Raw genomic sequence first — 385,229 nt, forward strand, 5'->3', positions numbered from 1 at the left:
GTAAAATGAAGTTTTTCGAACAAAAGACCAATCACCGTACAGGCAGTAAAAATAAGCAGTGTCAGCAAAAGATCTCTGGCGGATGGATGTTTCCAGTGTATCTCATAATGCCTTTTTCGATAATTTTCTGCCTGAACAGTATCCGGAATGATATGGATATCGATATCCGGCACAAGTTCAATCAGTTTCTCTGTCAGAGTACGTCTGCTGAAAAAGTGACTTTTTATTACGCTGCTTTGCCCTATCACAATTTTTGTTACCCCTGATAAATGTGCGTACTCCGCAATTTGTAATGCCACATCCTCCCCATGGGTCATCACGATTTCCGCACCGGATTCTTCCGCATACCGGATATGAGCTTCCAGTCTCTCCTTATCGGCTGATATGGTTTCTGCCCCTGTCTGTACATATAAAGCGGTAAAGCGGGCATGAAATACGCCCGCCATCTTTGCCGCTGTAGATATGATTTTTTTATTCGTCGGTGATGATGACAGACAGACAAGAATATGCTCATCTTTTTTTCCCACTATTGTACCCATCACTTCTGCCGCCTTTTCCTGTTTTGAAAAAAGTATATCATGAGACCAATTTGTGGTCAAAATCTTTCATCTCTTCTGATCTCAGATGTGAAAACATTTCTGGATTGCTTTATATTCCCCAAGCACCAGCAACGAAACATGATTTTCCAACAGTGTGTCCGGAGTAATCGTCATATTCATTTCTCTGCCGTTTTTCACTGCAATAATATTAATCCTGTATTTTTTCCGGATATCAAGCTCTCCGACTGTTTTTCCTATCCATTCTTTCGGAACCTCTACCTCAAAAATTGCATGGGACGAATCCACTTCCATGTAATCAAGAATATGGTCATCTGTATAACGGATAGATGCCCATTTTGCCACCTGCTTTTCCGGATAAACGACTTTGTCAGCGCCGTTTCGCAGAAGAAATTTTTCCTGTACATCCCGTTCCGCCCGGGAAATCACTAATTTGGCTCCCAGCTCTTTTAACAGAGACGTCGTTTCCAGAGAATTCTGAAAGCTGTCTCCGATGGTAACAAAACAAATATCATAATTTCCCACTCCAAGAGATTCCAGAAATTCTGCATCTGTACTGTCTCCAATCTGTGCGTTCGTGACAAAGGGAAGAATTTTATTTACCCTTTCTTCATTCACATCTACCGCCATGATCTCATGTCCTAATGAGTGTAACTGCTTTGCAATATGGCTTCCAAACCGTCCAAGACCGATCAGTAATACATTTTTCATTATCCATCATTCCTCTTTTCTCTGTTGTCATCCGATCATTACTTTTTCCATCGGGAATCTTGCATTTGCTTTATTTTTTCCGGAGAACACCGCGTATATCAATGTCAGTCCTCCCACGCGTCCCATATACATCAGCAGTATCAGAACATACAGGGAGATTTTGTGCAAGGAAGGTGTGATTCCGAGTGTCAGTCCGACAGTTCCCATGGCCGATGCCGCTTCAAAAAGGCTGCCCAGTATCGGCAGTCCTTCGGCGGTGCTTATCACGATGCCCCCTGCAAGAAACATCATAAAATATAACATAGCAATTGATGCCGCATTTTTAATTACCTGATCATCAATTCTCCGTCCAAATGCACCTGCATGTTCCTGGCTTTTAAAGGTCGCCACTGCATTCAGAAGAAGTACCGCAAATGTAGTCGTTTTCATACCGCCAGCGGTAGAACCGGGAGATCCTCCAATTAACATCAGAAGTATCATGACCACTTTGGAAGCCTCCGTCATCATCGTGATATCCACCGTATTGAATCCAGCTGTTCTTGGTGTGACAGACTGAAAAACAGAAGCCAGAAAGCGGCTTTTTACTGGCAAATGTTGAAAATCAGCAAAAAAGAAAAAGCATGCAGGGAAGATAATCAGACATACAGTAGTCGCAAGAATCAGCTTGCTCTGCATCCTGTAACTTTTAAATTTCCATTTATATTCACAAATATCCTCCCAGGTGAGAAACCCAATTCCACCAATGATAATCAGTCCTATAATGACCCCATTGACCAGAATATTGTCAGCATATCCCACAATTGACGGATACAAATGTCCTTCCCTGCCCAGGATATCGAATCCGGCATTGCAGAAAGCTGATACAGAATGGAAGACTGCCATCCAGATTCCTTTCCAGCCAAAATCATGGCAAAAAACCGGTAACAGCAGAAGTGCTCCCATTCCTTCTATAAGAAATGTCCCTTTCAAAATGAATTTTGTCAGACGGACAATGCCCCCTACCTTGGGAGCCGAGATTGCATTCTGCATGGTGCTGCGCTGCATCAGTGAGATTTTTCTTCCTGACATCATGGACACTGCAGCAGCAACCGTTACCACGCCAAATCCGCCTGTCTGTATCAGAAGAAGAATGACTGCCTGTCCAAAGGAAGACCAGTAACTTCCGGTATCCTGTACTACCAGTCCGGTCACACACACTGCCGAGGTTGCCGTAAAGAGCGCTTCATGAAAAGGAGTCACTGCTCCTTTCACCGAAGCCCACGGCAACATTAAAAGGAGTGCACCAGACAGGATCACGCCTGCGAAACCTAAAATAATAACCTGGAAAGACGTCAGATGTATTTTGTGTAGATTTTCCGACATATATCATATATTCTCTCTTTCTTTTTTCTTCCATTATATATTATATATGCCGGAAATCAAAGATCGTGTAAGAATATTCGATTTGATATTAAGATTGTATTAAGAATATTTGTAACTATTCAGAGCCATGCAAAACTGCGTTCTGCGAATGCTTGCATTCAGGCAGATAAGCAGTTTTATATGGCGAAGTAACCACATGAGCAAAAGGAAAGCTTCGAAGAAGCGATTTTGCGAATGGGGTTCTGAATAGTTACGAATATTGTATGTATGAAACCTGGTTTGAATCAATCATGAAATAGAATCTGCGAGAAATAACGGACCTTGTCGTCATTCGCCCAGCAGGTCATGCCCACAGCATCTGCCATCATCTGCGCATCTACACAGTAAGCCGACATACAGGAATTATGCTTATAGGGACCTGCTGTCATGAGCAGCAAATCTGTCTTTCCGTCTTCTTTCATCCTCTCTGCCAGCGCTTCTGTCAGTTTGTTATGTGCCACTTTAGCTTTCTTAAAATCCATGGAATACTCCTGCATGGTCTGAAGCACCAGTGCTTTTTCATACTTCATTGCATGTTTCTTCATTTCTTCCACCGTTCCGCTCTCCGGTGGACATGCAGGATTCAGATCATAATTTCCGCACCGATTCTCCTCGCAGAAGACACGGTATTCCGGCTTGAATACCAGATCTTTCGTATCCATGATCGCTGCATCTGAAAATCCCAGTTCTTTTGCTGTTTTTATTAAATCCATGATGTATTCCTCTTTTCCTCTGTTTTTGCTGACTGCACGGCATCTTCTTTTTCTATGCGGCTTTCTCCGCAAATTCTTTTTCCAGTTTTCTCATATGCAATACATACACGATGAATATCAGACCACCTGTAAATACCCAGGAAGAGATATACACATTCATGAGCATTTCGTAGGTTGGTATCCACTTAAATACCGTTGCCATCCAGATCATACGAAATACAACCGTTCCAAGAATGGTGATAATGGAAGGTTCCAGTGATTTTTCCAAGCCTCGCAAAGCAGCACTTTCCACTTCATAAGTTGCTGTCAGTCCTTCCATGGAACATACATGGTGCATACGGATCAGACCATAGACTGCGACTGCATCACTGATCGTATAAATGCTGACAAAGAAATCATCCCAGATCATAAATATAATACTCAGGATCTCTGTAAATCCCACCCCGAAGATCAGGCAGAGCCAGAATATTTTCTTGCATCTTTTCAGGTTTCCAGCTCCAAAGTTCTGACTCGTAAATGTGACTGCCGCCTGTGCAAAGGCACTGCCAATATCATAGGTAAAATACTCAAAATTCAGTGCCAGCGAGGAACCTGCAATCGCATCCTCCCCAAATGTATTAATTCCGCTCTGGATAAATACATTGGAGACAGAAAAGATGGCGCCCTGAATTCCGGCCGGAATTCCAATCATCAAAATTCTTTTCAGATCCTTCCATAGCACACACATTTTATGGAAACGGAACTGAAATTCGTCTTCTTTACGGTACAGATGAGTCAACACCATGGCTGTACTGAGCATATTGGAAACAGACGTTGAAATGGCAACACCTTCTACACCGAGGCCAAAACCGATTACGAAAATCAGGTTCAGAACCACATTTACGGTACCGGAAATGATCAGATAACACATCGGTCTTTTGGTATCCCCATAACTTCGAAGAATTGCCGCTCCGAAATTGTAAATAGTCATAAACGGAACGCCGATAAAATAAATCCTGATATAGAGAAGTGCTTCATTGATCACACTCTCCGGCGTTCCGGATGCTTCCAGCACGGTTCTGGCTGTCAGAAATCCCAGTCCCATCAAAACCACTCCAAGAGCAATACCAAAGGTCAATATCGTGTGCACCATTCCACTGATCCGTTCTCTCTGCCCCTGACCAATCAGATTGGCAAGTGCTGCATTCGGTCCTACGGAAAGTCCTACGATGAGATTCACAAAAATGCCAACCAGTGCCACACAGCTTCCTACCGCCGCCAGTGCCGCTGAACCTGCAAATCTTCCCACAACTGCCACATCTGCTGAGTTAAACAGCTGCTGCAGAATACTGCTGAATGCCAGTGGAATTGCAAACAAAATCAGCTTTCCGGCCAGGCCTCCATGCAGCATGTCCATCTCTTTTGCTTTCATGATCGTTCTTTCAAGTACTCCATAAAGTTTTCTTTATTTTCTTTTGCGGTTGTCGTCGGTCTTCCCAGATCATCTCTTGCACCGATGGCACATTTTACTTCAATCAAAGTAAGTGCATGTCTCGCCTTGGCTGCTTTTAATTCAGAATCCAGACTTTCAAAGCTGTCCACACTGACAGCAAATGGATATCCGCATGCTTTTGCTACAGCCGGAAGATCGACTCCTGCTGCCACTGTCGGCATTCCACCTACGGTTTCATGGGCTCCGTTATTAATGACAATATGTATCATATTCCCGGGATGCTCGGAACCAAGTACCGCCATGGCTCCCATATGCATCAGTACAGCACCGTCTCCATCAATACACCATATCTTTGTATCCGGTTTCTGTGCCGCAATTCCAAGTGCAATGGAAGAACTGTGTCCCATAGAACCAACGGTCAGAAAATCATATTTATGGCTCTGTCCGAACGCTTCTCTTAGCTCAAACAGCTCCCGGCTTGCCTTTCCAGTTGTAGATACTACCGGATCTTCCCCAGATACCTGAATAATATGACGGATGATCTCTTCCCGCTTCATCTCATTGTCATTTTTATAAACGACTTTTCCGTCGTAGGTCAGTGCGCCTTTCCGGATGACAAACGCAACATCTTTTCCTTCTGCCAGTACACTTTCAAAATCTTTCATGGCTTCCCGGAGTTCTTCTTCCGTCGTCTCTTTTCCAAGAATATATGTTTTAATTCCCATATCTTCCAGAAGCCGGACTGTCACTTCTCCCTGATAAATATGCTGTGGTTCATCATGGATTCCTGGTTCTCCTCTCCATCCAATGACAAACATCACCGGGATGGCATAAACCTTGTCATTCAAAAGAGATGCCACAGGGTTAATTATATTTCCTTCCCCGGAATTCTGCATATAGACTACCGGCACTTTTCCGGTAGCCAGATGGTATCCAGCTGCCAGTGCCGTACAGTTTCCTTCATTTGCTGCAATCACATGATGCTTCGGATCAATTCCATACGTATTCATCAGATAATTGCACAGCGCTTTCAGCTGGGAATCCGGAACTCCTGTATAAAAATCCGCTCCCAGAATTTCTGTAAATTTCTCCGCTTTCATAAAACAGCTCCTCTATTTCGCAATCCGTGCATACAGACTGCGAAGTACTTCTTTTTTAAGACACACCGGATTGTTGCCAAGACGCTCCGGATTTACGGAACCCGCAAGCAGCTCCAACTCTTCTACCGACTTCACTTCCGGTCTGGAAAGGTGCAGCTGTTCCAGCATCTCATGATATTTGACTGCTGCATCCATGGAAGAAGCACAGCCCATCACCTGTGCCAGCCGAAGAAACATATCGTCAAGGTATGCCTTTCCTCTCACATCCATGGCATCTTCTGTATGTCCTATCATATACGGCCAGAGCGCATCCACACAGAGTGCCACTGCATGACCGTGAGCCAGTCCATAAAGTGTTGTCAGCTTATATGCCATGGCATGACCTGCCGTTGTCTTTGTATAGTTGATTGCTTTTCCTGCAAGATTGGCTGCCAGAAGCATCTTCTCATTTCCTTCCGGCTGATTGGCAAGATAAGCGTCTTCGTATGCAAGCACCATACGGATTGCTTCTGCAGCTACCTTCTGGCTTTCCTTTCCTGCGTTGACAGACCAGAATGATTCCACCGCATGACAAAGTGCATCCAGCATGGTCGCTTTTCTCTGGTATTCCGGAAGTGTTCGGAGAAGTTCCGGATCCATAAGAACATATTCCGGAATACCACTCTCATGGCTTACGGACTGTTTGTTTCCTTCATAATAGATCACTGCAAAACGAGTCGCCTCGCTTCCGGTACCTGCAGTTGTCGGAATGGCCAGAAATGGAATCTCATTGGAAATGATCTCCTGTTTCAGACAGTTTTCTTCCACGTTCATACAGTTAAACAATTTGATACATTTTGCCACATCCATGGCACTGCCGCCGCCTGCTGCCAGGATCAGATCGCAGCCTTTCTGGCGATATGTCTTAATCCCACTGATGACAGACTCATATTTCGGGTTCGGCTCAAAATCAGAGAACTCAGTAAGTTCCATTCCTTCTTTTTTTAATGCATCTTCAAGCTGCTGATACAGTCCCTGTTTCCGGAAGGAATTTCCACACACCAGCAGAGCATGATGAACGTTCCGCTCTTTTTTTATCGCTGCGAGACAGCTTTCCAGCTCTTCTGACTTAATGATTTTCTGTTCCATGAATGTTTCTAATCCTCCTCCGGAATCAGCCGGATAATTTCTTTAAATGGCATACAAATCTCATCACACTCTTTTGCACGATGATGTTCCAGAATCATCTTTGCCGCATTCTGCATAGCCGGGAAACCTGTTCTGGTCAGCTGGTTTGCATAGATCACAATATTTACGCCGCGCGCCTTGAACTCCTCTTCTGTCACCTGGTTAAATGAGGTCGGCACTACCACAATCGGAGTCACCTGATCTTTGCTTCTGAACTTCTCTACAAACTCAAAGATCTCATCCGGTTCCGGTTTCCGACTGTGAATCATGATACCGTCGGCTCCTGCTCCCACAAAAGCAAAGGCACGCTCCAGCGCATCCTCCATGCCACGCTCCAGAATCAGACTCTCAATCCGGGCAATGACCATAAATTCTTTTGTCTTCTGAGCACGCTTGCCCGCCCGGATCTTCTCACTGAAATGCTCAACAGAATCCTGTGTCTGCTCAACCTCGGTACCAAACAGAGAATTTTTCTTCAGTCCCGTCTTGTCCTCAATAATGACCGCAGACACGCCCATACGTTCCAATGTACGGACTGTATAGACAAAATGCTCAATCATTCCGCCGGTATCCCCGTCAAAAATAATCGGCTTCGTCGTAACTTCCATAATATCGTCAATCGTACGGAAACGGGATGTCATATCTACCAGCTCAATATCCGGTTTTCCCTTGGCGGTAGAATCGCACAGAGAGCTGATCCACATGGCATCAAACTGTCTTGCTTCCCCATTCTGATAGACAACTGTATTTTCCACAATAAGGCCGGTCAGTCCACTGTGAGCCTCCATGGCACTTACCGTTCCCTTCATCTCTATGGCTTTTCTTAATCTTGCACGGCGCATATCCGGAAGTGACAGATCTGCTCTTGCCCGGTTCTCCAGTGCTTTGTATTTTTCATCTCTGGAATATGGAAACTCTACCAGGGTTCCTCCATATGCTTTCAGTGTATTCAGTACCTCCTGACGGACTGGTTTCTGGAATCCACTCACCCAGTCATCTCCATGCACTACATAATCCGGATGATATTTCTCAAGATTTTCTTTATAACTTAATGTTTTTTGTTCCACTACACGGCTGACACCACGGATATTTTCAAAGAGTGCCTTTCTCTCCGCATACGGCAGCAGCGGGTATCTCTTATAACTGATCACCGCTTCATCAGAAAGCACACCGATGATCAGACGTCCCAATCTTGCTGCCTTTCTGATAATTGCAATATGACCACTGTGCAGCATATCTGCAGAAAAACACATATACACAGTTCTGTTTTCTACTTCTTTGAGCATTCCGGACACCTGCTTCAGATCTTCCGGATTATCAATCTCGGCACAAAGCCTGTCCTGTACATCCAACGGACGGATCAGACACTGATCGGATACTTCGTTAAACGCATTTTCCGCATAACATGATACCTTTTCTTTTTCACAGAACTCTTCGATGCGTGCAAGCCATACATTCCAGTCCTCTTTGTTCAGTTTGTAAAGAGGCTGTGCGGCAAGTGCATCTTCAAAAAATTCGATACCGACTTTTTCGATACGGTTTTTATGGATGACTGCCTTAAAATCCTTTTCCGGAAGCGGAAGCGTGGAACTGACGGTCATGCAGCTCTCCTGGCTCTCCATCACATCATCAAGAACGGTGTTTTCAAATACCAGATCACCGTGCATCAGCAGAACATCCTGATCTTCCAGGTATTCTCTGGCGCAATAGATAGAATAAATATAATTGGTTTTATCATAAACCGGATTTTTTACAAACGTAATAGTAAGCGGCAGTTCCAGACTTTTGCAGTACTCTTCCAGCACCGTATCAAACAGGCCTGTTGTCATCACCACTTCTTCGATTCCTTTTTCAGCCAGCTGAGTCAGCTGCCTGCTTAAGATTGTCTCCCGACCGGAAACTTCCGTCATGCATTTCGGATGCTCGGACGTCAGCACACCCATTCTTCGTCCCAGTCCGGAATTTAATATCAATGCTTTCATGAAAGGTAATAATCCTCCTGATTTTCCCATTATTAGTAACTTTTTTTATTGTATCATTCCAGCTTGCCCTTGTCGAGACAGACTTTCCTTTGTCCCATACCTGTGATAGACTATAACTATACGGACTTACAGGAAAGGGATACCATTATGCATATCATCTGTTTTGCGGCAGGCATGATCTGCCTTCTGTATTTTATCATTCTGCTTTTATACAGCGGCTTCACTTCCGCTTTTTACCTGATCTGGCCTGCCATGACCATCGGATTTCTGATCCTTGGTTTTTTATTTCACCATGGTTTCTTCGCCCATCTTCCCGGTGCAGTACGAACAGGGCTGATGATTCTCTGCGCCGCTTCTTTTCTTTTCTTTGCCGGTGTGGAAGGAATGATTATAAAAGGGGCCATTCAGGCTCCGGCAGCCGGTCTTAACTACGTCATCGTACTTGGCGCGCACGTACGTCCCACTGGTCCCAGCCGCGCGCTGGCACTCCGTCTCGACCGTGCATACACATATGCCCTTGAAAATCCAGATGCTGTCCTCATTGTCTCCGGCGGTCAGGGCAGCAATGAACCATGCACGGAAGCGTCTTCCATGAAACAATATCTCATGGATAAAGGCCTCTCTGAAAATCAGATTCTCATGGAAGATCAGTCCACAAATACCCGGGAAAATCTGATCTTCTCCGCGCAGCTGATACCGGACAATGCTTCCGTCGGTATCGTAAGCAACGGCTTTCATATCTGTCGTGCCCTGCACCTTGCAAAGGTACTGGGATACAAAAACGCAGCAGGCATTCCGGCAAAAAGTGATCTTATCACCCAGCCGGCAAACCTGCTGCGGGAATTCTTTGCAGTTGTAAAAGATTTCTGGCTTCTTTAGCCTTCCAGAGCCATCAGGAGACTCTCTGCCATTGCCAGATAATGGTTGTTTGCTTCATCGAAATGTCCATCTGCCAGCTCTGCCAGCTTCGGCTCGATGGGCATCCGTCCAAGAATGGGAAGATTCATCTCTTCGGCAAGCTTGTCAAGACCGCTCTCTCCAAAGATCTTAAATTCTTTTCCGCAGTCCGGACAGACTACATAGCTGTAGTTCTCTACAACTCCAAGTACCGGAATGTGCATGCTCTCTGCCATGTGCAGTGCTTTCTTCACAATCAGGCTTACCAGATCCTGCGGGGATGTCACAACCACAATTCCATCCACCGGAATGGACTGGAAGACAGTCAGCGGCACATCACCGGTTCCTGGCGGCATATCTACAAAGAGAAAATCAAGTTCTCCCCAGATAACATCACTCCAGAACTGTTTTACCATATTGGCAAGGATCGGACCTCTCCAGATTACCGGAGATTCCTCATCCGGAAGGAGAAGGTTAATGGACATGGTCTTGATTCCATTCTTCGTCTCTACCGGTTTGATATAGTCTCCATCCATTTCCGCCGGACCATGTACTCCATACATTTTGGGGATGGACGGACCGGTAATATCTGCATCCAAAATGCCTACCTTATATCCCTGTGCTGCCATCAGGTTTGCAAGAGATGCAGTCACCATGGATTTTCCAACTCCGCCTTTACCGCTGACAATTCCTACTACCTTATGAATATGGGAAGCCGGATTTGCCGGTGCAAGCATACTTGCTGGTTTCTGTCCGCAGCTGGACGCACTTGGACATCCTTCGCAGCTCTCTTTTTTACATTCTGCCATTTGCTTGTTCTCCTTTATTTTGTATTTTTATCTGAGTCTGTTGCATTCAAAATGTTTCATCATCGAAATGCAGTTCATGATCTCATCATATTTTTCCTGAAGATTTTTCTTCTCTACTACCAGATCCAGAGAGATCGCAATGCTGTTCAGCAGTCCTTCATCCATCTGGTTTCTGTAACGTGTGAGAATATGAATCTTCTCCTCCAAAGTATCCGCATCCAGAAATTCCAGAAGAATCGGATTCACACCAGCGTCTGCCGGTTCCGCTTCTGCCGTCCTCACCGGCGGTTCTTCTTTCTGCTCTTCTGCTGCAGATACCGGTTCTTTCTTCTCAGGTTCTTCCGTAATCGTTTCTCCCGGTACGGTCAGTTCAAACCGGTACTTCTGTGTCACTTCCGGGTACTTTTCATGATCAGTCTCCCCTGCAAACATCTCATAAGGCCGCGCATAGATCTTATAGTTTCCGTAAAGTGCCTGATAGATTACCAGCTTTTCCCCTGTCTCAGTATGTTCTGCCACCCCTACGATCTGATAGAGGCCTCCCTTAAAATGTCTGTAAAACTGTCCGGTCCTGATCTCCCTCATGACCTTCACTTCCTTTCCTGCACTTATCCTCTACTATACCATGAATCACGTGAATTGTATAGTTAATCAATACTGTCTGCCTCCAGTTTCACCGCCTGCAAAGTTGCCGCATCCAGCCACTGCACATAAAGCTTTTGTTCTGTCACTTCTGCAATCATGCGGTTAATCTCCGCAAGAAGATCCTCTTCGCCTTTAACCACACCGGCCACAACTCCCTGTGGTTCATAAGAAAGTTCCACTTTTGTCTGTGCCAGATCATCATGCTCTTTCAAGAACACATCCGCCAGATTTTCATCCAGTGCAATGGCATCTGCTTTTCCGATCCGCACCTGGAACACACCTTCTTCCGCTGTTCCGGAAAGTTCCAGGCTGCTCTCCGGCATCTGTTCCGTCACAAGCTGTGCCTGAAGGGATCCATACTGTGCTTCAACTGTTTTATCTTTAAAATCATCCAGTGTCAGATATTTGTCACTCTGGCTCTTTCTTGCCACCAGCACCTGTTTTCCCGGTTCATAATAAGCATCGGAAAAATCCACGCTGCTCTCCCGGTCTTTCTCCGGCAGCATACCGAGCAGCACCAGATCCACTTTTTTCTCTTTCGCTGTTTTCAGACATTCCTCGAAATCCATCTCCACGAATTGAGGCTCCACCCCAAGCTCTTCTGCAAAATATTTTCCAAGTTCGATATCAGACCCTGCACAGACTTTAGTTCCATCTTCTTCCGTCAGAAATGCAAACGGTGCATAATCCGGTGAAACGCCAATGAGAAGCTTTCCGGAACTTTTAATCTCATCCAGCCTAGCTCCGTCTTTTGTCCGCACCGGCAGCTCGCTCTCCTGCGTAACCGGCTGTACATTCTCTTCTTCCACTGCTTCACTCTCTGCGGAAGCTGCCGCCGCACTCCCGCATCCTGTCATGGACATTATCATAAATCCTGCTGTCAGCAGACTTACTATTTTCTTCATCTGTCCTAATTCCTCTCCTGTCTTTTTCTGTATAACAAAAATGGCTCCGGAAAATATTTTCCGAAGCCACAGCAGGGACAGAAGGACTCGAACCCTCGACATTTGGTTTTGGAGACCAACGTTCTACCAACTGAACTATATCCCTGTGTATCACTGACACTTCGATAATATATCACAATCATCGACATGTGTCAATGATATTTTTAAACTTTTTTCAAATCTTTATCCCAACACTTCCATAGCATCACGAACCGTGGACACCCCCTCAAGCCGGATGCCAGTTATGCTCTTCATCTGGGACAGGCTGCTCTTCGGCAGGATGATCCGGTCAAAGCCCAGCCTCTTCGCCTCCTGGACACGCTGCTGTGACATACCGACCGCTCGCACTTCACCGCTTAAACCTACTTCTCCGAATACAAGTGTCTTATCCGGAATCGGCACATCCCGATAACTGGAGATAATAGCAAGCACAAGTCCCAGATCCAGCGCCGGTTCACTTAATCGGACACCTCCTGCAATATTCACATAGGCATCATAGGAGGATAACGGAAGATTCAGGCGTTTCTCCAGAACTGCCATCAGAAGGTTCAGACGATTATAATCCATGCCTGCTGCCGTTCTTCTCGGAAGGCCGAAATTCGTCCTGCACACCAGTGCCTGTACTTCCAGAAGCATGGGTCTCGTTCCTTCCATCATGCAGACAACCACAGACCCGGATGCCCCTTCCGGCTTACCGCTCAGCATATATTCTGACGGATTGGCTACTTCCCTGAGACCGGTATCCGTCATCTCAAATACTCCGATTTCATTGGTGGAACCGAAGCGATTTTTTACGCCGCGCAGAATCCTGTAGGATGCATGACGGTCTCCCTCAAAGTAAAGCACCGTATCCACCATATGTTCCAATACTCTGGGACCAGCAACCGTTCCTTCCTTGGTCACATGACCCACAATAAAAATGGCAATGTTCTGTTCTTTTGCCAGGCGCATAAGCACTCCCGTGGCCTCACGCACCTGTGAGACACTTCCGGGTGCCGAAGAAATCTCTTCCTGGAACATGGTCTGGATAGAGTCTATAATCACCACCTGCGGCCTGTTTTTCAGGACAACCGCTTCGATATCCGAAAGATTCGTCTCGCAGAGCAGCTTCAGAGAGTCGGAAAACTCTCCGATACGCACGGCACGAAGTTTGATCTGCTGCAGGGATTCCTCACCGGAAATGTACAGCACCTGCTCAAGACGATCTGCCAGATTCCGGCACACCTGCAGCAAAAGGGTCGACTTTCCGATCCCCGGGTCACCACCCACCAGTACCAGAGATCCAGGAACAATGCCGCCTCCCAGCACCTGATCAAGTTCTGCCATACCTGTGGAGATCCGATCCTGGCTGTCGGAATCAATGTGTTTTAAAGAAACCGGTTCCTTTGCCTCCGACCGTCGGCCGGAAGAAGCCATTTTCCCTCTTGAGGTACTTACTTTCGGCTCTTCCGCAAAAGTGTTCCATTCATGGCAGGCCGGACACTGTCCCAGCCATTTTGCCGATTCATATCCACACTCCTGACAGAAGAAAACGGAAGCATTCTTTTTCATGATCTGTACTCCTTCACCTGCATCTTCACTTTTCCGTTGACCACCTTCACATCCACATGATCCCCTTCATGAATCTTTCCTTCCAGAATCTCATCCGCCATAGGATCCTCCAGTTTGTTCTGAATGGCACGTTTCAACGGCCTTGCTCCGTATTTGACGTCATATCCGGTCTCTGCCAGCCATTTCGTCACAGAATTCTTAAAAGATACATCTATGGACAACTGTTCTTTACAGCGTTTTGTCAGTTCATCCAACAGAATGCCTGCAATTTTCATGATCTCATCCTTCTGGAGTGTATGGAAAACGAGCGTCTCATCAATACGGTTCAGGAACTCCGGTTTGAAGATCTGTTTTACCTCATTCATAACGCCATTTTTCATAAATTCATAATCATGCTTCGCATCCTCTGCAGATGAAAATCCAAGCTTCTTCGGTGATACAATTGCTCCTGCTCCTGCATTGGAAGTCATGATAATCACAGTATTTTTAAAATCTACTTTCCGTCCCTGAGAGTCTGTAATATGTCCGTCATCCAGTACCTGCAGCAGAATATTGAATACATCCGGATGTGCCTTTTCTATCTCATCAAACAGAATAACCGCATAGGGATTTCTGCGTACTTTTTCACTCAGCTGTCCGCCATCATCGTGTCCCACATATCCGGGAGGCGCTCCGATAATCTTAGCCACGCTGTGCTTCTCCATGTACTCGGACATGTCAACCCGGATCATGGCGTCTTCTCTGCCAAACAACACTTCCGCCAGTGCTTTGGAAAGTTCCGTCTTACCTACTCCTGTCGGTCCGAGAAACAGGAAGGAGCCAATTGGCCGTTTCGGATCCTTTAAGCCCACCCGGCCTCTTTTTACTGCTTTTGCTACTGCCGTCACCGCTTCATCCTGACCAATCACCCGCTTATGAAGAGTCTGTTCCAGATGAAGGAGTCTTTGTGACTCTGCCTCCGCCAGCCGCTGCAACGGTATCTTCGTCCAGCGGGAAACCGTCACCGCAATCTGTGCTTCTGTCAGTACATTAGTCTTTCGCCCTCTGCGTGCCTTTCCGCCGGATGCTTCTTTTTCCAGCTGTTCCATCCGGATTCGTAACTCTTTGGCTTTCTCCAGATCGCCGTCGATCAATGCCTGATCCAGTGCCTGCTTCACTTCCGGGAGTCCATTCTTCTCCTCTGCCGCGCGGTTCTGGTCTTTGACATACTGTTCCAGCTTCAGTCCGGCTGCTGCCTCATCCATCAGGTCAATGGCTTTGTCCGGCAGAAACCGGTCATTCACATAGCGGGCCGAAAGCTTTGCAGCCGCTTCCAGCGCCTCATCCGTGATCTGTACCTGATGATGTTTCTCATAGTAGGGCCGAAGTCCCTTCAGTATCTCCACCGTCTGTTCTACTGTCGTCTCTTCCACCGTAATTGGCTGGAACCGGCGCTCCAGTGCCGCGTCCTTCTCAATATGCTTCCGGTACTCTTCCAGTGTCGTCGCACCGATGATCTGGATCTCGCCCCTTGCCATGGCCGGTTTCAGGATGTTGGACGCATCCATAGCTCCTTCTGCCCCGCCTGCGCCGATGATCGTATGCAGCTCATCAATAAACAGAAGAATCTGTCCGTCATGTCTTACTTCGTCAATCACATTTTTAATCCGCTCTTCAAATTCTCCACGGTACTTGGAACCTGCCACCATGGCAGTCAGATCAAGAATGTACAGTCTCTTACCGCGGATGGTCTCCGGCACCTTTCCGGATGCAATCCGTGCTGCCAGTCCTTCCACAATAGCAGTTTTACCAACGCCCGGTTCTCCGATCAGACACGGATTATTCTTCGTTCTGCGGCTTAAAACCTGAATCACCCGATGAATTTCTTCCTCGCGGCCGACCACCGGATCCATCTTTCCTTCCTCTGCAAGAGCTGTCAGATCCCGGCTGTACTGTTCCAGTGTCTGAGTTCCGCCGCTCTGCTGAATTTCCTCTTTGTACTCAGATGCCTTCTCGCCCATAGCGCTCACCAGCATTTTATAAAGATCCCGAAGCCGCACATTCATGGTGGTCAGAAGTCTTGATGCTACACATTCTCCGTCTTTTAACATGGCAATCAAAATGTGCTCCGTACCGGTCTCTTCCTCATGGAACCGTCTGGCTTCCACCACAGCGTCATCCAGTATCTTGCGGGCTCTCGGTGTATATCCTCTCCGTTCCTCCGTCAGGACCATTCCTTCCGGGGCTATCAGCTGATCTATCATCTCCGCCAGTCCCTTCGGTGTCACTCCGGCTCCTGCAAGAACCTGCCCTGCCGTGCTGTCCGGCTCATCCAGCAGTCCCATCAGTATATGTTCTGTTCCCGTATAGGGATGATGCATTCTTGCAGAAAAACGCTGCGCTTTTTTCAGCGCAGACTCCGCCTTGTCTGTATAAATACCCATTGGTCAGCAATCCTCCTTATTCCCCGTATTCCTCATAAATCTCATCAATCAGCTGATGTACTTCTTCTCGGGTAATATTTCTGCAGCTTCCTTTTGCAAGCGTCATCAGAAGTTCCCGTTTCATCTCTTCCATAGCCTTGATCTTATCCGCATCCACGGCAATCACCGCTCCTGTTCTCCGATCCAGCCGGATATAACCTTCCTGACGGAGCAGGGCATATGCCTTATTTACCGTATGCATATTGATACCAATCTCATCTGCCAGCTGACGTACACTGGGAAGCGCATCCCCTTCCTGCAGCTTTGATGTAGCAATTCCAATAATAATCTGATTACACAGCTGTACATAAAATGCTTCATCACTGTTAAAGTCTATTTCCAGATACATGTTGTCTCCCGTCCTTTTCATCTGTACAACTCTTTTTGTTATACAGACAGTATAACAATCTTATGCGTTTCGGTCAAGTTTTCGGTATAAAAAAGGGACTGCATCTTTTTTCGTACAGTCCCTCTTGAACATTTTCTCTATTTATCGTCATCATCGAGGTCAATGATTTCCAGTTCATCATCACTGTTTTCATCATCCTCATCTGCCTCATCTTCCGGCTCTTCAAAGTCCGTTTCGTTTTCTTCCAGATTACCTACAACCAGAGAACTGCTCTTTCTTTTCATGACTGCCGGTTCGTAGTCATCATTCTCATCCTCTTCCGGTTTTACCATCTTCTTCATATGGAAATACTGGAATGCTGCAACGTTGGCAAGGACAATCACCAGCAGCGTCATTACAAGGATCACCACAAGTCTGCGTCCCATATCACGATTGTAACGTTCTGCCTGCCATTCCAGATCATCCCGAAGTCCGTTTTCCTTGGTCTCCAGTTCAGTGATGTAATCCTGCTCTCCCTGATATGCCACGTCATCGAACAGCTGCAGGGAATTCTTGTCGTAATCAAAATTATACCAGTTCTTCTCGCCGTCCTGATTAATGCCATAGACCAGATAACGATTGGAGTCATCCTGAATATGATCCACTCCGTCTACGGTGTAATGCTTATAAGCCGGAACCGTGTATTTCTGACCCCATCCAAGATCTACATACGTATATCTGGTCGGCACATAGCCGTCTGTCTCCGGCTCAATAAAAATGACCGTATCATTGCCGCTCTGCATCTGTATAAACGGAACGATGTTTCCGGTATTCGGATTGTAGACAAAATCATCACGGAAAGTTCCATTGTCACTGTTCAGACGGATGACATAAAGATCCAGTGTATCACTCTTCAGTGCTTTGCTGCTGATGCCATTAATGTCAATTCTCGTTCCGGAAAACCCGTCAATGGCATGAGGTGTATGCACATAGAATGTACGGTTATCAATCACAAAACTTGCACGGTTGCCATCATCCTCTTCGTCTTCCTCTTCGGAATCTGTCGCAGTCTGCTCACTGCTTACGTTCTCACCGGTCAGTGCATCAATCTGCTCGCCGCTGCTCTCGATCACACAGGAGCTGATGGTTACGGTCGTATCCGCATCAGTATTTCCTTTGAATTTTACTTCAAAAGATGCGCTGTCACTTCCCGGTTTGCTGGATAACTCTACAGTTCCATTTCCGCCATTACCGGAGAAATTGTCACCGCCGCTTCCTGACATGTAAGTGAGTACATCCTTGTCATAGGATAATACCAGTTTCACGGAATCAATGGTATCATCTGCCGTAATCGTATACTGCGCAGATACCATACTGTCTTTTTTCGCTTTCAGCTGCGTGTCTCCCTCTACTGAAGGCGCCGCAAATGCCGTCATGCCAAAACACCAGAGCAGCATGAGCAGCAGACAGCCTGTCTTTCCAAAACTAAATTTTATATTTTTCATGTGAACTCTCTCTTTCCGAATATTCCAAGTTTAGTAATTATTAAGATATCTCGTCCGGGTAAGAAAGTCAACCAGTTTCACAGATTTTTCAGCTTTTATTTATTTTTCGCGAACCGCATCCTTCATGCTTTTTACAAACTCTGCCACATGGAAAGGCGCCTCTTTACCGTATTTTTCCACCAATTTGACAATTGCAGAACCAACAATGACACCATCTGATTTTTCGGCCATATTCGCTGCCTGCTCCGGGTTGGAGATACCAAAACCAATAGCAGCCGGGATGTCGGAGGCTTCTTTTACCAGCTTTACCATGGCTCCTACATCGGTAGTGATGACGTTTCGCATACCGGTAACTCCCAGCGAGGAGACGCAGTAAACAAAGCCCTCCGCTTCTTTGGCAATCATGGCAACGCGCTCATGGGAAGTAGGCGCAATGAGGGAGATGAGATCCATACCCTTCTCACGGAATGCCGGAGCAAATTCTTCTTTTTCTTCAAAGGGCACATCCGGCAGGATGAGACCATCCATCCCCACTTCCGCTGCCCGCTTTGCGAATCGCTCGATGCCATAAGAGTACACGACATTTGCATAGGTCATAAATACCATGGGAACGGTCACTTCTTTTCGAAGTTCTGCTACCATATCAAAGATTTTATCGGTGGTCACGCCGCCTTTCAAGGCACGTAAGTTTGCTCCCTGGATCACCGGTCCTTCTGCCGTCGGATCCGAAAATGGAATTCCAAGTTCCACAAGATCGGCTCCGTTATCCACCATGACTCTTACAATTTCCTTCGTTGTCCCCAGATCCGGATCTCCGCAGGTGATAAACGGGATAAATGCTTTTCCGTTCTGAAATGCTTCTTTGATTCTACTCATGGATATCCTCCCCTCTGTAACGGGCAATAGCCGCACAGTCTTTGTCTCCTCTTCCGGAAATAGTGATGACCATCACCTGGTCTTTGTCCATCTTCGGCGCCAGCTCTCTTGCATAGGCAACTGCATGGGCACTTTCAATGGCCGGAATAATCCCTTCCATTCTGCTTAAATATTCAAAGGCATCCACTGCCTGATCGTCGGTGATGGCTACGTATTCTGCTCTTCCTGTGTCATGAAGCCATGCATGCTCCGGTCCGATACCCGGATAATCAAGTCCCGCTGAAATGGAATATACCGGTGCAATCTGTCCGTATTTGTCCTGACAGAAATAGGATTTCATACCGTGGAAAATACCGAGTTTTCCGGTAGCAATCGTAGCTGCCGTCTCGAAAGTATCGATTCCCCGGCCTGCTGCCTCGCAGCCAATAAGACGCACATCTTGATCCTCAATAAAATGATAAAAAGTTCCAATCGCATTGGAGCCGCCGCCCACACAGGCCAGCACTGCATCCGGAAGTTTTCCTTCTGCTTCCAGACACTGTTCCTTGATTTCTTTGGAAATGACTGCCTGAAAATCACGGACAATGGTAGGGAAGGGATGAGGGCCCATGACAGACCCAAGCACATAATGGGTATCGGATACCCGGTTGGTCCACTCTCTCATCGTCTCGGATACCGCATCTTTTAAGGTTCCCGTTCCTGAGGATACCGGGTGTACTTTGGCACCCAGCAGCCGCATTTTATACACGTTCAGTGCCTGGCGCTCCGTGTCTTCTTTCCCCATGAACACTTCGCATTCCATGCCCATGAGGGCTGCTGCTGTGGCGGTTGCCACACCGTGCTGTCCTGCTCCGGTCTCTGCAATGACTCTGGTCTTGCCCATTTTCTTTGCCAGCAGCACCTGTCCCAGTACGTTGTTGATCTTGTGGGCGCCGGTGTGATTGAGATCCTCCCTCTTTAAATAGATCTTCGCGCCGCCCAGATCTTCCGTCATTTTCTTTGCATAGTAAAGTCTTGACGGTCTGCCTGCATAGTTATTTAAAAGATCGTTAAGCTCTGCCTGAAACTGCGGATCCTCTTTATAATGATTATAGGCTTCTTCCAGCTCAATGACTGCATTCATGAGGGTTTCGGGGATATACTGTCCGCCGTGAATTCCAAAACGTCCTCTTGGTGTATTCTTTTCCATCTTATCTGCTCCTTATGATTTCTATGATATCCCGGATTTTGCCAAAATCCTTTTCTTTCTCTGTCTCCACACCGGAACTTACATCCACTCCCCAGGGAGCAAATCGTTCCAGTGCTTCTTCTATATTTTCCGCCCGTAATCCCCCTGCCAGAAGATAGGGTCTTGCGGGAACCTGTTCTTTTAAAAGCTGCCAGTCAAAGCAGCTGCCGGTGCCGTAACCATTATCAAGAAGGATCCGGTCTGCCCCACTGCTCTGGGCCTTCTCCAGCGTTTTCGTATCGCGGATTTTAAAGGCTTTCCATATCTCGGCTTTCGGTGCCAGTATCCGAAGTTTCCGGATGTCTTCTTCGGTCTCCGCTCCATGAAGCTGTGCGATCTCAATCAGTCCTTCTTCTATATAAGAAGCGACCTCCTCCATGGGAACATTGACAAAGACGCCCACCGCCGGAATCTTATGGCTCAGCTTTTCCCGCAGCCGCTTCATCATTTCTCTGTCCACATAACGGTGACTGGGTGGATAAAAGACAAACCCTGCATAATCCGGTCGTGCAGCATTTACATAATCCACATGCTGTTCCCGGTATAATCCGCAGATCTTAATCCTGGTTCTGCTCATCTGCTGCCTCCCGGAACCGTGCCAATTCTGTCTGCTTATCTGCTGCCCTCATGAGCGCTTCTCCCACCAGTACCGCATCTGCCCCGATGGCGGAAAGGGCTCCCACATCCGATGCATCTTTCACCCCGGATTCTGCCACGAAGACAGCCTCCTCCGGAATCAGGGAACGAAGTTTTGCGGAATTGGAAAAATCTACGGTAAAATTCTTCAAGTTCCGGTTATTAACGCCGATGACTCTCGCTCCCGCCTCCACTGCCGATGCAATCTCCGCCTCGTCATGGGTCTCCACCAATGCCGTCAGCCCCAGTTTCTCGCAGATGGCCAGGTATTCCTTCAGCTTCTCTGTAGGAAGCAGTGCACAGATCAGAAGCACCGCGTCCGCTCCCATAAGTTTTGCCTCATAAATCTGATAGGGATCTACGGTAAAATCCTTCCGAATCATGGGAAGAGAAATCGTCTCCCTGATTTCCCGGAAAATATCATCGGATCCCAAAAACCACTTTGGCTCCGTAAGTACGGACACACAGTCCGCACCTGCTGCTTCATAGGCTCTGGCAATCTCTGTATAAGGGAACTCTTCCGCAATCACGCCCTTGGATGGGGATGCTTTCTTTACCTCACAGATAAAAGACATGCCTTTCTTTTTCAAAGCCTTTTCAAACCGGAAATCTCCTTTGGGAAGATGCTCCGCCTGTGTACGGATTTCTTCCGGTGAAAGTTTCTTTTTGGCCTCCTCTACCCGGTACGCTGCATAGGCAGCCAGTTCGTCTAATATCATCTTGCAGCTCCTTATTTGTTGGATTCTTTTATAAAATCTTCCAGTTTCTGTTTTGCCTGGCCGCCGTCAATGAGGGATGCGGCCAGTTCCACACCCTCCCGGAAGGTATCTGCCTTACCGCCGATGTAGAGACCTGCGCCTGCATTTAAGAGAACGGCATTTCGTTTAGCTCCCTGCTCTCCATTCAGAATGTCTCTGGTAATCTGTGCATTTTCCTGTGGAGTGCCGCCCTTCAATGCATCCCTGGTTGCAGTCTTCATACCGAAATCTTCCGGCTGAATCACATAGGTACGGTATGTACCATCCTGAAATTCACAGATGGAAGTCGGCGCACAGGCGGAAATCTCATCCAGCTTATCCTGTCCATAGACGACCATCCCTTTTTTCACGCCCAGCTGGCACAGTACTTTTGCCATAGGCTCCAGCAGTGCTTCGGAATAAACCCCCAATACCTGCAGGTTGGCGTGTCCCGGATTGGTCAGCGGTCCTAACAGATTAAAGACTGTCCGCACCCCCAGCTCTTTTCTCACCGGTCCTACGTATTTCATGGAGGTATGGTATTTCTGTGCGAAGAAGAAACAGATGCCTATTTTTTTCAAAAGCTCCACACATTTCTCCGGGGAAAGATCGATGTTGACCCCCAGTGCTTCCAGACAGTCTGCCGCACCACTTTTGGAGGATGCCGCCCGGTTGCCATGCTTTGCCACCGGGATTCCGCCTGCGGCAATGGCCAGAGAAGCAGTAGTGGAAATATTGAAGGATCCGGCACCATCTCCACCGGTTCCCACGATTTCCAGAAGGTCTCCGTCGTACTCTACCGGAAGTGCATGATCTCTCATGGCAGCCGCACATGCACTGATCTCTTCAATGGTCTCTCCTTTCGCGGACAAAGCTGCTAAAAATGCAGCGGTCTGTACCTGGGAGGTCTCTCCGTTCATAATCTCGTTTACGACTGCGTTGGCCTGTTCATAGGTCAGATTATTATGGTCAATGAGTGCTGCAGTTGCTTCTTTAATCATTTCTTTAATCCTCCGCAAAAATTTTTCAGTATTCCATATCCGTCCGGTGTCAGAATGGATTCCGGATGAAACTGGACGCCGTAGATGGGATAATCCCGATGCATGACTCCCATGATCTCGCCATCTTCGGTCTCCGCCGTGATTTTCAGTTCTTCCGGAATGGTCTCCCGAACAGCTGCCAGGGAATGATATCTGGCTGCCGGAATGGTCTTTTTCATTCCTTTAAAAATGGGACAGTCTGTATCCAGCGTCACCATGGATTGCTTGCCGTGCATGAGCTGCGACGCATAGGAGACCGTCGCGCCAAAGGCTTCACAGATGGCCTGATGACCAAGGCAGACGCCAAAGATGGGAATCTCTTTTCCCAGTTCCTTTGCCGCTTCGATGCAGATGCCTGCGTCCTTTGGAAATCCGGGACCCGGTGATAAAATGATACGCTCCGGCTTTAACGCCCGGATCTCATCTATCGTCATCTGATCATTTCTTACCACTTTGATATCCGGGTTAATGGAACCGATGAGCTGATACAGGTTATAGGAAAAGCTGTCGTAATTATCAATGAGTAAAATCATAAGTCCATGTCCTCCTGTGCCATCTCCAATGCTCTTCTCACGGCTTTTGCCTTGTTGATACACTCTTCATACTCTTTTTCCGAAACACTGTCCGCCACGATGCCGGCTCCGCTTCGCACGAAAACTTTTCCATTTTTCTTATAAGCCAGCCGGATGGCGATGCAGGTGTCCAGGTTTCCGGTGAAATCAATGTATCCCACGGCTCCCCCATAGATACCTCTCTTATTGTCTTCCAGTTCATTGATGATCTCACATGCCCGGATCTTCGGTGCCCCGGAAAGGGTCCCTGCAGGAAGGATGGCGTCCACGGCATCTGCTGCATCCAGGTCTTCCCGGATGGTGCCTGCCACTGTGGAACCAATATGCATGACATGGGAGAATCGTTCCATACTCATATATTTTTCTACTTTGACAGAACCAAACTCACTGATCTTTCCGATGTCATTTCTTCCCAGATCCACCAGCATATTGTGCTCTGCCCGCTCTTTTTCATCTGTCAGCAGCTCTTCTTCCAGTTTTTGATCTTCCTCCTCGGTGGCTCCTCTCGGCCGGGTGCCCGCCAACGGAAAGGTATGAAGAGTCCGGTTCTCCAGCTTCACCAGTGTCTCCGGGGAAGCTCCGGCAATTTCCATATCGTCACTGGAGAAATAAAACATATAGGGGGAAGGATTCAGCGTTCTTAAGACCCGGTATGTATTGAGAAGGCTTCCTTCATAGTCTGCTTCCAGCCGGTTTGACAGTACCACCTGAAAAATATCCCCCTCACGGATGTAGTGCTTGGCTTTCTCCACCATGCTGCAATACCGCTCTTTGTCGAACAGTGCCCGGAAATCGGAAGTGCAGCGGCCCGGTTCCAGAGGAGCCATCTCCCCATCGGAGAGAAGCCGTCTCATGGTCTCCAGTTCCACCTCTGCCTTGTGATACTCTGTCTCCAGATTCTCGCAGCGGATGTTGACAATGAGGATCACTTTCTGCCGGAAGTGATCAAAGGCAATGACCTTGTCGAACAGCATCAGATCCACGTCTTTAAACCCTTCTTCATCCTTCGCAGTAAGCTTCAGCGCCGATTCTGCATATTTCATGTAATCGTAGGAGAAATATCCTACCAGTCCGCCGGTGAAGGTCGGCAACCCCTCAATCCTTGGACTTTTATTTTCTTTTACAATCTGCCGGATGTACTCGCCGGGATGCTTTGCCTCAAACACCATGGACGTTCCATTTTTAACAGTCAGCCTTCCATCCGTACAGGTTAGCTCCAGCTTCGGGTCATATCCAAGAAATGTGTAGCGTCCCCACTTTTGATTGTCCTCAATGGATTCCAGCATATAGCAGTGTCTGCTGACCCGTTTCAGTTTTCGTAATACTTCAATGGGAGTATAAAGATCCGAGTACAGCTCCGTGCTGACCGGAATACATTTGTAAAGGCCTTGCACTGCCAATACGGAAGCTTCCTGAAAATTCGGTCTGACATTCATGGTGTTCTCCTTTCACACAACAAAAAAGTCCCTGACAGATCTCTGGTAAAATCTGTCAAGGACGAGTCATCTACATTTCCCGCGGTGCCACCTTGCTTTGCGGATCTTAAAAAATCTCCGCACCCTTACGGAATACCAACATATTCCCGGCAACTGACGTATGCCCTCACGTCGCAGAATACTCGGAAATCCATTCCTTTCCCTGCGCCCTCGGCGGTCCATTTGATTATGTGGGTTCGGTCCGGCTCTCAGCTTCCCGGGCTCTCTGTGCGTCCATCATCACCGTTATCTCCGCTTCATCGGTTTAAAGTGATACTTGATTCAATTGATTTTCTACATGTTAGCAAATCTGATGCTTACTGTCAAGAGAAATTGATTCATTTCATAGTCTCTTAGTATGAAAAAAGTGCAGTCATTTCTGACTGCACTTGAAAAAATATATTTAGATTGCTCTCGTCGCATGAGCCAGCCACTCCTGCTCTTCCTTCGGAAGATGGGGCGCGATTGCCTCATATATGGTGTGATGATATTCATTGAGCCATGTGCGCTCCTGTTCGGTCATCCGGGCAGGATCCACTGCATCCAGATCCCACGGAATCAGGGTCAGGATCTCGAACTCCAGGAACTGACCGTACTCATTCTTCGGTCCTTCCACACAGAGAAGTTCATTTTCCAGACGGATACCGTACTTTCCTTCCAGATAAATACCCGGTTCGTCGGTAGTTACCATACCCGGCTCCAGTTCTGCCGCATTGGCTCCCTCCGGAAGTTTCCAGCGGAATGTGTTAGGTCCTTCATGAACGTTGAGCAAATATCCGACGCCATGACCGGTGCCATGCTTATAATCCATCCCAATCTGCCACAGCGGTGTCCGGCAGATCACATCCAGATTATAACCAGAGCATCCTTTCAGAAATCTGGCATGGGACAGATTCAGATTACCTCTTAACACTGCCGTATACATCTTCTTCTGCTCATCCGTCAGCGGTCCCATGGCAAAGGTACGGGTGGTATCGGTGGTGCCATCCAGATAATGTCCGCCTGCATCCACCAGGAAGAAGCTCTCCGGCTTCAGCTCCACATCGGATTCCTCTGTCGCAGAATAGTGAACGATTGCCCCATGCTCACCGTATCCACAGATCGGTGAGAAGCTTAATTCCACCAGATCTTTCTGCTCACTTCTTAAAGCGGCCAGATGTTCAGCTGCGGAGATCTCTGTGATCTTCTCCTTGCCAACTTTCGTCTTCAGCCAATACATGAAACGTGTAAATGCCACGCCTTCCTTTAAATGGGACTGATGAAGATTCTTCTGCTCCGTCTCATTTTTCACAGCCTTCATAAGCTCCGTCGGATTCGGACAGTTCAGCACTTCTGCTTCCTCCGGAATGCTGGTGAGCAGACGGTAGTTCACAGTTCCCTGATCCAACAGTACTTTACTGCAGGCCGGAACTTTTTTGAGATCCCCATAGATCTCATCGTATCCTTTGATGGCAATACCAAAGTCTGTCACATAATTTCTGATTTTCTCGGTAATGACGGACGGACGCACATACCAGGTGCATTCTTTCTTCGTCACGGTCAGGAAGGATAATACAACCGGAACGCAGGGAATGTCCCCGCCGCGGATGTTGAGAAGCCATGCAATATCACACAGGGAAGCCAGCACGTGAAGGTCAGCGCCTTTTTCTTCCATGGCTTTCCGTACACGGGCCAGTTTCTTATCAGTAGTCTCTCCGCTCCATTTTTCTTCCAGCACAAAGAGATCTGCATCCAGTACTTCCGGGCGGTCCGCCCAGATCTCCCCGATCAGATCTTCTTCTGTGAAAAGAGAAGCTCCATTTTCTTCTGCTGCCTTTGCAAATGCCAAGGCACGGGATGCACCCATGACTCTTCCGTCAAATCCCAGCTTCTCGCCTTTTTCCAGGTGTTCCTGTATATATTCTTCTACGGTCGGCACGCCCGGCTCTCCCATACGGAACAGGCGGATCCCCGTCCCCTGAAGCTGTGCCTCTGCCTGCAGGAAATACCGTCCGTCAGTCCACAGCCCCGCATCATCCTGTGCAATCACTGCCGTACCGGCAGATCCGGTAAAACCGGTAATAAAGGCTCTTGCCCGGAAATGCTCACTGACATACTCCGACTCATGGCAGTCTGTGGACGGCACCACATACATTGCCACGCCGGATGCTTTCATTTTCTCTCTTAATGCCTGTACACGCTCTTTGACCGTCATATGCTTTACCTCTCCCAGTCCGCTTTCTGGAATGCCTTATATCCTTTGTATGCCTCATAAATATCTGCTTTGCTGGAGATCTCCCACGGACTGTGCATGCTCAGAAGAGCCACGCCGCTGTCAATGACATCCATACCGTAGTTGGCAGTAATATAGGCGATAGTTCCTCCGCCGCCCTGATCCACTTTTCCAAGCTCCGCAGTCTGCCAGCAGACATTACTGTCGTCCATCACTTTCCGCAGTTCGCCGATATATTCTGCGCAGGCATCGTTGGAACCGGATTTTCCTCTGGAACCAGTATATTTGTTGAATACCATACCTCTTCCCAGATAAGCGATATTTTTCTTTTCAAATGCAGACGCATAGTTCGGATCAAATGCCGCACTTACATCAGAAGACAGCATATGAGAATGCTGCAGACACCTTCTCAGTGCCAGATCGGAATACTGTCCGGTCAGATTCAGTACCTCTGCCACTACATTTTCAAAATAACGGGACTGCATACCGGTCGCTCCCATGCTGCCGATCTCTTCTTTATCAGTCAGAAGACATACAGCCGTATGAGTTGGATGATCTGCCTCCAGCTGTGCCAGGAGAGACGTGAACGCACAGATTCTGTCGTCCTGTCCGTATCCGAGGATCATACTGCGATCCAGTCCAAAATCTCTGGCCGGACCTGCCGGAACTGCTTCCAGCTCTGCAGAGAGAAAATCCTCTTCTTCCATGCCGTATTCTTTCTTCAGATACTCCAACAGCGTCTTTTTGATAAGTTCTTTCTTCTCCTCATCTTTTTCTTCCGGATCTTTCCACGGACGGCTTCCGACGATGATGTTAAGGTTCTCGCCTTCTACCACAACAGCCGCTTTCTTCTGCATCTGCTCACCGGACAGATGAATCAGAAGATCAGAAATTCCAAGAACCGGATCTTCTGCCTTCTCGCCAATGGCAAGTTCAATGACAGTTCCGTCTTTCTTTACCACTACACCATGGAGTGCCAGCGGAATGGATGCCCACTGATATTTCTTGATGCCACCATAGTAATGGGTATCCAGAAGTGCCATCTCTCCATCCTCGTATAACGGATTCTGTTTCAGATCCAGACGCGGGGAATCAATATGGGCGCCCAGAATATTCATACCTTTCTCCATTGGCTCTGTACCGATCTCGAAAAGTACCACCAGTTTTTTCTTGTGTACAGCATATATTTTGTCTCCGGCCTTCAGCTGCCTGCCAGATGCAACTGCTTCCTCCAGAGAAATATAGCCGTGTTCCTTTGCCATTTCTACCGTCAGCTGCGCACACTCACGCTCCGTCTTTCCTTCGGAGATAAATCTGCGATACTGCTCTGTTACCTGTTCTAATTCTTTCATGGCATTTTCATCGTAGGTATTCCATGCGTTTTTGCGTTCCATAACTTCTCCTTACAGATCTTCCAGATTTTCTTTTAATTTATCCATAAAGCCTTTTTTCTTCGGCTTTGCTCCGCTCTCGGTTTTCTGATTCAGCGTATTTCCGTTCTCACGGTCATATTCTTTCAGAGCCTCTTTTGCCCCATGGCTTAAGGTAGTCGGGACTTCTACAACCAGTGTTACATAGTGATCACCGCGGACATTTTTGTTTCGGAGAGAAGGCATACCTTTTCCACGAAGACGTACTCTCGTATCCGTCTGAGTTCCCGGTTTCACATCATATTCAACTTCGCCGTCCACTGTCTTGATACGGATCGTTCCTCCCAATGCTGCAACCGGGAAACTGATCGGTACTGTGGAGAAGATATCAATATCCTGTCTCTGGAAAATCGGATGTCTGGATACAACCACTTCTACCAACAGGTCTCCCCGCGGACCGCCGTTGGTACCAGGCTCTCCCTTTCCTCTGATACGGATACTCTGTCCATTGTCGATACCTGCCGGGATCGTGACAGCAATCTTCTTCTTGCTTGCCGTATAACCGGTTCCGTAGCAGTTCGGGCACTTGTCTTTGATAATCTTACCGGTTCCGTTACAGTCCGGACACGGACGTACATTCTGCACCATGCCAAAGAGAGACTGCTGAGTATAAACCACCTGGCCCTTTCCTCCGCATTTCGGGCAAGTCTGCGGTGTAGTACCCGGTTTTGCTCCGGTACCATGACAGGTCTCACACTCATCTTTTAAGGTAAGCTCCAGTTCTTTATCACAACCTGTAACAGACTCTTCAAACGTAATTCTTACACTTGCCCGTAAGTCCGCACCTCTCATGGGACCATTGCTGTTTCTTCTGCTTCTTCCGCCACCGAAAATATCACCAAAAATGTCACCGAAAATATCACCCATGTCAGCGCCATTAAAATCAAAGCCGCCAAAACCACCAGCTCCGCCGCCTCCCTGCTCAAAGGCTGCGTGTCCAAATTGATCGTACTTTCTTCTCTTGTCTGCATCACTTAATACGGCATATGCCTCGGAAGCCTCTTTGAATTTCTGCTCTGCTTCTTTATCTCCCGGATTCATATCCGGATGATATTTCTTTGCCAGTTTTCGATATGCACTCTTGATGGCTGCGTCATCCGCATTCCGGTCTACGCCAAGAACCTCATAATAATCTCTCTTCGTCTCTGCCATAACTTTTCCCTTTCGAATTGCTGTGAGCTGAAATTCATCTGCACACGCAAAAAACAGTGGGGAGTTTATCGCTCCCCCACTGCTTTATTTTTATTTTCATCCTGTTCCGGATTAAACCTCGCGGTAATCTCCGTCTACCACGTCATCTGCCGGACCGGAAGTACTCTGTCCTGCGCCGCCCATATCCGGACCTGCGCCCTGCTGACCTGCACCCTGTGCACCTGCACCCTGTGCACCTGCAGTCTGCTCATACATCTTCTGGAACAGTTTCTGTGCTGCATTCATCAGATCCTCTTTACCGGATTTCAGTGCATCGATGTCTGCATCAGAAATATCAGTCTGGTTAGCAGTTCTGTCTACAACTGCTTTCAGAGAATCAATCTTCGCCTGAACAGCTGCTTTCTCAGAAGCGTCGATCTTGTCTCCGGCTTCCTCCATTGCCTTCTCGGTCTGGAATACCATTGCATCTGCATCGTTTCTTGCATCAATGGCCTCTTTCCGTTTCTTATCCTGTGCCTCGAACTCAGCAGCTTCTTTGACTGCCTTATCGATATCGGAATCAGACATGTTGGAACCGGCGGTAATGGTGATGTGCTGCTCTTTTCCGGTACCCAGATCCTTAGCGGATACATTTACGATACCGTTTGCATCAATATCAAAGGTAACCTCGATCTGCGGAACTCCACGTCTTGCAGGCGGGATTCCATCCAGGCGGAACTGGCCGAGGGATTTGTTGTCTTTCGCGAACTGTCTCTCACCCTGTACTACGTTGATGTCTACAGCGGTCTGGTTATCAGCTGCGGTGGAGAAGATCTGGCTCTTCTTGGTCGGGATCGTGGTATTTCTCTCGATCAGACGGGTTGCGATACCTCCCATGGTCTCGATGGACAGAGACAGCGGAGTAACATCCAGAAGAAGGATATCACCGGCACCTGCATCTCCTGCAAGTTTACCACCCTGAATGGAAGCACCGATTGCCACACACTCATCCGGGTTCAGAGATTTGCTCGGCTCATGTCCGGTTAACTGTTTTACTTTATCCTGTACTGCCGGGATACGTGTGGAACCACCTACCAGCAGAACTTTACCAAGTTCAGACGGGCTGATACCTGCATCGCGGAGAGCTGCCTGTACCGGGTTAGCAGTACGCTCTACCAGATCGTGAGTCAGCTCATCAAATTTTGCTCTGGTCAGGTTCATATCAAAGTGAAGCGGACCGTCTGCGTTCATGCTGATGAACGGAAGGTTGATGTTGGTTGTTGTGGAAGCGGACAACTCTTTCTTAGCCTTCTCAGCTGCTTCTTTCAGTCTCTGCAGTGCCATCTTGTCGTTGCCAAGATCTACACCGTACTGTTTCTTGAATTCAGAGATCATATAATCTGTGATCTTCTGGTCGAAGTCATCACCACCCAGATGGTTGTCACCTGCGGTAGCCAGAACCTCGATAACGCCGTCACCGATCTCGATGATGGAAACATCGAAGGTACCGCCGCCAAGGTCGTATACCATGATCTTCTGCTCTTTCTCATTATCAAGGCCGTATGCCAGTGCTGCAGCGGTCGGCTCATTGATGATACGTTTTACATCCAGTCCTGCGATCTTACCTGCATCTTTGGTTGCCTGTCTCTGTGCGTCATTGAAGTATGCCGGAACAGTGATAACTGCCTCGGTTACTTTCTCGCCCAGATAGTTCTCTGCATCTGCTTTCAACTTCTGCAGGATCATAGCGGAAATCTCCTGCGGAGAATATTTCTTTCCTTCGATGTCTACTTTATAATCAGTTCCCATATGTCTCTTGATGGAAGAGATGGTTTTCTCGGAGTTAGTAACTGCCTGACGTTTTGCCGGCTCTCCTACCAGACGCTCACCAGTCTTTGTAAATGCTACGATAGACGGTGTTGTTCTTGCTCCTTCTGTATTTGCAACAACCGTAGGTTTTCCACCTTCCATTACGGCTACACAAGAGTTCGTTGTTCCTAAGTCAATACCAATAATCTTGCTCATTTCTTTTTCCTCCTGAAAAATATATCTCTGAAAAATAGTTAATTGACAACTTTTACCATGCTGTGACGAAGCACTGCATCCTTATATTTGTAACCCTTCTGGAATTCCTCAGATACTGTATTTTCTCCAAGTTCCTCATCCTCCGCATGCATCACTGCATTATGGAAATTCGGATCAAATTCCTGACCCACCGCTTCGATGGGGGTTACGCCCAAATCTGTAAGAACCGTGATCAGCTGTTTATAAATCATTTCCATTCCGCTGGCTACCGGTCCGTCTTTCTGATCTTCCGGAATACTCTTCAAGCCTCGCTCAAAGTTATCTACTACCGGAAGCAGTTTCTCGATCACATCTCTTGCTCCCACCATGTACATCTGGGATTTCTCCTTTTCTGTACGGTTTCTGAAGTTTTCAAACTCCGCAAGCTGACGTTTTACTTTATCGGTCAGTTCTGCGATCTGCTCATCTTTCTTGTCTTTTTTCTCTTTCTTCTTTCCGAAGAATCCTTTTTTGTCAGGTTCCGCATCGGCTTTTGTTTCTTCTGTCTCGGCCGTCTCAGTGGCTTCTGCTTCAGCAGTATCTTCTGCTTTTACTTCTTCCTCCTGAATCTCCGGTTCCTGTTCCATTGTCTTGTTTTCTTCCACCGTTGTTCCGCCTTTCTATTTATGAAAAACATCATCCAGCTGATCCATCATGGCTTTCAGCTTACCCATAACGTTCTCGTAATCCATTCTCTTGGGACCAATGATTCCAATGGTACCCTGAAGTCCTTCGCCCAGTTCGTAGGTTGCAGTGACAACACTGCAGTCCTTCATGGATTTTACCGGTGTCTCATTACCGATATATACCTGAATTCCTTTTTCGTCTTTGTTCAGTGTGTCTGTAACCAGATCTACCAGGTTCTGCTTCTCCTCCAGTGTCTGTATCAGTTCACTGGCCTTTCCGTTCTCACTTAATTCCGGATAACGGAAAATGTTTGTGGCCCCGCCGGTGTAGATCTCCATTCCCTCATCGGAATGAATCGCTTCGGCGACTGCATCCACCACATCACTGACGATGTTGCTGTGAATACCGGCCTGTTCTTTCATGCTGGAAATCATCTGAAGATTGATTTCCTGAATGGTCTTTCCATTCAGCATGGTATTCAGCAGGATATTAAGCTTCAGAATACTTTCATCACTCAGTTCCTCACAGACCGGTAAGAGTTTGTTGCGGATCACATTTCCTTCCGCTACAATCACCGCCAGGATCTGATTGGCATCCACACGGGACAACTGAATGAATTTCAGTTTGTTCTGATGATACTGTGGAGTGGAAACCATCGTGGCATAATTGGTATCATTTGCCAGAATCTTTACCACCTGCTTCAGCACACTTTCCAGCCGGTCGGTACGCTGAACCATCAGTTCCTGAAGTTCCGTCACTTCCCGGTCTTTTTCCTGCATCAGGTAATCCACATACAGCCGGTATCCTTTATCGGAAGGAATTCTTCCGGCGGAAGTGTGGGGTTGAATGATGTAACCCATCTCTTCCAGATCCGACATTTCATTGCGGATGGTAGCAGAGGAAAGCTTCAGGTCCGGATCCTTCGATATGGTTCTCGATCCTACCGGTTCTCCGGTCTCCATGTAATTCTGGATAATTACTTTTAAAATCTTTTTCTTTCTTTCATCCAGTTCCATGGTACTCTCTCCTTTCTTCTGCCTGTTAGCACTCAACATTTAAGAGTGCTAACATTTCCTGTAACTTAAGATAGCACCACCTATAGTGCTTTGTCAAGTGTATTTTCTATTTTTTTGTGGAGATTTTGTGAACACGAAAAAACCATGTAGAAAACTGAATCATCCACATGGTTTCCGTATTTATTCTTCTGTACTTTCTTCTGCTGTTTCTTCCTCTGTGTCCTCACCAGACTGTCCGTCTTCGGATCGTGTCTTCAGAAAGGTATATTCTCTCTGCGCATCTCCATCATCCGGATAGCTTTCCAGATAGGTTTCCATTTTCTGAAGAGCAGTTGTAAAATCCCCTTTATATTCATACACTGCGATCTCCGATGCCAGCAGTTTCTGCAGGCATCCGCCATTTCCCATGGAAATACCGGCTTCCAGTGTTGATGCAGCTCCATCGTAATCCTGATTATCAAGCTGCCAGGAGGCTACTTTTTCATAGGCATCCTGATGTTTCACATTCCCGCTGTTCAGATAATTCTGATAAAGGGTTATGGCATATTCCGGATTCCCCATCTCATTGTAAAGCTGCGCCTGCCAGTAGATTCCTTCCGTATTTCCCTCTTTTACTGCGGTTTCCAAATAGGACTTTGCATTGGTATAATCTTCCATATAATAAGAGAGTCTTCCCAGCATAATTTTATCTTTCTTCGAAGTCATCCCCATGGCACTGGCGAAATCCGCATTGGCAGCTTCCCTGTTCTCTGCTGCCCGATAGAGCAGTCCTCTGGTCAGATACATTTCCTGGCTTTTCTTTACATCCAGAACTGCACTGCAGACAGTGATGGCATCCTCCGTATTTCCTTCTGCATACAGTGCCGATGCTTTATAGGCTGCAATGTCCATCTCCAGGTTTCCCACATACATATCGGAAAGTCCCAATGCTTCATCATAGGAAGCAACTGCCGCTTCATAGTCTCCTTCTTTTGCCTGTTCCATACCCTGGGAGCGAAGCGTCATCTGCTGCTCCTGTACAGCCTTGCTGTTTCCACAGCCCGCCATCAGAATCATGCAGAACATGGCAGCCATAACTGCAGTTATTCGATGCTTTCTCATAGGTTTTCCTCCTTCTCCCAGAATTTCCGATTCATGGTGCATGCCAGAATCACTTTTTCCGGAAGCCGCTCATATTGCTGTCCCAGCTTATAACCCAGAAGCTTCCCGGCACTCTGTGTCATCACCTGAATCATCAGCCATGGTTTTCCGATCCTGATACAATAGGAAAGACTTTTCTTTACAAGACGGATTCCCTCAGATTCTGACCGAATACCGCCAAAAATCTCCGGATGCATGGTCTGGGATACCGCCAGATCAAAATTCCGGTGGAACTGTTCCAGGGCACTGTAATTATGAGAATGCACCACCTGCGCATCTGCGCAGTAAGCGATCTTTCCGCCTTTTTTCACAATAGTTCCCGCATAGATCATATCCTCATTAAAAATGGTCCTTTTCACAAATCCACCCAGTTCCAGATATTTGTCCCGCCTCCATGCCGCACACACATTGGAACAGAAAAAGGTCTTGATTCCAAGTATCGGAAGATCTTCTTTTCCCTTGATTCTGCTCTCCTCCGGATAGTTAAAACTTCTTGTATATTTTTCCACTTCCCTGCAGTTCTCTTTTGGCAGCTGTCTTGCATAGGCAGCCCAGACTTCCGGATCATCAAAAGCCTTCAGAAGTGTCCCTGCCATATGTTCATCCGCCGGAATGGCATCCTGCGTCATGCAGATCACTACATCTGCGTCTGACATGCGGATTCCCTGGTCTCTGGTTCCGCCATGGTCAAACTCCGCCCTGGTCACATGATGTACTTCCGCTTTCGGATGGTCTTTCAGAATCTCTGCCGGAAAACAGGCCTCCTCCGTATTCATCAGTATGATTCTGTTTACCGGATAGTCCTGCGCTTCCAGAAGGGAGAGCAGCTGTTCCAGCTCTTTGCCCGGATGATATACCGGGATCAGTACGTCTGCCGTTCTTTTCATTTACCTGTCTCTTTCTTACTTTCTTTCTGATAAAAAAAGCGAGGAAGTATTTTCTTCCTCGCCTGATGTCTGAAATCAATATCCGGTCTCTGTTGTAATCTGGCTGGAGATTGCTTTTACTTCATCTGACGGCTGATAATCCGTTGTACCGAACAGATACTCATGAAGCTGTTTTACATTTTCTTCCAGATTTACCGGAATTACACAGGAGCCTTTGCCCTTTACAGTAGCAGCCGCCTTGTCAAACGGGAAACCGGTGGTATCCACGATATCGTAGGTCAGAAGCTGCGGAGCCATTGCAAGAAGCTCATCGTTGGTATAATTGGTAGCTGCCAGCGGGAATACAGCATCGATAATATCATTTACCTGGCTGATATCCATGGTCTTTGCCTTGCTGACAATCTGCATGATTACTTCTCGCTGACGCTCAGTACGCTTGAAGTCATCACCTGCAGTATAACGGATACGGCAGTAGGAAGTTGCCTGTACACCGTCCAGTGTCTGAAGTCCGGTCTTTGTCAACGGAGTAGTCTTCACGCCGGTAACCTCGGATGTCTCTACAATGTAGTTATTCAGATGCTCAATCTCAGCATCATCAACGTCAATGTCAATGCCGCCCAGGAGATCAATTGCCTTGGTCATTGCCGCAAAGTCCACACTGATATAATACTGGATATCCAGATCCAGGTTCTTATTCAGCATGCTCATGGCCTGCTGCGGACCACCTGCGGAATATGCACCATTACACTTGTTGAACTTTCCATTCGTCAAATCAAGATAGGTATCACGGTATACACTGACCAGTTTTACTTCTTTGGTATCATTATTGATACTTGCAATAATGACGGTGTCACTTCTGTTTCCGCTTCCCAGCTGTCCTGCCTGACGGGTATCGAGGCCGAAAAGTGCCACCGTTGTATATCCCTTCATGGACTCCAGGGTAGATTCCTGAATTGTGTCATTCACTTCTACTTTTTCCGGGTCTACCTTCGGCTTCTGGAGCTTATCCAGCTTGCTTACTACCCAGAATCCAAGCACCAGAATCAGAATTACCGCGATCTCGATACCGAAGATCATCATGCGCTTTTTCTTTCTGGCCGCTTTTTTCTTAGCTCCCCCTCTGCTTCCTTTCGCTGACGCGGTCTTCGCAGAAGATGTCTTATGAGCCGTAGCTTTTTTCGAAGTCGTCTTTTTCATCGTTTCTTTTGCCATAGTTCATCCTTTCTACGCCTGTTAATAAGCATTCTTATTTACAAAGCCCTTGAAGAACGTAAGAAACAGAATTTTAAAATCCAGTCCCATAGTCCAGTTCTCAATGTAATACAGGTCGTATTCAATACGCTTTTTAATAGATGTATCCCCGCGGAAACCATTCACCTGCGCCCATCCGGTGAGTCCTGGGCGAACCTGATGTTTGATCATATAACGAGGAATCTCTTCACGGAATTTTTCCACGAAGAAGGGCCGTTCCGGTCTTGGACCTACAAGGCTCATGTCACCTTTCAGAATGTTGAACAGCTGCGGAAGCTCATCGATGCTGGTCCTCCGGATTACTTTGCCCACTGCTGTTACGCGGGGGTCATTTCGCACGGTCCAGGCTTTCTTTTCGCTTTTCTCAGACTGCACTTCCATAGATCGGAACTTATACATCTGAAATGTCTGGTTATGGAGTCCTACTCGCTCCTGTTTATATATCAACGGTCCTTTGGATGTTGTCTTTACCAAAATGGCCGTAACCAGCATCACTGGTGAAAAAAGGATAATGGCAACAACTGCGCCCACAATATCCACTGTCCGCTTGCAGACCATGTTAAACGTATTGGTCAGCGGCACATGTCTGATATTCACTACCGGAAGCCCCAGAAGATCTTCTGTATAGGGTCTCGTCGGTATAATATCATTATAGTCCGGAACGAATTTTGTATGCACGCCGGACTTCTCGCAGATCGCAACGATCCGCTTCAATTTATAGTATTCCCGGAGAGCAAGCGTAATCGCAATCTCATCCAGGCGGTTATTCTCCAGAATCTGTTCCAGTTCTTCCGTTGTTCCGAGGACCGGCACATTTTTGTAAGTATATCCCGTCTCTTTGTTATCATCCAGAATTCCGCACACACGGTATCCCCACTGAGGATTCGCATAGATACGGTCGATGAATGCCTCTGCTGCACTGCTGTATCCTACAAAAATAATGTGGCGCAGGTTAAATCCGCTCTTTCGTATCTTTCTGAGACAGATACGAATCAGATTACGGACAAGAATCTCCATCACAATGTTGACTACACAGAAGTAGAACAGCATGGTTCTGGAATATTCATATGCATAACCGTTATATTCCCTCAACAGGAAAAATACAGCCATGACAATCAGCAGTCCAAATGCATTGGCCTTGACAATATTACCAATCTCAAGCCTGCGGCCCTGTACTCTCTTTGCCGTATACATGTTAAATGCCAGATACAGCATCAGATACAACGGTACAATTCCAGCCAGAGCCACCATATAAAGGACAAACCCAAGTCCAGGTGGATCACGCAGAATTACAAACTTATAGACCCAGGCCAGAAAATATGATACGCAAATGACGGCGGCATCTATTACAACATGAATCCGATTAAAATACCGTTGGTTATCCTTAATCAAATTTTCTCACCTATAATTCCCCCTTCGCTGCATCCTGTCAGGAACATCCTGTCTATTTTCCAAGCCGCAACAGATTTCGCAGTAATTCCAGCTCAATTGCCAGACAGCGAATCACATGCTGCTTTCCAAAAGATGTTCTTCTGTCCGGATTCGATCTGCACAGCTGAATTCCTCTTACGAGGCCTTCCCTGTAATCCCTGCCCAGACCTTTCTTCACGAAAAAAAGATACTTTATCAGAAAACCCGCCAATAACAGCGGTGAATTCACTATAATCTGAATCAGCGGCATATTTTTGTAAATCAGGTAAAGATTGTTGCCCGCTGAGTGCACCACTTTAAAATGATTGTAGCGGGAACCGCTGGTGCCGCTTCCCACATGGTAAACCTTTGCTTCCGGTTCATACCAGTGATAATATCCCGCCAGTTTTGCCCGGTAGGACAAATCCATATCTTCCAGATAGGCAAAATGGGCTTCATCAAATCCACCCAGTCTTTCTGTCAGGCTCTTCCGGTATATTGCCGCTCCTGCACAGGAAGAAAAAATCTTCTGTCCACTACGGTAATTCTCCACCGGACGTCCCTTGCCTCTGGCCATTCCCCAGCCAAGGACGCAGTAAAAATCTCCCGCATCATCCATTTTGCTGTGATCATGGTACTGTATCATACATGCCTGACAGGAAAAACGCTTTCTGTCCTTCTTGATAGACGCAAGAAGCCGAAGTGCAAAATCCGGCTTGATCTCCGTGTCATTATTCAGAAGAATCACATATTCACTCTCGGCATACCGAAAACCTTCATTCACTGCCCGGCAGAAGCCATAATTCTTTTCCAGGCAGATCAGGCGGCAGGCAGGAAACTCTGTTCTGATATATTCCTGGCTCCCGTCAGTGGAACCGTTATCCACTATTAAAACCTCGGCCGATACTCCTTCCTGTTTTTCCACAGAACGAAGACATGCGCCAAGGTAGGCAATTCCATTATAATTCGGGATTACAATCGTTACATCCGGCATATCCTATCCTCTTTTTTCAGTGATTATTCCCGGATTCGAAAATCCGTATCATCCAAAGAAAGATTACAGTTGTAAAAGGCATCCGGTACTTCCAGAAGCTCTTTCCATTTTTTCATAAACTGTGCTGCCGGTCTTACTGCCAGTTTTCTCCCTCTTCGATGATCCTGAAGAATCAAGGCGATACCAGGCTCATAGATATTACTGTAACCCAGTTGTTCGAGTTTCAGACACAGATCCACATCTTTCATCCGGTCCTCTACGTCTTCTGAAAAGCCTCCGGCTTTCAGGAACAGTTCCCGCTTTACCATCATGGCTTTTCCGCTGACTGCGTGATAATTCTGCTGCAGAATCACTTTATGCAGATATCCGCTGTGTCCTGCTTTCAGTCCCTGGAACACATCTCCCACCATGCCGTGGAGTCCCAGAACTTTTGCACCATAACAAAGTCTGTGGCTGCTGTCGTAGACACGTCCGCCGACTGCTCCGGCTTCCGGTCTCTGCGCATTTCCAAGAAACAGCTCCATATATCCTCTGGTGATCCGTCCGGTTTTCCCGTCCAGAAAGAGGAGATAATCGCTGTCAAGTTTTTCCGCCAGACTGGTAAATGTTACAAATTTATTACACGCACTAGTACAATATACTACTTTTATTAAAGTTTGTCTATGTTCTTTTATAAAATTCAGAATTAATTTATTTTTTTTGGGGGCATCCAGAAGGATTAGGATTTCAACATTTCTATAACTTTCCACCCTGGAAAGCGCCCTCGCAAAACGCCCCATTGACGACATGTCCGGTGGGTCAAGAACGACAATGCTGACTTTGGGATCTCCTTTTACGGGATATTTAATCCGGTAAAATCCCGGATTATCCATACATTCAATGCGGGCATCCGTACCGGTTCTTTCAAAATGTTCTTCCAGCGCTTTTCTGCCTGCCTCATAGGCATAACTTTTACTGTCCGGATTACCTGCCGTAGATGCCTGATGGCATCTCCAGTGATAAAGCACCTGCGGAATATGTCCGATCTCACCTGCCAGCTCACTGCAGCGCAGAATAAAGTCATAATCCTGCGCGCCGTCAAATGATTCCCGGTATCTTCCGGCTTTCTCAAGAAGCTTCTTTCCGACCACAAGGAAATGACAGATATAGTTGTTGCTTCTTAAAAGATCCAGGCTGAAATCCGGTTTGTAATGAGGATGAAAATAAGTCTTCGAGTCAAACGTCACCTTATCTTCATCTGTGTAAAGCATATCCGCATCCCGATGGTTCTGAAGAAAACGTACGATCTCAAACAGGGCATGTTTTTCCAGAAAATCATCATGATCCAGAAGTGCCACATAATCACCTGATGCCAGATCAAGAGCCGCATTGGTATTTCCGGCAATCCCCAGATTTTCCGGAAGTTTCTCGTACCGGACTCTTGGATCCTTCTCTGCATAGGCTTTTAATATGCGCTCCGTATGGTCGTCATCTCCGCTTCCATCTGCAAGACACAGTTCCAGACTGGCGTAGGTCTGTCCCAGAACAGACTCCACCATCTCTCTTAAAAAAGCCTCTGGAGTGCGATAAACCGGCACTACAATACTGATCAGCGGTTCATAGGAAAACCGATGCTCCCGCTGCAGCTGCAGCTCACTTCCCACAGGTCTTCCTGCAAACAGAAACTCCTGATAATTTTTCTCCAGACGATCCCTTTCCAGACGATCTCTTGCTTTCAGATACAGTTTTGACAGACCGTAGTTTTTCATATAATGATAACCACGTTTTGCGTAATCAGCTTTCATAAATTAAAAGGTAACCTCGCCATCATGTGCAATCAGAGATGCTCCGATCATTCCGTCCAGAGCTGCTACTTCAGATACCAGTCCGCTTTCATCTTTCACGCGGAGCTCTACCACCATATCCAGACGTCCTTTGGACAGGTTTCTGGATTTTACTTTGTAAGATTTTGCATATTTTCCAACCACATCAAGTACGGTCTGCTCATCATCCATTTTGGAACTGTTGACAACCAGCATCATCGGCGCTCTGCTGACCGGGATCATATCCAGAACCAGAATAAATACCGTAACAGCTACGGAAGTAACCAATGCCACTTCATACAGGCCTGCTCCACAGATGATTCCGATACTGATAGACCAGAATAAGAACACAAGATCCATCGGATCTTTGATAGCGGTACGGAAACGTACGATGGACAGTGCGCCGACCATACCAAGAGAAATCACCAAGTTGGACTGCATAGCCAGAATGATGGCTGCAGTGATCAGGGACATAGCTGCCAGGGCAATATTAAAGTTTTTGGAATAAAACACCTTTCTGGTCACCAATCGGTAAATTGCAAAAATGTAAAGTGCCAGAAGTGCGGTCACAAACAGCGTTGCCGCAATCTTTGCGGTCGTAATGTCCATGCCATTGAACCCTTCCAGAAATGATTTTTTAAATACGTCTTTAAATCCCATCTTATGTAATCTCCTTTTCTTTTTTTATAATTTAAAGATGATATTTTCTACAAAGATAATATTTGGAATAAGCGGTCTGTCTCAGATTATCAAGCTGTGCGGCCTGATAAATGTAATCCGGCAGATATTCGTCATATTTTACTTCCAGGATGTGATGCCCCGCCGGCATGATCGGCCTTAATGGAATCTGGTCTTCCAGGAACAGATCCGCCCGGGAGCTTCCCCTGATGTTTTCGTCCAGCGTCACGCGTACATTGCCAAGGGGATAGATGTACGGTACGCGGTCATACTCTACGATCACCTTTGGCTGCATCAGCGTTGTCTTCATGAGCATCACCAGCTTGTTCAAAAGAGGCGGCGTCCCTTTTGTGATCTCAGGAGTCTGTCCCGCCATCAGCATTCTGCACTGCTCCTCTGTCAGCGGGCAGGATATTTTCTGTGTCTTTCCCCTGACTTTTCTTTTCAGTTCCAGAGAAATACGTTCTGCGCTGTGATTATAGATCCGGATACGGAACTTTTCCCTTGGATCTGTTCCTGCCTCATTTTCCATCAGACACCGATCATAGTAATCATCAAAATACAGGCTCCGGATGTTATAGATGCCATCCTCTCCCGCATGGGGATCAAGCGGAATCAGCCCCGACAGCCGGCACTGAAGATTCTTCAGCTGTGCATAGGAGCATTCATACTTGAACTCATGCCGGAACCTGTTCTCCATCAATGACGGATCAAATACTTTTGGTTCCATAGATTCACTCTCATTTCTATCTTATTATTGTGTCACTTCTCTATCTGTTCATCCATGTTTTTCATAGTTTTGTCAAGCCATGCAATTCTCGTTTTCAGATAGGATTCCATTCCTTCATAATCACCGTCATGCCGGCTGTCCGGCCAACGTGCCGCGTCTCTCGCAAATGCACCGGAATCCTGTACCTCATGAATGCAGTCATCCAGCATATTCTTAAGATTTTCATCTGACAGCTCATCCTGTCGGAGTTTCTGCCATCTGGCCGCCACTTTTTCCCAGATATTTCCCACATCCAGTTTTAAAAGCCGGTCCAGAAACGGCCATTCCAGATAATCCTGCGCATGTTCCGGCGACCACTGCACATACAGTTGTTCCCCATCATCCACATAGGTATTTCCCCAGGTCAGGTCTGTATCCCATGGCACCAGATACATCCGGTAACCGTCGGATTCCTTTTTGAAAGCAAAGAACATGTTTTTATAAATATTGTCTTCTGCATACATCATCTGCAGATACAGCCAGATGTCTGCAACGTTGTCCATATTAAGCAGCTTTTCCGCTTCTGCCCGAAACGTTTCATCGTCAGACTGGCACATTTCCACAAATGTCCGGAAACATTTCCAGTCCTCTCCATTTCCCTGACCATTTCGTCCTTTCAGTTCCATTCCGAGAACTGTCAGGTATTCAGACGGAGCAACGGAATCCATGGTCTCCGCCAGAAGTTCTCTTCCGTAAGTCCTCTTATAGAGATATTCCTGATCTGAAATTTCCAGCTGCGTGCTGTCTATCGGTTCAAAAATCCCGTAAAGACCTCTGTACTCTCCGTTCACCACCAGCTCCACATATTTCATGCTGGTGCCAAACCGGGTGTCATAAGGTGTATCCCATGCTCCAAGCCTGTCCCAGATCCGGGTGTTGAACTGATCCCGCACTTTCGTGCCGTCACTGTATATGGCATAAAAGATCCAGGAATCGGACTTCCTCATTCCCAGAACCTTTTCTTTGTTTTTATTGATTACACCTGTGGATGTGACAGAGATCAGATCCACCCGGTAACCCTTCTTCGGGTAAGCTCTGGTCGTCTGACCTCTCTCGTGTGCCTGAAAAACTGATTTGAGTGTCCAGTCTTCCTTTCCACAGTTTTCATAGAACTCGACGCTTCCGGCAAATACCGTATCCACATCAAGGCTTGCATCTGTCTCCATACGTACCACCGGCAAACCGGTGAATACCACATAGATTGTCGTACAGGTTCCTTCCTTTTCATTCCATGCCAGAAACGGCACTGCATAACCGGATGAAACCGTCTCTTTTTTTTCAAGACGCGTATAATCTTCCAGTGGAAGGATTCCAAATTCCCCACTCTGGTCGGCAAAGGTTCCTGCTTCCCATGCATCCGTTTCCATATCTACCGGAAGATAGAATGTCAGACTTTCCCTGTCACATGCCAGCAGTTCGCCTTTAAAACACAGCTGCACGGAAGTTCCGTCAAGAGTCTTCGCCAGGCGTTTCTGCAGTTTACGCGCTTCATGAACCTCACCTTTCAGAGCACCGCTCTCATAAGTGTCCTGGATTTCGGCATGTTCAGATTCATGTACGAAAAAAAAGAGGGAGCCAATGAATAGCAGTACGCTGAAAAGCAGCGCCATCTTTTTTACCACTCTGTCTCTCCTGTCTATTTTATACGAAATCTTTTCGCAACTTTATTTAGAGTTCATTATATCAGCTTTGCCGTGGATACGCAACTTTACTTTTTCTTTACACGCTCAAACAGACATTGTGATACAGAAGTTAAGAAATTGTTCACGTTTCCGCAATGCCTTATCCCTTTACTTTTCCGGGTAATCTGTGTTATGGTAAACCAAATATATTAAGTAACTGTTAAGGAGATCCTGCAATGATGAAAAAAAGACTATTGCTTCTTGCAGCCCTGCTGATAATTGCAGCGGCAGGCTGCGGTAAAGCAGATTCAGAAAATACAGAACAGCCGGCCGCAGAGGAAGCTGTTCAAGAAGAAGTAAGCCCTCCGGCCCCCGGCGAAGAGACCTGGAGCACCGCACCTTCCTACTCTGCCACGCTGATCACCTCCACTCCTATCCGATATCTTTCCGTTACCGTAGGAGCAGCCGAGTCAGATGTCAATATGACCTGGTATTCCCCTTCTTCCGTCTCAGGTGAAGTGCTTCTTACTACTGCTGATGACACGGATTTTGCGAATGCCCAGTCCTTTCCGGCATCAGATCCCACTGCTTCGGAGATCACTTCCGGATATTATGTAAACCGCGCTGCGGTAAGCGGTCTTTCACCGGAAACAGAGTATATTTATAAAGTAGGAAATGAAGAAGGATATTCTCCGGTCTACTCCTACACCACTCCGCCATTCTCTGATACGTTCCGTTTTACGGCTATCGGAGATCCTCAGCTTGGCAAACCGGTTGATGAGCTTGATAACCAGAAAACCACTTTTAAAAAGGTGCTGAACAAAATCAAATATCATTTTCCGGCTTCCAGTTTTCTGATCTCTCTTGGTGATCAGGTCAACGATTATAACGATACGGAACAGTATGACGCCTTTTTAAACCAGCCGGTACTTTACAGCCTTTCCCTGGCTCCTGTCAAAGGAAATCACGACATGGGTGGTCCGGAGTATTCCGAGCACTTCACTCTTCCGGATCAATCAAATCTTGGTACCTGTGATGACGAAGGTGATGGAGATTACTGGTTCGTACGCGGAGATGCCCTTTTTATGGTGCTGGATGTAATGGATGAAAATAAATGGGGCGACCATGAAGAATTTATCGCGGATGCCTGTGAAGCCAATCCAGATATTCGCTGGAAGCTGGTCTTCTCTCACTATTCTCCCTATAATTCCTATGAGGAATATATGGAAAAAGGCCAGGAGATGCGCCCCTATTTTCTGAAGTTTGCAGACGACTATGATATCGACGCTGTGCTTTGCGGACACAATCACTGCTATATGAGAAGTTATTTTATCAATGGAGACGGAACCTGGCAGGATTACGAAAGTCCTGCTGTTGATCCGGAGGGCACCCTATATCTGACCCTTGGTTCTTCCAGCGGAAGTCTTTATCACAAACCTTCTGCCCAGGACGAAGCGGCTGTCAGTGAAAAGCAGAAAAGCCCCCAGGTGACTGATGTGCAGGTTTCTCCTGACTCCCTGACTTTCACGACTTATGATGCAGAGACCTGGGAAATCATTGATACTTATGAAATTGATAAAAGTGTAGGATAAATTTCCGACACTGCAAAAAACGGCTGCGCCAGCATCGAGGTGGCACAGCCGTTTTTGTATTCTTTTTAATTTTTCTTTTCAATAAACATCTTTCTGGTCACAAAATTGTAAACCATTACAATGGCCGTCGCACCAATCTTGGTAATCATATAATGGATTCCCATGAGGTCCGTTCCCAGCCACATGCAGAGTTCGTTGACACCAAGACCTACAATACTCAACAGCACGAACACAATAAATTCTTTTATCTTATTTTTATCTTTGTCAGTCTCAAAAACAAAGGCCACGCTTAAGATATAATTGACGGTTACGGATACGGAGAAGGAAACCGTACTGGAAACCATATAATTGATTCCAAACACTTCCGTCAGGAAAACCATGATCCCATAATCAATAAAGAAACATAAGACTCCCACAAAACCAAATTTAATCATCTGTTGAATTAATTTTACCATATATTTACTCCCATTCTGCTTTTGTTCCGCAGATCACACTGTACAGACAGTCTGCAATCTGTTCATAAGCTGCTCTTCCCGGATGTACCGCATCTGTCGGAACTTCCTGCATCACATCCGAGTGGGGACTTACCGGTTCCTCCGTCGTGTCAAAATTATTGGCACTGTCCACACAGATTGCTGCCGGAACAAAATATAGATAATCTTCATCATTCAGTGTTTCTTCCAGATAGGTCATCAGATGAAAAACTTTCTGATCTTCCTCATATTTATACCGGTCACTGTAAAGAGCATACCCCTTATTATTCCAGGAACCGATACCATCCTGATTGGCCGGATAGATGGTATGCACCAGATAAATCGGCAGTTTCGGCTCATCTTCATGAATTTTCTTCACAATTTTGATAATATTATCACCATTTTCCACCGGATCTACATCCAGTCCGTTGGTCCCCAGGAACAATTCCACCGCATCCGGGTGAAAATCTGTTTTTTTCTTATAATAATTCCAGTCAAAACTGCCGGTTTCCTCATTATAGAACGGATGCACTTCTTCATGGGGGTCTTCCATCGTGTACGGACTGTCGGTCAGATAGTTGGCTGCCGAAAAGCCTCTTCTCGCCTCTGTCAGAGAGCCGCCCACACCGCGGGTTCCCATATAGACAATCTGATTATCCGTAAGCGTATTCAGTTCTTCATAAGTTGCTGTATTGCAGGACAGGCTGTCTCCGATGGTCAGCAGTGAAAAACTTTTTTCCTGCTCTCCCAAGTCTTCTACAATCTTTAACGTGGTCGATGTCGTTGCCACCTGAGTTCCATTATCATCAAAAATGGTGAAGATCAGCGGATACTCACCCAGCAGTTCCTCCGTTCCCGTAATCGAAAACTTCCGCTGCATGTTCTTTCCCACTGCACAGGTCCATTTCACATTATAATCCTCAATACGGGTTCCAAGAGAAGAGACCTGACTGTTATAAAGTTCCAGCGTCACGCCCTGTGCCACATATATTTTTTCAGGAAGAAACAGCTGCACGCTGGCGTACAGGCCTTCATCATTCTGCACGACTCCTTTTGCATCCAGTTTCTTATTCAGTTTGCTGACTTCGTATTCTCTTGCCAGTTCATGGATTACCAGCACTGCTCCCAGAAAAATACAGCAGATGGTCAGTGCCAGTATCGTACTGCGGTATGCATTTCTGATGACTTTTTCCCGTTCAATTCTCTTCATGTCTCAACCTCTAAAAGCGCAGGGTAAAATCAGAATAATCCAATGAAAAATTCGGATTATAATAGGGATCTCCGGCATCCAGCTGTGCTTTCCATTTTTCACGGAAATGCGCGCATTCTCTTTCATAACGGCGAAGCTTCTCGCCTTCTTCCATTCCTCTTGTCTTGGATTCATAGTGATAAAGCTCTGCAAATGGAGTGAAAATATTTAAATATCCTGCTTCTCTGAGCTTCAAGCAGAAGTCCACGTCGTTGAGAGAAATCGTAAAACTTTCATCCAGGCCGCCCACCTGATCGTAAGCAGCTCTGCTCACCATAAGGCATGCACCCGTGACAGCTGTCACATCCTGTGCATAACAAAGGCGTCCCATATAACCCAGATGCTGTCTTGGCATCTTATAATGGGTATGTCCTGCAGAACGATGGGCTCCAAGACCGATGACCACACCCGCATGCTGGATCGTATCATCTCCATAATAGAGCTTTGCTCCGGCTGCACCCACGTCTTTTCGCTGTGCATACATAAGAAGCTGCTCCATCCAGTCGGGAGTAATGACTTCTGTATCATTATTTAACAGAAGCAGATACTCTCCCCTGGTCTTACTTACACCAAAGTTGTTGATCCTGGAGTAGTTAAACTCGCCTTCGTAGGTCACTACCTGTACCTGAGGCAGTGCTTCCAGTTCTTTATAATAGTCAAAGATGCTCTGTTCCTTGCTGTTATTCTCCACAACCACGATCTCGTAATTGGTCCAGGTAGATTTGTTCACGATGGACTGAATACATCTTCTTAAGTCTTCCACATGATCCTTATTGGGAATCACAATGCTTACAAGGGGCGTTCCGGTAATGGGATATTTGATCTGGAAAATAGTCGGGAATGCTCTTGTGCTCTCCACTTCCACTTCAATGCCATAGTAATCCCGCATATGATCATGCACCGCACGTTTTGCCGCATCAATCGCATAGGTCTTTGCTCCGATATCTGCCGCCACCGACTGGGGATGAGATCTCCAGTAGTAGAGAATCTTCGGAATATGCTGTACATTCTTTGCCTCTTCCGTCAGACGTAAGATCATATCATGATCTTGGCTTCCGTCGTACTCGGAGCGGAACAGCCCGGTCTTCTTCAGAAGATCCGCATCAAACATGGAGAAGTGGCAGATATAGTTGTTGGCCCGCAGGTTGTCCGGGGAATAATCCGGTTTAAAATGCAGGACAATCAGATCGTCAAGATTCGGGGAGGTAAAGGTTGCCTCATCTGTATAGACATAATCCGCATCCTTCTCACAGACTGTCTTCACACACTCAAAGAGCAGGCTCGGATGCATCACATCATCATGGTCAAAAAGTCCAATGAAATTACCCGTTGCCATGGAAAAGCATACATTGGTATTTCCGGAAATTCCCAGATTCTTCTCAATCTTTTTGTAGATGATTCTCTGGTCCTTTTTCTGATAATCAAGACAAATTTCACCCACATCCTGATGTTTGTCATCACTGCCGTCTGCCAGACAGAGTTCCCAGTTTTTATAGGTCTGTGCCTGCACGGACTCAATCATCTCCCGCAGGAATTTTTCCGGGGTATTGTAAAGAGGTACCAGCACGCTGATCTTGATCTCTCTTGGAAATACAGTCTCTTCTTCTCTCCGGCGCTCTTCTGCATTCGGAAAGCTCTTTGTTCCAAAATCCACCCGTTTGGCTGCCTCACCTTTTTTCTGTTTCCAGCGTTTGTACATTCCCTTGATGCCGCCATAATGGATGTAAGCATTGCGGGTACGGATCACAAAATGAACCACCACGCGGACTGGCTTGGATAGTTTCCAGTACCATGTATCTCTCACTGCGTCAAATCGTTTGTCTCTGTGTTCAGGCAGATCTGCCTGATTGTTTTCTTTACTCATACGAATTTCCTTCTATTGAAACTTATCTGCTCTTTAATATATTTTTAAGTTTCTTAAGAAACTTAAATGGCATACTGTTGGTAAGCCGTTCTGCTGCCCTCACCCGGTTCAGAAGATGCATGCAGGCATAGGCCGTATCCGGATACAGTTCCTGAATGGTCAGTTCCACATAGAGCCGTCCGGTTCCCTCCACGAGACCGGAGATCACAATCTGCGGATCCGTGGTCGTATACAGGATTCCCTGCTGCTCCAGTTCCCGTCCATTATGGCTCCAGCCTGGATTGTAACTGCCGCCCAGTTCTCCCAGAATACGCTTTATCTTTACCAGACAGGGCGTCTCTGCCGGATCAAGTCTCAGTCCGCGGATATCCGCCGGAAGCAGAAGCTCCAGCCGGACATTTCCTTCCTTGTCAGCTTCCGTCTCCACCCAGTAACTGGTGTCTTCCGAAAATCCGCTGCCGCAGTCAGGATAAATCTGAATCCGGTTCTTCTTCACCTGACGTAACAGTTCTTCCCGCGTAATCGTCCGTCCTGCCGTATGGAGATACTGTGCCCCGATAGTCACCGTTCCATCCAGGAGCCACAACTGGAAATGATGTTCCATCTCTGTAAAGACCGCTTCTTCTGCCTCAGAGATTCCCATCTGCGCTATAAGTCCCAGATGCTTTACATCTTCCCGGCTGTTAAGATAAAGAGATACTGCTCTCCAGATCAGATATTCCACCGGCACCTGTACCGGGAATGTCCACTCATAATCAATGATCTGGGTACCATCCTTTGTCTCCATGAGATTTCCGAAGATCCAGTCCAGATTATTGATGGATGCACCGCTGTATGCTTTTGTAAAGTCAGGGTTACCGAACATCTCTATGAATTCCTGGCTTTTTGCAAATGGCTTTATTTCTTTTGCAAGTGCCGCTGTCAGAAGTTTCCGGTAACGCTGCAGCTCTGCTGCAAGCCCTGCATAATCTTTTTCCTGCCGCTTTTCATCCAGCAGCTCCTCAAAGGTCCGCCCATGCAGGAATTCAAAATAGGCTGCACCATCTTTTAATTCACATCGGTTGGCGCGAAGTCCCGCCTCCCGGTACTGCACATCCAGCACCTCTTCCCAGTGTTTTAGTTCCTTCACATGGGAAACTGCCTCTGCAGACACCGGCACCTTCCGTACCTGCCGATGAGCAGCATCTCCCAGAATATCCGTCCGAATCATGAACCGCTCTGCACGGTCATTGGAATATTTTACATAGACCGGGCAGTCCTTTCTTTCCGGTCCTGCAATCATCAGATAGGTATTGGAAAACTCCGGGAACCTGCCATCCTTGATCAGTTCATCATAGACTTGTTCCTCATCAAAGAGTACCATGCGCTCCCCTTCAAAATTCCGGAGATTCTGATTTAATTCCCCTTTCTTCGGAAGCCACTGATCTGAATAGATGCTCATAGGAAACCATCGTTCCGGATAGGGATAATAAAATTGATAATCCGTAAGACCGCTGTCAGTCAGAATCGTTTCCAGCTCCCGCTTTGAAAAAGAAGTGGCTTTTCCTTCCAGACTGTCAAAATACTGACCTGTATGGGGTTCCTTTGCCCCGGCCCAGTATTTGAGACCAAACCGGTTGTCTGCCGCCAGCACCAGATGACCGTCCGGCTTCAGATGCTGTTTCAGAATGTTCAGCGCCTGTTGTTCCGGATATTCTCCGGTAAAATATCGATGTGTTTCCGTCAGCACACCCGGGGCCACAATCCAGTCGAATCTCGGAAGGGTTTCCAGCGTTGTCCACACACTTCCGCCAAATACGGAGATGTTATCCACCGTCTGCCACCGTTTTGCCAACAGTCTGCACCGACTCACACTTTCCTCCAGACAGATGACTTTCTCTGCCTTCTTTGCAAGTCCCCCCGTCAGCTGTCCGCTGTCGGCGCCAAATTCCAGCACTGTATCTGTCATTTTCACCGGCAGCCATTCTGTCAGATTTCCGCGAAGATGAGATAAATGATAAAGAACAGGGAAGGACGGTGCCTGTGCCCTCTTACAGTCAAAGCCTTCCTCCAGCAGCTGCTCCACCAGAAGATCTTCCGGGCGGGGCTGCTGCAGTAAAGCAGTCTCCTCATCATATGTCACTGTTACATGGCCAAACTGTTCCTGCATATGCATTCCTTCCTGCCTGCTGCAAAAATTTTTCCGAATCAGCCCTGGCGCTCTGCCGGGTTCTCCACGGTAATTACGGAGTTCATATCATAAAAGCCCACCGTATCCTTATCAGAAAGTACGGTCATTCCCACCAGATCATAGAGTCTGTGGTACACTTTAAATTCATCTCCCACATATCCGGTACATCCAAGGGAAATGAGATAATCTCCACCCTGCAGGTCAATCCGCTGGGTATAGGTGACGATTCTTGTCTCTCCAGCTTCCACGGTTCCGGTCTCCACACGCTCAAACATAGTGTTGGTTCCCGTAATATCCGTTCCTTGCTTGTTCCGGATGGTAATAGTGAAGATAGGATTCTTCACCTGACTGTGGAATGTAAGCTTCGCCTTGACCTGACAGGTGGAACCCTTCTCAATAATACTGGAATACTGTCCATATTGGTCAATGATGGCAAAATCCACAATCTCCGCCTGCTTCTCGCCATAGTCCAGAAGCTTCGGATTCGTTTCAAAATGGTCTTTCCATGCTTTTCCGTCTGCCGTGTGCTCCACAATATCACTTTTCTCGCAGACATCTTCCAGTGTTTCCTCATCCAGCTGATGCACCAGAAGCTTCTTATACATATTGACCATGTCCTTCGGTGTTCCCTCTGCCAGCTTCACGCCCTTGTTCAGCAGAATCACACGGTCACAGTATTTTGCAATGCTGGTCAGATCATGGCTGACGAACAGAATGGTCTTACCAAGCTTTTTGAACTCTTCAAATTTATGATAACACTTTGCCTGGAAGAACACGTCTCCCACAGACAGAGCCTCATCTACAATAAGGATCTCCGGGTCAATGTTGATGGCCACGGCAAAAGCCAGCCGCACAAACATACCGCTGGAATAGGTCTTCACCGGCTGATGGATAAATTCTCCGATATCTGCAAAATCCAGTATATCCTGCAGACGTTCATTGATCTCCTCCTCGGAAAATCCCAGCATGGTACCGTTTAAGTACACATTCTCAAGCCCGGTGTATTCCATATTAAATCCGGCTCCCAGTTCCAGAAGGGCAGAGATTCTTCCATTAATCTCCATCGTGCCGCTGGTGGCGCTTAAAACACCGGTGATAATCTTCAGAATCGTAGATTTACCGGATCCATTGACACCGATAATTCCCACCGTCTCGCCCTGATGAATCTCCATGCTCACATCCCGGAGGGCATAATGCTCCGTATAGCATTTCTTCTTCGTAAGCCCCAGGGAATCCTTCAGGCGGTCTCTGTTCCGGCCGTATAATTTATAAATTTTAGTAATATGCTCAAGTTTAATTGCTTCGCTGCTCATAGTTCTCCTTTACAGTACGTCTGCAAAATGCACTTTCAGTTTCCGGAACACATGACTTCCCAGCAGCCATACCAGAATGGTCACTGCCCAGAAATAAATATTCATCCAGCCAAGGCTTGCCACAGAACCGGTCTGAAACAGTACTGCACGATAGCCATAAACGATATAGCAGAGGGGATTCAGCTTCAGCACCATAAGAATCGGATATTTTGCAAGTAAATCTTCCAGACTCCACATAATCGGTGTCATCCAGATGCCGACCTGCAGAAAAATATTGATAATCTGGGTCAGATCCCGGAAGAAAATCACCAGAGAACTGGTCAGCATGCAGACTCCGGTCACAAAGATCAGAAGACATGCGCTGAAGTACACGACCCACAGCGTGTGCAGTCCCGGATAATAGCCATACAGTGCAAATAAAAACAACATGAACAGCACAAAAAATACATGAATAAACAGTGCTGCAATGGTCTTCACCAACGGCAGAATGTCAATGTTGAAGACCACTTTCTTTACCAGATAATTATATTCCAGAAGCGCATTGGTTCCGTTGCTTAAGCTCTCGGAAAAATAGAACCACGGCACAATACCGCTGACCAGCCAAAGCACAAAGGGAACGCTGATTCCCTGCTTTAACTCTGCCGTCGCATTGTTTAAACCGATCTGGAATACAAACCAGTACACCAGTACAATAATGACCGGCTGTACCATTGCCCACAGAACGCCAAAATAAGAGCCGGCGTAACGGGTCTTAAAATCATTTCTGGCAAGCTTCCAGATCAGTTTCCGGCTCGCCCAAAAATCTTTCCACATACGGACCATAGGGTCTCTCCTTATTTCTTCAGTTCTTTAATGCCGCCCCACTTCTGATCCTTCTCAGAAATCGTCAGCTCCATGCCTTCCGGGATCGGCCATTCTACTCCGATATCCGGGTCGTTCCATGCCAGACCGCCCTCATCATTCGGATGATAGAAATCGGTACATTTGTAAGCGAACTCTGCGTAATCAGACAGTACGATGAATCCGTGTGCAAAGTTCTTCGGAATAAAGAACTGCTTTTTATTCTCTGCGGAAAGCAGTACACCGAACCATTTTCCGTAGGTCTTAGAACCCGGACGCAGGTCAACAGCTACGTCAAATACTTCTCCACTTACCACGCGAACCAGCTTGTCCTGGGGATAATTGATCTGGAAATGCAGACCTCTTAACACGCCCTTCTTGGATGCGGACTGGTTGTCCTGTACAAACTCCATATCAATGCCTGCTGCCTTATAATCATTATAATTATAGGTTTCCATAAAATATCCACGCTCGTCTCCGAATACAGTCGGTGTAATGATCTTCAATCCTTCAATATCACAGGTTTCTACAGTAATCTTTCCCATTTCTTTTCTCCATCCTTCTTTAAAATCTGATAAAACCCCGGAACTTCGCAGGTATGCGCTCTTCCGGGGCCTGAATTTTTCATTTACAGCCCTTCGGCTACTTCCGTCAGATAACGGCCATACGCGGTCTTCATCAGCGGCTCCGCCAGCTTCAGCAGCTGTTCTTTATCAATAAATCCTCTCCGGAACGCAATTTCCTCAATGCAGGAAATATAAAGTCCCTGGCGTTTCTGGAATGCTGCCACAAAGTCAGCCGCATCCAGAAGTGCATCATGATTACCCGTATCCAGCCATGCAAATCCTCTGCCCAGTGTCTCCACATGAAGGGTTCCTCTGCGCAAATACTCGTTGTTGATGCTGGTAATCTCAATCTCGCCTCTCGCAGACGGTTTTACGTTCTTTGCTATCTCCACTACATCATTGTCATAGAAATAGAGTCCCGGTACCGCATAATTTGACTTCGGATGCTCCGGTTTCTCCTCGATGGAGATCGCCATGCCATTTTCGTCAAACTCAACCACACCGTACTCTCTCGGATCTCTTACGTAGTAACCGAAGATGGTGGCTCCGCTCTCCTGGGCTGCTACTCTTCTGAGAACCTGAGAGAAACTCTGTCCGTAGAAGATATTATCGCCAAGAATCAGTGCTACGCTGTCTTTCCCGATAAAATCTGCGCCGATGATAAAGGCATCGGCCAGTCCTCTTGGCTGCTCCTGTACCGCATACTCAAAACGCATGCCCAGCTGACTTCCGTCTCCTAAAAGCTCTTCAAATACCGGAAGATCTCTCGGTGTGGAGATGATCAGCACCTCCCGGATTCCTGCCAGCATAAGAATGGACAGCGGATAGTAGATCATCGGTTTGTCATATACCGGCATAATCTGCTTGGACACTGCCTTAGTCAGCGGATACAGTCGGGTTCCTGATCCTCCTGCTAAAATAATTCCTTTCATTGCATCTCATCCCCCTTTTCCATAGTGCGAAGCAGAAGATCACAGTCCGTCAGAAAATTCCTTGCAAACAGGAAATTCATCTGACCGTCAATTTCTTTTGCCTCATATAACCGGACAGATCCATTGTCCGGCATCTCCGACCGCTGATAGGTACTGATCGGAGTAAAATCCTCTTTATAATCGTTGTAATAGACACTGGCACCCTGATAGCTCTCCCCCACACAGGCATAGTCACTGCTCACATAGAGCCGCCATCCATAGTCGGTCTGTTCACAGGAAGCCATCTCGTTGTCCGCCACATTGGGCAGGAGTACTATCGGATCACTCCAGCTTCCGCCCTGATCATCAGACGTCATGACACAGATCTTAGAAGGCCCTTTATCATAATCTTCCATCTCAAAGAAATAGTAGAGTCTCCCGTCAAGATACCGGATATCTCCGTCTTCCAGATTCTGCTTTTTACTGATGATGGTGGTCAGCGGTTCCCAGGTCTTCAGGTCTGCGGAGCTGTAGAGCTGTACAGAATAGATTCCGTTGTTCCCGTCCGGTGACGGATTGTTGATCGTTCCGTCAATCTCTGTATTGGTGAGGAGCCAGCCATCTTCCATCTTCACCAGAATCGGATCAATAGCCAGCGTATCGGTGGTCACCGCAATCCGGTCTTCCACCAGCTGAAAATCAGCGGTCAGCTCCAGAATATGGGTTTCATCCGCATGATTACTGTAAGCGATGAACCAGTGATCTTCCGGCCCTCTCGACTCCACATCATCTTCCATCACATACATCCAGGAAGCAGCCAGCCCGTCATAGGAAGCCACCGTCTTTCCTTCCAGATCCAGAATCCGGATTCCTTCATCCACGCTGGTGATAATGTGATCACCGATGAATTTGGCATCCGCATTGTGGTACTGATTCAGCGTAAATCCATTCTGGGAAATACCGGTCTTTCCAAATACCAGAGCCAGCGCTGCGAGCAACACTCCCAGCGCCGGTACCAGCCAGTTTTTATTTATTTTTGTACATTTCTTCATAGTATTTCTGATAGTCACCGCTGGTCACATTCTTCATCCAGTCCTCATGCTCGAAGAACCACTGAATGGTCTTCTTGATGCCCTCGGCGAACATGGTCTCCGGATACCAGCCGATCTCTGCTTTGATCTTGTCCGGTGCAATGGCATAACGACGGTCATGTCCCTTACGATCAGTTACGTAGGTAATCAGCTTCTCGCTTACCAGTGCTTTTCTCGGATCACTGTCCGGAAGCATCTCCTGCAGAGTATCCAGAATAATATGAATGATCTCAATGTTCTGCTTCTCGTTGTGTCCGCCGATGTTGTAACGCTCGCCCAGTTTTCCTTTTTCCTGAACCATGTCGATTGCCTTTGCATGGTCATCTACATAGAGCCAGTCACGAACATTCTTACCATCACCATATACCGGCAGCGCTTTGCCCTGCAGTGCGTTGTTGATTACCAGCGGAATCAGTTTCTCCGGGAACTGATACGGGCCATAGTTGTTGCTGCAGCTGGTAATGTTGCACGGGAATTTATAAGTATCAAAATATGCCTTGGTCAGCATGTCTCCACTTGCCTTGCTTGCAGAGTAGGGGCTGTGGGGAGAGAACGGAGTTGTCTCATAGAAATAATTATCTCCGTCATCCAGAGAACCGTATACTTCGTCAGTGGAAACATACAGGAATTTCTTATTCTCCTTAAAGCTTCCGTCCGGCAGCTCCCATGCTGCTTTTGCTGCATTCAGCATGACCAGAGTACCCAGTACATTGGTCTTAACAAATACTTCCGGATTCTTGATACTGCGGTCTACATGGCTCTCTGCTGCGAAATGAACCACGCGGTCAATATCATTCTCCTCGAAAATTTTGGTAATTGCCTCGCTGTCACAGATGTCTGCTCTTACGAATGTATAGTTCGGATAGTCCTCTACATCTTTTAAGTTCTCCAGATTACCTGCATAGGTCAGCACGTCCACATTGATAATACGGATCTCCTCGCCGTATTTGCGGAACATATAATGAATGTAATTGGAGCCGATAAATCCGGCACCGCCTGTTACGAGATAAGTTCTCATGAAATTTCCTCCACCATGTAAAATCTTTTATTCTTTCTTCAGCAGCCGTCAGGGCAGAGTACCCCCTTTGATCCCACTGCATTTGGTCTGATTATAGCATGATTTTCCCTGTCTGTCACTGTTTTTCATAAAAAACACAGCCCCTGGTCAGTTCCTGCTCTCCATCGCAGTGAATCAGATAGTCTTCTGCATCCAGAAACACAGATCCTCCACTGATTCGTACCAGCGCCTCTGCCTCCAGTGCATCGTCTCCGGCTGCCACAGAAAGAGTTCCGGAGCTCATGGAAAAATTGTTTTTCACGTGGATTCCGTCCTGATACATCCCTCTTCTTTTGTTCATGACTCTTCTCTCTTTAATTTCTTTTCTATTACAATATTATCAATCATACAGAAGCTTTGTAAAGCCTTTATAAAGCGTTTACTTTTTTTCGTGACCATGCTATATTTTTTGTAACTATTTAGATTATGAGGATTTATTTTATGAAATCATTTTATACACGGCTTCTGCGTCTGATTGACCGTCTCTATCCGTTTTTTTTCACATTTCTGACACTGATGACCGCCTTTCTTTGCTTCCGCTGTCTTGGTATCAAGGCGATTGACTCCTGGGACGAGGCCCGCCATGGCATTTCCGCCTATGAAATGTTGAAGAATGGAAATTTTCTGGTAAATACCTACCTGAATGAACCCGATTACTGGAATGTGAAACCTCCCGTTTCTTTCTGGAGCATTATGGCTGGTTTCACCCTGTTTGGCTATACATCAGTGGGGCTTCGGTTCTTCTCTGCCCTTGCCTATCTGATTACCACGGTCGTGACCGGACTCTTTGCCCGCAGATATGGAAAGCTCACCTCTCTGCTGGTTATGGCATTCCTGTGCGCCAACTATTTTCCCTTTAAGGCGCATCTGGTCCGCGCCGGAGACGCAGACAGCCTCTATCTTCTGTTCTTCACGCTGGCTATGCTGGCCATGTTAAAGATCCGTGAAAACGGACGTATGCTTTATGTATGCGGCTTGTGTTTTTCTCTTGCATTTCTGACCAAGAGTTTCCATGCGGGCATGATCGCTGCCATCGGCGGACTCTTTCTTCTGCTGACCGGAGAATTAAGGAAAATGAAACCGGGAAGATTTCTTCTCTTCCTTGGCTCCGCCCTGCTGCCTGCTGCCCTGTGGGCAGTCTGCCGTTTCCAGTACGACGGCTTTACCTTCTTCCGGAATATGTACGAAGCCGACATCGCAGGACGAACTGCTGCCGGAGGACTGGAAGGCCATGGATTTCCATTTTCTTTTTACTGGACCTCCATCTTCTGGAACTTTGACTATATCTACGGCTGGCTGACCCTGCTTGTGATTGTGGGACTGATCTGCCTGTGGATCCGGCCATTCCGCGTGAAAGATTTTCCCCTTTCCAACACAGATCTCACCGGGCTGCTTCTGTGGTTTCTGGTGCCGTTTCTTGGATTTTCCACCGTGTCCACCAAGCTCATGTGGTACGTCTACCCCTGTATCGTACCCCTGTGCCTGTTGGCCGCCATTTTTCTGGGTGCTTTTCTCCAGAACAAAAAACTGCCCGCTTTTATTCTCTGCCTCGGTCTGTGCGTGGCCGCTGTCGGAACTGGATGGTTTATTCGGAACAATTACCTGGACAACGTCCGCGGTGCCAGAAGCAATGACCTGCAGACCTTTGTCATGGAACAGTTTGACCGAAACGGGCTTCACACCGGCTCAACCGTTTATCTCGATGCCTATGATCCCTTCCTCTATGCAAATACAACCAAATGGGAGCAGAACATGCAGCTCCTTGGCATGATGGAAGGCGACCTCACCTGCCAGGATGGCGGCACGGAAGGCTTCCTTGCTGATTCCGATGATGCGCTTCTCATTCTGTCGGTACCCTTCCTTGCAGATCATCCGGAACTGAAAAACTGTCAGATACTGGCGGATAACGGGCAGTATCTGTTGTTAGAAAAATAAAAAAGAAAACCGCCCTGTTCAGAACATTTGCTCCAGACAGGACGGTCTTTTTACATCAGAAATTCAATTAACATTTGCAATCGAAAGTTGTACACTCCGTATTCTTGCAGCTGCAGGCGTTGCTTCCGCTTACGCGCACCTGATCAGCCGCGCACTTACAGGCATGGTTGTAGCAGCAGGATTCCGCATCGCAGGAAATCTCGGTGGGTTTGCTGGGAATGCTGTCCGCATTGCTGGCGCCGTCATATTTGCGCTCGCGGAAGCTCTCGCAGCTGGTCTCATCCGTCACCTTCGCATTTTTCCCACCCACATGAATGTTGTCCTTGCAGCAGGAATCATCCTTATTGTAGGTACAGTTTACAACAGAACAGTCTAATCTTGTCATGGTTTTCCCTCCTTTTGATGATTACCACCTTAGTATGGGAAAAACCGTTTAAAAATATGCACGCAAAAAAGGTGGAACACATGTACTGCATTCCACCTTTTCCCTATTTTTTTATTTGAAATATTTCACTCCAGACTCAAAGATCTTCAGATCCTGCTCACCGTAGATATTGATCGCTACTGCGGTGCCGCGTCTCTCGGAATGTGCCATCTTACCGAAGACACGTCCGTCCGGGCTTGTGATACCTTCGATGGAAGCATAGGAACCATTGACGTTCCATTCTTCATCCATGGTCGGGTTGCCTGCCAGATCTACATACTGGGTTGCCACCTGTCCGTTAGCAAACAGTTTGTCAATCCACTCCTTCGGAGCTACAAAACGTCCCTCACCATGGGATGCCGGGTTTACATAGACGCCGCCCAGCTCTGCACCTGCCAGCCACGGGGACTTGTTGCTGACCACCTTGGTGTAGACCATCTTGGAGATATGGCGGTTAATGGTGTTGAAGGTCAGAGTCGGGGAATCCGGCTGCTGTCCAGTGATCTCACCGTAGGGAACCAGTCCCAGCTTGATCAGTGCCTGGAAACCGTTGCAGATACCCAGTGCCAGTCCGTCTCTCTCATTCAGAAGCTTTGTTACTGCTTCCTTGATCTTCTCATTTTCAAATGCGGTTGCAAAGAATTTCGCAGATCCATCCGGTTCGTCACCTGCGGAGAAGCCGCCCGGGAACATGATGATCTGTGCCTGGCTAATGGCTTTTTCGAAGGCATCTACGGATTCTTTGATATCGCTTTCGCTTAAGTTTTTAAATACCTTGGTTACTACATTCGCACCTGCGCGCTCAAATGCTTTCGTACTGTCGTACTCGCAGTTGGTACCCGGGAATACCGGGATAAATACGGTCGGTTTTGCCACCTGATGTTTGCATACATAAATGCTGTCTGCCTTGTAGATCGGTGTATCCAGTACTTCTTTATTCTTCTCTGCCACGGTCGGGAATACTTTCTCCAGTGTTCCTTTCCATGCATCCAGTGCTTCCTCGGTACTGATGGAAACATTGCCGTAGGAGAAGCCGCTTACCGTCACTTCACCGATCTCGGTATAAGTGATGGAAAGCTCGCCAACTTTGCCTGCCGGAACCTCTGCCACGATAGAACCGAATCCAGGTGCAAATGCATCTCTCGGATCCAGATTGTGCTCCAGTTTGACACCGAGTTTATTACCAAATGCCATCTTGCTGACTGCCGGAATCACACCCTTGCCATCTAGGGCATAAGCAGAAACGATCTTTCCAGCCTTTACATCCTCAAAGAACTTGCCGTACTGATCCATGATCTTTTCATAATCCGGCAGATCGTAAGCGTCTCTGTCGACTTTTAAGAGAACCAGCTTGTTACCGGCTTTCTTAAATTCCGGAGTGATAATATGTTTGTAACTTGCAATATCCACTGCGAAAGATACCAGTGTCGGCGGTACATCGATATCGTTGAAGGTGCCGGACATACTGTCTTTTCCTCCGATGGACGGCAGTCCGAATCCCAGCTGCGCACTGTAAGCACCGAGGAGGGCTGCGAAGGGCTGGCTCCAACGATGAGGATCCTCAGTCATTCTGCGGAAGTACTCCTGGAAGGTGAAACGGATCTTACTGTAATCACCACCGGTTGCCACGATTCTTGCCACAGACTCCAGCACTGCGTAAACAGCACCATGATACGGAGACCAGCTGGACAGATAGGGATCAAATCCATAACTCATCATAGTAACGGTATCCGTATTTCCTTTGAGTACCGGAAGTTTGGCTACCATTGCCTGGGTCTCGGTCAGCTGATATTTTCCGCCATAAGGCATCAGCACGCTGCCTGCTCCGATGGAGCCGTCGAACATCTCCACCAGGCCCTTCTGGGAGCACACATTTAAATCTTTCAGGGTATCCAGCCATTTTTCACGGATATCACCGACTTCTTTTCTTTCAAAATATTTCTCCGTCTCGGACGGCATGTCCACTGCGACAGAAGTCTCCTGATGAGCACCGTTAGTATCGAGGAAAGCTCTAGAAATATCCACGATCTTCTTTCCTCTCCAGGTAAGCACCAGTCTCGGAGATTCAGTTACTTCCGCTACGCAGACAGATTCCAGGTTCTCCTCTGCTGCATATCCCATAAATTCTTTGACGTCTTTCGGATCAACAACCACCGCCATACGCTCCTGGGATTCGGAGATGGCAAGCTCAGTTCCATCAAGACCTTCATATTTCTTCGGCACCTTGTCCAGATCTACGACCAGACCGTCTGCCAGCTCACCGATTGCTACAGACACACCGCCTGCACCGAAGTCATTACATTTTTTAATGAGACGGGTTACTTCCGGACGGCGGAACAGTCTCTGGATCTTACGCTCTGTCGGAGCATTACCTTTCTGCACCTCAGCACCGCAGGTCTCAATGGAAGCCTCGGTATGTACTTTGGAAGAACCAGTCGCACCACCGCAGCCGTCACGTCCGGTACGGCCGCCCAGCAGGATGATGATATCTCCCGGATCAGAAGTCTCACGGATCACATCTTTTCTCGGAGCAGCACCCATAACAGCACCAATCTCCATACGTTTTGCCACATAGTTCGGATGGTAAATCTCTTTTACATATCCAGTAGCCAGTCCAATCTGGTTACCATAAGAGCTGTAGCCGCTGGCTGCACCGCGCACCAGTTTTTTCTGGGGCAATTTGCCCTTCAGAGTCTCAGATACCGGAACGGTCGGGTCAGCTGCGCCGGTTACACGCATTGCCTGATATACATAGGTACGGCCTGACAGCGGGTCACGGATAGCTCCGCCCAGACAGGTAGCCGCACCACCGAAGGGCTCGATCTCTGTCGGATGGTTGTGGGTTTCATTCTTGAAATTAACCAGCCACTCCTCGGTCTCCCCGTCGATTTCGACCGGAACTACGATGGAGCAGGCATTGATCTCGTCAGATTCCTCCTGATCCTTGAGTTTTCCTTCTTTTTTCAGCTTTCTCATAGCCATCAGCGCCAGATCCATAAGACAGATGAACTTATCGTCTCTTCCTTTGAAAATCTCTTTATGGTCAGCTACGTACTGCTCATAGGTTTTCTCAATGGGTGCACGATAATATCCGTCTTCGAATTTTACATCCTTAAGCTCCGTAGAGAAGGTGGTATGGCGGCAGTGATCGGACCAATACGTATCCAGCACGCGGATCTCGGTCATGGACGGGTCACGGTTCTCCTCACCTCTGAAGTAGTTCTGGATATGCTGGAAATCCTTGAAGGTCATAGCCAGATTTAAGGAGCTGTAAAGTTCTTTCAGCTCTTCTTCCGGCATATTTTTAAATCCATCAAAAATCTTTACATCAGCCGGATCCTCAAATACAGTTACCAGAGTCTCCGGTTTCTCCATGACAGTTTCACGGGAATCTACCGGGTTGATACAAAATGCCTTGATGGAAGCAAGCTCTGCCTCTGTCGTATTTCCTTCAATTACATAGATGACAGCGGTACGGATCACCGGCTTTTCAGCGGAATTCAAGAACTGTACGCACTGTACAGCGGAATCTGCTCTCTGGTCGAACTGTCCCGGAAGGAACTCAACACCGAATACTGCGGCTCCTTTGGCGGTCTCAAAGCTTTCCTGATAAAGAGTATCTACCGGCGGCTCTGCAAATACCGTATGGCATGCTTCTTCAAAAGTCTCATCAGAAATATTCTCTACGTCATAACGGATCAGGACACGGACACCTGTCACGGTCTGGATACCAAGATAACTTCTGATCTCCTCCTGCAGCTCTTTTGCCTTTACTGCAAACTCAGGTTTCTTTTCCACAAAGACGCGTCTTACCATGCTTCTCTACCTCCATCAGCTCATATGGTTCTATCTTACGGAGCCACAATCCTGCCCCGTTGTTCACATTGTTAAGGTTATCATATCACACTTTTTCTGATTAGTAAATTTAATATATGTTAATTATGTTATAAATTATACTAATAAATGTAGGAAGACCGACAAAAGAAAAAGGATCCAGATAAATTCTGAATCCTTTAAGAGCACGAGACGGGATTCGAACCCGCGACCCTCGCCTTGGCAAGGCGATACTCCACCACTGAGCCACTCGTGCAAAATCTGTTGTGCTGTCACTGTATCAGCGACAAAACATATGATACCGGAAAACGGTACATTTGTCAACAGATATTTTTTATCTTTCAGATCTTTTCACTTTCATTCAGGATCAGCAGGCTGCCCACATACATATTGTTTGGGAAATCTTTTTCCAGAATGCTGTCCAGTTTCTGGTATTCCAGGTCAAACCACTGCTCTTCTGCGGTCACCAGCATATGTGCCAGTGCAATACCTGCATCAAAGAGATTAAAATCCTGCTGCATCTGATAGCCGATCTTTCCCGGCTTCTTCACAAACATATGAATTTTGCCATCGGTCACTACAAAACGCCAGGGCTGCAGGTTCATGGCGGAAGGAGCCACCCTTGCTGCTTCCAGAAGTTTTCGCTGCACTTTGCCAAAATTTCCATGGACTTTCACAAACCGATTCAGTTCCATCCGCTTGAATGCTTCCCGATCCCGCTCCAATGGTTCTGCCGGGTAACCAAATGCCATGATCATGACCGGCTCCAGTTCTTTTTCATCCTCATGCTTCACGCGGGCACCGCCCTGATAACAGCTGCCGATGCCCTTTGTATGCAGATACAGCACCAGCTGTTCCATAAGACATCCTGCATTTTTCCGGTAGTCCTCACAGATCTCCGAATAAAGCACCACATAATAGGGTGCTTTCACCAGAAAAAGTCCTGCCAGACGTTTGTCAGAGCCTTTTAAAATTTTCCATTTCGTCCGGATCTCCGGGCGGATGCCGACTGCATCCTCTCCATACTGTTCGATCTTCTCCAACAGTTTGGGATCAATCTCTGTATCCCTGTATTTTCTGATTGATTTTCTCCGAAAAATTGCTTCATACAGTGTCATGGTCTGCAAGCCTTTCCATCTCATCGAGATATTGTGCAAATACCGCAAGTGCATCCTGTACCGGAGCTTTCTGCTCCATATCCACTCCTGCCACCTTCAGAAGTTCCAGCGGATACATGGAACTTCCTCCCTTCAGGAATTTCTTATACTGTTCCACCGCAGGCGCTCCCTGCTCCAGAATCTGTTTGGACAGAGCAATGGCTGCCGAAAATCCGGTAGCATACTGATAAACATAAAATGGTGTATAGAAATGTGGAATCCTGGCCCATTCCATGGCAATCTCCTGATCCACACAGATCTCTTCCCCAAAATACAGCTTATTCAGATCATAATAAATCTCACATAACCGGTCTGCCGTCAATGTCTCTCCCTGTTCCTGCAGTCCGTGGGTAATCTTCTCAAATTCTGCAAACATCGTCTGCCGGAACAATGTGGTCCGGAACTGTTCCAGAAAATAGTTTATAAGATACATGGTCTTCTTCTGGTCTCCAGCCTTTTTACTCTGTTCCATCAGATAATGAATGAGCAATGCCTCGTTGCAGGTAGATGCCACCTCTGCCACGAAGATCCGGTAGCCTGCATAAATATAGGGCTGATGCTCATCAGAATACCAGGAATGCAGAGCATGCCCCATTTCATGGGCAAGTGTAAAGACATCGTGCAACGTTCCCTGATAGTTGAGCAGCACGTAAGGATGGGTTCCATAGGCTCCCCAGGAATACGCACCTGTCCGTTTACCCTGATTCTCGTAAACATCTATCCATCCGTGATCAAATCCTTCTCTGAGCAGATGTAAATATTCTTCACCCATGAGAGCGAGTCCTTCTAATACAGTTTTCTTCGCCTGCTCAAATGGAATCTCACTGTGATCCTGTTCTGTCATGGGAACATAGAGATCATACATATGAAGTTCTTCCACGCCAAGAAGTTTTTTCCGCAGCTTCATATAGCGGTACATCAGCGGCATGGATTCATGCACAGCTTCAATAAGCTGCTCATAGACTTTCACCGGAATATGACTTCCATCCAGAGCTGCTTCCAGGTCAGATGTATACTTATGTGCCTTCGCCAGAAATGCCTCCTGCTTCACATTGGCACGATACATGGCAGCCAGCGTATTTCTCCAGTCACCATAGACTCCATACATAGCTTCGAAGGCATCTTTTCGCACCTGACGGTTCCGGCTCTGCATGAGAGACATATAACGTCCATGGGTCACCTGCACCGGATGCCCATCTTCCCCGGTAATCTCCGGAAAGCGAATATCCGCATTGTTAAACATGGAGAAAATATCCTTCGGGCTTTCTGCCACCTCTCCCATAGCCGCCAAAAGCTGTTCCTGTTCTGTGGGCAGGACATGTTTTTTCTGTCTTATTATATTTTCAAAATACTGGCGGTATACCGAAAGCTCTTCATTTTCATCCAGGAATGTCTCAATGATTCCGTCCGGCAGCTCCATGAGCTCTGGCTCCACAAAAGACAGGCTCTCGGAGAGTTCCACTAACAATCCCTGGGCCTGACTTGCCAGATTCTGGTACGTGCTGTTGTCTGTATTTTCATGAAGACGCTGATTTGCATAAACATATACTTTCTCCAGCAGTTGGTTCAGTTCGTCACTTAATTTCTGCATGGATAAGAGAACTTCTGCGCTCTCGCCAAGCCGTCCACGGAACTTTGTAAGTTCTGGGATCCGGCTTTTCAGAAGTTCATAATCTCTCTTCCAGTCTTCATCATCCTTATATAAATCTTCGATGGCCCATTTGTAGCGGGCATCGGCTTCTTCTCTTGTGTTCAATTTTCTGTCTGTCATCATTAACTTCCTCGCTTTCTTTATCGTAACACAGGTTTTCAGGAAGTCAATGTCCTTTTTAAAAAAACGAGACAGAACTCATTTCTCTGGGCTTTGTCTCGTTTTTCCTGTTTCTTTATTCATTTCGAATGGCCGCCAGCGGGCTTAATTTCATGGCACGAAGTGCCGGGAAGAAACCAGCCACCATACCGACCAGTACGGCAAATACCAGTGCTGCCAGAACAAGCCATACAGGTATATAGGAAATGCCGGAATAATATCCACTTCCGTCTGCCCCGGCTGCCACCATATTAATAACAAAAGATATCGTTTCACTGAGTATCAGTCCGACCAGTCCACCGAAAAATCCAATAAATCCGGCCTCCAGCAAAAACATCGTACGGATATTGTTCATGTCGCATCCCAGTACCTTAATAATACCAATCTCCTTCGTCCGTTCATAAATGGACATCATCATGGTATTGGCAATACCGATGGCTGCTACAAACAGAGATACTGCGCCGATCCCGCCCAGTACCAGCTGAATCATTTTCATCTGGTCTTTCGTCTGCTGCATCCATTCTGCATTACTGCTTGCTCCATATCCCATGTCCTGAATTGCTTTCTGGATCTCCTGTACATTTTCCATGCTGTCTACTTTTACATAGACCTGATCATAATAGATCTCTTTATAGGGTTTTCCCGCTTTGTTCGTCGGCTGTCCGGGAATGGCTTTTCCCTTGAAAATCTTCTTCAGCATTGCCTTTAGCTGATCAATGTCTGCATACACATTGTAGCTGTTCTCGCTGTAATCATCTACCGTTCCCGCCATCAATCCGCTGGTGGGAATAATATACTTCTTCGGAGGTGCCGTCACCTTACCGCTGCCATCTCCACCGCTGGTGGAATTATAATAAGCATCCGTGTCAAAGATCACAAACACTGGATCCTTCATCAAATCTACATCCGGCACTGTCATTGTATCCCAGTAGTATTCATTGGTCTTGGCATTGTAAAAATTCGTAATGACCTGATTGCCATAGAAAAACTGCAGACCTCCATTGGCAGGAGGAAGCGTTCCTTCTCCCACCTCCATATTCATGGACTTCATAGCTTCCTGGGTCATTCCATATACCTGCAGGTTTCCCATATAAGCCCCCTGTTTCGCCAGTACATTAACAGACAGCATCGGCGAGGCAATTTCCACATGAGGCATGGCTGCGATTTTTTCCACCAATGCATCATCAATCCGGAGTTCTTCCGTATTTGAGGAAGAGCTGTCCCAGTTGCCCCATGTATTGACATTGATGGTGGTCAGCCCTCCATACTGCTCTATCTGCTCAAGTGAACTTTTCTGAAGTCCCAAGCCCAGAGAAATCATGACTACAATGGATGCCGTTCCTATGACAACGCCAAGTACGGTCAATGCCGTACGAAGCTTCCTTCTGAGCAGATTCGAACTGCTCATTCGAAGTAAATCCAGAAATTTCATGCTTTACTCCTTCTCGTCATCCTCTTCATCCAGATCAATGAGGTCTTCTTCCAGTTTTTTCTGTTCTTTCAGTTTCCTTTTCTTCAGACTGATGATGATGGCAATACCACCTGCTGCAATCAGGAAGACAACAATCACAGGAACTGCCTTTCCAACGCTGCCGCCGGTTCCGGTCTGATCATCCGCAGGCATATCGTCCATTCCCATACTGTCATCCATCATAGGTTCGCTGACATATAAGGAAACTGTCTTCTCAATCACAGTTGCCTCTCCGGTCTCATCCTCATAAGAAATATTAAGTTTTACCGTTCCATCGTCTGTCGTAGGTGCCAGACCATTCACATACATATCTACGGAACCGGTTGCTCCGGAATCCAGATTACCTACAAAAGCATCACCGCTGCTCACGAATTCACTGTCTGCAGACACTTTCACATTGTAAAGCTTGGTCTTTCCCAGATTGTAGATACTGAACATAATATTTGCTTCACTGCCCACTTCAATACTGGAAGGATTCACCTCCGGCTCACTCATGTCAACCCGGGCTGCCTGTTTCACTGGAATGGATACACTCGCTTTGTTGGTGTAAGCGTTGACATGCTCATCCTCATAGCTCATGTTAACGTCGATAGCATATGGTTTCTGTGCCAGATCGGCTCTTGCTTCCATTTCAATCTGGATATCTTTGGTTCCATTTTTTGCCATCTTATCTACAAAGATCGTGTTGGAACCTGCGGTCGGCAGGAAAGATTCATAGGTCGTCTCGGAATCCTTGCCCTCTACTGCTGCATCAAACTCAAACAGCATATTGCTGACACTGGTTGCTGTGGAAGTATTTTTCAGATGCAGGGTCAGCATAAAACTTTCACCTGCATGTACCGTCTCCGGATTGGTCTCAAATCCGGTTACAATCACCCGCGGCACAGATGATTTTCCATCCGCGCTGACACCGGCTGTACCACTGGTCTGGATGTAAGTATCAAGGGTGGTCGTCTGGCTGCTTCCATCAGATGCAAAATACCGCACATTGAAAGAAATCTTCTGATAGCCATTTCCCACATCGCTTCTAGTTTTCAGGTTCCAGGTAAGTTCCCGTCTCCGGTCCATATCGGACATTCCGGTGTCAGTACCGGGAAGATCCGCAATGTTCTGGGAATAACTGGACTGAGTAATCTCAAATGGCCAGGTTGCTGTATCGGTGCTTAATACCGGTGTAACCACTGCATTGGTCACATTGGTCTTGCCCATATTGACAACCGGAAGAACAATGCTGACTTCCTGCCCTGCATTGGCTACCGGAGTTACCCAGGTACCGCCTACCATGAGAAAATGATCCGCATTTACCGGAACGGTATCTTTATCGTCGTCATCATCGTCATTGCTGTCATCTTTGGGTGGATTGACTACTTTATCCATATCCCCTTTTGCCTTGGTAATATAATCATTGACACCGTCTGCTGTGGTCATAGCACCGATCTGATTTAATGCCTTGGTCACAATATCGTTAAGCTTTGTTGCATTTTTTCCGTCAGGATCAACTAAACGCTGATAGTCCTGAAGTTTTCCCATGGCACCATCTTTCGCTTTCTGCAGTTCCGCTGCCGGATCTTCTGTAGGAGTTGTTGTATTTCCATCTTTTTTGGTGTTATCCGTTCCAGGCGTTGGAGTCGTCTGCTCTTCCGCATACACCGTCATCCCTATTCCCGGCACGCTCACCGCTGCTGCCGGTGCCAGCATTCCCGCACACAGGGCCACTGCAAGTCCTTTCATCCACCACTTCTTCATTGCTCGTCCTCCTTATATTCACTCCGTGTCTCGATTTTCACAATTTTTCCATCTATGATATGGAATATCCGATCCGCAAATCCTGCCAGATGGTTATCATGAGTTACCATCACCATAGTCTGATTCTTTTCCTGTACCACTTTTCTCATCAGTCCCAGTACTTCTGCGGATGTATGGGAATCCAGATTGCCGGTCGGTTCATCCGCGAAGATAATCTCCGGATCCAGCACAAGGGCTCTTGCCACACCGACTCTTTGCTGCTGTCCACCGGACATCTCGTTTGGCCGGTGCAGCATATGTTTGGACAGTCCTACCAGCTTCAGCATCTTCACTGCCTTAGCTTCCCTGACCTTCTTATCCACTCCCCGGAAGGTCAACGGCAATGCCACATTTTCAATGGCATTCATGGTTCCCAGAAGATTGAAAGACTGAAAAATAAATCCCACCTTTTCCCTCCGGAACTTGACCAGCTGGTTTTCCGTCATATTTTCCAGATGCTGTCCCGCCACCACGACTTCTCCTTTGGTCGGTTTTTCCAACCCCGCCAGCATATTCAGCATAGTGGATTTTCCGGAACCGGATGTACCGACGATGGCACAGAACTCTCCTTTATAGATGGTCAGATCCACACCGTTTAGTGCCCGGACCTTCTCGTCCCCCACCCGGAATATTTTATAGAGGTTTTTTACCTGAATCACAGGCTGCCTTTTTTCTTCCACCCGAGGCCCTCCTTTTATTCTTTTTTGAGCGCATTTTAATATATAAAGTATACCATATTTTTGATTTTGAAATTCTTAATTAATCTTAATTTTAACTCGTTTTATGTGTGATGCAAATAGCATTTTATCTTTAAAAATCAACAAAATTCAATTTTGCAAATTACCAAAAATCATGCTAAAACTCGATATTTAGTAACAAATTAGAAACACGATTTAGATAGATTCCAAACCTGCTTTCCAAGTATTCTTTCCTACCACACCATCTTCTTTGAGTCCAAGCTTTTTCTGCAGTACCTTCGTATCAGCTAACGTGCCCTTTCCGAAGATGCCATCAATTTCGGTCCCCGTATATCCAAGAATGACTTGCCAAACCTTAACCGCTTTTCCTCTGCTTCCAATACCAATTGTATTCATGTTATACTCCTCTCCTTTTCCTGCTACTGTACGCGGATTACCGGAAACCACTGTCACAATATGCGCTTTGGTTTTTGTTACCAGTACATCTCCATTGTAGACTGGAGTCTTACTCAAAGATACAAATGCAATTGGCTCCATGAATAACCCTGTAGCTGTTAGCTTATCTTTTGCATCCGCAGTTGTAAAGTTGCCTGGGTCTACCTTGGCAGCCTCTTTTACGGCCTGTCTGACGAGGCTGCTGCAATCGCATTCCGTGGGAACCTGTGTATCGATTCCGGCAGACAGAATGCCGAACCGGTTCCCCTGATCGTACCCAACGTTCTTGTTATTGCAAGCAGCTTTCATACGCTCAGCCATCTTGTTTGCATGCTCAACACTCTTTGGCCGCAGAATATTCCACCCGTACTTATGTACGTAGAATGGCTGCATGCTCACTTCACCTTTAGTGTCGTATGTACCGGAGATCTGTTTCTGATCTCCAGCCTTACCACCGGATGCTTTCCCGCGCTCATCAATTCTTGCTGAGCCAATTATAATTGCCATTTTTCATACCTCCAATAATCTGTTCGATAGCCTGAATAACCTTATCATATCCAATCATTGCACACAGCCAGCCAAAAAATACAAGTGCAATCAGAATAGCAAGCATCTGAGCATTCAATGTCGCATTAACCAGAATCAGATATATTGCCCATACGAAGATAGAAATTACAATTGCTACCCCTCCTGCCAGAATGTTGGAATAGTACTTCTTTCCAAGCTCTGTCAGTGCTTTTTTCAGTCCCTCTGTTGCCAGAGATGTACAGATGCTTACCATCAACAGCAGCATCAGAAAAATATCAAGTGTCATCTTCTTCTCCTTCCTTTCCAGCAGCGCGATCTTCCAGCTCATATTGCCGATCCTGCTGCTTATCCTTTGTTGTTTTGATCCATCCCATGACTCCGCATTCTCCGCCGCACACACCAAATACACAGGTACACAACGTATCTGGGATTCCCCCTGTTCTGTAATACATCCATAGCAGCAATGATATGAATATAAGAAGGAACACCGCGATCACAATCAGAATGACGTCCATGGTCCGGATCCGTTTCTTTTCTGCCTCATCCATCAGATCTCACCTCACAATCCCAGCAGATTCTTTGCATACGCTGTCGCAATGGCCGAAGCAAGGCCTAGAAGAAATGTTACTCCATACCCAGCCCATCTCTTCCAGTTCTCTTCCCGAAGCCCTTCCAGCTTCTCCAGTCGCTCTCCCTGCTGTTCCTGCTCTTTAAGCATGGATTCCATGTTGCATGCGAGTTTCTGCACTGCTGAGGCAAGCGTATTGAACTGCTCTACTGACTTTTCAAGAAGATCAATCCTTCGATTTTGCCGGTGATCTTCTTCCTCGATCCTCCGGCTGAATTCCTCATGTTCCTCTCTGGTAATAGGATCACCCATGGTCTTTCCTCCTTTCCAATGGCACATCAAAAAAGCCATTCATACGATCCCGACCTGATGGTCAGAAGCATGTGAATGACTTCATTCATAATATGAGGATATTGTTAAAATTAATGAGCAAATGACGTCTTTTGAGTCAACCAAGAACGATATTGTCGACAGCGATCTTGGTAAAGCAGTAGGAATGTCGACGGATACTACTTGGACAAATATTGTGGCTAAAATTAAAGCAATTGCTACAATTATAACCGGAAAACAGTCTGTTACTACAACTGGTAAATATGGAATTGATACGACATATGGAGCATGGGTGTATATTCCCACTCCTGGATATTACTCCATTGATCATTGCCTGAACGTTCCGTGGGACACTCTTAAATCAAGTTTGGGAACGGCAACAGCCGCAGATGTATATACAGGAAAGACATTCACATCTCAAAACGGAACTAAAGTAACTGGCACTATGCCTGGCTTTACTGAGGGTGGACATAGTTCTGCATTAGAAGGTAAATGGGGTATCAATACATCAAGCGGTGTATGGATGTATATTCCTAAAGACGGCTGGTATTCTAATAAATATTGGCTGCAGGTTCCCTGGGGTACGCTTAAAAATTTTCTGGGAAATGCTGATGTATCCAGAGTTTTGAGCGGATATACCTTCACTTCTCAGAATGGCATCAAGCTCACTGGAACTTATAAATACGGAGTCCAGGTTACGTCAATGACTGTTACATCGGATGCAAGTACCACACCTTTCTATGAAGGAGACGGAACTACTACTGTAAACTACAACTGGTTTTACATTCCTTTGTCATCTATAGGGAATCACATGCTGTGTGGTTTGCGTTACAACAAACACGGAGTTTCAAGTGGAGGATGGGAATATGCCGTGGTTAATCCCGGAATGATTGTTTCCTTGATAAACACAGGATATTTTATTGATCTAACCAAAAATCAAACCGATGTAAAAACCAGTTCAAAACCATGGTTTCCATGCTGGGAACCGAATACCAAATATGATGTGACTGTATATTACGTAAATATGTAATTAGATATACCAGATTTCGACGGTCGCTTTATATCCTCCAAATCTGGATGGAAAATAAAAATATCTATCAGTGTTCCAGGATGGATGAGTCTTAGCTAGAGCGATCGGCCCGTCTGCGGTGCAATAACCGTCACCGCTCATCATGTTTACTTCATTGCCAATTGTTATTTTTGCTGAAAGAATTTTATGAGAAAAATTCAAATCCCAAGAAGTAAAATACCGTGGTTCTGGATTATTATTTGTTGCGTTTTTAAATGTGTACTCATTATTGCTCGTGGTTAAAGTAGTTTTTGCATATTTAACAGCTGATTGGATTGGAACTCTGATACAGCTCTGGTTCCAATCCCACATACCCCAGTATCCAATTGCTGGGACAACTTCAATATTGCCATTACTAATACGGTAACAGCTTTTACTCTGATCTGCTGTACTGGTCGTGGCTGTTTGGATGGATTTCGACCAGTTTTTCATAGTACCGGTTGCTTTCAGTCCTGCAGTAGACGTGAATGTTGCACCAGACAATACCTGAGCGGCTGTGGCACTACCAAAATTACTCTTAGGAGTACGGATCTCCGGAGACCATGAACCATTTGCAGGGCCATAGTATCCTACAGGAATTTTGTTCAGTGCAATGTAGTCTGTACCCTGTCCAACGTCTCCGGCATACTGATTTGTTCCACGATTTGCAATACCATTAATTACATTAACGATATTTGCCCATGTACTGGATGATGTGAGACCGATTGCTTTACCAAGTCCGCTGCTCACTATATCAGACTTGGTTCCGTCAAAAGACGAGATTTTCCCTGAAAGCGTAGAGATATCCTCATTTTACGAACCAGCCAGCAACCACCGCCTTTTTCTTCTTCAAAATTGTTCTCCCCATGACAAAAGCACCTGACTCTGCCAGGTGTAAAATTTTCATATGAATCACCAGCTCTATGATGCCAGGTACATCTTATGCTCTGCTTTCACTTTCGACTTGTCTGATGAGAAATAGACCATTGTTGTATTGGCATCTGCATGTCCGGCCATCACCTGTGCATCCTGCAATGGCATGCCCCTGTTGGCTGCATTGGTAATTGCTGTCCTGCGGTACCTGTGAGGATGAACCTTTTCAATCCCTGTCTGAATTCCAATCCGCCGCAGCAAAGCTTCCACTCCGTCCTTGCTGAGACGGTTATGAGGTTCTGAATAACTGACAAACAGCGCCGGATTACTATCTGTACGATCTTCCAGATATCTCTGCAGGTGATATGCTGCAGAGGCATTCAAATACACAGGCCTCTCCTTGCCGCCCTTTCCATGAACTATACATTCGCCTCCCACCCAGTCAATATCCTGCCGGTTAAGCGCCGTCATCTCGCTGACACGGGCGGCGGTGCTGTACAAGAAATCCAGGATAGCCAGATCACGCTCATGCTGGCATGCGCAGCGAAGTTTCTCCCTTTCCTCATCCGTAAACGGCTTTTTGATCACACTGTCGTACTTGATCGGCTCGATCAGCTCTACCGGATTCTCCCGGATATACCGTTTCCGCCGTAGCCAAGAGAAAAAGGACCCGAATACTGCACGCTTGTAATTCAGGTATCGGTTGCTCAACTTCCGAGAATACTTCTGTCTGGCCAAATGCTCCATAATATCGGACTCCGTGATTTCCCAAACTGGCTTCCGGAGATCATCCAACAGGATCCGGAGGTGAAGCTGATACTGTTTCACCGTCTCCTGGGATTTCCCAGACATAAGAAATGCCTGGAGAAATCTCCGGACGTACTCCCAGTTATCAATCACCTCCGTGGACAACTCCGTTTTCTCCCGCTCCACCACAAAACCTTCCAGTGAAATGACCAGTGCCATTCTCAATTCCTGCATCTGCTTCTCATCCAGCGTTCCCATCATCCGCTGCATTACCCTGTCAATCAGCTCCATCTTCATTCCTTGTACCTCCTCTGATATGGTATCTTCATCATATCAAAGGTGCCAGCTTCCCATACACGATATGAGGATATTACTACATTGTCTGGCAAATTGATCAAAACTGTAGGTGCGGCAAACCGTCCGGTTTACTTTAAAGATGGAGTTCCAAGTCAGTGTAGCTGTACCGTTGATAAGTCAGTTCCAAGCAATGCGGTTTTTACAGATCGCACCGCATCAATTATCACCAAAAAGTTTTATAAAGGTAAGGTTACTATTGGAGATCACGGAACAACAGATATACCTTTAGCAACACCTTCGGGATATACTTATGCGGGAATTCTTGATGCATGGCCTATAGGAACGGTGGCATCTCTGTACCTTGACCGAGACGGAAGTACCTCCTCCAAGGCAAAAGTATGGAGTCCAAATAGTGGAAGCGTAACTTTTTCAAACATTGGAGTAGAGGTTCAGTATTACAAAAATTCGTAATATTTTATAAATACAATTCGATGTATTTGTATTCGATTTTGTAAGTTCCTGACGTAATACTATTTCCGTTAAGATCTTTTACAACTATGATGTATCCTTTTGCATCACTATTGTAATGTATTCTGCATTCACAGTTTGTGCTAGGTCCCGAAACCACATAAGCAGATAAAAGAATTCTATCACCAGTTTGGAGTTTGGGATTAACCCAGTTAGGTGTCGATGTTGTAATTGTACCTTTCTTTATCAGTGACTTGTCCAATTTGGTATTCAGCTTCGTATTCATCTCAGATTCGGTGTAATACCGATCATCATGGTCACCACTGCTTTTATGAGTAGTAATATCCTCATTTAGCTTACTGATCGCAGTATCATAGGAACTCAGATCAATCTTCGGTCCTTCCAACGGCTCAATGGTATAAAAATACCCGGTACTGGAATCAGCTGTGGTTAATACTCCACTGATCCACCAGTCCGGGACATCTTTTTCAACTATGTACAGGTTATCTCCGATATTCAGAAGACCTGCATTCGCAGAATTTTTCAACCACGTTTTCATGTCATCTGTGGTTGCAAATACCTTTCCCTGCTTCCTGCCATTGGCAATCGCTCTGACATCATCCAGCTGCTTCTGGAGAGTTCCCTTTGTACTCACATCAACGTCACCGGTAAGAATTTTAACCAGCGAAAATACCTTTTCCCACACACGATTCAAGCCGCTTCCTGCCAGAAATTTTTCAAGATCATTGTTTGCCATTTTCATATCTCCTTCCTTTTTATTGCACACAGTACTATCCGGAGCTGTCCGCTCCGGAATTTGTCATTTTATTTTGCTACGTTATTTAGTTGTAATTACTTCATCAGCTCCTGCTGCTTATGCCGGCATGGTGCAGATCGCATCGATCTCATCATTGCTCAGGAACTGGATATCAGCTTTCATTACGAAATCGCTGAAATCGTAGGTTCCTGCCATAACGTCCCAGCCGTTCTCGGTGTAGACAACGTTGGAACCAGCCTTGCACTCTTTACCAGCACCTTCAACGAAAGCTTCAGTAGTGGTGAAGTCATCAGTGATGTTGTATACATCACCGGCAACCATGCCCTGAGACGGCAGGCTCGCAAATGCGATAGATCCTTTGATCTTATACACACCTGCTACTGCTGCATCTACAGCTTTCTTGATCGCAGCATCAGCTGCTGTTTTGGTATATGCATCACCGATGCCATAACCTTCAAGAGTAGATGCCTTGTCCGCTTTCGCACCAAGAGAAGTGGTTACCTCTTCTTTGGTAAATGCGTCGGTGATACCATAGCCGGCAAGAGTGTCAGCTTTATCAGCTTTTCCGTCAAGGTCGGCCTGCATACCGTCAACTTTCTTTTTGTCAGCTGGAGACATCAGTCCAGCTTTTTCCTGAGTTGCCTCACCCGGTTTGTTTTTGATGAAGGCATCACCTTCGGTAGCGTCCCAGTCTGCCTGCACGTTTACCTGTGCACCTTCCGCGATGCCACCCAGCTTCGTTTTCTCAGCAGTGGTGTAGTCGTTGCTGGACAGTCCTTTGCCTGCTTCCTTCGGTACAAAATATTTTTTGACGTTTGCCCATAACTGAGCTAAACCGGTTCCGTCAAGATGTTTATTGCTTAATGCCATAATAATTTTCTCCTCTCATATCAGTGGAGCAGACAGATCCGGATAGTACTGTGTTGTATTTTTACTGTATTGCTTCTGCTACTTCGTCCTTATTCATGGCTGTCGGACTGTCAGATGATTCTCCGTTCCATGGGTAAGCTATGGATTCATTCACTTCAACAGCTGTCATAGCATCCGTGCTTGCAGTTGACTCTCCGTTCCATGGGTAGGCAATTGACTCTGCGATATCTTCTGAAGACATCGAACTGTCCTCCGGAACCTCTGCCGAGAATACTTTTTTGTAGCTCTCTACAATTCCATCAAGAGAAATCAATGCTTCAAAGGCCTGCCTGAGCTGGTCGAAATCTTCCTGTAATGCGTAGATTCCCTGAGCAGATACAATCTGAACACAGGATGTATTGCACACTTCTGTATAGAACTCCATCAGGATTGTAGCTGCATGCAAGCCGTTGTAAGCCGGCATATAATCCCACTGTTCATTTACTGCCACAGCGACAGCATATAAGATCTCTCCTTCATCCGGATCCTGAGCATAGATTCCAATTTCTTTGACATAATACCCACGGGCCAGCTGCAGATAGTCAGTCATATTGGAAATTACAAATTTCAGATAAACTGTATTCTCATTCACTACCAATACTTCATTGATTGGCATTTCCTGTACTTTACTTTTAAGCTCTGTCAGTCCGGCAAGTGATTCTCCGTCTGCATAGGTTCCATCTCCTGCAGCCGCTTTTGTAAATTTGATCGCGGCCTGTCCTGCCTGAGCTTTTGCTATCAGATTCAGTCCTTTTTGAGTAAGGACTGATGCACCAAATGCGGCCATTTATATCACCTCCCGTATAATTGTTTTCGTATACGGAATGACTACTGAACCAATGTATTCTGTTCCGTTTACTTTTCGCTGTGCTTCATAACTGTTATCGATCACGATTTTGGGAACCGACACAGTGCCTGCAGCTGCATATACTTTTCCACTGACATTCCGATGGACTTCGATTGTGCGAAGCCATGACCTGGTATTTTTCACCCGCCGGATCATCACCGAAAACTTTTCCAGCATTTCCGGAGTCATTAATGTATCTATGATGACTTTGAAGTAATAGGGCTTATCTCCATACTCCCACCATTCCTGTACCTCACCGCTGCCAAATACAATTGATACCAGCTCCTCCACTGCTGCCGGAGTTCCGGCACTCATGTACCAGATCATGGTGTTCTTTACCAGTTTTCTTTTTGCATCCAGTGAAAGATCTGCATCATAGTACTGAGTATTCAGTTCTGCTGCCAGCAGGTCCAGAACCGGCTCTGACACAAGATCAATGGCTGCATATACACTGATATAAGAACAATGCTCCAGAAGCCTCTGTGTGGCTCTCTGCAACGCATATCCAAGTGCCTGTGTTTTCTCTTTTTCATCCAGGACTGCAGGAAGGATGTTGACTATATTGCTGTCATAGAACTTAATCATCTTCTATCCCTCCGTACATGGCATTTACAGTTCCGGCCATCGCAATGGTACTGTTATTTAATACGGTGTATACCGGACTCCTGACATCAACCCTTTTAGCTCCAGCTTCCATGATCTTCTGAATCAAATAAGACGGGTTAATATCCCGTCCTATCTTCTCGGTCTGCCATGAGTTATAAACCTCTATGGCAGTATTAACGGCAGCCTGAATGGTCCCGGCTGCCGTCTTCTGGCTGTTTGCTATATAGTAGGTGAAATCAATGTCATATTCCTTTTTCTCAGGTGCACGTATTGTTACATGATCTGTCAGCGGTCTTATTTTTCGATCATTCAGATGCTCTGAAACTTTTTGCAACAATGCCTCTTCTGGAAGTTTTCCTCCATCGCAGATCACATAGACAACGACTTCTCCCGGTGACGGTGTCTGAACAACGACATCACTGATGGAAGTATCTGACTCTTTAGCGAAATATTCATATGCTCCATCAGGACCGGCAGTGGAATATGTATCCGGCACACTGTATATGCGATCCCGCAAGCTGTCATCATCTTCGATGTCTGCTCCTCCATATGTTGTTACAGTATTAGTTACGGTAACAACATATGGCAATGTGTTTACAACAACATTCAATTCGCCCGGTGCAAAATCATTTCCCTGAACTCCTGTCTGTGTACAGGTGGCTGATACTGTTACCTGTTTCTCACCAGCTTTAATTTCTGCATATTCATCTGTTGCAAAGAACAGATCATTGCCGTTTGTGACTCTGCATCCAGCTAGAATCGCCACAGCAAACGGGTATTCTGTCTCAATAGAAAACTGTAACACCGTAGATGCAGCTGCTGCCTGACGTCGGCTGATTCCTCTTAATGCAGCCAAATTATCCAGATAATCACCTGATGCATATTTCAGAAAGCTCATCTTCCCGGCATAATCCGCATACTGCATTGCCTGATAGATCTGCATTGTACAGGCATACATAATTAACCGGTACGGATCCGCCTGTCCAAGAGAGATATCTTTTCCTGTAAGTTCTTTATATTTTTCCTGATAATCAGCAATCATCTGATTCATGGTCTCTTCGACGGTAGCATCATCAATAAAGCTGATATCAGGGAAATTTTCTGTAACTATACTCATCCCTGCTCCTCCGATTTTCTGAAATGTATGATAGGAATAAGCAATCCTTCCATGTTTCCTTTAAAGTCGATGGATTCTACGTTTACCCGTGGTTCATAGGTTTCCACCTTTTCCATGATTTCCAGCGACAACATGTTTTTTGCAATCTCGTATGGATACCCTACAATCTTTTCAATATCAATTCCGATATCCCGGTTAAGTGCCTGTGTTCCGGATATGATAGAGAGCAGTGTTTCCAAGCACAGCTTTATCTCCTGAAATTCATCCATCGTAAAACCGCCGGAATCCAAGTCGATATAATATTCCATTGGAACCTCCTATACATACTCTCTCAGCGTTACACTTACCTTTGCTGATACCAGATCACCATCACGAATAATGTTATCCCATGTTTCGCTGGTGCTTGTGATTCTCCATTTCTTTTTGCCAACCTTCTGACCACCAATCACAAAGGTGAAGTACTCTCCCTTTTCAACGGCTTTATGGATCCTCTCCAGTGTCTTTCTCGGACGTACTCCGTGCATTGTCGATAAGAAGATGCTCATTGACACTTCCTGCAAATCTGCTCCAAGGAATTCTGCCTCTGCTTTGCCTCCTATCACCTGATGCTCAGCCCAGCGCCCAGTAACCTTCCTGCTCATTCCAGAAAAAGTGAGTACCTTATTGCTGCTCACTTCAAATATGATAAAACTTCCCAGATTTCCTACAAGTGCCATGTAATTTCTCCTATATCGTGTGCGGCAATCCCAAACGATCTTCCACACGTTCCAAACGTTTCATCAGATCTTCCACTGTAATTTCTCCGTAGGAACATTTCAAAGTAATGTCATCTGCCTCAACAGACACACTCTGTGCTTTCAGCACACACTCTGCATCAAGCGTCAACTCTGCATCGGCTGATACCAGCTTTACCGGATTGGATTCTGACTCAATAGATATTTCTGCCTTTGCAAGCAATGAAATCGAAGATTCTGCATTAAACGTAATCTGTGCTGCCTGCAACTGGTAATGCCCACCTGCGCATACCAGATAGGCTCCGTCAAAGTCCTTCCGGTACCCGGAATTGGCTTTTGGCTGACTCCCGCCACCGTAGAACGTTCCAAATACAAATCCTTTACTGGAACCATTATCCATATGAACTGTAAGAACCCGGTCACCGATCTTCGGCATAGAGTACTCATTGTTCATGGACAGCATCGGCAATGGCAATGAAGAACTTCTGCTGTCTTCATATGCCACTTTCACCCGACCTTCCGTTGAATTTACACTGGTAACTCTTCCAATCCTTACTGACATATCATCCTCCTGCCGGAATCCATAATTTTTCGCCTGGCCAGATCCAATGTCCATTACTGGAACTACTCTTTCCATGTTCTTTAGCTGTATTTTCGATGGTATCCGTATTGGCATTATAGATAACAGAATACTTTGAACCGCTGCCATAATACTTTTTAGCAAGCGCCCACAGGGTATCACCGGACACAACGATATACCACTGTCCATCACCTCCAGAAGCTGCCACCGGGGCGGTTACTCTGATAGGTTTCTGAACTTTATGCAAAGTAAGCTGCATCGTATACCCGCTGGATCCGATGCTGTGTTTCACTTTGTCGATGAAGTATTTCCCATTGATTTCCTGCAGTCCGGTAATCGTCACACACGACGTGGCAATGATACGAGGATTGGCGCGGATGGTAAGGCTCAGTGTTTCGATCTTCCGGTTTGCTTCATTGGCCTTTGCGGCAGCCTGAAGTTCCGCATCATACTGGCTATTTGCCTGCACATTGATGCTATACATCCGGCCTTCTTCACCCATGCTCACATTGATGCTGTCTTCAATATCCGGATTCGTATAGTTCAGATCAACACCGGTATAGGTGCCTTCGATTGTCTGGTTATACTCCCATTTGAGCATATCCGCTTCATCGATGGTCAGTGCTGATCCTTTTTCCTCATACCTCGTAAAATCGTAGATAACGATCTTATGGTTATACACCTTCATTCCAAGACCGTACTTTGCAGCAAGCCCGTACAGGAACGCACTGTCCGTCTGTTTACTCTGTTCCAGCTCTTCAATCTGAATATCATCAGCCTCATACACCAAAGCCACACAGGCGGCATCTGCGATCCTCGCAGCGATATCTCTGACGGTGGTTTTCTCCCACGTATTCGTTCGCGGCAAGGATTTAAAGTCATCCATAGCCGGCACACTCACTGCTGATAACACACAGCTTAACGGCCGTCCCGAAAACGAGATATCATCCATGATGAAATTGCCGCAATTAAAAACCTCTTCTGAAGATTTTCTGTTCCAGTTTTTCAGATTGATCTTTACCCCAAAGGCTGCACCCCTCTGAGGTTTGTATTTCCCAATCCAGTGTTTATCAATATCATGCATCGATACTGACACACTGTCTGATTCTCCATTAGATACATCCGTATATGATAATGACTCCGCTGTCTTGGCAATGATTGATCCAAGCTTCGGATTCGGGGTACCAATAATCTGCACACCTGACTGGTTACCGCCTGAGCCTGCTACAGGAATTACGAGCTGCTCTCCCGGCCAGATCCAGTGTCCATGGTCTGAAGAACCTTTCCCATGGCTTTTCGCTGTGGATTCAATGATCTCTTTGTTGGCATCGTATATAATCGTATACTTTGCTCCGGAACCATAATACTTTTTAGCAAGCGCCCACAGCGTGTCTCCTGATCTGACCGTATAGCTACCGGCGCCTGATGAGCTGATTCCGCTCCCGGAACTTGCTCCGCCCCCAAGCTGCCTTTTAATCGTTCCATCATAATCAACTGTCAAACTTACCTGTCTTGGAATTGCCATTATCGTCTCCAATCCGGAAGAAAATCATCATCGTTATCCGGCTTATCCTGTATTTCCAGCAGCAAACCTTCGGGAAATATAAAATAGTCCAGATATTTCTGATTGTTTCCCATTAAAAAAGAGGTGTACAGTTCGTCGCCGTATACCTCTTTTGCTACGATATCCCAGGTATCCCCGGATTTCGTTTTATATACCTTTGCCATGGTTCCTCCTATCCAAAGGCCACACGGCCATGGTTTTTCAGATACTTATCCATCATACTCTCAAACTCATCCTGGGATATTTTCAGAGCATCGGTCAGATCTTCTTTACTCGGCGCGGAACCGTAGAACTGGAGAACCGGGCTGTATTCTATGGTAGGAGAACTTCCTCCATCCAATGATGCAGAATCAAGCTTACTTTCCATTCCCAGAAGCTTTCCTGTTCTCTCCCATAAGGAAATTGCATTCTTACTTCCATCAATCGGAATCGCCATCTCCGGGCTGTTCTCTGCAAACCATGTGAGCTCCGGTGATGTCGCAAGTCCTCCATCAGCTCTGTGATTGATATACCTATCAAGCTGCTCTCCGCTGCGGAATGCATTGACATTGATATCTGATGAAGAAATACCGGCATCCTTGCTCTTAATGCCATTGGCAACCAGATCATAATATACCGGGATCGTGATATCCACACCCTCACCAAGTCCTGTTTTTATGGACTCCAGAATGTAATCAACATTCTCCTGAATGTCGGCCATCACACCATCATTGGTCATGGCATCTATGATCTCTTCCGGAATTGTAGAACCGGCTTCCTGTGCCAAAGCAATGACCGTGGCATATTCTTCACTATCGCTGAGATCGTGTCCGATCAGCTCCCAAAGCGCGCCCTGATTGCCTGATACAGCCCCGATAGAATAGATGTTGTTAATCGCATCCGTGATCTCATCCGGAATTGTTTCTCCGGCCTGCTGGTACTCTGCTGCCACATCTTTCAGCTGCTGCAACTGAGTCTGCATGGAATCATAAAAATCTCCCAGCGCAAGACTATCAGATTTACTGATATTAAATCCCGACTGTACATTCTGAAGAACTGTCTGCAAACCCTGCTGCCAATCCTGTGGATTGTTATATCCTTTCTGCATCAGCGAATCAATTTCATCACTAATGTTCTGATTCATAGCAGCAATGTTGTTTGTGAGGACATTTTTGTATGCGCCCATAACAGTGTCTACCTGGAAGGATGCGCTTCGTACATTCAGATCTGCAAGGTTCTGCAGGTAATCCTTCTGTGCCAGATTCATTCCGTTCTGGAAATCTTCATCTGACAAAGCTCCCGATGCATGAGAAGCTGACAATGCAGCATAACTCTTCTTATAACTGTCCGTATATGCCTGCTTTGCTGTCTCAATCTCATCAGAAATCTTTTCCTGCAGATCAAGGAAAGAATCCGCAGTCAATCCGGAGCCACTGGTATAATCCATCTGTAATACCGAAAGAGCTGCATCGAACTGTCCTGTGGCCAGATTCTTCTGAACCTCTGCCATCTTCGCCTGTAGGTCTGAAATCTGTGTGATCTCTGATGCATCCAAAATATTATCAGAGAAAGCTTCATTGACAGCATCACTCAGGCTCTGTCCCAGGGAAGTCATCTCATCATAGGAATTCTGATAGAACTGATTTACCTTTGCAGCAATGTCCGTGCCTTCCTCTGAATCTCCAAGTGACACAGCCAGATTCAAAGATACCGCATATTGTGACTGCTGCACGTACTCTTTGGCAGCCTGGACATATTCGTCTACCGCTGTCTTATAAGAATCCTGCTCATCCGGTGTCAGCTCCATTCCAATAGACACCATCCAGTTCATCTTATTAAGATCTGCAACAGCATTTTCAATGGTTCCAGATATCTCACTCAGACCGTCAAACTCATCCAGCGCCTTTTTCACATTGGTAAGACTCTCTGAATTAACAATGTATTCAGCTGCTGCCTGAATGTCCTTCATGGACAGCGCAACATTTCCAAAATGTTTTTCAAGGCTGCTGTTGATCAGATCTTTTTCGTGAATCTTATACGCGGTAACTGCTCCAGTCAAAGCGCTGATCGCAGCCACCATACCAAGCACAGCCAATGTCGGCCCGCTCATTGCCGTAAGCCCCAGCAATGCATTGGTGAGATGTACGATAGTGGAGGATATCTTATAAGTAATCAGTGCTGTTCCTACACCGGTAATCAGTCCGATCACTGTATCTTTATTATCAGCACACCACTCGCCCGCCGCTCTAAGGACTCCCAGCAAAGAAGTCAATGGTTTAGAATATTTCTTCACATTTCGCTGCAGTGTTGGCATTTCTGTGTTGATGTCCCTGATCCATTTAGTTACACCATTGGAGCTTCCCATAAAGTTAGTGAGTCCGGTAACCTTCTGTATAATCAGGTCAATCGCATCGACATACGGTTCTCTCAGCTCATCATAAGCAACGATTCCCAGCTCCTGAAATGCATTCTTCATCAGCTGCACTTTGCTCTCAGCCGTCTCATAACGCTTCCCAGCCTCCGTTGCTAGCGCTGTGTTCTCTGCCCATGCATTGTTTCCGACTTCTACCGCACGGTCCAGCACCTCATGTGCATTTGCCAGTGCAAGAATCGTATTGGATAACCGGATCTCTTTCAGATCCATATCATTCAATATAGCAATTGCGGATTTTCCGTTTCGCTTGGTATCGTTTAATCCACCTACAAAGGCAGACAGTGCTTTTACAGCATCTTCTTTGAACAGTTCCTTGAACTGTTTCTCCGTCATATTTGCTACAGAAGCATAATCACTCAGCCCGCTGCCAAGCTCTGTCGCAAGCTGCATCTTCTTCAACAACTTGGACATTGTGGAACCACCAGATTCCGCATAGATACCAACGGAGCTCATTGCCGTAGATAAGGACACAACCTGAGCTTCTGTCAGCCCAACCTGCTTTGCAGCAGATGCAAGCCTTAATGACATTTCAGTTATGTCATCTTCTGTAGTAGCAAATTTATTGCCCAAATCAACGATGGTAGATCCCAAACGCTCCCAGTTGCTGACTCCCGATTTATCAAAATCAGCCATCTGCATGATATTAGCAAATTTCGCAAGTCTGGTAGCTGCATCTTCCGCACTCAGGTTCGTAGATACATCCATGTTGATCATGGTTTCTGTGAAATCTGTCAGGCTATCCGTTGCAATGCCCAGCTGACCGGCAATCTCCATGACTTTCGCAATATCTGATGCACTGGAAGGGATCACTCTGGTCATATCAAGGATATCCTGACGTAACTTTGCATACTGTGCATCCGTCGCATCAACCGTCTTTTTTACTCCAGCGAATGAACTTTCAAATTCAGATCCATATTTAATTGAAGCTGCTGTCGCTGCAGTAATCGCAATGGTAGCTGCTTCTGCTGCCATTACTGTTGTGTCGAAACAAGCCTTTCCTGCTTTCATGATTTTACTGTAACCTTTATCAAGTTTCGTAAAATCCTGATCCATCGTCTTCATAGTAGATCTGAAAGAGTTAAGCTGTACTTTGGCTGATGCCAGAGACATTCCGAATGTCTTATCAAGTATTCCGGCGATTCTTATTGCCAGCTTGTATTCTTTTCCGTTCGTCGACAATCTCTGACACCTCCTGTATCAGCTCCAGTAATTCTAAAACAGGCAAGGAATAGAGATACTCTACCCCTGCCTGAATCGTCATTGACAGCTGTATAATAATCTTCCGCAGTTTCGGAAGATCGGACGGACTTATTCCTAAGCGAATAAAAAACCCATCACTCTGTTTTTTACCTTCATGAGTTCTCTCGGCGGCATGCCGGTAAAGAATTCAATCGGCTGCTTTGCCGCTCTGGCTGCAAAATATGCAGCATATTCTGCGGATACCTCCGGCATGATCTGGATTCCCGGAGAATTTCTGGACATGAGCTTATTGACGGCAATCATATCTGCACCGGTCAGATCCTCCATCCCTGAAAGATCAATTTCCGTGTAGACCTTTCCTTCAAATGTGTACGGTTTTTTAAACTGAATAACAAGGCTTTCCTCTTCCGGATCTTCGATCTGATCAGCTTTTAAAACTTCTACTTCATTAGCCATTAGCTATAAGACCTCACTTTCTCCAATAAATCCTTTTCATTTACGATAAACACAGAATTCAGTTTGTCATATTCCAGCTTCTTTACGCCGTCGATCTCGATGAGAATATACAAAAGTTCCAGCGTCACACTGGAACCCATCTGTTTTCCCTGTTCATAATTTCCGGGTGTAAAGCTTTTCAGTCGACCTCTCTCTACGATACGCATGCCTTTATAGTCCAATGCACCGGTTGCTTTTACCGTGCTCTGGGCAGATGCTCTGAATGTCAGATCTACCATAGACGACGGATCCATCAGAGAGAAGATATCTTCATCCAGAATACGAAACGGAACCTCCTGTGTCATGGAAGAATAGGATCCTGGAACAGAAGTTTCATAGGATCCAAGGATTCCGGCACCTGATACTTCCTCTGTGATTGCATCAAACGTAGGAAGTGTTACTGCGCCAGACACACCGATAAGAACATTTCCATTGTTGTACACATTGTAATTATTGATAATCTCCGGTACATTCGTAATATTGCTCATGCTTACTCACCTCCGCCTAATGCTGTTTCAATCATGGACGGATCGAATTCCAGAATATTCAGAATATCTTCCGCCGGAGTGTACGGTGCCAGATACTGGCGGAACACGATTTTCCCATCCAGAACCTGATTAATCGGATTGTCCTCTTTGTCGTACACCATTCTGATGCCGGCACACTTACCCATGGATGCAAGACTGTTTCCGCGAACATTTTCTGTGTCCACGATGCTCTCGATCAGCCGGTAGTTTGCCGGATTGTCTACTTTTTCCATGTATCTGGTAATGAAGCTATTTCCCCACCAGGAGAAAAAGCGCCTGCAACAGATCCACCGGTCTTTCGGATCTGTCACATTCGGATACGCTGCGGTATTGTTTCCCCAGGCTTTGTAGCCGTTCAGATTGATGGCCGTGACCACTCCTACGGCATTCAATTCATTTCCCTGAAGATTGTCCAACAGCACCTCCGTACCATCAGACAGCACAGTGGCGCTGATCGGAAGCGCATGGTTTGATGGGGACAGATTCGGTACGTTATCATTCTGATAATCGGTGTATGCCACCAGTGCAGCATACATTGCGGAATATGCCATATCTTTTCCGGCATATCTGACTTTCGGCCACAGCAAAACGGCATGCTCAGAAGTAATTCCGGAATCTGCTTTCGCCTGCTCGACGTCGGTGTACTTGGTCACAGTTTCCGTGTCCAGATCGACAAGGCATTCACAGCGAAATAAGCCGTTGATATCCATACATTTGTTGACCAGTGCAATACCGACAGCCGGCTCCTGCGTCCAACCTGGTGCCAGAAGCAGTCCCGGTGTCAGCCCAAAAGACGGATATACTTTACGAACCAGCTCAAACCCTGTTTCAACTCCGGTTTCCGCATCATAAGAGCCAATGATGTCAGCTGCTTTTACCTTCGTCGGGTCCAGCTTCTTTCCGGTTACGTTCAGCGGATCTGTATTGTCTGCCAACATCGTAAATACCATGCAGCCCTCATCGTTGTACTCGACACTGTAATCTTCATCCAGCGTCTTTCCAGCCACGGTGAGTCCATCCAGCAGGACTCCCTTCACTTTCGATACGGCCTGCCCGTCCACAATCTGCAATTCCTCCGTATAGGAAGCTGTATGCTTCGCCGGGTCCAAAACATTGCACAACACAACCGGTCCGACTCCGAATGCTTTGAAAAAAGCATCCATAGACTGACACAATGTGTAAGACTCATAGTCATCAGAATAACCAAGATTCTGCGCTGCCTCTGCAAACGTTTTACAAAGGAACAGCTTATTCGTTGCTTCTTTCGGATTGGCTGCCATATTGATCGGTGCTGTTCCAAAAATCACCGGCACACCATTCTCAATAATGACCGGTGCAGCAATATTGGTCGGATTCTCCTGAATCCGGATACCATGCTTATACGCCATCTTATTTTCCTCCTGTAAATCTCTTTGATACCTGTGTGCAGATCGTTCCAAGCACACTCTGTTCTTTTCCAAGTTCTTTGGAAGCAGCGGCTATGCCGTCCAAAGAAACAAATAACTTCTTCATAGGCGGATATTCATCGCAACATTTTTTCACTTTGTCCGGTAAAACTCCGTCTTTGAATACGGTGGAATGTCTGATAATTCCAATAAGTGAGGGACCAAGATACATCAAGTTTCCTGATCCCTCTGATTTTTTGACAGTTGACTTTTCAACAGCTACTTCAACTGCATTCTCTTTTTCAATTGATTTTTCTTCACTCAAGCCAGTGGATCCTCCCTTCTGACTGCGGCAATATTAAACTTCATATGACAGGCTCCGAAATGATAAGGGTAATAGTTATCTTCCTGAAGCATCCACTGAAAATCTCCCGTATACGCTGCCAGCTTGTTCAGGCATGGGCTTTCACTGAATCGTTCATATATCTTCTGAACTACATTCAGGACATCCCGATGCCCCTGTGCATCCTGCGCATCATCCCAGATTCCAATAATCAGGATCACGCTCACCGTATTGAAACTATCCTTTCCAAGCGGATTCTCCCCACTGGAAAGACGTACAATCACGTACGGAAATGGATCTTCTTCATCGTCTGTCTGTTGAACCGGAATTGACTGTGTAAATACGTTCATGGAAGCCCGTTCGCCAGCCGGAGTCTTATATGCATATGGTTTCAATATATACCGGATCTCTGTTGCCAACGCGTCTTGAAATTCTATCGGTGTCATAATTCTTACCCCAAGTACCTGTTAATCTGTGTTTCAATACTCTTTTCCAGAATATCCATTACATTGTCATGGATATTGTCCATGTATACCACTTCTTCCATCTTCGGCGTGGCCAGCGAATACAGTGATTCGATTGCCTCTTTTCGGGGATCTGAACGCATCTTTTTCCCTGGCACACGCTCTGCAAAAGCAAGATGTCCGCTGTGATATTTCACTACAAATCCTTTGTACTGATCACTCCCAGATCCCATCTTCGCTGCAATTTGTTTCAACGTTCCGGTCTTTTTACCCCGGGCCTTAATCCATTTGGGAGCACCTTTACTTCCCGGATAATAGGTCTGTGGACGGACCTGAAAATCATACAATTCATTCGGAGTACCACGAACAGTAATAATCGCCTGCAGATTTCGTGTAGTGGCCTTTCTCAGATCATTTGCAGATTTAATATCCCTTTTAAAGATATACCTCCCTTTGGTTTCCGAAATCATTGTCTTTTCAATCTGCTTCGCTGCATTATTTATTGCACTCCGGAGCGCAATTTTCGATTTATCCTTTGTCATTCCAAGTGCTGCCTCGATCTTCGTCAGATCCTGCATCTCTACCTGAAAATGGATCATCATGTCTTATTCGCCTCCAGACTGATGGAATAGATACCACCTTCATCGATGGCATCTGATACGATATAGCTTTTTTTGTCAAGAGTCAGCAGCCGTCCAACAGCTGGCAATGGTCCAAAATCCTCTGCCTTAACATATAAAAGTACCTCTTTCAGGTATACTCCATCTGCATAGAGGCTCCTCTTATACTGATACCGCTTTTCACGGTCAATCATCTCATTGTTATCAATGATACAAGGCATCTCTTTTCCACCAATGACATGCGTATCTGCGAATTCATCCAGATTCATAAATACAGTCTTATTGTCCTGCTCTACCAACTCTTTGAATGACATCATAACTTACTTTTCCTTCCGCTGCTCCGTATCCGGAACCCTTCCAACGAGATCTCCCTCTGGCGCTGACTCCGGGCCAACGGCTTCTCCGGAAAGACCTCCGATAGCAGTCACCGGTATCGCTTTGATCACCTCTGATGATTCTCCCATCCATACTGCGGTTCCTGCATCAATCCATGCTTTCACCATGTCCAGATTATTGGTCGGAAGCTCCTGTCCAGGCACATACTGCCTGGAATTATACAGGATATGCGACACTGCCCTCAGTACAGGGGATTCCTCCGATTTCTCTGATTCCGGCACAACCTCCTCAGTAATCTCCGGCACAGCCTCCTCAGTAATCTCCGGCACAGCCTCCTCAGTAATCTCCGGCACAGCCTCCTCAGTAATCTCCGGCACAGCCTCAGCTTCTTTTTTTGCTGCCATAGTCACTCCTCCTAACCAAGCAGTTTCACCAGGATCTGACTTTCACCTGCTGCGGAATTTTCCGCTGCATAACCGGCAGGCGTATTAGATCCTGCTGTTGCCGTAATTCCGGTACCATCGAAGAACACATCTGCGCCAAACTTAATCTCTCCACTGTCTGTTTTCGGAATCTTATAGACTCCGGTTACATGGATAGATCCTTTTTCATTCGGATTGATAGATGTTCCTACTACAGCAATCCGGTGTTTATTAAGATCAATGATCGAATTGGCTTCAATCACTGTTGATCCTGTGTTTACATAATCAAGGCTCTCGCCTCTCTGCCAGTAAATAGCTTTACTCATGATCACCTTCTCCTTTCTATGCCAGCTCGATCGGGTTCTTTACTTCGATACCCGGATTCATGATTGCTCCGCGATAATCCATAACACTGATACCCCAGTCAAGATAGATATCCCATACAAAGCCAAGCTGTCCAGGAGTCTCCATTCTTCTGATGGTCGGAATCTCCTGACCATTCAGGTAGTCAACCTCAACAAAGTCAGTATCGTCTTTCGCGCCAAGCAGCCACCATGGCATCTTGTTTCCGAAGCCGCCGCAAAGTGCATTGATGGTCGGATCTTCTATTACCGTAATGCTGTCCTTGTATCTGTAAAGCGGATTCACTGCCTGCGTATTATCAGTTGTATTGATTGTCGGGCTGAAGAACAGAGTATACATATCAAACATGTATCCACTCGGCACAATAATGATTGCCGGTCTAATAATGATTGCCTCACCGAACTGGTCTTCCTGATTCTGAAGTGCAAGGATCATTCCCTGAACAGCTTCTTTGGTAATTCCGGTACCTTTCGCAAGAAGGTTTTTATGCTTGGTGCTGAACAACTGTACACCATCATATACGGCCGGGTTATTCACCAGAATCTGATAGCACTGCTTATTGATGGTCTTCCTTGCACTTGCTGCATATCTTGCAGGGATTCTCGTCACAAGATCAATATCATCGTTAATGAACGCCTGACGGGTCAGCGTAAACTGACGGCCATAGGTTCTCAGTTTTCTGGTCGGCAGTTTCTCATCTCTGAAAATATCATGTTTCAGTTCTCCGCCTTCCGGAACCTCAAGAAACTCACCAGCCGGACCAGCCAGATAATTGTTGTCATGTGTCTTAAAATCTTTCAGGCTGCCCTTCTTCGTCCACTGATCGAATGTTACTGCAACTGTCTTATGTCCTTCCACGTATGCCTTATTGATAGCATTGTCAAGGATGGACGGAAATGCTGCGGTCGGATTGTAGAACTGTCTTTCGCTCATCATCATTCCATACAGCTCATCTGCTGACTTTCTGTTAAGACCCGTCTGTCCTTCTTTTGCCATACATTCAATAGCAAGATCACGAAGTGACATTCCCATCAGCTGACGGGCTCCTTCTGCAGGTCTTTCCAGTGAAATGCCACTTCTCATAACGAGCGCATCTCCGGCAGCGGCTCTGAATTTATCCTGCTCATCTGCAACCATCTCTGCTCTTCCACGGGAAGCAATCGGAGTTCCTGCGGATACCATGCCGTCCAGAATTGCTGTTCTGACTGCATCTACAGATGTACCTTCCCTGATATATTTGCTCAGGTCTTCCGCCGGGACATCGAAGTTCCGGCAAAGGTTTGTAATTTCAAGACAACGAGCCTGCTCAGCCGCACGCACCTCTTCCGGACTCTCTGTGGATGCTCCTACTGTCGGTTCCGTTGTCTGCTCACCCATTGCGTCAATAGATCTCTGCAGGCTGTCAAACTCTGCCTGTTCTTCTGCAGTAAGCTCTCTCTGTGCAGCTCTTGCTGTATTAAGAAGCTCCTGCTGTCTCTGAATCATCTGTTCGCGATTCATAAATTTTTACCTCCTGTTAAACGATTTTTATTTATCTGGAGCTGCTTCTCATTATAGTAAAAGCTGCTTACTCCCTTTTCTGTTTCAGCCTGCTGCTCCTGTGATCTGCCAACCCCAACGGTTGGATCCGCAGGAACGCTTACGATAGAAATCTCATACGGGGTCCATCGTGTGGCAATATCACACGGTCCCGTAAATCTTCCATCACTGGACTGTTTGTTTGCGGATACCTCTTCCCAGACATCCACAATATACCCAACGGACACACCTTTCAGTGTTCCACTGGATACTTTCTGATAGATAATCTCGGATGTATCATCAGAATCAAATTCGATCTCCGCGCATCCGCGGTTGCCATCTACCCATGCACGCAGAACCTTTCCAATAACTTTTTCCCGGTTATGATTGTATAAAACAACCCCTATGGAATTCAGTCTTTCAAGGTTCACTGCACTCTCTGTATGTGACAGAATCTCCGTACCCCACCAGCGGTTGTACGGCTCCTCAGATGAAAAAGAGAGGGTGAATTTTCTTTCATTTCCCTCTCCTTCCATTCTGACAAGACTGCCCTCTGTCAGATAACGCTGCAGGCTGCCGCCCATCTCGTTATTCTTCTTTTCGCTTGGATTCATCTCCGCCGCCCTCGTCAGGTGCCGGATCTTCTTTTTGCCCAAATATCACACCTCCCATGTCTACGCCTTTTTCCTTTCCATAGGCAAGGACTTCCGCCATATCATCAATCTGAGACCTCCAGTCCCGGCCATTCTCCGCAGCAATCTGCTTGAACGTCTTCTGACCGGTCTGCATGGCTGTCTTCGTTGCATTGGACTCCTTCTGCGGATCAATCCATGATTTTGGCTCCTGAATCCATTCATGATCCAGGTATTTATCCTTATCCTGCCAGAATTTCGGAATATTGATTTTATTACTCAACACAGCTGAGATAACAAACGTTTCATAGATCTCATCCAGAATCTCAATCAGCAGTTCCTTTTCTTCTTTGTAAGTCAGTTCATCTTCAATCAGCCCCTGTCTGGTAGAAGAATAAGTGCTCTCTGCCATATCACGGCTAACCGCCTCATAACTGATTCCCTGACCTGCACCTACAAGGCGCTGCTGCAGCTTTGCAAAATTCGTTGCATCGGATCCTTGCCCGGAAGGATTCACTACCTGAACCTCATCACCGGCATTCATTTCTTTGATCATGCCAGGACTGATGGTTTTTCCTTCGTAAGAAATCTTCGGTTCACTGGAAGAGGCATTTCCTCTTCCATACGGGTTCAATCCCGTTGTCGGCAATGCTTTTTTAATAAACACAGCAAGGCAGGCTTCGATACGTTCCTTCACTGACACAGCTGTCATGAATTCGTTGATATCCCGAATTCGTGGAATCGTCGGCACCATATCCGATATCTCCCTGAGCTGTGACGGTCTCTGTTTCGTAAAATAAAAAATGACATCTTTGGCTTCTACATATACCGGCTCACGCTGGCTGAAACCATCAATGTCATACTGTCTGATAAAATACCCTACAGGCTTATTGAATTCATTATATTCAATGCCTCCAATTACCTTATTTCCAGGTTTCCGTGGCTGCATCGTGGTAAGGTCCAGCTCATCCACCTCGATCATCTGAAGCTTAAATGGGACATATCCATCTTTCGTATAACGCTTAACAAAGAGGATACCTCCATCCACCCGCTTACGCTTAACTGCCATGCGAATGATCTGATTCAGACTCTGTGTTCCGGTCACATCACAATTCTGTTTTTTACACCATTTCTTCCAGGCTTTCTCGATCTGTTTATTCAGATCCGGGTCATCCGTTTTTACCTGAATCTGATAACCGCCGCCTACAACGTTTCTCTTATAGGCACCGATCACAGAATTCATGACATCACTGTTACGTTCCAGATCTCTGGCTCTTGCCCGGACATTATCCCGACTGTACCGATCTGTGTTTTCTGCCGATGCATTCATCACCCGCCAGTTGGCATTGGTCCGACTGTAATCACCGGCATCATAATATAATCTCATCTCCTCATAGGCCTGACGGTAAACTTCTCTCTCATATGCTGCTTTCGGAGATATTGCTGCCACGATATGATCAATAAAATTCATGTTTACCTCCCGTCAAAAATACCTACATAGCAATCATCCAGAAGCCCATTATCGCCTGCATTCTCTCTGGCAATCTGGGCTTCTATATCATTTTTAATAGCATATATCTGTTTCAGATCCGCTCGGGTCAAACTTCTGGAACCGATTTTATACGACTGTCCACCAACGGTAATCGCATATATGGCCTGATTCAGACCATCCAGCAAATCCTGCTTTGATATTTTATCAGCCATAACGCGCTCCTCCTAACCAGTTTTCATTCGCTTTAATCCATTGCTCTTCCGGTGCATCCGGATCTTCTTCCTTCTGAGTCTGCACCTCGTCTACATCTTCTTGCAGCAGATGCAAGGTCCTGACTCCTCGGATATCTGCCGCCACCAGGGCATATACTTCTGCATCCAGGTAATGGTTATCTGCATGGCTTCTCTTCGGAACCCACACCTGCTTTACTACACCATTTTTCTTCACATTTACCTTATGCTCAGCCGTTACCTGTTCGGCATATTCCGTATCGCATCCGGCATATACCATCCAGCTTCCTCTGCCATTCGGGCGCTTCATACGGCCGGCAATCATATCTTTATATGCATTGCCATCTGCAACTACCAAAGTCATACCATATGCTTTACTGTCTGCCTTCGTTATCTTGCTCATCTTGTATGGGCTTAATTGTTCATGGCTGGATCCTTTTACAGGCAATGCATAATCTGCATGTGTCACACAGAAATCGTATACCATATCGGTCTGATCTCCTGAATCCACCAGACACAGGTTTACAACTACCGGATCACCATCTTCCGTCTGGTACTGAAGATTCATGATCCTATCAATCTCTGAAAAGGATAATGCCTGGCCATGTGCAATATTCTGGCTTGTCAGGTAATCTCCCCATGCTCTGATGGTCCAATACAATGATGTCTCCTGAACATCGACCCCTGCTGTCAGAAGTTTTGTCCATGACGGCACAACATATGCCGGAACCTCTGTCTGACGTTCCATCACCATATCAGCATTCGTTTTCAGCTTCGTATCCTCCCATGGCTCTGCCAGCCATGAATTGACAAAATTCTGAAAATCTTCTGGATTGTCCTTTGTCTGAAGAAATTCTTTTGCGATATCAGACCAGCGAACAAAGGGACTGTACAGGGTGTTGATCCAAAATGCTACATTCCGGACATACTTTGTACTATGGCGAACTGTTCTCCATTCGCCAAGTCTCAGCATGTTATGCTTATCGTTATCTGTAATCACACATCCGCATTTCTGGCACACATAGGTAGCAAATTCTGCCCGGTCAGCATAGCTCATTCCCTCATCACTGGGAAAGCGAATGTTCGGAAACTGAAATTCAATGTACTCTCCGCAGTGCGGGCATGGCACAAAGAAATGTTTTTCGATATCAGCATTTTCTTTTTCTTGCCAGATATGACCGGTTTTCAAAGTCGGCGTACTGGTTATGAATATTTTTTTGTTATGGAACGTTTTTGTACGCTCCGTAGCAAGCTTTATTGGATCAGCCTCTTTATTGCTGGCTCCCGGATACTTGTCAACCTCATCCATCATCAGAAATCGGATAGGTTTACTTGCAAGACCTGACGGAGAATTGGACCCGGCCAGTGTCAGGTACATTCCATCAAAATGCAATTCCAACAATGGTGATGTATCATCAAACTTTTTTGCAATCTCTGGCGTTGCTTTTAACATCGGCTGCAATCGGTTTTCTGAAATAGATTTTGCCAGTGTATCCGTCGGATACACGATCATGGTCGGCGCCGGATCCTGCATGACAATGTAGCCGATCATATTCTGAAGAGATTCGGTACCACCAACCTGCGTCGGCTTTACAAATACAATCTTTTCGGTCTCATAATTATTGAATTCATCCATAACCCCTTTCAAATATGGAGTAACATCATTACTCCACGGTCCTGGCATGGCTGCTGATTTTGCATCCAATATACGATACTTTTCCGCCCATTCGGAAACCGTTAATTGTTCCGGCGGACTCAAATACTGCAGGGCTTCATACTGGTATTGTGTTACCAGTATTTTTTTACGCCTTGCCATTCTTTTCCTCTTCTTCTACAACAGCGTTTACTACAAAACTGTTAAGCAAACGCTGCACATCTTTCTGAAGTTCATTCTCTATCGATCTTACCTCAACCGGATCTACAAACCCGGTCAACCGCCCTGCCAGTTTACTCGGTAATGACATCGCAAACTTTTTAAATGAAATGAAGAAACGGCTGTAGTCCAGCTTTACTTCTTCAACAGATACATACTTTCCGGCTGCAATCTCAGTCCGCAAGCGGTGCAGCTCACTCTGCGATTCTTTCAATGCAATCTCAGCCCGGAGCTTCTGTTCTTTCAGTTTTCCCTCCGCCTCTGACTTTGATTTGCCATAAGCTTTGTCCTGAAGATACTTCACATACTTCTGAATCGTAGGAACAAGGTCATACCGCCTGCCTTCTTTCGTGGCAACCGTAGATATGACTCCTTCCTGCGTAAGCTGCTGTATTCTCCGAACACTCACGCCAAAAAGGTCCGCTATAATATCAACTTTATAGTATCCGTTTGTCTTTTCCTCTGCCATTCCATCACTCTATCCTTACAGCTTCCTGACCTGTATACTCTTCCCAGCGGCGAATAATCACACTGGCATAATGTTCATCGCATTCCATCACATAGGCATTGCGCCCCAGCTGTTCCGCTGCCATCAGTGTTGATCCGCTACCGCCAAACAAATCTCCAATATTCCAGCCCTTTTTACTGCTGTTCCTCATGAATTTTCCTATGAGTTCCAACGGTTTCATGGTTGGATGCAGATTATTGCTGACTGGTCTTTTTTCAAATATAACTGAACTCTGATCTGCATACTGGTGCATCTTATCCTTGATGTATGCAATGAGTTCAGGCTTTTTCATATTTTCAAAATCAATATCATCTTCCAGAATAACTGTATCCTGCGTTCTATCCTGAACAAAATAGTGCCCAGCTCCCGTTTTCCATCCGTAAAGAATAGGCTCATGTCGCCAGTGGTAGTCATTCTTTCCTATGACAAAGTTGTTCTTTTCCCATATCAGAACTTCAGCCAGTTTCAAGCCTGCATCCTGATAAGCCTTTCTGAAGGTCAATCCCTCAATATCTGCATGGAAAACATAGATGGCAGCACCATCTCTCATGCAGGCTTCCATATTTCCAAATGCTTTCAGCAAAAACATATAGAATTGATCCTGCTTCATAGAATCATTCTGGATTTTCATTGAACCATTACTGTTTGTGCGAAAAGCATCCATTTTTTTCTGCTTATCTTCATAAGCAACATTATATGGTGGGTCTGTGATGATAAGGTCCATCTTCTCATCACCCATCAGTCTTTTCACATCAGCTTCTGAAGTACTGTCTCCGCACATTAGTCGATGCCGGCCAAGCTGCCAAACATCACCGCTGTTTACAAGAGATAATTCCTCAACCTCCTCTGGTTTGAATTCATCTTCTGTAACCTCCGGTTCAAATCCTGACAAATCTATCAGATCCCCAAGCTCTTTACTGTCAAATCCGGTAAGACTCAGGTCATAATCGCCCAGGTCAAGATCCACCAGTAAATCTTTCAATTTATTGGTATCCCATTCTCCGGATATTTTGTTCATGGCAACATTGAGTGCCTTTTCATCTTCTTTATTCAGATCCAATACTACACACTCGGCCTCTGAATATCCAAGGTCTGAAAGAACCGTATGCCTCTGATGACCGCCAATAATGGTTCCATCAGAATTGATAATCATTGGATCCACATAACCAAAAGTCTCTATGCTGCGTTTGATTTTCTGATACTCCGAATCCGCTGGAGTCAACGCTTTTCGTGGATTATACTCTGCCGGCTTTAAATCAGATAACTTTCTTTTTTCAATTTTCATAGCAGTTTCTCCACTAAAAAAGCGAATGCACTGCTGCATCCGCCTCATTTCAAAATTTCACATTACCATATTATCACATGTCGGAGTGCTACTGCGTACTATTTTGCGTAACGAAATGGGGAAATTTTTTTACCTTTTATCGGCAAAAATACTGCGCTCGATTCGCCCCGCATTCCAGGTAGACACAGGTAGTACCTAAAGGGCACAGAAGGGGCTGTTTTGAGCCGTTTTTCTTCTATGGACAGGTGTTCCTCCTCTGGTCCCTCCTGTCTATAGACAGAGCTGTGAGCCGCTCAGTCTGTTCTTCTTTCCATGCCCTCTTGTCTCCTCTGGCTGTCGTTCTCTTCTTATCCCTTATCCTTGCCTATCCTCTGACGTGTGGCTGTCTTCTGTTCTGATCTGATCGGCACAGCTCTGCTTCAACTGGCATCTGTCTGCCTGATCTGATCGGCACACCCTGCCCGGCTGGACTGCGGTCTCCCTGATCTGATCGGCACAGCTTGCCCTTGCTGATCTCTGCCGTCTTGATCTGATAGACACACATGTCCTGCCTGACCGCTTTTTCTTCCTGTTCGGCACAGCTCTGCTTCAGCTGGTGGCTGTCTTCCGTCCCTCTCTGATCTAATCGGCACAGCTCTGTTTTCAGTCGGCTTGCTTTTTGCTTTGCCGCTCTTCTTTCCGTCTTCCGTTCTCTTCCATGCAAGTTTTTTGTGTGAGTTTTTATTGATATTTCAACGTTTTTCAGACTTCCGGAAAAGTTTTTTGAAAATTAGACTTGACAAAACCGGCACACCAGAGCGATGATACAGACACGCAAAGCAACGCTTTCAAGCGTCTATTTAATTTACTATAGAAGGATTCAATATGGCAACGAAAAACGAAAGATCTGAAATGCAGAACATGATCATCCATATGACCTACGGTGTTGAGGTTGAGATGACTGCAATTACAAGGGAAACCGCGGCAAGGGTAACCGCCAGCGTCCTTGGCTCCGGTTCATCTGTTCTGTATCTGGGAGGTGGGTACCATAAATACCAGGTTACTGACCCGCAGGGTCGCAAATGGCTCTTTGTTTCTGACTGCTCTATCAATGCAGTTGACAGTGACGGTCGTCAGGCTGACTGCCGAGGTGTCTATTCCTGCGAACTGAACACACCGCCACTGCTTCTGTCCGATATGGGAACCTTGCAGAACGTGATCCGGGCTTTACGGAATGCCGGAGCAAAAACTGGAGCCCGTTATGGCTGCGGAATCCACGTGCATGTAGGAAGCCAGGAACACACTGCAAAGTCACTGAAAAACTTTATCAACTTGATCTATTCGCAGGAGAACATGCTCTATAAAGCTTTAGGCGTGACTGGTTCCCGAATCCGTAACTGGTGCGTACCGATGAACAACCGCCGGAGCGGTGGCAATGACTACGGCACACCCACTCATTTCATGGATGACCTGAACAACTGCAAAACGATTGAACAGATCGAGGACGCCTGGTACAAAAATTTTTCCGGTTATGATGTGGATTACTGCAGATCAAATCATTATGACGAAAGCCGTTATCATCTGCTGAACCTGCACCGCTACTTCTCTACCAGAGGACAAAGTTGCAACACCATCGAGATACGTGCTTTCAATGCCACACTGCATGCCGGAGTCATCCGTTCCTTTGTCCTGCTGGTTCTGTCCATGAATGCGAAAGCCTTAATAAGTGACCGGATCAAAGCAGAAAAAAATCCAATCATGATTGCAGGCAACGAAAAATTTGCTATGCGGACATGGCTGGTGAGCATGGGCTGGACTGGTGATATGTTCAAAAATCCGAAAAACCACATGCTGAAAAATCTTACAGGCAATTCCGCTTGGCGGTTTGGTAAAAACTTCGATCAGTTTTTGTACTTTGAAACACTGAAAAAGGCTGAGGCATTTTGCAAAAAGCACGGATATGCAAAAAATATCAGCTTTGACTCTGAAAAAAATATGTACCTGTTATCTATCGCATAACAGTAGCCCTGTGGCAAATCCCCGGTTCGACTCCGGGGAGGGCTTTCCGGTATTTTTCCGGCTTGAAAAAATTTTTTCAAAAATAGACTTGACATTCCAAACACGCAGAGTTAGAGTCACAGCATAAACAAGAAACGCTTTCAAGCGTATTTAAAAAGATTTTAAAATAGGAGGTTCGCTTATGTGTACAATGGCAATCAATCAGGAACTGAACGGTATCGAATTAACTTTTGAGGGAAAACCCGCTGAAGAAATCCGGGAAGCAATGAAGGCAGCAGGGTTCCGGTGGCATCGCATGAAAAAGCTGTGGTATGCAAAGAACACCGCAGATCGCAAGGCATTAGCTGAAAAGTTATCTGGCAGCTCCGCTACTCCGGCACAGGCTCCGGTAGCAAAAAAATCTGAACCAGTTTCAAAGTTCGGCATCAAAGCTGGAGACATCCTGACAGACTCATGGGGATACGAACAAACAAACGTGGAGTTTTATCTGGTAACAAAGATCATCAGCGCCTGCAAAATCGAAATCGTAGAACTTGGCCATATCGAAACGGAAACCAACAGTGCCATGAGCGGTTATGTAATCCCGGATCAGCACAACCGGATCAGTGATCCGATTCAGAAAACCGTGTCCCAGGATTCTTACGAAAAAGCTAACGGCGGCTGGCATGTAAAAATAAGCAGCTGCATCTCTTTAACCCCATGGGACGGACAGCCGTGCTTCCAGTCTTCCTGGTACTAATTCCCCGGTACGGTTTCGCTGAGGGTTCGATTCCCTCAGCCGGGATTCCCGGAAACATCCGGAACAAAAATTTGTGGAGGTAATGAATATGATTATGGGAACAGGAAACGGCTTCAAATTTGTTTACGACTTGCCGGAAAATATCAAGAATGTGGATCAGCTGAACAGTTTGATCTATGACTACAATTACAACGAAAGTCAACGGGATGAGCTGCAGGGTCAGCCAAAACTGCTTGGGTTCAACGGTCCCATGTACAACGGCACAAAAATTCTGAAAAGCACCGGTGAAGAGGTGGTCATTATCCGGTACGAACTTCCAAAAAAGCAGGAGGTGTAAAACATGGCAGATTTTCTTTTTTGGATTTTAATTGGATATGGTCTCCGGTACACGTGGGAGATCATGATTGGAAGAATTGAAATTTAGCAAGCGCGATCGGCGCGGCTCCGGGTTCAATCCCCGGACTTGCTTTCCCCGAGTACCGGGAATCAAAAAAATCTGGAGGTCAAAATTATGATGAACAAAAAAATTCTTTTAACCATGGCAGCAGTTGCTGGCGCTTTCCTGATCAGCTGTACTGTTAAAAATCCGGTAGTTGCCGCTCCTGCAGCACACACTTATCCAACTGCCGGAGTGATCATTGATCTGGATGAAAAAAGCGATCTTGTAACATTTTCCACCGGATCCGGTCTGCTGTACAGCTTTTATGGCATCAACGACTACGCCGAGGGTGATATCGTGGCAGCTATCATGGATGATAACGGCACAACTGATTCCGTGCTGGATGACAAAATTGCATCCGTGAGATATGCCGGATGGGCAGGGCTCTTTGAAGAAATCTGTGATAATTAGCCTGAATGGTTCCAGCCGGGTTCAATTCCCGGCACAGGCTTTACCGGTTAACCGGTCAAAAAATATTTCGGAGGTGTCACGTATGAAAAAATTATTCGGGGTTTTGCTGGATGTGCAAAATTCCAAGGTTCAAAAAATCGAGATTGAGGATTCTCTGGATGAATTCTACCGGATTCTGAATTGTAGCTTGGTAGATATGCCAGTAAGAAAAATCGGCAACAAATATTTTACTATCATCTGTGATGATGAGGGTTTATTTGCTGAAGATTACAAAATTTCAGCAACCAACAATTTCGGTCAGCCACAACTTGTTGGCAATCTTTTTATTGTAAGCGCTGAAAATATTGATGGCGAACTGCAAAGCCTGACCGATGACGATGCTAATTATATTCTGAAGCATGTCTTAACTATTTTCACCAGAAAACATCCCGAAGGTTACCCGGCTCTGACACAAGTTGAATATTAAAAAATGGAGGTACATATCATGAAAAAATCAAAAAAATTCTATGTTGCTTATGGATCAAATTTGCATCAGGGGCAGATGCAGTACCGCTGCCCGGATGCCACCGTTTATGGCACAGGTGTGGTCAAAAATTATTCTCTCACTTTCTGGGGGAACGCACGCGGCTGCGGTGTTGCAACAATTCTGCCCGGTGCGCAGACAGACGTCCCGGTTGCCGTCTGGAAAATCTCCGCATCTGATGAAAGAAACTTGGACCACTATGAAGGGTACCCTCACCTTTACCGAAAAGAAAATATTGAGGTTGCAATGGATGACGGCACAACTCTGACCGGTATTATTTATCTGATGAATCAGGGTATCGCAACGGAACCCAACTCATACTATTATTCTACCATCGTCCATGGATATCAGGACTTCGGCTTTGACCTTGCATTCCTTGAGGATGCCCGTCAAAAAATTTATCTGGAAGCATCTGCATTCCGGGAGCATCGCTTCAAAAAATTTGTATGACAAACTACTGCCATGATAGTATAATAAAAGCGCCGGGATATTTCCGGCGCTAAAAAAATCAGAGGTGATGGTATGGCTTACATCAAAAAAAATAATCTGACCAAATTAACAAAAATACGGCAGGATCTTGGTATGACCCGTGCACAGCTGGCTGAAAAATCCGGCGTCAGCGCCCGCGCGATTGAAAGATATGAGCAGCGCCGGTCAAGCATTAATGATGCCTCTGTGGGCCGTGTCCGTGATCTTGCACGTGCGCTTGGAGTCCCGATCGAAAACATTATTGACGACGATTAAAAAAGCACCTTTATCGGTGCTTTTTTCATGTCCTATCCTATCTCTCGTCAAAATATTTTTTGAAACTCAGGAATGCCTCTTCTGCTGTTTCTACTTCCTTCGGATCTCCCGCAATGGATACCGACAGGCTTTCTCCATCAAAATATGCTGCCACTGGTGCTTCACCATCAATCAGCTCGCCGGTCTGTGTCTCAATGAAAAGCGGGCAATTCTCCCAGAAAATCCTTCTGCGCTGCTCTTCTGTGCATCCTTCCAACTCTTCCTCATCAAATTCACCGCAGTCACCATAGTCCGCGAAACTGAAATAAATGGGATACCTTGCTGCAGCTAACATATCTGCCAGATCAAAAATAATCTTCGACTCCGGATGTCTCACTATAAAAAATTGTTTTTCCATGGCTGTGCCCTCCTCTGCCTGATCAAAATTATAGCTAGGTACGCATCAGGCCGTCAATCTCTTTTTCGTATTCCCGTACAAGCTCCTGAACCTTGGCAAATTCCAACAGCCGGTACAAACCTTTCCTCCAGTACTGTGTCGCCGGGGTCTTGGAAAGATGCTCATGTTCACAAATTCCTTTCCAGGCTAACCCGTCAATATATTTGTATTCCAGAATAGCCCGCTCCGTGGAGTCCTCGTTCAAAAATTCCAGGATGTCTGTGATTTTCACATATTCCTTTTTCATCTCCTGAATCTTTTCATCAATTCGTGTGTTGATCTCATCTAGCTCATAGCTCAGCCCGGCACACCCGACATTCTCCCCGCTGCCTTTTGGCATTCCATCTATAACGGGTGAATGCAGCGGGCTATAAAATTCCTTCTCCAGGTCATACTTTCTCCGCTCCAGCGCCCGCTTCCGATTCTTACAGCGATTATAGGAATTCAAATATTTGTCCAATAGAACCGCTTCCGGCGATAATCGTTCCTTATGCCTCTCCATCCGGATCATCTCCTTTTGTCAAAAAATATACCGCATCTTTGAGAATCTGGATCTGTTCCACGTGCTTTTCCTTATGATCAAAATCCCTTACCGGCACACCTCTACGATTCAATGCGTCAATCATCATCTGAATGCTCTGACAGAGTACTCCGGTTGGAACATCATCAAACAGATTTCCGTTTTCTACCTTCCGCAGCAGTTTCTTCGTCGATCTTTTCATCAAAATTTCCTCCCCTCTTTAATCCTTCCTGAATCAGCCGTTCCGCATCCTCCGGAAAAATACACACACCTGCAATGCCTCCTGCTGCCCGGATCTGCCTGATCGTCTGTTCCTGGATCTTGCTCAGCTTTCCAAAATACGGCCGCTTTACTTCAAATCCATAATATCTACCATAGATAACAGCAGATACATCCGGGATGCCTTGGCGGCTGTATTCCCCAGCCGCCTCCTTCCAAACAAAGGCATCTGGATATGCTATTTTTACATAATCCATGATTTTTTTCTGATAGTAGCTTTCTTTCGGCACATGCTCCTGCAGGTATCTTTCAGCACTGATACAGCCTTGTACATTTTCTCTGACAAAAATTAATGCTTCCGCTTTTGTCTGAAACCGGTCAAGTCCTTTGATCATTCTTCCTGCAGCCGCCTTTCATAGATGTATAAAATCACAAGAAATATGGCTGCTATGATATCATCAACCTTCCTGGCTTGTATTTCCCTGTAAAACAGAAGCTCAAGGAACTGCCAGATCTTCGTGATTCCCCACACGATTGCCATGGAATTCATCAATGCGATAAATCTATTTTGCATTCTTCAGCCTTTCCTCTTCATCTTCAACTACTTTCCAGAACACACTTCCTTTGATCTCTGTCATGAAATTAAGTAATTCGATATCAGAATCTGCTTTAATCGCCCCATATAAAATATCTCCGACCATAAAGCATCTACTTGAAACTTTTCCCATAACCATTAGACCGTAACGTAAATAACTTGGTTTTACAGGAACTTTCAGATGCTTTGTTTTCACGGTTTCAAGCCAATCCCTGGTTATAGCACAATTTTTCTTAAAATATCTCACTCCACATCCATTCGTTTTCTTCGTAAACATCCCATCAAATTTTTTCAGATCATTTTCCGTCGGAATAATCATCACACACTTATCTGATGGCACATATTCCGTCGCTTCGATTTCATGAATCTCCAAAAATTCATTGAAAACTATCCAATAGTTATTCAAATCCTTTCTGAACTGCATATATGCTGCATAGAAATCACTGTCTTTGTTAATTGTAAAAAATTTTTCACTCACTTCTCTACCTCCGAAAATACCTGCATTGCTTTTCCAAATGCTATGTAATTATCTATTGCCCGCTGCAGACTTACCATTCCAATTCCGGGAGATGGTCGATCATATGAAACCGGTTTAGCTTTTCTTTCGGCACAGTAATCCCTGTTCATACATTTTCTGCATCTCCAGGAACGCTTATCGAAACTGCGAACATCGCATCCGTTCAATATTGTCATGCTGTCGGTCCTCCATATCAAAAATTGATAACTGTGCCGTCTCCTCCCAAAGTCGCTTGCTTGATAACTGATACATAGATTTATCAATTTCATATCCAACATACGCACACTGCGCTCTGTGGCATGCGATCAAACTGCTGGCACTACCTACGTGGGTATCCAGAATCTTAAAGCCTGGCTTTGCATATTTCTGTAGCAGCCATTCATACAAAATTACTGGCTTCTGCGTCGGATGAATCCGCTTCTCATTCTTAGATTTGTTTCCCTGCTGGATCCATCCCTCTGTCATGCTCTTACCCTGAAACATTCCATTCCACATGTACCGGAAAATTCTGACCGAATTGTGCATGCTGCAATAGGCAATTTCACAATCTGAAAAATCACTGGTTCCATTGACTTTATCCCAAACAATTCTCCCTGATCCAAAGTTATAATCAAAATAGTTGCATCCCCAGATGATCTGCTCCTTTGACACACGGAATAACTCTCTGAAATAATCCTCGCCCGGAACCTTCCATACATCCAGTTTTCCATATAACCGGCTGACGCCGATGGGCGATACTGATCGCCCATAATATCCGCGCCGCTCCGGTCCTGAGAAGTACGGAGGATCCACGATTGCAAGATCAAAATACTTATCCGGGAAAAGTTTCATTCCCTCCATGCAATCCAGATTGTAATATCCGAATCCCGGCACAAAATCACTCATCTTGTTTCCTCGTTTCTATGCAACTCCGGATCTCTTCCAGCTTCTTCGGCCCAATGCCTTTTACCTCTGCTGCTGCCTGCATGAACTCTTCCAGACTCAGGCTGGATGCAGCTGCTGTATCACATCCATTGGTATAACCATTTTTGTATCCGCTCTCATAGATACTGCCACAGAAGTCTTCCAGCTGCTGATGGTCATACTTTCTAATTGCTTTGTACTTTTCCCGATTCAGGATATAAGATTTATTCCTCGTCTTAGCCATATACCTTTTCCTCCAGCTTCGGGTTTTCATAAATATTTCCAACGATTTTTACTTTTTCATAAACATGTCCGTTTGGATATTCCATCCAGTACAAAATTTCATTTTTAAGCAAACATTTTTTATGCCAATCAATGTAAAAGCCCATATGGTTATCATAATATCTGCCATACTTCACAAGGCCGTAGAACTGAAGGTCGCCGCCAACGTCGTAGACAATGACATCACCTTCATAGACCTCAACTCCATCCAGCCGGCAACCGGTAAAAGCACCAACAGATTCCGGAATAACATCCGCTACCAGCGTTCTGTATGGGAAATTCCAGTCCTGAATCTGCTCAAACACAATCTTTGTCTGATGGTACTCAGGCTTGTCTTCGTTAGAAAAACACACCGCGCAAGTACAATGCTCATAATATGCACCGTAAACCCATGTCTTTAAATCCGGTGACCAGCCTCTGCATTTAAAACCTTTCATTCTTCGTTTTTCCCTTCCATTTTCTTCAAATAATTAAACACACTGCCTTCACTGATGCCCAATTCCTCAGCAATCTTTTTCATCGACCACCCGGCATTACGTAAGGCAACTAATTTACCCGTATCCACCGTTATTTTCTTTTTCCGTTCGGCACCGGAAGCCACACTGTTGGCGGTTGATTTTTCGGTGCTTCTGGGAGATTTCTTAATGTCTCCATTATTTTTTGCATCGGGGGGGGTATTATTTCCCTCAAGGATTGAATTTTCTAATGCCGGTTCTTTTCTGAAGAACATGAGTCCGGCTAACAGATTCTGCAAAGTATCCGGAACCATATCGCTCCAACTACCATCACCTTCACCAGGAACCATGATCATAATATCCTGACCCTTTGATGCAAGCTGCAATGCCTCTTCCTTGCTAATCTGCTTTATAAACATTTGCTGTCAACCTCCCTTACTGTCTGGTCATGAAACGACGCCGGATGAAATCCACCATTGCCTCTGACATCTTACTGCTGCGTTTCTCACTCTGTTCCTCTGATTCCCGGTATGGCAACCGTAAAAGCAGTCCCTGTTCTTCCAGATCTTCAGGCGCTGCCAGCTTATTGCAGCACTTACCATGTCCGTTTGATCTTATTTCTGGATCTGGAATAGCCTGTCTTTTCTCGCCGTCATCAATCCATTTTGTCAATCTCTCCATCTACTCCACCGCCTTTCACAACTTCAACCGCCTTTCGCATGCCATCTTCATATCCATCGTAGTATAACTGTAGTTCACCAGCTTCTAGGATTTTGTCATTTGCTTTGTCCGCCAGCTTTTCCAGCTCTGCCACAACTTTGTCCAGATCGTATATTTTTTCTGATCTGCATAATTCTTCAATCTGATCTACGATAAAGTAATCACAGGATCCACGATTAGAAGTATTTATGAGTTCCATCACATCATCTACTCTTACATATTTACCGCTCATCACTGCCTCCTGTTCCATTCGGAAATTACCTCACTCAGGTTATGTCCTGCCGGATAAGACACTACCGGCACAGGACAATCAGGATTGTTGCACTTTACCATATACATCATTCCTCCACTTGACCAATATTCGATTTTTGGTGTTTTTCCGCAGAACGGGCACGGTTTAAGATTCTCCATCAGCTTTGCCCTCCCTGTCTTTCACGCATCCTACAATATGATCATAGCAGTCATAGGAAAGGGTCTTTCCTTTCACTTTCATAACTGCAATAATCGTTCCGTCCGCTTTGCATTTCTTGCGTTTCTTATCCAGAAATTCGCAATTTCCATCACAGTACATACTCATTGTCCTTTCCGCAGCTCCGGAAGTTCTCCTTCCCATTCCCAAAGTCCCTGCTTCCCTTTTGCTGGAATCGGTGCATCAAATAACACTGGCTTCTCCATTCTCCAGGCATACCGGCCTACGGTAAAATTCCCGAATGCATAATCTGAATGGCAGAAATCTCTCACAAAATCATGATAGGTTTGATCAATCTTTTTACAGTCAACCAGTTCCGCCATGCCGATGATGGCACCGTACGGCAGTTTCAGAATATTTTCATAGGTTCCAAATCCCATAACTTTGAAATACTTGTAAAAAGGACTTCTGTGAAGTTCTATAAACTCTGAAGTGTAATCCAGCTGCCTCTTTGCTGCGTGGATCAAGATCGGGCCGCGGTACTTCGTTCCCCAAGATCGCGTCTCATCATGCTTTACTCCGGTGGCCAGCAGCTGTGCCCATGGCTGCCAGATGCTCAATGCCTTCATATCTATTTCTCCACTTCCAGAATCTTGGCGGCCTCCAGATCTGCTTCATGCAATGCCAACGTCAGCGGGTACATCTCCATTGCCTTTCCAACCTGCGGATATAACGCTGCCGGCTCTGAATATCCCATGTGCCAGCGGATCGCAAACTTTTCATAATCCTTTAACTTCATGAACTTTTCGATCATCATTACTGATTTTTCTCCGTGTCCATATGGCATCTGATCATCAATCGCATATACCGGGTACTGCTCCCAGCGGTTATTGCTGTCCTTTCTCCACCGGAGTTCCGTGGTGTAAAAGCCGGTTTTACAAATATCATGGAACAGGGAAACAATTGCAAGGCTGTCCTTTCCTGCAGATTCCAAAATTCCTCCCCATATATCACTATCGCGCTTTGCCATCAGACAATGATATACATTCAGACTGTGCTGAAGCAGTCCTCCTTCAGCACTCAGATGGAATCTGGTGCTGGCCGGAGCCATATAGAAATCACTGTTTCTGATATACTCCATCAGTTCATCCTTGCCTTCTCTCTCAACTAAACTCATAATGGTCTCAAATTCATTAACATTTTCCATACGTTTACCCATTCTTGTTCTCCTCTCTCATTAACATTGCCTTCTCGGCTTCTGTATGACTCTGAAAATATGCATCATATATCTTCAGGACCTGTTGTCTGTGCTGCTCTGCGAGCTGCTGAATCTTCTGCAGGTCATATTCTTCAAACGCTGCCTTTCTAAGTTCTTCCTCGATACCTGACTTTTCTATCTCCTCCTGAGCTTGCTGCTTCAATGCCTGGCTTTCCGACTGGAACACTTTCAACCCTTCATAGCAATAGTTGCGTACATAATCCGTCGTCTCTTTTGCCAACTGTATCTTTAGTTTAAAAAAAGAGATCTTGTAAACTCCTTCCAGAAGATCCGGTGATACCAGCGTCTTGTTTTTCTGGTATCTTTCCAGCGTTTTTTCTAATTTTTTCAAGGATTGTTCTGTTTTTTCCATTAGCTCTCCTTCCTGACACCTATTCTTCCTAACACCTATGCATTTTCCTTAGGTGTTAGGAAAAAACGTTGAATTTCCGGGATTTTTTCCCATTCCTGACACCTAACACCTAATTTCTGAAAATATACCTAAACTTTTTACATGTGCAGTGAAAAGTGATGCACACAACGCTCCATATATAACCTATAAAATAGGTGTTAGGATGTAAGGAATATAAAATAGGTGTATAAAACGTTGAAATTCCGGGCTTTTTTACCTAACACCTAACCTAACACCTAACCTAACACCTAATTTTTAGGTGTTAGGAAATCGGCATACTAATACGGTAATTGCGGTTCCGCAGATTCAAAAGGATTTCCCTGATCCAGCTCCATCTGCGTGAAACCGTCTGCATCCTGCGCCGGATGGTCTCTTTCCGCTGCTGCTTCCTCTTCATCCAGCGGATCCACCGGTCTGGAGAATCGTTTCAGATCAAATTCCACAAACCTGCAAGTCCGATTGTCAAACCATTTAGTTATGCTATAAACTTTCCCGCCATTCTTTTTCTCTAAGCTTGCAATGATTCCCTTGTCTGCCAGATACTTAAGCGTCTTCCGCGGACTGTATCCGGCTTTTGTCAGCGCATTATTCAGAATCGTCGGATATATGTATGCCTTTTCCTGATCTGTGCTCATGGTTCCGAGGCAGGTGCCGATCACCTTATCCCCAAAATACTGCCGGTTGGACAGAATCCAGTCTACGATGAACTGAGTGGCATTCTCATTGACATCCGCCACACCTGCTGCCATCTGTTCCTGAATGATAGTCCGTGCCATCTTCAATGCTCGATTCCATGATTCCTGATCAATTTCAAGAGTTGCCTTTTCGCCCGGTATGTTGCTGCGCTCCGCAGCAGGCTTGAAAATCCAGGTATCAATCATCGCATCTGCCAGTGCCACTGCGCTGATTCCGGCAATGTGGCTGCCACTGGTGCCGTCCGCCAGCTGATATACCTGCTCAACCATTCGATCATACTGATCTTTGATGCTCAGCTCATCCGTGCTCAACACCCGCCGGATAAACTCCGGTCCTGCCCAGCCACAGTTCAATGGTGCCTGCTGGTGCATCATGCTCGCTTCCTGCTCAACATCAAACGGCCCGCCGTAGATCTCAAGCACACGCGTGCTCACACCTGTCTGGGATGTCTCCGTAGATAACGGCTCCTCACCGGTTGCCAGCGCTACGGTCCGCCAGGTATTCAGTGCCTGCAGACCACCGCCCTTGCTGCCTCGTGCCCGGCCGGTACCGGATGCAATCATGTACACGATCTTTTCAAGGCTTTCCTGCTTCTGTCCGGCCAGCTGCCGCTCATCAATTCCCATCGGAAGATCATTGTAAAACCCTGCCATCCGCTCCAATGCCACCTGCGTTGCATTAAAATTGACCATCAGTCGCTCCGGATCTCCCCATGCTGACAACGCTGCTTTCAGTGCTGCTGTTTTTCCGCCCTTGGATCCGCCCCAGTTGTATACGAAAAAAATTCGCTGTGACAGAATCCGCAGCAGCGGTGCTGCAAAGCTGGCTGCCAGAATGAACCGGAACTTGTCCCGCTCCCGGTGGGGCCGCATGGTATCTTTCCATCCTTCAAACGTTCCATTGGCATGGTATGCTGCCGCCCATCCCCTGAGGGACGGCTCAATATCCAGCACGATATCGTCCCCATGTCCCGGAAGGAATCTCCCGCCTGTCTGCCATCCAAAGGTGGAAGCAGAGTCTGCCTTTGTGATCACATCGATGTTTTCTGCCTCCAGGGCTTCCAGGAAGCGCACCACCATCTTCGCGTTCTCTGATGTAATCGTGCATCCCAGATCTGCCAGGGCGGTGATGCTACGGCTTGTAAAGATCGTGCTGCGGGGATAGATTGCCTTGTGCCATTCTCCATCCCTCTTAAACGCGATCTCGATCTTCTCTTCTCCGGTCTCCATGCTTTTCAGACGCTGCGTCAGAATGATCGGGGTCCGGCACACCAGCGTCGGGGTCGCCTTGCGTTCTTCGATATGGCTGATTCCTTTTTCTGAATACAGCCAGCCTTCCGGCTGCCGGAGGTTCACCGGAGCTCCCTTGACTGCTTCCGGGATAACGTCATGGACCTTACTCAAATCCATCCGCTTTGCTCCCTGGATGGCCGCCTGTATCTCTTCGGCTGCCTTTTCCTCACCATCTCTCAGGTATAGCTCAGATGGGTCTTTCACACCGAACTGCCTGCAGCTCCATGTGAAGACATCCCCGGAAAACTCCTCTTCGTGAAGAATCCTGCATACCTTTTCCAGAAAAGTCTCTCCGCCCTTGTCCGGCTCCACATGAAGGTAGATCTTCAGACCTTCCAGCTTCGGCACCATCCTGGCTTTGAAATTGCTGGCTCCCGGTACACCAAGAGCCGCAATGTTCAAATACCACAAGGTCTGTGTATCGGACTCTCCCTCGACCAATACGGCATAACCGTTTTTCTGGATCTCCGGTAACCGCCATTCTCCGTACAGGCACAACTTCCCGCTGCTGCCATAGCTCCAGCGAAACTCCTTACCGCCATACCGCTTTCGGAAGACATCCGTTTTACCATCCTCCCTTTTATACGGGAGTTTCAGCCAGCGCACACCATCCCGGTCTTTCCCGGTGGAAGCCAGGCACACCTCTTTCAGAAACTCTTCCGGAAGGTGCTTACTGAAGGAATACTCTGATAAGGTGTAGTCCTTCATCTTCGGTTTCTCTGGCTTCTGCTCCGGTGAATCTTCCAGCTTTCCGTACTTATCAAGAATTTGCTTATATGCTGTTTTGGTATCTGTGTTGTAGAATTTGCTCCAAAAACTGATGAAATTGCCATCAATACATCCGGCAAAGCAATGGCACATGCCGGTTTTCGCATCTGCGGTGAAGGAATCCTGCCGGTCATCATGAAACGGACACCGTCCCATGATCCGGTCACCGGTCATACTGAAATTTTTCAGCATGTTTCTGTATTCAGCTGCATAATCAACAAAATCATCTATGTTGAGCTGTTCTGCATTCATCGAACCACCTTCATTGCCTGTCTCATTTTCTCGTGGGTTACGGAAATAATATGTCCGCGCATATTCAATCGTGCTGCTTCTGCCAGTTCTCTTTTCATGCCGGAGCTTAGCTTTCCGTCTACCAGAACCAGAAGATATTCATTGGATCGCCGTAAATCATTCAGTCCCATTTCAATTCCGCGTTCCCGGTCATCCTCGAAGCTGTCATCCAGAAACTGCGTATAGAAAAGATGGGGTGCTACAGGAATACCTCCGGCCGCTGCGATCTGCCGGCATACATACCTTGCAACATCACAGTTGAATTTCTGTTCTTTTTCCGTGTTTGCCCGGAACCGAGAGATGATATAAATCCGTTCCATAATGTCCTCCATCCACAAGGGGGGACGCCTTTATTTTGCGTCCCCCTCCGTCCTTTAATCAAATGGCAGCTTCTCCGGATTGTCCGGAACCTCCATAAAACCATCATTGGCATTTGCTGGTGCTGCATCCTCAGTGTCATAGTCACTGTTATCGATGTCAATATTGCGATCCTGCTGTTTGATCGTGTCAGCCATAGCTTTTGCCGCTGCTGCTTTTTCCGAATCCAGCTTTCCTACAAAGCTAAACACTGCCCGGCTGTATGCAATGCCGCCGGCACTCTTTTCTTTCTTCAAAGTAATCTTTGTAACCGCCTCATAACAACGCATGCCTTTCAGGAGGATTCTCTTGCCGATGTAATCTCTCATATACTTCAGGGAAGTAGGCGGAAGGGAAAGAATCAACGGAACCGGATTATCCTCTCTTAACATGTAGATTCTATGTACATTCTTGCAAGCTTTTCCTCTACCATCTTCATCTGAACCAAACTGGTTGAATGGGCAGTCGGCACAGCTTTTGATCTCTCCAGTTTCAGCATCGGTACCTGTCTTGCCATCAAAGCTGCTGCAATCCGGCTTTTCATTTCCACCTGCAAACTTCTCTTTCCAGTAACCATTGACTGCATGGTGGAACAGGATCACGCCCACCAGCTCTGTACTACTTTCCGGATTATCCTCATCTTCTCCCGGAATCTCAAAGGCAAGTCCACCACCAGAAGGAATCTTGACCCGGTCATATGGCAATGTTCCAAGACCGTCCATCTCTTCTGCAATGGCTGCTGCCAGATCACTATCTGCCAGAGTCACCAGATTAAAATTGTTTACTACTGCAACTTCGTTTGCCATCACTTATGCCTCCTTCTTAGCTTCAATTTCCGGCCATTCACGGATTCCGGATATTCGTTTACATGCTTCAATGCTTCCTGCACGATATTTATTTTCGTTTGCACCGTCCAGTGTTTCCGTTACAAAATATCCATTCTTCATTCCCATGAACCGGCACACCACATCCTGCCCCTGCATTCTGATCATGATAGGATCACCTTTTATAAGCGCATTCTCAAGATCGTCTTTCACTGTTACGATCTCTTTTCTTTCAATTCGGATTCCCATTACTCCTCATCCTCCTCTGCGCTCTCACGAGCCTCACGTTCGCTGTTTTCATTTTCAGTGCTGACTTCCTCATCCTGCATCTCCGAAGCCTCTGCATCCGTCGCACCGGCTTCCTCGAAGTCGTCTTCTGAATCATCCTCTTCATCGTCAAAAGCGTCCTCCAGCGGAGTCTTTTGGGAATCACTGCCATAATAGAGATCATTCAGAATCCGGGTCATATCTGCTGCCATCTTGATGGAATTCATTGCTACATTTAATGCCGCATCATATAACATGCTGCATTCCTTGATGGCTGCATCACCATCCACCTGCAATTTGGTAAGATAATCATTCATACCACCTTTCAGGTCCTTTTCACATTTCACAATGCGGGTATACGCCGCCGCTGCAATGCCGTAACCCTCATTTTTATTCCGCACAGGTGCAAGACTACCACTCTCTTCTCGCTCCCGTTCCTGGTTGTTGTAAGTAAACTGAATCACCTTCACCAGGTTATCTTTCAGATCCCGCTCACTGTCGAGTCGGATATCCATTTCCATCTGCTCATACTCTGCCATACTTATTCCTCCTGTTTTTTAGATTTCTTTGCTCTTTCTAAAGCTTTGGTATTGGCCTTTCTCTTTGTAATTGTCAGCTTTTCATAGATATTCAGACACTGAGCAAGCTCTTCCGGAAGTTCCTCACCGTTCTCTTCAAGCTCTGCCTGCATAGATGCTACTGTACTCTGTAACGTTCTGGCATTGACCGTCTCAACAATAATGTCTCCAAGCCCCTGATCCCGCAGCGTATCAAAGAAAGAAATACCGGTTTCTTTCTGAAGTTTTGCCAGATCCTCCTCTGATTTTTTGGAATACATAACCTTCTGTGACAGGCTGTAACTGAACCCATCCACAATAGTGTTCGGCTTTTCCTCATCCACCATCATCCGGCAGATTTCCTGCTCCAGCGCTTCTTTTGCTGCATTGTTTTCCTTTGTCTGCATATCAAGCTCCGCTTTACGGTCAAGCAGTCTTTGATACTCTCTGACTTTTCTGTCCAACTGTGATTCCATGATTTTCCTCCTAAAAGAATTGCTTCCAGTCATCAACGACTGTCTTTGCCAGGTCTTCCTTTTTAGCCAGTGCTTTCAGCACCGTTTCATCGATAGTCTTTTCAACTACCAGATGAATGTATGTGCAGCGGTTCCGCTGTCCGATTCTGTGAATCCGGGCAAGACTCTGACTGTATGCTGCATAATTGAAATTGACGGAATAATACACACAGGTATCAGCGGCCGTCAGAGTAATTCCAAGACCTGCGGTATCGATCTGGGCCAGAAATACTTTCACCTTTGGGTTAGTCTGAAACTCCTTTACGATGTCACCGCGGTCATCGATCTTAATATCTCCGTAGATACTGCAGTACCGGATCTTCCGTCTGTCCAGAAGCCTCTGAATTAGATCAATCTCCGGACGAAACCGACAGAATACCACAAGCTTCTTTTCTGCCTCGATAACGTAATCTTCCAGAATATCCTCCAACGCATCCAGCTTTCCTCTGAATACCAGCTCCGGCTTGTCTCCCTCATCTGCCTGAATGAACCCTCCGGTGAATTGCTGCAACCGCAGCAGCTTAGTAAGCACAGTCGGTGCTGTGATCTGGCCGCCGGATTCCAGCTCTGCAAAGCTGTTTCTCCTGATCTGGTCATACAGGTTCCTGTCTTTGGTATTCATCCGGATGTTCCGGGTGATAAAAGTCTGTTCTGGAAGATCCAGCGCCTCTTCCTTTGTGACTCTATACGCGATAGAGTGCTCTTTTTTGATCAGCTCATCCAGATCTTTGTAGCTTACGATCTGCCTGTTACTGAAACCTCCCATGATCGCATACCGGTTCCGGAATGCATAGAAATTCATGCCGAACACCGTCGGATCTAGAAACCGGTACTGACTGAAAATATCAATGGCATTGTTTTGTACAGGTGTTCCGGAAAGAATCAGCTTATACTTTGCAACGTCACCGAGCTTATGCATGGCCTTGCTCTGCTGTGCATCATGGGACTTAATTCTCTGACTCTCATCTGCGATCACCATATCCGGTTTCCAATCCAGCAGCGCTTCAAAGATTTCTTCCCGCCATGTGCTTTCATAGTTGATAACGGCCACCTTCAAAGCCTTAAATGGAAAGGCTTTCAGGGCTTCCAACTCCCGGAGTCGCTGCTTCTTATCTCCAAGTAAAACATTTACCTTGAATTTAAATGTTGCTGCATCCTCAAATTCCTTCGGCCATACGGCACACACCGATGTCGGTGCTACAATCAGAACAGTCTCAATTGCTCCCATCTGATAGGCTGCGCCTGCAACGGCAATAGCTGTTAAGGTTTTTCCACCTTAGCAGCCCATTTCAAACAAGAATCCAAAACCTTTTCCTGGCTGATAATTATTATTCATAGGCATTACATCACTCCCCTTCTCTGCTAAATGTTGTGTATTACTTGCGTTTCATAATAAAATCCATAACATCTTTAGGAATCAATTCATCCGGATTCCTTGCTTTAATGACCTCATGAACCAGATTATCGCTCTCCTGCTTAAGCATTTCTGAAAGATTAAATAACTGAAACGCTGTTTCCAGATCTTTACCGCCACACTGTCTTTTAATAATTGTGACAATATTACGACACCAAGATTCTCCAATAAAAATATCTGGGATTGCTCTGCCACAAAATCCTGTATTTCCATTAAAAGAAATTTTCCTTCCGTTTCTTTTGATCTCTTTGTTCAGGATAAAATACAGTGTTTTACCTTCAAGTGTTTCATCAGTTACGATGTTTCCATCATCATCTATGTTCTGAATTCTAATCTTTACCATTCGATTTCTCCGTTCACTATTTTCATAAAATAATCAATGTCTTCATCTGCAGTGTGTCCTCTTCATGGATCCTTTTCCTGCTCCGGGACTTCTGGCGGATCAATCAATCCGAATGTGATCAGTGCCATATTGGCTCCACGGACCTGATGTTTGAAGAGTGGGAACTTCACCGGATATTTGTACAACGGCACAGGCGCTTCTTTCATCCTTTCCAGATCGACTGCAAGCGCGATCCGGTTAATGTGCTGCCGCTCTGCTTCTATGGATGCAGGCAATCGTACCAGTCCGGCAAGTCGGTTCAACAGTTCTCCGGTACAAGGACCTTCCAACCACTGACGGCTCCGGTTCCATTTCATTTTGTTCCAGCTCTTAATAATGTTGAACTGCATTCCATCACAGTCCGCGATGATCAGAGTCCCGTTATCCAGTTTCATTTTCATTCGTCATCGCCTCTTTCTATGTAGAATGTATGATTGCCATAGGCAAAGAGCTTGTCCAGGTTCCGGCTATGCCAGGTCTCCTCATCCGTGGTACGTTCAAAGTACAATGCGCCGTCTGTTCCATCCCAGCCATCCTTTACCAGATCAAGCGCTGCATAGCAATCTGTATCCGGTTCCACTCTGTCATACCGGCCATTGGTGACCGAGGTAAAAGCTCCATCATCAAAGATCACATCGTAGATCGTATCCGGAAACCGGATGCTCTCTACCCGGTTCAGGACCACACACATAACCAGCGCTTTGCCATTTGTGTCTTCGCCCTCTGCCTCTGCCATGGCTATTTTCATGAGCAGATGACTTTCTTCCTCGCTCCATCCTTCCGGCACATAGTGGTCCATCGGCTCTTCTGACGGAACGAGCTGTGTTTCTGACGGAACAATCCTTACCCTTGCTGCCACCGGCATTCCCGGATCCATCGCAGCTGCCAGAGCAGCCGTCCCTACTGCCGCCAGAAACAGTCTTATGCTATGTCGATACATTGGTGCTTTCTCCTTTCTGTCCAAGATCGATGCCTTCAATCTCTGCAAACCTCCGGGCATTGATGAGGTACACCCAGCTCCGGCCTGTGTTGATACCATATCCCCATGGGAACACACCCTGCTGCAATCCGATGCTGACCGATTTAACGGATATCCCAAGTAGCCTCGCTGCATCCTTTGGCAGCAGCTTCTCAATTGTTCCGGCTTTCTTCACCAGATGGATCACAGATCCTTCTTTCCAGAAATAGTCTTCCGGGAGTCCCATGGCCTGTGCAATCCTTGCCTGTCCGTCTTCTGTCGGTGTCTGCTTTCCGGATAACCACTGGCTGACTGTTGCCTTGCATTTCCCGGTCAGCCCGGCCAGCTGTACCTGATTGATATTCCTTTCCTTCATTGCTGCCCGGAGCTTTTCACTGAATTCGGTCATATGCCACCTCCGTTCTCCTCCCGCCCGCCAAAGCGGAAAGCATATTGTTGTACCGTCTCATAACTTGGAAAGCCAATCCGCCGCCTCTCCCGCAGCTGATCATTTAAGTGTGCCTGCTGCTGCAACGGCTACTCCTGTTGCCATGCCGTCCATATAGGCATTCGCAATTGCCAGGAAGACACTCTTCTTATCACCGGAAGTCTCATTCAAGATGCCGCAAAGCTGCCGTGCTCCCTTCATCTGCTCCTCGGTGAAAGTGGTTTTTTCCATTGTCTTCATTCAGGTTTCCTCCTCTCTATAGTTTCAGGTATTTGCTACCTGATGAGTCAGTCGGGAATCGAACCCGAACCTTTCATACCTGTTTGTGCGCACATTGGTTGAAATGCTCTTGCCAATAAGCTACTGACTCTTAGCACCAAAAGAGGACACAACTCTTCGGTGCTTTCGGAATAGTCTTTTTCCCCTGTGCAAAGGAAAAGAACACTTTAAAATGTTTATAACAGGGTAGCCCTTCCGAATGAGCGATCGGGCGCAACCGATCAAATGACGCTGGCCGGGATCGAACCGGAAGATGTGGAGGATTCTGATTCACCTTTGGATCCAGCGCCGTGTTGTTATGCCCTTTTGTTCCAGTCTTCCATAGCTGTTTTTATGTCATTTACAGAATTACTTGTACGAAATTCTCCATCATCATCAAATTTATTTTGTTATCTGATAGCATGTTTGATCTTCTCCTTAGTATGGTTTTGGAAGCGGCATCCAGGCTATCACCTTATATACCTTTGTTCCCCCAGCTCCATTGGTATATTTATCCCAACCAAGATAACCATACTGGATATCGTGCCAATATGCTTCACCATCAAATTTCAAATAGTTTGCAATACTGAGAAATCTATCCGGTGTTCCATAAGTTTTTTCAAGAGTCACAAGATACCGTTTTTCGTCTTTCGGTAACTCTTTATCAACCGAATGCCATCGTCTCAGTGGGCCTTCATTTACGGTAGCAGAGGCGATAACTGTAATCTGATCTTCTACAACGCCTTTCAATGCTTCTTTTAATAAATCCTTGCCCTTATACGATGTAAGTGTTCTCTCTATCATCGAATCGGCTTTTTCATGAAATGATTTATCAAATCTCTCCCTGATTTCCTTTTTGAAAATCTGCTCGGCCATTTCCTGTATGGTGTTCTTATTGATACCGGCCTCGCTGATCATCTGTCTTATTTCCTGCCTTAATGCAATTTCTTCAACTCTCATATTATTTGACCTCACTTTCTGTTGTCCTTTTCATATCCTCCTTGTGCTACAATGTAGATAGCATTCAAGAAAGGAGGAATTTTACTATGACTTTTGGAAACTGGGATGAAGCTCTACACTTCGACCCGAAACAAGTTACTAAAATTGCTAATGCCCTTAAAATCAAAGATTCAGATATTACGCTTGATCCGAATACTGAAAGTGCTTTGATTTCTGGCTCTGGCGCGGAACCATACAAGGTAACTCTCAATGATTGTACCTGTGGTAGTTTCAAAGATAGGAAACCTTGTAAGCATATGTATCGTCTTGCAATGAAGCTTGGACTCTTTGATGGTCCGCCAGCAAAAAATCCTGCTGCTGAAAAAGCTTTCAAAAAAGAAATTCCAAACGAAGTTGATCGTTACCGGAAGCTCTATTGCGAAGGCGCTATTTCTGCTGAAAAGTTCGCTGCTATTGCAAAAGCATTAGAAAAGTAACTTCCTGCCCCGGTTTTATACCGGGGCTTTTTATTTATTGTTTCTGCGATAATAATAAGTCTCATTTTCCATATTGTCAATATATTTTTATGGATTTTGTGATTTTTTATTGTTTTCGTGATTTTATTTCTTGAAACAGAGATATTCATGTGCTATATTGTCTATGAAAGGAGGTGTAAAAGTTGAAAGATCGAATCAAAAAATTAAGAAAGCAGTATTTGGATATGACTCAGGCAGCTTTTGCTGAGCGAATTGGAATTAAGCAAAACACCGTTGCTCAATATGAAACTGGAAGAAATGAACCTACTGATACTGTTATCACGCTCATCTGCCGAGAATTCAACGTCAACGAGACCTGGCTCCGAACAGGCACAGGTGAGATGTTCAATCCGAGTCCCAGATCTGCGCTGGATGCATTGGCTGCAGAATACCATCTGGATCAGACTGCATATGTAGTTGTGGAAAAGTTTCTGAATTTGAAGCCGGAATATCAGCAGGGAGTCATTGAATATTTCAAAGCCGTTGCTGCTGCGTTGAATGAGAGTCCGGATGCTCTGTCAGAGCTGATTCCCGGAACTCCGGAAGAACTGGAAGCGAACTATCCGCCGGTAGACCCGGATTCTGATACTGATCGCATCATTGGATAGTGCCCAGCACCTTCGGTTGGGTTAGAGAATATAGTAGATTTTTGTCGGTCCAGTAAATGCCAAGTTGTAATAAAGAGTGTCGTTGGAACGATAATATAATGCGTAAACGGTATGTTCTTTGTATCTTATGTATTTAATAGACATGGCAAATCCCACCTTTCTGTTGTACCGAAAGGCTGGGCACGAATCTCTATTATACTTTTTTACTCATTGATTTTTTAGCGGGAAATAGAGGAAAGCATGAAAGAAATTGAGAAAAGAAGAATCCGCCGCACCATTGGCGTGATGCGGCGGATTGGCTTTCCATGTTACGAGACCACGCGGTGATCGGGATAACATAGCTCTATGATACGATGTTATTATACACTGCATGGCTTCATCGCACAAGTAAAATTTTGAAAGGAAGTCAAACACAGTGGGAAGAAGGAATCCGAATGGATATGGGTCTGTTACCAGACTGAAAGGAAATAGATCGAAACCATGGATTGTGAAAGTGACACAGTATGACGCGGATGGCAACGGCAGGCAGGTTCCGGTCGGATACGCTGCCACCGAAGAAGAAGGGAATATCCTTCTGGCCAAGTATAATAATAATCCATGGAACATTGAAAGGAATAAAATCACCCTGGCTGATCTGTATCAGCAGTGGGCGGCTGTGAAAAAACCGAAGCTTGGCAGCTCCCTGCAGTACGCTCTGCAGGCATCCTACAAGCGCTGTTCAAAATACTATGGAATGAAATACAGAAATATCAAAGCATACCATATGCAGGATACCATTGATAACTGTGTGAGCAGCTACTCTGCTCAGAACTCTGTAAAGAATCTGTGGAGCCATCTGGATAAGTTTGCATATGAGATGGACATCATTGAAAAGATGTATTCCCAGATCACCACAGTCACTCTCTCCCCTTCTGAAAAGGAAGCCAGGACTCCGTTCAGTGATGAACAGATCGAAGCTCTCTGGAAGCTTCAGGGGCAAGCCTGGGTAAATATCATGCTCCTGTATATGTATACCGGGTTCCGTCTGACGGAGCTTCTCGGTATGAAGAAAGACCAGGTGAACATGGATGAACTGTATTTTCAGAATGGCGTGAAATCCGCTGCAGGAAGAGGCAGAATTGTTCCCATCCATTCCCGGATCCGGCCTATCGTCAAAGAGCTGATGGAACAACCCGGGGAATATCTGATCTCAGAAAACGGGAAGCGTGTTCCTCAGTCTCGTTTCTACAAGCTATGGAAAGATACTCTGCCGCTGATTGGCATTGATCCAGAAGATGAAACCAAGACTCCCCATGCCGCCCGACACACGGTGGAAACGAGGCTTGATAATGAGAAAGCCAATAAAAAATGTATTGATCTGATCATGGGACATAAGTCGAACGATGTCGGGAACAGGGTTTATAACCATAAGACAATCGAACAGCTCAGAGAGACAATCGAGCTGCTGAAATAATAAAATTTTGGCTGAACTAGTAACAAATTAGTAACACGAAAATCCATATTTCCCGTAATTTCAAGGAAATATGGATTTTCTGCTTTTAATTAATCTTAATATTTCAAATGCCAGGGACAAAAAAGGCAGGAGCCAAAGCTCCTGCCTCATCTACATTTCTGTTACTGTTTCTTTACCAGTTTTGTTTTCATGACATACCACAGCGGACCGGTGATGCATACGGAAGAATAAGCTCCGCAGGCAATACCTACCATCAGCGGCAGTGCGAACTCTTTCACGGAAGCAACTCCCATGACATAGAGAACAGCGACCATGATAAAGGTGGTCAGGGAAGTGAAAATACTTCTGGTCAGTGTCTGGGTAATACTGTTATTTACCACATCCTCCAGCGTATCTTTCCGTTTCATCTCTGCCAGGTTCTCACGGATACGGTCAAAAATAACGATGGTTGCATTGATAGAATAACCAACAATAGTCAGCATGCAGGCAATGAAGGTATTTCCAACAGAGATTCTGGCTGCTCCGTAAAATACAAGTACTACCAGAACATCATGCAGCAGTGCAGCAACTGCACTGGTTGCGAATCTTACATCCTTAAACCGAATCCAGATATAAATCAGCATAAAGATTGTTGCGATGATCACGGAAATAATCGCATCATGTTTTACTTCCTGACTGATGGCCCCGCTGATATTCTCTGCGGTGATTGCTGTATCGCTCAGATCAAATGCCTCCGTCAGCTTCTCGTCCAGTTCTGTACGTTTGTCAAGATCCAGCTCTTTGGTCTTGATAACCACCTGAGTGGTTCCTGCCACCTTCTGGGTCTGAATATCATTGTCTCCGGTAACTTCTGCCACAACCGGAACTACATTCTGTTCAATCTCCTGGATGGTCATGTCATCGTTAAACTCTACCGTTGTGGAAGTACCACCCTTGAACTCCAGGCTGTATGCCAGCGCGCCTTTGCCGGAGCCTGCATTGATCCCCATATAAGCCAGTCCGGCTACAATGACCAGAACAGATACAGAGAACCAGATCTTTTTCTTGCCAACAAAATTGATCGGCTGTCTCTCTTTGAAGGTGCCGTACCATTTTACATCTTTCATACCAAGGGCATACAGTGCATTCATCACCAGCTTGGATACTACCAGTGCGGTAAACATGGAAACAACAATACCAAGTGCCAGAGTCTGTGCAAATCCCTTCACACTTCCGGAACCTTTGATTGCCAGTACCGCTGCTGCAATCAGGGTGGTAATGTTACCATCCACAATTGCGGAAAGGGCTTTCTGGTAACCGATCTTCATAGCGGATTTGACAGTCTTGCCTGCTGCAATCTCCTCACGAATACGTGTAAAGATAATAACATTGGCATCCACCGCCATACCGATGGAAAGGATGATACCTGCAATACCCGGCAGGGTCAGGGTCATCTGGAATCCATTCAACAGTACCAGAACGATACCTACATAAGAAGTCAGTGCTATGCCGGATGCAAGTCCCATAATTCTGTAAATGGCAATCATGAACAGAACAACCAGTGCAAATCCGATCACACCTGCAATTAAACTGGTATGAATTGCTTCTGCTCCCAGCTTTGCTCCTACCACATTAGAACGCAGCTCCTGCAGTTCCAGGGAAAGGGAACCGATACGGATGGTGGAAGCCAGCTGATCGGCTTCTTCGTAAGTAAAATCTCCGGTGATCTGGCATCTGCCATCTGTAATTGCAGACTGTACGGTCGGAGCACTGATAACATCGCCGTCATAGACAATGGCGATCTGCTTTCCGAGATTTGCCTGGGTTGCCTCGGCAAATTTCTTTGCACCGTCATCCGTCAGGGTAAGTTCTACAATGTACTTTCTTGCCTGTGTCATCTCGTCAGAAGTGGAACCAGCCTGTGCATCTGCTACATCGGTTCCTTCCAGAACTACCGTTCCATCAGAAGTCGTGAACTGCAGAGAACCTGGTTTTCCAAGCTCTGCCAGAATGGCATTTGCATCACTGACACCCGGAATCTCAATATTGATACGGTCGGAACCTTCCTGGTAAACCTCAGCCTCAGTACTGTAGCCTTCTACACGCTTCTGAAGTTTATACACCGTATCTGCCATATCTTCTACAGACGGTGCTTCGTCACCAACGGCCTGATAGGTAATGCTGACACCACCTGCCAGATCGAGTCCCAGTTTGATGTCTTTTGCTGAACCTGCTCCGTCAGCGCCCCAGCCTACTGCCGAGGTGAACAACAGAATTGCCGTAATGGCAATGGTCACCAGCAAAGTGACAACTGCTCTACTTTTCTTCATTTCTTGCCTCATCTTTCTCCGCCTCTGCGGCCTTGATCATGATTGCGCACTCCACACGCTTGCGCTCCAGTTCACAGCTGATATCGTAAGCGTCATTAATGGAGCCGTGGAATTTATAGGAGTTTGCCGCACATCCGCCGCTGCAGTAGAATTTTGCGAAGCAGTTCCGGCACTTTTCCTTAGAGTACACATTACATTCTTTGAACTCATCACGGATGTCTGTACGTTTCAGTCCCTCGTCCACATTTCCCATGAGGTATTTTTCCTCGCCTACGAACTGATGGCAGGGATACAGATCTCCCCATGGAGTGACTGCCAGATACTCTGTGCCTGAACCACATCCTGACAGACGTTTTGCCACACAGGGGCCGCCGGTCAGATCCAGCATAAAATGGAAGAAATTAAATTCTTTATCCGTATGATAACGCTTTACCATCTCTGCTGCCAGTTTATCATATTCAGCAAAGATTTCCGGAAGATCTTCCTCCCGCAGTGCGTACTCTTCTTCGTCACTTCCGACTACCGGTTCCACGGAGATCTGTTTGAATCCCAGATCTGCCAGATGCAGGACGTCGTTGGAGAAATCCTTGTTATTCCGGGTAAAGGTTCCACGGACATAATATTTCTCCTGATTCCGGCTTTCTGCCAGCTTATCAAATTTCGGAAGTATCAGATCATAGCTGCCGCGGCCATTGCGGAACGGTCTCATGTAGTCATGCACTTCTTTTCTTCCGTCAATACTGAGCACTACGTTGCTCATCTCTTTGTTCACAAACTCCTGTACCTCATCATTCAGAAGCACACCGTTGGTTGTCAGTGTAAAACGGAAATTCTTGTTGTGGATCTTCTCCTGCTCACGTCCGTAAGCAACCAGATCCTTTACTACCTGCCAGTTCATAAGGGGCTCGCCGCCGAAGAAATCCACTTCCAAGTTTCGTCTGTTACCGGAGTTCGCAATGAGGAAATCCAGTGCTTTCTTTCCTACCTCATAGCTCATGAGGGCACGGCGTCCATGGTACTCACCCTCCTCTGCAAAGCAGTAGCGACAGGCCAGGTTGCAGTCATGGGCAATGTGCAGACACAGCGCCTTCACGACCGGCTTCTTGGCAGCTACAATATCGTGAATATAATTTTCATAAATATCCTCTGTATACAGCTTTCCTTCCTTGATCAGCTCGTCAAGATCCTCAGCTGCCTCCCGGATATCCTGCTCCGGGTACTTGTCCTTCAGGAGATTCACGGTCTCCTCCAGTCCCTTTTCCTTATAATAAGGGATCATATCATAAATCAGATCATCCACCACATGGACGGATCCGCTGTTCACATCCAGCAGGATGTTATAACCATTATTTTTATACTGGTGAACCATTGTTTTTCAGTTCCTCTTTCTAATTCAAATTCCATACGTAAAATAAGCAGCGACGGGAGCCGCTGCTTACTCGTAAACTCTAAATTTCCTTATTTGTGATTCTCACAGGTCTGATTTCCTACAGTGCAGGAAGTCTTACATGCAGACTGGCAGGAAGTCTGGCACTCGCCGCATCCGCCTTTTTTCATGGTATTCTGTAAGGTCTGAGTATTTAAAGTTTTAACGTGTTTCATTGTCTCGTCCTCCTTAATTTACAGTTCTACATAACTGGTATGAGTATACCACACAGGATAAGAATGCGTCAAGCAGTGTTTCGCAACTGCTGCGCAGTCAAAAATGACAGCCCCACTGTAGCTACGCGCACATACCGCCTGCCATGCCGGACACGGTACAGATCACGAAAGTTGTCATTACTCCTGTCACGGCATCTCCAAACTCCTGATTGACCGCCACCGATACCAGCAGCATCACTGCAAAATACAAAAATCCAAGCAGGCCTCCCCACAAAAATTTTCTGGTTTTCATCATCTTTCCTGCAAGGAACCCACCCAGAAAACAGGAAACAATATAGATCAGGATGACGGCGATCTGTACCTTGCTCTCATCCAGACCTGCACGATACACTAAGGCAGCTGTCAGCAGCAGAAAAAGCGCTGTCACCACATAAGATACAAGCAGCGCCCTCATCATTTTCAGAGACTGGCTGATATATGTAACCGGATATTTCATAGACTTCCTCCTGTGAACTCCTGATTTTCTACGCTATTTATATGTCCGTCCTGTCCGGATTATGCTTTTTTTCTTGCAATCATCAGGAAAATAGCGTATATTAGACTCTAATCATACATATTTATCAATTAGAAAAAAGGAGTGAACTACGTTGGACGCATCTGACGCCATACAGGTACTGATTTTGATTTTCCTCATTGCCTGTTCGGCATTCTTTTCTTCTTCGGAAACCGCAATGACAACCGTGAGTAAAATCCGGGTGCGGAATCTGGCCGAAGGAGGGGATCGCCGCGCCATTCTTCTTTCCCGGTTAATTGAGGAGCCCGGAAAGATGTTAAGCGCAATTCTTATCGGAAACAACATTGTCAATATTTCCGCTTCCTCATTAGCTACTATTCTCGCCACTCATTGGCTGGGAAGTGCCGGAGCCGGTATATCTACCGGTGCCCTGACCCTGATCGTTCTGGTATTTGGAGAGGTAACTCCCAAAACCTGTGCCACCATTGATCCGGAAAAACAGTCTTTAAGAAGCGCACAGATCATTTATATCTGGACGCAGATTGCTACACCGCTGATCTTTATTGTCAATCATCTGACCATGGGACTGATGTTTCTCATGCGGGTGGATCCACAGGCAAAAAATGATTCCTACACTGAGGAAGATATTCGTTCCATTGTCGATGTGAGCCATGAAGATGGCGTCATCGAACAAGAAGAAAAAGAAATGATCAACAATGTGTTCGATTTCGGCGATGCCACAGCAAAGGATATTATGGTGCCGAAAGTCGACATGAGTTTCCTGGATGTCAATGCATCCTATGGGCAGACCATGGATGTCTACCGGGAATGCCGGTACACCCGTTATCCTGTCTATGAAGAAAGCACCGACAATGTCATCGGCATGCTGAATGTGAAGGATCTGCTGGTCTACGAAGACAAGGAACATTTCAATATCCGTAATATATTGCGAGGAGTTCTGTTTACTCATGAACACAAGAAAACCTCTGATCTTCTGTTTGAAATGAGAAAGAGTTCCACCAACATGGCCATCGTTCTGGACGAGTACGGTGTGACATCCGGTATGGTTACCATGGAAGATCTTCTGGAAGAAATCGTCGGTGACATCCGTGATGAGTACGACGAGGACGAGGAAGAACAGATTCGTAAAATCTCTGATCTGGAATATATCGTAGAAGGTACACTGAGTCTTGATGACCTGAATGATTATCTGGATCTGGAAGAGAAAGGTCTGCTTCTGGAATCTGAAGATTTCGATTCTGTTGGCGGAATCGTCATTGAACTTCTTGACCGTCTCCCGGAGGTCGGAGACGAAGTGACTACCGAGAACGGCATCCGCCTGGTGGTGGAATCCGTAGAGAAAAACCGGATCGGCCAGGTACATATTTACCTGCCATCTCCTGAAAAACCGGAGGAGCTGCCGGAAAATTAGCAAAAATGGGCAGTCGGAATCATTCCGGCTGCCTTTTTTATATTCTATATGTGTTGAAGGAGGATTTCCCCATGGGAAAAATATTCAAGTTTCATACGGATGTGGATACCGATCAGATTATCGCATCCCAGTATCTGCTTTTTCCTACCATTGACGAGATGAAAGCACATACCTTTGAATCTCTGGATCCCACGTTTGCAGAACGTGTGAAGCCAGGTGATTATGTAGTTGCAGCAGAGAACTTTGGCTGTGGTTCTTCCAGAGAGCAGGCACCCAGCGTCTTAAAAGCACTCGGTGTCAAAGCAGTTGTTGCAAAATCTTTTGCCCGCATCTTCTATCGCAATGCCATTAACATCGGTCTTCCGGTTATCGTCTGCAAGGATCTCTATGATCATGTATCTGACGGTGATGAGATGGAACTTTCTCTGACCGACGGAACTGCTTCCGTAAACGGACAGACCTTTACCTGCACCAAGCTTCCGCCTTACATGCAAAATATTCTGGATCAGGGCGGCCTGATCGCATCATTAAATAAGGAGGAAGCATAAGATTATGGGAATGACCATTGCTGAAAAAATCATTGCCCGTGCGGCAGGCGTCAGTGAAGTCCGCCCCGGCGATATTCATACCGTAGAAGTGGATCGCCTCATGAGTAACGACGGAACCACTCATCTGACCATTGATATGTATCACAACAAATTAAAACATCCCCACATCGCAGATGTGAATAAACTGGTGTGGATCGTGGACCACAACGTTCCCTCCGACAGTCCAAAGACCGCTGCTTCCCAGAAGAAAATGCGTGATTTTGCAAAAGAGCACGGCATCAAATTTTATGAGGGACAGGGTGTCTGCCATCAGATCATGATGGAAAACCATGTCTGCCCGGGTGAACTGATCTTCGGTGCGGACAGCCATACCTGTGCCTACGGAGCTCTCGGTGCCTTTGGTACCGGTGTAGGATGTACGGACTATCTCTATGCCATGGTAACCGGCAAATCCTGGGTTCTGGTTCCGGAGACACTCCGCTTCAATCTGACCGGTAAGCTTCCGGAGGGTGTTTATGCCCGTGACCTGATTCTGACCATCATCGGCAAGATCGGTGCCAACGGAGCCAACTACAAAGCCATGGAATTTGCAGGCGACGGTATGAAGAACCTGACCATGAGTGACCGTATTGCCATCTGCAACCTCTGCGTAGAGGCAGGTGCCAAAACTGCTCTCATGGAGGTAGACGACATTGCCCTTCATTATCTTCATGAGCATGGCCGTGAGCCAAAGGCATGCTTTGCCAGCGATGCGGATGCACATTTTGCCGCTGTCTACGACATCGACTTAAGCACCATCACTCCCATCGTTGCGAAACCGCATTTCGTAGACAATGTCTGCCCGGCAAAAGAAGCCGCAGGGGTAAAGATTGACGAAGCATTCCTTGGTTCCTGCAACAACGGAAGAATTGAAGATCTCCGTGTGGGCGCAGAGCTTTTAAAGGACCGCAAAGTACATCCGCTGGTTCGTTTTCTAGTGGTACCGGCCAGCCAGGCAGTCTATCAGCAGGCATTAAAAGAAGGTCTTCTGAAGATCTTCATGGAAGCCGGAGCCATCGTCATGAACCCCAACTGCAGCGTCTGCTGGGGAAGCTGTCAGGGCGTTATCGGTGAAGGAGAGACCCTCATCAGTACCGGAACCCGTAATTTCAAAGGAAGAGCCGGTCATCGGGATTCCTTCGTTTATCTGGCAAGTGCCGCTACCGTTACCGCCTCTGCCATCAAAGGTGAGATCGCAACAGCAGACATGCTGTAAAATACATATTCGCAAACACTATTCATCAAGGAGACAAAAACCTACCATGAGTGAAACATTTACCGGAAAGGTGTGGGTGCTCGGAGACGACATTGACACCGATATTATTATTCCTACAGAATACCTTGCCCTGAAAACCGTTCAGGACATGGCTCCCTACGCATTTTCTCCCCTTCGGCCGGAACTGGCTTCCCAGATTAAACCAGGAGACATAATCGTTGCAGGCAAAAACTTCGGCTGCGGCTCCTCCAGAGAGCAGGCTCCGGAGATTATCAAGGCACTGGGCATCCGCTGTGTGATTGCCCGCTCCTTTGCACGAATCTTTTTCCGCAACTCCATCAATAATGGACTTCTGCTCATTGAAAATCCAACTCTCCGTGACCATGTAAAAGAGGGAGACACGATCGAGGTTACCACTGGTGAGAAAATTGTCTTAAACGGTCAGGAATTTCCTATTGCCTCTCTTCCGCAGAATCTGATGGATATTATCAATGCCGGCGGTCTGGTGAAAGCCATGCGCCGTCTGAACGGACTGGAGGACTGATTATGGGACAGACAATCATTGAAAAAATTGTAAGCCGCAATGTAGGCCATGACGTACATCCGGGAGATATCGTAACGGTCAATGTGGACCGCGTCATGATTCACGATATTTTTATCCCGTTTGTGGCAGAAAAATTTGAAGAAATGGGATTTCAGAAACTGTGGGATCCGGATAAAGTGGTTCTGATCTATGACCACCTTGTTCCGGCAAGCCAGGTGGATGACACCCGTCATTTCCATGTTGGAAATGCATTTGCAGAAAAATACGGCATGAAAAATATCCACAGAAGTGACGGTATCTGCCATCAGCTGATGACCGAAGCCCTCTATGTAAAACCTGGAAACATTGTATTTGGTACGGACAGCCATACCACTACCTACGGTTGTGTCGGCGCCTTTTCTTCCGGCATTGGTTATACGGAGATGGCAAGTATTCTCGGAACCGGTACCATGTGGATCAAAGTACCGGAGACCATTAAAGTCGTCGTCGAAGGTACACTGCCGTCTAATGTTACTTCCAAGGATATCATTCTCCGTCTTATCGGTGATCTCCGGGCAGACGGCGCTACTTATCAGGCGCTTGAGTTCTCCGGTGACACCATTGAGAGCATGAGTGTGGCAAGCCGTATGACCATGTCCAACATGGCCATCGAAGCAGGTGCCAAATGTGCCCTGTTCACACCGGATGAGAAGACCGCAGAGTACTGTGAGATCGAACTGACAGAGAGAGAAACTTCTCTGAAAGGTGATGCTGACGCCCGTTATATCCGTGAGATCCACTACAAAGCCGAGGACTTCGTGCCGGTACTTGCCTGCCCATCTCAGGTAGACAACATTCATCCGGTCAGCGAATGGGAAGGAACTCCGATTGATCAAGTCTTCATCGGCTCCTGTACTAACGGCCGTCTGGAAGATCTGCAGAAAGCCGCTTCCATTCTGAGAGGAAAAAAAGTAGCTCCATTTGTAAAACTGATTGTCACTCCGGCAAGCCGCAAGATCTATGAGCAGGCTCTTGAGGACGGTACTCTTGCTATTCTGGCAGAAGCAGGTGCCATGATCACCCATCCCAGCTGCGGTCTCTGCTGCGGCCGTACCGGCGGTATTCTGACTGACGGTGAACGCGTCGTTGCCACCAACAACCGGAACTTCCTGGGACGTATGGGAACCTCCAAAGTAGAGATCTTCCTTGCATCCCCGGCCACCGCTGCTGCCTGTGCAGTAGCAGGTAAGATCGTCGTACCGGAAATCTGAATCTAAACAAAAAAGATACGTCTGCACGAGACAGGCGTATCTTTTTTATCTCTTTATTTCTGCTCCTGCCGGTCCACCTCAATGGTGTCCCCTGCAATTCTCAGAAGGTCCTCAATTTCATCAAGCGGCATGTCGAGGAATACGGACAGTTCCTCCGGACTGACCTCCCTGCCCAGATCCTCCGTCAGCTCCGTGATAGAATCTGCCAGTTTGTTAAGCTTACCCGTCACTTCTTCTCCGACTCTTGTCTCACCGCTCTGCTCATCCATCGCTGCACGGATGGTCTTTCGAATCTCCCGCTCCAGATAATCTTCTGTCAGTTCTCCATGCTCTGCATCAGCAGCACCGTGAAGTCCCATGAGAAGCCCGATATTTCCCTCCTGAATCAGATCCTGAATCAGCATGCCACGATGTGCATACTCTTCTGCCACAGCAAGTACCTTCTCCATATAGTGTTCTGTCAGCAGACGGATCGCTTCCTGTTCTCCTGTCAGGGCAGCTGAAAACAGTTCCTGCAGCGCCTCTTCTGTCTGTCTGCGCATCGACTTCATATCTTTCCGATACTGCTCAAGGAACTCCTCTTCCTCCTCCGTGTACGGTTCCTGTTCCTTCTCCGGCAGAACCGCTCCTTCTACTACATAACCTTTAGAAGCCAGATATGCATAGATCATACTCATCTGCTCGTCATTGAACTCCATATCCTTCAAAAGCTCTTTTGCTTCCTCTGCAGATAATTTTCCCCCGTTTTCCTCCGCCCGGATAGTCACCGACGCCAGGGCTTCTTTAAATTTACTCTGTTCGTCCATCAAATCACTGATTCTCCTTTTTCTTTTCATTGATTGAAATAATAAATACCGTGGAAAGTACAAATATAAATCCAATAAAGTCGATGATCTGGAACTGTACCTTCAGCCATACAACAGAGATCACCGTTGCTGCCACCGGCTCGATGCTGGCCAGCATACTGGCATTGGACGCGCCCACCATCTGAACACCGCTTAAATAGAGCCAGAATGCGCCAATCGTTCCCAGCAGAATGATAACTGCCATGGAAAGTACCGTCTGACCGTCGATGACCGGATGGACCGTCCACGGTTTTACAAACAGCGCCAATACACCTCCGCCCAGAAACATTCCCCATCCAAGGGTCAGTAGTGTAGAGTATTCTTTCATAAGCCTTCCAGGCTGCAAAGTATAGACTACCAGCGCCATTGCAGCTGCCATTCCCCAGGCGAGCGCTTTGGCCGGAATACTGAGCTGTTCCAAATTCCCGTGAGTTGCCAGAATAAACGTGCCGGTCATAGCACAGACAAGCGCCACCAGTTCATACAATTTCGGCTTTCTTTGTTCCCTGATACAGAGCCATACCAGAATCATGGCAGGTCCCGTATACTGCAGGACCGTTGCTGTTCCCGCATTGGAATACTGAATCGTTGTAAAATATGCATACTGGCAGAGCATCATACCAAATACAGAGAAAATAAGAATATCTCTTCTTCCCCACGGTTCTTCCCATACTGCCAGTATTTCTTTTTTGTTTTTTACAGCCAGTAAAAACAAAATCAGAATGCCTGCCCCCATCAGACGAATTGGAACAAGCCAGTTTGACGTTGCTTCCTTGTACTGAAACAGAAACTGTCCGCAGCTTCCGCATAATCCCCACAGAATTCCTCCCGTCAGAGTCATAATCACGCCCTGAGCCTTTCTGTTCTTACCGGTATTCATCTTATGTCGTCCTCCAGTCAGCCATTTGTTCAACGCCTATCATACTCTATCTGTCTGAAAAAATCCAGTCCCAGCTGTTCCGGTCACATTTTCCCGTCCAATCCATATACTGGAATAAGATTATTTCAGGCAGGAAGCTTATGGCTGTAAAAATCATTCTGGATGCCGGGCATAACGGAGCAACCGATCCCGGAGCCATCTACCAGGGAAGACGGGAAAGCGACGATAATCTTCGACTGACACTTGCCGTCGGAAATCTGCTGTCACAGGCCGGATACAATATCGAATATACACGGACTGGAAACCTTCCTCAGTCCGTCGTCCAAAAAGCCCAGCTTGCCAATGCAATCAATGCTGATTACTTTATCTCCATTCACCGAAATATGGCCTCCTATCCGGGACAGTATTCTGGTGTTCAGACACTTCTTTATGATCTGTCCGGTGAGAAGCTTACCATGGCGGAAAATATCAACCGCAATCTGGAAGCACTTGGATTCCGTAATCTTGGTGTGGAAGCACGTCCTCATCTGGCCGTCCTCCGCCGGACAAAAATGCCGGCTCTTCTCATCGAAGCGGGCTTTCTGGACAGCGAATCCGATAATCACCTCTTTGATACCCGTTTTGACGAGATTGCACAGGCTATTGCAGACGGTATCATGGATACCCTGCAGGCATCTTCCCTCATACCTCCGGAAACCGGTGATACCGAATCGGAAGAACCTCCGCTCTACCGCGTACAGGTAGGCGCATTCCATAATCTCCAAAATGCCGTGGCGCTGGAACAGGAGTTAAAGAGGATGGGATATAACACCTGGATCGTTACCTCCTGAAAATTTGTCTACACGACAGAAAAACCGGCGAAACTGCCGGTTTTTCTTCTGTCATGTCAATATCCGCGTTCTCTGAGATGCTTCAGTCTCTCGCCAATCGTCTTCTCATAGCCATTATCAGATGGCCGGTAAAATTCCCGTCCCACCAGTTCATCCGGCAGATACTGTTGTTTCACATAATGCTCCGGGAAATCATGGGCATAGAGATAGCCAACGCCATGTCCCAGCTTCTCCGCCCCGCCGTAATGCTTGTCCTGCAGATGAACAGGCACTGTCGTAGTCGTGGTCTTCACCGCTTCCATAGCCTCAAAGATGGCATTACATGCCGCATTACTCTTGGGCGCTGATGCCACATAGGAGGCAGCCTGAGACAGAATAATCTGAGATTCCGGCATGCCGATCCGTTCTACGGCCTGAGCAGCCGCTGCTGCCACCTGAATGGCCTGTGGATCCGCATTTCCCACATCTTCCGATGCACAGATCATAATTCTCCTTGCAATAAATTTGATATCCTCTCCCGCATACAACATCTTTGCCAGATAGAAGACTGCCGCATCCGGATCACTGCCACGCATACTTTTGATAAAAGCAGAGATTGTATCATAATGATTATCTCCCCCTTTGTCATACCGCACCGTTTTCTTCTGAATGCACTCAGAGGCAACCGGAAGTGTAATGTGGATCTTACCGTCCACACTGCGCTCTGTCGTGAGAATTCCCAGCTCCAGCGCATTCAGCGCATTTCTGGCATCTCCTCCCGCAATATCTGCCAGAAAATCAAGGGCATCCTCATCCGCCACTGCTTCATAAGCTCCCATGCCCTTCTCCATATCAGTCAGTGCCCGGGTAAGAAGCGCTTTGATATCATCTTTTTCCAATGCTTTCAGTTCAAAGATAATGGAGCGGGAAATCAGTGCCCCGTTTACCTCAAAATATGGATTTTCCGTTGTCGCACCGATCAAAATCAGTGTTCCATCCTCTACAAACGGGAGAAGGTAATCCTGTTGCCCCTTATTAAACCGGTGAATCTCATCCACAAAAAGAATGGTTCTCTTTCCGTACATTCCAAGATTGTCCTTCGCCTGTCGGACCACTTCCTCCATGTCTTTCTTGCCTGCCACGGTTGCATTGATCTGCGTAAATTCTGCACTGGTAGTATGCGCAATGACTTTTGCTATCGTCGTCTTCCCTGTGCCGGGCGGTCCATAGAAAATGACAGACCGCAGTTTATCCGCCCTGATAGCCCGATAAAGCAGTTTATCCTTTCCGATGATGTGCTGTTGCCCCACAATCTCATCCAGCGTCGTCGGCCTCATGCGGGATGCCAGTGGTGCTTCGGATTTCATGGTATTACTTCTCATATAGTCAAATAAGTCCATACTGATGTTCTCCTCCGTATATATTTCATTATACGCATTTTCTTTCTGTCTGGCAAACTTTTCAGTCCATAATCACCTGATCCACCGTCACAAATTCAAATCCTTCTGCTTTCAGCCGCCGGATGATCCGCTCTGCCGCCTGTACAGTACTCTCATAGCTGTCATGCATCAGAATGATATCATTTTCCCCGGCATCCTGAACGGTCTTCTCCACGATCCAGTCCACATTCTGCGTCGTCCAGTCCAGCGTATCAATGGTCCAGAGCACGGGAATCATATCCAGTTCCTCTTCCAGTTCTGGATCCCAGATACCAAACGGCGGCCGGACATAGGACGTGCCATTTCCAGTCAGTTCTTCCACCAGGCTGCTTACTGCCAGAATTTCCTCTTCTGCTTCTTCTTTTGGAAGTGATGTCACCTGTACATGACGCCAGGTATGATTTCCAATAAGATGACCCTGCGCTGCGATCATCCTCACCTGCTCCCCGTACTGTTCCGCATTTTCTCCCAGAAGAAAAAAAGTTGCCGGAACCTGTTCCTGTTCCAGCACTTTCAGCATCTCTTCCGTATAAACCGGATGCGGGCCATCATCAAAAGTCAGGGCAATCTTCCGTGTCTCCGGTTCCGCGCTCCACATCCCCGCAGTCAGAATCAGTGCAGCACACACTGTCAGGAATTTTTCCATTCATTCGCTCCGCCGGATATTCTCCCTACATTCTATGCCCCATCACTTTAAAGTTTCCTTTAGAATCGATTTCTTATTTCTTCATTTATTTTAGAATTCTTTTAGAACCTTTCCATACTTTAGACACATTTCATTGATATAGTAATACATGTAAGGACGACATATCCGTATTTCATTCATAACACTTGGAGGATTCGAAAGAATCCTCCACTCCCTCGAAAATTAAGGCCGCAAGGGCCTTTTTCTTTTGCTTAGATTTCCGTGAAGGAGTACCTTTGCAAAAGTCCTGCCGACTCAATATCAATGACAACAGATCCATCTGCCTGCACGGTTTTCTCCAGATGGAGTTCCTTATCTTTATGGCGGGCACGGACATAGCTTTCCGGATCTTCCACTTCTGCCTCCTCAAAGAACACATCCCGCATCTGGTTATTGGCACATTCATTGAAAATCTCATGTACGATCTCATATTCTTTCATGGTTCATTCCTCCTGATTCTTCCGGCATAATACTAGTCCTGCTCATCCACCTGTTTTTTCAGATACCGTCCTACCACATGGGCAAAGGTAGATAATGTCCTGATATAGGCAAAATCTTTTCCAAAAATTCTCCGCTCCGCAGATAGATCCTGTTCTTCTCCGGCAAAGACACCCAGTACGGAAATCCCCTGGGAACGAAGGCGGCGCACTTCTGCTGCCGTATCCTTCACCGCATATTCTCCGGTGTAAACGGCCGGGTTCTTAACGTTGGGACGGTTAAGCACCACATCGTTTGGGCGGCCGTCACTGAGCATAATGAGGATTTTGTTCTCCTCCGGCCGGTGGAGAAGGCCGTCGGCTGCTGCCCGGAGCGCCAGACCGTCCCGATTGCTGGATGATGAGGTAAATTCCAGAATCCGCCAGTCTGCTTCCGCCTTCTCGTCATATTCCCGGAATCTGCGCATCACTGTATAGCTCCAAAAGCTGCAAAAGCTGAACACCCGATGGGGAATCCCCGCTTTTGACAGGGCCGCCGATAAGATAAAGCCCTGCAGTGCCACATCCTGCTGCCGTCCCCTCTGAGAACCGCTTCCATCCATGAGAATGTCTACTACAAAATCGGAATTAAGCTTCTTCGAAGTCCTTAAGAAGAGCCGGGCATCCTCCGTCCGCCCCACCTTCCACAGTTTTGAAGGAATGACTGTCCCGAAAGTACTCCGTGTCTGCTCTGCTTCATTTCTTGCCTGTAAAGACCGTTTCAGAAGATTTCCAAGCTGAGTAATGTTCTGTCTTGCCATCCGCTGATGCTGCCGGTAATATCTTCGGTTCAGCTCCAGTGTCCGGCATGCCAGCACATAGGTATTATTTTCCCGGACGTAATTTTCGATAATGCCATCTGTATAATAAAGACGACAGTCCCCATGAACACCGCGGCAGATTCTGCGGTTCATCCGTTCCTGCTCCCGTTCGTCCATATAAGACCGTCCAAAATTCAGTTCAATATAAGAGTACATTTTCCGGGCTGCCTCTTCTGTCACCAGAAGCTTCTTTGCCCTGCTCTTCCGTTCCTGTTCCTCCATCTCCGGCGGAATGACACTGCTGTCCACCTGACGCATCATTTCCTCGAGGGTAGCTTCTTCCGCTGTCTCATCCAGAAAATCCTGCCAGTTGAATTTCTTTAAGTCCTCTGCACTGACAGCAAGTACCTGCTCCAATGTGCCGTGTTCCTGCTCAAATTCCGGATCTACCAGTCGATTATAAAAATCGTCTACTTTTCGAATGACTTCCTCAGTGGTCTCTGCTTTTCGGAGAGCCAGCAGCTGATCTACCTGCTCACGCACTCTTCGCTCTGCCGCGTAAGTTCCATTCAGACCTTCCTGAAGCATGGCAATCTTCATACGGCCCACCGGATTGTTGTACCGGGCCAATTGGTCAAAATCCCGATCCAGCAGATCTTCAAAAGCTCTTTTCCGGAGTGTCCGGACTCCTGCTCTCTCCTCACAGATTTTTTCTGACACCGCCTGATCTACGCACATCTGCGCCAATCCCATAAGAGAAGCTTCCTCTGCTCCCATATACAGCTTTTTCACCAGGTACATGCCGAAAGCATCTTTAGAAAAGAAACGCGCAAAAGCTCCCTGTTTCACCGCGTCATAGAGGGATATATATTTAGAACGCTGAAAAGAATCAATATCCAGACTCACTTCCAGAGCATAATCCCCACTGACGGTCCAGAGCAGGTTTTTTATGCGGTTTTCCAGTTCATAACGGTATTCTTCATCCGGCATCAGAATACATTCTCCTTCGTCCAGTCTTCCGGAATGCGTGTCATGACCATATCTGACACAATTTCCTTTTCAAAAATATCAAATGCTTTGTTGGTAATTCCCATCTGCACTGCCTGATAAGGAGGAAGACCGATCTCCACCGCACCCAGGGAACCAAGAAGTCCTCTCAGATCCAGTGCTTTGGTAGAAATCTCACTGTTCTGGGCCTTTGTCTGCAAATCCAGAAACAATCCGCAGAAGGCATCTTCAGCCGCTTCCTTGATTCCCGGATAATCATGCCGAATAATCTTTCTTAAATTTTCTTTCGAAAGCTCCGGCATATCAATGACGAGAAACCGGGACACCAGCGCTTCATTTAACTCTCTTGTTCCTGCATATCCGTAGTTCATGGTTCCGATAAAGCGGGTAGCCGGATGAAGCTCAATCCTCTCATATCCCGGCACATCGATCATCCGCCGATAGTCGAGGGTGGCATGAAGCACACTGGCTGCATCATTTTTTGCCATATTGATCTCATCGAAGACACCAAATCCGCCTTCTTCCGCACAGCGGTACACACTTCCTTTTCTGAGCTGTACTTCATTATTTCTGAAGGTGTCCGTTCCAATCAGGGAACTGCTGTCGGTATTTACATTAAAAGAAATATTATAGGAGGGTCTTCCAAACATCCAAGCCAGATTTTCCGCCAGAATATTTTTACCGGTAGCCTTTCCTCCTGTGAGCAGCAGATTGGACCCTTGGAGCAGCGCCGCCATGGCCATCTCCAGAATTTCTTTCCCATAGAAAGGAATCTTCGGTTCCGAGATCCGGTTTCTTACTGCCTCGTGAACAGGATACTCTTTTCGGAATGCTTCCACCTGCTCGATGAGCACCGGGGATACTTCCTGTTCCTCTAAAAACTGTAATTCTTTCTGCATCTTTCTCTCCTCATCAGTCCTCCAGAAACTGTGCCAGCACATAGTTGCTCACATCAATTCCATAATCTGTCAGACAGATTTTACCATTCTTTTCCTGTAAAAGCTGTTGTTTCTGCAACTCTTCCAGTAACTTCTCATAATGTTCCCGGTAAGGTCCAGGATCCACGCCCTCCATCTTCCGAAGGCCCAGAAAGAAATATTCCTCCCGGATATCCTGCTCACTTAAATGCTCATTGCTTCCTGCAAAATTTCCCCTGAGATATTCGGTCAGATCTTCCTGCACGGTACTTCTGACACTATTTAGCAGAGAGGATGCCCCCAGACCAAATCCTTTGTAATCCCTTCTGCTCCAATACCCCAGATTATGACGGCAGACATAGCCTTTTCTGGCATAATTGGAAATCTCATATCGTTCATATCCTTGCTCTGCCAGAATCCGCTTCGTGTCATAATACATCTGCCGTTCTTCGTCTTCCGGAGGCAGGAGTTCCGGATGGTCTGCATACTTCTCATAGAAAGGCGTTCCTTCCTCAATGATCAGACTGTATGCTGAAATATGCTCCGGATTAAGAACCAGCACTTTCTGTAATGTTTCCTGCCAGCTCTTCCGGGTCTGTCCAGGGAGCGCAGACATGAGATCCACATTGATATTGGTAAATCCGGCAGTTCTCGCCGCCTCATAGCTTTCCAGAAACTGCTCCCAGGTATGGATTCTCCCCAGTTTCTGTAATTCTTCATTATCTGCCGATTGAAGTCCAAAACTGATCCTGTTTATACCAAAAGAACGGTAGGCGTCAAGTTTTCTTCCGTCTACCGTTCCCGGATTGGCTTCTATGGTCACCTCTGCATCCGCTTTCCAGTCAAACTGCCGATGCAGAAGCTCCATCACACGCCCGATCTCTTCTTTCGGAAGGATACTGGGGGTACCGCCTCCAAAGAATGCCGATACCACCTCATAGTCTTCTGCCAGTGGGGCCGCCTTCTGGATTTCCTCCAGCAGACGATCTACATACTGTGCCTGCACTTCCCGGCCGGCCGGAGCCGACCGGAAATCACAGTATGCACATTTTCGGACACAAAATGGAATGTGAATATATAGTTCCAGTTCCTTTTTCATCTTATTTGTCATCCAGTTTTAATACACTCATGAATGCTTTCTGCGGGATCTCCACATTTCCTACCTGACGCATCCGCTTCTTACCTTCCTTCTGTTTTTCCAGAAGCTTCTTCTTTCGGGAAATATCTCCGCCGTAACATTTTGCCAGAACGTCTTTTCTCATGGCTCTGACGGTCTCACGGGCAATGATCTTTCCGCCAACGGCTGCCTGAATCGGAATTTCAAAAAGATGACGCGGAATCTCGTCTTTCAGCTTCTCACACATTCTGCGGCCCCTCTCATAAGCAGATGCACTGTGTACGATGAAGGAAAGCGCATCCACTTCCTCTTTGTTAATAAGGATATCCAGTTTCACCAGCTCGGACTGTACGTATCCCTTGAATTCATAGTCAAAGGATGCATATCCTCTGGAACGGGACTTCAGCGCATCGAAGAAATCATAAATGATCTCATTGAGGGGAAGATCATATTTCAGAAGGGCACGGGTCTCCTCAATATATTCCATACCAAGATAAATTCCGCGGCGCTCCTGGCAAAGATCCATAATAGAACCGATAAATTCCGTCGTTACCATAATCTCCGCACTGACCATCGGCTCTTCCATATATTCGATCTCGGATGGATCCGGCAAGTTGGACGGATTGGTCAGTTCAATCATCTCTCCATTCGTCTTATGCACCCGGTAAATAACGCCCGGCGCTGTGGTCACCAGATCAAGGTTATACTCTCTCTCCAGACGCTCCTGAATGATTTCCAGGTGCAGTAATCCTAAGAATCCACAGCGGAAACCAAAGCCAAGGGCAATGGAAGTCTCCGGCTCAAACTGCAGTGACGCATCATTCAGCTGAAGCTTCTCCAATGCATCCCGAAGATCCGGATACTTGGCACCGTCGGCCGGATAGAGTCCACAGTATACCATGGACTGTACTTTTTTATAACCTGGCAGTGGTTCTGCACAGGGGTTGTCCCGGTTCGTGACGGTATCACCTACACGGGTATCTTTTACATTTTTAATACTTCCGGTAATATAACCTACCATACCGGCACTTAACTCGTCGCAGGGAATAAACTGGCCTGCTCCGAAATATCCCACTTCCACCACATCGGCTTCCGCTCCGGTCGCCATCATTTTGATCGGCATTCCTTTTCTCACGGTACCTTCTTTAATACGGCAGAAAATAATAACACCCTTATAAGAATCATAGACAGAGTCAAAGATCAGTGCCTGCAGAGGTGCATTCGGATCTCCCTTTGGCGCCGGAATCTTCTTCACGATCTGCTCCAGCACTTCTTCCACATTCAGACCTGTCTTTGCAGAAATACGGGGAGCGTCATGGGCTTCGATACCGATAACATCTTCGATCTCCTCTACCACACGGTCCGGATCTGCACTCGGCAGATCAATTTTATTAATGACCGGCATCACATCCAGATCATGATCCAGTGCCAGATACACATTGGCCAGCGTCTGGGCCTCAATTCCCTGGGCAGCATCCACTACCAGAATGGCACCGTCGCAGGCTGCAAGGCTTCTGGATACTTCATAGTTAAAGTCCACATGGCCTGGTGTATCTATCAGGTTAAAGATATATTCTTCCCCGTCTTTTGCTTTATAAACAGTACGCACTGTCTGTGCTTTAATAGTAATTCCGCGTTCTCTTTCCAGGTCCATATTATCCAGTACCTGTGCCTGCATCTCCCTGCTGGTCAGGAGCCCTGTCATCTCGATAATACGGTCTGCAAGAGTCGATTTTCCGTGATCTATATGGGCCACAATACAAAAATTGCGGATTTTGCTCTGATCTGTTTCTGCCATCTGTTTTCCTCCGTTTTATGTGGTCATGAAAATCTCATGTTACCGAAGCTCTCTTCGGTCAAAACTTCCTTTAATTCCCAGTTCTTCCCGGTATTTTGCTACCGCTCTTCTGGAAATATCAATATTCCGTTCATTCAGTATCTTCACGATTGCCTGATCGCTGTACGGTTTATGTTTATCCTCTCCGTTGATCAGTTCCTTGATCATCTCTTTGATCTGCATCGGTCCGACAGCCACATCTCCATCCGTCATCGTCACGGAAGCTGAGAACAGGTTTTTCACGACTGTGGTTCCGCCAGGATACTGAATATATTTACCTTTGATCGCACGGCTGACCGTGGATGTATGGATACCGATATGCTCTGCCACGTCCGTCATGGTCATGGGGTTCAGGAAAGATTTTCCATCCAGGTATTCTTCCTGACGGCGCAGAATCTCTTCGGAGATTGCCATCATCGTCTGGCGCCTCTGCATAATACTGTTCATGACAAACCGGATCCTCTCCAGTTTGACCCGGAAATATTCGCTCAGCTCCGGATCTTTGCTTTCCTTCATCATCTTCAGATAATAATCGTTGATGTGATAGTCTTCCACCCATCCGTCGTTCAGCTCAATTTCCCATTTCCCATGCTCTTTATGGAAAATAATATCCGGAACAATATATCCGGCATGTTCCGTACCAAATTCACTCATAGGACGCGGATTCAGCCTTGCGATCTGCTCAATACATTTCCGTACTTCGACAGTAGAAAGCTTCATGCTTCTGGAAATACTGCTGATCTTTCCGTCCGCCACATCCTGCAGATGCTCCTCCACGATCCGGTATGCTGTGGAATTCCGGTCTCCCTGCATCTCCAGCTGTTTCATCAGACAGTGGCGGAGATCCGGAGCAAAAATGCCATAAGGCTCCAGCTCCTGCAATGTTTTCAGTGCCAGATCCACCTCCGGTTCGCTCATTCCGGTCTTCTCTGCCACCTCTTTCAGCGGTGTTGTGAAAAATCCGGTATCATCCAGACATTCCACCATATACTCCAGCAGATTCCACTGTCTGGCATTGTACATATTTCTTGGAAGCTGATAGAGAATATAATTTTTCACGTGATCCGCATCCTGCATGGGAATGTCTTTCCGCCGCCGATCCTCTTCCTCCACCATCTCTTCATAGTTCTTTTCAAACGGCGCGGTCTGCTCGTATGTTTTATTGATTTCCACAGAACCCGTTCCATGATCTCCGCTGTAGTCCAGCAGCGGATTTTCCAGATATTCATTCTGGAGAAACTGGTTCAGTTCCATACTGTCCATTGCCAGCACTTCCAGTGACTGTATCTGTCCCTGAGAAAGCTGCTGCTTCTGTTCCAACGTAATTCCGTAACTCAGTTCCATTTGTATTTCTCCATCCCTTTATCTAAAAGCATCTTGTTATCTTACTAATAATAACCCCATCACGGCTGCTATCGCAATGGTTTTCGGCACACTTGTATCTTTTTTCCATATAAGAAGCGCGATCAGGACACCGATGATTATGCTGACCGGGTCAAATGCGCCATCTGGCATATAATTGCTGAGCCCCAGCGTAAACATGGTCGCAAAGACCAGTCCGATGCCCGCCGGGCGAATTCCATAAAGCATCTTCTTCATGATGCTGCTTTTCCGGAATTTTTGAAAAAAAACCACCGCCGCAAATCCGATGGTCAGTGTCGGAAACAGGATACCAAGCATCGCAATTATTGCTCCGGGAATTCCTGCCACCCGGATACCTGCAAAAGTAGAACTGTTCATACCGAGCGGTCCCGGCGTCATCTCCGCGATTGCCACGATATCCGATACTTCCTGCGCATTCATCCATCCATGACTTAACATTTCAGAATTGATCAGCGGCACCATAGAGACACCACCAAAACTTGTAAATCCAATTTTTAAAAAAGAGATAAATAACTCAAGAAGCACCATGTTCCAAAACCTCCCTCTTCAGCACCAGACCCACACAGGCACTGGCTACAATGAGCGCTGCACAGTTCCAGTTAAGAAACGCACAACAGACAAACATGATGACGCTGATCCCATAACAGAGCTTATCCGTATATGCACCTTTTCGTAGCCGCAGACCTGCAGAACCGATGATCGGCACGACTGCTGCACGGATTCCGGTCATGGCGCGCGCCACATAAAGATTGTCCTTGATCTTTGTATAGCACATGGTTACTATTGTCATGATCAGAAGCGCCGGAACACTGATGCCAAGCAGTGACATTATGGCACAGAACACTCCACCATTCTGATATCCAAACATAAAACTGACATTTCCAATCATCAGACCCGGAAGTGATCTGCCCACAGAAACCGTGTCCAGAAGTTCCTCCTCCGTCATCCATTTCCGCTTTGCCACAAATTCCTTCTGAATCTGTGCCACGATACTCCAGCCCCCTCCGAAGGTGAAAAAACCGATTCGAAAGAAAAACCAGAAAAGCTGAAATCCCTTTTTTATATTTTTCATTTCTCTCTCCTAATGTACAGCCAAAAAAGGAGCGAATCTGATTTCTTCGCCCCTCTTCCATGTCAACCATTATAACTCAATTCGATCCAGATCATCCGGCACGATCAGATTACCATGATAGTACTGACGGCCTTCCTCTGTATAAAGTCTGCGGCGATCTGCCAGATTTCTATCCTCTGTATGATAGAGAATCAGATTCTTTGCTCCCAGCTCTTCCGCATGTTCACAGGCTTCTTTCACCGTTGTATGATGTTTCTCGTACGGTTTGTAAATATCCCGGTCACGGTACAGGCAGAATGCTTCATGAAGCAGCCAGTCGGCATCTTCCGCATATTCTTTTTCATGCTCCTGATAAGGTTCATCACCTACGAACGTGAATTTCTTTCCATTCATCAGTCTGAGCGTAAATCCAAACTGCTTTGCCTTCGTGGAACGAATATCAAAAAACTGTACCTGATATCCGAATATTTCTCTCGTCTCCCCATCTGCTACCGGGTGGAAGAAAATGCGCTCTCCGATCATTTTATAAAATTTTTCCTGAACTGTCAGCTTTGTAATCGTCAGAATCGTCTGCTTCAGCTCTTCGTGACAGTAAATATTGAGATTTCCCACATACTGTCCTTTTTTCATCTTGGTTGCAATCATGCGGATCAGCCAGATCAGACCCAACAGGTGGTCGGTATGCTCATGGCTCATGAAAATTTCGTGAATAGCTTCCATAGGGATATTGGCTTTTTCCAACTGCGTCATAATTCCGTTTCCACCGCCGGTATCCACCAAAAAATATTCCTCGCCTCTTTTAATGGCAAAACAAGTATTAAAACATCTGGTTACGGTTGCATTACCGGTACCCAGTAAAATCAGTTCTTCTTTCATCGTGTATCTCCTGATGTCTTCCGTTCTTATTAGCAAAATGCCTTGATCAGACGAAATACCTGCTCTGCAGTCTTCGTCATATTCACTTTCGCAATTGCTCCGTCCATAGCCTCGTCCAGAGTCATGATTCTACGGATAATCGGGAAGTATGCGTCAATACCGGCATCATTGCAGGCCTCACAGCCATCTTTCAGGGCACCTGCCAGTGCTACTGTCTTTGCACCATGTTTCTTTCCAAGTTTTGCAATACCTACTGGGCCCTTACCCATTGCGGTCTGCTCATCCAGACGTCCTTCACCAGTGATAACCAGATCAGCGCCTTCCATAGCTTTCTCCATCTCTACTGCATCCAGTACCAGATCAATACCCGGCTGAAGATCTGCTTTCAGGTAGCTTAAAAATGCGAATCCGAGTCCACCTGCGGCTCCTGCTCCCTCGCTCTCTGCGAAATCAGTGCCAAGTGCTGCTTTTGTTACATCTGCAAAATGAGCCAGATCTGCATCAAGTGCATCTCTCATCTCCACGGTAACGCCTTTCTGCGGTCCATAGATATAGGTTGCTCCGGTCGTTCCACACAGCGGGTTGGTAACATCACATGCAATCTTGAAGTTACACTCTGTAAGTTCCGGTACTACCTTGTCGCATTTTACAGAAGCAACATCCTTCAGAGCACCTGCTCCGATTCCCACCGGATTGCCATCTTTATCCAGGAACTCCCATCCAAGAGCAGTCAGCATACCAATTCCACAGTCATTGGTTGCGCTTCCGCCGATACCAATGATAAAGTTACGGCATCCTTTTGCGATTGCATCTTTGATCATCTCACCAACGCCGTAAGTCGTTGCATCCAGCGGACGAAGATCTTTTCCTACAATGATAATACCTGCAGCTGCAGCCATCTCCATGATTGCAGTCTTACTCTCACTGATCATACCATATGCTGCATCTACCGGATTTTCCAGCGGGCCATGTACGTTAACGTGAATCATCTCTCCACCAAGGCCTTCTGCAAGTGCTTCCGTAGTTCCCTCTCCACCGTCTGCCAGCGGTTTTACAATTACTTCTGTACTCGGATCTACAGTCAGAATACCTTCTTTGATCGCTCTTCCGGCTTCCATGGAAGTCATGCTTCCTTTCAGAGAATCAATCGCAATTACAACTTTCATTATATATCCTCCATCTTTTTATTCTTTTAGGATTCCTGTTGTTCTCTACGTTTCTTTTCCAGTTCACTCTGGCGTTTTGCCATTCTCCAGAGAGTGGTCCTGCTGACTCCCAGCTCCTCTGCCAGATCTTTTTTCTTTTTCTTTGGCTTGAGGCGACTGTATACGGAATCCGGATCTTCTTCTTCTGAAATTGCGTGTACCGAACATTTATCCTCACGGAATATTTTCAGCTGGCGGAGCAGTTCCGCATCAATCACATCCGTATCATTCAACACGATCAGACGTTCACAGATATTCCGAAGTTCTCTCACATTTCCCGGCCAGCTGTGCTCGGTGAGCAATCTTGCTGCTTCCGGAGTTACTTTGGGAATGCTCTTTCCCATCTCGCAGGCAAATCTGGTCAAATAGGCATCTACCAGTTCCTGAATATCTTCTTTCCGCTCACGGAGCGGCGGAATCGTGATATCCAGCAGGTTCAGGCGGTAATAGAGGTCCGATCTGAACTGGCCTTCTTTAATTTTTTCTTCTATATTGATGTTCGTCGCGGATATAACTCGTACATCAATCGGATGTACACTGGTACTGCCTATCCGGCGAATCTCTTTTTCTTGTAACACACGCAGCAGTTTTGCCTGAAGGATAATCGGTATCTCTCCTATCTCATCCAGAAAGATCGTTCCTCTGTGAGCCAGCTCAAAGAGTCCTACTTTTCCACCTTTTGCCGCACCGGAAAAGGCTCCCGCCTCGTAACCGAACAGCTCACTCTCCAGAAGATTTTCCGGAAGTGCCGCACAGTTCAGAGCCACAAAAGGCTGGTTGCTGCGTTTACTTGCCTGATGAATACTGTGTGCAAACAGTTCCTTGCCTGTACCGGTCTCTCCGACAATCAGTACATTCGAGTTCACCCTGCTGTAGCGTTCTGCCATCTGGATATTTTCCCGAATTGCCCTGCTATGTCCAAGAATATCCTTAAATGTATATTTGGCTGTCAGGCCTTTTTCCGAAAGTCCTTTACGGATCTTCCGCTCTTCTTCTATAATCCTGTCAGTACTTCTGATGAAGATCAGTGCGCCGGTCTCCAGTTCTTCCTCATTCAGAGGTTTGTACTGTACATAATAATCTTTTCCTTTGATTCTGAGAATTTTTTCCTTCTCCGAATTATTTTTAAGAAAATCTTTCCATTCTACTGTAGACACCAGTGGTTCTGCCGGCTGTCCGATTACTTCTCCTACCGTCGTCAGCTGGAACACTCTGTATGCCTGATTGTTGATGTTCACAATCTTTCCCTGCCCGTTGATAGCAAGGACACCCTCCTCACTGTGATTCAGCATAATACGGATAATATCCGCGCGGGCACGCTCAAGATTAATCGTTCTCGCTGTATTGAGTGCCTCGATCATGGCAATCTCTACAGCATCATGTTTTGTATGGATATGGATACGCTTTAGTCCCATCCGGTCACAGATTCCGCACATGGTACCTGCTCCGACAAAAACGTCTGCGCCGTCTGCCAGAGCCTTACTTACAGCTTCCTCTGTCGTCATTTCATTCTGCACATCATAAATGGTAATGGATGCTCCGCATGCCTGCTCAAGATCTTTCAGACAGTTAATTTCTATATTATGAATACACAGGGCAATTTTTTTGGCATGCTCATGCCGGCACTGCACCAGTGCATCAAATATATCAAAGCTGCTCAGCTGAATTCTGATTACATGCTTCTCCGGAAATAACTCTTTTAGTACATCATGGGTCATTCCTCTGGCAACCAGTATCTCCGCATCCCAGTTCTGGGCGAGAACCTCCGGCGTTCCAAACACATACGTAGTCTCTATCTGAACGTCATCATACTGCGGCAGTTTTTTTACCACATCCTCAAATATTCCTTTTAACTCCAAATGTGGTATAAAAACCCTGATTTTAACCATATTCCGCAGACCCTTTCCACTCTGTCCATGCACCCTTTTTCCTGTAAAATGGCTACATAGAAATATACTCAACTATGGTAAGTATACCACAGTCGAGTATATTCTGCAGAAAAAATGTTAAATTTTTTCAAAAACTGTCGGAATTATTTGTTCACTACGTTCTGCGGAGCACCTTTGATTACGGACTCTACGTTGTCTGCAGTAGTCTGCATAATTCTCTCACGAGCCTCTTTGGTAGCCCAGGAGATGTGCGGGGTAATGATGCAGTTCTTAGCTTTCAGAAGTACGTTGTCAGCTTTGATCGGCTCAGTAGAAACTACGTCTACTGCTGCAGCTGCAACCTTACCGCTTTCAAGGGCATCATAGAGATCCTGCTCAACGATCAACGGACCACGGCTGTTGTTAATGATGATAACACCATCTTTCATCTTAGCGATGTTCTCTTTGTTGATGATTCCCTGAGTAGACGGGAACAGCGGGCAGTGCAGGAAGATGAAATCGGATTTTGCAAGCAGCTCATCCAGCTCAACATACTCTGCTACAGCTTTTCCAGCTTCGCTCTGGAATGCATCGTAAGCGATAACATTTACATTCATAGCTTTCAGGATCTTTGCGGTGTTAACACCGATACGTCCAAGACCGATAATACCTGCAGTTTTGCCGGATACCTCAATCATCGGATAATGCCAGTAGCACCAGTCAGCATTGCTTGCCCACTCACCAGCATGTACGGAATCACTGTGATGTCCGATATGGGAGCAAACCTCAAGCAGAAGGGATACAGCGAACTGAGATACGTTATCAGTTCCGTATACCGGTACGTTCATTACCGGAATTCCTTTTTCTTTTGCATAGTCATAATCAACTACGTTGTAACCAGTTGCCAGAACTGCGATACCTTTCAGATTCGGGCATTTGTCGATGGTCTCTTTGCTGATCGGAGTTTTGTTGATAACAGCGATATCAGCATCACCAAGTCTCTCAGCGATAAGCGGAGACTCCTCATATGCGGTTCTGTCATATACAGTAACCTCTCCAAGTTTCTCAAGCGGTGCCCAGCTGATGTCACCCGGGTTCTCGGTGTAACCGTCTAATACTACGATTTTCATGTCTAACCTCTCCTTTGAAAAATTTATAATAAATTATTGCTACCTGAAAATTAATCCTCAACCAATGCCCATGCTCTGTTCAGGCATCTCTTGGTATTAGCCAGAACGTACTCGTCGTCCTCACCCGGAGCAAGAGTAACTTCCATGGAAAGTACCAGCGGATCATCTGCGCGGAAGAAGCCTTCCTCTTTCAGAACCTGAAGGAAATCTACCAGCTGCGGGATATCGTTTGCACTGTTCGGATATCCAAGACGCGGATGTTTGTCACCATACATCGGTTTGCCCTCTTCTACAACGGCATTTCCGAAATGAAGATGTGTGATGTACGGTCTTAAAGTCTGGATAACGAATTTGGAAGTCTCATAAGTAGTCGGGAAATGAGACAGGTCAACCAGCAGACCGAAGTTGTTGTTAGTTGTTCTCATATCTGCAGCAAATTTTGCAGCATACGGAGCCGGTCCGATAAGAGCAGCTTTGTCCATATCAAAGTCAAATACCTCAAGCTCTACGTTCATGCCCTTTTTAGCTGCGTAATCACATACGTTACGGGTAGTTTTCAGAAGCTGTGCATATGCCTGATCTTTGGTCTCCTCTTCCCATTTACCAGCAAGGAAAGCAATTCCTTTTGCTCCAAGATACTCAGCCTCATCTACTGCCTCGATCAGAGTAGCTTCTGCTTTCTTTCTGCCCTCTTCGTCGATATCGTTCGGATTCAGCTTCGGTCCGAGAAGTCTCGGCTGTGCGCCGTAGCAGACTTTCAGATGAGACTGCTCAAGAATTTTCTTAACTTCTTCTCTCTCAGCGTCATCTGCGCATTTGGTAACCTCGATTGCGTCAAAATAATCATCAACAGCAACTCTCTTTACCTGATCTACAACACTTCTGTTCGGGAAGGACATCCAACGGATAGTACCAACCTGAAAATACTTATGAATGGATTCTCTCATTTCAGTGAACCTCCTGTTAAAAAGTAATGTTTATTTTTTATACGAGTTCCCAGGCAAGATCCAGGGTTCTCTTTGCATTAGCAAGGCAGACCTCCGGGTCTTCCTCACCGAATGGCTTAATCTCAAAGCTGACGATCGGACGTTTCTTCTCATTGAGGAAACCGATCTTCAGCAGAAGCCGCAGATATGCGGCCAGCTCCTCCACATCGTTTTCACTGTTCGGGAAACCGAAGCGGGGATGTTCATCACCATAAGCCGGGCATTCCGGACTCTTGATGACCGTATTTCCCATGTGCGCATGACGGATATATTGTTGCACTGGGAGAAGACTTTCTTCAATCGTCTCATGAAGCATCGGGATATGGCTTAAATCTACCATCAGTCCAAAATTATCGTACTCGGCACAGATCGTCTCCGCATAACGCTTCACCATATCCACCGGTCCGATCAGGGACTTCTTGGCAATATCATAATCAAATACTTCACACAGAACCGGCATGTCGCCTTTGGATTTTGCATACTCACAGAGTTCTCTGGTGGACTTCAGCAGTGCCTGGAAAGATTCCTCTTTCGTCTTCTCCTCATATCTTCCCGCCAGAAATGCAAAATCTTCGACACCCATTTCATAGGCCTCATCAATACCTTCCTTTAAAGAAGCAAGAGCCTTCTGGCGTCCTTCCTCATTCAGATCATTGATATTGAGTCCTGCACCAAGCATACGACCCTGTCCGCCATAGGAGGATGTCATATGACCGCGGGCAATCATGTCTGCGGCAGCCTTCCGCACTTCAGCATCCTTCATATGAGTCACTTCCACGACTTCAAAATAAGGATCTGTTACGATCTTTTTGAGACACTCCAGAATCGGGCCTTCGCCTGATCCCAGCTGTTTATAGGATACATGCAGAATCGTTCCGACTCTCATATATCTTCTCATTGACTTTTCCATCTTCCAATGCCTTCCTTTTTTCTGTGTTCAGACTATATATCAGGGCAGTACAGATGCACTGCCCACAGATATCTGATTATTTTCTGGAAACAGCCTTCTCAGCAGCTGCTGCAACAGCCTCTGCGTCCATTCCATATTTGTGAAGGATGTCTTTGTACGGACCAGACTCGCCGTGGCGATCCTGCATACCAACCATCTCAGTCGGAACTGCGCATCCTGCTTTTGCAAGAACCTCAGCAACTGCTCCGCCAAGACCACCGATTACGCTGTGCTCCTCAGCAGTAACAACAGCACCGGTCTCTTTTGCACATTTCTCGATCAGCTCAGCGTCGATCGGTTTGATGCAGTACATATCTACAACTCTTGCGCTGATTCCTTTTGCAGCCAGTGCCTCAGCAGCAGTGATTGCAGTACTTACCATCAGACCACATGCGATAATGGTAACGTCAGAACCTTCTCTTACTACCATACCTTTACCAAGCTCAAATTTAGCATCTGCCGGATGGCAATCCGGAGCTGCATCTCTGGAAAGACGGATGTACATCGGCTCCTTAACTTCGATAGCAGTTTTTACCATCCAGTCAGTGATCTGAGCGTCAGATGCAACCATAACGTTTACGCCCGGAAGAGTTCTCATCATAGCGATGTCTTCCAGTGCATGATGAGTAGCACCGTCGAATGCATCAGACATTCCGCCGTAAGCGCCCATCATTTTAATCGGAAGTCCTGAATAGGACATGAAAGTTCTTGCTGCCAGAGAACCGAGGGTGGTCAGGAATACAGCGAAAGTATTAACGAACGGGATCTTTCCGCTCTTAGCCATACCAGCTGCCATACCCATCATAGCGTACTCACAGATACCACAGTTATAGAAACGGTCCGGATACTCTTTTCCAAACATAGCAGATTTGGTAGAACCGGATACGTCTGCGTCCAGCACAACGATATCTTTATTCAGCTCACCGTATTTTTTAATAGTTTCTCCATATACTTCACGAATCGCTTTAGCCATTACTGTGCTCCTCCTAACTCTTTCATTGCCTGCTCATAGTCTGCATCTTTGACCGGAGCTCCGTGCCATGTATTCTTTCCTTCCATGAAGGATACGCCTTTGCCCTTAACAGTCTTTGCAAGGATGATGCTCGGAACACCCTTAACAGATTTAGCGGTCTCGATTGCTGCACTCAGAGCTGCAACATCATGTCCGTCACATACGATAGTGTTGTAACCAAATGCTTTCCATTTCAGCTCAATATCTCCCATCGGCATGATCTGCTCGGTGGTACCGTCAAGCTGTACACCGTTCCAGTCAAGGATAGTGATCAGTTTGTCAGCTTTGAATTTGGAAGCGTTCATAGCGGTCTCCCATACAACGCCCTCATTGATCTCGCCATCACCAAGGATTGCATAAGTATAAGCGTCGATGTCATCGTGCATATCAGCAAGAGCAACACCAAGAGCCAGAGGATATCCTGCACCCAGCGGGCCAGTGGAAGCCTCTACACCCGGAGTCTCTTTTGAACACGGATGTCCCTGCAGACGGCTGTTGATGTCACGCAGAGTATGAAGCTCTTCTACCGGGAAGAATCCTTTATGAGCAAGCTCGATATAAAGCATCGGAGCTGCATGTCCTTTACAGAGAATGATCTTGTCACGGCTTCTGTCATTGATATTCTCCGGGCTGATGTTTGCATCATTGAAGTAAAGGTTTGTCAGAATCTCACATACAGAAAGAGATCCACCCGGATGTCCGGTCTGTTTCTCGTGTAAAATCTCGATCAGAGTACGTCTGAATTTCAGGCAGAGTGCGTCCAACTCCTGTTTCTTTTCGTTGGTCATTTTCAAAATCTCCTTTTCTTTAAATAGATTTTAATGTTTCTTTCACCTGTTCCAGGCAAAGTCCAGGACTTGACAGGACAGGAATTTTACAGATTTCTTCGATCTTTTTGTCCAGATGTGCCATAGAGGCCTGTGCAAGCACTACGCAGTCATATCCGGAGATCTCTTTTGCCATTTCCAGCAGAAGGGCGTCATGCTTGTCCATCTCTACTGCCTTCATAGCTTTGAATGCTTCTGCATTTGCACGGAAGTCGATCTGAATCTTCTTTCCAAGCTTTTCTGCTTCCGCATTCAGCTTTTCGCGCATAGGAACCTCTGTGCTGCCTGCTGTGGCAAGTACCAGAATGCGGTCACCGTAAGTGACTGCTTTTCTTCCCATGGCATCATCAATTGCAATCAACGGCACTTTGATAAAAGGCCGGATCATATTTACTACCGGAGTCAGTGTAGAACAGGTCACAACGATCATATCAGCACCCGTCATCTCGGCAGATTTAATATCATTATACAGGCGGCAGCGGTTTTCAATCGTAAACTCGCCAATCTCATTTGGATTATTTGCAAGAAAATCATCCCAGAGATTATGTACTTTTACCGGCTCACCCACATAATCCTTCAGTGTCTGGTCAAAAGAATTGGCAACCGTTTTCACGGTATGGATTAATGCAATGCTTTTCATGACACCCTCCTAGTAATTCTGCGGTCCGTATACCTTGTCAAAAATCGGCTGCAGATGTTCAATTGCTCCTTTTGCTGCACCTTCCTGACTTGGAATCTGGAAGATCTCAGTAGTATAGGCTCCATCATATCCGCATTCTTTAAATGTAGAAATGATTTTTTCAAAATCCAGTCCGCAATGTCCCGGATAACGTCTGTTATTATCAGCCAGATGTACATGAATATTATAAGGGCTGTACTGTCTGATGGCATCGAAGAGATTCTTCTCCTCCAGATTCAGATGGAATACATCCAGCATCAGTCTGAAATTCGGACGATTTACACGGTCTACCATATCTGCACCCTCAGCACACGTATTAATGAAATTCGTCTGCATGATCGTAACAGTCTCCAGTGCAATCTTCACATTCTTCGGTGCCGCATAATCTGCCAGCTCCTGGAACGCTTTTACCGCATACTCTTCCGTCTGCTCTTTCGTAAGCTCGGCACAGTACTGTCCTCTTACACGTCCGATGTTGATATTTGCACCCAGATGTGCAGCGAAATCAATGATTTCCTTGGATCTGCGGATTGCTTCTGCTCTCACTTCCGCTTTCGGGCTGGTGTAGCTCAATCCAAGCTGTCCCCAGATCTCACCGGTGCAGACAAGAACAACTTTCAGTCCGTTTTTCTCTGCCTCGCTCTTCACGAAGTCCCAGTCAAGCTCTGACGGATTCAGTGTCATCAATTCAACGCCCTTGTAGCCCAGTTTTGCCAGATCAGAGAAACTTTTCTCCAGTGGTCCCTGGTAAGCAGTTACTGAATCAGCAATCGCCACGTCCGGTGTTGCAACCTGATAACATAACCTCATACACTCACTCCTTTTTTGTTTGTTTACCTAATTGGCTTTATCCTTTTATAGAGCAAAATCTGTGCCAACCACAGATTTTCCTTTTTTTGTTTCCGAATATAATATCTGCCCAGTCGAATGTATTATATCATACAATTTTTTAATTTCCCAGTAAATCTTTTATAAACTTCTATAGACATTATGAATCATTTATCGTTTCATAATGTTTCTAACAGTTTCGTTCCGAAACACCATATTTCTTTTCCTGCAGAAAACATAGAAAAAAAGCCCGGAGAATCCGGGCCTTTTTCCTGTTACTTGTTAAGAATATGTATGATTATTTACTGAATTCCATTCTCTGCCATAAAGTCTGCTTCGTACTGGGTAACATACTCAGTAGCAGTTGCTGTATCCATGTAGTTCGGGATCAGTTTGTTTGCTTCAATATACTCAGTCTTCCATGCATCACTCTCAGATACAGTTTTCAGAGTCTCACTCCAGTATGCTGCTGCTTCATCACTCATAGCTGCCGGAGCTGCAACACCACGCCATACCGGGATCTCAACATCATTGTATCCAAGCTCGCTTAAGGTTGGAGCATCTGCCAGGTTGCCGGTGTATCTTTCAGTAGAGAATGCAAGGATCGGAACAAGGGAACCAGCCTCTACATACTCGGAAGCTGCTGCCGGTTTGGAGATTACATACTCTACATGTCCGCCGAGTGCTGCAGTGATTGCATCGCCAGTGGAATCATAGGTAATGTAGGTAAGGTTATCTTCAGATACACCAAGTTCTGCAACCAGTGCCTGATAAGTCGCAATATCATCACCCTTGGATCCGCCGATTACGACTTTCTCCCCGTTCTGTACAGCAGCGATCACATCTTCAAATTTGTCATATTTTGCACCCTGGCCTTTGAACAGAAGCTGTTTATCAACTGCCATAATTGCAAGAATACGGAAATTAGCAGCACGGTTCTTGGTATTCTGTACCATTGGCATCAGGTCACCGCTGTTGAAAGTAAGCAGCTGGTAATCTGCATTATTCTTCATGGTAGCAACTTCATTACGTCCTACTTCACCTGCACCATCAGTCTTGTTGGTAACTACGATGGTCTGTCCGTTTACCAGATTCTCTGCGGTCATGATATCACCGATCTTACGGGTGAAGATATCGGATCCGCCGCCTGCAGAAGAAGTACACATCCACTGAATGGATTTGGACGGTGTGAATTTACCATCTTTGATATCCTTGCTGCCGCCACATCCGGTAGCCAGCATGGAAACTGCCATTACGCCAGCCAGTACAGTTGCCATAAGTTTCTTTTTCATTTTATTACCCTCCTGTAAAATGAATATATTTATTTTACCGCTTTGCGGTAGAATTCTATTTTGTAGCTTTCTTCTTCATGATAATCGGACGAAGTACGGATACCAGTACGATTCCAAGGAAGATGATCATCAGTACGCAGGTGATCGGTCTTGTAAAGAAGATGTTTAAGCTTCCGCCGGACAGGATGAATGCCTTACGCATATTGTTCTCCAGAAGCGGAGCCAGTACGAAGGACAGAAGCATCGGTGCTGCCGGGAAGTTATTCTTGTCAAGCAGGTATCCTACCACGCCGGACAGGAACATAACGATAACGCCGTACATGGAGTTGCTGGTACTGTAAGCACCTACCACACAGACTACCGTGATGATCGGGATCATGTATTTTACCGGTACAGACAGAATCTGAATCAAGAACGGAATGATACAGATTGCTACCAGCAGGGTAAAGATGTTTGCCAGATACAGGGATGCGATCAGACCCCAGCAGAAATCCGGCTCATTTTCAAACAGAAGCGGTCCGGGAGCAAGTCCCCACATCATCAGTCCGCCAAGCAGAACTGCACCGGTTCCTGATCCAGGAATTCCAAGTGCAAGGAGCGGAGCAAATGCACCTGCTGCTGCTGCATTGTTTGCCGCCTCAGAAGCAGCAATACCTTCAATTGCACCAGTTCCCAGAGGTTCTTCACTCTTAAACTTCTTCTGTACCGCATATCCCATAAAAGAACCGGTGGTTGCACCTGCACCCGGAAGTACTCCGATGAAGGTTCCCATGAATCCGGAACGAAGGGCCGGCGGAAGAAGTCTCTTGAAATCATGTTTCGTCAGCATGGAACCGCGGATAGAAAGTTTCATCTCTTTCTTTGCGGAATCTGCTTTCTTCTCGCTGTCAGAATCACGATCATTGATCAGTTTGATTACCTGAGCAAATCCAACTGCTCCAATAACAAACGGAGTAAACGGAATTCCGCCCAGCAGATACATATTGCCAAACTCATATCTGGAAGCGCCGGACAGTGTATCCATACCCATACTTGCAAGAAGGATACCGAAGCAGGTGATTACTACACCTTTAATCGGGTTTTCTCCTACCAGCCAGCTGATGGAAGTCATGGCAATCAGAAGAATCGCCGTCATCTCTGAAGGTCCGAATTTCAGACCCAGATTTGCAAGACCAGGTCCCATGAAAGTCAGGATAACCATACCAATGGTTCCGCCAATACAGGAAGCCATGTTCGCTGTCAGAAGTGCCTGACCAGGACGTTTTCTCTTAGTAGCCATCGGATATCCATCCAATGTTGTCGTTACTGCCGGTGAATCACCCGGGATATTTAAAAGAATGGCACTGAAGCTTCCGCCGTACATATTGGAATAGTACAGGGCGCCCAGCATGATAATAGCAGTTGCCGGATTAAATTTGTAAGTCAGAGGCAGAAGAAGAGCAACTCCGGCCAGGGAACCAATACCAGGCATCGCGCCTACGACCAGTCCCAGGATTGCGCCCAGCATGCAGACACCGATGTTCATCGGAGTCAGTGCTGTTCCAAACCCCTGAATCAGCATTGTAAAATTTTCCATGATATCCTCTCCCTTTACATGAAGTTCTCAAATAGTCCCCATGGGAACTGAACCTGAAGCCAGCCTGCGAATACACCAAGCACGATTACTGCCACGATTGCTTCTATAATTACAATATGAAGAATCGGGGTTCCTTTCTCGATCACAGTCAGCCAGAACAGTACAAACAGAAAAATCATCGGGATCATACCAACAATGAAGCTTCCTGCAATTACCGCCGCACCTCCGGCAATGACCATCAGCTCATCTTTGTTGTATTTCGGCTGATCTTCCTCTTTCAGTGTCTGGAAGAATGCCGCAATACTTGTGATCACCATTACAATTGCAATGATGCTCGGGAAAAATCCCGGCTGCGGCTCTTTGTCCCAGAATCCCAGCTGTGTGAATCCTATGAACGCGAAGACAATGCCCATAAGTGCCATCGCCAGCGGAATCAGCTGTTTTGAACCAAACTTTTTCACTTTTCATTTCCTCCTTCAAAGTTTATCCGTATTTCTAACGGTCTGATACTTATTTTTATAGCAATTTCTGTGCCATCTTCACAACCTTTTAACAGTCTTCTTCCAATTAATGACATGTTTTTGACACAAAGTTGATTAACCTGCACAGGAACTAGCCTTTATTCTTTTCCTGTTTTGCAATTTTTGTACAACCCTGTTGCAAAGTTTCTGAACACTGTTGCTTTTCTTTTCCTACTTTTGTTTCACATGTTCCATGTTTCATATTAATGTTTCTATGTTTCATTTTTGTTCCAACATTTCTTTTTCTGCATAGATAGCACAAAAAGGATCCGGACAAGCCGGATCCTTTTTGCACTATATCATTATTCTATTTCAGGGAAGCAATTTTATTTTGTAGATACAGCTGCCATAGTAGAACACTGTTTTACAGCATTCTCGAAAGAAGCAGTGGTAACGGTACCTTTGCCTGCAATATCATATGCAGTTCCATGTCCACAGGTAACGATCGGGATCGGGAATCCTCCTGCTACAGTGATTCCTCCCTCGAATCCGATCAGTTTCAGTGCGATCTGGCCCTGATCATGATACATGGTAACAACACCGTCGAACTCTTTCTTAACCAACGCTTTGTGGAATACAATGTCAGACGGGAACGGACCCATTGCATTGATGCCCTCTTTCTGAGCCCACTCAATAGCCGGTTTGATTACATCAATCTCCTCACGTCCGCAGTCTCCGTTCTCGCCACAGTGCGGGTTCAGAGCTGCAACACCGATTCTCGGATTCTCGATACCGGCACTGGTCAGAGTTCTGTAAGAAAGGCGGATTGCTCTCTTAATCCGAAGTCCGTCGTTCTCACACAGATCATGGCTTACCTGAGAGATCGGAATATGGCTGGTAGTTCTTGTAGTGTACAGTCCGTTAGTTACATTGATCTCGCCAAACGGCTCTGTATGTCCAAGAAGCTGAGCCAGATAGTGATGCTCGCTCTCAAGGGTCAGTCCTGCTTCATGCATTCCTGCTTTATTCAGCGGTCCAAATACATATCCGCCGATTTTTCCTGCCTGCCACAGTTCTACGCCAAGTTTCAGCATATCCAGGCAAGCTTTTCCGCTCTCTACCGTCTTGGTTGCAAACGGAACTTTCTCCGGATCCAGGTTCTTCTGATCCAGTACCGGAAGTCCTTTGCTCCAGTCAGCTTCATCCACATCAGAGATAACCTGCACTTTTACCTTATCCTCTGCGCCGATTACTTTCAGTGCACGTTCGAACACACGCAGGTCTCCGATAATTACCGGTCTGCAGTACTCCTCATAGAAATTTGCAGCTGCACATTTTGCCACAAGCTCCGGGCCTACGCCTGCAGCGTCACCCAGAAGCACGCCAATTACTGGTTTTGTTGCCATAATTACTAATCCTCCTTCTTAAATATAATGCTTTATTTATAATAGCATTTATTCTCTACCCTTTTATTAAGCAAGCTCTGTGCCAACTTCCAATACATAATTATTTTCCTGTTTATTTTTTCATTTTAGTCGATCTTTCACTCAACGTCAATGAACGTTCCCGTCATTTTCGATAGTTTTTCTCAAAATTCAAGAATATTTTGTGCATTTTTTCTTTTGAAACAGTTGTGTATATTTCATTCTGTTTCATTTTGTTCAAAACGTTTCTCTCAAAATCCATTTCAAAAGGAAAAGTCCGATCGTTTCCAACCGGACTTTCTGTTCTTTTTACTGAAGGCCTTTTTTTGCCAGGTAATCAGCTTCATACTGCGTCACATAATCTGTCGCAGCAGCTGTATCCATATATTCCTCGATCAGTTTATTTGCCTCAATATACTCTGTCTTCCACTGTTCTGTCTCGGAAACTGCTTTCAAAGTATCTGACCAGTACTGGACAGCAGCATCACTCATGGCTGCAGGTGCCGCTACACCACGCCATACCGGAACTTCCACATCATTATAATCTCCCACTTCGCTTAAAGTCGGAGCATCTGCCAGATCTCCCGTATATCTCTCCGTGGAGAATGCAAGGATCGGCACCAGGGAACCTGCGGTCACATATTCTGATGCAGCTGCCGGTTTGGAGATCACATACTCCACATGTCCGCCAAGGGCTGCCGTAATTGCATCACCAGTAGAATCATAGGTAATATACGTCAGATTATCTTCAGATACACCAAGTTCTGCAACCAATGCCTGATAAGTCGCAATATCATCTCCCTTGGAACCGCCAATTACCACTTTTTCGCCATTTTCCACCGCATTGATCACATCCGCAAATGTGTCATATTTTGCACCGGCGCCTTTGAATAAAAGCTGTTTATCCACTGCCATAATAGCCAGAATCCGGAAATTAGAGGAACGGTTTTTCGTGTTTTCCACCATCGGCATCAGGTCACCACTGTTAAACGTCAACAGCTGATAATCCGGATTTTTCTTCATCATTGCCACTTCATTACGGCCGACTTCTCCTGCACCGTCTGTTTTATTAGTAACCACAATCGTCTGGTCATTGACCATTCCATTGGTTGTCATGATATCCCCTATCATACGGGTAAAGATGTCAGATCCGCCTCCCGCAGAAGAAGTACACATCCACTGAATGCTCTTCGTCGGTGTAAAAGTTCCATCCGCCGTATCACTGCTGCTTCCACATCCGGTCATCGCCACAGAAAGCGCCATTACTCCAGCCAGTACAGTTGCCACAAGTTTCTTTTTCATATTAAAATACCCCCTTTTATTTTGCTGCTTTTCGTTTTGCAAGCATCGGACGAAGCACAGATGCCAGAATAATTCCAAGGAAAACAATCATCAGAACGCAGGTGATCGGTCTGGTAAAGAAAATACCCAGGCTGCCGCCGGACAGGATGAATGCTTTTCTCATATTGTCTTCCAGAAGCGGAGCCAGTACAAAAGATAAAAGCATCGGCGCTGCCGGGAAATTATTCTTATTCAGAAGATATCCAACTACACCAGATACAAACATCACGATAACTCCATACATGGAATTACTGGTACTGTAAGCGCCAACCACACAAACTACCGTAATAATCGGAATCATATATTTTACCGGTACAGACAATATCTGAATCAGGAAAGGAATGATACAAATTGCCACCAGTAAAGTGAAGATATTTGCCAGATACAAGGATGCAATCAATCCCCAGCAGAATTCCGGCTCATTTTCAAAAAGAAGTGGTCCAGGAGCCAGTCCCCACATCATCAGACCGCCAAGAAGAACTGCACCAGTTCCAGATCCCGGAATACCAAGTGCCAGAAGCGGGGCAAACGCACCTGCTGCCGCAGCATTGTTGGCGGCCTCAGCCGCAGCAATACCCTCGATCGCACCAGTTCCCAGAGGTTCTTCACTCTTGAATTTCTTCTGAACCGCATATCCCATAAAGGAACCTGTTGTTGCACCTGCACCCGGAAGCACTCCGATAAAAGTACCCATCACGCCAGAGCGGAGAGCCGGAGGCAGAAGGCGCTTAAAATCGTGTCCTGTCAACAGAGAGCCTCTGATTGAAAGTTTCATATCATTTTTTGCCGCATCTGCACGTTTTTCATTATCAGAATTCCGGTCATTGATTAGATTGATGACCTGTGCAAAACCTACCGCACCGATAACAAACGGTGTAAACGGAATTCCTCCCAAAAGATACATATTTCCAAATTCATATCTTGGAGCACCTGACAGTGTATCCATTCCCATACTTGCCAGCAGAATACCAAAGCAGGTGATGACTACACCCTTGATCGGATTTTCTCCTACCAGCCAGCTGATAGAAGTCATGGCAATCAGAAGGATGGCTGTCATCTCTGACGGGCCGAATTTCAATCCCAGATTGGCAAGTCCAGGTCCTGTAAAGGTCAGGATAATCATACCAATCGTACCGCCAATGCAGGATGCCATATTAGCTGTCAGAAGCGCCTGACCCGGACGTTTTCTTTTTGTTGCCATCGGATATCCATCCAGCGTAGTACATACTGCCGGCGAATCTCCCGGAATATTTAAAAGAATCGCACTGAAACTGCCGCCATACATATTGGAGTAATAGAGTGCACCCAGCATAATAATTGCTGTTGCCGGGTTAAATTTGTAAGTCAGTGGAAGCAGCAGTGCCACTCCGGCCAGAGATCCAATTCCAGGCATAGCGCCTACAATCAGTCCAAGTATCGCGCCAAGCATACAGGCCCCGACATTCATAGGGGTCAGTGCCGTACCAAATCCCTGAATCAGTAACGCAAAATGTTCCATATTCATTCCTCCCTCTACATAAAGTTTTCAAAAATCCCCCAAGGGAACTGTACCTGCAGCCATCCGGCAAATACGCCCAGCACAATTGCTGCCACAAGGAGTTCAATAATGATTACATGTTTCCATGGAGTTCCTTTTTCAATTACCTTCAGCCAGAATAATACAAACAGGAACAGCATCGGAATCATTCCGATAATGAAACTTCCTGCAATCACAGCCGCGCCTCCTGCAATCACTAACAATTCATCTTTATTATAGGAAGGTTTATCTTCCTCCTTAAGTGTCTGAAAAAATGCTGCAATGCTGGCAATCACCATAACAATTGCAATAATGGTAGGGAAAAATCCTGCCTTTGGTTCTTTTTCCCAGAATCCCAGCTGCGTAAATCCAATCCACGCAAATACAATTCCCATCAGAGCCATTGCCAGAGGAATGAGCTGTTTTGTCCCAAATTTTTTCACAGTATTAAACCTCCTTTTTTATAAAATACGGTTTCAGGGCAATTACTTTCACAACACCATAAATAGCAATCAGTCCCAGACCAAGAAGCATTCCCAGGTTCATGACCCATAACGGGTACTTCAGAACCGTTGTCGCCTCACCGGTATTCATCTGCGTACTTACAATCGTAAACAACTGTGATGTCAGAAGCGCACTGATTCCTACAGCCGCTACATACTGAATTGCTTTCAAACTACCGTAAACCTTTGGTTTTGACTCTTTATACTTATCTTCCAGTAATGTCAGCGAAATCAGTTCATCATTCATGAACAGTACTGCGGAACCCATATAAATTGTCCAGATAAAAATCAGTTTCAAAAGTTCATCACTCCACGGTGTCGATACTAACAGCACGTTTCTGGCAAGAACCGCATAACTCGCCACAAGCACCATGATAATACCTGCAATTCCAAAGAGAAAATTCAATCCGGAATTTACTTTATCCCATACACCTTTCATTCTATTTTCCTCCTTTCCTTTGTTCCCATAAAAAGCAATGAAAATGCCATCTTTTAAAAAACCGGTCATTCTGAACAACATCTTAACCAGGTCTTAATGCCCCTTTAACAGACTTTTAACTTTTTTGTGCCAACTAAAAAGGAGAGGATCTTCTCCTCTCCAAATTTTATAGAAACTTTATGTTTATTTTATATTTCATGTTTTGTTTTATTTCTTTTTGTTTCATTTTGTTTATCTCAGTTTCTTTCAACAAATTCCGCAAGAACCGTTCCAAACTGAGAACCGCAGTGTTCCACCTCTGTGAGAACCAGTTTCCTGCCTGTTTCAGTCTGATACCAGTTCTCCCTGCTGATTCCTTTTGTCACCACCGGGCACACAAAAAATTCTGTCTCCGGAAAACAGATCTGATAATAGAGAAGCGCCCTGGCTGCATGATATGCCTGACAGCACAAAATTGCTTTCTTCACCATAAGTCCCTCTGCATCCGTCACTTTCCGCGAACACAGGGCATTTTCATAAGTAAATGTCGCCTGATCTTCCTTCCAAATAGCCCGCTCCGGCACTCCCTGCTCCATCAGTCCCGTTTTCAGATACTCCCACTCCGATGCATATTCCTTGTGTTCTTTGAGATGTCCGGTGAGCTTCGCATATTTCCCGGACGGCAGAATTACCGGCGCCAGCCCTGCTCTCCACAGTTCCGCTGCCCTCACTGCCAGTGCACCTTCCTCCGATCCCGGCACAAAGATAATATCCGATTTTTCCGGTATATCCTCCCGGAAAATAAATTCCGTGTAGATGTCAAATACATTTCGTTTCATTGGTTTTTGTTTTCTCCCTGCTTCTTCTATTTGTAATCATATAGAATCCTTGTAGAAAGTCAAGTCGAAGACTTTTCAGGCTCAGGCAGCCAGATGAACAAAAGTGACAGTCTGTGAGCGGAACCGCTTTCGCTAAGTCCTCGATCCAGCGGTACTAAGATTCAAACTTCGCCGCAGGCTCGTTTTCATCAAGTACCGGGACTGCGGACGTTCCTTTCACAGACTGTCACTTTCATTCACCCGACCGCCCGCAAACAGAATCTCGCAAAACTTCCATATCCCAGTTACACTCCAGGACTTGCAAATACCCACTGTTATATGTTACTCTTACTAATATGTATAAACTTCGTAAAAGAAAGAATGAGAGGGTTTTAAAATGTCCAATAACTGTGATGAAACAAAATGCAGCGGTGACTGCTCTACCTGTACCGGCGACGGCATGACCGTAACTCTGACTCTGGATGATGATTCCACTGTAGAATGTGCGATCGTAGGTATCTTTGATGCCGCTGAGAAAGAATATATTGCACTGCTTCCGCTGGATGAAAACGGTCAGAACGAAGACGGCGAAGTATATCTGTACCGCTATGCTGTAGGCCCGAACGGTGCTCCGCAGCTCGACAATATCGAGACAGATGAAGAATATGAAATCGTTTCCGACGCATTCGATGAACTTCTGGATTCCATGGAGTATGACGAGATCGTTTCCGAAGATGAGCTGAACTAAAATTCAATCTAAGTCAAAACAAGGGACTTGTTGCAAAACAGATGAGTACTCATCTATTTCTCAACAGTCCCTTGTTTTTATTTTTCGGAAATCTTCAAAGCAGCTTTCACAGTTTCCATCGCTCGTTCGCGAAGTCCTTTTGCCGTAGTTGCAGGAGAGAAAATACACAAAACTCTCAACAATTCTGTTCCGGTATTAGTAATCTGATGTATTACTTTGGGCGGAGCAACTATCATCGAATCCGGTACAAAAGGATACTCCATTCCATCCACCATTGCAATTCCCATCCCGGAGATACAATACATAGCTTCCGTCTGAGTATCATGAGAGTGAGCATCTATCTGACAACCAGGAGCCCATTCTGTCATATGGACAGAAAATGCACAATCTGTAATTTTATCATCATCTCCCATAAAAACAGGGGTAATAGCACGGTTAAAAGGAGTCGGAATACGAATCGAATTCTCAGAATTATATTTATAATACATGGAATATTCCCTTCCAAAAATTATGAATCGCACAGTAATTTATATCACAATTCTTTTCCCAATTTATAAATCTCGTTTACCACAGTATCCCCAAATACAGAAGTGGAAGCATTACCGCCTACATCACCTGTACGGATTCCTTTATCAAAAGTGTTATATACTGCTTTATCAATAAGTTCAGCTCCTTTTTTCAAGGCTACATCATTATAACGTTTTCCCAACCATTCAAGCATCATCTTTCCAGAAAGAATAGTTGCTGTTGGATTTACTATGTTCATGCCAGCAATCGTAGGCGCTGTTCCATGAGATGGCTGAAACATTGCATGATCATCTCCAATATCTCCTGACGGAGCCATTCCCATACCACCTATATATGAAGCCGCAAGGTCAGAAATAATATCACCATGAGCATTCTCTGCCAAAATGATATCAAATTGTTCCGGATTCTGAGTCATAAGTAAGGTTAAAGCATCAATCATTTTATCATCTGCTTCGACTCTTCCTTTATACTGCTCTGCTACTTCATAAAAAACTTTTTTCATAAATGCAAACGATCGAAAGACATTGCCTTTATGCGTACAGGTTACAAGTTTTTTGCCATCTGCCACACGGCCTGGACGATCTAACGCCATTTCAAAGCAATATTTAGCAGCCTTTTCGGTGCCCTCTCTTGTAATAATTTGTGTATCATATGCACACAGATCACGGACAACACCACCTCCTCCATAGCTGGCAAATAAACCTTCTACACTTTCACGAAAAATCACAAGATCTATTTTCCGGTTAGTTCCACATAAAGCTGATTTGCAATTTGGATATGATTTAATCGGACGCACACCCGCATATAATCCCAGACCAAACCGGATTTTAAACATCAAATGTCCCGTGACTTCTGTGCCATTTTTGTCCGTAACCGGCTTCATGCCACCATGTGGCATTCCAATAGCTCCCATAAGAATTGCATCTGCTTTTTTACAATCTTCATAAGTTGATTCTGGAATTACTTCACCCAATTCAAGAAATCTTTTGTTTCCCACATAATATTCCTGAAAATCAAGTTCATATCCGTTAATAACATCCTGTACTGCATCAAGAACTCTTTTCGCCTGCGCAATTACTTCAGGTCCAACACCATCACCTGGCAGAAGTGCAATATTATAGTTTCTCATTTTAATATCCTCCATCTAATTTGTTGCATCCACAACTGCTTTTACTTCATTGATAAGATTGCCAAGAGTATTTTCATATTCGGACCAGATAGGCTGTACTGATTCCTTGAAGGCATCTATATCAATTTCATCATGAGAGGTAACTTCCATTCCATTTTCTTTTAATTTGTCGAGCGCAGCATCATATCTGTTTGCGCATTCCATACGTTCTTTGTCACGCGCATATTTTGCTGCTTCAGTAAACATATTCTGTTCTTCAGAATCAAGTGAAGACCAGAATGACTGGCTAAAATCCAGCGTTTTGCAGGCATAAAAATGACGACTATCAGAAAAATATTTCTGATATTCCCACATGCTGTTTGCAACTACCGTATCAGGATTGTTGTCATGTCCATCAATGACTCCTGACTGCATTGCTGTGACTGTTTCTGAAATAGACATCACACTTACATTACATCCCCAGTTTTTGAATGTATTCAAATAAATATCACTCTGCATACATCTCATATTTAAATCTTTCAGATCATCAGGTGTTGCTATTGGATGAACATTATTTGTAAAATCACGGAAGCCATTTTCCCAGAAACATATGGCCTTAATACCGGCCTGATCAGTTATTTCCTGAAGCAATTTATCTCCAATCTCACCGTCCAGAACAGCATAGGCCTGTTCACGTGTGCTAAACATAAATGGAAGATCAAGAACTTTTAAATCTTCAACTGTACTTGAAATCACAGAAGTATTCACTTCTGCAAAGTCAACAGTCCCAATCTGCAATCCTTCATAAAGATCACTATCGCCCCCTAATGTTGATGGAAAAATATCTACTGTATATTTTCCATTACTGTGAGACTCCACATAGTCTTTAAAAGCAAGCATTCCCACCTGATAAGTAGTATTTTCATTCCCTGTATGTGCAGCTTTTATCGAAATAGGTGAACCTGTATAATCCGCACCTATATATGTCTCTCCTTCTTTTTGACCCGAAGTGGCATCCTGCGTTATAGCTGTAGAGGTTGCCTCAGTAGATTTATTTTCTGATGCAGAACTATTCTCAGAAGATCCGCAAGCACTCAATGTAGTGCACGCAAACATAAGTGAAAGAAAAATACATACATTTTTAGACATAGATTTCATTTTATACCTCCCAAAAATTAAGTTAAAATAATTTTATCCCATCAAATTCGGCAAAGTCATAGAAATAGCAGGAACATAAGTAATCAGTAGTAAGTCTGCGATTAATAATATCCAGTACGGGACTAATTCTTTCGACATTTCTTCAATACTCACCTGCCCAATTCTACAAGCAACAAACAGATTCACTCCTACAGGCGGTGTAACACAACCCAGAGCCATATTCACAACCATAATGACACCAAAATGAATCGGATTTACTCCAAATGCCACTGCCACAGGTGCGAGTATTCCCGCAAGAACAGTGACAGCAGATGTAGAATCAAAAAACATACCACATACAATTAAAAGTAAGTTTACAAGAAGTAAAAATACAAAAGAATTAGGTGCAATTGCAGCAAAAAGAGCAGCTACTTTTTGAGGAATTTGTTCACTCGTCAAAAGGAATGAAAAAGCCGCAGCCGAAGCAATTACCATGGTAATCATTCCAATTGTAATCAAAGAGTCTTCAACGCATTTACAAAATTTTTTGAAGTTCAGTTCTTTATACACAAATACGCTTAAAAGAAATGCATATACAACTGAAATAATGGCAGATTCTGTTGCAGTAAAAAGTCCTGTATAAATTCCTCCCAGAACAACTACCGGCATCAAAAGTGAGAGCCAGGAATTTTTAAGTGCAGCCAACCATTCTTCATGAGTCGCTTTCTTGCTTCCAACATATCCTCTTTTTTTGCACAAATACCATGATAAAATAATAAGGGATAATCCAATTAAAATACCGGGACCAAATCCTGCAATAAAAATTTTAGAGATGGACGTTTCAGTGATAATTGCATAAATTATCATGGAAATACTAGGTGGAATAATCATTCCAAGTTCTGCAGATACTGCAGTTATTGCACCTGCATATCCTTTGGAATACCGATACTCAACCATTGCCGGAATCAAAATCATTCCAAGCGCTGCCGTGGTTGCTGAACTCGATCCAGATAAGGATGCAAAAATCATTGCTGAAATAATTGTGACAATAGCAACCCCACCTGTGATATGACCCGTCGCAGCTTGTACAAAATTAATTAAGCGTTTAGAAATTCCTCCCTGCCCCATCAAATTTCCCGAAAATACAAAGAACGGAAGTGGCAACAATGAATATTTAGCAATACCAACAAGCATTTTCTGAGCAAGTGCCTGCATTGCAGTATCTGTCAAAAGAAATCCTACAATGGATGCTCCCCCTAACGAAAAGGCAATTGGAACGCCAATGATCATGAGACCAAATAGTGTAACAATAATAAATGGAATCATTATTTACCTCCTCTTTATTCATCTACAATTTCAATAATTCGCGCAATCGTATTAAAAAACATCACGATCATTCCCACAGGTAAAGCAAGATACATCCAAAACATTGTTATTGCTGGAATTGCTGTCGACTTTCTCAAATTTCCAAGCAGAGTCATCTGCCACCCTGCTTTAATAATAAAAGCAAAAATGATAAGTGAAAAAATACATGCAACAATTCGAATAATTTTCTTTGGCTTTTCAGCAAACCTGTTAAGAATAATTGTTACTGAAGTCATATCCCCATGTCTGGTAGCAATGCCTCCTCCCAATGTACACAACCAGGCCATCGCATATGTAACAAGTTCTTCAACCCAGGTTACTGAAAAACCTGGTATAAATCTTGAAACAACAGATAAAAAAACTGTTATGGAAATCAAACATAACAATATTCCCCCAAGACCTTTAGCAATTATATTCATTACATCAACAAGTTTAAAATAAATGATAATTGCCGATTTTTTCTTCAAGTTTCCGGGCATTTATTACCCCCTCCTTTCTTTTGTTAATTAAATTTTAGTAGTTTTCCTATTGCATTTCAACAAATAATTCTGTAATATAGAATTATTTCTATATATTTTTATAAAAAATAGAAATATTTGCATTTTGAGAAAGAAGAGATACTTTATATGGCAAATCAAAATAATGAGGTAGAATATTTATATCGAATAAGCGAGACATATAGCAATATGTCGAAAGGCCAAAAAAAAATTGCACGTTATTTTGTTGAACATCAAAGTGATATGTGCAAATTATCCATAACCCAATTAGCTCAAAAACTGAATGTAACACCTTCTGCTATAACGCGATTTTGTCAAGCATTAAATTATAAAGGTTTTTCCGAATTGAAATTTTATGTTGGAAAAAATATTTTATCTTCGCATAATATGGATAACACTATTTTGAAAGAAGATTCTCTTTCTGTATTGATACAAAAATTAATGATGTTGGATCAGCAGGCAATTGCAGACACAATGCTATTGTTAGATTCGGCAAAATTAAAGAAGATTGCAGAAATATGTATTAAAGCTCCACATATTCATTTTTACGGAGAAGGTGCAACAGGTGTAAGTGCCAGTATGGCATCTGCAATATTGATGCAAATAGGCATTCCTTCACAAAATTATTCAGATTCTGTGATGATGAGAATGGCCGCTTCTACCCTCGAAAAAGGAGATATCGCATTTGGAATAACCTATAGTGGAAAAGCTTTCGATGTTATAGAAGCCATAAAAATTGCAAGAAGAAATGGAGCTGCAACAGTTGCAATTACCGGAAATGCCGGGTCTATAATTACTAACATGGCACATGATCAGATTATATATAGTGGCAATATTCAAGATGAATTAACTCAACTTCCCATTGCAAGAATTTGTGAAATAGCAATTTTCGGATTATTGCAAATTACAATTACAAAATTATCAAAACAATCACCCAAAAAATTAGAGGGAATCAGAAAAAGTATTGAACAAGTACGCAAACAACATAATCACAATATGTAGCCACATCACCAACGGCATTTTCATACAAACTTTTTCCTTCCCTTTCTCTTTTCCTGGGCAGATGAATAATAAATCCTCGTTTCTGCCTAAAATGTCATCAACATGAGTCGAATATTCCACAAAAAGCCAAGTTTGAACATTCGATTGGCTGTATAGAAACTTTGCCGTTACTTCTGCCAAAAATCATCTGCTTTTCCGGGTGTAGAGCAGTGCTGATTTTCTATACATCCAAATCAATTTTCAAACCTGGCTTTCTGTGATAGTTCCAGCAGTTTTTTCTGGTTTCGTGGGCAAAAATCATGCTTTTCTTTTCACCTGCCCGCAACACACCATCTCATCTGGCACAAACGCTCTTTTTTATCCCCCAAACACCGTATCCAGCACATCCGCCAGTGGTTCCATGGTATTCAGTATTTCCTGCAGCGTATTGGTCTGTGCTCCCGTCTCGATGAGCAGCGCCTTTGGCGACAGATGGAGATTATACCTCAGACTTTTGAGATAAATATTTCTGGCAAGTCCCGGATAATACTGATCGCAGGTAAGTTTCAGCTGCAGAGTCAGAGCCAGATTGTCTTCGATATACGGATTGTGGAGGTATTCGATCGGTCCGTTCTTTCTGGTTCTGCTCAGACCGTTAAAGAACATAAAGCGCGCCATCGTCTTTCCATTCAGTTCTGTCACCAGCCTTGTACCTTCCGCAACTCCGTCTCTATGCAGATCAATGACAGATTGAATCGACGGATGTTCTGCGAGTATCTGGCTGATTTCTTCTTCTGCCCGACTGTATGCCTCGCTTCGATCCAATTCTCCGTCGATCAGGTCATAGACACTGGTCACATGCATCACCTTATATCCACGATTTCTCAGAAGTTCCGCCAGATATTCCCCCGCGCCCACGATCGTCGTTGACGGATCTCCCGGCACAGAATCCGCAAATCCTTCCTGTGAATGGGTATGATAGATCAGAATCTGCGGTCCATCCACTGTCCTGTCGATCGTCATATCCTCTGCCAGCAGTTTTTCCGCATCCAGTTCCTGCGCCGTCACCGCTGTTGTCGGTTCCACCGTATAGAAATGACTGAGTAGATATTCATAATCCGACAATTCCTCCAGATTATAAATGGTTCCCATATGAGAGGCTGACTGGTCTTCCGATACCAAACGATCTTCCTTCGGTTCCTGGATCGTCGGTTCCTGGACCGTCTGCTCTGTCTCTTCTGCCGACTGCCTGGACGCTGCCGCATTTTCCTGTTCAGCCAGTGATGCCAGATCATATTCCTGTCCGCTCTCGTCCAGTTCATTTTCGTCATGGACACCGCCCTGGATAAGCATTTCATAAGTTGCCAGATTTTCCGATCCGCCGTTTTCCCAGATTCCTGCCTGCAGCCGCATCAGAGGATGCATCCGAAGTACCATTTCTGCATACCATTTCGAAAATGTTCCTTCCTGCTCTTTTTCCTCCGGAATAAACATACTAGGATAGATATTTGCTGCCGCTTCTTTTACCAGACAATCCTTCATTGTTTCCAGTACCTGATCCGGTGCCAGCTCCACAAGATTCGCGCAAAGCACGGTTCCGCTGGCCGCCAGAATATAGATTCCCATAAGGAATAACAACACCATTGCTATCCGATTTATTCTCATACTCATCCCACCGGTTTATTATATGAGAAATAATTCGACGCCATGCACATTTCCCTATGCCTTCTTCGTTTCTGAAAATACCATATTTAAAGCTTCCGACAACGTAAAACTGAGCTGTTTGATCATCTCGTCAATATTTTTTGGTGTCACAAACATTCCATTAAGATGCGGTGGCATTTTCTCACAGTTTCCCTGAGCGTCATATACAATAGCAGCTGCTTCCACTACAGTCGGCACGCCAATCGCAATGACCGGAATGCCAAGGCTTTCTTTCGTAAGGCTTCCCCTGTGATTTCCAACTCCGGAACCCGGCTGAATTCCCGTATCTGTTATCTGAACAGTTCTTCCCAACCTCCGTGTGCTTCTCGCCGCCAGTGCATCAATTACAATCAGCAGATCCGGTCTGGTCTCTTCGATAATGCCCTGAAGAATCTCCGATGTCTCCATTCCGGTCTGTGCCATAACGCCGGGAACGATTCCGCTCACTACACAGCAGCCATCCATCCCCATCATTTCTCTTCCATATTCTCGAATCAGGTGCCTTGTAATCATCAGGTTGGACACCGCCTGGGGACCAAGTGCATCCGGAGTCACATCCCGATTGCCAAGTCCCGCTACCAGGACGGATTCTGCTGTTCCTGTCAGTTCTCGAAGAAGATCTGCGATCATCTCTGAGACTTCTCTGTGATAGTCTTCATCCGGCGACGCCAGCCCAGGAGCTTCCAGTGTCAGATAAGTTCCCCTCGATTTTCCCATCTCACGGGCTCCCCGTTCCGATACAATTTTCACCCTCGTCAGCCTGACATCCCGTTCCTCGTCACAGGATTCTTCCACTTCCACTCCGTGGATCTCCACACCGCTTCCGTCAAAACTCTCCCTCTCCTCCAGTGCCAGATCTGTACGCACCTTCATTCGTTCCACTTTCTTCCTGCACCTCACTTTTTCTTTTTCCCTATTTTTTCCGAAAAATTGTAATTTATGTATTGACAGTACCGATCCTTTCGACTAGAATATATTCGTGTGTTTCCATGCAAAGCTACCGTGTCTCGCTTTCATGACGCACGTGATAAAGAATAATTATTGAATTGTTAAAGTAAGTTGGAGGTGCACGAAATTGGCTAATATCAAATCCGCAAAGAAGAGAATCCTGGTTACCGAGACCAGAACTGCAAGAAACAAAGCAATCAAATCCGAAGTAAAGACCATGGTTAAGAAAGTATACGCTGCTATTGATTCCAAAGATCAGGAAGCTGCAAAGGCTGCTCTGAAAGCTGCCATTTCCACTATGGACAAAGCTACTTCCAAGGGTGTATATCATAAAAATACTACTTCCAGAAAAATCTCCCGTATGCAGAAAGCTATCAACGAGATGGCTTAATCCGGAGTTTTCGGAAGAACATCATGATAAAAAAACGACTGGTACCGTCATGCCAGTCGTTTTTTTGTGCTGTATTTGACAATCAGAAGTTCCACACTGATCTGATCTCCCATCTGTCCGGTCTTCACCCGTTCTTCTGTATCCACGCAGTCTTCCACTGCCATTTTCAGTTCTCCTGTAGAAAACCGTCTCGCCTGCGCCTGATATTTTCCAAGAGCAAATGGTGGAATTCCCGCTTTTTTTGCCAGTTCAGATTTGTCCAGCCCCCGTCCGCTTAACAGTTTCAGCTGCATCAGCTGATTAAACTGCCGGGTAATCAGGAAAAGGATTCTCATGGGCGGTTCCTTCATGGCCAGCAGATCACTGTAAAGATCCAGCGCTTTCTTCTGGTTCTGCTCCGTAATTGCCTGGATCATCTCAAAGATCCGATTCTCCGTCTGCTCTGTGCAGACCGCTTCCACATCTTCCGTCCTGAGTGCGCTTCTTCCCATTGTATAGCAGAGAAGTTTTTCCAGCTCCCGCTCAATATTTTCCATGTCCGAACCGGTTCTTCCCAGAAATGCGTGCAGCGTCTCCTCTGTGATCTGCTTTCCCTCCCGTTTCAGGATACCAAGAACCCAGCGGGCAAGTGTCCGCTCGTCCTGTCTGACAAATTCCACCACCCGGCCATTATTTTTCACAGCTTTATAAAATTTTCCTCTCTTATCCACTTCGGACTCTGTCATAATAATACAGGTACTGTCTGGGATCTCCGGAATATACTCGGCCAGCTCCGGGCAGGCATTTTTAGCAAAACCGCTGTCGCTGATCTCAATCACACGACGATCTGCAAAGAATGGCATGGTCTCCGCCAGATCAATGACCTCCTTCGGGTTGATGTTCTTTCCCTCAAATGAGGCATAATTCATGGTATCTTCCGGATCAAGAAGCGCTTCTCTTAATCTCTTCCGATACTGATTCCGAAGATAAATCTCTTCTCCTGTCAGCAGGTAAATATTTTTAAATTGTTTGTTTTTGATATCTTCAATAAGCATTTTCATATGCCCATTATACCCTACCGGCCCGAAGATTACAAATTCTTCTTAAGATATTCGCTGACCCGGACTTCATGGCCATCCGTCAGAATCGTAATTGCCCCGCTGTCCTTTGTGATAAAAATCCTGCTTCCCACATCATCAAGCCGTTCCAGCGTCTCCGCGCCCGGATGGCCGTACCGGTTGGCAGCACTGCAGGAGATAAGACTGACCTCCGGTTTTATTTCTTTCAGAAATGCTTCCGAAGACGAATATCTGGAACCGTGATGCGCGGTCTTTAATACTTCCACATCTTCCAGTACACCATTCTTCACCAATGCCGCCTCTGCACGCGAACCAATATCTCCTGTAAACAGCATCTGAAAATCTCCGTATTCCGCCATAATAACCATAGACAGCTCATTCCGATCCTCCCATGGGAGTCCTTTCTCCGGCCAGAGGCAGGTAACCTCCATCGTTTCCGAAGCCAGCCTGTCTCCTGCCCCCATATAAAGAATCTTTGTCCCGGCATCTTTCAGTATCTGTTCCATATTTTTATAGGCATCATCTTTTTCCCTGACCCACGGCAAAACAGCTGTTCCGATCCCGGTTCCAACTTCTGTGATTTCCATAATACCGCTGATATGGTCTTTATCCATATGAGAGATCAGCACATAATCAATCTTCCGATACCCTTTCGATTTCAGAAACGGAAGAATCCTGTAAGTTCCCACTGATGAAACGCTGCTGCTTCCGCCATCCACCAGAAACGTTGTTCCGCCCGGACTTTTGAGAAAGATGCCGTCCCCCTGCCCTACATCCAGCATCGTAATTTCAAACATCTGATTTTGAGGCCGCACACAGAGAAACATCATGCCAAGAGCAAGGGCCATCAGACTTCCTGCCAGCACCTTTCGATCAGGACGGAATCTTTCCGGCCTGGAACTGTATTTCTTCCGATGCTTCTCCCGATACCACACCATCAGACTCCCTGTCAGTATCATATAATAACACACCACCTTCCACCGCTCAGGCTGGCCGGTCACCAGCACTGCACCGGGAAGTTTCAAGAGCCACCTTCCCGCATTTTCATAGATTCCAAAAATCAGGCTGCAGATCCACGCTCCTGCCTTTCCCGCCGGAAGCCAGCACATTCCGGCCATCCCGCAGAATAATCCCGCCGCCATAACAGCTGTCATAAGCGGAATTACCAGCAGATTCAGCATGATAGAATACACCGGATACTGATAAAACGCATCCAGAAGAGCCGGAAATGTTACAAATAATATTGCCAGGCTGATTCCCACTGACTGTCCCACCTTTTTCTGCCAGATTCCATAAAGTTTCCACACCGGTGCGATCAGGGCAATGGCCAGCACCGCACCAAAAGAGAGATAAAATGCACTCTGCCTCAGCTGAAGCGGCATCAGAACAGTGATCAGCAGTCCTGAAAGTGCCAGCCCTGTCAGCATATCATAGGTCCGCCCCAGAACTTCCGCCAGAATGAACAGTACGCACATCACCACTGCACGGACGGTGGAGACAGATGTTCCGGTCAGATATCCATAAGCCAGCAGGAGCACTATAGTAGGAATTCCAGCCAGCAGAAAATGTCCGGTTCCTCTTCTTAACAGCCGGTACAAGCCCAGTCCAAGTAAAGATACATGAAGCCCGGAAATTGCCAGCACATGGGCAATACCATTTTCCTGGTACAGTTCCTTTATCTCTGCATCCAGGCTGCTTTTATCGCCCAGAATCATAGATTTCAGGAGCCCGGCAGTCTTTTCATCCGCTGCACTCTCATAAACATCTGAAAGCCTCTTTTTTAGTTGGAGAAGTGACTCTCTCACCGGCGATGGGTGAACCGTCAGGATATGGACATTTTCCCCATAGACAGTTCCTGCGATTTTTTTTGCACCATAATACAGTTTTCCATCAAACTGCCCCGGATTTCTTTTTTCTTCGATTGGATAAACAGTTCCCGAAAGGGATAGAACTGATCCCACCGGATATTCGGTGTCATCAGTAAGAGTTACGAGTAACTGATCTGCATGCTGTACAGATCCGCTGCTTTCGATCCGGCAATTCGCCAGCGTAAGCTGCATGTTTTCCTTCTGATGCTGCCGGTAAGTGACGGTTCCCGTCACCTGCCCTTTGCATTTTTCCACAATACCCGCGGACCGAATCATCCGATCCGCGGGTATCAGCTGCAGGATGAGAAAGAGCAGAAGCATCAGACAGGCCAGCGGCCGTCTTCTCATTGTTCCACCAGCTCCTCATTTTTCTCAAAAATTGTATTAAAGTTGATAGTTTCCCGATAGACCCGGTTGCTCTCTCCATTGATGCTGAACTGCACCTTAACTGCATCGGTGTTGTCCACAATGGAATTGACGATAGAGTAGATCGGAATATTCTCGGCCACATTATAGCCGGTCTCCAGAAATCCCTCGTCCAGGTTGACATAACAGATCTTATCCTTGATGGAAATGCTCACCAGTTTTGTATTGGTCGGGATCGTCGGGTAAGCTCCTTCAAACGGCGGTCCGGCAATCAACCGTTCCACAATCAGCTTTTCCAGTGCAATATTGCTGTCATACTCCATGGCAACTCTCTGTTCCACCAGTTTGTCTCCGGTTTCATTGGTATAATAAAGTGTCAGGTCCGCAGTCTTATATGCACTGACCTCTTCTCCCGCAGATTCGATAAACTGATCTGCATTCATAAGGCCCACCTCTTTTCCGTGAGTTTCCAGAAGCGGTTCTCCTTCCACACGGAACCCTACATATTCAATTCCGGGAATCTGGCAGAATGTTCTCACATAAGCCGCTCTGCACAATACTTCATATACCCTCTGCATCTCCTGGTATTCCACCGAGAAATCAAGATATAGCTGATTATTTTCCAGTTCATAGTCGTTGATCCGGACATCTTCCGGCAGAACCGGTTTTAATTTTTCATTCTCCGGACTATCTCGAAGCAGCTCGATCAGTTCTCTGATCTGACCATCCGTCGTATCCGCTTGGAGTTCTTTGTTTTCCGCCTCCAGCTTTGTCTCCGCCTGGTTCATGTACCAGATCTTGCAGCCGCCCGTCTCCTTCCGCTTATTGCTTCCGCAGCCAGCCAGGGCCAGCAGCATACACATCAGAAGGAATCTTATAAACCATTTCTTCATCGTTGTTTCCTTCCTTAGACAATATACCGGAGCGGAATCCGAACAATAAATGTGGTCCCTTCATCCACCGTACTCTGTACCTTGATCGCACCGCGATGTGCTACTACAGCACTTCTGGTAATGGCAAGACCAAGACCGGTTCCTCCGATTTCTCTGGAGTGGGATTTATCCACCCGGTAGAAACGTTCAAAAATATAGTCAATGGATTCCTGAGGAATACCGATACCGGAATCACTGACCTTTACATAGAAAAACTTGTGGTCTGCATCCAGTGATACTCTCACCCATCCATTTTCACGGTTGTACTTGATGGCATTCTCCACCAGATTAGAAAATGCAAGCGACAGCTTGGTTGCATCGATCTCTGCCGTTACACTCCGGTTGCTCTCAAATACCAGCTCAATATTGGCTTTTTCCGCAATAGGACGAAGCCTTTTCAGAATCTGTTCAATAAAATCATTGATATCCGTCGATGCAACATTAAGCTCCGTAGATTTCCGGTCCATCTTCACCAGTGTCAGAAGATCGGAGATAACCGAACTCTCACGATCAATCTCATTGGCAATGTCCTGCATAAACTCTTTGTAAAGCTCTACCGGAGCGTCTCCCTGCATAAGAAGCGAATCCGCCAGCACCTTCATGGAAGTCAGCGGCGTCTTCAGTTCATGAGAGACATTGGCTACAAATTCCTGTCTGGATTCTTCCACCAGCCTGAGCCTGGCCAGCATGATATTAAATGTATTGGAGATATTCTCCGTCTCCGTACAGTCATGAATATCCAGATCCCCGTCAAGTGATCCTTCCGCCAGATCCCCGATATACTGATTCATATGCTTCAGCGGGCGTACCAGCCAGTTGGACAGGAGAATGGAAAATGCCAGAGAACAGATAGCAATCACAGATACCCAGATCTCCGAAGATCTCCGAAATCCGCTCAGTTTCGCATAGATACTGTCCGTGGAAGCGCTGACCAAAATAACGCCGGCAATCTTTTTCTCCGTTTCGCTGCCCGCCATAATCGGCACCGTCAGCTCCACAAAACGTCCGCTGGCATAATATCCGGAAGCCTCTCCCTTAAAACATTTGACAACTTCCTCCGATACCATCGTCTTCTCTTCTTCCAGCGCATAGGTATCTTTTACAATATTGAAATCTTCATCAATCAGAATAATACGTCCATCGTAAAGCGTCGCCACCTGAGCCAGATCATTTTCCAGCGATTCATTATGCGGATTATGAAGAAAATCCGCGCTGCTGATCTGATTGCCCAGAATCTGACACTGGTTCTTTACATCATTAGAAAGCTGCACCATGGCCTGTTTCTCATAAGATACCAGAAAAATCTCCGCCATCAGCACTGCCGACAGAAATCCAAACAGAAACAGCAGAACCATGATGCGGAAATTCATGCTTCTGAAAAATTTTCCCTTTGTCTTAAACATTGAAATAATATCCTACTCCCCACTTCGTATGTACATACTTCGGCTCACTGGGATTTGCCTCGATCTTCTCACGGAGTCTCCGGATGTGTACATCCACCGTCCGGACATCTCCCGGATAATCATAACCCCAGACCGCATTCAGCAGATGGTCACGGCTGTAGACTTTATTTGGATTCAGCGCCATCAGCTCCAGCAGATCAAATTCCTTCGCTGTCAGGTTGATCTCTTTTCCGCCGATATTCAGTCTGCGGCTGTCACAATCCAGATGAAGATCACCTTTTTCCACGACTTTCCGATTTTCTTTTTCCGGAGCCTTCTTTTTTGTTCTGCGGATAATCGCCTTAATGCGGGCTTTCACCTCCAGAATATTAAACGGTTTGGTGATGTAGTCATCTGCGCCGTATTCCAGTCCCAGAATCTTGTCCATGTCATCCCCTTTGGCAGTCAGCATGATCACCGGCACAGAAGAAAATTCCCTGATCTGCTGGCACACCTCAAAACCGTCCAGTTTCGGAAGCATTACATCCAGTAAGATAATATCATATTCATTTTCCTTTGCCTTCTGAACAGCCTCTTCTCCGTCATAGGCGCAGTCCACTTCCATGCCTTCCTGTTCCAGACTGAAACGGATTCCCTTTACAATCAGTTTTTCATCATCCACAACTAATACTCTCTGTGCCATCTTCGTTTCTCCTCAATGAACTCTTATCTGATCTTTTATCCTGGAGTATACTCCTTCTTTTATGCCGGAAATCTGCATAATATCTTCCGGCTTTTCAAACGGCCCCTGCTCCGTCCTCCAGGCAATAATTGCCTGTGCACGGCTTTCGCCCACACCTTTCAGCGTCATCAGTTCTTCCACTCCCGCCGTATTAATGTTAACACGTGCATCAGCCTCCTGCTGCTCTTCCGGAAGTTCCTGTTCCTTCTGTTCTGTCTCTTCTGTTTTTTCTGTCTTCTCTGTCTGTTCTGTCTTCTCCGGCTCCGTATCGCAGTAAAATACAAATTCTTCTTTCGGCGTTCCAATGCCGCAAAAAGAAAGACTGCAGCCAGTAAGACAACTGCAGAGAAAAACAGAAACGCCAATCAGCACCGGGCGTATTCTTTTTATGCATTTCATACTTTTCCCACCTGTTCCGGAGAAAAGCTTATCCTTGCGTCCTTCATTTATTGTAGCCGACTTGTCTGTGAAAAACAAGCAGAATCTTCTATGTTTCCCACTCAAAAATAATGACTCCGGCAGCGGCAATGAGAAGTCCGGCCAATCTGCGAAGAGAGAATTCCGCGCGCTCTGCGCCAAAAAGTCCCAATAACTCAATTCCCCAGGAAACCGTCAGCTGAGCGAGTACAATCAACATGGTTGCCTTTGCCGGACCAAGCGCCGACATGCCCTGAATCACCGTATAAGTAATAAACGCGCCGATCACTCCACCCAACAGCATATACCACGGTGTCACCTTAAATACTGCCATAAGACTCGATTGATCGAAGACCGCCCAGATCAGCAGACAGGCCATCAGTGCTGAAAACTGCACCCAGGATGCCGACACCCACACGCTGCTCTGTTTAGTCACTTCTGTATTAAATACTCCCTGAATACTCATCAGCGCGCCGGAAACCAGCGCAATCAAAAAACCGGCCATATGAAAACCTCCTTTATCCGGAGTATCTCCATATGACCGGGATTCTATTCCTGCTTAATCCAGTCTCTGTATCAATTCTTCTGAGAATGCCTGCATCTGTTCAGATGGGTCTTCCCCTCTCCAGATATCTGCAAGCGTCAATTCCAGATTCAGCCACAGATCAGACAGTTCCATCAGTTTCGGTACTTCCGCCGCCTGATCATATGCCTCACAGACAGTTTCCCACGCAGGCGTCGGAGCTTCGGCAAGTGTTCTGCATGCCGGGAGCTTTCCGGCATTTTCATAGAGGCTGCCTGCACATTTCTCCGTGATCCAGGAAACCAGCTCCCATGCTGCATCCTGATTTTGGGAGTAAGGATTCACCACGACGGAAGTAGTCACGGAAAGTCCGCGGGAAATCAGTTCTTCTGTCAGATCCGGGAGTACCGCCGCACTGTAAAAACCTTCGGAAACTTTTCCTTCCCTGATGGCCTGATCCGCCTGTGACAGCATAGATTCATTGGCAATCACATATACAGTCTTACCTGCAAGGAAGTCCTGCATAATTGCATCAGAAGTAATGGTATCCGCATCAATTGCGAAAAAGCTGTTCAGGTTCTGATAATATGCCATACATGCATTAATCTGGTCAAGATCGAGCATCACCTCGTCCTTCCGGTCTCCGTCTTCACCACCCAGATTAGTGTAGCCGCCCATGAACATGTAATCTTCGATAACGTCTGCCACGTTCCAGTTGAAAATATTCTCCACTGCCTCCGTGGTTTCATTCGTCTCAAAATTCTCCGCATAATTCAGAATCTCATCTATAGTCTGAGGTGCACTTTCCACATAAGCCGGATTGTACAACAACACGCTGGTCTCCACATAGAACGGAACCGCAACGGCATTTCCGTTATAAATTACTGCATGGAGCGCTTTCTCCCCGTATGTCTTCTCAATCTGTGACTGCTCTGCCGGCAGGGCAAGACCAGCCTGCGCTGCTTTTCCAAGCTGGGATGTAGCTGCCACATAGAGATCCGGCCCTGTCATCTCTTCCGCCATAGATTTCTCACTGATATTTTCCATATAATCTACTTCCGATACCAGTTCCGTCTGAATCTCCACACCGAGACTTTTTGAGGCCTCCGCTGCCGTTTCTTCCATATAAGTCTGTATATCCGGATCCGTGTACCATACCAACAGCGGGCTCACATTTTCCGGTTCCACCGCTTCTTTATTTTCCTGTTGTCTGGTCTGGAATGTCATCTCCATCAAGAGAAAGATCACAACAATCACAGCCAGAATTCCGGGAATTCTTTTTGACATACCGTCCCCTTTCTAAAAACATTTCTCCAATTTGGCAATCATTTCATCCACATCTGCTTCCGTGACAACCAGAGGCGGAACAAAACGCAGCACGTTGCTGCCTGCAGTAATAATGATGAGTCCTTCCTCCAGTCCACGGTTTACGATCTCACCGATGGGTCTTCCTTCTACTTCCAGTCCCTGGATCAGGCCTTTTCCGCGGCGTTCTTTCAGAAAATCATACTTTTCCACCAGTGCATTTAATTTCTGCTCCAGATATCCACCGACCTTCTTCACATGGTCCACAATCTGTTCCTTCTCATAAAGATCAAATACTTTGCTGACTGCCGCGCAGACAAAGGGATTTCCGCCGTAAGTGGTTCCATGGTCTCCCGGTGCAAGGGAAGCGTCTGCCACTTTTTTGCCAAGGACAAATGCGCCGACCGGAACACCGCATCCCAGTGCCTTTGCACAGGTCATGACATCCGGCTCCACACCGTACTCCTGCCATGCGAACATGTATCCGGTTCTTCCCATACCACACTGAATCTCATCAAGAATCAGGATCAGGTCTTTCTCCTCGCAGAGTGCTTTCACGCCTTTTAAGAACTCCTCCGTTGCCGGATAAATGCCGCCCTCACCCTGAACCGTCTCCAGAATGATCGCACAGGTCTTCTCATTGACCTGGCTTTTCACGCTCTCCAGATCATTGTAATCTGCAAAACGCACGCCGCCGATCAGCGGTTCAAAGGGTTTTCTGTATTTCTCATTTCCGGTTACGGACAGAGCGCCAAGGCTTCTTCCGTGGAAGGAATGATTCATGGCAACGATCTCATAGCGGTCCTCACCGTATTTTGCATAGGAATATTTTCTTGCCACTTTGAGCGCACCCTCAATGGCTTCGGTGCCGCTGTTGGTGAAAAATACTTTTTCCAGTCTGCTGGCTTTTTTTACCTTCTCTGCTGCTTCTGCCATAGGAACAGAATAGTAGAGATTGGAAATATGGGTCAATTTGTCGATCTGGTCTTTCAGCGCCTGGGTATATTCCTTATTGTTATATCCCAGAGACTGAACTGCGATACCTGCTGCAAAGTCCAGATACTCTTTTCCATTTACATCATAAAGATGTACACCCTCTCCGCGATCCAGTACGATCTGATACCGGTTATAAGTATGAAGAATGGCCTCTTCTGCTTCTTCAATATATGGATTACTCATGATAGAATTTTTCCTCCGTATCTCCCAAAATAGCAGTTCCCACACCACGGTCAGAGAAGATCTCCATCAGAATACTGTGAGGGATTCTTCCGTCGATAATGTGGACTCTTGATACACCTGCCTCGATGGCATCAATACAGTTGGACAGTTTCGGAAGCATACCGCCGCCGATGGTGCCTCCTGCAATCAGTTCTTTTGCTTCACTTACCTTGATCTCGGAGATCAGGGAACTCTTGTCATTGAAATCTCTGTACAGTCCTTCAATATCCGTCAGGAATGCCAGTTTATTTGCTCCTACCGCACGTGCTACCGCGCAGGCTGCGTCATCCGCATTGATATTGTAAGTGTTGAACTCATCATCCAGACCAACCGGACAGATAATCGGAAGAAAATCCTTCTCCATCATATCAAACAAAATCTGCGGGTCTACCTCGCTGATTTCACCCACATAACCAATATCCTTACCGTCAGAATATTTCTTCTTTACTTTCAAGAGTCCGCCGTCTTTTCCGCTGATACCGATGGCCTTCACACCTAAAGATTCTACCATACTAACCAGACTCTTATTCACACGGCCAAGTACCATCTCGGCAATCTCCATAGTCTCCTCGTCCGTCACACGAAGTCCGTTGATGAATTCCGGCTCTTTACCGACTTTTCCGACCCATTTACTGATCTCCTTGCCGCCGCCATGTACGATGATTGGCTTGAATCCAACCAGTTTCAGAAGGGTAACGTCACTGATCACACTCTTCTTCAAGTTCTCATCCACCATGGCGCTTCCGCCGTATTTGACAACAATTACTTTCCGGTTAAATTTCTGAATATAGGGAAGAGCTTCCACCAAGACGGCCGCTTTCTCCAGATATTTCTCATCATCTTTTCTCATGTTCTCTACTCCTCTTTTCACGTATCCGTTCTGTCAGGCTCTAGCTTCTGTAGTCTGCATTGATGTTCACATACTCATGGGTCAGGTCACAGCCCCATGCAGTGGCTGTGCAGTCACCCATCTTCACATCAGCAATGGCTGTTACATGATCCTCTGAAAGAATCTTTGTTGCCACTTCCTCGCTGTATCCGGTAGATACGCCATTCTCAATGATCTTCAGCTTGCCGGCTTTGCTCTCAAAATAGAGATCTACTTTCTCCGGGTCAAACTGGGCACCGGAATATCCCATAGCGCAGAGAATTCTCCCCCAGTTCGCATCATGTCCATAGATAGCTGCTTTGGTCAGGGTAGACATGACAACGGATTTGCTTAAGGTCACAGCCTGTTCCTTGCTCTCTGCACCGACCACTTTTACTTCAAAGAGACAGGTTGCGCCCTCGCCGTCTCCGGCAATCTTCTTGGAGAGTTCTGTATTTACATAGTTGAGGGCTTTCTTAAACTCTGCATATTCCGGACTGTTCTCGTCATCGATGACCGGGTTTTCTGCCATACCATTGGCCAGCAGAAGCACCGTATCATTGGTGGAAGTGTCTCCATCCACGGAAATCATATTGAAGGTATCTTTGATATCATCAGAAAGGGCTTTCTGCAGCAGTTCTTTGGTGATAGCTGCATCGGTAGTGATAAATCCAAGCATGGTACACATATTCGGATGGATCATGCCGGAACCTTTACACATGCCGCCGATAGTGACTGTCTTACCGCCAATCTCAATCTGTGCGCCCACATATTTCGGCTTCGTATCAGTGGTCATGATGGCTTTGGCTGCCTCCAGACCTTCCTTTTCGCTGCCGTCCTTTGCAGCTGCCAATTTCTCCACCCCTGCTGCAATACGGTCCATGGGAAGCTGCATGCCGATGACTCCGGTAGATGCTACCAATACGGAATCCTCCGGTACGTCCAGTGCTTTGGCTGCTGCCTCTGCGGTCTCTTTACAATAACCATAACCTTCTGCTCCGGTGCAGGCATTGGCGATACCGGAATTAATGATGACCGCCTGTGCTGCCGGTGAATGGTATACGACCTCCTGATCCCATTTTACCGGGGCTGCCTTCACCACATTGGTCGTGAAAGTTCCAGCTGCCACACAGGGAACTTCGCTGTAAACCAGCGCCATATCTTTCCGGTTTTTGTATTTGATCTGTGCTTCCACAGATGCCGCTTCAAATCCTTTTGCTGCGGTAACTCCGCCTGTAATGATCTTCATGGTTTCTTTAATCCTCCTCGATAAATGCGGTAATGTTTGCTTCATTTAATGTAAAATCATAATAGTTCAGGTCTTCACGCTCCGTCCAGCCGATCTTGTTCCAGAATGCATTTCCAATATCATTTTTCGTAAATGCGATCAGGGTGACTTTATTGATCTCTTCCTTCCGAAGTGCTTCCATGCAGGCAACTACCATGGCCTTTCCCACGCCATGGCGGCGATAGCCTTTTTTCACGCATACATGATAAAGACACCCCCGTCTTCCGTCATGTCCGCAGAGAATGGCACCAATCAGGGTATCCCCGTCCCAGGCAGTCATGCTGGTGGTAGGATTTCTCTTCAGAAAGCGGACAACTCCTTCTCTGGAATCGTCGATGCTTCGGATGCCGAAGCCCTTGATCGTCATCCACAGCTCATATAATTTATCGTAATCTTCCGCTTTCATTACCCGGATTTCCATTGTATTTTCCTGCCTTTTCTATATTTACGGGAAGACCGGAGCCATGCGAAGGCCTTCCGCTTCCTCAAATCCAAACATAAGATTCATATTCTGTACTGCCTGTCCAGCTGCACCTTTTACCAGATTGTCCATAGCGCCCATCATAATGATACGCTTGGTTCTCGGATCAATCTTGAAGTTCACATCTACAAAGTTGCTGCCTTCCACCCAGCGGGTCTGCGGGCAGACATCCTTATTTAATACACGGACGAAGAACTCGTCGTTGTAGTATTTATCATAAACTGCCTTTACCTCTTCATAGGTAACGTCTTTTTTCAGAGATGCATAGACGGTTACCAGAATACCTCTCTGCATGGGTACCAAATGCGGTGTAAAGTTGATGAGCACCGGCTCACCTGCCGCATACCCTAACTGCTCCTCGATCTCCGGTGTGTGGCGGTGTCCTGCCACGCCGTAGGCCTTGATATTTTCATTGACCTCACAGAACAGATTGTCCACCTTGGCACCTCTTCCTGCTCCGGAAGTTCCAGATTTCGCATCAATGATAATGGTGTTCGGATCAATGAGTCCCTCTTTCACACAGGGATAAACAGAGAGGAAACTACAAGTCGGATAGCATCCCGGATTGGCTACCAGTCTTGCTTTCTTCACTTTTTCCCGGTTCACCTCACACAGTCCGTAGACTGCCTCTTCAATATACTGGGGAGCTTTGTGCTCGATCCCATACCATTTTTCATAGACAGATACATCTTTAATACGGAAGTCCGCACTTAAATCGATAATCTTTACTTTTTTTAAAATCTCTTCATTTACCAGGGATGCACACAGCCCCTGGGGTGTTGCTGTGAAGATCACATCCACCTGATCTGCCATTGCTTCCATATTATCGTCCAGACATTTTGCATCTACCAGCTGGAACATATTCTGATATACGGATGCGTAGGCCTGATCCACATAGCTTCTGGATCCGTACCATTTGATGTCTACATCCTTATGACCAAGTAAAAGGCGTACCAGTTCGCCGCCTGCATATCCGGTTGCTCCGATGATTCCTACTCTGACCATATTCTCATTCTCCCCGTTGTTCATATAAAATAAATGTGTTGCGAATTTACAATAGATGTATTGTAACCCCGTTTTATCTGCTTTGCAAGTCCTTTTCTGACTTTTTCTGCATTTTTATTCATTATATATGCATATTTCAAACTTTATATGCATATATATCAAGTTTATGCGCATAATTTCTGTTTTTATGTATAAAATTCCGCTTGCAGTTTTCAATAGGATGTTGTATATTTAATTGCAGTGAGAAAAAAGTCGGAAGCCGACGATTTTCCGACAAAACATAAACCCATATTGAGGAGGACTTATAATATGAAAGAAAAAGTTGTTCTTGCATATTCCGGTGGTCTGGATACTACCGCTATTATTCCGTGGCTGAAAGAGAATTTTGGTTATGACGTTATCTGCTGCTGTGTAGACTGCGGTCAGGGAAACGAGCTGGATGGCCTGGAGGAGAGAGCAAAAGCATCCGGAGCTGCTAAATTATATATTGAAGATATCGTTGATGAGTTCGCAGAGGACTACATCATGCCGTGCGTACAGGCAGGTGCTGTATACGAGAACAAATATCTTCTCGGAACTTCCATGGCTCGTCCGGTTATCGCAAAGAAACTGGTAGAGATCGCAAGAAAAGAAGGCGCTTCCGCTATCTGCCATGGTGCTACCGGTAAAGGAAATGACCAGATCCGTTTTGAACTGGCAATCAAAGCTCTGGCTCCGGACCTGAAGATCATTGCTCCGTGGAGAATGACCGACGTCTGGACCATGCAGTCCCGTGATGACGAGATCGAATACTGTAAAAAACACGGCATTGACCTGCCCTTCGATCACAGCCACAGCTACAGCCGTGACCGCAACCTGTGGCACATCAGCCACGAAGGACTGGAACTGGAAGATCCGGCAAATGAGCCGAACTATGATCACATGCTGGTTCTTGGCGTAACTCCAGAGAAAGCACCGGATCAGGATGAATATGTAACCATGACCTTTGAAAAAGGGGTTCCGACTTCCGTAAACGGCAAGAAGATGAAGGTTGCTGACATCATCAGAGAGCTGAACAAACTGGGAGGAAAACATGGTATCGGTATCGTAGATATCGTAGAGAACCGTGTTGTTGGTATGAAATCCCGCGGTGTTTATGAGACTCCTGGCGGAACTATCCTGATGGAAGCTCACAAGCAGCTGGAAGAGCTGGTACTTGACCGTGCTACCATGGAAGCGAAAAAAGACATGGGCAACAAGCTGTCCCAGGTCGTATACGAAGGAAAATGGTTCACTCCTCTGTGTGATGCTATCCGCGCATTTGTAGCAAGCACTCAGGAGTATGTAACCGGTGAAGTAAAATTCAAACTTTACAAAGGCAACATCATCAAAGCCGGAACCACATCTCCTTACAGCCTCTACAACGAGTCTCTGGCATCCTTCACCACCGGTGATATGTATGACCACCACGACGCAAGCGGATTCATCACCCTGTTCGGACTGCCGCTGAAAGTTCGTGCGATGAAACTTATGGAAGCAAAAGAGAATCAGAAATAACTGAAAACAGATAAAAAAATCCCCCGGCTTTACAGCCGGGGTTTTTACTTGCTATGAAGTTTTATTCTGCTGCGTCTCCGTCTGTACTCAGGCCGGATACATAATCGTTCAATGCTGTGATATCTGCAGTCACATCACCGCTGTTCTGCTTCTGATCATATTTATACATGACAGAATATCCAAGCCACGCAACCAATGCAATGGCAATCAGTCCTGCACAGAGCTTTGTGAGAAATGCCTCTTTCTTTTTCTTCGCCTGAATTGCTTTTCTGTTTCTTTTCTGTTCTTTATAACGATCTACTTTTTCCTGACTCATATATCAATCGTACTCCTTTATCAATACTTAACAGTTATTATAGCATATCTCTGTGAAAATTTCATGTTTTTTTCTACTGCTGCGTATCCAGTTCGATCTCCATATAGTCTCCCAGTGCATGCGGAACTTCCATACAAATCCACACTTTTCCATTTTCCAGATAGGAATATCCGTAAGGTGCGCTTCCATCCTCCGCATAGTCATAACCCGCCAGTGATCTTGCCAGACTGTCCGGTGTTCCGTAGATAGCTTCCAGGCGTTCCCTGAAATAATCTGCTGCTGATTCTTCCACATAATAACCGGTTCCCGCAAACAAATTCTCCGCCAGACGGTCCACATCCACATGATCAGCAAGCCTGATACTTTCTCCGGTATTCAGATCAATATTGTAGGTGTATTTAAAACCATAAGGATGAACTGCACCCTGTTCACAGATGTTTCCATTCATAAGAATAGACAGCGTATCCGGCGTCATAGTTTTCACCACATAGGACACTTCATAGGAATCATCCTGACTTTCCCCTCCAGACAGCCAGCCCTCCATGGCCCGCTCTTCAGTGGAACGAATAATATCATTCCATTTTTCCTGCATCCTGGCATCACCCAGACCCTCGATCTGCGGATAGGTGATGGAAACACCGTCCTGCTCCAGCTTTGCATCTACTACTTTATAGGAAGACTCCACATACGGATACCATTCCAAATATTCCTCATAGGCTTCCCGGCCGGTATCCAGTACCTTGCCCTCCACTGTCACCAGCAGAAGCTCGCTCTGATAACAGTCCAGAAACGTATTGGTAATGCTTCCCATGACAACTGTCTCGCCGGACTGACTCAGCTTCTTCATATAATCCGCAAATGCCTGATTAAAATCCAGCATCACGACCTTGTCTCCTCCGTGCATTCCAAAGGAAATCTTTTTCAGCCGGATATTCGAATCCAGTTTCAGTGTCTGCGCCAGCTGCTCCATTACAGAATCTTCCGTCACCTTGTCCACATAGACAGTCTTCTGCACGATATTCTCTGCATTCTCATCTCCGTAGTAAAGGTGAAATGCGGTTCCTTCCGGCGTTTCCTCCACAACTGGATCAACTTTACCGTCCACCGGAACCACCGCATCCTTCGTCTCTGTCAGCAATTCGGATCCGGTCTCTTTCCGGGCGCACCCAGTAAGTGTCAGGCAGCACGCTGCCAGCAGCATATATCGCATCCATTTTTTCAACATTATCATCACTTCCCTGCTATCTAGTATATGTCTTCAGATGATTTATTATAGCAATGAAATGTTGAATATCTGTTACAAAGTTCTTACGTTTCTTCAGAAATCCCGCCGCACCTTCCGGAACGGTTTTTCAAGCCATCGTTTCACCACAATCTGGGGCTCGTCGGTGGATTTGTCAACCGGTTCCGTGAGTACCGTATCCAGTCCTGCACGGTTTCCCCCAAAAATATCCGTAAAAATCTGGTCTCCCACGAACAGCGTATTTTCCGTATCTGTCCCCATCCGCTGCATGGCTTTCTCATAGCCGTCTCTCTTCGGTTTTCCGGCCTTATAAAGATATATACTCTCTACTTCCTCCGCAAAGGGGCGGACGCGTTCCTCCCCGTTGTTGGATACAAGAGCTGTCTTCATTCCCAGTCCGTGAAGCCTTGAAAACAGCTCTTTTGCCCGGTCATCCGCAGGCGCCCCATGGGGAACCAGCGTATTATCAATATCAAAAATCACTCCCCGGTATGTCAGGGCAAGCTTTTCCCAGTCCATCTCATATACAGACGATACCATCCGGCCGGGATACAAATTTTTCAGACTCATACTGTTTCCTTACTGTTACATTGTCAGAAATTTTACGATTGCCACCAGCGGAATCACACCGGATACACAGCCGATTACCTGGGTCTCCTCCTCAGCTTTCCGCTCCAGGAGTGCATACATCTTCGCATAAGTGCATCCGTAGAATGTAATGTTCAGCGCCAGGTTGATCAGAGTAGCAAGCGGTCCGGACAGTGACAAAACCCACAGTGCCAGCTGCGCAATCCACCAGAACTTGAATACGGCTGCCGGAACTTCAAAACTGTTGAACATCCGTACCTGATCCGCATCTCCGGTCACTGCATCTGAGCAGGCAAACAATACGCCAAAGGGAATCCATGCCAGCCACGCCTTGTCATAACCAAGGGCTTTCAGTGCTTTCATATGTGACCAGGAAAATGCCACATAATACAAGATTCCTACCAGAATTCCCACAAACATCAGACCGATTCCCAGTCCCAGTAATGTTCCTACATAATTCATATCCTTTTCCTCCTTTGTATAAACATTCTTTGTTATCAGTATACGGGACTCTCTTCTTTATGTCAACGAAAAAGCAACTCTCCGCCATGCTTTCCTTCTTTTCTGCACACCGAAATTTTTTCGGTATGATACCACATTTATTGACGATTTCCTAGCTCTTTGCTACAATATATGCAGTTTTTGATTATATACAGAAAGGATCTGGAATCTATGCCAAAATTAAATGAAAATTATCTCAATCTGAAGGCCAGCTATCTGTTCTCCGAGATTGCACACAGAACTGCTGCCTATAAAGAAGCAAATCCTGAGAAAGGCGCACAGATCATCCGTCTCGGAATCGGCGATGTCACCCTTCCGCTGGGCAAAGTTGTCATTGACGCACTCCATGAAGGAGTCGATGCCATGGCGACCTCCGAGACATTCAAAGGTTATGGACCTGAGCAGGGATATGAGGCTACCAGAAATGCCATTGCAGATTACTATAAGAGAAACGGCGTGGAAGTAGACCCAGGTGATATCTTTGTATCCGACGGTGCAAAGAGCGATACCGGTAATATCACTGATCTGTTCGGACATGACAACGTCGTTCTGGTTCCTGATCCGGTCTATCCGGTCTATGTGGATACCAATATTATGGCCGGAAACCAGGTTACCTATATGGCAGGAAATGCAGAAAACGGATTTCTTCCCATGCCGGATAAAAGCCAGCACGCAGACGTCATCTACCTCTGTTCTCCCAACAATCCTACCGGTGCATGCTACAACAAAGAGCAGTTGAAGGAATGGGTCGATTACGCACTGGCCAATGAAGCAGTGATTCTTTTCGACTCCGCATATGAAGCATTTATCACCGATCCGGAACTTCCGCGAAGCATCTTTGCTGTCGAAGGTGCAAAGAAATGTGCGATCGAGTTCTGCTCTCTCTCCAAGACAGCCGGATTTACCGGAACCCGCTGCGGTTACACCGTCGTTCCGAAAGAGCTGGTATTTACTGCTTCCAACGGCGAGGAAATGTCTCTGAATGCCATGTGGAACCGCCGTCAGTGCACCAAATTCAACGGTACCTCCTACATTGTACAGAAAGGTGCCGAAGTGGTATTCTCTGATGAGGGCATCAAAGAATGCCAGGAAAATATCAACTACTATAAGAGAAATGCAAAAGTCATCGCAGACACCATGACCAAACTTGGCATCCGCTTCTTCGGCGGCATCAACTCTCCGTACATCTGGTTTGAGTGCCCGAACGGCATGGAGTCCTGGGAATGCTTCGATTACCTGCTTCAGAATATCCAGGTAGTTGGAACTCCGGGTGCAGGATTCGGTGAAAACGGAAAGAATTATTTCCGTCTGACTTCCTTCGGAAACTACGAGAAGACCGTAGAAGCCATGGAACGTTTTGAAAAACTGTTTAAATAATTGATGGAAGAAAAAGAAACCGGCGTTCTGCAGATCGCCGGTTTCTTTGTACTCATAATTTTAGAAAAATCTGGTTTTCTTTACATCCTGTACAAATTCTTCATTATTCTTTGTTCTGGCAAACAAGTTCAGAACCGTCTCAACCGCATCATCGGCTTTCATGCCATTCAGACCTTTTCGGATGTTATCCATTGCCAGCTGCTCTTCTTTGTTCAGAAGCAGATCCTCTCTTCTGGTACCTGATTTTGGAATATCAATTGCCGGGAACACACGCTTCTCAGACAGCTTTCTGTCCAGAACCAGTTCCATATTACCGGTACTCTTGAACTCCTCATATACAACATCATCCATCTTGCTTCCAGTATCTACCAGCGCGGTTGCCAGGATCGTAAGGCTGCCGCCTTCTCTCATATTTCTGGCCGCTCCAAAGAAACGTTTCGGCATATGAAGGGCTGCCGGATCAAGACCACCGGAAAGAGTACGTCCACTGGGCGGAACTGTAAGGTTGTATGCCCGGGCCAGTCTGGTGATACTGTCCAGAAGAATCGCAACGTCCCGTCCGGACTCTACCAGACGTTTTGCACGTTCGATGACCATCTCGGAAATTCTCTTATGGCGCTCAGCCAGCTCATCGAATGTGGAATATACGACCTCCACATTTTTGCCTGAGATCGCCTCTTTTACATCCGTAACCTCTTCAGGACGCTCGTCAATCAGCAGAATGATCAGATACATCTCCGGATTATTCTGCGTAATGGATTTTGCCACATCTTTTAAAAGAGTCGTCTTACCTGCTTTCGGCGGGGAAACGATCATACCTCTCTGTCCTTTTCCAATCGGTGCAATCTCATCCACAATACGGACTGCCATACTGCCGCCATCGCGCTCCAGACGGATTCTCTCATTCGGGAAAATCGGAGTCAGATCCTCAAAGTTCGGTCTCTTTGCATTCGCATCCGGAGCCAGCCCGTTGACCTCTTTCAGATATAGAAGCGCACTGAACTTCTCACGCTCTGTCTTTACTTTTGTATTGCCGGTCACGATATCACCAGTCTTCAGGTTAAATCTGCGGATCTGCGCCGGAGAAACATACACATCATGATCGCCCGGAAGATAATGGTCACTTCTGATAAATCCGAAACCGTCAGACATCACCTCCAGGATTCCGCTTACCGTCTGTCCGCTGTCCAGCTGTTCCATATCAGTCACTGTTTTTCCTGTCTCCGTCGCCTGGGTTTTCATGCGTTCTGCAGCAGCTGCCTTTTCGTCTTCTGCCAGCATTGCATCAATTACCGCTTCTTTCCGCATGGTGGATGTACTTTTGATTCCACGATTTTTCGCGATATCGCGCAATACAGCCAGAGAAAGTGATTCATACTTTTCTCTCATATTTACTGCCATAAATTCCTCCTGTATTCTGTATGGTCATCTTTTCGGGAACGCCCTCATCTGATTTGACAGGGCCGTCTTAATGAATTACATTGTCTCAAACTGAGTCCAGATTATTTGCATTGATTTAAGTATACTATCTTTAATGAGAAATGGAAAGCGAAACTTTTGATAAATCATTGATTTTTATTTTTTACTATGGTAGATTGAAGACATGAATTTATGGAATGATAAACCTTACCACTCACTGGACTTTGAATTGAAAAAACGGTTTCATGAAAAAGTATACCGTCTTGCATTAAATGGCGGCATGACCTGTCCGAACCGGGACGGCCACATTGCAACCGGTGGCTGCATATTTTGCAGCGAAGGAGGCTCTGGAGATTTTGCCGCTCCGGCTTCTCTCTCCATTTCAAAGCAGATTCGGGCCGGTCAGAAGCTTCTCGCAAATAAACGCCCCGTACATAAGTATATTGCATATTTTCAAGCCTTTACTAATACCTATGGGCCTGTGGATTATCTACGTTCTATTTTTACAGAAGCCATCCAGCATCCTGAGATAGAGGTGCTTGCCATTGCGACCCGGCCGGACTGCCTGCAGGATGAGATTGTAAGCTTACTGTCGGAACTGAACCAGATCAAACCTGTCTGGGTTGAACTGGGACTGCAGACCATGCATGAAGACACTGCACAATTTATCCGGAGAGGTTATCCTCTTCCGGTCTTTGAAGATGCTGTAAAAAAGCTCCGTCTTCACGGCATCGAAGTGATCACCCATGTAATTCTGGGACTTCCCGGAGAAGACCATGAACGGATGCTGGAGACCATCCGCTATCTCAACACGCAGGATATTCAGGGCATAAAACTTCAGCTTCTGCATATTCTGAAGGGAACCGATCTGGCAGATATTTATGAGCACGATCCATTTCCGGTCTTTACGCTGGAAGAGTATGTCTCTTTCATCGTCGACTGTGTGGAAATCATCCGTCCGGATATGGTTATTCACCGGCTGACCGGAGACGGTCCAAAAGATCTTCTGATTGCCCCGTTGTGGAGTTCAGCCAAACGTCATGTCTTAAATTCCATTCACAGGGAATTCCGCCTGCGGGATACCTGGCAGGGAAAATATTATGATTCGGAAGGGAAGGAGCAGTAACGATGGCAGATACACTGACACTTTATAAACTGATTGTTCTTAAAATGCTGGATGAAGCGGATGCGCCGCTGACCGGAGCCCAGATTACGGATTTTATTCTGGAAAAAGAGTATACCAATTATTTCACACTTCAGCAGGTACTCTCAGAAATGTCAGAGACAGGCCTTGTCACTGTTGCATCCACCAGAAACAGCTCCCTCTATCGGATCACAGATTCCGGCAGACATACCCTGAAATATTTCGGTGACAAAGTATCCGATACCATCTGCGGTGAGATCACCTCTTTCCTGCAGGAGCACCAGATCGAGATCCGCAATGCGCTTTCCAATATCGCCGATTATTTTCCATCCAACGACGGCGGTTATCTGGTACGTTGTCAGGTACGGGAACACAATTCCACACTGATCGATCTGACACTTTCCGTTCCTTCTAAAGAAGAAGCCGATTCCATCTGCCACAATTGGCAGAAGAAAAGTCAGACGCTCTATGCCTATGTCATGAAAGAATTACTGTAACAAACCCGTGATCGAAAAGAAGCCGGCATCATCTGCCAGCTTCTTTTTTATTTTCCTGTGCGTAATCTGTGCATATCGTCCGCCAGTTCCCTGACACTGGCAATCACACCTGCAAATGCACCTGCTTCATACAACTGAATCAGGATCAATCCTGATGGAATTGCGACAATCATTCCAATCAGTCCTGCCATCCGGTATCCGATGAACAAAAAGATCAATGTGGTCATGGCATCCATTCCAATACTGTCTCCTACCATCTTCGGCTGAATCAGCTGTCTGGTCACCTGCGTCACCGCATACAGAATCACAAGACCTGCAGCAGATGACAATTTTCCACTTAACGCCCATAAAACTGCCCAGGGAATCAGGATGGTTCCCGTTCCAAGCATCGGCAGAAAATCCAGCACTGCAATCCCGGCAGTTGCCAGAACCGCATACGGAACTCTTAAAACCAGGAGACCTGCCGTCAGAATCACAAACACAATAAACATGATTTTGAACTGTGCCCTGAAATAACCTCCAACAGCAAATTTCATCTTCTTTCCGATCAGTTGCAGCTGCCGTCGCGTCTCCTCCGGAACGATTATTTTGATAAAATCCTGCACCCGCTCGCTCTGGGCGGTGAAGAAATACGCAAATAACAACACGAACAGGAAGGAGATCAATAATGAAGGGATCTTACCTGCCGCATTTCCGGCCACTCCCATCGTCACGCCTCCCAGACTGCCCACAATCGTCCCGATCTGAGTGCTTAGACTTCCGGTCAATTCTCCGATCTTCTGCCCTGCCTCCGGCGACAGATGTCCTGCCAGACTCTCCAGATTATCAGAGATCACTGTCATCTCAGCTGACAGCGACCGATAATATTCCGGCAGATGTTCCAGCAGAAAAACTACCCGCCCTGCCGTCCATGTCACTATCAAATAGCAAATCCACACAATCAACAGGATCGCACCGGCAATAATTCCCATGGAACTGTGCTTTCTGACAATATGAAGATGCTGCTCCAGAAACCGCACCAGCGGATTGGCAATCTGCGCGATCAGCCAGCCAACCAGCAGCGGAAGGAAAAACCGCACCGCCCATGGTCCCAACAGGACAAGGATCAGTATTTCAGCAATAAACACTCCGATATTTAACAGATTCTTCCGAATCCGTTTTCCCGTATCTACTCCCTCAACATGTTTACACGGTTCCTCTTTCATCGGATGGTTCCTCCACAAATGAACAGATCACATCCCATATCTCATCCCGTCCCTGCTTCGTCTCCGCAGAAAACGGAATCAGCTGGGTGCCCGGCAGAAGCTTCAGTCCCTCTTTCAGGATTTTTATCTGTTTCTGCACCTGGCTTCTCTTAATTTTGTCCAGCTTGGTGGCAATAATCACAGGCTCATAGCCCTGTGCCACAATCCACTGATACATATCTTTGTCATTAGCCGACGGCTCATGACGGATATCTACCAGCAGGAAAACGGCTTTCAGCTGTTTTGAGCCATGCAGATAATTTTCAATCATCCGCCCCCACTTTGCTTTGATCTCATTGCTGACTTTCGCATATCCGTAACCCGGAAGGTCTACCAGATACAGATCGCCGTTTACTTTGTAAAAATTAATAGTCTGCGTTTTACCTGGCTGTGAAGAAGTTCTCGCCAGTGATTTCCGGTTCAGAAGCCCGTTAATCAGCGAAGATTTTCCCACATTGGATTTTCCGGCAAATGCCACCTCAGGAAATGCATTTTCCGGCAGCTTGCTTGTAATTCCGCAGACTGTCTCCAGCTCCGCCTGTTTGATAATCATCATAGCTTTTCACCTCTCCTCTATGCGAAGGCATGGGACAGAACCGTTTCCATGCTTCCGGCATAGACAAGCTCCAGGCCTCCTGTAATTTCTTTTGAAAGTTCTTCTACATCTCTTCGGTTCTTCTCCGGCACAATGACCGTTTTCATACCAGCACTCTTTGCTGCCAGCAGTTTTTCCTTCAATCCTCCGATCGGAAGGACACGGCCCCTCAACGTAATTTCTCCGGTCATGGCCACATCCGCACGTACCGGTTTTTCCAGAATCGCAGAAAGCATGGCAGTTGCCATGGTAATACCTGCGGACGGGCCATCCTTCGGCACTGCACCTTCCGGAATATGAATGTGAATATCATGTTCCTGGAAATAATCTCTGTCCAGTTCATATTTTTCACTCACGGAACGGATATAGCTGATACCTGCTTTGGCAGATTCCTGCATGACATCGCCAAGTTGTCCCGTCAGTTCAAAGTTTCCTTTTCCCGGCATCAGATTAACTTCAATCTCCAGTGTATCCCCGCCGGCGCTGGTCCATGCCAGTCCACGGACAATTCCCACTTCGTCCTGATCCAGTTTCTGCTGGAATTCATAGATGGTCTTACCCAGATATTTTTCCACATTCTTTTCCGTAATCTGCACACTGGCTTTATTTTTCTCCAGAATCTCCCGGTCTGCCTTTCTGCACAAAGACGCGATTCTTCTCTCCAGTGCACGGACCCCGGACTCTCTTGTATACTGATGAATCACTTTTTCCAGTGCTTTATTGCTGACCCGGAACTGCCCTTCTTTCAGACCATGACGCTCCATCTGCTTCGGAAGAAGATGCTCTTTCGCAATATGAAGCTTCTCGTTCTCCGTATAGCCGCTGATCTCGATCACTTCCATACGATCCAGAAGCGGTCTGGGAATCGTCTGAATATCATTGGCCGTACAGAGGAACATCACCTCGGAAAGGTCAACCGGAAGTTCCACATAATGATCCCGGAACTTTTCATTCTGCTCACTGTCCAGAACCTCCAGCAGTGCCGAGAAGGTATCTCCCCTGTGATCACTGCTCACCTTGTCGATCTCATCCAGCACCATCAGTGGATTTTTTACTCCCGCATGGCGGAGCCCGTCGGCAATCCGTCCCGGCATGGCACCTATGTATGTACGTCTGTGACCGCGGATCTCCGCTTCATCGTGAACGCCTCCCAGACAGATACGTACATATTTTTTCTCCAATGCATGGGCAATAGACCTGGCAATGGAAGTCTTACCGGTTCCAGGAGGTCCTACCAGACAGAGAATCGGACTTTCTTTGGCATTCATCATCTTCCGGACAGCCAGGAACTCCAGAATCCGCTCTTTCACCTTCTCCAGACCATAGTGTTCTTCTTCCAGAATTTCTTCCGCTTTTCTAAGATCAAGCCGGTCCTCGCTCCGCTTATCCCACGGCAGCGCCAGCAGTGTCTCGATATATCCGCGGATCACACCTGCTTCCGCAGAATTGGCACCGCTGTTCAGAAAACGCTGAATCTCTTTCTCGATTCGCTCCTTAACTTCCTCTGAGGCTTCCAGTTTCTTCACTTCTTCCCGAAAAGCTGCAGCCTCTGTGTTCGGGCCATCATCTCCCAGCTCCTCACGGATTACTTTCAGCTGTTCTCGAAGGATATAATCCTTCTGCTGCTTGTCAACCCGTGCCTTTACCTTTTCCTGAATACCTCGTCGAAATTTTTCGATCTCAATCTCATTATTCAAAAGCACACACAACAGTTCATAGCGTTCTTCAAAATTTACGGTCTCCAGATACTGCTGATGCTCTTCCCAGCGAAATGGGACATGAATGGATATCTGTTCCATCATGTTCTGCACAGTCTGACAGTTTTTGATCTGGCGGGCCATATCCTTGTTCATTTTTCCTGATGCAGCTGTATACCCTTCAAAAATATCCTGCAGATTTCTGAGCATAGCCTCTTCCGGCAGCCCTTCTTCCACGATATCCGGGATTTCACAGACATCCGCCTCCAGATATTCTCCATCTTCCAGCCCGCAAAGCTCTGCCCTGCCTGCTCCTTCTACCAGAATTCGAAGAATATTGTGGGGCATCTTGATAATCTGTTTTACTTCAACAATAGTACCGATAGAAAACAGTCCGTCCTTGTCCGGATTCTCTGTCTCCGGATCTTTCTGTGTCACTACAAACAATTTCTGATCCTGCGCCACAGAGCGCTCCACTGCTTTCGCAGATCTGGAACGGCTGACATCAAAATGTGTAATCATTCCCGGAAGAATGGTCATTCCCCGCAATGCCACAGCCGGCATTTTCAATACGGATCTCTCCATGTTTCTTCCTCCTCTCCGGTCAGAAAAAGGGCCTTGAATCAAGGCCCTTTCTTTCCTCTTATTTTCTGGTTATCTCCGGGACTCCGGTGCCTTCTACCGCTTCCCTGGTAACCGTACAGCTCTTAATTGTATCATCCGACGGGATCGTAAACATCAGATCCATCATCGTCTCCTCCATAATGGACCGAAGGCCTCTGGCACCGGTCTTTCTGGAAATGGTCTTATCCGCGATCGCTTTCACTGCTTCGTCATCAAAGCTTAAGTCTACGCCGTCCAGCTCAAACAGCTTCTGATACTGTTTGACGATAGAGTTCTTCGGCTCCAGCAGAATTCGTACCATATCATCCCGCTCCAGCGGCTCCAGTGATACGGAGATCGGCACACGCCCCATGAACTCCGGAATCATACCAAATTTGATAAAATCTTCCGGAAGCGCATGCTTCAGCAGCTCTCCTACATTATTCTGGCGCTTGTCACGGATATCTGCATTAAATCCGATGGATTTCTGATCCATACGGGTTTCAATAATCTTGTCGAGTCCCTCAAATGCACCGCCGCAGATAAACAGGATATTGGTCGTATCGATCTGAATCAGTTCCTGATGCGGATGTTTTCTGCCGCCCTGTGGCGGAACCGATGCTACCGTACCTTCCAGAATCTTCAACAGTGCCTGCTGAACACCTTCTCCGGACACATCCCTGGTAATAGACGGGTTCTCAGATTTTCTGGTAATCTTATCGATCTCATCGATATAAATAATACCCTTCTGGGCTCTCTCAATATCGTAATCTGCTGCCTGAATAATCTTCAGAAGAATGTTCTCCACATCTTCTCCCACATAACCGGCTTCCGTCAGCGTCGTCGCATCTGCGATAGCAAACGGTACATTTAAAATCTTCGCCAGTGTCTGTGCCAGAAGCGTCTTACCCGAGCCAGTCGGTCCGAGAAGAAGAATATTGCTCTTCTGAAGCTCCACATCCAGATCCTGCTGTGCAAGAATTCTCTTATAATGATTGTAAACTGCTACGGAAAGAACTTTCTTGGCTTTCTCCTGACCGATCACATAATCGTCCAGAAATGCCTTGATTTCCTCCGGTTTCAGAAGATTGATCTCTTCCGCATCCGTTCCGTCTTCCTCATCATTCATCTCTTCTTCGATGATCTCGGAGCACAGTTCCACGCAGGCATCGCAGATATAGACGCCATTGGGTCCTTTCAGCAGTTTCATAACCTGACTTTCCGTCTTGCCGCAGAAAGAGCATCTGATTTCATTTCTAGCCATTGAATTCTCCCTTAGTGTCCTGCGATAACCTGATCAATCAGTCCGTAAGCTTTCGCCTCTTCCGCAGTCATATAATTATCACGGTCCGTATCACGCACAATGACATCCATCGGCTGACCGGTCCGCTCTGACAGAATGCTGTTCAGTTTTTCCTTGGTACGTAAGATATGCTTTGCAGCAATCTCAATCTCCGTTGCCTGGCCCTGCGCTCCGCCAAGAGGCTGGTGAATCATGATCTCTGCATTCGGAAGAGCGAAACGTTTTCCCTTGGCACCGCCTGCCAGAAGAAATGCTCCCATGCTGGCTGCCATACCGATGCAGATGGTGGATACATCGCATTTGATGTAATTCATCGTATCATAAATTGCAAAACCTGCGGTCACGGAACCACCTGGGCTGTTGATGTACAGATGAATATCCTTTCCCGGATCCTCAGATTCCAGGAACAGAAGCTGTGCTACCACCAGGCTTGCGGTAGTCTCATTGACTTCCTCTCCCAGGAAAATAATTCTCTCTTTCAGAAGCCGGGAGTAGATGTCGTAATTTCTCTCGCCTCGGCTGGTCTGCTCAATGACATAAGGTACTAATGCCATGATAAAACTCCTCCTCTCAAAATGCCCCCTCAGAGCATAAAAGGGCACAGCTTAACCCGCCATGCCCCCTCTGATCTCCATATTTCGCGGCTTCTTCTTAAGCCTCTACTGCTGCCTCAGTAACCAGCTCAGCTGCTTTCTGGATTACGATATCCTTCTTCAGCTCTTCTTTCTGGTACTCACCGAAGATCTCTTTTACTTTATCTACGTCGAGTTTGTACTGCTCAGCCATCTTAGCATACTCTTTCTCAAGATCTTCCTCAGTAGCTTCCAGCTTCTCAGCCTCTGCAACTGCCTCAAGAACCAGTCTGCTCTGAATGTTCTGCAGTGCTCTCGGTTTCATCTGCTCTTTGTAATCAGCCTCGGTCATGCCGGTGAACTGGAAGTACTGCTCCAGAGACAGACCCTGGCTCTGCATACGGCGTCCGAAATCATCCAGCATCTGCTGAGTCTGATACTCTACCATTGCATCCGGAATGTCCATGGTTGCGTTCTCAACGATCTTGCCGATTACTGCATCCTCTTTAGCTCTCTTAGCCTCATCCTCTTTGTCTTTCAGAAGTTTTGCTTTAATATCTGCTTTGTACTCATCCAGAGTATCGAACTCGGATACTTCCTGTGCGAACTCATCGTCTGCTTCCGGAAGCTCTTTTACTTTGATTCCGTTTACTTTGCATTTGAATACTGCTTCTTTTCCAGCCAGCTCTTTTGCACCGTACTCCTCCGGGAAGGTTACGTTTACATCCAGCTCTTTGCCGATCTCAGCGCCTACCAGCTGATCTTCAAATCCTGGGATGAAAGTATTGGAACCGATCTCAAGATCATAGTTCTCACCCTTACCGCCATCGAAAGCAACACCGTCAACAAATCCTTCGAAATCGATGGTAGCGATGTCACCTTTCTGTACTGCTCTGTCCTCAACGGTTACGGTTCTGGAGTTAGCCTCGCGCTCTTTATTTACCTGAGCCTCGATCTCCTCATCAGTTACCTCGATCGGTGCTTTCTCTACCTGGATACCTTTGTACTCACCAAGGGTAACAGCCGGTTTTACAGCTACCTCTGCAGTAAAGATGAACGGTTTTCCGCTTTCGATCTGTACTACATCAATCTTCGGATAGGAAACGATCTCCTCACCACACTCCTCAACAGCATCAGAATATGCTTTCGGAAGCATAGCATCTACTGCATCGCTGTAGAATACTTCTTTACCATACATTTTCTCGATCAGCTGTCTTGGTGCTTTTCCTTTACGGAATCCCGGAATGTTAATGCTCTTCTTGGTTTTCTGATATGCACCCTGAATTGCTTTTTCAACGTCCTCAGCCGGAACCTCAACGGTCAGCTTTGCCATGTTTTTCTCTAATTTTTTTACCTGTACGCTCATGTTAGAACTGTATCCTCCTTCTATTTATAGATCAGTATTGCCTGATTTACATACTCATAGACATTGTAGAAGTATAACACAAAAAAATGAGGCTGTCCAGCCAAAACGTCCGGACAGTCCCATCATTTTCTCACTTTTTTGCGTTTTTTATCCGTTACTGGCCGGATGACATCTGCTGTTCCTGCTTCATGATCATCTTTTTGACCATTTCACCGCCAATGGAACCGGCCTGTCTGCTGGTCAGATCGCCATTATAACCTTCTTTTAAGGAGACACCAAGCTCGCTTGCCACTTCTTCCTTAAAACGGTTCATGGCCGATTTTGCTTCCGGTACTGCCATACGGTTGGTTCCTGACTTTCCGCTCTGATCTGTCATGCTAATCACCTCCATGACCCTAGTATGATCCGATCAGGAAGCAGCCATACTGGAAACTTTATCCGTAAATAATTCCCGTCTTCAGCTCCTGTGCTTTTTCTTCCGATACCAGCTGGCTTACCAGATCAAGGGCAAACGGAATGGCGGTTCCCATGCCTCTGCTGGTCGTCACATTGCCGTCGCGGACCACCTGGTCAAAAACCACTTCTGCACCTTTTAATTTATCTTCAAATCCCGGATAGCAGGCAGCTTTCTTTCCTTCCAGAATTCCAAGTCCGCCAAGCACGCTCGGTGCCGCACAGATGGCAGCCACTTTTCTGCCTTCCCTGAAAAACTGTAACAGGAGCTCTGTCAGCGGCCGACATTCGCCCAGATATCTGGTTCCCGGCATTCCGCCCGGCAGTACCAGAAGTTCTGCCTCTGAAAAATCCGTTTCTTTGATACAGCTGTCCGCCGTAACCGGGATCTGATGACTTCCTGTCACCAATCTCCGCTCCGTGATGGATACAGTCTGTGTCTCCACACCTGCTCTTCTCAAAATGTCCACAACGGTCAGACCTTCGATTTCTTCAAATCCGTCCGCAAGAAATACACACGCTCTCATAAGTCCATCCTCCTTGTTTTCTCATTGAGGATATTGTACCATTTTCCCATGAAACGTGCTACACTGTATTTCAAACCACACCCTTTAGGAGGCACTATGAAATCATACGAAATTGAGCGAAAATATCTTGTTCCTGCTGCTCCTGAAAATCTTTCTTCCTTCCCTTATCATGAGATCGAACAGGGATATCTGAGCACCGAACCGGTAGTCCGCATCAGACGCCAGGACGAAGAATACTATCTCACCTACAAGTCAAAAGGTCTGATGATCCGCGAGGAATACAATCTCCCGCTGACAAAGGAATCCTATCTTCATCTGCGCGAAAAAATCGACGGCCGCCTGATCTCCAAACGCCGTTATCTGATCCCATATGGAGATTATACCATCGAGCTGGATCTCTTTTCCTCACCCAAATCCGGACTTCTGCTCGCCGAGGTGGAGTTTTCTTCCGAAGAAGAAGCCCTGTCTTTCACCCCGCCATCCTGGTTCGGAGAAGATGTCACAAGCTCTTCTCTCTACCACAACAGCAATCTGAGTAAATTATAGATTCTTTCTTCTTTCAATTTCCTGCTTGATCTCCCGGAGCATCTGCTCCGGGCTTTTTGCATCCGGCGGAGCCTCCACTTTCACAGATTTCATTTTTGCACATTCTTTCAGTATCCACAGTCTTTCATCTGCAGTATTGTTATTTTTTGTCATTTTATTTTTCCCCTTTTTTATATTTTACATCATTTCGTTGCATGAAATCAATTTTTCTGTGTAAATTCTTTGTTTTCTTGTAATCGGGCAAGTTATCGCAGGAAATTGCTATAATACGTTTCAGGTATTTATATACAAAAGAGGTAAGAAATGGAAGACCGCACGATCAGTGCCGTTCTGAAAGATCTCCGGCATCATGCCGGACTTACGCAGGCAGCACTCAGCAAAGAACTTCATATCTCCCGACAGGTATATTCCTGCTATGAGACCGGCAGACGGCTTCCTGATCTTGATACAGCAGTCAAGCTCTGCAGCTATTACCATATTACGCTGGACGAACTTCTCCATGGCTGCAGTGATGTCATACCGGATCAGTACCGCCAGTTTATAAAATCCTATGATGAATTGAATCCGGAGAATCAGAAAAACATGCATCTCTATATGCATTTTCTGAAAAATCAGGAAAAATATCCATAAATACTTTTCGATAAAAAGGGACTGCCTTTTCGGCAATCCCTTTTTCTTATTTATCCCCTGTATACGATTTTGCCTGCACAGATGGTATAATGCACTTTTCCCGGCAGAGTCCAGCCCTTGAACGGACTGTTCTCCGCTTTGGAATCGAAATGATCCACCGTCCACTGCTCATGCTCACCGAAGATCACCAGATCCGCCGGAGCTCCTTCCGTAATACTTCCTGGCACCATCCGATAAAATTCTGCCGGTGCCTTGCTCATAAGCCTCATCAGATCCATCAGCGTAATATATCCCGGTTCCACCAAAGAATGAATACCAAGGGCCAGTGATGTTTCCAGTCCTGTAATGCCACTCGGTGCCTGTGCCATGGGACGTGCTTTTTCCTCCGCGCTGTGAGGTGCATGATCTGTCACAATCATATCGATCGTGCCGTCTTTGATTCCTTCAATAATTGCCTGTCGATCTGCTTCTGTGCGAAGGGGTGGATTCATTCTTGCCATGGTACCGTATTTCAGGACCGCTTCCTCGGTCAGCGTAAAGTGATGCGGCGTTGCCTCTGCATGGACATCCGCGCCCAGTTTTTTCGCCAGCCGTACCAGTTCCACGGAATTTTCGGAGCTGATGTGCTGGATGCAGACTGATGCACCCGTGTGAAGTGCCAGCATACAGTCTCTTGCCACCATCACGTCTTCTGCTGCTCTGGCTGCTCCGCCGTATCCGATCTTTTCCGCTACCGCTCCTTTGTGTACGCCCGGCTCTGACATGAGTGCCGGATCTTCCTCATGGAATGCCAGCGGAAGCCCCAGTTCTTTTGCTTTCTCCATGGCAGACACAATGAGTTTTTCATCCATCAGTGGAATACCGTCATCGGTAAACCCAGCGGCTCCGGCCTCTGCCAGCGCTTCCATATCCGTGAGTTCTTCCCCCTTCAGGCCCTTGGAGATGGCCGCTGCCTGCAGCACATGGATCAGGGCTTTCTCGCCTTTTTTCTGTACCAGATTCAGTGTCTCCACATTATCAACCGTCGGTTTCGTATTTGCCATGCACACGACTGTCGTAAATCCGCCTCTTGCCGCTGCCGCCGCTCCGGTGAAAATGTCCTCTTTGTAGGTCAGACCCGGATCCCGGAAATGTACATGGGCATCCATAAGTCCCGGTGCCACCACGAGCCCTGACGCATCAATCACATCTGCTCCCTCTGCCTCCAGATGCTCTCCCGTTTTCACAATTCCGCTTTCGTCCAGAAGTACATCCATCACCTGATCCGTATTGGTTACCGGGTCGAGAACTCTTCCATTCTGAATCAATATCATATCTTGTATCCTCCCTCTTCCTGGTTACAGTCTGTTTTTTAATTCTATCATACCCCATTCTTCTCTTCCATGCTATACTATTTTAAACGTAAACATGCAGAAAGCAGTTACTCCACTGCTTTCGGAAAGGAATTTTCATGAATCTGTATCAGCTTCGTTATTTTTCGGTTCTTGCCGGGACGCAGCATTACGGAAAAGCAGCCGAAAAACTGTGCATTGCACAGCCAAGCCTCAGTCATGCCATTTCCCAGCTGGAACAGGAACTGGGTGTACAGCTTTTTGAACGCAAAGGACGTTCCAGCAGCCTGACCAGTGCCGGAGAACAGTTTCTGACCTACGTCAATAAATCACTGGCCATTCTGGATAATGGAATCAGTGCCATGGAACATATTTCCCGCGGAGAGGGATGTATCCGTCTCGGATTCATCCGTCCCCTCGGAACCCAATTTATCCCCGGACTCGCCGCCGATTTTCTGAAAACACAGAATTCCGTGGATATCTGTTTTGAATTTCACACCGACAGTTCCCAGCCGCTCCTGTCGGCACTCCGCGAAGGGATCTATGACATGGTATTCTGCACTCGCATGGATCAGGAGACTTCCATCGACTTTTTTCCTGTAGCACATCAGGACCTGGTTCTGATCGTCCCAAAAGGGCACCCTTTATCCGGTCTTGATTCCGTGGATCTGTCCGCCTCCCTTGCCTATCCTCACATCTGCTTCACCCCGGATTCCGGATTACGCAGCGTAGTGGATCAGCTGTTCCAGAAGATCGGTCAGTCTCCTGAGATTGCCTATGAAATTCAGGAAGACCAGGTAATCGCAGGACTGGTGGCACAGAACTTCGGCATCGCAGTCGTTCCCTATATGGATGAGCTGCCCCGTATGAACCTTGATATCATCCAGATCTCCCGCCCCTTATGGGAACGGAACTTTTATCTTGCCACTTTAAAAAACCGTCTGCTGTCCCCTGCAGCGCAGAATTTCCATGACTATGTCGTGGAGCATTATGCATCGAATCCTGCGCTCACGGACCTGTAACAGCCTTAGGAGGATCTGTCTATGAAAAGCTTGTTAAAAGGCATGTTGATCGGCTTTATTATCGGAGGTATCCTGCTTACGGCAGCTGCATTTTTGTTCTTCCGGCATCCAACAGAAGAACCGGAACCCGAAGTACCTGCTGCCGAAGTTTCCAAAGCCGTACAGGAAGAAGCTCCAGAGTCCGGTATTTCCCTTCCGGAAGAACCAGAAACTCCGGAAATACCTGCCGTGGAGCCGGCCAGAGAAGCATCCGAAGAAGTCTCCGAGCCGGAAGAACCGGACAGCGCCCTTCTGGCTTTTGCAGGAGATGTGATGTTTTCCGATCCCTTCTTAGCCTCCTATGATAAATCCGGTATTTCTGCTATCGCTGACAGTGAGATGCTTGGACGCATGCAGAATGCGGATCTCTTTGTCATTAATGAAGAATTTCCTTTCAGTCTGCGGGGCGAGGCCATGGAAGACAAACAGTTCACATTCCGGGCCGATCCTAAATATGTGGAAATCTTTCAAGAGCTTGGCGTTGACATCGTGACGGTGGCCAACAACCATGCCCTGGATTTTGGAAGAGACGCCTTCTTAGATACGCTGGATACCTTAAAATCTGCAAATATCGCCTGCATCGGCGGCGGATATCATCTATCGGAAGCCTCTGCTCCCGCAGTACAGACCATAAATGGCCAGACCTTCGCCATCTTCGGCGCCACGAGAGTGTCACCCTCCGCCACCTGGTATGCCTCTGACAGCCAGCCCGGACTGTTTCAGACCTATGACGCCACTCTGCTCAATCAGAAAATCGCAGAAGCCCATACAGAATATGACCATGTGATTGTATTTGCTCACTGGGGTATTGAAAAAAATGAGACACCGGAAGATTATCAGCGGTCACTGGCCAAGGGATACATTGATGCTGGTGCCGATCTGGTAGTAGGCTGCCATCCTCATGTCCTGCAGGGATTTGAGTATTACAATGGTGTTCCCATTGTGTACAGCCTGGGAAATTATCTCTTCGGTAACCGGGACGGAGATACGGTCCTTCTGGAAGCCTCCTACGACAACAAAGGAGCTCCTTCCATCCAACTGATACCATGCAAACGGGTGGGCAGTGTCCTGTCCCGGATTCAGCATCCGGAAGCCTTATTTCAACATCTGACGGAGCTTTCCTTCGGAGTAACGGTAGCTGAAGACGGAACACTGCAACCGCAGTAACAAAAAAAACGGAAGTAACCTGTATCTGGCTGCTTCCGTTTTTTTATTTTCTCTGCAAATCAAAAAGAGCATCCGGATCATTCCGAATGCTCATCTGATGCGGAAGAAGGGACTTGAACCCTCACGAGCGTAACGCTCACAAGAACCTGAATCTTGCTCGTCTGCCAATTCCGACACTTCCGCAAACCGTATGAATTTTTACAGAGCTCATACTCTCTGATGCGGAAGATGGGACTTGAACCCACACGACCTAACGGTCACAAGATCCTTAGTCTTGCTCGTCTGCCAATTCCGACACTTCCGCAAACCATTGAGTGTTTTCGTTTCTGTTGTTTCAGCGACTCAACAAAAAATATTATATCACTGTGATTCTCATCTGTCAACACTTTTTTCAACTTTTTTTATTTTTAAGTTGAAGCATTTTGGATGAGTGCGGAAGAAGGGACTTGAACCCTCACGAGCGTAACGCTCACAAGAACCTGAATCTTGCTCGTCTGCCAATTCCGACACTTCCGCATCACGAACGATATCATACAACAATTTGACGCAAATGTCAAATATTTTTATAATGTATTTAAAATAAAACTCTCCGTAGATTCTAATATAGGGGTATTTCAAAGTATCATTTATTTAAACATTTAGTTGCTGAAAGGGAGGTACAGATATGGATTATCATGCATTGGGAAAAAGAATTCGTGAAGAGCGTCTGCGTCTGAATCTGACTCAGGAGAAACTTGCTGAGGAAGTAGGTGTATCTACCGCATACATCGGACAGATCGAGCGCGGAGAGAGAAGTCTGACCCTGGACAAGCTTGTAAAAGTTGTAAACCGTCTGGGTGTTACCATCGACTTCCTGCTTGCTGATTATGTGGTTGCTACTGATGATCACAGCATTAATCTGCTGATCCAGTTAATGCACGACCGCACTGCTGAAGAGAAAACTCTTGCAATCAACCTGCTGAAAGTATTATTTGCGGACAAATAATTCCTTTTACAAAAAAGAAAAGGCGGAATTCCTGCTACGGAACTCCGTCTTTTCTTTATTTTGTCTAAAAGTAAACCAGCTCTTCTTCCGGTTTTTCCGCGCTGGTAATATGGGTTGCACGCAGTACCACACCATTCTCACCGCTGTACTCTGCACGTTTCTCCACATAAGCTTTGGCCGTAATGGTCACCCACTGCTTATTCTTCAGTTCATCGACATGGGAAGACTTGCACAGGAAACCGATAAAGGCTGTGTCGTCCGCACAGCAGGTCATTGCCATACGTCCCGGCACAAAATATCCCTTAGGCAGCCTTGCATTCTTATAGACCATTCCTTTGTACTGCAAGGTCTTTCCTGCATACTTCTCCGGATGATCCATGGCATCAATGTACCAGATACCATAGTCCACGTCAGAGATCTCGATAACATCTGCATTGATGTCAAAGGGAAGTTCTTCCTCGAACTCCAGCTGGCTTCCATCCTCTTTCTCAAATACCACCTGTGCCTTCGGATTGACTGCACGCATATTTCTCTTATAAGTGGCTGCCGGTGTATCCTCCGTACTACGGTTGAAAATAATGAGATCGGAATCCTTTGCCATCTCCATGAAAATGGATTTCATATTTTTCAGATAAACATCAAAGGTAGTCGCATCTACGGTTGTGATAACCTGAGCCACGAACCAGCCCTTCGGCATATACATCTCGCGCAGATAATCCAGCCCCCACATACAGTTATACTCTACAATAACCTGGGTAGGTTTGTATTTCTTCTGGCACTCTGCCAGAAACATTTCGTTGAATTCGGATTTGTCCTCCAGCATTACCAGAGTGGTATTGCTTTTCTGAAGTACCTCATCCTCGTATTCTTCAATTCCTTCCTCGCAGGCAATGACCAGATTGCGCTCGCCATCAGAGAAATATTCGTCTGACAGCGTTTCCATCGCAAACTGAGTTTTGCCGCTCTCCAGAAATCCGTGTACTACAAATACCGGGATTTTTGCCATGTTCAATCTCCTTTTATTTAAGCCAGCCCGAACAGTTTTGCCAGTTCCTCTTCATCAAGATGAGAACCGATCACACACAGGCGGCCTGTGTAATCCGCATCTCCTCTGCGGATTTCATATTCTTCCGGAACCATATCAAAGTGCAGCCAGGTACCGTCTGTACACGGAATAATGCCCTTTGCACGCAGAATGATGCCATATTCGTCACCATCGGAAAGTTTCTTCAGGATGTCACGCAGCTGCTCCTCGCTGTATTTGTGCGGAGTCTCCTGACCCCAGCTGGAGAACACTTCGTCTGCATGATGGTGATGATGATGGTCATGGTCATGATCGTGGCAGCCACAGGTGCAGTCATCGCCATGCTCATGGTCGTGATGATGCTCATGCTCGTGATCGTGGTCGTGATGATGCTCGTGATCATGGTCATGATCGCAGCAATGGTCATGATCCTCATGCTCATGAAGATGCTCCATCTCCTCTTTCAGAATCAGATCCTGATGCTCCATAGCAGCCAGAATCTGCTCCCCTTTCAGCTCATCCCACGGAGTCGTGATGATGGTAGCCTTCGGATTCTTCTCTTTTAACATCTTTACAGCAGCGTCCAGTTTGTCCTCGGACATCTTCTGGGTACGGCTCATAACGATAGTTCCTGCATTCTCTACCTGATTGTTAAAGAACTCACCAAAGTTCTTCATATACATTTTGCACTTCTGTCCGTCTACAACGGTAATGGAGCTGTTCAGTTCCACCGGCTCATGAGCAGCAACACCCTGTACCGCTCTGGTCACGTCAGAGAGTTTGCCAACACCTGACGGCTCAATCAGGATGCGGTCCGGAGCATAGGTCTCGATAACCTGTTTCAGGGCAGTACCGAAATCACCTACCAGAGAGCAGCAAATACAGCCGGAATTCATCTCGGTAATCTGTACGCCTGCATCCTTCAGGAAACCGCCATCGATGCCGATCTCACCGAACTCATTCTCGATCAGAACAATCTTCTGACCTGCGAATACCTCTTTCAGCATTTTTTTGATCAGTGTGGTCTTGCCGGCTCCAAGGAAACCGGAAATAATCTCAATCTTTGTCATGCTATTTTCCTTCTTTCTCTGAGCAAAAAGCCCTCGGTTTCCCAAGGGCTTTCATTCGTTACTTATTTATTCAGTGCTTTTTTAGCAGTCTCTGCCAGAGCAGTGAAAGCTGCTGCATCGTTTACTGCAAGATCAGCAAGGATCTTACGGTTCATCTCAACGCCTGCGCTCTTCAGTCCGTACATAAATTTGCTGTAGGACAGTCCGTTCATACGTGCTGCTGCATTGATACGAGCGATCCACAGCTGTCTGAACTGACGTTTTCTCTCTTTACGTCCAGCGTATGCACTGGTCAGTGCTCTCATTACAGACTGTTTTGCTACTCTGTACTGTTTGCTTCTAGCTCCTCTGTAGCCCTTTGCGAGCTTTAATACTCTATTGTGTTTCTTTTTAGCGTTTAATGCGCCTTTAACTCTTGCCATTTTTCTTCCTCCTTAACTTTCTTCCCAAATCTTATAAATACGGCAGAATCTTCTTCATGCTCTTAACGTTGGTAGCATCCGTGATGATGGATTTACGAAGATTTCTCTTTCTCTTCTGGGATTTTTTCGTTAAGATATGGCTCTTATAAGCTTTCATTCTCTTTAACTGACCTGTTCCGGTCTTTTTGAAACGTTTCGCAGCTGCTCTGCTAGTTTTTACCTTTGGCATATGTTTGTTCCTCCTGTGAAATCTAAATTATACTACAGGCCCCCTGGCCCTTGTTATTTTAACGCTTTTCCGTTAAAAACATCGTCATACTGCGGCCTTCCATCTTCGGCGCCTTATCAATCGCTGCGATGTCTGCCATGCGTTCTGCAAACACGTCCAGAATCTTCTTGCTGCTCTGTACATGTGCCATCTCACGGCCGCGGAAACGTAAAGTAACCTTTACCTTATCACCCTTCTGAATGAATTTTCTGGCTGCATTCACCTTAGTGTTCAGGTCATTCTCATCAATATTCGGGGACAGACGCACCTCTTTGATCTCAATAGTCTTCTGCTTTTTCTTTGCTTCCTTCTCTCTGCGTGCCTGCTCATAACGATACTTACCGTAATCGATGATCTTGCATACCGGCGGCTTTGCTGTAGGTGCGATCTTTACAAGATCAAGCTCCGCCTCTCTTGCCATCTTCATTGCCTCGCTGGCAGACATAATTCCTAACTGTTCCCCGTTCTGACCGACTACACGAACCTCACGGTCGCGAATCTGCTCATTGATCATTAACTCGCTAATTGTCGTACACCTCCGCAATTGTTGCACAAAAAAAGTGGATAGAAAACTATCCACTTTCTACATGAAAAATGCTCTTCGCATTATCTTTTCACGATATAAACCCGGGTCACCGCTTGTGCCAAGGTGAGAGTGGATACTCTTCTTTCATTTCATAACCTTGTATAGATTATCACACTTATTTTCTGCTGTCAACTATTTTTATACAAATTTATTCAATTTTTCATCATACTCGTAATCAATGGTTTTCAGCTTCTTTTTCAGCTCTTCAGCTGACACATCCTGGCTGCTGCAGAACCCTTCCAGACTCTCATAAAAGTCCCTAAGCTGGGTATTCACATAGCTTAACAGCATCATTGGATCTTCCGGTAACATAAAAAGACCTCCCATACTATGATATGGATCTATCATACCATGAGAGGTCTCATTTTACCATGCTTTATTTTGTATGGATGGTCAGTCCGTTACCGTCTGTATCCACTACCATGACACTTCCAGCATGGACTTCTCCACCGAGAATGAATCTGGCTGCCATGGTTTCCACATTCTTCTGAAGGAATCTCTTCAGAGGACGTGCGCCATAGACCGGATCATAACCATGCTCCACAATGTAAGCTTTCGCTGCATCGGTCAGCTCAATGGTCAGTTCCTTATCCTCCAGACGTTTGTTCACATCTGCCATCATCAGATCAATGATATTGCCAATGTTATTCTTCGTCAGCGGTTTGAACAGGATAATCTCATCGAGACGGTTCAGAAACTCCGGTCTGAAATGTCCGCGCAGATCGTTCATTACCTGTGCTTCACACTCCGGACGGATGTCACCATTTTCATCAATGCCTTCCAGCAAATAGCTGGAACCAATGTTGGAAGTCATAATGAGAATCGTATTCTTAAAATCCACTGTTCTTCCCTGAGAATCTGTGATACGTCCATCATCCAGTACCTGCAGCAGTACATTGAATACATCCGGATGGGCTTTCTCAATCTCATCGAACAATACAACAGAGTAGGGATGTCTTCTGACTGCTTCTGTCAGCTGACCGCCTTCCTCATATCCTACATATCCGGGCGGCGCTCCGATCAGACGGGATACGGAGTATTTCTCCATATACTCACTCATATCGATACGCACCATATTCTGTTCATCATCGAACAGGCTGGCTGCCAGTGCCTTAGCAAGCTCTGTCTTACCAACACCGGTAGGTCCAAGGAACAAGAAGGAACCAATAGGTTTGGTCGGATCCTTGATGCCCGCTTTGGAACGGATAATGGCATCCGTTACCTTCTGTACACCTTCATCCTGACCGATAACCCGTTTGTGGAGTTCTTCGTCCAGATGGAGGGTTTTATTTCTCTCACTTTCCGTCAGTTTTGCTACCGGAATACCGGTCCAGCGGGAAATGATTCTTGCAATTTCTTCATCTGTTACGCTTTCATGTACCAGAGACAGGTCTTTGTTCTTAACCTTCTCTTCCTCGTCCTCCAACTGCTTCTGCAGCTGTGGCAGGCGGCCATACTGAAGCTGTGCTGCTTTCTCCAGGTCGTACCCCTGCTGGGCAGCCTGAATCTGCTTGTTCACATCCTCGATCTCTTCACGAAGTTTAGAGAGATTCTCGACGGATTTCTTCTCGTCATCCCACTGGGCTTTCTTATTATTAAACTCATCCCGCAGATCAGCCAGTTCCTTCTGAAGATTCTCCAGACGCTCCTGGCTAAGACGATCTGTCTCTTTCTTAAGAGCTGCTTCCTCGATCTCCAGCTGCAGCACTTTTCGGCGCAGCTCATCGAGTTCGGTCGGCATGGAATCCAGTTCCGTCTTAATAAGGGCACAGGCCTCATCTACCAGGTCAATGGCTTTATCCGGCAGAAAACGCTCGGAAATATAACGGTGGGACAAGGTTGCTGCTGCCACCAGAGCAGAGTCTGTGATCTTAACCCCATGGAATACTTCGTAACGCTCTTTCAGACCTCTCAGGATGGAAATCGTATCTTCTACGGTCGGTTCGTCTACCAGTACCTGCTGGAAACGACGCTCCAGAGCCGCATCTTTCTCAATGTACTGACGGTATTCATCCAGCGTGGTCGCACCGATACAATGAAGCTCGCCTCTTGCCAGAAGCGGTTTCAACAGGTTACCGGCATCCATGGCGCCGTCGGTCTTGCCGGCACCTACAATCAGATGCAGTTCATCAATGAACAGGATAATCTGTCCTTCGCTCTTTCTGACTTCTTCCAGAACGGCTTTCAGACGTTCCTCAAATTCACCTCTGTATTTGGCACCTGCTACCAGGGAACCCATATCAAGTGAAAAAATCTTCTTATTCTTCAGTCCTTCCGGAACATCACCGCGGACAATCCGCTGTGCCAGGCCTTCAACAACTGCTGTCTTACCAACACCAGGCTCACCGATGAGCACCGGATTATTCTTGGTCTTACGGGACAGGATACGGATCACATTGCGGATCTCGGAATCACGTCCGATGACCGGATCAAGCTTCTGCTCACGAGCACGCTCTACCAGCTCTGTACCATACTTAGTCAGAGTATCATACGTAGCTTCCGGATTATCACTGGTGACTCTCTGATTGCCCCTGACGGTAGAAAGGACCTGCAGGAACTTATCCCTAGTAATTCCATTCTCACGGAACAGCTCCTTCATGGAAGGACTTGGGTTGTCAAGCAAAGACAGGAACAGATGCTCTACGGATACGTACTCATCACCCATCCGTTTTGCTTCATCCTCTGCGCTGATCAGTGCTTTATTCAGGTACTGGCCGATATAAGGCTGACCGCCTGATACTTTCACACGCTTGTTCAGCGCCTGCTCTACCTGCTCTTTAAATAAAGTATCATCTATGTTCATCTTTGAAATCAGTCTGGCAATCAGACTTTCTTCCTGTGTCAGAAGACTGTACAGAAGATGCTCCTGCTCAATCTCCTGATTACCATACTCCATGGCAATCTTCTCAAGCTCGTTCACTGCCTGAACTGATTTCTGAGTAAATTTCTGTATATTCATATGCTCGCCTCCTCGCTTCGCATAACCGATGCCGGATATAAAATCCTGCATACTGATGTCTATTTCTTTGTTCTACGTGTACTATAGCATCAGTTGTTAGCACTGTCAAGAGGCGAGTGCTAATTTTTTGTGAAAATTTTGTGAAGCCTTGATTTTACGGGCTTCACAGGGATTTTTCACTTGCTTTCGCACTCGATTTTCTTGATTTGACCACATTAATCAGATAAGCTTTGTATGTAAGCCTATCAACGATTGCATAACAAATCAGCAGCTTCCCGATCAAAAGATATGTAACCAAGTTCATCGGCTATGATCAGATCGTATTTCTCAAAGCGTTTCTGAATCGTGGAAACAATATCCTTCATCACCTTCATAATATACAAGCTGTCCACCTACATGGATCTCCCGATTCTTCATATCCACACCTGACCAGGTTAAGCCGATTGTTTCACTCACTCTCAGGCAAGCCCCAAACATAACCTGCATCATTGGACGATGAGGCTTATACACATTACTCTGTTGTTGCCACTTCATTATAAATGGTGCAGATAAGTTTAACAACATTTATTTTGAGAACACTGCATCATTTCTGGAAAGTAGATACACACAGTATTGATTCATGCTGATTCCCTCTCTCTGAGAATGCTCTGCCAGTGATCTGTGTAGGCTTCGTGGAATTCTTAATTTAAACTGTCCAGAATAGTCTTCCAGACTGTCTGGTTCATGAATCTCTACACCGTCTTCTAATGCAGCTTCAATCCATGCTTTTTTTGCATCCAGTGCATTTGATACCGCACTCTCCACTGTCTCACCGCAAGTAATGCAACCAGGCAAATCCGGATAAGAAACTACAAATCCGCCTTCATCTTTATCTTCCACGATTTCCATACGATAGGACATTGCCATATAATCATTCAGCGTCTTCATCATTCTTCGCCTCACTTTCTACAATCTGCCTTACCATTTCTACATATACTTTCTTGATTGGTTCGTGCTTTGGTATTGTAATTGGCATACACCCTTGCTTTCTGAAAGTGTAATGGCTGCTTCCACTTCTTGGTACATTCATTTCGTATCCGTAGCTTTCCAATACCTTCCGTAACTCATCAAACCGGAGGTCTTTCGATAAATTGCATATACGTGTTATCAGTTTATCCCATTTTGACATTTGTTATACCTCCTACGTATATTATATGTGGTGTCGTATATGGTGTCAATATTTTATTGTCTGTTCCAAAATATTTCATTTGCTTACATAAAATAATATAAAACAGACCTATCTGTCCTTGATATAGGTAATACTTTAGAATGAGTATATTCTAAAAAAGAAGACCAAATAAAGAATTTCTTCTTCATCTGATCTTCTTAAATTCTATATATTCACATTTTTAATTTATATGCTATTCAATCATAATTCTAAATAGTCCTTTGGCAATATTGCTTGGGACAACATATCTTTCACACATATACTCCTATAGTCACTCGGCGATATCTTATATCTTTCCTTAAATACTCGATTAAACGTTCTCTGACTTTCAAATCCACTATCCAGACAAATATTTGTAATAGAATCACTCGTATTTTCCAAACGATGGCATGCATAGTTCAGCCTTGCATCGTTAAGATATTGATTAAAGTTTCTATGGAATGTTTTGGAAAAGAGTCTGGATAAAACATATTTGCTCACCCCAAGATCTTTTGCCATCTCCTCCAATGAAAACTTCTTCTTGAAATTCGCTGATATATAGGAAACTGTCTGGTAAATAAGATCGTTGCTCCCCACATTACTCTTTTCTACCAAATTTAATTTTCCTATGCAGCGCGCCAACACAATTTGAAGATATGCCTGTGCAACCATAATATCCGACTGTTCTGTCTCTAAAATCGCATTTATAACCCTATATACCTCCGATTCGACCTTTTCTGCTTTGATGATTGGATATTCGGGAGCCATAGATTTCATGATATTTGCAGATTTGTCAAGCGTAAATGGCGATGCAATCAGATAAATTGCTTTATTTACACCGGGTGTCAGTACCTGATAGTGATGAATAACATCTGGAAATACAAAGCCTATATCTCCTTTTTCCATATGGTATAGTTCCTGTCCGACACCAAGCTCTAATGATCCACTTGTTACACAAACGATCTCCAGTGCATTATGAAGATGTGGTTCAATATGTTTTGACTTCTTATTTACTGCTATGATCTCCTCTTTTGTGTCAACATATTTTAACTGCATGAAATACTCCCCTTTGCAACATTTGTCTATATCTTCTTTCGATTTGGCAAGCAATCCTTTTACACCTATCTTATAATCAACTTATAAATAAGGAAAGGAGGAATTGCAAATGAGTAACCTAAAAAATTATCTGAATGACCTTTTAGTATTCTACACTGAATATTTTGAACATCCATACCATGTATAAATGCCGAAAAGAAAAAAGCATTGCCTCATCAAACACTGATCAGACAACGCTTTTTCCTGTCAATTCTAATTTATGTCTAATGCATCTGTTACTTCATCTGCAACAATTCCTTTTTCTGCTTTCAGTTTCTTATTTGTATCTTCTACATTCATTCTTGAAAGTACAAACATAATCAATACATCAAAGATTAACGGAAGCCAAAGATACATGAACTGCATCATATCAAGTGCAGACTGTGGCTGAGTTGCATTTGTTCCGACATATCCACTGAACTCAAGCATCCATCCAACAACAGCGGTTCCAATACCTCCACCGATTTTTACACCAAGAGAAGTACAAGAGTACATCGTTCCGTCAATTCTCTTTCCCTGCGTAAGATAAGTGTATTCAGAGCAAGATGCGATAACTGCATTCATATCTCCCTGCCATGGTCCCTGACCTAAGGCTGCAAGAGCTGTAAATGCCATCATCAGCGGAACACTGCCCATATATCCGGCAACAACAACAAGTGCTCTACCGATGACTGCTAAGACGTAACCTCTTAAGTTCAGTTTATACATACCTTTCCACTTACCAACTAATGTCGGTGTGAAAATCAGGGCAATGATCAGTGGAATATTTACTGCCCATGCAAATTGTCCAAACAAATTCTTATTTTTCAGTACCCATGTCATGTAATAAATGCCAGCTCCAATCATGGCACCATATAACTGCTGTAAAATATATGTTCCACAAATCATCATGTAATATTTGTTTTTGACAAGAAGCTTGAATGCCTGTACCATTCCATACTTTTCATTATCATTCTTTACTTCTCCTTCGTTAAGTTCTTCCTCCGGAAGTTCCTTAACAGAAAGTGCTGAAATCGTATTTACGACCAGACCAATGATTGCATAGATAATAGCAACCGTTCTCCATGCCGCAGCATCTCCACCACATTTATCTACAAATCCAACTGTAATCGCCTGAATCAGAAGACTTGTTGAAAATGCAAAAATAAAACGGTAAGATCCCATCTGTACACGCTCTTTGCTGTTCTTTGTAATCAGTGACGTAAGTGCTGAATAAGCAATATTGTTTGCTGTATAAAACACACCATTTAACAGTGTATAAGAAATAAAGAACCATGCATATTTAGCCGTTGTTCCCAAACTCACCGGTACTGCAAAGCAGCCGACCAGCGTAATGGCACAACCAATATATCCGTATAGCATCCAGGGTTTCGCTTTTCCCATTTTACTGTGTGTTTTGTCAATCATTGATCCAAAAAATATATCCGTAAAACCATCAAATAGTTTTGATACAGCAATCAGAGTACCAACAACACCTGCAGCAAGTCCTACCGAGTCCGTCAGATAGACCATCATAAAAGATGTCAGGAACGCATAGACTACATTACCTGCAATATCACCTGATCCGTATCCAATTTTGTTATACCATTTCAAATACTTTTTTTCTTCCATCGAATTTCTTTGCTCCTCATCTTCATCGCACTTAGAATCTCAATATGACTAACCGTATGATTATCCCTTTACATACGGTATCAGGGTAAACTGGAACCGGAATAATACATCATCAAATCGGTACTGCTCCAATACAACTGGACCACAACTGTTAGAACCAATGCCATTTAATGCATAGTCAACACAAAATACTATACTATCTGATTCTGTCAGTTCATAATTATGCGTTTTCTTCTCAAGTTCTTCCTGCGTATAATAAGAAGCATTGAATGAGAAGGCATTTTCCGCAGATACCACAATTCCATATCGGCTGTTGTTAAGCTCTACATATTCACAATCATAATGGCTTCCATTTTCCTGTGGGCGAATATAATCTTCATGCAAATCATCTACATTTGCCTGATACAAACCGTGGCTCGCAGCCTGATGTTTGTCACAATAGCTTTCCTGTGGTCCCATTCCAAAGTATCTTGTAGCTGAAAGCTTTTTATCCAGGAACATCCTCACACCAAATCTTGGCAGATCCGGGAATTCATCATCTTTTGTTACTGCAATATCTGCATCAATCTTTCCAGCAGCTTCTATTTTCCATGTGATCGTCACATCAAGAATCTTCTGTACTGTCTCTGCCACAACGGATGCATGGCTTGTAATTTTCACACCATGTTTTTCCTGCACGACCTCTGTCGTGTAGGCTCTTGTATAAGCTTTATCATAGTGGGCTTTCTTCCATTCAGACTTGATGTACATATCGTTATCTGTTGGAGCTCTCCAAATATTTAATTCCATCGGATGGTTCAAGTATTCCCGCCCTGCGAATTTCATCTCTGTAAAGAGTGCAGTACGTTTGTCTATGGTATAAGTAAATTCACGCCCCTTGATATGAATCTGTGTATCATTTTCATTTACCTGCAATTCAGAGTCCACTGCTGTTTTTTGTAGCCATTTCTCAGCAAGTTTACATTTTGCACCATCTTTGCTTACCTCAATTTCATCAAATCCAAGAATATGGTCTTCATCCAACAGTGGCAATTCTTTTTTCAGATGGTAAATAAATTTTAAATAACATTTCCCATTCTCTGGAACATTGATCTTCAGGTTTGTTTTTTCTTCCCCGTGTGGTGCCACAGAAAATTCCGGAAGTTTACCTTTACCTATCACAAGACCGTCCTGTGTCAGTTCATAACTGATCTTCACATAATCTTTCAAGTCATCAAAATCCATGTAGTTATGAAGCACCAGTTCTCCGTTTTCTTTGTTATAGGAAATAACCCTTGCCGGGCGATAAACATTCTTGTATTCCAAAAGTCCTGTATGTACGGTTCTGTCCGGATATACTAATCCATCCATGCAGAAATTTCCATCATGAATTGCCTCGCCATGATCTCCCCCGTAAGCATAGATTGTCTTTCCATTCTCAGCAATGCCATGAGCAATCGCATGGTCACACCATTCCCAGACAAAGCCACCGCACATTTTATCGTTATCCTGAATCATCTGGAAATAATCTTCAAAATCTCCAGGTCCATTTCCCATGCTATGGCAGTACTCTACCAAAAGAAATGGTTTGCTTCCGTCCTTGTCCAAATATTCCTGAATTTCGGAAAGTGCCGGATACATCCGGCTATACACATCCAGATTGCTGTAATCATATGTTTCATCATAATTACGATATCTTGCACTCTCATATTGTGTGATGCGGTATGGGTCAAATTTCTTTGTCCATTCCAGTGCTTTTTCAAAGTTGCAGCCATATGCACTCTCATTTCCCATTGACCACATAACAATACAGAAACGGTTTTTGTCGCGTTCCACCATGAGTTTCACACGATCAACGATGGCCTCTTCCCATACTGGATCGTCGGCAATCTTTTCATTCCACCGCTTAAATCGATTGTAATCGGTGTCTTCTTTTCTGTAGAGCATAAATGGACCATGAGCTTCAATATCTGCTTCATCTATCACCATAAATCCATACTTGTCACACATTTCATAGAAAAATGGTGCGTTCGGATAGTGGCTGGAACGAATCGCATTAAAATTATGCTGCTTCATTAACGTAAGATCGGTTGTAATCTGTTCCATACTGATTGTAAATCCAGTAACTGGATCGGAATCATGTCGATTGACACCACGGAATTTAATCTTCTGTCCATTTAAATAAATAACCTGGTCTTTAATCTCTATCTTTCTTAATGCAATGTGGTCTACAATTACTTCATTCTCTGTTTCAAAAATCAGTTTATATAGATATGGATTTTCTGTATTCCAAAGTTCCGGACTTGCGATTTCTAATACAACTGTTCCTTCTTCAGCAATACTTCCTAGTGCTACAACTGCTCCGGTTCTATCTTCAATCGAAATTTTTACATTTAACGGAGAGTAGAATTTCATTTCAATTTCTACTTTCGCAAGCATATCCTCAATTCTTGTTTTAATATGATAATCACTGATTGCCTGTTTTGGGCGTTTCAAAATGTACACATCCCGGAAAATACCACTCATACGGAATTTGTCCTGATCTTCCAAATAGGAACCATCACACCATTTCATGACCAACACTGCCACCGTATTCGTTCCATCCTGAAGTACATCGGTAACATCAAACTCACTGGTCATATGTGGAACCTGGCTGTACCCTATATAAGAGCCATTGATCCATACGTAAAAGCAACTGTCTACTCCTTCAAAGTTCAAAAAAGCTTTTGATGCTTTCTCATCTCTACTGTACTCAAAAGTATGTACATAGGCTCCACACGGAATATCCTGTGGCACATATGGCGGATCAAACGGAAACGGATACCGGATGTTTGTATACTGGTGTGTATCATATCCTGCCATCTGCCATACACTTGGAACCTGAATCTCATCAAAATTTTCTGTATCATAATTCTTCTCAAAGAAAGAATCCTGAATGTCATAGATGCTGTTAAAATACTGGAATTTCCAAGTTCCATTCAATAACTGCATACGATCTGACTCTTCTCTGTGTTCCACCAAGTTATCCATTCTTCTGGATGCCGGAATATAATAGGCTCTGGCTGGCATTGTGTTTTCGTGCAGTACACTTAGATTTTCATAATAACGTGGTACAATCATAAATAACGCTCCTTCAATACATATACTTTTTTGTTCCCCTACAAAAAATCCTGTCTTTTACTTTTATATTTACGTTTCTTTATTATGTTATATATAGCTTATGATAAGATGCAAAATATGTCTATGAATTGAATTAGACAAAATATGCACTAAATGATACAATAACAAAAAAGCAGGAATGAGGTGATGCCATATGTACATGAACACCGGTTATTTGAACCATTCACATATGGATTTCAAAGATAAAAGTCATCCGTTGATTGTAGGAAGCTGTGGTACTTATCGTCTTTCCAGCCATCCTAAGCTTCCTACCTACCGTCCAAGGGGACGTCTGGATTATCAGATTATATATATCACTGCTGGTTGTGGGCATTTTCATTTTGATAATGTCAATAACGAAATGATTGTTCCAGCCGGTAACATTGTACTTTACAGACCGAAAGAACTTCAGAAATATGAATATTATGGAGAAGATAAGACAGAAGTATACTGGATTCACTTCACAGGGAGCAATGTAAAAAATATCTTACGTCAATATGGATTTCCAGATAAAGAACGTATCTTTCAAGTTGGTACATCTAAGGAATATGAACAGCTTTTCAAACGTATTATCATCGAACTTCAACGCTGTCAGGATAATTACGAAGAAATGCTTGCTCTTTTGCTGCGTCATCTTCTGATTAGCTTTCACCGGGAACTGGCCAGAGAACACATCTTGAAAAATGAATATCTTGATCATGAGATGGATAACGCTGTTACCTTTTTCAGTGAAAACTACAATCAAAATATTAATATTGACGATTATGCGGCCTCACGAGGGATGAGTGTCAGCTGGTTTATCCGAAATTTTAAAAAATACACCGGTTCCACACCAATGCAATTTATTGTGGGAATCCGGGTCAACAATGCTCAGATGTTACTTGAAACAACAACGTATTCTATCAATGAGATTTCCAAGATTGTCGGATATGATAATCAGCTTTATTTCAGCCGACTTTTCCACAAACTGAAAGGATATTCGCCAAGAGAATACAGAAAAATAAGAAATAAGTTATGAAATCTATAATGCCCGTAAAAAAACAAATACCAAAAAAGGATGCCACCGAATCAAAGCAGATTACGTGACATCCTCTTCTTTTTATTAGTGCTATTTTATGAATTCAACCGAATAGTAATACATGTACTCATTATCGGTATCTATATGCTCCCCTGTAATATCCTGTATTGGCAACGAACTTAACCCCTTTTCTCCATAAATCAGTGCCGCTAATCCTTGCTCTGTTCCATACTCTATCTTGCATTTGTTTTCAATAAACGTTGCTGATCTTCCATAATATTCCCTGTTTGTAACTCCCTCCAAAATTGGTATTTCTGTCATATATTTTGAATATTTATCTGCTGCGATGAGCTTTGCAGTAAAATTATCAAAATCCGGTGTAATGACAATCAATCCATTTGTGGAAGATTTCACATCTTCATAGGAAAGTTCCAAAACTTTTTTATGTGAAACTCGTTGTCCAAGCTGATATTCTGACAAATAAATAGATAACGTTTTAAATGTATCCCTTGAATTGTATCGAAACATCTTAGTTCCATCCATTCCAGACAACAATTCAGCAGTTTTCATTTCTATACTGTCTGAGTCTATCGCTTCAATATAGTTGTGTGGTTGTCGCAATTGATTACATACAATGCTTCCAAAAGCAATCATAAATATCCCTATTGCAACAAGAAGCACTATAATGATTTTCTTTAAGTATCGTTGTTTTCGACCACTGTCCTTTGTTATCTGTATCAATGTATCTTCTGATTTTTTTTCAATATTATCTATTTCAATATCTTCACCAGCCAAGAACTCATTAAGACTAATACCTAATATTCCGCATAATTCTAAGTATACTGATACATCCGGCAAACAGATTCCACGTTCCCATTTAGAAACAGACTTATCACTCTTTCCCAGTTTTTCTGCAAGCTGCCTCTGAGTCAAGCCAAGACTTTTTCGTTTTTCTGCAATATAGCGTCCAATTTTCACAAGGTTCATAACTATTCCCCCTTTCAGGATTATAGTATCTATTTTGCCCGCAAAAGTACACCACTTAGTGGTAGAATCCTGTTGTATTTAACGATTTTCCTTCGTTCATTCCGCTTCATTGTTAGAAAATTTCCACTGTCCAAATATTAGTATTTTCATGGATAGAGAATATTGTAATTTTTCTATATATCCAAACCTCGTCATTTTAAGACATTTCATAATAATGTGCGTAAATCCCACCTTTTTCCAACAGTTCATCATGCGTTCCACATTCTACAATTCCATTTTCTGCAACCACCAGAATTTCATCAGCGTTACGGATCGTTGACAATCTGTGTGCAATCGTAATCGTAGTTCTGTCTTTTGCCAATTCTTCCAGACTCTGCTGGATAAATCTCTCGCTTTCATTATCCAGAGCACTCGTTGCCTCATCCAGAATCAGGATAGGTGGGTTCTTCAAAAATACTCTTGCAATAGAAATCCGCTGTTTCTGACCACCGGACAATCTGGTTCCTCTCTCACCAACGAATGTCTCATACCCATCCGGAAGTTCCATGATGAATTCATGAATATTAGCCTTCTTTGCTGCCTCAATGATCTCTTCCATCGACGCATCTGGTCTGCCATACGCAATATTCTCACGAATACTTCCACAGAACAGATATACATCCTGCTGTACCAGTCCGATCTGTTCACGAAGACTCTGTAATGTCAGTTTCCGCACATCCTTTCCATCGATTGTAATACGACCTTCAGACACATCGTAAAATCTCGGAAGCAGTGAACAGATGGTTGTCTTTCCACTTCCGGATGCTCCAACCAATGCGATCGATTTTCCTGCCTGGATATCAAAAGAAACATCATCAAGAACCAGTGAGTCATCGTCATTATAATGAAAAGAAACATGTTCATAACGCACATGCCCTTTGATATTTTCCAGTGGCTCCGCATCTTCTGCATCCACAATCTCCGGTTCTGTCTCAACGACATCCAAGAATCTTCTGAATCCAGACAACCCTTTTTGCATCATTTCCGTAAGCTCTACCAGAATCTGGATCGGACTGATAAAAATGCCAATATAAAGCGCATACATTGCCAGATCTGCAGACTCCATCTGTCCATGTGCAATCAGCCAGCCTCCAAACACCAGCGTCATCAGATACATCATCCCCTGAAAGAACAAATTGCCTCCTGTAAAACTACCCATACAACGATAATTTGCATTCTTTGAGCTCAAAAAACCTTGATTGCTCTTTTTAAATTTTTCCCGTTCAATGTCTTCATTCGCAAAAGACTGTACCACACGAATTCCTGCCAGCGTATCCTGAAGGCTGGAATTCAGATTTCCGATCTTACGTCTGTTATCCATAAATGTTGCCTGCATCTTCTTATTCTGTCCATAAGAAAAAAACAGCATAATTGCCACAATCACCAGAAGAGGAATTGCCAGTTTCCAGTTGATTAGAAACAAAAATACAAAAGATCCAATAATTTTGATCAATGAGATAAATAAGTTCTCCGGACCATGATGTGCAAACTCTGAGATGTCGAATAAATCCGATACCAGTTTACTCATCATCTGTCCCGAGTTATTCTGATCATAGTATGAAAAGGATAATCTTTCATAATGATCAAACAACTGTTGACGCATATCCCGTTCCATATATGCTCCCATCATATGTCCCTGATAACTAACATAGTACTTGCATCCAGTCTGGATCATATACATAACAAGCAACACGAGTGTAATCGGAAGCAATGCCCACAAAATCACATCCGAACTCTCTGTAAATAATGTCTTTGTCAATGTTCGTAAAATCTGTGGAAAAGCCAGATCAACCAGACTGATCACAGCGGCACAAATCAAATCCAGAAAAAATACCTTCTTATACGGAGCGTAATATTGAATAAATTTCTTTAATGTATGCATATTAATCCCTTATTCCTTTCAAATCAATCTGCTACATTATAACACATCTTCTTCGTAGTAAAAACTGAACGTTTCGTATGGGCTACGTTTGTTCAGCTTTTTCTTTATATGGCTGGCATTTTGCTTGCAAAACATAATTCAAGAATCATCGGAGTGATGGTGAATGACCATGAAGTTAATGAAAAAGAGTATTTTCTGATGATAAAAACGACATCTGATATCAGAGATTGTCATGGCCTGCATTTACAGTTATTGCATGTCCAATAGATTATTGAAAAATCTTTCATAATCAATAAAGGGGCTGTTGCAAAATAGATGAGTAATCATCTAATAGCATACGTACCGCCTCCTTTTTATTTATCACGCCATTCCTGCATGGTTTCGTGCATCCTGAGGCTGGACGATGGACTTCGCCCCCTTGTGAAATACTTTGTGTGAAGGCAGCACTTCCCTCGCAGCTGCTCCATTTGGGTATATGGAATGTTTATGTCTCTCCACGCCCAATATTTGCAATGGAAAAAATATTTTTCACTATATAGTTTCAGAAATAAAACAAATTGGGCATATAGAGATTCTTATGCATCTTTTGCCCAAATTTTCCTAATTTTCTGGGCATCTGATATCACAGATTTTCTATACGTCCAAATTAAATAACAAGACTTGTTTTTTATAGAATTTTTGCGTGTCTGCACTGTCTGATCGGGCAAAAAATTACTTTTATTTTCTATCTGCCCACAAAATAGAAAATGACTATTAAAATCACGAAAAAAGGACTGATACAGAACAGGTGACTCCATCTATTCTGCAACAATCCCTTTATTGATTTCACATACTATAAAACAAGTTATTCTGTAAACGTGTAACGCACAATAGAGCCGTGGTTATCACCTGTCACTATTACAACATCTCCATTTTCATTGAGTATAGATTCCAAAATCGGAAATCTTCCATTCTCTTTTACGTAAGCTTCCGGACTATCCGCTTCTGCCTCGATCAAAGTCTTTTTGCTGTGTTTTTCTCCTCCGCACGGATTTATTTCCTCAACAAAGATTTCATACTCATGCATGTAGTGTTCCTCCTGAAATTGATTTTTTTAAGAAGTAATACATATTATTATAAAATCAATCCGTTTCTATTTCAAAAGGGGTTTTTACTAAAAATCTGCTTTTCGTTTTAGACATTATTACCATGACAGCCATGTTTATCTTCGCCGCAATGATGCTCATGGGCATGATGGGAACACTGGACATTCGGATTATAATCCAGTTTACCGCCGATGCATCTTGTTGGCATTCCGGCTATCTGCCTCACCTACTGTAGTGAATAAAAAAATATTTGAAATCTTCATTCGTCACTGCTATAATGAACCTACAGCGTGTGGCGTTTTTGCGTAAATCCAGTTGCAAAAACGCCACACGCTTTTTTATGGAATCGAGGTGGAAAATGGAAAAATGAAAAAAAACTTGATAGGCAACTCGTGTAGCTGAAATGCGTAAGTCCGGATGTTTTTGGATTTACGCATTTCTTATTTTTTGAAAGAAAGGTGAATTTTTATGGATACTGGAAATCAGTTTTTAGGGACAGAGCGTGTCAGCAAGCTCATGAAGCAGTACGCCATCCCCTGCATCATCTCACTGTTAGTAGGTGCACTTTATAACATTGTTGATCAAATTTTTATTGCAAATGCAAGCTATCTCGGCTCTTATGGCAACGCGGCCAACACCGTTATTTTCCCACTGACTGTGGTGGCACTGGCCATTGCCGTCATGATCGGTGACGGCTGCTGTGCTTTTGTCAGTATGGCTCTTGGAAGAAATGAACTGGAGAAAGCCAAACGCAGCGTTGGCAACGCCGTCGTATTATCTGTTGCCACCAGTCTTGTTTTAATGGCGGTATATTTCATTTTTGCGAACAGCATTATTGCTATGTTCGGCGGCACAGTCAATGAAGAAACCTTTCACCACTCGCAGGAATACTTCTTCTATATTACGCTGGGTATTCCGTTCTATATGTTCGGACAATCCATGAACCCCATCATCCGCGCCGACGGCAACCCCAAGTTTGCCATGTTCTCTACGCTTTCCGGTGCTGTTATCAACATCATCCTTGACCCTATTTTCATCTTCTGCTTTAAGTGGGGCATGATGGGTGCAGCTGTTGCAACAGTCATCGGGCAGGTACTCACATCGCTCCTTGCAGTGTGGTATCTGATGAATATGAAAGTTATCAAGCCTGCTTCCGGCGATTATGTCCTGCATAAGAGCATCTGCGGACGGATGCTGACACTTGGCATCACCAGCTTTCTCTCCCAGATCAGTTTGGTAGCGGCAATGGCAGCCATCAACAATATGCTCCGTAAATATGGTACACTGGACGCTGTATTCGGGCAGGAGCAATATGCACAGATCCCTATGGCAGTCGTGGGTATTGTAATGAAATTCTTCCAGATTGTCATTTCCATCGTGGTGGGTATGGCGGCAGGCTGTATTCCCATTGTGGGCTACAACATGGGTGCGCAAAAGAAGCTCCGTGTCCGGGAGCTGTTCACCAGGCTGCTGCTCACTGAGGCTCTGGTGGGTGCGTTGGCACTTATACTGGCTGAAGGTTGTCCCCGTCAGCTCATCGATATTTTCGGTGCCGCCAATGAGAGCAGCTACTACACCGATTTCGCCATCAAAGCCTTCCGTACTTATCTCTGTATGATGATCCTCGCCTGCGTCAACAAGGCATGCTTCATCTTCTTGCAGGCAGTAGGTAAGGCACTCTCGTCCACGCTCCTGTCCATGTTCCGTGAGGTGGTATTCGGCGTGGGCTTCGCCCTGCTTCTGCCAGTGTTCTTCGGTCTGGACGGTGTACTGTATTCCATGCCGGTATCGGATATCCTGACCTTTCTCATTTCGGCAATTATTATTGCGAAAACTTATCGGGAATTGAATGAGAAAGGAGTTTAAAACATAAGACGAACAGCGTTGTCAATTTTTCACTTCATTTTTTATAATTCCCTTGACATTTTCATATGACAGGTATATGATTCGAATGCAATAACAGTAATTATTACTGTTTTAGAAAGGAGCAGATCTTATGAAATATGTATGTGATGTATGCGGATGGGAATATGACGAAGAGCAAGGTTATCCGGAGGGCGGCATTGCACCGGGCACCAAATGGGAAGATGTTCCGGAAGATTTCGAATGTCCGTTATGTAATGTAGGAAAAGACCAGTTTTCTGAAGTAAACGAATAAAAATAAAGGGGACTGTTGCAGAATAGATGGAGTCATCTGTTCTGTATCAGTCCTTTTTGTGTGATTTTAATAGTTATTTTCTATTTTGTAGGGCAGATAGAAAATAAATGTTATTTTTTGCCCAATCAGGCAGTGCAGACACGCGAAAATTCCATAAAAAACAAGTCTTGTTATTTGATTTGGATATATAGAAAATCTGTAATATCAGATGCCCAAAAAATCAGGAAAATTTGGGCAAAAGATGCATAAGAATCTCTATATGTCCAATTTGTTTAATTTCTGAAACTATATAGCAAAAAATATTTTTTTCACTGCAAATATTGGGCGCGTAGAGGCACAAACATTCCATATACCCAAATGGATCAGCTGCGAGGGAAGTGCTGCCTTCACATAAAATATTTCACAAGGAGGCGAAGTCCTTCGACCCGCCTCCGTTTGCATGAAACCATGCCGGAATAGTGTGATAAATAAAAAGGAGGCTGTACATATGCTACTAGATGATTACTCATCTATTTTGCAACAGCCCCTTTTTACACCATCTTTCTATTCTTTTTTAATTCAGGAAATTCTGTATAATAACATTTTCTGCCTCTTCTTCTGTCAGGCCAAGCGTGCGCAGCTTCAGAAGCTGTTCATCGTTGATTCGTCCGATCGCTGCCTCGTGGATGATTGCTGCATCCACATTTTTAGCACGGATTTCCGGAATAGAGCCTACCTCCGCATGGTCCATGATAATGGAATCACACTGGATATGCGCCTGACATTTGCTGTTTCCGATTGCATTCGGATGGAAGGTCTGCACAGACTCCCCTTTTCCTACTGATCTGGAAATGATTTGCGCAGAGCTGTCTTCACCGTTTAACTGTACTTCAATATTGGACTCTGCCTGCTGCTTTCCATCTGTCATCAGTCGTTCCGTCACAAATAATTTTGCATTTTTTGCAAGTTCTACATTTGTTTCACGGAGAGTGGAATCCACTCCTTTGATCTGTGCTGTATCCAGTGTAAATACCGAATTTTCTCCCACATAAATATTGGTCACAGGATTTAATACTTTTCCGCCGGTTCCATTGCCTTCCCCATAGTGTTTCTCTTCATAACGCACGTTGGCATTTTTTCCTACATGAAACGTATGGATGCCGTCATGACGGCTCTCATTGCATCCACTGTTGTGAATACCGCAGCCGGCAATAATCGAAACATCTGCTCCGTCTGCCACATAGAAATCATTATAGACCACATCCGTCATTCCTGACACACTTACTACGACCGGAATATAGACAGCTTCTCCTTTGGTCTCTCCATCAATGTAAATATCAATTCCCGGCTTATCTGTTTTTCTCTTAATCTTAATATGCTCACTGTCACCATGACAGATGGACGTTCCATTCTGGCGGAGATTATAGGCACCTTTCTGCTCAAATTTGTGATCATTGATCACATCCAGCACATTTTCCGTAACATTATCAAGCTTTACCATTAAAATTTCCCCTCCATCCGGTCTGCGCATTCATGACATTTCTTAACGCCGTTAAGATAAGGAAGCACTTCCTCTTTACTTCCCATTCTCTTTATGATACCGTCATCAACTATCATAATCTGGTCTGCCATCTCTATAATCTTCTCCTGATGAGAGATGACAATCAGGCTCTGTTTTTTCTGTCTGTGGATCTCTTCAAATTTCTGGATCAGCATCGAGAAGCTCCACAAATCAATTCCTGCTTCCGGCTCGTCAAATACACACAACTTATGCTCTTTTGCAAGCACAGTGGCAATTTCAATTCGTTTCATCTCACCGCCTGATAACGTTCCATCAACCTGCCGGTTCACATACTCTTCTGCACAAAGTCCGACTTCAGAAAGCATTCTGCAGCATTCCGGCTCTGTGAGCTCTTTTCCTGCTGCCAGTGATAAAAGTCTCGAGACCGGCATTCCCTTGAATCTGGGTGGCTGCTGGAATGCATAACCGATTCCTGCATTTGCACGATGATTGATATCATAATCAGTGATATCTACATCGTTCAGATAAATCTTTCCGCTCTCAGGTTTGTTGATACCGATCAGTGTCTTTGCCAGTGTCGATTTACCGCCTCCGTTCGGGCCGGTAATTACCAGCATTTCTCCGTCTTTTACTTCAAACGAAATATGATCCAGCAGACATTTCTTTCCACCTTCATCATCTACCTTCACAACTAACTCTTCTGTTCTTAACATGTCTTTTCTCCTGTAGTTCTAAAACCTGTAATCTATACCTATTATATTGGCTTTTATAATGATTGCAAGTACTCTTCTCGCATTTCTCTCATAAACCTATTGAAAAACTGCCCGACAAAGGCTACACTATTTATAAATACATGCGGTGCATCCGCAAGGAGGGTATATTCATGAATATGAAAGAAATTGCAACAGGAGTACAGCACATCGGAGTTCCTACGGGAGATATGGACGCAACCATCCGTTTTTATCATGCACTGGGCTTTGACACCATCTATGAAACCGTCAACGCAGAGGCTGGCGGAAGAGTTACTTTCTTCAAGCTTCATGACCTGGTGATCGAGACTTATGAGACAAAAGAACCAAAGCTCATGCCGGGTGCTGTTGACCACATCGCCATCAACGTTAAAGACATCGAGGAAGCTTTCCGTTTTGTCAATGAAGCAGGTCTTAACAATACAAATGATATCATTCATTCTCTTCCGTTCTTTGAAAACGGTGTAAAATTCTTCACCATCGAGGGCGCCAACAAAGAAAAAGTCGAATTCAATCAGTTCCTGTAAAGCAGGACACGAAAATACCGCCCACCCTGTAGAAACATTCCTTTCTGCAGGGTGGGCGGTATCTTTATGCTTTCACAAGGGGAAGCGTGATTGTGATCATAAATTCATTATTTTCCTGCTTCCAGGTAAAGTTTCCCCCATGATTTTCCATAATTTTTCGACAGGTTTTCAGACCAATCTGCGTACTCTCAAGATGGTCTTTCCGGTCACGAATATGGTTCGTGACCTGGATATGCAGCATATCCGGCTGCTCCGAAGCCTCGATCCGCAGCGGGTACACCGGATCTCCATACTTTTTCAGATTGGAGATAAGATTATCCATGACGCGCTGCATATATTCGCTGTCCACCTGTACAATTCCTTTAAGTTCTTCAATCTGGCATTCAATGGTACCGCCATGATCCTGCCAGTCAAAAAACTGTCCATTACAGAGATCTTCCGCCAGCTCCACACTTGGAATCTTCTGCAGCTGCAGTCCCTTTTCTTCTCTGCCATAAACCAGAAAATACTCAAACAGCCTGTCTGAGACCTTTTTCATCTGAAATGCCTTCTTCCGGCAATATTCCAGATATTTTTTCAACTGCTCCTCGTCTTCATACCGATGCATATTGAGAAGCTCCAGATAACCGATCAGCGAAGTCAGCGGTGTCCGCAAATCATGGGACATGGCCGTTACCAGTTCCATGTTGGCTTTTTCCGCCTCCGCCTTCATCTGCTGCTCTTCCAGAATGCCATTCTTCAGTGATTCAATTCCGATTGCAAGGCTGGTCAGTTCATCCCTGCCTTTGATCGTAATAGGATACTCCAGATTTCCTCCCCCCAGCACCTTCAGATCCTGCTCCAGCTGATTGACATACCGGATTTTCCGGTGAATCAATGCAAAGAGAAGTAAAATGAATACAATTGCTCCTGATCCATACTCTGCAATATCAACCCAATAAAGATTATCTACATCCAGATAAACCTCCATATCCACTTTAATCACGGTTCCGTCATAAAGCATCACGTCATGATAGTTACTGGTCGGGTATAGTTCGGCTGAATCTATCTCATCCGGATTTTCTGCTTCCCCTTCCATATATAATGCATCATCATCATCCCAGGAATCTGTTTCCGGCGAATCAGGAGCCATATACGGTCCAAGAATAGGATCAATATCCCGGTAAAACGTCACATACACATCTCTCTGCCTTTGTACCCAGGCAACCAATAATTCTATATTCTGTTCCGTAACCTTATTTTTTACAATAAACTGGTCCAGATCCTTCAGCACTTCTTCGGTTTTGTCTTCATATTTTGTGCCGGAGTATGCTTCTGTAACTGCCCACTGAATGGCCGCTGTTCCTACTGCTCTTGATACCAAAATGGCAGTCAGCAGTGCAATTCCGCTCAGTGCGATCAGCTCCATTGTCAGTCTGCTCCACCATCTGTTTTTCCTAATTGACACAATAACCTCTTCCCCAGATATTCTGAATATAGGACTGTCCGCCCTTTTCCAGTTTTCTTCTGATATTTCGGATATGAACCATCACCGTATTACCGGAATTGGGAAAAAATGCTTCCTTCCAGACTGTCTCATAGATTTCTTTTACGGAAAATACTTTCTTCGGATTGGAAATGAGCAGCAATAAAATCTGATACTCCATCTCTGTCAGCGTAATTTTCTCTCCGCCTGCCATCACAGTCTGCTGCTCCTGATCAATGGTAATATCCCGGTAACATACAAGCTTCTCCGACTTTTCTTCCCGTCCCTGATAGACCTTATATCTCCGGAGCAGTGCTTTTACCCGCGATAATAGTTCCATGTAAGAAAATGGTTTCACCAAATAATCGTCACCACCTGCCGAAAATCCCTGCACTTTATCGTGTTCTCCGGATTTGGCTGTGAGGAACAAAACCGGAACCATCGTCTTCTCCCTGATCTGTTCACATGCCCAGATCCCGGATTCTCCCGGCATCATCACATCCAGAATGATCAGATCTGCCTTTTCTGCCTGCTCTACCGCTTCTCTTGCATTACAGGCTTCTATTATTTCATATCCTTCTCCTGAAAGCATCATACGCAACACATCCCTGATCTCCGGTTCGTCATCTGCTATCAGAATCGTCTGTTTTTCTGTCATGGATTCACCACCCTTCTTTTTTTGTATTCTTTTCTTCCTGGCAAATTTCTAATGAAAGTGTAACATGTCCGTCCTGTTTAAAGAAAGACCCGAGAGGCAGAATTAAGACTTTTTAAGAAAGAAAGACGGGACTACAAAACTGTAGCCCCGTTACCTGTCTCTACCACATAAAATTCTGCTTTCAGTCCGGTCTGTGCGTAATAATTTTCACCGACCTGGCTGATAAAATCATTGACTGCACTGTTCTCCACGATACTGACGGTACAACCTCCAAATCCGGCTCCCATCATGCGGGAACCCAGGACACCTCCTATTTTCCATGCTTCTTCTACCAGAATATCAAGTTCCCGGCCGGATACCTCATAGTCTTCCTTCAGCGAAATATGAGACGCATTCATCAGATGGCCGAATTCTTCCACATCACCGGCCTCCAGCGCTTTCACCGCTTCCATGGTACGCTGATTCTCCGTTACTGCATGTCTCGCTCTTCTTAAACAGACAGGGTCTTTGATCATCTCCTGTACTTCTTCAAAGACATCCGCTGTCAGTTCACTCAAATTACTGATAGCAATGACCGTCTGCAGCTCCTTCAGTGCTTCCGCACATTCTTTCCGGCGCTGTCTGACACAGTCCTCCACACCGTCACGCGGTTTTCCGCTGTTGGTAATAATAATTTTTTCATGCGGAAGCTGCAGCGGCGCATATATATAAGAAAGATTGCTCGTGTCCAACAGGATCGCATGGTCCTTTTTTCCCATGGCAATGGTAAATGGATCCATAATGCCGCCGCCCGTCTTCAAATACTCATTCTCCGTCAGCTGGCTGAACAATGCGATATCCACCATACTAAGATCCGGAATTTCCAGAAGATCCCTTAAGATCAGGCCTGTCACCACCGTCAGGGATGCTGAAGAACCTATACCCAGTCCCTTCGGAATCTCTCCATAGTACAGAATATCAAGTCCACCCTTTACCTGAATCCCCTTCTTCATAAACGTACGGACAACACCTTTGGGATAATTCCCCCAACCGTCCTCTTCCCGGTAATACATCTGTCCGGAATTCATTTCCAGAATTCCCTGCTCCGGATAATTCAGAGAATAGAACCGAAAGCGGTTATCTTCTCTTTTTCTCGCCACTGCATAGGTTCCAATAGCAATCGCGCAGGCAAACACATGCCCGCCATTATAATCGGTATGATCCCCGATCAGATTCACACGTCCCGGTGCAAAATAGACACTGACCGGACCATCTTCCCCGTAAATTTCCTGAAACTTATCAATCAGCCGTTGTTTCATACCCTCTTTTCTCCCATAGTTTCTGAAATCGACATATATTTTAGTTATCATAGCATAAATCAACGTTTTTGTTAAGAATTTGTTACGTTGACTTTTTAACAGCAGGTAGTTACAATAAATAAAAATATCTTTTTCTAAGGAGTATGTACCATGTTAGAATTTTTAAAAGTCATTTTCCTGGGTATTGTGGAAGGAATCACAGAATGGCTTCCCATCTCCAGCACCGGACATATGATTCTGGTCGATGAATTTGTCAAGCTGAATGTCACTCATGATTTTATGGAAATGTTCCTGGTGGTCATACAGCTGGGTGCTATTCTGGCTGTCGTCGTTCTGTATTTTCCGAAACTGTGGCCGTTCTGCTCCCCAAAAAACGGATGGATCAAAAAAGATACCTGGATTCTCTGGTTCAAGGTCATCGTAGCTGCTCTTCCGGCTGCCATTATTGGTCTTCCATTTGACGATCTGCTGGATAAACTGTTCTATAACTATCAGACCGTTGCTGTCACCCTGATCCTGTACGGCGTGCTGTTCATCGTTGTCGAAAATTATAACAAAAAACGCCGTCCACGTATCAAATCTCTGGAATCCCTCCCCTGGTCCACCGCTCTTCTGATCGGTGTCTTCCAGATCCTTGCATTGATTCCGGGAACTTCCCGTTCCGGTTCCACCATCCTTGGAGGTATTCTTCTTGGTGCATCACGCTATGTGGCAGCAGAATTCAGTTTCTTCCTGTCCATTCCGATCATGTTCGGGGCCAGTCTTCTGAAACTGGTAAAATTCGGTTTCAACTTTACCGGCTATGAGCTTGCCATCCTGATCGTCGGCATGCTGACCGCATTTATCGTATCCATCCTGGCCATCAAATTTCTGATGAACTACATCAAGAAAAATGATTTCAAACCGTTTGGATACTACCGTATTGTACTCGGTATTCTTGTCCTGGGTTACTTCCTGTTCCTGGGCTAATCATACATAAGGGAGAAAGAAAATGTACAAAGAAATCGCAAAACTCATTTTATACCGTGATCTTGGAGAAGACAGCATCCTCTTAAAGCTGTCCGGCATCTTCCGCGACTATGAACTTGATCTCGCAGAAAAAGAAAATCTGACCAGCCGGATCTATGAGCAGATGAAAGCGCTCCTCGATCTTTCTACCCAGTATGGCTTCGACAAAAATCTGTGGCACAATTATCTGACCTTCATCCTGCTGACCAATGAAAACTCTTTCAGCATGACCAGTGAGAAGGTAGGTGCCAATGACGGTACCGTCAATCATTTTGCAAAAGCAGATTTCGCCGTATTCAAAAAACTGTTTGACTTTGACTTTGGTCCCATTGAAAAAGATCTTGGTATCGACTGTTTCTCTACGGTCTGCAATTACCACTCCATTCCGAAAAAGGAACGGATGTACAACCGCAATGTCAGTGAACATGTGCAGGAAGTCAGCGAACGAATCGAGAAGGCCGCTGATGAAGAAGAGATCTTTACCATCGTCACTGATTTCTACAAAGCTTATGGTGTAGGTATGTTCGGCCTGAATCGTGCTTTCCGTATCCGCCACCTGGAAGATGGAGTGGAATTCCTGCCTATCAACAATACGGACAGCGTTCTTCTGAAAGATCTGATCGGATATGAGATCCAGAAGAAAAAGCTGATTGATAATACAGAGGCATTTGTCAAAGGACTTCCGGCCAACAACGTACTGCTCTGTGGAGATGCCGGTACCGGAAAGTCTACCAGCATCAAAGCACTGCTCAACGAATATTATGATCAGGGACTTCGTATGATCGAGATTTACAAGCATCAGTTCCAGGATCTGTCCTCCATCATTGCACAGGTAAAAAACCGGAACTACCGCTTTATCATTTACATGGATGACCTTTCTTTCGAGGACTTCGAGATTGAATACAAATTTCTGAAGGCAGTCATCGAAGGCGGCATGGAGACCCGTCCGGATAATGTCCTGATCTATGCAACATCCAACCGCCGTCACCTGATCAAGGAGAGCTGGAATGACCGCAACGACATGGAAAACGAGAACGGTATGCACCGCTCCGATACCATGCAGGAAAAACTCTCCTTGGTGGCCCGATTCGGTGTAACGATCTACTACGGAAAGCCGTCCCAAAAGGAATACTTCACCATTGTGAAAGAACTCCGCAAACGTTATCCGTCCATCACGCTGACCGATGAGGAACTGTGCGCAGAGGCCAACAAGTGGGAATTAAGCCACGGCGGTATCTCCGGAAGAACTGCACAGCAGTTTATCAACTATATGGCAGGCATGGCTCCTGCTGCTGAATAATCTTTGCCTCTTCCGGCATAAAAATGCACCCACCGGAATTTCTCCGGTGGGTGCATTTTTCATCTTATTCACATTTTTATTTATTTTCCAGAAGTTTTTCCACACTTGCCAGTTTTACACACAGTGCAAACAGCTCTGCACACTGCTTCAGTTCTTCCATGGACGGGAAGGACGGTGCAATTCGGATATTGGTATCATGGGGATCTTTCTTATATGGATAGGTTGCTCCGACAGTGGTCAGAGTAACGCCTGCATCTTTACATTTCTGGTATACAGCCTTTGCACAGCCTTCCATCGTATCGAAAGAAATGAAGTATCCTCCCAGTGGTTTTGTCCAGGTACCGATGCCCAGACCGCCCAGCTCTTTCTCCAGCACATCCAGCACGAGTTCAAATTTCGGACGCATGATAGCTGCATGTTTCTTCATATGCTCTTTGATACCGTTCAGGTCCTTGAAGAAACGTACATGACGCAGCTGGTTGATCTTGTCATGGCTGATGATCTGTACGGTCATAGATTTCTTTACCCAGTCCAGATTGTCCTTGGAAGCGGCGATACAGCTGATACCAGCGCCTGCAAAACTGATCTTGGAGGTGGAGGCGAACTCCAGAATCATATTTTCTTTTCCATTTACCTTGCACATGGAAAGCATCTCCGGCAGATGATCCTGTTTCTCTTCCTCATCATACAGATGATGTACACAGTAGGCATTGTCCCAGTAAATACGGAAATCTTCTGCTGCCGGATTCAGATCTGCCATCCGTTTACAGACATTTTCAGAATAGGTAATTCCCAGCGGATTCGTATACATCGGTACACACCAGATACCTTTCACAGCCGGATCCTTTACATACTCTTCTACCAGATCCATATCCGGGCCTTCTGCGGTCATGGGAATCGTAATCATCTCGATACCGAAATGCTCGGTAATACCAAAATGACGGTCATATCCCGGAGCCGGGCACAAAAATTTTACTTTATCAAGCTTACACCACGGAGTACTTCCCATGACACCATGCGTATAAGATCTGGAAATGCTGTCATACATGACATTTAAGCTTGCGGTACCAAATACGATAACGTGCTCCGGGTCCACACCCAGCATCTCACCCAGCAGGCGGCGTGCTCCGTAAATTCCTTCCAGGCAGCCATAGTTTCTCGTATCCACACCCTGCTCGTCCTTCATATCGGCATGGCTGGTGAAAATATCCATCATCGGCATGGTCATGTCAAGCTGTGCCGGAGCTGGCTTTCCTCTGGACATATCCAGCTTCAGTCCCTTGCCCTTTGCATCTTCATACTGAAGAGTCAGTTCTTCTTTCAGTTTCAGCAGTTCCTCTTTTCCAAGTTCACTGTACGGTGTCATCTTATGTCCTCCTTATAATAAATAGAAGGAGCTGTATCCGGTTCTACGGATTTACAGCCCCCCTGTGATTACTCCTGTTCAAATACCTTCTTTATTAGTCGATCATATTCCTTCCAGGCGGGGTAAGAAGCCAGTTCCCGGAGAGCTTCGGCTGTCTGCCGATAAAGCCATCCATGCATCTTCTTATCGTTCTGGTGAAATCTCTCCCAGATCCGATCACCCACGCTGTCTACATCTCTGGCTATCGCACGAAGGTTGGACAATTTATCAGCCAGCGCCAGCATCTTGGCATTTCTGTCTGCCTTTTTCTGCAAAAAAGTGATTGTCTCCTGTTTGCGGATCATCCATGTAGACTCCGGAGGAAGATCCCTCCTTTTATCCTCGGTCTCACACGCCACATAGTGTGCTACCCGACTTCCGAAAAATGCTTCCACCTCTTCGGATGTCGCCGGTGTATCCTCCACAACATCATGGAGTACTGCCGCGGCAATCAGTTCCTCATCATCCGTCATCTCGGCCACAATTGCTGCGGCTTCCACTGGATGAGACAGATAGGGAATTCTACTCCCCTTACGGGTCATCCCGCTGTGCGCTGCTGCTGCAAACATCACAGCACGTTCATAAAGCGGAAATTCGCTGTTTTTTAACATAGAACTCAACTCATCTGTTATACTGACTGCCATTTTCCTGTACACCCTCTACCCCAATTTCTTCGTCAGTATACCATAACACAAAAAAAATAGCAAGACATAATGTGTCTACTCACCGGACAAATGACCGTAGAACGAGAGCATATAAAGTCCGCATAAACCGACCAGTGCATAAATAATTCTGGAAATCCAGCTTAAGTTTCCAAATAACCATGCTACCAGGTCAAGCTGGAAGAAGCCGATCAGTCCCCAGTTTACCGCTCCTATAATTACCAATGTCAGTGCAAAACAATCTAAACCTCTGTTCATCAAAGATTTACCTCCTTTTGCACCTAGTATATCCGGCCTTCGTAAGACTATACTTCACCAACTGCAGTCTGTCCGCATTTAATTTCTTTTAATACGAAATACGTCTTAGTTGCAGAGACGCCACGGATACTCTTGATGATTCTGTGCAGATGCTCCAGCGTCTCGGAAAACTGGGTCTGGATCTTCAACATAAAATCATAATCACCGGTCAGATAATCACAGGCAACAATACTCTCATTGTCTGCCATTACCTTTGTAAATTCATCATAATATTTCGGATGCTCCAGCGAAACCTCCATCAGCGCAGTTACGTCATTTCCCAGTTTGTGCTGATCTGCTACAATCGTATACTGCTGAATAATTCCCTTCCTCTCCATCTTCCGGATTCTTTCGATAACAGCTGCCACTGACAGATGGACTGCCTGACTGATATCAGTTGCTGATCTTCTTGAGTTTTCACTGAGACATTTTAAAATACTGCGATCCATGCTATCCATAACGGTGTGCTCCTTCCTGAAATAAAAAAGGGCATGGAAAAGAATTCCTCTTTCCATGCCCATTCATGTACATCATTTAATTTTTCTATACTGTACAATAAATTTTTCTGTTTTGCAATATATTTTTTGCACAATTTTCAGTGAAAACTGTTGGAAATTTTTTATCGTCCTATTTAATGATCTCAAACAGCGGTTTGCATGCCGGATAAATCTGTTTAAACTGCTGGTATTTCTCTTCGTACTTTGCTGCCAGCTCCGGATCCGGTTCTACGGTACCAGTAACTTTCACCAGTTTCTCCGCTGCTTCTTCTACATTTTTATATTCACCGCAGGCTACGGCTGCCAGCATAGCTCCACCAAGGGCCGGGCCTTCCTCGCTCTCGATCATGTCCACCTTCAGGTTCATGATATTGGCAATCATCTTCCTCCAGAGTGGGCTCTTAGCTCCGCCGCCGCAGATCTTGGTTCTCTCAATGTGGATGCCAAGGGATTTTGCCACTTCCAGAGAATCTCTCAGGGCAAATGCTACACCTTCCAGTACCGCCTGAGTCATGTCCGCTCTGGTGGTGTCCATGGTCATACCGATGAAGGTTCCTCTTGCATTCGGGTTATTATGAGGAGAACGTTCTCCCATGAGATACGGCAGGAAAAATACATGATTCTCGCCCAGCTTCTCAATGGCTTTCTGCTCAGCTGCATAATCTTTGGTTCCAATAATCTCATCCATCCACCATTTATTGCAGGAAGCAGCACTGAGCATGCAGCCCATCAGATGATAATGACCATCTGCATGAGCAAATGCATGAAGAGCATTGTACTTATCTACACCAAATTTTTCAGAAGAGATGAAGATAGTTCCGCTGGTTCCCAGAGAAATATTGCATCTTCCGTCTCCTACTGTTCCGGTTCCCACAGCAGCTGCCGCATTGTCACCTGCTCCTGCTACGACTTTAACGGTCTTTGGAATACCAAGCTCTTCTGCGATCTCCGGAAGCACATTTCCTACTGCCTCATAGGACTCATATACTTTTGCCAGCTGCTCTTCGGTAATACCGCAGATCTCCATCATTTCCTTGGACCAGCAGCGGTTCTTTACATCAAAGATCAACATACCGGATGCATCGGATACGTCCGTGCAGTGTACACCGGATAATTTGTATGCAATGTAATCCTTCGGCAGCATGATCTTTTTGATCTTTGCAAAATTCTCCGGTTCCTTATTCTTCACCCACAGAATCTTCGGTGCCGTAAATCCGGTGAAGGAAATATTTGCCGTATACTCGGAAAGCTTTTCTTTTCCGATCACGTTATTCAGATAATCGCATTCCTCATAAGTACGGCCATCGTTCCAGAGCAGCGCCGGACGGATCACCTGATCCTTCTCATCCAGGATGACAAGACCATGCATCTGACCGCCGAAACTGATACCTGCCACCTGACTCTTATCACATTCAGAAAGCAGTTCTTTCAATCCGTCCATGGTCTGCGCAAACCAGTCCTCCGGATTCTGTTCCGACCAACCCGGATGTGGGAAATAAATCGGATACTCTTTTGATACAATTTTTTCAATGTGTCCTGCCCCGTCCATGAGAAGCAGTTTGACTGCGGATGTTCCAAGATCCACTCCAATATACAGCATATGATGTCCTCCTTTAATCCCTCTTACCTGTACATACACATATGCACATTCTCTGTTCTTATATTACGCTATCCCACCTGCTTTTTCAATAAATAACTTTCATGTGACATTTTCAGTTTTTTGACGTATGATAGGGAAAGAATTGATTGTGTGGAGGGACAAACCATTGGAACAGGATTATTTAATTAAGAAACCGCCGTTTCAGGCACTTTTTATATTTGCACTGCCAATCATTATCGGCAATTTATTTCAGCAGACTTACACCATGGCGGATTCTGCCATCGTGGGCCGCTTTGTCAGTGAGCAGGCGCTGGCCGCAGTGGGAGCCTCCTATTCACTGACCAATATTTTTATCTGCGTGGCCATTGGCGGAGGCATGGGTGCTTCTGTCATCGTCAGCCAGTATTTCGGCGCACAGAAATATGACCGCATGAAGACTGCCATCTACACAGCATCTCTGGCTTTTCTTGGCTTAAGTCTGCTGCTTGGCATCTTCGGATTATTTTGCAGCCGGGAAATCATGGTTCTTCTGAACACACCCGCGGATTGTCTTTCCATGGCTTCAGAATATCTGCGGATTTATTTTCTTGGGTTGCCGTTTCTGTTCATGTACAACGTGTTTTCCGCCATGTTCAATGCCCTTGGAAAATCAAGAATTCCTCTTGGATTTCTCATTTTTTCCTCACTCTTTAATATTGTTCTTGACTATCTTCTGGTAGCCGGTGCCCACATGGGTGTCTCCGGGGTAGCGTGGGCAACGCTGATCGCGCAGGGAATTTCAGCAGTTCTGTCCATGCTTGTACTGCTAAAGATTCTGAAAAAAATATCATCACCAGTATCTTCCATAGATGACTCTTCTTGTAGTGTCGGAGCAATGACAGCGTTTTCAGAGAGCCACTCTGTCTTCGACGGAAAAGAGCTGGTTTCCATGACCCGCATTGCCATTCCCTCCATCCTGCAGCAATCCACCGTTTCTATCGGTATGATGCTGGTACAGTCTGTGGTCAACAGCTTCGGATCCGCCGCACTGGCCGGATTCTCCGCTGCCATGCGTATTGAAAGCATCTGTGTAGTTCCCATGTCAGGCATTGGAAATGCGGTCTCTTCCTACACTGCACAGAATCTGGGTGCCGGAAAGACGGACCGTGTTGTAAAAGGCTATCATGCTGCTGTCCGGATGGTCATCTTCTGTGCTGTCATCCTGTGCATCAGTATGGAATGCTTCCATCATCCACTGATTGCTCTTTTCCTTGGTACCGACGGTGCCACAGAAGCCTTTCTGACCGGAGAAGGTTACCTCACTTTCATGGGATGGTTCTTCTGTATGATCGGTTTTAAAATGTCCGTAGACGGTCTCCTGCGCGGTTCCGGTGATATGGTCATGTTCACCGTCGCCAATCTGGTCAACCTGTCCATCCGTGTCATCGTCGCCATGACCTGCGCTCCCCGTTTTGGAATTGCCATGGTCTGGTGCGCCGTTCCCATCGGCTGGACCGCTAACTTTCTGATCTCTTATGGAAGATACCGGACCGGGAAATGGAAAGAATGCGGGATGGTGTGAGGCTGGGATGCCTGGGGTTCTGGCTCAACTGCTGCCTCTTGGCCGGTTGCCTGGGTCTCTGGCTCAACTGCTGCCTCTTGGCCAGTTGCCTGGGTCTCTGGCTAGGGGGATTTGCCAGGCTTGGGTCTCTGGCTCGACTGACCCTGAAAAAGTTCCTGCGTTTTTTGAATTCGCAGGAACTTTTTTTTGCGCAAAGCCAATCGAGACCCATTGAGGCTCTTTTCACTGCGCAATCTGGCTTGACGCGGGAACTTTTTCCAATAGGATTTCATATAGACCCGCGAACAAGCTTACGGATGCCGCCGGAACTGTTTATTCCCCTGCTTTCAGCACTGGTTCCGGACACAACAAGCTTACTTCACAAAATAATCCTTTATCAATCCCTCCACATAAGCCATATCCAGTGGATATTCCTTCGTCTCAAAAGTTAATATCAGATTCACGGATGGAATCCAGCCATGCTCCATATATAACTGCAGTTTTGACAAGGCATTTCTACGGTATGCAGGCTCATCCACCATTCCCAGGTGCTCCCAAAGAAACAGCTTTCCTGTTTTCGGATGCCTGATTGTAAAATCCGGATAAACTGTCACTTGTCCCAGTTCCAGTTCACTTTCATATCGGAACGGAATTTTGTAATCATGAAGAAGATAGACAATCATAGACTCGGATTTTGACCGGACATGAATTCCGGCACTTGTACCGTAAATCTTCTGCTCTGGATACTTTTTATTCTGTTCATAAGGGGATTCCATCCAGGACTGAAGGTCACTGGATTCTGGTTGAAAATACGGTGCAAGAAGTTCAGAGTATGGGCTGTCCGGTGCCAGCATCTGCTCCGACACAGATTCCCGATGGTGAGAAATGTAGCTGCCTACCGCTCGCTCTTCCTGAATCAATTCTTTCATCCGCAGTAACAAATATTTTTTTACTGCAAGCTGTTCTGCATACTTTCGTTTACTTTTAGGTAAATATTGACGTTGTTTTCCGTCTTTCTTATACCATTTGACACTAGAGCCATTTTGGAAACAAAAAATCGTCCCCGCAGGTAACTTGAAAATTTGTTTCTGAATTCGTTCTTTTTCTTTCTGGATTCGCTGCTGTTCTGCCAGCATCTGATAATAATAGGAAATAAGACCACCTCCTGATGTTTTAGAAAATAACAGAATTGATAGTCTTATTAAAACATACAGACAAGAAAAAGTAAACTATTTTTATAATACTTTACTGCCATTTGCGGTCAGCTTGAATCTTGCTCCGAGAATCTCCGCCGCGCCCCGGCACATCATCATTCTTCCGAGAAAAATATCAAAATACTCAAACATAGTACAGATATTTTCATCAATCTGCAGGTTCAATGCGATGCTCATTTTTTCTTTATTCACTTTCAGTTTCGCTTCGGTAACGGCATAGTTCACCCGGTCGTGGATATCAAAGGCAGCCGGTTCTTTGTCACGCACCCGGTTGCGCCGTACATCCGTCTTGTCCGCAATGATCAGTGCGGCACTGATTACATCGGTTGCTCCACCTGCAGATTCATCATGATGTCCGATGGCAGACATGACTGTTATCCGGTCTTCCAGACTCATATCCATCTTCTTCAGAATCTCACCTGCCAGCAAAGCTCCATATTCTGCATGCTGCTTCCGGTTAATGGCATTTCCAATATCATGCATCATCCCGGCAATCTTTGCCAGTTCTATATCATGTTCTGTATAGTCCAGCTTCTTTAAAATATAAGCGGCGCGTTCTGCAACCAACACACAATGTACTTCTGAGTGATCCGTATAACCGAGAACTCCGAGATTTTCATTTCCTTTTTTTAGATAGGCACGTACTTCTTCATTTTTTCTAATTTCTTTATAAGTCAAATTCTTATCCTCCTGACAAGGTATTAGTATAATCCCTGTCGCGGAGGCGCTTCTATCATATAGCTATGAAGTTTTTGTAAAATGAAGGTAAAACCTGTTGTGGCTGGAAATTCAGAGAACTGTGACCGGAACCAGTGTTGGCTGTCAGAGTACAAGCAGACCGGGCAGTGTTCCTAAGCTTGTTCGCGGGTCCACTTAAGCTTGTTCGCGGGTCTATCTGAAATTCTGTTAGAAAAAGTTCCCGCGTCAAGTCAGATTACGCGGTAAAAAGAGCCTCCATGGGTCTCAATTGAGATCGCACGCAAAAAAGTTCCTGCGAAATCCAAAAACGCAGGAACTTTTTCGAGGTCAGGCGAGCCAGGGATCCAGCCCTTATTTATCCTCTATGGAACAGAGAGAATTTTTTCTTCTCATATGGCTCTGTCTTTATACCCAGTACTGTGTAACCGGTCGCTTCAATGGTGCTTTTCAGTTTCTCCTCATCCAGCGGTTCCTCGGCAATGATTTCCGTGGTTCCTTTGCTGTGGGAAGAGGTCACTTTCTTCACCTGAAATCCTTTTCTGACCGCATCATTCACATGTGCCTCGCACATGCCGCATGCCATGCCGTCTACATCTAAAATCATCTTTACCATAACTGTATCCCTCTTTTCTGTGAAATTTTTTTCCAGCTGCATTTTCTGTTTTCAGCAGTTCTCCGGACACCCACCCCGGGTGTCGTTCTTTGGCAATAGTATAACACAAAAATCTCGTTTTGGTTAGTCTAAACTTATTCTTTTTTGCAAATTAAATGATATTTTTTGCAAGAATCGCGGCTTAAAAGTAATAAAACGCTCAGAAGTGACAGCCTGTCACTTCTGAGCGTCTTGTTACTTATATCTCTAAGCAAGCAGTTCTGCTACCAGTTCTGCCCCGCTGATCATATCCTGTACATAGGTATATTCCTTGACAGAATGTGCCTCATACATACCGCTGGACAGAACGATGCCCTGGATGCCATGGAGGACAAAGTTATTATTATCGCTTCCGCCGAAGGTCTCGGTCAGGGTTCCGGCAAGTCCCAGTTTTTCACATGCCTCTTTAAAATGCGTAACTACCGGAGCATCCTTTGGGATGTCATAAGCAATAAGGCGGATATCCGGTGTTACCTCTACAGCTGCACCCACTTCTTCTGCTGCCTTCTCAAAAGTCCTGGTAAGCTGATCCATCAGCGCCAGTGCTTTTTCATGGCTGTAACTGCGGATCTCACCTTCGCAGGTACACAGTTCCGGGATAATGTTAGTTCCCTCGCCACCGGAAATCTTTCCGATATTCAGCGTCGAATCTTCATCCACCTGTCCCTGCTCGATCCGGCTGATGGCTAGGCTGACTGCTCGGATAGCATGAATGCCCTGCTCAGGCGCAAATCCGGCATGAGATGCTTTTCCATGCATCTTTACGGTAAAGGAAATGAGGGATGGTGCCCGAAGGGCTGCTGCTCCCGGTGCTCCGCCCATGTCGAGTACATAGGCTTCTTTTGCCTTCACCTGGCTGAAATCAAATGCATCCGTACCTTTAATATACAACTCCTCGGCAATGGGGAAGATCACTTCGATATCCCGATAGGGAATCTTCTCTTCCTGTAAATGACGCACCGCTTCCAGAATTTCCACCAGCCCGGTCACATCATCCGCACCAAGAATGGTATCCTTGCCGCTCTCAATCTTGCCGGTTGCTTCATTAAGGAACATCTTCTTGCCAATTCCCGGACGCACCGTATCCATGTGTGCGGAGAACAAAATGGGGTCTCCCGGCAGGGTTCCTTTGAGATAGCCATATACATTTCCGGCTGTTCCATCTTCCTGGGCTCCGGCATTGTCCTCGCGGACTTCAAATCCAAGGGCGGCCAGTTTCTCCTTCAGCCGATCCGCCATGTCCCTCTCTGCAAAACTCAGGGAATCAATGGAAATCAGTTCTTCAAACTCTTTTAAAATTCTGTCTTTTTTTATCATCATCTGTCACCTGTGTTAGATAAAGTATTCGATCGTCTTCTCCGGTTCCAGTTTCGTCCGGCCATTGAAGAGAATCACCGCTTCCCGGCCCTCAAAAGGTCCCAGGGCATAGATGGTCTCCCCTTCCTGATTGAAATACTGCTCCGGCACCAGCCGGTTACAGCTGGTCTCACGGTCTGTCACCAGTAAAATATCCTGTTCGTTAAAAGGTTCTGCCCGATAATAAGGGTCAAACATTTCCACCACACCATCATGCTCACCTGTGAGCAGCACATAATGAGGTTCATCAAGATAAAGCCGAACCACCACAGCGCCGCCTCTGTGCAGGGCATCATTAATAAGACTCTCACTGCCCAGATAAACACTTTTTCCCGACAGATACTGGCTGCTCACCGGCAGGTTCCGGATCTCACCAAAGCCATTGAGCCAGTTGCTCAGAAACATCATGGCTGCTCGCGAAGTGCCGCTCTTTCCCGGAATCCCTTCCGAGCCATAACAGTCCAGACAATAAAGCATGACATTTCTGATAATTTCCGGTAAGATTTCCTCCCGGTCAAAGAGATAGCTGATGGCATCCAGCATAGCGGTTGGACCGCAGTCGTATTCAGAAAGCTGATAGTGCAGCGGATTTTTCATAAGTGTTCTTCCTTCCTGTTATTCCAGAGAATTCAAGGCTTTCGCCAGCCTGTCAAAGGCCTCCTTCAGCGTCGTTCTCGGGCACGCAATATTGATCCGCTCAAATCCTTCCCCATCTGATCCAAAAATAGCACCGCTGTCAAGCCACAGTTTTGCCTCCTTCGTAATCAGATGTTCCAGTTCTTCCTCCGGCAATCGAAGATCCCGGAAATCAAGCCAGATCAGATAAGTGCCCTCCGGCTTGATCAGATGAACGCCCGGAAGATTTCTTTCTATATAATCTCTCGAAAAATCCAGATTTTCAAGTAAATATTTCTTTAATTCTGTAAGCCAGGGCTCCCCTTCTTCATAGGCCGCCTGACATGCCACCAGTCCCAGCGTATTTAACTGGCTGTAACCAGCCTGATCAATGGCTTTTTTGAAGGTCTTCCGAAGGGTTCGGTTCGGAATAAAAATGTTGGAGGTCTGAAGTCCTGCCAGATTGAAGGTCTTGCTGGGTGCCGTACAGGTAATGGAAATCTCCGCATATTTCGAATCCAGGTTTGCAAATACATGATGCTCATGCCCCGGCCAGGTGAAATCGCTGTGGATCTCATCGCTGACCACCAGCACATTGTGTTTCACACACAGATCTCCCACTCTTCGAAGTTCTTCCTCTGTCCAGACACGGCCTACCGGGTTATGAGGACTGCAGAGCAGGAATAATTTTACCTGATGCTCCACTATTTTCTGCTCCAGATCCTCAAAGTCCATCTCGTAATGACCATTCACCAGCTTCAGCGGGCTGTTCACCAGCTCTCTTCCGTTATCCTTAATGGCCTCGCTGAACGGATAATAAACCGGCTGCTGCAGGAGCACTGCGTCTCCCTCTTTGGTGAATGCACGGACAGCAGCTGCAATGGCGAATACCACCCCCGGCGTTTTTACCAGCCACTCCCGGTTTACCGTCCATCCGAAATGCTTCTCATACCAGCCTGCCAGTGCCCGAAAATAGCTGTCCTTTCCTTCGCTGTATCCGAAAATACCGTGAGCCACAGATCTTTGCAGGCGCTCCACAATCTCCGGCGCCGTCTGAAAATCCATATCTGCTACCCAGAGAGGCAGCTCCTCCTCGCTGTGTCCGCGTTCTCTTGCAAAATCATATTTCAGGCAGTTGGTGCCTTTTCTGTCAATTATTTTGTCAAATTCATAAGCCATACTGCCTATTCTCCTTTCAGCGCCTGCGCAAGATCTTCGATGAGGTCGTCACCATTTTCAATACCTACAGACATTCTCAGGAAATTATCAGTGATGCCAAGACGCTCCCGGATCTCTGCCGGTACATCTCCGTGGGTCTGCAGCATAGGATACGTAATCAGGGATTCCACACCTCCCAGACTCTCTGCATAAGAAATGACTTTCACCCGCTCCAGAATCCGCTTTGCCGTCTCTGCCGTATCCGTGTGGAATGAAATCATACCGCCAAATCCTCTTGCCTGGCTTTTATTAATCTCATACCCGGGGTGTTCCGGAAGCCCAACGTAATAAACCCCCTTGATCTCTTCCTGTTCCTTCAGCCAGTTGGCAATCTTCAAGGCATTTTCCTGCTGCCGCTCCATGCGGACAGACAGGGTCTTGATGCCGCGGATGAGCAGAAAGCTTTCAAAAGGTGACAGACAGCCACCGGTGGTCTTGTAGATATATCGGATCTTGTCAGCCAGATCCTTGCTCGCTGAGCATAAAAAACCTGCCAGTGCATCATTGTGGCCGCCCAGATACTTGGTTCCGCTGTGTACCACCAGGTCTGCTCCAAGATCAATGGGATTCTGGAAATAAGGGGAGAGGAACGTATTGTCCACAATGAGCAGAAGACCATATTTCTCTGCCAGCGCCTTCATAGCACGCAGATCCGTTACCTGCATGGTCGGGTTGCTTGGGGTCTCAATATAGAGGGCTTTTGTCTCTTTTTTAATGGCTTTCTCCACCAATTCTGCATCTGCCGTGTTGACATAGGAAAATGTCAGGCCTCTGTTTGCTCCAATGGTACTGAAGATCCGGACAGAACCGCCATACAAATCCTCTGAGCATACAAAATGTGATCCATTTTCAAACAGCTCCAGTAAGATAGAAAGGGCTGCCATACCACTGGCACATGCCACCGTATCATAAGCTTTTTCCAGGGAACTCACAATCCGCTCCAGTTCACTTCTGGTAGGGTTACTCTCTCTTGTATAATCAAATCCAGTGGACTGCCCCACACCCGGATGGGCAAAGGTCGCTGTCTGATATATCGGCGTTCCCATGGAGCCATATGCATGCTCTCTCGTAATTCCATCTTCTCCATGAATACATCGCGTCTCAATTCCGTATGCCATTGTATGTATGCCTCCTCATTTGTCTATATTTATAGACTATATAATTCCTATATATTTAATAGGATTATATCTTTTTGAAGTGGAGATGTCAACATGGTTTTCCATTATTTAAACAAGCGAAGGGCAGCCATGAGGCTGGAATCTCCTCTGCTGGGTCTGATGTGGCTTCTGTTGGCTCCGTCCTGAGTCTGAAATCTTCTCTACCGGCCCGCCGTGGGTCTGGAATGAAAAAATATCAAAAAAGTTCCTGTTCAGCTTACAGTTTATACAGCAAAAATAGCTGATATGGGTCTATATTAAAATGCCTGAAACTCAGTTCCTCTTTTTCACAAAATGGCAGGAACAAAAGAGAAGGAAATTCAATATAGACCCATACATGCTAATTCAGGAAACAGGAATTCAGAGAATCAGAAAACAGGAATTCAAAAGCAAAAAATGGATTGCTGCAAAACAACTGATTTTGCAACAACCCATTCTCCTTATTTTCTCTTTTTCCGTCTGGTCTCGAGAGAGATTCCAATTGCAGCTAAGCTTGCTGCACCAAGCAGCATCCACTGCCCGGTTTGAGCCATATCTCCGGTAGCCGGAACTGCACTGATATCCGCCACTGCGGAGCTCTCTGCTGCAGCCTGTGCTGTGGTTTCTTCCGAAGAATTGCCATGTGAAGAATGTTTCTTTTTCTTCTTGCTGTTATTGGCTGCACTGCTGTCAGTATTGGTATTGCTTCCATTATCGGTCGTATTGCCGGTGTTGCTATTGTTTCCGTTATCGGTCGTGTTACCGGTGTTGCTATTGTTATCGTTGTCATTACTATTCTGGTCGGATGATTTCTCACTGATAGTGAAGCTTACCTTTCCGGTGGAGCCTTCATAGTTTCCGATTCCGGTAATGGTCATCTCATATACACCTGCTGCCACAAACTCCGCATCGGTATACTCTTTTCCATCAACAGAGACGGTAATTTCGTAATCAATTCCTTCTGCCAGAACCGCATCGCCATCCTTGACCGTTACAGTCGGACGCTTATTCTGTCCGTCATAAACGGCGGAAGATGCGTCTTCCGTCACTGCAAATATCGTCTTCTTCGGTTCAATGACAAATGCTTTTTCAACACTTCCGCCATAAACACCGGTTCCGCTTACTACCACGGTATAAGTACCGGCATCCATCATCGAAGCTGCGGCGGCTCTGCTCATCACTTGCTTACAGGTAACTACATAATCGGTTCCCTCTGTCAGAAGGATTCCTTCATCCATTACCGTAATCTGTGGCTGTAACTCATTTCCTGTATAAACCTGACTTGGAATATCAGAAACCATAAAGCTCTTGGTATCCGCAGTTACAAATTGATCCATCGACGGCGTTGAATCTATTCCGGTCTTCCAGTACAAATCTGCCAGAGGATCATTTTGTCCACTCTCAACCTGTGTACCATCTGCCACATGACGTTTTGCGCTGGTGAGTGCGATATCTCCTTCCAGTGCTTTTCCAGGTGCCGCATTCTTTGCTGTATAGGATGTTGCTCCCTGTAGGAACACTTCTGAGGTATGGATTGCGCCATTTCCAGAAACTGCATTTCCACCCGTTCCAAATGTTACACTGCCTCCAATGGCTATCACTTTTCCATTTCCGGTTATCGTACCATTCTCCAGCTGGATTGCTTCTCCTCCGGTTGAAAAAATCGTTACATTTCCGCCGCCTCCGTAGGTGGCAAGGGTCGCACCATCCTCAAGGTTTAAGGTGCCATTTTTCACCTGAAGAGCTGTCTGTCCTTTCCCGGTGCTTCCGGCTTCGTCACCGCTGATAAACACCTGCCCTTTTAATGTTACATTTCCAGTAACTGCCACGATTGCGTCATCATTAGAGCGGTCGGTCAGATCACCGTTAGCAAGATAATTGGTATGGGAGTAAATAGCTGCATTTTCCAGAATTGCACCATCTTCCAGGCGAAGCTGTCCACATATAGAAGCTCCTGTGGTAAATTTCTTGCCATATGCATCATAATTCATGGAGAAGGTACCGCCGCTCTGTACGTCGATGATTCCCTGTACGGTCGAATCTGACAGCGTCAGTTTGCCGCCATTTTCTACGATAATCCGCACACTACTTAAGATTTTCATATTGGTCAGTGTCAGATTGCAGCCAGCCGGGATATACAGTGTCTGGGGAATATTACCTGCTTTTACATCTGCCCAGGGAATATCATAGCCAAGAAAACCGTAGGTTCCACTCTCATGGGAGCCAAACCATACTTCCAGCTTCTCCGGTACCCGAACGCTTTCCTCCTGTCCCTCTACATTACTGCCAAAATTCTTAATCGCCCAGGGTTCCATAATATCCCATGCATACAGTCCACTTGCATACTGCTTCAGGTTCTCTGTTTCGATCTGCTCTGCAAGGGTCTCCTCACCACTGTAAATCCGGAACGGCAGGGTATTACTGGTTGCTTTCCGTCCCTGCTTGTCTTCGATAGAAACAGAGATCAGATAGGTGCCCGGGTCCTTTGGTGTCCCGTTCAGCGTCAGATCACTGCTCAGCGTCATATAGACACCTTCCATTCCACTGTCACTGTTCGCAGCGGTACCACCGGCAACATCCGGTACGATAGATACGCTGCACTTGCTTCCTTCCAGCTGGATCTTTGACTGATGGTCCAGTGCTTCCCAGTCACTGTCTGCCGGTTCAGTATCTTTCTGAACCAAAGCTCCATATACAGTTACCGCACTGTTTTTATTGCTGGACGCACCCCCTGTGCTCGCACTGGATACTCCGTCATAATCTTTCTGTCCCACAATGGCGGCTTCAAAAGAGCCTTCAATCTTTACATGAAGTTCATATGGATCACCCTGATTGTCATCTTCTGTCAGAGAAGCATTTCCATTCGGATCAATGACCAGTTTAAAGGTCAGATCCTGATAGCCTGTGGCTGTGATGGTGATCACATCACCACTTTGCAAAACTCTAATAGTCGGATTGCTGATATTATCATTTCCTGCAAAAATAAGATAGTTTTCATCAGTATTCTTCTTATAAGAACCTCCTGAATAAGGTCCATAAGAAGTCTCTTTCCACGCTGTATCATTTACCTTGATTGCTGTCACTTTGGAAACATAACCATCAGCATTTGTAAATTTAAGATTCCAGTTACTGCCCATCCATTCTTTTTCTAATTTCAGCTGGCTTAACACGATCTTTCCAGCTTCTGCTGGTGCAGCTTCTTTGAAGGTGGCAGAAACTGTCACATTGGAAGCCGGCATGGTGAAAGTATAAACACCGCTCTCTGCGCCTGCTGTCAAAGTTATTTCCGTGCCATCGTCCTTCTTCGCAGTCACGGTATCTACTACATATCCTGCATTCGGTGTAGCAGTGACTGTAACAGAAGTGTTCTCCGCTACCTCTGTATTCGGAGTAACGGAAAGAGTCCCGTTAGCGCACCCGGATGTGGTGACTGTGTAGGTCTGAGCAGCCGGAGTGTCCGGGGTGGTGTCAGAGATTACCTCTGCGGTATAGGTATAAGCATAGGATTTTCCTTCTCTTTTTATATTTAATTTTAAATCTTCATATCCATTTGCAGAAATCACAGCTATTACTGGGAACGTAATATTTTTTGTTATAATTCTCAACGCAGGAAGATCTCCATTTGCACCGCCATCGAAGGAATAACTTCCCGCAATAAATTTATTTCCTGATTCAAAAAATCCAAATGAATTCACTTTCTCGAAAGAATCGTTTCCAACCTTCAATGCAGTAATACTATTCACCCATGCAGCATCGCTGAATCCTAAATTAAGCTCGTTACTGTATCCAACTTCTGTCTTTGCAACTCCACTCGGCGCAGCCATAGTTGCAGCAAGTGCAGCCGGTTTTTCATCCTGCTCTGTCAGCACAGTTGCATCCTGACCAGCATCCTGCGCATCTCCCTGGACAGTTCCCTGTCCTGCATCCTGAGCGTTGTCCTGGCTATCGTCCTGTCCTGCATTCTGAACGTCATCACTGCTATCTCCCTGCCCTGCATTCTGAACATCATCATTGCTATCTCCCCGCCCTGCATTCTGGACATTGTCATTGCTATCTCCCTGTTCTGTATTCTGGACGTTGTCATTGCTATCGCCCTGCCCTGCATTCTGGGCGTTGTCCTGACCATCGTCCTGCCCTGCATCCTGGGCATTATCCTGGCTATCGCCCTGCCCTGTACCCTGAGTATCTCCCTGGACGTCTCCCTTTTTCTCTGTATTCTCTTCTAATGATGAGTTATCAATAACTTCGTTTTCTAATAAGTCATCACTAATTACTTCTGCTGCGTGCACTTCCATTGTGCCACCATAGACAGATGTGGACACGGAAAGCAGCACAGCCATGCCAAGCGCAAATACTCGCTTCAGTTTTTTGTAATTCATCAGCTTTTCTCCATTTAGTTCTGTTGTCAGTTACTTTTACTCCATTCGGTCATTGACTAGCCTTTTGTACTCATGCTATAATCGATACCGTTGTTAGTTTTAACTAATATCATTACAAAAAATTAACTGTCAAATTAATGACAGCTAATTTTAAGTTAGACTTAATTAACCACAGTGGGTACTATATCAAAATTGGTTTTTTCTGTCAACTCAGTATTTAAAAATAGTTTACTTCTGTTTTGAGTTTTTTTATCATTATCATTTACAGGGAGATTTTTTATGAAAAGAATGTTGATTTTTCCGCTCTTACTTGGGCTTCTGGCACTGACAGGCTGTAACTCGGACCGAACCCATGCTTCTGAAGAAAGTTTTTTTGCCATGGATACGGTGATGCAATTTACTGTCTATGGTGATGACGCACTGCTAAAAGACGCACAGGATGTGATTGCAGATATTGAAGACAAAGCCTCCGTAACCAATCCCGACAGTGAACTTTATGCAATTAACCGGGATGGTTCCGGAGTTCTGACCGGTCGCGCCGCCGAACTGATGGAAGATACCCTTTCCCTTTGTCAGCGAACCGATGGAGCTCTGGACTTATCCATTTATCCCATCGTCCGCGCCTGGGGATTCACCACCGGAAATTATCAGGTACCGGAGGAATCCACGATTACGGATCTGCTATCCCATGTAGACTATAACCAGGTACAATATGATGTAACAACCGGCATAGTCACCCTTCCTGCCGGGATGGAAATAGATCTTGGAAGTACCGGAAAAGGCTTTGCCGGACAGCAGGTGGCTGCTCTCCTGCGGGAAAAGGGTGTCACATCTGCCCTTCTGAATCTTGGCGGCAATGTGCAGACCATTGGCACGAAACCAGACGGCAGCCTCTGGGAAATCGCGATCCGCGATCCGAAAGAAAATGTGCCCATGATGGTTGTCTCTGTTAATGATCAGGCAGTCGTCACTTCCGGCGGGTATGAACGCTATTTTGAACAGGACGGCCAGACCTACTGGCATATCATGGATCCGACCACCGGCCATCCGGCTGACAGTGGCCTGCGGTCTGTCTCCATTATCGGGGATGACGGTCTGACCTGTGACGGTCTGTCCACTTCCCTCTTCGTCATGGGACTTGAAAAAGCAGCGGAGCTGTGGGCACAGAGTGATGATTTTGAAGCAGTATTTGTCACAGATACCGGAGAAGTCTATATCACAGAAGGACTTGCAGATCATTTTGCCCTGACAGAAGACTACTCCGATACCCCGGTCAATCTGATCAGACGCTGATGCCGCTGGCTCCTCCTGTAATCAGAACTGTTTTCTTCGTTGTGCTCATTTGTCTTTCCTCCTGATTTTATAAAAAATGAGGCGGAGATTATGGCATGTTTTTTCATGCGCATTCTCTCCGCCTTTTATATTCTATGCCTATTCAGAACCAATTCGCAAAACTGCCTCTGTGAGGCTTTGAACAGGTCAAATATAATACATTTCCTGTCCGCCTGACTGCCGCTCCTGAAAACTTTCCTCCAGATCAGCCAGCGTCAGGTTTTGAAGAATCTGATCCAGCCCGTGATTGACTCTATCCACAATGTCTTCCTGTATGGTCTCCGCAATCCCGGCTGCGCTTTCTTCTGTCTTTGTCTCTTCGTCATCCAGATAATAGGTTCCTTCCAGTGCCTGTATGATGGAGGCCACTGTAATACTGGAAGACGGATATTTCAGCAGATATCCACCCTGGGAGCCTTTGACGCTCTTCACAATTCCTGCCCGGCGCAGGCTGGCAAACACCTGCTCCAGATACTGGGGAGAGATCTCATTTCTCTCAGCAATACTTCCGAGTGCCACATGACCATTTTTCGAATTGACTGCCAGATCAATGAGAGCCGCCACTCCGTATCTGCTTTTTTTGGAAAATTTCATTCCTTACTGTACTGCCTTGAATGCCTCATCCAGGTCCTGAATAATATCGTCGATATTCTCGGTACCAATGGAAAGACGGATGGTATTCGGTTTGATTCCCTGATCCAGAAGTTCTTCTTCTGTACACTGGCTGTGTGTGGTGGTCGCCGGGTGGATGACCAGAGATTTCACATCTGCTACGTTAGCGAGCAGAGAGAACAGCTCCAGGTTATCGATGAAGTCTTTTGCTTTCTGTGCATCTCCCTTGATTTCGAAGGTGAAGATAGAACCGCCTCCGTTCGGGAAATATTTCTTATAAAGAGCCTGCTGCTGCGGGTCCTTGGATACCGACGGATGATGAACCGCCTCTACCTGCGGATGATTATTCAGATACTCTACCACCTTCAGTGCGTTCTGCACATGACGCTCTACACGAAGAGACAGAGTCTCAAGTCCCTGCAGGAAAATCCAGGAATGAATCGGAGAAATGGTAGCTCCGGTATCACGCAGAAGGATGGCACGGATCTTGGTTACGAATGCAGCCGGTCCTACTGCTTTGGTAAAGCTGATGCCATGATAGCTCGGGTTCGGCTCTGTCAGTGACGGAAATTTTCCGGATGCCTCCCAGTCAAATTTACCACTGTCTACGATCACGCCACCGATGGTGGTTCCATGTCCGCCGATGAATTTGGTTGCGGAATGAACAACAATATCTGCACCATACTCAATCGGACGAACCAGATATGGAGTAGCGAAGGTGCTGTCTACTACCAGCGGGATCTTATGTGCATGAGCAATCTTTGCGATTGCTTCAATATCAACGACATCAGAGTTCGGATTTCCAAGAGTCTCGATGTAAACTGCCTTGGTATTCTCTTTGATTGCTGCCTCTACCTCATCCAGATCGAAAATATTTACGAAAGTAGTCTCAACACCATATGCCGGAAGCGTATGCTCCAGGAGATTGAAAGTTCCACCATAAATGTTCTTTGCAGATACGATATGGTCACCGCTCTGTGCCAGGTTCTCGATGGTGTAGGTAACTGCTGCTGCTCCGGATGCGACTGCCAGGGCTGCAACACCACCTTCCAGGGCTGCGATTCTCTGCTCGAAAACATCCTCCGTCGGGTTGGTCAGACGTCCGTAAATATTACCTGCATCTGCCAGACCAAATCTTGCTGCTGCATGATCGCAGTTACGGAATACATAAGAAGAAGTCTGATAAATCGGTACTGCACGTGCGTCAGTTACCGGATCGGGAGCTTCCTGTCCTACGTGAAGCTGTAAGGTTTCAAATTTAAACTTTCTATCTGCTCTTTTGAGTTTCTCTGCCATTGGTTTTATTACCTTTCTTTTCTATGTTCGTATGGGATTTCGTAAATTATTCTGCGAACAGCGGAGTGGAGTAATATCTGTCACCATTGTCCGGAAGCAGTGCTACGATGGTCTTTCCTTTATTCTCCGGTCTCTTCGCCAGCTGGATAGCTGCCTGAAGAGCTGCTCCGGAAGAAATACCTACCAGCACGCCTTCATGTTTTGCAAGGAGTTTTCCGCCTGCGAATGCATCGTCATTCTCAATCGGAATAATTTCATCATATACTTTGGTGTTCAGTACATCCGGCACAAATCCTGCACCGATACCCTGAATCTTGTGGGGACCGCTCTTTCCTTCAGAGAGAACCGGAGAAGTTGCCGGCTCAACTGCCACGATCTTCACATCTGGTTTCTGGGATTTCAGATACTCGCCAACTCCGGTAAGAGTTCCGCCGGTGCCTACACCTGCTACAAAGATGTCTACATTTCCGTCGGTATCGTTCCAGATCTCCGGACCGGTTGTCTTCTTGTGTGCTGCCGGGTTAGCCGGGTTTACAAACTGTCCCGGGATGAAGCTGTTGGGAATCTCTTTGGAAAGCTCTTCTGCTTTCGCAATGGCTCCCTTCATTCCTTTGGCTCCTTCGGTCAGAACCAGCTCAGCGCCATAAGCTTTCAGGATGTTTCTTCTCTCCACGCTCATGGTCTCCGGCATGGTAAGAATGATTCTGTATCCTTTGGCTGCTGCGATGGATGCAAGTCCGATACCTGTATTTCCGGAGGTCGGTTCGATGATGACGGAGCCTTCTTTCAGAATTCCTTTCTCCTCGGCATCCTCGATCATGGCCTTCGCAATACGGTCCTTTACGCTTCCGGCCGGATTAAAATACTCAAGCTTTACCAGAATCTTTGCTTCCAGGCCAAGCTCTTTTTCCACATTTACGACTTCTACCAGCGGGGTGTTTCCAATCAGTCCAAGTGTTCCCTTGTAGATGTTTGCCATTTTCTATTCCTCCTATAATTCCTATTCACATACTATGTTTTATTTGATGATGCAATTATATCCCTATATTTCCTATTTGTCAACTATGTTTTATTACTTTTTTCTATGTTTTTTGTCTGATTCTTGCTGCTGGGGCTATATCAAGTCTATGTTTTTTGTCCGAGCCTTGTTGCTGGGGCTATATCAAATTCATGCCGGAAAAATTCCTGCGAAATCAGATTTGGAAGGAATTTTGTCAGGCCCAGGTCAGATTGAGACCCACAGCTGCCTGCGAGACCGCCTGTAGCGCCAAAAAAGTGGAACTTTCATACAAGAAATTTGATATAGACCCACCCGCGGTAAAGCTCCCGGCAGACAACGAGCAGACCCACCCGCGGCAATGTGTCCGCGGGCGGAATCTGGCTCCGCGAACTTGCTTATACAACAAACCCTCCGGCAGGAATCCTGCCGGAGGGTTTGTTATGTATTGTATGATTGTCTAGCGTCTTTTTCTTTTTCTGGTATGAACCAGCATCATGCCTGCAAGGAGGACAACGACTCCGCCGGAGATAACGAGAAGAACTCTGATACCATTCTGCTCTTTCTCGGTGAGAGTGCTGGTCTGATCGATATAGATCGGTGTCAGGTCTGCTCCCATCATGACAAGTCTAGTGTCAACCGTCTGAAGCTTCTCATCCGTTGCGGTGAGGATATCTTCTGTCGTGTAGACTCCGTAGTTGCCGGTGGATGCGTTGTAGACAGTGGTAAGGCTCGCATCTGCAAGCTGTCTTCCGTCGGCTGCATCCTCTGTTACTGCAGTTCCATCTGCCGTAGAATCGCCATCGATCAGTTCTTCCGGTGCTTCCACATCTTCCGCACCCTGACCGTAAGCTCTGGTGCCGTCCGCATCTGCGGCAGCGCCGGCGCCGGTTACGGCCTGCTGTGCATCGTCCACACCGACTTTTGTCATGCTGGAAGAACCGCTTTCGCTGTTCTCATCCAGTGCGGCATCCGTCTGTGCCTTATCTGCTTCATCGGTCTGTGTGTCATCATTCACTTTCTGAAGAACACCGCCCGGTGTCTGCAGCTCTTCTTCACTGGCCTCTGCAAGTGCTCTGTCTTCCGATGCCACCGAAGTATCCGTCTGAGCAAGTGCTGTGCCTTCCTCCTGATCTCCTCCGGACTCTGCAATATCACCATTTGCATTGGTCACACCCGGATGGTCGATCGGAATTGCCTTCTCAGTGTCGAGACTCAGCAGCGAACCGTCATCCACTGTATCACCATAGCCGCTTCTTGCACCCTCCGGAAGTTCATCCGCATTCTCCAGCAGGTAGACACCAAGGTTGGTCTCCAGCTGCAGTGCGTTCTGATATTCCGGATTAACCACAGGCAAAGTATTGAAGAACTTCGCTCTGATAGTGCCCAGAAGATATGTAACGAAATTGCCGCCGTTGGCATCACTGCCCAGATCCAGCCACTCACCTGTGAAATAGTTGAATCCCCAGACAGTACCATGACTGTAGTAACCCATCACGATATGGTTGTCACTGCTGTTATCCAGTGTATTGGAAATATGAGCAATGTTGTAATTTGCAAAATCGGACGGATAATGGATCGGCTGCTCTACATCACTTAAGTCATGGGGCTCTGCTGCCTTCAGTACCGTCATATAGCGGTAATCCTGATAGGTATCAAGGATATAACCATCCGCTACATTACCATCTGTCGCAGATACATCCATGGTAAACAGCTGACCGTTCTTCACAAAGAGCTGTCTGGAGCTTACATAAGTCTCGCCTGCCCCATCCATTGTCTGGGTAAATCCAGCATAGGTGCGGATGCCGTAGCCTTCGTACTCACCGGTGTAGAGCGGTACGCTCTCCGGCAGAATAGTCAGTGCAGTCTCAGCTGCCTCGTAATTCACATCGCGCTCCACTACTGTAGCGGTGCCGGTGCTCTCCACCTTCGCATCATCAGACTCTGCGGTCTCGCTGTCGGATTCGGAATCTTCAGAAGCCTCGGCTTCTTTCGTCTTCAGCTTCTCAACCGGTTCCAGATCAGACATATCCACGATCTGTCCATCCGTCGTCAGTGCCTGTCCACCGTACAGGTTGACAAATCCACCGTCGTGGGTGATCCGGCCGATGTTGCCGTTAATCATATCTTTATTGTTAATATACGCATATGCGTCACCCCAGGTCATGACTCTTCTGGCTGCCTGTTCCGGTGTCACCTCACAGCTCTGGCTGTCGAGATAACTGTCGCCGGTCATGGCGTCGAAGAATTCTGACCAGGTAGTAATGGTAAGTTCCGTCTGGAAATCATAGGTCAGGGAGTATACTCTCGTATCAATATAGTATCCTGTCCGCTCTTTTCCGTCCAGATCGGTAAATGTCATCGGCGTAAGTGTTCCTTCCGGAAGCACTACATCCTGCCCGTCCGCCTCAATGGTAAACCAGGTTGTTCCAAAGTAGTTCTCATCTTCGAACGGAATGTTGCTGTCAAATTCCACATTCAGCGTATTGACGCCGGATGCATAAGCCTGTACTGCCGGTGCCGGTTCGGACGCACTGCCCATAAGCCACATTGCTCTCATAAGGGATAAGGTAGAAGCATCGCCCGGTACCGGAACACCGCCGCTGCATACGGCATCGGTGGAGCTGTAATATACCTTCTCTCCAGCACTGTTGGTGTAGTAACCTTCCTGTGCAGAAAGCGTCCTGTAATTCAGATTGGACTGACGGCTTCTCAGATACGGCATGTAACTTACGGTCTTATGACGGTATACTTTTGTATAGCCGTAAACGGTACGTGTATCCTTTTCTCCGGTTGTGGTGTCAATATATGTCTCCGTACCTTCGATTCGGCAGTAGTAGTAGCCGCTTCCGGTAAGCTGCATGGTGTTGGAAGTCTGTCCGGCAATCTTCGTTCCGTCATATCCTCCGGTGGAACTGCTGTACCACTGATAGCTGTCTACGGTCACACTTCCTGTAGCACCGGTTATCTCACCTACCTTAACGTAAGGTTTGTTATCGAAATTCCAGCCGCTTCCATCTCCATCGGTTCCTGCTGCGGTATTCACATCCGCCGCCGGTGTCTTGCATTCAGCATCGCTGTAAGCCGTACTCTTCACCGTCGGTGCGAACTTGCTCAGCGGGTAAACCACGCTGCCGCCCAGATATGAATTGTCGGCCGTTTTGATTCTGACATTCAGCTGACGTCCGTCTGCTTCCGCATTCGGGTCATCCGGATCTGCGGATACCAGAAGCTGATCCAACTGCTCCCTGGTCAGGTCCAGCGTTGCTTTTCCATTATCCACTGTAATAGTCTTAGATACCACATTGCTTCCGGAAGATACCGTATCTTTATTTACAGTATCGCCCCGCAGACTTGCTGCGCTGTTGTACCGCATCTGATTGGCTCTTGCATTCTGTGCTACCTCGTCAGCTGAGAGATCACGGTCATAACCCATAATGCTTCCGATGGTACCTTTCATGGAACCATAGGTATCAGAAGACCAGCTGGTTCCACCAAAGCGCAGCAGGTTGCCGTAACGGCTCTCAAATCCACCAGTTCTCCTGACATTATAGAGTTCCTGTCCATCCAGATACATGGTAAAGTCCATCGTATTATCCGCACTGGTGGCTCCCAGATAAGTTTTATATACCATGGTCAGCTGAACATACTTACCGCCAATATTTTTACCACTATCAGATTTATACAATGCCGGCCAGCTGCCGTAAAATCCATCCGCAAGTGTTCCGGCTTTGGACGCATTCAGTGCTGTATTATCCGCATACAGTATTGTACATCCATCTCTTCGGAAACAAAGCTCAAATCCGCCCAGTACACTGCTCCGGTTATAGATCACATAATTATCAATATTATGACGATCATCATCCATCTTCAGCATCATACTGATGGTAGCTCCGGTATATTGACCATTCTCATCGGTTCGGATTTTATGTCCCAGCTCACCATTGTCGATCGTATCAATGTACTCTCTATAACCAGTCAGGTACAGTCCGTTACTCTTCCAGCTTCCCTTCGCGAAGTTCTTCAACTGATAGCTCTCCGGTTCTTTCTCGTCCCCGTTTTCATCCGTCTGTCCAACGGTTGCCAGGTTGGTCCAGTATGCCGCATCGGGATCGAAGCCGCTGCCCGTGTTATTCAGGGCATCCAGCCAGAGTACCATGGAATCGTCCTGTACATAATTGCCTGTAGATACCTCTGCATTATACTCTCCATCTTCCAGACCGCCCTTTTCTTTGGTTCCCACATTCAGCTGGAAGGTACCTTTCTCCTGCGGAACGATAGCCGCATCGGTCAGTCCGGTCTCGGACAGTCCCATGTAGTTCCAGGTGTTGGCATTGAATCCAAGTTCTTCATAGAATCTCTGACTTCCCAGCTCGGATGCTGTTACTGGCTTACTGCCCAGTCTTGATTTTCCATCTGTGTTAAATCCATCCCAGATATAGAAATTCTTGATCTCGCCTGCCGTCGTACCGACTTCATCCTGTGCGATACCTGAACCATCTTCTGTTTTTCTTTCAAAGTTTGCCACCAGCTTAGCTGTAGTGCCAGTTGCTGCTGTCACACTGTCCGGTGCAAGAATGATCCTCTGGATATAGACGGTACCCGGATCTACGACAGATCCATCTTCCTTCACTGTATCTGCATTGATCTGTGTTGGTACTTTTTCATTCAGATAAAGGGTACCATCACTGTTTTTCTGCTGCGTACCATGATTGTATGTACCTGCAAAAGCACCTGCATTCTTAAGCTTTGCCGTCACTGTCCCTCTGAAATAGAAGCCATCCACATGGATTCTCCGGTTTGCATGATTGTTCATGATATAGCCATCCACAAGTCCTGCAAAACCGCCGGCATTCTCTCTGGCAGTGACCTCCGCATTCGAGTAAATATTCTGGTAATTACCACCTCTCGCATAACCTGCGATACCACCGGCACCGTTAGATGCCATAACGGTCGTATCTTTACTGAAGGAGTTATAGATAACAGCATAACACTGAATACCTGAGCCTTCATAGCAGCCGCCAAGAAGTCCGCCCATATACAGGGACTCTGCGGAACCGATCGTACAGTCCACAACCCCTGTACTGTTAATGGTCGTACTATAACTGGATCCAAGAACACCACCGGCATATTTGCCTGCCGTAATCGTGGAGCCTGTAATGGTGCAGTCATAAGTATAGACGTAACCCCCACCAATACCACCGGCATAATTCCCTGCACTGATGATGGAATCAGTGACGGCAGCCCGGTACACAGTTGACCATGAACTTGTCACGCCGCCTGCAAGACTGGATGCCGCATAGATATAGGAATCTTTAACTGTCACATCCTCTGCACTGATAACTCTGGCGATACCAGATGCTTCACTTCCTCGGGTGGTAACTCTTGCATTCTGCACGGTCACGTTTTTGAAGTAGTTGCAATCCATGCCATGACTGCCGCTGGTGCCATAACCGCTCACACCGCCGACATAATAACTGGTACTTTCGACAAATACATCATAGATCTTCTCACCGGATGCATCTACAGAGATCCCATCGGAACCTACCGTAATATCATTATTCGTATTGTCATTCGTATATCCGCTCACACCGCCGACATACTGGTAACCGCTTACATGGGTACCGGATACGGAGATCTTCTCGAATGCCGCATAAGGTGCACCGACCAGACCACCGGTTCCCAGATAGCTGCCAATATTGATGATATTCGTTCCATAAGTCGGATTTGCCGCCGTGCCGCTTACATCTCCTGTCAGAGTAACATTGCTGATATTGCCTCTGCTCACTCCGGTCAGGCCGCCCACATAGTTACCGCTGGCTGTCACATTGATATTATGAAGCGTGATATCTGTCAGCGCACCTTCTGTTGTTCCGATAGTACCAACTTCCGTAGCTGCTCCGGCTTTTACCGTGATATTTGTAAACTTAAGCTTTTCACCATTTCCCTGCAGATGTCCGATGATACCAATACTGCTTCCTCCATAGGAAGACACATCAAGGCTCATATTTTCAAATGCAAGACTATCCAGATTTCCGGAAATATCCGCAAATACGGCTTCTCCGGCACGGGCTGCACTGTAGGTAAGGTTGGTAAGCTTTCCTGCTTCTGTGGCAGTTACTTTTGCAGCTCTGACATTCAGGTAATTCCGCAGCTGCGTACTTGTCATTTCTTCAAAATTTACTTCACCTGCAATCCTGATATTCTGGTAACTCTGACCAAGATTCTGTTCTCCTGCATTGGAACCCAGATATTTCTTCCATTCAGCAATATTATGAATCTCCAGATACGGGATATCCTTCTCTTCAAACTGGAGTACACCGCTTAACGTCTGTTCTGCATTTCCCTTCTTCACCTTCAGCGTCACACGATAGTTATCCTGATAGCTGACAAGGCCTGTATAAACATAGAACTGCGTCGTCACGGTACCATCCGTCTCTGATTCCTGTGTCTTTGTATCCGGTTCATAGTTTCCACCCTCAGGTTCCGCTACATTCATACCTTCCACTGCCACGGATTCCACTGTGTAGAGTTCTTTTTCTTTGCTCTGCACGAAGGAAATATTCAACTGATAAGGATAGGTGCTGTCTGTCTTACCCGGTACATCTTTTGCCGCAATGACCTTGTTCATCTTCAGCGCCTGATCTTTCATCAGATGTGGTGTCTGACCAGAAAGCAGACCGCTTCCATCTTCGTCTCTCAGATATGGCAGAAGACCATATACTGATTCCGGTGAATCACTGCCAAGCAGCCGGAATCCGCTTCCAAGTCCAACTCTCCGGCTCCAGCCAATCTTTGCATTAGCACCGGACATGGTATCTGCAGACATCAGCGCATAGGCATCAAGCCTGTCGGTATTCTGCTTTCCATTTATATTCTGTCCTTCATATGCAAAACATCTGCTGGCAGTGACTTTCGCCGTGCCGATGCCGCTTCCGTAAATACGGCCTACCTTATCGATGGCACCGGTCTTCGAATAGATCTCACCCGCTGCGAAGGTACTGGTAATACTCATGGATTTATTAGCCGTACCAAGGATACCGCCAATATTATTGGCAACCGATACGATATCCACATCGGTCCATGCTCTGCGGATACGGCACTCGGAATTACCGACAAGACCTCCTGCACTTCCGAAGCTGCTGTCGATAGATCCGACTGCATAACTGTCTTCCGTGCTTCCGTTGCCTGTCGTGTTGCCGATGAGTCCTCCGATACCGGAGACGCTGCCTCCTGCATGGGCGGTAATTTCCACCCCTGAAGCATAACAGGAATTCACCTGCGTATTATTCAGATTACCCAGAAGACCTCCTACTGCCAGACTATAGGCCGTACCCTCCGGCTGTGCTGTCGTAATCGCCACTCCTGTCGCAGAGCTGTAAGATACCGTACTGTCTTTCAGGGTTCCTGCCAGTGCACCTGCGGCGGAAGAGGCAGAAGATATCTCCACATTATGCAATTCTACGTGACTGATATCTGTCTGTGAGGCTGTTCCTATAAGTCCCATGTTGGTATTGACACCAGTCACAGCAAGCGTCAGCCCGTCGATCTTCAGATTGGTCAGGCTGCTGCCTTCCATCGCCTCAATGATATATCCCTTCTCTGCCGGATAATTTCTAAGGGTGGGTGTACCTATCCGGTCTGCACCTGCAGCTCCACGGAGCGAACCTGTAAAGACCTCATAATTACCGCTTCCCAGAGACTTCCGGCTGATCTGTGCCACCTTGTCTGCGGAAGTACCACTAAAGTCAATATCTGCAGTGATCTGGTAGTTTCCTGCCAGGTCAATCTTATCTTCACTGAATGCCTCATTCCACTCTTCAACATTCGAAATGCTCTTCCAGAATTCAATCTGCAGATACTTCGCACCATTTGGAAGTGTTGCACCATATTCCACAGTTTTTGTGGCATCTCCGATGGCAGAGATCTTATATTCAAAACTCTTCAGTTCATATTCGGAACGGAAGGTCTGGGGATTGGTCAGTTTGACCTGTACGGCATATCCTGATTCACTGTCCGGATATCCAACAATCTGACAGTCAAGTCCGTCGATTGTGATCGCGGTAATCTGCCGCTTCCGGCTGTTGATGAATCGAATATTGGAGATGACATAATCATTGCCCTGCTCATCTACACCACTTTCTACCAGAACTGCATCCAGTGCTTCCGGTACAGAGGTACCAACCGTTCCCGGCAGGGTAATAGACGGCTGCTGCTCCATCATATTATCTTCCATGCGCACTTTCGGATAATAGCCTGCCTGGATATCTTCCTCTACATTGAACTGGCCTTCTCCATTCAGAAGATCATTCATAATAGACAGATTCCAGAGATCAGAGTCATCTGCCTTCACCTGGCTTGTGTAACTCTTATACTCCGTACTTGTCGGTGAGATATAATAGACGTTTTTCTCCGACCAGCTTCCTCCATGGGTGCCGACCGTAATGCCGCCGCCTCCATAGAAGGGTTCCAGCTTGCTCTGTACATTCGTCTCCGCATTGATCGAATATGCATAGCGGTCACCTCTGGCGATCACATTCTGCACAGTTCCTCTATTATATCCAACCACAAGGGCAGAGGATGCTGTATTCCAGGAACTGTTCTGCTTCTCCACATTCACATTGCCGACCATATAGACGTTCTGTACCAGTGCGCCATCAAAGTTATATCCCACAACCGTGCCGTTAGTGGAAGTGACATTCGCAGGATTTCCAAGATACTCGGCCGATGCAAAGTTCACACGGATGCTGGAACCAACATACGCATAGCCATTCTTGACAATACCTCCGCTATAATTCCCTCTGCAGATACCTCCAAAATTATCATGCGCTGTCAGGTCCGTATTATAGACAACAGCAAAGTTCTCAATCGTGCCATAGTTAGAGTAAGCTGCTCCGCCTATAACGCCCAGCGGGAAAGCTCCCTGCAGGTTATATTCCATGATAATATTCTTCACGGTGCCATAATTATTCGTGACAAGTGCACCTCTGTCACGATAACCGGTTGTCAGCTGCACCTTCCAGTTCAGGTGAAGATTGGAAATCTCCGCGCCATCCCGCAATGTTCCGATCAGCGGAGCATCCATCCGTGTCTTCGTAATCGTATGTCCCTGGGCATCAATCTTTCCATAGAAATTCGATACCACCGCACCAGTTCTGGATGTCTCAAAATCTTCTACGACCACGAATTTACCATAGGGGAACATGGAAAGTTTCGCCAGATCCGCATCATTGGCAATACTGTAAGTCGTCTCCTCTGTGGTAAAATGCAGCTCGGACAGAAGGATTTCCTCTCCATAGAGTTCTACCCAGAGTGTGACATCGTAGCTGCAGTATCCATCCAGTTCTTTCTGATGATGCCTGATTTCCGATTCGGTATCAAAGGAATAGGTCTCATCATACAGCACCTGATCGGACGTATCTGCACCATCAATGCCTTCTGCCTGATACCAGCGGATCGTATAACTTCTCGTATTATTATTGATGTCTTTTTTCAGGTCACCGCTGGGGTCATTGATTGTAGAACGGACATTTGCATAGAATTTTCCGTTCGTATCTGCCTGAAGGATCTTACCGGATTCTATCATCTCCTGATTGTATTCCCAGACTTTCAGCTTTGCATACTTCTGGTTAGAATTTCCAAGATTCACTGCGTCTTTGTAGTCTGCAATTCTCATATAGGCAGCACCGGCAGGAGCCTGGAATTTAAAGCCCATATAGATCTTGTCATAGACATCTATGATCTTATCATCGCTGTCATAGAATCCGACATATGCCTGTTCCGTCGGCTGACCTCCGGTCTTCACATAATAATGCCCCGGTGTTACCGATATCTTCTTACTTAAGGAATAACTTCCGTTTGACACCTCTTTTTTCGTCTGCACATTGAACATGGTGCTCTCTTTTACAGAAGAAGAACTGTCTTTCCATGCCTCCTGATAAAGTTCATTTCCATTGAAAATCTTATATGGATTATTGTCCTTCATGAGTCCCATGTCCGTAAGAGACATCAGTCTTGTAGCACTTGGTCCTGACTGGTACGTCGTATTCGATGTCATGCTGAAGCGCATATACTGCGCATCTTCCGGGATCTGAATCAAAGCATAATCCATGGCACCGAAACGGTCTCCGTAATTCGCACGGTATGTACTGCAGCGGATAATCATACGGTAATTAGAGCCCCACAACGGAAGTGCCGTATCCTCAGACTGTCCTGTATAAAAACTGATATATGGACAATCTGAAGTCTGATTGACCCGGTAAAGCATCAGCACATCACCAGGTGTCACTTTTACATAATCCGTCACCCACCAGGAAGTACTGGATATTTCGGTTTTCTTTCCATTGCTTTCCAGATAATATCCCGTTTCAATCTTATCACTGTCGATCAGATTCAAACTTTCGATACTTCCTTCATCCACATAAGCCAGTGCCTCTGATGCTCCCATCAGTGCCAGACTCGATGTAATGCCCTTTCCGGTCGTCAGTGTCCACTCATCCTGTACTACATCCAGTTCATAGGAACTCTGTGCGTTGACAGCTGAGAATGTCTGGTTATAGGACACAGCTATAAAGTTCACACGGTAGGTCTTATTATTCTTCAGACCCTTGAACCGGATATTCGGGAGGGTACTGTTCTTATCTGCTGTCGTGCTGACTACCTGGCTCTGTGATACCTCCCAGGCACTGTCATTCCAATACAGCAGCTGAACAACCACATTTCCGCTGCTTCCCTGATCAGAGGTGCTTCCGGTAATGGTGCCATCCTTATCGTAGATCTGCAGTCCGCGGATCTCGATAAAATCTGATACTGCATAGAAATTTTTCCGGCTGACTTCCGGCTTCAGACGCAGCATACGGAATGTCGTCGTATTGGCAGAACCGGTGACATCGTGCTCTTTGATGCCGCTTCCGGTATAACCCTGTTCTACAAAAGTATTGATCTGGGTCTGATAATACAGGGTGGAATTCAGGTTCTGATACTTAATGTCCAGCACCGGATTCTCCCTGCAGAGAGTCTTCCAGATCTCCTCCCCTTTTGTTCCTTTTACAGTGATCGTATATTTACCGGTCTCGGAAGCCAGTACATAATTCCCGTCTTCCGGGAAGGTTTTCGGCGTACTGCCATCTGCCTCATAGAAATCTTTTTTACGAAGCTGTGCGGTGTATTTCTCACTTCCGCCTCTGGTACCGCTGGTATTTCCTTCGATCAGTTTGATCTCAAACCGGCTGAACAGGCTTCTCAAGGCCTCTCCGGTAGAGTTCGTCATCTGAGCCGTCACTTCTGCGGTCGTATCCGCTGAGGTTGATTCCACAGTGAAATATGCATAACCCAGTCTGGTAATTGCCAGTGCCGCACTCTGATACTCACCGACAGATGCACGCATGACATCGGCCTCACGCGGCAGATTCTGTGTATTGTCCGGTGTCGCATTATAGTTGGCATATACCTTAAAGCTGTAGATCGTACCCTTTCCTGCCGGCAGGTTATGAAGCGTAATCTGCTGTCCGTTTCCTTTTTCAGCCTGCTCCGGATCAATGGCAATCCAGGTTCCGTCATAGAGTGTGGTCAGATCCGGATTTGCCAGTTTATCAATGGCAACTGCTTTTTCTTCTCCATTTTCTATGGTATATACCTGTAACCAGAGCTTTCTCGCTATATTTCCATCAGAAGTTGCCACCTGCTCTGCAAGAAGGTCCGCCTCATCGAGATTGTTGAGCTTAATACTCAGATTCTTCACACCGATCGTGTCTGCATCCGGATTGGTCACTCTCTTCTCCGTAATGGAGACAATCGGTGCTCTCTTCGCTGTCGCTGCAATTCCGCTTAAATAAAAAGTCAGATCTCCGGATACTCCTGCACTGGTCTGAAGCGGCAGGTCATTGCCAAATTTATCCTGCAGCAGAATCTGATAATGGAATACCGTATTACTGCTTAAGAAATCCGTATTAGCCACCGTTGCTTCTGAAGACCAGGCAATCGGTGTCCCGGCTTTCAGCTTCCGGAGGTCAGAGGAAGTCCAGGCAATATCCAGATAGTCTTTCTTGCCTTCCGGTGTTATCCGCACAGCCGTGCGGTACAGGTATTCTTTCATAATCTCCGGTACACCTGCAGTCAGTTCAGAAAGAGACAGACCATTGGTGCTTCTCGGCAGAATTTCCTTCGTGTTGTCATAAGAAACCGTAATCCGTTCCAGAAGCCCTTTCTGAAGTCCTTCTTCGATGGAATAGGTCTTTAAGGTGACTCCGCCTTCCGGCAGAAAATCTTTCTCGATCTTCTCACCTTCATTGTTGTAATAGGTAAAGGTTCCCTCTACCCGGATCGTCGTTCCCGGCGGTACCAGGGACAGATCCACGTCCATACTGCCGTCTTCATTCAGTTTCGTGCTTCGGATAGATTTTCTCAGACGGATGGTCTTCAGATCACTGCTGCCCCAGTACAGCTTATAGGTAATCTTATAGAGCTGTCCATAGGCATCATCCACGTTCACACTGGTTCTGATATGATACACTTCTGTATTAAAATCTCCGGCAGTAATGGTCGGAACATGATCGCCGATATCAGCCGGATCCTCCGTGACATTGCTGTCGTCCTGTCCCGGCTCTCCGTTTCCAGGCTGCGCGTTGTTATCCTTGACGCTGTCGCCTTTCTTATCGTCTTTTGTTCCATTGTTGCTGTTGCTGCTGTTATTGCTGTCAGAAGAACCGCTGTTTCCGGCATCTTTTCCGGAAGAACCGGAACCACTGCCTGAGGAAGCATTTCCTGCATTGTCCTGCCGGCCTGCATTACCTCCATTTTCTGAAGAAGCATTTCCATTGTTACCGGAATTCTGACTGTCCTTTTTCACAGAATCCTGCTGATTCTGATCTTTCTCTTTTTCTTCTGTATTACTTTCGCTTTTCAGACTGTCCAGGCTTTCTGCTTTTCCCGGAGTTGTGATGATAGTTCCGGCACTTGCAGTGGCCTCCTCTGCTCCATCGTCATAGCTGGCCGGTTCATCGGACGGATTGTCCACACCGGAACCGCTTCCCGGATTTCTTAAAAGATCCAGAAAATCCCGATAGTTCATATGCAGATTTCCGATGGTAATCTCTGCTGCCATAAGACTGGTAATCTCTCCATAATGAAGAGAACCATCCTCTCTGCTATAATACCGAATCTCACTGTCGTCAAAAAATACAATACTGTCTGCTGACACAGTATGAGAAACTGCTGCATAAGTCAATGTCATATTCTGGGCATTGATATACATTCCGTTGGGCAGTGATGTCAGAATAAAATTCTCCACATCTGCCTGCATACCGTCTTCCCCGAAGGTATTACCATTGTTGAGGCGCAGTCCGTCATAGACCTGCAGTCTGGTCACCATATCCTCACCAATGAGGGTTGCCCCATCATCGAGAAACCGGACGCCGGAACCGCTTTCCAGAAATTCCGGATAAGTTTTCTGGAATTTCTGCTGTTCCTCACCTACATAATAACTGCCCAGACGGCTGTATACTTTCTGCCATGCTGATACGGCATAAAGCCCCACCTCATCCTGGCTGACCGGATCTGTCACACCATTTTTCAGGGCATCACTTAACTCTTCTTCCACGACGTAACCGTCTTCCTGGATCTGCGTCAGTTCTTTTGCCTGAAGCATCATGGCTCCGACGACGGCAAGGACAATCACCAGGCCGAACATCAGTGTCTTTCCAAGATTACCTCCGGTATATGGAAGGGGAATGATAAACTTTTTCTTTTTCTTCTCTTCCATTCACTCTCACCTCAGTCTTCCCACGTATTGATTCTCGGCAGTATCTGGTAACTGGTACACATGAGCTGCCATCCCTGGTTTTCCAGAAGTACCCGATCCGTCAGCGGCATCAGCGTCCGTCCGTCGGAGAAGGATACTTTTACATCTGAATCTGTATATAAATCCATCTTGGATGGTTCATATCCATATGGATAGATTTCTATCAAATTGGCAAATTCCGCATGAATCATGGACAGTGCCGGAAGCTTGATAGTTTCCTCATCTACCGTCAACTCCACAGGTTCCAGAAACAGATAGGTATCTTTTCCATCGTAGATGATACCGCCCGGCACTACGACAGATGTACTGCCGTCCTTAATCCGGTATCCGCCGCCTTCCACCAGTTCCACGGTACTGAAATACTCCAGCCTGTATATCTTATCTTCCGCTGCAAACTGCAGACAGTCCGTCTGGGGCAGCAGAACCTTATTTTCCAGTTTATAATAGATGACCGTTCCGTCATCCGTCAGATTTTTTCGGACTCCATGTCCTTTCAGCGTCGTTCCCTTGTTTTTATCGAAGGTCAGTCTCCAGCTCCCTTCACTGGAGACCATCTCTCCATCCTGAATGTAATAAGCGTCTTTCACACTCATCTGTCTGCCGCTCCTCAGGAAGAGAAACACGCCGGATATGACCACCGCCATGGCGACAGCTGCAATTCCTGCAGCTATCCATTTATTCTTCCACTCGTTTTTCATGAATCCTACTCCTCTCTTCCGTTACAAACAGCATATCTTTCACAAAATTATAAATCGTATAATGAAGCACTGACAGCGTCAGCAGGATCAGTACCAGAAGGATCAGACTGTCAAACCGGATCGTCTTCAGATAATCCCTCATGACTGAACCTACCAGCAGTGCCAGATACAAAAGTACTGCATTGACCAGATCCACTGGAAGACGCCGGATGTCCTGATACAGCAGGAACCGTGCCGGAACCAGAAGCAGCAGGAACACAAGGTATACCAGATTCATCTCTCCTCCCAGAATCACACAGGACAGGACGAAGACCATCTGTGTCCAGGCAAATCCTGTCCACAGAATCTCCCGGTTCTTCATGCCCATGAAAAAGGCAAAGAGATATCTGTTCTTTCTCTGATATCCAAACTGTTCTGTGGCAAACCACAGAATCACTCCCGCTGCAATGGTAAGGCCTACGTTCAGCAGCATAAACCATTTAAATTCCAAAAATGCATTAATGATACTATCTAACATCTGCGTCCTCTTTGATCAGCAATTCAAACGTATTTTTCCGGTGTGTGTAAAAGCCGTGAATCGGCTGGAAGGAACGGGTATCCTCACCGGATACGATCTCCACCATTCCGTCAATGCGCCCGATAACCGGCATATAGTCATCCATGATGAGCAGTGTATATTTCTCACTCTTAATACGGATCATATCCACCTGCTCGAATTTCTGAAACCCTTCGTCAATTCCAAGCACTGTCGCCGTTATCTTTCCCATGAACGTACCTACCTCTTTCCTTTCATGCTTCCGATCATGAAGAAGTCATCCTCCAAAATGTCATCACATTTTCCGGTCAGGATGGCTTCCACATCGTCCAGCACATCGTCGATCTTTACGAACTCGCCCGGAATTCCCGTAAAGTTTTCTGCCACAAACATCGGCTGTGTAAAGTAGTTGCGGAGTTTTCTGGAACGGTAGAAAATCATGCGGTCCTCATAGGAAAGCTCCTCGATACCAAGTACGGCAATGATCTCTTCCAGTTCATTGTAACGGGTCAGGTAACGGATTACCTCACTTACCAGTTCATAATGACGCTGTCCGATCTTGTCTGCATCAATCATGCTGGACGTGGTCTGGAATACGTCAATTGCCGGATAAAGACCTTTCTCAGCTACTTTACGGCTCAATACGACCTGGCCGTCCAGATGCTCCAGAATCGTCTGTACTGCCTCGTCCGTAATATCATCTGCAGGAATGTAGATGGCCTGGAAGGAAGTAATGGAACCTTCTCCTGTAGAGTTGATACGCTCCTCTACCTCACTGACATCAGACTCAATGGTTGCCGGATATCCGTTCTCGATGGGCATCTTGTTCATCATGGCGCTGATCTCGGATGTCGCCTGAATGAAACGGTAGATATTATCGATGAACAGAAGTACATCCTGATGTTTCTCATCACGCAGGTACTCTGCCTGCGTCAGTCCTGCCTGTACGGCATGGGCACGGGATACGGAGTTCTCACCCATCTGTCCGAAGACCATTCCCATCTTATCCAGAAGATCTGCTTCCAGCATCTCGTCATAGAGCTCTTTACCTTCACGGCTTCGCTCACCGACACCGATGAAGACAGAGTTGGATTTCATTCCCTTGTAGACATTGTTGATCAGCTCTTTGATCAGCACTGTTTTACCAACTCCGGCACCACCGAGAAGTCCCATCTTGAAACCTTTCTGCATCGGTGCGAAGAAATCCAGCACCTTAATACCAGTCCAGAGGATATCGCCGTTGATGTCGATCTGTGACATGCTTAATGGCTCACTGTAGACGCTTCGTACATGGGGCTCTTCCACTTTGGTTCCATCGATCGTGTCACCGTAAGGGTTAAATACTTTTCCGAGGATGGCGTCTGAATATTCCATGGCGAGTCCTCTCTCCTCTTTGTAGACTTCCAGTCCTCTCTTCAGTCCTGCACAGCTCTCGAAGGAGATGGCGTTGACAATGCTGCCTTCTACTGCCTGTACCTCGAACCGGTAATGTTTTCCATTCAGCTCCGTATACAGCATGTCCCGGTATCTGACCTCCGCTCCGTCGGTCAGAATCTCCACACCCAGCTCTGATACGGATATAATCTTTCCAATCTTCATAAAATCTCCTTCAAGCTTAATACATGCGCTTCTTTACAAAATTATCAATGACTTTCTTAAACTCTGCTTCCCGCTTCTCTCTTCTGCTCTCCATGAGTTTCTCTTCATCCATTTCATCAATCTTCTTCAGAGACTCTGTGGTGGCATTCTGGCGGAGTACATTCTCTGCCGCACTGCTGATGAACGCTGCCATCATCAGCTCGTATCCTACGTAAGCGGACATCATATCCTCATACAGATCATTGATGTTTCCCTCTACGGAGAAGTCTTCCGTATAGGTCTCCCCATCCTCCGGCTTTACCGGATAGATCTGGATCTTCTTCAGATAGATGGTACTCGTATTTTCATAATGGTTATAAGTCAGATAGATCTTTCTGCAGGTACGGCTCTTCACAGCCGCCGTCAGTACTTCCTCCATCTTTCCAAAACATTCATTGAGTTCTTTCCGGTAAATGGTCAGCAGGGATTCTTCTCCCTCCGGCAGATGCAGTTTCTTGCCGATCAGAATCTTCTTCGTCACCTTATCTTTGCGGATCTGATCATTGATCTGGGAATTGTAGTTCCCGCAGAAGCCGTAATCACTTCCCAGATAAATATTCAGCGTCATTCCGTCCTCCGGCGGATCCAGAATCTGCTTGTCCAGACGGAAGTTCCGGTTGTTGGCGATGCAGGACATCATGTGCATAAGTTCTTCCTGCATCTGCTGATATTTCCGCGCCAGCTTTTTGGCATTGTCCACACGCACCAGCGCGTGGAAATTCATGACGCGGACAACATTACGTACACTCATATGCAGCCTCCTTTACTCGTCCATGATCTTCGTAAAGGTATCGATCATCTCCTCAGGAGTTCTTCCTGCAAATTTGTACTGTTTCAGTCCTTTCAGAATATCTGCTCCACGGAACAGCTTCTTCTTCATCTCCGGTGCCATCTCATCCACATTGGCAAGCTCATAGACTTCTCTGGTATCCAGATAGGACAGAAGCTCACGACGCACGCGGGCACCTAATTTCTTCACTTCTTTTTCCTGTACGGCTCCGCCCAGACGGGATACGGAAAGACCATACTGAATTGCCGGTTTCTCACCTTTGTCAAAGTTCTTCTTAGACATTACCAGCTGTCCGTCGGTAATGGAGATGATATTGGTGGAAATATATCCGGTAATATCTCCTCCCTTGGTCTCGACGATAGGAAGCATGGTAATGGAACCGCCGCACTTATGCTGACATCCACGCTCCAGCAGGCGGGAATGTACATAGAAGATATCAGGCGGATAAGCATCTCTTCCGGGAACCTTTCCGGAGAGAAGACTGATCTCTCTGTGTACGTTTGCATGACGCTTCAGATCATCGAATACAACCAGCACGTCTTTTCCCTGCATCATATAATATTCTGCGATGGAAGCTGCCACATAGGGTGTCAGGAACAGTGCAGGCGGAAGGTCATCATTCAGTGCTGCCAGAATAATGGTATAGTCCATAGCTCCACGTTTCTGAAGCTCCTGATAGACAGCTTTTACATTTTTCTTGACTTTTCCGATGGGAACATAGATGCAGATCACATCTTTGCCCTTCTGGTTTGCAATGGCATCCAGAGCGATCTGGGTCTTACCGGTCTTCTTGTCACCGATAATCAGCTGACGCTGGCCTTTACCGATGGGATAGATCAGATCCACACCTGCGATACCGGTCTCCAGCGGACGGCAGACTGCACGGCGGTCCATAATGGGAATCGTCGGGTTCTCTACTTCGATGTCGATGCAGTCATCAAAGACTTCATCACACATGCGGTCTGTGCCGAAGATGTCCACGATATGGGACATACTGGACGGAGAGAATTTCGCATGGAACGGCTCTCCTGTGGCGATGACTTCATCGCCGATAAAGATACTGTTGTCTGACTGGAGTACAGACACCAGTATGGAATTTCTCCGGATCAGGCTGACATATCCGATGGAATGTCCTGCAATCACTACCTTCTCATTAAAGCTTACCTGAATCAGTCCGGAAACTTCTACAATATAGTCGGTCACGCCGATGACGCGGCCTACTTCGTATACATTGCCCTTGCTGTTGATCTTATCCATTTTCTCCTGGATAATGTTTTCTACATACTGAGACATTTTTTCACCTTTTCATCCTTAAATACTGTAATCATACATATGGCTGCCGCGGAATACCCGGATACCTTCACCCAGGGATTCATCCACGCTGGCATCTGCTTCCGGATGTGCTTTCAGGAACTCTTCATCCGCTGCCTGAACGGTCACATGATCCTGACACAGATCTGCTTCCATCTTCAGATAATCACGGAATTCCACAATGAGGAAGTCCGGGTGCTGTGCCACATAGGTTCTCAGCACCTCATCTTCATCATCATCAAAGATTTCATAGAGAATCTCATGCTGATCCGGTACTGCCAGAAGACCGATCCGGTATACAGTATCAAAATCCAGGATTTCATACATATGACGGCAGACATTTCCGTGATGAATCCGTTCCTGATCCGGCTGCTCAGCCATGACATTCTGATAGGCTTCTTCCGTATCTACTTTAAAGTGTTCCTTGATATACCGGTAATCTTCGATCAGACTGGGATTGATATATCCTGCCTGACGGTCGCTTTCCGCTGCTGCCGGAACTGCCACGGTAACCGGAGCTGCCGTTTTTACAGTTGTCTCCTTTGGTCCGTCCAGCTGCTCTTTTACCGGGCTGGCACTGGCTCTTCCAAGAAAGGTATTCTCCTCTTCTTTCAGACGGTTTAACTTTTCCCGTTTCTCTTCATAGATCGCATCCGTAAACTCCAGCTGCCGCAGAAAACAGGAATTCACCTGCTCCTTTAACTGACGGGAAAGTCCGCGGAGCATGAGGAAAAGAAAGCCGTTCATGGCTGCCATTACTGCCAGTATGACGATAAATAACGCTACATACTGCAACATGCTTTCATTCCCCCTATACGGTCAGCGGGTTAAAGAACAGAAGCAGGAAAATAAATGCAAACAGAACCAGCAGCAGAATGGTGGTGATAATTGCCACTACCATCACGCCCTGAATGACATCATTTTTCGTCTCCGGGTTTCTTCCGATTGCCTCTGCTGCTTTGGAACCAAGAATTCCCATTCCGATTCCTGCGCCTAAAAATGCCAGACCAAGCATCCAGCCAATTGCAGACATTGTTGCACTTAAAATACTTTCCATCTTGTTGATTCCTCCATTATGTGTTAATGAACATCTATCTGGTGTCCTTTCGGACGCTCATTCTTTTCCGCTCCGGCTTATTGTGTCCCTGCTGCCGTGTCAGTCTCGGTCGCTGAAGATGCACCTTTAGGTGCAGTCACCGCATCAGTATCTGCATCGGTACCTGCATTGTCTGCACTGCCATCGGTGGTTGTGGTATCCTGACTGCTGTTATTGCTGTCATTCTTTGAGCTGTCATCTTTGTCACTGTCACTCTTCGCAGAAAGACTGTCCAGCTTCTCCTGCAATGCTTTCAGCTGATCCATCAGCTGCTGATTCTGTGCCTGCTGTTCGGAAAGCTGCTTCTCCAGTGCCTTTACCTGCTCGCTCTTATCCGTTGTGGCTGCTGCGGTATCCGTGCTGCTGTCTGCGGATGTGGTTCCATTCAGTGCTTCCAGCTGTGTCTTTGTCGCACTCTGTGCTTCGGAAAGAGCCGTCACCTGATTCAGTACCTGCTCCAAGGAAGAGCGGATAGACCCAACTGCCTCGCCGTCCACAGCGCCCTCTTCATCTGCCAGAGACAGGAATGCTGCATAGCCTGCACTTCCTGTCGTATACGGATTACTGGTGCTGTAACGGTTCAGTCTGCTTCCGTAAGTACTGCTGTCACTGTCGCTGTATTTTACCCACAGTTCCAGAGTAATTGTAGTCATGTCATTTTTCAGGGTCTGATAAGTCTCATCCTCGAAGAGACCTGCCAGACTTAAGGACAGTCCCAGATTACCGTTCTTGGCTGCACTGATCTCATTGCCGCTCAGCTGCTGTACTGCTTCCTTACTGTTGCCGCTGTCGTCTTCCTGGATCACTTTCACCCATACGCTGTTCATGGCAGTGTCCGTATCCAGACCAATCTGTGCATTGATATTCTGAAGCTCCAGCTGTGTGATCTTCAGAGATGATGTTACATTCACCGTATTTGCTCTCATAATATCAATATATTTATAAGGAGCATTCTCATCTTCACTGCTGTAGTATCCGATCTCGATGGTGTACTGTTTGTTCGGCTGGATCGCTGATTTCACCGGTACCAGATTGCCATTTTCATCCTGGGTCATGCCGGATGTATACTCCGTAATATGGATACTTGTATCATCCAGGCTGATGGGCATGGTGTAGGCCTGGGTATCATTGTAATTGCCAAGACCTGCCGCTGCGTCATAGACCAGCAGATATCCGACACCGTAATTTCCAAATGGGTCTGCGATCTGATAGCTGATATCCAGAGACATGGCATCAGAACTTACGCTCTTTAATACCATATAGGTACGGCCTGCTGCGGTAATACCGCCGGTTCCACCGCTGACTCCGGTACCACCGGTACCACCGATTCCACCGATTCCACCGGTTCCGCCAGTTCCGCCGGTTCCGCCTGATCCGCCGGTTCCGCCCATGCCGCCGATACCGCCGGTTCCACCGGTTCCACCGGTTCCGCCGTTACCGCCGTTACCGCCTCTGACGGTAATGTCATAAACTTCTCCGCCGGCACCTGTCGTGGAAGAACTTCCTTCACCAAGACCTGCGATACCGCCCAGAATGGAGGTCAGGTCTATCTGATGGTCACCGATGGTTGCGGTCTGGCTGCTTAATACAAATTCCAGGCCGTCGCTGTAGAGGGTCATGCCTTCTTCTACTGCCACCACATTCATGGTGTCATTGATCAGACGGGCATTTCCTGCGTCATCCAGACTGATGAACAGATAATTACTGGTATCCACCAGTCCGACGTTGTCCCAGATTCTGCTGCCGGTAATCAGATATTTCCGATCAGACAGCTTAAAGAATCCGGTTTCACTTAAATTATCTACTTTTGTAAAATTATCCAGCATGGACACGGTTCCGTCTGCATAGAGACGGTAACCGGATCCGAAAATCTTTACGCTTCCGCTGGACGGCTCATAAATAACCGTCTGTTTGCCAAGCGTTGTCTTACTGTCGTTTACGGACAGTGTATACAGCTTGTCCCAGGAACGGCTGACGGAGGCATCCACAGATACATCCACATGGTTATAAGCATTGTCAAATACCGCACTGCCTGAAGCAACACTGTACAGTTCGCTCTGCGTGGCAACTACTTTTCCCACGCAGGCGCCGACTGCCCCCAGACACCCCAGGGCCACAACTCCGAACAGGAGCATTAATCTTTTTACTTTACTACTCAGAACTCTCATAACATCCTCCTGTCATCAGTTAATTGATTGTGAACGTGATATCACGGTTCTTCAACGTAACCGGCTGTTCAATTCCGTTCTTTTGTGTCGTCATATTCAGCGTCACTACATAATCTCCGGATGGTGCATTGTCCAGTACTAATTCAATCTTCTTATTCTGTATCAGCGAGGATGCCAGATCTGCAAATGTACTCTGGTACGTCAGGTCACTGTTTGTAATCAGGCACATTGCCGAACTAACTTTGTCAAGATTCTCCCATCCGCTGAAACGCAGTACCAGTTTCCACTTACCATCTGCCAAAACTGTGCTTGCATAAATATGTCCCTCTGTCACACTGTCTGTCACTGTCTGTACCGTTTTCTTAAATGATGTCAGAATTCCTGACGTTTCAGGTTTGCCATCCGCATCCAGATCAATATCTGCCACGGTATAGATTTCATAGGTACCTGACGGAACTCCTGTCAGAGTGATCTCCTTTTTGAACGTCGTATCTGCCACCTTAATATCCTGTTTCCAGGAAGTACTTCCATCACCGCCAAGTGTAACATCTGTTGCTTTTACAGCACCTGTTCCATTCTCTGATGTCATCCAGTAGAGTTCTCCATCGGCATTCATCCCAAGAATTTTTCCAGTAACGGAATTTCCATTACTGTCTTTTATCTGTTTTACAAACAGAGAATATTTGTCATCCACGATCTGGTACAACGGATCACTTGCCAGCAGTGCCAGATTCAGGACATTTTTATTATTACTATCCACGGAAGCTCTGCCCGTAGAAGTGATCGCATAGGATGCACTCTTGCTGACGGCGATTCCATCACTGATAAATTCAAATGTCTCCTGCCTGTCTGCATCCGTCGTGTTCAGCACGTTACCATTCTCATCAACCGCACGCAGTACCACGGTATAGTTTTCACCACCGGGCAGTTTCTTTGTATTTCCACTTGGCGGGAACGGAATCCAGAAAGTATTGTCACCCGCAACGTAGCTTGTGGTTTTTTCAAGATAATTATAATCTGCATACTTATTGGAGTCCGTATAAGCTGCATTGCTCTCGGATGTGTACTGTTTCTTCAAATCTTCATTACTGTATACCAGCAACGAATCATCAAACTGATTGTTCGTCGGTGTCTTATAGATGTAGCAGGCAATTTTGTATCCTTCATAGACATCCGGCTGGAAATTAATTTCCAGGCCTTTCTGCTGATAGGATTTATTAATGTAGGAAGCACGTACATTCTTCAGGGTAACGCTTTTCTGTGTTTCCAGCTGATAATTAGTATTGGCCTGTACTACTTTATCTACCCCGCTTCCCTGTTCTGCACCGGCATCCACGACCGCAGTGAATGAACCCGTTGTCACGATTCCACCGGATTTATTATCCGGATATGCATATGCCTCCATCGCGTATTTATGTCCCGGCTTAAGATCATAGAATCGGATGCGGTAATCCGTTACACTATCCGTAAGTTTCCACTTATAATACGTGCCGCCTGTACCTTCACTGTTGGTTCCAGTCTGCAGTTCTGCTTCCGGATTCAGACTGGTGATCTTCGCCTTTGCCTCGCCTGTGACATCTTTTGGATTATCCCTATCTGTAATGTCATAGAGTTTCAGGTAGATCGTCTGATCAGATTTTGTCAGCAGGTTCTGGCTTCCACAGGAAATCAGGTAATCAAGGTAATCAAGTCCCCGCACAGAGCTGGTATGCGTCATGGACGGGATCAAAGTCTCTACCTCCGCTGTCAGTGGATCTGTTACTGTATAATATCCTACTTTTTTAAATGCGTAGTTCAGATTTGCACCTTGCTGCAGCTTCATACCACCGGTCTCACGATAGAACTTCATAAGTACCTTATGATACAGATTGTTAAGAGGCCACCATGTGGTATCTTGATTCGTACTGGTACTGTTCGCATAGGACAGTCCTTCTGCGTTCAGCTGAATACCATTCCAGTCTGTCGCTTCCACCTCAGCATTGTCCGCCAGACTCAGTTCGAAGAACGGAATCTTACCAGGCGTCGAAGCAGAACCTGTACTCCACGAATCCTCTGCTGTAGCCTGTCCTATCGTCACATAGTATTTGTTTAACAGATCCTGAAGTGCATAGGCTGCCTCAAATTTCGCTGATCCAGGTGCTTTATAGATCTGATTTTCACCACTAATATCTGTTTTCAGTACCTCACTGTCCATGGTACCGAATCCGGTATCATAGTAACAATGCACTTCAAACTTCACTTTCGATCCAACCTGAATGCCATTCAGCAGTGTTACATCCCAACGTAATCTGTAGGCAGTACCATCTGGTGTTTTCTCCAGACTATAGGTACCTCCATTGGAACTGAATCTTCTGGTAACAGTTCCGTCATCATAGGTTGCTTTCACATCCAGATAAAGGATCTGCTTCATAAATTCATCCAGCATATCTGCCGGATAGCTGGGACTTTGTCTTACAGATACTGTCAGTTCAGCCACATTATTTACCATGCTGACCTTCCACTGCAACGCACTCATGTCGACTTTGCGGCTGACTCTTGTTGTCCGTTCAGCGCCGCCAATAAGACTTACCACACTTGCTTTGGCTCTGTCAGCCCTATATGCGATGGTATGTACTGTTCTTCAATACCGGAATGGTGAATTTTAACGGTATGGCAGCAGGATCATTCTGGAAATAAGAAACCGGATCTCCTGCCACATTGTACCAGTCTGTATGTTCATAATACTCGGCCACAGCCCCCGACTGCATGACATAATAGGTGACTGCGTCTACTTTTTCACAGCTGGCGTCATAGTTTGCCTGCACATAATAACCGACGATCGTATCTGATTCCAGATTCGGATCTGCTTTCAGGCCATAATTCTCTGCATACATTTTGGTTGTGTCTTTTCCAGGGCCATTGTATATCGGCGTTACTGCCACACCTTTCTCCTCATCCGGGAGTTCCGGAAGCGGAGCTTCTGCCTTCGTCTTCACTGCGACTTCGCTCGTCAGCGAGAAACTTCCACTGCTTTCCTGCACCGGCATTAATCCGCCGATCAGGTTTGCATATCCGAGATTTGCGCCCTGATTCTGATTGTTTACCGTATCGTCATAGACCGCTGTTACTTTTACATAATAATTGCCGCTGATGCTGTCTTTCGTCAGACCAAAATCATTCTCCGTGATCAGAATACCGGTTCCATTTGCATACATCTCACTGACATTCGGATTCTTAATCGTGTAGACAGTTCCCTGCTGGTTGCCATCAAGAGCAGCAGAGCCTTTGTAGAGCGTAACTTCAATCTGTTTAATCTGACTTAACAGATACTCATACTGTTTCTTCTGTTCATCAGTCCAAGTCGCCTGTTCTCTGTCAGTCGTCGTCTGCCAGGACAGGTTGTGCAGCGTATTGTAGTCAGGGAAAGTCAGTTTTGTACGAATACTGCTCGTAATTGTATCCGCATCCTTGGTTTCTTCCAGTAACATAAAGAGCTGCATAGATTTTTTAGTGGATACTACATATTTTCCGATCAGTCCCTGTTTTACCAGACTGGACTCATCCGCTGTTCCATCTTCTTTGAACCGCTCATAGTAATCGCCATAGACGCTGATTACATAGTCAGAAGCCTGAGCCAGCAGCTTCTTGCTGACGGTAAACTCAATCTTGTTATTTCCAGTCATGGTAATCGTCGTATTCTGAAGACCCGGCTGGTAATTGACTACCTCTTTCTCTCCTTTGTATGTGCCGGCCGTGTTCTCCACCTGCACATACAGGTCATGTCCATCGCCTACCAGGATCTGTCTCTGGTTCGGAACAACAGAAACAGTTCCGGTAAAGCTGTTGAAGGTGGTTCCCGGTGTGCCGTCATACACCTGCTGCCGTACAGCCTTTGGAATTGTTTTTCTTTTGGCTGCTGCCATACCCGCACCTCTCAATCATCAAATTTCAATTCTTCTGCTGCTTCCGGCGGTTCTTCTTTTCTCTTCCATTCGTCAAGGTCAAGCAACTGCCCGCATTTGCTGCAATAGTTGAAGTCATTTGACACATGGAAGTAATAACCGTCTTCCCGGTCTTTCTTCATGTCCTTGTCGTATGCTGAAAACAAATGCTTTCCGCATACCGGGCAATAATAGCTGTTAAGATACCCCAGTTGTCCCGGCAATGTTGGGTATTCGCTTTTCTGGTGCTTTGGTTTTCTTGCTTTCCTTGCTGCCATGCTTTATCCCTCCGTTGCCGCCTTTATCAATCTTTGCTGTATTGCTTCAAAATCAAGCCGCAAGTCCCGCATATTCCAGTACGTGCCGCAGCCCGTGCATTGTTCGTCCGTGTATGTGTACGGGCAGGCGGTGCAAATGTCCGTTTCTTCCTGCAACGTCTTTGCGACTGCTGCCAGTTGAAAAGCTATGCCCCAGAATTTCTTCAAGTCAATTTCTGAAATGTCCACCGGGACTGCTGCTGCTTTTTCAATCTCTGCGTCTGTTACTTTGTATTTTTCTTTCAACGTGGCGTACATCACCTGCGCCGTCTGCTGTTCACCGCCTATGCCACGTTCTGCCAGTGCTTTTATTTTCACCAACTTTTCAATAATTTTCTGTCTATCTTCCATCAGTCTTCTTCCTCCGGTTCTCCTATCAGTGCCGTTGGCGGTTTTCTCTTGTCCATAAAATTTGAATACCACGCAGCCTTTTTCAACATTCGCTTTTCTTCGTCTGTCCTCTCCGGCGCTTCTACGTCATTTTCTTTATAGCAGCGTGCCGTTTCGTCTGGGTATAGGTCGTTTCCGCACCTAAACGCCACCAAGAACGCTTCCAGTTCTCTTTTCAATTCCTCTTTGTAGAAATTGTAAAGCAGTGTTATTTCTGCCGCTTCAATCTCTGTGCAGTCACAACCACGCTTCTTCCTGCGGCTGTATTTTCCAGTGTATATGTGGTAACTTGCGTCACCCGTCACCTTGTAGAAAATCCAGCGCAGCACCCTTTCTTCCAATTCGTCTGCATATCCGAACCAATGAAGCGTCACTGCGTCCAGCATTATTTCTTCGTCTTCCAGTTCATATCTGGCTTTTAAGTCCTCATACATTCGCATTGCGGTTTCTTTTTCACCGCCCACGCCACGTTCTGCAAGGGCTTTTATTTTCTTTAGCTTTGCAGCTATCTTGTCACGTTGTATCTGGTCCATGTCTTTTACCTCACATACTGCCACGACTGCGGCGCCCGTTTTATTCCCAGTGTTTCAAGCGTCAGTGGCTTTTCATACTCTCTGACCGTGGAAACTTCCCAGCCATACACCTTGTTCCTGCTCCCTGCTGCATAATTGTGAATATCATGTGCAGGAACCTTGCTTTTTCTCTCTGCTTCTTCAAAGTTCTTGATTTCCAGAACTTCCGGGCAGATAAATTCACCAACTATTCCCACGCCGCCCGTGACGTATACCAGCACCCGGAACGGCGCTTTGCATTGTGGCTTTGTCTTCCGCAGTTCCAGAACCTTTTCGCCTGCTGCCATCTTCTTCCACCACTTCTGGTGTAGTGATAATATGACCACTGGCATTTTTTCTGCTTCTTCCATGTTCTTTACCTCTCAAACTCGCTCTTTAGTTCAATTCTGATATACAGAATGTGTTGCAGGTCTTCCACCCGGTATTGTGTGAATTGTTCAACTGGCACCTGCTCCGGCAGGCTGTCTGTTTTCTCCCAGTCCCACATTTGTTCCGTGGCTCTGTATGTTTCCATGCCAAGCCCCATTTTCTTAATGCGTCGCTGCGGGTTCAATGTTCCATGCGCTGCGTTTGCGGCATATCCACGGTATACAACCTGTCTGGCTGCGTTATATATCACCACTCTGTCACTGGGCGTCAGTTTGTCCATAATGTCGCCCAGTCTGATTTCATTTTCCATCACCATTCACCCCTCATTCTTCTTTCAATTCTTTCTTTCGCCTGCTGCACTTCTCTTGAATACTCTGTGTCTGTCAATCCTTTGTTCCATACGTGCTGATATGCACCCGTCACGCCGTAGTTGTAAGCCGTCAACACTTCTGCTTTCGTGTCGAACCTCTCTTGCAATTCTGCCAGATAATCTACACCAACCATGATGTTAAAATAAGGGTTTTCCACATTGTCCACATTCAGTCTGTGCATACGTTCTTCATGCCATTTTGCCAATACCTGCATATATCCTGTTGAACCCTCACTGCTGGTTGCGTCCCATCTGTACCCGCTTTCTGTTTCAATGATTGCCAGTACCAGTGCATAGTCAACGCCGTTCTGCTTGCAAATTATGTATGTGAATTGCTGCATACATTCCGGGAAGTACCCGCCGTGGTCTGCGTAGTCCTCCGGCACTTCATATCTTGTCCAGCCCTCTAATTCCTCACCGGACCAGTCAAGGGACATAAGGTTGAACGGGTACGGCTCCTGCTGCACTGCTTCCGTGGTCGGCGGTGTCGGTTCCGGTTCTTTGGTATCTTCCGGCAGACTGTTTGCAGCTGGCTTGACTGCTGCCCCTACTGTAAACACAATCACAACCACTGCCAGCAGTCCTGCTGCAATGTAATTGCCGTATGCCTTAATTGCCCTTTTTATCCTCTTTCGCCTTAATATGCGGCGCAGCCTTGTTTTTCTTCCTGTTTCCACTTCGTTTTCCTCCTTGTCCTGCCTTTTTTGGCTCTTTTTTCCACATTTTCAAGTAAATATGCCACCCGGTCTGTTCATAAAAGACCGCTTCACATGACACAATGTTGTAATTGCTATATATCTTTCTAAACTCTTCCAGCCCTGCGTCCGGTGATTTTGCCAGCTGTTCCACTTTCCTTTTGCTGTACTTGAAATCATTGCACTTTTCTTCCGGTGCGTTCAGATTTCGGCTGTACTTCCAGTGGTTCTGGTCACGCTGCTGTTTCTCCCCGCCGTCCTCTCTGGTTGTTTCCGGGCGGTCAAGGTTTCTGCTGCTGGAATAGCGTTTCTTGCCCTGCGGGTCCTTGACAATATACTTGCAAAGTCCCTCTATTCCGTTTTCATTCATTTGCAATCGGTCTGCATTTACCCAGCCCAGCTGTTTTATACTGGCTCTGTATTCCGGGTCTTTTGTCTTTTTCCAGTTAATGCGGTCTTTTGTCCACATTAGTTCCACGTCGTCACGGTCAAGCCCACCATTCATAATGATATGGTGGTGTATACGCTTAATGCTTTGACCGTCCTTTGTGTACTTGTATTCTGTTACCAGTATGTATTTGAGTGGTTCAAGCCCCAGTTTCTTTCTGCGGTATGCTATGCGCCGCAGGTAGTTTGTCACAATGTTTTCTGCTTCTTCGACTGTTTCCGGCAGGTTTTCTGCGTCATAGGTGCATGACGTGTGCAGGTCCCCTATGTGAAAGTTGCCATTTCCCAGCTGCACCAGATACCGTTTGGCGTTCTTGTCGTTAAGGTCTTTTTGCTTTTGGGCATTGACTTTTCTTTTCTTACCCCTCTTCCCTCTGGCTGCCTGCTCTGCTGCTTCTGTTCGTGGTATTATGTCCACTTCTCTATAATTGGCACAGTCTGTCTTCTTCTCTCTGATAAACACCACTGCACTTCCTTTTCTGTCTGATACCTTTTTCAGCGTATAAGGGTACACCAGAAGTGCGGTGGTTCTATCCTCCATCAATCCTGTTTATTATCCATACAGCGTATATATAAATTTATATATTTCGTAGGAATGTTAATACCCCATACAAGCCCGTTTAGCAGGGATAAAACCCGCTATTTTCAAGGACTTTTCAGCCCTAAAATGTTTGACTTGTAACCGCCAATATGGTATAATAAACGTGTATTGAATTATTAACATATTGACTTTTGAAAAGCCTTTGATTTTGTGTTTCCGGCACAGCTTCAAAGGCTTTTTGCTTGCCATTTTTACAATGCTCTGTATAACTCTTTGCGGCTCTCACCGCACCAGATTTTCTGCCCATCTTCCGTCTGTACGGTCACTATTCCGTCCCTAAATCTGTACCCGGCAATTATCTTGCCCCGGTGCCATTTGCCGTCAAAATAGATTTCCGCTGGCTGTCCCTCGACGTATGGGAAATTATCTGCGCTCATTCGTCCTGCGCTCCTGCGTGTGCTTCCGCACCCGCTTTCAGTAAATCAGTTGCCAGTTCCCAGCTTTCCAAGAATAAAGCGGAACGGAGCGAAACGCTGCCGCTGACGAAAGAACGGGCGTCGTTCAAGAACAGCGCACCAGCGCCACCGCCGGAAGTGAGGTAGAAACTCGAACCCCGGATAGGCACGGCTTCTTCAAGTTCGCTGTCTGCCCATATTCCGGCTGTTTCGTTCTTCCAATCGTGCGGTACAATTCCCAGCTTGTACGCAATTTCCGGCACGTCTTCCAACTCTTCCAGCTGCAATTCTGCAATGTGGCAGCCGTCCCAGTCCTTTTCTATCTTTTCTGCGGTTGACATAACCACACCGCCGTCACTGCTGCCGTACAGCTTCAATGGCTTTCCGTTTACCTCTGCAACGGTCCAGTCCGGGGCTTCGTCCTTGTAGCCCTCAACTGCTGCGTCATTGTCCTTTGTGTACTCCACAACACCTTTATGCAGGCGTAAGCCCGTTACAAATTCCCAGAAGTTGCCGCAGATACCGAACACGCCGCCTGCGGTTCCGTCATGTGACCATGTAAGCGGGTCACACCCGGTCAGTGTTCTTCCGGCGCTGTCGTATACAACGCCCTTTTCCTGCGGGTTGTCTTCATTGCTTCCGTGGTTCGTGTTGCCGCCTATCGTGTGCCCCAGTTCTTCTGCTTCATGCAGTAAGTAGGCAAATTCTGTGTTTGTCATAAGGTGCCAGCCCTCACCCTTTCTGGCGCAGGCTGCCGCCGCTTCATCAAGTGTGATTGTGTGGCGTGGCTGCTGGTACGGCAGTGACACTGCAACGTCACCGCCCATACTCTTAATGGTTGTGTTGTGGTACTGTGAAATCAGAATTGCCGGGACAATCTTGTTTCTGATTTTGAACATTTCCGGCACGTCCTCCGGGTTGTACGTCCCCGGCTCCATGTAAAACATGGTCATGTAGTTTGGCAGTCCCAGTCTGTCTTTGACAATGACCGCTTTTTTCTTCACAAATTCTTTCATTTGCGTTTTTCCTCCTTGTATCTGGTATGATTTTTATTTGAACAGCCTTGCTGCTATTCACTGCTATTGACTTTTGAAAAACCTTTGTTTCTGCTGCTGCCCGGCGCTCACGCTGACTGCTTTTCTTTCTTCTCCGGCTCTGGCTGTGTCACTGTCACGGTGACTTTCACGCCCTCCCGCTGGGATATAATCAGCGCCAGCGTTTCAAAAAAGCGCTGGGCATTGAATGTTCCTTGTACTTCCATTCCTGCGCCCTCCTTTATACGGACTGCGGCGCAATTTTCTGTGCCATGCCCTTTGCAAATCTTATGCCCTGCATGAACACCAGAAAGTCTTTCTTTTCCTGCGGTTCAAGTTCCCCCAGAAAAGCCATGACCTCTGTTGCTTCCTGCTGGTTTTCAGTTGCAATCATGGTTTCCATGTTTTTAACTTCTGTCATGGTCTGTTCCTCCTTTCATGCTGTGTGGTTTCGCAAGCGGTAAACGCTTCTGTTGTAGCGGTTACTGCTTGTTTAACTATATATTATAGCGGTTACTGCTATTTGTCAACCCTTTTTCCGTTTTTAATATTGACTTTTTTAGCGGTTACTGCTATTCTTTAAACATAAAAGAAAGGCGGTGAAGTCAAATGACTATCAATGAACGTGTGAAGCATTTTAGAAAAGATGTTTTGCACATCAGCCAGACTGAATTTGCAGTAAGTCTGGGAATGAAGCAAACTGGCGTCAGCTACATGGAACGGGACGGCTCAACCGTCACTGACCAGACAATCAAGGCAATCTGTCTTCTTTATAATGTGAATGAAGAATGGTTGCGCACTGGTTCTGGTGAAATGTATATACAGCCGGACACATTCAGCCTTGACGACTTCGTGAAGTCTAAAGGTGCCACGGGTCTTGAATTGGAAATCATAAAGACGTACTTTGAACTTGACCCAGAAATTAGAAGAACTGCCGTGGAATTTTTCAAACGCAGGCTTGTTGCTGCTGTTACTGCGGACCCTGCATTGTTAGTTCCAGACAATCCAGAAGATTTAGAAGCCCAGTGCCCGCCCGTTGACACTGGCAGTGTTTCCGGGACAGACGCCGGGTGATAACGCACCCAGCGTCCCCCCGCTATTTACAAATTATAAGTTGCGTTGCTCCATTGAAATCTAAATTATAATAAATAGTGTTTATGCTGCTGTAATAGATTGCGTACACTCTGCAATCATACCAGTGTATATATTTTTTTATCATGTGTGACCACCTTTCCGGCGTGGCAAGGCTGGGCGCACTCACTATTATAATTTCTATGTTTTTGTGGATATTCGCAAGAAAGGTGGTTTTATATGGGATTACGTTTTAGAAAAAGTGTAAAAATTGCCCCCGGCGTCCGTCTTAATATCGGCAAGAAAAGTGTCGGTGTCAGTGCTGGTGTCAAAGGGTATCGAAAAAGTATAAATAGTAGTGGTAGGGTCACAACCAGCATAGGAACCCCCGTTTCTGGTGTCTCTTATGTTAAGACTGAAAATTTGAAAAGCAAAAGTAAAAAGCCAGCCAGTAGCCGTGTTTCTTCCACTGCTACTGCTGCCAGTTCCTCTGCTTCTTCTCCTGCTGTCGCTCCTGCTCCTGTTAAAGTTCAGAAAGCAGCTGTGCAGCCAAAAGAGAAGTTGCCAAAGACCACGGCAGTTTTGCAGGAAAGACCAGACGCCAGCTTTGCTGTGTTCGGCGTCGTTGCTCTGGCTTGTGCCGTGTTCCTCTTTGCTTCTTCTCATGTTATTTTTTCAGTTGTTGCCGCCCTGTTCGGTATCTTCTGTCTGTATAGCTTTATACACATAAAGCGACACCCGGAAGACCCACGATACATCACGGAAGAACAGCTGACACGCTGGGGGCAGCTGGTACACTCCGACGCAAAGACCGTTTCCCAGCTGCAAAAAGCGTCCGTTCCTGTTCTGGTGGATTTAAAGAAGCGTGCTGCGTGGCATTATGAGCAGGTTTCTTCCGTTGGCTTCGGTCCAGACGTTTCATACTACGGTCAAGCCTTGATTGACGTACAAAATCAGATTGTTGCTTTATCTGAATTTGTCATGCTGCAAGGTGATAACCCTAAACAGGATTTAGAAAACTATTCTTCTTTTGTAAGTCAGAAAATAACAGCCTTTACAGACGACATTCTGAAAGACTAATAAAACAAAATGCCCCGGTCGTGCTGGGAACACTTCCGAGGCATGCAAAGATATGTCATACCAGATACAACAATACCGTCTGCAATTTTGATTATATCACCAGCAGGCGGGAAATGAAAGGAAATGCAGGTGATACAATAGTGAAAAAGATTGATTTAAGCCCGGAACTTGTCCGGGTTGCTTTATATATAAGGGTTTCCGGGGAAGAACAGAAAATAAAAGGTCTGTCACTGGAAGCCCAGCAAGAACGACTGGAAGCATACGCAAGGGAACGTGGCTGGGTCATTGTTGGAATTTACATTGACGCTGCCAAGACCGCCAGAAAGAACATTCATAAAAGAACCGACTTTCAACGCATGATGGACAGTGTGAAGCGTGATGAAGTGGATATTCTGCTTTTCTGCCGCCTTGACCGCTGGTTTCGTTCCGTGGCAGATTATTATAAAATCATGGAAGTTCTGGAAGCGCACAACTGCGACTGGAAAACCACTGATGAAGAATATGACACCACAACCGCAAACGGGCGTCTGTATATTAACGTGAAGCTGTCCATTGCCCAGAATGAAGCGGATATTGACGGGGAACGAATAGACGTTGTATTTGACAGTAAGATTGCCCACGGCACCGTTGTTTCCGGCTCTGCTCCCTTTGGCTTCCGTGTTAATGAGGAAAAGCGGCTGGAAGTTGTGCCAGAAGACGCAGCCATTGTGCAAGACGCTTTCAACTACTTTGAAACTTCGATTTCCCAGCGTGCTACTGTCCGCTATATCCGGGAAACCTACGGCGTGAACTGGTGTGACGCCACTTTCCGGCGTATGCTGAAAGAAAAGCTGTATACTGGGGTGTATGACCGGGGCGGCAGGTTCAATGACCATTTCTGCCCGGCAATCATCAGCAAGCAGCAGTTTGACCGTGTGCAAGCGCTTCTGGAACGCAACGCACGTTCTGTTCCGTCTGGCAAGGTATATATTTTCACTTCCATTCTGACTTGCGCTGAATGTGGGCATAAACTGGTCGGGTACAAGTCAAGTGATTATTATTATTACCGCTGCAACCAGCATTTCCAGCGTGGGCGCTGCTCTCATAATCATTCAGCCCGTGAAGACGTCGTGGAAAAGTGGCTGTTTGAACATCTGGCAGAGGAACTGGAACGCTGCCAGCTGGAATGGGAAGTTGCCGCAGCCAAAAAGAAAGCGTCCGTTGCCCGCACTGATAAAGCAGCACTGAAACGGAAGCTGACCAAGTTAAAAGAATTATATGTGAATGACTTAATAGACATTGAGGACTACAAAAGGGACTATCAAATATATACTGCTGCACTTAAACAGATACCGGAACCCAGCATTGAACCGCCGCCAGACTTCGCAGCCGTCCGCAGGCTCCTTGATAATGATTTCAAAACAATTTATGAGAATTTGACCCGTGAAGAAAAACGCACGCTTTGGCGTTCTGTCATTAAAGAAATTAGAATTGATAATGACCAGAATATCACGGGTGTTGTTTTTGGGTAGTGTTGTACTAACGTGACACTACCCGTCTGTACATTGAGCAGCTGAACCGTACCGCTCTCTTCACCAGGATGATTGACATCTTCCAGCTCCCAGCCGCCTTCACCGACTTCTACTTTGAAACTGATGCTTCCTGCTGTTACGTCAAGATCTGCCAGGTTCATGGCCGGCATGGTTGCGGCAGATCCGCCAGTGGTAGAAGAACTGTTATTTCTGCTTCCGCCGGTAGCTCCGGTGGCTCCGGTCTCACCGTCTTTACCATTGTCACCATTTTTACCTGAATCTCCGGATGCACCTTCGCCTCCTGCCTGTCCCTGCTCACCGTTCTCTCCCTGGTCACCGGACTCTCCGTCCTCGCCATCGATGGCGGTGATATTGAAGGTAGGCGGTACCCACTCATCAGATGCAGCAATTTTAATGTTGGAAGGTCCATCTGCATTGATGCCTGCCAGCGTCAGTCTGGCGCTTCCGCTGCCGCCCACGATTTCCTGGGTATCCAGATAAATGCTCATGCCATTTGCCAGATTTAGACTGGATCCTGCTGCCAGCACCTGCCATGCCTGATCTTTGGTCACCAGCTGCACGATTCCTTCTTCCAGATAAGTAAACTCTACAAATCCTTCTGCGGATGCGCTGTCCTGTCCTGCCAGTTCGATCTGGATGGTCGGAGATACTGCCATATATTTTGTATCGCTCAACTTCCAGAGAATATTGGAGAAGGAAAGCTCATAACCATTGTTATCTGTCACATACTTGTCTCCGGAACTGGAAAGTACCGTCTGCGCCGGAGCATTGTAACTGGTCATCAGCCCGGAATCCACCTGATCCATATCCACAATCGCGCCATCCGCAAATGCACTCAGAGAAGCGTCATTGTAATGGATAAAGCTGTCTTCTTCTACCTGGACCGTCTGCCCTTCCAGGTCTTTCAGACTGATCGTTCCCATAGAATTGGTATGCCAGGAACTTCCAGCCACAAACTGATCTGTTACTACTTCCAGCGTGTCATCATCCTGTTTGGCAGTGTCCAGCACATATCCATCTGCACGGAAGGATACTGCACGCTGTCCGCTTAACAGTACTCCTGCCGCCACCATAAGGATCAGGGCAATCACTCCCAGAGCGCTCAACGCCAGAAAGCTTTTGTTTTTCCTCATATGTTACTCCCTTTCTACCCACGCACTTTTATTTCGGTGTGGTAAATTTACAGTTTCCCAGCAGGCCAAAACCGCTGGCATATGCCATGTCCTGTTCGATCATGGCGAGATTCGCATAATCGCCGAACAAATATACATAATAATCTGTCTCTGGAAGCAGTGTTGCCGCTCCTGAGCTGCCCGTGCCTTTACTGCTGTCCCAGTAGACGTCCAGATAAAGCTTTCCTTTGCCCTCCGGCGGGTAGGTCAGCTTAATTCCATTTTGCAACAGTGCTTCATAAGTATAGGTAAAGATCTGCGGTTCCCGGTAGTCACCGGAATTCGCCATTACCATCAGATACAGCGGGTTCTCATCTGTTTTACCATAATAGATCTGATATACCGTATCTGCCGGAACTTCCAGCCTGAACCATCCTTTGAAGGAATTTCTCGTCAATGTGTAATTGGCTTCCAGTGGTGCAAAGGACGGGAACTCCAGCTTCACAGTCTTCAGAATGGACTCATCATAATCTGTCGTCAACGGATCATCTTTCAAATCTACTTCGTAGCGGGTGTATTTCTCATTATCATAGGTAATGACTGTTGCCTTTGCGCCGTATTCTAAATTGTACTTCAGAATCACATCATCAAAGATCACTCTTGCCGCACCATTCTTCTGTGTGCTCTGCAGCGTCTTTATAGAATGATCGCCCTGGCTGATATCATTAATGTCATAGACATATCCGGTAATCGCGTTGTCCGGATCGATATTTCCGTCAAAATATAAGGTGTAATATCCAATTCCCAGTTCCGCCTTCAGCGTTCCAAGCTCCGGTGCCCGCTTCAGGGTCAGGATCTGGAGGATCTCTCCTTCCACTCCATTGGTTTCCACACCTATATAATAGGTAGTGTCAGGTTCCAGTCCATCGATGGTCTGATCTGCGGTCAGCCCGCCGTTTCCATTTGCCAGTGATGTGCTGATCCGATCAAGCTCATTTCTGGAACTGTCATAAAGGATCAGGCTGATCACCTGACTCTGATTCTTTCTCTCCAGTGACAGGTCTACTGACGTCTCCTTTACGCCCTGTGTCCGCACCCGGATTCCTTCTGAATCCGTGAAGAAACAGCGGTCAAGGAAGATTTTATTACCCATCTGTACATCGTCTTTATAATAATCTCCGGTCAATGTCAGCCGATAATTAGTATCCTTCTCCAGATCATCTCCATAAGAGAAAGATAACTTGTACACTTCGTCATCATCTGTGGAAACGTTTCCTTCCAGGAGCCAGCCATTCTGTGAAATGGACAGATCACTCTCTTTTTCAAATTCCACAGATGCTACGGTTTCTTTGGTATTCATATCCTGAATCGTCAGTTTCAGGTTTCTGAGATCCCAGTCACCCTGCTGAATCTCCAGTGCTCCATACATCTGATTTTCAGAAGCATCATATTCCGTCAGACGAACCTGTACATCCAGAATCGACTCATCCTCATTTCTTCGGATGGAGGATTTTCCACGTTCACCGGCTGCTCCCGCATCTCCGTCTTTGCCGGAAGCACCGGAAGAACCATCTGATCCCTGTGCTCCCTGTTCACCGGCTGCTCCGTCGTCTCCGTTCTGTCCGGCTTCACCGTCTGATCCGTCCTGCCCATCTTCTATGGTAAAATTCCAGGTTGGATGTTCGGTACTCCACTGCTCCGCTGTTCCTGAGACATGCACCACATCCGCATCGGATTCTTTCAGTTCATCCAGCAGAATACTTCTGACTCCATTCTCATCATTAATGGACTGCTCTTCCAGATTCAGCTGTGTACCGTTCCAGTCGATCTCCGCTCCGGCCGCCACGGTCGTCCACATCTGCTCATCTGCAATCATCTGCACGATTCCATCTTCCAGATAAGATACTTCCACATATCCTTCCGGCGTTACGGAAGTGCCATCCGGCATGGTAATTACCAGTCCATCCCCGACAACCAGATAATGATCGTCTCCGGTCCGCCAGATAAAATCTTTTAGATTAATCTGTGCTCCGTTGTTGTCAATGGCATATTCCCCATTCTGTCCAATCACCATAGTGCCTGCCGTCAGGTAGTAGGACTGTACCACTCCTGCACTCATACGTTCCGTATCCAGCAGGAATCCGTCTGAAAATGAACCAGCAGAGTTGTCACTGTAATGGACAAAGCTGGTATCATCGATACGATAACGCTTTCCCTCCTGATCTTTCAGAGATACCTTGTCAGGATACAGATACTTATATCCTGTTCCGGTCCCGAAACTGATCTTCTTATATTCTCCGGTGTCGTCCACCCAGTTCACATAGCCATCCTGTTGCAGCGACTTGCCGGACCGGAATGCCTGATAACCGATCACACCGCCCATACAGACCACGGCCATAGCTGCGACTCCCGTGAGAATCAGTTCTTTTTTTCCAAACGCCATGAACCTGTTCCTTTCATTTCATAACACTTCGTTTACATCACCAGCGCGTAAAATTGGTCATGCCAAAACGCGCCAAACAGAGGGTAAAATCCTCCTCTTTGACCCTCCGTATAGATAAATTGATGTTACCCCTGTTTTTATATTCCTGTCAATATTTTCCCAACAATTTCCGACATTTTTTGCGTAATAATACCAGCTGCTTAACGTAAAATGAGCAGTGAAAATTGTCTTTATTTAGATGTCAGGATTGAAAGAGACAGAATGTGTCCGGGAGGAGATTTGAAGAGGCAGGGTTCAAGGGAATGATGAGGAGGCGGTGGAATGGCAGGGGGCAAGGGAATGATGCGGGTGTGGAGGAGCAGGGTTCAAGGGAATGGCAGGGCTCAACGAGTTGGCGCAGGTGTAGAGGAGCAGGGTTCAGGGGAATGGCAGGGCTCAATAGAATGATGCGGGGACGGGTGCTCGCGGAAAGAACCGGCGCTGTTCGCGATGGGAAACGCCGGGGCTCGCGGAAATCACCAGGGCTGTTCGGCGGTGGGAAACGCCGGGGCTGTTCAGCGGTGGGAAGTGGCAGGGCCCGCGGAAAGCACCGGGACTGTTCGGCGGTGTCGGCTCGTGGTGGTGCGCGGTGATACCTCGGCAGCGTTCGCGGTGATGCCCGGCGGCGTTCGCGGTGATGCCCGGGGCCATTGGGCATATGTAGTCCGTGCAAGCTTAAAGGTCCAATCCTCTTTCGATATCTGGGATTTTGTGGGTTTTATACCGCTTGCGCAGAGGCAGTTGGGCAGATAGATCTATTCTATGGCACTGGCACCCATTATGATAAGAATTGTTGGATGTATGGGGAAGTTTCATGGCTATCTGCCCGGTCTCCTTCTGAATATGCTGGAAAACGGCTGAAAATGGCGGTTTCGAAACGCCTAGCCGATCACCATCGGGCGGCAAAAAGAATCTTGATTCCATATGCCCACGCAAGAGGTTCCTATGGCGGATGAACCAGAACTCATGTAAATAATCTGAAAAGAAGAAAGTTTGTTGTGGCGCGTGGTAATGGAATGGCAGGGCTCAGTAGAATGCCAGAGCAGCCGCTCAGACGCAGAAAGTCCGGAAGACCTCTCGATCTTCCGGACTTTCTGTTATTTATTCGCAAACACCTGCTTTCAAAATTCTGGCTGCGATCTGCACATCTGTTTCTTCTGGATATTCTTCTAACAGCTCGGCTACTTTTTTAATATATTCTGGCTCAAGTACCAAAAGCTCTGCTGTTTCCTCTGGAGTTCTCTGAACCTGCTCAATTTGGTTTCGAATAATATATATTTCTGAAGCTCTGCCTTCTGCTCTTCCTTCTTCCCTATCAAGCACTTTTTCTTCCCACTTCTGCATATACTTCACTCCCATCTCCTCGCTTGCCTTGATCTGGCTGACATGTTTATGAATCTTTTTTAGTTTCTCATTCGCACTGTTCTCTGCGAGAGCTGCATCTGTGCTTTCCATATATTTTAGAAACTCAGTCAGTTCAGGTGACACCTCTTCCGGATTTTTTCCGTGGCTGTTGAGAAAGATTCTGATTGCGCCATCTTCCATTGATAGTGCCTGATTTTCATCACATCGGGAACGGAATGTATATTGATATCGTCCTTCGCCAAACAGATCAAACGGTGTAATCATGATAATACAAGTATCGTTCATCTGATTAAAATTGATTTCTCCTGGTTCAAGCAGGGAAGAATCTATCAAACTTTGATAAAAACGACTCCTTTTCACCAGATCTTTCTTTTCCGCCTTCTGTGCTTCAGTATTGTAAATCCGTTTTTCCTGATCTATCGCATAGACATCCAGACGAATAGAACGCAGCCATGGCGCGGTACGGATTTCTTTCTCCGTCTGCGCCGGTGTCAGCAGTTTTAAATTGTCATCACCAAATATAATCTGTAATACTGCTTCGTGTGCCTCCGGAATATCCATCGTCTCGTCAAACAAAAATTTGTCAAACAACGTCAGTTCCTGAAGTTTCTTCATAGGTGTGCTCCTTCCTTTGCCGTATAGAACACCGGAAGGAATGCTCTCTCTTAATCATATCTTATCACAGGTATATCATCTCGAAAAGCTTCTTTTCCATTCCCGCTGTTCCATATGCGCTTGTGTTGTCATTGTCGGGAATGTTGCTCGATCTGAGCTTCCGAAAATGAATTTCCTTGATTTAACAGATACTTTACAGAAATGAATTCTGTATGTAAATATTATAACATACAGTTTCTCTAAATACAACTATTCTATCAGAATCCAGATCTCCAATCGTTATGGCTCAGAGATTGTTATACGTCACGAACTCGGGGAGTTGTTCTGTGTCAAGATCCATGGACTCCAGTAATAGCCGGCGTCGTTCGCGATGATACCAGGCGTCGTTCGCGGTGAAATCTCGCCCGCTTGGGTATATGTACTCCGTGCAAGCTTAAAAACCCAATCTGCTCCTGATTTCCGTAATTTTGAGGGTTTTATGCCGCTTGCGCAGAGGCAGTTGGGCAGATAGATCTGTTCTATGGCACTGGCACCCATTATGATAAGAATTGTTGGGTGTACAGGGAAGCTCTGTGGCTATCTACCCGGTCTCCTTCTGAATATGCTGGAAAACGGCTGAAAATGGCGGTTTCAAAGCGCCTAGCCAATCACCATCGGGCGGCAGGGAAAATCTCAGCTATATATATCCAAACAAGTTCAGACCACATAATGCAGAAAATCCAAAAGGCCTCTCGTTCTTCAGTACCTTCTTAAATTGCCTGGTTCTCTGCTCATGATTCTCTGCTCATGGTTCTCCGCTCATGGTTCTCTGTTCAAAAAAATATCGGGGCAGTTCCTGTATAAGAACTGCCCCGGCATTTACTCTTCTTATTTATTATATTTTTTCTCGATCTCGATAATCTTCTGTACACGCTCTGCATGTCTTCCGCCTTCGAACGGTGTGTTGAAGAAGGAATCCAGAATCATTTTTGCCATCTCGTTGCCTACGACACGTGCGCCAAAAGCGATAATCTGGGAAGCATTATGTTTTGCAGTCATCATAGCAGAGTACGGCTCGCTGCAGACTGCTGCACGGATACCCGGCACTTTGTTTGCTGCCAGAGAGATACCGATACCGGTTCCGCAGATCAGAACACCTTTCTCTACTTCACCAGCTATAATTGCTTCCGCTACTTTCTGTCCCTGATCCGGATAATCAACACGGACAGATGCATCATATGCTCCATAGTCTACACACTCATAACCTTTCTCGGTCATGTACTCCATCAGTTCTTTCTTCAGATCAATTGCGGTATGATCGCAGCCAAATCCTACTTTCATCTCTTTTATATCCTCCTCTTGGAAAATGCTTGTTTATGCCTATTATAGCAGATATCCCTGAGTGCGTAAATATGCTCACAAAAAATCCCCGGTGCAGCCACACCGGAGATTTTTCGTTTCGCAAACAAATGAAATAAGTATCTATAATTATATGATTCTTGCAATATTTATTTAGACCTCGAACATCAGCTCGCCATAGGTCGGTACCGGCCAGTACTCGCTGTCCACGATCGTCTCCAGCTCATCAATCGGAGCTCTCAGAGCTGCCATAGTCGGAAGTACAGTATCATGATATTCTTTTGCGGTCTCAGCGGCATCGGTCACATTCTTCAGCTCATCCAGCGCCTTCTGAGCATCTGCAAGAAGGGAGCTTGCTTTTACCAGAATGGTCTGCTGAGCAGAAGTATCCGCCTGAGCATAAGCACTCTTAACGGTGTTCATGGAAGAAGCCACGCTGTTGACGAATGCAATCACAGACGGAATATACAGCTTAGATGCCATATCGATCATAGTACGTGCCTCGATGTTGATGAGACCTGCATACTCTTCCAGCTTGATCTCTTTTCTTGCTTCCAACTCTCTTGCGGAGAGAACACCCAGTTTCTCGAACATCTCGATGGTGGAGGGCTCTACATAAGCCGGGATAGCATCTACGATACTCTTTACATTCGGAAGACCTCTCTTGGCAGCTTCTTCTACCCACTCATCGGAATAGCCGTTGCCGTTGAAGACAATGTCTTTGTTCTCTTTCATGGTCTTGTAAATGTAATCAATGACAGCCTTTTCAAAGTCCTCTGCGCCTTCCAGAGCGTCGCATGCTTTGTTGAAGGACTCAGCCATCATGGAGTTCATAACGGTATTTGCATCACCGATGGATACGGAGGAAGCTACCATACGGAACTCAAAACGGTTGCCTGTAAAGGCAAAGGGTGAAGTACGGTTTCTATCGGTCGGGTCTTTCGGCAGTACCGGGAGGGTGCTGACACCAAGATCCAGGGTCTCAACAGTTGCACACGGCAGTTTGTCAAAAGGAACGCCTGCTACGATGGCATCTACGATCTCGCCCAGCTGATCGCCCATATAGATAGAGATGATTGCTGGCGGTGCCTCGTTGGCTCCCAGTCTGTGATCGTTACCGGTGTTGGATGCCGCTGCACGTAAGAGCAGGGAATGTTTCTTCACTGCTTCCATCAGGCATGCCAGCACTAACAGGAACTGCAGGTTCTTGTTGGGCTCTTTGCCCGGTTTAAACAGGTTCACACCATTGTCGGTACCCAGGGACCAGTTGTTGTGTTTACCGGAACCATTGACACCTGCAAAGGGTTTTTCATGAAGCAGGCAGGCCAGCCCATGTTTGGTAGCAGTGCTCTTTAATACATCCATTACCAGGAAGTTGCTGTCCAGTGCAGCATCAGCCGGAGCAAAGATCGGTGCAATCTCATGCTGTCCCGGAGCCACCTCGTTGTGCTGGGTCTTTACGGTGATACCCAGCTTCCACAGCTGCTCATCCACATCTGCCATGAAGTCTGCAATCTTGGTCTTCAGCGGTCCGAAGTACTGGTCTTCCATCTCCTGTCCTTTCGGTGCCGGTGCTCCGAAAAGAGTACGTCCTGCATAGATCAGATCCGGGCGCTCCAGATATTTTTCACGGTTTACAATGAAATATTCCTGCTCAGGTCCCACATAAGCCCGCACTTTCTTTGCTTCGGTATTACCGAACATTTTTACGAAACGAACACCTGCTTTGCTCACTGCATCACATGCTTTCAGGAGCGGAGTCTTGGTATCCAGAGACTCACCGGTGTATGCACAGAATGCAGTCGGAATGCAGAGGATGCCGTCTTTTACATAAGCCGGTGATCCAACGTCCCATGCAGTATATCCTCTTGCCGCACAGGTGGCACGCAGTCCACCGGAGGGGAAAGAAGAGGCATCCGGCTCGCCCATCAGCAGGTCCTTACCGGAAAAGCTGTTCTCAATCTTGCCGCCCTTCGGGATATCAGCAAAGGAATCATGTTTTTCAGCACCGATGCTGACAATGTAGGGCTGGAAAATGTGGGTATAATGGGTAGCACCCTTCTCGATTGCCCATTCCTTCATGGCTTTTGCCACAATGTCCGCAAGCTCCAGAGTAACGTCTCCGCCCTCTTCCATCAGTTTTACCATCTGCTTGTAGGTCACTTCCGGCAGACGCTCTTTCATGACTGCCTCGTTGAATACGTCCTGACCAAATACCTCAGCCACATTTACGCTCATACTTTTTCTCCATCCTTTCCCTTGGTACTGGCAAAGTAACAAAAAAAGACGCTCCTCCCTTATGGGTGGAACGCCTTTGTTCTCTCAATATTGCTTATTCTGTTCTTCGCCGGAAAAACTTTTGTTTTCCCTTTGTTGTATACAAAAATACACGATAAACTTAAAAAATGCAAGTGTTTTTCTTTTTTTCGTTAATTTTTTCTAATTTCCGGTACGGATCAGTAAGGCCTTCTGGTGATTTTTGATGACCACATCCGCATAATTGCCTCCGTATTCCCCGTCCAGTGTCCAGGGAATCAGCTGTTCCGCAAAAATCTCCAGGTTTGCCGTGCAGAAAGATACCATATACTTAGAATCCATCTCTTTTAAGACGATGGCTGCCAGAATCTCCTGGACTTCCAAAGGTGTCTTCGGTGTCCGCACAAAGGTCACTTCAAAGACACCATCATCAAAGCGCACGTGCCGCCCGATAATGTTTTTGAAGCCTCCTACGGAACGGGAATTGGTGACCATTCCAAAGATAAAATCCCCCTCCCCCTCATATTCCGCGCTTTTCAGCCGGACATGATAGGAGGGAATATTGGTCAGCCGCTTTACACCTTCTAAGAGGTATGCCATATTTCCCAGCACATTTTTCACATCCTGGCTGGTGGAGTAGGCTACATCCGTAAAAATACCGAAGGCCGCAATATAGACGAAATGCGAACCGTTAAAGGATCCCACATCACAAATAAAATCATTTCCATGAACAGCCACTTCTGCTGCATGGGCCATATTTCGCGGAATCTTCAGGCTCCGGGCAAAATCGTTGACCGTGCCGGAGGGGATATAGCCAAGAGGCAGTTTTTTCTTTCGCCGCATCATCCCTTCCACCACTTCATCCATGGTGCCGTCGCCGCCGCTGCAGACTACCAAATCATAGGTATCCGAAAGTTCTGCCACCACCGCTGTAGCGTCTTTGGGTGCACGGGTGGGATGAACGGTGATCTCATAACCTGCCTCAGAAAATACATTGATAATATCAAACAGCTTATTTCTGATCTGTCCTCTTCCGGACATGGGATTATACACGAAAAACAGTTTCATCAGTGAAGAATCGCCCCCAGAAGTCCATAGGATACTACGGACATAATAAACGATGCAAGTAAGATTCCCAGCACCACCGCCGGAAATGCTTTCTTAAACTTCATGCCAAGGAGAGCAGCTAAAAGAGAGCCGGTCCACGCGCCGGTACCCGGCAGGGGAATGCCTACAAACAGAACCAGTCCCCAGAACTCATACTTTTCTACCTGTTCTCTTTTACTAAGCGCCCGGTTTTCCATCTTTTCCACCATGGGGCGGAAGGTCTTCGTCTGTTTCAGCCAGTTGAAAACGGGTGTAATCAGAAGAAGAATGAATGGTACCGGGATCAGATTACCTACGATGCAGATCCACAGGGCTCTGACAATATCAATATTCAGTACGGATGCCGCCAGAAGGCCTCCGCGGAGCTCCAGAATCGGGATCATGGAGATAATAAAGACAATCACTTCACGGGAAGCTTTTCCGCTCAATGCCCCGATCACTGCAGACATCAGTGTTTCCATATAAAAATTTCCTTTCTAGTATGTATCGGCTTTACGCTTTTCCCATGTACTGGCGGAGGAATGCATAGAGCGCCTCCATCTGCCCGTCGGTTCCGATGGATACCCGCAGGTAATTATCGATTCTGGGCTGGGCAAAATAGCGTACATAAATGCCCTCCTCCCTGAGCGCCTGGAACAAGTCTTTCGCCTGATACTCCGGATGGGTGATAAATAAAAAGTTTGCCTTGGAATCCGGGAAGGAGAATCCGAGCTTTGCAAGCTCTACTTTTGCATTTTCTCGGGTCTTCTTAATTTTATCCGTAGTCTCCTGGAAATATGCCTCATCTTTCACCGCAGCCACACCGCAGCTTAATGCAGTCTGGTCCATGGTATAAGAATTGAAGGAATATTTCACATCATTTAAGTATTTGATGAGTACCGGATTACCGATGGCAAAGCCAATCCGCATGCCGGCCAAGGAACGGGATTTGGAGAAGGTCTGGACAACCAGCAGGTTCTCATATTTCTCCACCAGCTTCAACGCGGATTCCGCACCGAAATCCACATAGGCCTCATCCACAATGACCACTACATCCGGGTTATGGCGAATGATCTCTTCCACGTCCTCAAGACCCATGGCAAGGGCCGTCGGGGCATTGGGATTCGGGAACACGATACCGCCGTTCTCCCGGTAATAGTCTTCTTTGCAGATGGTAAAATCATCTTTTAAAGCCACCTTTTCAAAAGGAATCCGGAATTCCTCCGCCCATACCGGGTAGAAGGAATAGGTAATATCCGGGAAAAGGATGGGCTTCTCAGAATTAAAGAACGTCATGAAGGCCATAGCCAGCACGTCATCGGAACCCACTCCAACAAATACCTGGGACGGATCTACCTGATAACGTTCTGCCAGTGCATTCACCAGCACAGATGCAGCCGGGTCCGGATAACGCCTGAGGGCATCCCCATCCGGTGCCGTCATTGCTTTTAAGACGCCCGGCGCCGGCGGATACGGATTCTCATTGGTGTTCAGTTTGATCATGCCCGGCCGGTTCGGCTGTTCTCCCGGTGTATAGGGGGTCACTTTCCGGACGTTTTCCTCCCATTTGCTCATCTTTTTGTCACTCTCCTTTTAATGTCACAATGCCTTTTTCTACCATAAAAACAGGCCGGTAGGAAAGCTTCGCCGTACGAAGTCCTTCATCTCCCGTGTCTTCCTCCCGGTTGACATAAGTGTAATCTTTCACCTCATGCTCCAGGAACTGCTGATTGATCATGGTATAGGCACCTCTGATATCTGCATAAGCCTTCTCAATGTGTACCACGAAGGTATCGTCGCACACCGGCTCTCCCAGCGTATAGGCAACCACTTTGCCATTCACCCGCAGGAGTCCGCCTTTTAAATGCAGTTCTTTAAATAACCGCAGGGAATTCAGTGCCACGCACATCTCCTGATTTTTCTCAGGGTCATCCTCACAGCCATTATGATTTCTCCAGGACAGTGCCATCTGAAAACACTCTTCCACATTTTCATCCGTGATCGTCTCATATTTCCAGTCCGGATAAGCGGCTTTGAACTGATTCAGATGATTTTTCTTGCCATGGTATTTTTTGCCGGAGAGATTGATGAGCTTCTCTGTCTCATAGACATAGTCCTCCAGATCTCTCGGCCATTCCACATTAAATTTTCCCGGAAAATAGCTTTCCAGTTCTTCCATCTCTCCCTTGCTCACTGCATGGAGCTGGAATGGATAGCCTTTTTCCTTCGCATCCTCCATGAGCATTTCGACTACTTTTTTGCGGTCTCCTGCTCCGATCGGATAGGTATAGGAGTAGGCGCCTTCCTGTCCTGTACGGAAGACGGCTGTCCCTTCGATCTCTGCCCACCCTTCATTATAGAAGCGTGCCCAGAGATATACATTTGCAAAGGTCCGCTCACATCCGTGGAGCTTGCGTTCCGCCAGATGTTTGAGAATCGTATCCCGATCCTCCAATGCAGGCCTCTTAAATGTGATATCCATATTTAACCAAACAACCTTTCTTTGTATACACCGGCATCGATCAGTGCTCTAAAAGACTCTACTACCAGCGGCTTGTCCTCTTTGTAAGTAACACCAAACCATTTATCTTTAGATTCCAGCACGGTAACATTCGCCCTGCCGCTGCGGATCAGCTGGTCCACAACCGTCGGAATGAGGTACTCACCCTTCATCGGATCTGCAAGATTGCCAAGAAACTCTGCAAATCCATGCTCCAGAACATCAAAAATCTCCGTGGAGAATCCCCACATGTTCATGGATACCGGGCAGGATGCCTCCAGCGGAGTGAGGCTGCCGTCTTCACCCTGAACCGCTGCTCCCTCCGGGGTCTTTACAATGTTCTTGGTCTCGGTCACTTTGGTCAGATGCTGCGCATCATCCACGCTGCATACGCCTCTGGTCACGCCGCCGTTCTCACTTAAAGTATTTCCCAGATGGAAGCCCGCCATACAGAATTCCATACGGTCACTTGCGGGATGCTCTTCTACAAGATAGTCATGTACTTTTACAAATGCTTCTTTTCCATAGTAATCGTCTGCATTGATGACTGCAAAAGGTTCTTTTACAATATCCTTGCAGGCAAGGATCGCCTGACCGGTTCCCCAGGGTTTGGTTCTCCCTTCCGGCTTGATAAAGCCGGCCGGAAGTTCATCTACCTCCTGAAATGCATAAGCAGTCTCCACGATCTTCTCCATACGGTTGCCGATCACTTCGCGTAAATCTTTCTCCAGGTCTTTTCTGATAATAAATACCACTTTATTAAATCCTGCTTCCAGCGCATCATGAATGGAATAATCCATAATGATCTCGCCGGACGGTCCTACCGGCTCCAGCTGCTTGATGCCTCCGCCAAAACGGCTGCCAATACCTGCTGCCATCACAACCAGTGTTGTCTTCTTCATATTTCACTATCCTCCAAGTATATCCCTTACATAATACGCTTCATTGTATCGATCACTTTACCTACATACTCCTTGCAGAGTTCCTGGGTCGTAGCCTCTACCATAACACGCAGCAGCGGCTCTGTACCGCTTTCACGCACGAGAATCCGTCCGTCGCTTCCCAGTGCCTCGGTAACTTCTGCAATTGCTTTCTTTACTTCCGGATGCTCCAGAACTGCCTTCTTATCCGTCACGCGCAGGTTCTCCAGAAGCTGCGGGTAGATCTGCACCTCAGAAGTCAATGTACCAAGAGTAGTCTTCTTCTCCAGCAGTACTTCCATGATCTTTAAGGAAGTCAGAATACCGTCACCGGTGGTTGCGTGTTTGCTGAAGATGATATGACCGGACTGCTCACCGCCAAGACGGTAGCCATTCTCCATCATATTTTCAAATACATATTTGTCACCGACTTTGGTCTGCTGATAATGAAGGCCAATTTTGTCGCATGCTTTATAGAGACCAATATTGGACATGACGGTGGTTACAATCATGTCGTCTTTCAGCTGTCCGATCTCTTTTAAATATTTACCGCATACGTAAAGGATCAAGTCACCATCTACCACGTTGCCGTGCTCGTCAACAGCCAGACAGCGGTCTGCATCTCCATCGTAAGCAAATCCGACATCCAGTCCTTTTTCCTTTACAAATGCCTGCAGGCTCTCGATATGGGTGGAACCGCAGTCTTTGTTGATATTGGTTCCGTCCGGCTCGTTGTGAATGACATAGGTCTTCGCACCCAGTGCATCGAAAACGCTCTTCGCAATAGCGGATGCACTTCCGTTGGAACAGTCAAGTCCGACTCTCATGGTCTTGAAAGATCTGGTCGGCAGGGAAATAAGATAACCGATATAACGATTTCTTCCTGCTGCGAAATCTACAGTTCTTCCAATGTTCTCTCTGGTGGCAAATGGAATCTCCTCGGTCTTGCCATCGATGTAATCCTCAATCTTCTGCTCAACCTCTGCTTCCAGTTTGTATCCACTGCCATTGATGATCTTAATTCCATTGTCATAGAACGGATTGTGGCTGGCGGAAATCATAATACCGCAGTCGAAGCCCTCGGTACGTACTACATAGGATACGCTCGGCGTGGTGGTTACATGCAGAAGGTATACATCTGCACCTGATGCAGTCAGTCCTGCAACCAGGGAATACTCAAACATATAGCTGGATCTTCGGGTATCTTTTCCGATGACTACCTGGGCTTTGTGATCCTGCCCGTAATACCATCCCAGAAAGCGTCCTACTTTGTATGCATGCTCTACTGTCAGATTCACGTTTGCCTCGCCGCGGAAGCCGTCGGTTCCAAAATATTTTCCCATATTTTTCTCCTTACTATCCCTTAACTTCATGAATATTTATTTTTACACACGGATTCATTTTATTATATGCAATCAGGAAAGTTTTTTCAACTTAAAAAAGTATAAAATGCCCTGCACTGGAAATAACCGGTGCAGGGCATTGATTTAGTTTTCGTTCATCTTTGCGAGTTTCGCCGCCTGATCGGCTGCGATGCAGGCATCAATAATCTCCTGGATATCACCATCCATGATTTTATCCAGCTTATACAGAGTCAGGTTGATACGATGGTCGGTCACGCGACCCTGTGGGAAGTTGTAGGTACGGATCTTCTCGGAACGGTCTCCGGTACCGATCTGGCTTCTTCTGGCCTCTGCCTCTGCGTCGTGGGCTTTCTGACACTCAATGTCGTAAAGTTTAGCTCTTAAGAGGGCAAATGCTTTTGCCTTGTTCTGCAGCTGGGATTTCTCGGTCTGGCTGTATACCACGATTCCAGTCGGATAGTGGGTCAGACGTACTGCGGAGTCGGTGGTGTTGACACACTGTCCGCCGTTACCGGATGCACGCATTACGTCGATACGAATATCTTTGTCATCAATCTGTACATCCACATCCTCAGCCTCCGGCATCACTGCTACGGTGATAGTGGAAGTATGAATTCTTCCGCCGGATTCTGTCTCCGGCACACGCTGTACACGGTGGACGCCGGACTCATATTTCATCACGGAATAAGCACCCTGGCCGGTAATCATAAAGGTCACGCTCTTCATGCCGCCGATACCGATCTCATCAGACTCCATCACTTCAACTTTCCATCTTCTGGACTCTGCATAATGCACATACATACGGAAAATCTCGGCTGCGAAAAGGGCTGCCTCGTCTCCACCCGCACCTGCACGGATCTCCACGATAACGTTCTTGTCATCATTCGGGTCTTTCGGAAGAAGGAGAATCTTCAGTTCTTTCTCCAGCTCCACGATTCTTTTCTTTGCCTCGGAAAGCTCTTCCTTCAGCATCTCACGCATCTCCTCGTCGGACTCGCTCTCCAGCATGGAAACGCTCTCTTCCTCTGTCTCCTGACATTTCTTATACTCTGTATAGGCCGTTACCAGCGGCTGCAGATCAGACTGTTCCTTCATAAGCTTCCGGAACCGGTTCTGATCATTTACCACAGACGGCTCTGTCAGTTCATTGGTAATCTCTTCATACCGTCTTACCAGGTCTTCCAGTTTATCAAACATGTCTTTCCTCCATTACTTTTACGCCTTAAGTGTTCCATATACAACCCGGTCAAGGCCAGCCAGGTCCTTTATTACATGAATATCTTTAAAATCTTTCTCCATCAGCCTGCTGACAGATACACCCTGATCATATCCGATCTCAAAGAAAAGCATTCCCTTCGGAGCCAGATATGCCGGACTTTTTTCTATAATAATACGGTAAAAGTCAAGGCCATCCGTGCCGCCATCCAGCGCCATCACAGGTTCATGATCTTTTACCTCCTCCGAAAGTGTCGTGATAACTTCCGAAGCAATATATGGTGGATTGGATACGATCATATCGTATGTGCCATTTACCTGTTCAAACAGGTCGCTCTGCAAAAGTGCTGTTGTCTTCTCCATCCCCAGGGTTCTACGGTTTTCCTGTGCAATTTTCAGTGCTTTTTCTGACAGATCCACGCCGGTTCCGGTGACTTCTTTGCAGCCATTTAGTTCTGCTGCCAGTTTGACAATACTCAGCAGAATACACCCGGATCCGGTACACATGTCAAGAAGCTTCATTCCGGAATGAACATATTTCAGTGCTTCTTCTACCAGTATTTCCGTATCCTGCCTAGGTACCAGCACATCTTCTGACACCTGAAAATCCAGTCCCATGAACTCCTGATGCCCTGTCAGATGCTGCAGCGGAATGTGCTCTGCTCTTCTGGCAATCTGCTTTTTATAAAGCATCTCCTCTTCCGGAGAAACTTCCTTTGATGGCTCCATAAGGTATCTGGTTCTGCTTACATGCAGCATCTCTTCCATAAGATACCAGGCATCCATTTTCCAGTCTTCAATTCCTGCTGACTGAAGCGCATGTTCCCCTTCTGTCAGTAAATCCCGAAGCGTCAATCTTCCATCTCCCCGGCACCGCCAAACAATGTACTGTCCTGACTTGGAACTTCCACATTTTCGGTGTCAGAATCGGGATCCGGAATTTCCACATCCTGTTCTTCCTCAGCCGGATATCCAAGAAACGCTTTCCAGTCAAACACTGCCTCTACTGCGGCAATGGCTACTTCGATCATATCGTCATCCGGCTCTCTGGTCGTCAGCTTTTGCATGGCTTTTCCCGGAAGGCTTAACACTTTCATGAGCGGATTGTCCGTTCTGCCTGCCAGCCGGATAAATTCATAGGAAACCCCGGCAATCACCGGAACCAGCAGAATACGGAATACTACACGCAGTATCGGAGAATCTACTCTGATAAAAATGAAGAAAACAATACTGATCACCATGACGATGAACAGAAAACTGGTACCGCAGCGCGCATGATAACGGGAACTTTTCCGTACATTTTTTACATTCAGCTCCCGGCCACGTTCAATACAGTTGATACACTTATGTTCTGCCCCGTGATACATGTAAGTTCTCTTAATATCCTTCATACAGGAAATCAACACTACATACAGGGTAAACAGTCCCAGCCGGATCACACCCTCCAGCACTGCCAGAAGAGTATTAGACACAATAAAATTCCGGAAGATGCCAGAAATGTAATAAGGCAGCACCATAAAAATGGCCACCGCCATAATCACAGAAAATGCCACGGTACAGCCCATAACTACTTTCTCCGCTTTTTCACCGAAAAGTTTCACAAGAAGCTTCTCGAACTTTCCCGGTTCCTGCTCTTCTTCATCATCATAGAAGCTTGCGGAATAGCTTAAGCTTTCCATTCCCAGAATCAGGGAATCTATAAAATTTACCACTCCACGGATCAATGGAAGCTTTGCCCATTTACTGTCACCGGCAATACTCCGGTACACTTCTGTGCGTACTTCGATCTGTCCGTCCGGTTTTCTTACGGCCACGGAATATTTTTCCTTATTTTTCATCATGATGCCTTCCAGCACCGCCTGGCCGCCAATTCCTGATGGTCTCAAATTTTCACGTCCTCTTATATTGCTGTATTTAAAAATAGGTTGAGATTAATCATAACCTCAACCCTACTTTCCGCAATCTTATTTAATACCGTATTTGCGATTGAACTTATCGATACGTCCGCGAGCTGCTGCTGCTTTCTGCTGTCCGGTGTAGAACGGATGGCATTTGGAGCAAATCTCAACGTGGATATCGGATTTGGTAGAACCTGTTACGAAAGTGTTTCCGCAGTTGCAGGTTACAGTTGCCTGATGGTAATTCGGATGGATTCCTTCTCTCATTATTTTTCACCTCTTCTTATTATTCGTGAACTTCCAGCTCTCGCTGATTCCCGGTCAATGCCGCTCCGATGTTTCCACGACAAGATTCCCCGGGCTATCCCTGCAAGTCCCTACAGGTATATCCTTACATTAGCCTTTAAACTATACCATAGTTTTTCGCGGTATGCAAGAGATTTATCGTTGCTCTAATCATAATTTTTATACAAAATTGCCAGGTAAACCAAATATGCTGCAAATCCTGCCAGGCCAAGAAGAGATACTGCTGCATTTAGCAGATCATCTTTGAACAATGGCAATATACGAGGCAGAAAAACAAGCAGGAATATCAGTACCGGAATCATCAGTTTGGAAATCATCCTCAGTATCTGATATCGTTTCTCCGGGATGTTTTCCGGCTTATATAACTCCGGATGAAGCAGTTCTCCGTGGATTACCATTCCCATTCTGCCGCATACACGGTATGCCCGGTACTCTCTTCCGTCAATAGTAAATTCCGGATACATGCCTTCTTTTGTAATTACCAGATTCAAATGATGCTGTTCCGCATACAAGAAGAGCTGTTCCGTCATCTGCCGGGGTGTTGTACAAAAATCCTCCGGAGAAAAACTAAACTCACGAAGACTTTCGCTTTGCAATACTTTTTTATAATCCTGAAGAATATCTGCAAAATAATGTCCATTTTTCTCCTCGGTTTTTATTTTGCTTAAATACCTGTCCACGTCCAGCTGCGTAAGCTCCTTCTCTTCGATCTGTCCGCAGAAAGAAATTGCCGCCTGCAGCTTCTGCTGTCTTTCCACAAGCATCTCTTTCTGCATCTGAAGTGCATCTTGCAATTCTATGGTTCCCTCAAGGAGCTGCCGGATTTCCTCCAGCGGCATATCAAGCTTCCGAAAGAGAAGGATCAGCTTCAGTCTTCTGATATCTTCCTCACTGTAATTCCGGTACTTATTTTCCTGCTCCCTTGATGGCTGCAGTAAACCTATCTTTTCATAATACCGTATATTCTGCCTTGTAATCCCTGTCTGCATCTCCGCTTCCTTAATCGTTACCATAATAACCTCCATCTATTTTTCCTTGATACTAAGGGATATAGTAACTATAAGGTCAAGTATTTTTTGCTGTCTGCAGCCGTTTATTGAATTCCTCATAGAAATTTCCGTCCGGAGCATAGGGTGTCAGGTAAAATTTCTGCAGCACGCCCATGCTGATCTGCTTCATCTGATCCGGTGCTTTCTTCACCTGGATTTCCATATCTTTCAGATAATAGTGCCAGTCCCTGACAAAGACTTCGTACTGCTTCAGATCCGGCGTATCCAGCCATTTCTTTACTTTTACTTTTGATTTGTCCGGCTTGGGACATTCATGAACCTGAAGAAAGTATTTAAAAGAACCATCTTCGTAGATTCTTCCCAGCGGAAATAATCTGCAGATGCCCGGGCGGAATCCGTGAATCGAGCAGCGCCCATCCTTATTTAAAAAGGAACAGGCTTCCTTCTCCCCTGCCATCTTAAGATTTGGCAGAATCAGGCAGTCCACGATATTTAATTCGATCTTATCCACCATAAGTCCGTTAAAATCGGCCCCTAATCCACAACATAAACGGTGGATATCCAGAGGATCCAGTACAATGGATTCTCCCATTCCGCGACAGCAGGCAGAACAGCCCTCACAGCCGCCACAGTCTGCCTTTACCATGTCGTTGGAGGTATATAATTTTCCATCTGACACTTCCTTCATGTCAATATTTCGTTCCATAGTTATTCCTCTTGCTTCTTCTGATGGCTTCCAAACTCTGTATTTCCCATCCGTACATCCTGCAGATGTTTCTGCAGATCTTCCGGCAGGTAGTCAAAGAGATAGTTTTTGCTGCCCGGGAATTGTTCTATGTAGTCCCGGCGGATTTCCTGATTGATCCGGTTGATCTCTTCTTTTAACTCCCGCGCCGACATCATGGCACAGCCTTGTCCACGGATAATGATCTGTTCCAGACCGTCGGAGGTTGCCACCGTCACCTGATATTTCCGTCCAATCTGGTGAGCTGTTCTTTCTATATAACTGTCTGCCGTCTCTGCTTCTTTGGTGTAGACAACGTGGATATTGTGATAAGGAACGATCTCCTCCTCATGCCCTTCTACCCGGTAGGCATCAAAGACAAGGATAAGATTGCACTTTCGAAAGCCCTGATAATTGCACATAATATCCTGCAGCTTTTCTCTGGCTCCCGCAATGCTTACTTTTGCCAGATCACTTAATTCTTCCCAGGCAAAGATGACATTATAACCATCCACCAGAAAATATTCCGGCAATTTTTCTTTTGGTTTGTAGGGTTTTGCTTTCTCCGGCTTTTCCGCTCCATAAGTTCTGGAAGCAGGATGATCGTTATAACGGCGGAGCTTTTCTTCCCCAAAAGTCCGCTGCATAATAGCCTGCAGTTCTTCTTCGTCCTCCACGCTTCCCAAAGACACTGCCGGCCGCCGTCTCTCCTCCGGCTGGTTCAGATCTTCCAGCGGATTTTCCCGGATCGCAGATGCTCTCAGACTGCCGTTTTTCTGCAGTACGCTTTCCAGATGCATATGCTGCGGCACTTCATACCAGGGCACAATGGTACCTGCTCCATGATAACAGAAGACGGATGAAGAAGGATTTCTGAAATCTGTCTCCGGATCATACCAGGTCTCTTCCAGTACTTCCTCCGGGTTATGGCAGCGTCCATAGCCACGGAAAATGCAGGTCAATCTGCCTCTTCCTTTTGTATAAGAATTAATCTCTTTCTGATAATTCTTAATACAGGCTACTGCCACACCTCCAGTGAGCACAGACATATCACCTTCCTGCTCCGGAAGTCCCATCTCCGCACCCATACGTTCCAGATCCATCATGGCATGTCCCAGTGTCTCAGAGGGCACTTCCAGACGAAAATCATACCAGGGTTCCAACAATACACTTTCTGCCTGCATCAGTCCCTGCCGGACAGCCCGGTAGGTTGCCTGCCGGAAGTCGCCGCCCTCGGTATGTTTCTGGTGGGCACGGCCTGCCACCAGAGTAATCCGCATATCTGTAATATCCGAGCCTGTAAGCACGCCTTTATGCTGCCGTTCTTCCAGATGCGTTAATACCAGTCGCTGCCAGTTCCGGTCCAGCAGATCTTCGCTGCAATCCGCCGCAAACTGAAGTCCGCTTCCCTGCTCACCCGGTTCCATGAGAAGATGTACTTCCGCATAGTGGCGCAGCGGTTCGAAGTGTCCCACCCCTTCTACCGTATTGGCAATGGTTTCCTTATATACAATATTTCCTTCATCAAAATCCACGGACACCTCAAAACGATCCAGAATCAGTTTTTTCAGAATCTCAATCTGCACCTCACCCATGAGCTGCACTTCGATCTCCCGCAGTTTCTCATTCCATCGAATATGAAGTTCCGGTTCCTCGTCTTCCAGAAGACGCAGTTTTCCAAGCAGCTGCACCGGATCACAGTCTCTTGGCAGCGTCAGTTTATAATTCAGTACCGGCTCCAGCACCGGGAGGTTGGTGTGATGTTCGATTCCAAGCCCTTCTCCGGCCCGCGTCTTCGTAAGTCCTGTTACCGCGCAGACCATTCCCGCTTCTGCCTCATTCACCGTCTCATATTTGGTTCCGGAATAGACACGGATCTGATTTACTTTTTCCTGCCACTCTTCTTCCTCCGCCGTTCCACTCAAGGTATCTTTTACTTTGAGCGTTCCTCCGGTCACCCGAAGCCAGGTCAGTCTTCCTCCCTGCTCATCCCGGCTGATCTTAAAAACCCGCGCGCCGAATTCCTGCTCAGGCTCTTCTACATAAGAATACTTCTCCAGACCTCTCAGAAATTCATCCACCCGGTCGAGCTTCAACGCTGATCCAAAATAGCACGGAAATACATGACGGTCACGAATCAGTTCCCGGATCATCTGCTCAGAAACTGTTCCCTGCTCAAGATAATGTTCCAGTGCCTGTTCCTCGCAGACCGCCACATTTTCCAGAAATTCTCCGGATGTCTGATCGCAGTCAAAGTCCACGCACCGGTCATCCAGTTCCTTTTTCAGATGCTCCATGAGCAGTTCTTTATCGGTTCCATTCTGATCCATCTTATTCACAAACAGGAACACCGGAACGCCATAGCGTTTGAGCAGCCGCCAGAGTGTTCTCGTATGTCCCTGTACTCCATCTGCTCCGCTGATGACCAGTACGGCATAGTCCAGCACCTGCAGTGTCCGCTCCATCTCTGCGGAAAAATCCGCATGGCCCGGTGTGTCCAGCAATGTTACTTTCCAGTCTCCAAGGGTGAATTCTGCCTGTTTTGAAAATATGGTAATTCCTCTCGCCCGCTCCAGCTCGTGGGTGTCCAGAAATGCGTCTTTATTATCTACTCTTCCCAGCTTCCGGATGGTGCCGCTTTCATACAGCATCGCTTCCGATAACGTTGTCTTTCCCGCATCCACATGTGCCAGAACTGCTATACAAAGATGTTTCAATGCAAAATGCCCCCTCGTGTCATAATTTAATTATTATAACACGAAAGAGGGCATTTCGTCGAGGAGAGGGTATTATGCTGTCGGATACATGGTCCGATACAGCCGTTTTCCACTTTCCGTCCGGAATATTTTGTGGTATGCATTTCTGCATCCGTCCAGGGACACTTTATCTTCAAAAAGATTGACCAGAAAATCCGCTTCCACCAGAATCTGATAATCCATGCCGTCCATATCGTGATAAGTATGGTGATGGCCCACCAGATAGCAGACCCGCTCTGTCACATCTACCGGCCATTCTAATCCATCCAGCAGCTTTTTCGCTTCCGCCGGGCCTTCCAGCTCCTGATATTTTCCGCTGCTGCTTCCATATTTCTGCTCAGAAATATGGATTCCAATATCATGGACCACTGCTGCACTCTCCAGCGTAAACTGGGTCTTCGAATCCAGCCCTTCCATGAGTCCGATCATTCTGGCAAATTCATATACTTTCACAAAGTGTTGAATCCTCGGCACATCTCCATGGTCATATTCCATCATAGCAGTTAACAATTTTTCTATTCTCATCTTAGCGGCACTCCCGTTCTTTTTTTCCATTTTATCACAGGTGATTATTCTCAGAATAGTGCTTTTTCAGAAATACAAAAAGCCCGGAAAGCTTTACGCCTCCCGGACCTTCTGTTATTTATTCGCAAACACTCTACAAATATAGGTTAAATCCACATTAAGCACATACAGTTGAAAAACTGTTGTAATACTCCTTAAAGAATTCATTCAGCATACTTAAAATTTTTCTCATAACAGACACCTTGCCTTTCTTGTGCACTGTGTTTTCTTCCACAGCATGTTCAGTTACGATTGGATTTTCAGATCTGATTTCCTTTTGTTGAGTATAATGTACCACAGCTGTGCATAAATGTGAAATACATATAGTAATCATGTTGCGATACTTTTTAAGTATTCTTTTATGCCGCCTGTTTCACGGCCTCTTTCTTCTTATTAAATAACTCTTTTCCGGAGTTTACCACGATAACCACGCCAAGCACCATTAACAGAATGGCAATAATCAGCTGCAAACCCTCTACCATGAAGACTGCGGTTCCTGCGTTGAATGCTTTGACCAGGCCGATGGTTCTCTGAACCAATGCAGTGAAGGTGACGCAAAGCATGATGATCAGAGGAGGGAACAGGGTCTTATTCTCACGGCCGGTGACTTTCAGGAATACGCACAGGGTAATGAGTACCAGTGCGCTCAACAGCTGATTGGCACTTCCGAACAGCGGCCAGATGTTGGAGTATCCAACCTGTGTCAGGATATAGCCGAATGCCAGTGTCACAATAGTGGAGAAGTAGGTATTGCAAAGCAATTTTCTCCAGCCCTCTGCATGTTCCATATCATCCACACTGAACAGTTCCTGGAAGGACATACGCCCGATTCTTGCAACAGCATCCAGACTGGTCAGCGCCAGAGCGGATACACACATGGTCATGAAGCAGGATGCCACATAGACCGGAACACCGAACATTTCCAGAAGTCCTGCAACCCCGCCGGAAAAGACCTGGAACGGAGTTCCTGCTGCGGCAGTTCCGTCTGCCGCTGCGGCTGCACCTGCCACGCAGAGTGCCAGCACTGCCAGAAGACTTTCCAGAACCATGGCTCCATATCCGACTTTCAGCATATCTTTCTCATTTGCTACGGTCTTGGAAGAAGTACCGGAAGATACCAGGCTGTGGAATCCGGAAACAGCTCCGCATGCAACGGTAACAAACAAAATCGGGAACAGATTTCCAAGATTGTCATTATGGAATCCGGTGTATACCGGCAGATTCATGTTCGGATGTGCAACCACAAGTCCAAGAGTTGCTCCGATGATCATGCCTGCAAACATGAAGGTAGTCATATAATCACGAGGCTGTTTCATCAGCCACATCGGAAGAACAGATGCCAGGAAAATATAAGCAAATGTGATGTAGGACCAGGTTGCTTTATCTGCCACCATCGGAAGGTTCATGCCAATTCCAAGAGCAGCTACGGTGCATACCAGACCAAGTACTACTTCTTTCCAGCCGCTTACTTTGCATTGTTTCTGGATCAGTCCGAAGATAACTGCAAATACCATGAACAGAATGGAAATGGTTCCGGCTGCTCCGTTGACCTGTGCATTTTCGGCAAGGGAAGCAACTCCGTCTGTAACGGTATAGGCATTAAAAGTACCGGCTACCATATCGGCAAATGCGGCAATCACAATCAGGGTAAACAGCCAACAGAACAGAAGGAATAATTTTCTTCCGGTCTTGCCAATGTATTTCTCGATCAAAAGTCCCATGGATTTTCCTTCATTCTTTACACTGGCATACAGTGCTCCGAAATCGGTAACAGCTCCGAAGAAAATGCCTCCCAGGAGAATCCAGAGCAGTACCGGCAGCCAGCCAAATGCTGCCGCCTGAATAGCTCCCGTCACAGGGCCTGCACCTGCGATGGAAGAAAACTGATGGGCAAATACCACCCATCCATCTGTCGGTACATAATCTTTTCCATCTTCTTTTGTGTAAGCCGGCGTCTTTGCCTTCGGGTCGATGCCCCATTTGTTCGCCAGCCAGCGTCCGTATAAAGTATAGCCTGCCAGCAGGCAGACAGCTGCGATTGCTACGATCACTAACGTATTCATTTCTTCTCTCTCCTCATCTTATTGTTTTTATGTTTCAGATCAAAAAAACCTTCGTCTCCTCCAGATGGATTCTGAAGAAGACGAAGGTCTGTAAATTCCTCCGCGTTACCACTTCTCTTGCCGGAAACTTCCGGCCTCTCTGCCACATCCTCGACAGTCTTTTCTGTCAATGAATATGCGTCCTCATAACGGTGGACTGCCCGTCCTGAATTACTTGCATTTCCTTTCACTCAGACTGCTGGCAGGGGATGAATTCTTTCCATGCCTGTTTTCTCACACCAGCCGAAAACTCTCTGATAAGCATTGCGGAAACAATCCGTATCCTGTTCACTGCATTTGATCTATGAAACGATTACGATTATAGTCCGCTTTTTTTAAATGTCAACATTTTTTGAAAATGAGAAAATATTTTTTGTTTATGAAATAAAACATGAATTTATTTCATTGATATATTTCCTTTTATTCATCGAAAAAGGCGCCCCTAAGGACGCCTCATTTCATGCCGTATTTCAATATGTTTGCTAAATCCCCGTTGATTAAGCGTTTGCTTTTTTCGGGTTTTTCAGAGTCTGAACACCCTCAATAACAAGGACAATAGCAAGGACGATCAGCAGAACTCCAAGAATGGACTGTGCCCAGGGACCCCAGTCTGCTCCGCCAGCCATGATCATACCAACCTGATTCTTTACAGTCAGACACAGGGAAGAGATGGTAACGATGATCATGAATCCCATCGGAAACAGGAACATCTTATTGTTCTTTCCAAGATTGCCAAGCCAGGTAGCAACAGCCAGAAGACCGATACCTGCAAGCAGCTGGTTTGCAGCTCCGAACAGACCCCAGATCTTACCGTATCCGTTCATACCAAGCAGGATACCAAGAACAACCGTCAGGATGGTAGCAAAGTACGGATTAACCATCACTTTCTTCCAGCCTTCTTTTACATCTGCAGCAGTTTCACCCGGCTCCAGCCAGAACTCCTGGAACATGAAACGTGCAAGACGGGTTGCAGTATCCAGAGAGGTCAGACAGAATGCAGAGTAAGTCAGTACCAGTAAAGAGTTCAGAATGCTGTAGCTTCCCGGAATGATGTCATCGATCATATGAGCGATACCACCACCGAAGATAGCAGTTGCACCAACCAGCGCGTTGTCCGGGTTAGCTGCATTCCATTTGTAAGCGTATCCGATTGCACACAGAGTCAGTACTGCAAGTACGCACTCCAGAAGCATTCCGCCGTAAGCGATCGGTTTTGCATCCGTCTCTTTGTCCAGCTGTTTGGAAGTGGTTCCTGATGATACCAGTGAATGGAATCCGGAGATTGCACCACATGCTACAGTTGTAAACAGTACCGGGAACATGAACTGGAGACCGTTTCCGTTGTCTACTGCAAAGCTTGTTACTGCCGGGAACGTGCTGTCAAAGGTCGGATGAGCAACGATAACACCAAAAGCTGCTACTGCAAGCATAGCGTACAGCAGGAAAGAACTCAGGTAATCACGCGGCTGAAGCAGAATCCATACCGGTGTTACAGAGGCGATTGCAATATAAAGACCTACAATCCACATCCAGGTCTTGGTAGACAGATACAGCGGATGGAAATTCATACCAATTGCCATAATAACAACGATTGCAAGCACACCTACTACAGATGCGATGCCCATCGGCATATTACGGCGATATACGCAGAAACCAAATACGATAGCAATGAGAATGAACAGAATGGAAATCATTGCTACCGTAGCCGGAGTAGCAGATTTAGCCATATCAAGAGCTCCACTCTCATCATAAACAGCACCGAAAGTAGATGCTACAATAGAAGCAAATGCTGCTACTACCAGGATCAGTGTCAGATAAGAGAAGATGATAAACAGCTGTTTTGCACGTTTACTCATATTAGCGGAAATGATCTCTCCGATGGACTGTCCTTTATTGCGGACAGATGCGAACAGTGCACCAAAGTCATGCACGCCGCCGAAGAAGATACCTCCAACAAGGATCCAAAGAGTTACAGGAAGCCATCCGAACATAGCTGCTCCGATCGGTCCGGTAATCGGGCCTGCACCTGCGATGGATGAGAAATGATGTCCCATCAGAACCGGAGCTTTTGCCGGTACGTAGTCAACACCATCTTCCATGGTATGAGCCGGTGTTTCCGTTTTGTTTTCACCTACGCCCCACTGTTTGCACAGCCAGCCGCCGTAACAGACGTATCCAGCTACCAGGATAGCGACGCAGATGATGAGAAGTACTAATGAATTCATTGTTTACTTACTCCCTTCCGTGTTTGCGAATATAGTACTTTTTTCAAAATTTTCGCTACATGATGGCCGCTGCGGTTGGCATCAATACGGCTGTCTGCCACACGCACCAGCGCTGCATGAAAATTCATCCAGCCATGCAGTGAAAAATGAAAACTTTTGTAAATACGGCATTTTTTCAGTGCCTTCAGCGCGTCCTCATCACAGGTATCGCACACAAAGACTGCCGTAATATAGGAGGCCATATGTCCCGGACCCACATGGATCCGTTTCATGCCATCCTCATGGATGTAATCCCTCCACTGCTCGAAAAGCGGCAGTGTCAGATGGGGAATGTTCAGCAGATAGAGAAATTCCTCATTTTCCGCAGACCATAATTCTGCTTTTTTGGAGATTACATACTGACCGGAATGCTCAAAAAAATCACAGCGGGCTGTGATCGGGGTCTGATCATCTTCGATCATGTGAATATTATAATATGGCCCATAGTTTTTCAGTAACCGCTCGATTGCTGACTCTCTTGTATACTGCATTCCGTTTCTTCCAATCTATATCAGTCAAAATCAATTTTTCATAAAAATTTTATAAAAACTTTATACATTATAATCCTTCATACATAAATATGCAAGTTTTTTATGTGTTTACACAAAATTTTTGCCATAAATTTACAGTCTTTATTTTCAATCATGTGATTTTTTCGATCCATCCGTATGTTCCAACAGAATTCCCGTAACAAGCATGCCGATAATCCGCGGCAGCTGAAGTCGTTGTACAATGGCGGCCATGGCAAGGCCCACCAGAAAAATAAGTGAAAGTGATGCTAATATATTTTTCCCTGTCAACTTTCTTTATAATATTTTTCTACATGAATTCTGAATTTTTCAAATAATGGATAATATTCGTTTACAATAGTTGAAAACTGCTCCTCTGCAAAACTCCCATCATAATCATGTGCCAGCTGGTTTCGCACTTTCAACATTTGCATCCACCGGTCATCATCAATCAGTCTGTTCACAAATGCCTGCTGCAAAGTTTCCCGTGGAGAACCAATGGCAAAATCAATAATCTCCATTTTCTTCACCAGAATGTCTTTCATAACTTTCCACGCAATGTCAAATGTCAGATTAAAATTTAAAACAGTTCCTTCCAAGACAAAATCAGCAGATGGATCTGCATATCTGCTTTTTTCCAGATTTTTTAAACTTTTGCAAAATGTCAGGTAACGGTTAATAAATTTGTTTTCCATACTTTTCTATATCCTCCAATAAAAATGGATTCTTTATACTATCATAATCAAAAATATCAATTTTCCGAAGTGTATCAATAGATTCCAGGTCCCTTTCCAGTTTTAACAAGTCTTTACATCCATAAACAACAAAATCAATATCACTGGTCGGTGTCTGCGTTCCTGTAGCAAATGATCCAAACAAATCCAGTCTTTGTACTCCATTTTTCTTACACACATCTGCAACTTTTTCAATAACTTCCGAAACAGGCATTGTATTCATCATGCCTACCTCCTGCGAAATGTATTTCTATTTTCTTACCTTATCACAAAATCCTTGTTATCGCCAGATATTCGCTGCACTTTTCAGTAAACCTTATTTCCCATATTATCATTTCCGTCGGTATTCACGGGGTGTCATCAGATATCGGGTTTTAAATGCACGATTGAAATATGACAGATTATCAAATCCGCACTGTTCTGAAATGGACAGCACGGTATCTTCCGTCGTACGCAGCGCTTCCGCTGCTGCGTTCAGACGATATTCATTGAGAAAAGCCGTAAATCTCTGGCCAGTCATTTTTTTAAACCACCGCATAAAATGACTGGAACTGCACTGGCAGATGTTGGCAGCATCTGCAACGTGCAGCTTCGTTCCATAGTGCACGGAAATCCACTGCAGGACCTGTTTCAGACGCATCGTATCTGCTGTTTCCGATGCAGGAAGCTGTTTTCCCTGTGCCATAAGAATTGCCAGAAACCGAAATAATGCCCCTTTGATCAGGAGTTCATATCCCGGCAGCTTTGTCCGATTGGCATCCTCTGCCTCACGCAGACAGACCGCTGCCTCCTGATAACATCTATCCTTCTTATTCAAAATTCCGGACAGCTCCAATCGACCGCTCTGCAGAGGAAGCAGATATTTTTCCGCACAGAGATCTCCGGCTCCTCCCAGAAGTTCAAGATCGAAAATAATGTTCTCATATTCCATGGAACTTCCCTTTTCCTGGCGGAATGCATGCAGCGTTCCAGGCGAAAAAATAAAAATATCTCCTTCCTGTGCCCGACAGACCGTTACCCCCATCTGGATAAATCCATGTCCTCTTTTCACAAAAACGAGTTCCATACTGTCGTGCCAGTGCAGTGCCACCTGTGGGAAATCCCCCGGAATCGTGCATGGGTAAATATTAAATGGGAAACGTATCTCTCCGTGCTTTTTCTTTTCCTGCAATGAAAGTGGATTCTTCATGTTTTTCCTCCTTAATGATAGAATTGTATCATATTTTGCGCTCTTTGTATAAGATTTTGCTCGTTTTGTGTGATATATCTAAGACATAGGTATTAATCGTGTTTTCATATTAAGGAGGTTTTTATGAATTTCACTGAAACATTACAAAACATTACCAAAAAATCTTTGTCCGATTGCAGTAATCAGGAACTGTATCTGGCACTTCTCGAAATCGTGCGTCAGAAAAGTGCTGACCGCATCCAGCCTGTTACCGGAAGGAAGCTGTACTATATCAGTGCAGAATTTCTGATTGGAAAACTGTTATCCAACAACCTGATCAACCTTGGTCTGTACGAGGAAGCCCGCGATGCTCTGGCTGCTGCCGGCAAGAATCTGTCCGACATTGAAGAAGTCGAGCCGGAACCGTCCCTTGGAAACGGCGGTCTCGGACGTCTGGCAGCCTGCTTCCTGGATTCTCTGGCGACTTTGAGTCTGCCGGGAGACGGTGTCGGTCTGCGGTATCATTTTGGTCTGTTCCATCAGTCTTTCGAAAACGGACTTCAGAACGAAAAACCAGATCCGTGGCTGACCGCCCACAGCTGGGCTGAAAAAACCGATATTGTTTACCCGGTTGAGCTGGCTGGAAAAACTTATACTGCCCGCCTGTACAAACTGGCAGTTACTGGCTACGAGGGTCGTACCAACACGTTGAATCTTTTCGATCTGGATACCATCGATGAGACAATTGTCAAAGAGGGTATTTCCTTTGATAAAACAGAAATTGCTAAAAATCTGACCCTTTTCCTCTATCCGGATGATTCTGATGAGACCGGCCGGCGTCTTCGCGTCTTCCAGCAGTATCTGATGGTTTCTGCCGGAGCCCAGCTGATTCTCGCAGAAAGTGCAGCACGGGGCTGTAATTATCATGATCTGGCAGATTATGCTGCAATCCAGATTAATGATACCCATCCGAGCATGGTGATCCCGGAGCTCATCCGCCTTCTTGAAGAAAAAGGAATTGCATTTGAAGAAGCAGTCGACATTGTGACAAAAACCTGTGCCTACACCAACCACACAATTCTGGCAGAAGCACTGGAAAAATGGCCGCGTGCTTACCTGGATTCCATTGTCCCGCAGTTGATGCCGATTATCGAAAAACTGGATAAACTTGCACGCACCCGCACAGAAGATGAGACGCTTGCTGTCATTGACACTGACGATCTTGTCCATATGGCACACATGGATATCCATTTTACCCATTCTACCAATGGTGTAGCAGCTCTTCATACCGAAATTTTGAAAAATTCTGAGCTACATGGTTTTTATGAGCTTTATCCTGAAAAATTTAACAACAAGACCAACGGCATTACTTTCCGCCGCTGGCTGTTAGAGTGTGATCCCAGACTTACTGCTGTACTGGAAAAACATATCGGATCCGGTTTCCGGAAAGATGCTTCCGAGCTGGAAAAACTGATGAATTTCGCAGATGATACTGCGGTTCTCAATGAATTAACGGATGTAAAGAAAGCAAATAAAGAAGCTCTTGCAGACTGGCTTCTTCATACCCAGAATATTGTTTTAAATACCAATGCTGTATTTGATATTCAGTCCAAACGTCTGCATGAATACAAACGTCAGCAGCTGAATCTGCTCTATTTGATTCATACTTATTATGAAATCAAAGCCGGCCATCTGCCTGCTGTCCCGCTGGTAAGCATTTTCGGTGCAAAAGCAGCGCCTGCCTATATCATTGCAAAAGACATTATTCATGCTCTGCTGACACTGTCCAAAGTAGTTGCTGCGGATCCTGAAGTTTCCAAATGGCTGCAGATTGTCTTCATTGAAAATTATAATGTTACAGCCGCCGAGAAACTGATTCCTGCCTGCGACCTGTCTGAGCAGATCAGTCTGGCATCCAAAGAAGCTTCCGGTACCGGCAACATGAAATTCATGTTAAACGGTGCACTGACCCTCGGCACTATGGATGGTGCAAATGTGGAAATCAGTGAGCAGGCTGGTGAAGATAATATTTATATCTTCGGGCAGACTTCTGATCAGGTTATCCACCGCTATGCAGCCGGAGATTATCAGGCAATCCAGTGGTATGAGGGTGACCCAAATATCCGTCGTGCCATTGACTTCCTTACCGGTCCGAAAATGCTGGCTGCAGGTCATGAAGAAAATCTGAGCCGCCTGCATCATGAACTGATCCATAAAGACTGGTTCCAGACCCTTCCTGATTTCAACGCATATGTGGTTCGAAAAGAACAGGCTCTGAAAGATTACGCCTGCGATCCTATGGGATGGCGCCGTAAATGTCTGATCAACATTGCAAAAGCCGGTATGTTCTCAAGTGATCGTACCATTGCTGAATACAATCGCGATATCTGGCATCTGGAAAAGTAAAAGTTTACTTTTCCAGCAGTGCCACTGTCTCAACTTGCAGTTCATTAGTTCTGACAAATAATGCTCCGCTTTCACCATCGTAGGTAACAGGGAAGGTGAAATGGATCGTCTTTATCAGATGCTTGTCATCCCGCTTTTCCGGATACAGCTCTATAAACGAAACCATAGCCTGCAACAATGCCTTTTTATCCTCTGGCGACATGACATCGTAATACTTGCTGAAGCCTTCCAGCATTTCAAAGATGGATTTCTTCGTCATGGCAGATTTTTCAACCATAGCGATTTCCTGATCTACTTCATCAAGTCTTGTCTGTGCATCCTCGATCTTTTCATACAGGTCATCCAGAATACGATTCAGACTGTCTACTTTACTTTGATAGTGCCTATCCGCAATGTCAAGCTCCGTCAGTCTCTTTTCAGTCTGGAGCAGATTGCCGCTATATTTGGTGATCTCATTTCGGATTGCTGTCTGCTTCTTCCGCAGAGAATTTACATCTGTCTGGATATCAATCTTTTGAGAAATAAGCTCTACAAACTCCGGGATTGTCACCATGGAGGATATAACCTCTTTCACCTCGGTTTCCAGTTTGGTGCCGCTGTAATACTTGTTGGCAAGAGAACAGCTGATCCCGTTTCTATCTCTTCCGGATATGCACCGATAGGAAATATATCTCGGATAATAACCTTCTTTTCCGTTTTTCTTTTTCCTTGGCGGCGCAGTATAACCAAAGATGTTTTTTCCGCAGTCTGGACATCTGATCAGGCCAGTCAGTGGATAAACGGTCGTACTGTCACTTCGGGTTTTTCGATGGGCAACATTCTTTTTCAGCCGCTCTGCTGCTTTTGCAAAAGTCTCCTTGCTGACAATCGGTTCATGCACGCCATCCACAAGGATAATCTTGCTTTCATCGTCTTGCTTCACGACCTTCGTTTCGTTGTTCTTTCCCTCAACCTTTACCGTATGGCGGCGACCGTAGGAAATCATGCCTGCATAAACCGGATTACTGAGAATGATACGAACGGTTCTGTCTGTAAAGCCAGAGATTTTTACATTTCCGCGCTGCTCACGCTGGATGTTTTCATCATTAAGTTTCTTTGCAATGTAGCTGATGCTCTGCCCTTCCTCTGTGTAGAGCCGGAAAATTTCCTTGACCGTTTCCGCTTCTTTCTGATATATCATTAGTTTTTTATCCTTCAAAGAATATCCAAACGGGGCCTGCGCTCCGTTCCAGAGACCGTTTCTGGCTTTTTGCTGTCTACCGGCAAGCGTCTGTTCATGAATGTTCTCAAGCTCGACTTCCGCGACAGCTCCCATAATATTTGCAATCATCTTGCCGGTAACGGTTGAAGTGTCGATCCCGTCCTTGATCCCCAAAAGACCAATTCCATAGCTTGAAAGCTCCTGAAGGTACTTTGCGGTGTCACTGGTATTTCTGGCAAAACGGGAAAGCTTAAAAACAAGAACATAACGAATGTTGTCCTTCTTGCTCCGAATATCCTCCATCATCTGCGTAAAGGCAGGACGATGCTCGGCATTCTTTCCGGATTTCCCTTCATCCGTATATTTCCCGACAATATTGATCTTGCGCGCTTCCGCAAAAGCTCTAATTTCTGCTTCCTGTGCCTCAAGAGAAAAACCGTCCACCTGTATCAAAGTTGAAACACGTGTATATATGTATGCATTTTCCATGGACGGTACCTCCTTCATTCTGTTTTGTCAGTAATAAACATCTACTTCAAACAGTATAAACGATGACAAAAAACTTTTCAATAGCCGCAGTAAAAAAAGAAGAGGGCTGGATGCCCCTTCTTGCATCCAGCCCTCTTGGTCTTCTTCTGTTTCCATAGATTTATACTTCATCAGCAGTTCGGCGATCATCGTAGAACAACGAATGAAGTTTACGTCTCTCATCAATTCATTGTTCATAAGCTATCCTCAACGTTCGTTTTGCAATCCTGTTGTTTTTCTCCTATAAGCAGCTACAATTTCCGGTGGTATGTTGTCTATCAGAGCATGAAGCTCACAAAGCTCCTGCTCCGTTTTTCCGTATTTCAGTCTGTCCGCAATCTTTTCCTTGCTGGCATCTTTTGCTGTTTGTAATTCCGCTTCCAGTGCGCTGTTCTCATCAGAAAGCGCTTTGTACGCCTTATCATACTTTCTGAGCTTCGTCCGCAGAGCTTCTGTTGCCGGAACATATTTGTCCAACAATGCCTCCAGTTCTTCCATTTTCGATTTTTTATTAAGAAGATTGGTATCTGTCATCAGTTTCAGTATCTGCTCCTTCATCCGGTTCAGATGGACAGCCTCCTTGAATACCCGCGGTGGGATATGGTCGCGTCCGGTTTCACCGGCACTCTCGCCGCGCTCCAGATCGGGGTATTTTTTGACCATGTGCTCCCAGAACCTGTCCTGCCACTGCGTCAGCTTCTTCTTGTTGCCGACGATTTCCTTGGCGGAGAGCCGCTTGTCCGCTGTCAGCGGGACAAAGCAAAGGTGCATATGGGGCGTTTTCTCGTCCATATGCACCACGGCGGATATAATGGTTTTGGGATCCTGGTGTTCCCGGATAAAATCCAGCGCCTCCTGAAAATAGGCCTTGATTTCGCCCTTTTTCTTGCCCTTAAAGAACTCCGGGCTGGCAGTCACCAGCGCCTCCACCACGCGCACGCTGTCCGACCGCGTGCGGCAGACTGCCTCCGCGATCTGCTTTTCCGCCTCGGCGCGGTATTTGCGCTGCGGCGTCACCAGATGGAAATTGAGGTGGCTGCGCGCCGTGTCCACGTCGGGGTTGCTGGCGTACTTCTCCTTGGTACGCTCGTTGTGGGACTCGATGTGGCCGATTTCCGGCCCCTTGTACTTGGCAAAGCGGAGAATGGCGTACTGTGCTTTCATCGGCGCTCCCCTCGCTTCACCCACACGATGTCGCAGTCCAGCACGTCGGTCAGTTCCACGACCTCCTTGTAGCGGATGCTCTCCCTTTGCAATTTTGCGGACAGATTGGAAACACTGTCCGACCAGCCATATTCATCATGTAACAGGTCAACAACTTCCTGCATGGTAAAACCGGCGCGAACGATCTGCGCCTTGATCTCATTGCGTACACTCATATTCAAATTCCCTCCAAAATTCAGATGATGAAAAAGCGAAGCCAGCACGCCATTCGGCGCATCCGCTTCGCTGTATCGTGAAAAATTCTATTGTCGTCAAATCCGCTCAGAATCGCCGTTATGATGTCCTGTTCACAGGTGGCACCTATCGACTTTTCTGTTCTGTGTGACTTTACTCTAAAACGTGTGATTCTCCACACTTCCACGTACCCGCTTTGCTGTTCCGAGAAGCGCGATTCCGTGAAACCATTTCTGCCATCAGGCAAATAATTTACGGATTTCACTTGGCTTGATTTCGTGCCCGAAAATATAGGCTTTGCCGGTCAGAGTTTTTCATATAGCGGCGTTTCAGGAAAGTAAAACGTACATACGTACACGGCGCAGTCGCAGAAAAATCATCGCCAGTCCTCCGGTACGTACGTATACTCTGAAGCATCAGAAAACCCGTTTATATTAGGTCTGGCAATCGCTTCAATACCGAAGAAGCCCCATACACGCCGTCCGGCAGCATTGGTGATCTTGTTGCAGTATTCAAGATTGTACTTGCTTTGGTTCGCAATCACACTCTCGCTGAAGCTGCGGCGCTTTAACGGTGTCAGATTATTTTCCTCACACCACATCCGGTAAATTTCGTACAAGTCTTTAGAGCTGATGGTGCAGTCCGCCTTCAGCCGGATATAGCCCTCGGATTCCAGAAAATCAAAGACGTTATTGTTATCTCGCTTCACTGCCTCCCGGTTATCCCGTGTGCGCTGGCTTTCCGTGAATTTGAAGTTGTTGGCGGCAAGCCGCTTCAAGCCCTCAAACGCCCAGAGGAAAATCCCCTCGGCTTCGGCTTTCATCTTTTCGGCAAGGTCAGGATCATCTATCCGTCCCGCAGGCTTTTCCTTGGTAGTCAGCACAAGCTGTCGGCGGTAAAATCCATCGCTCCGGTCATATAGCGCTTGCAGATCGCCGTTGGAGAACGCCAGCAGGCGGGCAAACATCCACCCTTGATAGCTCTGCTTGCCCTTGCGTTCCAGATCCATCTTACCTTGGGCGGTCACGATAGACTTGACATAGTTGGTCTGCCGCAGTGCTTCCATCCGCATATCATCATCCACGCACAGCAGAATGTGTTCCAGGTCGGCGCGGGCAAAGCGGTTTTCAGAAATTTTGCCGATGCTGCCATCCTTCATGTTGCTGCCGAGAAGCGCAACCAGCACAGCACCGATCTGTGATTTTCCTTCACCACCGTTTCCCTTAATCACCATCATGCGTTGCCCCTTATTGCTGGGAATCAGGCAATAGCCAATAAACTCCTGTAAGGTTGGAATGTCCTCTGTATAGAGAAGCCCATCCAGAAAAGAAAGCCACCGGACGGGAGCCGGTGCGTCAGGGCGGTATGCCACCGGCAGTCTGCTCCGCACAATGTTCGGTCTGCCCTCGGTAAAGCTGCCGTCCAGCTTCAAAGTACCGTTTGCCAGATGGATTCTATCTGCTTCCGGTGCAAAGTCCTCCACATGAGCCGCCAGCTTCATCACTTCCAGAATGTTGGTGATTTTGCGGGGGATATTGTTCACGGCGCAGCATTTCAGTTTCTCATAGATTTCGCCACGAAGCGGCAGATCGTCGGTCACTCTGCCGTCCGGTGTAAAGAAAGCACCATCGGCAAAGATGATTTTCCGACTGCTCAGAAATTCATCACAGAACAGCGCCTCATTGATATTTGTGCCATCAAACCATATGGGCGCGTCTAAATTAGCCGATTTCCGTTTCGTCACGGGCATCCACCTCCTTTTCCGTCCGTTTCAGGCGTTCTTCCAGCCGGTCAATCCTGCCGTCCTTTTGAAGCATATCCACGGTTTTCACGCGAACCTCCAACTCCGCAAAGGTTAAAATATCTGTCAGATCCTCGATATAATCGAGCATCTGGCAGGCTTCCACAAAGTGGTCATCAAGAGTATCATCCGGCGTTTTGGGCGCGTATTGCACCTTCCAATGCGCCAAAAGATGCAGATAATCGCACAATATCCGCTGACAATGCAGCGTCTCATTCTGGAACGCCTTTGCCAGCGGATATTTCGGTTTCCGCAGCGCTGCCGCAGCCGGGGGCTTGTCCGGGTCGATCCCAAAGTCATACGCCAGCTTTTTCGCTGCGTCATAGCTGCTCAGGTTGAACAGCTTTGCCACAAGGTCGATCACATCGCCGTGGGCTCCGCACCCGAAGCAGTAGAAGTAATCCTCATTCAGCTTCATACTGGGTGTACGGTCGGCGTGGAAGGGGCAGCAGATCATGCTGCCACGATTTACTTCCAATCCGTAGTATTCGGCAGCCTCTTTCACGGAAACTGCCATCTTGATTTGTGTAAATAAATCCATACCTGTTTCCTCCTGTAAAATAATTGAACTTCGCCGTTCTGCTCGATGCCGTTCCTGCCCGAGAATCTCACTCCGGCGTTTTGGTTTCCTTGGCACGCGGAATGCGGTACTTCTCCGGAAGCATATCCTCATCGGACGATCATGAAATTTTCAAGGTGCTGCGTGGTTTACGTCTAAATTTTAGTAAGAAAACAGGCTCTTTCCCGTATATCCAAGAGGTAGGAAAAGTCGGATGAAAGTAGGATTTTTCCACGCTTTGAGACAAAAACGAAAAAGCATGATATAATACAGAAAAATGGAAAAGGAGGCTGCTGTATGCAGGTTAAGCTGACAATCGGGGAACGTTTGAAGGATTTACGAGTAGAGCGAAAGCTGACCTTGGAGCAGCTTGCCGCCGAGGTGGGTATCTCGAAATCCGCACTTGGCAAATATGAATCAGATAACGGCAAGGACATCAGCCCGTACAGCATTCTGTTGCTGGCGGACTATTACGGTGTTTCCTGCGACTATCTGATGGGACGGACGGAAACAAAAAATCACCCAAACACAGCTCTGCATGAGCTGCATTTGAGTGATGCTTCGATTGATGTATTGAAAGCGGGCAAGTTCAACCACCGGCTGCTGTCGGAGCTGATCTGCCATAAGGATTTCCAACGCTTCATGCTGGATGCTGAGATTTACGTTGACCGGATCGCAGATATGCGGGTCAACGATATGAATGCCGTGCTGGAAGCTGTCCGGCAGATGGCATTGATGAAAAACGGCGGCGAAGAAAATGACCTGCACCTGCGGACGCTGGAAGTGGCGCAGATTCGGGAAGATGAATATTTCGGAAGCCTGATTGCAGATGACCTGAAAGGCATCCTCCGAGATATTCGGAGTGAACACCGCCCCGATACCATGACGGCAGATGAAACATCCCTCGCCGCAACCATACGGGGTCAGTTACAGGATGCGATGAACTTTGAGGGAAGCTCCGAGGAAAAGAAAGCGAAAGCATTGCTTTCCACATTGGGGATTGATTACGATGCCATCACAATGGAACAATTTGTCAACTTGATCGAGGTACTAAAGCTGTCCAAGCACCTGAAAACTCCCATCAGCCAGCGTGGGAAAACGACCATGACCCACGGCAAGGGAAAGCGGAAGAAACGCTGAAACAAAGGCATCGCTGTGGTGGGACGAAGGCTTTTATATACCTCTGCTTCCTTTTCCGGACAGGCGGATTTTGTTTCTCAAAAATCCTGCATTTGTGCCGCAACTCACGTCACAAAACCCGCCTGTCCTACTGCCGCGAAAAAGCGTTTGCCGCCACACTCTGCCCCATTGCTGAGTACGCCGTCAACCCCTTTCCCGCGTCAGCCGGAAGCAAAGGTATAACACACTAGACTTTCCTGCGGAAAATCGTGTGCCAACAGGGATGCTCGCACCCCTATTGGAAACCCAGCGTCAAAGGGATGTTCCCTTTGAAATCCCTCATTTTCTTCGCAGGCGCATATGCAAACTGCAAAAGCAACAGCTTGAAAATAAAAAAACGCTGCAATCTTCGCCATATAATTGGACGAAAATTGCAGCGTTTTATCACACTCAATGTAAATAAAAAGTGGGCAGCCATTTCAACAGCATTGATATAAGATATCCAATCAGCACGAACATCACCATTACGGAGAGATAATCGATCAGAAAGATGAGCACCGGCTCGGTATAATCGTAGAATACGAAGTGGCTTCTAAGCAGCAGATATAAACTAACACCTCTGTGTCGGAAAGCGAACGTGCCATACGCTGCCCAGAACCAGCCGATCAGCCGCAGGCTCCATGTTCGCATGGATGAGGGCTGCAAGTATTTGCGCGCCATCGCCAGCATCATGCTCCAGTGAAACCCCAGATGCAGGCTCATACAGATGAAGCCCCAGTAAGCGCAGAGGATATGCACCTGCTGTGCAAGCTCATAGCCACCGTGCTTGGGGAAAAACGCAAACACATGGCGGGACAGCACAATGCCGCTGATCATGGAGCCGACCATGCACAGGAGAATCAGCCCTGCCAGTGCCGTCTGCACGATGCGCAGGGGCGTGTAGCGCCCCCGCGGCACTGCGTTGATCCACCTGCGGTTCAAAACATGATGTGCCACAAACAGGGCGAACATTCCCATACCGATCCACTCGTGGGCTGCTTCCCCCACAAGGCCATAGGCCATCAGAAGCAGCATGGACACCGACATGGCCGCATCTACGGCGATTTTTATTTTGAGAGTTGGTTTCATGTCCTCATCCTTTGCTGTGAGAGATCACCCAGTTCAAATTGTCTGGGTCATCAAAGACCACATTAGCTCCACCGTGGTAGTTATAAATGCCCTTTTCGTTGAAGAAGGCATTATTGGGCGTTTCAATACGAAGAACCTGGTCGATGTCGGCATCGCTCCAACCGGCATTTTCATAGGCATCGTGGAGATTTTCGTAAGCCGAGCGGGCCTTGGCGCTGCCGTAATACTCGTCACCGTCGGCCATGTAGATATAGATCGCCACGCTATTCTCCGCAATGGGTGCATAGCTGCCATCCCACTGAGAAGCGCCGTGGAGATAGGCGGCGTACAGGTCGGGCCGCATGGCCACCGCCTGAGACATGGTCTCGCCGCCAGCGGAATACCCGGCGGCATAGACGCGGCTGGTGTCCACTGAAAAGTGGTCGATCATGTACTCCGCCAGTTCGTTGGCCTGCCGTGCGGATTTTTCACCCCAGTCAGTGAGCTGTGCAGAAACCACGACCATCTCGGTGTCCAGCCTTGTCCATGCGGTAAAGCCACTCCAATTCAGATTGCTGCCGGAAGAATCTTCACCGAACCACATCATGTTATAGCCCGGCATAACGACCATCATCGGAAACTTGCGGCTGCCATCGTAACTGTCTGGCAGATAATAGCTGTAATGGATGTCACCGTCCGCGCCGGAGAAGATTTGCTCTGCAAACAGGCCAGTCTGAACCGGCTCCGATGTGACAGCCGATGCTGTGCTTTCCAACGGTTCTTCCGTCAGTTCGGCACTCGGTGCAGGCATTGTCTCCGGCTGGGTCGGCACTGCTGTACCGGCTCTGCACCCCGCGAGAGTCAGTATCAACACAAGAGTCACCGAAAGCGAAAAAAATCGATTCACTTCTGCTCGTCCACCGGCGGAACCATTTCCGCATACTTTTTGAGCATTTCCGGGGTGCTGGTGTAGTAGCGTACATTCTTGTTGAGGGCGGTGACCTGCGCCATTTCATCATCGGTCAAGGCAAAATCAAAGAGGTCAAAGTTAGACTTGATATGGTTGGGATTCTTGGAGCCGGGGATGACAATGTTGCCGCTCTGAATGTGCCAGCGGAGAATGATTTGGGGCGCGGACTTGCCGTACTTCTTGCCAAGCTGAGCGAACAGCGGTTCCTGAAGCAGCGCCTTATCGCCGTGGCCCAGCGGATACCATGCCTGCGGCACGATGCCGTTCTCCTTCAGGAAGGCTTTCAGTTCAGGCTCCTGATGATAGGGATGCAGCTCGGTCTGTAATACCGTGGGGCGCACCTCGCAGATGGAGAGAATCTCCTTGATCTGCTCCTTTTTGAAGTTGGACAGACCGATGGCTCGCACCTTGCCCTCCTTGTACGCCTTTTCCATCTGGCGATAGCCCGCCACATAATTGCCTGCGGGCTGGTGGATCAGCAGCAGGTCGATGTAGGGGGTGTCCAGACGGGCAAGGGTTTTGTCCATCGCATCGGGCTGCTCATAGAAGCTGGGCCACAGCTTGGTTTCGAGAAAAATTTCCTCCCGCTGCAAGCCGGACTTCTTCATAGCGCGGCCAACGGCCTTTTCATTCACATAGGCGTTGGCTGTGTCGATCAGGCGATAGCCGTCCTGCAAGGCACTGACGCAGGAGGCCTCTGCCTCGTCCGGGGTCAAAAGAAATGTGCCAATACCGGCCATAGGCATTTTCACGCCGTTATTGAGTACTGCATATTCCATAATAAATTCCTCCTTAAATCGTTTTCGTGAGTTTTGCGGCCTCATTTTTGTTGGTTGCCATGCCGCCGTAGGTCATACCGTAGAGGCCGGCGAAGCGCTTCATGGTGTACTCGCCCGCCTCCAGCATCCATTTTTCCGGAGCTGCGCCCTGAAACACAAAATACAGTTTGCGTCCGGACAGTTCGCCGTCCTCCACCTTGCCGTAGAAACGATCCAGCACGTTGCGCACGCTGCCGCAGATGTTATGCCAGTAAAGCGGCGAGCCGATGACAATGGTGTCCGCTTGCTTCATGGCACCAATGACAGCATCCAGTCCGTCGCCGGGGAGGTTCTGGCCGTATGCACCGATGGTGTAGTCCGTAAGGTTCAAAGTCTCATATTTGTGATCTTTCAGCAGCTCTGCCGCCAGTGCGGCGGTGTTCCCGTTTTTGTTGGGACTGCCGTTGATAAATAAAATACTCATAGCAATGCTCCTTATTTCAGTTTTTGATATTCTTCTTCACTCACTGGTTCACACCACTGACTGCGGCAGTTTTCTCCAGGTACTTCCACCGCCAGATGGGAAAACCAGCTGTCCGGCGCAGCGCCGTGCCAGTGCTTGACACCGGGGGCAATGTTGACCACATCGCCGGGGTGCAGCTCCTGTGGTTCCTTGCCCCATTCCTGATAGTAGCCCCGGCCTGCCACGCAGACGAGGATCTGCCCGCCGCCTTTGTCCGCCTCGTGGATGTGCCAGTTGTTGCGGCAGCCTGGTTCAAAGGTCACATTGAAGATTTTGACCTGCGCCGTGGAGACTGGCGCAAGATAGCTCTGCCCGCTGAAATACTGTGCAAAACCGTCATTGGGCGCGCCGATGGGGAAGACCATACTGCTCTGGTGCAGCTGCTTTTCATCAGTGTTTTCCTCGTCTGCCCAGATGTCCTTTGCCATGCGGAATGCTGCCCATGCCTTCGGCCAACCCGCATAAAATGCGGCGTGCGTCAGGATTTCCGCAATTTCACTGCGGGTGATCCCGTTTTCTTTTGCCATTGCCAGATGATGACCGAAGGAAGTATCCGTCAGCCCCTGCGCCATCAGCGCTGTCACGGTGATGAGGGAACGGTCGCGTGCGGAAAGCTCACTTTCCCGGCTCCAAACCTCACCGAAAAGAACATCATCATTGAGTTGTGCGAACTTCGGCGCAAATTCACCTAAAATATCCCTGCCCGCTGTTATTTTCTTCATGTCGGTCACTCCATTTCACTGAAAACTGTTTCCAGCCATGCGGCGTAGTCCTTAACCCAACCACCATCGGAGCCGAAGCCGTGAGGCCAGCCGTTCAGCACGATGCGCCCGGTGGAAATGCCCATTCCAGAAATCACATCATATTGCTGCTGGAACTGACGATAGAAGGGGTCCTCGGTGCCGTAGACATAGAAGGTCGGCGGTAAATTGCCCTCAGCCAACCAGCTTGCATCCATATTTCCCACGCTGAGGCGGCCATAGAAGGAATAGATCATGCCTGCGGCGGAGGCATAGGCGAGAACGGCGTCCAGCTCGTCCGGCACATAGGTGCTGTCCAGCGCCGTGCCGGTCACATATTCGTCGTAGTGCATCAGAAATTCACCGGCCTGAATGCCGCCCGCCGAAAAGCCCATGACGGCAATATCATCTGGATCAATACCATAGATCTCCGCATTTTTGCGGACAAAGCGGACGGCTCTCGCCACATCCAGCGCACCTTCCTCCTGCGTATAAGGAGACAGGCGGTAGTCTACGATGAAGGTCTGAAAGCCCAGCTCTCGCAGTGCTGCGGCGGTGGGCAGCGAATCGGTGTAGTTGCCCCGGAACTGATAAGCGCCGCCCGCCATCAGCACCACCGCGCCTTTTGGCTTCACGCCATCCCGGACGGGGATGGCGGTGACATAGGGGCGGAAGTTCCAGTCATCGAAATATCCGGTCATGTCCTGCGTAAATTTCGTCCTGGCGGGGACATTGCCTTCCTCCCAGAGATAGAGCACTTGAATGTTTGCAGGGTCTGCTGCTGTATTCAGCACCGTATCATTTCCCGCTGATTCCGGCATCTTTTGCAGCATTGCCGTGCGGGAATAATCGGAAATTTTACCGCTGCCGTAGTTGTAGGCCGCCGGGAAATCGTTGGGCGTCGCCACAGTATCCGCCGAAGATCCGTCACGCAGATCATCGATGGGGGTGGTGGAAGCAGAACTGCTTTCGTTTGGTTTCGTTGTCATAGCATCCTCAATGGCTGCAACGCCGTTTTCCAGCTCACCGCCGGGAGTCCCGACGGACTCCCGGCCACAGGCGGTCAGCGACACGACCACGAGAATTGCAAGCATTGCGGCGAAAACTTTATTTCTATGCATTACAGACCCAGTCCATTGACCCAGGACTGCACATCATCACTGGAAACGCCGGAGGAGAACCGCTGGCCTTCCTGCCACTCGCCGGTACCGGCCATGTCGGCCAGCAAACTGCCGCTCTGGCCCATGCCGGAGGAGGAAGAAGTGGCAAAGGGGATGACGGTCTTGCCGGTGAAATCATTGTTTTTTACAAAGGTGTCCACGGGCCACGCTGCGATACCCCACCAGATGGGATAACCGATGAACACGGTGTCATAGGAATCCCAATCGGGAACTTCAGTGGTGGTCAGGGGCACATCCCGCAGGGACTCGTCGTCATGCTCCCGGCTGACGCGGCTGTCGGAGTTCGTCCAGTTCAGGTCCTCGCTGGTGTAGACTTCGGTGGGAACGATCTCAAAGAGGTCGGCACCGGCGGCCTCTGCAATATCCTTGGCCACCCGCTCGGTGTTACCGGAAGCGGAGTAGTAGACCACCAGCGTCTTGCCGGTTTCGGGCTGAGTCTCCGGCTCGGATTCTGCGGGAGCGGTCGAGGAGCTTTCAGACGGTTCCGTGGCGGGCTGTTCGGTCGGCGCAGAGGTTTCGGGCTGCGTGGTGGAAGATGCAGGCTTGTTGGCAGAGCCGCAGGCGGCAAGGCCAAGTACGAGCACGACGCTCAGCAGTAGTGCAGTCAGTTTTTTCATGATAAAATCATCCTTTCAATTCAATTTTAGTTTTATTTACATTCGCAGAGAATGTCATATATTTCATCGTGGGTCAACTTTTTGCAGCAGCCCGCAGTGATATTGGTGGAATCGGCAATGGCCCGGAAGTCCGTGTCGGCAGGAATGCCCAGCTCTGCAAAGGTGGTGGGCAGACCAATTTCCTTGATGAACGCAGCCAGTGCTTCCACACCGGCAGAAGCAGTTTCATCGTCACTGCCCTTGGATGCGATGCCCCAGACATTCTGCGCCCAGCGGGCGAAGCGGGCTGTACCGGACTTGCAGATGTGGCGATACAAAACCGGGTGAATGACCGCCAGTCCCGCACCGTGGTTGCAGTTGGTGTAGGCACCCAGCTGATGCTCGATCATGTGGCACTGGAAGTCCGTGACTTTTCCGATCTTCAGAACGCCGTTCTCTGCCATCGCAGACGCCCACGCCAGCTCACTGCGGGCATCGTAATTCTCCGGGTCGGTCAGCAGAACGCGGATGTTGCGGATGACGCTGCGCATGACGGCTTCGTTAATATCGTCGGACAGGTTGTTTTCATCCGGCTTGCCGAAGTAGGTTTCCATCGCGTGGCTCAGCGTGTCGAACGCGCCGGAGATAACCTGCTTCATGGGAACGGACAGCGTGTAGCTGGGGTCAAGGAAGGCAAAATCCGCCTGCGCGCCCCAAAGAGCGCCCTTGATCTTCTTTCCCTCATGGGTGATGACGGCACCGTTATTCATCTCGCTGCCGGTACCGAACACCGTGACGATGGTGCCGAGGGGGATAAACTCCGTTGGGAATGTGTGCTTGGTGTTCTCCAGTTCCCAAATGTCCTCGTCCATTTTGGCCTGTGCGGAGATGACCTTGCAGCAATCAGAGACGCTGCCGCCGCCCACGGCGAGGATGAGGTCAACATGATTCTCCCGCGCCAGCTTTGCGCCCTCCTGCGCCTTGGCATAGGTGGGGTTGGACATGATTCCGGAGAACTCCACGACTCGCTTTCCCTTGGCGTTCAGAATGCCCATCACCTCATCATACACACCGTTGCGCTTGATGGAGCCGCCGCCGTAGGCCAGCATGACGGTGTCGCCGTAGTGATCCAGCAGGCAGCCCAGATACTCCTTCACGCCGCCCTTGCCAAAATACACCTTGGTCTTGTTTTCAAAAATAAAGTTGTTCATAAAAACGCATCCTTTCTGAATGTTATTTCTTCATTTGCTGTTCCCAAAAGGCGACGGCATCATTGATCCAGCCTTCGGCGCTGGTTCCAGTCCCAAGTCCAAAGCCGTGCCCTAGACCGGAATACACATGAAACTCCGTGTCGATCCCGGCCTGCTGCATGGCTTCGAGCCGCGCCTGCATGACCCGCCAGTTGGCGATGCCGTCCCTGTCACCGACACAGGCATAGGTGGGCGGATCACTTTCGGAATACTCGCTCAATCCTGTGTACAGCATGATGACCGCGCCGGGACGGGGCAGATCGCCGCCGCCAAAAGCTTCTGCACCGTAAGACCCAAGCCACGCCGCCATCCGCGCTCCCGCCGAGCCACCCCATAGGGAGTAGCAATCGGTGTCCACTTCCAGTTCGTCCGCATGGGCAAAGATGAAGCGGATGGCTCTTGCCAAGTCCTCGCAGGCGGTCTGTGCGCCGGGGCGGTAAATGAGAGCGAAGGCGTTGTAGCCCTTTTGGGAAAGCTCCAGCGCATGAGGGAAGCTGTCCTGCATGGCCCCCACATAGGCAAAAGCACCGCCTGCATTGCAGATAGCGAATTTCTCGCCGGGGATTCCCTTGAAGAAAAACAATCCTGTATCTTCTTTGGCAGGGTCAGCCGCCTTTTCCTCGTCGGTGTAGATGTCATAGAAGATGGTTTGGCCGTCCGCTGCCCGCTCTCGCAGGGTGTTCACGATCTCCACCGTTTCGTCTGGATCAATATGGCTGTAGTAGGTCAGCCCGAGTTCTTCCAGAGTGTCGCCGCTGTAATAATACTCGTCCGTTGGAAACAGCAGCCGCCCGAAGCCGTCAAAGGACGGAGCATTGATGACATCTTCGATTTTTGTATTGCGGGTAAAGGGTTCGGTTTTATTTTGCACGGATTCGTTCACTTCCTCGTCTACCGCGCCAGAGCTGCATCTGGTCAAGAATAGCATGACGCATAGAACTATTGCCATGTATGAGACTGGTTTCATGGTATCGACCACCTTTTGTTTTCTGCCATTATTATAAGAAAAGCGAGACTTCCGCGGAAGTCTCGCTTTGTTTATCAGTATATACCTTTGGGTTGTAATCAGCCGTACAGTTCTTTTCTGACGACCTTCGCCGCATTCAGAAACCGCCGTACCGTAGGCGTCGGCTCCGGGGAATGGAGGATGCCGTAGGGGATGTTGTGTTCCCATTCGACAGGAATGACCTTTAGAAGCGGATGGACATTCGCCCAGCCGGGAATCGCCAGCAGCACATCGTTGGTGTTCTCGCAGCGGTTGAACACGTCCATGCTGTAAAAATCAAAATCCACAATGTGAATTTGCGGGTGGTGCTGCCACAGATCGTCCCGAAGCTGATCGACATAGTGGCTCCAGCCGCGGTGCATCAGCAGCAGATTCTCCCCATAGAGGTCAGAAACTTGCAGCTTGTCTTTGTCCGCCAGCCGGTGGTGGATGGAGACTGCACAGCAGAAGCGCCCCCGCGTCAGCTCCAACCCGGCACAGCCCCGCAGGTGCAGCATGGTCTCATCAAAAATACCGCCTACAATATCAATGTTTTTGCCGAGATTGGCAAGAATTTCCCGCGCATTTTCCGGCGTGTTCTCAAAGGGAACGATCTGAAATTTAATATCGGGGTGCAATGCTTGCACTCTCGACCAGAGATCCATCAAAAGCTGTGCGGGCGTCATGGGCGAGGAACCGATGCGGATGATATTCTCATCCTCCTGCATGGCGTTTTTTGCCCGAGTCACGGAGTCCCGGCAATACTGGATGATATATTTTGCATCCTGGTACATAGAGCGCCCAGCTTTTGTCAATGTCAGCCCCCGGTGGCTACGGTCGAAGAGCTTCACGCCGAGGGATTCTTCTAAAAGATTGATCTGCTTGATGACAGCCGTGGGCGTGATGTAGCTTTCTTCGGCGGCTTTGTTGAAGCTGCCTGCATCCGCCACGCGGAGAAAAGTTTCAAGCTGTGGGTTATACATGAAGCACCTCCTTTATTTTATAGCATTCCAAAATGTTTCAATGCCTCCGTAATGGCTCTTTCCTTTTCCAGTGGGCATTGTGGCTGCCTGGCATCCTCGGATTTCGGTTTATTATAGTTCTCGCGCTCAATAATGCCGTATTTCTGTTTTACCTGTGCGATATAAAGACTACTAACCTTCAATCCGCTGTGTTCCAGAACATAATCCTTGATTTGCTCATAGGTTGCCAGTCCTCTTTTATCCTGCACCATTTCTTCTACATCCACATCAATGTTGATATGTGTCACCGGATTTCTCAGAACTAAGAGGCACACCGTCTCTACGTTGGCTGACCACGGGAACATATCCACGCAGCAAGCTTTTACCAAATGGTAACCACTCTCCTGCAGCATCTCCAGATCTCTTGCCAGACTGGTAGGTTTGCAGGAGATGTAGACCATACGCTCCACGCCATAATTGATAATCTTTCTCAGTGCTTTTGGATTGATGCCATCTCGCGGCGGGTCCAGCACGATAAAATCCGGACGTTCTTCGATGGTATCCAGCATCTTCAGCACATCCCCTGCCAGGAACTCACAGTTAGTAAGCCCATTAAGCTTTGCATTTTCTCCTGCTGCCTTTACTGCCTCTTCCACAATCTCCACACCGATTACTTTCTTCGCCACCGGAGCAAGAATCTGAGCAATCGTACCAGTTCCGCTATAAAGATCGAAAATCACCTGGTCCTTCGTCTCGCCCACATAGGATCTGGCTGTGTCATAGAGTACTTCTGCACCCAGAGAATTGGTCTGGAAGAAGGAGAAGGTAGAAATACGGAATTTCAGCCCCAGCAGTTCCTCGTAAAAATAATCTTTTCCATAGAGGATGTCTGTCCGATCACTCTGTACCACATCTGCCAGACTGTCATTGACCGTATGAAGAATTCCTGCAAATTTTCCTTTCAGCGGAAGTTCCAGCAGGCGCTCTTTCCATTCATTCAGATCCGGCTCCATCTGGGAAGTCGTCACCAGGGACAGAAGCATTTCTCCGGTCTTCACGGCTTTTCTTACCAGCAGATGACGAAGATATCCCTGATGAGACAGTTTATGGTAGAACGAAATCTCTTTTTCCGTAAAATAAGCAAGAGTCTCTTTTAACACTGCCCTGAAATCTTCATCTGCAATACGGCAGCCATCTACCGTCACAATGTCATAAAAACTGCCTCTTTTGTGCATACCAAGAGCCAGTGGTCCGTCTTTTACTTCATCTCCGAAGGAGAACTCCATCTTGTTCCGGTAATCGTAATGACTGGGACTTTCCTTGATCCCCTCAAACTCATATTCATAGCCAAAGGGTGCCACTGCCTGATCCAGTAGTTCCTTTACCTGATTTTTCTTCAGATCCAGCTGTGCCTCATAGGGCAAATTCTGATAAGTACATCCGCCACAGTCTGCAAAATGAGGACATACCGGCTCGCACTCCAGAGAAGATTTTTCCAGAACCTCCAGAATCCGTCCTTCTGCCTTTCCACTTCTTACTTTATTTACAGAGAATCGTACCTTCTGACCTGGCACTCCGTTTTTCACCACAACTGTTTTTCCGTCCACCTGAATGTGACATTTATTCGGGAATGCTACTTTTTCAATGATTCCCTCGTAAACCTGTCCTTTTTTCATGTCTGTTTTTCCTTTCCTTCCTCATATTCCGGGACAAAATAAGCTCCTTCCACCCAACTGCTGCACGCAACCGGACGTGCCAACGGGATAGAAGGAGCTTATCTGTGCATCACATTGAATGATTATTCTTCCGTGTCTTTCTCTTCTTCCTCTTCTTCGTCGTCAAAGAAATCGTCGTCATCATCATAATCGTCATAATCATCGTCGAAATCTTCGTCAAAGTCTTCCAGATAATCCGGTGTAAAGAAGCGGTATACCGCATAGGCAATACCTGCTACTGCAAGTACAGCTCCAAGGGTGATCGCAACCCACATCAGAACATTGCTTTTCTTCTCTTCTTCTTTCTTAATGTGAAGCAGTTCCCCCAACAGTTCATTGGTCTTTGCTGAGTTAATTAAATCCTCTACACGATTCATGGCGGATACCTCTTTTCTGTTTTAATTAGCTATTAGTATAGCATATATTCTCAGGATTTGCAATTTCCGCTTATCCTATGTCAGACTTTTTTGAGTTTTGCAAAAGATGCAAACATGCGCTTGACCCCATATTTTTCAAAATCTACTTTAACCTCAAAATCACGGCCACCATCCTGAATCTCCAGCACAGTTCCCTGTCCGAATTTGATATGCGACACCGTATCTCCCACGGTATAATCCAGACTGTCGGCTTTCACCACCTTAAACTCTTTTGGATCAAAGGTCTTGGTCTTAAACGCTTCTTTCGCCCGCTGATACGGCGTATCTTTCGGCGGCGCCTGATGCTTTGGTTCCGGTGGCACGACACTCCGCTTTCCGAGCAGTTCCGGCGGAATCTCCCTGATAAACCGTGACACATTATTAAACTGATTTTCCCCACGGATCATTCTCATTCTGGCACAGGTCAGCGTCAGTTCTTTCATGGCACGGGTAATCCCCACATAGCAGAGTCTCCGCTCTTCCTCTATTTCTTCCGTCGGATTGTCCGCTGCAATAGACATATAACTCGGGAACAGTCCGTCCTCCATGCCTGCCAGAAATACATAGGGGAACTCCAGACCTTTGGCGCTGTGAAGGGTCATCAGAAGAACCCGGTTGTCACTCTCATCGAGACTGTCAATGTCTGCCACCAGTGCCACTTCCTCCAGAAATCCGCTCAACGTCGGATGTTCTTCAGCAGTCTCGTAAGAAACAGCCTTACTGATAAACTCATCGATATTTTCCAGACGGGCTTTGGATTCATCGGTATCTTCATCTTTCAGTTCCTGACTGTAGCCGGTCTTTTCCAGAATCTCTTCGATCAGTTCTTCCAGCTTCAGATCTGCCACCTTCAGACGCATCTCATGGATCAGTGTCACAAAGGGCTGTATTTTCAGAAGTGCTTTTCCAAGGGATGGAATATTTTCCGCATCTTCCAATGCCTCGAAGAAACTGATACCAAGTGCCTCCGCATGGTCCTGTACCTTATTAAGTGTTACATTTCCAATACCGCGTTTGGGTACATTGATAATCCGGCGCACTGCCAGATCATCTTTTCCATTATCAATGGTCTTCAGATAAGCCAGAATATCTTTAATCTCTTTTCTGGAATAGAAATTGATACCGCCAATCAGTTTATATGGCACATTGGCATAAAGAAATTTTTCCTCAAAAAGACGGGACTGGGCATTGGTACGGTACAGAATTGCAAAATCCTTATACTCTGCTTCCCCGCTTCTTACTTTCTTCCTGATCTCCCCGGTAATATATTCCGCCTCATCATAACCATTCTGAAACTGCTGAAAATATACCGGCTCGCCTTCTTCATTTTCTGTCCAGAGTGCTTTTTCTTTTCTTCCTCTGTTGTGGGCAATCACTGCATTGGCCGTATCCAGAATATGCTTCGTAGAACGGTAATTCTGCTCCAGTTTGACTACTTCCGCATCGGGAAATACATGTTCAAAATCCAGAATATTCTGAATATTTGCTCCGCGGAACTTGTAGATGGACTGGTCATCATCACCTACCACGCACAGATTGTGATATTTGCCGGCCAGAATGCTGATCAGCTTAAACTGTACTGTATTGGTATCCTGATACTCATCTACCATAATGTAGCGGAACCGTTCCTGATAGTATTCCAGTACATCCGGACAGCTCTGAAACAATTCCACTGCCTTCACCAGCAGATCGTCAAAATCCAGTGCATTGTTCTTCTTCAATTCCTTCTGGTATTCCAGATAAGCATCTGCCATTTTCTCCTGACGAAAATCTCCCTTTGCCTGAAGTTTGAATTCATTTGGGGAAATATATTCGTTTTTCGCGCGGGAAATGACACTCAATACCGCACGCTCTTTGTAAAGTTTCGGATCCAGTTCCAGTCTTCTGCAGACGTCTTTCACGACGGTCTTTTGATCTTCTGTATCATAAATCGTAAAATTCGTGTCATATCCCAGCCGGTCAATATGTCTCCGCAAAATGCGGACGCATGCCGAATGGAATGTGCTCACCCACACGCTCTCGGAACCGTATCCCACGATACGATCCACACGTTCCCGCATCTCACCTGCCGCCTTATTCGTAAAGGTAATGGCAAGAATATTCCATGGATTTACTCCGCAATCTTCTATCAGATGAGCAATTCTGTATGTCAGAACCCTGGTCTTTCCTGATCCTGCACCTGCCAGAATCAAAAGCGGACCTTCCGTACATAATACCGCCTGCTCCTGTTCTCTGTTTAATGTTCCCGTATCACTCATTGGGAATCCTCCTTATCCGCCTGCTTTTTCATAACTATAGCATAAGAACAGGTGTTTGACAATTGCTTTCCCCCGGCAAACCCTCTATAATAAAATCAGCTTTTCAGAAAGGAATTTTTCCATATGTATCAGAAATTAAAACGCATTCTGGCTCTGACAGCCGTTGTCATTATTTTACTGTTATATGCAGCCACCTTTGTACTTTCCCTGCTTCCGGGCGATCAGGCGAAAGACCTTCTCATGGTATCCATCGTAGCCACTGTGGTCATCCCGGTGCTTCTCTATATTTACCTGTGGCTGTTCCGCCTGTTTAAGGGTGACGGCAAAGATCAGAACGATCCCGAAAAATAGGCATTCTGCACACAACTGTTTCTTCCGCATATATTACACTATAAATTTCTGCAGAAGGAATGAGATCATGAAAAAATGGTTTTGTCTCATGCTGTCCGCGCTTACTGCCCTTTCTCTGGGCGGATGCGGCGGACAGGAATCACCCTCCGGCACTTCGCTGACTCCGGTTACACTCAACGAAGTAGCCCATTCTATCTTCTACGCTCCCCAGTATGTGGCAATTGAAAACGGTTATTTCAAGGACGAAGGAATTGATCTGACCCTGGTCACCGGTTTCGGTGCCGACAAAACTGCTACCGCCGTTATCTCCGGCGAGGCGGACATTGGTTTCATGGGCAGCGAATCTTCCATTTATATTTACAATCAAAATCCGGACGATTATCTGGTCAATTTTGCACAATTGACCCAGCGGGCCGGTAACTTTCTTGTATCCCGGACTCCCATTGATAATTTCCAATGGGAAGATCTGAAAGGTGCGTATGTGTATGGCGGAAGAGCCGGCGGCATGCCGGAGATGGTATTTGAATTCATATTGAAGAAAAATGGCATCGATCCTGCTGCTGACCTGACCATCGACCAGAGTATCGATTTTGGTTCCACCGCTGCTGCCTTTACCGGAAATGGTTCTCCTGCAGATTATACAGTCGAATTTGAGCCTGCCGCTACTGCACTTGAGCAGGAAGGAAAGGGCTATGTAGTTGCTTCTCTCGGCGAAGCCTCCGGCTACGTACCATACACCGCCTACAGTACAAAACAGAGCTACCTTGCTGCTCATCCTGATCTTCTGCAGGCCTTCACCAATGCCCTTCAGAAGGGTATGGATTACGTCCAGACCCATACCCCGGAGGAAATTGCAAAAGTCATTCAGCCTCAGTTTGCAGAGACTGACCTTGATACCATCACTGCCATCGTCACCCGATACTATGAGCAGGATACATGGAAAAGTGATCTGATCTTTGAGCAGAGCAGCTTTGATCTTTTACAGAATATTCTGAAAGAAGCAGGGGAACTGCCTGCATGGACACCTTATGAAGATCTGGTAACCACTACCTTTGCTGCAGAAGCTTCTGAATCCGCTCACTAATCTTCCAAAATGTTGATCCCGGCATGATATTTTCTCCGCTCTGATTTTCATGTAGTTTTAATAACCATATCACTTGACTTTCTTTTCCGTATCTATTATAATTATTTTGATAATCAAAATAACATTCAAAGGGCAACTGCCCGGAAAAGAGTACTTATGAAGGTAAAACCGTTACAGATTGGAAATAAAATTGCAAGACTGCCACTGATTCAGGGTGGCATGGGTGTTGGCGTCAGCCTGTCCCGACTGGCAGGTGCCGTGGCAAAAGCCGGTGGAGTCGGCATCATCTCCACCGCACAGATTGGATTTGAGGAACCGGATTTTGCAGAAGATTCCAAAACCGCCAACCTGCGCGCCATGAGACAGGAATTGGAAAAGGCAAGAACCATTGCACGAGATGTGGATGGCAAATGTCCGGGACTGGTGGGATTCAACATTATGGTCGCCACCCGCGATTATGAAGATTATGTGAGAACCGCCGCCGACGCAGGTGCAGATGTCATCATCTCCGGTGCCGGACTTCCTGTGGATATGCCTGCATATGTGGAAGGCACCGATACAAAGATCGCGCCCATCGTCTCCTCTGAGAAAGCTGCCCGCATTATTCTGAAACGCTGGGATAAACGTTTTCACCGTACCGCAGATTTTCTCGTCATTGAAGGTGCCCATGCCGGAGGACATCTCGGTTTTTCCAAAGAGCAGCTCTCCCATCTCTATGAGTCGGATTACGACAGCCAGTATGATGAAGAAATCCGCCGCATTATCATCTGTGCAAAAGAATATGCAGATAAATATCAGACGTCCATTCCAGTCGTCGTAGCTGGCGGAATTATGCATGAAAACCAGGTCCGCCATGTACTGGAACTGGGTGCTGACGGTATTCAGGTGGCAACACCCTTTGTCACCACCGAGGAATGCGACGCCGCAGATGCATTCAAACAGGCTTATGTAGATGCCCGTCCGGAGGATATTGAGATCGTCATCAGCCCGGTCGGTATGCCCGCAAGAGCCATCCACAATCCATTTCTCGAAAAAATCAGCCATGGCAAAGAATGCATCACAAAATGCTACCGCTGTCTGGAAAAATGCAATCCGAAAGAAGCTCCTTACTGCATTACGCAGGCATTAATCCGTGCGGTAAAAGGAGATGTAAACGATGGTCTTATTTTCTGCGGAGACAATGCCGCTTATCTCGATCACATCGGAACAGTTCCGGAAGTCATAAAAATGCTCTTCGGTTCTGCCGAATAGACTTCAGATGTACAAAAATCCCCGGAGATTTATTTTCTCCGGGGATTTCTTATATTTTTGTCTTATTCAAAATCCTGTTCTCTCAATACGTGATTGCCGTCTTCGTCCACATTCTGCTTCGTCATCTTCGCAAAGAAGCTTTTAAATCCGCCTTTTTCCGCATGTTCTATTGCCTGGTCGATGATCTCTTTTACTTCCGCTACGGATACATCGTGATCCAGTGTCTGCTTACAGCCAATCTTGTCATACAGAGCCAGCATGGCAAATTCGTCAAATACATACTCATTTTCCAGAGCATATGCTTTTCCAAAGTTCACAAGCTCATCGTTTGAGAAGATGGGAACATCCACCATATAATCAAACTTTGACGCAAAATTCTTATTTTTCCGAAAAATCTTCTGAATCTCATCGGAAGTGCCTTCCAGAATAATCAGAAGTCCGCCGGTATCCCCTTCCATGGCAAGACTTAATGCCATCAGGGTTGCCTCTGCCAGTCCGCCTGCACTCTCGATGATCAGAGCTCCGCCTTTCAATTTTCCAAGCACCTCATGTGCATCCTTGGAATTCAGCTTACTTCCGCTGATCTTCGCCAGCTTTCTGCCCTCGATCCGACCGTCTTTCTGAAGTGCACGCACAATATCAATAGCAAGCGTCGTCTTTCCGTTTCCATGAGGTCCAGTGATGACCAGATTCCCTCTGGAAGAATTGTTGTGGCTTGACGGTTCTGCCCCTTTTAAAAGACCTGACAACTGCTTGCTCATTCCTTTTACCGTTGCGAAATAGGTAAACAGACGTGCCTGCTCTCTGGTCAGATAACCAGACTTCACTGCTGTCTCCGTTACCTGCACTGCGAGGGAACGCTCCAGATCACGAATCGTGTTTTTAGAACCGGACGGTATCTGCTCTTTCTGCGACAGCTTCACCTCTTCCGGCTGCTCATTCCCGATCTCCTCTACGATCATCTCACCAGCTTCATCATCTTCCTCTATATTCTGGGGAAGATCGTCCTCCGTCACAATCGGTGTGATCGCCTGTTTTTCCTCTTCAATCTCATTGAGGATTTTGCGCACATCCTCCGGAATTTCTGCAGATTCTCCGGAAATCAGCTTCATAAGTTCTGCCGTCTCCTGCATGGCTTTCGCCTTACGGGCTTCTTCTTTCTCCGCGTTAGCTTTCAGCATGGCTTCCGTCTTTGCTCGCTTGCTGTCCCATTCTGCCAGTACATCCGGAATCGTCAGCTGTTCTGTCAGGTTATCTTCCAGCGGATTCTTCTCTTCCGGTTCCTCTATCTCCGGAATGTCCTCTGGCTCCTCTATCTCCGGAATGTCCAGATCAAGGCTCTCCAGTTCGATGTCCTCCAGCTCTTTCTCCGGCTCCTCCTCTGGTTCCTCTATCTCCGGGACATCCAGATCAAGGCTCTCCAGTTCGATGTCCTCCGGCTCTTTCTCCGGCTCCTCCTCTGGTTCCTCCATCTCCGGGACATCCAGATCAAGGCTTTCCAGTTCGATATCATCTGATTCTTCTGTCTTCACTTCTTCCATGGGTTCTTCTTCCTTCACTTCTTCCATGGGTTCTTCTTCCTTCACTTCATCATCAGATGGCAGCTCTGGAATGTCAATACCATCATCACCATCCAGCAAAATCTCGTCGAGATTTGCCGCCAGCTCTGCCTGTAGATTTACCGTGCTGAATTTGTCATCGTGGAATGCGACTTCTGTCTTCTTATAATCATGCGGCTCTTCTTCCGGCTGCATGGCCTTGTCATATTTCTCCTGCTGAGCGGCGGTAAGCGGGGCATACTGCATCTTCAGTTCCATGGCTTTGGTCACATATTCGCCCTCACTGAACCACAGAATCAATTCATCACACTCACGGACACATTCTTCTGTCATTCCTGCTTCCGCATAGAGAGAAGCCAGCTCATAGGCCCATCGCTCCTGATACTCATGGGTTTTATACTCCTGCAGAGTCTGGATCTGGTCCTCCAGTGATGATCCTCTTTCCCGATATATCTGATATTTCAAAATGTATCTGCTCTGATCGTGAGGTGCCGCCTTTACAAATTCACGGTACAGATTAATTGCCTCTTTGAATTCATGCATCTTTGTGGCAATTTCTGTCATCTTGTAGAGCAGCATCCGTCCTACAGGCGCCCTGTCATATGCAATATTTAGGATCTCCATGCAGTCCTCATACCGTTCCATCGCCTCATATACTTCGCTGACCACATACAGCATATCCAGACTGCGCACTCTGCGCCAGTCAATAGTGTCAGCAATCTTGGCAGCCGTCTCATAGTCTTTTTTGCCTGCCAGCTTTTCTATCTGTTCCGCCTTCAGGCGATACTCATACTTATCCAATGTTGGACGCCCTCTTTTCCTATACTTCTACTACTCTGGAACAAGCTACAGCCAGACAGCCATCTCCAATATGGCATGCTACGCTCAATGACAGCTCATCTACTCTCTGAACCTGATATCCTAGGAATTCTGCTTCTAATTCTTTTACAAATTCCAGCGCGGCTTCTTTATTATTCGTATGAGCAACATCAAGCCGCATCTCTTGTCCTGCAAAACGATTTTCCAGGTCACTGCGAATGGCATCAATCATAGTACGCTTTGCCGCATTCATAGTACGTACTTTTGCAAAAGCATCCAGCTTTTCACCATGAATCTGAAGTACCGGTTTTAATCTGAGCATCGTGCCAAGGGCTGCAGCTGCTGGTGTGATTCTGCCGCCTTTTTTCAGATATTTTAAGGTTGTTACCGTAACATAAATACTGGACTGCAGTGCTTCTTTTTCCAGTACTCCCTTTACCTCAGCAGCCGTCTTTCCTGCTGCAATTAATTTCTGTGCATCTGCTATAGAAGCAATCTGGGTAATGGAAACACGCTGGTTATTAACCACCTGTACTTTTCCATCATAATCATCTGCCAGCATCATGGCTGTCTGGCAGCTTCCGCTTAAACCACTGGACATGGGAATATGCACAATCTCATCATACTCTTTCAAAACCTCCTCCCACAGTTTCATGACTGAATCCGGAGATGGCTGAGATGTAGCTACATCAGCATCTTCTTTTAAAAACTCATAGAACTGCTCTGGAAGGAGATCCACTCCGTCCAGATATTCCTTTCCGTTAATCAAAAACGGCATCGGGAGGACAAAAATTCCCATCTCCTTTGCTTCTTTCTGGCTGATTCCACTGTTGCTGTCGGTTACAATTGCTATTTTACTCATACGATTATTATCCTCTTCTATAATTTTTCCCAGCAAAAATAACAATGATAATGCTGGCGGCTTCCTGCCGGAACGAAATTTTCCGCTCCGCAGTAGGCACATTTGATCCGCTCCATTCCGGAAGGAGTTCCCGGTTCGTAATCACCTCGACGTCCGATTCTGTCCGGCTTACCTTTCGAATAAGCAGCTTCATAGTGACAATTGTCTCTGGCTGCCTGTCGCTCCATCTTTCTCTCCTTTTGGCGCGGCTGATTGGGTTTTGCGGTAGGTTTTAATTTTTCGACCATGGGACGGACCGGCTTGTTCGGCGTCGGTGTTCTTCTCTCCGGCACTCTTTCTTCCGAATGATTCTGCCCCTTTGCGAGCCTGTTCTGCTTTCCAATTCTAGAAAGAATAAAAAATATCACAACGGTGATAATTATTTCCATATCATTTCCTCCTGGCTCTCTGAGCATAAAAACCCATACTTTGATTTATTATAGCAAAAGCCATTCCAGAAAACAAGAATGGCAGAAGCCTTTTTACAGGTTTCTGCCATTCTACTTCTTTCAATATTTATTTTTTCATTTTGGAATCAAACACCAGACTTGCAAAATAACCAAATACCAGCGCCGCACAGGTGCCGGCGGAACCAGCGGAAAATCCGCCCTTGAAAATTCCCAGAAGCCCTTCTTCCATGACCGCTTCTTTAACCCCTTTCCACAGCACGTTTCCAAATCCAAGCAAGGGTACACTGGCTCCTGCACCGGCATACTTTTGAAATGGCTCGTATATCCCGACTGCCCCAAGCACAGCGCCTGTACATACCAAAAGTACCATAATCCGCCCCGGCATAAGTTTTGTCTTTTCCATCAGAATCTGTGTCAGGGCACAGATCAGTCCGCCTACCCAGAATGCATTGATATAATCCATGAAAAACCACTCCTTTTTGACAGTATGCGAGGCTTTTAAAAAAAATATGCAATTTTTTCAAAATAATGCTTGCATTTTTATTTCGCCTGTGGTAAAGTAAGCAAGTCGACGAAATGCGGCAACAAAATGGTGGATTGGTCAAGCGGTTAAGACGCCGCCCTCTCACGGCGGAAACAGGGGTTCGATTCCCCTATCCACTGCTTTATATCGAATATTTGTCAAACCGCATGGTGGATTGGTCAAGCGGTTAAGACGCCGCCCTCTCACGGCGGAAACAGGGGTTCGATTCCCCTATCCACTGCTTTTAAGAACTGTGTATGATTTCATACACAGTTTTCTTTTTGTCTTTTTCTATTTTTCAACACAATAAAAGCTGTGAAATCTCTTTCGAATTTCACAGCTTTTTGTACATTGTCTTTTTATGCTGCTGATGCGGTATTTTTGAAGATCACACCTTTATAGCGTGCCAGTACACACAGCAGTACGGTTCCCATAATACTTGCCGTCAGAATCTCGCCAAGACCTACCGTCACCATCAGGAATGGAATCGGAAGGGGTTCTCCATATCCGAATTTCAGCACCCACGGAATAACAATGGCGTTCAGAACCACCGGCGGAACACTTGCCAGAAATTTGCTCTTTCCGCGAAGCATCCAGGTAAGATATGCCGCTGCAAGAGTGGTCAGACTTCCTGCCAGCACATCCAGCAGAATACCACCGCCGAGCGCATTGGCAATGAGACATCCGATAAAGAGTCCCGGAATAGCTGCCGGAGTGAAGAAGGGCAGCACCGTCAGTGCCTCTGCCACACGGGTCTGAATTGCGCCGTAGCTGATTGGCTCAAATACCAGACAGAGCACCACGTAGATCGCTGCAATCATAGCAGCCTGGGTCATAAAAAGTACCTTGTTGTTTGTTTTCATATTCTGTTTTCTCCTTTAGTTTTGTTTTACGAGTGGAAGGTCACGAACACTCGGCACATTTTAAGGCGGTGACCGCCTTGAAAGCCCTGTACGACCTTGTTTTTATGGGCTTTATAACGGCTCATAGGATACCATATACACCCTCGATTTGTCAAGACCGGACCTTTTCTTGTAAAAATGCCCTGTTTTTCCGTATTTCTTCAGAATTATTCAGCTTTCCCCCTCTTGAGTTCTTCTTTTTCATATGCTATCATACCGTGAACAGATAGATTTTGATAATGGAGGTTTCTTCATGTCTGCAAAAATAAAAGCATTTAAAGAAAAATATCCTCATATATGGGTAGTTTCCTATTTTATTATTTATATGATCTGGTTTGTATGGCTGGAAAGCCGGGCTGATGAACCATACCATGTGATTCATTTTCCACTGGATGATTACATTCCGTTCTGTGAATATTTTATTATTCCTTACCTGCTGTGGTTTGCATATATCGCTGTTGTATATGTCTGGCTGTTCTTCCATGACCGCCCGAATTTCTTCCGATATATTGCATTTATCTATGCTGGAATGACATTGTTCCTGATCATTTCCACCCTCTATCCGAACGGTCATCTTCTCCGCCCGCTGGAATTTGACCGGGATAATATTTTTATCAAACTGGTATGTTTTATCTACTGGGCAGATACATCTACCAACATTCTTCCCAGCATCCATGTGTTTAATTCCATCGGCGCCCACATGGCAGTCATGCATACGCCGGGACTGAATCAAAAAAAGTGGACCGTCCGACTTTCACGCATCCTGTGCGTGTCCATCATCCTGTCCACTATGTTTATCAAGCAGCATTCCTGCATTGACGTGATCTTCGCTATATTACTTGGTGTGATTATAAATTATATCGTTTACCACACCTGCTTTTTAGTTAAAGCCCATGACTTTGTTGGCAAGTTTGTACGCAAGCACCGATACTTTACGCCCTCCCTTGCCCGGGAGATTCATAGCGCGGCCGAAGATGCCGAAATATAATTTATAGTAAAGACCTGAGTCCTTATTTTTAAGGTACTGCCACAGGTCTTTTTTCTTTGCCAGACTTTCTTCCGTACCGGAACGAATCAGCATAATAGAGGATACCGTCATCATAATATCCAGATAGCTGGTCATATATTTTCTCAGTTTTACTGGCTGAATCGTCTTCATGTCATACTGATCGATCATAATCTTGTTGACTTTGATCTGCTGATCCACACGACCAATCATAACCTGCTCATTAACTGACTGATCTGCTCTGCCAATGAAATAATGATACAGATCAATATCCATATAATAAAGCGTCTTCACATAGGGCAGCGGATAATATACAAAAATGTTATCCACATAGAAAGTATGTTTCGGCAGCTCCAGTCCACATTCTTTCAACATATGGGTACGGTAAATCACAGAGTGCATAAGAATGTATTGTCCCAGACGGAAATGTTTTACGTCTCTCCAGGTAAACACTTCATCCTGCGGAAATGCCGATGCATAACTCACTGCTTTTTTATGTTTTACTCCCTGCTTATCATAAATATAGTTGCAGATCATCATATCCGGTGCTTTTCCCTGATGCACCAGTTCTGCCAGCTTCGCCAGCACCTTCGGATAATTTTCCTCATCCAGCCAGTCATCGCTGTCTACGACTTTGAAATACAGGCCGGTGGCATTTTTCAAACCGGTGTTGACTGCCTGTCCGTGACCGCCGTTTTCCTGATGTACTGCTTTGACAATGGTTGGATATTTGGCAGCATATTCATCTGCAATCTCTGCGGTTCTGTCTTTGGTAGAACCGTCATCCACAATGATAATCTCCACCTCTTCTCCGCCGGGAAGCAGGGATTCGATGCAATTTCTCATATAACCTTCCGAATTGTAACAAGGAACTGCGATTGATAATAACTTCATTTTATACTTCTTTACCTTTCCTGTATTTTTCTTCTCCCAGTGCAATATCCAGATACTCTGCATAGGCCGCAAATGCCGCCGGAATCGGATAACTGCTCTCAGTTTCTTTTGTTTCTATAAATAAGAATCCGGAATCTTCCATATGATCTGTTTCTTCCAGACTCACAGCATACCCCGTCATATGCCATTCCACATGACTGAAAATGTGTTTTGCTCCCGCAAGCGGCAAGATTCGAAGGGGCGATAATCCCCATTCTTTCACCTGCTCCAGCACCTGCTGCTCACTTAAGTTTCCATCCAGATTTGGAAGTTCATAAAGTCCTGCCAGCAGTCCTTTTGCCGGCCGTTTCCTGATCGCTACCCGGTCTCCGTCTTTTAAAATCAGCACCGTCCGGTCTTCGATCCGACGTCCTTTCTTTGCCTTTTTCTTTGGAAGCTCGTCTACAATTCCTTCCGCTTTTGCCCTGCAGCAAAATGCCAGTGGACATTCTTCGCACTTCGCCTTTCCGTTTGGCACGCAGACAATGGCCCCGATCTCAATGAGCGCCTGGTTAAAATCCCCCGCCCGCTCTTTGGGAATCAGTTCCCGGATCTCCGCTTCCATGGCATTTTTTACTGACTGCTTCAGCACATCCTCATAGCTTGCCTTCACTCTGGAAATGACACGCAGCACATTTCCGTCCACAGCAGGCATGGGAATGCCAAACGCAATGGAAGAGATTGCTCCTGCCGTATAACTGCCTATCCCCGGCAATGCCAGAAGCTTTTCAAAATCCGCCGGAAATTCTCCGCTGTATTCTGTCATAATGACCTGTGCAGCCTTCTGCATATTCCGTACCCGGTTATAGTAGCCAAGCCCCTCCCAAAGTTTCAGAAGCTCATCCTCCGGACATGCTGCCAGTGCTGACACATCCGGCAGTGCTTTCATAAAACGCTCAAAAAACGGCTTCACAGCCTCCACGCGGGTCTGCTGCAGCATAATCTCAGATACCCACACCCGATAAGGCGCTGTATTTTCTCTCCAGGGAAGCACACGTGCATGCCCATCATACCATGAAAGCAGCGGCATTACAATCTGTTCCAGTGATGTCTCTTCCGTCATAACCGCACTTCCACCTCCTGATCTGCACAGATAGAATCCGGTTCCACCAGACAGTCTGCCGCCATAATATGCACCCCTGCCTGCTTCGCATCCCGCAGCGCCTCTCCAAAAGCCGGATGCGTCCGGTCATTAGGTTCCATCCAGCAAACACCTTTCATCTGGATAATAAACAGGATGCCGGCCTCATAGCCGTCTTCACGGGCCCGCATCAGCTCATGCACATGTTTTACACCGCGCTCTGTCGGTGCATCCGGAAAACGCGCCACTCCATCTTCTTCCAGAGTCACTCCCTTGATCTCCAGAAACATACGGACGTCTCCGTCTTCCAGATAGAGATCAATGCGGGAATCCCCGTATCTGGTCTCCGGCCTTATGACCGTCTCCTTGGAAAATACATGCCGCTCTCCATCTGACCGCCAGATTGCAAAATGACCGCTGCGAATCCATTCCTCCGCCACCCGGTTGGGAATCTGGGAATCCATGTTAATCAGAAGATCCCCCTTCTGCACCGCAATCAGGTCAAGGGCTGTCTTCCTCGCCGGATTAACATTTCTCTGCACCCAGATTCTGGCATCCGGCACCAGCAATTCTCTGCATCTGCCAGTATTTTTCACATGACAGACTTCCATTCCACGCTCCGTCTCCACATGGGCAATAAACCGGTTGGGGCGGGATTTGAAGACTGCCGCTTCTATTTTTTCGTATTTCATAAAGCCTAGTATAACATAAAACCTTGATTTCTCCTACTTAATTTTATATTATGGAAAATAGTACAAATTCTTAAGAAAACCTGAACGAAGGAGATTTACATGAAAACCGATGGTATTATTTTAGATATTGATGGAACTTTATGGAATTCCACTCCCATTGTCGCAGAGGCGTGGAATGAGATTATTGAAAAGCGGGATGATATCCCCTTCCGTTTTACCGCGAAGCAGCTGACACAGCTTTTTGGCCGCCCGCTGCCAGTCATTGCCGATATGGTATTTCCATTTCTGGAAGAAAAGGAGCGCTATGACCTGATGAATGAATGCTGCGAGCGCGAGCATGAACTTCTCCGCGCATCCACGCAGAACATCCTTTACCCGGGCGTGGCAGAGACCATGAAGGCTCTCTGTAAAAAGATTCCGCTCTTTATCGTCAGCAACTGCCAGTCAGGCTATATTGAACTCTTCCTGGAGAAGACCGGCCTTGCTGACTGCATTACCGATTCTGAATGCGCCGGCCGCACCGGCCTTTCCAAAGGTCCTAACATCCGCCTGGTTGCTGACCGGAATCACCTGCAGAACCCTGTCTACGTAGGCGACATCGACGGCGACCGCCAGGCTTCCGAAGAAGCCGGCGTTAAATTCTGCCACGCCTCCTATGGATTCGGGAAAGTCGAAAGAAAAGATTATGTAATGAAAGAGTTTTCGGATCTGATGACATTATTTGAATAAGGTTTTCACCTGCTGCTCGGTCTGCTGCAGCACCTCTTCCGTCACACCAGCCTTTGTAAGGTAATGGAGTTCATCCACGGTTCCCTCTCCATGGGGAACCAGGTAAGCTCCGGCATCACTTCCAAGTCCAATATGCGCTCCCAGCCTCATCGCCTTCCGCACATTTTCCATCTGGCGTTCCAGATTCTTCTGTACTTCCTCATCCGGGAAGCGTCCGCATCCAAGCAGATTGCCCACCGGCGCAAAGGTCGGCATCCAGGCTGTTCCTTTTTCTGCCAGCAGATGCAATGTCTCTTCTTCCATGAAAAATCCATGTTCCAGACTGTCAACGCCCGCTTCCAGTGTCTCATAACAGGTCTGATTGCCATTGCAATGAGCCATGACCGCCATACCAGCGTCATGAGCCGTACCGATCATCCTGCGAATTGATTCCCGGTCAAGACCTTCTTCTGTCAATGTTCCCGCGTGGGCAAAATCCAGAATCCCGCTGACCATAATCTTGATAAAATCAGCGCCTTCCTCTTTCGCTCTCAAAACCAGCGCCTCATACTCTGTCCACGTATCAAAGGGCAATCCCACAATACCACCGTAATGATGACGTTTATGAATGGCAAACACCGGAGTACGGTAATCAATCCCATACTCCGGCGCCAGTTCTTTTGCCTTTTTGGACGCTCCGCGCGCATCTCCGCCATCCCGCACAAAGGTTATCCCGGCATCTTTCCATTCCTTAAGATGGGCACGGACTGCTGCCTCGCAGACACCGTCTTTATGAAGTGCCACCGCTGCTTTATAATTGATTCCGTCCATAATTACATGGGCATGACATTCTCCGAACATTGCTTTCGCCTTCTTTTTCTATCTGTTTTTCCGATTATGCATTTTTTTCAAAAGAAATAAAGACAAGGGAACTGATGAACAACATGTACGGGTAAAACAACATTGGCAGAATATCAAATGCACTGACTGTCTCACCCAGGCCGGAAGCCGCTGAGATGGCAACCAGCATCTGTGCTCCATAAGGAAGAATTCCCTGAAAGATACAGGAAAATGTATCCAGAATGGATGCTGCTTTCTTATTGCTGATCCCATAGTTTCCTGACATTTCTTTTGCAATTGGATTTGCCATAACAATTGCGACTGTATTATTCGCGGTTGCAATATCCATCAGACCTACCAGCAGACCCATGCCAAGGAGTCCGCCTTTTCTTCCTTTGAACACCTTTTTTATCCAGTACAGCAATGCGGCAAATCCACCATATTCTTTGATCAGTGCACAGATAGACGCTACCAGAATGGCAACCATGCTGGTTTCAAACATACCTGCTGCCCCGTCTCCCATATTTCCAAGCAAATCCGTCGGCACGATCATCCCTGTCGCAATCATAATGATGGATCCGCTTATGATTCCTGTAATCAGTACCAGGAACACATTTAAGCCAAGAATACCTCCCGCCAGCACCAGTATATAAGGAATAGCCTGTATCAGATGATATTCTTCCTGCACAACTCCACCACTGTAATTTTTCACAGACAGACTGTAAATAATCACCAGACTGACAATTGCTGCCGGAAGTGCAATGAAAAAGTTTTCCTTAAATTTATCTGTCATCTTACAACCCTGTCCATTACATGCGGCAATTGTCGTATCAGATATAAAGGACAGATTATCCCCAAACATTGCACCACCCATGACTGTCGCAATACAAAGCGGCAGATCAAAACCCGATGCTCGCGACACGGCTATTCCAATCGGGGTAATTAAAGTAATGGTTCCTACGGAAGTCCCCATTGCAAGTGATACAAAACAACTTACTACAAAAAGCACCACAACCGCGAACTGAGGCGGTATCAGTGACAGAATAAAATATGCCACACTGTTTGCTGATGTTCTTCCAACAACACCCACAAAAATTCCAGCCAGCATAAATATGATGATCATGGTAATAATGTTCGGATCGCTGATTCCAACTCCCATTATTTTCAGTTTATCATTCAGGCTTAATTTCCGGTTTTGCAGACATGCAACAAGCAGTGCAAGCAAAAATATAATCACAACAGGAATTTTGTAAAATCCCATCTCGATCTTCAGGCCATATTCAAACAGAATCCCCAGTCCCAGATATAAAACCACAAACACCGCGATAGGCAATAAGGCTTTTGCGTTTCTTTTTTCCATTTTTTAATCCCTCTCTACCCCTTTTATTTATCCCAAACTATACCATGCCATGATACCGCAAATGCCTTAAAAAATCAATGACCCTACTTCCAATGAATCACTGCTTCCACCGAATCCGTATACTGATCATCAGTGATGGACTTGTAACGGGAGCCGTCATACCAGTCGGTGAAACCGTTGTCAATTTTGTAAATATTTCCAGTTTCAGTGTCCACGATGCGCTCGTAACCCAGGGTAGCGTCACTCTGCTTCTGGCTCATAATATCCTGGCTCCGGTTCCGGTTTTCCCAGGAAGACATGATGCTGTCGGACATCTCACTGGCTGACTGGCTGAGAGACTGGGAGGTAGAGGCCGCCTGATTGCTCTGGGACATGGCAAAGCTCTGGAACTCCGGCGTATAATTAAGACTGCTGAGGACTTTGTTCAAAGTAGGCTGCCAGTCCTGAAAGGTTCCCTTTTCTGCACTGAGGACTGTCAGATTATAGACAGAATAATATCCCATTCCCGTGCCCATGGCAAAGGGAACCACGTCCGCCGTGAACATTCCCTCTCCCGCCGTACCATCCTGCGTAAAATCAGCCCGAAGAATGGAGGGTGAAATAGCAACGCTGCTCATTCCCTGAGTGCTTTCAAAACTCTCTGTTACAGAAAAATCTGCAATGTACGGTGTCTGAATATCCGCATAATCAGCAGTTGCATTCATTGCGTCTGCAAACTGTGGGAATATTTCAAAGACTCCCTGTGTCGATACATTCGTAAGAATGGGACATTTTCCAAACAAATCACTGGAAAGCGCCATCATCGCCCGGGAATTTTCATCTGAAAATAATGGTTCCATTTTTAACATAAAGAAAATCTGATTTACCGGATTCTCCGGATCAAAAACGTGAATCGCATGAAACATACCGGTGTACATGGCAGAAGATCTCACATTCCAGCCTTCCGGAATATTCATACTGAATTCCGTGCAACTATAAGGCACCAGCTCCTGAGCAGATGCCAGCGGAACGACTGTCCAGTTGTCCTCGACAGCGGTCTCAGTCTTCGAATCTGCCGCAGCTGCCTGTCCCTCTTCTCCATCCGGCAAGGTTTCTTCCCCCTCTTCTTCATCCGGTGCAGTCACAGCTGCTACGCTTCCTGGCCGTTCAAATACCATCTCTGTATCGGCATTTGCCAGCATCAGCACACCATCCTCCAACGTATAAGAATCTGCCACATCTTCCATGGTAATGCTGCTGTCATCCCAGGTCAGATCATAGACCGTCCCGTCATAATCCATGGTTCCGGTACCGTCCTCCAGGAGTTCCAGCGTCATGGCAGTGCCCATCTCTTCCAGGTCCTCCTTTCCGACAGTCATACCATTATAGGTCATGCTCACAAGCTCCCAGGTTCCTGCTGCAGTGTCTGCAGCAGCAATCGTTGCAGCATCCGCTGCGGTACCCATTTCCACATTTGATGCTGTATCTGCTGCTCCGCCACAGCCGGTCAGTAAAAGCGCCGCAAGCAGCAATGCTCCTGCCTTTTTTTCATCTCGTAATCTCATCGCAGTCCCTCCTCCACAAGATCATCCCATATCACATTCTGAATATTCTTCCAGCCCTCTGTCTCATAACAAGTGTTATTTCTCAACAGGTTTCCGGCTTCAAAATCCAGCGTCCAGACATTTCCGTCCGCCATTTGGAAAGCAAGAGTCTCTCCGGCGTCCATGGTGCGAAGCTCTGTCTCCTCCCCGACGACAAGCTGCTTCAGAGCCTTCATACAGGCATCGATGGTAGCTGCATCGGTAATCTGCCATTCATTATAAGCCTCACCCTCCTCACTGTAGGTAAGTGCTATGGGAGTTTTCACATATTCTGCGATCTCACTCAGGGACATGGCTGGAAACTCCACCGTATTTCCCATTACATCGTCCCTTCCCTTTCCATATCCGTCCACTGTATACCAGGCAGAAGTGCCAGTATGGCTGGTCTCCTCATCGTCCTCCATAATCTCATAAAGGTGAATGGTGGTTGTGCCGTCGTCATTCTTCACACATTCCACCTCCGGCGCCAGAAAATTACTTTCCTTCAGATAATAAGCACGAGCCATAGCCGCCAGTTCAACACTCTGATAGGGTGCCAGAATGTCCTGCTTTTCCATTGTTGCAGAAGTATCCGGCATCCAGTCGGAAGCAAGCAGGGTATAGGTTCCTGTCTGAATGTTGTCAGAATCACCTCCGGCCATCAGATCGGTGTTTCGTTCTACCGTCATAACCACCTTTTCCGGATAAAAAACGAAGTCAAATTTCGTAAAGGACGGTGTCAGATCTTCTCCCTGTTCCTGCATCACGCGGGTAACCTCCGCGGAATCTTCTTCCTCTTCTGAAAGATCCAGATCGTAAATCACTTCCTCATATTCTTCAGAACCCGACTGAAAAAAGCAATGAAGCCGAATATCATTCCGAGTTTCCAGAATGTATTTTTTCTGTCCGTTCTCTTCGGTGTAAGCAAAGCCGTTATAGGCTTCCAGCCGGGGAGCTTCCTTTTTTGCGGCGGTTCCGCAACTGCAAAGCAGTTCTGCTGCCAGCAGAACGAAAAGCATTCTGTAATGATGTTTCTTTTTCATCCTCCATTCCTCCTGTGATATCGATAGTAAAACTGGACCAGTCCGATTCTGGACTTTGTTCCGGTTTTCTCATTAAGGCTGGCAATATGCCGATACAATGCTGCTCTGGAAATCATCAGTGTCTCTGCGATGTCCTGAACGTTTTCATCAGATACCAGCAGCACCTCCAGCACCTCTTTTTCCCGCTCTGTCAGGGAAAACGATGCAGCAAACATTTCCAGACTTTCTTCCTCTCCAGGCTTTGTCCCGCTGCTCTCCGGTTCTTTCTTTTCCTGCATATACAGAGCATTACTGTAAACGAAAAATGCAATGCTGATCAAAACAAATAGTACCAGCAACACACCATCCCGCAGTATCTGGTTTTCTGACCGTATGAGCCGAAGTGACAGTGATCCTGTAGCAAAAGCACAGATGTTGTTCACAGCCCTTCCAAGACCTGCCCAGAGCTTCGGGCACTTCATCCGGGTCGAAAGCCGCATAAAGCTTACCGTAAAAAATACAACAAAGAACCCGGCTGACAGATAAAACACAACCAGTCCTGCCAAAAAAGGGCCGCCATTTTCCAGTACCACAATAGAGAGCACCGACAAAACCGTCACACAATACATCAGTATATTTCCATACCGGCGTTCCCGGCCGTCAAAGAAAACACCCGCCAGAAGACCGCTTCCTGCAAGCAGCAGTCTTGGCCATTGTCCCACATCTGCACTGCCAGATACGTGTCCCAGTGTCACTGCTGCATCCAGCGTAGAAAAAATACAGGTGATCAATATCACAAGAAGAATCAGCCAGAGACCCGCATGCCCGGAGCTTTTCGATGTGCTTTCCGATGCACTTTCTGCTTCTGACATTCCATTCTCCGCATTTAACAGCAACACAGAAAACACCGCTGCTGAGACAGCCAGAACCACAGACTCTGCCGTATCATTTTTTATGAGATTATTATTAAGAAACTGAAGAAGGATTCCTACCGCATAAGATATGCCGACAGCCTTCGCCAGATGCTCAGGCTCCGCCTCCCTGGAGAGATAATAATGTACCGCGCTGCCTGCCATACCCATCAGAATAAAACAGATACAGCCCGCCGCCAGAATCGTACCATAGGAGTTATGCTGCCAGATTACAAAAATACAAATCACCCCTGCCAGTGCTCCTGCAAACACAACGATCTGCCAAAATTTTTCTTTTATGCAGGAAGCAGCAGCCGGGTAAAGCAAAAAGCCCAGCACGCTGGCTCCCAGCACATAGCCCTGGGCCGTCACCACCTGTTCCGGTCCGGTAACCAGTGCCATCATATTATCAAACTGATATTCGATCCCCAGAAAAATAAAATTGAAAAAAGCAAGGGCCAGCATCAGCACCCTTCCATTTGATCTGCACCATTTCATCTATCTTCACTCCGTTTATCTTTTGAATTACCTTCTTTCTGATAATTTTATTATAAACAAAAGTCTCATGCAGACAAGGTGACATTCGTCTCAATCTTTTCCCTTGCTTCTTTTTTCTGTTTTTTCAATTTTTTATTTTCAGGTCAGGAATGAAACACATGTCAACTGCAAGACCTTTTTCGCTTATGTTAGACTACAGACAACAGTATCAAACCAGATCATAATCACCACCGAAAGGAGTATCATTCTATGGAATATCAGGAAGTAAAATGCAGAAACTGCGGAAGTCCAATGCATGTTGCAGAAGGCGCCGAACGAATCCGCTGCCCCTATTGCGGCACCGAATACATTCTGAAATCTCACAACAAGCAGGAAATTTCCGTCCATGTCATCAACTATGGCGGACGAGGTGCGCTGATTCTCTGTCATTCCTCCGGCTCTGCCGTTTCCTCCTGTGAAGCTGTCTTTGACCGTTTCCTGAAGGAGCTGAAGTACGGTCCTCTCTACTTTGCCCTTCAGGATGAGGAACTCCAGCGCGCCCGGCAGATACAGCTTCAGGGAGCCACTTTCCCAGACCTCAGATATCGTAAACCAGGCCTGCCAGGATCACAGCCGCCAGATGGATCACATCTATGACCACTCCACCGACGGTATCCGTGGCGTAGAACATTACCGTGATTCCTATGGGAATGCCTATCAGGCAGACGTGAAATATGATCATATCTATAAAAATGGGAATACCTTTGTAGCCAGCACGGACGGCAGCCTGCAGCTTGGTCCGGACTGGGAAGAATTAAAGAAATAAAAATAGACATAGAGATTGGAGACTTCATATGAAAAAAGTTTACACGAAATATGATTACATCGATATATACTCGAAATTAGGGGTAATGACCGGTACTTTTGCTGCTGTCAGCATATCACTTTCACTTTTCCTTGGATTTGTGATTACATTAGCCGGCCATGCTCATCCAGATCTGTCAAGTCGAATCTGTCTTCTCCTGTTTGTTCTGAATCTGCCTGTCGTGCTTCGCAATATCAAGCGCTATAGGGCAATTCAGAACAAACTTCAGAGAAAGCATTCAGATGATGCGGAAGAAAATGTTACCTCTCAGATCATTCTTCCAACCAGAAAACAGTTATGGGGAGGGATGATCCTGCTCGCTGTCCTTGCTTTTACAATACTGTTTTTGAGTGTTCTGATGCTCTGGCTTATGATTTCATACTATGAAAACATTTTCTTGATTTTGTTTATCTTTTTAGGTTCCTTATCTCTTCCGGTATTGGCCGTAATGGTTACATACATCCGGCTATTAGTCATTACTAAAAATTTGTGCCAGTAGCTAGAAGAGGCTGCTTTACAGAACCGTCAGAACATCTGTGTCCTTCGTAACAGCACCTGTTTTGACTTCACCGATTGCTTCACAGTCATCTGTGTTAGTTATTACAACTGCCGTTGTTACCGGATAACCTTCACTTTTAATAAGGTCCATATCAAACTCTGCCAGCAGGTCACCTGCTTTCACCTGATCACCGGCCTTTACCTTCACATCAAAGCCTCTGCCATTTAATTTAACCGTATCCATTCCTATATGAATCAACAGTTCCACACCATTTTTACTCATAAGACCGAGGGCATGTTTCGTATCAAAAACGGTCGTCACCTCACCGTCCACCGGTGCGTAGGCTTTTCCTTCTGACGGTTCCACACCAAAACCTTTACCAAGCATTTCAGAAGAAAAAACTGCATCCTGCACCTCTGATAATGGAATAACAGTTCCATTCATGGGACTTTTGATCACCTTCTCAGATATCTGCTTTTCCTCTTTTTTCTCTACTGTTGCTTCTGTATTGGTATTTTCGTCGTTTGTTTTACCGGAAATACCGGTAAAATCTTCAGGTTTTACCTGATCAGCCGCAGCTGTCTGTAAAAATGCTTCCAGATTTGTTTTCAGTACCGCTACCTGCGGTCCATAAATGACCTGAATTCCTTTTCCCTTTAAGATTACACCCCGGGAGCCACTCTGCTTAAGCAGTGCCTCCTCTACTTTCGCTGGTTCTTTGATGGTACAGCGAAGTCTGGTAGCACAGCAGTCCACATCTTCAATATTGGATTTTCCTCCAAGGCCCGCAGTGATCAGTGCAGAGACTTCTGCGCCTTTCACACCGGATTCCTTTGCTGCATTGTAATCTGCTTTGGTGTACAGTTTGGTCTCCACATCTTCATCTTCCCGGCCCGGAGTCTTCAGATCAAATTTGAGGATCAGGAATTTGAAGATACCGTAATACAGCAGGAAATAAATGATTCCCACCGGAATGATCCGAAGCCAGCTGGTCTTTGCATTTCCCTGAAGAATACCAAACAGGAACAAATCCAGAAGTCCGCCGGAAAATGTCAGTCCGACAGCAATGTTCAGGATATGAGCAATCATATAAGCTGCTCCTGCCAGGAGCACCTGTACGGCAAACAGCATAGGTGCTACAAACAGGAAAGAAAACTCCAGCGGCTCCGTAATACCCGTTGCCATACATGCCAGTGCTGCCGAAAGCAGAAGTCCGCCTGCCTGTTTTTTCTTCTCCGGCTTTGCAGTCTGGTACATAGCCAGTGCTGCCCCCGGCAGACCAAAGATCATAAAAATAAATTCACCGGAGAAATACCGGCATGCATCTGCGCTGAAATGAACGGTGGACGGATCTGCCAGCTGTGCAAAGAAAATGTTCTGTCCACCTTCAATCATTTTTCCTGCCACTTCCATGGAACCACCCACTCCGGTCTGCCAGAACGGAAGATAAAATACATGGTGCAGACCAAATGGAATCAATGCACGTTTGATGATTCCGAAAATCAATGTTCCCAGATAACCGGTTCCTGTAACCAGTCCGCCCAGCGCATAGATTCCATTCTGAACCACCGGCCACACAAAAAACATACCGATTCCCACCAGTACATATACAACGGTGCTGATAATCGGAACAAAACGGCTTCCACTGAAAAATGCCAGTGCACTTGGTAGTTCAATCGTATAAAAACGGTTGTGGAGTGCCGCCACACCGAGGCCTACAATAATACCTCCAAAGACACCCATCTGCAATGTCTGGATACCTACAGAACTGGTGATGGTTCCCTGAATAACAAAGTCTGCGATACTTCCATCATCCAGAATCTGTCCGCTGTTGACCAGCATGGCATTGACTGCCGCATTCATAGTAAAATAAGCGATCACAGCAGAAAGAGCCGCAACCTCTTTTTCCTTTTTCGCCATACCGATGGCACATCCTACCGCAAAGATCATTGGCAGATTGTCAAACAATGCACTTCCAGCCTTGCTAAGTACCGTCAGGAACATGTTTAATATGGTTCCCTCTCCTAAGATTGCCTGCAATCCATACGTATCAATCATAGTTGCATTTGTAAAAGAACTTCCAATTCCAAGCAGCAGACCTGCTACCGGAAGCACAGCGATGGGCAGCATAAAGGAACGACCTACCCTCTGTAAAACTCCAAAAATCTGATCTTTCATTTCTTCCTCCTGTTAATCAACATGCATGGTCACACGTTTAATGTGTACGGTCAGGTAGACCACCTCTTCTTCACTGATCTCCACCCCGTAGCATTCACCCAGATGCTGTCGGATCTTCTGTGCACATGCATAGCTCTCCTTATACTGGTCCCGGATCATATTCCGGAACAGAAAATCGTCATCATCCGGCATTTGTTTTGCCTGCAACACGCGGGCCGCAAAAAATTTCAGATGCGTGATAAAACGTTCGTAGTGAATCGACTCTTTGTTGATCTTAATAGAAAACTCCGATTCCACAATCGCAATAATGTCATCAATCAATCTGGGAATATCAAAGGTCACATCCATCTTTGTGTCATATTCTGCCGTGATAAAATGAAGAGCAATAAATGCTGCTTCATCCACCGGAAGCTCGATTCCCAGCATTTTCTTTAAAATGTTTAAGCTCTGCACACCCACCTTGAACTCAGACGGATAATACTGCTTAATCTCCCAGAGCAACGGATTGGCAAATTGGATCTGATTCTCATATCGCTCAATGGCACCATCAATATGATCGATCAGAGACAGATAAATCGTCTCTTTCAATTTTTCACCCAACATATTTTTTGCATACTCGATGATCTGATCTGCCGCCTTGATATGTTCCAGAGGTATGTCCTGGATAATATCCACCAGTTTCTGGTTTTCTCCTGCGGAATTCAGCCGGAAAACCTTCTCCACCTTTCCATCATCAATGGTCATGCCCGGCTTTCTCCCAAAACCAAGACCGCGTCCCATGACAATAATCTCCCTGTTCTGTTCGTCCAGCGAAGTGACGATGTTATTATTCACGATCTTTATGATTTTCATTAAAAATTCCCCCGTGTCATGCATACAGGCATTTTCCATAGTGGCCACCTATGAAATATTGAAAATAAAAAAACCAACCGGAAAGAACGCTTCCGCTCTCTCTCAGTTGGTTTTGCCTGCTTTGTCAGTAACAATCCAAAAATATTTTCTTTTTGAAACATCCAAAGGATATCAAATAAATTTTTTTACGTCAATTGATATTTTACACAAAAAAGTAGTTCTTATTTTATGCAATATATTGTAGCAAAGCAGCGGCGACGCGATATGAGCATTCGCAAGCTGCAAAGCGGTCTACTGCTTTACCGACACAGACGATCCACCAGTGCCAGAAACTTTTTATCTGACTGGATACTCTGTGTCAGAAATTGGCCGTCCCAGAATAAGGCATATGTCGTCACTGGCGCAGGTACATTCTGTGCGGATTCTTTGTCAATGATATGAATGGCCTTGAACGGGATGCCATGTTCCTTCGCCACTTCCTGCACCCTTGGTACCCAATAGTAAGTGTAAGGGCACTGGTCGGTGTAGTAGAGGACAAAGCCTTTTTCGTCTGCCTTGGGGGTCTTGGCACAGTCCTTAAATTTTGGCAACTCTGCACCCTCTATAAGAGGCAAGAACATAAGATTGATTCCGCAGTCGGATATATCTGCCACACGGAATCCCTTGTAAGTAAGGAATTTCGGGTCAGCTAGAAATTCCCGCTTGCGGCCTTCTGCACACAGAATGCAAATACCTTTCTTTCCCTGCGCCTTGGCATCACGGATGCACGCCTCCAGCAGATCATTAGAATATCCGTGTCCTTTCATGGAGCCGGATACCCATAAGCAGTTAATATAAAGATAACCATCTGCCGCAATAGGCATCCAGGCGTTTTCAGCCGGAATGTATTCGATAAAGCATTTGCCGCGCTCCTCGCTGCGGTAGAAAACAAGCCCATCATCAAAACGCTGCCTCAGCCATTCCTTTTTCGCAACACTCTGCTTGCCGGACATAGCGCAGCAGATGTGCTCTCTATCGATGTTTTCCTTTGTGATATGGATATAATTCATAGCTCGGCACCTCCACGACACATCCTTTTATGTTTTCAGTCCAACAACCGAAAGTTATATCTCATGTAATAATTTTTCTACGTATTTACGAAAATCATAAAATAAGTCAATATACGTTTCCACGATTGCATGGCAGTGCGTCTTAACAATTTCACCATCATAATCATGTGCTAATTCATTTCTCACATTCAGCATTTCCATCCACGTGTCATCAGAAATCAGATTTGCCTTAAAAGATTCCCGAAGAACTTCTCGCGGAGAACCCGTGACAAAACCAGTTATTGCATAATATTGTACTAATATATCCTTCATAACTTTCCATGCAAGGTCGAAAGTAATACTGAATTTTGCACTGGTTCCGCTTAAAACAAAGGAATCGCTAAGATCTCGCTGCCTTGCTTCTGCCAGTGCGTCTAATGAGTTATAAAACGAGAGAAAGCGTCTTTCAAATTTTGCGTCCATATTGTCTGATATCCTCCAATAATAATTGATTCCTGCAGGTATCCATATTTACGATATCCACGCTGAAAAGTGTTGGCAGATTCTCAATTTGTTCAGTCAACGACTCAAAATCCTCAACGCCAGATACTGCAATATCAATATCACTGCGCTCCTGTGCAGTCCCTTTTGCTCTGGAACCATATAAGATCACCTCTTTTGCACAGAAAGAATGACAGATTCTTGCAACTTCCTCTATTATTTTTTCGGCTTTCAGCCACATTAGTTTTTCCATTTATTTCCACCATCCTTATTCTGTATGGCCATCTCATCAGAAAAAGCGTTTTAATTTGAGTCTATTATAATGGATTCTAGTGGAAAGTACAATGAAGGTTCACAATGCTGCCAATTTTGCTGTCAACCTTATCCACTATCAGCATTTCTTTTGCTGGAAGGTGGCTTCAAACTGTTCAACCCCCTCCGGGTCTTTCTCACAGACAAAATACCCCTCGGGGTCTTTGTAAGTACCGGAGATTCCTTCAAGAAATCCGGGTTTCAGTTCTTTGATGAGGAAATAGTCCGCCTCCGGGTCGTCGGCATAGCACACGCCCTTGCTTTTGGCCGGAACAAAGCCAGACTTGCCGTAAAAGTCAATATTGCCGGTAATGGCAAGAGCCCCTGCACCCATTTCCTTCGCTTTTTCCATGGAATAGTCGAGCAACTGCTTTCCGTAGCCCTGCCGCTTGTATGCGGGTGCGATGCCAATAGGACCGAAGGTCATGATCGGCACCTTTCGTCCATCGTCACAGTCGATCTCCGACCGCACATAGATGACCTGCCCGATCAGCTCGCCGTTCAGCTCCATCACGAAGTCCAGCTCCGGCACAAATGCCGGGTCATCCCGATAGCAGTGCAGTACATAATGCTCCATACAGCCGGGCCGGTAAACATTCCAGAATGCCTCGCGGGTCAGATTTTCAACAGCTCTGTAATCGTCTTTCGTTTCCAGACGAATGATAATATTCTTTTCTGACATAACTTTTCTCCTTCTCTCTTATCAATAATTTTGTATGATCGGCACAGGCACATTTCCTTTTCCCTTCAGAAAATGATCCGCGCAATCTCCATCGTCACGATTTTCAGCACTACACCACTCGACATCACATAGAACCAAGCCTCGCGCATCTTTTGCGTCTTTGCAATCGGCGTAGCAATGGCAGCAACAATAATCAACAGTGCGCCGACACAGCCAACGATGGTAGGCACGCTGATGAGTGGAAACAGCCCCGGCGCACAGCTGCCGTCAATAGCGTGTTGAATGGTCTTGTCCAACCCGTCCCGTGCTGCCGCAAAGCAACATATCACAAGTCCAAACACCAGCAGAACTGTGCTCCTGCGCCCCCAATATTGAATACTGGAGCGGTTCACGACCGACCAGCCGATAAAGCCCAGCAGGGCAAAGAGCATCAAAGTTGTCACCGTAGTTATGGCATTTCCAAAATAGAGTTTCATTCTCACTTTCCTCCTTTCAAAAAAGGACGCAGCGCATGATCGGCTTTGCGATCAGCACTGCGTCTTAGCGTCTGGCTGTTTGGTTTCAATGATAAAATTTTTTGCGTTGATAATACTCTCATGCCTGCATTTGGGACAAAACAGAGGAAAAGTTACTAATTCTGTCTCCCGCAGTATCTGCAAGCGCGTCTTGGCACCACACCACGGGCATAAGACCCAGCGTTTTTCTTCTTCGCCATCTTTCATGTTGGTCTCCCCTTCTTTCTATAATCAGACTCAACCCTGGCAATAAAGTGATCAATATGTGCAGCCAGTAAAGAAGAAACCGATTCTTTTTCCTCGGCACCATCGTAGACACTGTATAAAAGATACATTGGACCATAGAATTCCAGCGCCAGCTGCATAGCGTCCTCATCAGACTCTACCAACTTGCGGAAGATGGCCGCCATGTACTCCAAAGGACCACCCGCCAGATAATCGTGGTAGAGCTGTGCAAGCTTGGGATCACGATACTGCTCCAGCGTCAGCATTTTGCGGAAATTGGAGGAAAACGGTTCCTTTGTCCAATGATCAAACTGGGCAAGGCTGTATGTGCGAATCTTTTGAATTGGTGTATGCAGATATGCTTCCGCAAAGCCGTCTGGTTCCGTCTCCGGCATTTCATACTCCTCAGCACGCTCATAGTCCATCTTGTTCATTCGTTCCACAATCTTATCTAAGATTTCCTGTTTGCTTGCATAGTGCTTATATAAGGCAGCTTTCGTAAATCCCAACTGCCCTGCAATATCATTCATAGATGTCCCCAGATAGCCGTTCTGCGCAAACAGTTCCAGCGCGATTCTCAAAATCCGTTCCTTTGTACCCTCTGCCATAATTATCTCCTTTACAAAAGTAACCATTCGGTAACTTTATTATAGTTACCGAATGGTTACTTGTCAAGAGTTAATGTAAATCCGGATTGATTAAGGTCAAATTGTAATTTCAATTTGATTGCCTTCGATTGCAACAATACAGCTTTCATAGTAACCATCCCCGGTTGTCCTGGGGCCGCTGACTACTTCATATCCGTCCACTTTCAGTTCAGCAGTCAAAGCATCCACTTTTTCTTTGCTGCCTACACTGAATGCAATGTGCGCATACCCAGTGCGAGCAAATTCCTTTGGAAAGTCAGGCATTTCCGGCTTGTTCATAATTTCAAGCCGTGCCCCATCGTCAAACGAAAGAAAATAGGAGCGGAAACTTGTTTTCAAATTATGGTAGCCTTCGTTTGATTTTGCACCCAGATACTTCACAAAGAAATTGCGGGCTGTTTCCAGATCTTTTACATATAAAGCAATGTGTTCTATTTTCATAACCCACCTCCAAAATGTCCGCACATATACCTCTATACACTTCTATCTTTCCTGACAGCAAGACAATAATTGACGTACTCAAGCGTGAGTTTACATCGACCATTCATCCTTCGTCATATCACAATGCCCCGGCAGTGATCTACTTCATGCTGAATAATCTGTGCCGTCCAGCCGGAATACTTGCCATGCTGCTTTCTGAAGTTCTGATCCAGATAATCTACGTCAATCTCTTTATATCGTGTGCAAGGTCTCACACCATCCAGTGAAAGACAGCTCTCTTCCGTCTGATATGCTCCTGTTTTCTTCGTAATAACCGGATTGATCATGGCAAATTGTAATGGTCCCGCTGTTACAACAATGATATTTTTTCGAACACCAATCATATTTGCCGCCATACCAACACAGCAATCCAGGTTTGCTCTAAGTGTATCCAGCAAATCAACTACTACCTGCTGATCAGCTTCCGTGGCATCCTCTGACTTCTGTGCGAGGAAAAAAGGATCCCGCATAATTTTTCTAACCATATAGTCTATACCTCCAACATTTTCCTGAAAAAACACTCATCCTCATGCGACCAGATCACACCGATGGCCTGCAGATATGCATAAACCACTGTGGTGCCCACAAATTTCATGCCTCGCTTCTTTAAGTCTTTGGAAATTACATCGGACAATTCCGAACTTGTTTTTCCTGTTTCCTGAATCACCCTGCCGTCTGTCCAATGCCAGAGGTAATCTGAAAAGCTGTCGTATTCCTTCTGGATTTCGTGGAATACCTGTGCATTGGTAACGGCAGCCTGTATTTTCAGGCGATTGCGTATGATATGGGAATTGTTCCTCAGTGCTTCCAGCTTTTCCTCATTATAGGCACAAACCTTCTCCACATCGAAGCCGTCAAAGGCTTCACGAAACGCAGCTCGCTTATTCAGAACACATTCCCAGGACAGGCCTGCCTGAAAGCACTCCAATATCAGCATTTCAAAAAGCTTCCGGTCATCATGCACCGGTACGCCCCATTCCTCGTCATGATAACGGATGTATCGTTCATTTTTCGGATTTGCCCAGCAACACCGTATCTTTCCGTCTGCCCACTTCATTCCTTATTCTCCCCAATTCTGCATTTTCAACTTTTTAAAACTCTTAGGAATTTCAAATAATGTTTGTTACCTATGACTTACATATTACCATATGCAATACAGGAGGGAAACCTGATTTATTTACTGAAAAGCGGCAACGACGTTCAGTCAGTGAAACCGAGTATGCCGCAGCATGTGCGGAGTCACCTTGAAGTCCATCGTATAAACCAGCTTACATTCATGAAAAAAGGTTCTGACATTGAAGCACAGCTCCATGTCAGAACCCATTTATTTCACAAATTATTTTTTGGGGTTGCGTCGCCCGGTGTTTTCCGAGCCACGCACTTCCTCATGGTAAAAGTAATCCACAATGACCGGGTGCCCAGGCTCTGCTCGTCCGTAGGGCAGCTCGTTGTCCACGAAGGGACAGCTGTTTTCTTTCGCCAGCCGTTCCGCTTGATCCTCCAAACCACGGAAGTAGCTTCTGTCCCTCTTGTTGTAGATAGCGTCGTACAGCGGAACCAAGTCAGGATGTTTTTTACGTATATAGTCAAGGATGTCTTTTTTGAATCCGCCTCGCAGGTTTAGATTTTCCAGCCATACCAGGTCGCACTGATTTCTGACCTGATGGAAGATAGCCTCAAAATCCGTGATACCGGGAAAAACCGGAGCAATAAAGCATACGGTGCGGATACCTGCGTCATAAACCTGCTTCATGGCATCCAGCCGTCGCTTAATGCTGACGGCATTGTCCATATCGTTTTTGAAATCCTCGTCCAGCGTATTGATCGACCAGGAAACTGTGACCTTTCCCAGTTCTTTCAGGAGGTCGATGTCGCGGATTACCAAGTCTGACTTGGTACAGATGAGAATTTCTGCCTCGCTGCCCCGGAGCTGCTCAAGAAGCTTTCGGGTGTTCTGAAACTGAGCCTCCTGGGGCAGATAGCCATCGGTCACTGAACCGATGACTACGCGCTGCCCTTTGTACTTTTGCGGATTTTTGATTGCCGGCCAATGTTTCACATCCAGGAATGTACCCCACGGTTCGGTGTGCCCGGTAAATCGCTTCATAAACGAGGCGTAGCAGTATTTGCAGCCATGGGTACAGCCCACATAAGGATTGACGGAATAGCCTCCCACCGGCAGGGTGGATTTTGTCATAATATTTTTGGTTTCTACATCCTGAATCAGAATGCTGCTCTCTTTTACTTCCGCCATGTCTTCTGTTCCTCCAATACCCGGTAAAACGCCGGGGGAAATTCTTGTACCATTTGTGCCTCTCCCATAATAGGAAGTAGATCTTCCTTCATGAATACAGGGATGCCTAGCGCATGGGCCTGATGTGTCAGGTTCCACACCCATTCCGGTTTCGATACAGCTTTGCCCTTCCTATGTCCGGTCTCAGTCCCAATGACGATCCACTCAATTCCGGTAAGGTCTACCATGCCAACATCATCAAACATAGGTTCAAAGGTCACATGATAATGTCCGCCATGGATATGCTCCCGCAAAGTCCGGATACGGTTTTTCTCTTTACTGGAGGTAACAGTTACACCAAACCAAGCGTTGTCTAATGGGGTGGAAAAGACGATGCCCTCCGGTCTCTTAGTCAAGAACAGATACTGATGCTGTGGGTTTTCAGTCATCTTGTCAAATATCTGTTCCCGCCACTCTGGCTTCCAGTGGGAAAAATCGCTCATGCCGGTGAGCAGAAAATTTTGTGGGCGCTTTTTCTCCATCAGCCGCAGCTTATTTGAAAAAAACTCCGGCTTTTCAAAGTCGTCGATCATGTGAAACCGACGAACATTGTTTCTGGCGTAGCAGTAGCTGCAACCGATCGTACAGCCGATCACCAGATTCATGTTTTGAATACAGTCTTTAATACAAACAGCCACCGCTGATGCCTCCTTACCGTTTTAAGATTTAGCCTTCTGCCGCAGGTGCAACTTTCCCGAAGCCGTTCCAAGCATACAGGCCCTTCTTGTCCTCATCGCCCAGGAACTTGTCCACCTGACAGATGTGCAGGATATGGTCGCCTACCTCCACCGACTGCTGCAGGGTGGCCACCATCGCCAGCCGGGTATCCGCCGGAATCTGAATGTCACTGCCCTCCACAGCCATCATCTCGATGTTGTTGGCGGCCACCTTGTCGGTCTCGGCACCGGTAGACGCTCCGCAGGCCATTACTGCGCCAGCCAGACTCTCACCGGGAACAGTGACGATGACTTTGCCGGTCTCACGCACACGCTTGCCGGTGTGGGACTGTTTGCCAGTGGCGAAGCCCACCATAGGCGGATTGAAGGAGAGGTAAGACACAAAGCAAATGGGAGCCAGGTTCGTAGAACCATCCTCCTTTTTAGAGCAGATCAGTGTCAGCGGATTTGGGGAGGTCAGAACAGTAGCCTCCATAATGTTCAGTTCTTTCATAAAATTCAGACCTTTTCAAGAAATTTCAGTCGTTGACTGCATGGTCAACCAGTGATATATTTATTATATCTGATAGCAATTTTTGTTCAAGTACGCAAATTATTTGTACCTGGTATCAAAAAATATACCGCAAAAGACGAGGAACGATCCAATTATGACTTATGAAGAATTCAAAGAAAAGGTTGGCAGTGTCATTCTAACCGACGAGGGAAACTGCCCGGTCACGCCGGTGGTTCAAATGCTGCAGGGCAAATGGAAACTCCAAATTCTCTATGAACTGTGCATCAAGTGCCCCATGCGGTTTGGGGAACTGAAAAAGATGCTAAAGCCAATTACAAATACGGCGCTGACAAATGCCCTCAAAGAGTTGGAAGCCGATGATTTGATACAGCGAATCCAATACAACGAGATGCCCTTGCGGGTGGAATATTTCCTTACTGAGAAAGGTCGTGACCTGCTGCCGGTCTTTTACGCCATTTCCCAATGGGGAATGAAATATATACCATGATTCTAACTATATTAATATTTGCAAGATAATAGCCGGGAGGCATTGGCATTGAGCCAACTTCCCGGCTTTTTTATGCATTCTCAAGTCTTTTGAGATAACATCGGATCTTTCTATCTGCCCATTGCATTCCTTACTCCGCCTCCAAGAGAAAAATAACAGGCCGGATGCCGTCTGGACATGCAAACACACCAATCGTATCATCATTGAGCCAAGTGCCAGACGGCTGAACCAATTCCCCCAAGGATAACTGACGCGCCATGGGAGCAATCACCTGCCAAGCAACGCCACACATTCCATCCGGTGGATTGATGCCATCGCTGTACAGCACTTGACCTTCCTGATGAAAAGGACACTTCCCCAAATTAGGAATTGCATACTGTTCTGCCAGTTCCTGATAATATTCCGTCCGCAGCACAGTGATTTTAACCTTCTTATGCATTAGTATATCATTTTGAACTTGCTCCGGAATCGTCATGCCTCGCACGCCTCCCGGAGAGCATGCAGCAGCTCATCCAGCCGTCCGTCCAGTCCGAAGGACTTCTCTTTGATATTGTCCGCAATGTAGATCTCACCCAGATTGATGGTCACATAAGTGGCGTTTGGCTCGCTGGCCACCAGGCGCATCATCGGGGCCTTGATCAGCTGATTGCGCCAGCCAATGCCCAGCTCCAAAACCACCAGTTTCTTCCCGTGGTAGGTTTTCAGAAAGTTTTGGAACCGTGCCTGGGCAGCGGTATCCGGAATCATTCTCTGACCCGCACCCATGTGGATGTCCATGGGACCTCCGCACTTGGGACAACGCGGCACCAACTCTGCAGGCACATGGCCGCCCTGTTCGGCAGCCGATAATTTTTCGACCACCTCTAAACTTGAATAGAGGGTGTCGTGGCAGGGGCGGGCACACTGCATCGTAAACCAGTTGCCCTCTATCTCATGGATTTTCGTCGGATCAAAGCCACACAGTTCAAAGTGACCTTCTCCGTTTGATGTGACGACAAAGTAATCTTTCTCTCCCACAATGGCCTTCAAATCGTTCATCACCGGCGTAGGCTGGTACTGCCCGCAGTAATGATGGATGAGCCGGGCCCAGAAGGCCCATTTTTCCTCCTCGCTGGGCCATCCGGCCATCATGCCCTGCAAAATGCACCCAAGGCCGTACTTCCGTTTAAAATCCCCAAACAGTCTTTCAAAGGCCGCATTGTCCGCAAACAAATGCAGTCCTTCGGTGATGGACAAGCCGTTACTGGCTCCGATCAAGATAGCGTCCGCTTCTCTGAATTTTTCCGCAATAGGATTCCAATCAATCATATTCGTTCGCTCCTTTCTATTTTATGGTTGCTGCGATGGATCGCTCCTGCCGAAGGGCAGCTAGAGTTTCCGCCAAATCTCCTTGCAGATACAGGCTGCGTCCCCGCAGATGCTCTGGCCTATGAGATGCCTCTCGATTAAGACATGTACAATAGGGCTGCCCAGTAGGGGCTTCCCACATGAAGCGTATATATTGGCTGTAATACCCTCACTGTTCCCCATAGCTGGAAAAGCAATGGTAGAATCCAGCCGCGCTTGACAGGCCGGAGCCGCCTCCGATCACAACGCATCTGCTTGATCAATACGTTCGGCAAGTTCCTGAAGCGCCGCTTGGCTTCCAACCCTCATTGATCGTTATCTCCGCTGCCCATGGTGTCCCGTGCATCCTTTAGCACTTGAGCAATGTCGGCCACAATGGTCATGCCCTTGTCCTCCAACTGCTTGGGCAGGAAGTCATACTTGTTGTTGACAGCAATATATCGGGCATGTGGAAAGCTGAGGGTCAGGTTCCAGAAAGGCTCCTGGATAAACATGGGAGTCATTCGGCCAACGCCCAGCTCCAGGAATAGAATCTTACTATCTTTGTGTTCCAGTACATAGCGAGAAATTTTTTCGTACTGTTCTTCGTATTTCTTTCCTTGCAGGAAATTTCCATATCCTCGCACCCAGGGGAATGCCTCACCACCGCAGTGGGGGCACCGGGGAATGAGATCCGTGGGAATCTTCGTGCCATCCCCCATAACGTCCACCATATCAGCCACCGGCTTTACCGCATCCCAGGTGTCATCGGTACAACAGGCGGCGCACTGGAAGAACCGGTGCTCTCCCTGGATTTCCGCCACCTTCTCCTCCTGGTAGAGTTTGACAAACTGGGTATCCTGGTTAGTGGTGAGGACGAAGAAGTCCTTGCCTTTCAGCAAAGCGTCTAAATCCAAATAGGAATGACGCACAGGTGCGGTCTGGGTGGTGTGAAGGAAGGTGGCGAGATACCCCCAATACTCTTCCCTTGTCTTCCAGGGGTGCATCATCCCTGCAAAAGCACCTTTGAAGTGGTACTTCTCGGCAAAAGGGCGGAAGTATTTGCGGTAGGAGTCGTTGTCCTCGTAGTAAAAATCTCCGCCACCGGCAGCGGACAGGCCGGAGGCTCCGCCCACTACCACACAGTCAGCTTTCTTTACCTCCTGTACCAACCGATCGATCTGTTCGCCATACGGAAGCGGCTTTTTGTCAGTCAGCTGATAAGGCGTACTGCCGGAAGCATAAATAGGATAGTGCCTGGAATAATTCATCTGGGTCTGCATGACCAAATCATCATAGAAGTTCATTGTCACCATTCCTTTCAAGTTGGTGTTATTTTTATTATTACTTCAAACTATCTTAGCATCCTCTTACGTCACTGTCAACATGTTGTTATAATAAAAATAACATCAAAGTAAAAAGGAGATCAGACAATGAAATATCACACGAAGTTAGAAGGGATGCTCTTGCAGCGTTTATGACGGATTGATTTTCAGAAACTCTTCCATTTGGGACAAAAATTCTTCTGTAAGGTATGCAGAAAAGGAGCTTTCGCATAGGCGAAGGGAGTTGAAGCGCGGCAGCGGTGTTTGACTGATAATACATAAATACCTCCTATTCGGCAATCAAACACGATATTGAAGTCCAACCTCATTATGCCGCGCTTACTTCTTTCTGTCTGCCTGTTAGGAGGTTTTCAAGTCACAGTTTCTTTCTGAACATCGGCTTTTATCAGATTCTCCAGTTTGGAGAGTCTCATTATCCTGCCTGTGCATCCTCGTCCACAGGCTGCCACACCTGTTTCGCAGCCTGGTTTTGTCGCTCACCTGTTTGATAGGGGTCCCGTCCTGCGGACTTGCAACAGGGTCATGGCGCACCGCAGCAAACGCCATGAACGGGAGCTAAATTTTTTTATTTCTGGCGCAATTTTATAGCCAGGTTTCTTTGTTAAGAACGCCTGCCGAAAGCAGGCAGGCTATTTTCTTTGTATAGCATCAGCTCCCTCCTTAGGCCAAAATAAGGAACGGATAGTAGCTATAAAAAAGCTACTCTGCAATCATTTCACATAATATTGGCAAATCGTAAAATAATATTGTGTGAGGTGACGGAGAGTGTCTAAAAAAAGACAACAAATTGTTTTCTCGTTTGGGGTGCTTCATTTGATGGAATTCTTGCTCCACAGATGGAGCGAGGAAGTGAAACTATTGACCGTATCCAGCGTTTAATCCTGCAATGCAGTCAGCGGGATCAGGAATTTTTACTTGCCCTGATTGATAAAATGCTGGACACCAGAGAAAAACAAGAGAAAAAATAAACGCGGTGGGGTTTTGGATACCCGACCGCGTTTATCTTTGTCCGCTGATATACGGGCAAATCGTTTTTTATTGTAGGTTACTTTCTTGCACCATCCGAGCCGATGGTATATCCGTCAATGGTGGTATTCGCCGCCATCGTCCCGTCTGTGTAGAAGTAGTACCACTTCTGGTCGTCGGAGAGCCAGCCCTTCACTGGCTTCCCATTTCTGTAATAGCTCCACTGGCCGCTGTCATTCTGTTGCCAGCCATTTGCGGTCTGCGGGTCAATGACGATCTCCACAAACCGCCGCAGGACGGTGGCGACTTCGGCGCGGACGGCGGTTCCCTTGGGGTTAAAGCGGTTATTTGCCTTGCCAGTCAGGATGCCCGCCTGCTGCATGGCTCCGACCGCATCCTTCGCCCAGCTGCTGATGTTTGCGTTGTCCGCAAAGGTCACAGCCTTTAAGGTCTGGGGCAGATCATAGCCCAACTTTTTGGCATAATTTGCCATGATGACCGCCATCTGTTCCCGGTTGATGTTGGTATCCGGCGCAAAGGTGGTGGCGGTAACACCCTCCACAATGCCGGTCTGCGCCGCCCAGTTCACATAGGGCGCATAGTAAGCGTCGGCTTTCACATCAGTGAATTTTCCGGTTTTGTAGCTGTCCGGGTTGATGCCCGCCAGCCGCCCCAGGGCGGTGACGAACATTCCTCTGGTCATGCCGGTGTTGGGGCTGAAGGTGGTGTCGCTGATGCCGGAGAGCAGTCCCCGGCTGGCTGCAAAGAGGATGTTATCTGCTGCCCAGTGGCCGGTAATGTCGGTAAAGGCCGGGACAAAAGTTTTGTAGCCCACGCCGTAAACGCTGAAATGACCGGTTTCAAAAACCACCGCTTTCAGGCTGGCATTGTAGCTGGATTTGGTGATCCATTCCACCTTGCCCGCGTCGTCTACATAGACTGCATAGAGATTACCGGTCTGCTCACCCTTTGCCGGTGCGTAGGGCAAACGCACCGAGATGGTATGTCCATTCAGGCTGGTAATCGGCGTCTCTTTGCCGCCGGAGAGGTACACCAGCGACAGGTCATAGGCCGGTCTTGTTTCTATGGCGGCTTTGGTCTCGGTAGAACGCAGCGCATCCACCTTATCTGCCCGGAGAATGATGTCCCCTCCAGCAGAGGCGGCATCCAGCTGCTTCAGAGTATCCAGCCCGATATTGACTGAAACCAGATGATCTGTTGCAACGGTAAACTGCCGGACTTTTTCTTTGATCAGCAGATCCAATGTCTGCGCCTTGATGGTCACGTTAAAAGAGGTCTGGCCTGCCGCCGAGGTGATGGGAACGGTAACGGCAATCCCGTTCTCTGTGGTGCCGTTCTTTTTCGCATCCTGTTTGGCCTTGTCGATGGCGGACTGGACAGAGCTGTTGTCCACTGCCGCATTGCCGTTTGCATCCGGCTTCATTGGCTGCGTTTCGCTGGTAACCGGGGCATCCGTTTTGGCACTACCGGGCTGATTGGTTCCGCCGGAATTGCCGGAGCTGCCGCTGGACGAACCACTGGAGGAGGAATCGCCCCCGCTGCTGGACGAACCACCGGAGGAGGAACCGCCTTCGCCGCTGGACGAACCACCGGAGGAGGAACTGCCTTCGCCGCTGGACGAA

382 protein-coding genes, 8 tRNA genes, 1 pseudogene and 1 other annotated feature (1 of these 392 running past the window's edge) are annotated in these 385,229 nt (G+C 46.4%); of the genes and pseudogenes, 57 read left to right on the forward strand and 334 right to left on the reverse strand.

Going from position 1 to position 385,229, the window contains the following annotated elements; translation table 11 throughout:
• The 8 genes from LKD36_RS00830 to aepX form a co-directional block, all read right to left on the reverse strand.
• A protein-coding gene (locus LKD36_RS00830; RefSeq protein ID WP_308458285.1) for an ATP-binding protein crosses the window boundary here: on the reverse strand, window positions 1-539 show its 5' end (the start). It extends 1,426 nt beyond the left edge of the window; only the first 539 of its 1,965 coding nucleotides appear in the window; it begins with the start codon at window positions 537-539; the stop codon falls past the left edge of the window.
• 81 nt (window positions 540-620) lie between these two features.
• The gene (locus LKD36_RS00835) at window positions 621-1,268 is read right to left on the reverse strand and encodes a potassium channel family protein (RefSeq protein WP_308458286.1); all 648 of its coding nucleotides are present in this window, start codon (window positions 1,266-1,268) and stop codon (window positions 621-623) included.
• 27 nt (window positions 1,269-1,295) lie between these two features.
• Window positions 1,296-2,630, reverse strand: a complete 1,335-nt coding sequence (locus LKD36_RS00840) for a TrkH family potassium uptake protein (RefSeq protein WP_308458287.1) — start codon at window positions 2,628-2,630, stop codon at window positions 1,296-1,298.
• Window positions 2,631-2,914: 284 nt separating this feature from the next.
• Complete coding sequence (locus LKD36_RS00845) at window positions 2,915-3,382, reverse strand: DUF2284 domain-containing protein (protein WP_308458288.1); 468 nt, start codon at window positions 3,380-3,382, stop codon at window positions 2,915-2,917.
• A gap of 52 nt (window positions 3,383-3,434) precedes the next feature.
• Window positions 3,435-4,793, reverse strand: a complete 1,359-nt coding sequence (locus LKD36_RS00850) for an MATE family efflux transporter (protein ID WP_308458289.1) — start codon at window positions 4,791-4,793, stop codon at window positions 3,435-3,437.
• Complete coding sequence (gene aepY, locus LKD36_RS00855; RefSeq protein ID WP_308458290.1) at window positions 4,790-5,914, reverse strand: phosphonopyruvate decarboxylase; 1,125 nt, start codon at window positions 5,912-5,914, stop codon at window positions 4,790-4,792. The genes LKD36_RS00850 and aepY overlap by 4 nt, the downstream gene beginning before the upstream one ends.
• Window positions 5,915-5,926: 12 nt before the next feature.
• Window positions 5,927-7,042, reverse strand: a complete 1,116-nt coding sequence (locus tag LKD36_RS00860; RefSeq protein WP_308458291.1) for a phosphonoacetaldehyde reductase — start codon at window positions 7,040-7,042, stop codon at window positions 5,927-5,929.
• Between the two features lie 8 nt (window positions 7,043-7,050).
• Window positions 7,051-9,063 (reverse strand): phosphoenolpyruvate mutase, encoded by a 2,013-nt coding sequence (gene aepX / locus LKD36_RS00865; RefSeq protein ID WP_308458292.1) that lies wholly within the window; start codon window positions 9,061-9,063, stop codon window positions 7,051-7,053.
• Between the two features lie 147 nt (window positions 9,064-9,210).
• Here aepX and LKD36_RS00870 point away from each other — a divergent pair, with 147 nt between their 5' ends.
• Window positions 9,211-9,942: a YdcF family protein gene (locus LKD36_RS00870; protein ID WP_308458293.1), complete on the forward strand. Its 732-nt coding sequence runs from the start codon at window positions 9,211-9,213 to the stop codon at window positions 9,940-9,942.
• Here the strand turns inward: LKD36_RS00870 and LKD36_RS00875 are convergent.
• From LKD36_RS00875 to LKD36_RS01020, 30 genes are all read right to left on the reverse strand, one after another.
• Window positions 9,939-10,769: an Mrp/NBP35 family ATP-binding protein gene (locus LKD36_RS00875; protein WP_308458294.1), complete on the reverse strand. Its 831-nt coding sequence runs from the start codon at window positions 10,767-10,769 to the stop codon at window positions 9,939-9,941. The genes LKD36_RS00870 and LKD36_RS00875 overlap by 4 nt on opposite strands.
• Window positions 10,770-10,796: 27 nt before the next feature.
• Entirely contained in the window at window positions 10,797-11,354 is a 558-nt protein-coding gene (locus LKD36_RS00880; protein WP_308458295.1) for a DUF1653 domain-containing protein, read from the reverse strand.
• A 62-nt stretch (window positions 11,355-11,416) separates the two neighbouring features.
• Window positions 11,417-12,319, reverse strand: a complete 903-nt coding sequence (locus tag LKD36_RS00885; RefSeq protein WP_308458296.1) for a transporter substrate-binding domain-containing protein — start codon at window positions 12,317-12,319, stop codon at window positions 11,417-11,419.
• A gap of 72 nt (window positions 12,320-12,391) precedes the next feature.
• Window positions 12,392-12,464: transfer RNA gene (locus tag LKD36_RS00890), tRNA-Trp, on the reverse strand.
• 77 nt (window positions 12,465-12,541) lie between these two features.
• Window positions 12,542-13,912: a DNA repair protein RadA gene (gene radA / locus LKD36_RS00895; RefSeq protein WP_408610902.1), complete on the reverse strand. Its 1,371-nt coding sequence runs from the start codon at window positions 13,910-13,912 to the stop codon at window positions 12,542-12,544.
• The gene (locus tag LKD36_RS00900) at window positions 13,906-16,332 is read right to left on the reverse strand and encodes an ATP-dependent Clp protease ATP-binding subunit (protein ID WP_118769035.1); all 2,427 of its coding nucleotides are present in this window, start codon (window positions 16,330-16,332) and stop codon (window positions 13,906-13,908) included. Before LKD36_RS00900 ends, radA begins: the two co-directional genes overlap by 7 nt.
• A gap of 16 nt (window positions 16,333-16,348) precedes the next feature.
• Window positions 16,349-16,720, reverse strand: coding sequence for a GntR family transcriptional regulator (locus LKD36_RS00905; protein WP_118769034.1), 372 nt, complete (start codon window positions 16,718-16,720; stop codon window positions 16,349-16,351).
• 137 nt (window positions 16,721-16,857) lie between these two features.
• Window positions 16,858-18,204, reverse strand: a complete 1,347-nt coding sequence (locus tag LKD36_RS00910; RefSeq protein WP_308458298.1) for a hypothetical protein — start codon at window positions 18,202-18,204, stop codon at window positions 16,858-16,860.
• Window positions 18,205-18,303: 99 nt separating this feature from the next.
• On the reverse strand, window positions 18,304-19,080 hold the full coding sequence (gene trpA, locus LKD36_RS00915) for a tryptophan synthase subunit alpha (RefSeq protein WP_308458299.1): 777 nt from the start codon (window positions 19,078-19,080) through the stop codon (window positions 18,304-18,306).
• Window positions 19,073-20,269, reverse strand: coding sequence for a tryptophan synthase subunit beta (gene trpB, locus LKD36_RS00920; protein ID WP_308458300.1), 1,197 nt, complete (start codon window positions 20,267-20,269; stop codon window positions 19,073-19,075). Before trpB ends, trpA begins: the two co-directional genes overlap by 8 nt.
• A gap of 1 nt (window position 20,270) precedes the next feature.
• On the reverse strand, window positions 20,271-20,885 hold the full coding sequence (locus LKD36_RS00925) for a phosphoribosylanthranilate isomerase (protein WP_308458301.1): 615 nt from the start codon (window positions 20,883-20,885) through the stop codon (window positions 20,271-20,273).
• Window positions 20,866-21,663, reverse strand: coding sequence for an indole-3-glycerol phosphate synthase TrpC (gene trpC, locus LKD36_RS00930; RefSeq protein ID WP_308458302.1), 798 nt, complete (start codon window positions 21,661-21,663; stop codon window positions 20,866-20,868). Before trpC ends, LKD36_RS00925 begins: the two co-directional genes overlap by 20 nt.
• 11 nt (window positions 21,664-21,674) lie before the next feature.
• Window positions 21,675-22,682 carry an anthranilate phosphoribosyltransferase gene (gene trpD, locus LKD36_RS00935; protein WP_308458303.1) on the reverse strand — a complete coding sequence of 336 codons (1,008 nt, stop codon included), beginning with the start codon at window positions 22,680-22,682 and terminating at the stop codon, window positions 21,675-21,677.
• A complete protein-coding gene (locus LKD36_RS00940) occupies window positions 22,679-23,254 on the reverse strand; it encodes an anthranilate synthase component II (protein WP_308458304.1) in 576 nt (191 codons plus the stop codon). The genes trpD and LKD36_RS00940 overlap by 4 nt, the downstream gene beginning before the upstream one ends.
• Entirely contained in the window at window positions 23,251-24,729 is a 1,479-nt protein-coding gene (gene trpE / locus LKD36_RS00945; RefSeq protein ID WP_308458305.1) for an anthranilate synthase component I, read from the reverse strand. The genes LKD36_RS00940 and trpE overlap by 4 nt, the downstream gene beginning before the upstream one ends.
• Before the next feature lie 442 nt (window positions 24,730-25,171).
• Complete coding sequence (locus tag LKD36_RS00950; RefSeq protein ID WP_308458306.1) at window positions 25,172-26,962, reverse strand: aminopeptidase P family protein; 1,791 nt, start codon at window positions 26,960-26,962, stop codon at window positions 25,172-25,174.
• Window positions 26,963-26,967: 5 nt separating this feature from the next.
• Window positions 26,968-28,374 carry an aminopeptidase gene (locus LKD36_RS00955; protein ID WP_308458307.1) on the reverse strand — a complete coding sequence of 469 codons (1,407 nt, stop codon included), beginning with the start codon at window positions 28,372-28,374 and terminating at the stop codon, window positions 26,968-26,970.
• A 9-nt stretch (window positions 28,375-28,383) separates the two neighbouring features.
• Window positions 28,384-29,562 carry a molecular chaperone DnaJ gene (gene dnaJ / locus LKD36_RS00960; protein ID WP_118769023.1) on the reverse strand — a complete coding sequence of 393 codons (1,179 nt, stop codon included), beginning with the start codon at window positions 29,560-29,562 and terminating at the stop codon, window positions 28,384-28,386.
• Window positions 29,563-29,673: 111 nt separating this feature from the next.
• Window positions 29,674-31,566, reverse strand: a complete 1,893-nt coding sequence (gene dnaK / locus LKD36_RS00965; protein ID WP_308458308.1) for a molecular chaperone DnaK — start codon at window positions 31,564-31,566, stop codon at window positions 29,674-29,676.
• Window positions 31,567-31,604: 38 nt separating this feature from the next.
• Window positions 31,605-32,192 carry a nucleotide exchange factor GrpE gene (gene grpE / locus LKD36_RS00970; protein ID WP_118769609.1) on the reverse strand — a complete coding sequence of 196 codons (588 nt, stop codon included), beginning with the start codon at window positions 32,190-32,192 and terminating at the stop codon, window positions 31,605-31,607.
• A 33-nt stretch (window positions 32,193-32,225) separates the two neighbouring features.
• Entirely contained in the window at window positions 32,226-33,248 is a 1,023-nt protein-coding gene (gene hrcA, locus LKD36_RS00975; RefSeq protein ID WP_308458309.1) for a heat-inducible transcriptional repressor HrcA, read from the reverse strand.
• Between the two features lie 180 nt (window positions 33,249-33,428).
• Window positions 33,429-34,349, reverse strand: a complete 921-nt coding sequence (locus LKD36_RS00980) for a tetratricopeptide repeat protein (protein ID WP_308458310.1) — start codon at window positions 34,347-34,349, stop codon at window positions 33,429-33,431.
• On the reverse strand, window positions 34,346-35,275 hold the full coding sequence (locus tag LKD36_RS00985) for a glycosyltransferase (protein ID WP_118769019.1): 930 nt from the start codon (window positions 35,273-35,275) through the stop codon (window positions 34,346-34,348). The genes LKD36_RS00980 and LKD36_RS00985 overlap by 4 nt, the downstream gene beginning before the upstream one ends.
• Window positions 35,276-35,350: 75 nt before the next feature.
• The gene (locus LKD36_RS00990) at window positions 35,351-36,487 is read right to left on the reverse strand and encodes an LCP family protein (protein WP_308458311.1); all 1,137 of its coding nucleotides are present in this window, start codon (window positions 36,485-36,487) and stop codon (window positions 35,351-35,353) included.
• A 21-nt stretch (window positions 36,488-36,508) separates the two neighbouring features.
• Window positions 36,509-37,918 (reverse strand): undecaprenyl-phosphate glucose phosphotransferase, encoded by a 1,410-nt coding sequence (locus tag LKD36_RS00995; RefSeq protein WP_118769018.1) that lies wholly within the window; start codon window positions 37,916-37,918, stop codon window positions 36,509-36,511.
• A 52-nt stretch (window positions 37,919-37,970) separates the two neighbouring features.
• Window positions 37,971-38,930 carry a glycosyltransferase family 2 protein gene (locus LKD36_RS01000; protein WP_308458312.1) on the reverse strand — a complete coding sequence of 320 codons (960 nt, stop codon included), beginning with the start codon at window positions 38,928-38,930 and terminating at the stop codon, window positions 37,971-37,973.
• A gap of 23 nt (window positions 38,931-38,953) precedes the next feature.
• Window positions 38,954-40,714 (reverse strand): glycosyltransferase, encoded by a 1,761-nt coding sequence (locus LKD36_RS01005; protein WP_308458313.1) that lies wholly within the window; start codon window positions 40,712-40,714, stop codon window positions 38,954-38,956.
• 3 nt (window positions 40,715-40,717) lie between these two features.
• A complete protein-coding gene (locus LKD36_RS01010; protein WP_308458315.1) occupies window positions 40,718-41,392 on the reverse strand; it encodes a DUF4956 domain-containing protein in 675 nt (224 codons plus the stop codon).
• 31 nt (window positions 41,393-41,423) lie between these two features.
• The gene (locus tag LKD36_RS01015) at window positions 41,424-42,140 is read right to left on the reverse strand and encodes a polyphosphate polymerase domain-containing protein (protein ID WP_308458316.1); all 717 of its coding nucleotides are present in this window, start codon (window positions 42,138-42,140) and stop codon (window positions 41,424-41,426) included.
• Between the two features lie 32 nt (window positions 42,141-42,172).
• Window positions 42,173-43,801: a CotH kinase family protein gene (locus LKD36_RS01020; protein WP_308458317.1), complete on the reverse strand. Its 1,629-nt coding sequence runs from the start codon at window positions 43,799-43,801 to the stop codon at window positions 42,173-42,175.
• A gap of 236 nt (window positions 43,802-44,037) precedes the next feature.
• Between LKD36_RS01020 and LKD36_RS01025 the strand changes: the two genes are divergently transcribed.
• Window positions 44,038-45,393: an FN3 domain-containing metallophosphoesterase family protein gene (locus LKD36_RS01025; protein ID WP_308458318.1), complete on the forward strand. Its 1,356-nt coding sequence runs from the start codon at window positions 44,038-44,040 to the stop codon at window positions 45,391-45,393.
• A gap of 65 nt (window positions 45,394-45,458) precedes the next feature.
• Here the strand turns inward: LKD36_RS01025 and LKD36_RS01030 are convergent, their stop codons facing one another.
• The 11 genes from LKD36_RS01030 to LKD36_RS01080 all read right to left on the reverse strand — a co-directional run bounded on the left by LKD36_RS01030 (window position 45,459) and on the right by LKD36_RS01080 (window position 57,228).
• Complete coding sequence (locus LKD36_RS01030) at window positions 45,459-45,848, reverse strand: GtrA family protein (RefSeq protein WP_118769012.1); 390 nt, start codon at window positions 45,846-45,848, stop codon at window positions 45,459-45,461.
• A 4-nt stretch (window positions 45,849-45,852) separates the two neighbouring features.
• On the reverse strand, window positions 45,853-47,076 hold the full coding sequence (locus tag LKD36_RS01035) for an SGNH/GDSL hydrolase family protein (RefSeq protein ID WP_308458319.1): 1,224 nt from the start codon (window positions 47,074-47,076) through the stop codon (window positions 45,853-45,855).
• Window positions 47,077-47,086: 10 nt separating this feature from the next.
• Window positions 47,087-48,979, reverse strand: a complete 1,893-nt coding sequence (locus tag LKD36_RS01040; RefSeq protein WP_308458320.1) for a glycosyltransferase family 2 protein — start codon at window positions 48,977-48,979, stop codon at window positions 47,087-47,089.
• Between the two features lie 22 nt (window positions 48,980-49,001).
• Complete coding sequence (locus LKD36_RS01045) at window positions 49,002-51,128, reverse strand: class I SAM-dependent methyltransferase (RefSeq protein ID WP_308458321.1); 2,127 nt, start codon at window positions 51,126-51,128, stop codon at window positions 49,002-49,004.
• Between the two features lie 38 nt (window positions 51,129-51,166).
• The gene (locus tag LKD36_RS01050) at window positions 51,167-52,462 is read right to left on the reverse strand and encodes an ABC transporter ATP-binding protein (protein ID WP_118769008.1); all 1,296 of its coding nucleotides are present in this window, start codon (window positions 52,460-52,462) and stop codon (window positions 51,167-51,169) included.
• A 9-nt stretch (window positions 52,463-52,471) separates the two neighbouring features.
• Complete coding sequence (locus LKD36_RS01055) at window positions 52,472-53,284, reverse strand: ABC transporter permease (RefSeq protein ID WP_118769007.1); 813 nt, start codon at window positions 53,282-53,284, stop codon at window positions 52,472-52,474.
• Between the two features lie 11 nt (window positions 53,285-53,295).
• Window positions 53,296-53,847, reverse strand: a complete 552-nt coding sequence (gene rfbC, locus LKD36_RS01060; protein ID WP_308458322.1) for a dTDP-4-dehydrorhamnose 3,5-epimerase — start codon at window positions 53,845-53,847, stop codon at window positions 53,296-53,298.
• An 83-nt stretch (window positions 53,848-53,930) separates the two neighbouring features.
• Entirely contained in the window at window positions 53,931-54,800 is an 870-nt protein-coding gene (rfbA, locus tag LKD36_RS01065; protein WP_118769005.1) for a glucose-1-phosphate thymidylyltransferase RfbA, read from the reverse strand.
• Window positions 54,797-55,831, reverse strand: a complete 1,035-nt coding sequence (locus LKD36_RS01070) for a sialidase family protein (RefSeq protein ID WP_308458323.1) — start codon at window positions 55,829-55,831, stop codon at window positions 54,797-54,799. Before LKD36_RS01070 ends, rfbA begins: the two co-directional genes overlap by 4 nt.
• Window positions 55,806-56,888, reverse strand: coding sequence for a dTDP-glucose 4,6-dehydratase (gene rfbB / locus LKD36_RS01075; RefSeq protein ID WP_118769003.1), 1,083 nt, complete (start codon window positions 56,886-56,888; stop codon window positions 55,806-55,808). Before rfbB ends, LKD36_RS01070 begins: the two co-directional genes overlap by 26 nt.
• 115 nt (window positions 56,889-57,003) lie before the next feature.
• Window positions 57,004-57,228: a carbohydrate-binding domain-containing protein gene (locus LKD36_RS01080; RefSeq protein ID WP_308458324.1), complete on the reverse strand. Its 225-nt coding sequence runs from the start codon at window positions 57,226-57,228 to the stop codon at window positions 57,004-57,006.
• Window positions 57,229-57,368: 140 nt separating this feature from the next.
• Here LKD36_RS01080 and LKD36_RS01085 point away from each other — a divergent pair, with 140 nt between their 5' ends.
• Window positions 57,369-58,862 (forward strand): ArnT family glycosyltransferase, encoded by a 1,494-nt coding sequence (locus LKD36_RS01085; RefSeq protein ID WP_308458325.1) that lies wholly within the window; start codon window positions 57,369-57,371, stop codon window positions 58,860-58,862.
• A 67-nt stretch (window positions 58,863-58,929) separates the two neighbouring features.
• Here LKD36_RS01085 and LKD36_RS01090 read toward each other — a convergent pair whose 3' ends face one another.
• The 12 genes from LKD36_RS01090 to LKD36_RS01145 form a co-directional block, all read right to left on the reverse strand.
• On the reverse strand, window positions 58,930-59,247 hold the full coding sequence (locus LKD36_RS01090) for a DUF1540 domain-containing protein (protein WP_118768999.1): 318 nt from the start codon (window positions 59,245-59,247) through the stop codon (window positions 58,930-58,932).
• Between the two features lie 111 nt (window positions 59,248-59,358).
• Window positions 59,359-63,102: a phosphoribosylformylglycinamidine synthase gene (locus LKD36_RS01095; protein ID WP_308458326.1), complete on the reverse strand. Its 3,744-nt coding sequence runs from the start codon at window positions 63,100-63,102 to the stop codon at window positions 59,359-59,361.
• Between the two features lie 202 nt (window positions 63,103-63,304).
• Window positions 63,305-63,376 (reverse strand) — tRNA-Gly (locus tag LKD36_RS01100).
• A gap of 85 nt (window positions 63,377-63,461) precedes the next feature.
• On the reverse strand, window positions 63,462-64,238 hold the full coding sequence (locus LKD36_RS01105) for a nitroreductase family protein (RefSeq protein WP_308458574.1): 777 nt from the start codon (window positions 64,236-64,238) through the stop codon (window positions 63,462-63,464).
• Complete coding sequence (pepF, locus tag LKD36_RS01110) at window positions 64,225-66,048, reverse strand: oligoendopeptidase F (RefSeq protein WP_308458327.1); 1,824 nt, start codon at window positions 66,046-66,048, stop codon at window positions 64,225-64,227. Before pepF ends, LKD36_RS01105 begins: the two co-directional genes overlap by 14 nt.
• Before the next feature lie 115 nt (window positions 66,049-66,163).
• On the reverse strand, window positions 66,164-67,519 hold the full coding sequence (locus LKD36_RS01115; protein ID WP_308458328.1) for an ABC transporter permease: 1,356 nt from the start codon (window positions 67,517-67,519) through the stop codon (window positions 66,164-66,166).
• 3 nt (window positions 67,520-67,522) lie between these two features.
• Entirely contained in the window at window positions 67,523-69,304 is a 1,782-nt protein-coding gene (locus tag LKD36_RS01120) for a COG1361 S-layer family protein (RefSeq protein ID WP_308458329.1), read from the reverse strand.
• A complete protein-coding gene (locus tag LKD36_RS01125) occupies window positions 69,301-70,023 on the reverse strand; it encodes an ABC transporter ATP-binding protein (RefSeq protein ID WP_308458330.1) in 723 nt (240 codons plus the stop codon). Before LKD36_RS01125 ends, LKD36_RS01120 begins: the two co-directional genes overlap by 4 nt.
• A gap of 213 nt (window positions 70,024-70,236) precedes the next feature.
• Window positions 70,237-70,983 carry a peptidoglycan-binding domain-containing protein gene (locus tag LKD36_RS01130; protein WP_308458331.1) on the reverse strand — a complete coding sequence of 249 codons (747 nt, stop codon included), beginning with the start codon at window positions 70,981-70,983 and terminating at the stop codon, window positions 70,237-70,239.
• Entirely contained in the window at window positions 70,952-71,332 is a 381-nt protein-coding gene (locus tag LKD36_RS01135; RefSeq protein WP_308458332.1) for an aminopeptidase, read from the reverse strand. The genes LKD36_RS01130 and LKD36_RS01135 overlap by 32 nt, the downstream gene beginning before the upstream one ends.
• The gene (locus LKD36_RS01140) at window positions 71,280-71,552 is read right to left on the reverse strand and encodes a hypothetical protein (protein ID WP_308458333.1); all 273 of its coding nucleotides are present in this window, start codon (window positions 71,550-71,552) and stop codon (window positions 71,280-71,282) included. Before LKD36_RS01140 ends, LKD36_RS01135 begins: the two co-directional genes overlap by 53 nt.
• Window positions 71,553-71,563: 11 nt before the next feature.
• Window positions 71,564-71,884 (reverse strand): hypothetical protein, encoded by a 321-nt coding sequence (locus LKD36_RS01145; protein WP_308458334.1) that lies wholly within the window; start codon window positions 71,882-71,884, stop codon window positions 71,564-71,566.
• A 121-nt stretch (window positions 71,885-72,005) separates the two neighbouring features.
• Here LKD36_RS01145 and LKD36_RS01150 point away from each other — a divergent pair, with 121 nt between their 5' ends.
• A complete protein-coding gene (locus LKD36_RS01150) occupies window positions 72,006-72,932 on the forward strand; it encodes a hypothetical protein (protein ID WP_308458335.1) in 927 nt (308 codons plus the stop codon).
• Here the strand turns inward: LKD36_RS01150 and LKD36_RS01155 are convergent, their stop codons facing one another.
• Entirely contained in the window at window positions 72,933-73,700 is a 768-nt protein-coding gene (locus tag LKD36_RS01155) for a hypothetical protein (protein ID WP_308458336.1), read from the reverse strand.
• Window positions 73,701-73,871: 171 nt separating this feature from the next.
• Window positions 73,872-74,867, reverse strand: coding sequence for a tyrosine-type recombinase/integrase (locus tag LKD36_RS01160; protein WP_308458337.1), 996 nt, complete (start codon window positions 74,865-74,867; stop codon window positions 73,872-73,874).
• Window positions 74,868-74,948: 81 nt separating this feature from the next.
• On the opposite strand from LKD36_RS01160, the gene LKD36_RS01165 reads away from it, so the two are divergent.
• Window positions 74,949-75,338 (forward strand): hypothetical protein, encoded by a 390-nt coding sequence (locus LKD36_RS01165; RefSeq protein WP_308458338.1) that lies wholly within the window; start codon window positions 74,949-74,951, stop codon window positions 75,336-75,338.
• A 4-nt stretch (window positions 75,339-75,342) separates the two neighbouring features.
• On the opposite strand, the gene LKD36_RS01170 is transcribed toward LKD36_RS01165, so the two are convergent.
• The 28 genes from LKD36_RS01170 to LKD36_RS01305 all read right to left on the reverse strand — a co-directional run bounded on the left by LKD36_RS01170 (window position 75,343) and on the right by LKD36_RS01305 (window position 99,279).
• Entirely contained in the window at window positions 75,343-76,092 is a 750-nt protein-coding gene (locus LKD36_RS01170) for a hypothetical protein (RefSeq protein WP_308458339.1), read from the reverse strand.
• 117 nt (window positions 76,093-76,209) lie between these two features.
• Entirely contained in the window at window positions 76,210-76,983 is a 774-nt protein-coding gene (locus tag LKD36_RS01175; RefSeq protein ID WP_308458340.1) for a hypothetical protein, read from the reverse strand.
• Between the two features lie 61 nt (window positions 76,984-77,044).
• On the reverse strand, window positions 77,045-77,809 hold the full coding sequence (locus LKD36_RS01180; RefSeq protein WP_308458341.1) for a phage tail-collar fiber domain-containing protein: 765 nt from the start codon (window positions 77,807-77,809) through the stop codon (window positions 77,045-77,047).
• On the reverse strand, window positions 77,810-78,454 hold the full coding sequence (locus tag LKD36_RS01185) for a phage tail protein (RefSeq protein WP_308458342.1): 645 nt from the start codon (window positions 78,452-78,454) through the stop codon (window positions 77,810-77,812).
• Window positions 78,447-79,592, reverse strand: coding sequence for a baseplate assembly protein (locus LKD36_RS01190; RefSeq protein ID WP_308458343.1), 1,146 nt, complete (start codon window positions 79,590-79,592; stop codon window positions 78,447-78,449). Before LKD36_RS01190 ends, LKD36_RS01185 begins: the two co-directional genes overlap by 8 nt.
• A complete protein-coding gene (locus tag LKD36_RS01195; protein ID WP_308458344.1) occupies window positions 79,589-79,900 on the reverse strand; it encodes a hypothetical protein in 312 nt (103 codons plus the stop codon). The genes LKD36_RS01190 and LKD36_RS01195 overlap by 4 nt, the downstream gene beginning before the upstream one ends.
• Before the next feature lie 9 nt (window positions 79,901-79,909).
• Window positions 79,910-80,308 carry a phage tail protein gene (locus LKD36_RS01200; RefSeq protein ID WP_308458345.1) on the reverse strand — a complete coding sequence of 133 codons (399 nt, stop codon included), beginning with the start codon at window positions 80,306-80,308 and terminating at the stop codon, window positions 79,910-79,912.
• A 10-nt stretch (window positions 80,309-80,318) separates the two neighbouring features.
• Complete coding sequence (locus LKD36_RS01205; RefSeq protein ID WP_308458346.1) at window positions 80,319-80,888, reverse strand: hypothetical protein; 570 nt, start codon at window positions 80,886-80,888, stop codon at window positions 80,319-80,321.
• Between the two features lies 1 nt (window position 80,889).
• Window positions 80,890-82,431 (reverse strand): LysM peptidoglycan-binding domain-containing protein, encoded by a 1,542-nt coding sequence (locus tag LKD36_RS01210; RefSeq protein ID WP_308458347.1) that lies wholly within the window; start codon window positions 82,429-82,431, stop codon window positions 80,890-80,892.
• Window positions 82,431-82,634, reverse strand: coding sequence for a tail protein X (locus LKD36_RS01215; RefSeq protein WP_308458348.1), 204 nt, complete (start codon window positions 82,632-82,634; stop codon window positions 82,431-82,433). The genes LKD36_RS01210 and LKD36_RS01215 overlap by 1 nt, the downstream gene beginning before the upstream one ends.
• A gap of 8 nt (window positions 82,635-82,642) precedes the next feature.
• On the reverse strand, window positions 82,643-86,062 hold the full coding sequence (locus LKD36_RS01220) for a phage tail tape measure protein (RefSeq protein ID WP_308458349.1): 3,420 nt from the start codon (window positions 86,060-86,062) through the stop codon (window positions 82,643-82,645).
• A gap of 135 nt (window positions 86,063-86,197) precedes the next feature.
• Complete coding sequence (locus LKD36_RS01225; RefSeq protein WP_308458350.1) at window positions 86,198-86,539, reverse strand: phage tail assembly protein; 342 nt, start codon at window positions 86,537-86,539, stop codon at window positions 86,198-86,200.
• The gene (locus LKD36_RS01230; protein WP_308458351.1) at window positions 86,539-87,066 is read right to left on the reverse strand and encodes a phage major tail tube protein; all 528 of its coding nucleotides are present in this window, start codon (window positions 87,064-87,066) and stop codon (window positions 86,539-86,541) included. Before LKD36_RS01230 ends, LKD36_RS01225 begins: the two co-directional genes overlap by 1 nt.
• A 2-nt stretch (window positions 87,067-87,068) precedes the next feature.
• Window positions 87,069-88,493, reverse strand: coding sequence for a phage tail sheath family protein (locus LKD36_RS01235; RefSeq protein WP_308458352.1), 1,425 nt, complete (start codon window positions 88,491-88,493; stop codon window positions 87,069-87,071).
• A 1-nt stretch (window position 88,494) separates the two neighbouring features.
• Window positions 88,495-88,815: a hypothetical protein gene (locus LKD36_RS01240; RefSeq protein WP_308458353.1), complete on the reverse strand. Its 321-nt coding sequence runs from the start codon at window positions 88,813-88,815 to the stop codon at window positions 88,495-88,497.
• Window positions 88,812-89,279: a hypothetical protein gene (locus LKD36_RS01245; RefSeq protein WP_308458354.1), complete on the reverse strand. Its 468-nt coding sequence runs from the start codon at window positions 89,277-89,279 to the stop codon at window positions 88,812-88,814. The genes LKD36_RS01240 and LKD36_RS01245 overlap by 4 nt, the downstream gene beginning before the upstream one ends.
• A 5-nt stretch (window positions 89,280-89,284) precedes the next feature.
• On the reverse strand, window positions 89,285-89,899 hold the full coding sequence (locus LKD36_RS01250) for a hypothetical protein (RefSeq protein ID WP_308458355.1): 615 nt from the start codon (window positions 89,897-89,899) through the stop codon (window positions 89,285-89,287).
• Window positions 89,896-90,234: a hypothetical protein gene (locus LKD36_RS01255; protein WP_308458356.1), complete on the reverse strand. Its 339-nt coding sequence runs from the start codon at window positions 90,232-90,234 to the stop codon at window positions 89,896-89,898. Before LKD36_RS01255 ends, LKD36_RS01250 begins: the two co-directional genes overlap by 4 nt.
• A gap of 3 nt (window positions 90,235-90,237) precedes the next feature.
• Window positions 90,238-90,657 (reverse strand): hypothetical protein, encoded by a 420-nt coding sequence (locus LKD36_RS01260; protein WP_308458357.1) that lies wholly within the window; start codon window positions 90,655-90,657, stop codon window positions 90,238-90,240.
• A gap of 11 nt (window positions 90,658-90,668) precedes the next feature.
• Window positions 90,669-91,001, reverse strand: a complete 333-nt coding sequence (locus LKD36_RS01265; protein ID WP_308458358.1) for a DUF2190 family protein — start codon at window positions 90,999-91,001, stop codon at window positions 90,669-90,671.
• Window positions 91,002-91,017: 16 nt separating this feature from the next.
• Window positions 91,018-92,538: a phage major capsid protein gene (locus LKD36_RS01270; protein WP_308458359.1), complete on the reverse strand. Its 1,521-nt coding sequence runs from the start codon at window positions 92,536-92,538 to the stop codon at window positions 91,018-91,020.
• Complete coding sequence (locus tag LKD36_RS01275) at window positions 92,535-93,212, reverse strand: HK97 family phage prohead protease (protein WP_331465085.1); 678 nt, start codon at window positions 93,210-93,212, stop codon at window positions 92,535-92,537. The genes LKD36_RS01270 and LKD36_RS01275 overlap by 4 nt, the downstream gene beginning before the upstream one ends.
• Entirely contained in the window at window positions 93,145-94,659 is a 1,515-nt protein-coding gene (locus tag LKD36_RS01280) for a phage portal protein (RefSeq protein WP_308458360.1), read from the reverse strand. Before LKD36_RS01280 ends, LKD36_RS01275 begins: the two co-directional genes overlap by 68 nt.
• A gap of 2 nt (window positions 94,660-94,661) precedes the next feature.
• A complete protein-coding gene (locus tag LKD36_RS01285; RefSeq protein WP_308458361.1) occupies window positions 94,662-94,892 on the reverse strand; it encodes a peptidylprolyl isomerase in 231 nt (76 codons plus the stop codon).
• Window positions 94,885-96,726, reverse strand: coding sequence for a phage terminase large subunit family protein (locus LKD36_RS01290; protein ID WP_308458362.1), 1,842 nt, complete (start codon window positions 96,724-96,726; stop codon window positions 94,885-94,887). The genes LKD36_RS01285 and LKD36_RS01290 overlap by 8 nt, the downstream gene beginning before the upstream one ends.
• Window positions 96,713-97,252 carry a hypothetical protein gene (locus tag LKD36_RS01295; protein WP_308458363.1) on the reverse strand — a complete coding sequence of 180 codons (540 nt, stop codon included), beginning with the start codon at window positions 97,250-97,252 and terminating at the stop codon, window positions 96,713-96,715. The genes LKD36_RS01290 and LKD36_RS01295 overlap by 14 nt, the downstream gene beginning before the upstream one ends.
• Before the next feature lie 4 nt (window positions 97,253-97,256).
• Window positions 97,257-98,576, reverse strand: coding sequence for a site-specific DNA-methyltransferase (locus LKD36_RS01300; protein ID WP_308458364.1), 1,320 nt, complete (start codon window positions 98,574-98,576; stop codon window positions 97,257-97,259).
• A gap of 364 nt (window positions 98,577-98,940) precedes the next feature.
• Window positions 98,941-99,279, reverse strand: a complete 339-nt coding sequence (locus tag LKD36_RS01305) for a hypothetical protein (protein WP_308458365.1) — start codon at window positions 99,277-99,279, stop codon at window positions 98,941-98,943.
• A gap of 161 nt (window positions 99,280-99,440) precedes the next feature.
• Here LKD36_RS01305 and LKD36_RS01310 point away from each other — a divergent pair, with 161 nt between their 5' ends.
• The 7 genes from LKD36_RS01310 to LKD36_RS01340 all read left to right on the forward strand — a co-directional run bounded on the left by LKD36_RS01310 (window position 99,441) and on the right by LKD36_RS01340 (window position 103,430).
• Complete coding sequence (locus tag LKD36_RS01310) at window positions 99,441-100,574, forward strand: amidoligase family protein (RefSeq protein ID WP_308458366.1); 1,134 nt, start codon at window positions 99,441-99,443, stop codon at window positions 100,572-100,574.
• A 181-nt stretch (window positions 100,575-100,755) separates the two neighbouring features.
• A complete protein-coding gene (locus tag LKD36_RS01315; RefSeq protein ID WP_308458367.1) occupies window positions 100,756-101,313 on the forward strand; it encodes a hypothetical protein in 558 nt (185 codons plus the stop codon).
• An 88-nt stretch (window positions 101,314-101,401) separates the two neighbouring features.
• Entirely contained in the window at window positions 101,402-101,650 is a 249-nt protein-coding gene (locus LKD36_RS01320) for a hypothetical protein (protein ID WP_308458368.1), read from the forward strand.
• A 174-nt stretch (window positions 101,651-101,824) separates the two neighbouring features.
• A complete protein-coding gene (locus tag LKD36_RS01325; protein WP_308458369.1) occupies window positions 101,825-102,163 on the forward strand; it encodes a hypothetical protein in 339 nt (112 codons plus the stop codon).
• A gap of 82 nt (window positions 102,164-102,245) precedes the next feature.
• Window positions 102,246-102,629, forward strand: a complete 384-nt coding sequence (locus tag LKD36_RS01330; RefSeq protein WP_308458370.1) for a DUF3846 domain-containing protein — start codon at window positions 102,246-102,248, stop codon at window positions 102,627-102,629.
• A gap of 18 nt (window positions 102,630-102,647) precedes the next feature.
• The gene (locus LKD36_RS01335; protein WP_308458371.1) at window positions 102,648-103,136 is read left to right on the forward strand and encodes a gamma-glutamylcyclotransferase family protein; all 489 of its coding nucleotides are present in this window, start codon (window positions 102,648-102,650) and stop codon (window positions 103,134-103,136) included.
• Between the two features lie 72 nt (window positions 103,137-103,208).
• Window positions 103,209-103,430: a helix-turn-helix domain-containing protein gene (locus tag LKD36_RS01340; RefSeq protein WP_308458372.1), complete on the forward strand. Its 222-nt coding sequence runs from the start codon at window positions 103,209-103,211 to the stop codon at window positions 103,428-103,430.
• A gap of 37 nt (window positions 103,431-103,467) precedes the next feature.
• On the opposite strand, the gene LKD36_RS01345 is transcribed toward LKD36_RS01340, so the two are convergent.
• The 33 genes and pseudogenes from LKD36_RS01345 to LKD36_RS01505 all read right to left on the reverse strand — a co-directional run bounded on the left by LKD36_RS01345 (window position 103,468) and on the right by LKD36_RS01505 (window position 120,143).
• Window positions 103,468-103,827, reverse strand: coding sequence for a hypothetical protein (locus LKD36_RS01345; RefSeq protein ID WP_308458373.1), 360 nt, complete (start codon window positions 103,825-103,827; stop codon window positions 103,468-103,470).
• A 34-nt stretch (window positions 103,828-103,861) separates the two neighbouring features.
• Complete coding sequence (locus tag LKD36_RS01350) at window positions 103,862-104,368, reverse strand: hypothetical protein (protein WP_308458374.1); 507 nt, start codon at window positions 104,366-104,368, stop codon at window positions 103,862-103,864.
• Window positions 104,355-104,588 carry a hypothetical protein gene (locus LKD36_RS01355; protein ID WP_308458375.1) on the reverse strand — a complete coding sequence of 78 codons (234 nt, stop codon included), beginning with the start codon at window positions 104,586-104,588 and terminating at the stop codon, window positions 104,355-104,357. Before LKD36_RS01355 ends, LKD36_RS01350 begins: the two co-directional genes overlap by 14 nt.
• Window positions 104,533-105,000 (reverse strand): VRR-NUC domain-containing protein, encoded by a 468-nt coding sequence (locus LKD36_RS01360; protein WP_308458376.1) that lies wholly within the window; start codon window positions 104,998-105,000, stop codon window positions 104,533-104,535. Before LKD36_RS01360 ends, LKD36_RS01355 begins: the two co-directional genes overlap by 56 nt.
• Window positions 104,997-105,179, reverse strand: a complete 183-nt coding sequence (locus tag LKD36_RS01365; protein ID WP_308458378.1) for a hypothetical protein — start codon at window positions 105,177-105,179, stop codon at window positions 104,997-104,999. Before LKD36_RS01365 ends, LKD36_RS01360 begins: the two co-directional genes overlap by 4 nt.
• Entirely contained in the window at window positions 105,169-105,678 is a 510-nt protein-coding gene (locus tag LKD36_RS01370) for a hypothetical protein (protein WP_308458379.1), read from the reverse strand. Before LKD36_RS01370 ends, LKD36_RS01365 begins: the two co-directional genes overlap by 11 nt.
• Window positions 105,675-105,827: a hypothetical protein gene (locus LKD36_RS01375; protein ID WP_308458380.1), complete on the reverse strand. Its 153-nt coding sequence runs from the start codon at window positions 105,825-105,827 to the stop codon at window positions 105,675-105,677. The genes LKD36_RS01370 and LKD36_RS01375 overlap by 4 nt, the downstream gene beginning before the upstream one ends.
• A 25-nt stretch (window positions 105,828-105,852) precedes the next feature.
• Window positions 105,853-106,602, reverse strand: coding sequence for a DNA methyltransferase (locus tag LKD36_RS01380; protein ID WP_308458381.1), 750 nt, complete (start codon window positions 106,600-106,602; stop codon window positions 105,853-105,855).
• Window positions 106,595-106,864: a hypothetical protein gene (locus LKD36_RS01385; RefSeq protein WP_308458382.1), complete on the reverse strand. Its 270-nt coding sequence runs from the start codon at window positions 106,862-106,864 to the stop codon at window positions 106,595-106,597. The genes LKD36_RS01380 and LKD36_RS01385 overlap by 8 nt, the downstream gene beginning before the upstream one ends.
• A complete protein-coding gene (locus LKD36_RS01390) occupies window positions 106,857-107,339 on the reverse strand; it encodes a YopX family protein (protein ID WP_308458383.1) in 483 nt (160 codons plus the stop codon). The genes LKD36_RS01385 and LKD36_RS01390 overlap by 8 nt, the downstream gene beginning before the upstream one ends.
• Window positions 107,336-107,776 carry a hypothetical protein gene (locus LKD36_RS01395; protein WP_308458384.1) on the reverse strand — a complete coding sequence of 147 codons (441 nt, stop codon included), beginning with the start codon at window positions 107,774-107,776 and terminating at the stop codon, window positions 107,336-107,338. Before LKD36_RS01395 ends, LKD36_RS01390 begins: the two co-directional genes overlap by 4 nt.
• 16 nt (window positions 107,777-107,792) lie before the next feature.
• Complete coding sequence (locus LKD36_RS01400) at window positions 107,793-108,038, reverse strand: hypothetical protein (RefSeq protein ID WP_308458385.1); 246 nt, start codon at window positions 108,036-108,038, stop codon at window positions 107,793-107,795.
• Window positions 108,013-108,309 (reverse strand): hypothetical protein, encoded by a 297-nt coding sequence (locus LKD36_RS01405; RefSeq protein ID WP_308458386.1) that lies wholly within the window; start codon window positions 108,307-108,309, stop codon window positions 108,013-108,015. Before LKD36_RS01405 ends, LKD36_RS01400 begins: the two co-directional genes overlap by 26 nt.
• Window positions 108,309-108,488, reverse strand: coding sequence for a Lar family restriction alleviation protein (locus LKD36_RS01410; RefSeq protein ID WP_308458387.1), 180 nt, complete (start codon window positions 108,486-108,488; stop codon window positions 108,309-108,311). Before LKD36_RS01410 ends, LKD36_RS01405 begins: the two co-directional genes overlap by 1 nt.
• On the reverse strand, window positions 108,475-108,654 hold the full coding sequence (locus LKD36_RS01415) for a hypothetical protein (RefSeq protein ID WP_308458388.1): 180 nt from the start codon (window positions 108,652-108,654) through the stop codon (window positions 108,475-108,477). The genes LKD36_RS01410 and LKD36_RS01415 overlap by 14 nt, the downstream gene beginning before the upstream one ends.
• Complete coding sequence (locus LKD36_RS01420) at window positions 108,651-109,115, reverse strand: ASCH domain-containing protein (RefSeq protein ID WP_308458389.1); 465 nt, start codon at window positions 109,113-109,115, stop codon at window positions 108,651-108,653. Before LKD36_RS01420 ends, LKD36_RS01415 begins: the two co-directional genes overlap by 4 nt.
• 2 nt (window positions 109,116-109,117) lie before the next feature.
• Window positions 109,118-109,705 carry a hydrolase gene (locus LKD36_RS01425; protein ID WP_308458390.1) on the reverse strand — a complete coding sequence of 196 codons (588 nt, stop codon included), beginning with the start codon at window positions 109,703-109,705 and terminating at the stop codon, window positions 109,118-109,120.
• On the reverse strand, window positions 109,698-110,117 hold the full coding sequence (locus LKD36_RS01430) for a hypothetical protein (protein WP_308458391.1): 420 nt from the start codon (window positions 110,115-110,117) through the stop codon (window positions 109,698-109,700). Before LKD36_RS01430 ends, LKD36_RS01425 begins: the two co-directional genes overlap by 8 nt.
• A gap of 317 nt (window positions 110,118-110,434) precedes the next feature.
• Window positions 110,435-113,164: a DUF927 domain-containing protein gene (locus tag LKD36_RS01435; RefSeq protein WP_308458392.1), complete on the reverse strand. Its 2,730-nt coding sequence runs from the start codon at window positions 113,162-113,164 to the stop codon at window positions 110,435-110,437.
• Window positions 113,161-113,523, reverse strand: a complete 363-nt coding sequence (locus LKD36_RS01440) for a DUF7768 domain-containing protein (protein ID WP_308458393.1) — start codon at window positions 113,521-113,523, stop codon at window positions 113,161-113,163. The genes LKD36_RS01435 and LKD36_RS01440 overlap by 4 nt, the downstream gene beginning before the upstream one ends.
• A 54-nt stretch (window positions 113,524-113,577) precedes the next feature.
• Window positions 113,578-114,366, reverse strand: a complete 789-nt coding sequence (locus tag LKD36_RS01445) for a hypothetical protein (protein WP_308458394.1) — start codon at window positions 114,364-114,366, stop codon at window positions 113,578-113,580.
• Between the two features lie 3 nt (window positions 114,367-114,369).
• The gene (locus LKD36_RS01450; RefSeq protein ID WP_308458395.1) at window positions 114,370-114,633 is read right to left on the reverse strand and encodes a hypothetical protein; all 264 of its coding nucleotides are present in this window, start codon (window positions 114,631-114,633) and stop codon (window positions 114,370-114,372) included.
• A complete protein-coding gene (locus LKD36_RS01455) occupies window positions 114,633-115,190 on the reverse strand; it encodes a hypothetical protein (RefSeq protein ID WP_308458396.1) in 558 nt (185 codons plus the stop codon). Before LKD36_RS01455 ends, LKD36_RS01450 begins: the two co-directional genes overlap by 1 nt.
• Window positions 115,191-115,192: 2 nt before the next feature.
• The gene (locus LKD36_RS01460; protein ID WP_308458397.1) at window positions 115,193-115,684 is read right to left on the reverse strand and encodes a gp33 family protein; all 492 of its coding nucleotides are present in this window, start codon (window positions 115,682-115,684) and stop codon (window positions 115,193-115,195) included.
• A 10-nt stretch (window positions 115,685-115,694) separates the two neighbouring features.
• Window positions 115,695-116,255, reverse strand: a complete 561-nt coding sequence (locus LKD36_RS01465) for a C-terminal helicase domain-containing protein (protein ID WP_308458576.1) — start codon at window positions 116,253-116,255, stop codon at window positions 115,695-115,697.
• Window positions 116,238-116,984: pseudogene (locus LKD36_RS01470) on the reverse strand (SNF2-related protein); the annotation flags it as partial. The pseudogene LKD36_RS01470 and the gene LKD36_RS01465, both read right to left, overlap by 18 nt.
• Window positions 116,985-117,099: 115 nt before the next feature.
• On the reverse strand, window positions 117,100-117,480 hold the full coding sequence (locus tag LKD36_RS01475) for a hypothetical protein (RefSeq protein ID WP_308458398.1): 381 nt from the start codon (window positions 117,478-117,480) through the stop codon (window positions 117,100-117,102).
• 62 nt (window positions 117,481-117,542) lie between these two features.
• Window positions 117,543-117,920: a hypothetical protein gene (locus LKD36_RS01480; RefSeq protein ID WP_308458399.1), complete on the reverse strand. Its 378-nt coding sequence runs from the start codon at window positions 117,918-117,920 to the stop codon at window positions 117,543-117,545.
• Entirely contained in the window at window positions 117,917-118,459 is a 543-nt protein-coding gene (locus LKD36_RS01485) for a cell wall hydrolase (RefSeq protein WP_308458400.1), read from the reverse strand. Before LKD36_RS01485 ends, LKD36_RS01480 begins: the two co-directional genes overlap by 4 nt.
• Window positions 118,446-118,886: a helix-turn-helix domain-containing protein gene (locus LKD36_RS01490; protein WP_308458402.1), complete on the reverse strand. Its 441-nt coding sequence runs from the start codon at window positions 118,884-118,886 to the stop codon at window positions 118,446-118,448. Before LKD36_RS01490 ends, LKD36_RS01485 begins: the two co-directional genes overlap by 14 nt.
• A 99-nt stretch (window positions 118,887-118,985) precedes the next feature.
• The gene (locus tag LKD36_RS01495) at window positions 118,986-119,165 is read right to left on the reverse strand and encodes a hypothetical protein (RefSeq protein WP_308458403.1); all 180 of its coding nucleotides are present in this window, start codon (window positions 119,163-119,165) and stop codon (window positions 118,986-118,988) included.
• A 43-nt stretch (window positions 119,166-119,208) separates the two neighbouring features.
• Window positions 119,209-119,295, reverse strand: a tRNA-Trp gene (locus LKD36_RS01500).
• A gap of 326 nt (window positions 119,296-119,621) precedes the next feature.
• A complete protein-coding gene (locus LKD36_RS01505) occupies window positions 119,622-120,143 on the reverse strand; it encodes a hypothetical protein (protein WP_308458404.1) in 522 nt (173 codons plus the stop codon).
• An 86-nt stretch (window positions 120,144-120,229) separates the two neighbouring features.
• Here LKD36_RS01505 and LKD36_RS01510 point away from each other — a divergent pair, with 86 nt between their 5' ends.
• The 3 genes from LKD36_RS01510 to LKD36_RS01520 all read left to right on the forward strand — a co-directional run bounded on the left by LKD36_RS01510 (window position 120,230) and on the right by LKD36_RS01520 (window position 122,719).
• A complete protein-coding gene (locus LKD36_RS01510; protein WP_118438441.1) occupies window positions 120,230-120,619 on the forward strand; it encodes an SWIM zinc finger family protein in 390 nt (129 codons plus the stop codon).
• Window positions 120,620-120,801: 182 nt separating this feature from the next.
• A complete protein-coding gene (locus LKD36_RS01515) occupies window positions 120,802-121,266 on the forward strand; it encodes a helix-turn-helix domain-containing protein (RefSeq protein ID WP_308458405.1) in 465 nt (154 codons plus the stop codon).
• A gap of 415 nt (window positions 121,267-121,681) precedes the next feature.
• A complete protein-coding gene (locus LKD36_RS01520) occupies window positions 121,682-122,719 on the forward strand; it encodes a tyrosine-type recombinase/integrase (RefSeq protein WP_308458406.1) in 1,038 nt (345 codons plus the stop codon).
• 161 nt (window positions 122,720-122,880) lie between these two features.
• On the opposite strand, the gene secD is transcribed toward LKD36_RS01520, so the two are convergent.
• From secD to LKD36_RS01540, 4 genes are all read right to left on the reverse strand, one after another.
• Entirely contained in the window at window positions 122,881-125,028 is a 2,148-nt protein-coding gene (gene secD / locus LKD36_RS01525; RefSeq protein WP_118768939.1) for a protein translocase subunit SecD, read from the reverse strand.
• Window positions 125,015-126,397, reverse strand: coding sequence for a thioether cross-link-forming SCIFF peptide maturase (scfB, locus tag LKD36_RS01530; protein WP_308458407.1), 1,383 nt, complete (start codon window positions 126,395-126,397; stop codon window positions 125,015-125,017). Before scfB ends, secD begins: the two co-directional genes overlap by 14 nt.
• A gap of 89 nt (window positions 126,398-126,486) precedes the next feature.
• Complete coding sequence (gene scfA, locus LKD36_RS01535) at window positions 126,487-126,630, reverse strand: six-cysteine ranthipeptide SCIFF (RefSeq protein WP_118768937.1); 144 nt, start codon at window positions 126,628-126,630, stop codon at window positions 126,487-126,489.
• Window positions 126,631-126,751: 121 nt separating this feature from the next.
• Window positions 126,752-127,126, reverse strand: coding sequence for a TIGR04086 family membrane protein (locus LKD36_RS01540; protein ID WP_118768936.1), 375 nt, complete (start codon window positions 127,124-127,126; stop codon window positions 126,752-126,754).
• A gap of 151 nt (window positions 127,127-127,277) precedes the next feature.
• Here LKD36_RS01540 and LKD36_RS01545 point away from each other — a divergent pair, with 151 nt between their 5' ends.
• The 5 genes from LKD36_RS01545 (at window position 127,278) to LKD36_RS01565 (ending at window position 132,173) form a co-directional block, all read left to right on the forward strand.
• A complete protein-coding gene (locus LKD36_RS01545) occupies window positions 127,278-128,576 on the forward strand; it encodes an HlyC/CorC family transporter (RefSeq protein ID WP_118768935.1) in 1,299 nt (432 codons plus the stop codon).
• Between the two features lie 71 nt (window positions 128,577-128,647).
• The gene (locus tag LKD36_RS01550; RefSeq protein WP_118768934.1) at window positions 128,648-129,124 is read left to right on the forward strand and encodes a LeuD/DmdB family oxidoreductase small subunit; all 477 of its coding nucleotides are present in this window, start codon (window positions 128,648-128,650) and stop codon (window positions 129,122-129,124) included.
• Between the two features lie 4 nt (window positions 129,125-129,128).
• Entirely contained in the window at window positions 129,129-130,379 is a 1,251-nt protein-coding gene (locus LKD36_RS01555) for a 3-isopropylmalate dehydratase large subunit (protein ID WP_308458409.1), read from the forward strand.
• Between the two features lie 46 nt (window positions 130,380-130,425).
• Window positions 130,426-130,923: a LeuD/DmdB family oxidoreductase small subunit gene (locus LKD36_RS01560; RefSeq protein WP_308458410.1), complete on the forward strand. Its 498-nt coding sequence runs from the start codon at window positions 130,426-130,428 to the stop codon at window positions 130,921-130,923.
• Window positions 130,924-130,925: 2 nt separating this feature from the next.
• On the forward strand, window positions 130,926-132,173 hold the full coding sequence (locus LKD36_RS01565) for a 3-isopropylmalate dehydratase large subunit (protein WP_308458411.1): 1,248 nt from the start codon (window positions 130,926-130,928) through the stop codon (window positions 132,171-132,173).
• Between the two features lie 53 nt (window positions 132,174-132,226).
• Here the strand turns inward: LKD36_RS01565 and LKD36_RS01570 are convergent, their stop codons facing one another.
• Complete coding sequence (locus tag LKD36_RS01570) at window positions 132,227-132,979, reverse strand: sigma-70 domain-containing protein (protein WP_308458577.1); 753 nt, start codon at window positions 132,977-132,979, stop codon at window positions 132,227-132,229.
• Window positions 132,980-132,983: 4 nt separating this feature from the next.
• The gene (locus tag LKD36_RS01575; protein ID WP_308458412.1) at window positions 132,984-133,898 is read right to left on the reverse strand and encodes a DMT family transporter; all 915 of its coding nucleotides are present in this window, start codon (window positions 133,896-133,898) and stop codon (window positions 132,984-132,986) included.
• A 140-nt stretch (window positions 133,899-134,038) separates the two neighbouring features.
• Between LKD36_RS01575 and LKD36_RS01580 the strand changes: the two genes are divergently transcribed.
• A complete protein-coding gene (locus LKD36_RS01580) occupies window positions 134,039-134,728 on the forward strand; it encodes an N-acetylmuramoyl-L-alanine amidase (protein WP_308458413.1) in 690 nt (229 codons plus the stop codon).
• Window positions 134,729-134,784: 56 nt separating this feature from the next.
• Here the strand turns inward: LKD36_RS01580 and LKD36_RS01585 are convergent, their stop codons facing one another.
• From LKD36_RS01585 to LKD36_RS01725, 29 genes are all read right to left on the reverse strand, one after another.
• A complete protein-coding gene (locus LKD36_RS01585) occupies window positions 134,785-136,107 on the reverse strand; it encodes a replication-associated recombination protein A (RefSeq protein ID WP_308458414.1) in 1,323 nt (440 codons plus the stop codon).
• 61 nt (window positions 136,108-136,168) lie between these two features.
• Window positions 136,169-136,792, reverse strand: coding sequence for a polysaccharide deacetylase family protein (locus LKD36_RS01590; RefSeq protein ID WP_308458415.1), 624 nt, complete (start codon window positions 136,790-136,792; stop codon window positions 136,169-136,171).
• A gap of 251 nt (window positions 136,793-137,043) precedes the next feature.
• Window positions 137,044-137,271 carry a hypothetical protein gene (locus LKD36_RS01595; protein ID WP_118768925.1) on the reverse strand — a complete coding sequence of 76 codons (228 nt, stop codon included), beginning with the start codon at window positions 137,269-137,271 and terminating at the stop codon, window positions 137,044-137,046.
• A 32-nt stretch (window positions 137,272-137,303) separates the two neighbouring features.
• Window positions 137,304-139,058 carry a vWA domain-containing protein gene (locus tag LKD36_RS01600; protein WP_308458416.1) on the reverse strand — a complete coding sequence of 585 codons (1,755 nt, stop codon included), beginning with the start codon at window positions 139,056-139,058 and terminating at the stop codon, window positions 137,304-137,306.
• On the reverse strand, window positions 139,058-139,975 hold the full coding sequence (locus tag LKD36_RS01605) for a MoxR family ATPase (protein WP_308458417.1): 918 nt from the start codon (window positions 139,973-139,975) through the stop codon (window positions 139,058-139,060). The genes LKD36_RS01600 and LKD36_RS01605 overlap by 1 nt, the downstream gene beginning before the upstream one ends.
• Window positions 139,976-139,988: 13 nt before the next feature.
• The gene (gene hemW / locus LKD36_RS01610; RefSeq protein ID WP_308458418.1) at window positions 139,989-141,092 is read right to left on the reverse strand and encodes a radical SAM family heme chaperone HemW; all 1,104 of its coding nucleotides are present in this window, start codon (window positions 141,090-141,092) and stop codon (window positions 139,989-139,991) included.
• Between the two features lies 1 nt (window position 141,093).
• A complete protein-coding gene (lepA, locus tag LKD36_RS01615; RefSeq protein WP_118768921.1) occupies window positions 141,094-142,908 on the reverse strand; it encodes a translation elongation factor 4 in 1,815 nt (604 codons plus the stop codon).
• 39 nt (window positions 142,909-142,947) lie between these two features.
• Window positions 142,948-144,291, reverse strand: a complete 1,344-nt coding sequence (gene rpoN / locus LKD36_RS01620; RefSeq protein ID WP_308458419.1) for an RNA polymerase factor sigma-54 — start codon at window positions 144,289-144,291, stop codon at window positions 142,948-142,950.
• A gap of 36 nt (window positions 144,292-144,327) precedes the next feature.
• On the reverse strand, window positions 144,328-144,858 hold the full coding sequence (locus LKD36_RS01625) for a chromate transporter (protein ID WP_118768919.1): 531 nt from the start codon (window positions 144,856-144,858) through the stop codon (window positions 144,328-144,330).
• On the reverse strand, window positions 144,845-145,402 hold the full coding sequence (locus LKD36_RS01630; RefSeq protein WP_118768918.1) for a chromate transporter: 558 nt from the start codon (window positions 145,400-145,402) through the stop codon (window positions 144,845-144,847). The genes LKD36_RS01625 and LKD36_RS01630 overlap by 14 nt, the downstream gene beginning before the upstream one ends.
• Window positions 145,403-145,471: 69 nt before the next feature.
• Window positions 145,472-146,278: an MBL fold metallo-hydrolase gene (locus LKD36_RS01635; protein WP_118768917.1), complete on the reverse strand. Its 807-nt coding sequence runs from the start codon at window positions 146,276-146,278 to the stop codon at window positions 145,472-145,474.
• A gap of 29 nt (window positions 146,279-146,307) precedes the next feature.
• The gene (locus tag LKD36_RS01640; RefSeq protein ID WP_308458420.1) at window positions 146,308-147,444 is read right to left on the reverse strand and encodes a glycerate kinase family protein; all 1,137 of its coding nucleotides are present in this window, start codon (window positions 147,442-147,444) and stop codon (window positions 146,308-146,310) included.
• Between the two features lie 26 nt (window positions 147,445-147,470).
• Window positions 147,471-149,315, reverse strand: a complete 1,845-nt coding sequence (locus tag LKD36_RS01645) for a sigma 54-interacting transcriptional regulator (protein ID WP_308458421.1) — start codon at window positions 149,313-149,315, stop codon at window positions 147,471-147,473.
• A gap of 200 nt (window positions 149,316-149,515) precedes the next feature.
• Window positions 149,516-150,481, reverse strand: coding sequence for a D-2-hydroxyacid dehydrogenase (locus LKD36_RS01650; protein ID WP_118768914.1), 966 nt, complete (start codon window positions 150,479-150,481; stop codon window positions 149,516-149,518).
• Window positions 150,482-150,531: 50 nt separating this feature from the next.
• Window positions 150,532-151,428 (reverse strand): sugar phosphate isomerase/epimerase family protein, encoded by an 897-nt coding sequence (locus LKD36_RS01655; RefSeq protein ID WP_308458422.1) that lies wholly within the window; start codon window positions 151,426-151,428, stop codon window positions 150,532-150,534.
• A gap of 37 nt (window positions 151,429-151,465) precedes the next feature.
• The gene (locus LKD36_RS01660; protein WP_308458423.1) at window positions 151,466-152,377 is read right to left on the reverse strand and encodes a TIM barrel protein; all 912 of its coding nucleotides are present in this window, start codon (window positions 152,375-152,377) and stop codon (window positions 151,466-151,468) included.
• 76 nt (window positions 152,378-152,453) lie between these two features.
• Window positions 152,454-153,389 (reverse strand): transketolase family protein, encoded by a 936-nt coding sequence (locus tag LKD36_RS01665; RefSeq protein ID WP_308458424.1) that lies wholly within the window; start codon window positions 153,387-153,389, stop codon window positions 152,454-152,456.
• Entirely contained in the window at window positions 153,389-154,216 is an 828-nt protein-coding gene (locus LKD36_RS01670; protein WP_308458425.1) for a transketolase, read from the reverse strand. Before LKD36_RS01670 ends, LKD36_RS01665 begins: the two co-directional genes overlap by 1 nt.
• A gap of 19 nt (window positions 154,217-154,235) precedes the next feature.
• Window positions 154,236-154,895, reverse strand: a complete 660-nt coding sequence (locus LKD36_RS01675; protein ID WP_118768909.1) for an aspartate/glutamate racemase family protein — start codon at window positions 154,893-154,895, stop codon at window positions 154,236-154,238.
• Window positions 154,896-154,904: 9 nt separating this feature from the next.
• Entirely contained in the window at window positions 154,905-155,744 is an 840-nt protein-coding gene (locus LKD36_RS01680) for a sugar phosphate isomerase/epimerase family protein (RefSeq protein WP_118768908.1), read from the reverse strand.
• Window positions 155,745-156,064: 320 nt separating this feature from the next.
• Window positions 156,065-157,054, reverse strand: a complete 990-nt coding sequence (locus LKD36_RS01685; RefSeq protein WP_308458426.1) for a tripartite tricarboxylate transporter substrate-binding protein — start codon at window positions 157,052-157,054, stop codon at window positions 156,065-156,067.
• A 55-nt stretch (window positions 157,055-157,109) separates the two neighbouring features.
• Window positions 157,110-158,630 carry a tripartite tricarboxylate transporter permease gene (locus LKD36_RS01690; RefSeq protein ID WP_118768906.1) on the reverse strand — a complete coding sequence of 507 codons (1,521 nt, stop codon included), beginning with the start codon at window positions 158,628-158,630 and terminating at the stop codon, window positions 157,110-157,112.
• A 14-nt stretch (window positions 158,631-158,644) separates the two neighbouring features.
• On the reverse strand, window positions 158,645-159,091 hold the full coding sequence (locus tag LKD36_RS01695; RefSeq protein WP_118768905.1) for a tripartite tricarboxylate transporter TctB family protein: 447 nt from the start codon (window positions 159,089-159,091) through the stop codon (window positions 158,645-158,647).
• Between the two features lie 386 nt (window positions 159,092-159,477).
• Window positions 159,478-160,497, reverse strand: coding sequence for a 4-hydroxythreonine-4-phosphate dehydrogenase PdxA (locus tag LKD36_RS01700; protein WP_308458427.1), 1,020 nt, complete (start codon window positions 160,495-160,497; stop codon window positions 159,478-159,480).
• Between the two features lie 327 nt (window positions 160,498-160,824).
• The gene (locus LKD36_RS01705; RefSeq protein WP_118768903.1) at window positions 160,825-161,817 is read right to left on the reverse strand and encodes a Bug family tripartite tricarboxylate transporter substrate binding protein; all 993 of its coding nucleotides are present in this window, start codon (window positions 161,815-161,817) and stop codon (window positions 160,825-160,827) included.
• 16 nt (window positions 161,818-161,833) lie between these two features.
• A complete protein-coding gene (locus tag LKD36_RS01710) occupies window positions 161,834-163,354 on the reverse strand; it encodes a tripartite tricarboxylate transporter permease (protein ID WP_118768902.1) in 1,521 nt (506 codons plus the stop codon).
• A 14-nt stretch (window positions 163,355-163,368) separates the two neighbouring features.
• Window positions 163,369-163,815 carry a tripartite tricarboxylate transporter TctB family protein gene (locus tag LKD36_RS01715; protein WP_118768901.1) on the reverse strand — a complete coding sequence of 149 codons (447 nt, stop codon included), beginning with the start codon at window positions 163,813-163,815 and terminating at the stop codon, window positions 163,369-163,371.
• A 4-nt stretch (window positions 163,816-163,819) separates the two neighbouring features.
• On the reverse strand, window positions 163,820-164,314 hold the full coding sequence (locus tag LKD36_RS01720) for a TRAP transporter small permease (RefSeq protein WP_118769604.1): 495 nt from the start codon (window positions 164,312-164,314) through the stop codon (window positions 163,820-163,822).
• 236 nt (window positions 164,315-164,550) lie between these two features.
• Window positions 164,551-165,132 (reverse strand): YdcF family protein, encoded by a 582-nt coding sequence (locus LKD36_RS01725; RefSeq protein ID WP_308458428.1) that lies wholly within the window; start codon window positions 165,130-165,132, stop codon window positions 164,551-164,553.
• Window positions 165,133-165,571: 439 nt separating this feature from the next.
• On the opposite strand from LKD36_RS01725, the gene LKD36_RS01730 reads away from it, so the two are divergent.
• On the forward strand, window positions 165,572-165,859 hold the full coding sequence (locus tag LKD36_RS01730; protein ID WP_308458578.1) for a DUF1292 domain-containing protein: 288 nt from the start codon (window positions 165,572-165,574) through the stop codon (window positions 165,857-165,859).
• A gap of 77 nt (window positions 165,860-165,936) precedes the next feature.
• On the opposite strand, the gene LKD36_RS01735 is transcribed toward LKD36_RS01730, so the two are convergent.
• The 5 genes from LKD36_RS01735 to LKD36_RS01755 are packed head-to-tail and all read right to left on the reverse strand — an operon-like array spanning window position 165,937 to window position 170,476.
• Complete coding sequence (locus LKD36_RS01735; RefSeq protein ID WP_118768898.1) at window positions 165,937-166,347, reverse strand: cupin domain-containing protein; 411 nt, start codon at window positions 166,345-166,347, stop codon at window positions 165,937-165,939.
• Between the two features lie 44 nt (window positions 166,348-166,391).
• Window positions 166,392-167,516, reverse strand: coding sequence for an isocitrate/isopropylmalate dehydrogenase family protein (locus LKD36_RS01740; protein WP_308458429.1), 1,125 nt, complete (start codon window positions 167,514-167,516; stop codon window positions 166,392-166,394).
• Window positions 167,517-167,531: 15 nt separating this feature from the next.
• Entirely contained in the window at window positions 167,532-168,653 is a 1,122-nt protein-coding gene (locus LKD36_RS01745) for a TRAP transporter substrate-binding protein (RefSeq protein WP_118768896.1), read from the reverse strand.
• Window positions 168,654-168,686: 33 nt separating this feature from the next.
• Window positions 168,687-169,958 (reverse strand): TRAP transporter large permease, encoded by a 1,272-nt coding sequence (locus LKD36_RS01750; protein WP_308458430.1) that lies wholly within the window; start codon window positions 169,956-169,958, stop codon window positions 168,687-168,689.
• Window positions 169,959-169,972: 14 nt separating this feature from the next.
• A complete protein-coding gene (locus tag LKD36_RS01755; protein ID WP_118768895.1) occupies window positions 169,973-170,476 on the reverse strand; it encodes a TRAP transporter small permease in 504 nt (167 codons plus the stop codon).
• Window positions 170,477-170,623: 147 nt separating this feature from the next.
• Between LKD36_RS01755 and LKD36_RS01760 the strand changes: the two genes are divergently transcribed.
• Complete coding sequence (locus LKD36_RS01760; RefSeq protein ID WP_118768894.1) at window positions 170,624-171,496, forward strand: MurR/RpiR family transcriptional regulator; 873 nt, start codon at window positions 170,624-170,626, stop codon at window positions 171,494-171,496.
• A gap of 357 nt (window positions 171,497-171,853) precedes the next feature.
• On the opposite strand, the gene spoIIP is transcribed toward LKD36_RS01760, so the two are convergent.
• Both spoIIP and gpr read right to left on the reverse strand, forming a co-directional pair.
• Window positions 171,854-173,140 (reverse strand): stage II sporulation protein P, encoded by a 1,287-nt coding sequence (gene spoIIP / locus LKD36_RS01765; protein WP_308458431.1) that lies wholly within the window; start codon window positions 173,138-173,140, stop codon window positions 171,854-171,856.
• A 54-nt stretch (window positions 173,141-173,194) separates the two neighbouring features.
• A complete protein-coding gene (gene gpr / locus LKD36_RS01770) occupies window positions 173,195-174,052 on the reverse strand; it encodes a GPR endopeptidase (RefSeq protein WP_308458432.1) in 858 nt (285 codons plus the stop codon).
• 202 nt (window positions 174,053-174,254) lie between these two features.
• Here gpr and rpsT point away from each other — a divergent pair, with 202 nt between their 5' ends.
• Entirely contained in the window at window positions 174,255-174,518 is a 264-nt protein-coding gene (gene rpsT, locus LKD36_RS01775; RefSeq protein WP_118768891.1) for a 30S ribosomal protein S20, read from the forward strand.
• A gap of 47 nt (window positions 174,519-174,565) precedes the next feature.
• Here rpsT and holA read toward each other — a convergent pair whose 3' ends face one another.
• The 13 genes from holA to argC form a co-directional block, all read right to left on the reverse strand.
• Entirely contained in the window at window positions 174,566-175,558 is a 993-nt protein-coding gene (gene holA, locus LKD36_RS01780; protein ID WP_308458433.1) for a DNA polymerase III subunit delta, read from the reverse strand.
• A gap of 29 nt (window positions 175,559-175,587) precedes the next feature.
• Complete coding sequence (locus LKD36_RS01785) at window positions 175,588-177,792, reverse strand: DNA internalization-related competence protein ComEC/Rec2 (protein WP_308458434.1); 2,205 nt, start codon at window positions 177,790-177,792, stop codon at window positions 175,588-175,590.
• Window positions 177,789-178,703: a GerMN domain-containing protein gene (locus LKD36_RS01790; protein WP_308458435.1), complete on the reverse strand. Its 915-nt coding sequence runs from the start codon at window positions 178,701-178,703 to the stop codon at window positions 177,789-177,791. The genes LKD36_RS01785 and LKD36_RS01790 overlap by 4 nt, the downstream gene beginning before the upstream one ends.
• A gap of 14 nt (window positions 178,704-178,717) precedes the next feature.
• Window positions 178,718-180,145: a HAMP domain-containing sensor histidine kinase gene (locus tag LKD36_RS01795; protein WP_118768887.1), complete on the reverse strand. Its 1,428-nt coding sequence runs from the start codon at window positions 180,143-180,145 to the stop codon at window positions 178,718-178,720.
• Window positions 180,138-180,827 (reverse strand): response regulator transcription factor, encoded by a 690-nt coding sequence (locus LKD36_RS01800; protein ID WP_118768886.1) that lies wholly within the window; start codon window positions 180,825-180,827, stop codon window positions 180,138-180,140. The genes LKD36_RS01795 and LKD36_RS01800 overlap by 8 nt, the downstream gene beginning before the upstream one ends.
• Before the next feature lie 12 nt (window positions 180,828-180,839).
• Window positions 180,840-181,265, reverse strand: coding sequence for a ComEA family DNA-binding protein (locus LKD36_RS01805; protein WP_308458436.1), 426 nt, complete (start codon window positions 181,263-181,265; stop codon window positions 180,840-180,842).
• A gap of 88 nt (window positions 181,266-181,353) precedes the next feature.
• A complete protein-coding gene (locus tag LKD36_RS01810; protein ID WP_308458437.1) occupies window positions 181,354-181,788 on the reverse strand; it encodes a DMT family transporter in 435 nt (144 codons plus the stop codon).
• Between the two features lie 54 nt (window positions 181,789-181,842).
• The gene (locus tag LKD36_RS01815; protein ID WP_308458438.1) at window positions 181,843-183,093 is read right to left on the reverse strand and encodes a sugar ABC transporter substrate-binding protein; all 1,251 of its coding nucleotides are present in this window, start codon (window positions 183,091-183,093) and stop codon (window positions 181,843-181,845) included.
• A gap of 12 nt (window positions 183,094-183,105) precedes the next feature.
• Complete coding sequence (locus LKD36_RS01820; protein WP_118768882.1) at window positions 183,106-184,290, reverse strand: aspartate aminotransferase family protein; 1,185 nt, start codon at window positions 184,288-184,290, stop codon at window positions 183,106-183,108.
• Window positions 184,283-185,179, reverse strand: a complete 897-nt coding sequence (argB, locus tag LKD36_RS01825; RefSeq protein WP_118768881.1) for an acetylglutamate kinase — start codon at window positions 185,177-185,179, stop codon at window positions 184,283-184,285. The genes LKD36_RS01820 and argB overlap by 8 nt, the downstream gene beginning before the upstream one ends.
• A 40-nt stretch (window positions 185,180-185,219) precedes the next feature.
• Complete coding sequence (gene argJ, locus LKD36_RS01830; RefSeq protein WP_118768880.1) at window positions 185,220-186,446, reverse strand: bifunctional glutamate N-acetyltransferase/amino-acid acetyltransferase ArgJ; 1,227 nt, start codon at window positions 186,444-186,446, stop codon at window positions 185,220-185,222.
• 7 nt (window positions 186,447-186,453) lie between these two features.
• The gene (locus LKD36_RS01835; RefSeq protein WP_308458439.1) at window positions 186,454-186,906 is read right to left on the reverse strand and encodes a GNAT family N-acetyltransferase; all 453 of its coding nucleotides are present in this window, start codon (window positions 186,904-186,906) and stop codon (window positions 186,454-186,456) included.
• Between the two features lie 24 nt (window positions 186,907-186,930).
• Window positions 186,931-187,971, reverse strand: a complete 1,041-nt coding sequence (gene argC, locus LKD36_RS01840) for an N-acetyl-gamma-glutamyl-phosphate reductase (protein WP_308458440.1) — start codon at window positions 187,969-187,971, stop codon at window positions 186,931-186,933.
• Between the two features lie 309 nt (window positions 187,972-188,280).
• Here argC and LKD36_RS01845 point away from each other — a divergent pair, with 309 nt between their 5' ends.
• The gene (locus LKD36_RS01845) at window positions 188,281-189,507 is read left to right on the forward strand and encodes an argininosuccinate synthase (protein ID WP_118768877.1); all 1,227 of its coding nucleotides are present in this window, start codon (window positions 188,281-188,283) and stop codon (window positions 189,505-189,507) included.
• 61 nt (window positions 189,508-189,568) lie between these two features.
• Here LKD36_RS01845 and LKD36_RS01850 read toward each other — a convergent pair whose 3' ends face one another.
• The 4 genes from LKD36_RS01850 to LKD36_RS01865 all read right to left on the reverse strand — a co-directional run bounded on the left by LKD36_RS01850 (window position 189,569) and on the right by LKD36_RS01865 (window position 192,116).
• Window positions 189,569-189,823: a hypothetical protein gene (locus tag LKD36_RS01850; protein WP_118768876.1), complete on the reverse strand. Its 255-nt coding sequence runs from the start codon at window positions 189,821-189,823 to the stop codon at window positions 189,569-189,571.
• 73 nt (window positions 189,824-189,896) lie between these two features.
• Window positions 189,897-191,048: a hypothetical protein gene (locus tag LKD36_RS01855; RefSeq protein ID WP_308458441.1), complete on the reverse strand. Its 1,152-nt coding sequence runs from the start codon at window positions 191,046-191,048 to the stop codon at window positions 189,897-189,899.
• A 93-nt stretch (window positions 191,049-191,141) separates the two neighbouring features.
• Window positions 191,142-191,636 (reverse strand): YqeG family HAD IIIA-type phosphatase, encoded by a 495-nt coding sequence (locus LKD36_RS01860; RefSeq protein WP_331465090.1) that lies wholly within the window; start codon window positions 191,634-191,636, stop codon window positions 191,142-191,144.
• 15 nt (window positions 191,637-191,651) lie between these two features.
• On the reverse strand, window positions 191,652-192,116 hold the full coding sequence (locus tag LKD36_RS01865; protein WP_308458442.1) for a hypothetical protein: 465 nt from the start codon (window positions 192,114-192,116) through the stop codon (window positions 191,652-191,654).
• A 210-nt stretch (window positions 192,117-192,326) separates the two neighbouring features.
• Here LKD36_RS01865 and LKD36_RS01870 point away from each other — a divergent pair, with 210 nt between their 5' ends.
• A complete protein-coding gene (locus LKD36_RS01870; protein ID WP_308458443.1) occupies window positions 192,327-193,532 on the forward strand; it encodes an LL-diaminopimelate aminotransferase in 1,206 nt (401 codons plus the stop codon).
• A 60-nt stretch (window positions 193,533-193,592) separates the two neighbouring features.
• On the opposite strand, the gene rho is transcribed toward LKD36_RS01870, so the two are convergent.
• Window positions 193,593-194,921 (reverse strand): transcription termination factor Rho, encoded by a 1,329-nt coding sequence (gene rho, locus LKD36_RS01875; RefSeq protein ID WP_308458580.1) that lies wholly within the window; start codon window positions 194,919-194,921, stop codon window positions 193,593-193,595.
• A gap of 214 nt (window positions 194,922-195,135) precedes the next feature.
• On the opposite strand from rho, the gene LKD36_RS01880 reads away from it, so the two are divergent.
• Together LKD36_RS01880 and LKD36_RS01885 are read left to right on the forward strand one after the other, a co-directional pair.
• Window positions 195,136-196,077 (forward strand): TIGR01212 family radical SAM protein, encoded by a 942-nt coding sequence (locus tag LKD36_RS01880; protein WP_118768871.1) that lies wholly within the window; start codon window positions 195,136-195,138, stop codon window positions 196,075-196,077.
• A gap of 2 nt (window positions 196,078-196,079) precedes the next feature.
• The gene (locus LKD36_RS01885; RefSeq protein WP_118768870.1) at window positions 196,080-196,592 is read left to right on the forward strand and encodes a DUF4364 family protein; all 513 of its coding nucleotides are present in this window, start codon (window positions 196,080-196,082) and stop codon (window positions 196,590-196,592) included.
• Window positions 196,593-196,639: 47 nt separating this feature from the next.
• Here LKD36_RS01885 and ytvI read toward each other — a convergent pair whose 3' ends face one another.
• The 8 genes from ytvI to LKD36_RS01925 all read right to left on the reverse strand — a co-directional run bounded on the left by ytvI (window position 196,640) and on the right by LKD36_RS01925 (window position 204,952).
• A complete protein-coding gene (ytvI, locus tag LKD36_RS01890) occupies window positions 196,640-197,797 on the reverse strand; it encodes a sporulation integral membrane protein YtvI (protein ID WP_308458444.1) in 1,158 nt (385 codons plus the stop codon).
• Entirely contained in the window at window positions 197,778-198,389 is a 612-nt protein-coding gene (gene yihA, locus LKD36_RS01895; RefSeq protein ID WP_118769601.1) for a ribosome biogenesis GTP-binding protein YihA/YsxC, read from the reverse strand. The genes ytvI and yihA overlap by 20 nt, the downstream gene beginning before the upstream one ends.
• A 20-nt stretch (window positions 198,390-198,409) precedes the next feature.
• On the reverse strand, window positions 198,410-200,713 hold the full coding sequence (lon, locus tag LKD36_RS01900) for an endopeptidase La (RefSeq protein WP_308458445.1): 2,304 nt from the start codon (window positions 200,711-200,713) through the stop codon (window positions 198,410-198,412).
• A 58-nt stretch (window positions 200,714-200,771) separates the two neighbouring features.
• Window positions 200,772-201,995, reverse strand: coding sequence for an ATP-dependent Clp protease ATP-binding subunit ClpX (clpX, locus tag LKD36_RS01905; RefSeq protein ID WP_118768867.1), 1,224 nt, complete (start codon window positions 201,993-201,995; stop codon window positions 200,772-200,774).
• Window positions 201,996-202,006: 11 nt separating this feature from the next.
• Entirely contained in the window at window positions 202,007-202,588 is a 582-nt protein-coding gene (clpP, locus tag LKD36_RS01910) for an ATP-dependent Clp endopeptidase proteolytic subunit ClpP (RefSeq protein WP_118768866.1), read from the reverse strand.
• 97 nt (window positions 202,589-202,685) lie between these two features.
• Window positions 202,686-203,972, reverse strand: a complete 1,287-nt coding sequence (gene tig, locus LKD36_RS01915) for a trigger factor (protein ID WP_308458446.1) — start codon at window positions 203,970-203,972, stop codon at window positions 202,686-202,688.
• A gap of 154 nt (window positions 203,973-204,126) precedes the next feature.
• Window positions 204,127-204,348, reverse strand: coding sequence for an alpha/beta-type small acid-soluble spore protein (locus tag LKD36_RS01920; protein ID WP_331465093.1), 222 nt, complete (start codon window positions 204,346-204,348; stop codon window positions 204,127-204,129).
• A gap of 58 nt (window positions 204,349-204,406) precedes the next feature.
• Complete coding sequence (locus tag LKD36_RS01925; protein WP_308458447.1) at window positions 204,407-204,952, reverse strand: DJ-1 family glyoxalase III; 546 nt, start codon at window positions 204,950-204,952, stop codon at window positions 204,407-204,409.
• Window positions 204,953-205,048: 96 nt separating this feature from the next.
• On the opposite strand from LKD36_RS01925, the gene LKD36_RS01930 reads away from it, so the two are divergent.
• Complete coding sequence (locus tag LKD36_RS01930; RefSeq protein WP_308458448.1) at window positions 205,049-205,498, forward strand: CYTH domain-containing protein; 450 nt, start codon at window positions 205,049-205,051, stop codon at window positions 205,496-205,498.
• On the opposite strand, the gene LKD36_RS01935 is transcribed toward LKD36_RS01930, so the two are convergent.
• Entirely contained in the window at window positions 205,493-205,651 is a 159-nt protein-coding gene (locus LKD36_RS01935; RefSeq protein ID WP_308458449.1) for a hypothetical protein, read from the reverse strand. The two genes, LKD36_RS01930 and LKD36_RS01935, sit on opposite strands and share 6 nt — an antisense overlap.
• A 150-nt stretch (window positions 205,652-205,801) precedes the next feature.
• On the opposite strand from LKD36_RS01935, the gene LKD36_RS01940 reads away from it, so the two are divergent.
• Window positions 205,802-206,128 (forward strand): helix-turn-helix transcriptional regulator, encoded by a 327-nt coding sequence (locus LKD36_RS01940; RefSeq protein ID WP_308458450.1) that lies wholly within the window; start codon window positions 205,802-205,804, stop codon window positions 206,126-206,128.
• A gap of 50 nt (window positions 206,129-206,178) precedes the next feature.
• Here LKD36_RS01940 and LKD36_RS01945 read toward each other — a convergent pair whose 3' ends face one another.
• Window positions 206,179-207,441, reverse strand: coding sequence for a dihydroorotase (locus LKD36_RS01945; RefSeq protein WP_308458451.1), 1,263 nt, complete (start codon window positions 207,439-207,441; stop codon window positions 206,179-206,181).
• 137 nt (window positions 207,442-207,578) lie between these two features.
• Here LKD36_RS01945 and LKD36_RS01950 point away from each other — a divergent pair, with 137 nt between their 5' ends.
• Together LKD36_RS01950 and LKD36_RS01955 are read left to right on the forward strand one after the other, a co-directional pair.
• A complete protein-coding gene (locus LKD36_RS01950) occupies window positions 207,579-208,481 on the forward strand; it encodes a LysR family transcriptional regulator (protein WP_118771474.1) in 903 nt (300 codons plus the stop codon).
• Window positions 208,482-208,502: 21 nt separating this feature from the next.
• Window positions 208,503-209,687, forward strand: coding sequence for a CapA family protein (locus LKD36_RS01955; RefSeq protein ID WP_308458452.1), 1,185 nt, complete (start codon window positions 208,503-208,505; stop codon window positions 209,685-209,687).
• 98 nt (window positions 209,688-209,785) lie between these two features.
• Here the strand turns inward: LKD36_RS01955 and LKD36_RS01960 are convergent.
• The 3 genes from LKD36_RS01960 to LKD36_RS01970 all read right to left on the reverse strand — a co-directional run bounded on the left by LKD36_RS01960 (window position 209,786) and on the right by LKD36_RS01970 (window position 210,203).
• Window positions 209,786-209,870 (reverse strand) — tRNA-Leu (locus LKD36_RS01960).
• A gap of 37 nt (window positions 209,871-209,907) precedes the next feature.
• Window positions 209,908-209,991, reverse strand: a tRNA-Leu gene (locus LKD36_RS01965).
• A gap of 127 nt (window positions 209,992-210,118) precedes the next feature.
• A tRNA-Leu gene (locus LKD36_RS01970) sits at window positions 210,119-210,203 on the reverse strand.
• Between the two features lie 148 nt (window positions 210,204-210,351).
• Between LKD36_RS01970 and LKD36_RS01975 the strand changes: the two genes are divergently transcribed.
• Window positions 210,352-210,672 (forward strand): helix-turn-helix domain-containing protein, encoded by a 321-nt coding sequence (locus tag LKD36_RS01975; protein ID WP_118771476.1) that lies wholly within the window; start codon window positions 210,352-210,354, stop codon window positions 210,670-210,672.
• Between the two features lie 64 nt (window positions 210,673-210,736).
• Here the strand turns inward: LKD36_RS01975 and LKD36_RS01980 are convergent, their stop codons facing one another.
• The 14 genes from LKD36_RS01980 to LKD36_RS02040 all read right to left on the reverse strand — a co-directional run bounded on the left by LKD36_RS01980 (window position 210,737) and on the right by LKD36_RS02040 (window position 223,992).
• The gene (locus LKD36_RS01980; RefSeq protein ID WP_308458453.1) at window positions 210,737-211,678 is read right to left on the reverse strand and encodes a TIGR03943 family putative permease subunit; all 942 of its coding nucleotides are present in this window, start codon (window positions 211,676-211,678) and stop codon (window positions 210,737-210,739) included.
• A 17-nt stretch (window positions 211,679-211,695) separates the two neighbouring features.
• A complete protein-coding gene (locus LKD36_RS01985) occupies window positions 211,696-212,766 on the reverse strand; it encodes a CobW family GTP-binding protein (RefSeq protein WP_308458454.1) in 1,071 nt (356 codons plus the stop codon).
• A gap of 62 nt (window positions 212,767-212,828) precedes the next feature.
• Complete coding sequence (gene rplT / locus LKD36_RS01990; protein WP_118771479.1) at window positions 212,829-213,188, reverse strand: 50S ribosomal protein L20; 360 nt, start codon at window positions 213,186-213,188, stop codon at window positions 212,829-212,831.
• Window positions 213,189-213,219: 31 nt separating this feature from the next.
• Window positions 213,220-213,417 (reverse strand): 50S ribosomal protein L35, encoded by a 198-nt coding sequence (rpmI, locus tag LKD36_RS01995; protein ID WP_118771480.1) that lies wholly within the window; start codon window positions 213,415-213,417, stop codon window positions 213,220-213,222.
• Window positions 213,418-213,475: 58 nt separating this feature from the next.
• A complete protein-coding gene (gene infC / locus LKD36_RS02000; protein ID WP_118771481.1) occupies window positions 213,476-213,970 on the reverse strand; it encodes a translation initiation factor IF-3 in 495 nt (164 codons plus the stop codon).
• 210 nt (window positions 213,971-214,180) lie between these two features.
• Window positions 214,181-214,354 carry a DUF4250 domain-containing protein gene (locus tag LKD36_RS02005; RefSeq protein WP_118771482.1) on the reverse strand — a complete coding sequence of 58 codons (174 nt, stop codon included), beginning with the start codon at window positions 214,352-214,354 and terminating at the stop codon, window positions 214,181-214,183.
• Window positions 214,355-214,418: 64 nt separating this feature from the next.
• The gene (clpB, locus tag LKD36_RS02010) at window positions 214,419-217,001 is read right to left on the reverse strand and encodes an ATP-dependent chaperone ClpB (RefSeq protein ID WP_308458456.1); all 2,583 of its coding nucleotides are present in this window, start codon (window positions 216,999-217,001) and stop codon (window positions 214,419-214,421) included.
• Between the two features lie 245 nt (window positions 217,002-217,246).
• The gene (locus tag LKD36_RS02015; RefSeq protein WP_308458457.1) at window positions 217,247-217,393 is read right to left on the reverse strand and encodes a hypothetical protein; all 147 of its coding nucleotides are present in this window, start codon (window positions 217,391-217,393) and stop codon (window positions 217,247-217,249) included.
• Entirely contained in the window at window positions 217,329-217,565 is a 237-nt protein-coding gene (locus LKD36_RS17540; protein WP_334301334.1) for a tyrosine-type recombinase/integrase, read from the reverse strand. The genes LKD36_RS02015 and LKD36_RS17540 overlap by 65 nt, the downstream gene beginning before the upstream one ends.
• Window positions 217,566-217,928 carry a type II toxin-antitoxin system HicB family antitoxin gene (locus LKD36_RS02020; RefSeq protein WP_118771490.1) on the reverse strand — a complete coding sequence of 121 codons (363 nt, stop codon included), beginning with the start codon at window positions 217,926-217,928 and terminating at the stop codon, window positions 217,566-217,568.
• Window positions 217,912-218,169, reverse strand: a complete 258-nt coding sequence (locus tag LKD36_RS02025; RefSeq protein WP_118771484.1) for a type II toxin-antitoxin system HicA family toxin — start codon at window positions 218,167-218,169, stop codon at window positions 217,912-217,914. The genes LKD36_RS02020 and LKD36_RS02025 overlap by 17 nt, the downstream gene beginning before the upstream one ends.
• 240 nt (window positions 218,170-218,409) lie before the next feature.
• The gene (locus LKD36_RS02030; RefSeq protein ID WP_308458458.1) at window positions 218,410-219,243 is read right to left on the reverse strand and encodes a helix-turn-helix domain-containing protein; all 834 of its coding nucleotides are present in this window, start codon (window positions 219,241-219,243) and stop codon (window positions 218,410-218,412) included.
• Between the two features lie 252 nt (window positions 219,244-219,495).
• Window positions 219,496-220,893 (reverse strand): MFS transporter, encoded by a 1,398-nt coding sequence (locus LKD36_RS02035; RefSeq protein ID WP_308458459.1) that lies wholly within the window; start codon window positions 220,891-220,893, stop codon window positions 219,496-219,498.
• 60 nt (window positions 220,894-220,953) lie between these two features.
• On the reverse strand, window positions 220,954-223,992 hold the full coding sequence (locus LKD36_RS02040) for a glycoside hydrolase family 2 TIM barrel-domain containing protein (protein WP_308458460.1): 3,039 nt from the start codon (window positions 223,990-223,992) through the stop codon (window positions 220,954-220,956).
• Between the two features lie 193 nt (window positions 223,993-224,185).
• On the opposite strand from LKD36_RS02040, the gene LKD36_RS02045 reads away from it, so the two are divergent.
• Window positions 224,186-225,049: an AraC family transcriptional regulator gene (locus LKD36_RS02045; protein WP_308458461.1), complete on the forward strand. Its 864-nt coding sequence runs from the start codon at window positions 224,186-224,188 to the stop codon at window positions 225,047-225,049.
• A gap of 90 nt (window positions 225,050-225,139) precedes the next feature.
• Here the strand turns inward: LKD36_RS02045 and LKD36_RS02050 are convergent, their stop codons facing one another.
• The 3 genes from LKD36_RS02050 to LKD36_RS02060 all read right to left on the reverse strand — a co-directional run bounded on the left by LKD36_RS02050 (window position 225,140) and on the right by LKD36_RS02060 (window position 229,023).
• Window positions 225,140-226,036 (reverse strand): helix-turn-helix domain-containing protein, encoded by an 897-nt coding sequence (locus LKD36_RS02050; RefSeq protein ID WP_308458462.1) that lies wholly within the window; start codon window positions 226,034-226,036, stop codon window positions 225,140-225,142.
• Between the two features lie 196 nt (window positions 226,037-226,232).
• The gene (locus LKD36_RS02055) at window positions 226,233-227,957 is read right to left on the reverse strand and encodes an ABC transporter ATP-binding protein (RefSeq protein ID WP_308458463.1); all 1,725 of its coding nucleotides are present in this window, start codon (window positions 227,955-227,957) and stop codon (window positions 226,233-226,235) included.
• Between the two features lie 844 nt (window positions 227,958-228,801).
• On the reverse strand, window positions 228,802-229,023 hold the full coding sequence (locus LKD36_RS02060) for a hypothetical protein (protein WP_118770534.1): 222 nt from the start codon (window positions 229,021-229,023) through the stop codon (window positions 228,802-228,804).
• Between the two features lie 487 nt (window positions 229,024-229,510).
• On the opposite strand from LKD36_RS02060, the gene LKD36_RS02065 reads away from it, so the two are divergent.
• Complete coding sequence (locus LKD36_RS02065) at window positions 229,511-230,908, forward strand: MATE family efflux transporter (protein ID WP_308458464.1); 1,398 nt, start codon at window positions 229,511-229,513, stop codon at window positions 230,906-230,908.
• 130 nt (window positions 230,909-231,038) lie between these two features.
• Entirely contained in the window at window positions 231,039-231,200 is a 162-nt protein-coding gene (locus tag LKD36_RS02070; protein ID WP_118770538.1) for a rubredoxin, read from the forward strand.
• A gap of 553 nt (window positions 231,201-231,753) precedes the next feature.
• Here the strand turns inward: LKD36_RS02070 and LKD36_RS02075 are convergent.
• Together LKD36_RS02075 and LKD36_RS02080 are read right to left on the reverse strand one after the other, a co-directional pair.
• The gene (locus LKD36_RS02075; RefSeq protein ID WP_118770539.1) at window positions 231,754-232,680 is read right to left on the reverse strand and encodes a SufB/SufD family protein; all 927 of its coding nucleotides are present in this window, start codon (window positions 232,678-232,680) and stop codon (window positions 231,754-231,756) included.
• Window positions 232,680-233,414, reverse strand: a complete 735-nt coding sequence (locus tag LKD36_RS02080) for an ABC transporter ATP-binding protein (RefSeq protein WP_308458465.1) — start codon at window positions 233,412-233,414, stop codon at window positions 232,680-232,682. Before LKD36_RS02080 ends, LKD36_RS02075 begins: the two co-directional genes overlap by 1 nt.
• Before the next feature lie 170 nt (window positions 233,415-233,584).
• On the opposite strand from LKD36_RS02080, the gene LKD36_RS02085 reads away from it, so the two are divergent.
• Window positions 233,585-233,977 (forward strand): VOC family protein, encoded by a 393-nt coding sequence (locus tag LKD36_RS02085; protein WP_308458466.1) that lies wholly within the window; start codon window positions 233,585-233,587, stop codon window positions 233,975-233,977.
• Between the two features lie 64 nt (window positions 233,978-234,041).
• On the opposite strand, the gene LKD36_RS02090 is transcribed toward LKD36_RS02085, so the two are convergent.
• The 3 genes from LKD36_RS02090 to LKD36_RS02100 form a co-directional block, all read right to left on the reverse strand.
• Window positions 234,042-235,424, reverse strand: a complete 1,383-nt coding sequence (locus LKD36_RS02090) for a HAMP domain-containing sensor histidine kinase (protein ID WP_308458467.1) — start codon at window positions 235,422-235,424, stop codon at window positions 234,042-234,044.
• Window positions 235,414-236,100, reverse strand: a complete 687-nt coding sequence (locus LKD36_RS02095; protein ID WP_118770543.1) for a response regulator transcription factor — start codon at window positions 236,098-236,100, stop codon at window positions 235,414-235,416. The genes LKD36_RS02090 and LKD36_RS02095 overlap by 11 nt, the downstream gene beginning before the upstream one ends.
• Before the next feature lie 131 nt (window positions 236,101-236,231).
• On the reverse strand, window positions 236,232-237,398 hold the full coding sequence (locus LKD36_RS02100) for a galactokinase (protein ID WP_118770544.1): 1,167 nt from the start codon (window positions 237,396-237,398) through the stop codon (window positions 236,232-236,234).
• A gap of 150 nt (window positions 237,399-237,548) precedes the next feature.
• Between LKD36_RS02100 and LKD36_RS02105 the strand changes: the two genes are divergently transcribed.
• The gene (locus LKD36_RS02105; protein WP_308458468.1) at window positions 237,549-238,367 is read left to right on the forward strand and encodes an undecaprenyl-diphosphate phosphatase; all 819 of its coding nucleotides are present in this window, start codon (window positions 237,549-237,551) and stop codon (window positions 238,365-238,367) included.
• A gap of 22 nt (window positions 238,368-238,389) precedes the next feature.
• A complete protein-coding gene (locus tag LKD36_RS02110) occupies window positions 238,390-239,706 on the forward strand; it encodes an ATP-binding protein (protein ID WP_308458469.1) in 1,317 nt (438 codons plus the stop codon).
• Between the two features lie 76 nt (window positions 239,707-239,782).
• On the opposite strand, the gene LKD36_RS02115 is transcribed toward LKD36_RS02110, so the two are convergent.
• The 5 genes from LKD36_RS02115 to xylB all read right to left on the reverse strand — a co-directional run bounded on the left by LKD36_RS02115 (window position 239,783) and on the right by xylB (window position 244,167).
• Window positions 239,783-241,072: an aminotransferase class I/II-fold pyridoxal phosphate-dependent enzyme gene (locus tag LKD36_RS02115; RefSeq protein WP_308458470.1), complete on the reverse strand. Its 1,290-nt coding sequence runs from the start codon at window positions 241,070-241,072 to the stop codon at window positions 239,783-239,785.
• Window positions 241,073-241,140: 68 nt separating this feature from the next.
• Window positions 241,141-241,755 (reverse strand): HD domain-containing protein, encoded by a 615-nt coding sequence (locus LKD36_RS02120; protein ID WP_308458471.1) that lies wholly within the window; start codon window positions 241,753-241,755, stop codon window positions 241,141-241,143.
• A gap of 75 nt (window positions 241,756-241,830) precedes the next feature.
• Entirely contained in the window at window positions 241,831-242,034 is a 204-nt protein-coding gene (locus LKD36_RS02125; RefSeq protein WP_308458472.1) for a DUF378 domain-containing protein, read from the reverse strand.
• Window positions 242,035-242,078: 44 nt separating this feature from the next.
• Window positions 242,079-242,528, reverse strand: a complete 450-nt coding sequence (locus tag LKD36_RS02130; protein WP_308458473.1) for an Lrp/AsnC family transcriptional regulator — start codon at window positions 242,526-242,528, stop codon at window positions 242,079-242,081.
• A 169-nt stretch (window positions 242,529-242,697) separates the two neighbouring features.
• Window positions 242,698-244,167, reverse strand: coding sequence for a xylulokinase (gene xylB / locus LKD36_RS02135; protein ID WP_308458474.1), 1,470 nt, complete (start codon window positions 244,165-244,167; stop codon window positions 242,698-242,700).
• A gap of 127 nt (window positions 244,168-244,294) precedes the next feature.
• Between xylB and LKD36_RS02140 the strand changes: the two genes are divergently transcribed.
• The gene (locus LKD36_RS02140) at window positions 244,295-245,728 is read left to right on the forward strand and encodes an MATE family efflux transporter (RefSeq protein ID WP_408610900.1); all 1,434 of its coding nucleotides are present in this window, start codon (window positions 244,295-244,297) and stop codon (window positions 245,726-245,728) included.
• A 353-nt stretch (window positions 245,729-246,081) separates the two neighbouring features.
• On the opposite strand, the gene LKD36_RS02145 is transcribed toward LKD36_RS02140, so the two are convergent.
• The 8 genes from LKD36_RS02145 to LKD36_RS02180 form a co-directional block, all read right to left on the reverse strand.
• Window positions 246,082-246,627 (reverse strand): hypothetical protein, encoded by a 546-nt coding sequence (locus LKD36_RS02145; RefSeq protein WP_308458476.1) that lies wholly within the window; start codon window positions 246,625-246,627, stop codon window positions 246,082-246,084.
• Window positions 246,628-246,942: 315 nt separating this feature from the next.
• Window positions 246,943-247,599 carry an HD domain-containing protein gene (locus tag LKD36_RS02150; protein WP_308458477.1) on the reverse strand — a complete coding sequence of 219 codons (657 nt, stop codon included), beginning with the start codon at window positions 247,597-247,599 and terminating at the stop codon, window positions 246,943-246,945.
• A gap of 376 nt (window positions 247,600-247,975) precedes the next feature.
• On the reverse strand, window positions 247,976-248,233 hold the full coding sequence (locus LKD36_RS02155) for a heavy-metal-associated domain-containing protein (protein ID WP_308458478.1): 258 nt from the start codon (window positions 248,231-248,233) through the stop codon (window positions 247,976-247,978).
• A 246-nt stretch (window positions 248,234-248,479) separates the two neighbouring features.
• Window positions 248,480-249,592 (reverse strand): M20/M25/M40 family metallo-hydrolase, encoded by a 1,113-nt coding sequence (locus tag LKD36_RS02160; RefSeq protein WP_308458479.1) that lies wholly within the window; start codon window positions 249,590-249,592, stop codon window positions 248,480-248,482.
• Window positions 249,593-249,604: 12 nt separating this feature from the next.
• Window positions 249,605-250,225 carry a peptidase C39 gene (locus tag LKD36_RS02165; protein ID WP_308458480.1) on the reverse strand — a complete coding sequence of 207 codons (621 nt, stop codon included), beginning with the start codon at window positions 250,223-250,225 and terminating at the stop codon, window positions 249,605-249,607.
• Between the two features lie 18 nt (window positions 250,226-250,243).
• Window positions 250,244-251,422 (reverse strand): MalY/PatB family protein, encoded by a 1,179-nt coding sequence (locus LKD36_RS02170; protein ID WP_308458481.1) that lies wholly within the window; start codon window positions 251,420-251,422, stop codon window positions 250,244-250,246.
• Window positions 251,423-251,427: 5 nt separating this feature from the next.
• Window positions 251,428-252,579 carry a trans-sulfuration enzyme family protein gene (locus LKD36_RS02175; RefSeq protein ID WP_308458482.1) on the reverse strand — a complete coding sequence of 384 codons (1,152 nt, stop codon included), beginning with the start codon at window positions 252,577-252,579 and terminating at the stop codon, window positions 251,428-251,430.
• A 479-nt stretch (window positions 252,580-253,058) separates the two neighbouring features.
• Entirely contained in the window at window positions 253,059-256,976 is a 3,918-nt protein-coding gene (locus tag LKD36_RS02180; RefSeq protein ID WP_308458483.1) for an InlB B-repeat-containing protein, read from the reverse strand.
• A 279-nt stretch (window positions 256,977-257,255) separates the two neighbouring features.
• Between LKD36_RS02180 and LKD36_RS02185 the strand changes: the two genes are divergently transcribed.
• Entirely contained in the window at window positions 257,256-258,269 is a 1,014-nt protein-coding gene (locus LKD36_RS02185) for an FAD:protein FMN transferase (protein ID WP_308458484.1), read from the forward strand.
• Between the two features lie 186 nt (window positions 258,270-258,455).
• Here the strand turns inward: LKD36_RS02185 and LKD36_RS02190 are convergent, their stop codons facing one another.
• The 26 genes from LKD36_RS02190 to LKD36_RS02315 form a co-directional block, all read right to left on the reverse strand.
• Window positions 258,456-258,902, reverse strand: a complete 447-nt coding sequence (locus LKD36_RS02190; protein ID WP_308458485.1) for an RrF2 family transcriptional regulator — start codon at window positions 258,900-258,902, stop codon at window positions 258,456-258,458.
• Window positions 258,903-258,905: 3 nt separating this feature from the next.
• Window positions 258,906-260,216, reverse strand: coding sequence for an O-acetylhomoserine aminocarboxypropyltransferase/cysteine synthase family protein (locus LKD36_RS02195; RefSeq protein WP_118770561.1), 1,311 nt, complete (start codon window positions 260,214-260,216; stop codon window positions 258,906-258,908).
• 46 nt (window positions 260,217-260,262) lie between these two features.
• Complete coding sequence (gene cysK / locus LKD36_RS02200; RefSeq protein WP_118770562.1) at window positions 260,263-261,195, reverse strand: cysteine synthase A; 933 nt, start codon at window positions 261,193-261,195, stop codon at window positions 260,263-260,265.
• Window positions 261,196-261,673: 478 nt separating this feature from the next.
• Window positions 261,674-274,972 carry a hypothetical protein gene (locus LKD36_RS02205; protein WP_308458486.1) on the reverse strand — a complete coding sequence of 4,433 codons (13,299 nt, stop codon included), beginning with the start codon at window positions 274,970-274,972 and terminating at the stop codon, window positions 261,674-261,676.
• Window positions 274,973-274,983: 11 nt separating this feature from the next.
• On the reverse strand, window positions 274,984-275,709 hold the full coding sequence (locus tag LKD36_RS02210; RefSeq protein ID WP_308458487.1) for a hypothetical protein: 726 nt from the start codon (window positions 275,707-275,709) through the stop codon (window positions 274,984-274,986).
• Complete coding sequence (locus LKD36_RS02215; RefSeq protein ID WP_308458488.1) at window positions 275,687-276,226, reverse strand: hypothetical protein; 540 nt, start codon at window positions 276,224-276,226, stop codon at window positions 275,687-275,689. Before LKD36_RS02215 ends, LKD36_RS02210 begins: the two co-directional genes overlap by 23 nt.
• A complete protein-coding gene (locus tag LKD36_RS02220) occupies window positions 276,216-276,476 on the reverse strand; it encodes a hypothetical protein (RefSeq protein ID WP_118770566.1) in 261 nt (86 codons plus the stop codon). Before LKD36_RS02220 ends, LKD36_RS02215 begins: the two co-directional genes overlap by 11 nt.
• An 8-nt stretch (window positions 276,477-276,484) precedes the next feature.
• Window positions 276,485-277,843 carry a F0F1 ATP synthase subunit beta gene (gene atpD, locus LKD36_RS02225; RefSeq protein WP_118770567.1) on the reverse strand — a complete coding sequence of 453 codons (1,359 nt, stop codon included), beginning with the start codon at window positions 277,841-277,843 and terminating at the stop codon, window positions 276,485-276,487.
• 16 nt (window positions 277,844-277,859) lie between these two features.
• Window positions 277,860-278,633 carry a F0F1 ATP synthase subunit gamma gene (locus LKD36_RS02230; RefSeq protein ID WP_118770568.1) on the reverse strand — a complete coding sequence of 258 codons (774 nt, stop codon included), beginning with the start codon at window positions 278,631-278,633 and terminating at the stop codon, window positions 277,860-277,862.
• A gap of 12 nt (window positions 278,634-278,645) precedes the next feature.
• A complete protein-coding gene (locus LKD36_RS02235; RefSeq protein ID WP_118770569.1) occupies window positions 278,646-279,965 on the reverse strand; it encodes a F0F1 ATP synthase subunit alpha in 1,320 nt (439 codons plus the stop codon).
• Between the two features lie 18 nt (window positions 279,966-279,983).
• Window positions 279,984-280,781 (reverse strand): hypothetical protein, encoded by a 798-nt coding sequence (locus tag LKD36_RS02240; protein ID WP_308458489.1) that lies wholly within the window; start codon window positions 280,779-280,781, stop codon window positions 279,984-279,986.
• A 13-nt stretch (window positions 280,782-280,794) separates the two neighbouring features.
• Window positions 280,795-281,040 (reverse strand): ATP synthase F0 subunit C, encoded by a 246-nt coding sequence (locus LKD36_RS02245; RefSeq protein ID WP_118770571.1) that lies wholly within the window; start codon window positions 281,038-281,040, stop codon window positions 280,795-280,797.
• Window positions 281,041-281,117: 77 nt separating this feature from the next.
• Entirely contained in the window at window positions 281,118-283,247 is a 2,130-nt protein-coding gene (locus LKD36_RS02250) for a hypothetical protein (protein WP_308458490.1), read from the reverse strand.
• A 19-nt stretch (window positions 283,248-283,266) separates the two neighbouring features.
• Complete coding sequence (locus tag LKD36_RS02255) at window positions 283,267-285,819, reverse strand: hypothetical protein (RefSeq protein ID WP_308458491.1); 2,553 nt, start codon at window positions 285,817-285,819, stop codon at window positions 283,267-283,269.
• A 22-nt stretch (window positions 285,820-285,841) separates the two neighbouring features.
• Window positions 285,842-287,149, reverse strand: coding sequence for a hypothetical protein (locus LKD36_RS02260; protein ID WP_308458493.1), 1,308 nt, complete (start codon window positions 287,147-287,149; stop codon window positions 285,842-285,844).
• An 11-nt stretch (window positions 287,150-287,160) separates the two neighbouring features.
• Entirely contained in the window at window positions 287,161-287,445 is a 285-nt protein-coding gene (locus tag LKD36_RS02265) for a hypothetical protein (protein ID WP_118492220.1), read from the reverse strand.
• A gap of 3 nt (window positions 287,446-287,448) precedes the next feature.
• The gene (locus tag LKD36_RS02270; RefSeq protein ID WP_250796678.1) at window positions 287,449-287,835 is read right to left on the reverse strand and encodes a hypothetical protein; all 387 of its coding nucleotides are present in this window, start codon (window positions 287,833-287,835) and stop codon (window positions 287,449-287,451) included.
• Window positions 287,835-288,407 (reverse strand): hypothetical protein, encoded by a 573-nt coding sequence (locus LKD36_RS02275; protein ID WP_118492216.1) that lies wholly within the window; start codon window positions 288,405-288,407, stop codon window positions 287,835-287,837. Before LKD36_RS02275 ends, LKD36_RS02270 begins: the two co-directional genes overlap by 1 nt.
• Before the next feature lie 5 nt (window positions 288,408-288,412).
• Window positions 288,413-288,796 (reverse strand): hypothetical protein, encoded by a 384-nt coding sequence (locus LKD36_RS02280; protein WP_306779526.1) that lies wholly within the window; start codon window positions 288,794-288,796, stop codon window positions 288,413-288,415.
• Window positions 288,797-288,801: 5 nt separating this feature from the next.
• The gene (locus LKD36_RS02285) at window positions 288,802-289,125 is read right to left on the reverse strand and encodes a hypothetical protein (protein ID WP_308458494.1); all 324 of its coding nucleotides are present in this window, start codon (window positions 289,123-289,125) and stop codon (window positions 288,802-288,804) included.
• Window positions 289,125-289,862, reverse strand: a complete 738-nt coding sequence (locus LKD36_RS02290) for a lytic transglycosylase domain-containing protein (RefSeq protein WP_308458495.1) — start codon at window positions 289,860-289,862, stop codon at window positions 289,125-289,127. Before LKD36_RS02290 ends, LKD36_RS02285 begins: the two co-directional genes overlap by 1 nt.
• On the reverse strand, window positions 289,795-290,868 hold the full coding sequence (locus LKD36_RS02295; protein WP_308458581.1) for a rolling circle replication-associated protein: 1,074 nt from the start codon (window positions 290,866-290,868) through the stop codon (window positions 289,795-289,797). Before LKD36_RS02295 ends, LKD36_RS02290 begins: the two co-directional genes overlap by 68 nt.
• A 251-nt stretch (window positions 290,869-291,119) precedes the next feature.
• Window positions 291,120-291,305 (reverse strand): hypothetical protein, encoded by a 186-nt coding sequence (locus LKD36_RS02300; RefSeq protein ID WP_227094308.1) that lies wholly within the window; start codon window positions 291,303-291,305, stop codon window positions 291,120-291,122.
• Window positions 291,302-292,339: a hypothetical protein gene (locus tag LKD36_RS02305; protein WP_308458496.1), complete on the reverse strand. Its 1,038-nt coding sequence runs from the start codon at window positions 292,337-292,339 to the stop codon at window positions 291,302-291,304. Before LKD36_RS02305 ends, LKD36_RS02300 begins: the two co-directional genes overlap by 4 nt.
• A 107-nt stretch (window positions 292,340-292,446) precedes the next feature.
• The gene (locus tag LKD36_RS02310; RefSeq protein WP_171905518.1) at window positions 292,447-292,584 is read right to left on the reverse strand and encodes a hypothetical protein; all 138 of its coding nucleotides are present in this window, start codon (window positions 292,582-292,584) and stop codon (window positions 292,447-292,449) included.
• Between the two features lie 14 nt (window positions 292,585-292,598).
• Window positions 292,599-292,778, reverse strand: a complete 180-nt coding sequence (locus tag LKD36_RS02315) for a hypothetical protein (RefSeq protein WP_055285960.1) — start codon at window positions 292,776-292,778, stop codon at window positions 292,599-292,601.
• A gap of 188 nt (window positions 292,779-292,966) precedes the next feature.
• Between LKD36_RS02315 and LKD36_RS02320 the strand changes: the two genes are divergently transcribed.
• The 3 genes from LKD36_RS02320 to LKD36_RS02330 all read left to right on the forward strand — a co-directional run bounded on the left by LKD36_RS02320 (window position 292,967) and on the right by LKD36_RS02330 (window position 296,019).
• Entirely contained in the window at window positions 292,967-293,431 is a 465-nt protein-coding gene (locus tag LKD36_RS02320; RefSeq protein ID WP_055285962.1) for a helix-turn-helix domain-containing protein, read from the forward strand.
• Between the two features lie 237 nt (window positions 293,432-293,668).
• Window positions 293,669-294,508: a DUF4236 domain-containing protein gene (locus tag LKD36_RS02325; RefSeq protein ID WP_308458498.1), complete on the forward strand. Its 840-nt coding sequence runs from the start codon at window positions 293,669-293,671 to the stop codon at window positions 294,506-294,508.
• A gap of 113 nt (window positions 294,509-294,621) precedes the next feature.
• Window positions 294,622-296,019, forward strand: coding sequence for a recombinase family protein (locus LKD36_RS02330; RefSeq protein ID WP_243105374.1), 1,398 nt, complete (start codon window positions 294,622-294,624; stop codon window positions 296,017-296,019).
• Here the strand turns inward: LKD36_RS02330 and LKD36_RS02335 are convergent.
• From LKD36_RS02335 to LKD36_RS02455, 25 genes are all read right to left on the reverse strand, one after another.
• Window positions 295,914-297,173, reverse strand: coding sequence for a hypothetical protein (locus LKD36_RS02335; RefSeq protein WP_308458500.1), 1,260 nt, complete (start codon window positions 297,171-297,173; stop codon window positions 295,914-295,916). The two genes, LKD36_RS02330 and LKD36_RS02335, sit on opposite strands and share 106 nt — an antisense overlap.
• A 28-nt stretch (window positions 297,174-297,201) precedes the next feature.
• Window positions 297,202-299,595 carry a collagen-like protein gene (locus LKD36_RS02340; RefSeq protein ID WP_308458501.1) on the reverse strand — a complete coding sequence of 798 codons (2,394 nt, stop codon included), beginning with the start codon at window positions 299,593-299,595 and terminating at the stop codon, window positions 297,202-297,204.
• A 1,140-nt stretch (window positions 299,596-300,735) separates the two neighbouring features.
• Window positions 300,736-301,614: an Rpn family recombination-promoting nuclease/putative transposase gene (locus LKD36_RS02345; RefSeq protein WP_308458502.1), complete on the reverse strand. Its 879-nt coding sequence runs from the start codon at window positions 301,612-301,614 to the stop codon at window positions 300,736-300,738.
• A gap of 867 nt (window positions 301,615-302,481) precedes the next feature.
• Window positions 302,482-302,934 carry a ribose 5-phosphate isomerase B gene (rpiB, locus tag LKD36_RS02350; protein WP_118770577.1) on the reverse strand — a complete coding sequence of 151 codons (453 nt, stop codon included), beginning with the start codon at window positions 302,932-302,934 and terminating at the stop codon, window positions 302,482-302,484.
• Between the two features lie 171 nt (window positions 302,935-303,105).
• A complete protein-coding gene (locus LKD36_RS02355) occupies window positions 303,106-305,190 on the reverse strand; it encodes a glutamine synthetase III family protein (RefSeq protein WP_308458504.1) in 2,085 nt (694 codons plus the stop codon).
• 201 nt (window positions 305,191-305,391) lie between these two features.
• Window positions 305,392-306,276, reverse strand: coding sequence for a diacylglycerol/lipid kinase family protein (locus tag LKD36_RS02360; RefSeq protein ID WP_308458505.1), 885 nt, complete (start codon window positions 306,274-306,276; stop codon window positions 305,392-305,394).
• Entirely contained in the window at window positions 306,276-306,776 is a 501-nt protein-coding gene (locus LKD36_RS02365; RefSeq protein WP_308458506.1) for a COG2426 family protein, read from the reverse strand. Before LKD36_RS02365 ends, LKD36_RS02360 begins: the two co-directional genes overlap by 1 nt.
• Before the next feature lie 31 nt (window positions 306,777-306,807).
• Window positions 306,808-307,869, reverse strand: a complete 1,062-nt coding sequence (hisC, locus tag LKD36_RS02370) for a histidinol-phosphate transaminase (RefSeq protein WP_118770580.1) — start codon at window positions 307,867-307,869, stop codon at window positions 306,808-306,810.
• A 7-nt stretch (window positions 307,870-307,876) separates the two neighbouring features.
• Window positions 307,877-308,776: a DUF2156 domain-containing protein gene (locus LKD36_RS02375; RefSeq protein ID WP_118770581.1), complete on the reverse strand. Its 900-nt coding sequence runs from the start codon at window positions 308,774-308,776 to the stop codon at window positions 307,877-307,879.
• Between the two features lie 2 nt (window positions 308,777-308,778).
• Complete coding sequence (locus LKD36_RS02380; RefSeq protein WP_308458507.1) at window positions 308,779-309,696, reverse strand: nucleotidyltransferase family protein; 918 nt, start codon at window positions 309,694-309,696, stop codon at window positions 308,779-308,781.
• A 26-nt stretch (window positions 309,697-309,722) separates the two neighbouring features.
• Window positions 309,723-311,057 carry a phosphoglucosamine mutase gene (gene glmM / locus LKD36_RS02385; RefSeq protein WP_118770583.1) on the reverse strand — a complete coding sequence of 445 codons (1,335 nt, stop codon included), beginning with the start codon at window positions 311,055-311,057 and terminating at the stop codon, window positions 309,723-309,725.
• A 144-nt stretch (window positions 311,058-311,201) separates the two neighbouring features.
• A complete protein-coding gene (prfA, locus tag LKD36_RS02390; RefSeq protein WP_118770584.1) occupies window positions 311,202-312,275 on the reverse strand; it encodes a peptide chain release factor 1 in 1,074 nt (357 codons plus the stop codon).
• Window positions 312,276-312,293: 18 nt separating this feature from the next.
• Window positions 312,294-313,148 carry a peptide chain release factor N(5)-glutamine methyltransferase gene (gene prmC, locus LKD36_RS02395; protein ID WP_308458508.1) on the reverse strand — a complete coding sequence of 285 codons (855 nt, stop codon included), beginning with the start codon at window positions 313,146-313,148 and terminating at the stop codon, window positions 312,294-312,296.
• Complete coding sequence (locus tag LKD36_RS02400; RefSeq protein ID WP_308458509.1) at window positions 313,145-314,179, reverse strand: DUF1385 domain-containing protein; 1,035 nt, start codon at window positions 314,177-314,179, stop codon at window positions 313,145-313,147. The genes prmC and LKD36_RS02400 overlap by 4 nt, the downstream gene beginning before the upstream one ends.
• Window positions 314,180-314,257: 78 nt before the next feature.
• Window positions 314,258-314,458 (reverse strand): 50S ribosomal protein L31, encoded by a 201-nt coding sequence (gene rpmE, locus LKD36_RS02405; RefSeq protein WP_118770587.1) that lies wholly within the window; start codon window positions 314,456-314,458, stop codon window positions 314,258-314,260.
• 185 nt (window positions 314,459-314,643) lie between these two features.
• Window positions 314,644-315,510 (reverse strand): MerR family transcriptional regulator, encoded by an 867-nt coding sequence (locus LKD36_RS02410; protein WP_308458510.1) that lies wholly within the window; start codon window positions 315,508-315,510, stop codon window positions 314,644-314,646.
• Between the two features lie 52 nt (window positions 315,511-315,562).
• Window positions 315,563-316,213: a YkgJ family cysteine cluster protein gene (locus LKD36_RS02415; RefSeq protein ID WP_308458511.1), complete on the reverse strand. Its 651-nt coding sequence runs from the start codon at window positions 316,211-316,213 to the stop codon at window positions 315,563-315,565.
• Between the two features lie 2 nt (window positions 316,214-316,215).
• Window positions 316,216-318,948, reverse strand: a complete 2,733-nt coding sequence (locus tag LKD36_RS02420) for a TetM/TetW/TetO/TetS family tetracycline resistance ribosomal protection protein (RefSeq protein WP_308458512.1) — start codon at window positions 318,946-318,948, stop codon at window positions 316,216-316,218.
• Window positions 318,949-319,020: 72 nt separating this feature from the next.
• Complete coding sequence (locus tag LKD36_RS02425) at window positions 319,021-319,512, reverse strand: HD domain-containing protein (protein WP_308458513.1); 492 nt, start codon at window positions 319,510-319,512, stop codon at window positions 319,021-319,023.
• A 398-nt stretch (window positions 319,513-319,910) separates the two neighbouring features.
• On the reverse strand, window positions 319,911-321,614 hold the full coding sequence (locus tag LKD36_RS02430) for a carbon starvation CstA family protein (RefSeq protein WP_308458514.1): 1,704 nt from the start codon (window positions 321,612-321,614) through the stop codon (window positions 319,911-319,913).
• Window positions 321,615-321,687: 73 nt separating this feature from the next.
• Window positions 321,688-321,954, reverse strand: a binding site (T-box leader).
• Between the two features lie 196 nt (window positions 321,955-322,150).
• Window positions 322,151-323,878: a carbon starvation CstA family protein gene (locus tag LKD36_RS02435; RefSeq protein WP_308458515.1), complete on the reverse strand. Its 1,728-nt coding sequence runs from the start codon at window positions 323,876-323,878 to the stop codon at window positions 322,151-322,153.
• Window positions 323,875-324,408, reverse strand: a complete 534-nt coding sequence (locus LKD36_RS02440; protein ID WP_308458516.1) for a hypothetical protein — start codon at window positions 324,406-324,408, stop codon at window positions 323,875-323,877. The genes LKD36_RS02435 and LKD36_RS02440 overlap by 4 nt, the downstream gene beginning before the upstream one ends.
• A 305-nt stretch (window positions 324,409-324,713) precedes the next feature.
• Complete coding sequence (locus LKD36_RS02445; protein WP_118770596.1) at window positions 324,714-325,121, reverse strand: HI0074 family nucleotidyltransferase substrate-binding subunit; 408 nt, start codon at window positions 325,119-325,121, stop codon at window positions 324,714-324,716.
• The gene (locus LKD36_RS02450; RefSeq protein WP_308458517.1) at window positions 325,102-325,386 is read right to left on the reverse strand and encodes a nucleotidyltransferase family protein; all 285 of its coding nucleotides are present in this window, start codon (window positions 325,384-325,386) and stop codon (window positions 325,102-325,104) included. The genes LKD36_RS02445 and LKD36_RS02450 overlap by 20 nt, the downstream gene beginning before the upstream one ends.
• Before the next feature lie 105 nt (window positions 325,387-325,491).
• Window positions 325,492-326,349, reverse strand: coding sequence for a helix-turn-helix transcriptional regulator (locus LKD36_RS02455; RefSeq protein ID WP_308458518.1), 858 nt, complete (start codon window positions 326,347-326,349; stop codon window positions 325,492-325,494).
• Window positions 326,350-326,472: 123 nt separating this feature from the next.
• Here LKD36_RS02455 and LKD36_RS02460 point away from each other — a divergent pair, with 123 nt between their 5' ends.
• On the forward strand, window positions 326,473-328,734 hold the full coding sequence (locus tag LKD36_RS02460; RefSeq protein WP_308458519.1) for a glycogen/starch/alpha-glucan phosphorylase: 2,262 nt from the start codon (window positions 326,473-326,475) through the stop codon (window positions 328,732-328,734).
• A 4-nt stretch (window positions 328,735-328,738) separates the two neighbouring features.
• Here the strand turns inward: LKD36_RS02460 and LKD36_RS02465 are convergent, their stop codons facing one another.
• The 6 genes from LKD36_RS02465 to LKD36_RS02490 form a co-directional block, all read right to left on the reverse strand.
• On the reverse strand, window positions 328,739-330,424 hold the full coding sequence (locus LKD36_RS02465; protein WP_308458520.1) for a recombinase family protein: 1,686 nt from the start codon (window positions 330,422-330,424) through the stop codon (window positions 328,739-328,741).
• A 27-nt stretch (window positions 330,425-330,451) separates the two neighbouring features.
• Window positions 330,452-330,661: a hypothetical protein gene (locus LKD36_RS02470; protein ID WP_207684434.1), complete on the reverse strand. Its 210-nt coding sequence runs from the start codon at window positions 330,659-330,661 to the stop codon at window positions 330,452-330,454.
• 9 nt (window positions 330,662-330,670) lie between these two features.
• Window positions 330,671-331,627 carry a MobV family relaxase gene (mobV, locus tag LKD36_RS02475; RefSeq protein ID WP_308458521.1) on the reverse strand — a complete coding sequence of 319 codons (957 nt, stop codon included), beginning with the start codon at window positions 331,625-331,627 and terminating at the stop codon, window positions 330,671-330,673.
• A complete protein-coding gene (locus LKD36_RS02480; protein ID WP_308458522.1) occupies window positions 331,624-331,842 on the reverse strand; it encodes an LLM class flavin-dependent oxidoreductase in 219 nt (72 codons plus the stop codon). The genes mobV and LKD36_RS02480 overlap by 4 nt, the downstream gene beginning before the upstream one ends.
• Before the next feature lie 395 nt (window positions 331,843-332,237).
• Window positions 332,238-333,605: a DNA primase family protein gene (locus LKD36_RS02485; RefSeq protein ID WP_349147135.1), complete on the reverse strand. Its 1,368-nt coding sequence runs from the start codon at window positions 333,603-333,605 to the stop codon at window positions 332,238-332,240.
• A complete protein-coding gene (locus LKD36_RS02490; RefSeq protein ID WP_308458524.1) occupies window positions 333,583-334,203 on the reverse strand; it encodes a CHC2 zinc finger domain-containing protein in 621 nt (206 codons plus the stop codon). The genes LKD36_RS02485 and LKD36_RS02490 overlap by 23 nt, the downstream gene beginning before the upstream one ends.
• 315 nt (window positions 334,204-334,518) lie before the next feature.
• Between LKD36_RS02490 and LKD36_RS02495 the strand changes: the two genes are divergently transcribed.
• On the forward strand, window positions 334,519-335,361 hold the full coding sequence (locus LKD36_RS02495) for a helix-turn-helix domain-containing protein (protein WP_308458525.1): 843 nt from the start codon (window positions 334,519-334,521) through the stop codon (window positions 335,359-335,361).
• A gap of 429 nt (window positions 335,362-335,790) precedes the next feature.
• On the opposite strand, the gene LKD36_RS02500 is transcribed toward LKD36_RS02495, so the two are convergent.
• The 13 genes from LKD36_RS02500 to pcrA form a co-directional block, all read right to left on the reverse strand.
• Window positions 335,791-336,468: a DUF4405 domain-containing protein gene (locus LKD36_RS02500; RefSeq protein ID WP_308458526.1), complete on the reverse strand. Its 678-nt coding sequence runs from the start codon at window positions 336,466-336,468 to the stop codon at window positions 335,791-335,793.
• A gap of 4 nt (window positions 336,469-336,472) precedes the next feature.
• Window positions 336,473-337,222, reverse strand: a complete 750-nt coding sequence (locus tag LKD36_RS02505) for a prolyl oligopeptidase family serine peptidase (RefSeq protein WP_308458527.1) — start codon at window positions 337,220-337,222, stop codon at window positions 336,473-336,475.
• Window positions 337,223-337,350: 128 nt separating this feature from the next.
• Window positions 337,351-338,196 carry an aldo/keto reductase gene (locus LKD36_RS02510; RefSeq protein WP_308458528.1) on the reverse strand — a complete coding sequence of 282 codons (846 nt, stop codon included), beginning with the start codon at window positions 338,194-338,196 and terminating at the stop codon, window positions 337,351-337,353.
• 13 nt (window positions 338,197-338,209) lie between these two features.
• Window positions 338,210-338,659, reverse strand: a complete 450-nt coding sequence (locus LKD36_RS02515; RefSeq protein ID WP_308458529.1) for a flavodoxin family protein — start codon at window positions 338,657-338,659, stop codon at window positions 338,210-338,212.
• Between the two features lie 11 nt (window positions 338,660-338,670).
• Window positions 338,671-339,420 (reverse strand): carboxymuconolactone decarboxylase family protein, encoded by a 750-nt coding sequence (locus tag LKD36_RS02520; protein ID WP_308458530.1) that lies wholly within the window; start codon window positions 339,418-339,420, stop codon window positions 338,671-338,673.
• 5 nt (window positions 339,421-339,425) lie between these two features.
• Window positions 339,426-340,559: an alpha/beta hydrolase gene (locus tag LKD36_RS02525; protein ID WP_308458531.1), complete on the reverse strand. Its 1,134-nt coding sequence runs from the start codon at window positions 340,557-340,559 to the stop codon at window positions 339,426-339,428.
• Complete coding sequence (locus tag LKD36_RS02530; RefSeq protein ID WP_308458532.1) at window positions 340,559-341,236, reverse strand: flavodoxin; 678 nt, start codon at window positions 341,234-341,236, stop codon at window positions 340,559-340,561. The genes LKD36_RS02525 and LKD36_RS02530 overlap by 1 nt, the downstream gene beginning before the upstream one ends.
• A 32-nt stretch (window positions 341,237-341,268) precedes the next feature.
• The gene (locus LKD36_RS02535; RefSeq protein ID WP_308458533.1) at window positions 341,269-342,426 is read right to left on the reverse strand and encodes an iron-containing alcohol dehydrogenase; all 1,158 of its coding nucleotides are present in this window, start codon (window positions 342,424-342,426) and stop codon (window positions 341,269-341,271) included.
• A gap of 22 nt (window positions 342,427-342,448) precedes the next feature.
• Window positions 342,449-343,432 carry an alpha/beta hydrolase gene (locus LKD36_RS02540; protein WP_308458534.1) on the reverse strand — a complete coding sequence of 328 codons (984 nt, stop codon included), beginning with the start codon at window positions 343,430-343,432 and terminating at the stop codon, window positions 342,449-342,451.
• 98 nt (window positions 343,433-343,530) lie between these two features.
• The gene (locus tag LKD36_RS02545) at window positions 343,531-344,433 is read right to left on the reverse strand and encodes a LysR family transcriptional regulator (RefSeq protein WP_308458535.1); all 903 of its coding nucleotides are present in this window, start codon (window positions 344,431-344,433) and stop codon (window positions 343,531-343,533) included.
• A 17-nt stretch (window positions 344,434-344,450) separates the two neighbouring features.
• Window positions 344,451-346,088: a 23S rRNA (uracil(1939)-C(5))-methyltransferase RlmD gene (gene rlmD / locus LKD36_RS02550; RefSeq protein WP_308458536.1), complete on the reverse strand. Its 1,638-nt coding sequence runs from the start codon at window positions 346,086-346,088 to the stop codon at window positions 344,451-344,453.
• Between the two features lie 122 nt (window positions 346,089-346,210).
• Window positions 346,211-346,504 carry a DUF4366 domain-containing protein gene (locus LKD36_RS02555; protein WP_118770601.1) on the reverse strand — a complete coding sequence of 98 codons (294 nt, stop codon included), beginning with the start codon at window positions 346,502-346,504 and terminating at the stop codon, window positions 346,211-346,213.
• Between the two features lie 80 nt (window positions 346,505-346,584).
• On the reverse strand, window positions 346,585-348,801 hold the full coding sequence (gene pcrA / locus LKD36_RS02560) for a DNA helicase PcrA (RefSeq protein WP_118770602.1): 2,217 nt from the start codon (window positions 348,799-348,801) through the stop codon (window positions 346,585-346,587).
• 123 nt (window positions 348,802-348,924) lie between these two features.
• Here pcrA and LKD36_RS02565 point away from each other — a divergent pair, with 123 nt between their 5' ends.
• The 3 genes from LKD36_RS02565 to LKD36_RS02575 all read left to right on the forward strand — a co-directional run bounded on the left by LKD36_RS02565 (window position 348,925) and on the right by LKD36_RS02575 (window position 351,487).
• Window positions 348,925-349,152, forward strand: coding sequence for a hypothetical protein (locus tag LKD36_RS02565; protein ID WP_118770603.1), 228 nt, complete (start codon window positions 348,925-348,927; stop codon window positions 349,150-349,152).
• 67 nt (window positions 349,153-349,219) lie between these two features.
• Complete coding sequence (locus LKD36_RS02570) at window positions 349,220-350,236, forward strand: ABC transporter substrate-binding protein (RefSeq protein ID WP_308458537.1); 1,017 nt, start codon at window positions 349,220-349,222, stop codon at window positions 350,234-350,236.
• A 156-nt stretch (window positions 350,237-350,392) separates the two neighbouring features.
• Window positions 350,393-351,487: an NAD(P)H-dependent flavin oxidoreductase gene (locus LKD36_RS02575; RefSeq protein WP_308458538.1), complete on the forward strand. Its 1,095-nt coding sequence runs from the start codon at window positions 350,393-350,395 to the stop codon at window positions 351,485-351,487.
• Between the two features lie 62 nt (window positions 351,488-351,549).
• Here the strand turns inward: LKD36_RS02575 and LKD36_RS02580 are convergent, their stop codons facing one another.
• From LKD36_RS02580 to LKD36_RS02595, 4 genes are all read right to left on the reverse strand, one after another.
• Complete coding sequence (locus LKD36_RS02580; protein WP_308458539.1) at window positions 351,550-353,847, reverse strand: hypothetical protein; 2,298 nt, start codon at window positions 353,845-353,847, stop codon at window positions 351,550-351,552.
• A 19-nt stretch (window positions 353,848-353,866) separates the two neighbouring features.
• Window positions 353,867-354,727: a DegV family protein gene (locus LKD36_RS02585; RefSeq protein ID WP_308458540.1), complete on the reverse strand. Its 861-nt coding sequence runs from the start codon at window positions 354,725-354,727 to the stop codon at window positions 353,867-353,869.
• A gap of 17 nt (window positions 354,728-354,744) precedes the next feature.
• Window positions 354,745-355,155, reverse strand: a complete 411-nt coding sequence (locus tag LKD36_RS02590; protein ID WP_308458541.1) for a hypothetical protein — start codon at window positions 355,153-355,155, stop codon at window positions 354,745-354,747.
• 127 nt (window positions 355,156-355,282) lie between these two features.
• Window positions 355,283-355,639 (reverse strand): SpoVA/SpoVAEb family sporulation membrane protein, encoded by a 357-nt coding sequence (locus LKD36_RS02595; protein WP_308458542.1) that lies wholly within the window; start codon window positions 355,637-355,639, stop codon window positions 355,283-355,285.
• 128 nt (window positions 355,640-355,767) lie between these two features.
• On the opposite strand from LKD36_RS02595, the gene LKD36_RS02600 reads away from it, so the two are divergent.
• Window positions 355,768-355,839: transfer RNA gene (locus LKD36_RS02600), tRNA-Glu, on the forward strand.
• A 29-nt stretch (window positions 355,840-355,868) separates the two neighbouring features.
• Window positions 355,869-355,940: transfer RNA gene (locus LKD36_RS02605), tRNA-Glu, on the forward strand.
• Window positions 355,941-356,058: 118 nt separating this feature from the next.
• On the opposite strand, the gene LKD36_RS02610 is transcribed toward LKD36_RS02605, so the two are convergent.
• The gene (locus LKD36_RS02610; RefSeq protein ID WP_118770610.1) at window positions 356,059-356,562 is read right to left on the reverse strand and encodes a QueT transporter family protein; all 504 of its coding nucleotides are present in this window, start codon (window positions 356,560-356,562) and stop codon (window positions 356,059-356,061) included.
• A 292-nt stretch (window positions 356,563-356,854) separates the two neighbouring features.
• Between LKD36_RS02610 and LKD36_RS02615 the strand changes: the two genes are divergently transcribed.
• Window positions 356,855-357,589, forward strand: a complete 735-nt coding sequence (locus LKD36_RS02615; RefSeq protein WP_308458543.1) for a phosphatase PAP2 family protein — start codon at window positions 356,855-356,857, stop codon at window positions 357,587-357,589.
• Here LKD36_RS02615 and LKD36_RS02620 read toward each other — a convergent pair.
• From LKD36_RS02620 to sfsA, 3 genes are read right to left on the reverse strand one after another with little or no spacing between them, the layout of a single operon-like run.
• Window positions 357,482-358,501: a glycosyltransferase family 2 protein gene (locus tag LKD36_RS02620; RefSeq protein ID WP_118770611.1), complete on the reverse strand. Its 1,020-nt coding sequence runs from the start codon at window positions 358,499-358,501 to the stop codon at window positions 357,482-357,484. The genes LKD36_RS02615 and LKD36_RS02620 overlap by 108 nt on opposite strands.
• Before the next feature lies 1 nt (window position 358,502).
• The gene (mutY, locus tag LKD36_RS02625) at window positions 358,503-359,603 is read right to left on the reverse strand and encodes an A/G-specific adenine glycosylase (protein ID WP_308458544.1); all 1,101 of its coding nucleotides are present in this window, start codon (window positions 359,601-359,603) and stop codon (window positions 358,503-358,505) included.
• Window positions 359,600-360,313 carry a DNA/RNA nuclease SfsA gene (sfsA, locus tag LKD36_RS02630; protein WP_308458545.1) on the reverse strand — a complete coding sequence of 238 codons (714 nt, stop codon included), beginning with the start codon at window positions 360,311-360,313 and terminating at the stop codon, window positions 359,600-359,602. Before sfsA ends, mutY begins: the two co-directional genes overlap by 4 nt.
• Before the next feature lie 99 nt (window positions 360,314-360,412).
• On the opposite strand from sfsA, the gene LKD36_RS02635 reads away from it, so the two are divergent.
• Window positions 360,413-361,042, forward strand: coding sequence for an HAD family hydrolase (locus LKD36_RS02635; RefSeq protein WP_308458546.1), 630 nt, complete (start codon window positions 360,413-360,415; stop codon window positions 361,040-361,042).
• Here the strand turns inward: LKD36_RS02635 and LKD36_RS02640 are convergent.
• The 5 genes from LKD36_RS02640 to LKD36_RS02660 all read right to left on the reverse strand — a co-directional run bounded on the left by LKD36_RS02640 (window position 361,031) and on the right by LKD36_RS02660 (window position 367,214).
• The gene (locus LKD36_RS02640) at window positions 361,031-361,882 is read right to left on the reverse strand and encodes an amidohydrolase family protein (RefSeq protein WP_308458547.1); all 852 of its coding nucleotides are present in this window, start codon (window positions 361,880-361,882) and stop codon (window positions 361,031-361,033) included. The two genes, LKD36_RS02635 and LKD36_RS02640, sit on opposite strands and share 12 nt — an antisense overlap.
• A gap of 34 nt (window positions 361,883-361,916) precedes the next feature.
• Window positions 361,917-363,221, reverse strand: coding sequence for a Na+/H+ antiporter NhaC family protein (locus LKD36_RS02645; RefSeq protein WP_308458548.1), 1,305 nt, complete (start codon window positions 363,219-363,221; stop codon window positions 361,917-361,919).
• Window positions 363,222-363,304: 83 nt separating this feature from the next.
• Window positions 363,305-364,765 (reverse strand): hypothetical protein, encoded by a 1,461-nt coding sequence (locus LKD36_RS02650; protein WP_308458549.1) that lies wholly within the window; start codon window positions 364,763-364,765, stop codon window positions 363,305-363,307.
• On the reverse strand, window positions 364,762-365,826 hold the full coding sequence (locus LKD36_RS02655) for a hypothetical protein (RefSeq protein ID WP_308458550.1): 1,065 nt from the start codon (window positions 365,824-365,826) through the stop codon (window positions 364,762-364,764). The genes LKD36_RS02650 and LKD36_RS02655 overlap by 4 nt, the downstream gene beginning before the upstream one ends.
• Window positions 365,823-367,214 carry a LuxR C-terminal-related transcriptional regulator gene (locus LKD36_RS02660; protein ID WP_308458551.1) on the reverse strand — a complete coding sequence of 464 codons (1,392 nt, stop codon included), beginning with the start codon at window positions 367,212-367,214 and terminating at the stop codon, window positions 365,823-365,825. Before LKD36_RS02660 ends, LKD36_RS02655 begins: the two co-directional genes overlap by 4 nt.
• Window positions 367,215-367,463: 249 nt before the next feature.
• Here LKD36_RS02660 and LKD36_RS02665 point away from each other — a divergent pair, with 249 nt between their 5' ends.
• The 3 genes from LKD36_RS02665 to LKD36_RS02675 are packed head-to-tail and all read left to right on the forward strand — an operon-like array spanning window position 367,464 to window position 368,557.
• Window positions 367,464-367,850, forward strand: coding sequence for a zinc finger domain-containing protein (locus LKD36_RS02665; protein ID WP_308458552.1), 387 nt, complete (start codon window positions 367,464-367,466; stop codon window positions 367,848-367,850).
• Window positions 367,834-368,019 carry a hypothetical protein gene (locus tag LKD36_RS02670; protein WP_308458553.1) on the forward strand — a complete coding sequence of 62 codons (186 nt, stop codon included), beginning with the start codon at window positions 367,834-367,836 and terminating at the stop codon, window positions 368,017-368,019. Before LKD36_RS02665 ends, LKD36_RS02670 begins: the two co-directional genes overlap by 17 nt.
• Before the next feature lie 28 nt (window positions 368,020-368,047).
• Entirely contained in the window at window positions 368,048-368,557 is a 510-nt protein-coding gene (locus LKD36_RS02675) for a hypothetical protein (RefSeq protein WP_308458554.1), read from the forward strand.
• 15 nt (window positions 368,558-368,572) lie between these two features.
• On the opposite strand, the gene LKD36_RS02680 is transcribed toward LKD36_RS02675, so the two are convergent.
• From LKD36_RS02680 to LKD36_RS02750, 15 genes are all read right to left on the reverse strand, one after another.
• Window positions 368,573-370,735, reverse strand: coding sequence for a PTS transporter subunit IIABC (locus LKD36_RS02680; protein WP_308458555.1), 2,163 nt, complete (start codon window positions 370,733-370,735; stop codon window positions 368,573-368,575).
• 12 nt (window positions 370,736-370,747) lie between these two features.
• Complete coding sequence (licT, locus tag LKD36_RS02685; RefSeq protein WP_308458556.1) at window positions 370,748-371,587, reverse strand: BglG family transcription antiterminator LicT; 840 nt, start codon at window positions 371,585-371,587, stop codon at window positions 370,748-370,750.
• A gap of 299 nt (window positions 371,588-371,886) precedes the next feature.
• Window positions 371,887-372,636: a GNAT family N-acetyltransferase gene (locus LKD36_RS02690; RefSeq protein ID WP_308458557.1), complete on the reverse strand. Its 750-nt coding sequence runs from the start codon at window positions 372,634-372,636 to the stop codon at window positions 371,887-371,889.
• 54 nt (window positions 372,637-372,690) lie between these two features.
• Window positions 372,691-373,098 (reverse strand): HI0074 family nucleotidyltransferase substrate-binding subunit, encoded by a 408-nt coding sequence (locus LKD36_RS02695; protein ID WP_118770624.1) that lies wholly within the window; start codon window positions 373,096-373,098, stop codon window positions 372,691-372,693.
• Window positions 373,082-373,369 carry a nucleotidyltransferase family protein gene (locus LKD36_RS02700; RefSeq protein WP_308458558.1) on the reverse strand — a complete coding sequence of 96 codons (288 nt, stop codon included), beginning with the start codon at window positions 373,367-373,369 and terminating at the stop codon, window positions 373,082-373,084. Before LKD36_RS02700 ends, LKD36_RS02695 begins: the two co-directional genes overlap by 17 nt.
• 138 nt (window positions 373,370-373,507) lie before the next feature.
• On the reverse strand, window positions 373,508-374,110 hold the full coding sequence (locus LKD36_RS02705) for a GNAT family N-acetyltransferase (protein ID WP_308458559.1): 603 nt from the start codon (window positions 374,108-374,110) through the stop codon (window positions 373,508-373,510).
• Between the two features lie 65 nt (window positions 374,111-374,175).
• Window positions 374,176-374,586 (reverse strand): hypothetical protein, encoded by a 411-nt coding sequence (locus tag LKD36_RS02710; RefSeq protein WP_308458560.1) that lies wholly within the window; start codon window positions 374,584-374,586, stop codon window positions 374,176-374,178.
• 51 nt (window positions 374,587-374,637) lie between these two features.
• On the reverse strand, window positions 374,638-374,832 hold the full coding sequence (locus LKD36_RS02715; RefSeq protein WP_120041782.1) for a cysteine-rich KTR domain-containing protein: 195 nt from the start codon (window positions 374,830-374,832) through the stop codon (window positions 374,638-374,640).
• Window positions 374,829-375,458: a TetR/AcrR family transcriptional regulator gene (locus LKD36_RS02720; RefSeq protein ID WP_308458561.1), complete on the reverse strand. Its 630-nt coding sequence runs from the start codon at window positions 375,456-375,458 to the stop codon at window positions 374,829-374,831. The genes LKD36_RS02715 and LKD36_RS02720 overlap by 4 nt, the downstream gene beginning before the upstream one ends.
• A gap of 96 nt (window positions 375,459-375,554) precedes the next feature.
• On the reverse strand, window positions 375,555-375,938 hold the full coding sequence (locus tag LKD36_RS02725) for a VOC family protein (RefSeq protein WP_308458562.1): 384 nt from the start codon (window positions 375,936-375,938) through the stop codon (window positions 375,555-375,557).
• Window positions 375,939-376,051: 113 nt separating this feature from the next.
• On the reverse strand, window positions 376,052-376,462 hold the full coding sequence (locus LKD36_RS02730) for a peptide deformylase (RefSeq protein ID WP_308458563.1): 411 nt from the start codon (window positions 376,460-376,462) through the stop codon (window positions 376,052-376,054).
• Window positions 376,463-376,467: 5 nt separating this feature from the next.
• Window positions 376,468-377,034, reverse strand: coding sequence for a DNA-3-methyladenine glycosylase I (locus LKD36_RS02735; RefSeq protein ID WP_308458564.1), 567 nt, complete (start codon window positions 377,032-377,034; stop codon window positions 376,468-376,470).
• A gap of 279 nt (window positions 377,035-377,313) precedes the next feature.
• Entirely contained in the window at window positions 377,314-378,231 is a 918-nt protein-coding gene (locus LKD36_RS02740) for a radical SAM mobile pair protein B (protein ID WP_308458565.1), read from the reverse strand.
• The gene (locus tag LKD36_RS02745; protein WP_308458566.1) at window positions 378,219-378,908 is read right to left on the reverse strand and encodes a radical SAM mobile pair protein A; all 690 of its coding nucleotides are present in this window, start codon (window positions 378,906-378,908) and stop codon (window positions 378,219-378,221) included. The genes LKD36_RS02740 and LKD36_RS02745 overlap by 13 nt, the downstream gene beginning before the upstream one ends.
• Before the next feature lie 28 nt (window positions 378,909-378,936).
• Window positions 378,937-379,440, reverse strand: coding sequence for a flavin reductase family protein (locus LKD36_RS02750; protein WP_055187092.1), 504 nt, complete (start codon window positions 379,438-379,440; stop codon window positions 378,937-378,939).
• A gap of 154 nt (window positions 379,441-379,594) precedes the next feature.
• Between LKD36_RS02750 and LKD36_RS02755 the strand changes: the two genes are divergently transcribed.
• Window positions 379,595-379,948, forward strand: coding sequence for a winged helix-turn-helix transcriptional regulator (locus LKD36_RS02755; protein WP_308458567.1), 354 nt, complete (start codon window positions 379,595-379,597; stop codon window positions 379,946-379,948).
• Between the two features lie 130 nt (window positions 379,949-380,078).
• Here LKD36_RS02755 and LKD36_RS02760 read toward each other — a convergent pair whose 3' ends face one another.
• The 4 genes from LKD36_RS02760 to LKD36_RS02775 all read right to left on the reverse strand — a co-directional run.
• Window positions 380,079-380,423, reverse strand: a complete 345-nt coding sequence (locus LKD36_RS02760; protein WP_308458568.1) for a TIGR04076 family protein — start codon at window positions 380,421-380,423, stop codon at window positions 380,079-380,081.
• Window positions 380,420-381,256, reverse strand: a complete 837-nt coding sequence (locus tag LKD36_RS02765) for an SIR2 family NAD-dependent protein deacylase (RefSeq protein WP_308458569.1) — start codon at window positions 381,254-381,256, stop codon at window positions 380,420-380,422. The genes LKD36_RS02760 and LKD36_RS02765 overlap by 4 nt, the downstream gene beginning before the upstream one ends.
• A 344-nt stretch (window positions 381,257-381,600) precedes the next feature.
• Window positions 381,601-382,581 carry an SIR2 family NAD-dependent protein deacylase gene (locus tag LKD36_RS02770; RefSeq protein WP_308458570.1) on the reverse strand — a complete coding sequence of 327 codons (981 nt, stop codon included), beginning with the start codon at window positions 382,579-382,581 and terminating at the stop codon, window positions 381,601-381,603.
• A gap of 1,084 nt (window positions 382,582-383,665) precedes the next feature.
• Window positions 383,666-385,229 (reverse strand): S-layer homology domain-containing protein (locus LKD36_RS02775; RefSeq protein ID WP_308458571.1); only part of this gene is annotated, 1,564 nt, incomplete at its 5' end.

Origin of the sequence: Hominiventricola filiformis (assembly GCF_020686965.1) — a bacterium.
GTDB classification, from domain to species: domain Bacteria; phylum Bacillota; class Clostridia; order Lachnospirales; family Lachnospiraceae; genus Hominiventricola; species Hominiventricola filiformis.

Excerpts from the sequence above, each read along its gene's own strand:
- LKD36_RS00835 (WP_308458286.1), bottom strand. The coding sequence starts at position 1,268 with ATGAAAAATGTATTACTGATCGGTCTTGGACGGTTTGGAAGCCATATT.
- LKD36_RS00840 (WP_308458287.1), bottom strand. The coding sequence starts at position 2,630 with ATGTCGGAAAATCTACACAAAATACATCTGACGTCTTTCCAGGTTATT.
- LKD36_RS00845 (WP_308458288.1), bottom strand. The coding sequence starts at position 3,382 with ATGGATTTAATAAAAACAGCAAAAGAACTGGGATTTTCAGATGCAGCG.
- LKD36_RS00850 (WP_308458289.1), bottom strand. The coding sequence starts at position 4,793 with ATGAAAGCAAAAGAGATGGACATGCTGCATGGAGGCCTGGCCGGAAAG.
- aepY (WP_308458290.1), bottom strand. The coding sequence starts at position 5,914 with ATGAAAGCGGAGAAATTTACAGAAATTCTGGGAGCGGATTTTTATACA.
- LKD36_RS00860 (WP_308458291.1), bottom strand. The coding sequence starts at position 7,042 with ATGGAACAGAAAATCATTAAGTCAGAAGAGCTGGAAAGCTGTCTCGCA.
- aepX (WP_308458292.1), bottom strand. The coding sequence starts at position 9,063 with ATGAAAGCATTGATATTAAATTCCGGACTGGGACGAAGAATGGGTGTG.
- LKD36_RS00870 (WP_308458293.1), top strand. The coding sequence starts at position 9,211 with ATGCATATCATCTGTTTTGCGGCAGGCATGATCTGCCTTCTGTATTTT.
- LKD36_RS00875 (WP_308458294.1), bottom strand. The coding sequence starts at position 10,769 with ATGGCAGAATGTAAAAAAGAGAGCTGCGAAGGATGTCCAAGTGCGTCC.
- LKD36_RS00880 (WP_308458295.1), bottom strand. The coding sequence starts at position 11,354 with ATGAGGGAGATCAGGACCGGACAGTTTTACAGACATTTTAAGGGAGGC.
- LKD36_RS00885 (WP_308458296.1), bottom strand. The coding sequence starts at position 12,319 with ATGAAGAAAATAGTAAGTCTGCTGACAGCAGGATTTATGATAATGTCC.
- LKD36_RS00900 (WP_118769035.1), bottom strand. The coding sequence starts at position 16,332 with ATGGGTATTTATACAGACAAGGCGGAGTCTGCGCTGAAAAAAGCGCAG.
- LKD36_RS00905 (WP_118769034.1), bottom strand. The coding sequence starts at position 16,720 with ATGTATCTGGAAATAGACTTTAACAGTGATGAAGCATTTTATGTACAG.
- LKD36_RS00910 (WP_308458298.1), bottom strand. The coding sequence starts at position 18,204 with ATGAAAAATATAAAATTTAGTTTTGGAAAGACAGGCTGTCTGCTGCTC.
- trpA (WP_308458299.1), bottom strand. The coding sequence starts at position 19,080 with ATGAGTAGAATCAAAGAAGCATTTCAGAACGGAAAAGCATTTATCCCG.
- trpB (WP_308458300.1), bottom strand. The coding sequence starts at position 20,269 with ATGGAAAAGAATACACCAAGAGGACGTTTTGGAATTCACGGCGGACAG.
- LKD36_RS00925 (WP_308458301.1), bottom strand. The coding sequence starts at position 20,885 with ATGAGCAGAACCAGGATTAAGATCTGCGGATTATACCGGGAACAGCAT.
- trpC (WP_308458302.1), bottom strand. The coding sequence starts at position 21,663 with ATGATATTAGACGAACTGGCTGCCTATGCAGCGTACCGGGTAGAGGAG.
- trpD (WP_308458303.1), bottom strand. The coding sequence starts at position 22,682 with ATGATTAAAGAAGCAACTGCAGCACTCATTGACCATAATAATCTGACC.
- LKD36_RS00940 (WP_308458304.1), bottom strand. The coding sequence starts at position 23,254 with ATGATTTTACTCATTGATAATTACGACAGCTTTTCCTATAACCTGTAT.
- trpE (WP_308458305.1), bottom strand. The coding sequence starts at position 24,729 with ATGAATGTCAGACCGAATTTTCAGGAAGCTTCCGTATTGGCAGTGCAA.
- LKD36_RS00950 (WP_308458306.1), bottom strand. The coding sequence starts at position 26,962 with ATGACGGTCAAAGAGCGTGTACAGGCATTAAGAGAGAAAATGAAAGCA.
- LKD36_RS00955 (WP_308458307.1), bottom strand. The coding sequence starts at position 28,374 with ATGGAACGCAAAAACGCATGGAATACCTACGATGAAAATGCCATGAAA.
- dnaJ (WP_118769023.1), bottom strand. The coding sequence starts at position 29,562 with ATGGCAGAGACGAAGAGAGATTATTATGAGGTTCTTGGCGTAGACCGG.
- dnaK (WP_308458308.1), bottom strand. The coding sequence starts at position 31,566 with ATGAGCAAGATTATTGGTATTGACTTAGGAACAACGAACTCTTGTGTA.
- grpE (WP_118769609.1), bottom strand. The coding sequence starts at position 32,192 with ATGGAACAGGAACCGGAGATTCAGGAGGAAGAAGTAAAAGCAGAAGAT.
- hrcA (WP_308458309.1), bottom strand. The coding sequence starts at position 33,248 with ATGGAACTGGATGAAAGAAAGAAAAAGATTTTAAAAGTAATTATCCAG.
- LKD36_RS00980 (WP_308458310.1), bottom strand. The coding sequence starts at position 34,349 with ATGAGAAAGCATCGAATAACTGCAGTTATGGCTGCCATGTTCTGCATG.
- LKD36_RS00985 (WP_118769019.1), bottom strand. The coding sequence starts at position 35,275 with ATGAAAAGAACGGCAGACGTACTGATCCCGGTATATCATCCGGGCAAA.
- LKD36_RS00990 (WP_308458311.1), bottom strand. The coding sequence starts at position 36,487 with ATGGCAAAAGAAACGATGAAAAAGACGACTTCGAAAAAAGCTACGGCT.
- LKD36_RS01000 (WP_308458312.1), bottom strand. The coding sequence starts at position 38,930 with ATGCCGGATGTAACGATTGTAATCCCGAATTATAATGGAATTGCCTAC.
- LKD36_RS01005 (WP_308458313.1), bottom strand. The coding sequence starts at position 40,714 with ATGAAAGCTGATTACGCAAAACGTGGTTATCATTATATGAAAAACTAC.
- LKD36_RS01010 (WP_308458315.1), bottom strand. The coding sequence starts at position 41,392 with ATGGGATTTAAAGACGTATTTAAAAAATCATTTCTGGAAGGGTTCAAT.
- LKD36_RS01015 (WP_308458316.1), bottom strand. The coding sequence starts at position 42,140 with ATGGAACCAAAAGTATTTGATCCGTCATTGATGGAGAACAGGTTCCGG.
- LKD36_RS01025 (WP_308458318.1), top strand. The coding sequence starts at position 44,038 with ATGATGAAAAAAAGACTATTGCTTCTTGCAGCCCTGCTGATAATTGCA.
- LKD36_RS01030 (WP_118769012.1), bottom strand. The coding sequence starts at position 45,848 with ATGGTAAAATTAATTCAACAGATGATTAAATTTGGTTTTGTGGGAGTC.
- LKD36_RS01035 (WP_308458319.1), bottom strand. The coding sequence starts at position 47,076 with ATGAAGAGAATTGAACGGGAAAAAGTCATCAGAAATGCATACCGCAGT.
- LKD36_RS01040 (WP_308458320.1), bottom strand. The coding sequence starts at position 48,979 with ATGAGTAAAGAAAACAATCAGGCAGATCTGCCTGAACACAGAGACAAA.
- LKD36_RS01045 (WP_308458321.1), bottom strand. The coding sequence starts at position 51,128 with ATGCAGGAACAGTTTGGCCATGTAACAGTGACATATGATGAGGAGACT.
- LKD36_RS01050 (WP_118769008.1), bottom strand. The coding sequence starts at position 52,462 with ATGAGCAGCGAAGCAATTAAACTTGAGCATATTACTAAAATTTATAAA.
- LKD36_RS01055 (WP_118769007.1), bottom strand. The coding sequence starts at position 53,284 with ATGGTCCGTATGTGGAAAGATTTTTGGGCGAGCCGGAAACTGATCTGG.
- rfbC (WP_308458322.1), bottom strand. The coding sequence starts at position 53,847 with ATGGGAAAGATTACTGTAGAAACCTGTGATATTGAAGGATTGAAGATC.
- rfbA (WP_118769005.1), bottom strand. The coding sequence starts at position 54,800 with ATGAAAGGAATTATTTTAGCAGGAGGATCAGGAACCCGACTGTATCCG.
- LKD36_RS01070 (WP_308458323.1), bottom strand. The coding sequence starts at position 55,831 with ATGAAGAAATGTACAAAAATAAATAAAAACTGGCTGGTACCGGCGCTG.
- rfbB (WP_118769003.1), bottom strand. The coding sequence starts at position 56,888 with ATGAGAACTTATCTCGTAACAGGCGGTGCCGGATTTATCGGCTCCAAT.
- LKD36_RS01080 (WP_308458324.1), bottom strand. The coding sequence starts at position 57,228 with ATGAACAAAAGAAGAGGGATGTATCAGGACGGAATCCACGTGAAAAAC.
- LKD36_RS01085 (WP_308458325.1), top strand. The coding sequence starts at position 57,369 with ATGAAATCATTTTATACACGGCTTCTGCGTCTGATTGACCGTCTCTAT.
- LKD36_RS01090 (WP_118768999.1), bottom strand. The coding sequence starts at position 59,247 with ATGACAAGATTAGACTGTTCTGTTGTAAACTGTACCTACAATAAGGAT.
- LKD36_RS01095 (WP_308458326.1), bottom strand. The coding sequence starts at position 63,102 with ATGGTAAGACGCGTCTTTGTGGAAAAGAAACCTGAGTTTGCAGTAAAG.
- LKD36_RS01105 (WP_308458574.1), bottom strand. The coding sequence starts at position 64,238 with ATGACACTGTATGAAGCAATTTTTCGGAGAAAATCAATCAGAAAATAC.
- pepF (WP_308458327.1), bottom strand. The coding sequence starts at position 66,048 with ATGACAGACAGAAAATTGAACACAAGAGAAGAAGCCGATGCCCGCTAC.
- LKD36_RS01115 (WP_308458328.1), bottom strand. The coding sequence starts at position 67,519 with ATGAAATTTCTGGATTTACTTCGAATGAGCAGTTCGAATCTGCTCAGA.
- LKD36_RS01120 (WP_308458329.1), bottom strand. The coding sequence starts at position 69,304 with ATGAAGAAGTGGTGGATGAAAGGACTTGCAGTGGCCCTGTGTGCGGGA.
- LKD36_RS01130 (WP_308458331.1), bottom strand. The coding sequence starts at position 70,983 with ATGGCAATTATAATTGGCTCAGCAAGAATTGATGAGCGCGGGAAAGCA.
- LKD36_RS01135 (WP_308458332.1), bottom strand. The coding sequence starts at position 71,332 with ATGAGCTGGAAGATCGCGCTGCTGGAAAGGAAGGAGAAGAAGATGACA.
- LKD36_RS01140 (WP_308458333.1), bottom strand. The coding sequence starts at position 71,552 with ATGGATGAGGCAGAAAAGAAACGGATCCGGACCATGGACGTCATTCTG.
- LKD36_RS01145 (WP_308458334.1), bottom strand. The coding sequence starts at position 71,884 with ATGGGTGATCCTATTACCAGAGAGGAACATGAGGAATTCAGCCGGAGG.
- LKD36_RS01150 (WP_308458335.1), top strand. The coding sequence starts at position 72,006 with ATGACGTCTTTTGAGTCAACCAAGAACGATATTGTCGACAGCGATCTT.
- LKD36_RS01160 (WP_308458337.1), bottom strand. The coding sequence starts at position 74,867 with ATGAAGATGGAGCTGATTGACAGGGTAATGCAGCGGATGATGGGAACG.
- LKD36_RS01170 (WP_308458339.1), bottom strand. The coding sequence starts at position 76,092 with ATGGCAAACAATGATCTTGAAAAATTTCTGGCAGGAAGCGGCTTGAAT.
- LKD36_RS01175 (WP_308458340.1), bottom strand. The coding sequence starts at position 76,983 with ATGGCATTAAGCAATAAACATCTTGACGGAACCGGTTTAGCTCAGTTA.
- LKD36_RS01180 (WP_308458341.1), bottom strand. The coding sequence starts at position 77,809 with ATGGCCGCATTTGGTGCATCAGTCCTTACTCAAAAAGGACTGAATCTG.
- LKD36_RS01185 (WP_308458342.1), bottom strand. The coding sequence starts at position 78,454 with ATGATTAAGTTCTATGACAGCAATATAGTCAACATCCTTCCTGCAGTC.
- LKD36_RS01190 (WP_308458343.1), bottom strand. The coding sequence starts at position 79,592 with ATGAGTATAGTTACAGAAAATTTCCCTGATATCAGCTTTATTGATGAT.
- LKD36_RS01195 (WP_308458344.1), bottom strand. The coding sequence starts at position 79,900 with ATGGAATATTATATCGACTTGGATTCCGGCGGTTTTACGATGGATGAA.
- LKD36_RS01200 (WP_308458345.1), bottom strand. The coding sequence starts at position 80,308 with ATGGCACTTGTAGGAAATCTGGGAAGTTTTATCATATTTGAAGTGAGC.
- LKD36_RS01205 (WP_308458346.1), bottom strand. The coding sequence starts at position 80,888 with ATGTCAGTAAGGATTGGAAGAGTTACCAGTGTAAATTCAACGGAAGGT.
- LKD36_RS01210 (WP_308458347.1), bottom strand. The coding sequence starts at position 82,431 with ATGGCAATTCCAAGACAGGTAAGTTTGACAGTTGATTATGATGGAACG.
- LKD36_RS01215 (WP_308458348.1), bottom strand. The coding sequence starts at position 82,634 with ATGGCAAAGGTATATAAAACGAAATCCGGGGATACCTGGGATATCGTA.
- LKD36_RS01225 (WP_308458350.1), bottom strand. The coding sequence starts at position 86,539 with ATGGCTAATGAAGTAGAAGTTTTAAAAGCTGATCAGATCGAAGATCCG.
- LKD36_RS01230 (WP_308458351.1), bottom strand. The coding sequence starts at position 87,066 with ATGAGCAATATTACGAATGTACCGGAGATTATCAATAATTACAATGTG.
- LKD36_RS01235 (WP_308458352.1), bottom strand. The coding sequence starts at position 88,493 with ATGGCGTATAAGCATGGTATCCGGATTCAGGAGAATCCGACCAATATT.
- LKD36_RS01245 (WP_308458354.1), bottom strand. The coding sequence starts at position 89,279 with ATGACACCGATAGAATTTCAAGACGCGTTGGCAACAGAGATCCGGTAT.
- LKD36_RS01250 (WP_308458355.1), bottom strand. The coding sequence starts at position 89,899 with ATGATGATCCATTTTCAGGTAGAGATGCAGGATCTGACGAAGATCGAG.
- LKD36_RS01255 (WP_308458356.1), bottom strand. The coding sequence starts at position 90,234 with ATGATGTCATTCAAAGAGTTGGTAGAGCAGGACAATAAGACTGTATTT.
- LKD36_RS01260 (WP_308458357.1), bottom strand. The coding sequence starts at position 90,657 with ATGGCAGCAAAAAAAGAAGCTGAGGCTGTGCCGGAGATTACTGAGGAG.
- LKD36_RS01265 (WP_308458358.1), bottom strand. The coding sequence starts at position 91,001 with ATGAGTAAAGCTATTTACTGGCAGAGAGGCGAGAGCCTTGATTATGTA.
- LKD36_RS01270 (WP_308458359.1), bottom strand. The coding sequence starts at position 92,538 with ATGAATCGCGAACAGATGATTCAGAGACAGCAGGAGCTTCTTAATACA.
- LKD36_RS01280 (WP_308458360.1), bottom strand. The coding sequence starts at position 94,659 with ATGAATTTTATTGATCATATCGTGGCAGCAATATCTCCGAAAGCAGCA.
- LKD36_RS01285 (WP_308458361.1), bottom strand. The coding sequence starts at position 94,892 with ATGGCTGATAAAATATCAAAGCAGGATTTGCTGGATGGTCTGAATCAG.
- LKD36_RS01290 (WP_308458362.1), bottom strand. The coding sequence starts at position 96,726 with ATGGCAAGGCGTAAAAAAATACTGGTAACACAATACCAGTATGAAGCC.
- LKD36_RS01295 (WP_308458363.1), bottom strand. The coding sequence starts at position 97,252 with ATGGCAGAGGAAAAGACAAACGGATACTATAAAGTTGATATTATAGCG.
- LKD36_RS01300 (WP_308458364.1), bottom strand. The coding sequence starts at position 98,576 with ATGAAAATTGAAAAAAGAAAGTTATCTGATTTAAAGCCGGCAGAGTAT.
- LKD36_RS01310 (WP_308458366.1), top strand. The coding sequence starts at position 99,441 with ATGGCAACGAAAAACGAAAGATCTGAAATGCAGAACATGATCATCCAT.
- LKD36_RS01315 (WP_308458367.1), top strand. The coding sequence starts at position 100,756 with ATGTGTACAATGGCAATCAATCAGGAACTGAACGGTATCGAATTAACT.
- LKD36_RS01320 (WP_308458368.1), top strand. The coding sequence starts at position 101,402 with ATGATTATGGGAACAGGAAACGGCTTCAAATTTGTTTACGACTTGCCG.
- LKD36_RS01325 (WP_308458369.1), top strand. The coding sequence starts at position 101,825 with ATGATGAACAAAAAAATTCTTTTAACCATGGCAGCAGTTGCTGGCGCT.
- LKD36_RS01330 (WP_308458370.1), top strand. The coding sequence starts at position 102,246 with ATGAAAAAATTATTCGGGGTTTTGCTGGATGTGCAAAATTCCAAGGTT.
- LKD36_RS01335 (WP_308458371.1), top strand. The coding sequence starts at position 102,648 with ATGAAAAAATCAAAAAAATTCTATGTTGCTTATGGATCAAATTTGCAT.
- LKD36_RS01340 (WP_308458372.1), top strand. The coding sequence starts at position 103,209 with ATGGCTTACATCAAAAAAAATAATCTGACCAAATTAACAAAAATACGG.
- LKD36_RS01345 (WP_308458373.1), bottom strand. The coding sequence starts at position 103,827 with ATGGAAAAACAATTTTTTATAGTGAGACATCCGGAGTCGAAGATTATT.
- LKD36_RS01350 (WP_308458374.1), bottom strand. The coding sequence starts at position 104,368 with ATGGAGAGGCATAAGGAACGATTATCGCCGGAAGCGGTTCTATTGGAC.
- LKD36_RS01355 (WP_308458375.1), bottom strand. The coding sequence starts at position 104,588 with ATGAAAAGATCGACGAAGAAACTGCTGCGGAAGGTAGAAAACGGAAAT.
- LKD36_RS01360 (WP_308458376.1), bottom strand. The coding sequence starts at position 105,000 with ATGATCAAAGGACTTGACCGGTTTCAGACAAAAGCGGAAGCATTAATT.
- LKD36_RS01365 (WP_308458378.1), bottom strand. The coding sequence starts at position 105,179 with ATGCAAAATAGATTTATCGCATTGATGAATTCCATGGCAATCGTGTGG.
- LKD36_RS01375 (WP_308458380.1), bottom strand. The coding sequence starts at position 105,827 with ATGAACAGGGATTACTGTGCCGAAAGAAAAGCTAAACCGGTTTCATAT.
- LKD36_RS01380 (WP_308458381.1), bottom strand. The coding sequence starts at position 106,602 with ATGAGTGATTTTGTGCCGGGATTCGGATATTACAATCTGGATTGCATG.
- LKD36_RS01385 (WP_308458382.1), bottom strand. The coding sequence starts at position 106,864 with ATGGCTAAGACGAGGAATAAATCTTATATCCTGAATCGGGAAAAGTAC.
- LKD36_RS01390 (WP_308458383.1), bottom strand. The coding sequence starts at position 107,339 with ATGAAAGGTTTTAAATGCAGAGGCTGGTCACCGGATTTAAAGACATGG.
- LKD36_RS01395 (WP_308458384.1), bottom strand. The coding sequence starts at position 107,776 with ATGTTTATAAAGCAGATTAGCAAGGAAGAGGCATTGCAGCTTGCATCA.
- LKD36_RS01400 (WP_308458385.1), bottom strand. The coding sequence starts at position 108,038 with ATGGAGAGATTGACAAAATGGATTGATGACGGCGAGAAAAGACAGGCT.
- LKD36_RS01405 (WP_308458386.1), bottom strand. The coding sequence starts at position 108,309 with ATGAGCGGTAAATATGTAAGAGTAGATGATGTGATGGAACTCATAAAT.
- LKD36_RS01410 (WP_308458387.1), bottom strand. The coding sequence starts at position 108,488 with ATGGAGAATCTTAAACCGTGCCCGTTCTGCGGAAAAACACCAAAAATC.
- LKD36_RS01415 (WP_308458388.1), bottom strand. The coding sequence starts at position 108,654 with ATGAGTATGTACTGTGATGGAAATTGCGAATTTCTGGATAAGAAACGC.
- LKD36_RS01420 (WP_308458389.1), bottom strand. The coding sequence starts at position 109,115 with ATGAAGGCATTGAGCATCTGGCAGCCATGGGCACAGCTGCTGGCCACC.
- LKD36_RS01425 (WP_308458390.1), bottom strand. The coding sequence starts at position 109,705 with ATGGGTAAACGTATGGAAAATGTTAATGAATTTGAGACCATTATGAGT.
- LKD36_RS01430 (WP_308458391.1), bottom strand. The coding sequence starts at position 110,117 with ATGGAAAAAACAGAACAATCCTTGAAAAAATTAGAAAAAACGCTGGAA.
- LKD36_RS01435 (WP_308458392.1), bottom strand. The coding sequence starts at position 113,164 with ATGAATGCAGAACAGCTCAACATAGATGATTTTGTTGATTATGCAGCT.
- LKD36_RS01440 (WP_308458393.1), bottom strand. The coding sequence starts at position 113,523 with ATGGAACGGATTTATATCATCTCTCGGTTCCGGGCAAACACGGAAAAA.
- LKD36_RS01445 (WP_308458394.1), bottom strand. The coding sequence starts at position 114,366 with ATGGCAAACGAAGTTGCAGTAGTAAACAATTTTAATCTGGTGACTCTG.
- LKD36_RS01450 (WP_308458395.1), bottom strand. The coding sequence starts at position 114,633 with ATGGGAATCCGAATTGAAAGAAAAGAGATCGTAACAGTGAAAGACGAT.
- LKD36_RS01455 (WP_308458396.1), bottom strand. The coding sequence starts at position 115,190 with ATGGCAGAGTATGAGCAGATGGAAATGGATATCCGACTCGACAGTGAG.
- LKD36_RS01460 (WP_308458397.1), bottom strand. The coding sequence starts at position 115,684 with ATGGAATCACAGTTGGACAGAAAAGTCAGAGAGTATCAAAGACTGCTT.
- LKD36_RS01475 (WP_308458398.1), bottom strand. The coding sequence starts at position 117,480 with ATGGTAAAGATTAGAATTCAGAACATAGATGATGATGGAAACATCGTA.
- LKD36_RS01480 (WP_308458399.1), bottom strand. The coding sequence starts at position 117,920 with ATGAAAATGAAACTGGATAACGGGACTCTGATCATCGCGGACTGTGAT.
- LKD36_RS01485 (WP_308458400.1), bottom strand. The coding sequence starts at position 118,459 with ATGTATCGACATAGCATAAGACTGTTTCTGGCGGCAGTAGGGACGGCT.
- LKD36_RS01490 (WP_308458402.1), bottom strand. The coding sequence starts at position 118,886 with ATGACCGAATTCAGTGAAAAGCTCCGGGCAGCAATGAAGGAAAGGAAT.
- LKD36_RS01495 (WP_308458403.1), bottom strand. The coding sequence starts at position 119,165 with ATGAAGACAATGGAAAAAACCACTTTCACCGAGGAGCAGATGAAGGGA.
- LKD36_RS01505 (WP_308458404.1), bottom strand. The coding sequence starts at position 120,143 with ATGAGAGTTGAAGAAATTGCATTAAGGCAGGAAATAAGACAGATGATC.
- LKD36_RS01510 (WP_118438441.1), top strand. The coding sequence starts at position 120,230 with ATGACTTTTGGAAACTGGGATGAAGCTCTACACTTCGACCCGAAACAA.
- secD (WP_118768939.1), bottom strand. The coding sequence starts at position 125,028 with ATGAAGAAAAGTAGAGCAGTTGTCACTTTGCTGGTGACCATTGCCATT.
- scfB (WP_308458407.1), bottom strand. The coding sequence starts at position 126,397 with ATGGTTCACCAGTATAAAAATAATGGTTATAACATCCTGCTGGATGTG.
- scfA (WP_118768937.1), bottom strand. The coding sequence starts at position 126,630 with ATGAAACACGTTAAAACTTTAAATACTCAGACCTTACAGAATACCATG.
- LKD36_RS01540 (WP_118768936.1), bottom strand. The coding sequence starts at position 127,126 with ATGAAATATCCGGTTACATATATCAGCCAGTCTCTGAAAATGATGAGG.
- LKD36_RS01550 (WP_118768934.1), top strand. The coding sequence starts at position 128,648 with ATGGGAAAAATATTCAAGTTTCATACGGATGTGGATACCGATCAGATT.
- LKD36_RS01555 (WP_308458409.1), top strand. The coding sequence starts at position 129,129 with ATGGGAATGACCATTGCTGAAAAAATCATTGCCCGTGCGGCAGGCGTC.
- LKD36_RS01560 (WP_308458410.1), top strand. The coding sequence starts at position 130,426 with ATGAGTGAAACATTTACCGGAAAGGTGTGGGTGCTCGGAGACGACATT.
- LKD36_RS01565 (WP_308458411.1), top strand. The coding sequence starts at position 130,926 with ATGGGACAGACAATCATTGAAAAAATTGTAAGCCGCAATGTAGGCCAT.
- LKD36_RS01570 (WP_308458577.1), bottom strand. The coding sequence starts at position 132,979 with ATGGACGAACAGAGTAAATTTAAAGAAGCCCTGGCGTCGGTGACTATC.
- LKD36_RS01575 (WP_308458412.1), bottom strand. The coding sequence starts at position 133,898 with ATGAATACCGGTAAGAACAGAAAGGCTCAGGGCGTGATTATGACTCTG.
- LKD36_RS01580 (WP_308458413.1), top strand. The coding sequence starts at position 134,039 with ATGGCTGTAAAAATCATTCTGGATGCCGGGCATAACGGAGCAACCGAT.
- LKD36_RS01585 (WP_308458414.1), bottom strand. The coding sequence starts at position 136,107 with ATGGACTTATTTGACTATATGAGAAGTAATACCATGAAATCCGAAGCA.
- LKD36_RS01590 (WP_308458415.1), bottom strand. The coding sequence starts at position 136,792 with ATGGAAAAATTCCTGACAGTGTGTGCTGCACTGATTCTGACTGCGGGG.
- LKD36_RS01595 (WP_118768925.1), bottom strand. The coding sequence starts at position 137,271 with ATGAAAGAATATGAGATCGTACATGAGATTTTCAATGAATGTGCCAAT.
- LKD36_RS01600 (WP_308458416.1), bottom strand. The coding sequence starts at position 139,058 with ATGCCGGATGAAGAATACCGTTATGAACTGGAAAACCGCATAAAAAAC.
- LKD36_RS01605 (WP_308458417.1), bottom strand. The coding sequence starts at position 139,975 with ATGCAGAAAGAATTACAGTTTTTAGAGGAACAGGAAGTATCCCCGGTG.
- hemW (WP_308458418.1), bottom strand. The coding sequence starts at position 141,092 with ATGAAAAAGGAACTGGAACTATATATTCACATTCCATTTTGTGTCCGA.
- lepA (WP_118768921.1), bottom strand. The coding sequence starts at position 142,908 with ATGGCAGAAACAGATCAGAGCAAAATCCGCAATTTTTGTATTGTGGCC.
- rpoN (WP_308458419.1), bottom strand. The coding sequence starts at position 144,291 with ATGGAACTGAGTTACGGAATTACGTTGGAACAGAAGCAGCAGCTTTCT.
- LKD36_RS01625 (WP_118768919.1), bottom strand. The coding sequence starts at position 144,858 with ATGGTGCTTCTTGAGTTATTTATCTCTTTTTTAAAAATTGGATTTACA.
- LKD36_RS01630 (WP_118768918.1), bottom strand. The coding sequence starts at position 145,402 with ATGAAAAATATAAAAAAGGGATTTCAGCTTTTCTGGTTTTTCTTTCGA.
- LKD36_RS01635 (WP_118768917.1), bottom strand. The coding sequence starts at position 146,278 with ATGAAAGAAGAACTGATTTTACTGGGTACCGGTAATGCAACCGTAACC.
- LKD36_RS01640 (WP_308458420.1), bottom strand. The coding sequence starts at position 147,444 with ATGAAAGTTGTAATTGCGATTGATTCTCTGAAAGGAAGCATGACTTCC.
- LKD36_RS01650 (WP_118768914.1), bottom strand. The coding sequence starts at position 150,481 with ATGAAAATCGTAGTATTAGACGGTTACACCGAGAACCCGGGTGACATC.
- LKD36_RS01655 (WP_308458422.1), bottom strand. The coding sequence starts at position 151,428 with ATGAGAGAATCCATTCATAAGTATTTTCAGGTTGGTACTATCCGTTGG.
- LKD36_RS01660 (WP_308458423.1), bottom strand. The coding sequence starts at position 152,377 with ATGGAAAAGTCAATGAGAAGATATATGAGAGTCGGAACGATTCTGCAT.
- LKD36_RS01665 (WP_308458424.1), bottom strand. The coding sequence starts at position 153,389 with ATGGCTAAAGCGATTCGTGAAGTATATGGAGAAACTATTAAAAAATAC.
- LKD36_RS01670 (WP_308458425.1), bottom strand. The coding sequence starts at position 154,216 with ATGACCAACGAAAAGAAACAGGAGTTGGACGCACTCTGCCTGAAATTC.
- LKD36_RS01675 (WP_118768909.1), bottom strand. The coding sequence starts at position 154,895 with ATGAAAAGCATTGCATTAATCCATACCGTGAAAACGGTTGCCAATTCT.
- LKD36_RS01680 (WP_118768908.1), bottom strand. The coding sequence starts at position 155,744 with ATGAGGTTATGTTATCAGGTTGCAACACCGGACGTGGCGATTGCTGAT.
- LKD36_RS01685 (WP_308458426.1), bottom strand. The coding sequence starts at position 157,054 with ATGAAAAAGAAACTTATGGCAACTGTACTGGCTGGCGTAATGGCAGTT.
- LKD36_RS01690 (WP_118768906.1), bottom strand. The coding sequence starts at position 158,630 with ATGGAAAATTTTACAATGCTGATTCAGGGGTTTGGAACAGCACTGACT.
- LKD36_RS01700 (WP_308458427.1), bottom strand. The coding sequence starts at position 160,497 with ATGGCAACAAAACCAGTAATTGGCGTGCTTCTGGGTGACGCTGCAGGC.
- LKD36_RS01705 (WP_118768903.1), bottom strand. The coding sequence starts at position 161,817 with ATGAAAAAGAAACTTGTGGCAACTGTACTGGCTGGAGTAATGGCGCTT.
- LKD36_RS01710 (WP_118768902.1), bottom strand. The coding sequence starts at position 163,354 with ATGGAACATTTTGCGTTACTGATTCAGGGATTTGGTACGGCACTGACC.
- LKD36_RS01720 (WP_118769604.1), bottom strand. The coding sequence starts at position 164,314 with ATGAAAGGTGTATGGGATAAAGTAAATTCCGGATTGAATTTTCTCTTT.
- LKD36_RS01725 (WP_308458428.1), bottom strand. The coding sequence starts at position 165,132 with ATGAAACGAAATGTATTTGACATCTACACGGAATTTATTTTCCGGGAG.
- LKD36_RS01730 (WP_308458578.1), top strand. The coding sequence starts at position 165,572 with ATGACCGTAACTCTGACTCTGGATGATGATTCCACTGTAGAATGTGCG.
- LKD36_RS01735 (WP_118768898.1), bottom strand. The coding sequence starts at position 166,347 with ATGTATTATAAATATAATTCTGAGAATTCGATTCGTATTCCGACTCCT.
- LKD36_RS01740 (WP_308458429.1), bottom strand. The coding sequence starts at position 167,516 with ATGAGAAACTATAATATTGCACTTCTGCCAGGTGATGGTGTTGGACCT.
- LKD36_RS01745 (WP_118768896.1), bottom strand. The coding sequence starts at position 168,653 with ATGAAATCTATGTCTAAAAATGTATGTATTTTTCTTTCACTTATGTTT.
- LKD36_RS01750 (WP_308458430.1), bottom strand. The coding sequence starts at position 169,958 with ATGATTCCATTTATTATTGTTACACTATTTGGTCTCATGATCATTGGC.
- LKD36_RS01755 (WP_118768895.1), bottom strand. The coding sequence starts at position 170,476 with ATGCCCGGAAACTTGAAGAAAAAATCGGCAATTATCATTTATTTTAAA.
- LKD36_RS01760 (WP_118768894.1), top strand. The coding sequence starts at position 170,624 with ATGGCAAATCAAAATAATGAGGTAGAATATTTATATCGAATAAGCGAG.
- spoIIP (WP_308458431.1), bottom strand. The coding sequence starts at position 173,140 with ATGAGAATAAATCGGATAGCAATGGTGTTGTTATTCCTTATGGGAATC.
- gpr (WP_308458432.1), bottom strand. The coding sequence starts at position 174,052 with ATGAAGGTGCGTACAGATCTGGCACTGGAGGAGAGGGAGAGTTTTGAC.
- holA (WP_308458433.1), bottom strand. The coding sequence starts at position 175,558 with ATGAAAATGCTTATTGAAGATATCAAAAACAAACAATTTAAAAATATT.
- LKD36_RS01785 (WP_308458434.1), bottom strand. The coding sequence starts at position 177,792 with ATGAGAAGACGGCCGCTGGCCTGTCTGATGCTTCTGCTCTTTCTCATC.
- LKD36_RS01790 (WP_308458435.1), bottom strand. The coding sequence starts at position 178,703 with ATGAAGAAATGGTTTATAAGATTCCTTCTGATGTGTATGCTGCTGGCC.
- LKD36_RS01795 (WP_118768887.1), bottom strand. The coding sequence starts at position 180,145 with ATGTTTAAGACAAAGGGAAAATTTTTCAGAAGCATGAATTTCCGCATC.
- LKD36_RS01800 (WP_118768886.1), bottom strand. The coding sequence starts at position 180,827 with ATGGCACAGAGAGTATTAGTTGTGGATGATGAAAAACTGATTGTAAAG.
- LKD36_RS01805 (WP_308458436.1), bottom strand. The coding sequence starts at position 181,265 with ATGAAATGCATAAAAAGAATACGCCCGGTGCTGATTGGCGTTTCTGTT.
- LKD36_RS01810 (WP_308458437.1), bottom strand. The coding sequence starts at position 181,788 with ATGGCCGGTTTTTTGATTGCGCTGGTTTCCGGCGCGCTGATGAGTATT.
- LKD36_RS01815 (WP_308458438.1), bottom strand. The coding sequence starts at position 183,093 with ATGTCAAAAAGAATTCCCGGAATTCTGGCTGTGATTGTTGTGATCTTT.
- LKD36_RS01820 (WP_118768882.1), bottom strand. The coding sequence starts at position 184,290 with ATGAGTAATCCATATATTGAAGAAGCAGAAGAGGCCATTCTTCATACT.
- argB (WP_118768881.1), bottom strand. The coding sequence starts at position 185,179 with ATGAGAAAAGATGATGAGAAATATCTGGAGAAAGCGGCCGTCTTGGTG.
- argJ (WP_118768880.1), bottom strand. The coding sequence starts at position 186,446 with ATGAAGATCATTACAGGCGGAGTTACCGCAGCAAAAGGATTTGAAGCG.
- LKD36_RS01835 (WP_308458439.1), bottom strand. The coding sequence starts at position 186,906 with ATGGAAATCCGGGTAATGAAAGCGGAAGATTACGATAAATTATATGAG.
- argC (WP_308458440.1), bottom strand. The coding sequence starts at position 187,971 with ATGGTCAGAGTAGGAATCATCGGAGCAACCGGATATGCAGGCGGCGAA.
- LKD36_RS01845 (WP_118768877.1), top strand. The coding sequence starts at position 188,281 with ATGAAAGAAAAAGTTGTTCTTGCATATTCCGGTGGTCTGGATACTACC.
- LKD36_RS01850 (WP_118768876.1), bottom strand. The coding sequence starts at position 189,823 with ATGAGTCAGGAAAAAGTAGATCGTTATAAAGAACAGAAAAGAAACAGA.
- LKD36_RS01855 (WP_308458441.1), bottom strand. The coding sequence starts at position 191,048 with ATGTTGAAAAAATGGATGCGATATATGCTGCTGGCAGCGTGCTGCCTG.
- LKD36_RS01860 (WP_331465090.1), bottom strand. The coding sequence starts at position 191,636 with ATGAGTCTGAAAAATTTGTATCCCGGCCGGATGGTATCGTCTGTATAT.
- LKD36_RS01865 (WP_308458442.1), bottom strand. The coding sequence starts at position 192,116 with ATGAATTATGTAGGAACATTACTGGGACTGGGAATCGGTCTGATGTTT.
- LKD36_RS01870 (WP_308458443.1), top strand. The coding sequence starts at position 192,327 with ATGCCAAAATTAAATGAAAATTATCTCAATCTGAAGGCCAGCTATCTG.
- rho (WP_308458580.1), bottom strand. The coding sequence starts at position 194,921 with ATGAGAGAAAAGTATGAATCACTTTCTCTGGCTGTATTGCGCGATATC.
- LKD36_RS01880 (WP_118768871.1), top strand. The coding sequence starts at position 195,136 with ATGAATTTATGGAATGATAAACCTTACCACTCACTGGACTTTGAATTG.
- LKD36_RS01885 (WP_118768870.1), top strand. The coding sequence starts at position 196,080 with ATGGCAGATACACTGACACTTTATAAACTGATTGTTCTTAAAATGCTG.
- ytvI (WP_308458444.1), bottom strand. The coding sequence starts at position 197,797 with ATGAAAGAGGAACCGTGTAAACATGTTGAGGGAGTAGATACGGGAAAA.
- yihA (WP_118769601.1), bottom strand. The coding sequence starts at position 198,389 with ATGATTATCAAACAGGCGGAGCTGGAGACAGTCTGCGGAATTACAAGC.
- lon (WP_308458445.1), bottom strand. The coding sequence starts at position 200,713 with ATGGAGAGATCCGTATTGAAAATGCCGGCTGTGGCATTGCGGGGAATG.
- clpX (WP_118768867.1), bottom strand. The coding sequence starts at position 201,995 with ATGGCTAGAAATGAAATCAGATGCTCTTTCTGCGGCAAGACGGAAAGT.
- clpP (WP_118768866.1), bottom strand. The coding sequence starts at position 202,588 with ATGGCATTAGTACCTTATGTCATTGAGCAGACCAGCCGAGGCGAGAGA.
- tig (WP_308458446.1), bottom strand. The coding sequence starts at position 203,972 with ATGAGCGTACAGGTAAAAAAATTAGAGAAAAACATGGCAAAGCTGACC.
- LKD36_RS01920 (WP_331465093.1), bottom strand. The coding sequence starts at position 204,348 with ATGACAGATCAGAGCGGAAAGTCAGGAACCAACCGTATGGCAGTACCG.
- LKD36_RS01925 (WP_308458447.1), bottom strand. The coding sequence starts at position 204,952 with ATGAGAGCGTGTGTATTTCTTGCGGACGGATTTGAAGAAATCGAAGGT.
- LKD36_RS01930 (WP_308458448.1), top strand. The coding sequence starts at position 205,049 with ATGAAATCATACGAAATTGAGCGAAAATATCTTGTTCCTGCTGCTCCT.
- LKD36_RS01935 (WP_308458449.1), bottom strand. The coding sequence starts at position 205,651 with ATGACAAAAAATAACAATACTGCAGATGAAAGACTGTGGATACTGAAA.
- LKD36_RS01940 (WP_308458450.1), top strand. The coding sequence starts at position 205,802 with ATGGAAGACCGCACGATCAGTGCCGTTCTGAAAGATCTCCGGCATCAT.
- LKD36_RS01945 (WP_308458451.1), bottom strand. The coding sequence starts at position 207,441 with ATGATATTGATTCAGAATGGAAGAGTTCTCGACCCGGTAACCAATACG.
- LKD36_RS01950 (WP_118771474.1), top strand. The coding sequence starts at position 207,579 with ATGAATCTGTATCAGCTTCGTTATTTTTCGGTTCTTGCCGGGACGCAG.
- LKD36_RS01955 (WP_308458452.1), top strand. The coding sequence starts at position 208,503 with ATGAAAAGCTTGTTAAAAGGCATGTTGATCGGCTTTATTATCGGAGGT.
- LKD36_RS01975 (WP_118771476.1), top strand. The coding sequence starts at position 210,352 with ATGGATTATCATGCATTGGGAAAAAGAATTCGTGAAGAGCGTCTGCGT.
- LKD36_RS01980 (WP_308458453.1), bottom strand. The coding sequence starts at position 211,678 with ATGGCAAAAATCCCGGTATTTGTAGTACACGGATTTCTGGAGAGCGGC.
- LKD36_RS01985 (WP_308458454.1), bottom strand. The coding sequence starts at position 212,766 with ATGACAAAGATTGAGATTATTTCCGGTTTCCTTGGAGCCGGCAAGACC.
- rplT (WP_118771479.1), bottom strand. The coding sequence starts at position 213,188 with ATGGCAAGAGTTAAAGGCGCATTAAACGCTAAAAAGAAACACAATAGA.
- rpmI (WP_118771480.1), bottom strand. The coding sequence starts at position 213,417 with ATGCCAAAGGTAAAAACTAGCAGAGCAGCTGCGAAACGTTTCAAAAAG.
- infC (WP_118771481.1), bottom strand. The coding sequence starts at position 213,970 with ATGATCAATGAGCAGATTCGCGACCGTGAGGTTCGTGTAGTCGGTCAG.
- LKD36_RS02005 (WP_118771482.1), bottom strand. The coding sequence starts at position 214,354 with ATGTTACCGGAAGATCCAATGATGCTGTTAAGCTATGTGAATACCCAG.
- clpB (WP_308458456.1), bottom strand. The coding sequence starts at position 217,001 with ATGAATATACAGAAATTTACTCAGAAATCAGTTCAGGCAGTGAACGAG.
- LKD36_RS17540 (WP_334301334.1), bottom strand. The coding sequence starts at position 217,565 with ATGTTGTTAAACTTATCTGCACCATTTATAATGAAGTGGCAACAACAG.
- LKD36_RS02020 (WP_118771490.1), bottom strand. The coding sequence starts at position 217,928 with ATGAAGACGCTGAATGATTATATGGCAATGTCCTATCGTATGGAAATC.
- LKD36_RS02025 (WP_118771484.1), bottom strand. The coding sequence starts at position 218,169 with ATGTCAAAATGGGATAAACTGATAACACGTATATGCAATTTATCGAAA.
- LKD36_RS02030 (WP_308458458.1), bottom strand. The coding sequence starts at position 219,243 with ATGCAGTTAAAATATGTTGACACAAAAGAGGAGATCATAGCAGTAAAT.
- LKD36_RS02035 (WP_308458459.1), bottom strand. The coding sequence starts at position 220,893 with ATGGAAGAAAAAAAGTATTTGAAATGGTATAACAAAATTGGATACGGA.
- LKD36_RS02040 (WP_308458460.1), bottom strand. The coding sequence starts at position 223,992 with ATGATTGTACCACGTTATTATGAAAATCTAAGTGTACTGCACGAAAAC.
- LKD36_RS02045 (WP_308458461.1), top strand. The coding sequence starts at position 224,186 with ATGTACATGAACACCGGTTATTTGAACCATTCACATATGGATTTCAAA.
- LKD36_RS02050 (WP_308458462.1), bottom strand. The coding sequence starts at position 226,036 with ATGAACCTTGTGAAAATTGGACGCTATATTGCAGAAAAACGAAAAAGT.
- LKD36_RS02055 (WP_308458463.1), bottom strand. The coding sequence starts at position 227,957 with ATGCATACATTAAAGAAATTTATTCAATATTACGCTCCGTATAAGAAG.
- LKD36_RS02060 (WP_118770534.1), bottom strand. The coding sequence starts at position 229,023 with ATGCATGAGTATGAAATCTTTGTTGAGGAAATAAATCCGTGCGGAGGA.
- LKD36_RS02065 (WP_308458464.1), top strand. The coding sequence starts at position 229,511 with ATGGATACTGGAAATCAGTTTTTAGGGACAGAGCGTGTCAGCAAGCTC.
- LKD36_RS02070 (WP_118770538.1), top strand. The coding sequence starts at position 231,039 with ATGAAATATGTATGTGATGTATGCGGATGGGAATATGACGAAGAGCAA.
- LKD36_RS02075 (WP_118770539.1), bottom strand. The coding sequence starts at position 232,680 with ATGGTAAAGCTTGATAATGTTACGGAAAATGTGCTGGATGTGATCAAT.
- LKD36_RS02080 (WP_308458465.1), bottom strand. The coding sequence starts at position 233,414 with ATGTTAAGAACAGAAGAGTTAGTTGTGAAGGTAGATGATGAAGGTGGA.
- LKD36_RS02085 (WP_308458466.1), top strand. The coding sequence starts at position 233,585 with ATGAATATGAAAGAAATTGCAACAGGAGTACAGCACATCGGAGTTCCT.
- LKD36_RS02095 (WP_118770543.1), bottom strand. The coding sequence starts at position 236,100 with ATGACAGAAAAACAGACGATTCTGATAGCAGATGACGAACCGGAGATC.
- LKD36_RS02100 (WP_118770544.1), bottom strand. The coding sequence starts at position 237,398 with ATGAAACAACGGCTGATTGATAAGTTTCAGGAAATTTACGGGGAAGAT.
- LKD36_RS02105 (WP_308458468.1), top strand. The coding sequence starts at position 237,549 with ATGTTAGAATTTTTAAAAGTCATTTTCCTGGGTATTGTGGAAGGAATC.
- LKD36_RS02110 (WP_308458469.1), top strand. The coding sequence starts at position 238,390 with ATGTACAAAGAAATCGCAAAACTCATTTTATACCGTGATCTTGGAGAA.
- LKD36_RS02115 (WP_308458470.1), bottom strand. The coding sequence starts at position 241,072 with ATGACACCGTACAGTGAACTTGGAAAAGAGGAACTGCTGAAACTGAAA.
- LKD36_RS02120 (WP_308458471.1), bottom strand. The coding sequence starts at position 241,755 with ATGGCAGTCAGTATAACAGATGAGTTGAGTTCTATGTTAAAAAACAGC.
- LKD36_RS02130 (WP_308458473.1), bottom strand. The coding sequence starts at position 242,528 with ATGGATAGCATGGATCGCAGTATTTTAAAATGTCTCAGTGAAAACTCA.
- xylB (WP_308458474.1), bottom strand. The coding sequence starts at position 244,167 with ATGCTGTATATTGGAGTGGATCTTGGAACATCCGCAGTCAAACTGCTT.
- LKD36_RS02140 (WP_408610900.1), top strand. The coding sequence starts at position 244,295 with ATGATAGGGAAAGAATTGATTGTGTGGAGGGACAAACCATTGGAACAG.
- LKD36_RS02155 (WP_308458478.1), bottom strand. The coding sequence starts at position 248,233 with ATGGTAAAGATGATTTTAGATGTAGACGGCATGGCATGCGGCATGTGC.
- LKD36_RS02160 (WP_308458479.1), bottom strand. The coding sequence starts at position 249,592 with ATGATGATAAAAAAAGACAGAATTTTAAAAGAGTTTGAAGAACTGATT.
- LKD36_RS02165 (WP_308458480.1), bottom strand. The coding sequence starts at position 250,225 with ATGAAAAATCCGCTGCACTATCAGCTTTCTGAATACGACTGCGGTCCA.
- LKD36_RS02170 (WP_308458481.1), bottom strand. The coding sequence starts at position 251,422 with ATGGCTTATGAATTTGACAAAATAATTGACAGAAAAGGCACCAACTGC.
- LKD36_RS02175 (WP_308458482.1), bottom strand. The coding sequence starts at position 252,579 with ATGGCATACGGAATTGAGACGCGATGTATTCATGGAGAAGATGGAATT.
- LKD36_RS02180 (WP_308458483.1), bottom strand. The coding sequence starts at position 256,976 with ATGAATTACAAAAAACTGAAGCGAGTATTTGCGCTTGGCATGGCTGTG.
- LKD36_RS02185 (WP_308458484.1), top strand. The coding sequence starts at position 257,256 with ATGAAAAGAATGTTGATTTTTCCGCTCTTACTTGGGCTTCTGGCACTG.
- LKD36_RS02190 (WP_308458485.1), bottom strand. The coding sequence starts at position 258,902 with ATGAAATTTTCCAAAAAAAGCAGATACGGAGTGGCGGCTCTCATTGAT.
- LKD36_RS02195 (WP_118770561.1), bottom strand. The coding sequence starts at position 260,216 with ATGGCAGAGAAACTCAAAAGAGCAGATAGAAAGTTTAAATTTGAAACC.
- cysK (WP_118770562.1), bottom strand. The coding sequence starts at position 261,195 with ATGGCAAACATCTACAAGGGAACACTTGGACTGATTGGAAACACCCCG.
- LKD36_RS02205 (WP_308458486.1), bottom strand. The coding sequence starts at position 274,972 with ATGGAAGAGAAGAAAAAGAAAAAGTTTATCATTCCCCTTCCATATACC.
- LKD36_RS02210 (WP_308458487.1), bottom strand. The coding sequence starts at position 275,709 with ATGAAAAACGAGTGGAAGAATAAATGGATAGCTGCAGGAATTGCAGCT.
- LKD36_RS02215 (WP_308458488.1), bottom strand. The coding sequence starts at position 276,226 with ATGTTAGATAGTATCATTAATGCATTTTTGGAATTTAAATGGTTTATG.
- LKD36_RS02220 (WP_118770566.1), bottom strand. The coding sequence starts at position 276,476 with ATGGGAAAGATAACGGCGACAGTGCTTGGAATTGACGAAGGGTTTCAG.
- atpD (WP_118770567.1), bottom strand. The coding sequence starts at position 277,843 with ATGAAGATTGGAAAGATTATATCCGTATCAGAGCTGGGTGTGGAGATT.
- LKD36_RS02230 (WP_118770568.1), bottom strand. The coding sequence starts at position 278,633 with ATGAGTGTACGTAATGTTGTCCGCGTCATGAATTTCCACGCGCTGGTG.
- LKD36_RS02235 (WP_118770569.1), bottom strand. The coding sequence starts at position 279,965 with ATGTCTCAGTATGTAGAAAACATTATCCAGGAGAAAATGGATAAGATC.
- LKD36_RS02240 (WP_308458489.1), bottom strand. The coding sequence starts at position 280,781 with ATGTTGCAGTATGTAGCGTTATTTATCGTCATACTGGCAGTAATGGCA.
- LKD36_RS02245 (WP_118770571.1), bottom strand. The coding sequence starts at position 281,040 with ATGGAAAGTATTTTAAGTGCAACAATGTCTGCAATTGGCTGGATGCTT.
- LKD36_RS02250 (WP_308458490.1), bottom strand. The coding sequence starts at position 283,247 with ATGAGAGTTCTGAGTAGTAAAGTAAAAAGATTAATGCTCCTGTTCGGA.
- LKD36_RS02260 (WP_308458493.1), bottom strand. The coding sequence starts at position 287,149 with ATGGCAGCAGCCAAAAGAAAAACAATTCCAAAGGCTGTACGGCAGCAG.
- LKD36_RS02265 (WP_118492220.1), bottom strand. The coding sequence starts at position 287,445 with ATGGCAGCAAGGAAAGCAAGAAAACCAAAGCACCAGAAAAGCGAATAC.
- LKD36_RS02270 (WP_250796678.1), bottom strand. The coding sequence starts at position 287,835 with ATGGAAGATAGACAGAAAATTATTGAAAAGTTGGTGAAAATAAAAGCA.
- LKD36_RS02275 (WP_118492216.1), bottom strand. The coding sequence starts at position 288,407 with ATGGACCAGATACAACGTGACAAGATAGCTGCAAAGCTAAAGAAAATA.
- LKD36_RS02280 (WP_306779526.1), bottom strand. The coding sequence starts at position 288,796 with ATGGAAGAAGCAGAAAAAATGCCAGTGGTCATATTATCACTACACCAG.
- LKD36_RS02285 (WP_308458494.1), bottom strand. The coding sequence starts at position 289,125 with ATGGAAAATGAAATCAGACTGGGCGACATTATGGACAAACTGACGCCC.
- LKD36_RS02295 (WP_308458581.1), bottom strand. The coding sequence starts at position 290,868 with ATGGAGGATAGAACCACCGCACTTCTGGTGTACCCTTATACGCTGAAA.
- LKD36_RS02300 (WP_227094308.1), bottom strand. The coding sequence starts at position 291,305 with ATGAGCGCAGATAATTTCCCATACGTCGAGGGACAGCCAGCGGAAATC.
- LKD36_RS02305 (WP_308458496.1), bottom strand. The coding sequence starts at position 292,339 with ATGAAAGAATTTGTGAAGAAAAAAGCGGTCATTGTCAAAGACAGACTG.
- LKD36_RS02310 (WP_171905518.1), bottom strand. The coding sequence starts at position 292,584 with ATGGAAGTACAAGGAACATTCAATGCCCAGCGCTTTTTTGAAACGCTG.
- LKD36_RS02315 (WP_055285960.1), bottom strand. The coding sequence starts at position 292,778 with ATGACAGAAGTTAAAAACATGGAAACCATGATTGCAACTGAAAACCAG.
- LKD36_RS02320 (WP_055285962.1), top strand. The coding sequence starts at position 292,967 with ATGACTATCAATGAACGTGTGAAGCATTTTAGAAAAGATGTTTTGCAC.
- LKD36_RS02325 (WP_308458498.1), top strand. The coding sequence starts at position 293,669 with ATGGGATTACGTTTTAGAAAAAGTGTAAAAATTGCCCCCGGCGTCCGT.
- LKD36_RS02330 (WP_243105374.1), top strand. The coding sequence starts at position 294,622 with ATGAAAGGAAATGCAGGTGATACAATAGTGAAAAAGATTGATTTAAGC.
- LKD36_RS02335 (WP_308458500.1), bottom strand. The coding sequence starts at position 297,173 with ATGAGGAAAAACAAAAGCTTTCTGGCGTTGAGCGCTCTGGGAGTGATT.
- LKD36_RS02340 (WP_308458501.1), bottom strand. The coding sequence starts at position 299,595 with ATGGCGTTTGGAAAAAAAGAACTGATTCTCACGGGAGTCGCAGCTATG.
- LKD36_RS02345 (WP_308458502.1), bottom strand. The coding sequence starts at position 301,614 with ATGAAGAAACTTCAGGAACTGACGTTGTTTGACAAATTTTTGTTTGAC.
- rpiB (WP_118770577.1), bottom strand. The coding sequence starts at position 302,934 with ATGAAAGTAGGATTTGGCTGCGATCATACCGCAATTGATCTGAAGAAA.
- LKD36_RS02355 (WP_308458504.1), bottom strand. The coding sequence starts at position 305,190 with ATGAGCGTAAATGTGGCTGAGGTATTTGGTCAGGACGTATTCAACGAG.
- LKD36_RS02360 (WP_308458505.1), bottom strand. The coding sequence starts at position 306,276 with ATGAAACTGTTTTTCGTGTATAATCCCATGTCCGGAAGAGGACAGATC.
- LKD36_RS02365 (WP_308458506.1), bottom strand. The coding sequence starts at position 306,776 with ATGGAAACACTGATGTCTGCAGTGATCGGGGCATTGAGCGGAAAAGCT.
- hisC (WP_118770580.1), bottom strand. The coding sequence starts at position 307,869 with ATGAGCAAATGGGAGGAAAACGTCCGGAAAGTGACCCCCTATACACCG.
- LKD36_RS02375 (WP_118770581.1), bottom strand. The coding sequence starts at position 308,776 with ATGGATATCACATTTAAGAGGCCTGCATTGGAGGATCGGGATACGATT.
- LKD36_RS02380 (WP_308458507.1), bottom strand. The coding sequence starts at position 309,696 with ATGAAGAAGACAACACTGGTTGTGATGGCAGCAGGTATTGGCAGCCGT.
- glmM (WP_118770583.1), bottom strand. The coding sequence starts at position 311,057 with ATGGGAAAATATTTTGGAACCGACGGCTTCCGCGGCGAGGCAAACGTG.
- prfA (WP_118770584.1), bottom strand. The coding sequence starts at position 312,275 with ATGTTTGATAAACTGGAAGACCTGGTAAGACGGTATGAAGAGATTACC.
- rpmE (WP_118770587.1), bottom strand. The coding sequence starts at position 314,458 with ATGAGAGAAGGAATCCATCCGAATTACCATCAGGCAACTGTAACCTGC.
- LKD36_RS02410 (WP_308458510.1), bottom strand. The coding sequence starts at position 315,510 with ATGGTAACGATTAAGGAAGCGGAGATGCAGACAGGGATTACAAGGCAG.
- LKD36_RS02415 (WP_308458511.1), bottom strand. The coding sequence starts at position 316,213 with ATGGAACGAAATATTGACATGAAGGAAGTGTCAGATGGAAAATTATAT.
- LKD36_RS02425 (WP_308458513.1), bottom strand. The coding sequence starts at position 319,512 with ATGAGAATAGAAAAATTGTTAACTGCTATGATGGAATATGACCATGGA.
- LKD36_RS02430 (WP_308458514.1), bottom strand. The coding sequence starts at position 321,614 with ATGAATACGTTAGTGATCGTAGCAATCGCAGCTGTCTGCCTGCTGGCA.
- LKD36_RS02435 (WP_308458515.1), bottom strand. The coding sequence starts at position 323,878 with ATGAATTCATTAGTACTTCTCATCATCTGCGTCGCTATCCTGGTAGCT.
- LKD36_RS02440 (WP_308458516.1), bottom strand. The coding sequence starts at position 324,408 with ATGCAGTATACAAGAGAGTCAGCAATCGAGCGGTTACTGAAAAACTAT.
- LKD36_RS02445 (WP_118770596.1), bottom strand. The coding sequence starts at position 325,121 with ATGGAAAACAAATTTATTAACCGTTACCTGACATTTTGCAAAAGTTTA.
- LKD36_RS02450 (WP_308458517.1), bottom strand. The coding sequence starts at position 325,386 with ATGATGAATACAATGCCTGTTTCGGAAGTTATTGAAAAAGTTGCAGAT.
- LKD36_RS02455 (WP_308458518.1), bottom strand. The coding sequence starts at position 326,349 with ATGAAGAATCCACTTTCATTGCAGGAAAAGAAAAAGCACGGAGAGATA.
- LKD36_RS02460 (WP_308458519.1), top strand. The coding sequence starts at position 326,473 with ATGAATTTCACTGAAACATTACAAAACATTACCAAAAAATCTTTGTCC.
- LKD36_RS02465 (WP_308458520.1), bottom strand. The coding sequence starts at position 330,424 with ATGGAAAATGCATACATATATACACGTGTTTCAACTTTGATACAGGTG.
- LKD36_RS02470 (WP_207684434.1), bottom strand. The coding sequence starts at position 330,661 with ATGAACAATGAATTGATGAGAGACGTAAACTTCATTCGTTGTTCTACG.
- mobV (WP_308458521.1), bottom strand. The coding sequence starts at position 331,627 with ATGAAAGCACAGTACGCCATTCTCCGCTTTGCCAAGTACAAGGGGCCG.
- LKD36_RS02480 (WP_308458522.1), bottom strand. The coding sequence starts at position 331,842 with ATGAGTGTACGCAATGAGATCAAGGCGCAGATCGTTCGCGCCGGTTTT.
- LKD36_RS02490 (WP_308458524.1), bottom strand. The coding sequence starts at position 334,203 with ATGGATTTATTTACACAAATCAAGATGGCAGTTTCCGTGAAAGAGGCT.
- LKD36_RS02495 (WP_308458525.1), top strand. The coding sequence starts at position 334,519 with ATGCAGGTTAAGCTGACAATCGGGGAACGTTTGAAGGATTTACGAGTA.
- LKD36_RS02500 (WP_308458526.1), bottom strand. The coding sequence starts at position 336,468 with ATGAAACCAACTCTCAAAATAAAAATCGCCGTAGATGCGGCCATGTCG.
- LKD36_RS02510 (WP_308458528.1), bottom strand. The coding sequence starts at position 338,196 with ATGGAATATGCAGTACTCAATAACGGCGTGAAAATGCCTATGGCCGGT.
- LKD36_RS02515 (WP_308458529.1), bottom strand. The coding sequence starts at position 338,659 with ATGAGTATTTTATTTATCAACGGCAGTCCCAACAAAAACGGGAACACC.
- LKD36_RS02520 (WP_308458530.1), bottom strand. The coding sequence starts at position 339,420 with ATGAAGAAAATAACAGCGGGCAGGGATATTTTAGGTGAATTTGCGCCG.
- LKD36_RS02525 (WP_308458531.1), bottom strand. The coding sequence starts at position 340,559 with ATGCATAGAAATAAAGTTTTCGCCGCAATGCTTGCAATTCTCGTGGTC.
- LKD36_RS02530 (WP_308458532.1), bottom strand. The coding sequence starts at position 341,236 with ATGAAAAAACTGACTGCACTACTGCTGAGCGTCGTGCTCGTACTTGGC.
- LKD36_RS02535 (WP_308458533.1), bottom strand. The coding sequence starts at position 342,426 with ATGAACAACTTTATTTTTGAAAACAAGACCAAGGTGTATTTTGGCAAG.
- LKD36_RS02540 (WP_308458534.1), bottom strand. The coding sequence starts at position 343,432 with ATGAAACCAGTCTCATACATGGCAATAGTTCTATGCGTCATGCTATTC.
- LKD36_RS02545 (WP_308458535.1), bottom strand. The coding sequence starts at position 344,433 with ATGTATAACCCACAGCTTGAAACTTTTCTCCGCGTGGCGGATGCAGGC.
- rlmD (WP_308458536.1), bottom strand. The coding sequence starts at position 346,088 with ATGAAAAAAGGACAGGTTTACGAGGGAATCATTGAAAAAGTAGCATTC.
- LKD36_RS02555 (WP_118770601.1), bottom strand. The coding sequence starts at position 346,504 with ATGAATCGTGTAGAGGATTTAATTAACTCAGCAAAGACCAATGAACTG.
- pcrA (WP_118770602.1), bottom strand. The coding sequence starts at position 348,801 with ATGAGTGATACGGGAACATTAAACAGAGAACAGGAGCAGGCGGTATTA.
- LKD36_RS02565 (WP_118770603.1), top strand. The coding sequence starts at position 348,925 with ATGTATCAGAAATTAAAACGCATTCTGGCTCTGACAGCCGTTGTCATT.
- LKD36_RS02570 (WP_308458537.1), top strand. The coding sequence starts at position 349,220 with ATGAAAAAATGGTTTTGTCTCATGCTGTCCGCGCTTACTGCCCTTTCT.
- LKD36_RS02575 (WP_308458538.1), top strand. The coding sequence starts at position 350,393 with ATGAAGGTAAAACCGTTACAGATTGGAAATAAAATTGCAAGACTGCCA.
- LKD36_RS02585 (WP_308458540.1), bottom strand. The coding sequence starts at position 354,727 with ATGAGTAAAATAGCAATTGTAACCGACAGCAACAGTGGAATCAGCCAG.
- LKD36_RS02590 (WP_308458541.1), bottom strand. The coding sequence starts at position 355,155 with ATGGAAATAATTATCACCGTTGTGATATTTTTTATTCTTTCTAGAATT.
- LKD36_RS02595 (WP_308458542.1), bottom strand. The coding sequence starts at position 355,639 with ATGGATTATATCAATGCATTCTGGGTAGGCGGACTGATCTGTGCCCTG.
- LKD36_RS02610 (WP_118770610.1), bottom strand. The coding sequence starts at position 356,562 with ATGAAAACAAACAACAAGGTACTTTTTATGACCCAGGCTGCTATGATT.
- LKD36_RS02615 (WP_308458543.1), top strand. The coding sequence starts at position 356,855 with ATGTCTGCAAAAATAAAAGCATTTAAAGAAAAATATCCTCATATATGG.
- LKD36_RS02620 (WP_118770611.1), bottom strand. The coding sequence starts at position 358,501 with ATGAAGTTATTATCAATCGCAGTTCCTTGTTACAATTCGGAAGGTTAT.
- mutY (WP_308458544.1), bottom strand. The coding sequence starts at position 359,603 with ATGACGGAAGAGACATCACTGGAACAGATTGTAATGCCGCTGCTTTCA.
- sfsA (WP_308458545.1), bottom strand. The coding sequence starts at position 360,313 with ATGAAATACGAAAAAATAGAAGCGGCAGTCTTCAAATCCCGCCCCAAC.
- LKD36_RS02635 (WP_308458546.1), top strand. The coding sequence starts at position 360,413 with ATGAAAACCGATGGTATTATTTTAGATATTGATGGAACTTTATGGAAT.
- LKD36_RS02640 (WP_308458547.1), bottom strand. The coding sequence starts at position 361,882 with ATGTTCGGAGAATGTCATGCCCATGTAATTATGGACGGAATCAATTAT.
- LKD36_RS02645 (WP_308458548.1), bottom strand. The coding sequence starts at position 363,221 with ATGGAAAAAAGAAACGCAAAAGCCTTATTGCCTATCGCGGTGTTTGTG.
- LKD36_RS02650 (WP_308458549.1), bottom strand. The coding sequence starts at position 364,765 with ATGAGATTACGAGATGAAAAAAAGGCAGGAGCATTGCTGCTTGCGGCG.
- LKD36_RS02655 (WP_308458550.1), bottom strand. The coding sequence starts at position 365,826 with ATGAAAAAGAAACATCATTACAGAATGCTTTTCGTTCTGCTGGCAGCA.
- LKD36_RS02660 (WP_308458551.1), bottom strand. The coding sequence starts at position 367,214 with ATGAAATGGTGCAGATCAAATGGAAGGGTGCTGATGCTGGCCCTTGCT.
- LKD36_RS02665 (WP_308458552.1), top strand. The coding sequence starts at position 367,464 with ATGGAATATCAGGAAGTAAAATGCAGAAACTGCGGAAGTCCAATGCAT.
- LKD36_RS02670 (WP_308458553.1), top strand. The coding sequence starts at position 367,834 with ATGGATCACATCTATGACCACTCCACCGACGGTATCCGTGGCGTAGAA.
- LKD36_RS02675 (WP_308458554.1), top strand. The coding sequence starts at position 368,048 with ATGAAAAAAGTTTACACGAAATATGATTACATCGATATATACTCGAAA.
- LKD36_RS02680 (WP_308458555.1), bottom strand. The coding sequence starts at position 370,735 with ATGAAAGATCAGATTTTTGGAGTTTTACAGAGGGTAGGTCGTTCCTTT.
- licT (WP_308458556.1), bottom strand. The coding sequence starts at position 371,587 with ATGAAAATCATAAAGATCGTGAATAATAACATCGTCACTTCGCTGGAC.
- LKD36_RS02690 (WP_308458557.1), bottom strand. The coding sequence starts at position 372,636 with ATGAATTATATCCATATCACAAAGGAAAACATCGATAGAGAGCACATC.
- LKD36_RS02695 (WP_118770624.1), bottom strand. The coding sequence starts at position 373,098 with ATGGACGCAAAATTTGAAAGACGCTTTCTCTCGTTTTATAACTCATTA.
- LKD36_RS02700 (WP_308458558.1), bottom strand. The coding sequence starts at position 373,369 with ATGGAAAAACTAATGTGGCTGAAAGCCGAAAAAATAATAGAGGAAGTT.
- LKD36_RS02705 (WP_308458559.1), bottom strand. The coding sequence starts at position 374,110 with ATGTCAGAAAAGAATATTATCATTCGTCTGGAAACGAAAGACGATTAC.
- LKD36_RS02710 (WP_308458560.1), bottom strand. The coding sequence starts at position 374,586 with ATGAAACTCTATTTTGGAAATGCCATAACTACGGTGACAACTTTGATG.
- LKD36_RS02715 (WP_120041782.1), bottom strand. The coding sequence starts at position 374,832 with ATGAAAGATGGCGAAGAAGAAAAACGCTGGGTCTTATGCCCGTGGTGT.
- LKD36_RS02720 (WP_308458561.1), bottom strand. The coding sequence starts at position 375,458 with ATGGCAGAGGGTACAAAGGAACGGATTTTGAGAATCGCGCTGGAACTG.
- LKD36_RS02725 (WP_308458562.1), bottom strand. The coding sequence starts at position 375,938 with ATGAAAATAGAACACATTGCTTTATATGTAAAAGATCTGGAAACAGCC.
- LKD36_RS02730 (WP_308458563.1), bottom strand. The coding sequence starts at position 376,462 with ATGGTTAGAAAAATTATGCGGGATCCTTTTTTCCTCGCACAGAAGTCA.
- LKD36_RS02735 (WP_308458564.1), bottom strand. The coding sequence starts at position 377,034 with ATGAAGTGGGCAGACGGAAAGATACGGTGTTGCTGGGCAAATCCGAAA.
- LKD36_RS02740 (WP_308458565.1), bottom strand. The coding sequence starts at position 378,231 with ATGGCGGAAGTAAAAGAGAGCAGCATTCTGATTCAGGATGTAGAAACC.
- LKD36_RS02750 (WP_055187092.1), bottom strand. The coding sequence starts at position 379,440 with ATGAAAGAACTGAACATTATGGAGGCTACTGTTCTGACCTCCCCAAAT.
- LKD36_RS02755 (WP_308458567.1), top strand. The coding sequence starts at position 379,595 with ATGACTTATGAAGAATTCAAAGAAAAGGTTGGCAGTGTCATTCTAACC.
- LKD36_RS02760 (WP_308458568.1), bottom strand. The coding sequence starts at position 380,423 with ATGACGATTCCGGAGCAAGTTCAAAATGATATACTAATGCATAAGAAG.
- LKD36_RS02765 (WP_308458569.1), bottom strand. The coding sequence starts at position 381,256 with ATGATTGATTGGAATCCTATTGCGGAAAAATTCAGAGAAGCGGACGCT.
- LKD36_RS02770 (WP_308458570.1), bottom strand. The coding sequence starts at position 382,581 with ATGAACTTCTATGATGATTTGGTCATGCAGACCCAGATGAATTATTCC.